This window comes from Nocardioides sp. LS1 (assembly GCF_003865225.1).
Classification (GTDB): Bacteria; Actinomycetota; Actinomycetes; order Propionibacteriales; family Nocardioidaceae; genus Nocardioides; species Nocardioides ginsengisegetis.
Genome location: NZ_BIFF01000001.1, coordinates 170,466 through 618,039, shown reverse-complemented (window position 1 = coordinate 618,039; position 447,574 = coordinate 170,466). Strand labels below are relative to the sequence as shown.

General features: G+C 71.5%; 432 protein-coding genes, 5 tRNA genes, 1 other RNA gene, 3 pseudogenes and 1 riboswitch (2 of these 442 only partly in view). Of the genes and pseudogenes, 190 read left to right on the top strand and 251 right to left on the bottom strand.

The features are described 5' to 3' along the window. The 5 genes from EJF31_RS02965 to EJF31_RS02945 all read right to left on the bottom strand — a co-directional run. On the bottom strand, window positions 1-338 hold the 5' portion of the coding sequence (locus EJF31_RS02965; RefSeq protein ID WP_125035592.1) for a hypothetical protein. The gene continues 136 nt to the left of window position 1, outside the view; 338 of the gene's 474 nt are visible here — the first part of the coding sequence; the start codon lies at window positions 336-338; its stop codon lies off the left edge, out of view. A 25-nt stretch (window positions 339-363) separates the two neighbouring features. Further along, window positions 364-2,304 carry a primary-amine oxidase gene (locus EJF31_RS02960; protein ID WP_221767431.1) on the bottom strand — a complete coding sequence of 647 codons (1,941 nt, stop codon included), beginning with the start codon at window positions 2,302-2,304 and terminating at the stop codon, window positions 364-366. Between the two features lie 158 nt (window positions 2,305-2,462). Continuing rightward, window positions 2,463-3,473 carry an IS481 family transposase gene (locus tag EJF31_RS02955; protein ID WP_125035590.1) on the bottom strand — a complete coding sequence of 337 codons (1,011 nt, stop codon included), beginning with the start codon at window positions 3,471-3,473 and terminating at the stop codon, window positions 2,463-2,465. A 122-nt stretch (window positions 3,474-3,595) separates the two neighbouring features. Next, complete coding sequence (locus EJF31_RS02950; RefSeq protein WP_125035589.1) at window positions 3,596-4,420, bottom strand: alpha/beta fold hydrolase; 825 nt, start codon at window positions 4,418-4,420, stop codon at window positions 3,596-3,598. 1 nt (window position 4,421) lies between these two features. Next, on the bottom strand, window positions 4,422-5,870 hold the full coding sequence (locus tag EJF31_RS02945) for an APC family permease (RefSeq protein ID WP_125035588.1): 1,449 nt from the start codon (window positions 5,868-5,870) through the stop codon (window positions 4,422-4,424). 251 nt (window positions 5,871-6,121) lie between these two features. Between EJF31_RS02945 and EJF31_RS21740 the strand changes: the two genes are divergently transcribed. Then, window positions 6,122-6,265 (top strand): hypothetical protein, encoded by a 144-nt coding sequence (locus tag EJF31_RS21740; protein WP_185736113.1) that lies wholly within the window; start codon window positions 6,122-6,124, stop codon window positions 6,263-6,265. After that, window positions 6,259-6,348: pseudogene (locus EJF31_RS22520) on the top strand (hypothetical protein); the annotation flags it as partial. The gene EJF31_RS21740 and the pseudogene EJF31_RS22520, both read left to right, overlap by 7 nt. 56 nt (window positions 6,349-6,404) lie before the next feature. Here the strand turns inward: EJF31_RS22520 and EJF31_RS02935 are convergent. The 3 genes from EJF31_RS02935 to EJF31_RS02925 all read right to left on the bottom strand — a co-directional run bounded on the left by EJF31_RS02935 (window position 6,405) and on the right by EJF31_RS02925 (window position 10,221). Then, window positions 6,405-7,385 carry a zinc-binding dehydrogenase gene (locus EJF31_RS02935; RefSeq protein ID WP_125035587.1) on the bottom strand — a complete coding sequence of 327 codons (981 nt, stop codon included), beginning with the start codon at window positions 7,383-7,385 and terminating at the stop codon, window positions 6,405-6,407. A 34-nt stretch (window positions 7,386-7,419) separates the two neighbouring features. Then, window positions 7,420-8,208 carry a 2-keto-4-pentenoate hydratase gene (locus tag EJF31_RS02930; RefSeq protein ID WP_125035586.1) on the bottom strand — a complete coding sequence of 263 codons (789 nt, stop codon included), beginning with the start codon at window positions 8,206-8,208 and terminating at the stop codon, window positions 7,420-7,422. Window positions 8,209-8,313: 105 nt separating this feature from the next. Beyond that, on the bottom strand, window positions 8,314-10,221 hold the full coding sequence (locus tag EJF31_RS02925; protein ID WP_125035585.1) for a primary-amine oxidase: 1,908 nt from the start codon (window positions 10,219-10,221) through the stop codon (window positions 8,314-8,316). Window positions 10,222-10,609: 388 nt separating this feature from the next. Here EJF31_RS02925 and uvrA point away from each other — a divergent pair, with 388 nt between their 5' ends. Next, window positions 10,610-13,060 (top strand): excinuclease ABC subunit UvrA, encoded by a 2,451-nt coding sequence (gene uvrA / locus EJF31_RS02920; protein ID WP_221767430.1) that lies wholly within the window; start codon window positions 10,610-10,612, stop codon window positions 13,058-13,060. A gap of 86 nt (window positions 13,061-13,146) precedes the next feature. Beyond that, window positions 13,147-13,371 carry a DUF2630 family protein gene (locus tag EJF31_RS02915; protein ID WP_125035583.1) on the top strand — a complete coding sequence of 75 codons (225 nt, stop codon included), beginning with the start codon at window positions 13,147-13,149 and terminating at the stop codon, window positions 13,369-13,371. A gap of 48 nt (window positions 13,372-13,419) precedes the next feature. Here EJF31_RS02915 and EJF31_RS02910 read toward each other — a convergent pair whose 3' ends face one another. Next, complete coding sequence (locus EJF31_RS02910; protein WP_125035582.1) at window positions 13,420-13,719, bottom strand: putative quinol monooxygenase; 300 nt, start codon at window positions 13,717-13,719, stop codon at window positions 13,420-13,422. Between the two features lie 207 nt (window positions 13,720-13,926). Here EJF31_RS02910 and EJF31_RS02905 point away from each other — a divergent pair, with 207 nt between their 5' ends. Continuing rightward, window positions 13,927-14,991 carry a hypothetical protein gene (locus tag EJF31_RS02905; protein WP_125035581.1) on the top strand — a complete coding sequence of 355 codons (1,065 nt, stop codon included), beginning with the start codon at window positions 13,927-13,929 and terminating at the stop codon, window positions 14,989-14,991. Between the two features lie 33 nt (window positions 14,992-15,024). On the opposite strand, the gene EJF31_RS02900 is transcribed toward EJF31_RS02905, so the two are convergent. The 5 genes and pseudogenes from EJF31_RS02900 to EJF31_RS02880 all read right to left on the bottom strand — a co-directional run bounded on the left by EJF31_RS02900 (window position 15,025) and on the right by EJF31_RS02880 (window position 18,331). Next, window positions 15,025-15,600 (bottom strand): NADPH-dependent FMN reductase, encoded by a 576-nt coding sequence (locus tag EJF31_RS02900; RefSeq protein ID WP_125035580.1) that lies wholly within the window; start codon window positions 15,598-15,600, stop codon window positions 15,025-15,027. A 40-nt stretch (window positions 15,601-15,640) separates the two neighbouring features. Next, a complete protein-coding gene (locus EJF31_RS02895) occupies window positions 15,641-16,291 on the bottom strand; it encodes an NAD(P)/FAD-dependent oxidoreductase (protein WP_260430587.1) in 651 nt (216 codons plus the stop codon). 59 nt (window positions 16,292-16,350) lie between these two features. Further along, a pseudogene (locus EJF31_RS22515) lies at window positions 16,351-16,602 on the bottom strand (MEDS domain-containing protein); the annotation flags it as partial. A 181-nt stretch (window positions 16,603-16,783) separates the two neighbouring features. Next, the gene (locus tag EJF31_RS02885) at window positions 16,784-17,446 is read right to left on the bottom strand and encodes a hypothetical protein (RefSeq protein ID WP_125035578.1); all 663 of its coding nucleotides are present in this window, start codon (window positions 17,444-17,446) and stop codon (window positions 16,784-16,786) included. A 30-nt stretch (window positions 17,447-17,476) separates the two neighbouring features. Next, window positions 17,477-18,331 (bottom strand): class I SAM-dependent methyltransferase, encoded by an 855-nt coding sequence (locus EJF31_RS02880; RefSeq protein ID WP_260430586.1) that lies wholly within the window; start codon window positions 18,329-18,331, stop codon window positions 17,477-17,479. Window positions 18,332-18,397: 66 nt separating this feature from the next. Here EJF31_RS02880 and EJF31_RS02875 point away from each other — a divergent pair, with 66 nt between their 5' ends. From EJF31_RS02875 to EJF31_RS02855, 5 genes are all read left to right on the top strand, one after another. Further along, the gene (locus EJF31_RS02875) at window positions 18,398-19,045 is read left to right on the top strand and encodes a PadR family transcriptional regulator (protein ID WP_125035576.1); all 648 of its coding nucleotides are present in this window, start codon (window positions 18,398-18,400) and stop codon (window positions 19,043-19,045) included. A gap of 87 nt (window positions 19,046-19,132) precedes the next feature. Next, window positions 19,133-19,987, top strand: a complete 855-nt coding sequence (locus tag EJF31_RS02870) for a universal stress protein (protein ID WP_125035575.1) — start codon at window positions 19,133-19,135, stop codon at window positions 19,985-19,987. 44 nt (window positions 19,988-20,031) lie between these two features. Beyond that, window positions 20,032-20,784 (top strand): DUF1684 domain-containing protein, encoded by a 753-nt coding sequence (locus EJF31_RS02865; protein ID WP_125035574.1) that lies wholly within the window; start codon window positions 20,032-20,034, stop codon window positions 20,782-20,784. A gap of 9 nt (window positions 20,785-20,793) precedes the next feature. Continuing rightward, window positions 20,794-21,135, top strand: coding sequence for a DUF2200 domain-containing protein (locus EJF31_RS02860; RefSeq protein ID WP_125035573.1), 342 nt, complete (start codon window positions 20,794-20,796; stop codon window positions 21,133-21,135). 94 nt (window positions 21,136-21,229) lie between these two features. Beyond that, the gene (locus EJF31_RS02855) at window positions 21,230-21,715 is read left to right on the top strand and encodes a hypothetical protein (RefSeq protein ID WP_125035572.1); all 486 of its coding nucleotides are present in this window, start codon (window positions 21,230-21,232) and stop codon (window positions 21,713-21,715) included. Between the two features lie 3 nt (window positions 21,716-21,718). Here EJF31_RS02855 and EJF31_RS02850 read toward each other — a convergent pair whose 3' ends face one another. Next, window positions 21,719-21,955, bottom strand: coding sequence for a hypothetical protein (locus tag EJF31_RS02850; RefSeq protein ID WP_125035571.1), 237 nt, complete (start codon window positions 21,953-21,955; stop codon window positions 21,719-21,721). 109 nt (window positions 21,956-22,064) lie between these two features. On the opposite strand from EJF31_RS02850, the gene EJF31_RS02845 reads away from it, so the two are divergent. The 7 genes from EJF31_RS02845 (at window position 22,065) to EJF31_RS02815 (ending at window position 30,387) form a co-directional block, all read left to right on the top strand. After that, complete coding sequence (locus EJF31_RS02845) at window positions 22,065-23,492, top strand: family 43 glycosylhydrolase (protein ID WP_125035570.1); 1,428 nt, start codon at window positions 22,065-22,067, stop codon at window positions 23,490-23,492. Between the two features lie 34 nt (window positions 23,493-23,526). Further along, window positions 23,527-24,858, top strand: a complete 1,332-nt coding sequence (locus tag EJF31_RS02840) for an ABC transporter substrate-binding protein (RefSeq protein ID WP_125035569.1) — start codon at window positions 23,527-23,529, stop codon at window positions 24,856-24,858. Window positions 24,859-24,914: 56 nt separating this feature from the next. Next, window positions 24,915-25,796: a carbohydrate ABC transporter permease gene (locus tag EJF31_RS02835; RefSeq protein ID WP_125035568.1), complete on the top strand. Its 882-nt coding sequence runs from the start codon at window positions 24,915-24,917 to the stop codon at window positions 25,794-25,796. Further along, on the top strand, window positions 25,793-26,707 hold the full coding sequence (locus EJF31_RS02830) for a carbohydrate ABC transporter permease (RefSeq protein WP_125035567.1): 915 nt from the start codon (window positions 25,793-25,795) through the stop codon (window positions 26,705-26,707). The genes EJF31_RS02835 and EJF31_RS02830 overlap by 4 nt, the downstream gene beginning before the upstream one ends. Next, window positions 26,704-27,768, top strand: a complete 1,065-nt coding sequence (locus EJF31_RS02825) for a LacI family DNA-binding transcriptional regulator (RefSeq protein WP_125035566.1) — start codon at window positions 26,704-26,706, stop codon at window positions 27,766-27,768. Before EJF31_RS02830 ends, EJF31_RS02825 begins: the two co-directional genes overlap by 4 nt. After that, entirely contained in the window at window positions 27,765-29,228 is a 1,464-nt protein-coding gene (locus EJF31_RS02820; RefSeq protein WP_125035565.1) for a glycoside hydrolase family 32 protein, read from the top strand. The genes EJF31_RS02825 and EJF31_RS02820 overlap by 4 nt, the downstream gene beginning before the upstream one ends. A gap of 103 nt (window positions 29,229-29,331) precedes the next feature. Continuing rightward, window positions 29,332-30,387 (top strand): hypothetical protein, encoded by a 1,056-nt coding sequence (locus tag EJF31_RS02815; protein WP_125035564.1) that lies wholly within the window; start codon window positions 29,332-29,334, stop codon window positions 30,385-30,387. Between the two features lie 31 nt (window positions 30,388-30,418). On the opposite strand, the gene EJF31_RS02810 is transcribed toward EJF31_RS02815, so the two are convergent. Further along, the gene (locus EJF31_RS02810) at window positions 30,419-31,123 is read right to left on the bottom strand and encodes an ANTAR domain-containing response regulator (protein ID WP_125035563.1); all 705 of its coding nucleotides are present in this window, start codon (window positions 31,121-31,123) and stop codon (window positions 30,419-30,421) included. Window positions 31,124-31,356: 233 nt separating this feature from the next. Between EJF31_RS02810 and EJF31_RS02805 the strand changes: the two genes are divergently transcribed. The 4 genes from EJF31_RS02805 (at window position 31,357) to EJF31_RS02790 (ending at window position 34,938) form a co-directional block, all read left to right on the top strand. After that, on the top strand, window positions 31,357-32,031 hold the full coding sequence (locus EJF31_RS02805; protein ID WP_125035562.1) for a PAS domain S-box protein: 675 nt from the start codon (window positions 31,357-31,359) through the stop codon (window positions 32,029-32,031). A gap of 19 nt (window positions 32,032-32,050) precedes the next feature. Beyond that, window positions 32,051-32,722 (top strand): DUF6629 family protein, encoded by a 672-nt coding sequence (locus tag EJF31_RS02800; protein ID WP_221767429.1) that lies wholly within the window; start codon window positions 32,051-32,053, stop codon window positions 32,720-32,722. Between the two features lie 211 nt (window positions 32,723-32,933). Continuing rightward, window positions 32,934-33,464 (top strand): SigE family RNA polymerase sigma factor, encoded by a 531-nt coding sequence (locus tag EJF31_RS02795; RefSeq protein WP_125035561.1) that lies wholly within the window; start codon window positions 32,934-32,936, stop codon window positions 33,462-33,464. Window position 33,465: 1 nt separating this feature from the next. After that, complete coding sequence (locus EJF31_RS02790) at window positions 33,466-34,938, top strand: hypothetical protein (protein WP_125035560.1); 1,473 nt, start codon at window positions 33,466-33,468, stop codon at window positions 34,936-34,938. A 9-nt stretch (window positions 34,939-34,947) separates the two neighbouring features. Here the strand turns inward: EJF31_RS02790 and ctlX are convergent, their stop codons facing one another. Further along, the gene (gene ctlX, locus EJF31_RS02785) at window positions 34,948-35,973 is read right to left on the bottom strand and encodes a citrulline utilization hydrolase CtlX (protein ID WP_125035559.1); all 1,026 of its coding nucleotides are present in this window, start codon (window positions 35,971-35,973) and stop codon (window positions 34,948-34,950) included. Between the two features lie 28 nt (window positions 35,974-36,001). Between ctlX and EJF31_RS02780 the strand changes: the two genes are divergently transcribed. Further along, on the top strand, window positions 36,002-37,021 hold the full coding sequence (locus EJF31_RS02780) for a 5'-3' exonuclease H3TH domain-containing protein (RefSeq protein WP_125035558.1): 1,020 nt from the start codon (window positions 36,002-36,004) through the stop codon (window positions 37,019-37,021). Here EJF31_RS02780 and EJF31_RS02775 read toward each other — a convergent pair. From EJF31_RS02775 to EJF31_RS02765, 3 genes are all read right to left on the bottom strand, one after another. Then, window positions 37,018-37,998 (bottom strand): patatin-like phospholipase family protein, encoded by a 981-nt coding sequence (locus EJF31_RS02775; protein ID WP_125035557.1) that lies wholly within the window; start codon window positions 37,996-37,998, stop codon window positions 37,018-37,020. The two genes, EJF31_RS02780 and EJF31_RS02775, sit on opposite strands and share 4 nt — an antisense overlap. Before the next feature lie 59 nt (window positions 37,999-38,057). Next, window positions 38,058-38,822, bottom strand: coding sequence for a hypothetical protein (locus EJF31_RS02770; protein WP_125035556.1), 765 nt, complete (start codon window positions 38,820-38,822; stop codon window positions 38,058-38,060). 230 nt (window positions 38,823-39,052) lie between these two features. Beyond that, window positions 39,053-39,514, bottom strand: coding sequence for a hypothetical protein (locus tag EJF31_RS02765; RefSeq protein WP_125035555.1), 462 nt, complete (start codon window positions 39,512-39,514; stop codon window positions 39,053-39,055). Window positions 39,515-39,593: 79 nt separating this feature from the next. Between EJF31_RS02765 and EJF31_RS02760 the strand changes: the two genes are divergently transcribed. Continuing rightward, complete coding sequence (locus EJF31_RS02760; protein ID WP_125035554.1) at window positions 39,594-40,340, top strand: response regulator transcription factor; 747 nt, start codon at window positions 39,594-39,596, stop codon at window positions 40,338-40,340. A gap of 19 nt (window positions 40,341-40,359) precedes the next feature. Here EJF31_RS02760 and EJF31_RS02755 read toward each other — a convergent pair whose 3' ends face one another. The 5 genes from EJF31_RS02755 to EJF31_RS02735 form a co-directional block, all read right to left on the bottom strand. Continuing rightward, the gene (locus EJF31_RS02755) at window positions 40,360-40,752 is read right to left on the bottom strand and encodes a hypothetical protein (RefSeq protein WP_125035553.1); all 393 of its coding nucleotides are present in this window, start codon (window positions 40,750-40,752) and stop codon (window positions 40,360-40,362) included. Beyond that, window positions 40,749-41,477 (bottom strand): signal peptidase I, encoded by a 729-nt coding sequence (locus EJF31_RS02750; protein ID WP_185736112.1) that lies wholly within the window; start codon window positions 41,475-41,477, stop codon window positions 40,749-40,751. The genes EJF31_RS02755 and EJF31_RS02750 overlap by 4 nt, the downstream gene beginning before the upstream one ends. A gap of 106 nt (window positions 41,478-41,583) precedes the next feature. After that, entirely contained in the window at window positions 41,584-42,213 is a 630-nt protein-coding gene (locus tag EJF31_RS02745) for a TasA family protein (RefSeq protein WP_125035552.1), read from the bottom strand. Between the two features lie 118 nt (window positions 42,214-42,331). Further along, window positions 42,332-43,234: a GNAT family N-acetyltransferase gene (locus tag EJF31_RS02740; RefSeq protein WP_125035551.1), complete on the bottom strand. Its 903-nt coding sequence runs from the start codon at window positions 43,232-43,234 to the stop codon at window positions 42,332-42,334. Beyond that, window positions 43,231-44,322, bottom strand: coding sequence for a low specificity L-threonine aldolase (locus EJF31_RS02735; RefSeq protein ID WP_185736111.1), 1,092 nt, complete (start codon window positions 44,320-44,322; stop codon window positions 43,231-43,233). Before EJF31_RS02735 ends, EJF31_RS02740 begins: the two co-directional genes overlap by 4 nt. 170 nt (window positions 44,323-44,492) lie before the next feature. Between EJF31_RS02735 and EJF31_RS02730 the strand changes: the two genes are divergently transcribed. The 3 genes from EJF31_RS02730 to EJF31_RS02720 are packed head-to-tail and all read left to right on the top strand — an operon-like array spanning window position 44,493 to window position 46,949. Then, complete coding sequence (locus EJF31_RS02730) at window positions 44,493-44,960, top strand: DUF2231 domain-containing protein (protein WP_125035549.1); 468 nt, start codon at window positions 44,493-44,495, stop codon at window positions 44,958-44,960. Between the two features lie 4 nt (window positions 44,961-44,964). Next, window positions 44,965-45,627, top strand: a complete 663-nt coding sequence (locus EJF31_RS02725) for a response regulator transcription factor (protein WP_125035548.1) — start codon at window positions 44,965-44,967, stop codon at window positions 45,625-45,627. Further along, window positions 45,624-46,949: a HAMP domain-containing sensor histidine kinase gene (locus tag EJF31_RS02720; RefSeq protein WP_125035547.1), complete on the top strand. Its 1,326-nt coding sequence runs from the start codon at window positions 45,624-45,626 to the stop codon at window positions 46,947-46,949. Before EJF31_RS02725 ends, EJF31_RS02720 begins: the two co-directional genes overlap by 4 nt. Window positions 46,950-46,967: 18 nt before the next feature. On the opposite strand, the gene EJF31_RS02715 is transcribed toward EJF31_RS02720, so the two are convergent. Both EJF31_RS02715 and EJF31_RS02710 read right to left on the bottom strand, forming a co-directional pair. Then, window positions 46,968-47,897 carry an alkaline phosphatase family protein gene (locus EJF31_RS02715; RefSeq protein ID WP_125035546.1) on the bottom strand — a complete coding sequence of 310 codons (930 nt, stop codon included), beginning with the start codon at window positions 47,895-47,897 and terminating at the stop codon, window positions 46,968-46,970. Window positions 47,898-47,907: 10 nt separating this feature from the next. After that, window positions 47,908-48,690 carry an isocitrate lyase/phosphoenolpyruvate mutase family protein gene (locus EJF31_RS02710; RefSeq protein ID WP_125035545.1) on the bottom strand — a complete coding sequence of 261 codons (783 nt, stop codon included), beginning with the start codon at window positions 48,688-48,690 and terminating at the stop codon, window positions 47,908-47,910. A 40-nt stretch (window positions 48,691-48,730) separates the two neighbouring features. Between EJF31_RS02710 and EJF31_RS02705 the strand changes: the two genes are divergently transcribed. Next, window positions 48,731-49,684, top strand: coding sequence for a proline iminopeptidase-family hydrolase (locus tag EJF31_RS02705; RefSeq protein WP_221767427.1), 954 nt, complete (start codon window positions 48,731-48,733; stop codon window positions 49,682-49,684). A 3-nt stretch (window positions 49,685-49,687) separates the two neighbouring features. Here EJF31_RS02705 and EJF31_RS02700 read toward each other — a convergent pair whose 3' ends face one another. From EJF31_RS02700 to EJF31_RS02675, 6 genes are all read right to left on the bottom strand, one after another. Further along, entirely contained in the window at window positions 49,688-52,663 is a 2,976-nt protein-coding gene (locus tag EJF31_RS02700; RefSeq protein WP_125035543.1) for a bifunctional [glutamine synthetase] adenylyltransferase/[glutamine synthetase]-adenylyl-L-tyrosine phosphorylase, read from the bottom strand. Then, entirely contained in the window at window positions 52,660-53,391 is a 732-nt protein-coding gene (locus EJF31_RS02695; protein ID WP_185736110.1) for a type 1 glutamine amidotransferase, read from the bottom strand. The genes EJF31_RS02700 and EJF31_RS02695 overlap by 4 nt, the downstream gene beginning before the upstream one ends. A gap of 10 nt (window positions 53,392-53,401) precedes the next feature. After that, window positions 53,402-53,812, bottom strand: a complete 411-nt coding sequence (locus EJF31_RS02690; RefSeq protein WP_125035541.1) for a hypothetical protein — start codon at window positions 53,810-53,812, stop codon at window positions 53,402-53,404. Beyond that, a complete protein-coding gene (locus EJF31_RS02685) occupies window positions 53,809-55,146 on the bottom strand; it encodes a glutamine synthetase family protein (protein WP_125035540.1) in 1,338 nt (445 codons plus the stop codon). The genes EJF31_RS02690 and EJF31_RS02685 overlap by 4 nt, the downstream gene beginning before the upstream one ends. Before the next feature lie 79 nt (window positions 55,147-55,225). Then, window positions 55,226-55,888, bottom strand: a complete 663-nt coding sequence (locus EJF31_RS02680) for a hypothetical protein (RefSeq protein ID WP_125035539.1) — start codon at window positions 55,886-55,888, stop codon at window positions 55,226-55,228. 119 nt (window positions 55,889-56,007) lie between these two features. Further along, window positions 56,008-56,700 (bottom strand): metalloregulator ArsR/SmtB family transcription factor, encoded by a 693-nt coding sequence (locus EJF31_RS02675; RefSeq protein ID WP_125035538.1) that lies wholly within the window; start codon window positions 56,698-56,700, stop codon window positions 56,008-56,010. Between the two features lie 86 nt (window positions 56,701-56,786). Between EJF31_RS02675 and EJF31_RS02670 the strand changes: the two genes are divergently transcribed. Then, complete coding sequence (locus tag EJF31_RS02670; RefSeq protein ID WP_220481273.1) at window positions 56,787-57,254, top strand: hypothetical protein; 468 nt, start codon at window positions 56,787-56,789, stop codon at window positions 57,252-57,254. Window positions 57,255-57,261: 7 nt separating this feature from the next. Here the strand turns inward: EJF31_RS02670 and EJF31_RS02665 are convergent, their stop codons facing one another. Then, entirely contained in the window at window positions 57,262-59,271 is a 2,010-nt protein-coding gene (locus tag EJF31_RS02665; RefSeq protein WP_125035537.1) for an NAD(+) synthase, read from the bottom strand. A 102-nt stretch (window positions 59,272-59,373) separates the two neighbouring features. On the opposite strand from EJF31_RS02665, the gene EJF31_RS02660 reads away from it, so the two are divergent. The 3 genes from EJF31_RS02660 to EJF31_RS02650 are packed head-to-tail and all read left to right on the top strand — an operon-like array spanning window position 59,374 to window position 61,100. After that, the gene (locus tag EJF31_RS02660; RefSeq protein WP_125035536.1) at window positions 59,374-59,859 is read left to right on the top strand and encodes a VOC family protein; all 486 of its coding nucleotides are present in this window, start codon (window positions 59,374-59,376) and stop codon (window positions 59,857-59,859) included. Between the two features lie 10 nt (window positions 59,860-59,869). Then, window positions 59,870-60,190 (top strand): antibiotic biosynthesis monooxygenase, encoded by a 321-nt coding sequence (locus EJF31_RS02655; protein WP_125035535.1) that lies wholly within the window; start codon window positions 59,870-59,872, stop codon window positions 60,188-60,190. Next, window positions 60,183-61,100 (top strand): phosphotransferase family protein, encoded by a 918-nt coding sequence (locus EJF31_RS02650; RefSeq protein WP_125035534.1) that lies wholly within the window; start codon window positions 60,183-60,185, stop codon window positions 61,098-61,100. Before EJF31_RS02655 ends, EJF31_RS02650 begins: the two co-directional genes overlap by 8 nt. A gap of 321 nt (window positions 61,101-61,421) precedes the next feature. On the opposite strand, the gene EJF31_RS02645 is transcribed toward EJF31_RS02650, so the two are convergent. Then, entirely contained in the window at window positions 61,422-61,730 is a 309-nt protein-coding gene (locus EJF31_RS02645) for a hypothetical protein (protein ID WP_125035533.1), read from the bottom strand. A gap of 579 nt (window positions 61,731-62,309) precedes the next feature. Here EJF31_RS02645 and panB point away from each other — a divergent pair. The 3 genes from panB (at window position 62,310) to EJF31_RS02630 (ending at window position 65,359) form a co-directional block, all read left to right on the top strand. Next, window positions 62,310-63,170, top strand: a complete 861-nt coding sequence (gene panB / locus EJF31_RS02640) for a 3-methyl-2-oxobutanoate hydroxymethyltransferase (protein WP_185736109.1) — start codon at window positions 62,310-62,312, stop codon at window positions 63,168-63,170. 378 nt (window positions 63,171-63,548) lie between these two features. Beyond that, window positions 63,549-64,760, top strand: a complete 1,212-nt coding sequence (locus EJF31_RS02635) for a PQQ-dependent sugar dehydrogenase (protein WP_125035532.1) — start codon at window positions 63,549-63,551, stop codon at window positions 64,758-64,760. A gap of 68 nt (window positions 64,761-64,828) precedes the next feature. Then, entirely contained in the window at window positions 64,829-65,359 is a 531-nt protein-coding gene (locus EJF31_RS02630) for a hypothetical protein (protein WP_125035531.1), read from the top strand. 1 nt (window position 65,360) lies between these two features. Here EJF31_RS02630 and EJF31_RS02625 read toward each other — a convergent pair whose 3' ends face one another. Continuing rightward, a complete protein-coding gene (locus EJF31_RS02625; protein ID WP_221767426.1) occupies window positions 65,361-65,642 on the bottom strand; it encodes a hypothetical protein in 282 nt (93 codons plus the stop codon). A gap of 26 nt (window positions 65,643-65,668) precedes the next feature. Here EJF31_RS02625 and map point away from each other — a divergent pair, with 26 nt between their 5' ends. The 5 genes from map to rnpB all read left to right on the top strand — a co-directional run bounded on the left by map (window position 65,669) and on the right by rnpB (window position 70,431). After that, window positions 65,669-66,517 (top strand): type I methionyl aminopeptidase, encoded by an 849-nt coding sequence (gene map / locus EJF31_RS02620; protein ID WP_125035530.1) that lies wholly within the window; start codon window positions 65,669-65,671, stop codon window positions 66,515-66,517. Window positions 66,518-66,594: 77 nt separating this feature from the next. Continuing rightward, window positions 66,595-68,193, top strand: a complete 1,599-nt coding sequence (locus EJF31_RS02615) for a circularly permuted type 2 ATP-grasp protein (RefSeq protein WP_125035529.1) — start codon at window positions 66,595-66,597, stop codon at window positions 68,191-68,193. After that, a complete protein-coding gene (locus EJF31_RS02610) occupies window positions 68,187-69,119 on the top strand; it encodes an alpha-E domain-containing protein (protein ID WP_125035528.1) in 933 nt (310 codons plus the stop codon). Before EJF31_RS02615 ends, EJF31_RS02610 begins: the two co-directional genes overlap by 7 nt. 31 nt (window positions 69,120-69,150) lie before the next feature. Next, the gene (locus EJF31_RS02605) at window positions 69,151-69,990 is read left to right on the top strand and encodes a transglutaminase family protein (protein ID WP_125035527.1); all 840 of its coding nucleotides are present in this window, start codon (window positions 69,151-69,153) and stop codon (window positions 69,988-69,990) included. 26 nt (window positions 69,991-70,016) lie between these two features. After that, window positions 70,017-70,431: RNase P RNA component class A (gene rnpB, locus EJF31_RS02600), an RNA gene on the top strand. A 49-nt stretch (window positions 70,432-70,480) separates the two neighbouring features. Here rnpB and EJF31_RS02595 read toward each other — a convergent pair. Next, entirely contained in the window at window positions 70,481-71,230 is a 750-nt protein-coding gene (locus EJF31_RS02595; protein ID WP_125035526.1) for a hypothetical protein, read from the bottom strand. Between the two features lie 207 nt (window positions 71,231-71,437). Between EJF31_RS02595 and EJF31_RS02590 the strand changes: the two genes are divergently transcribed. From EJF31_RS02590 to EJF31_RS02580, 3 genes are all read left to right on the top strand, one after another. Then, window positions 71,438-71,839 carry a hypothetical protein gene (locus tag EJF31_RS02590; protein ID WP_125035525.1) on the top strand — a complete coding sequence of 134 codons (402 nt, stop codon included), beginning with the start codon at window positions 71,438-71,440 and terminating at the stop codon, window positions 71,837-71,839. 70 nt (window positions 71,840-71,909) lie between these two features. Beyond that, complete coding sequence (locus EJF31_RS02585; RefSeq protein ID WP_260430585.1) at window positions 71,910-72,710, top strand: nuclease-related domain-containing protein; 801 nt, start codon at window positions 71,910-71,912, stop codon at window positions 72,708-72,710. A gap of 90 nt (window positions 72,711-72,800) precedes the next feature. Next, window positions 72,801-73,043 (top strand): hypothetical protein, encoded by a 243-nt coding sequence (locus EJF31_RS02580; protein ID WP_125035524.1) that lies wholly within the window; start codon window positions 72,801-72,803, stop codon window positions 73,041-73,043. A gap of 15 nt (window positions 73,044-73,058) precedes the next feature. Here EJF31_RS02580 and arr read toward each other — a convergent pair whose 3' ends face one another. After that, entirely contained in the window at window positions 73,059-73,466 is a 408-nt protein-coding gene (gene arr, locus EJF31_RS02575; RefSeq protein ID WP_125035523.1) for an NAD(+)--rifampin ADP-ribosyltransferase, read from the bottom strand. Between the two features lie 43 nt (window positions 73,467-73,509). Beyond that, window positions 73,510-74,199, bottom strand: a complete 690-nt coding sequence (locus tag EJF31_RS02570) for a hypothetical protein (RefSeq protein ID WP_125035522.1) — start codon at window positions 74,197-74,199, stop codon at window positions 73,510-73,512. A gap of 108 nt (window positions 74,200-74,307) precedes the next feature. Between EJF31_RS02570 and EJF31_RS02565 the strand changes: the two genes are divergently transcribed. Next, complete coding sequence (locus tag EJF31_RS02565) at window positions 74,308-74,973, top strand: Type 1 glutamine amidotransferase-like domain-containing protein (RefSeq protein WP_125035521.1); 666 nt, start codon at window positions 74,308-74,310, stop codon at window positions 74,971-74,973. Between the two features lie 191 nt (window positions 74,974-75,164). Here EJF31_RS02565 and EJF31_RS02560 read toward each other — a convergent pair whose 3' ends face one another. Further along, complete coding sequence (locus tag EJF31_RS02560; protein WP_125035520.1) at window positions 75,165-76,625, bottom strand: RNB domain-containing ribonuclease; 1,461 nt, start codon at window positions 76,623-76,625, stop codon at window positions 75,165-75,167. A 75-nt stretch (window positions 76,626-76,700) separates the two neighbouring features. Here EJF31_RS02560 and EJF31_RS02555 point away from each other — a divergent pair, with 75 nt between their 5' ends. Next, entirely contained in the window at window positions 76,701-77,522 is an 822-nt protein-coding gene (locus tag EJF31_RS02555) for a YaaA family protein (protein ID WP_260430584.1), read from the top strand. Window positions 77,523-77,525: 3 nt separating this feature from the next. On the opposite strand, the gene EJF31_RS02550 is transcribed toward EJF31_RS02555, so the two are convergent. The 4 genes from EJF31_RS02550 to EJF31_RS02535 all read right to left on the bottom strand — a co-directional run bounded on the left by EJF31_RS02550 (window position 77,526) and on the right by EJF31_RS02535 (window position 82,214). Continuing rightward, entirely contained in the window at window positions 77,526-78,728 is a 1,203-nt protein-coding gene (locus tag EJF31_RS02550) for a bifunctional RNase H/acid phosphatase (RefSeq protein ID WP_125035518.1), read from the bottom strand. Then, window positions 78,725-79,378 carry a zinc ribbon domain-containing protein gene (locus EJF31_RS02545; RefSeq protein ID WP_260430616.1) on the bottom strand — a complete coding sequence of 218 codons (654 nt, stop codon included), beginning with the start codon at window positions 79,376-79,378 and terminating at the stop codon, window positions 78,725-78,727. Before EJF31_RS02545 ends, EJF31_RS02550 begins: the two co-directional genes overlap by 4 nt. Window positions 79,379-79,464: 86 nt before the next feature. Further along, complete coding sequence (locus tag EJF31_RS02540) at window positions 79,465-80,610, bottom strand: Nif3-like dinuclear metal center hexameric protein (protein ID WP_125035517.1); 1,146 nt, start codon at window positions 80,608-80,610, stop codon at window positions 79,465-79,467. 53 nt (window positions 80,611-80,663) lie between these two features. Further along, window positions 80,664-82,214, bottom strand: a complete 1,551-nt coding sequence (locus tag EJF31_RS02535; protein ID WP_125035516.1) for an AMP-binding protein — start codon at window positions 82,212-82,214, stop codon at window positions 80,664-80,666. Between the two features lie 70 nt (window positions 82,215-82,284). On the opposite strand from EJF31_RS02535, the gene EJF31_RS02530 reads away from it, so the two are divergent. Then, entirely contained in the window at window positions 82,285-83,649 is a 1,365-nt protein-coding gene (locus EJF31_RS02530; protein ID WP_260430583.1) for an MFS transporter, read from the top strand. Here EJF31_RS02530 and EJF31_RS02525 read toward each other — a convergent pair. The 7 genes from EJF31_RS02525 to EJF31_RS02495 form a co-directional block, all read right to left on the bottom strand. Then, window positions 83,556-83,948, bottom strand: coding sequence for a hypothetical protein (locus EJF31_RS02525; protein WP_125035514.1), 393 nt, complete (start codon window positions 83,946-83,948; stop codon window positions 83,556-83,558). The genes EJF31_RS02530 and EJF31_RS02525 overlap by 94 nt on opposite strands. Continuing rightward, a complete protein-coding gene (locus EJF31_RS02520; protein ID WP_125035513.1) occupies window positions 83,948-85,327 on the bottom strand; it encodes a DUF4331 domain-containing protein in 1,380 nt (459 codons plus the stop codon). Before EJF31_RS02520 ends, EJF31_RS02525 begins: the two co-directional genes overlap by 1 nt. Beyond that, complete coding sequence (locus EJF31_RS02515; protein ID WP_125035512.1) at window positions 85,327-85,581, bottom strand: twin-arginine translocation signal domain-containing protein; 255 nt, start codon at window positions 85,579-85,581, stop codon at window positions 85,327-85,329. Before EJF31_RS02515 ends, EJF31_RS02520 begins: the two co-directional genes overlap by 1 nt. A 105-nt stretch (window positions 85,582-85,686) precedes the next feature. Further along, window positions 85,687-85,758: transfer RNA gene (locus EJF31_RS02510), tRNA-Val, on the bottom strand. 236 nt (window positions 85,759-85,994) lie between these two features. After that, on the bottom strand, window positions 85,995-86,459 hold the full coding sequence (locus EJF31_RS02505; protein ID WP_125035511.1) for a peroxiredoxin: 465 nt from the start codon (window positions 86,457-86,459) through the stop codon (window positions 85,995-85,997). 60 nt (window positions 86,460-86,519) lie between these two features. Next, window positions 86,520-88,142 carry an AMP-binding protein gene (locus EJF31_RS02500; RefSeq protein WP_125035510.1) on the bottom strand — a complete coding sequence of 541 codons (1,623 nt, stop codon included), beginning with the start codon at window positions 88,140-88,142 and terminating at the stop codon, window positions 86,520-86,522. A 24-nt stretch (window positions 88,143-88,166) separates the two neighbouring features. Further along, window positions 88,167-88,610: a DUF3052 domain-containing protein gene (locus tag EJF31_RS02495; RefSeq protein WP_125035509.1), complete on the bottom strand. Its 444-nt coding sequence runs from the start codon at window positions 88,608-88,610 to the stop codon at window positions 88,167-88,169. A 293-nt stretch (window positions 88,611-88,903) separates the two neighbouring features. Between EJF31_RS02495 and aceE the strand changes: the two genes are divergently transcribed. Next, window positions 88,904-91,636 carry a pyruvate dehydrogenase (acetyl-transferring), homodimeric type gene (gene aceE, locus EJF31_RS02490; RefSeq protein ID WP_260430615.1) on the top strand — a complete coding sequence of 911 codons (2,733 nt, stop codon included), beginning with the start codon at window positions 88,904-88,906 and terminating at the stop codon, window positions 91,634-91,636. A gap of 602 nt (window positions 91,637-92,238) precedes the next feature. On the opposite strand, the gene EJF31_RS02485 is transcribed toward aceE, so the two are convergent. Then, window positions 92,239-93,189, bottom strand: a complete 951-nt coding sequence (locus tag EJF31_RS02485; RefSeq protein WP_260430582.1) for an alpha/beta fold hydrolase — start codon at window positions 93,187-93,189, stop codon at window positions 92,239-92,241. A gap of 136 nt (window positions 93,190-93,325) precedes the next feature. Between EJF31_RS02485 and EJF31_RS02480 the strand changes: the two genes are divergently transcribed. The 7 genes from EJF31_RS02480 (at window position 93,326) to EJF31_RS02450 (ending at window position 100,412) form a co-directional block, all read left to right on the top strand. Beyond that, window positions 93,326-94,522: a CdaR family transcriptional regulator gene (locus tag EJF31_RS02480; protein ID WP_260430581.1), complete on the top strand. Its 1,197-nt coding sequence runs from the start codon at window positions 93,326-93,328 to the stop codon at window positions 94,520-94,522. A 79-nt stretch (window positions 94,523-94,601) separates the two neighbouring features. Next, window positions 94,602-95,786 carry an acyltransferase domain-containing protein gene (locus EJF31_RS02475; RefSeq protein WP_125035507.1) on the top strand — a complete coding sequence of 395 codons (1,185 nt, stop codon included), beginning with the start codon at window positions 94,602-94,604 and terminating at the stop codon, window positions 95,784-95,786. Further along, window positions 95,786-96,805, top strand: a complete 1,020-nt coding sequence (locus EJF31_RS02470) for a beta-ketoacyl-ACP synthase III (RefSeq protein ID WP_125035506.1) — start codon at window positions 95,786-95,788, stop codon at window positions 96,803-96,805. The genes EJF31_RS02475 and EJF31_RS02470 overlap by 1 nt, the downstream gene beginning before the upstream one ends. Before the next feature lie 73 nt (window positions 96,806-96,878). Beyond that, on the top strand, window positions 96,879-97,127 hold the full coding sequence (locus EJF31_RS02465; RefSeq protein WP_220481562.1) for an acyl carrier protein: 249 nt from the start codon (window positions 96,879-96,881) through the stop codon (window positions 97,125-97,127). A gap of 78 nt (window positions 97,128-97,205) precedes the next feature. Further along, window positions 97,206-98,471, top strand: coding sequence for a beta-ketoacyl synthase (locus EJF31_RS02460; RefSeq protein ID WP_125035504.1), 1,266 nt, complete (start codon window positions 97,206-97,208; stop codon window positions 98,469-98,471). Next, entirely contained in the window at window positions 98,471-99,907 is a 1,437-nt protein-coding gene (locus EJF31_RS02455; protein WP_125035503.1) for an acyl-CoA carboxylase subunit beta, read from the top strand. Before EJF31_RS02460 ends, EJF31_RS02455 begins: the two co-directional genes overlap by 1 nt. A gap of 97 nt (window positions 99,908-100,004) precedes the next feature. Then, a complete protein-coding gene (locus tag EJF31_RS02450; RefSeq protein WP_125035502.1) occupies window positions 100,005-100,412 on the top strand; it encodes a hypothetical protein in 408 nt (135 codons plus the stop codon). Window positions 100,413-100,424: 12 nt separating this feature from the next. Here EJF31_RS02450 and EJF31_RS02445 read toward each other — a convergent pair whose 3' ends face one another. From EJF31_RS02445 to EJF31_RS02435, 3 genes are all read right to left on the bottom strand, one after another. Then, complete coding sequence (locus EJF31_RS02445; RefSeq protein ID WP_125035939.1) at window positions 100,425-100,958, bottom strand: DUF3145 domain-containing protein; 534 nt, start codon at window positions 100,956-100,958, stop codon at window positions 100,425-100,427. A gap of 158 nt (window positions 100,959-101,116) precedes the next feature. Then, window positions 101,117-102,478, bottom strand: a complete 1,362-nt coding sequence (locus EJF31_RS02440; protein ID WP_125035501.1) for a nitric oxide synthase oxygenase — start codon at window positions 102,476-102,478, stop codon at window positions 101,117-101,119. A gap of 281 nt (window positions 102,479-102,759) precedes the next feature. After that, a tRNA-Ile gene (locus EJF31_RS02435) sits at window positions 102,760-102,833 on the bottom strand. Between the two features lie 56 nt (window positions 102,834-102,889). On the opposite strand from EJF31_RS02435, the gene EJF31_RS02430 reads away from it, so the two are divergent. Both EJF31_RS02430 and EJF31_RS02425 read left to right on the top strand, forming a co-directional pair. Further along, a complete protein-coding gene (locus tag EJF31_RS02430) occupies window positions 102,890-103,861 on the top strand; it encodes an aldo/keto reductase (protein WP_125035500.1) in 972 nt (323 codons plus the stop codon). Then, window positions 103,858-104,715, top strand: a complete 858-nt coding sequence (locus EJF31_RS02425; protein WP_125035499.1) for an alpha/beta fold hydrolase — start codon at window positions 103,858-103,860, stop codon at window positions 104,713-104,715. Before EJF31_RS02430 ends, EJF31_RS02425 begins: the two co-directional genes overlap by 4 nt. On the opposite strand, the gene EJF31_RS02420 is transcribed toward EJF31_RS02425, so the two are convergent. Beyond that, the gene (locus EJF31_RS02420; protein WP_125035498.1) at window positions 104,674-105,693 is read right to left on the bottom strand and encodes a phosphotransferase; all 1,020 of its coding nucleotides are present in this window, start codon (window positions 105,691-105,693) and stop codon (window positions 104,674-104,676) included. The two genes, EJF31_RS02425 and EJF31_RS02420, sit on opposite strands and share 42 nt — an antisense overlap. Further along, window positions 105,690-106,688, bottom strand: coding sequence for a GNAT family N-acetyltransferase (locus EJF31_RS02415; protein WP_185736108.1), 999 nt, complete (start codon window positions 106,686-106,688; stop codon window positions 105,690-105,692). The genes EJF31_RS02420 and EJF31_RS02415 overlap by 4 nt, the downstream gene beginning before the upstream one ends. A 62-nt stretch (window positions 106,689-106,750) precedes the next feature. Between EJF31_RS02415 and EJF31_RS02410 the strand changes: the two genes are divergently transcribed. Further along, window positions 106,751-107,491 (top strand): PIG-L deacetylase family protein, encoded by a 741-nt coding sequence (locus EJF31_RS02410; RefSeq protein ID WP_125035496.1) that lies wholly within the window; start codon window positions 106,751-106,753, stop codon window positions 107,489-107,491. A gap of 51 nt (window positions 107,492-107,542) precedes the next feature. On the opposite strand, the gene EJF31_RS02405 is transcribed toward EJF31_RS02410, so the two are convergent. From EJF31_RS02405 to EJF31_RS02360, 11 genes and pseudogenes are all read right to left on the bottom strand, one after another. Next, window positions 107,543-107,618: transfer RNA gene (locus EJF31_RS02405), tRNA-Asn, on the bottom strand. Between the two features lie 90 nt (window positions 107,619-107,708). After that, window positions 107,709-108,224, bottom strand: coding sequence for a hypothetical protein (locus tag EJF31_RS02400; RefSeq protein ID WP_221767425.1), 516 nt, complete (start codon window positions 108,222-108,224; stop codon window positions 107,709-107,711). A gap of 2 nt (window positions 108,225-108,226) precedes the next feature. Then, window positions 108,227-110,461 carry a DNA primase gene (gene dnaG / locus EJF31_RS02395; protein ID WP_373994685.1) on the bottom strand — a complete coding sequence of 745 codons (2,235 nt, stop codon included), beginning with the start codon at window positions 110,459-110,461 and terminating at the stop codon, window positions 108,227-108,229. 417 nt (window positions 110,462-110,878) lie between these two features. Then, window positions 110,879-111,064, bottom strand: a pseudogene (locus EJF31_RS22510) (CHC2 zinc finger domain-containing protein); the annotation flags it as partial. Window positions 111,065-111,091: 27 nt separating this feature from the next. After that, window positions 111,092-112,006, bottom strand: a complete 915-nt coding sequence (locus tag EJF31_RS02390; protein ID WP_125035494.1) for a 2-hydroxyacid dehydrogenase — start codon at window positions 112,004-112,006, stop codon at window positions 111,092-111,094. Between the two features lie 21 nt (window positions 112,007-112,027). Then, window positions 112,028-113,302: a deoxyguanosinetriphosphate triphosphohydrolase gene (locus tag EJF31_RS02385; protein ID WP_125035493.1), complete on the bottom strand. Its 1,275-nt coding sequence runs from the start codon at window positions 113,300-113,302 to the stop codon at window positions 112,028-112,030. 49 nt (window positions 113,303-113,351) lie between these two features. After that, window positions 113,352-114,254: an SH3 domain-containing protein gene (locus EJF31_RS02380; RefSeq protein ID WP_125035492.1), complete on the bottom strand. Its 903-nt coding sequence runs from the start codon at window positions 114,252-114,254 to the stop codon at window positions 113,352-113,354. A gap of 148 nt (window positions 114,255-114,402) precedes the next feature. Next, window positions 114,403-115,542: a tRNA dihydrouridine synthase DusB gene (gene dusB / locus EJF31_RS02375; protein WP_125035491.1), complete on the bottom strand. Its 1,140-nt coding sequence runs from the start codon at window positions 115,540-115,542 to the stop codon at window positions 114,403-114,405. A 41-nt stretch (window positions 115,543-115,583) separates the two neighbouring features. After that, window positions 115,584-116,249, bottom strand: coding sequence for a hypothetical protein (locus EJF31_RS02370; RefSeq protein WP_125035490.1), 666 nt, complete (start codon window positions 116,247-116,249; stop codon window positions 115,584-115,586). 26 nt (window positions 116,250-116,275) lie between these two features. Next, window positions 116,276-117,673, bottom strand: coding sequence for a glycine--tRNA ligase (locus tag EJF31_RS02365; protein WP_125035489.1), 1,398 nt, complete (start codon window positions 117,671-117,673; stop codon window positions 116,276-116,278). A 54-nt stretch (window positions 117,674-117,727) separates the two neighbouring features. Beyond that, window positions 117,728-118,048, bottom strand: coding sequence for an antibiotic biosynthesis monooxygenase (locus EJF31_RS02360; RefSeq protein ID WP_125035488.1), 321 nt, complete (start codon window positions 118,046-118,048; stop codon window positions 117,728-117,730). A gap of 63 nt (window positions 118,049-118,111) precedes the next feature. On the opposite strand from EJF31_RS02360, the gene EJF31_RS02355 reads away from it, so the two are divergent. From EJF31_RS02355 to EJF31_RS02340, 4 genes are read left to right on the top strand one after another with little or no spacing between them, the layout of a single operon-like run. Further along, window positions 118,112-118,990, top strand: a complete 879-nt coding sequence (locus EJF31_RS02355; RefSeq protein ID WP_221767424.1) for a metal ABC transporter substrate-binding protein — start codon at window positions 118,112-118,114, stop codon at window positions 118,988-118,990. Next, on the top strand, window positions 118,987-119,793 hold the full coding sequence (locus tag EJF31_RS02350) for a metal ABC transporter ATP-binding protein (RefSeq protein WP_221767423.1): 807 nt from the start codon (window positions 118,987-118,989) through the stop codon (window positions 119,791-119,793). Before EJF31_RS02355 ends, EJF31_RS02350 begins: the two co-directional genes overlap by 4 nt. After that, window positions 119,793-120,791, top strand: coding sequence for a metal ABC transporter permease (locus tag EJF31_RS02345; RefSeq protein ID WP_125035485.1), 999 nt, complete (start codon window positions 119,793-119,795; stop codon window positions 120,789-120,791). Before EJF31_RS02350 ends, EJF31_RS02345 begins: the two co-directional genes overlap by 1 nt. After that, window positions 120,778-121,188 carry a Fur family transcriptional regulator gene (locus tag EJF31_RS02340; protein ID WP_125035484.1) on the top strand — a complete coding sequence of 137 codons (411 nt, stop codon included), beginning with the start codon at window positions 120,778-120,780 and terminating at the stop codon, window positions 121,186-121,188. Before EJF31_RS02345 ends, EJF31_RS02340 begins: the two co-directional genes overlap by 14 nt. 15 nt (window positions 121,189-121,203) lie before the next feature. On the opposite strand, the gene EJF31_RS02335 is transcribed toward EJF31_RS02340, so the two are convergent. The 4 genes from EJF31_RS02335 to EJF31_RS02320 all read right to left on the bottom strand — a co-directional run bounded on the left by EJF31_RS02335 (window position 121,204) and on the right by EJF31_RS02320 (window position 125,907). Further along, entirely contained in the window at window positions 121,204-122,832 is a 1,629-nt protein-coding gene (locus tag EJF31_RS02335; protein ID WP_125035483.1) for a cell wall metabolism sensor histidine kinase WalK, read from the bottom strand. A 78-nt stretch (window positions 122,833-122,910) separates the two neighbouring features. After that, window positions 122,911-123,711, bottom strand: a complete 801-nt coding sequence (locus tag EJF31_RS02330; RefSeq protein ID WP_125035482.1) for an isoprenyl transferase — start codon at window positions 123,709-123,711, stop codon at window positions 122,911-122,913. A gap of 580 nt (window positions 123,712-124,291) precedes the next feature. Then, window positions 124,292-125,020, bottom strand: a complete 729-nt coding sequence (gene recO / locus EJF31_RS02325) for a DNA repair protein RecO (protein WP_125035481.1) — start codon at window positions 125,018-125,020, stop codon at window positions 124,292-124,294. 29 nt (window positions 125,021-125,049) lie between these two features. Continuing rightward, window positions 125,050-125,907, bottom strand: coding sequence for an alpha/beta fold hydrolase (locus EJF31_RS02320; RefSeq protein ID WP_125035480.1), 858 nt, complete (start codon window positions 125,905-125,907; stop codon window positions 125,050-125,052). A 50-nt stretch (window positions 125,908-125,957) separates the two neighbouring features. Between EJF31_RS02320 and EJF31_RS02315 the strand changes: the two genes are divergently transcribed. Together EJF31_RS02315 and EJF31_RS02310 are read left to right on the top strand one after the other, a co-directional pair. Then, on the top strand, window positions 125,958-126,734 hold the full coding sequence (locus EJF31_RS02315; protein WP_125035479.1) for a GNAT family N-acetyltransferase: 777 nt from the start codon (window positions 125,958-125,960) through the stop codon (window positions 126,732-126,734). Between the two features lie 73 nt (window positions 126,735-126,807). After that, entirely contained in the window at window positions 126,808-129,606 is a 2,799-nt protein-coding gene (locus EJF31_RS02310; protein ID WP_125035478.1) for an ATP-binding protein, read from the top strand. On the opposite strand, the gene EJF31_RS02305 is transcribed toward EJF31_RS02310, so the two are convergent. From EJF31_RS02305 to leuA, 3 genes are all read right to left on the bottom strand, one after another. Beyond that, window positions 129,584-132,298 (bottom strand): penicillin acylase family protein, encoded by a 2,715-nt coding sequence (locus tag EJF31_RS02305; protein ID WP_125035477.1) that lies wholly within the window; start codon window positions 132,296-132,298, stop codon window positions 129,584-129,586. The two genes, EJF31_RS02310 and EJF31_RS02305, sit on opposite strands and share 23 nt — an antisense overlap. Before the next feature lie 83 nt (window positions 132,299-132,381). Next, entirely contained in the window at window positions 132,382-132,978 is a 597-nt protein-coding gene (locus tag EJF31_RS22465; protein WP_307718963.1) for a sugar O-acetyltransferase, read from the bottom strand. Continuing rightward, a complete protein-coding gene (gene leuA / locus EJF31_RS02295) occupies window positions 132,971-134,677 on the bottom strand; it encodes a 2-isopropylmalate synthase (RefSeq protein ID WP_125035476.1) in 1,707 nt (568 codons plus the stop codon). The genes EJF31_RS22465 and leuA overlap by 8 nt, the downstream gene beginning before the upstream one ends. A gap of 180 nt (window positions 134,678-134,857) precedes the next feature. On the opposite strand from leuA, the gene EJF31_RS02290 reads away from it, so the two are divergent. After that, complete coding sequence (locus EJF31_RS02290; protein ID WP_125035475.1) at window positions 134,858-135,853, top strand: GNAT family N-acetyltransferase; 996 nt, start codon at window positions 134,858-134,860, stop codon at window positions 135,851-135,853. Here the strand turns inward: EJF31_RS02290 and EJF31_RS02285 are convergent, their stop codons facing one another. From EJF31_RS02285 to EJF31_RS02275, 3 genes are read right to left on the bottom strand one after another with little or no spacing between them, the layout of a single operon-like run. Next, window positions 135,854-136,252 carry a hypothetical protein gene (locus EJF31_RS02285; protein WP_125035474.1) on the bottom strand — a complete coding sequence of 133 codons (399 nt, stop codon included), beginning with the start codon at window positions 136,250-136,252 and terminating at the stop codon, window positions 135,854-135,856. It abuts the gene before it with no gap. Between the two features lie 35 nt (window positions 136,253-136,287). Then, window positions 136,288-137,892, bottom strand: coding sequence for an NAD(P)/FAD-dependent oxidoreductase (locus EJF31_RS02280; protein WP_260430580.1), 1,605 nt, complete (start codon window positions 137,890-137,892; stop codon window positions 136,288-136,290). Window positions 137,893-137,896: 4 nt separating this feature from the next. Continuing rightward, window positions 137,897-138,337 (bottom strand): SRPBCC family protein, encoded by a 441-nt coding sequence (locus EJF31_RS02275; RefSeq protein WP_125035473.1) that lies wholly within the window; start codon window positions 138,335-138,337, stop codon window positions 137,897-137,899. A 101-nt stretch (window positions 138,338-138,438) separates the two neighbouring features. Here EJF31_RS02275 and EJF31_RS21735 point away from each other — a divergent pair, with 101 nt between their 5' ends. From EJF31_RS21735 to EJF31_RS02255, 4 genes are read left to right on the top strand one after another with little or no spacing between them, the layout of a single operon-like run. Then, a complete protein-coding gene (locus EJF31_RS21735; protein ID WP_185736107.1) occupies window positions 138,439-138,972 on the top strand; it encodes an SAM-dependent methyltransferase in 534 nt (177 codons plus the stop codon). 9 nt (window positions 138,973-138,981) lie between these two features. Further along, complete coding sequence (locus EJF31_RS02265; protein WP_125035472.1) at window positions 138,982-139,470, top strand: flavodoxin family protein; 489 nt, start codon at window positions 138,982-138,984, stop codon at window positions 139,468-139,470. 35 nt (window positions 139,471-139,505) lie between these two features. Beyond that, on the top strand, window positions 139,506-140,312 hold the full coding sequence (locus EJF31_RS02260; RefSeq protein WP_260430579.1) for a septum formation family protein: 807 nt from the start codon (window positions 139,506-139,508) through the stop codon (window positions 140,310-140,312). 7 nt (window positions 140,313-140,319) lie between these two features. Further along, window positions 140,320-141,168: a septum formation family protein gene (locus EJF31_RS02255; RefSeq protein ID WP_125035471.1), complete on the top strand. Its 849-nt coding sequence runs from the start codon at window positions 140,320-140,322 to the stop codon at window positions 141,166-141,168. On the opposite strand, the gene era is transcribed toward EJF31_RS02255, so the two are convergent. The 9 genes from era to EJF31_RS02210 are packed head-to-tail and all read right to left on the bottom strand — an operon-like array spanning window position 141,169 to window position 149,595. Continuing rightward, window positions 141,169-142,086, bottom strand: a complete 918-nt coding sequence (gene era / locus EJF31_RS02250) for a GTPase Era (RefSeq protein ID WP_125035470.1) — start codon at window positions 142,084-142,086, stop codon at window positions 141,169-141,171. Then, the gene (locus tag EJF31_RS02245; RefSeq protein WP_125035469.1) at window positions 142,083-142,871 is read right to left on the bottom strand and encodes a siderophore-interacting protein; all 789 of its coding nucleotides are present in this window, start codon (window positions 142,869-142,871) and stop codon (window positions 142,083-142,085) included. The genes era and EJF31_RS02245 overlap by 4 nt, the downstream gene beginning before the upstream one ends. Before the next feature lie 13 nt (window positions 142,872-142,884). Then, window positions 142,885-144,174: a class I SAM-dependent methyltransferase gene (locus EJF31_RS02240; RefSeq protein WP_307718962.1), complete on the bottom strand. Its 1,290-nt coding sequence runs from the start codon at window positions 144,172-144,174 to the stop codon at window positions 142,885-142,887. Beyond that, entirely contained in the window at window positions 144,171-145,529 is a 1,359-nt protein-coding gene (locus tag EJF31_RS02235) for an FAD-binding oxidoreductase (protein ID WP_125035468.1), read from the bottom strand. Before EJF31_RS02235 ends, EJF31_RS02240 begins: the two co-directional genes overlap by 4 nt. Window positions 145,530-145,564: 35 nt before the next feature. Then, on the bottom strand, window positions 145,565-146,407 hold the full coding sequence (locus EJF31_RS02230) for a hypothetical protein (RefSeq protein ID WP_125035467.1): 843 nt from the start codon (window positions 146,405-146,407) through the stop codon (window positions 145,565-145,567). Window positions 146,408-146,417: 10 nt separating this feature from the next. Continuing rightward, entirely contained in the window at window positions 146,418-146,759 is a 342-nt protein-coding gene (locus EJF31_RS02225) for a cytidine deaminase (protein WP_125035466.1), read from the bottom strand. Beyond that, complete coding sequence (locus EJF31_RS02220; RefSeq protein WP_125035465.1) at window positions 146,752-148,056, bottom strand: hemolysin family protein; 1,305 nt, start codon at window positions 148,054-148,056, stop codon at window positions 146,752-146,754. The genes EJF31_RS02225 and EJF31_RS02220 overlap by 8 nt, the downstream gene beginning before the upstream one ends. Window positions 148,057-148,069: 13 nt before the next feature. Further along, the gene (ybeY, locus tag EJF31_RS02215) at window positions 148,070-148,537 is read right to left on the bottom strand and encodes an rRNA maturation RNase YbeY (RefSeq protein WP_125035464.1); all 468 of its coding nucleotides are present in this window, start codon (window positions 148,535-148,537) and stop codon (window positions 148,070-148,072) included. Next, window positions 148,534-149,595: a PhoH family protein gene (locus EJF31_RS02210; RefSeq protein WP_125035463.1), complete on the bottom strand. Its 1,062-nt coding sequence runs from the start codon at window positions 149,593-149,595 to the stop codon at window positions 148,534-148,536. The genes ybeY and EJF31_RS02210 overlap by 4 nt, the downstream gene beginning before the upstream one ends. Window positions 149,596-149,713: 118 nt before the next feature. Here EJF31_RS02210 and EJF31_RS02205 point away from each other — a divergent pair, with 118 nt between their 5' ends. Further along, window positions 149,714-149,956 (top strand): hypothetical protein, encoded by a 243-nt coding sequence (locus EJF31_RS02205; protein WP_125035462.1) that lies wholly within the window; start codon window positions 149,714-149,716, stop codon window positions 149,954-149,956. Here EJF31_RS02205 and EJF31_RS02200 read toward each other — a convergent pair. The 3 genes from EJF31_RS02200 to EJF31_RS02190 are packed head-to-tail and all read right to left on the bottom strand — an operon-like array spanning window position 149,953 to window position 152,907. Next, on the bottom strand, window positions 149,953-151,356 hold the full coding sequence (locus EJF31_RS02200) for an amidase family protein (protein ID WP_125035461.1): 1,404 nt from the start codon (window positions 151,354-151,356) through the stop codon (window positions 149,953-149,955). The genes EJF31_RS02205 and EJF31_RS02200 overlap by 4 nt on opposite strands. Before the next feature lie 7 nt (window positions 151,357-151,363). Further along, complete coding sequence (locus EJF31_RS02195; protein ID WP_125035460.1) at window positions 151,364-152,563, bottom strand: hypothetical protein; 1,200 nt, start codon at window positions 152,561-152,563, stop codon at window positions 151,364-151,366. After that, window positions 152,560-152,907, bottom strand: coding sequence for an HIT domain-containing protein (locus EJF31_RS02190; protein ID WP_125035459.1), 348 nt, complete (start codon window positions 152,905-152,907; stop codon window positions 152,560-152,562). Before EJF31_RS02190 ends, EJF31_RS02195 begins: the two co-directional genes overlap by 4 nt. A gap of 148 nt (window positions 152,908-153,055) precedes the next feature. Between EJF31_RS02190 and EJF31_RS02185 the strand changes: the two genes are divergently transcribed. From EJF31_RS02185 to EJF31_RS02175, 3 genes are read left to right on the top strand one after another with little or no spacing between them, the layout of a single operon-like run. Then, on the top strand, window positions 153,056-153,583 hold the full coding sequence (locus EJF31_RS02185; protein WP_125035458.1) for a SigE family RNA polymerase sigma factor: 528 nt from the start codon (window positions 153,056-153,058) through the stop codon (window positions 153,581-153,583). Continuing rightward, window positions 153,580-154,653 (top strand): Gmad2 immunoglobulin-like domain-containing protein, encoded by a 1,074-nt coding sequence (locus EJF31_RS02180; protein ID WP_125035457.1) that lies wholly within the window; start codon window positions 153,580-153,582, stop codon window positions 154,651-154,653. Before EJF31_RS02185 ends, EJF31_RS02180 begins: the two co-directional genes overlap by 4 nt. Before the next feature lie 3 nt (window positions 154,654-154,656). Further along, window positions 154,657-155,700, top strand: coding sequence for a winged helix DNA-binding domain-containing protein (locus EJF31_RS02175; RefSeq protein WP_125035456.1), 1,044 nt, complete (start codon window positions 154,657-154,659; stop codon window positions 155,698-155,700). Between the two features lie 6 nt (window positions 155,701-155,706). On the opposite strand, the gene EJF31_RS02170 is transcribed toward EJF31_RS02175, so the two are convergent. Together EJF31_RS02170 and EJF31_RS02165 are read right to left on the bottom strand one after the other, a co-directional pair. Next, entirely contained in the window at window positions 155,707-157,215 is a 1,509-nt protein-coding gene (locus EJF31_RS02170; RefSeq protein ID WP_221767422.1) for a hypothetical protein, read from the bottom strand. Window positions 157,216-157,358: 143 nt separating this feature from the next. Next, window positions 157,359-158,666, bottom strand: a complete 1,308-nt coding sequence (locus EJF31_RS02165) for an HNH endonuclease signature motif containing protein (RefSeq protein ID WP_125035455.1) — start codon at window positions 158,664-158,666, stop codon at window positions 157,359-157,361. A 335-nt stretch (window positions 158,667-159,001) separates the two neighbouring features. Here EJF31_RS02165 and EJF31_RS02160 point away from each other — a divergent pair, with 335 nt between their 5' ends. After that, window positions 159,002-159,751, top strand: a complete 750-nt coding sequence (locus tag EJF31_RS02160) for a class I SAM-dependent methyltransferase (RefSeq protein WP_125035454.1) — start codon at window positions 159,002-159,004, stop codon at window positions 159,749-159,751. Window positions 159,752-159,758: 7 nt separating this feature from the next. On the opposite strand, the gene EJF31_RS02155 is transcribed toward EJF31_RS02160, so the two are convergent. From EJF31_RS02155 to hrcA, 3 genes are read right to left on the bottom strand one after another with little or no spacing between them, the layout of a single operon-like run. Then, window positions 159,759-160,499, bottom strand: coding sequence for a 16S rRNA (uracil(1498)-N(3))-methyltransferase (locus EJF31_RS02155; protein WP_125035453.1), 741 nt, complete (start codon window positions 160,497-160,499; stop codon window positions 159,759-159,761). Beyond that, window positions 160,499-161,671, bottom strand: a complete 1,173-nt coding sequence (dnaJ, locus tag EJF31_RS02150) for a molecular chaperone DnaJ (protein WP_125035452.1) — start codon at window positions 161,669-161,671, stop codon at window positions 160,499-160,501. The genes EJF31_RS02155 and dnaJ overlap by 1 nt, the downstream gene beginning before the upstream one ends. Before the next feature lie 48 nt (window positions 161,672-161,719). Next, complete coding sequence (gene hrcA, locus EJF31_RS02145) at window positions 161,720-162,733, bottom strand: heat-inducible transcriptional repressor HrcA (RefSeq protein ID WP_125035451.1); 1,014 nt, start codon at window positions 162,731-162,733, stop codon at window positions 161,720-161,722. Window positions 162,734-162,808: 75 nt separating this feature from the next. Here hrcA and EJF31_RS02140 point away from each other — a divergent pair, with 75 nt between their 5' ends. Continuing rightward, entirely contained in the window at window positions 162,809-163,660 is an 852-nt protein-coding gene (locus tag EJF31_RS02140) for an MBL fold metallo-hydrolase (RefSeq protein ID WP_125035450.1), read from the top strand. Between the two features lie 96 nt (window positions 163,661-163,756). On the opposite strand, the gene EJF31_RS02135 is transcribed toward EJF31_RS02140, so the two are convergent. The 3 genes from EJF31_RS02135 to EJF31_RS02125 form a co-directional block, all read right to left on the bottom strand. Beyond that, entirely contained in the window at window positions 163,757-164,197 is a 441-nt protein-coding gene (locus tag EJF31_RS02135) for a hypothetical protein (protein ID WP_125035449.1), read from the bottom strand. A 112-nt stretch (window positions 164,198-164,309) separates the two neighbouring features. Beyond that, window positions 164,310-165,122, bottom strand: a complete 813-nt coding sequence (locus tag EJF31_RS02130) for a S8 family serine peptidase (RefSeq protein WP_125035448.1) — start codon at window positions 165,120-165,122, stop codon at window positions 164,310-164,312. Further along, window positions 165,119-165,643: a GAF domain-containing protein gene (locus EJF31_RS02125; protein ID WP_125035447.1), complete on the bottom strand. Its 525-nt coding sequence runs from the start codon at window positions 165,641-165,643 to the stop codon at window positions 165,119-165,121. Before EJF31_RS02125 ends, EJF31_RS02130 begins: the two co-directional genes overlap by 4 nt. A gap of 38 nt (window positions 165,644-165,681) precedes the next feature. On the opposite strand from EJF31_RS02125, the gene EJF31_RS02120 reads away from it, so the two are divergent. After that, a complete protein-coding gene (locus EJF31_RS02120) occupies window positions 165,682-166,347 on the top strand; it encodes a Crp/Fnr family transcriptional regulator (RefSeq protein ID WP_125035446.1) in 666 nt (221 codons plus the stop codon). A 2-nt stretch (window positions 166,348-166,349) separates the two neighbouring features. On the opposite strand, the gene EJF31_RS02115 is transcribed toward EJF31_RS02120, so the two are convergent. Both EJF31_RS02115 and EJF31_RS02110 read right to left on the bottom strand, forming a co-directional pair. Then, the gene (locus EJF31_RS02115) at window positions 166,350-169,865 is read right to left on the bottom strand and encodes an adenylate/guanylate cyclase domain-containing protein (RefSeq protein ID WP_125035445.1); all 3,516 of its coding nucleotides are present in this window, start codon (window positions 169,863-169,865) and stop codon (window positions 166,350-166,352) included. Between the two features lie 75 nt (window positions 169,866-169,940). Continuing rightward, window positions 169,941-171,563, bottom strand: a complete 1,623-nt coding sequence (locus EJF31_RS02110) for an MFS transporter (RefSeq protein WP_125035444.1) — start codon at window positions 171,561-171,563, stop codon at window positions 169,941-169,943. Window positions 171,564-171,650: 87 nt separating this feature from the next. Here EJF31_RS02110 and EJF31_RS02105 point away from each other — a divergent pair, with 87 nt between their 5' ends. From EJF31_RS02105 to EJF31_RS02095, 3 genes are all read left to right on the top strand, one after another. Beyond that, entirely contained in the window at window positions 171,651-171,836 is a 186-nt protein-coding gene (locus tag EJF31_RS02105) for a hypothetical protein (protein WP_125035443.1), read from the top strand. A 66-nt stretch (window positions 171,837-171,902) separates the two neighbouring features. After that, the gene (locus EJF31_RS02100; protein ID WP_125035442.1) at window positions 171,903-172,769 is read left to right on the top strand and encodes a DUF3097 domain-containing protein; all 867 of its coding nucleotides are present in this window, start codon (window positions 171,903-171,905) and stop codon (window positions 172,767-172,769) included. A 41-nt stretch (window positions 172,770-172,810) separates the two neighbouring features. Further along, a complete protein-coding gene (locus EJF31_RS02095) occupies window positions 172,811-173,212 on the top strand; it encodes a DUF4870 domain-containing protein (RefSeq protein ID WP_221767421.1) in 402 nt (133 codons plus the stop codon). On the opposite strand, the gene hemW is transcribed toward EJF31_RS02095, so the two are convergent. Further along, window positions 173,209-174,435, bottom strand: a complete 1,227-nt coding sequence (gene hemW, locus EJF31_RS02090; protein ID WP_125035441.1) for a radical SAM family heme chaperone HemW — start codon at window positions 174,433-174,435, stop codon at window positions 173,209-173,211. The two genes, EJF31_RS02095 and hemW, sit on opposite strands and share 4 nt — an antisense overlap. Window positions 174,436-174,491: 56 nt before the next feature. Here hemW and EJF31_RS02085 point away from each other — a divergent pair, with 56 nt between their 5' ends. Next, the gene (locus EJF31_RS02085; RefSeq protein WP_125035440.1) at window positions 174,492-175,487 is read left to right on the top strand and encodes a hypothetical protein; all 996 of its coding nucleotides are present in this window, start codon (window positions 174,492-174,494) and stop codon (window positions 175,485-175,487) included. A 210-nt stretch (window positions 175,488-175,697) separates the two neighbouring features. Here EJF31_RS02085 and EJF31_RS02080 read toward each other — a convergent pair whose 3' ends face one another. The 6 genes from EJF31_RS02080 to EJF31_RS02055 form a co-directional block, all read right to left on the bottom strand. After that, entirely contained in the window at window positions 175,698-177,518 is a 1,821-nt protein-coding gene (locus tag EJF31_RS02080; RefSeq protein WP_125035439.1) for a long-chain fatty acid--CoA ligase, read from the bottom strand. 170 nt (window positions 177,519-177,688) lie between these two features. Next, window positions 177,689-178,339 (bottom strand): MOSC domain-containing protein, encoded by a 651-nt coding sequence (locus EJF31_RS02075; RefSeq protein WP_125035438.1) that lies wholly within the window; start codon window positions 178,337-178,339, stop codon window positions 177,689-177,691. A 12-nt stretch (window positions 178,340-178,351) separates the two neighbouring features. Continuing rightward, a complete protein-coding gene (locus tag EJF31_RS02070) occupies window positions 178,352-179,272 on the bottom strand; it encodes an aminoglycoside phosphotransferase family protein (protein WP_125035437.1) in 921 nt (306 codons plus the stop codon). Window positions 179,273-179,283: 11 nt separating this feature from the next. After that, window positions 179,284-181,167 (bottom strand): translation elongation factor 4, encoded by a 1,884-nt coding sequence (lepA, locus tag EJF31_RS02065; RefSeq protein WP_125035436.1) that lies wholly within the window; start codon window positions 181,165-181,167, stop codon window positions 179,284-179,286. Window positions 181,168-181,212: 45 nt separating this feature from the next. After that, window positions 181,213-182,937, bottom strand: coding sequence for a thiamine pyrophosphate-dependent enzyme (locus EJF31_RS02060; RefSeq protein WP_125035435.1), 1,725 nt, complete (start codon window positions 182,935-182,937; stop codon window positions 181,213-181,215). 25 nt (window positions 182,938-182,962) lie between these two features. After that, complete coding sequence (locus EJF31_RS02055) at window positions 182,963-184,543, bottom strand: FMN-binding glutamate synthase family protein (RefSeq protein ID WP_125035434.1); 1,581 nt, start codon at window positions 184,541-184,543, stop codon at window positions 182,963-182,965. 66 nt (window positions 184,544-184,609) lie between these two features. On the opposite strand from EJF31_RS02055, the gene EJF31_RS02050 reads away from it, so the two are divergent. Together EJF31_RS02050 and rpsT are read left to right on the top strand one after the other, a co-directional pair. Beyond that, a complete protein-coding gene (locus EJF31_RS02050) occupies window positions 184,610-185,557 on the top strand; it encodes a phosphotransferase (protein WP_125035433.1) in 948 nt (315 codons plus the stop codon). A 124-nt stretch (window positions 185,558-185,681) separates the two neighbouring features. Beyond that, a complete protein-coding gene (gene rpsT, locus EJF31_RS02045; RefSeq protein WP_125035432.1) occupies window positions 185,682-185,942 on the top strand; it encodes a 30S ribosomal protein S20 in 261 nt (86 codons plus the stop codon). Window positions 185,943-186,014: 72 nt separating this feature from the next. On the opposite strand, the gene holA is transcribed toward rpsT, so the two are convergent. The 5 genes from holA to leuS form a co-directional block, all read right to left on the bottom strand. Continuing rightward, window positions 186,015-186,998: a DNA polymerase III subunit delta gene (holA, locus tag EJF31_RS02040; RefSeq protein ID WP_125035431.1), complete on the bottom strand. Its 984-nt coding sequence runs from the start codon at window positions 186,996-186,998 to the stop codon at window positions 186,015-186,017. 42 nt (window positions 186,999-187,040) lie between these two features. Next, window positions 187,041-189,335 (bottom strand): ComEC/Rec2 family competence protein, encoded by a 2,295-nt coding sequence (locus EJF31_RS02035; RefSeq protein ID WP_260430578.1) that lies wholly within the window; start codon window positions 189,333-189,335, stop codon window positions 187,041-187,043. Window positions 189,336-189,339: 4 nt separating this feature from the next. Further along, window positions 189,340-190,263 carry a ComEA family DNA-binding protein gene (locus EJF31_RS02030; protein ID WP_125035430.1) on the bottom strand — a complete coding sequence of 308 codons (924 nt, stop codon included), beginning with the start codon at window positions 190,261-190,263 and terminating at the stop codon, window positions 189,340-189,342. Between the two features lie 154 nt (window positions 190,264-190,417). After that, window positions 190,418-191,281 (bottom strand): DegV family protein, encoded by an 864-nt coding sequence (locus EJF31_RS02025; RefSeq protein ID WP_125035429.1) that lies wholly within the window; start codon window positions 191,279-191,281, stop codon window positions 190,418-190,420. Between the two features lie 20 nt (window positions 191,282-191,301). Then, on the bottom strand, window positions 191,302-193,797 hold the full coding sequence (gene leuS / locus EJF31_RS02020; RefSeq protein WP_125035428.1) for a leucine--tRNA ligase: 2,496 nt from the start codon (window positions 193,795-193,797) through the stop codon (window positions 191,302-191,304). A 194-nt stretch (window positions 193,798-193,991) separates the two neighbouring features. On the opposite strand from leuS, the gene EJF31_RS02015 reads away from it, so the two are divergent. Further along, the gene (locus EJF31_RS02015) at window positions 193,992-194,753 is read left to right on the top strand and encodes an SDR family NAD(P)-dependent oxidoreductase (protein WP_125035427.1); all 762 of its coding nucleotides are present in this window, start codon (window positions 193,992-193,994) and stop codon (window positions 194,751-194,753) included. On the opposite strand, the gene EJF31_RS02010 is transcribed toward EJF31_RS02015, so the two are convergent. Beyond that, a complete protein-coding gene (locus EJF31_RS02010; protein WP_125035426.1) occupies window positions 194,746-196,611 on the bottom strand; it encodes a CocE/NonD family hydrolase in 1,866 nt (621 codons plus the stop codon). The genes EJF31_RS02015 and EJF31_RS02010 overlap by 8 nt on opposite strands. Before the next feature lie 41 nt (window positions 196,612-196,652). Here EJF31_RS02010 and EJF31_RS02005 point away from each other — a divergent pair, with 41 nt between their 5' ends. Both EJF31_RS02005 and EJF31_RS02000 read left to right on the top strand, forming a co-directional pair. Beyond that, entirely contained in the window at window positions 196,653-198,113 is a 1,461-nt protein-coding gene (locus EJF31_RS02005) for an NAD(P)/FAD-dependent oxidoreductase (protein ID WP_125035425.1), read from the top strand. A 93-nt stretch (window positions 198,114-198,206) separates the two neighbouring features. Then, window positions 198,207-198,773, top strand: coding sequence for a dienelactone hydrolase family protein (locus tag EJF31_RS02000; RefSeq protein WP_125035424.1), 567 nt, complete (start codon window positions 198,207-198,209; stop codon window positions 198,771-198,773). Between the two features lie 42 nt (window positions 198,774-198,815). Here EJF31_RS02000 and EJF31_RS01995 read toward each other — a convergent pair whose 3' ends face one another. Continuing rightward, window positions 198,816-199,841, bottom strand: coding sequence for a zinc-binding dehydrogenase (locus tag EJF31_RS01995; protein ID WP_125035423.1), 1,026 nt, complete (start codon window positions 199,839-199,841; stop codon window positions 198,816-198,818). Window positions 199,842-200,090: 249 nt separating this feature from the next. Here EJF31_RS01995 and EJF31_RS01990 point away from each other — a divergent pair, with 249 nt between their 5' ends. Then, window positions 200,091-200,510, top strand: a complete 420-nt coding sequence (locus EJF31_RS01990; RefSeq protein ID WP_125035422.1) for a hypothetical protein — start codon at window positions 200,091-200,093, stop codon at window positions 200,508-200,510. Between the two features lie 182 nt (window positions 200,511-200,692). Here EJF31_RS01990 and EJF31_RS01985 read toward each other — a convergent pair. From EJF31_RS01985 to EJF31_RS01965, 5 genes are all read right to left on the bottom strand, one after another. After that, window positions 200,693-200,765, bottom strand: a tRNA-Ala gene (locus EJF31_RS01985). A gap of 43 nt (window positions 200,766-200,808) precedes the next feature. Then, on the bottom strand, window positions 200,809-201,480 hold the full coding sequence (locus tag EJF31_RS01980; RefSeq protein WP_125035421.1) for a histidine phosphatase family protein: 672 nt from the start codon (window positions 201,478-201,480) through the stop codon (window positions 200,809-200,811). A gap of 4 nt (window positions 201,481-201,484) precedes the next feature. Next, window positions 201,485-201,862, bottom strand: a complete 378-nt coding sequence (gene rsfS / locus EJF31_RS01975) for a ribosome silencing factor (RefSeq protein ID WP_125035420.1) — start codon at window positions 201,860-201,862, stop codon at window positions 201,485-201,487. Further along, window positions 201,859-202,491, bottom strand: a complete 633-nt coding sequence (gene nadD, locus EJF31_RS01970) for a nicotinate-nucleotide adenylyltransferase (RefSeq protein ID WP_125035419.1) — start codon at window positions 202,489-202,491, stop codon at window positions 201,859-201,861. Before nadD ends, rsfS begins: the two co-directional genes overlap by 4 nt. Window positions 202,492-202,612: 121 nt before the next feature. Next, window positions 202,613-203,863, bottom strand: a complete 1,251-nt coding sequence (locus EJF31_RS01965; protein ID WP_125035418.1) for a glutamate-5-semialdehyde dehydrogenase — start codon at window positions 203,861-203,863, stop codon at window positions 202,613-202,615. Window positions 203,864-203,998: 135 nt separating this feature from the next. Here EJF31_RS01965 and EJF31_RS01960 point away from each other — a divergent pair, with 135 nt between their 5' ends. Both EJF31_RS01960 and EJF31_RS01955 read left to right on the top strand, forming a co-directional pair. Beyond that, complete coding sequence (locus EJF31_RS01960) at window positions 203,999-205,456, top strand: lysyl oxidase family protein (RefSeq protein ID WP_125035417.1); 1,458 nt, start codon at window positions 203,999-204,001, stop codon at window positions 205,454-205,456. Between the two features lie 215 nt (window positions 205,457-205,671). Beyond that, window positions 205,672-206,880 carry a peptidase S8 gene (locus tag EJF31_RS01955; protein ID WP_125035416.1) on the top strand — a complete coding sequence of 403 codons (1,209 nt, stop codon included), beginning with the start codon at window positions 205,672-205,674 and terminating at the stop codon, window positions 206,878-206,880. A 171-nt stretch (window positions 206,881-207,051) separates the two neighbouring features. Here the strand turns inward: EJF31_RS01955 and EJF31_RS01950 are convergent, their stop codons facing one another. From EJF31_RS01950 to EJF31_RS01935, 4 genes are all read right to left on the bottom strand, one after another. Next, entirely contained in the window at window positions 207,052-208,017 is a 966-nt protein-coding gene (locus EJF31_RS01950; protein ID WP_125035415.1) for an electron transfer flavoprotein subunit alpha/FixB family protein, read from the bottom strand. Window positions 208,018-208,037: 20 nt separating this feature from the next. Then, window positions 208,038-208,826, bottom strand: coding sequence for an electron transfer flavoprotein subunit beta/FixA family protein (locus EJF31_RS01945; RefSeq protein WP_125035414.1), 789 nt, complete (start codon window positions 208,824-208,826; stop codon window positions 208,038-208,040). Window positions 208,827-208,982: 156 nt separating this feature from the next. Then, window positions 208,983-209,315, bottom strand: coding sequence for a hypothetical protein (locus tag EJF31_RS01940; protein WP_125035413.1), 333 nt, complete (start codon window positions 209,313-209,315; stop codon window positions 208,983-208,985). Beyond that, window positions 209,315-210,094 (bottom strand): enoyl-CoA hydratase/isomerase family protein, encoded by a 780-nt coding sequence (locus tag EJF31_RS01935; RefSeq protein ID WP_125035412.1) that lies wholly within the window; start codon window positions 210,092-210,094, stop codon window positions 209,315-209,317. Before EJF31_RS01935 ends, EJF31_RS01940 begins: the two co-directional genes overlap by 1 nt. A gap of 127 nt (window positions 210,095-210,221) precedes the next feature. Here EJF31_RS01935 and glgX point away from each other — a divergent pair, with 127 nt between their 5' ends. Then, window positions 210,222-212,390: a glycogen debranching protein GlgX gene (gene glgX, locus EJF31_RS01930; RefSeq protein ID WP_125035411.1), complete on the top strand. Its 2,169-nt coding sequence runs from the start codon at window positions 210,222-210,224 to the stop codon at window positions 212,388-212,390. Between the two features lie 3 nt (window positions 212,391-212,393). Here the strand turns inward: glgX and EJF31_RS01925 are convergent, their stop codons facing one another. Next, the gene (locus tag EJF31_RS01925) at window positions 212,394-213,074 is read right to left on the bottom strand and encodes a response regulator (protein WP_125035410.1); all 681 of its coding nucleotides are present in this window, start codon (window positions 213,072-213,074) and stop codon (window positions 212,394-212,396) included. Continuing rightward, a complete protein-coding gene (locus tag EJF31_RS01920) occupies window positions 213,074-214,708 on the bottom strand; it encodes a sensor histidine kinase (RefSeq protein WP_221767420.1) in 1,635 nt (544 codons plus the stop codon). The genes EJF31_RS01925 and EJF31_RS01920 overlap by 1 nt, the downstream gene beginning before the upstream one ends. A 134-nt stretch (window positions 214,709-214,842) precedes the next feature. Between EJF31_RS01920 and EJF31_RS01915 the strand changes: the two genes are divergently transcribed. The 3 genes from EJF31_RS01915 (at window position 214,843) to EJF31_RS01905 (ending at window position 217,667) form a co-directional block, all read left to right on the top strand. Then, a complete protein-coding gene (locus tag EJF31_RS01915) occupies window positions 214,843-215,682 on the top strand; it encodes an ABC transporter ATP-binding protein (protein ID WP_125035409.1) in 840 nt (279 codons plus the stop codon). Next, window positions 215,672-216,547, top strand: a complete 876-nt coding sequence (locus EJF31_RS01910) for an ABC transporter permease (protein WP_221767419.1) — start codon at window positions 215,672-215,674, stop codon at window positions 216,545-216,547. The genes EJF31_RS01915 and EJF31_RS01910 overlap by 11 nt, the downstream gene beginning before the upstream one ends. A 64-nt stretch (window positions 216,548-216,611) precedes the next feature. Continuing rightward, on the top strand, window positions 216,612-217,667 hold the full coding sequence (locus EJF31_RS01905) for an ABC transporter substrate-binding protein (protein WP_125035408.1): 1,056 nt from the start codon (window positions 216,612-216,614) through the stop codon (window positions 217,665-217,667). Window positions 217,668-217,743: 76 nt separating this feature from the next. On the opposite strand, the gene glgP is transcribed toward EJF31_RS01905, so the two are convergent. Continuing rightward, window positions 217,744-220,323 carry an alpha-glucan family phosphorylase gene (gene glgP, locus EJF31_RS01900; protein WP_125035407.1) on the bottom strand — a complete coding sequence of 860 codons (2,580 nt, stop codon included), beginning with the start codon at window positions 220,321-220,323 and terminating at the stop codon, window positions 217,744-217,746. Between the two features lie 114 nt (window positions 220,324-220,437). Between glgP and EJF31_RS01895 the strand changes: the two genes are divergently transcribed. From EJF31_RS01895 to EJF31_RS01860, 8 genes are all read left to right on the top strand, one after another. Next, window positions 220,438-223,869, top strand: a complete 3,432-nt coding sequence (locus tag EJF31_RS01895) for a M36 family metallopeptidase (protein ID WP_125035406.1) — start codon at window positions 220,438-220,440, stop codon at window positions 223,867-223,869. 248 nt (window positions 223,870-224,117) lie between these two features. Beyond that, window positions 224,118-226,091: an alpha-1,4-glucan--maltose-1-phosphate maltosyltransferase gene (locus EJF31_RS01890; protein ID WP_125035405.1), complete on the top strand. Its 1,974-nt coding sequence runs from the start codon at window positions 224,118-224,120 to the stop codon at window positions 226,089-226,091. Continuing rightward, the gene (gene treS, locus EJF31_RS01885; protein WP_125035404.1) at window positions 226,088-227,806 is read left to right on the top strand and encodes a maltose alpha-D-glucosyltransferase; all 1,719 of its coding nucleotides are present in this window, start codon (window positions 226,088-226,090) and stop codon (window positions 227,804-227,806) included. The genes EJF31_RS01890 and treS overlap by 4 nt, the downstream gene beginning before the upstream one ends. After that, a complete protein-coding gene (locus EJF31_RS22460) occupies window positions 227,803-229,215 on the top strand; it encodes a phosphotransferase (protein ID WP_125035403.1) in 1,413 nt (470 codons plus the stop codon). The genes treS and EJF31_RS22460 overlap by 4 nt, the downstream gene beginning before the upstream one ends. Next, window positions 229,212-231,392 (top strand): 1,4-alpha-glucan branching protein GlgB, encoded by a 2,181-nt coding sequence (glgB, locus tag EJF31_RS01875; protein WP_125035402.1) that lies wholly within the window; start codon window positions 229,212-229,214, stop codon window positions 231,390-231,392. The genes EJF31_RS22460 and glgB overlap by 4 nt, the downstream gene beginning before the upstream one ends. A 20-nt stretch (window positions 231,393-231,412) precedes the next feature. Then, window positions 231,413-232,168: an NUDIX hydrolase gene (locus tag EJF31_RS01870; RefSeq protein ID WP_125035401.1), complete on the top strand. Its 756-nt coding sequence runs from the start codon at window positions 231,413-231,415 to the stop codon at window positions 232,166-232,168. Between the two features lie 41 nt (window positions 232,169-232,209). After that, window positions 232,210-234,870, top strand: a complete 2,661-nt coding sequence (gene ppdK / locus EJF31_RS01865) for a pyruvate, phosphate dikinase (protein WP_125035400.1) — start codon at window positions 232,210-232,212, stop codon at window positions 234,868-234,870. Between the two features lie 8 nt (window positions 234,871-234,878). Next, window positions 234,879-235,877, top strand: coding sequence for a cyclopropane-fatty-acyl-phospholipid synthase family protein (locus EJF31_RS01860; RefSeq protein WP_125035399.1), 999 nt, complete (start codon window positions 234,879-234,881; stop codon window positions 235,875-235,877). Between the two features lie 9 nt (window positions 235,878-235,886). Here EJF31_RS01860 and EJF31_RS01855 read toward each other — a convergent pair whose 3' ends face one another. The 6 genes from EJF31_RS01855 to EJF31_RS01835 all read right to left on the bottom strand — a co-directional run bounded on the left by EJF31_RS01855 (window position 235,887) and on the right by EJF31_RS01835 (window position 240,082). Continuing rightward, a complete protein-coding gene (locus EJF31_RS01855) occupies window positions 235,887-236,834 on the bottom strand; it encodes a co-chaperone YbbN (protein WP_125035398.1) in 948 nt (315 codons plus the stop codon). A 25-nt stretch (window positions 236,835-236,859) separates the two neighbouring features. After that, window positions 236,860-237,408 carry an MmcQ/YjbR family DNA-binding protein gene (locus EJF31_RS22250; RefSeq protein WP_260430576.1) on the bottom strand — a complete coding sequence of 183 codons (549 nt, stop codon included), beginning with the start codon at window positions 237,406-237,408 and terminating at the stop codon, window positions 236,860-236,862. Window positions 237,409-237,418: 10 nt separating this feature from the next. Further along, window positions 237,419-237,907: a MarR family winged helix-turn-helix transcriptional regulator gene (locus EJF31_RS01845; RefSeq protein WP_125035397.1), complete on the bottom strand. Its 489-nt coding sequence runs from the start codon at window positions 237,905-237,907 to the stop codon at window positions 237,419-237,421. Between the two features lie 11 nt (window positions 237,908-237,918). Then, window positions 237,919-238,440 (bottom strand): PH domain-containing protein, encoded by a 522-nt coding sequence (locus EJF31_RS01840; RefSeq protein ID WP_125035396.1) that lies wholly within the window; start codon window positions 238,438-238,440, stop codon window positions 237,919-237,921. Window positions 238,441-238,467: 27 nt separating this feature from the next. After that, window positions 238,468-238,635: a hypothetical protein gene (locus tag EJF31_RS21725; RefSeq protein WP_182537255.1), complete on the bottom strand. Its 168-nt coding sequence runs from the start codon at window positions 238,633-238,635 to the stop codon at window positions 238,468-238,470. Window positions 238,636-238,753: 118 nt separating this feature from the next. Next, window positions 238,754-240,082, bottom strand: a complete 1,329-nt coding sequence (locus tag EJF31_RS01835; protein ID WP_125035395.1) for a UDP-glucose/GDP-mannose dehydrogenase family protein — start codon at window positions 240,080-240,082, stop codon at window positions 238,754-238,756. Window positions 240,083-240,239: 157 nt separating this feature from the next. Between EJF31_RS01835 and mptB the strand changes: the two genes are divergently transcribed. Then, window positions 240,240-241,664 carry a polyprenol phosphomannose-dependent alpha 1,6 mannosyltransferase MptB gene (gene mptB, locus EJF31_RS01830; RefSeq protein ID WP_125035394.1) on the top strand — a complete coding sequence of 475 codons (1,425 nt, stop codon included), beginning with the start codon at window positions 240,240-240,242 and terminating at the stop codon, window positions 241,662-241,664. Here the strand turns inward: mptB and EJF31_RS01825 are convergent. Genes EJF31_RS01825 through EJF31_RS01810 form a run of 4 tightly spaced genes read right to left on the bottom strand, consistent with a single transcriptional unit; the run spans window position 241,606 to window position 246,079 of the window. Beyond that, window positions 241,606-242,754 (bottom strand): glycosyltransferase, encoded by a 1,149-nt coding sequence (locus EJF31_RS01825; protein ID WP_125035393.1) that lies wholly within the window; start codon window positions 242,752-242,754, stop codon window positions 241,606-241,608. The two genes, mptB and EJF31_RS01825, sit on opposite strands and share 59 nt — an antisense overlap. Window positions 242,755-242,757: 3 nt before the next feature. After that, window positions 242,758-243,879, bottom strand: a complete 1,122-nt coding sequence (locus EJF31_RS01820; RefSeq protein ID WP_125035392.1) for a glycosyltransferase family 1 protein — start codon at window positions 243,877-243,879, stop codon at window positions 242,758-242,760. A gap of 60 nt (window positions 243,880-243,939) precedes the next feature. Next, window positions 243,940-244,905 carry a methylmalonyl Co-A mutase-associated GTPase MeaB gene (meaB, locus tag EJF31_RS01815; protein ID WP_125035391.1) on the bottom strand — a complete coding sequence of 322 codons (966 nt, stop codon included), beginning with the start codon at window positions 244,903-244,905 and terminating at the stop codon, window positions 243,940-243,942. Beyond that, the gene (locus tag EJF31_RS01810; protein ID WP_125035390.1) at window positions 244,889-246,079 is read right to left on the bottom strand and encodes an acetyl-CoA C-acetyltransferase; all 1,191 of its coding nucleotides are present in this window, start codon (window positions 246,077-246,079) and stop codon (window positions 244,889-244,891) included. Before EJF31_RS01810 ends, meaB begins: the two co-directional genes overlap by 17 nt. A gap of 169 nt (window positions 246,080-246,248) precedes the next feature. Here EJF31_RS01810 and mce point away from each other — a divergent pair, with 169 nt between their 5' ends. From mce to EJF31_RS01790, 4 genes are all read left to right on the top strand, one after another. Continuing rightward, window positions 246,249-246,701: a methylmalonyl-CoA epimerase gene (gene mce, locus EJF31_RS01805; protein WP_125035389.1), complete on the top strand. Its 453-nt coding sequence runs from the start codon at window positions 246,249-246,251 to the stop codon at window positions 246,699-246,701. Window positions 246,702-246,773: 72 nt separating this feature from the next. Next, the gene (ccrA, locus tag EJF31_RS01800; protein WP_125035388.1) at window positions 246,774-248,114 is read left to right on the top strand and encodes a crotonyl-CoA carboxylase/reductase; all 1,341 of its coding nucleotides are present in this window, start codon (window positions 246,774-246,776) and stop codon (window positions 248,112-248,114) included. A 126-nt stretch (window positions 248,115-248,240) separates the two neighbouring features. Then, window positions 248,241-249,521, top strand: a complete 1,281-nt coding sequence (locus EJF31_RS01795; protein ID WP_125035387.1) for a DivIVA domain-containing protein — start codon at window positions 248,241-248,243, stop codon at window positions 249,519-249,521. Next, window positions 249,518-250,750 (top strand): AI-2E family transporter, encoded by a 1,233-nt coding sequence (locus tag EJF31_RS01790; protein WP_260430575.1) that lies wholly within the window; start codon window positions 249,518-249,520, stop codon window positions 250,748-250,750. Before EJF31_RS01795 ends, EJF31_RS01790 begins: the two co-directional genes overlap by 4 nt. Before the next feature lie 7 nt (window positions 250,751-250,757). On the opposite strand, the gene EJF31_RS01785 is transcribed toward EJF31_RS01790, so the two are convergent. Both EJF31_RS01785 and EJF31_RS01780 read right to left on the bottom strand, forming a co-directional pair. Continuing rightward, window positions 250,758-251,738 (bottom strand): hypothetical protein, encoded by a 981-nt coding sequence (locus EJF31_RS01785; protein ID WP_221767418.1) that lies wholly within the window; start codon window positions 251,736-251,738, stop codon window positions 250,758-250,760. An 8-nt stretch (window positions 251,739-251,746) separates the two neighbouring features. Then, window positions 251,747-252,712 (bottom strand): EamA family transporter, encoded by a 966-nt coding sequence (locus EJF31_RS01780; protein ID WP_125035385.1) that lies wholly within the window; start codon window positions 252,710-252,712, stop codon window positions 251,747-251,749. Between the two features lie 275 nt (window positions 252,713-252,987). On the opposite strand from EJF31_RS01780, the gene EJF31_RS01775 reads away from it, so the two are divergent. Then, the gene (locus EJF31_RS01775; protein ID WP_125035384.1) at window positions 252,988-254,289 is read left to right on the top strand and encodes an HNH endonuclease signature motif containing protein; all 1,302 of its coding nucleotides are present in this window, start codon (window positions 252,988-252,990) and stop codon (window positions 254,287-254,289) included. Here the strand turns inward: EJF31_RS01775 and EJF31_RS01770 are convergent. The 7 genes from EJF31_RS01770 to EJF31_RS01740 all read right to left on the bottom strand — a co-directional run bounded on the left by EJF31_RS01770 (window position 254,282) and on the right by EJF31_RS01740 (window position 261,561). After that, window positions 254,282-255,124, bottom strand: coding sequence for an alpha/beta fold hydrolase (locus tag EJF31_RS01770; RefSeq protein ID WP_125035383.1), 843 nt, complete (start codon window positions 255,122-255,124; stop codon window positions 254,282-254,284). The genes EJF31_RS01775 and EJF31_RS01770 overlap by 8 nt on opposite strands. Next, window positions 255,121-255,912 carry an alpha/beta fold hydrolase gene (locus tag EJF31_RS01765; protein WP_125035382.1) on the bottom strand — a complete coding sequence of 264 codons (792 nt, stop codon included), beginning with the start codon at window positions 255,910-255,912 and terminating at the stop codon, window positions 255,121-255,123. The genes EJF31_RS01770 and EJF31_RS01765 overlap by 4 nt, the downstream gene beginning before the upstream one ends. Before the next feature lie 29 nt (window positions 255,913-255,941). Further along, window positions 255,942-256,706, bottom strand: coding sequence for an endo alpha-1,4 polygalactosaminidase (locus EJF31_RS01760; protein WP_125035381.1), 765 nt, complete (start codon window positions 256,704-256,706; stop codon window positions 255,942-255,944). A gap of 25 nt (window positions 256,707-256,731) precedes the next feature. Next, window positions 256,732-257,505, bottom strand: coding sequence for a hypothetical protein (locus EJF31_RS01755; protein WP_125035380.1), 774 nt, complete (start codon window positions 257,503-257,505; stop codon window positions 256,732-256,734). 54 nt (window positions 257,506-257,559) lie between these two features. Then, a complete protein-coding gene (locus tag EJF31_RS01750) occupies window positions 257,560-259,038 on the bottom strand; it encodes an MFS transporter (protein WP_125035379.1) in 1,479 nt (492 codons plus the stop codon). A gap of 93 nt (window positions 259,039-259,131) precedes the next feature. Beyond that, complete coding sequence (locus tag EJF31_RS01745) at window positions 259,132-260,949, bottom strand: 3-hydroxyacyl-CoA dehydrogenase family protein (protein ID WP_260430574.1); 1,818 nt, start codon at window positions 260,947-260,949, stop codon at window positions 259,132-259,134. Window positions 260,950-261,009: 60 nt separating this feature from the next. Beyond that, the gene (locus EJF31_RS01740) at window positions 261,010-261,561 is read right to left on the bottom strand and encodes a GNAT family N-acetyltransferase (RefSeq protein WP_125035378.1); all 552 of its coding nucleotides are present in this window, start codon (window positions 261,559-261,561) and stop codon (window positions 261,010-261,012) included. 25 nt (window positions 261,562-261,586) lie between these two features. On the opposite strand from EJF31_RS01740, the gene nucS reads away from it, so the two are divergent. From nucS to EJF31_RS21720, 3 genes are all read left to right on the top strand, one after another. Beyond that, window positions 261,587-262,270, top strand: coding sequence for an endonuclease NucS (gene nucS / locus EJF31_RS01735; RefSeq protein ID WP_185736105.1), 684 nt, complete (start codon window positions 261,587-261,589; stop codon window positions 262,268-262,270). Then, the gene (locus tag EJF31_RS01730; RefSeq protein WP_125035376.1) at window positions 262,270-262,584 is read left to right on the top strand and encodes a DUF952 domain-containing protein; all 315 of its coding nucleotides are present in this window, start codon (window positions 262,270-262,272) and stop codon (window positions 262,582-262,584) included. Before nucS ends, EJF31_RS01730 begins: the two co-directional genes overlap by 1 nt. 65 nt (window positions 262,585-262,649) lie before the next feature. Next, complete coding sequence (locus EJF31_RS21720) at window positions 262,650-262,805, top strand: hypothetical protein (RefSeq protein ID WP_182537200.1); 156 nt, start codon at window positions 262,650-262,652, stop codon at window positions 262,803-262,805. Window positions 262,806-262,818: 13 nt separating this feature from the next. On the opposite strand, the gene EJF31_RS01725 is transcribed toward EJF31_RS21720, so the two are convergent. Beyond that, window positions 262,819-263,073 (bottom strand): hypothetical protein, encoded by a 255-nt coding sequence (locus EJF31_RS01725; protein ID WP_260430573.1) that lies wholly within the window; start codon window positions 263,071-263,073, stop codon window positions 262,819-262,821. A gap of 229 nt (window positions 263,074-263,302) precedes the next feature. On the opposite strand from EJF31_RS01725, the gene EJF31_RS01720 reads away from it, so the two are divergent. Then, the gene (locus EJF31_RS01720) at window positions 263,303-264,196 is read left to right on the top strand and encodes a hypothetical protein (protein ID WP_125035374.1); all 894 of its coding nucleotides are present in this window, start codon (window positions 263,303-263,305) and stop codon (window positions 264,194-264,196) included. A 21-nt stretch (window positions 264,197-264,217) separates the two neighbouring features. Here EJF31_RS01720 and EJF31_RS01715 read toward each other — a convergent pair whose 3' ends face one another. Further along, window positions 264,218-265,135 (bottom strand): FAD-dependent oxidoreductase, encoded by a 918-nt coding sequence (locus EJF31_RS01715; protein WP_125035373.1) that lies wholly within the window; start codon window positions 265,133-265,135, stop codon window positions 264,218-264,220. Window positions 265,136-265,209: 74 nt separating this feature from the next. Between EJF31_RS01715 and EJF31_RS01710 the strand changes: the two genes are divergently transcribed. The 3 genes from EJF31_RS01710 (at window position 265,210) to EJF31_RS01700 (ending at window position 268,752) form a co-directional block, all read left to right on the top strand. Then, a complete protein-coding gene (locus tag EJF31_RS01710; protein WP_185736104.1) occupies window positions 265,210-267,051 on the top strand; it encodes a right-handed parallel beta-helix repeat-containing protein in 1,842 nt (613 codons plus the stop codon). Next, window positions 267,041-267,595: a hypothetical protein gene (locus tag EJF31_RS01705; protein WP_125035371.1), complete on the top strand. Its 555-nt coding sequence runs from the start codon at window positions 267,041-267,043 to the stop codon at window positions 267,593-267,595. Before EJF31_RS01710 ends, EJF31_RS01705 begins: the two co-directional genes overlap by 11 nt. Before the next feature lie 107 nt (window positions 267,596-267,702). Beyond that, a complete protein-coding gene (locus tag EJF31_RS01700; RefSeq protein WP_125035370.1) occupies window positions 267,703-268,752 on the top strand; it encodes a hypothetical protein in 1,050 nt (349 codons plus the stop codon). Here EJF31_RS01700 and EJF31_RS01695 read toward each other — a convergent pair. The 3 genes from EJF31_RS01695 to EJF31_RS01685 are packed head-to-tail and all read right to left on the bottom strand — an operon-like array spanning window position 268,721 to window position 271,740. Continuing rightward, window positions 268,721-269,335, bottom strand: coding sequence for a histidine phosphatase family protein (locus tag EJF31_RS01695; RefSeq protein ID WP_125035369.1), 615 nt, complete (start codon window positions 269,333-269,335; stop codon window positions 268,721-268,723). The two genes, EJF31_RS01700 and EJF31_RS01695, sit on opposite strands and share 32 nt — an antisense overlap. 10 nt (window positions 269,336-269,345) lie before the next feature. Beyond that, window positions 269,346-271,412, bottom strand: a complete 2,067-nt coding sequence (locus EJF31_RS01690; protein ID WP_307718961.1) for a protein meaA — start codon at window positions 271,410-271,412, stop codon at window positions 269,346-269,348. A 19-nt stretch (window positions 271,413-271,431) separates the two neighbouring features. Then, window positions 271,432-271,740, bottom strand: a complete 309-nt coding sequence (locus tag EJF31_RS01685; protein ID WP_125035367.1) for an STAS domain-containing protein — start codon at window positions 271,738-271,740, stop codon at window positions 271,432-271,434. Between the two features lie 178 nt (window positions 271,741-271,918). On the opposite strand from EJF31_RS01685, the gene EJF31_RS01680 reads away from it, so the two are divergent. After that, on the top strand, window positions 271,919-272,503 hold the full coding sequence (locus tag EJF31_RS01680; protein WP_125035366.1) for a cob(I)yrinic acid a,c-diamide adenosyltransferase: 585 nt from the start codon (window positions 271,919-271,921) through the stop codon (window positions 272,501-272,503). Here EJF31_RS01680 and EJF31_RS01675 read toward each other — a convergent pair. The 27 genes from EJF31_RS01675 to argS form a co-directional block, all read right to left on the bottom strand. Further along, window positions 272,424-273,620, bottom strand: coding sequence for an MFS transporter (locus EJF31_RS01675; protein ID WP_125035365.1), 1,197 nt, complete (start codon window positions 273,618-273,620; stop codon window positions 272,424-272,426). The genes EJF31_RS01680 and EJF31_RS01675 overlap by 80 nt on opposite strands. Next, window positions 273,617-274,072: a DUF2550 domain-containing protein gene (locus EJF31_RS01670; RefSeq protein ID WP_125035364.1), complete on the bottom strand. Its 456-nt coding sequence runs from the start codon at window positions 274,070-274,072 to the stop codon at window positions 273,617-273,619. The genes EJF31_RS01675 and EJF31_RS01670 overlap by 4 nt, the downstream gene beginning before the upstream one ends. A 97-nt stretch (window positions 274,073-274,169) precedes the next feature. Next, a complete protein-coding gene (locus EJF31_RS01665; RefSeq protein ID WP_125035363.1) occupies window positions 274,170-274,568 on the bottom strand; it encodes a F0F1 ATP synthase subunit epsilon in 399 nt (132 codons plus the stop codon). Then, the gene (gene atpD, locus EJF31_RS01660) at window positions 274,568-276,022 is read right to left on the bottom strand and encodes a F0F1 ATP synthase subunit beta (protein WP_125035362.1); all 1,455 of its coding nucleotides are present in this window, start codon (window positions 276,020-276,022) and stop codon (window positions 274,568-274,570) included. The genes EJF31_RS01665 and atpD overlap by 1 nt, the downstream gene beginning before the upstream one ends. Window positions 276,023-276,027: 5 nt before the next feature. Further along, the gene (locus EJF31_RS01655; RefSeq protein ID WP_125035361.1) at window positions 276,028-276,942 is read right to left on the bottom strand and encodes a F0F1 ATP synthase subunit gamma; all 915 of its coding nucleotides are present in this window, start codon (window positions 276,940-276,942) and stop codon (window positions 276,028-276,030) included. A gap of 3 nt (window positions 276,943-276,945) precedes the next feature. Then, window positions 276,946-278,583, bottom strand: a complete 1,638-nt coding sequence (gene atpA / locus EJF31_RS01650) for a F0F1 ATP synthase subunit alpha (protein WP_125035360.1) — start codon at window positions 278,581-278,583, stop codon at window positions 276,946-276,948. Window positions 278,584-278,656: 73 nt separating this feature from the next. After that, window positions 278,657-279,466 (bottom strand): F0F1 ATP synthase subunit delta, encoded by an 810-nt coding sequence (locus tag EJF31_RS01645; RefSeq protein ID WP_125035359.1) that lies wholly within the window; start codon window positions 279,464-279,466, stop codon window positions 278,657-278,659. Beyond that, entirely contained in the window at window positions 279,466-279,996 is a 531-nt protein-coding gene (locus EJF31_RS01640) for a F0F1 ATP synthase subunit B (RefSeq protein ID WP_125035358.1), read from the bottom strand. The genes EJF31_RS01645 and EJF31_RS01640 overlap by 1 nt, the downstream gene beginning before the upstream one ends. A 67-nt stretch (window positions 279,997-280,063) precedes the next feature. Next, on the bottom strand, window positions 280,064-280,324 hold the full coding sequence (locus EJF31_RS01635) for a F0F1 ATP synthase subunit C (protein ID WP_373994680.1): 261 nt from the start codon (window positions 280,322-280,324) through the stop codon (window positions 280,064-280,066). Between the two features lie 72 nt (window positions 280,325-280,396). After that, complete coding sequence (gene atpB / locus EJF31_RS01630; protein WP_125035357.1) at window positions 280,397-281,179, bottom strand: F0F1 ATP synthase subunit A; 783 nt, start codon at window positions 281,177-281,179, stop codon at window positions 280,397-280,399. Next, window positions 281,176-281,598 carry an ATP synthase subunit I gene (locus EJF31_RS01625; RefSeq protein WP_125035356.1) on the bottom strand — a complete coding sequence of 141 codons (423 nt, stop codon included), beginning with the start codon at window positions 281,596-281,598 and terminating at the stop codon, window positions 281,176-281,178. Before EJF31_RS01625 ends, atpB begins: the two co-directional genes overlap by 4 nt. 48 nt (window positions 281,599-281,646) lie before the next feature. Continuing rightward, window positions 281,647-281,865, bottom strand: coding sequence for an AtpZ/AtpI family protein (locus tag EJF31_RS01620; RefSeq protein ID WP_125035355.1), 219 nt, complete (start codon window positions 281,863-281,865; stop codon window positions 281,647-281,649). 285 nt (window positions 281,866-282,150) lie between these two features. Continuing rightward, a complete protein-coding gene (locus tag EJF31_RS01615; RefSeq protein ID WP_125035354.1) occupies window positions 282,151-283,311 on the bottom strand; it encodes a glycosyltransferase family 4 protein in 1,161 nt (386 codons plus the stop codon). Window positions 283,312-283,315: 4 nt separating this feature from the next. Next, window positions 283,316-283,975 (bottom strand): L-threonylcarbamoyladenylate synthase, encoded by a 660-nt coding sequence (locus tag EJF31_RS01610; protein ID WP_125035353.1) that lies wholly within the window; start codon window positions 283,973-283,975, stop codon window positions 283,316-283,318. A gap of 36 nt (window positions 283,976-284,011) precedes the next feature. Next, complete coding sequence (gene prmC / locus EJF31_RS01605; RefSeq protein WP_125035352.1) at window positions 284,012-284,869, bottom strand: peptide chain release factor N(5)-glutamine methyltransferase; 858 nt, start codon at window positions 284,867-284,869, stop codon at window positions 284,012-284,014. Further along, window positions 284,866-285,939 carry a peptide chain release factor 1 gene (prfA, locus tag EJF31_RS01600; RefSeq protein WP_125035351.1) on the bottom strand — a complete coding sequence of 358 codons (1,074 nt, stop codon included), beginning with the start codon at window positions 285,937-285,939 and terminating at the stop codon, window positions 284,866-284,868. Before prfA ends, prmC begins: the two co-directional genes overlap by 4 nt. A gap of 90 nt (window positions 285,940-286,029) precedes the next feature. Then, window positions 286,030-286,245, bottom strand: coding sequence for a 50S ribosomal protein L31 (gene rpmE, locus EJF31_RS01595; protein WP_125035350.1), 216 nt, complete (start codon window positions 286,243-286,245; stop codon window positions 286,030-286,032). Between the two features lie 103 nt (window positions 286,246-286,348). Then, window positions 286,349-287,917, bottom strand: coding sequence for an ATP-binding protein (locus tag EJF31_RS01590; protein ID WP_125035349.1), 1,569 nt, complete (start codon window positions 287,915-287,917; stop codon window positions 286,349-286,351). Continuing rightward, a complete protein-coding gene (locus EJF31_RS01585; RefSeq protein ID WP_125035348.1) occupies window positions 287,914-289,392 on the bottom strand; it encodes a glycosyltransferase in 1,479 nt (492 codons plus the stop codon). The genes EJF31_RS01590 and EJF31_RS01585 overlap by 4 nt, the downstream gene beginning before the upstream one ends. Further along, the gene (locus EJF31_RS01580) at window positions 289,389-290,456 is read right to left on the bottom strand and encodes a HEAT repeat domain-containing protein (RefSeq protein ID WP_125035347.1); all 1,068 of its coding nucleotides are present in this window, start codon (window positions 290,454-290,456) and stop codon (window positions 289,389-289,391) included. The genes EJF31_RS01585 and EJF31_RS01580 overlap by 4 nt, the downstream gene beginning before the upstream one ends. Before the next feature lie 14 nt (window positions 290,457-290,470). Next, window positions 290,471-290,842 carry a response regulator transcription factor gene (locus EJF31_RS01575; protein ID WP_125035346.1) on the bottom strand — a complete coding sequence of 124 codons (372 nt, stop codon included), beginning with the start codon at window positions 290,840-290,842 and terminating at the stop codon, window positions 290,471-290,473. Window positions 290,843-290,975: 133 nt separating this feature from the next. Beyond that, window positions 290,976-292,874 carry a transcription termination factor Rho gene (rho, locus tag EJF31_RS01570; protein ID WP_260430572.1) on the bottom strand — a complete coding sequence of 633 codons (1,899 nt, stop codon included), beginning with the start codon at window positions 292,872-292,874 and terminating at the stop codon, window positions 290,976-290,978. Between the two features lie 289 nt (window positions 292,875-293,163). After that, complete coding sequence (gene thrB, locus EJF31_RS01565) at window positions 293,164-294,075, bottom strand: homoserine kinase (protein WP_125035345.1); 912 nt, start codon at window positions 294,073-294,075, stop codon at window positions 293,164-293,166. A 4-nt stretch (window positions 294,076-294,079) separates the two neighbouring features. Further along, on the bottom strand, window positions 294,080-295,216 hold the full coding sequence (thrC, locus tag EJF31_RS01560; RefSeq protein ID WP_125035344.1) for a threonine synthase: 1,137 nt from the start codon (window positions 295,214-295,216) through the stop codon (window positions 294,080-294,082). Next, a complete protein-coding gene (locus tag EJF31_RS01555) occupies window positions 295,213-296,508 on the bottom strand; it encodes a homoserine dehydrogenase (protein ID WP_125035343.1) in 1,296 nt (431 codons plus the stop codon). Before EJF31_RS01555 ends, thrC begins: the two co-directional genes overlap by 4 nt. Then, a complete protein-coding gene (gene lysA / locus EJF31_RS01550; RefSeq protein WP_125035342.1) occupies window positions 296,505-297,905 on the bottom strand; it encodes a diaminopimelate decarboxylase in 1,401 nt (466 codons plus the stop codon). Before lysA ends, EJF31_RS01555 begins: the two co-directional genes overlap by 4 nt. Further along, window positions 297,902-299,569, bottom strand: coding sequence for an arginine--tRNA ligase (argS, locus tag EJF31_RS01545; protein WP_125035341.1), 1,668 nt, complete (start codon window positions 299,567-299,569; stop codon window positions 297,902-297,904). The genes lysA and argS overlap by 4 nt, the downstream gene beginning before the upstream one ends. A gap of 149 nt (window positions 299,570-299,718) precedes the next feature. On the opposite strand from argS, the gene EJF31_RS01540 reads away from it, so the two are divergent. The 3 genes from EJF31_RS01540 to EJF31_RS01530 all read left to right on the top strand — a co-directional run bounded on the left by EJF31_RS01540 (window position 299,719) and on the right by EJF31_RS01530 (window position 302,965). Then, window positions 299,719-299,791: transfer RNA gene (locus EJF31_RS01540), tRNA-Arg, on the top strand. A gap of 175 nt (window positions 299,792-299,966) precedes the next feature. Then, complete coding sequence (locus EJF31_RS01535) at window positions 299,967-301,322, top strand: hypothetical protein (RefSeq protein WP_125035340.1); 1,356 nt, start codon at window positions 299,967-299,969, stop codon at window positions 301,320-301,322. Window positions 301,323-301,570: 248 nt separating this feature from the next. Continuing rightward, complete coding sequence (locus EJF31_RS01530; protein WP_125035339.1) at window positions 301,571-302,965, top strand: hypothetical protein; 1,395 nt, start codon at window positions 301,571-301,573, stop codon at window positions 302,963-302,965. A 60-nt stretch (window positions 302,966-303,025) separates the two neighbouring features. Here the strand turns inward: EJF31_RS01530 and EJF31_RS01525 are convergent, their stop codons facing one another. Together EJF31_RS01525 and EJF31_RS01520 are read right to left on the bottom strand one after the other, a co-directional pair. Further along, complete coding sequence (locus tag EJF31_RS01525) at window positions 303,026-303,955, bottom strand: LCP family protein (protein WP_260430571.1); 930 nt, start codon at window positions 303,953-303,955, stop codon at window positions 303,026-303,028. Beyond that, complete coding sequence (locus EJF31_RS01520; protein ID WP_125035338.1) at window positions 303,952-304,548, bottom strand: hypothetical protein; 597 nt, start codon at window positions 304,546-304,548, stop codon at window positions 303,952-303,954. Before EJF31_RS01520 ends, EJF31_RS01525 begins: the two co-directional genes overlap by 4 nt. A gap of 146 nt (window positions 304,549-304,694) precedes the next feature. Between EJF31_RS01520 and EJF31_RS01515 the strand changes: the two genes are divergently transcribed. From EJF31_RS01515 to EJF31_RS01510, 3 genes are read left to right on the top strand one after another with little or no spacing between them, the layout of a single operon-like run. Further along, window positions 304,695-308,447 carry a multifunctional oxoglutarate decarboxylase/oxoglutarate dehydrogenase thiamine pyrophosphate-binding subunit/dihydrolipoyllysine-residue succinyltransferase subunit gene (locus tag EJF31_RS01515; protein WP_125035337.1) on the top strand — a complete coding sequence of 1,251 codons (3,753 nt, stop codon included), beginning with the start codon at window positions 304,695-304,697 and terminating at the stop codon, window positions 308,445-308,447. A 4-nt stretch (window positions 308,448-308,451) separates the two neighbouring features. After that, window positions 308,452-308,628, top strand: coding sequence for a DUF6104 family protein (locus EJF31_RS21715; protein WP_181407740.1), 177 nt, complete (start codon window positions 308,452-308,454; stop codon window positions 308,626-308,628). Window positions 308,629-308,630: 2 nt separating this feature from the next. Continuing rightward, window positions 308,631-309,239, top strand: coding sequence for an acetoacetate decarboxylase family protein (locus tag EJF31_RS01510; protein WP_125035336.1), 609 nt, complete (start codon window positions 308,631-308,633; stop codon window positions 309,237-309,239). 9 nt (window positions 309,240-309,248) lie between these two features. Here EJF31_RS01510 and EJF31_RS01505 read toward each other — a convergent pair whose 3' ends face one another. The 4 genes from EJF31_RS01505 to EJF31_RS01490 all read right to left on the bottom strand — a co-directional run bounded on the left by EJF31_RS01505 (window position 309,249) and on the right by EJF31_RS01490 (window position 312,075). Continuing rightward, window positions 309,249-309,506: a hypothetical protein gene (locus EJF31_RS01505; RefSeq protein ID WP_125035335.1), complete on the bottom strand. Its 258-nt coding sequence runs from the start codon at window positions 309,504-309,506 to the stop codon at window positions 309,249-309,251. 100 nt (window positions 309,507-309,606) lie between these two features. Beyond that, complete coding sequence (locus tag EJF31_RS01500; protein ID WP_125035334.1) at window positions 309,607-309,822, bottom strand: hypothetical protein; 216 nt, start codon at window positions 309,820-309,822, stop codon at window positions 309,607-309,609. Window positions 309,823-309,832: 10 nt separating this feature from the next. Next, window positions 309,833-310,981, bottom strand: coding sequence for an acyl-CoA desaturase (locus EJF31_RS01495; protein WP_125035333.1), 1,149 nt, complete (start codon window positions 310,979-310,981; stop codon window positions 309,833-309,835). Window positions 310,982-310,992: 11 nt separating this feature from the next. Then, window positions 310,993-312,075 (bottom strand): ferredoxin reductase, encoded by a 1,083-nt coding sequence (locus EJF31_RS01490; protein WP_125035332.1) that lies wholly within the window; start codon window positions 312,073-312,075, stop codon window positions 310,993-310,995. Window positions 312,076-312,222: 147 nt separating this feature from the next. On the opposite strand from EJF31_RS01490, the gene EJF31_RS01485 reads away from it, so the two are divergent. Both EJF31_RS01485 and EJF31_RS01480 read left to right on the top strand, forming a co-directional pair. After that, window positions 312,223-312,843 carry a TetR family transcriptional regulator gene (locus EJF31_RS01485; protein WP_125035331.1) on the top strand — a complete coding sequence of 207 codons (621 nt, stop codon included), beginning with the start codon at window positions 312,223-312,225 and terminating at the stop codon, window positions 312,841-312,843. A 27-nt stretch (window positions 312,844-312,870) separates the two neighbouring features. Then, window positions 312,871-313,398 (top strand): nitroreductase family deazaflavin-dependent oxidoreductase, encoded by a 528-nt coding sequence (locus tag EJF31_RS01480; protein WP_125035330.1) that lies wholly within the window; start codon window positions 312,871-312,873, stop codon window positions 313,396-313,398. Here EJF31_RS01480 and EJF31_RS01475 read toward each other — a convergent pair. From EJF31_RS01475 to EJF31_RS01460, 4 genes are all read right to left on the bottom strand, one after another. Further along, window positions 313,385-314,062: an SDR family oxidoreductase gene (locus tag EJF31_RS01475; RefSeq protein ID WP_125035329.1), complete on the bottom strand. Its 678-nt coding sequence runs from the start codon at window positions 314,060-314,062 to the stop codon at window positions 313,385-313,387. The two genes, EJF31_RS01480 and EJF31_RS01475, sit on opposite strands and share 14 nt — an antisense overlap. Then, complete coding sequence (locus EJF31_RS01470; protein WP_125035328.1) at window positions 314,059-315,027, bottom strand: zinc-binding dehydrogenase; 969 nt, start codon at window positions 315,025-315,027, stop codon at window positions 314,059-314,061. Before EJF31_RS01470 ends, EJF31_RS01475 begins: the two co-directional genes overlap by 4 nt. A gap of 31 nt (window positions 315,028-315,058) precedes the next feature. Continuing rightward, window positions 315,059-316,174 carry an NADP-dependent malic enzyme gene (locus tag EJF31_RS01465; RefSeq protein ID WP_373994684.1) on the bottom strand — a complete coding sequence of 372 codons (1,116 nt, stop codon included), beginning with the start codon at window positions 316,172-316,174 and terminating at the stop codon, window positions 315,059-315,061. Between the two features lie 212 nt (window positions 316,175-316,386). Further along, complete coding sequence (locus EJF31_RS01460) at window positions 316,387-316,782, bottom strand: S24 family peptidase (protein WP_260430570.1); 396 nt, start codon at window positions 316,780-316,782, stop codon at window positions 316,387-316,389. Window positions 316,783-316,834: 52 nt separating this feature from the next. Between EJF31_RS01460 and sodN the strand changes: the two genes are divergently transcribed. The 3 genes from sodN to EJF31_RS01445 all read left to right on the top strand — a co-directional run bounded on the left by sodN (window position 316,835) and on the right by EJF31_RS01445 (window position 318,612). Next, the gene (gene sodN, locus EJF31_RS01455) at window positions 316,835-317,236 is read left to right on the top strand and encodes a superoxide dismutase, Ni (protein ID WP_125035326.1); all 402 of its coding nucleotides are present in this window, start codon (window positions 316,835-316,837) and stop codon (window positions 317,234-317,236) included. 137 nt (window positions 317,237-317,373) lie between these two features. Beyond that, the gene (locus tag EJF31_RS01450; RefSeq protein WP_125035325.1) at window positions 317,374-317,775 is read left to right on the top strand and encodes an anti-sigma factor; all 402 of its coding nucleotides are present in this window, start codon (window positions 317,374-317,376) and stop codon (window positions 317,773-317,775) included. 12 nt (window positions 317,776-317,787) lie between these two features. Then, window positions 317,788-318,612 (top strand): RNA polymerase sigma factor SigF, encoded by an 825-nt coding sequence (locus EJF31_RS01445; protein ID WP_125035324.1) that lies wholly within the window; start codon window positions 317,788-317,790, stop codon window positions 318,610-318,612. On the opposite strand, the gene EJF31_RS01440 is transcribed toward EJF31_RS01445, so the two are convergent. Continuing rightward, the gene (locus EJF31_RS01440) at window positions 318,609-318,986 is read right to left on the bottom strand and encodes a hypothetical protein (RefSeq protein ID WP_125035323.1); all 378 of its coding nucleotides are present in this window, start codon (window positions 318,984-318,986) and stop codon (window positions 318,609-318,611) included. The two genes, EJF31_RS01445 and EJF31_RS01440, sit on opposite strands and share 4 nt — an antisense overlap. A gap of 235 nt (window positions 318,987-319,221) precedes the next feature. Between EJF31_RS01440 and EJF31_RS01435 the strand changes: the two genes are divergently transcribed. After that, the gene (locus tag EJF31_RS01435) at window positions 319,222-319,473 is read left to right on the top strand and encodes a WhiB family transcriptional regulator (RefSeq protein ID WP_011755173.1); all 252 of its coding nucleotides are present in this window, start codon (window positions 319,222-319,224) and stop codon (window positions 319,471-319,473) included. 19 nt (window positions 319,474-319,492) lie between these two features. Here EJF31_RS01435 and EJF31_RS01430 read toward each other — a convergent pair whose 3' ends face one another. Further along, window positions 319,493-320,971: a PAS domain-containing sensor histidine kinase gene (locus tag EJF31_RS01430; RefSeq protein ID WP_125035322.1), complete on the bottom strand. Its 1,479-nt coding sequence runs from the start codon at window positions 320,969-320,971 to the stop codon at window positions 319,493-319,495. Between the two features lie 66 nt (window positions 320,972-321,037). Here EJF31_RS01430 and EJF31_RS01425 point away from each other — a divergent pair, with 66 nt between their 5' ends. From EJF31_RS01425 to EJF31_RS22505, 5 genes are all read left to right on the top strand, one after another. Continuing rightward, on the top strand, window positions 321,038-321,889 hold the full coding sequence (locus tag EJF31_RS01425; RefSeq protein ID WP_125035321.1) for a DUF2785 domain-containing protein: 852 nt from the start codon (window positions 321,038-321,040) through the stop codon (window positions 321,887-321,889). A 42-nt stretch (window positions 321,890-321,931) separates the two neighbouring features. Next, a complete protein-coding gene (locus tag EJF31_RS01420) occupies window positions 321,932-323,587 on the top strand; it encodes an acetolactate synthase (protein WP_125035320.1) in 1,656 nt (551 codons plus the stop codon). 7 nt (window positions 323,588-323,594) lie between these two features. Continuing rightward, window positions 323,595-324,107: a GNAT family N-acetyltransferase gene (locus EJF31_RS01415; RefSeq protein WP_125035319.1), complete on the top strand. Its 513-nt coding sequence runs from the start codon at window positions 323,595-323,597 to the stop codon at window positions 324,105-324,107. Continuing rightward, the gene (locus EJF31_RS01410; protein WP_125035318.1) at window positions 324,107-324,475 is read left to right on the top strand and encodes a thioesterase family protein; all 369 of its coding nucleotides are present in this window, start codon (window positions 324,107-324,109) and stop codon (window positions 324,473-324,475) included. Before EJF31_RS01415 ends, EJF31_RS01410 begins: the two co-directional genes overlap by 1 nt. A gap of 83 nt (window positions 324,476-324,558) precedes the next feature. Then, window positions 324,559-324,633, top strand: coding sequence for a 50S ribosomal protein bL37 (locus EJF31_RS22505; RefSeq protein WP_369759046.1), 75 nt, complete (start codon window positions 324,559-324,561; stop codon window positions 324,631-324,633). A gap of 95 nt (window positions 324,634-324,728) precedes the next feature. Here the strand turns inward: EJF31_RS22505 and rsrA are convergent, their stop codons facing one another. The 5 genes from rsrA to EJF31_RS01385 all read right to left on the bottom strand — a co-directional run bounded on the left by rsrA (window position 324,729) and on the right by EJF31_RS01385 (window position 327,866). Beyond that, entirely contained in the window at window positions 324,729-325,010 is a 282-nt protein-coding gene (gene rsrA / locus EJF31_RS01405; RefSeq protein WP_125035317.1) for a mycothiol system anti-sigma-R factor, read from the bottom strand. Next, entirely contained in the window at window positions 325,007-325,651 is a 645-nt protein-coding gene (locus EJF31_RS01400; protein ID WP_125035316.1) for a sigma-70 family RNA polymerase sigma factor, read from the bottom strand. The genes rsrA and EJF31_RS01400 overlap by 4 nt, the downstream gene beginning before the upstream one ends. Window positions 325,652-325,741: 90 nt before the next feature. After that, the gene (locus EJF31_RS01395) at window positions 325,742-326,404 is read right to left on the bottom strand and encodes an alpha/beta family hydrolase (RefSeq protein WP_125035315.1); all 663 of its coding nucleotides are present in this window, start codon (window positions 326,402-326,404) and stop codon (window positions 325,742-325,744) included. After that, window positions 326,401-327,165 carry an SOS response-associated peptidase gene (locus tag EJF31_RS01390; RefSeq protein WP_125035314.1) on the bottom strand — a complete coding sequence of 255 codons (765 nt, stop codon included), beginning with the start codon at window positions 327,163-327,165 and terminating at the stop codon, window positions 326,401-326,403. The genes EJF31_RS01395 and EJF31_RS01390 overlap by 4 nt, the downstream gene beginning before the upstream one ends. Before the next feature lie 38 nt (window positions 327,166-327,203). Next, complete coding sequence (locus tag EJF31_RS01385; RefSeq protein WP_125035313.1) at window positions 327,204-327,866, bottom strand: hypothetical protein; 663 nt, start codon at window positions 327,864-327,866, stop codon at window positions 327,204-327,206. Between the two features lie 218 nt (window positions 327,867-328,084). Here EJF31_RS01385 and EJF31_RS22455 point away from each other — a divergent pair, with 218 nt between their 5' ends. The 4 genes from EJF31_RS22455 to rsgA are packed head-to-tail and all read left to right on the top strand — an operon-like array spanning window position 328,085 to window position 332,681. After that, entirely contained in the window at window positions 328,085-329,782 is a 1,698-nt protein-coding gene (locus EJF31_RS22455; RefSeq protein ID WP_125035312.1) for a sigma-70 family RNA polymerase sigma factor, read from the top strand. Window positions 329,783-329,821: 39 nt separating this feature from the next. Further along, window positions 329,822-330,352 carry a DoxX family membrane protein gene (locus tag EJF31_RS01375; protein ID WP_125035311.1) on the top strand — a complete coding sequence of 177 codons (531 nt, stop codon included), beginning with the start codon at window positions 329,822-329,824 and terminating at the stop codon, window positions 330,350-330,352. Window positions 330,353-330,388: 36 nt separating this feature from the next. Then, complete coding sequence (gene aroA / locus EJF31_RS01370) at window positions 330,389-331,663, top strand: 3-phosphoshikimate 1-carboxyvinyltransferase (RefSeq protein WP_125035310.1); 1,275 nt, start codon at window positions 330,389-330,391, stop codon at window positions 331,661-331,663. Window positions 331,664-331,679: 16 nt separating this feature from the next. Next, the gene (rsgA, locus tag EJF31_RS01365; protein ID WP_125035309.1) at window positions 331,680-332,681 is read left to right on the top strand and encodes a ribosome small subunit-dependent GTPase A; all 1,002 of its coding nucleotides are present in this window, start codon (window positions 331,680-331,682) and stop codon (window positions 332,679-332,681) included. Window positions 332,682-332,684: 3 nt separating this feature from the next. On the opposite strand, the gene EJF31_RS01360 is transcribed toward rsgA, so the two are convergent. Then, window positions 332,685-333,122: a DUF2231 domain-containing protein gene (locus EJF31_RS01360; RefSeq protein ID WP_125035308.1), complete on the bottom strand. Its 438-nt coding sequence runs from the start codon at window positions 333,120-333,122 to the stop codon at window positions 332,685-332,687. A 41-nt stretch (window positions 333,123-333,163) separates the two neighbouring features. Here EJF31_RS01360 and hisN point away from each other — a divergent pair, with 41 nt between their 5' ends. Then, window positions 333,164-334,054: a histidinol-phosphatase gene (hisN, locus tag EJF31_RS01355; protein ID WP_125035307.1), complete on the top strand. Its 891-nt coding sequence runs from the start codon at window positions 333,164-333,166 to the stop codon at window positions 334,052-334,054. Between the two features lie 99 nt (window positions 334,055-334,153). Then, window positions 334,154-334,585, top strand: a complete 432-nt coding sequence (locus EJF31_RS01350; protein WP_125035306.1) for a CBS domain-containing protein — start codon at window positions 334,154-334,156, stop codon at window positions 334,583-334,585. 6 nt (window positions 334,586-334,591) lie between these two features. Here the strand turns inward: EJF31_RS01350 and EJF31_RS01345 are convergent, their stop codons facing one another. Beyond that, window positions 334,592-335,644, bottom strand: a complete 1,053-nt coding sequence (locus tag EJF31_RS01345) for a PP2C family protein-serine/threonine phosphatase (RefSeq protein ID WP_185736103.1) — start codon at window positions 335,642-335,644, stop codon at window positions 334,592-334,594. Between the two features lie 73 nt (window positions 335,645-335,717). On the opposite strand from EJF31_RS01345, the gene EJF31_RS01340 reads away from it, so the two are divergent. Continuing rightward, window positions 335,718-336,086 carry an FKBP-type peptidyl-prolyl cis-trans isomerase gene (locus EJF31_RS01340; protein ID WP_125035304.1) on the top strand — a complete coding sequence of 123 codons (369 nt, stop codon included), beginning with the start codon at window positions 335,718-335,720 and terminating at the stop codon, window positions 336,084-336,086. Between the two features lie 9 nt (window positions 336,087-336,095). Here the strand turns inward: EJF31_RS01340 and EJF31_RS01335 are convergent, their stop codons facing one another. Beyond that, window positions 336,096-336,356, bottom strand: a complete 261-nt coding sequence (locus EJF31_RS01335) for an RNA-binding S4 domain-containing protein (protein WP_125035303.1) — start codon at window positions 336,354-336,356, stop codon at window positions 336,096-336,098. Next, window positions 336,356-337,639 (bottom strand): DUF445 domain-containing protein, encoded by a 1,284-nt coding sequence (locus EJF31_RS01330; protein WP_125035302.1) that lies wholly within the window; start codon window positions 337,637-337,639, stop codon window positions 336,356-336,358. Before EJF31_RS01330 ends, EJF31_RS01335 begins: the two co-directional genes overlap by 1 nt. 84 nt (window positions 337,640-337,723) lie before the next feature. Here EJF31_RS01330 and EJF31_RS01325 point away from each other — a divergent pair, with 84 nt between their 5' ends. From EJF31_RS01325 to EJF31_RS01315, 3 genes are all read left to right on the top strand, one after another. After that, window positions 337,724-338,122 carry an adenylyltransferase/cytidyltransferase family protein gene (locus EJF31_RS01325; RefSeq protein ID WP_125035301.1) on the top strand — a complete coding sequence of 133 codons (399 nt, stop codon included), beginning with the start codon at window positions 337,724-337,726 and terminating at the stop codon, window positions 338,120-338,122. Window positions 338,123-338,248: 126 nt separating this feature from the next. Further along, window positions 338,249-339,799 (top strand): MXAN_6640 family putative metalloprotease, encoded by a 1,551-nt coding sequence (locus EJF31_RS01320; protein WP_125035300.1) that lies wholly within the window; start codon window positions 338,249-338,251, stop codon window positions 339,797-339,799. Window positions 339,800-339,879: 80 nt separating this feature from the next. Further along, a complete protein-coding gene (locus EJF31_RS01315) occupies window positions 339,880-341,163 on the top strand; it encodes an APC family permease (RefSeq protein WP_125035299.1) in 1,284 nt (427 codons plus the stop codon). Here the strand turns inward: EJF31_RS01315 and EJF31_RS01310 are convergent. Beyond that, window positions 341,111-341,959, bottom strand: coding sequence for a sterol desaturase family protein (locus EJF31_RS01310; RefSeq protein ID WP_125035298.1), 849 nt, complete (start codon window positions 341,957-341,959; stop codon window positions 341,111-341,113). The genes EJF31_RS01315 and EJF31_RS01310 overlap by 53 nt on opposite strands. 35 nt (window positions 341,960-341,994) lie before the next feature. Next, entirely contained in the window at window positions 341,995-343,413 is a 1,419-nt protein-coding gene (locus EJF31_RS01305; RefSeq protein WP_125035297.1) for a PLP-dependent aminotransferase family protein, read from the bottom strand. Window positions 343,414-343,594: 181 nt separating this feature from the next. On the opposite strand from EJF31_RS01305, the gene EJF31_RS21710 reads away from it, so the two are divergent. Beyond that, window positions 343,595-343,744 (top strand): hypothetical protein, encoded by a 150-nt coding sequence (locus tag EJF31_RS21710; protein ID WP_185736102.1) that lies wholly within the window; start codon window positions 343,595-343,597, stop codon window positions 343,742-343,744. Between the two features lie 48 nt (window positions 343,745-343,792). Then, window positions 343,793-344,677, top strand: coding sequence for a ZIP family metal transporter (locus EJF31_RS01300; RefSeq protein WP_125035296.1), 885 nt, complete (start codon window positions 343,793-343,795; stop codon window positions 344,675-344,677). Window positions 344,678-344,693: 16 nt separating this feature from the next. Here EJF31_RS01300 and EJF31_RS01295 read toward each other — a convergent pair whose 3' ends face one another. Next, a complete protein-coding gene (locus EJF31_RS01295) occupies window positions 344,694-345,728 on the bottom strand; it encodes a phosphatase PAP2 family protein (protein WP_185736101.1) in 1,035 nt (344 codons plus the stop codon). A gap of 121 nt (window positions 345,729-345,849) precedes the next feature. Here EJF31_RS01295 and EJF31_RS01290 point away from each other — a divergent pair, with 121 nt between their 5' ends. The 4 genes from EJF31_RS01290 (at window position 345,850) to EJF31_RS01275 (ending at window position 353,224) form a co-directional block, all read left to right on the top strand. After that, window positions 345,850-347,694 carry an MFS transporter gene (locus EJF31_RS01290; RefSeq protein ID WP_221767417.1) on the top strand — a complete coding sequence of 615 codons (1,845 nt, stop codon included), beginning with the start codon at window positions 345,850-345,852 and terminating at the stop codon, window positions 347,692-347,694. Between the two features lie 64 nt (window positions 347,695-347,758). Then, on the top strand, window positions 347,759-349,375 hold the full coding sequence (locus tag EJF31_RS01285; protein WP_125035294.1) for a DUF1254 domain-containing protein: 1,617 nt from the start codon (window positions 347,759-347,761) through the stop codon (window positions 349,373-349,375). Window positions 349,376-349,434: 59 nt separating this feature from the next. Further along, window positions 349,435-349,665: riboswitch (cobalamin riboswitch) on the top strand. Window positions 349,666-349,790: 125 nt separating this feature from the next. Continuing rightward, window positions 349,791-352,175, top strand: coding sequence for a ribonucleoside-diphosphate reductase subunit alpha (locus EJF31_RS01280; protein WP_125035293.1), 2,385 nt, complete (start codon window positions 349,791-349,793; stop codon window positions 352,173-352,175). Beyond that, window positions 352,172-353,224, top strand: a complete 1,053-nt coding sequence (locus EJF31_RS01275) for a ribonucleotide-diphosphate reductase subunit beta (RefSeq protein ID WP_221767416.1) — start codon at window positions 352,172-352,174, stop codon at window positions 353,222-353,224. Before EJF31_RS01280 ends, EJF31_RS01275 begins: the two co-directional genes overlap by 4 nt. A 25-nt stretch (window positions 353,225-353,249) precedes the next feature. Here EJF31_RS01275 and EJF31_RS01270 read toward each other — a convergent pair whose 3' ends face one another. From EJF31_RS01270 to EJF31_RS01255, 4 genes are read right to left on the bottom strand one after another with little or no spacing between them, the layout of a single operon-like run. Further along, complete coding sequence (locus EJF31_RS01270; RefSeq protein ID WP_125035292.1) at window positions 353,250-353,699, bottom strand: Rieske (2Fe-2S) protein; 450 nt, start codon at window positions 353,697-353,699, stop codon at window positions 353,250-353,252. Between the two features lie 49 nt (window positions 353,700-353,748). Beyond that, window positions 353,749-354,435 (bottom strand): anti-sigma factor, encoded by a 687-nt coding sequence (locus EJF31_RS01265; protein WP_125035291.1) that lies wholly within the window; start codon window positions 354,433-354,435, stop codon window positions 353,749-353,751. Beyond that, window positions 354,432-354,959: a sigma-70 family RNA polymerase sigma factor gene (locus EJF31_RS01260; protein ID WP_185736100.1), complete on the bottom strand. Its 528-nt coding sequence runs from the start codon at window positions 354,957-354,959 to the stop codon at window positions 354,432-354,434. Before EJF31_RS01260 ends, EJF31_RS01265 begins: the two co-directional genes overlap by 4 nt. A gap of 15 nt (window positions 354,960-354,974) precedes the next feature. Further along, entirely contained in the window at window positions 354,975-355,427 is a 453-nt protein-coding gene (locus EJF31_RS01255; protein WP_125035289.1) for a CHRD domain-containing protein, read from the bottom strand. A 112-nt stretch (window positions 355,428-355,539) separates the two neighbouring features. On the opposite strand from EJF31_RS01255, the gene EJF31_RS01250 reads away from it, so the two are divergent. Next, on the top strand, window positions 355,540-355,773 hold the full coding sequence (locus EJF31_RS01250; protein WP_125035288.1) for a three-helix bundle dimerization domain-containing protein: 234 nt from the start codon (window positions 355,540-355,542) through the stop codon (window positions 355,771-355,773). A 38-nt stretch (window positions 355,774-355,811) separates the two neighbouring features. On the opposite strand, the gene EJF31_RS01245 is transcribed toward EJF31_RS01250, so the two are convergent. The 7 genes from EJF31_RS01245 to EJF31_RS01215 form a co-directional block, all read right to left on the bottom strand. Then, window positions 355,812-356,315, bottom strand: coding sequence for a VOC family protein (locus EJF31_RS01245; protein WP_125035287.1), 504 nt, complete (start codon window positions 356,313-356,315; stop codon window positions 355,812-355,814). A gap of 75 nt (window positions 356,316-356,390) precedes the next feature. Then, window positions 356,391-357,218 carry a slipin family protein gene (locus tag EJF31_RS01240; RefSeq protein WP_260430568.1) on the bottom strand — a complete coding sequence of 276 codons (828 nt, stop codon included), beginning with the start codon at window positions 357,216-357,218 and terminating at the stop codon, window positions 356,391-356,393. A gap of 33 nt (window positions 357,219-357,251) precedes the next feature. After that, window positions 357,252-357,899: a histone deacetylase gene (locus tag EJF31_RS01235; RefSeq protein WP_125035286.1), complete on the bottom strand. Its 648-nt coding sequence runs from the start codon at window positions 357,897-357,899 to the stop codon at window positions 357,252-357,254. Then, entirely contained in the window at window positions 357,896-359,485 is a 1,590-nt protein-coding gene (locus EJF31_RS01230; protein ID WP_221767415.1) for a peptide ligase PGM1-related protein, read from the bottom strand. Before EJF31_RS01230 ends, EJF31_RS01235 begins: the two co-directional genes overlap by 4 nt. Next, entirely contained in the window at window positions 359,482-360,615 is a 1,134-nt protein-coding gene (locus EJF31_RS01225; RefSeq protein WP_125035285.1) for an adenylate/guanylate cyclase domain-containing response regulator, read from the bottom strand. Before EJF31_RS01225 ends, EJF31_RS01230 begins: the two co-directional genes overlap by 4 nt. Then, window positions 360,612-360,995 carry a response regulator gene (locus tag EJF31_RS01220; RefSeq protein ID WP_125035284.1) on the bottom strand — a complete coding sequence of 128 codons (384 nt, stop codon included), beginning with the start codon at window positions 360,993-360,995 and terminating at the stop codon, window positions 360,612-360,614. The genes EJF31_RS01225 and EJF31_RS01220 overlap by 4 nt, the downstream gene beginning before the upstream one ends. Beyond that, window positions 360,992-363,238: a GAF domain-containing protein gene (locus EJF31_RS01215; RefSeq protein WP_125035283.1), complete on the bottom strand. Its 2,247-nt coding sequence runs from the start codon at window positions 363,236-363,238 to the stop codon at window positions 360,992-360,994. Before EJF31_RS01215 ends, EJF31_RS01220 begins: the two co-directional genes overlap by 4 nt. A 181-nt stretch (window positions 363,239-363,419) precedes the next feature. On the opposite strand from EJF31_RS01215, the gene EJF31_RS01210 reads away from it, so the two are divergent. Beyond that, window positions 363,420-365,165, top strand: a complete 1,746-nt coding sequence (locus EJF31_RS01210) for a S8 family serine peptidase (RefSeq protein WP_125035282.1) — start codon at window positions 363,420-363,422, stop codon at window positions 365,163-365,165. Window positions 365,166-365,169: 4 nt separating this feature from the next. After that, window positions 365,170-365,778: a hypothetical protein gene (locus EJF31_RS01205; protein ID WP_125035281.1), complete on the top strand. Its 609-nt coding sequence runs from the start codon at window positions 365,170-365,172 to the stop codon at window positions 365,776-365,778. Between the two features lie 31 nt (window positions 365,779-365,809). On the opposite strand, the gene EJF31_RS01200 is transcribed toward EJF31_RS01205, so the two are convergent. After that, window positions 365,810-367,957: an MMPL family transporter gene (locus tag EJF31_RS01200; protein WP_125035280.1), complete on the bottom strand. Its 2,148-nt coding sequence runs from the start codon at window positions 367,955-367,957 to the stop codon at window positions 365,810-365,812. 379 nt (window positions 367,958-368,336) lie between these two features. Here EJF31_RS01200 and EJF31_RS01195 point away from each other — a divergent pair, with 379 nt between their 5' ends. The 3 genes from EJF31_RS01195 to EJF31_RS01185 are packed head-to-tail and all read left to right on the top strand — an operon-like array spanning window position 368,337 to window position 371,541. Then, window positions 368,337-369,506, top strand: a complete 1,170-nt coding sequence (locus tag EJF31_RS01195) for a globin domain-containing protein (protein WP_125035279.1) — start codon at window positions 368,337-368,339, stop codon at window positions 369,504-369,506. A gap of 2 nt (window positions 369,507-369,508) precedes the next feature. After that, window positions 369,509-370,150 carry a DivIVA domain-containing protein gene (locus EJF31_RS21705; protein WP_185736099.1) on the top strand — a complete coding sequence of 214 codons (642 nt, stop codon included), beginning with the start codon at window positions 369,509-369,511 and terminating at the stop codon, window positions 370,148-370,150. Beyond that, window positions 370,147-371,541 (top strand): multicopper oxidase domain-containing protein, encoded by a 1,395-nt coding sequence (locus tag EJF31_RS01185; protein ID WP_260430567.1) that lies wholly within the window; start codon window positions 370,147-370,149, stop codon window positions 371,539-371,541. Before EJF31_RS21705 ends, EJF31_RS01185 begins: the two co-directional genes overlap by 4 nt. Here EJF31_RS01185 and EJF31_RS22080 read toward each other — a convergent pair. Next, a complete protein-coding gene (locus tag EJF31_RS22080; RefSeq protein ID WP_260430566.1) occupies window positions 371,538-372,365 on the bottom strand; it encodes a response regulator transcription factor in 828 nt (275 codons plus the stop codon). The genes EJF31_RS01185 and EJF31_RS22080 overlap by 4 nt on opposite strands. Window positions 372,366-372,489: 124 nt before the next feature. Between EJF31_RS22080 and EJF31_RS01175 the strand changes: the two genes are divergently transcribed. The 4 genes from EJF31_RS01175 (at window position 372,490) to EJF31_RS22240 (ending at window position 378,597) form a co-directional block, all read left to right on the top strand. After that, window positions 372,490-372,831 (top strand): hypothetical protein, encoded by a 342-nt coding sequence (locus tag EJF31_RS01175; protein ID WP_125035277.1) that lies wholly within the window; start codon window positions 372,490-372,492, stop codon window positions 372,829-372,831. A gap of 57 nt (window positions 372,832-372,888) precedes the next feature. Beyond that, the gene (locus tag EJF31_RS01170) at window positions 372,889-375,210 is read left to right on the top strand and encodes a LuxR C-terminal-related transcriptional regulator (protein WP_125035276.1); all 2,322 of its coding nucleotides are present in this window, start codon (window positions 372,889-372,891) and stop codon (window positions 375,208-375,210) included. A gap of 115 nt (window positions 375,211-375,325) precedes the next feature. Then, entirely contained in the window at window positions 375,326-376,339 is a 1,014-nt protein-coding gene (locus tag EJF31_RS01165) for a DUF5995 family protein (RefSeq protein WP_221767414.1), read from the top strand. Window positions 376,340-376,356: 17 nt separating this feature from the next. Further along, window positions 376,357-378,597, top strand: coding sequence for a LuxR C-terminal-related transcriptional regulator (locus tag EJF31_RS22240; RefSeq protein WP_185736098.1), 2,241 nt, complete (start codon window positions 376,357-376,359; stop codon window positions 378,595-378,597). Window positions 378,598-378,603: 6 nt separating this feature from the next. Here EJF31_RS22240 and EJF31_RS01150 read toward each other — a convergent pair whose 3' ends face one another. After that, a complete protein-coding gene (locus tag EJF31_RS01150) occupies window positions 378,604-378,834 on the bottom strand; it encodes a hypothetical protein (protein WP_125035273.1) in 231 nt (76 codons plus the stop codon). 22 nt (window positions 378,835-378,856) lie between these two features. Further along, a complete protein-coding gene (locus tag EJF31_RS01145; protein WP_125035272.1) occupies window positions 378,857-379,207 on the bottom strand; it encodes an STAS domain-containing protein in 351 nt (116 codons plus the stop codon). A gap of 173 nt (window positions 379,208-379,380) precedes the next feature. Between EJF31_RS01145 and EJF31_RS01140 the strand changes: the two genes are divergently transcribed. The 7 genes from EJF31_RS01140 to EJF31_RS01110 all read left to right on the top strand — a co-directional run bounded on the left by EJF31_RS01140 (window position 379,381) and on the right by EJF31_RS01110 (window position 384,378). Beyond that, on the top strand, window positions 379,381-380,127 hold the full coding sequence (locus tag EJF31_RS01140) for an SDR family oxidoreductase (RefSeq protein ID WP_125035271.1): 747 nt from the start codon (window positions 379,381-379,383) through the stop codon (window positions 380,125-380,127). A 32-nt stretch (window positions 380,128-380,159) separates the two neighbouring features. Then, window positions 380,160-380,600 (top strand): MOSC domain-containing protein, encoded by a 441-nt coding sequence (locus EJF31_RS01135; RefSeq protein WP_221767413.1) that lies wholly within the window; start codon window positions 380,160-380,162, stop codon window positions 380,598-380,600. 82 nt (window positions 380,601-380,682) lie between these two features. Further along, a complete protein-coding gene (locus EJF31_RS01130) occupies window positions 380,683-380,979 on the top strand; it encodes a hypothetical protein (RefSeq protein ID WP_125035270.1) in 297 nt (98 codons plus the stop codon). Between the two features lie 131 nt (window positions 380,980-381,110). Beyond that, on the top strand, window positions 381,111-381,707 hold the full coding sequence (locus EJF31_RS01125; RefSeq protein WP_125035269.1) for a hypothetical protein: 597 nt from the start codon (window positions 381,111-381,113) through the stop codon (window positions 381,705-381,707). A gap of 113 nt (window positions 381,708-381,820) precedes the next feature. After that, window positions 381,821-383,386 (top strand): peptide chain release factor 3, encoded by a 1,566-nt coding sequence (locus EJF31_RS01120; protein ID WP_125035268.1) that lies wholly within the window; start codon window positions 381,821-381,823, stop codon window positions 383,384-383,386. Window positions 383,387-383,482: 96 nt separating this feature from the next. Beyond that, on the top strand, window positions 383,483-383,773 hold the full coding sequence (locus tag EJF31_RS01115; protein ID WP_125035267.1) for a DUF1876 domain-containing protein: 291 nt from the start codon (window positions 383,483-383,485) through the stop codon (window positions 383,771-383,773). A 104-nt stretch (window positions 383,774-383,877) separates the two neighbouring features. Beyond that, window positions 383,878-384,378: a hemerythrin domain-containing protein gene (locus EJF31_RS01110; RefSeq protein WP_125035266.1), complete on the top strand. Its 501-nt coding sequence runs from the start codon at window positions 383,878-383,880 to the stop codon at window positions 384,376-384,378. A 60-nt stretch (window positions 384,379-384,438) separates the two neighbouring features. Here the strand turns inward: EJF31_RS01110 and EJF31_RS01105 are convergent, their stop codons facing one another. From EJF31_RS01105 to EJF31_RS01095, 3 genes are all read right to left on the bottom strand, one after another. Continuing rightward, entirely contained in the window at window positions 384,439-384,639 is a 201-nt protein-coding gene (locus EJF31_RS01105; RefSeq protein ID WP_221767412.1) for a hypothetical protein, read from the bottom strand. A gap of 35 nt (window positions 384,640-384,674) precedes the next feature. After that, window positions 384,675-385,634 carry an NAD(P)/FAD-dependent oxidoreductase gene (locus EJF31_RS01100; RefSeq protein ID WP_125035265.1) on the bottom strand — a complete coding sequence of 320 codons (960 nt, stop codon included), beginning with the start codon at window positions 385,632-385,634 and terminating at the stop codon, window positions 384,675-384,677. A 183-nt stretch (window positions 385,635-385,817) separates the two neighbouring features. Beyond that, window positions 385,818-386,315: a MarR family winged helix-turn-helix transcriptional regulator gene (locus tag EJF31_RS01095; RefSeq protein ID WP_125035264.1), complete on the bottom strand. Its 498-nt coding sequence runs from the start codon at window positions 386,313-386,315 to the stop codon at window positions 385,818-385,820. Window positions 386,316-386,410: 95 nt separating this feature from the next. On the opposite strand from EJF31_RS01095, the gene EJF31_RS01090 reads away from it, so the two are divergent. From EJF31_RS01090 to EJF31_RS21695, 8 genes are all read left to right on the top strand, one after another. Then, window positions 386,411-386,986, top strand: coding sequence for an NADPH-dependent F420 reductase (locus tag EJF31_RS01090; protein WP_125035263.1), 576 nt, complete (start codon window positions 386,411-386,413; stop codon window positions 386,984-386,986). Window positions 386,987-387,020: 34 nt separating this feature from the next. Further along, window positions 387,021-387,530, top strand: coding sequence for a VOC family protein (locus tag EJF31_RS01085; RefSeq protein WP_125035262.1), 510 nt, complete (start codon window positions 387,021-387,023; stop codon window positions 387,528-387,530). Further along, window positions 387,527-388,687: a luciferase family protein gene (locus EJF31_RS01080; RefSeq protein WP_125035261.1), complete on the top strand. Its 1,161-nt coding sequence runs from the start codon at window positions 387,527-387,529 to the stop codon at window positions 388,685-388,687. The genes EJF31_RS01085 and EJF31_RS01080 overlap by 4 nt, the downstream gene beginning before the upstream one ends. 50 nt (window positions 388,688-388,737) lie before the next feature. Beyond that, window positions 388,738-389,886: a CDP-glycerol glycerophosphotransferase family protein gene (locus tag EJF31_RS01075; RefSeq protein WP_125035260.1), complete on the top strand. Its 1,149-nt coding sequence runs from the start codon at window positions 388,738-388,740 to the stop codon at window positions 389,884-389,886. Window positions 389,887-390,086: 200 nt separating this feature from the next. Further along, a complete protein-coding gene (locus EJF31_RS01070; protein ID WP_125035259.1) occupies window positions 390,087-390,722 on the top strand; it encodes a response regulator transcription factor in 636 nt (211 codons plus the stop codon). Window positions 390,723-390,803: 81 nt separating this feature from the next. Then, complete coding sequence (locus tag EJF31_RS01065; RefSeq protein ID WP_125035258.1) at window positions 390,804-391,184, top strand: cupin domain-containing protein; 381 nt, start codon at window positions 390,804-390,806, stop codon at window positions 391,182-391,184. Then, entirely contained in the window at window positions 391,181-391,612 is a 432-nt protein-coding gene (locus EJF31_RS01060) for a hypothetical protein (protein WP_373994679.1), read from the top strand. The genes EJF31_RS01065 and EJF31_RS01060 overlap by 4 nt, the downstream gene beginning before the upstream one ends. Before the next feature lie 16 nt (window positions 391,613-391,628). Beyond that, on the top strand, window positions 391,629-393,311 hold the full coding sequence (locus EJF31_RS21695; protein ID WP_185736097.1) for a hypothetical protein: 1,683 nt from the start codon (window positions 391,629-391,631) through the stop codon (window positions 393,309-393,311). Window positions 393,312-393,419: 108 nt separating this feature from the next. On the opposite strand, the gene EJF31_RS01050 is transcribed toward EJF31_RS21695, so the two are convergent. Then, window positions 393,420-395,369 (bottom strand): amino acid transporter, encoded by a 1,950-nt coding sequence (locus EJF31_RS01050; RefSeq protein WP_307718960.1) that lies wholly within the window; start codon window positions 395,367-395,369, stop codon window positions 393,420-393,422. A gap of 122 nt (window positions 395,370-395,491) precedes the next feature. Between EJF31_RS01050 and EJF31_RS01045 the strand changes: the two genes are divergently transcribed. The 4 genes from EJF31_RS01045 (at window position 395,492) to EJF31_RS01030 (ending at window position 399,808) form a co-directional block, all read left to right on the top strand. Continuing rightward, window positions 395,492-395,860 (top strand): hypothetical protein, encoded by a 369-nt coding sequence (locus tag EJF31_RS01045; RefSeq protein ID WP_125035257.1) that lies wholly within the window; start codon window positions 395,492-395,494, stop codon window positions 395,858-395,860. Continuing rightward, window positions 395,857-398,430, top strand: a complete 2,574-nt coding sequence (locus EJF31_RS01040) for a sensor histidine kinase KdpD (RefSeq protein WP_125035256.1) — start codon at window positions 395,857-395,859, stop codon at window positions 398,428-398,430. The genes EJF31_RS01045 and EJF31_RS01040 overlap by 4 nt, the downstream gene beginning before the upstream one ends. After that, window positions 398,427-399,101: a response regulator gene (locus EJF31_RS01035; RefSeq protein WP_125035255.1), complete on the top strand. Its 675-nt coding sequence runs from the start codon at window positions 398,427-398,429 to the stop codon at window positions 399,099-399,101. The genes EJF31_RS01040 and EJF31_RS01035 overlap by 4 nt, the downstream gene beginning before the upstream one ends. A gap of 92 nt (window positions 399,102-399,193) precedes the next feature. Continuing rightward, window positions 399,194-399,808, top strand: coding sequence for a hypothetical protein (locus EJF31_RS01030; RefSeq protein WP_125035254.1), 615 nt, complete (start codon window positions 399,194-399,196; stop codon window positions 399,806-399,808). Window positions 399,809-399,823: 15 nt separating this feature from the next. On the opposite strand, the gene EJF31_RS01025 is transcribed toward EJF31_RS01030, so the two are convergent. The 3 genes from EJF31_RS01025 to EJF31_RS01015 form a co-directional block, all read right to left on the bottom strand. Beyond that, window positions 399,824-403,048, bottom strand: a complete 3,225-nt coding sequence (locus tag EJF31_RS01025; protein ID WP_125035253.1) for a PxKF domain-containing protein — start codon at window positions 403,046-403,048, stop codon at window positions 399,824-399,826. Window positions 403,049-403,244: 196 nt separating this feature from the next. After that, entirely contained in the window at window positions 403,245-404,057 is an 813-nt protein-coding gene (locus EJF31_RS01020) for an ABC transporter permease subunit (protein WP_125035252.1), read from the bottom strand. Continuing rightward, window positions 404,054-404,953, bottom strand: coding sequence for an ABC transporter ATP-binding protein (locus tag EJF31_RS01015; RefSeq protein WP_125035251.1), 900 nt, complete (start codon window positions 404,951-404,953; stop codon window positions 404,054-404,056). The genes EJF31_RS01020 and EJF31_RS01015 overlap by 4 nt, the downstream gene beginning before the upstream one ends. A 131-nt stretch (window positions 404,954-405,084) precedes the next feature. Between EJF31_RS01015 and EJF31_RS01010 the strand changes: the two genes are divergently transcribed. Together EJF31_RS01010 and EJF31_RS01005 are read left to right on the top strand one after the other, a co-directional pair. Further along, window positions 405,085-406,227, top strand: a complete 1,143-nt coding sequence (locus EJF31_RS01010) for a sensor histidine kinase (RefSeq protein WP_125035250.1) — start codon at window positions 405,085-405,087, stop codon at window positions 406,225-406,227. Further along, on the top strand, window positions 406,224-406,880 hold the full coding sequence (locus tag EJF31_RS01005; protein ID WP_125035249.1) for a response regulator transcription factor: 657 nt from the start codon (window positions 406,224-406,226) through the stop codon (window positions 406,878-406,880). The genes EJF31_RS01010 and EJF31_RS01005 overlap by 4 nt, the downstream gene beginning before the upstream one ends. 260 nt (window positions 406,881-407,140) lie before the next feature. Here EJF31_RS01005 and EJF31_RS21690 read toward each other — a convergent pair whose 3' ends face one another. Then, on the bottom strand, window positions 407,141-407,278 hold the full coding sequence (locus EJF31_RS21690; protein ID WP_185736096.1) for a hypothetical protein: 138 nt from the start codon (window positions 407,276-407,278) through the stop codon (window positions 407,141-407,143). A 199-nt stretch (window positions 407,279-407,477) separates the two neighbouring features. Here EJF31_RS21690 and EJF31_RS01000 point away from each other — a divergent pair, with 199 nt between their 5' ends. Beyond that, window positions 407,478-408,431, top strand: a complete 954-nt coding sequence (locus EJF31_RS01000; protein WP_125035248.1) for a hypothetical protein — start codon at window positions 407,478-407,480, stop codon at window positions 408,429-408,431. A gap of 337 nt (window positions 408,432-408,768) precedes the next feature. Here the strand turns inward: EJF31_RS01000 and EJF31_RS00995 are convergent, their stop codons facing one another. The 12 genes from EJF31_RS00995 to EJF31_RS00940 are packed head-to-tail and all read right to left on the bottom strand — an operon-like array spanning window position 408,769 to window position 420,180. Next, the gene (locus EJF31_RS00995) at window positions 408,769-409,632 is read right to left on the bottom strand and encodes an MBL fold metallo-hydrolase (protein ID WP_125035247.1); all 864 of its coding nucleotides are present in this window, start codon (window positions 409,630-409,632) and stop codon (window positions 408,769-408,771) included. 33 nt (window positions 409,633-409,665) lie between these two features. After that, window positions 409,666-411,051, bottom strand: a complete 1,386-nt coding sequence (locus EJF31_RS00990; protein WP_125035246.1) for an NAD-dependent succinate-semialdehyde dehydrogenase — start codon at window positions 411,049-411,051, stop codon at window positions 409,666-409,668. Next, the gene (locus EJF31_RS00985) at window positions 411,041-411,736 is read right to left on the bottom strand and encodes an SRPBCC family protein (protein ID WP_125035245.1); all 696 of its coding nucleotides are present in this window, start codon (window positions 411,734-411,736) and stop codon (window positions 411,041-411,043) included. The genes EJF31_RS00990 and EJF31_RS00985 overlap by 11 nt, the downstream gene beginning before the upstream one ends. A 19-nt stretch (window positions 411,737-411,755) precedes the next feature. Then, the gene (locus tag EJF31_RS00980) at window positions 411,756-412,424 is read right to left on the bottom strand and encodes a histidine phosphatase family protein (protein WP_125035244.1); all 669 of its coding nucleotides are present in this window, start codon (window positions 412,422-412,424) and stop codon (window positions 411,756-411,758) included. Then, entirely contained in the window at window positions 412,417-412,710 is a 294-nt protein-coding gene (locus tag EJF31_RS00975; RefSeq protein WP_125035243.1) for a putative quinol monooxygenase, read from the bottom strand. Before EJF31_RS00975 ends, EJF31_RS00980 begins: the two co-directional genes overlap by 8 nt. Before the next feature lie 44 nt (window positions 412,711-412,754). Beyond that, a complete protein-coding gene (locus EJF31_RS00970; RefSeq protein ID WP_125035242.1) occupies window positions 412,755-413,591 on the bottom strand; it encodes a fumarylacetoacetate hydrolase family protein in 837 nt (278 codons plus the stop codon). Further along, entirely contained in the window at window positions 413,588-414,031 is a 444-nt protein-coding gene (locus EJF31_RS00965) for a (2Fe-2S)-binding protein (protein WP_125035241.1), read from the bottom strand. Before EJF31_RS00965 ends, EJF31_RS00970 begins: the two co-directional genes overlap by 4 nt. Next, complete coding sequence (locus EJF31_RS00960; protein WP_125035240.1) at window positions 414,028-416,145, bottom strand: xanthine dehydrogenase family protein molybdopterin-binding subunit; 2,118 nt, start codon at window positions 416,143-416,145, stop codon at window positions 414,028-414,030. The genes EJF31_RS00965 and EJF31_RS00960 overlap by 4 nt, the downstream gene beginning before the upstream one ends. Then, window positions 416,142-416,939, bottom strand: a complete 798-nt coding sequence (locus EJF31_RS00955; RefSeq protein ID WP_125035239.1) for a xanthine dehydrogenase family protein subunit M — start codon at window positions 416,937-416,939, stop codon at window positions 416,142-416,144. Before EJF31_RS00955 ends, EJF31_RS00960 begins: the two co-directional genes overlap by 4 nt. 55 nt (window positions 416,940-416,994) lie before the next feature. Next, entirely contained in the window at window positions 416,995-417,819 is an 825-nt protein-coding gene (locus EJF31_RS00950) for a PEP/pyruvate-binding domain-containing protein (protein ID WP_125035238.1), read from the bottom strand. Continuing rightward, window positions 417,812-418,459: a GntR family transcriptional regulator gene (locus EJF31_RS00945; protein WP_221767411.1), complete on the bottom strand. Its 648-nt coding sequence runs from the start codon at window positions 418,457-418,459 to the stop codon at window positions 417,812-417,814. The genes EJF31_RS00950 and EJF31_RS00945 overlap by 8 nt, the downstream gene beginning before the upstream one ends. Then, window positions 418,456-420,180 (bottom strand): PEP-utilizing enzyme, encoded by a 1,725-nt coding sequence (locus EJF31_RS00940; RefSeq protein ID WP_125035237.1) that lies wholly within the window; start codon window positions 420,178-420,180, stop codon window positions 418,456-418,458. The genes EJF31_RS00945 and EJF31_RS00940 overlap by 4 nt, the downstream gene beginning before the upstream one ends. Window positions 420,181-420,313: 133 nt before the next feature. Between EJF31_RS00940 and acs the strand changes: the two genes are divergently transcribed. The 7 genes from acs (at window position 420,314) to EJF31_RS00905 (ending at window position 427,800) form a co-directional block, all read left to right on the top strand. After that, entirely contained in the window at window positions 420,314-422,227 is a 1,914-nt protein-coding gene (gene acs, locus EJF31_RS00935) for an acetate--CoA ligase (RefSeq protein WP_260430564.1), read from the top strand. Window positions 422,228-422,255: 28 nt separating this feature from the next. After that, window positions 422,256-422,852: an adenylate kinase gene (locus tag EJF31_RS00930; RefSeq protein WP_125035235.1), complete on the top strand. Its 597-nt coding sequence runs from the start codon at window positions 422,256-422,258 to the stop codon at window positions 422,850-422,852. A gap of 155 nt (window positions 422,853-423,007) precedes the next feature. Beyond that, window positions 423,008-423,976, top strand: a complete 969-nt coding sequence (locus EJF31_RS00925; RefSeq protein WP_125035234.1) for a branched-chain amino acid ABC transporter permease — start codon at window positions 423,008-423,010, stop codon at window positions 423,974-423,976. Continuing rightward, window positions 423,973-424,980 (top strand): branched-chain amino acid ABC transporter permease, encoded by a 1,008-nt coding sequence (locus EJF31_RS00920; protein ID WP_125035233.1) that lies wholly within the window; start codon window positions 423,973-423,975, stop codon window positions 424,978-424,980. The genes EJF31_RS00925 and EJF31_RS00920 overlap by 4 nt, the downstream gene beginning before the upstream one ends. A gap of 3 nt (window positions 424,981-424,983) precedes the next feature. Further along, window positions 424,984-426,327, top strand: a complete 1,344-nt coding sequence (locus EJF31_RS00915) for an ABC transporter substrate-binding protein (RefSeq protein ID WP_125035232.1) — start codon at window positions 424,984-424,986, stop codon at window positions 426,325-426,327. A 29-nt stretch (window positions 426,328-426,356) separates the two neighbouring features. After that, window positions 426,357-427,079: an ABC transporter ATP-binding protein gene (locus EJF31_RS00910; protein ID WP_125035231.1), complete on the top strand. Its 723-nt coding sequence runs from the start codon at window positions 426,357-426,359 to the stop codon at window positions 427,077-427,079. Further along, on the top strand, window positions 427,072-427,800 hold the full coding sequence (locus EJF31_RS00905) for an ABC transporter ATP-binding protein (protein WP_125035230.1): 729 nt from the start codon (window positions 427,072-427,074) through the stop codon (window positions 427,798-427,800). Before EJF31_RS00910 ends, EJF31_RS00905 begins: the two co-directional genes overlap by 8 nt. Window positions 427,801-427,808: 8 nt before the next feature. On the opposite strand, the gene EJF31_RS00900 is transcribed toward EJF31_RS00905, so the two are convergent. The 5 genes from EJF31_RS00900 to EJF31_RS00880 all read right to left on the bottom strand — a co-directional run bounded on the left by EJF31_RS00900 (window position 427,809) and on the right by EJF31_RS00880 (window position 432,574). Then, the gene (locus EJF31_RS00900; protein ID WP_221767410.1) at window positions 427,809-428,444 is read right to left on the bottom strand and encodes a GntR family transcriptional regulator; all 636 of its coding nucleotides are present in this window, start codon (window positions 428,442-428,444) and stop codon (window positions 427,809-427,811) included. Between the two features lie 458 nt (window positions 428,445-428,902). After that, the gene (locus tag EJF31_RS00895) at window positions 428,903-429,232 is read right to left on the bottom strand and encodes a helix-turn-helix domain-containing protein (protein WP_125035229.1); all 330 of its coding nucleotides are present in this window, start codon (window positions 429,230-429,232) and stop codon (window positions 428,903-428,905) included. 2 nt (window positions 429,233-429,234) lie between these two features. Next, entirely contained in the window at window positions 429,235-430,698 is a 1,464-nt protein-coding gene (locus tag EJF31_RS00890) for a class I adenylate-forming enzyme family protein (RefSeq protein ID WP_125035228.1), read from the bottom strand. Then, complete coding sequence (locus EJF31_RS00885) at window positions 430,695-431,600, bottom strand: alpha/beta hydrolase (RefSeq protein WP_125035227.1); 906 nt, start codon at window positions 431,598-431,600, stop codon at window positions 430,695-430,697. Before EJF31_RS00885 ends, EJF31_RS00890 begins: the two co-directional genes overlap by 4 nt. Next, window positions 431,597-432,574 (bottom strand): enoyl-CoA hydratase/isomerase family protein, encoded by a 978-nt coding sequence (locus EJF31_RS00880; protein ID WP_125035226.1) that lies wholly within the window; start codon window positions 432,572-432,574, stop codon window positions 431,597-431,599. The genes EJF31_RS00885 and EJF31_RS00880 overlap by 4 nt, the downstream gene beginning before the upstream one ends. 89 nt (window positions 432,575-432,663) lie before the next feature. Between EJF31_RS00880 and EJF31_RS00875 the strand changes: the two genes are divergently transcribed. Both EJF31_RS00875 and EJF31_RS00870 read left to right on the top strand, forming a co-directional pair. After that, window positions 432,664-434,265 (top strand): GMC family oxidoreductase, encoded by a 1,602-nt coding sequence (locus tag EJF31_RS00875; protein ID WP_125035225.1) that lies wholly within the window; start codon window positions 432,664-432,666, stop codon window positions 434,263-434,265. Window positions 434,266-434,269: 4 nt separating this feature from the next. Further along, complete coding sequence (locus tag EJF31_RS00870; protein ID WP_125035224.1) at window positions 434,270-434,962, top strand: TetR/AcrR family transcriptional regulator; 693 nt, start codon at window positions 434,270-434,272, stop codon at window positions 434,960-434,962. 4 nt (window positions 434,963-434,966) lie between these two features. Here EJF31_RS00870 and EJF31_RS00865 read toward each other — a convergent pair whose 3' ends face one another. The 5 genes from EJF31_RS00865 to EJF31_RS00845 are packed head-to-tail and all read right to left on the bottom strand — an operon-like array spanning window position 434,967 to window position 439,410. Further along, entirely contained in the window at window positions 434,967-435,671 is a 705-nt protein-coding gene (locus EJF31_RS00865) for an SDR family oxidoreductase (RefSeq protein ID WP_125035223.1), read from the bottom strand. Between the two features lies 1 nt (window position 435,672). Next, entirely contained in the window at window positions 435,673-436,440 is a 768-nt protein-coding gene (locus EJF31_RS00860; protein ID WP_125035222.1) for a hypothetical protein, read from the bottom strand. Next, window positions 436,440-437,276: an alpha/beta fold hydrolase gene (locus EJF31_RS00855; RefSeq protein ID WP_125035221.1), complete on the bottom strand. Its 837-nt coding sequence runs from the start codon at window positions 437,274-437,276 to the stop codon at window positions 436,440-436,442. Before EJF31_RS00855 ends, EJF31_RS00860 begins: the two co-directional genes overlap by 1 nt. After that, the gene (locus EJF31_RS00850) at window positions 437,273-438,166 is read right to left on the bottom strand and encodes an SDR family NAD(P)-dependent oxidoreductase (protein ID WP_125035220.1); all 894 of its coding nucleotides are present in this window, start codon (window positions 438,164-438,166) and stop codon (window positions 437,273-437,275) included. Before EJF31_RS00850 ends, EJF31_RS00855 begins: the two co-directional genes overlap by 4 nt. Further along, window positions 438,163-439,410, bottom strand: a complete 1,248-nt coding sequence (locus EJF31_RS00845) for an NADH:flavin oxidoreductase/NADH oxidase family protein (protein WP_125035219.1) — start codon at window positions 439,408-439,410, stop codon at window positions 438,163-438,165. The genes EJF31_RS00850 and EJF31_RS00845 overlap by 4 nt, the downstream gene beginning before the upstream one ends. A 90-nt stretch (window positions 439,411-439,500) precedes the next feature. Between EJF31_RS00845 and EJF31_RS00840 the strand changes: the two genes are divergently transcribed. Genes EJF31_RS00840 through EJF31_RS00825 form a run of 4 tightly spaced genes read left to right on the top strand, consistent with a single transcriptional unit; the run spans window position 439,501 to window position 442,872 of the window. Continuing rightward, a complete protein-coding gene (locus EJF31_RS00840; RefSeq protein WP_125035218.1) occupies window positions 439,501-440,112 on the top strand; it encodes a TetR/AcrR family transcriptional regulator in 612 nt (203 codons plus the stop codon). Beyond that, complete coding sequence (locus tag EJF31_RS00835; RefSeq protein ID WP_125035217.1) at window positions 440,109-441,101, top strand: NADP-dependent oxidoreductase; 993 nt, start codon at window positions 440,109-440,111, stop codon at window positions 441,099-441,101. The genes EJF31_RS00840 and EJF31_RS00835 overlap by 4 nt, the downstream gene beginning before the upstream one ends. Continuing rightward, window positions 441,098-441,952, top strand: a complete 855-nt coding sequence (locus EJF31_RS00830) for an alpha/beta fold hydrolase (protein WP_125035216.1) — start codon at window positions 441,098-441,100, stop codon at window positions 441,950-441,952. The genes EJF31_RS00835 and EJF31_RS00830 overlap by 4 nt, the downstream gene beginning before the upstream one ends. 59 nt (window positions 441,953-442,011) lie before the next feature. Then, window positions 442,012-442,872 carry an alpha/beta fold hydrolase gene (locus EJF31_RS00825; protein WP_125035215.1) on the top strand — a complete coding sequence of 287 codons (861 nt, stop codon included), beginning with the start codon at window positions 442,012-442,014 and terminating at the stop codon, window positions 442,870-442,872. Window positions 442,873-443,000: 128 nt separating this feature from the next. On the opposite strand, the gene EJF31_RS00820 is transcribed toward EJF31_RS00825, so the two are convergent. From EJF31_RS00820 to mftD, 5 genes are all read right to left on the bottom strand, one after another. Continuing rightward, a complete protein-coding gene (locus EJF31_RS00820; protein WP_125035214.1) occupies window positions 443,001-444,089 on the bottom strand; it encodes a tyrosine-type recombinase/integrase in 1,089 nt (362 codons plus the stop codon). A gap of 382 nt (window positions 444,090-444,471) precedes the next feature. Beyond that, on the bottom strand, window positions 444,472-445,902 hold the full coding sequence (gene mftF, locus EJF31_RS00815; protein WP_125035213.1) for a mycofactocin biosynthesis glycosyltransferase MftF: 1,431 nt from the start codon (window positions 445,900-445,902) through the stop codon (window positions 444,472-444,474). Then, window positions 445,899-446,684 (bottom strand): mycofactocin-coupled SDR family oxidoreductase, encoded by a 786-nt coding sequence (locus EJF31_RS00810; protein WP_125035212.1) that lies wholly within the window; start codon window positions 446,682-446,684, stop codon window positions 445,899-445,901. The genes mftF and EJF31_RS00810 overlap by 4 nt, the downstream gene beginning before the upstream one ends. Beyond that, the gene (gene mftE, locus EJF31_RS00805; protein WP_125035211.1) at window positions 446,681-447,352 is read right to left on the bottom strand and encodes a mycofactocin biosynthesis peptidyl-dipeptidase MftE; all 672 of its coding nucleotides are present in this window, start codon (window positions 447,350-447,352) and stop codon (window positions 446,681-446,683) included. The genes EJF31_RS00810 and mftE overlap by 4 nt, the downstream gene beginning before the upstream one ends. After that, window positions 447,349-447,574 carry the 3' portion of a pre-mycofactocin synthase MftD gene (mftD, locus tag EJF31_RS00800; RefSeq protein WP_125035210.1) on the bottom strand. It continues 1,031 nt past the right edge of the window, so the window shows 226 of its 1,257 coding nt (coding positions 1,032-1,257); its start codon lies off the right edge, out of view; the stop codon is at window positions 447,349-447,351. The genes mftE and mftD overlap by 4 nt, the downstream gene beginning before the upstream one ends.

Sequence of the window (447,574 nt, the reverse complement as noted above, 5' to 3'; positions counted from 1 at the left end):
TTCATTTGCATGGCCGCATGCCCCATGGCGGCGTGGTCCAGGCCGTGGCCGCCCTCGGCACCCGACGGCATCAGCAGCAGGTGTACCACGATCATCGTCAGGGCCACAGTCGCGGCGACCGTGTAGTCGCGACGACCGTGCGTCGATCCCGCCCGCCAGGTGCAGGCGACGCAAACGCCCGACAGCACGAGCATCGTGACCGCCAGCGTCAGCATCGACGTCCCGGTCGCCACGAGAAGCACGACGTGCACGCCGAAGCAGGCGACTGCGACGACGGGGACCGCGGTCGTCACGAGACCGAGGGTGGGCAGCGTGGTCTTGGAGGTCGCGAGGGTCATGAGGGTCCTTCCGGCGGTCGACACGTCAGTGGCAGTGCTGGTCGGTGGGACGGTCGCCGTGAGCACTGCCGCCACTGTGGGCCGACTGCGAGGCGGGGACGTCGAGGGCGGGGTTCTTGTCGAAGAAGTTGGCCGGCAGCAGGTGGAAGCCTGCGACCTCCGTCGGCATGACCGGCCAGTCCTCTGCGCGCGGCACGTGCGTCACGCCGAGCGTGTGCCACAGCACGACATCGGTGTCCTCGGTTGGCCGGTTCTCAGCCGTCCAGCGCGGCAGGCCGTCGCCCGAGCGACTCTGGTTCGGGAAGTCGCCGCTCGGACGCATCTCGGCCGGCGAGTACGGCGTCACCCACATGTTGCGCGTCGCGAAGCCCGCCCGCTTGGCGACCAGCGACGGAGCCTGCGCCAGCATCGTGGCCGATGACCAGCCCGGCAGGAACTTGTAGCCAACGGGGTTGCCCCAGGCGTTGGTCTTCGACCGGTTGAGGATCGACCAGTTGCGCGACGACTGCGTGTTGGTGTGGTCGTCGCCGGACAGCTCACGGTCGATCACGGTGCGGTGGACGCCGATCGCGTTGCCGTACGGGTTGTCGGGCCCGACCGGCACGCCGTACGCGTCGTTCTGTACGACGGTGTTCTCCCAGCCGTCGATCTCGGGGTCGAGCCGGAACGAGAACAGGTGCTGGTGGTAGGTCGCCACGAGGTTCTCGGCGATGCGGGTGCCGTGCGCCGAGGTCTCGCCCTTCTCGACCGATCGCGTCTGGACGATGCCCAGCAACTTGACCTCGACCTGGATCGACGCATCCTGGTAGAAGTTCCAGTAGAAGCCGTAGTGGTAGTTGCCGACCGTCGCGATGAAGCTGACCACCAGACGGCGGGAGCGGCGTACGTCGACCTCGCCCGTCACCCAGTCGGTGTGCTTCCAGAGGATGCCGGCGTCCTCCTCGTGGATGCAGATCGCGTTCTCGATCGTCGTCGGCTCACCGTCCTCGCCGGCGTTGACGGCGTCGAGGTAGACGATCTCGCCGAGGCAGTCGCAGCCCAGGCGCAGCGAGTTGGCCAGCTTGCCGAGGCCGAACTCCCCGGCATCAAAGGCGCTGCGCCAGAAGTGTTCCTTCGACGGGTCGCCATAGGGCACGACCATCTCGCCGAGCGAGGCGCGGTGCAGGACGGAGCGGTACTCGCCCTCATCCTGGTACTCCACGGCGTGCAGCACGAGGCCCTCGAGCGGGTGCCAGTTGATCCGGAAGCGCCACTTCTGCCACGTCAGCTCACGACCGTCGATCGTGAAGCCGACGCCCTGGGGCTGCGTGATCTCGAGCGGGGCGATGTCGGTGCGCATCGGCTGATTGGCGTCGGCCGTGTAGTTGGACGGCGCCGCGTTCATCGGACGCACGCCGAAGTCGTGCACCTCGATGACCTCGAGCGTCACCAGGTCGACGACCGCGATGACTCCCTCGACCGGGTGGGCGTAGCCGTTGTCGTTCGGGAAGTCGCGGTAATAGGTGACGGAACCGGCCAGCCGACGTCCGTCCACGTCGTAGTCGAGGACGCCGGGCACCGCCATGTTGGCGACGCCCCACGGGTCGATCTGCACCTTGTCCAGGTCGGTGATGCCGCGCTTGGCGAGGGCCTCGACGTAGCGCGGGTCCTTCTTGATGAGGTCTGGCACGAAGTCGAACTCGTCGAGCAGCACGGGCGCCGCGCCGTCGGTGATGGGCGCCGACGAGACGAGGGCGTCGGTGTCGAGGTCGACGACGAGGTCGTGGGTGGCACCCGTCGCGCGATCCACGAGCAGCACGCGGGCGCGCCGAGGGACGGCGACCCCTTCACGCAGGAGCCGCTTGTCGGGCTCGTCGGTGTAGACCGCGGAGAAGCCGAGACGCTCGGCGACATTCTCTCGTCGGACGATTGCTGCGACGCGGCGCATCTCGTCGGCAGTCAGTGAGTCGAAGAGGGGGTTGCGCACGTGGTTTCCTTTCGTCGTGCAGGGTGTCGCCACACAACCACTGGGTCGCCCTCCGTGGGGGCGAGCGTTTCGCTCAGCGGGCCGTGCGCCGCTCGGACGCACGACAGCGGCGACGCCCCGAGGGGTGCCGCCGCCGTGGATCGTGACCGTGCCGGCGTCTAGCTGTGATGACCAGCCAGGTTGTCCAAGCGGCTGATGGGTGATCGCTTCCCGATGGCGGAGTGGGGCCGGTGGTGGTTGTACTGGTGGACCCATGCTGGCAGAGCAGCGAGCCGCGCTGACTCGGAGTTGTAGAACTTCTTGAATGCCCAGCCCTCGACCAAGGTGCGGTGGAACCGCTCGATCTTCCCGTTGGTCTGTGGCCGGTAGGGCCGGGTCCGCTTGTGGACGATCCCGAGGTCGGCGCAGGTGTCACGCCACAGGAACGACTTGTAGCAGCCGCCATTGTCGGTGAGCACCCGCTGGACGCTCACGCCGCGTTCGGCGAACCAGGCCACCGCGTTGCGCAGCACCTGGGCGGCGGTCTCCTTCGTCTCGTCGTCGCGGGCCTCGACGAAGGCGACCCGTGAGTGGTCGTCGATCACGGTGTGCAGGAAACAGGTGCCGATCAGGGGCTTGGAGTACTTGCTCTTCGCAGCACCGGTGCGGGCCGCGGTGGCTGAACGGTTCTTCCATCCCTGTTCGCGGCCGGTGTAGCGCCAGCCACCGCCGTCAGGGACGCGGCCGAGCTTCTTGACGTCCATGTGCAACAGGTCGCCGGGGTGCTCGTGCTCGTAGCGGCGGATCGGCTCCCCGGTGACACGGTCGATGTGGCTGAGCCGGTTGAGCCGACACCGGACCAGGACCGCGTGCACGGTCGAGGACGGCATCTTGAGACGGTCGCCGATCTCGACCGGACCGAGGCGCTGCTTCCACCGCAGGTGCACGATCTTGCGGACCACCGGCTGCGGAGTGCGGTTCGGCTGCCGATGCGGACGCGATGAGCGGTCCGCCATCCCCGCCGCCCCCTCGGTGCGGTAGCGGTCAGCCCACTTCTTCGCGGTCTTCCACGACACGTCGTAGCGCTCAGCCGCGCGCGGGATGGGCCACCCCTGCTCGACGACCAGCCGCGCGAGGCGAAGCCGGGCACGAGGAGTCAGGGCAGCGTTGGCATGGGTAGCGTGAGACACGAAGACCTCCTGGTGGGAGCGGTTCCTTAGACAGCTCCACTCCACATCGGGAGGTCTTCACCTATCTACGACATCAGACCGTGTCGTCACACGTTCTCGACCAACGTGCCTGGTCATCACATCTAGCTGACTGCGAACCTGTCCAGGAACGGGACCACAGCAGCGGCCACGGCCTCCGGCAGCTGCTCCGTCATCGGGATCATGCCGCCCTCGATGACGGCGATCTCGATGCTGCGCGCCCCGACGAGCTGGGTGCGCATGACCTCGACGTGCGGGAACGCGAACGGATCGGCGTCCGCGCCCAGGATCAGCACGGGAGCCGACACCAGGCCGATGCGGTCCTCCATGACGTAACGCGCGCACGCGAGGTGCCCCTCGAGCGGGTCGACACCCGGTGCGAGCGCGTCACGGACGAAGCGGTTGAGCAGATCGGATCGACCGGTCGGGTAGTGGGGACGACGCTGGTCCCACCACGTCACGAGATGGCCGCCCTCCTCGTCCACCTCGGCGTCGTCGACGCCGCCGGGACCGTCCGCCTGGGCGGCGCGGAACTCCGGGCCGGTGTAGGCCGGCGACGACAAGATCACCGCCGCCACCCTCTCGCGTCCGGCGGCCGCGACCTCGACGGCGACCACGGCCCCCGTGTGATGGCCCATCACGGCGAATCGCTCGAGTCCCAGTGCATCGGCCAGGTGCAGCGCGCCTGCGGCGTACTGTTCGATGGTCTGCGGCCCCTCCGGCTTGGCCGACTGGCCGAAGCCGTACATGTCCATCGCGATCATGCGGTGGTGCGGGCCGACCAGCGGCATCAGCTCGGAGAACTCGTCGTGCGACCGTGGGGTCTGGTGTAGGCAGATGACCGGCGTGCCGCCCGATCCCGCCTCGGCGTAGTGCAGCTGGCCGAGCGGGGTGTCGGCGTACCCGAAACGGACGAGCGCGTCAGCCACCTCAATCGACAAGGGTCCGGCCCATGTTCGAGTAGGTCTCTGGGCGGGCCCGGCGTGCTCGCATCGCCACGGCGACCGCGACGACGATCGTGAGCAGGTGCAGGTACGGCAGGCCGTTGATGATCCTCGAGTCGGTGCCTGTGATGGCGGTGAAGTTCGACAGGGCGAAGTAGGTGATCGCGCCGAAGCCGATCAGCGACAGGCCCGGTGCGACGGTCTGCGCCCAGCCGAAGACGCCCTGGCGGGCGAAGAACACCAGGACGGCCAGCGACGTTGTGGTGATCAGCAGCATCAGACCGACCGCGCCGAAGCCCGTCAGGGCCGCCGACAGGTTGGTGAGCGGGTCGAGCCCGGCCAGCGCGAACCCGATGACGATGAGGGTCTCGACGGCGTAGCCCGTCGACCCGGCGACGACCGGCGACTGGTACCTGGGGTGCAGCGTGCGCAGTGACCTCGGCAGGAAGCCGTCGCGGCCCAGGGCGAACATGTAGCGCGAGGCGGCGTTGTGGAAGGCCAGCATGCCGGCGAAGCAGCTCGTGACGATCAGCACCTCGAGGATCGTCGTCCAGGCCGACCCGACGAACTCGTCGCTGAGGTCGAAGGCGAACGTGCCGGGGCTCGTCCCGGCGGCGGCCGTCGCGCCGTCCGAGCTCGCGAGGAACGCCCACGACGTCATCACGAAGAACAGCCCGATGCAGGCCATCGCGACGTACGTGGCGCGCGGGACCGTGCGCTCTGGGTCCTTGGCCTCCTCGGCGTAGATCGCGGTGCCCTCGAAGCCTTGGTAGCAGGAGAACGCGAAGATCATGGCGACGCCGACGACGCCGGGCACGAAGACCTGGTCGGGGCTGAACGAGCTGGCGGGCAGGCTGCCGAACCCGTTCTGGGCGATGATCGCGATGTCGAGCACCAGCACGACCACGAGCTCGAGCACCAGCGCGACCCCGAGCACACCGGCGGCGAGGGTGATCTTGAGGTAGCCGAGCGTGAAGGCGATGACGAGGCCGACGAGGGTGTAGACCCACCACGGCAGGTCGATGCCGAGGAGCGTGTCGGCGCTGCCGGCGGCGAAGAAACCCATCGCGCCTCCGGTCGCGGCAGCCAGTGCGAGGTAGGCGGACGTGGCGATGTAGGCCCCCGCGAGGCCGACGGGACGTCCGAGCCCCTTGACGATGTAGGCGAAGAAGGCCCCGGCGTTGTGCACGTGAGGGACCATCTTGGTGAAGCCGACGGCGAACAGCAGCATGATCGCCATGACGAACACGAACATGCCGGGCGTGCCGACGCCGACGCCCAGACCGATGGCGAGCGGCAGGATCGCCACGGCGCCTCCGGCGGGTGCGACGGTCGCCATGACCATGAAAACGATGTGCGAAACGTTGAGGCTTCCTTGCGCCAGCTCGGTCGCTCCGCTCGAGGGCGACCGATCGGTCACCGTACGTTCTGCCATGGGACAACTCCTCCTGCTGGGACGACCCGAGGGTGTGGGGCGGCCGTCGACTAGCGGACAGTGTGGGGAGGCACCGTCACCCTGACTATGCGCCCGGTTCGCTCAGCGACACGCGCCGCACCCGCTGTACGACTGATCTGTCTGCGTTCGTGCTGCTCGCACGTCACGAACGTCGAGAGATCCGTCCCTAGGTGGACCGATTCTTTCGGCGTTCCGGTGGTCCCAGCAACCGAAACGCCGACAGATCGGTCGTGCTGGCGTCGCCGGCCCTGCTTGAGGGGTCGGGCCTCGGCGGTCCGTCGGTGGGGCCCAACCTGCACGTGATCCCGTCGTACTTCATCAGCGGCGTCTACGTCCCGACCTGCTGGGAGCCCTGGAGAAGGACGACGTGCTGACGCTGTCGGCCCACCAAAGCGGCACCTGCGCGACGGGTACCGACCCGGCCACGTCGGTCGTCGACGGACGCAGCCAGCGGCACGACTGCGTGGGCGTCTATGTCGTCGACGAATCGGCGCACCCGCCGCTGACCTGCGGTCAGGCACTGGGGTGCAACACGGCCTTTCCTCGCACTTGGCCTGCGACCAGACGGCGGAGGGCCCCTTCGACCTCGCTCATCGCGAAGGTCTCGAAGGTCACGGCAAGCTCGCCGGCGACGAGCAGGGCGGTCAGCTCGTCCACCACTGCGTTGCCCTCGCCAGCACGGCGGAGCAGGTTGACCGGCAGCACCGCCACGTCGCCCAGCAGCCAGTTGGGCAGGTCGAGGGTCGCGGACGTGCCGGCCGTGTAGCCGACGACCGCGAAACGTCCGCCGGGCCGCACCCAGGCCAGCCGCTCGGCGAGGCGCGCGCCGCCGACGGTGTCGACGACCAGTGTCGCCACGGGCGAGGCGGCCAGCTCGGAGGCGCGTGCTGGATCCTGCATCGACACGACCTCGGCGCCCTTTGGCACCAGCGCCGTGCGCTCGTCCGACGACACCAGCGCGATGACGCGCGCTCCCGCCCTCAGCGCGAGCTGCACGACCATCGACCCGACTCCGCCTGCAGCGCCTGTCACCAGCACGACCTCGTCGCCGACGGCGTCGACACCGGTGTCGGGCCAGGTGCCAAGGCGTCCCACCCCGTGCAGGCTGACGTGCGCCGTCGTGAGCGGGTCGTAGGCCACGGCCGCGAGATCGAGGTCCAGGCCGTCAGGTATCTCGGTCAGCACATCGTGCGAAACCACGACGAGCTCGGCCCACGTGCCGGGGGTCGCGATGCCGACCCCTCGCCCGCGGATCGAGACCCGTGTGCCGGGTGCGAGCACGTCGGACTCCACGACCGTCCCGGCACCCTCGACGCCCGGGACGTACGGCAGCTCGGGGCTGATGCCGAACTCGCCGCTCGCGACCGTAAGGTCGAAGTGCGACAGGCTGGCCGCCGCCACCTCGACCAAGGCCTCGCCCGGCCCGGGCTGCGGCGCCTCGACCTCGTCGAGGCGCGGCGCCTCGCCCCAGGCGTGGATCCTCAGGGCCTTCATGCCGAGTGTCCAGCGTGACCGAGCGACGTCGGTCTCACGCGAAGCAGACCGATACCGTGCCGAGGCCCGACAGCGTCGCGGTGACGCGCTGGCCGGCGACGACCGGCCGCATCGGTCCGAGGGCACCCGACAGGATGACCTGCCCGGCCCGAAGGGGCTCGCCGACCTCGCGGGCGGTGCGGGCCAGCCACACGACGGCCTCGACCGGGTCGCCCAGGCATGCCGCTCCGTTGCCCGTCGACACCTCCTCGCCGTCGATCGACATCGTCATCTCGATGTCGGCGGGTACCACTTCGTCCAGGCTGCACTGGTCGGTGCCGAGCACGAACGCCGCGCCCGACGCGTTATCGGCCACGGTGTCGCCGAAGCTGATGTCCCAGTCGCGGACACGGCTGCCGCACACCTCGAGCGCGGCGACGACGTGATCGGTCGCGGCCCGCACCTGCTCGGCGTCGAGCGGGCCGTCGACCAGGTCCGCACCGAGAACGAAGGCGATCTCGGCCTCGACCCGCGGCTGCATGACGTCGGCGGCGACGATCGTGGCCCCGTCGGCGTGACCCATCGAGCCGAAGAGCACTCCGAAGTCGGGACGGTCGACGCCCATCTGCTGCTGGACCGCGAACGACGTCAGCCCGATCTTGCGTCCCACGACCTCTTCGCCGTCAGCGACGCGGCGGGCGGTCAGGACGCTCTGGACGGCATAGGCGCTGTCGAGATCGTCGCGACCGATCAGGTCGCGGACCGGTTCGCACGGCCTACCGGTGTCGGCGGCCTTTGCGAGCCGCTGGGCGGCGGCGTTGACGTTCTCCTGGTTTACGGTCATGTGAACACGATGGTGTCGGCGGGGTCGGGAGTAAACGGAGCTGTCTCGCTCAGCAGTCCCTCGGACAGGCCCTGCAGACGACACTGGCGCCCCCCGCCTGGTCGCTCAGTGAGAGCACGCGCACTGCCCGGGCGGGCAGTGGCTGCACCCCGCCGCCGGCACGTCGAGGGCGGGGCTGCGGTCGAAGAAGTTGGCTGGCAGCAGCATGAAGCTCGCGACCTCGTTCGGCATAACGGGCCAGTCCTCCGACCGCGGGATGTGGGTCACGCCTAGTGTGTGCCAGAGCACGATGTCGGTGTTCTCGACCGGCCGGTTCGCGGCCGACCACGAGGCCAGACCGTTGCCTGACTTGTCCATATTGGGGTGGTCACCCGCCGCATGGAACTCGTCGGGCGAGTACGGCGTGACCCACACGTTCTTGGTGGCGAAGCCGGCGCGCCGCACCATCAGCGAGGGCTCCTGGGCGATGAGCGTGTCCGATGCCCACCCCGGCAGCAGCTTGTACCCGACGGGAACGCCCCAGCGGTTGGTCTTGTGCGGGTTCACGACGGTCCACGTGCGGGCCGTCTGTGGGTTGGTCAGACCGTCGCCGTCCAGCTCGTTCTTGATGGGCTTCTTGGTAACCCGGATGGCGTTGCCGTACGGGTTGCTCGGTCCGATCGGTTCGCCGTCGACATCGGTCTGGTAGACCGTGTTCTGCCAACCGTCGACCTCCATGTCGAGTCGGAAGTTGAACAGATGCTGGTGCCAGGTGGCGGCGAGGTTCTCGGCCACGGGACTGGCCTGTCCGGGCAGGTCTCCCTCGTAGGCGATCGTCTGCACGATGCCCATCAGCTTGGTGTCGACCTCGATGTGGCCGTCCTGGAAGAAGTTCCAGTAGAAGCCGTAGTGGTAGTTGCCGACGGTCGCAATGAAGCTGACAACCAGCTTGCGCGAGCGGCGCACATCAACCTTGCCGGTCACCCAGTCGGTGTGCTTCCAGAGGATGCCGGCGTCCTCCTCATGGATGCAGATCGCGTTCTCGATCGTGACCGGCTCACCGTCGTCGTTGGCCATGACGGCGTCCATGTACGTGATGTCGCCGAGGCAGTCGCATCCCAGCACCAGCGAGTTGGCCATCTTGCCGAGCCCGTACTCGCCGGCGTCGAAGGCGCTGCGAAAGTAGTGGGTGTCGGCGGGGATGCCGTAGGGCACGATCATCTCGCCGACCGATGCTCGGTGGATGATCGAGCGGTACTCGCCGCCGTCCTGGTACTCGACGCCCGTCAGCACGAGTCCGTCGATGGGGTGCATGCCGATGCGAAAGCGCCACTTCTGCCACGTCATCTGCGGTCCGTCGAGCACGAAGCCGGGACCGTTCGGCTGGGTGATCTCCAACGGTGCGACGTCGGTGCGCATCGGCTGGTTGTGGTCGGCGGTGTAGTTGCCACACGTCATCGGCATCGGACGCACGCCGGTGTCCTCGACCCCGACGACCTCACGCGTGACCGTGTCGACCAGCACGATGACGCCCTCGACGATGTGGGCGTAGGCGTTGTCGTCCTCGGCGTGACGGAAGTACGTCACGCCGGCCCACAGCCGCTTGCCCGTGAGGTCGAGGTCGGCCCGGTTGCCGACGCCGAACGGGTCGATCTGCACGAGGCTCATGTCGGTGATGCCGCGCTTGGCCAGCGCCTCGCTGAACCGCGGGTCGGACTTGGCGGCCTCGTCGATGATCTGCACCTCCTCGAACAGCATTTGCGCACTACCGTCCGTGAGCTGGTGCGACGACACGATCGACTCGTCGTCGAGGTCGACCACGACGTTCCACGTGGCCGCGGACGTGCGGTCGAGCACCAGCGCTCGGGCCCGTCGGCTGACGGCCTCGCCGGCGCGCAGCCTAGCCTTGTCGGGCTCGTCGACGAACAGCGAGCCGAAACCCGGACGGTCACCGCCGATGCCGTGCTTCTTGATCAGCCTAGAGGCGCGGGAGATTTCGTCGGCCGTGAGGGAGTCGAACAGGACGGAGTGCATGGGACTGAATGTCCCATGCCGACGTCCTGTCCTCCAGGACGCATTCCGTTGACCGAACCCCGCCCCGTTCGCCTCGGCGACGTCCGGCGATCGTGAGCTCACGAGCTCATCTGACGGCCTGACCGCCGCATAGGGCTGCGTGGCGGCCCGGTACTCGACCTGTCCGCATGGCGTCCTACCCCGTTACAAGCGTGGTACAAATGGGCGAACATCTTCGACGTTTGCGCAGGTCAGCATGGGTCAGTCAGTCACTACTACGACATCTGACAGACGTCGTAACCCCGAAAGGGCCCCTGACCTGCACTGGTGCAGGATCAGGGGCCCTTTCGTCTCGGCGCCCTCATGTCCCGGGATTCTCCTCCCCGCGCGCAGCGGGTCAAGATGGATCGTGACCTACGACCCGAACGACACCTTCGTGCACGTGCGGGGCGCCAGCGAGCACAACCTTCGCGACGTCGACGTCGACATCCCGCGCGACGCCATGGTCGCCTTCACCGGGGTCTCCGGATCCGGCAAGTCGTCGCTCGCGTTCGGCACGCTGTACGCCGAGGCGCAGCGCCGCTACTTCGAGTCGGTCGCGCCGTACGCCCGTCGGCTGCTGCAGCAGGTCGGCGCGCCGCACGTGCAGGAGATCACCGGGCTCCCGCCTGCCGTGGCCCTCCAGCAACGGCGTGGTGCACCCAGCTCCCGGTCGACGGTCGGCACGATCACGACGCTGTCGAACCTGCTACGGATGCTCTACTCCCGAGCCGGGACCTACCCGACCGGTGCCGCGCACCTGGCAGCAGAAGCGTTCTCGCCGAACACTGCCGCCGGTGCCTGCCCGCGATGCCACGGGCTCGGTGTCGTGCATGACGTGGCCGAGGACCTCCTCGTCCCGGACCCGTCGCTCAGCATCCGCGACGGCGCGATCGCGGCCTGGCCCGGTGCATGGCAGGGCGCCAACCTCCGCAGCATCGTGAGTGGCCTCGGCATCGACATCGAGAAGCCGTGGAGCAGGCTGAGGAAGAAGGACCGGGACTGGCTGCTCTACACCGACGAGCAGCCATCGGTGCTGATCAAGCCACAGCGTGACCGCGTCGACCACGGCTACTACGGAAAGTTCTGGAGCGCCCGCAAGCACGTCATGCACGTGCTCTCCGACTCCCCGAGCGAGCGGATGCGCGAACGGGCGCTGCGGTTCGTGCGGAGCGTGCGCTGTCCCGAGTGCCACGGCAGCGGGCTGCGGCCTGAGGCGCTCGCGGTCACCGTTGCCGGTCTCTCGATCTCCGAGGTCAACGCGATGTCGCTCGTCGACGTGGTCGCTGTCCTGCGGCCCGTGGCCGAGCTGCCCGAGGAGGCCAACGAGGTGGCGGTGCGGATCTGCGCCGACCTGGTCGCACGCGTCGAGGTCCTGCTCGACCTCGGCCTGGGCTACCTCAGCCTCGGGCGCTCCTCGACGACCCTGTCGCCCGGCGAGGCCCAGCGCCTGCGCATCGCGACCCAGCTGCGGTCCGGCCTGTTCGGCGTCGTCTACGTGCTGGACGAGCCCTCGGCCGGCCTGCACCCAGCCGATGCCGAGCCGCTGCTCGACGTGCTGGCCCGGCTCAAGGCGTCGGGAAACTCGCTCTTCGTGGTCGAGCACGACATGGACGTCGTACGACGCGCCGACTGGGTCGTCGACATCGGGCCGGGCGCCGGGGAAGGCGGAGGGCGGGTGCTCTACAGCGGCCCGGTGGCCGGCCTGGAGGACGTCGAGGAGTCCGCCACGAGCCAGCACCTCTTCGGGCGCGCCGAGCCGCTGGACCACACCCCGCGGACCCCGCACGGCCACCTGCACCTGCGCGGCGTCTCCCGCCACAACCTCACCGACGTCTCGGTCGACATCCCGCTCTGCGTGCTGACGGCGGTCACCGGCGTCTCCGGGTCGGGAAAGTCGACACTGGTCACGCAGGTGCTCGCCGAGCTCGTTCGCTGCCACCTGGGGCTGGCGCCCGAGGACCCCGACCAGGCCGACCTCGAGGTCGACGTGGAGGACGCGTCGGGACTCGAGTCGTTCGACCGTCTCGTCCTGGTCGACCAGCGCCCCATCGGGCGTACGCCGCGGTCCAACCTGGCGACGTACACCGGGATGTTCGATGCGGTGCGCAAGCTGTATGCGGCGACGGACGAGGCGAAGGCCCGCGGCTACGGCGCCGGCCGGTTCTCCTTCAACGTCGCCGAGGGCCGGTGCGAGACCTGTCAGGGCGAGGGATTCGTGGCTGTCGAGCTGATGTTCCTGCCGGGGACCTACGCGGCCTGCCCGACCTGTCATGGCTCCCGCTACAACGCCGAGACGCTGGAGGTGACCTACGAGGGCAGGACCGTCGCCGACGTGCTGGCGATGACGGTCGACGACGCGGCGAGATTCCTCGCGGACGTCCCCGCAGCCTCCCGGAGCCTTGAGACGCTGCGCGAGGTGGGGCTGGGGTACTTGCGGCTGGGCCAGCCCGCGACCGAGCTCAGCGGCGGCGAGGCCCAACGCATCAAGCTGGCCACCGAGCTGCAGCGCGCTCGCCGCGGCCACGCGCTGTACCTGCTCGACGAACCGACGGCCGGCCTCCACCCTGCCGACATCGCCCTGCTGCTGCGACAGCTGCACCTGCTCGTCGAGGCCGGCAACACCGTCGTCCTCGTCGAGCACGACCTCGACACGATCGCTGCCGCCGACTGGGTCATCGACCTCGGTCCGGGCGGTGGCGATGCGGGTGGCACGGTGGTCGCCACCGGCACCCCCACCGACATCGCCTCGGCCAAGGGCAGTGCCACCGCGCCATACCTCGCACGCCGGTTGGCCCGTCGACCACAAGCAGGCTCATGAGCCAGATCCCGAGCATCATCGACAACTACTGACCCAGCGCCCCTCACGCTGGTGACGAACCTTGTCGGAGGTGCCATGGTGGACCCATGGCCGACGAGGACATCATCACCAGGATCAGCGCGCTCGTGGATGAGGAGCACCAGCTCCGGTCCGGGTCGGAGACCGACACCCAGCGGCTCGGCGAGCTCGAGACCCAGCTCGACCAGTGCTGGGACCTCCTCCGCCAGAGGCGCGCCAAACGCGAGTTCGGCGCGTCCGAGTCCGAGGCACAGGTGCGTCCTCCGGAGACGGTGGAGAAGTACCTCTCCTGACGAAGGCCCCCGGAGCGATCCGGGGGCTTCGTCGTTCTCCGACCTGGACTAGGCCGGCACCTTGTCGGCGAGGATGTCGATCTTCTCGATGTGCGGCTCTGAGAAGAGGACCCCGACGTTGGGCCCCAGCGCCTGACCAACGCCGCCGGCGAGGTGGGCGTCCCGGGCGGCGTCGTCGGGGAAGGCGTCGTACACCCCGAAGCTCGAGGGGCCGAACTGGATGGCGAACCAGGCGACGGTGCCTGGCTCCTCCATGACGATCGCCCGCGCCTCGGTGAGGAAGTTCGCGAGCTCGGCCTCCTTGCCCGGCAGGGCCTCGAGACGCACCAGAAGGGCTTTGGTCAGCATGGATCGAACTCCTTCGTTCGAGGGGTGCACCGCTGCGCCACGGTTGTCGCGAGTGACGCCGGACTGCTTGTCCCGGCAATCATCGGGAGGAGCGCAGGTGCGTGCATCCCGTGAACGGGTGCTCTTGACCTTCCGGATCGCCTCCGCGCAGCGTCGTGGAGGGAGGCGTCCCTTGCTTCACGCAGCGCGGTGATCCACGCTCAGCCCATGAGCATGGACGAGGTGGCGGTCGGACTCGTCTCGGCTCCGGGTGCGGCCACCGAGATCGCCTCGGTGCTCGCCGACGACCTGCACTCCGAGCTGAGCCTGCACCTCCCCACCGTGCGCTGGCGGGTGTGCACGGTGGTCGACGCGCTCGTCCAGCCACCCGCCGACGACGCCGCCCTCGTCGCTGCGGCCAGGGAACGGCTCCTGGTGGAGGACTGGGACCTGGTCGTCTGCCTCACCGACCTGCCGCTCAAGGCTCACCGGCGACCGGTCGTGGCGCACGCGAGCCCGCTGCACGGCGTTGCCGTCCTGAGCCTGCCCGCGCTCGGCGCCATCGGGCTGCGTCGACGCACCCGCGACATGGTCGTCGGCCTCGTCCGCAGCTTGCTCGGGGACCCGGAGGGCCAGGCGTTCTCGGGTCCTGTTGCTGGTCTCGGTGGCCGCGCGCGCGAGCTCGGAAGGAGCCAGCAGCCGGAGGGTGACGGCAGCGTGAGGTTCACCGCGAGGGTCCTCAGCGGCAACCTGCGACTCCTGGTCGGGATGATCCGCGCCAACCAGCCGTGGCGGCTCGCCATCGGACTCTCCAGGGCGTTGACCGCAGCGTTGGCCGGCGGGGTCTTCGCCCTCGTCACCCCCGACATCTGGCGGCTGGGCGACGCGCTCGGCTGGGTCAGGCTCTCGATGATCGGGGTCGGGTCTGTCGCTGCGATCAGCATCGCGCTGATCGCCGGAGCCGGCCTGTGGGAGCACGCGTCGCAGCCGGTCGCTCGCAAGCAGGTGACCCTCTTCAACCTGGCGACCACGGCAACGGTGGTGCTGGGCGTGTGCTTCCTCTACGCGGCGCTCCTCCTGCTCGCCCTGATGACCGCACCCGTGCTGGTCCCTGCGCAGCTGCTCCGGCAGAGCATGGGTCATGTCGTGGGGGCTGGTGACTACCTGAGGCTGGTGTGGCTCGCCTCCTCCCTCGCGACGGTGGGCGGAGCCCTCGGCGCCGGCCTGGAGAGCGACGAATCCGTCCGGGCCGCCGCGTACACCTGCCGCCAGGAACGCATGCGGAAGGAGTGAACCGCCCGGGTCGGCGCCGACCGCATCCTCGCCCTAGTCGCGCCGGCGTGGCAGGACGCTCAGGACCATGCCGATGTAGGTACGGAACTCGACCATGTAGGCGCGGAGGAACTCCTTCGTGGAGTCGCTGGTGATCTCACCGTCGTCCTGGAAGACGTCGTGCGAGAACTGGATGTAGGCCTCGGGCGAGGTCATCTGACGGGCGTTGCAGAAGCTGAGCACACCGCGCAGGCTCTGTTGACCCATGGCGGTGCCGATCTGGCCGATGGAGGCTCCGATCACCGCGGACGCGAGGTGGTCGAAGGAGTTCTGTCCCCATGGTCGGGACGCCCAGTCGATCGCGTTCTTCAACGCTCCGGGGATGGACCGGTTGTACTCGGGGGTGACGAAGAGTACGGCGTCGACCGCAGCGATCGAGTCCTTGAGCGCGCGGGCCTCGGGCGGGTAGTCGCTGTCGAAGTCCGGGCTGTACAGCGGCAGGTTGCCGATGGGGATCTCGGTGAACTCCAGGTCGTCCGGGGCCACCCGGATGAGAGCCCTGGACAGGATGCGGTTGATCGACGTCGACGACAGGCTTCCGACGAAGTAGCCGACCTTGTAGGTGGTCATGTGTTCCTCCTTGTGTGGTGCCTTGTTGTCAGATGTCGGCTCACCGACGCCCCTCGGCCGCCAGGAACTCGTGGACGTGGCGGATCGCCACCGAGCCCTCGCCGACAGCGGAGGCGACGCGCTTGACCGAGCCGCTTCGTACGTCGCCCACGGCGAAGACGCCCCGGCGGCGGGTCTCGAACATGCCGTCGGGGCCGTCGGGGCCGTCGGCCGCGCGCCCGGTGAGGATGAAGCCCTTCGCGTCCAGCGGGATCTCCCCCTCGAGCCACCGTGTGTGGGGAGCGGCTCCGATCAGCACGAACAGTGATGTCGTCGCGACGCGCTGCCTCGCATCGGTGGGCAGGTCGTGCAGCACCACCTCGTCGAGCGCTCCGTCGCCGATGAGCTCGCACACCTCGGTGTTGCGCCACACCGTGATGCGCGGGGACTGCTCGACGCGGTCGGCCAGGTAGCGGGACACGTCCCTCCGCAGGTCGTCGTGCCGGATGACCAGGTTGACCACCGGCGACTGACGGGACAGGAAGCAGGCCGCCTGGCCCGCGGAGTTGCCGCCCCCGACGACCGTGACAGGGTCCTGCCGGCACAGCCGGGCTTCGAACTCCGTGGCGGCGTAGTAGACGCTGCTGCCCTCGAGACGGTCCATGCCCGGGACGTCGAGCCGTCGGTAGCGCACCCCCGTGGCGACGAGCACGGCAGGAAGCTCACCATGTCCTCGACGCTGAACTCCCCCGAGCGCAGGTAGGCGTCCGAGGATCGTTCGACGTCGAGCTGCGCCGATCGTCGCGAGTAGTCCGGGCCGGGCTGCCCGACGGCCCGGTCGCGGACCAGTGCCGGCTCGACGTAGTCAATCAGGCACAGGCACTTGTCGCCCTGACGCAACCCCTCCTCGAGGAAGGGATACAGCAACCGGTCACGTTCGGCCGGGCCCGCGTAGAGCGCGCAGAAGTGGGTTCCTGGACTGACGACTCCGACCCCCGGGATCCCGAGGCTGAGACCGTTCATGGAGGCCGCCGTTCACCGGATCCGAGGGTTTCGACACTACGCGCATTTGGTGCGGGGCGCATCCACGCGCCGGGTTGGCTGCGCGCATGCCCAGGACGAGACGACGCCATCTCCCCTGACCACCGAGCGGCGGAGCAACCTTCGAGCGGCCCCCGGAGCGATCCGGGGCCTTCGGCGTTCCTCACATGGACCTGGCCGCGACGTACTCGGCGATGTGCCGGTGCCAGAGCCTGATCGACGTGGCGTCAGGCCGTGCGTCGCCCCCGTCGAGCATGAGCGGGACGTCCTTCGGGTAGTGCTTCGTCACCCAGGCCACGAACGGCTCCCACATCTGGCCGGCGAAGCCGTTGCTGTCGTAGGCGAAGTCCATCTCGGACTCGACGACCTTGCCGTCCCGCACGAGGACGAGGAACTGGTTGTTCGTGTACGGCCCGCGCCCGAGCTGCTCCGATCCGAGTGCGTGGACGTCGAAGGCGCAGCTCACCAGGGTCCCGTCAACCTCCTCGCCCGTCACCGAGCAGGCGCCGGGCAGGATCCGGAACTCGATCGCCTCGTCCGCCCGGTTGTAGTCGCGCAGCGCGAGCCAGAAGCCCGAGGCGTCGTCGGCCAGGAGTGACCTCAGCCGCGTGCGGTCGAAGCTCGCGTAGGCGTCGACATAGTCGGCGGCAGCCCGCTCCGCCGTCAGCGGTCCTGCCGACGGCGACTGTGCGGTCCCGGAGGAGTCGGAGCCCGGCCCCAGGGCCCAGACGACGGCGACCACGGCAGCCGTCGCGACCACGCCCGCGGCCCAGGCGAGGCGGCGGGTTCGCTGCGTCTTCGGACGCTCCGTGCGCAGATCAGTCATGTGCCCCAGTCGAGGCGATCCCGGTATCAGTCAGGTACCGGTCGCGCGTCGGGCGGTCACCAGCCACGCTCCCGACGCGAGCCGCACGCCATCGGCGTCCTCGTGCACGGCCATGACGTCGTGGAGGTTCGCCTGCGCGCAACGCCTGCCGTTCGCGTCGAGCCTGGCGAACAGCCAGGCCATCTGCCCGACGATGAACGTCGTGGCCCGGTCCGCATCGGGTCCGAACCACAGGGGCTCGTCGTGCGCGGTGAAGGCGACGTCCTCCCAGCCGGCGCCCTCGAGCACCCCGCGCACCCGGTCGGGATCGCTCTGCGCGAACGGCCCGGGTGCGTCCGCCGGCGGCGGGGCCAGCGGGAGCACCCGTCCGATGGCCCCCATGAACTCGCGCAGCCACTCGTTGTCCTCGATCCCGCGCCACACGAGCATCGCCAGCCGGCCGCCCGGTCGGGTCGCCCTCGCCAGGTTCTCGAACGCCCTCGCCGGGTCGGAGAAGAACATGGTGCCCGTCCTGCTCGCGACCACGTCGTACGCCGCCTCGCCGAAGTCGTGCACCTGCGCGTCGGCCTGCAGGAACTCGACCGGGAGGTCGCCCGCCCTGGCGCGCGCCACCTCCAGCTGGGCTCTGGAGAGGTCGACCCCCACCGCGGTCGCGCCCGGCGTACCGCCCACCACGTCGAGTGCCAGGCGCCCCGACCCACAGCCCACGTCGAGCACCCGCTCCCCCGGCCGCGCGTCGACGGCGGACAGCAGCGCCGGCTGGTAGCGCGCCACCGAGGCCTCGTAGGTCTCGGCGTGCTCGGCCCAATAGGCCCCGTGCTCGCCGTCCCAGTCGCGCAGCTGGCCGGCGTTGCGCGGGTCGACCTCCACCGCTGTCTTGTTCATCGCCGCCAACCTCCTCGCCGTGGTCCCGAGAGAGTTGCTGCTAGATTTAGTCCCAAAGGGAGGATCATGTCAAGACGTTCCCGACTCACCACCACGACGTACGGCGTCCTCGGCCTGCTCGCGGTGCGCCCCCACTCGACCTACGAGCTCGCCAAGGCCATGGACCGCAGCGTCGGCAGGGTCTGGCCACGCGCGCAGAGCAAGCTCTTCGAGGAGCCGAAGAAGCTCGTCGAGCACGGGTACGCGACGGCCCGGGACGACGCGGTCGGCCGACGCCCGCGCACGGTCTACACGATCACCCGGGCCGGACGCCGCGGCCTCGCGGACTGGCTCGCCGAGCCCGGCCAGGGTCCGTCGCTGGAGTTCGAGGGGCTGGTCAAGCTGATCTTCGCCGACCACGGCAGCCGTGACGGCGCCCTCGCCTCGCTGGCCCGGGCCCGCCGATGGGCGGTCGAACAGAACGCCGGGAGCATCGAGGCCGGCGAGAAGTTCGCGGCCGCGGAGGGGGGTCGCTACGCCGAGCGTCGAGCAACCACGCTGCTGCTCGGAGCGTTCCTCACCGACTTCTACAAGCTCGTCGCCGACTGGGCCGACTGGGCGACAGGGGAGGTCGAGGGATGGCCCGAGGACATCTCCTCGCACCGGATCTCGGCCGACCGCACCCGCAAGGTGCTCGAGCGGGCTCGCTGGTCGGAGGAGGAGCATTCGGGCTGATTGCCCGGTGGCACCCAGGGCCCAACGGCCCTCGACCGTGCCCATGTGGCCCCTGTGCCACCGGGGTCCCGGAGCGATGGTGGGCACATGAGCACCGACAAGAACACCGTCGTCATCGCCTACGACGGGTCGGCGGACGCCGACCTCGCCCTCGAGTGGGGCCTCCACACCGCGGAGCTGACCCACCGGGACGTGCGCGTCGTGGTCGTCGCACAGACTGCCGACACCCAGCCGGTCCAGCTGCGCGACTACGAGGAGCACCGCGTCCACAGCGCGGCCGCCGCCGCCCGGGACGTCGTCAAGACGGCCACGGGCATCGACGCCGAGGTGGTCGTCGAGCGCGGCTGGGCCGTGCCGACGTTGCTGCAGGCCGCCGAAGACGCAGGCCTCCTGGTCGCGGGCAGCCGCGGTCACAACGCGTTCGAGACGCGCTGGCTCGGCTCGGTCAGCCAGCACCTCGCCGGGCATGCCGGCTGCCCCGTCGCCGTCGTACGCCGTGCCCACAACCCGAGGTCGCACCGGATCGTGGTCGGCGTCGACGGCTCGCCCGCCAGCGAGAACGCGCTGCGCTACGCGGCCGACCGGGCCGCCCTGACGGGCGAGTCGGTGCTCGCCGTCCACGCCTACCAGCTGCCGATGTTCTCCGGCACCGCGACGGGACTGGCGATCCTGCCCATCGACGTGGACACCGAGATCGTCGACGACGCCGAGCGGCTCGCCGCCGAGCTGGTCGCGGGCATCGCCGAGGACCACCCCGGCGTGGAGCTGCGCAGCACCGCCGTCATCGGCCGGGCCGGCCGGGTGCTGGCGCGGCTCTCCGACGACGCCTCGCTGGTCGTGGTCGGCTCGCGCGGCCGGACGCCGTGGCAGGAGATGCTGCTCGGCTCGGTCTCCCAGGAGGTGCTCTACCGCGCCGAATGCCCCATCATCGTGGTGCGCTGACAGGGTCGACCGGATCACCGCGTTCGCCGGGTGTCGGTGGCACCATGCTCCCCGTGACTGACTTCGAGGACGCCTGGCAGGCCTGGCGCGACACCCGTGAGACCCGGCTGCGCGGGCCGCGTGGCTGGCTCGCGATCATTGCGATCCACTGGCTCACCGACACGCCGGAGCGGTACGCCGACGTGCCGGGCGCCTGGTCCGGCACCGCCACCGCGGCGACCGTGACCCTCGACGCCGGCGAGGCGCTCACCGTCGCCGGACGGCTGCTGGAGACCGGCACCCACGACCTCGGGCCGGTCGACGAGGAGGGCGTGCGGGTCGAGTTCGGCGACGCGGTCGCCGACGTCGCCGACCGCGACGGGCGGACGATCGTGCGCCCGCGCCACCCCGACTCCCCCACGCTGCGGGCCTACCGCGGCACGCCCTGCTACGCACCCGACCCGGCGTGGGCGCTGCCCGGCCACTTCACGGCGTACGACGGCCCACGCGGCGAGGCCATCGGCGAGGTGACGTTCACCCACGACGGGGCCGAGCACCGCCTGGTCGCGTGGGACGACGACGAGGGCGGGCTCTGGATCCTGTTCCGCGACGCCACCAGCGGCGTGACGACGTACCCCGCCAACCGCCAGCTGGTCGTCGACCCGCCCGCGCCCGACGGCACCGTCACCCTCGACCTCAACCGGGCCTACAACATGCCCTGCGCCTACACCGACTTCGCGACCTGCCCGCTGCCGCCACCGGAGAACACGCTGCCCTTCCCGGTCGAGGCGGGCGAGCGGATCCCGGCGTTCTCCTAGGCTGACGTCGTGCACCGGATCTTCACCACCAGCGTCGCCTCGGTCTACCCGCACTACCTCGCCAAGGTGGAGCGCAAGGGCCGCACGCGCGAGGAGCTCGACGCGACGATCTGCTGGCTGACCGGGTACGACGCCGCGCAGCTCGCCGACCACCTCGACACCGGGACGACCTTCGCGGACTTCTTCGCCGGCGCCACCCTCAACCCCGGCACCGCCCTCATCACCGGCAGCGTCTGCGGCGTGAAGGTGCAGGAGGTGGAGGACCCGCTCATGCGGCAGATCCGCTACCTCGACAAGCTCGTCGACGAGCTCGCGAAGGGCCAGGCGCTGGAGAAGGTCCTCCGCGGCTGACTCCGGGCGCCGACTTTCCCCGTTCTTCTTCCCGGCGCCGGTCGATCACCTAGCCTCCGAGCGCCTCGACTGTCGACGGAAGGTGAGACCAGCGATGACCGAGTCCGACAACCCGAACTCCCGCAGTGGGGACGATGCACACCCCACGCAGCCGATCCCGAGGATGCCGCCGCCGCTCCCGCCCGCCCCCGCGGCCAGCCCACGGCCGGCACGGCCCGCGCCCGACAAGGGACTGATCCTCGCGGGGGCCTGGCTGGCATGCTCGATCGTCGTCGGGCTCTGGCTGATGATCAGCAGTCACAGCATCGCGAGTGACGAAGTGCGACTGGCCCCGATTCCCGGGACGAGCACCACGTCCTACGGCGGCGACGCCTACACCGGCATCCAGAACGCCGCTGCCAACACGGTCAACGGCGTCCGGGCGCTGGCCAGGTTCGACAGCGTCCAGGCCCGGGTCGAGCGTCGCGAGTCCTCGAGGACGAACGTCGGCATCGGGTTCATCGTCATCGGGATCGGCGTCGCCAACTTCAACGTGGCACTGATGCGACGGTCGACCCCGAGGACGAGCACCCCGGCCTGACGCTCAGCGCTCCAGCCGCGCGACCCGACCACCGGCGCCGGCGGCCCAGCACGAGCCGTCGGCCGTGCAGTCGAGCGTGTGGTAGCCGAGGTCGCTCACGCGGGTCCACGTGAGGCCGCCGTCGCGGCTGAGGCTGGTGCCCATCACGTCGCCGGACTGCCCGGTGACGAGCAGCGCGTGGTCACTGCCGGGGAGGTACGCCGCACCTTCGGCCAGGTGGGTCAGGTCGCCGCGATGCACCCGGATCGAAGACCTGTCCTGCGCCCGAGGAACATTTTCTGATCAAACGCTTGACCAGCGTGACGCCCGTCACTATGGTTCTGATCAAACGTTCTAGCAAGGAGCTCCCGTGACGGACCAGGTCTTCTTCCGCCCCGACCACGCCTGGGTCGGCGACGTGATCCCGGTCGAGCACGAGGGAGACCTGTGGCTCTACTACCTCCTCGAGCTGCGTGAGTCGCCGAAGCCCGGCACCCCCTGGGCCCTGGTCCGCACCGACGACCTCGTGACCTTCACCGACGCGGGCGTCGCACTCCCCCACGGCGGGCACGACGACGCCGACTTCAACGCCTACACGGGCAGCGTCGTCACCGACGACGGGGGGCTGCACCACCTCTTCTACACCGGGCAGAACCCGCGCCGCGTGGCCGACAACGGGCTGCCGCTGCAGCTGGTCATGCACGCCACCAGTGACGACGGCATGCAGAGCTGGGTCAAGCATCCCGAGCACACGTTCGGGGCGCCGGCCGGCTACGAGCCGACCGACTGGCGCGACCCGTTCGTGGTGCGCGACGAGGAGGCCGGGACCTGGCGGATGCTGCTGGCGGCACGCCACGACAGCGGGCCCGAGCGGCGCCGCGGGGTGATCGCCCAGCTGGTCTCGCAGGACCTGGTCACCTGGACACCGACGGTGCCCTTCTGGGACCCGCGCCGCTACATCACCCACGAGTGCCCGGAGGTGTTCCGGATCGGCGACTGGTGGTACCTCGTCTACTCCGAGTTCTCCGACGCGTTCGTGACCCGCTACCGGATGGCCCGCTCCCTGGACGGCCCGTGGCTGGCGCCCGACCTCGACTCCATCGACGGTCGCGCCTTCTACGCGGCGAAGTCCGCCCCCTTCGGGGACCGTCGCATCTTCGCCGGCTGGATCGCGACCCGCGAGGGCGAGACCGACGACGGGGCCTGGCAGTGGGCGGGCACGCTCTCGCTCCTCGAGGCGCAGCAGAATCCCGACGGCACGCTCGCCTTCCACGTCCCGCGCGAGGTCATCGCCTCCTTCACCGAGGAGGTCGACGTCGACCTCGCACCCACGGGCCTCGCGGCCGAGGACGGCTACGCCTGCCTCGTCAGCGGAGCCCCGCTTCCCCCCGAGTGCTACGTGCGGGCCGAGCTCGAGATCGACCCGGGCACCACCGAGTGCGGCCTGCTCCTCCGGTCCAGCGCCGACGGGGACCACTCCTACGTGATCCGGCTCGAGCCCAAGCGGGGCCGGCTGGTGCTGGACCGCTGGCCGCGGCCGACCACCGGCGAGGCCCAGTGGCAGGTCTCGGGCGACGTACCCCACGTCGTCGAGCTCGAGAGGCCGACCAACCTCACCGGCACCTCACACACCCTCGAGCTGATCCTCGAGGGCGACCTGGCCGTGGTGGTCCTCGACAGCCAGGTCTGTCTGAGCACTCGCCTCTACGACCACACCCATGACCGTCTCGGGATCTTCGCCGGTGACGGCACCGCGAAGCTTCGGGAACTCACCGTGCGCCGACGTCCCGCCGGATGACCGGCCAGGCGCGAATCCATCCAAGGAGAAGCAGATGAAGAAGCTCTACCGCTCGCTGGCCGCGCTGTCGGCGCTCGCCCTGCTGACAGCCGGGTGCGGCGGCTCGGGTGGCGCGGATCCCGGCAACGTCGACCCCCAGGGCAAGATCGAGCCCCGCGCCATCTCGTGGCTGCTGTCGCGACCGGCGGACGGCGCGGTGATCACGACCATGGAGAAGCTGGCCGACGAGTACGCCGCAGACCACCCCGGCTTCAAGCTCAACCTCATCACGACCCCCGACCGGCCCTCCTACATCCAGAAGTACGAGACGCTGGCGGCCGCGAACAAGCTGCCTGAGCTGTTCGACACCGACGCCACGCCGTTCGCGCAGAAGCTCGCCGAGCAGGGCCGGATGATGGACGCCGAGAAGCTGCTCAAGGACCTGGGCCTGTACGACGACTACCGGCCGTCGGCACTCGCCTACCAGCGCTTCGACGACGGGTCGCTCTACATGATCCCGTTCGAGTACGGCGCCGAGCTGTTCTGGTACAACAAGGCGCTCTTCGCCAAGGCCGGCATCGACGTGCCCACCTCGCTCGACGACTTCCCGGCCATGTGCAAGGCCCTGCGCTCCGCGGGCGTCACCCCGATCGCCATCGACGGCGCCGACCAGTGGCCGCTCGAGCGGTGGATCGCCTACCAGCCCTTCCGCACCGACGGCCCGGACTACGTGAAGTCCCTCAAGTCGGCGGACGCGAAGTTCAGCGACCCGGCCGGCCAGAAGGCCGCCCAGTGGCTCAGTGACCTCGGCTCCTCGCAGTGCTTCGAGGAGGGCTTCTCCTCCGTGGGCTACACCGACGCGGAGAACCTCTTCACCACCGGCAAGGCCGCCGTCTACAACATGGGCACCTGGGAGCTCGGAGCGCTGGCCACCGACGCGCTCGACCCCAGCATCCGCGACGACGTCGACTTCTTCACCCTGCCGACCGTCGACGGCTCGGCGACACAGCCCAACGAGTACGTCGCCCCGTCGGGCATCGGCATGGCGGTCAACGCCAAGACCTACGACCCCCTCGTGCGTGACTTCCTGAAGTTCGCGCTGACCCGCTACCCGGACGAGTACGCCGCCAGCGGAGCGCTCGGGCCGACCTCGACCGAGCCGAAGATCCCGGCCAACGCGACCCCGCTCTACGAGAAGGCCGTGAGCACCGCCAACGACGCCGGTGAGGCGACGATCATGCCGTGGGACACCCAGCTCGACCCCACGACGAACACCATGCTCCAGCAGGAGCTCACGCTGCTGGTCCAGGGCAACATCTCGGCAGACGAGTTCGTCTCCAAGATGGACGCCACCCTGGAACAGAACGCCCCCAAGTACTTCAAGTGACCGTAGGTGGGGGCCGGCGCACCGGCGTCGGCCCCCACCACACGGAAAGGCCGGTCATGCTCCCGTATCGCTCGAAACTGTCCGTGGTGCTCTTCCTGGCACCGCCACTCCTGCTCTACGGGGCCGCAGTCCTGCTGCCGATCGGGCAGTCCCTCGTCCTGAGCCTGTTCTCGTGGGACGGCATCACCGACATGCAGTTCGTGGGACTCGACAACTACCGGTTCATGTTGACCGGTGACCCGGTCTTCTGGCGGACCTTCCTCAACCAGCTCGGCTATGTCGCGATCTGTCTCGTCCTCCAGCTCGGCGGCGGGCTCGTCGTGGCCAGCCTGCTGGCCTCCCTCACCCGGGGGCGCGAGGTCATCAAGGTCCTCTACCTCCTGCCGGCCGTGATCTCGACCGTGGCGATCGCGTTCCTCTTCAACCGGGTCTACGCCGTTCACCCACAGGGCCTCGTCAACGGCCTGCTCGGCGCGGTCGGGCTCGACGGCTGGGAGCGACCGTGGCTCTCCGACGTCAACACGGTGCTCGCGGCGGTGTCGACACCCGAGGGGTGGCGCTTCATCGGCATCTACATGGTGATCATCTACGCCGCGCTGATCGCGGTCCCCCAGGAGCTCGCCGAGGCCGCGAGCCTGGACGGGGCCAACGCCTGGCACATCTTCCGCCACATCCGGTTCCCCCACATCCGACCCGTGTGGCTGACCACGACGATCATGGCCACGACGTACGCGCTCCGGGGGTTCGACATCCCCTACCTGCTCACCAACGGTGGCCCCGGTCAGTCCTCGGAGCTGGTCACGACCTACATGTACAAGACCGCGTTCACCAGCACGAACTACGGCTACGCCAGCACCCTGGCCGTCTTCATCGTCGTCGAGTGCCTGGTCGCGGTCGGCCTCCTGGTCGCCATGCTCCGGAGGAGGGCAGACGCATGACCCTCAACGTGCTCGCCCCCTCCCGGACCGCGCCGTCGCATGACGACAGTCCCTGGGGACCACCTCCATCGCGGCAGCGGCCGCGGCGTGACATCTACCGGTTCCTCAACCGGGTGCTGGTCGGGCTCCTCGTGCTGGTCCAGGTCTATCCGCTGCTCTGGCTGCTGATGACGAGCGTCCGCGACGAGCGGGACTTCGCCACCGGGAACCCCTTCGGACTCCCCCGCTCCTTCACGCTCGACAACTTCTCGCGTGCGTTCGGCGTCGGCAACCTGTGGCGCTACATCCTCAACAGCTTCATCGTGACGGCCGGGGCCGACCTGCTGATCGTGGTCTGCGGGATGATGGGCGCCTACGCGCTGACCGTCCTCGGCTTCCGCCTCAGCGGCGTGGTGCGGGGCATGTTCCTCCTCGGGGTCATCGTCCCGGTGCAGGTCGCACTGGTCCCCCTCTTCATCGACTACTCCAAGATCGGCCTGCTCGACACCTACCAGTCGATGGTGATCCCGCTGGCCGGCTTCTCGCTCCCCATGTCGATCTACCTGTTCTCCTCGTTCTTCGGCTACATTCCGCGCGAGACCTACGAGGCAGCATCGCTCGACGGGGCCGGGCCCTACCGCGTCTTCGCCCGGATCACGCTGCCGCTGTCGGTCAACACGGTCGTCACGGTGGTCATGGTCAACAGCATCTTCATCTGGAACGACTTCATCTTCGCCAACACGTTCGTACTCTCGGAGAACCTGAAGACAATCCCGCTGGGCCTCCAGAACTACATCGGCGCGATGGGCAAGACGGACTGGACCGCCACGTTCGCCGCGGTGTGCGTGACGGTCACGCCCCTGCTGCTCGTCTTCCTGGTGCTGAACAAGGCGATGATCTACGGCCTCGAGAGCGGAGCGAACAAGGGATGAAGCCACCACGGCCCGACGGCACGCGAGCGGTCACGATGCGTCAGGTGGCCGAGGCCGCGAAGGTGTCGATCTCCACGGTGTCGCTCGTCATCAACAACAAGGTCGGCGCCCGGATCGGCGACGACGCCAGGCGCCGGGTGCAGCAGGCCATCGAGGAGCTGGGCTACCGCCCCAACGCGTTGGCCAAGGACCTGGTGAGTGGTCGGTCCCGGTTCATCGGGCTCGTCGCCGATGCGATCGCCACGACCCCGTTCGCCGGCCAGATCATCCACGGCGCCCAGGACGAGGCCTGGCGGCACGGCTTCGTGCTCCTCGTGGCCAACACCGAGGGCAACGAGGACGCCGAGCGCGAGGCGCTCGCCATGATGCTGGAGCACAAGGTGCGCGGCATCCTCTACTCGACCTGGTACCACCGCCAGGTCGACCTGCCCACGGGGCTCACCGAGGCCGACTGCGTGCTGGTCAACTGCTTCAGCACCTCCGACGTGCCTGCGGTGGTCCCGGACGAGGAGACCGGCGGCCACGACGCCACCACGATGCTCATCGAGCAGGGACACCGCCGCATCGGGTTCCTCAACACGACGACACCGTCACCGGCGCACGACGGTCGACTCGCGGGCTACCGGCGTGCCCTCGCCGAGGCCGCCATCGCCTTCGACCCGGACCTCGTCATCGACGTACAACCCGACCAAGAAGGCGGCTACGCAGCCGTTCCCGCGTTGTTGCGCCAGGGAGTCAGTGGAGTGTTCTGCCACAACGACCGGGTCGCGATGGGCCTCTACGACGGGGTTCGTGAAGCGGGCGTCGCGGTCCCGGCCGACCTCGCCGTCGTCGGGTTCGACAACCAGGAGGTCATCGCGGCCCACCTCCGGCCTCCCTTGTCCACGGTCGCGCTCCCGCACTACGAGCTGGGACAGGCCGGAGTGCGCGTGCTCCTGGGGCTCGACGAGGTCGGCGACGACGGGCGTCTCACCGTGGCCTGCCCGCCGGTCCCCCGGGGATCGGTGGCCGGGCTTCGTCCTGGCGTGATCGCCGAGCCTTCTCCCGGCGCAGCGCGTTGAGCTCGCCGGACCCGCACTTCCCGGCCATCCACCTCCGTCCGCCTCGGCACTGGGTCAACGACCCCAACGGCCTGACGCACCACGACGGCCACTTCCACGTCTTCTTCCAGTTCAACCCCGACAGCGCGCGCCACGAGAACATGCACTGGGGGCACTGGCGCAGCCGAGACCTGCGCGCCTGGGAGCTGCTCCCGGTCGCCCTGTCGCCCGAACCCGGCGGCGACGACGCCGACGGGGTGTGGTCCGGCAACGCGGTGAGCGTCGACGGCCGCCTGGTCGCGTTCTACTCGGCCAGGCGTGACGACCGGTGGTGGCAACCGGTCACCTCGGCCAGCTCGAACGACGGAGTGCACTTCGAGAAGTCCCCGCGCCTCCTGGTGTCCGAGCCACCACCGGGCACCGTGATGTTCCGGGACCCCTACGTGTGGCGGGACGCCCACGGTTGGCGCATGCTCGTCGGCGCCGCACTCGATGACGGACGTGCCGCAGCTCTCCAGTACACCTCCCCCGACCTGGTCTCCTGGGACTACGTCGGCCCCTTCCTGGCTCGGCACCCCGAGCCCCTCACCACCGGGGACGACACCGCGCAGGGCTGGGAGTGCGTGCAGTACGCCCAGCTGACCCCGGGACGCGGCGTCCTGGTCGTGAGCGGTTGGAACCCCGCCACCGGTGCGGCCCGCGCCGCGGCGTACGTCGGGCAGGACCGGGGCGCCGAGTTCCTCCCGACGCAGCTGCTCGCGTTCGACCACGGTCCCGACGCCTACGCGCCGGCACTGCTGCATGCCCCCGACGGTCGCTGGCTGGCGTGGGCCTGGGTGTGGGAGGCCCGGGACGAGGCTCGCGTGGGTGCGCCCGGCACGTGGATCGACGAGGTCGGCTGGGCCGGGATGCTCTCAATCCCCCGTGAGCTCTCACTCACCGACCACGGACTGCACCAGGCGCCGGCCCGCGAGGTCGACGAGCTGCGCGGCCGTCTCCTCGTCCGGGCCACGACCCTGGCCAGCAGCGACGAGCCGTCCGACCTCGGCACGGTCGGGACCGTGTTCGACGCCGTCGCCGTGCTCAGCCGCAGCGTTGACGGCAAGGCCGCGTCCGGGATGCGCCTCGTCACCTCGAACGACGGCCGGGAATGCCTCGACATCGGTCTGGACCCCACCACGGGTGACGTCGTCGTCGACCGTTCGCGGGCGTCTCTCGACCCCCGTGCGAAGCGGGGGTCGTGGAGGCTGCCCACGGCCGTGGCCCCAGGAGGCAGCGTCGAGGTCCGCGCCGTGGTCGACGGCTCCGTGGTCGAGGTGTTCACGGAGACCGGGATGGCCCTGACCGCGCGCTTCTACCCGTGCGGCCGGGACGGATGGAGGCTGCGGACCAACACGGCAGGTGAGGGAGCCGCACGCCTCGTCCTCGATGCCTGGGAGCTGGCACCGCTCGACCTCGACACCGGCGCAGACCGCTCGTGACTGCGGCAGAGGCTTTCGTCGCCCACCGCACGGACGATCGCCTCTGCTGGCACGCGCCCGCACGCCGCAGGCTCGAGGGGTCGGACCATCCCAGGCGTGAGACATGGACGTGCCTGCCGCTCGCCGCACGGGGACCCTGCTGCTCGGCCTGGCGGCGGCGACCGCGGCCGCTGTGCTCCCCTGGCTCCCGGCCGCGGCCGACGTGCCGCACATCGACCCGGCGGCGCTGCCGCGCGGGGACTCCCCGGCGGTCGTCCGCCTGGTCCGCGACACCGTGCGGGACGGCGACCTGAGGGTCCCGGCCACCACGCGCGGCGACCACGACGCCCTCTGGGTGGTCGCCGGCGGCTACCTCCTCCGCGACGTCAACGTCGGGCCGCGGCACCTGACCCGGGTGGTCCACGTCAGCCGGACCGGGGAACGGCGCCTGGTCGCCCGGTCCCCCGGCCTGCTCACCGTGGCCGTCTCGGGCAGCGGCAGGCGCGTGGCCGTCCAGCGCCCGCTCGGCTCGAGCGGCCTCCGCTCGGTCATCACCGTGTCCGCGGCGCGGACCGGGCGGGTCGTCGGGCACCGGGAGCTGCGGCTGGCCAACCTGGTGGCCGTCACCGACCACCGGGTCCTCATCGGTCTCCGCGCACGCTGGCACCACCCGGCCACGGTGTGGTGGAACTACGAGCGGGGCACCCTGCACCGCGTCTACCACCAGGCCGCCGTGGGCGCCGACGTCCGGCACGACAGGGTCGTCTTCGACCGGACCCCGGTCGGGGAGTTCTGCAACCGGGTCGCGCCCCTGTCCCGACCCGGGCGGACGCTGTGGCACAGCTGCCGCGTCTACCCCCGCCAGTGGTCACCCGACGGTCGGCACGCGCTCGCGACGCACACCTACTTCGACGCCGCGGGCACGGACCGCTGGTGGGTGATCGACGGGCGCACCGCCGTACGGCAGGCGAGGATCACCGGCAGGCTCGACTGGCACGCCGTGTGGGAGGACGACGGACACTTCCTCACCCTGACCCAGAGCGACGCGGGCCGGGCCGCCGTCATCCGCTGCGACCTCACCGGCACGTGCGAGCGAGCGAGCAGGTTGTGGGACGTCCCGGTGCCTGAGGACCCGTCGGTGTTCTACGCCGCGCCGCCGGTGGTCCTGGCGAGCCCTTGACGCCCGACAGCCCGCCGCTGTCGACGCCTCCTCAGACCCTGAGGCCGGCGTTCACGATCGCCTCGGCGACGACCTGGATGCTGGCGTTGTGATCGCGGGCGTGCCGCCGGATCAGTGCGAACGCCTCGTCGATGCTCGTGCTGTGGGCGTGGGCGGTGATGCCCTTGGCCTGCTCGATGACCACGCGCTGGTCCAGGGCTCGCTGCAGCTGCCCGTTCAGCTGGCGTTGCTGGTCGAGCTCGGAGGCGTGGACGAGGTACGCCGTCGCCATGTCCGCGAAGACGCGCGCGGTCACCAGGTCATCGTCCGACCACGCCCGGAGCTCCCGTGAGTAGAGGTTGAGCGATCCGACCGTCTCGCCGCCCTGCGCGAGGGGGATGGCGGCGACGCTGGAGACCGAGTGACGGCGGGCCGCGGCGACATACTCGGGCCACCACCGCTCCTCGTGGTGGCCGATGTCGGTGATCGCCACGACCTCACCGGTGCGGATCGCGTCGAGGCCCGGCCCGCGGGCGTGGTCGTGCTGAGCCTGCTCGAGGTCGACGACCGCGTGGTCTGCCGGGTCGCCGACGTGCAGCGGTCCGCCCCGGACCAGGCTGACGCCGCTGCCTGCCAGCCCGAGCACTGCGGTGACGTGCTCGGTCAGCTCACCCAGAACGACCTCGACGTCGCGGGGCGCGACGAGGGACTGGGCGAACCGGGACAGGCTCTCCAGGAAGGGCCGGTGATCTGGCATGGCGTCTCCGCACCCAGGACGCGGGCAACCCGGGCGGCGACGCGACGACGTGGACTCACCTCGAGGGTACAAGCGACCGGTCGCGAGCGGCCCGCTCTCGCGGCGATCCGCCACCGGGCGCGCGTGCTAGCGTTGAAATCGTCCAGCCTCTCCAACCGCCCCGGACCCCGGCGGTGAAGCCACTCCAGACCTTCGGTGGCGCGTTCATCGAGACGCGCAATCCGGAGGTCTTCATGCTTTCCCCGCTCCGCAGGTCCCCCGCCGCGGTCGACGCGGGTGCCGGTGTCGCGGCTGACCTGTCGCTCGGGCTCCTCATCAGGGCCGTGGAGGAGTATGCGATCTACTCCCTCGACCCGACCGGCGCCGTCCAGACCTGGAACATCGGCGCGCAGCGGATCAAGGGCTACACCGAGCGGGAGATCCTCGGCCAGCACTTCTCGGTCTTCTACCTGCCCGAGGACCGGCAAGCCGACCTCCCCGCCACCGAGCTCGCGCACGCCATCGGCCACGGCCAGTGGTCCGGTGAGGGATGGCGGGTCCGCAGGGACGGCAGCCGGTTCTGGGCGAACGTCGTCATCACCGCGATCTTCGGCCCCGACGGGCAGGTCACCGGGTTCGTCAAGGTGACCCGGGACGAGACCGGACGCAAGACCGCCGAGGAGTCCAGCCGCCAGCTCGACCTGCTCCGTGAGCGCGAGCGCATCGCGATGGAGCTGAACGACACGACCATGCGCGGCATCTTCTCCGCGACCCTCACGCTCGCTGACGCACTCGCCACGACGACCGACCCGCGGGCCTCCGAGCTCATCGCGGACGCCATCGCCGCACTCGACCGCACCGTCACACAGGTTCGCTCGACGGTGACCGGCCTGGGACTCGACCGGGACACGGGACCCATCGCTCGCTGACCTCACCGAACGGACCACCGTGTGCTTCTCCCCGGAGGTGGACGCCCTGGCCGGCCTGCTGATCGGGGCGGTCGGGATCGACGCGGTGCGCCACGTCCGGACTCCGGCTGAACGTCCACTCGCCGTCCTGCCCCTGCTCTTCGCGGGTCACCAGCTGGTCGAGGCATTCGTGTGGTGGGGCCTGGAAGGCAAGGTCGCGACGGAGGTCGGGCACGCGGCGGAGTGGCTGTACCTCGCGATCGCGTTCGGGGTCCTGCCGATCCTGGTGCCGATCGCCGTGGGCGCGCTGGAGCCTGTCGCGCATCGACGCAGGACCAGCGCGTTCGTCGCCCTGGGCACGTTCGTCGCCGTCATACTCATGTACGGCGTCGTGCGCGGCCCCCTCGAGGCGAGGATCCGGGGCCACTACGTCGCCTACGACGTGGACCTCTGGCACGGGGGCGCGCTCACGGTCCTCTACGTGGTGGCGACCTGCGGCGCCCTGCTGATCTCGGACCGGCGCCACGTCCGGGCCTGGGGGGTGGCCAACCTCGCTGCGGTGCTCGTCCTGGCGTGGGTCAACCAGGCCGGTCTCATCTCCCTGTGGTGCGTCTGGGCGGCCGTCACGAGCGTCGCCATCGCCACCCACCTGCGGCATGCCCCGACCCTGTCCCGAGACGTCGCATCACCCGTACCACCACGGGCGTGGTGAGCACGCTCGACAGGAGCCGGTGCTCCACCGACCGGCAAACGACCATGGCCCGCACGTCGACGGCGCTCGGAGCGAGGACATGATCATCGACATCGCCCTCGACCTGGCTCGCACGGTCCCCGCCCCTGGGTGAGCTCCCGCCGGAAAGGTCGGCACCGACGCAACCTTTCTCCCCCGGGTCTCGTCAAGAGGGGCAAGAAGGGGGTGCCAGATGGCGTTCACGACCACGAAGCAGACGCAGGACGCGTCGGCGTTCGAGGAGCTCGCCGCGTCCGCGTGGCCGCGGCTCTACCGCTCGGCGTACCTGCTCGCCGGGAACCACGCGGACGCCGAGGACCTCGCCCAGCAGGCGCTGCTGCAGGCCTACCGGTCCTGGACCAAGGTGAGCGGGGCCGACCAGCCGATCGCCTACCTGCGGCGCACGCTCACCAACATCTACATCTCCCAGCAACGCCCGCTGGCCCGCAAGCTGGAGCTCCTCACCGACGCTCCCCCGGAGCCACGCACGGCGCCGGGAGCCGGAGGTCCCGAGGACCACCTGGAGCTCTGGCCGCACGTCGCCTCGCTGCCGCCCCGGCAGCGGGCCGTGATCGTGCTGCGCTACTACGAACAGCTCAGTGAACGAGAGATCGCCGACGCACTCGGGTGCTCGACCGGCAACGTCAAGTCCACGGCCCACCGCGCGCTCAAGTCACTGCGAGCCTCCGTCGGCCACGACCTGTACGACGGAGAGGAGGCCTGAGATGACCACGGAACTCGAGAAGGTGCTGGTCCGCGAGCTGCGCGAGGTCGCCGACGGCCTGCACGTGCCGCCGATGCCGTCCCTGCCCAGGGAGGAGGCCCGACCGGGCCGCGTGCGGCACTGGCAGCCCCTGCTGGTGGCCGCGGTGGTCGTGCTGATCGTCGGCGCGGTGGCAGTGTTCCTCGGCGAGAGCGGTGACGGCTCGCCCGATCCGGCCCCGGCGCCGACCCCCACGCCCAGCGTCACCCCGACACCGGACGCCACGATCCCCGCCGCTCCCCCGTCCGTGCCCTACGTCCTCGACCGCAGGCTCTACGTCGACGGCACGCAGGTGCCCGGCGAGTTCTGGGCGGTCGAGTCGCGCGGCGGGGCCTGGCTGGCCTGGCAGCCCGACGGCACGTGGTGGTTCGGCGCCCCGGGCGTGGACGCCGGGCCGATCAGTGCCGTGATCGACGAGGCACCGGTGCTCTCGCCCCACGGGAAGTACGTCGCGTTCGTCGACCTGAGCAGCGGCAAGCCCGTCCTGACCGGGTTCGACACCTCTCCGTCGGGCGAGGGCCTCGGCGCCGCGCCGATCGACCTGCCCCGCCGGGAGAACGGCGTGGCGGTCCGGGTCCGCGCCGTCACCGACGACGGCGACGTGATCGTCCAGGGCACCCGCACCAGCCTGATGTGGCGCGCGGGGACCGGCGACCAGCAGACGGTCGTCGACCTCACGCAGACCGCACCCGACCAGGTGGTGCTCCAGGGGACCGCGGCCGGGCTGGTCGTCGTCGACGGGGCGGACGGCGCCACCGACGCCACCAGCACCGAGCCCTACCTCGCGACCATCTCGCCCGACGGCGTGCTGGCCCGGACGGGCACGCTGCCGACGTACGACGACCTCGAGGTCAGTCCTGGCGGCACCTGGCTGGTCCGGGCACCGGCCGGCACGATCGGCGGTGACGTGCCCGCCGTCGACAGCCTCTCCGCGCAGGAGGTGGGCAGCTCCGACGAGATGGTGCTGGCCGCGCCCGACCGCTGGGGCTTCGCCACCAACACCTGGGCCTGGGAGGACGACGAGACCCTCGTGGCGGTCCTGCTGCCCCTCCGGGGACAGGCCGACCCGCGGCTGGTCCGGTGCAGCGTCACGCTCGGGGGCTGCCGCGCCTTCGCCGGACCGACCACCGACGGGGCCACCGGCACCGCCACGGCCGAGCAGGCCCTGGACGCCGTCATCGAGGCCGTCGTCGCCGGCGACCGGGCACTCCTCACCGACCAGGACGTGGTCCGCGACGGCGAGTGGCAGCAGCTGGTCGACTTCGCGGCCGGCCAGGGCGGCTCGGGCGGCAGCTGCCGCGACAACGGCAGCGGGACCCAGGACTGCGAGATCTCGTTCGCGGCCAACCCGAACGCCACCTACTACGCCATCCTCGAGCCCGCGCAGAACGCCTACGGGTGGCGGGTCGGCTACGTGAGCATCGCCGGGGCCTGACGCCAGGCCTCAGACCCCGGCGTCGACGTACCGGCCGTCAGCGGTGACCGGGTGGTCCTCGTTGATGGCCCGGACGGCGGTGGTCGGCGGCACCTCGGTGGGGCGCAGGTCGAGGTGGACGCCGGCGATCATGCAGCGCACCGACCCGCCGGCCAGCTCGATCGTCGGGATGTCGATCGCGACGATCTCGCAGGACTCCTCGATCACCGCGACCTGCTCCGGGGTGAGGCTGCGGCGGGCCCGCGCGGACATCGCCATGATGTAGCGGCGCCGGCCGTCCGCGGTCCGGCCGCAGAGCTCGACCGCGTTGCCGGCGAACTCGCGGATCTGCGCCTCGGTGAGCTCGACGACCTTGCGGCCGTTGACGGTGAGGCGCTCGCGGACCTGCTCGCGGCGTACGACGTCGGGGATCATCTCCAGCGCGATCATCGCGACGTCCGTGCCGATGCAGGCGATCACGTTGGTGTGGTAGACCGGCACGCCGCTGGAGTCGACGGCGTCGAAGGCCATCGGCTCGTAGCCGAAGTCGGTGCAGAAGCGCTCCAGGACGTGGGAGTCGGCGCGGTGGCTGACGGCCATGTAGGCCACCCGGGACACGTGGTCGAGGACCATGGCGCCGGTGCCCTCGAGGAAGATGCCGTCGGGCTCGAGGCCGGAGTAGTCCACGATCGTCTGGACGCGGTAGGACGACTTGAGCATCTCCAGCACGTCGGCCCGGCGCTCGTGCCGCCGGTTGGAGGCGTACATCGGGTAGACCGCGACCGTGCCGCCGGCGTGCGTCGAGAGCCAGTTGTTGGGGAAGACGCTGTCGGGGCGGGTGTGGTCGTGGTCCTCGAAGACGTGCACGCGCACCCCGGCGTCGCGGAGCGCGTCGGCGACGGCGTCCATCTCGGCCAGCGCCTGGGCCGAGGTGATGTCGGCGGACTGCCCGGCCGGGATGTCGGCCTGGAAGGCGTTGTCGGCCGCGGTCGCCGGGTTGGGCACGAACTTCTCGGCGCGGATGAGGATCACAGCGGAGGGGGCTTGGGCACTCACGCTGGGAGGGTAGAGCATGGGGCCTCCCATGCAGACCTCCGGAACCCCCTTCACCGAGCGCCGCCTGCTGCTCGCCGTCGACGCCCCCTCACTCCTCCACCGCAGCCACCACGCGCGCTCCGACACGGGCCTGCTGGACCGTGGCGGCCGGCCCGCGTGGGCGCTGCACGGGATGCTCCGCCAGATCCTCGAGGCGATCGACATGTTCGCCCCGGACGCCGTGATCTTCGGCCTGGACGACCGCAGCCACTCCATCCGTGCGGCGGCCTATCCGGACTACAAGGCCGGCCGCGCGGAGAAGGACGCGACCCTGGTCGACCAGCTCGACCGGGCCGGCGCGATGCTCGACGCGCTGGGCTTCAACACCGTGACACCGCCGGGCCTGGAGGCCGACGACGTCAACGCCTCGGCGGCGACCTGGGCCGAGCGCGAGGGCTGGAGCTGCGTGCTGATCACCTCCGACCGGGACGCCTTCGCCCACATCAGCGACCACACCCGGGTGCTGCGCCTGATCAACGGCGGGATCGCGGCGTCGCCGCTGCTCAGCCCCGCGCGCCTGGAGTCGATGTACGGCATCGCGCCCGAGCACTACCTCGAGTACGCCGCCCTCCGCGGCGACGCGAGCGACAACCTGCCCGGCGTCGCGGGCATCGGCGAGAAGACCGCGCCGGTGCTGCTCACCCAGATGGGGTCGATGCAGTCGGTGTGGGCCGACATCGACCACGCCGACGGTGTCAACCTCGTCGCGACCCTCGACTCCTACTGCGAGGAGGAGGGGCTCCGCAAGATCGGGGCCGGGCTGCTCAAGCGCCTCACGGCACCCGGCGCCCGGGAGCGGTTCGAGTTCAACCTGGCGATCATGTCGGGCAGGACCGACCTCGACCTGGGGCTGACCCCGCACGTGCCGGGCTCCCCCGGCCTGCTCCCGCTCGACGTGGAGCGCGTGCTGCGCGTCGTCGGTCACCTCAACGTCACCGCGACCACCGACCTGGCGCTCCGCGTGCTCACCGAGCCGCCGGCGTCCGCCCAGGGGGCCGACCGCGGCTAGTGACCCCGCCGGAGCCCGACGGAGATCAGCAGCTCCCGGATCTCGGGCCGGGCGGCGTACGAGCCGGCACCCAGGAACGCCTGCTGGACGATCTCGTCGACCCGCTCCCGCGCCATGAAGTCGTTGCCCATCGCGGCGAGCTCGGCCGCGCCGGGCCGGAACGTGATCACGGGCGTGCCGCTCTCCCGGAGCGCCCGGGTCTCGCGCCGGGCCAGTCGTGCGGCGTGGCCCCGGGACAGGGCGTAGAGGTCGGTCGGGATCTGCACGGGCCCCGACATGGGCGACACCACGATCACCAGGTCGAGGTCCTGTCCCCGCAGGAGTGCGGCGTTCGTGGGTGAGTGCGCGCCGCCGTCGACGTACACGTGGTCGTCGATCGTGACGGGCATGAAGTAGCCGGGCACCGCGCACGACGCGGCGATGGCCAGGTGCAGGGGGGCCTCCGGGCCGCCCGGCCGCCCGAAGACCACCCGCCGGCCGTCTCGGCGGCGCACGGCGCAGATCCAGAGGTCGCGTTCCGGCCAGGACCGGCCCTCCACCTCGCGCAGCATGCTCAGCTGCTCGGCGATGTCGACGCGACCCGGGGCGAGGAGGGCGAGCGCGGCGGCCATCGGCCGGAAGGTCCACGGCCGGATCACCGCCCGCTGCACCATCTCCCACCCGGGCGGGTCCGGCAGCCGGCGCAGCAGCGGCAGCAGCCGGAACGGCTCGAACACGGGGATCTCGTTGCCCAGCAGGCTGCGCAGCATCATGCCCTCGGCCTCGAGCGGCGCCTGCACGATCCAGGCCGCGAGCTCCGGGGCCGGGACGCCGACACGCAGCAGGGTCCCGGTGATCGCGCCGGCCGACGTGCCCACCACCACCTCGGCGTCCCGCGGGTCCCAGCCCAGGTCGTGCTCGAGGGCGGCGAGCACGCCGGCGTGGTAGGCCTGCCCCACCACCCCGCCGGCTCCCAGGACGAGCCCCACCCTGCTCATGGCCCGACACTGGCCCTGTCGCCGCCCCCGCCGCAAGGCCCACGCGCGCTAGGCGGCTCCTACGGGTGGGTGACCGAGACGGCCTCGAACTTCTCGCTGCCGCCGGCGAGGTCCTGCTCGGTGACGATGCCGACGCCCTGGGCGTAGTACTTCACCGACACGACCCCCTTCTCCAGCCGCGACCACTCGAAGCTGCGCACGACCGACGTGTAGCGGTGGCCGGCGACCCGCACCGTCGCGTCGTTCTGGACGACCCAGGCCTGGTCCTCGGCGTGCCCGCGGAGGAACTCCTGGCGGTAGGCGTCGGTCGGGCGGGGGTGCGCCGGCATGATGATCCCGGCCCGCGCGCCGTCGCGCCCGGCCCGCCACGACCCCTCGCGGGAGTCGACGTTGCCGTGCTCGTCGTACGTCGCGGTGTTCTCGCCGAAGTACCAGACGTTGCCGTCCTGGTCCGCGGCGTACCAGTCCCACGTCCTCTCCGCGACCGAGCCGTCCGCGCGGCGGAGGACGTCGTGGACGACCCGGGTCTTCACGCCCTGGATCATCTTGGTGTCGTGGGTGATCGTGAGCCGCTCGGTCAGCCGGTGCCCCTCGTCGACGCCGCGGTAGCGGACGACGGTGCCGGGCTTCAGCGGGAAGTACGGGTTGGGCTTCGACGTCGCGAACGCGCCGGGATCGACGGCGGCGGGAGCCGCGTGGTGCGTGACGTGGTGCGGTGCGGCCGCGGTCACGGGCGCCGCGCCGGATGCGGCAACGCCGGTCGCGACGGCGGCTGCGGAGGCCGCGCTCGCCAGGCACAGGGAGGCGATGGTCAGGGTCTTCACGGGAGGTCCTTCCTCGAGGGGTCACCCGAGGATGCCGCGTCCCCGCTGAAGGCAGCCTGAACCGCCGCTGAAGAGCGGGTTGAATCGGGACTTCCCGACAGTCGAGTCGGTACTTCTCGTCACGTGAATCGGGACTTCAGGTCAGCCGGGCGCGAGGGCATTGGGGGAAAGCCCCGATTCGAGTGGTCACAACTCCCGATTCGAGTGACTGGAAGTCCCGATTCGACCTGTCAGAGGGAGCCGGAGTTGGTGGAGCCCTTGGTGCACGACACGACCTTCGACCACAGGGGTCCGGTCCAGTTGCTGTAGACCGAGCGGATCGAGACGGTGTACTTCGTCGACGCCTTGTCGTTCGTCTGCGAGACCGCGACGGTGCGGGTGTGCGCCGTCGAGGTCGAGGAGTTGCTTGGGCCGTCCTCGCTGGTCACCGTCACGGCGTACGACGATCCCGCGGGGCCGGTGTCGGTGAAGCCGCTGACCGTCACCGAGACCCCCTCGGTGTTGCCGCTGCTGGTGCACTGGTAGGTGCCGGTGACGCTCGTCGGGGCCACCAGGACGGCGGTGCCGACGGACTGTGCGGGGGCCGAGCTGGACGCGCTGAAGCGGGCGAGGGCGAGGCCCGGCGTCAGGACCACGAGCGCAGCGACCAGCAGCACCGTGGCCGCGCGGCGGCTGAGGTCGAGGCTGGTCATGCCCCCAGTCTTTCGAAACGGTTTCAAGCGGGACCCGAAGCAACCTCAAGAAAGCGGCAAGTTCTGGCACCATGTGCACATGTCAACGAGCTCGGGAGAAGACCGGAAGGCCCTCGTCGTCGAGGACGACGAGGACATCCGCTCCCTCATCGAGTTCACGCTCTCGACGCAGGGCTTCTCCGTCATGACCGTCGACTCCGGTCTGGCCGGCGTCGACGCGGTGCGCGACCACGACCCGGACCTGGTCACCCTGGACCTCGGCCTGCCCGGCATCGACGGCATCGAGGCCTGCCGTCGCATCCGCGAGATCTCCGACGCCTACGTCGTGATGATCACCGCGCGCGACGACGAGGTGGAGAAGCTGATCGGGCTGGAGACCGGCGCCGACGACTTCCTGTCCAAGCCGTTCAGCCCCCGCGAGCTCAAGGCCCGCGTCAACGCGATGTTCCGCCGGCCGCGCCGCGGCCCGCAGACGGTCGCCGTCCCGGTCAACAACCACGTCGCGGCCGAGCCCGAGCACGAGGTGCTGCGCCACGGCACCCTCACCGTCGACGTCGACGGCCGCCGGGCCTTCCAGGACGACAGCGAGCTGACGCTGACCCGCACCGAGTTCGACCTGCTGACCGAGCTGATGCGCACCCCCGCCCGGGTCTGGACCCGCGAGGCGCTGCTGCGCTCGGTCTGGGACACCGAGTGGGCCACCGACACCCACCTCGTCGAGGTCCACATCGGCAACCTGCGTCGCAAGCTGGGCGAGGGCCCCGGCGCGGCCAAGCTCATCCGCACCGTGCGGGGCGTGGGCTACCGCATGGAGGCACCCAGCTGACGCTGGGCGCGAGACGGCGTCAGACTGCGGCGGCGAGGTAGCCGCCGAGCGCGAGGTGCGCCCGGGAGGCGACGACCGCGAGCCGGCGCGCCGACATCCGGGCCGAGGCCAGGTCCTCGCGGCGGACGCTCGCCTCGATGTCGCCGGCGATCTCGGCGAGCTCGCAGGTGCCGACCGTGGTCGAGGAGACCCGGAGGCTGAGCACCGCGTCGAGGGCGACCTCGAGGTCGGCGTGGCCCAGGGCCTCGGCGATCCGGCCGACGCGCTGGGGCAGCATGGACTGGTAGCGGGTGGCGAAGACCGTCGGGTACGTCGTGTCGTCCACCTCGCTGGCGAGGCGGGCCAGCGCGCTGGCGTCGAAGGCCGGGGGCGCCGGGTGCGCTGGGTGCGCGGGGTGCAGGGTCTCGCTCATGCGGCGACGACCTCCTCGTGCTCGTGGCTGGGCTGAGCGTGGTCGTCGTCCGAGTCGGTGCCGTCGGCGTCCCCGCCGGTGTCCCCGCCGGTGTCCCCGCCGGTGTCCCCGTCAGCGTCGGTGGGGTCGTCGCCCCCTTCCGCGTCCTCCTCCTCCTTGCCCCAGATCAGCGTGAGGCCGAGGAGGATCAGTCCGCCGAAGGCGAACCAGAACACGCCGTGCCGGACAGCCGGCGTGCGGAGGACGCGGATCGCGGTGCCGAGCTTGGGGACGACTGCCCGTGCCTCCCACACGGTGTCGTCGCTCAGCGTCGCGGTCCAGGGGTCGACGTTCGGGTTGTTGTCACCCTTGGTCACGATCGTGGTCGAGCCGTCCTTGCCCCGGACGATCTTGGTCACCCGGTGGGTCTCCACCCGGTGGTCCTCGATCGGGATCTGGTAGCTGATCACGTCGCCGACCTTCAGCTCGCTGGTCGGCTTGGGCACCGTCACGACCACGTCACCCGGCATGATCCCGGGCTCCATGGAGCCGGTGAGCATCGTCGCGGTGCGGTAGCCGAAGAGGTGCGGGCCGAGCGCGATGCCGAAGAACGCCAGCACGCAGACGAGCAGGACGCCGTTGGCCGCCCAGTGCCCGATCCGGCGACCCCAGGAGGGACGCGCGGCCGACGGAGCGGGAGCCTCGACGCGGTGGCGTCCGGCGCTGGTGGCAACGGTGTGGCTCATGGTCTGATCCTGTTCTGGGTCGGACGGGGAGTCGGGTGGGTGCGGCGGGGAGACAACGAGCCCGTGGGGTCGCCTGCTCGGTCAGGCGACCCCACGGGGGTCTGGGTCACCGGTAGGTGGCGGTGGCCTTCTGGGTGGCGTCGAAGGTGAACGTCACGGCGTTGGTGAGGCCCTGGAAGGTGTTGTCGGCGGCGGTCGGCAGCACCATCGACAGGCGCAGGTTGACCGCGCCGGCGCTGCCGGCGTTGGCGTTGAGCGCCGTGGTGGCCGCGGCCAGGTCGAGGTTGGTGCCGATGACGGCGCGGGAGGCCAGGACCGAGGTGGTCGTGCCGGAGCAGGAGAGCGAGTTGTCCGACGCGCCCTTGGTCCAGGCGACCGAGCAGCTGTCGATCGCGAGCTGCAGGCCGTTGGTGGCGTCGCTCGTGAGCAGGTTCGGGGTGCTGGTGCTGGTGGTCATCTTGACCAAGCCGAAGGACTCGGTGCCAGCCGAGCGGGTCAGCGTGACGGCCCGCTGGATCGTGTCACCCGGGAGGACCTGGGTGGCGGCCACGGTGGTGGCCACGGCGCCCTGGTTCAGACCCAGCTGGACGACACCGGAGGTGACGTTGGCGCTGGCCGAGGTGCTCGAGGTGAACGAGCCGAAGGTGCCCAGGCCGGCGACGGAGGCGGCTCCACCGACGAGGACGACGGACGCCAGGACCTTGGCGGTGGTGGTGCTCAGGAGGGAGGTGGCCATTGCTGTTCCTTTGATCAGGACCAGCTGTCCGGCTGGTCATTTCCTTGATGACCAGAACTCTGCACGGCCCCCTGCAAGGGACCAGCCGGGATTGCCTCGGGGTTTCCGCAAGAACCTGTCAAGTCTCCTGAGGTTCGGATCCGTTCCTCAAGATGAGGGTGCGAGGGCCCGGCTCGAAGCCCAGCGCGCGGTAGACCCGCCCGGGCAGCGGGTAGTCGTCGTCGCCCCGGGGACAGACGAGGCCGAGGCCCGCTCCGGCGTCCCGCGCGGCGTGCAGGCCCGCGAGGCTGACGGCTCCGGCCAGGCCACGTCCGCGGTGGTCGGGTGCGCAACCGACGGGCTCGACGAGCGCCACGCCCGTGCGCGGGTCCAGCCAGACCAGGCAGGACGCCACCATCTCGCCCCCGGCTGTCACCGCCACCCAGTCCAGCTCGTGGCGGTAGGGCGGCGTCGCCATCAACCCGGCGTACGCCGCTGCCGACACCCGGCTCGTGCCGCCCGGAGGCGCCCAGGCGGCCCGGTGGCAGGCGGCCCGCTCCTCGTGCTCCGAGGGCTCCACGTGGCGCAGCGAGTAGCCGGGCACGCACGGCACGTCGCGCAACGCCGCGAGGTCCAGGTGGTGGTGGGTGAACCAGGGCTGGTCCTCCACCTCGAAGCCCGCCCGCGCCAGGCCCGTGAGCACCACGGTCTCCGTCTCCAGCGTCATCGTGCGCAGCGGACCCGCGGGAGCCCGGTCCAGGAACCAGCCGGCCGCGTCGTCGACGACACCCGGGTGCGCGGGGTCGACGCACAGCTCCAGCCAGTCGTCGGCCTCGGCCCAGGCCCAGCCCACGAGCTCGCCCGCCACCCGGAACAGCGCCACCGGGCCGTGACCGAGGTCGAGGCCGTAGCGGGCGGACCAGGCCAGCTGCCCCGGGTGGTGGCGCGATGACCGGGTCCACAGGCGGGAGGCGAGCTCCTGCATCTGCGGCAGCGCCTCGTCCACCGAGGCAACGGCAACCGCCACCCCGGCCGTGCTCACGCCCCGGCGATCTCGGCGAACCAGGCGGCCACCTTGGCCGGGTCGTGGCCGAGCGCGGAGTCGTAGCAGGAGATCTCCGTCATGCTCACGCCCGGCACGTCGGTCTCCCACCACGAGCCGCTCGGCTGGACCTTCTCGCGCTCCATCAGGGCGGCGAACCGCTCCTTGAGCTCGAGCAGGGGCGCCTCGGCGTAGATGAAGAACGTGTTGGTGTGCGGCGGCGACGGGTTGACCCGCAGCCCGGCCGCAACCAGCTCCTCGGCGAACGCCCGCGCCCACGCGACGTACTCCCCCATCCGCGGGAGCCGGTCGCGCAGCCCGACCAGCGCGCCCACGGCGTACGGCGAGAGCCGGTAGAGCTGGCCGCCCATCCGCTGCCGCCACACGCGCAGCTCGTCCATGGTGTCCTGCTCGCCGACGACCGCGGCGCCGGACGCGGCGCCCATGCCCTTGTAGAACGAGACGTACATCGAGTCGAACAGCGCCGCGATCTCCGCGTGCGACCGGTCGTAGAAGGGCTGCGACTCCCAGATCCGGGCCCCGTCGACGTGCAGCGGGACCCCGAGCTCGCGGGCGGCCGCGCACAGCTCGGTGAGCTGCTCCCACGTGGGCAGCAGGCAGCCGGCGTCGCGCAGCGGCAGCTCGACGAGGGCGGCGCCGAGGCCCGGCGTCATCGCCCGGAGCGCCTCGGCGGTCGCGACCTCGTGGCCGGTGGTGAGCGGCTCGAAGCGGAGGTCGTGCAGGAGCCGCGGCCCGTCGGCCTCGTGCTTGAGCAGGTGCGAGATGTCCTGGATGCCGACACGACGGGTGCCGCGACGCTCGCACCACACCCGCAGCATCGACTGCTGGGCCATCGTCCCGCTGGCGAAGAAGACGGCGGCGGGCTTGCCCATGAGCTCGGCGAGCTCGGTCTCGAGCCGGGTGACGGCGCCGCCGTCGGCGTACATGTCCCACTCGTCGATCCCGAGCTCCTCGCACGCCCGGGCAAGGCCGGCGAACACCTCGGCCGGGGCGGTCTTCGGGTGCCACGGCACCATGGCGGTGCAGGCGCGGACGGCGGCCTTGAGGCGGTCATCGAGTTCGGTCACGCGGCAGAGCGTGCCCTGCCGTGTCGCCGCGCGCAACGACATATCCCCCGGCCGTGCCTGAACGCGCCAGGACTCCCCGACGTGAGGATCACGGGGCCACCGATGTCCCCAGTCAGGTTTAGTGCAGGTTCTGTGCACGATCCTCCTCAACGACCCTCCGAAGGAGCCCCATGTTCGATCTCATCAACGGCCTGCCGCTCCACCCGCTGGTGGTGCACGCCGTCGTCGTGCTGGTGCCGCTGGCCGCGCTCGGCACCATCGCACTGGCCCTGCGCCCGGCCTGGCGCCACCACTACGGCTGGCTGGTCGTCGGTGCCGCCGCACTGGGCACGGTCCTGGACCCGATCGCCACGTCGAGCGGCGAGGCCCTCGAGAAGCACGTCGGCGACCCGGGCCAGCACGCCGCCCTCGGCGACCAGCTCATCTGGTTCCTGGTCCCGCTGCTGGTGCTGGCCCTCGCCCTGGTCCTCCTGGACCGCCGCCGGCCCCACGCCACGACCGCGCTGCGGGCCGTCGCGGTCCTCGGCGTGGTCGCCGCACTGGCGACCACCGTGCAGGTCTACCGGATCGGCGACTCCGGCGCCCGCGCCGCCTGGGGCGACCAGGTGTCCGCATCCACCACATCAGGGGGAGACTGACCACATGGCGACCATCGGACTCTGCGAGGACGACCCGGCGATCCGCCGGGTCGTCGGCCAGGCGCTGGGCCTCGCCGGGCACAGCGTCATCGCGGCCCACACCGGCGGCGAGGCACTGCGCCAGTTCGGCCCCGAGGTGGACCTCGACGTGGTCATCCTCGACATCGGCCTGCCCGACGCCGACGGCCGCGACGTCTGCCAGGCGTTGCGCTCGGCGGGCCAGGCCGCGCCCGTCCTGTTCCTCACCGCCCTCGGCACGGTCCACGACCGGCTCGCCGGCTTCTCGGCCGGCGCGGACGACTACCTGCCCAAGCCCTTCGACGTGAAGGAGCTGATTGCGCGCGTGGAGGCCCTGGCCCGCCGTGGGCGCACCCCGGTCGCCGCCTCCGGGGACCTGCTGCTCGACCCGACCCGTCACTCGTTGCGCTGCCGTGACTCCGAGGTGGCCCTGACCCCCACGGAGTTCCGGATGCTGGCCGCGATCACGTCGCGTCCCGGCGAGGTCGTACGCCGCCGGGCGGTCGTGGCCGCCGCCTGGCCCGACGGCGCCATCGTCAGCGAGAACACCGTCGACTCCTACATCCGCAGGGTCCGCCGCAAGCTCGAGGAGCTCGACTCCCCGGTCAGCCTGCAGACCGTGCGCGGGGTCGGGTTCGTCCTGAGGTGATCACCAGCCGCTGGCGCCACGCGTCGTTCCGCACCCAGATCGTGTTCTCCACGATGGCGCTGATCGCCCTCGGCATGGTCGCGGTGACGTTCGGGATCCAGCTGCTGCTCCACCAGACCACCGACAACACCATCAACACCCTCCTCGAGGAGCGCAACGACGCCGTCGTCGCCGCGGTCGACTCGGCCTCCGGGACCACCCTCACGGTGCCCGCCGAGGTCCTCGAGCCCGGCGTCGCCGTGTACGACGCCCGGGGCCGTCGGGTCGCCGGCGACCTCGCCACGGTCCCGACCGAGCACCTGCTGCCGCTGACCACCGTCACGACGACCACCTACACCCGGATCGGCGAGCGCGCGCGCCTGCGCGCCCAGCCGTTCACGACCGGCTCCGGCGTCTCCGGTGTCGTGATCGTGAGCGAGCCGCTGGCGCCCTACGAACGGGCCGGCCGGTTCGTCCTGTTCGCCTGTATCGCGATCGGCCTGATCGTGCTCATCGCCAGCGGCCTGATCGCGCGCTGGGTCACCAACCGGGCGCTGGCGCCGGTGGTCCAGATGGCCGACCGGGCCACCGACTGGAGCGAGCACGACCTCGGCCGGCGCTTCGAGCTCGGACCGTCGACCAACGAGATCGCGGCCCTGGGCAACACCCTGGACGGCCTCCTCGAGCGCGTCGCGATGACGATCCGGGCCGAGCAGCGGCTCACGTCCGAGCTCGCCCACGAGCTGCGCACCCCGCTCGCGGCGATCCAGGGCTCGGCCGACCTCGCCCTGATGCGCGGTGAGGTCAGCGACGACGTCCGGGAGGACCTCGAGCAGATCGCGCTCGCCTCACGGGCCATGGCCGTCACCATCACGACCCTCCTCGACCTGGCCCGCGAGCCCGAGGCGGCCCAGAGCACCGCGACCTGCCTGCTCGGGGACGTGGTCGACGCGGTCGTCCCGCTCGTGCCCGACAAGCTCGCGCTGGCCCGCACCGCCGGCCCCGACGGGGTCCGGGTGGCGGCGCCCCGGGACCTGGTGGTCCGGGCCCTCTCCCCGGTCGTCGAGAACGCCGTCCGGCACGCCCGCTCGGCCGTGTCCCTCGACGTCGCGGTGCACCCGGCCGGCGTCGAGGTCCGGGTCGGCGACGACGGCCCCGGCGTCGACCCGACGGTGCGCGAGGCCGTCTTCGACGCCGGCGCCACGGGCCCGGGCGGAGGCACCGGCCTGGGGCTGGGCATCGCCCGCAGAGTGGCGCGCTCGGTCGGGGGCGACGTACTCCTCGCCGAGGGGGCCTCCCCGGCCGGCGGGGCGCTGTTCGTGCTGCGGCTCCCCCGGCTCTGACCCAGAATCCGACCCGGGTCAGCGGACCGGCAGCCCGAACGCCTCCGTCATCGACGCCGCACCCTTGGCGCGGTGCAGGTAGGGCAGCTGCGCGACGTCGTCGTAGAGCCGGGTCAGCGAGTAGTGGTCGAGGCGGGCCTTGACCACGTGGTGGCTCTGGCTGGGGTGGATCACGACGGTCAGCACCCGGTTGCCGTGGTTGCGGTCGTCCTCGTCGGCCGTCAGCACGACCGCGAGGTGGCCCGACGTCCAGTCGGGACCCTGGAAGACCTGGGTCATCAGCGCCTTGAACCAGCCGTCGGCCTTCTTCAGCGTGCCGTCGTGGGCGTCGTGCGCGAGGTCGGGGATCACCATGCCCACCCGCGGCAGGTCACCGTCGGTGACGTCGCCGGCGAACCGGCTCATCCGCAGGTCGTGCTTGCGGCACTGGGCGCGCTCCTCGACGAAGTAGGTCCACGGGTTGTGCCGCACGGCGTAGTCACCGCTGCTGGTCAGCGCGCACCGGCTCGGCATGCCCTGGGCGTACGTCGCCGCCGTGCGGTCGTTCGCGATGGCCTGCCCGAACACCGAGCGACCACCCAGCTGGTGCGCCGCAGGGTCGGCGTCGTCGTCGATGCCGTAGGTCTTGCCGCCGGCGATCGCGATGTAGTTGGGCAGCGAGGGGTGCGTGATCGCGTCGTAGCCGGTGGCGTAGCCGTAGCGCTTGGCCAGCCGGAACGTGTAGGGCATGCCGGCCTTCATCTGCGCCAGCGAGTGGTTCTCCTCCACGACCACGAGCAGCTTGGTCACCTTGGGGGTCGTCGCGGCGGCGACGGCCGCAGCTGCGTGGCTCGCCCGTCCGGTCGGCGATGGGCTCGCGTCGGGGCCCGGGGAGGCGCTCGAGCACGCTCCCGTCAGGACGAGGGCGAGGGTGGTGACGGTCAGGGCGGCGCGGCTGAGAACCTTCACGCCGAAGAGGCTAGTTGAGCATCCGCATGGTCCGGGGGACGCCCCCGCCGCGCTGGACCTCCTCGACCAGCTCCTGCAGGGCGGTCAGCGCCACGTTCTGGGACATCGGGCCGAACGACACGCGGCTCACGCCGAGCTCCTCCAGGCGGGCCAGTGAGGGGTTGCCGGGGATGGCGATCATGCTCAGCCGCTGCGGGCCGAAGGCGTCGACCAGGGTCTCGACCTGCTCCTCGTTCAACCGGGCGGGCACGAAGACGAGGGGCGCGCCGGCGTCGAGGTAGGCCTTGCCCCGCTCGATCGCGTCCTTGAGGCTCTCGGCGGGATCACGGTCGCGGGCCTTGGCGAAGGCGTCGGTGCGGGCGTTGAGCACGAAGTCGACGCCCTCCTCGGCGGCCACCTTCATCATCTTCTCCACGTTGGAGGCGGCCTCGGCCAGCGGGCGCAGCTGGTCCTCGATGTTGGCGCCGACGACGCCGACGCCGATCGCGCGGCGGATCGTCTCCGCCGGGTCGCCGTAGCCGCCCTCGAGGTCGGCGGAGACCGGCAGGGACGTGGAGGCCACGATCCGCCCGACCATGTCGAGCATCGTGTCCAGCGGGATGTTCTCGCCGTCGGGGTAGCCGTAGGTCGCGGCGATCGAGTGGCTCGCGGTCGCGAGGGCGGTGGTGCCCTCGACGGCGGCGACGACGGTGGCGCTGATGACGTCCCAGACGTTGACGACGCTCAGCAGCTTGGGGTCACGGTGGAGGCGCAGCAGCTCCGCGCCGCGCTCGATGGTTCCTTGGTCGGCCATACCGCCGAATCTAGCGGGCCGCCGTGGCAGGCTGCCGGGCGTGACGACCGATCTTGCGAGCTACCTCGACAACACGGGCCGTGCGGACCGCATCGCAGGCGGCGTCCGGATGATCCCGGTGACGACCCCGTCCGGCGACCACCGCGTCTGGACCAAGCGCTTCGGCACCAACCCGACGCTCCGGGTGCTGCTGCTCCACGGTGGCCCCGGGGCCACCCACGAGTACCTCGAGTCGTTCGAGGGCTACCTGCCCCAGGAGGGCATCGAGTTCTACCACTACGACCAGCTCGGGTCCGGACACAGCGACCGCCCCGGGGATCCCTCGCTGTGGGAGATCGACCGGTTCGTCGACGAGGTCGAGCAGGTGCGCCTCGCCCTCGGCCTCGACGCCTCGAGCTTCGTCCTCTACGGCCAGAGCTGGGGCGGGATCCTCGCGCTGGAGTACGCCCTGGCCCACCCCGACGCCCTGCGCGGGCTGGTGGTCTCCAACATGATGAGCAGCATCCCGGCCTACAACGCCTACGCCACAGACGTCCTCATGCCGACGATGGACCCCGACGTCCTCGCCGAGATCAAGCGGCTCGAGGCGACCGGCCAGACCGGCGACCCGTCGTACGACGCGCTGCTCATGGAGCACCACTACGTCCACCACGTCTGCCGGATGCCCGTCGAGGAGTGGCCCGAGCCGGTCGTGCGTGGCCTCGGGAACATCAACAAGGACATCTACGTGCCGCTGCAGGGTCCGTCCGAGCTGGGCGCCAGTGGGAAGCTCATCGACTGGGACCGGAGCGGCGACCTCGCCTCGATCGACGTGCCGACCCTGGTCATCGGCGCCGAGCACGACACGATGGACCCGCGCCACCTCGCGTGGATGGCCGAGCAGCTGCCCCGGGGCAGCTACCACCACTGTCCCGACGGATCGCACCTCGCGATGGTCGACGACGCCGACGTCTACTTCGCGGGGCTGGTGACCTGGCTCAGGTCACTCGATTGACCGTCAGCCCCAGAAGATGCGGTCCACGACGGCATGGGCGCGACGGGTGATCCGCAGGTAGTCGTTGACCATCTCGTCCGAGGCGCCGGGCGCGTAGCCGAGCATGGCCGCCACCGCCGCCTTCTCGCGCGGGTCGCGGGGCAGGTGGTCCCCGGGCTTGCCGCGGACCAGGGTCACGGCGTTGCGGATCCGCGAGACCGTGCGCCAGCCGTACTCGAGCTCCTCGGCGTCCTCGACCGAGATCAGCTCGGCCTCGACGGCCGCGGCCAGCGCCTCGAGGGTGCGGGAGGTGCGCAGGGCGGGCACCCGGCCGGCGTACCGCATCTGCAGCAGCTGGACGGTCCACTCGATGTCGGCGAGCCCGCCGCGGCCGAGCTTGAGGTGGGTGGTGGGGTCGGCGCCCCGCGGCAACCGTTCCTGGTCGACCCGGGCCTTGATCCGGCGTACCTCGACCACCTCGTCCTCGGTGATCCCCTCGGCCGGGAAGCGCAGCGGGTCGATCATCGCCTCGAAGCGCTGGCGAAGGTCGGGGTCGCCGACCACCGCGTCGGCGCGCAGCAGCGCCTGGGCCTCCCAGACCTTCGACCATTTGGCGTAGTACGCCGCGTAGGACTCGAGCGTGCGCACCAGCGCGCCCTGCTTGCCCTCGGGGCGGAGGTCGGCGTCGACGAGCAGCGCCGGGTCGTCACCGGGCAGCGAGAGCAGGCGGCGCAGCTCGTTGGCCACCGCCTGGGCGTACGACGCCGCCACCTGCGGGTCGGCGCCCGGCTCGGGGTCGTGCACGAACAGCACGTCGGCGTCCGAGCCGTAGGACAGCTCGAAGCCGCCGTAGCGGCCCATCGCGACCACCGCGATCCGGGTGGGCGGCGCGTCCAGCGACCGCGCCTCGCACACCGCTCGCATCGTGACGACGAGCGTGGCCTCGAGCGTGGCGTCGGTGAGGCGGGACAGGCCGGCGCCCACGTCGGCCACGTCGATGAGGCCGAGCAGGTCGCCGGCCGCGATCCGGAACAGCTCGCGGCGCCGGATCGCGCGGATCGCGCGGACCGCCTTCTCGGGCTCCTGCTGCCGGCTGCTGGAGGCGACCATCTCCTCGGTGAGCGCCTCGGCGGGCAGCGGGTCGAGGTCCTCCCCCAGCATCCGCACGCCCTGCGGCTCGCGCTCGAGCAGCCGGGTGGCGTAGCGCGAGGTGGCCAGCAGCTTCGCGAGCCGCTCGGCCACCTGGCCCTCGTCGCGCAGCGTCTTGAGGTACCACGGCGTGTCCCCCAGCGACTCGCTGATCCGCCGGAAGCCGAAGAGCCCGGCGTCCGGGTCGGGCGCGTCGGCCATCCACCCCAGCATCGCGGGCAGCAGCGCCCGCTGGATCCGCGCCGCCCGGGTCACGCCGCTGGTCAACGCCTCGAGGTGGCGCAGCGCGGCCTTCGGGTCGGCGTAGCCGAGCGCGGCCAGGCGGGAGGCCGCGGCCTCGGGCGAGAGCCGCGCCTCGGGGCCGGGGATCTTCGCCACCGCGGCCAGCAGCGGGCGGTAGAAGAGCTTCTCGTGCAGCCGACGCACCTCGCGGCGGTGGTGCTGCCAGGTCTTGTCGAGGTTGGCGGCCGGCTCCTTGAGGAAGCCCATGCTCCGGCCGAGCCGGCGCAGCGCCCCCTCGTCGGTCGGCACCACGTGCGTACGACGCAGCTGGGCCAGCTGGATCCGGTGCTCGAGCATCCGCAGGAACGAGTAGGCCTCGTGCAGCGCCTCGCCGTCCTCGCGGCCGACGTAGCCGCCCCGGGTCAGCTCGGCCAGCGCGCTCAAGGTCGCCTGGGCCCGGAGCTTCTCGTCGGCGCGGCCGTGCACGAGCTGCAACAGCTGGACGGCGAACTCCACGTCGCGCAGCCCGCCGGAGCCCAGCTTGAGCTGGCGGTCCGCCTCACGCGGCGGGATGTGGTCGACGACCCGGCGGCGCATCGCCTGCGTGTCCTCGACGAAGCCCTGGCGCTCGGCCGCGCTCCACACCAGCGGCGAGACCATGGCGACGTACTCGCGACCCAGCGCGAGGTCCCCCGCGACCGGCCGGGCCTTGAGCAGCGCCTGGAACTCCCACGTCTTGGCCCAGCGCTCGTAGTAGCCGCGGTGGCTGGCGATCGTGCGCACCAGCGGGCCGGACCGGCCCTCGGGCCGCAGCGCCGCGTCGACCGGCCAGATGGTGCCTTCGCCGGTGTGGTCGCCGCAGACCTGGATCAGGTTGCTGGCGAGCTGCGTGGCCGCCCGGGCGGCCATGCTCTCGTCGGCGCCGTCGACGGGCTCGAAGGCGAAGATCACGTCGACGTCGGAGACGTAGTTGAGCTCGTGGCCGCCGCACTTGCCCATCGCGACGACTGCCAGCCTCGTGGACGCCGCGTCGGGCCCGACCCGCTGCCGCGCGATCGACAGGGCCGCCTCGAGGGTGCCGGCGGCCAGGTCGGACAGCTCGGCGGCTGCGTCGTCGAGACCGAGGTGGTGGGCCAGGTCGCGGGAGGCCAGCCGCAGCAGGATCCGGCGGTACTCGACGCGCAGCGCGTCCAGCGCCGCGGCGTCGGGGACCGTCGCGGTCGGCCGGGGGTCGTGCGGGTCGGCGCCGACCACGCGCAGCAGCCCCTCCCTCACGGCGTACGCCGCCGGGCGGGTCGACCCGAGCAGCGGATCGGTCAGCTCGTGCCAGTGACCCGGGTGCCGGACGAGGTGGTCGCCGAGCGCCTCGCTGGCGCCGAGCACGCAGAGCAGCCGCATGGCCGTGCCCTCGTCGTCGACCAGCGCAGCCAGCAGCTCGTCCCGGTCCTCGGCCGCCTCGGCGACCCGGACCAGCGCGGCCAGGGCCTGGTCGGGGTCGGCGGTCCGGGACAGCAGTGCGAGCAGCGGGTCACCGGCCGGCCCCAGCGCGGCGAGGTTGTCGAGCGCCCCGTCGGCGTCGAGGAAGCCCAGGCGCAGGAGCGTGCCCTTGCCGGTGGTGGCCCGGCTCATCGAGGGGCCGCGGCCAACCGCGCGAAGCCGTCGGCCAGCGGGCGCCAGGCGTCGTCGAGCTCGGCCCGGGCCGCGTCGATGTCGCGCAGCAGCGCCTCCTGGTCGATGCCGCGCGCCTCGTGGGAGCCCTTGTCGGAGTCGGCCCACGGCTTCAGCACCGAGACGTCGACCTCGGGGTGCACCTGCACGCCCCACACCGTGGCGGCGTAGCGGACGGCCTGCACCTCGCCCCGGCCGGTCGCGGCCAGCAGCGTGGCGCCGTCGGGCAGCGCCGTGACCACGTCGTCGTTCCACTGGACCCCGCGACGGGGTGTCGCGACGGGGCCGAGCAGCGGGTCGGACGCCGCCGCGTCGGTCCAGGCGACCCCGAGCAGGCCGACCTGCTGGCCGAGCGGGTTGGGCCCGACGGTGCCGCCGAGGGCGACGGCGATGAGCTGGTGGCCCAGGCAGATCCCGAGGGTGGGCAGGTCGGAGGCGACCGCCGTCCGCACCCGCTCCTTCACGACCGGCAGCCAGGCGTGCCGCTCGTCGTCGTTGGCCCCCATCGGTCCGCCCAGGACGAGGAACGCGTCGTAGCCCTCCAGCGCCGGGACCTCGTCGCCGGCGTAGGGGCGGACCACGTCGAGCTCGCAGCCGGCGGCCGCGAGCCAGTCGCCGACGAGGGCGGGCGGGCACTGGTCCTCATGCTCGATCACCAGGATCCGCGGGGAGATCTTCGGGGAGCTCACGACCGCCAACCTAGCCGGAGGTGCGGCCCGTGTCGGGGTCGCGTCCGGGCAGGGCGCCGACCAGGACCAGCAGCACTCCGACCACGATCAGGACCCAGCCGACCCCGACCCGGGTGAGCAGCAGCCCGTCGAGGGTCGCGGCCGTGCCGCTCGCCGTCACCCACATCTTCACGCGGCGGTCCGCGAGGGCGAGCAGGGCCAGCGTGCGGACCGACAGCCCGAGCAGGACCAGGGCGGGGACGAGCACCACGAGCAGCACCACACCGGTCGAGGCGTCGTCGCCGGTGTGGATCAGCAGCGCCATGGCGAGGATCACCATCACGGTGGCCGAGGCGAGCACGGCGTACAGCATCATCCGGAGCTGGCGGGCCCGCGCCCGGTCGTAGGGCGGCGGGAGGTCGCGGTCCGACCGGGTCGTCACAGGACGGGCAGCATCCGGTCCCGCTCGAAGGCGGAGACCTGCCCGCGGTACTCCTCCCACTCCGCACGCTTGTTGCGGAGGAAGAAGTCGAAGACGTGCTCGCCCAGGGTCTCGGCCAGCAGCTCGGACTCCTCGGCGATCCCGATGGCGTCGTGCAGGGACCGCGGCAGCGGCGAGATGCCGAGGCTCTTGCGCTCCTTCTCCGAGAGCGACCAGACGTCGTCCTCGGCCTCGCGCGGCAGGTCGTAGCCCTCCTCGATGCCCTTCATCCCGGCGGCCAGCACCACGGCGTACGCGAGGTAGGGGTTGCAGGCCGCATCGATGGTGCGCAGCTCGACGCGGGTCGACTGGCCCTTGTTGGGCTTGTACATCGGCACCCGGATCATCGCCGAGCGGTTGTTGTGTCCCCAGCAGATGTAGGACGGCGCCTCGCCGCCGAACATCATCCGCTTGTAGGAGTTGACCCACTGGTTGGTCACGACGCTGATCTCGGGCGCGTGCCGCAGGATGCCGGCGATGAACTGACGGCCGGTCTTGGAGAGCTGGTACTCGGCGCCGGCCTCGAAGAAGGCGTTCTGGTCGCCCTCGAAGAGCGAGACGTGCGTGTGCATGCCCGAGCCGGGGTGGGTCGTGTAGGGCTTGGGCATGAACGTCGCCCAGATCCCCTGGCTCAGCGCCACTTCACGGATGACGGTGCGGAAGGTCATGATGTTGTCGGCCGTCGACAGCGCGTCGGCGTAGCGCAGGTCGATCTCCTGCTGGCCCGGGCCGCCCTCGTGGTGGCTGAACTCCACCGAGATGCCCATCGACTCCAGCATCGTGATCGCCTCGCGCCGGAAGTCGGCGCCCATCGACTGCGCGGTGTGGTCGAAGTAGCCCGACCGGTCCACCGGCACCGGCTCGTCGCCGGCGGTCGGGGTGTTCTTGAAGAGGTAGAACTCGATCTCGGGGTGGGTGTAGAAGGTGAAGCCCTTCTCGGCCGCCTTGCTGAGCGTGCGCTTGAGCACGTAGCGGGGATCGGCGTACGACGGCGAGCCGTCGGGCATCACGATGTCGCAGAACATCCGCGCCGTCGACGGGCCCTCGCCGCGCCACGGCAGGATCTGGAAGGTCGACGGGTCGGGCTTGGCCAGCATGTCGGCCTCGTAGACGCGCGCGAAGCCCTCGATGGCCGAGCCGTCGAAGCCGATGCCCTCGGCGAAGGCCCCCTCGAGCTCGGCCGGCGCCACCGCCACGGACTTGAGGAAGCCCAGGACGTCGGTGAACCACAACCTGACGAACCGGACGTCCCGCTCCTCGAGAGCGCGGAGTACGAAGTCTTCCTGCTTGCCCATGGCCGCAGCCTAGCGGCGGCCGGCCCGCACTCGCGGGCACGGCCGCCGGGGCGGGACCAGGTCCGGGATCAGGTCTGGATCAGGGCTTCTTGCAGGGCATGTAGTCCTGCGAGCCGAGGACCCCCTTGTAGGTCTTCAGGATCGGCCGCCACCACTCCTGGGTGACCTTGGTCCACGCGAGCGTGCCGGGGGTCTTGCCCTGGTAGCCGTCGACCATGACCTTGCGGACCTCGAGCGGGATCGTCACCTCGGTGGCGTCGGTGCCGGCCCAGCAACCGGACGCCTTGGTCTTGGAGCGCACGTCGTCGCGGGTCACGGTCGAGCCCGCCTTCTCGTGGTCGTAGCGGGTCACGATGTTGGCGACGAAGCCCGTGCTGTCGCCGTCCGAGCCCTCCCAGGGAGCCCGGATCCAGAAGCTCATGCCGTGGGTGTGCTTGGTCGCGAAGGTCCACGAGACGGTGCCGTCCTTGACCGTCTTCTTCTTGCCCGACCAGGCCTTCTGCTGTCCGGCCAGGTACTGCAGCGGCTGGATCTGGCAGCCGTCGCAGTCGTGGACCGAGAAGGTCAGCGTGGTCGTCTGGGCGGCCGCGGCGGCGCTCGTCACGGACGTCAGCGGCGTCACGGGCGCGGCCTCGGCGCGGGCCGCGTCGGCGGCGTAGCCGCTCAGGCTGGCGGCGACGCCCGCCACCGTGGTGGCGAGGACGGCGGCGGTACGACGGGTGCGGGGCCGGGTGCTGGTCATGGTGTTCTCCTCGGGCGGCCGGCCCGGCGCTCCCGATGAGCGCCGTTGCCGGTGTCGCTGGGAATGACGCACGCCCGGCCGGCTTTGTTGCGGCCCGTCCGGACTTTTCTTTCCTGGCCTCACGCCTCCGCGCGCGGCCGGACCTTCACGCAGCACCACGGGTCGCCGGGATCGAGGGCGGCCTCCAGCCCGTGACAGCCCAGGCGCTCGACGACGCCCTCGACGAAGGCCTGGTTCATCCCGCACACGACCTCGGTGTGCTCGGCGGCGATCCGGTCGAAGGGGCAGTTGGCCAGGACGAGCTCGTCGCTCACCCGCGGCTCGTAGCCGTGCCGCGCGAGCACCTCCCCCACGCGCGCCAGCTCCGAGGCGCGGCGGTCGTGGTGCGGCGCCTCGGCCGCGACCCGGCTGCCCGCCTCCAGCGCGGCGGCACGGACGGCATCGGCGATCGGCTCCCCGGCCAGGGAGCGTCCGACGGCGTCGGCGAGCACCGCCCCGGCGAGGTCGTAGCGCCGGTGCGGGAGGCTGACCTCCACCTCGTCCTCGGCGCGACGGTAGAGCTTCGAGGGCCGGCCGGCGCCGGGCCCGCTGCGTCCGGTGAGCCGCCGGAACTCCGTGACGAGCAACCCCTCATCGACCAGGCGGTCGAGGTGGTGCTTGGCCGTGTGCCGGGGCACGTCCACGCCGTCGGCGGCCTGGTCGCGGCTGACCGCGTCGGGCTGCTCGGTGACGAAGCGGTAGAGCGCCCGGCGCACCGGGTCGGCGAGCGACCCGAGCTTGGTCACGCGGCGGGAAAAGCTCTCCTCGGGCATGGGGCACTTTCTAACAGACATGTCTATGGACGAAACAGTGGGACGACTCTACCGTAGGAATATCTATCTCTTAGAAAGGAGTCACCATGACGATCATGCACACGGCCCGGGACCGGACCCACGACGTCGCCCAGGAGATCTCGCGCGAGTTCCACGACCTCGCCACGATCGGCCGGATCGAACCCGCACGTCAGGCCTTCGTCATGCTGTGGGCGCTGTTCACGGTGGCGCCGATCGTCGTCGGGATCGACAAGTACTTCGATGGCCTGGCCAACTGGAAGGACTACCTCGCCCCCTGGATCAACGACATCGTCCCGGGCTCGGCCCACCAGATGATGCTCGGCGTGGGGGTCGTCGAGATCCTCGCCGGCCTGCTCGTCCTCACGATGCCGCGGATCGGCGCCTACGTGCTTGCCGCGTGGTTCGCCGGACTGGTCGTCAACCTGGTCAGCCAGGGTGAGTACTACGACATCGCGCTGCGCGACTTCGGCCTGATGGTGGCCGCGCTCGCGCTCGCCCGTCTCGCCACGACCTTCCACAAGCCGACCGACTGAGCCGCCGTCAGGACTCGCCGGGCCCGCCAGCTGGGACGTTGGCCTCGATCTCGGCGAGCCACGCGGCGGGCGCGGCGTCCGACGGCATCCGCCAGTCACCGCGCGGCGACATCGTGCCGCCCGCGGTGACCTTGGGGCCGTTGGGCAGCGCCGACCGCTTGAACTGGCTGGCGAAGAAGCGCTTCGTGAACACCACGAGCCACCGCCGGATCGTGGCGAGGTCGTAGACCTCGTGCCAGGCGTGCCAGGCCAGGAAGGCGATCTTGCTCGGCCGGTAGCCCCGGCGCAGCACGTGGAAGAGCGTGAAGTCCTGCAGGGCGTAGGGCCCCACGGTGTCCTCGGTGGCCTGCGGCTTCTTGCCGGCCTCGGTCGGGATCAGCTCCGGGGTGATCTCCTGCTGGAGGATCTCCTCGAGCAGCCCGGCGGTGTCGTCGTCGAACTGGCCGCTCTCCCCCACCCAGCGGATGAGGTGCTGGATCAGGGTCTTCGGCACGCCCGCGTTGACGTTGTAGTGGGACATCTGGTCGCCGACGCCGTAGGTGCACCAGCCCAGCGCGAGCTCCGAGAGGTCGCCGGTGCCGACGACGATGCCGCCGCGGTGGTTGGCGAGCCGGAAGAGGTAGTCGTAGCGCAGCCCCGCCTGGACGTTCTCGAACGTCACGTCGTACGCCGGCTCGCCGTCGGCGAACGGGTGGCCGAGGTCCTCCAGCATCTGGCGCGCCGCCGGCCGGATGTCGAGCTCCTCGAAGCTGACGCCCAGCGACTTCGCGAGCCGCGTCGCGTAGGACTTCGTCGTCTCGCCGGTCGCGAAGCCGGGCATGGTGTAGGCGAGGATGTCCGACCGCGGCCGGCCGAGCCGGTCCATCGCCTTGGCCGCGACGATCAGCGCGTGGGTCGAGTCGAGGCCGCCGCTGACGCCGATCACGGCGTTGGGCTGGCCGATGGCCGCGAGCCGCTGCTCGAGGCCGGAGACCTGGATGTTGTAGGCCTCGTAGCAGTCCAGGGCCAGCCGGTCGAGGTCGTCGGGGACGAAGGGGAAGCGGTCGACCTTGCGCCTCAGCCCGATGTCGCCGGTGGGCGCGGCCAGCTCGAAGTCGACGGTGCGGAACTCGCGGATGCGTGCGTCGTGGGTGCGCCGGTTGTCGTCGAACGTGCCCTGGCGGATCCGGTCCTGCCGGATCCGGTCGAGGTCGACGTCGGCGACCGACCGCCGCGGGCCCTCGGGGAACCGCTCGGACTCCTCGAGCAGGTCGCCGCACTCGTAGACCATCGTCTGGCCGTCCCACGACAGGTCGGTCGTCGACTCGCCCTGGCCCGCGGCCGCGAAGAGGTACGCCGCGGAGCACCGTGCACTCGCGCTGCGGACCAGCAGCCGCCGGTCCTCGGCGCGGGCCACCGTGATCGGGCTGCCGGACAGGTTGGCCAGCACCGTCGCGCCGGCCAGGGCGGCCTCGCTGCTCGGCGGGATCGGCACCCACATGTCCTCGCACACCTCGACGTGCAGCCGCAGGCCGGGCAGGTCGGTGGCGGCGAAGATCAGGTCGGGGCCGTAGGGGGCGTCCACGCCGGCGACGCGGATGGTGCTGCCGCGGCGGTCGTCGCCGGGCGCGAAGTGCCGGCGCTCGTAGAACTCTCGGTAGGTCGGCAGGTAGGACTTCGGGCTGACGCCGAGCACCCGGCCGCGGTGGATCACCACCGCACAGTTGGTCACGCGGGTGCCGTGCAGCAGCGGGGCGCCGACCACGATCACCGACATCAGGTCCTCGGACTCGGCGACGATCTCCGCGATCGCCTCCTGCACCGCCTCGAGCAGGGTGTCCTGCAGCAACAGGTCGTCCACGGCGTACCCGCACAGCGAGAGCTCGGGGAAGACCGCCACCGCGACCCCGTCGTCGTGGCAGGCCCGCGCCTGCTCCAGCACCGTGCGGGCATTGACCGCCGGGTCGGCGATCGCGACCGGCACCGTGCAGGCGGCGACGCGCGCGAACCCGTGGGCGTAGGCGGAGTAGAAGTCCACGCTGCGAGTCTCCCACGGCCCGATGAGTCGCGGCGGGACGACGGGTCTGTACCCGTGAGAGCCGAGGGACCAGACTCGGACCCACCGGAGAAGGAGCCCGTCATGCCGATCACGACCTCGATCACCCCCTGCCTGTGGTTCGACGACAACCTGGAGGAGGCGATGGACTTCTACACCAAGATCTTCCCCAACTCCTCGATCGGCAACGTCCAGCGCTACGGCGAGGCCGGCCCGGGCGAGGCCGGCACCGTGATGGCGGCCGACTGGGTGCTGGACGGGCTGGCGTTCCGCGGCATCAACGGTGGTCCGATGTTCACCTTCACCGAGGCGATCTCCCTCAGCGTCGCCTGCGACGACCAGGACGAGGTCGACTACTACTGGGAGAACCTCGTCGCCGGCGGCGAGGAGTCGATGTGCGGCTGGCTCAAGGACAAGTTCGGGCTTTCCTGGCAGATCGTCCCGACCCGGCTGTTCGAGCTGATCTCCGACCCCGACCCGGTCAAGGGGCAGGCCGCGATGCAGGCGATGCTCGGCCAGCGCAAGATCGTGATCGCCGAGCTCGAGGCGGCGCACGCCAGCGCGTCCTAGGGTTCGGTGCATGCCGATCGCGTCCACCCCGGACCCGCCGTACACCGCCGTGGTGTTCACGTCGCTGCGCACCGAGGGCGACCACGGCTACGGACACATGGCCGACCGGATGGACGCGCTCGCGGCCAGGCAGCCGGGCTACCTCGGCATCGAGTCCGCGCGTGAGCCCGACGGCTTCGGGATCACCGTGTCCTACTGGGCCTCCGAGGGCGACGCCCGCGCGTGGAAGCAGGTGGCCGAGCACCTCGTCGCGCAGGAGCGCGGGCAGCACGTCTGGTACGCCGCCTACCGCGTCCGGATCGCCACCGTCACCCGGGACTACGGTGCGTGAGCCGCCGGCCGGCGTCGCCGAGGCAGACGTGCTCGCGGCCGTCCGGGCGACCTGGTCGTCGGAGGTCGACGCCGTGGCGCACCTGGCCGTCGGCTTCGGCGCGCACCACTGGGTGGCGTCCACCTCGGGCGGGCCGTTGCTCTTCGTGACCCTCGACGCGCTCGGCGCGCGGCACTCCTTCGCCTCGCTCTCGGCCGCGTACGCCGGAGCGGCGACCCTGGCCTCCGCCGGGCTGTCGTTCGTCGTGCCGACGCTGTCGGTGGTGCCGTTCGGCGACGGCGCCCTGAGCGCGACCCCGTGGGTCGAGGGCGAGGTGGCCGGTTCCGGACCGCTGGCCTGCGCCGAGGACGCCCGCGAGTCGGCGGCCCAGCTCGCGGCCCTGCACGCCGCCGATCCCCCGGCCGGCATCCCCGCCTGGGCGCCGCTCGTCCTCGCCGACTTCGCGGAGACGCTCCTCGCCCGGCTCGATCACCCGTGGGACACCGGACCCTTCGGCGAACGGGCCCGCTCGGCCCTGTGCTCGCACGCGGACGACGTCGTGCGCTGGGTGGCGACGTACCATCGCCTCGCCGACGAGGCCCGCACCCTCCCCTGGGTCCCCACCCACGGCGAACCGCACACCCGCAACATGATCCGCACCGCCGACGGGCTGGTGCTCGTCGACTGGGAGTCGCTCAAGCTCGCCCCCCGCGAGCGCGACCTGCGGACCCTCGTCGACAGCGGCCACGCCGACCTCGCGCGCGCCCACCCCCCGATGCTCGAGATGTTCGACCTGGAGTGGCGGCTCGACGAGGTCGCGCAGTACGCCGCGTGGTTCGAGGCGCCGCACACCGGCAGCGCCAGCGACGAGGTGGCGATCGGCGGGCTGCTCGAGGAGCTCGACCGTCCGGAGTGGCGGGACCCCACGTGAACGCAGCTTCATCATGAGAAGTGGTCGAAGCGTCACTTCACACGGTGAATTCACCATGCGAAGTGCAGACTCACCCACTTCTCATGGTGAAGCTGTGAGGCGACCCAGCCCGGGCGCGCCGATCACCGGGCCCTGGCCCGAGAGCGGTAAGCAGTCAACCGCTTCTGGCGCGGTTCCCCGGCCAGCGGTGTCCTGTCAACCGTCCACCGCTGAGCTTCAGTTGATGACCCACCGCCACCGCCACCGCCCGCCAGAATTCGGTTCACAGCTCACCGTTCCGAGCGCCCGCGCATGCGGGCGGCGCGGGCGCCAGAGAGCGACCTACTGAATCGCGTTGCCGGCGAGGCGGCTCCACATCAACACCAGGAAGACCATGATCGCGAGCTCCGCGAGACACCCGGTCACCAGCCCGACGCCGAACCACCGCGCGCGACGCGACATCCACGCCGCGGCACCCACCATCACGGCGACGACGAGCAGCACCCAGTAGACCCAGAGCCCAGCCCCGGCGAGGAACGCCGCGACGCCGGCGAAGTTCACGAGCGACCCGAGGACGAACCCCACGAACCAGGCCGCGGCACCACGGACAACGGGGAGCCCGGGGCTGCTTCCCGTGGGGGTGGTGGACACGAACGCGATCCTGTCACCCTGAGGACCGACGGAGGGAGACTCGCGATGACTGGCGGACCTGACGGCGTCGTACCGATGCTTGCCTACCGCGACGGGCCGGAGGCGATGGACTGGCTGGCGGCTGCCTTCGGCTTTCGCGAGGAGGCCCGATGGCTGAACGAGGACGGCGTCCTCACGCACGGAGAGATGGTGGCCGGCCGGGGCCGCATCATGATCGCGACTCCCACCCCCGACTACGAAGGACCCCGGCTGCACCGCTCCCATTGCGACCGGGCCGCCGCCTGGTCCCGGGCGCCCTGGGTGATCGACGGAGTCCTGGTGTACGTCGACGACGTCGCAGCCCACTTCGACCGGGCCAAGGACGCAGGGGCGACCCCTGCTCTCCGAGATCGAGCACGGCCCCGAGGGCAGCCGCCTCTATCGCGTGGAGGACCCGGAAGGTCATCGCTGGATGTTCATGCAGCAGTGACACCCGTGACCATCACCACAACCACGCGCCACCCCGCATCGGACTAGCCTGAAGTCGGTCCGTGGACTCCGTCAGGGAGCCGCGAGATGACGATGAGAGGGAGCTCGTTGATGAGCACTGAAGAGACCGCGCCCTACGGCACGGGACCGACCGCCGCCCCCACCGGCCCAGCGCCGGTGAAGCGGGTGCGCACCCACCACCTCCGCGAGATGAAGGCGCGGGGCGAGAAGTTCACGATGCTGACGGCCTACGAGCAGTACGCCGCGCAGACCTTCGACGAGGCCGGGATCGACGTACTCCTCGTCGGCGACAGCGCCTCCAACAACGTCTACGGCAACGAGACCTCACTGCCGGTGACCGTCGACGAGCTGATCCCGCTGGTGCGGGCCGTCACCCGCTCGGCGCGCCGGGCGCTCGTGGTCGCCGACCTGCCGTTCGGCTCCTACCAGGCCTCGCCCGAGCAGGCCTACCTGACCGCGGTGCGGTTCATGAAGGAGGCCAACGCCCACGCCGTGAAGCTCGAGGGCGGGCTGGCGATGGTGCCGCAGGTCCGCAAGATGACCGAGGGCGGGATCCCGGTGATGGCGCACATCGGCTTCACGCCGCAGTCCGAGCACAACCTCGGCGGCTACCGGGTCCAGGGCCGCGGCGACGCCGCCGCCCGCGTCATCGAGGAGGCCCAGGCCCTCGAGGCCGCGGGCGCCTTCGCAGTGGTCATGGAGATGGTGCCCGGCGAGGTGGCCGGCGAGGTCACCAAGTCGGTCGGGATCCCCACCATCGGCATCGGCGCCGGCGTCGACTGCGACGGCCAGGTGCTGGTCTGGCAGGACGCGTTCGGCCTGCGCACCGGGCGGATGGCGAAGTTCGTCAAGCAGTACGCCGATCTCCACAGCGTGCTCCGCCAGGCCGCCGAGGACTACGCGGCCGACGTGAAGGCCGGCACCTTCCCCGGACCCGAGCACACTTTCTGAACGCCCCCGGACATGGGAGAGCCCGCTCGGCCTGTCCCCCCAGTCGCCGAGCGGGCGATGTTCCCAGTCGTGGTGCGGAGCGCGCGGCAGGGGCCGCCTTCTCCCAGAGTGAGGGGCTCGAAGCCCCCCATCTCCCGACCAGTTCACCGGTTCGTGTGTCCCCTGCGACCCGGTGATGAGGAAGACGCTAGGACGCCGATTCCCACGCCGGGGACACAACCGGGAAACGCCTAGTCCACCGCTCGGTAACAGATCGGCAAAACGGTCGACACGAGTCACACGTGTCCCACAGATCACCGTTCCCCTTCCGGCTCGGGGGGAACAGTGAGCGAGATCGACCCTCCCGCGAGGCCGCGACAGCGTCGTACGGTGAACGGCATGCGGATCCTTCTCGGTGCCCTCGCCCTCGCCCTGCTGGTCCCCGCGGCCCCGGCCGCGGCCAACCGTGGCCCGGGCGGGCTCCAGCCACCGGTGCCCCCGTCGGTGCTCGACCAGATCGCGCTCACCCAGTTCAAGCACGACCGGGCTGCCGCCCGCAGCGTCCCGACCCTGCATGTCCGCAAGCAGGTCACCGGGCTCGACCACCCGTGGGACGTGCAGTCCATCGGGCAGGGCCGGCTGCTGTTCACGCAGCGCGACCGGGCCACCCTGTCGGTCTGGCAGGACGGCAAGACCCGGACCGTGAAGTTCCCCAGCGACCAGGTCTGGGTCTCCGGCGAGACCGGCCTGATGAGCCTGGCCATCGACCCCGACTTCGCAAGCAACGGCCGCTTCTACCTGTGCCAGGGCGGCTTCCGCAGCGGAGGCGGCCACGACGTACGCGTCATCGCCTGGCGCCTCAACGACGCCGCCACCAGGGCCACCAAGATCAAGAAGCTCATCGGCGGCTTCCCGACGAGCTCGGGCCGCCACGGCGGCTGCCGCGTGATGATCACCCGCAACGGGTCGCTGCTCGTCGGCACCGGCGACGCGGCGGTCGGCACCAACCCAGAGGACAAGCACTCCCTGGGCGGCAAGACGCTGCGCCTGGACCGCAAGACCGGCGACCCGTGGCCGACCAACCCGTTCGTCCACGCCGCCAACAAGCGCCAGCGCTACATCCAGACCTACGGCCACCGCAACGTCCAGGGGCTGGCCGAGCGCCGCGACGGCTCGCTGTGGAACGTCGAGCAGGGCACCTACCGCGACGACGAGGTCAACAAGCTCGTCAACGGCGGCGACTACGGCTACAACCCCGTCCCCGGCTACAACGAGGACGTCCCGATGACCGACCAGTCGCTGCCCGGCAAGCAGATCGAGGCCAGGTGGAGCTCGGGCGACCCGACCCTGGCCACCAGCGGCGGCTCGTTCGTCTACGGCAAGAAGTGGGGCGTCCTCAACGGCACCCTCGCCGTGGCGGTGCTCAAGTCGACCCGCATCGTCTTCATGACCTTCGACGCCAGCGGCAAGCTCGTGCGCACCCGCACCCCCGACGCGCTCACCCACAACGGCCGGCTCCGCTCGGTCACCGAGGCGCCCAACGGCGACCTGCTGATCACCACCGACAACGGCGACGGGAACGACGCGATCCTGCGGGTCACTCCCAGCTGAGGCCCCACGTCAACCGGCCGGGTCCCTGGCGCGTCCCACTACCAGGAACGCAACCCCTGGAGGCCCCCATGTCGACCGCACGGAACGTACGACGCATCCTCGCCACCCTGCTCCCCGCGCTGGCCCTGGTCGCCGGCAGCATGCCGGCCCCCGCGTCGGCGCTGCCCGACTGGGTCGACCACTCCACGACCTGGACCAACCCCGACGCGAAGTCGCCCCGGGTCGTCGACCTCCGCTACGCCCACCACGACACCTTCGACCGGGTCGTCATCGAGATCGCCGGCGCCATCCCCGGCGGGCACGCCCGCTACGGCAAGACCTTCCACTACGACGGCTCCGGCGCCCCGGTCCCGATCAAGGGCCGCTCGGGGATCCACCTGGTCCTGACGCCCGCGCAGGCCCACGACAACGACGGCAACGACGTCTACGACGGCCCCGCCATCGCCCGGCCGCACTTCGAGACCCTCAAGGCCCTGGCGTTCACCGGCGACTTCGAGGGCTACGTCAGCTTCGGCTTCGCCCTGACCCACCGGGCGCCCTACCGCGTCTTCAAGCTGCACGACCCCCAGCGGCTGGTGATCGACTTCCAGCACCCGTGAGTCAGGCGGTCCACCCGAGCCAGGCGCCGCCGGCGGTCAGCACCCCGAACCACAGCACCACCGCGACCACCGGCACCCACGGCACCCACCTCGGGTGGGCCGTCCACCAGACGGCGCAGACGAGCAGCAGCACGAGCCAGGCCGCGAGCAGGAGCACGACGGCCCACCACGGCGCGACCAGCCCGCTGGCGGCGTACAGGAAGAACGCGCAGGCCATCCCGGCCATGCCGACGAACGGCCAGGGCGAGGTGGCGTTGCGGTTGCGCCGGCTGGGCTTGCTCATACCGGTGGAAACTACACTCGTCCGACGTGACTCCCGTGGCCCCCGCAACGATCTCCCCGCGCCGCCCCGTGCCGGCGCACATCCCCCGACCCGAGTACGTCGACCGGCCGAAGCCCGCGCCGTTCACCGGCACCGAGGTCAAGGACGCCGAGACCATCGAGAAGATGCGGGTCGCCGGCAAGCTCGCCGCCCAGGCCCGTGAGCTCGTGGGTGCGGCCGTCGTGCCGGGCGTGACGACCGACGAGCTGGACCGGGTCGGCCACGAGTTCCTCTGCGACCACGGCGCCTACCCCTCGACGCTGGGCTACCGCGGCTTCCCCAAGTCGCTGTGCTCGAGCGTCAACGAGGTCATCTGCCACGGCATCCCCGACAGTCGGCGGGTCGAGGACGGCGACATCGTCAACATCGACATCACCGCCTACCTCGACGGCGTGCACGGCGACACCAACGCCACGTTCCTCGCCGGCGACGTCGACGAGGAGTCGCGGCTGCTGGTCGAGCGGACCCGCGAGGCCCTGGAGCGCGGCATCAAGGCCGTGAAGCCCGGCCGCCGGATCAACGTGATCGGCCGCGTCATCGAGTCCTACGCCGCCCGCTTCGGCTACGGCGTGGTCCGCGACTTCACCGGCCACGGCATCGGCACCCACTTCCACAGCGGCCTGATCGTGCCCCACTACGACGAGGCGGCCTACGACACGCTGATCGAGGTCGGCATGACCTTCACGATCGAGCCGATGCTCAACCTCGGCACCCACGAGTGGGTCATGTGGGACGACGACTGGACGGTCGTGACCCGCGACCAGCGCCGCTCGGCGCAGTTCGAGCACACGCTGGTCGTCACCGCCGACGGCGCGGAGGTCCTCACCAACCCCTGAGGCCACCCGAGGTCCCACGAGGGCTCCCAGCCCTCGCGCGACACACGCCTGCAACGCGTTCTTTGTAGGGTCGGGCCATGAACGCGATGTTCGAGGGTTACGGGGCCCCGGGCCCGGCGTACGACGAGATGTTCGACGGCGACGCGCTCAGGTCGCCGTACCTCCGGCTGCGCCACTCCCTGCAGTCGATGACCACCCCCGACCTGGTCGGGCGGGTCGAGGCGCTGCAGGCCAGCTACCTCGACCAGGGCGTCACCTTCGACATCGGCGGCGAGGAGCGGGCCTTCCCGCTCGACATCCTGCCGCGCGTGATCGAGATGGACACGTGGTCGACCATCGAGCGGGGCGTGCAGCAGCGGGTCCGGACGCTCGAGGCGTTCCTCGCCGACGTGTACGACGCCGGGCAGGTCTTCAGCGACGGCGTCATCCCCCGCGAGGTGATCGCGACGTCGTCGCACTACCACCGCGAGGCCGCCAACGTCCGGCCGCCCAACGGGGTGCGGGTGCACGTCTCGGGCATCGACCTGATCCGCGACAACCAGGGCGAGTTCCGGGTGCTCGAGGACAACGTGCGGGTGCCGTCCGGGGTGTCCTACGTGATGACCAACCGGCGCGCGATCTCCGCGGCGCTGCCCGAGACGATCGCCGAGCACCGGATCCGGCCGGTCGCGGGCTACCCGCAACGGTTGCTGGCCGCGCTGCGCGCCGCGGCCCCGGCCGGCGTCACTGACCCGACCGTCGTCGTGCTGACGCCGGGCGTCTACAACGGCGCCTACTTCGAGCACGCCCTGCTCGCGCGCACGATGGGCGTCGAGCTCGTCGAGGGCCGCGACCTCGAGTGCCGCCGCGGCCGCGTGATGATGCGGACCACCGGCGGCCTCGAGCCCGTGCACGTGATCTACCGCCGCATCGACGACGAGTTCCTCGACCCGGTGCACTTCCGGGCCGACTCGGTGCTCGGCTGCCCCGGCATGCTCGACGCCGCCCGGGCCGGCAACGTGACGCTGGCCAACGCCGTCGGCAACGGCGTCGCCGACGACAAGCTCGTCTACACCTACCTGCCCGACCTGATCCGCTACTACCTCAACGAGGAGCCGGTCCTCAAGAACGTCGACACCTGGCGGCTCGGCGACGACGAGGCCCGCGAGGAGGTCCTCGACCGGCTCGACGAGCTGGTCCTCAAGCCGGTCGACGGCTCCGGCGGCAAGGGCATCGTGATCGGCCCGCGCGCCACGAAGCCGGAGCTCGACGAGCTGCGGGTCAAGGTGCTCGACGACCCGCGGTCCTGGATCGCCCAGCCGGTGGTGCAGCTGTCCACCGTGCCGACGTTCGTCGACGGCCGGCTCGGGCCGCGGCACGTCGACCTGCGGCCGTTCGCGGTCAACGACGGCAACCGCGTGTGGGTGCTGCCCGGCGGCCTGACCCGGGTCGCGCTCGCCGAGGGCGAGCTGATCGTCAACTCCTCCCGCGGCGGCGGCTCCAAGGACACCTGGGTGCTGGCGGGGCCGACCCAGGAGATGCTCACCGTCAACGGCGACCGCCCGGCCGCCGAGGCCGAGCCACCGCCGCCACCCGTCCAGCCCGAGCTGGTCCCGGCACCCGCCGGACCGGCGCTGAGCGACCGCACCGGCCAGCTCGAGCAGCAGCAACAGCAGCAGCAGGGGGCGTCGTGCTGAGCCGGATCGCGGAGTCGATGTTCTGGATCGGCCGCTACGTCGAGCGCGCGGAGGACACCGCGCGCATCCTCGACGTCCAGACGCAGCTGGTCCTCGAGGACGCCACGATCGAGGAGGAGGGCACCTGCCGGGCGCTGCTGTCGATCATGGGCGTCGAGGGCGAGCCGGAGCAGACGCCCGACCTCGGGCTGGTGCTCGACATGCTGGCCTACGACCCGTCGTCGCCGGTCTCGATGGCCGCGGCGCTCGGGGCCGCCCGCGAGAGCGCCCGCCGGGCCCGCGAGACGCTGTCGGTGCCGATGTGGGAGGCCATCAACACGACGTACCGCGCCATCCCGTCGGGGCACTTCCACACGATGCGGGCGCCGGCGATCTTCCAGTGGGTCCGTGAGCGGGCCGCGCTGATCAACGGCACCGCCGACGCCACGATGACCCGGGACGAGGGCTGGCACTTCCTGGTGCTCGGCCGCTGCGTGGAGCGCACCGACATGACCTCGCGGCTGGTCGCCACCGCCGCGATGTCGGCCAACACCGGCGCGCCGTGGACCAGCACGCTGCGGGCGTGCGGCGCCTACGAGGCCTTCCTGCGGACCTACCGCGGGCTGGAGACCGAGCGTGGCGCGGCGGAGTTCCTGCTCCTCGACCGGCTCTTCCCGCGCTCGGTGGTCTTCGCGCTGAGCCGGGCCGAGCAGTGCCTGGACAACCTGGAGTCCGCAGGCCAGCGGGCCGGCTTCCAGAACGAGGCGCAGCGGCTGCTCGGCCGGATGCGCGCCGAGCTGGAGTACCGCTCGCTGTCCGACGTGATGGCCGACCTGCCCAACGAGATGGAACGCCTGCAGCGCACCTGCGCGCTGGCGACCGAGGCCGTCACGCGCCGCTACTTCGCCGGCGCCGAGGCGCTGAGCTGGCAGGGGGTGCTCGCATGAGTGAGCGCAGCGAACGGGAAGGCGGCAAGCCATGCAGCTGAGGGTGGTGCACCTAACCCGCTACGAGTACGACGGCAAGGCGGTCGCGTCCTACAACCAGGCCCGGATGACGCCGCAGACCACGCCGGAGCAGATCGCCGTGCACACGCGCCTGGAGGTGACGCCGAAGCCGTGGACCTACGAGTACCGCGACTACTTCGGCACCACCGTCACGGCCTTCGAGGTGCTCGACCCGCACGAGGCGATGACCGTGACCGCGACCTGCACCGTGCAGACCAACCGGCCCCCGACGCCCAAGCCGTCGATCAGCTGGGAGGGCCTCACCGGGCCGGAGGTGTCGGACCGCTGGACGGAGTACCTCACCCTCCCCGAGACCGTCGCTCCCCCGGCCGACCTGGCCGAGCGGGTCGACGCCATCCGGGCCGCGTCCGAGCTGCCCGGCCTCGCCGCGCGCCGGCTGTGTGCGCTGGTCAACGACGAGGTCGAGTACATCCCCGGCGCCACCGACGTGCACACCCGTGCCGCGGAGGCGTGGGAGCAGCGCGCCGGCGTCTGCCAGGACATGGTCCACCTCGTCATCGGCGGGCTCCGCCAGATGCGGATCCCGGCCCGCTACGTCTCGGGCTACTTCCACCCGCACCCCCAGCCGACCATCGGCGAGACCGTCCACGGCGAGTCCCACGCCTGGGTGGAGTGGTGGGACAACGGCTGGCACCCCTTCGACCCCACCAACGACCACGAGCCCTGCGACCGGTACGTCGTCCTCGCCACCGGCCGCGACTACCACGACGTCAAGCCGCTCAGCGGCATCTACTCCGGCTCCAGCACCTCCACCATGTCGGTGGAGGTCGAGGTGACCCGGCTCGGCTGATCCACCGGTACGCTGCTCCCTGCGGATGGGCTGGCCGGGCGACCGCGGCCCCGACCCTCGGGTCGGGGGCGAGGAAGGTCCGGGCTCCACAGGGCAAGGTGGTGGGTAACACCCACCCGAGGTGACTCGCGGGAAAGTGCCACAGAGAACAGACCGCCGCCCGGCTCTCGTTTCGGCGAGGCCGGGAGGTAAGGGTGAAACGGTGGCGTAAGAGACCACCAGCGCCCCGGGTGACCGGGGCGGCTAGGCAAACCCCACCTGGAGCAAGATCAAGAAGTCCGGTGCTCGCACCGGACGCGCGCACGACCGAGGGCGGCCCGCCCGAGTGTGCGGGTAGATCGCTGGAGGCGGCCGGCAACGGTCGTCGTAGATGGATGGTCGCCCCCCGGTGACCCGTGAGGGTCCCGGGGACAGAACCCGGCCTACAGGCCAGCCCGTCCGCACCGGGGCGCTTCCCCTTGAAGCACCCAACACCTTTTGCCCGGTGGACTCAGCGGTGGGTCGCGGCGTCACCAACGCTGAGACCCCTGCGCGTCAGCAGGGTCCCGTATCGGAGAGTCGGAGCGAACTCGCGACCACGAGTGGATGAGCTGGACGCGGTGGGGCATCCGATGACGAGGGTCTCCACACGAGGCGCGACCTGCAACGGGGCGATGACCTCGTCCCTGAACCGACGCATCGGGCGGTTGCTTCTCGAGTCCACCGCGAAGGCACTGGCCAGTCGCGCCTTGACTGTGTCGAGATCCGGTCCCGTGAAGGCGGCGACCTCATCCTCCCAACGGTCGGAGATATGAGTGGCTGCCACGACCCTGCGGAACCCGTCAGCCCTGACGGCGATGGAGGATCTACGCCCGAAGAAGGCCGCGTGAGCTTCTTCGAGCGACGCGCCGGAGTGAACCCCAACGCTTGTGAGATGCCGTCGGTAAGCATCATTCAACCGGTCTCCGTTGAGGGTTTCCGCGAGCCGGTTGGCCATGTGGGTGACTTGGCAGAGCGCCAGCACGCACTCGCGACGACTGCGTATGCGCAACTTGAGCTCCAGGGCTACGAGGTGTCCGCGCTCATCGAGCAGGAGGAAGTCGACCGACGGTAAGTTCCACCTCGTTGCTGCATCATTGACGCCCCAGTCAGTCATGACCTCGCGAGCCACGAGAAGCAGACGTTCGGAGCTGAGGATCAGGCCGGTGGAAGCCCATTGCTTCTCCAACAACTTCTGAAGCGACCACTCAGTCATGTGCATCGACAAGCCCCTCACCACATTGCCGCCACGCCTGGCGGCTCCTTGCTCAGCAGGCTCATCTCCGAGCCCTGACCGCATGGGACGACCTCGCAGTGACGGACCGCGGCAACTTCTGCCAGCTCTCATCGAGGTTGGTGACCTGCCATGGCCCGCGCGCGGATCCACTATTCGCCCGCAAGCAGCATGGAACCGGCATAGGGTCCGCGCATGGATCTGACGCGGTTGACCATCCCACAGCGCATCTCTCTCGGTTCAATGGTCGTCGTCGCCATCGCCGCCTTCCTGCCTTGGGTTTCGATCTTCGGCCTGAGTGCGCGCGGGACCGAGGGTGACGGGATCATCACGCTGGTTCTGAGCGTCGTGGGCCTCGTTGTCCTGATGCTCACCTCGGGAGCACTCAAGGCGGACAAGAGCGGTGGGAAGATTTCTCAGATCGCCCTCGTCGTCATGGCCGCGATCGTCGCGCTCATTGGCTTGTTCGACATGAATGGGGCGGCAGCCATCGGCTTGTACCTGACCCTCTTCGCCGGGCTCGCATGGGTTGTGGGCGCGATCTGGCAGCTCTCAGTCAGCAAGTCCATCGCCGCCACCCCGGAAGTAACCGACTGACCCGCCGGCTCACCAACGCAGCCCATTCGCATGGCGTTCGGTCCAGGCCCAGAACGGCGGAGGTCCAACCGTGACATCCAGCGCCGATGACAGGCAGATGAAGCTCCGGTACGCCGGCAGTTGTCGGCTGTGCGGTGTCGACCTGCCCGCTCGTGCTGAGGCGATCTACGAGCCGTCGACGAAGACCGTGCGGTGCGTCGATTGCTCCACCGCCACCGACGAGCCCGTCGACTCCGGCATCCCGGGCGCCTCGGCCCGGAGGGAGTTCGAGCGACGCCACGTGAGTCGCGAGGCGCGCGTGCGCTCCAGGCATCCGCGGATCGGCGGCTTCCTGCTTGCCGCCACCGACGATCCGCAGTCGACCCGAGCCTGGAATACGGGCGCGCTGGGCGAGGAGCGTCTCGGCCAGCGGCTCAACGAACTGTCCTGCGAGACCGTGCGCGTCCTCCACGACCGCCGCATCCCCGGCAGCCGCGCCAACATCGACCACCTCGCCGTCACTCCCACCGGGATCTACGTTATCGATGCGAAGCGCTACCGAGAGCGTCCTTCCCTCCGCGTGGAGGGAGGGATCCTGCGGCCCCGCACCGAGAAGCTGATGGTCGGTTCCCGCGACCGCACCAAGCTCGTCGACGCTGCGCTGCGCCAGGTCGACGTCGTGCGCGACCTCGTCGGTGGCGACGTCCCGATCACCGGTGTGCTCTGCTTCATCGAGGCCGACTGGCCGCTGATCGGCGGCGCATTCACCATCCGCGGCGTGGACGTCCTATGGCCCAAGAGGCTCTACCCGCGCCTGAAAGCCGCCGGTGCGCACGCGGCCGAGATCCCCGACCTTCACCGACTCTTGGCGAGTGGTCTGCCCCAAGCGTGACGACCCCGCCGGGCCGGTCTGAAAGCCAGAAGACGGCGCTGCGTTCGTCTAGGTTGACCGCTGACAACGAGATCTCGGGGGTAGCACGTCATGGAAACACGCGTAGGGACGTCGACGGGCACGCAGCAGGCAGTCCGTCCGGACACCACGGGGACACCCGTGCGTACGCCGTGGTGGCTGGAGCGGCTCCGGAAGCCGCTGCACGAGGAAGACGGCGTGTTCCGACCAGTGCGGCTGCCGTTGTGGGCCGACCTGGCGGTCTCCGCCGTGATCCTCGGCCTCGTGCTGGCCGGCTTCGTCGGGTTCTTCGTCTGGCTGGCCAAGACGCAGTGACGCCGCGGCGTCGCGTCAGTTGATGATCTCGGCGCGCTCGGCCTCGAGGACCGCCAGCCGGTCGCGCCAGGCCTGCAGCGCCTCGGGGGTCAACCGCGTCCAGTCGTGCACCTCGCCGACGACCCGGAGCGGCTCCGTGCTGCGGTAGGACCGGGTGGGGTTGCCGGGGAACTTCTTGTCGGTCACGTTCGGGTCGTTCTCGAACGCACCGGTCGGCTCGACGGCGTACACGCGCGGCTCGCCCTCGCCCGCGGCCAGCTCGGCAGCCAGCCCGGCGCCGTCGCGCAGCGCGGTGAAGTAGATGTGGTTCATCACGATCTCGGGCCGATAGTTCGACCGGAAGCCCGCCGTGAGGAGATCGCCCACCCGCAGATCGGCCTTCGTGCCGTGGAAGAACGGCCCCTCGTCCAACACGTCGCTCACCGCCGCAAGCCTACCTGGCCCGAATTGCCCGGGGAGTGCCTGGCTAGTCGCGAATTCCGTCTCCGCGTGGCAGGTCCCAGTAGACGGTGTGGCCGGTCGGGTACGGCCGCCTGGTCGACCGCGGGTTGAACTCGTGCGCCCACTTCTCCTGAATGTCCGGGGCGGCAGCCTTCCTCAACTGGCTCATCTGGCTTTCGTCCAGCTCGGCCAACGTCTCCATCAACCGACGCCGGACGGGCTCGAGGGCCTGGCCGAGGCGATCCTCCATCGCGTCGATCAGCGCCCGAAACTCGTGGATCACACGGTCTGGAAGGGGCACCAGACACGTGAGGGCGGTGACATCTCGGACTTTCAGGCTGCCCGAATCGAGCACCCCGAGCGCGTACGTGACCGCGAGCCCTGATTGTGAGTGGGCGACTGTGGCGTTCCTGTACGTCTTGACGTGAGCGTGCACTGCAGCGAATTCACTGGGAACGTCGACGTGGTCCGTCAGGCGCCCACGAACGTTCGACGGCATGACCGTGCGGCAGTAGGCGACGACGGCAAATCCGACCAGATGCGCTGTGGCCTCCGCGAGTGCCGACCCCTTCTCGAGGCCCCGGACAGCCAAGTCCAGGGCTCTTTCGGCCTCGGCGAGGTCCGCTCCGTAACTCGACAGCTCAATGAAGAGTCGGCTGTCTGGAGAGTCTCCAACAGGCACCACCACTGGGGGCTGCCCGTCACTGTGCTCCACCCGGAGAGTATTGCTTCCCTCGCCCTCGAGCGCTGCGCCTTCTCCATCCGCGCCGCCTCCTGCCTGACAGGGCAGTCCAGTCGCGCGGCGTGGGTAACCTCCACAGTCATGAAGCTGCTGCTGACGTCCGGGGGCGTCTCCAACCCCAGCATCCGCCAGGCCCTGGTTGGCCTGCTCGACAAGCCGATCGAGGAGTGCACGGCGCTGGCGATCCCGACGGCGATGTACGGGCACAGGAACGCCGGGCCCGGCCTGAACGTCTGGAACTTCGTGGCCGGGAGGTCCGCGCAGCCGCAGGTCGAGCTGGGGTGGAAGTCCGTCGGGCTGCTGGAGCTGACCGCGCTGCCGAGCATCCCCCGCGGGGCCTGGGAGCCACTGGTGCGCGAGACCGACGTGCTGCTGTTCTCGGGCGGCGAGGCGGTCTACCTGGCGCACTGGATGCGGGAGTCCGGGTTCGTGGACCTGCTGCCCGAGCTGACCGACACCGTCTGGGTCGGCATGAGCGCCGGCAGCATGGTGGCGGCCCCGCGGATCGGGGAGGACTTCCGGGCCTGGGACGGCGGCGAGAGCGACGAGACGCTCGGCCTCGTGGACTTCTCGATCTTCCCCCACTTCGAGCACCCGATGATGCCCGGCAACGACGCCGCCGAGTTCGAGCGCTGGGCGGCCACGATCGACAACCCGGCGTACGCCCTCTGCGACGACAGCGCCGTGTCGGTCGTCGACGGCACGGTCGAGGTGGTCTCCGAGGGGCAGTGGCGGTACGTCGACTGACGTGTGGGCAAGGGCTGTGCCCTTTGGTCCTAGTACCCCCGATTTCGGCACGATTCGTCGACGACGCGCCCTACTGTTGCGCTTGCGCAGGGCGCTCCACTCGTGCCCGGTGTTCGAAGCTGACGGGGGTCATACCCGCAGCGGCCGTCAGCCTCGAACATCGGGCACGAGCGCATTTCGGGGCCGGTGCCTCAGGCCAGCTCGAAGGCGACCTTCCGCGTCGCGACGTCCGCGGCCACCAGCCGGGCCTGGACGTCCGTGCCGAGCGGGAGGGCCGTGGCCGAGGAGACCGGGCCCTCGACGGCCGGCTCCTGGAGGGTGAGGACGCCTCGCGTCGGCGTCTTCTCGTCCACGTCGACGACCACCGCGTCGAAGGTCTCGCCCACGCGCCCCTGGAGCACCCCGGCCTCGACGAGGTCCAGGACGGCCCCTTCGTACTGGTGGGCACGGTGGCCCGACTCCGAGAGCACCTTCGGCAGGTCGTGCAGCTCCGAGAGCACCCACATCGGGACCTCGGTGCCGGCGCAGAGCGCCACGCAGATCTCGCCGGCGAAGCGGTCGCCCAAGCGGCGCAGCGGCGCGGTCACGTGGGCGTACTCCGACGCCAGCGCGGCGTGCTGGGGCTCGGCCGGCACCTCGCCGTCGAAGCCGACGTACCCGCTCCCCCGCAGCAGCCGCGTGCACGCGTTGACCATCGCGGCGTGCTGGGGCTTGCGCGGGTCCAGCGAGCGGATGAAGTCGGGGTAGAGCTGCTCGGCCGGCCACTCGATGCCGAGCGCGCGGGCGGTGCGGTGCAGGCGCTGGACGTCGTGCGGGTCCGGCGGCGGGAGCGTGCGCAGCAGGCCGACCCGGGCGTAGACCATGAGCGAGGCGGCACCGAAGCCGGTCAGCAGCGAGATCTGGGCGTTCCAGTTCTCCACCGGCAGCAGGGTGCGGAACTCCAGCGACCAGGAGTCACCGGCCACGGTGACCTCCTGCTCGGGCAGCGGCAGCGAGACGCCGCCCCGGGCCGCCTCGCGCTCGAGGCGCTTGGCGCCCAGCTCGGCCAGCAGCTGGAGCGACTCCGACGCCGACCCGTCGTCGATCGAGCGCTGCACGGACGCGTAGTCCAGCTTGGCCGTGGACCGGACGAGCGCGCGCTCGACCTTCACGTCGGTGCCCTCACCGGTGTCGTCGCAGCGGATCGTCCAGAGCAGTGCCGGCCGGACCTGCTCGGGCAGCAGCGAGGCGGCGCCCTCGGAGAGCACCTTCGGGTGCAGCGGCACCTTGGAGTCCGCCCCGTAGAGCGTCTCTCCGCGCCGGTGCGCCTCGAGGTCGACCGGGTCCCCGGGCGCCACGAACGCGGCGACGTCGGCGATCGCGTAGTGGACGCGGTAGCCGTCGCGGTCCCGCTCGATGTGCAGCGCCTGGTCGAGGTCCATCGAGCTCGGCGGGTCGATGGTCACGAACGGGATGTCGGTGCGGTCGAGGTCCGGCAGCCGTGGCGCGGCCGCGGCCGCAGCCGCGGCCTCCTCCACCTCGGGCGGGAACTCCGGCGAGACCTTGAGGTCGGCCTGGATCGCCGCGATTCCCTGCCGGAGCCCCTCGGCGGCCACGCGGTCGCTCTCGGAGTCGCCGGCCGGACGGACGTGCACCACTCGGTTGCTGGGCATGTCCAGCACCCTAGGACACTTCGGCCGCCCACCGGAGACCTCGGCACGGCGTCCGCACCCCGGACCGCCTAACCTATGCGCGTGCTGATCCTGCTTCCCCCGAGCGAGGGCAAGAGCGCCCCGCGGCTGGGCAAGCCCCTCGAGCTCGCCGACCTGAGCTTCCCGGTCCTGACGCGGCCGCGCGGCATGGTCATCGACGCGCTCGTGGACCTCTGCTCGGTCGACATCGACCCCACCCTGCCGATGCACTCGCGCGTCCTCGTGGACCTCGCGGCACGCACGCTGGGCATCAGCGACGGCCAGCGCGACCTGGTGCACCTCAACGGGCGCCTGCACACCTCGCCGTCCGCCCGGGCCGACAAGGTCTACACTGGCGTCCTGTACGACGCCCTCGACCCCGCGACGCTCTCCACGTCGGCCAAGCGCCGCGCGGCCACCCGCCTCGCGGTCACCTCCAGCCTCTTCGGGCTGGTCCGGCCGAGCGACCGCATCCCGGCGTACCGCCTCTCCGGCGACGCCAACCTCCCCGGCCTCGGCTCGGTGGCCGCGGTGTGGCGCGAGTACCTCGGCGACGCCATCCACCTCGGCATGGGCGACGGGCTGCTGGTCGACCTCCGGTCGACGATGTACGCCGCGTTCTGGCGACCGCCCGCCAGCCTGGCCGACCGGGTGGCGACCGTGCGGGTGCTGCACGAGGTCGACGGCAAGCGCCAGGTCGTCAGCCACTTCAACAAGTCGACGAAGGGCCGGATCGTCCGCGACCTGCTCGAGGACGGCGGCAACCCGCGCACCCCCGGCAAGCTCGCCGACCTGCTGACCGACCTCGGCTGGAAGGTCGAGCTGGGCGAGCCCACCAAGAAGGGCACCCAGCTCGACGTCATCGTCACCGACGTCTGAGGATCACCAGCGCTGCTGGGCGAACGCGTCGTGCCCGGGAGGCAGCGCGTTGAACATCCGCATCGACGCGCGCGGCTCGGTGCCGCCCGGGCCACCGCGGAAGAACGACAGCACCGACACCGAGGCCGGTGACAGCTCCATCCGGAAGACCGCCTCGAGCGGCGCGTCGACGGCGTGCGCGACGAGCGTCTTGATCGGCGTCACGTGGCTGACCACGACGACGGTCTTGCCGGCGTGGGCGTCCAGGAGCCGCTGCAGGCCGCCGAGGACCCGCTCCTCGACGACGCGGAACGACTCGCCCCCGGCCGGAGCCTCGTCGAGCGATCCCAGCCAGCGGTCGAGCTCCTCGGGGTGCCGCTCGGCCACCTCGCCGAACGTCAGCCCGTCCCAGTGCCCGAACTCCATCTCCGCGAAGCCCGGCTCCTCCTCGACCTGCTTGCCCAGGACGGCGGCGACGATGTCGGCCGACTCGCGGGTGCGGCGCACCGGCGAGGCGATGACGACGTCGACCTTCTCGGCCAGCGGCGACAGCCACTCGGCGGCCGCACGGACCTGGTCGCGGCCCTCCTCGCTGAGCCCGGGGTTGGCGCTCGCGAGACCGCCGGAGAAGCGCTTCTCGACGGTGTGCGGCGTGACGCCGTGGCGCACCAGCACCACCGTGGTCGGCTCCCCCGCCGGGGCGGTCCACCCGCGCGCCGGCTTCTCGATCTCCTCGATCAGGCTCTCGGCGTCGGGGTCCTCGCCGGCCGCCGTCACACCGTGCCGCAACCCGTCCAGGGCCTCGTTGGCCAGCCGGTCGGCGTGCGCGTTCTGCTCCCGCGGCACCCAGGTGTACGTCGTGCCCGCCGGCGCGAGCCGGCCCGCCTCGGCGGCCAGCGGCTTCATGTCGGGGTGCTTGATCTTCCAGCGCCCCGACATCTGCTCGACGACCAGCTTGGAGTCCATCCGGACCTCGACCTCGGCCCCGGGCGCGAACTCCGCGGCCATCCGCAGACCGGCCACGAGGCCGGAGTACTCCGCGACGTTGTTGGTCGCGAAGCCGATCCGGGTGCCGTCCTCCGCGATCACCTCGCCCGTGTCGGCGTCCTTCAGCACGGCGCCGTACGCCGAGGGGCCGGGGTTGCCGCGCGAGCCGCCGTCGGCCTCGATGACCACCCTGCGGTGATCGAGCTTGCCGGTTCGGTGATCGAGCTTGTCGAGATTCACAGACCCGACTCGGCCGTGCGGACCAGGATCCGTGAGCACTCCTCGCACCGGATCACGAGGTCGCTCGGCGACGCCTTGATGACCGCCAGCTCGGCGTTGTCGATGGAGAGCTGGCAGCCGCTGCAGCGGCGCTGGCGCAGCTCGGCGGCGCCCACGCCGCCCTTCTGGGTGCGCAGTCGGTCGTAGAGCGCCACCAGGTCGTCCGGCAGGCCCTCGGCGGCCAGGCCGCGGTCGGCCTCGACCTTGGCGAGCTGGAGGTCGATCTCCGCGGTCTTCTGGTCGCGCGCCAGCATGAGCTCGGCGAGCTTCTCGTCGGCCTCGCGGACCTTGCCGGAGAACTCGTCGAGGGTGCGCTGCGCCTCCTCGAGGCGGGCCATCACCTCGAGCTCGTCGTCCTCGAGCGAGGTGATCCGGCGCTCGAGCGACTCGAGCTCGTGGGTCATCCGCTCGAGGTCCTTGGGGTTGGTGACCAGGCCCTGGTCCATCCGGCTGCGGTCCCGCTCGCGGCGGGCCTTGACCGTCTCGACGTCGGAGTCGACCTTCTGCTGCTCGACGGCCAGGTCGTCGACGGCGATCTGCGCGTCGCGGGCCTGGTCGTCGCTGGACTTGCGCGTCGTCTGGAGGGCGACGATCTCGGCGAGCTCGGGCAGGTTGGCCCGCTGGTGGCGCAGCTGGTCCGCCTTGGCGTCGAGCTCCTGGACTTCCAGGAGCTTCTGCTGGGCGGTGGGGTCGGCTTTCAGGGTGTGCTCCTCGAGACTCGGAACTGCCAGGGGTCGGTGCGGATCGTGCTCACACGGGTGTCCACCGTATCGTCCGCGTCCCCGGCGAGCGCCGCCGCCAGCCGTCTCTCGACCACGGGCAGCCAGGTCCACTCCGCCGCCCAGTGCGCGACGTCGATGACGGCCGGCCCGCCCTTCTCCACGAACTCCGCGGTGGGGTGGTGCCGCATGTCGCTGGTGACGTAGACGTCGGCGTCGGTCCGGAGCACGGCGTCGAGCAGGAAGTCGCCCGCGCCGCCGCACAGCGCTACCCGTCGTACGACGCGTGCGGGATCGCCCGCGACCCGCACGCCCTGCTCGCTGGCCGGCAGCGCGTCGGCCACCGTGGCCGCGAACTCGGCGAGCGTCGTCGCCTCGACCGAGCCGATCCGGCCGGCGCCGGTGTCGCTGGTGCCGGGGTCGGCGAGCTCGACCACGTCGTAGGCCGGCTCCTCGTAGGGGTGGGCGGCGAGCATGGCCGCCACGACGGCGCTCCGCCGGCCGCGGGCCAGCACGGCCGAGACCTGCACCTCGCCCACGACCTCGGGCCGGCCCACCTCGCCGATCGCGGGCGTCGCGCCGGGGAGCGGCCGGAAGCGGCCCTCGCCGGGCGTGCTGAAGGAGCAGGAGTCGTAGTCGCCGATCGCCCCGGCCCCGGCCCCGGCCAGGGCGGCCCGGACGGCCTCGGCGCTCTCCGCCGGGACGTGCACGGTCAGCTTGTCCAGCGCGGTGTCGGCCGAGGGCTGCACGGGTGTCACGTCGGTCAGCCCGAGCGCGGCGGCCAGCGCCTCGGACACCCCGCCCTCGGCCCGGTCGGCGTTGGTGTGCGCGGTCAGCAGCGCACACCCGGCCGCGGCCAGGGTCGCGAGCGTGCGGCCCTTGGGCGTGGTGGCCGCGAAGCCGTGCACGGGCTTGAGGAAGAGCGGGTGGTGCACCACCAGCAGGTCGGCGCCCCAGGCGGCCGCCTCCTGCGCGACCTCGAGGGTCGGGTCGACGGCGAAGAGCACCTTGCGCACCGGTGCCGCCGGGTCGCCGTACACCAGCCCGACGGCGTCCCAGCCGTCGGCGGTGGCGGGTGGGTACCACCCGTGCAGCAGGTCGACGACGTCGCGCAGCGCAGGCATGGCGCCCATTGTCGTTGATCGAGATCTTTTGTCGGTGATCGAGCCTGCCGAGATCAGTTGACCTGCCGGCCGTAGCCCTCCCAGTAGGGCGCCCGCAGCTTGAACTTCTGCAGCTTGCCGGTGGCGGTGCGGGCGAGCTCGTCGCGGAACTCCACCGACGTGGGCGCCTTGTAGCCCGCGGCCTTGTCCTTGCACCACGCGATGAGGTCGGCCTCGGACGCCTCCTGCCCCTCGGCCAGCACGACGAGGGCCTTGATCGTCTCGCCCCACTTCTCGCTCGGCACCCCGATCACGGCGACCTCGGCGACGGCGGGGTGGCTGAACAGCACGTCCTCGACCTCGATCGAGGAGACGTTCTCGCCGCCGGTGATGATCACGTCCTTCTTGCGGTCGCTGATCGTCAGGTAGCCGTCGTCGCCCAGCACTCCCCCGTCGCCGGTGTGGAACCACCCGCCGGCCAGCGCCCGCTCGGACTCCTCCGGCTGCTCCCAGTAGCCCTCGAGCACGACGTTGGACCGGGCCAGCACCTCCCCGGCGTTCTCCTCGTCCTCCGAGATCTTCAGGCGTACGCCGAGCGCCGGTGCCCCGGCCCGCGTGAGCAGCGAGGCGCGCTCGAGCGGCTCGAGGTCGTCCCACTCCGCCCGGGAGCGGTTGAAGGTCAGCAGCGGCGAGGTCTCGGTGAGGCCGTAGATCTGGATGAACTCCCAGCCGAGCTCCTGCTCGACCCGCGCGACGGTCTTGGTCGGCGGCGGGGCACCGGCCATGATGATCCGGACCTTGTCGCGGCCGGGGATCTCGCCCTCCCAGTCCTGGGCGGCGTCGAGCACGGCGGCGGCCACGGCCGGGGCAGCACACATGACGGTGACGCCGTGGTCGCGGACCCGCCGCAGGATCTCGGCGCCGTCGATCTTGCGGATCACGACCTGCTTGACGCCCAGCCCGGTCATCGCGAACGGCATCCCCCAGCCGTTGGCGTGGAACATCGGCAGCGTGTGCAGGTAGACGTCGCGGTCGGTCACGGCGGCGTGCATCGCGAACGTCACCGCGTTGACCCAGATGTTGCGGTGGGTGATCTGCACGCCCTTGGGCCGCGCGGTCGTGCCGGAGGTGTAGTTGATGCAGGCGGTGGCGTTCTCGTCGGGCTCCCAGGGCTTCGGCTCGGCCCCCTCCGCCGCGTAGAGGTCGTCGTCCTGCCCGATCACGAAGCGGTGCTCCGCGGTGACGTCCTTCAGCTCCTCGTCCAGCTCCGGGTCGACGACCAGGACCCGGGCGCCGGAGTGCTGGACGATGTACTGCACCTCGTCGGGGCGCAGCCGGAAGTTGACCGGCACCAGGACCCGGCCGAACCCCGCCACGCCGAAGAACGACGTGAGCAGCCGCGCGCTGTTGTGGCTGACCACCGCCACCCGGTCGCCGAACCCGATGCCCAGCTCGTCGAGCCGCGCCGCCTGCCGCCGGGCCAGCGCACCGATCTCCGCGTAGGTCAGCTCGCCACCGCCCAGCGGCGCGGCCGGCTGGTTCGGCTCGTCCACGCAGCCGGTCCGGGCGCCGTAGACCTGCACGGCTCGGTCGATGAAGTCGGACACGCTGAAGGGCACGATCATCAGGGGCTCCTCGGGGCGACTCGCTGTGACGCCTGCCACCTTAGCCACCGCGAAGGGCTACGGTTCGAGGGTGATCTCGGGAGACACGCCGGTCCGACGCGACGTCGGTCGGCTCTGGGCGGCGTACGCCGTGAGCGAGGCCGGCACCGCCGTCGGCGCCGGGGCACTGCCCCTGGTGGCGCTGCTGGTGCTGCACCTCGGCCCGCTCGAGGTCTCCGTGGTCGCCGCCCTCAGCGGCATCGTCGCCGCCGTCCTGGCCCTGCCCCTGGGATCGCTCATCGAGTTCCGCCCCAAGCGGTCCGCGATGGTCGCCGCCGACCTGGCCCGGTTCGCCGCATTCGGCAGCGTGCCCGTCGCCGCCGCGTTCGGCGCCCTCACCTACGCCCACCTCTGCGCCGTCGCCGTGGTCCAGGCGCTCGGCGTGATCGCGTTCGGCGCAGCCAGCGGCGCCCACCTCAAGGCCCTGGTCCCGGCCGACGAGCGGCTGCAGGTGGTCAGCCGCTTCGAGACGACCTTCTGGACCGCGACCACGGTCGGCCCGCCGATCGGCGGCGCTCTGGTGTCGCTGGTCGGGGCGACCGCCTCGATGGCGGTCGACGCAGTCTCGTTCCTGCTCTCGGCGATCGGCGTACGTCGTCTGCGGACGCCCGAGCCCGCGCCCCCGGTCCGCAGGCCGGGCACCAACCGGCGCTCGGACCTCGCCGCGGGCTGGCGCGAGATCCACGCCCACCGGGGCATGCGCGCCCTCTTCTGGAACTCCCTGCTCTGCGGCGGCTCGCTGATGATGGCGGCCCCGCTCGTGCCGGTGCTGATGCTCCGCGACCTCGGCTTCGCCCCCTGGCAGTACGGCCTGGCCCTCGGCGTCCCCGGGCTCGGCGGCATCGTCGGCGCGCTCCTGACCCCCCGCCTCACCCAGCGGTACGGCGCCCGCCGGGTGCTGATGACCTCCGGCGTCGCCCGGACGATGTGGATGTCGCTGATCGCGCTGGCGACGCCGGGCGCGACCGGCCTGGTCCTGATCATCACCGCCAACACCCTGCTGCTGCTCAGTGCCGGCGCCTTCAACCCCTCGTTCACGGCCTACCGCCTGACGGCGGCGCCCGACGACCACGTCGTCCGCGTGATCGCCTCGTGGTCGATCAGCCAGCGCACGGCGCAGCCCATGTTCATGCTGGCCGGCGGCGTGCTCGCCGAGGCCACCAGCGCCCGCACCGCGATCCTCGTGGCCGCGGTCCTGCTCGTCTCCAGCGCCGCGCTGCTGCCCTGGCGGGCCCCGGACGCCGGACCGCCCGGCTCAGCACCCCCATGCGGTGCTGAGACGGGCGGCCTGTCGGACGTGGATCAGGCGGCGGGCCAGGTGGCCGTGGCCACCGCTCCCCCGGTGACCTCGACGGTCAGCTGCACGTCGTCGGTGCCCTTCGGGACGAGGACGTAGCGGCCCTCGACCAGCTCGGGGAACACCAGCGACGGCACCTCGTCGCCCTGGACCGGACGGTTCACGACGGCCACGTGCGGGCGGTGCCCGTGGGTGTGGTCGTGCGTGTGCCCGTGGTCATGGCCGTGCGCGTGGTCGTGGCTGTGGGTGTGCTGGTGCCCCAGCTCGCCCTCGGACACGATCTCGATCTCCTCCCCCTCCATCGAGGCCGGCATGGTCACGACGAGCGCGCCCACGTCGCCCCCGATGTCGAGCAGGACGGAGCCCTGCCCGGCGAAGGGGTTCTCCTGGGTGCCCATCACGAGGCCTGCGTCGTGCCGGGCTCGGTCTGGTAGCCACCACCCGGCAGCCCGAGGTAGGGGAACTCGTTGGTCGCACCGGCGTTGCTGTTGCTCGTGCCGTCCTCGACGGCGCTGGCGGCGCCGTCGGGGGTGTACGACGGGTCGACGACCGGGATCGTCAGCCCCGCGATCGCCCGCAGCTCGATGGTCACCACGTCATCGTCGATGCGGCGACCGTTCGGGAAGCCGGCCGGGTCGCCGCCGACGAGCCCGAGCTTGTTCGGGCTCGAGGCCGGCGGGATGGCCAGGTTGAGGCGCAGCATGTCGGCCTGCACCGGACCCGTGTAGTTCTGGAACCCCGGGATGACGCCTCCCGGGATGCCGGTCATCAGGACGGCGTTGAGGTCCGCTCGCGGCTTGTCGTAGGCCGCGAGGTTGGGGAAGACGCCCGGGTAGAGGACCGGGAGAAGTCCCTGGAGCTCCGGCTTGTTGACGTACTTCGTGTAGCGCGAGTCGCCCTTCGGCTGGCGGACGTTCCACTGGTCCTTCTCGGCCATCGGCACGATGACCTCGTTGAACAGCGGGTTGCCCAGGCGGGAGACCTGCTTCCACGGACCGTGGCCGACGTAGGAGCCCGAGTCGTAGTCGAAGATCCGCGAGGCCCGGCGGCTGGCGGTGGCCCAGACGCCGACGACGGCCTTGGGGTCCATCGGGTCGCTCGGGGCCACCCCGTTGCGGGTGAGCTCCTTGATCGGCACCTGCAACGCGATGGTGTGCACGTTGTAGGACTGCACGGAGTTGACGCCGTTCATGTTCGGCATCGAGATGAGGTGCGCCTCGTTGAAGGGGCGCAGCGCCCCGAGGTCGAACACGCTGCCGAGGTCGACGTGGAAGGCGTCGGCCCGCTGGCCGGCGAAGACCATGCGGCCGCCCGGCAGGGCGTGCTTGGCCTCGTTGGACAGCGTGGCGTAGTCCGGGGTGCTGCGCTTGCCGACGTTGACCGGCGGGCACGGCAGGTTCTTGCCGAGCACCTTGGCCGTGCCGTTCTTGATCCGGGTCACGGAGTAGTACTGCGGCCGGTTCCAGGTCGTGTCGTCGATGTGCATGATCTGGCCGGTGTTGTAGAGGAACGTCTTGGCGTTCCTCACCCGCGTGTGGAAGCGGAACTGGTAGGTGATGTCGGCCTCCGCCTTGCCCTTGTTCGAGACGTGGATCTCGTAGAGGACGTCGTCACCGAACTCGTAGAAGTTCGGGCCGCCGTCCGGCTTCTGCAAGGGGATGAAGTTGGCGATCAGGACCGCCTGGGTCGGCGACGACGGGCTGACGAAGGCGTAGACGTCGGTGCCGTCGGCGACCGGGTCCTTGGCGATCTCGGGTGCTTCGCGGTGGGACGACATCACTCGCCTCCCGCTGCGTTGAGGATGCGGGTCACGAGGTCGCGGTCGTGCACGACCACCTCACGCTCCCCGACCATCAGCCGGAGCTCGTCCGACCGGTGGTTCTTGACGTAGGCGACCACGGCCGCCTTGGCCGCGTCCGGACGCATCCGGGCGCTGGCGTCGGCTGCTTCGGACGTGACGGCGACGGCGCCCACGGCGACCGTCCCCGCTCCCGCAGCGGCCAGGAAGTTCCTTCTGCTGGTCTCACTCATTGCTGTGCCCTCCACAAGGGTCCGGGCGCCTCGATGTGAGGCGCGCCACAAGGGCTTCGGAGCCGAGGCGGATCCGGATGGGAGGCGAGGTGGGAGGCGGGTGAGTGGGCGCAGAGGGGATCGAACCCCCGACCACCTCGTTGTAAGCGAGGGGCTCTACCGCTGAGCTATACGCCCGTGGCTCGTCGGAGCGGCGTCAGACTACGCGAGCGCCGGGGCCGCGCGGGAATCCGGGTGCCGGTGGGAAAAAGGTCCGGAAATAGGTCGAACCGCTGGCGTCTCGGGTCACCAGCGGTTCAACAAGTTCAAGATTAGGGGGGTCGTTCAAGGGCCGTCACGGGTTTGTCGGAAAGTTGTCCGAAAACTCCGGCAATGGTCCAGACCACCCCCCGGGGGTGCCGGTTTCCGGACGGTCAGGTCGCGGCGACGAGCTGCTTCAGGTGCTCGTCGAGGTCGCGTCCCTCGGGCAGCGCGTTGTGGACCGCCCAGCGGACCATCCCCTGCCGGTCGATGACGTACGACGACCGCCGGGCCACACCCTTGGTCTCGTCGAAGACGTCGTAGGCCCGGGCCACCTCGCCGTGCGGCCAGAAGTCGGAGAGCAGCGGGAAGTTCAGCCCGTCCTGGTCGGCGAAGGCGCGCAGGGAGTAGACCGGGTCGGTCGAGATCGCGAGCACCTCGGTGTCGAAGGTCATGAACTCCGCCAGCCGGTCGCGGATGCCGGCCATCTCCCCGGTGCACACCCCGGAGAACGCCCACGGGTAGAAGATGATCGCCACGGCCTTGGTGCCGCGGTAGGACGACAGGGTGACGTCCTGCCCGAACTGGTCGCGCAGGGTGAAGTCGGGGGCCGGTCCGCCCAGGGAGAGTCCACTCATGGTGGCTCCATCCTCGCACCCGGCGCGGACAGCCCCGCATCCGGCTGGTCGGGGGGCAGGTCAGCTCTTGTCCAGCTCCCGCTTGAGCACCTTGCCGGTCGCGTTGCGCGGCAGCTCGTCGAGGAAGACGAAGTCACGGGGCACCTTGTAGCGGGCGAGGTTCTCCTTCACCCAGTCCTTGAGCGTCTCCTCCGAGACCTCGCCCCGGGTGACCACGAAGGCCTTGAGCCGCTTGCCGAAGTCGGGGTCGTCGACGCCGATCGCAGCGACCTCCACCACCGACTCGTGGCGGGCCAGGCAGTCCTCGACCTCCTTGGGGAAGACGTTCTCCCCGCCGGAGACGATCATCTCGTCGTCGCGGCCCTCGACGTACAGGCGCCCGTCGGGGCCGAAGCGGCCGACGTCGCCGCTGGACATGAGTCCGTCGACGACCTCCTTGTGGCCGCCGCCGGTGTAGCCCTCGAAGAGCAGGCTGTTGCCGACGAAGATCCGGCCGGACTCCCCCGCCGGGAGCTCCTTGCCCTCGGGGTCGAGGATCTTCACGATCGTCGCCCACGGCGGCCGGCCGGCCGAGGACGGCGCCTCGCGCAGGTCGACCGGGTTGGCGATCGAGGCGTAGGCGACCTCGGTCGAGCCGTAGATGTTGTAGAGGTTGTCGCCGAACTGGTCCATCCAGCTCACGGCGAGGTCGCCCGGCAGCGCCGAGCCCGACGCCGCCACGACCTTGACCTGCGAGAGGTCGTAGGACGCACGCGTCTCCTCCGGGAGGTTCATGATCCGCTGCAGCATCACCGGGATCACCACCAGGGACTGGCAGCCCTCGGCCTCGGTGACGCGCAGCGCCTCCTCGGGGTCGAACTTGCGGCGCAGCACCACCGTGGAGCCGAGCAGCATCGACATGGCCAGGTGGGCGAAGCCCCAGGTGTGGAACAGCGGGGCCGCGATGTGGGTGCGCCAGCCGTAGCGCAGCGGCATCCGGGACAGGAGCGAGACCGCCGCGTCGATGCCGGCCTCGTTGCGCGGCGCGCCCTTGGGAGTGCCGGTGGTGCCGGACGTCAGGATCACGATCCGGGTGTGCCGCTCGGGCGGCTCGAGATCGCCGGCGGCGTGGGAGGAGATCAGCCCCTCGATCGTCGCGACGTCGGCGCCGAGGTCGTCGGAGTCGACCCACGCCACGACGCGGTTCTCGATCGTCGCCCCGGACAGGAGCTTGGTGAACTCCTCGTCGTGGACCACGACGGTCGGCTTCTCGCGCTCGAGCACGTCGGCCAGCTGCGGCCCGGCGAACGCGGTGTTGAGGTAGAGGATGTCGGCGCCCAGCTTGGAGACCGCGATGCTGGCGTCGACGAAGCCGCGGTGGTTGCGGCACATGATCGCGACGCCGTCGCCCTCGCGTACACCGATCTCCCGCAGCGCGCGCGCCAGCGCGTTGGAGCGCTGGTGCATCTCACCGAACGTCAGCGACCCGAGCTCGTCGATGAGGCCGATCTGGTCGGGGGCGCGGACGGCCAGCGAGGTGAACCCGCCCGCCGGCCCGGTGCCCCAGCGGCGCAGGGTGCGAGCCAGTCCGGCCAGCACCAGCGGGGAGTAGGGCCGGATGATCCCGGCCTCGGTGAGCACCTTCAGGCTCGTCCCGCCGGCCGCTGCGCGACCGAGGGCGGAGCCGAGGAGGGAACGGAGCACGCGGGGTCCTTGGGGCTGGTCGGGTCAGGCCGGGGTCTTGGGCGCGACGAGGCGTGTGGCCTGCCAGTCCTTGCTCACCGCGGCGGTGGTGGTCTGGGCGAGGCCGGCGATCGGCGCGGCCTCGGCGATGTCGGCGGCTTCCACGGCCTGCGCACGGCCGACCTTGGGGGTGAGCAGCCAGATCGCGCCGCCCCCGACGAGGTCGGTCAGCGCATCGACCAGGCCGTCGACGAGGTCACCGTCATCGGCGCGCCACCACAGCAGCACGGCATCGACCACGTTGCCGTAGTCGCCGTCCACCATGTCGGCGTCGATGGTGTCCTCGATCGCGACCCGGAGCTCGTCGTCGGTGTCGTTGTCCCAGCCGAGCTCCTGGATGACCATCCCGGGCTTGAAGCCCAGCCGGCCAGCAGGACCGGCGTCGGGTCCGTCTGTCTGGGTGGACCCGCCACCCGCGGTCGAGCTCACTGAATCCTCCAGTCGCGTCACATCCACCGTCCGGCTCCCGGGCGGCGACCCGGGCCCACGATGAGGCCAAGGTGGGGAGTAGTCCAGCGGAGTTGGGGCGGCTCCGCAACCCGTGTCCACAGGGAGGGGCTCCAAAACGCCTGCTCAGGGCCCCTCAGGAGGGGGCCGCTGAGACTACCGATGGGTAAATTCCCTGAGGTTCGGGAGCGTGCAACGATGAGCGGGTGACCGAAGAGACATCCACCACTTCAGGCACGACCTCCTCGACGACGACCAGCCCCCGATCGGGCTCGATCGCGTCCGTCATCCACGAGGGTCTGCCCACCCAGCTGCCGGACATCGACCCGGACGAGACCAACGACTGGATCGCGTCGTTCGACTCGATGGTCGACGAGCGCGGCCGCGACCGTGCCCGCTACGTCATGCTGCGCCTCCTCGAGCGCGCGCGTGAGATGCAGGTCGGCGTGCCGGCGCTGCGCAGCACCGACTACATCAACACGATCCCGCCCGAGCGCGAGCCCTGGTTCCCCGGCGACGAGGAGGCCGAGCGCCGCATCCGCGCCTTCATCCGCTGGAACGCCGCGGTCATGGTCTCCTCGGCCAACCGCAAGGGGCTCGAGGTCGGCGGCCACATCGCCACCTACCAGTCCTCGGCCAGCCTCTACGAGGTCGGCTTCAACCACTTCTTCCGCGGCAAGGACCACCCCGGCGGCGGCGACCAGATCTACATCCAGGGCCATGGCTCCCCCGGCATCTACGCCCGCGCCTTCCTCGAGGGCCGGCTGGAGGAGGAGCAGCTCTACCGCTTCCGCCAGGAGGTCCAGCACGGCGCCCACGCCGGCCTGCCGTCGTACCCCCACCCGCGCCTGATGCCGGACTTCTGGGAGTTCCCGACGGTCTCCATGGGGCTCACGGGCATCAACTCGATCTACCAGGCGCGGTTCAACCGCTACCTGCAGAACCGCAACATCAAGGACACCAGCGAGCAGCGCGTGTGGGCGTTCCTCGGCGACGGCGAGATGGCCGAGCCCGAGTCGCTGGGCGCCATCCGGGTCGCCGCCCGCGAGGAGCTCGACAACCTCGTCTGGGTCATCAACTGCAACCTCCAGCAGCTCGACGGCCCGGTCAACGGCAACGGCAAGATCATCCAGGAGCTCGAGGCCAACTTCCGCGGTGCCGGCTGGAACGTCATCAAGGTGGTCTGGGGCCGCGAGTGGGACCCGTTGCTGGCCCGCGACGTCGACGGCGTCCTGGTCAACAGGATGAACACCACCCCGGACGGTGCGTTCCAGACCTACTCCACGGAGAAGGGGGACTACATCCGCGAGCACTTCTTCGGCACCGACCCGCGGCTGCGCAAGATGGTCGAGCACATGACCGACGACCAGATCGTGAAGCTGCCCCGCGGTGGCCACGACTACCGCAAGGTCTACGCCGCGTTCGACGCCGCGACCAAGCACGCCGGCCAGCCGACCGTGATCCTGGCCAAGACCATCAAGGGCTGGACGATCGACGCGCTGGAGGGCAAGAACGCCACCCACCAGATGAAGAAGCTGACCCAGGACGACCTCAAGAAGTTCCGGGACCGCCTCTACCTGCCGATCTCCGACCGCGACCTCGAGCGCTCCTACGAGGAGACCGGCGCCGCGCCGTTCTTCCACCCCGGCAAGGACGCCCCCGAGATCCAGTACATGAAGGAGCGTCGGGCGGCCCTGGGCGGACCGGTCCCCAAGCGGGTCCTGCGCGCCAAGGACCTCCAGCTGCCCGCCGACTCGGTCTACGCCGAGCTGAAGAAGGGCTCGGGCAAGAACTCCATCGCCACCACCATGGCCGTGGTGCGCCTGCTCAAGGACTGGATGAAGGACCCCGAGATCGGCAAGCGCCTCGTGCCGATCGCCCCGGACGAGTACCGCACGTTCGGCATGGACGCGATGTTCCCGAGCGCCAAGGTCTACAACCCGGCCGGCCAGCAGTACGAGTCGGTCGACCGCAAGTTGTTGCTCTCCTACAAGGAGTCCCCGCAGGGCCAGATGCTGCACGAGGGCATCTCCGAGGCCGGCGCCATGGCCTCGGCGACGGCTGCCGGCTCGGCGTACTCCACCCACGGCGAGCACATGATCCCGTTCTACATCTTCTACTCGATGTTCGGCTTCCAGCGGACCGCCGACTCGATCTGGGCGATGGCCGACCAGCTCGCGCGCGGCTTCCTGATCGGCGCCACCGCGGGTCGCACCACCCTGACCGGTGAGGGCCTGCAGCACGCCGACGGCCACTCGCCGCTCATCGCGGCGACCAACCCGGCAGTCGTGCACTACGACCCGGCGCAGGCCTACGAGGTCGCGCACATCATGCAGTCGGGCCTCGAGCGGATGTACGGCGAGAACTCCGAGGACGTGATCTTCTACATTACGGTCTACAACGAGCCCGTCCAGCACCCGGCCGAGCCCGAGGACGTCGACGTCGAGGGCATCCTCAAGGGCATCCACCGCGTGGGCACCGCCGACGGTGAGGGGCCGCGCGTGCAGCTGCTCGCCTCCGGCGTGGGCCTCCCGTGGGTCCGCGAGGCCGCCCGGATCCTCGCCGAGGACTACGGCGTGCAGTCCGACACCTGGTCGGTCACCTCGTGGAACGAGCTGGCCCGCGACGCCGTCGCGGCCGAGCAGTGGAACCTCCTCCACCCGGGCGAGTCGCCGCGCACGCCGTACGTCAGCGACAAGCTGGCCGGGGCCCGTGGCCCCGTCGTGGCCGTCTCGGACTACATGCGGGCCGTCCCGCTGCAGATCGCACGCTGGGTGCCCGGTGACTACCGGGTGCTCGGTGCCGACGGGTTCGGCTTCGCCGACACCCGCCCGGCCGCCCGTCGCTTCTTCCACATCGACGCCCAGTCCGTCGTCGTCCAGGCGCTCCAGGCGCTCGCGGACGCCGGCGAGATCGGCCGCGAGAAGGTCGAGGAGGCGTTCGCGAAGTTCCGCATCGACGACCCGACCGCCGTCGCCGGCGTGAAGCAGGAGGGCGGGGACGCGTAGCGACTCCGACCACAGCGGGGCGGTGACCAGTGATGGTTGCCGCCCCGTTGGTCATTTCGGGGGGAACTCGGGTGCGCCGCGTAGCCGACCGCGTCTCGCCGTCAAGGAGCTTCGCCCGCTTCGCGGCGCCTTCGGCGTCCTTGACCCCGAGCCTCGCGCGATCGGCTCCAGGCGGCGGTCGGGGCGGCCGGCGCTCGCTCCGCTCCGTCCGCCGCCCCGCCCCAGGCGCACCCCCGACCACACTGGCCACACCCGGTCCGGATCTCCCGGTAGAACCTGTTCCGATTGGGCGAAAACGGCACGATTTCCGGCCGAAATTCTGCTGGTTTTGACCAATCAACGCTCCGATGGGGCGGACGGGACCCGCGGGACCCCACCAGCCCCAGCACCCGACCAGGGCGCCCGCGCATGCGGGCGGCGCGGGCGTAGCCCGTGCCGACAGCGCGCTGCCCGGCCGACCGTCCGGGTCCCGGTGTCAAGGACGGCGAAGCCGCCGCGCAGCGGACCGAGCGGAGCGAGGGTCCTTGACGCCGGGAGACGGTCGGCCACGCGCGCGGGCGCCACAACCACCCCAAGCAGATGCGCCGACTCGACGAGTCGGATCAGCCAGCCTCGATCTCCGTGACCGGCGCGAGGACGGGCACGGGGACCGGCCCGTGCTTGAGCAGGTTGCGGAAGCGGGCGCGCGAGTACGTCGCCGGCTGGGTGGTGCGGATGAACTCGTTGACGATCTTGGCGAAGCGGTGCGGGTGGTCCTTGTGCGGGAAGTGTCCGGCGTTGGGGATCACCTCGACCCGGGCGTTGGGGGCCAGGGCGGCGGCGTTGCTGGCGTGCCGGACCGGGATGACCTTGTCGTCGCGTCCCCACACGACGCACATCGGCATCTCCTCGGTGAGGTAGGCGCGGTCGGCCATGGTGACGATCTGGCCCCGCCAGTCCACGACGGCGCGCACCACGTGGCGGATCGCGTGCCGGGCGTGCGGGTCCTTGAAGGAGTTGTAGATCTCGGCGACCTCGTCGAGGTCGCGGGTGTGCTTCCACGAGGTGGTCGACAGGGCACGCAGCCCGGCCATGCCGAGGTGGCGGACACCGGGCAGCGTCAGCACGCCCATCACCTGGTGGAAGCCCGGGGTCGTGATCGCCCGGATCCCGTGGCTCACCTCGGGCCCGAGGCCGCCGGAGGCGACGAGGATCAGCCGCTCGGTGCGCTCGGGGAACTGGTAGGCGAACTGCATCGCCACGCCGCCGCCGAAGCTGTGGCCGACGACCGTCACCTTGTCGATGCCGAGCACCGTCAGCAGGTCCCGCATGCCGTTGGCGTAGCCACCCACGCTGTAGTCGGCCCGCGGCTTGTCCGACAGGCCGTGCCCCAGCATGTCCGGGGCGATGACGGTGTAGCGCTTGGCCAGCGAGTCGATCACCGGCTCCCACGTCGTGTGGTCGCATCCGAGACCGTGCAGCAGCAGGACCACGGGGCCCTGACCGGCCTTCACGAAGGCCCTGCGGTGGCCGTGCAACGTGAGGTACTGGACCTCATGGGGGGTGTCGGACACCGAGAGCCTCCTGGCTACCCCAACCCGTGGGGCGTAGATGTCGGATTCAACCAGAACACGTTCCCGTTGGGCAGAGCGAAAGCCCTTGTTTTACAAGGGTTTTACGGGAAATGTCCGTTCGGACTAGTGTCCGAGCGTGACTCCCGCACGCGGCCGCGCCCAGCGCGCCCGGGCCGCCGACGCCCTGCAGCGCTCCACGGGCGCGCTCAGCACCACCGCCACGGCCCGGATGGACGCCGAGATGCCATGGTTCCGGGAGCTCTCGGCCGAGGACCGCAGCTGGGTCGGGCTGATCGTCCAGGCCGGTATCCGCGGGTTCGTCGACTGGTACCGCACCGCCGACGCGGCGGACCGGGGCACGGCGCTGGCCGCCTCCGTCTTCGGTGCGGCACCCCGGGCCCTGGCCGGCGTGATCACCCTCCAGCAGACCGTCGACCTCGTCCGGCTCTCCATCGAGGTGGTCGAGAGCAACATCGACTCGCTCCTCGACCCGGCCGACGCCCCCGAGGTGCACGCGGCGGTGCTGCAGTACGCCCGCGAGGTCGCCTTCGCGACCGCCGAGGTCTACGCCCGGGCCGCCGAGGTGCGCGGCGCGTGGGACGCCCGGCTCGAGGCGCTGGTCGTCGACGCGGTGCTGCGCTCGGAGGCCGACGAGGCGCTGCTCTCCCGGGCCAGCGCCCTCGGCTGGTCCTCCCACGGCGAGGTCGCCGTGGTCCTGGGTGCGGTCCCCGGCCAACGCACCGAGACCGACCTCTTCGACGAGGTACGCCGGGCGGCGAAGGCGGCCGGCATGGACGCGCTCTGCGCGGTCCAGGGCGAGCGCCTCGTCGTCCTGCTCGGCGGGGTCAAGGACAACCGGGACGCCGCCGAGGTGGTGGTGCACCTCTTCGGCGACGGCCCGGTCGTGGTCGGCCCGGTGGCCGAGGACCTGAGCCGGGCCTACGTGTCGGCCCGCGCCGCCCTGTCGGCCCACCGCTCGGCGACCGGCTGGCCCGAGGCGCCGCGACCGGTCCGCAGCGCGGACCTGCTGCCCGAGCGGGCGCTCGCCGGTGACGGCCACGCGCGCCGGCACGTGGTCGACGAGATCTACCTGCCGCTGGTCCGGGCGCGGGGCACGCTGATCGAGACGCTGTCGGCGTACTTCCGCCACAACTCCTCGATCGAGGGGACCGCCCGGGCGCTGTTCGTGCACCCCAACACGGTCCGCTACCGCCTCAAGCAGGTCACGGAGACGACCGGGCACTCGCCGTCGGACGAGCGCGACGCGTTCACACTCCGGATCGCGCTGGTGCTGGGTCGGCAGTCCGGTCGCGGCGACGAGCGGTCTTTGTAGGAACCCTACAAAGAATCGCCCACCAGATTCGTGAGTGCCGGAGGCGCCCCACAGCCCTCCGGCCCGCCACTCTTGTCATGTGCTCGTCATCGTCGCTCCCGGTCAAGGCGCTCAGACGCCCGGTTTCCTCACGCCCTGGCTGGAGGACCCGACCTTCGCGTCGCGCTTCTCCTGGCTCTCGACGGTCGCGGGGCTCGACCTCGCCCACTACGGCACCGAGGCCGACGCGGAGACCATCCGGGAGACCCAGATCGCCCAGCCGCTGCTGGTCGCGACCGGCCTGATCGCCGCCCTCGAGCTCTTCCCGCACCCGGGCGACGCGTTCGACCAGGTCGGCGCCGTGGCCGGCCACAGCGTCGGCGAGCTGGCCGCTGCCGCCGGCGCCCGGGCGATCAGCGCCGAGCAGGCGATGGTGCTGGTCCGCGAGCGCGGCAAGGCCATGGCCGAGGCCGCCGCGGCCACCCCCACCGGCATGACCGCGGTCCTGGGCGGCGACCGCGAGGAGGTGCTGGCCAGCCTGGCCAAGCACGGGCTGACGGCCGCCAACGACAACGGCCCGGGGCAGATCGTGGCCGCCGGCACCATGGAGCAGCTGGCCGCCCTCGCCGCCGACCCGCCCACCAAGGCCCGCCTCACGCCGCTCAGCGTCGCCGGCGCCTTCCACACCGAGCACATGGCACCCGCCGTCGGCCACCTGGCCAAGCTGGCCGTCTCGGTCTCGGTCCACGACCCGCGCATCCCCCTGATCTCCAACAAGGACGGCCGGGTCATCCACTCCGGCCCCGACGTGCTCCGCCGGATCGTCGGCCAGATCGCCAGCCCGGTCCGCTGGGACCTCTGCATGGAGGCGATGACCGACCTCGGCGTCACCGGCATCATCGAGATGCCGCCGGCCGGCGTCCTGACCGGCATCGCCAAGCGCAACCTCAAGGGCGTCGAGACCTTCGCGCTCAAGACCCCCGACCAGCTCGACGACGCCCGCGCGTTCTGCCAGAAGCACGGCGAGGGTTCGATCATCGACACCACGCCGACCTGGCGCCTGGTGGTCTCGCCCTCCAAGGGCACCTTCCACATCGACGGCGCGGCCGCCGACGCGCCGCGGCTCGACGTCGGAGCGGCCATCGGCGACGTCGCCAGCTCGCGCGACCGGGTCAGCGTGACCGCCGACCACGGCGGCGAGGTCGTCGAGTGGCTCGTCGAGGACGGCGACCTGGTCTCCCCCGGCCAGCCGCTGCTCCGCCTGCACCCGGAAGGCGTCTCCTGATGACCACTCCCTCGCTCCAGTCCTCCACCGGCGCGCCGCACGCCGCGATCCTCGGCATCGGCGCCTACCGCCCCGAGCGGATCGTCCCAAACTCCGAGGTCGTCGAGGCGATCGACTCCAGCGACGAGTGGATCCAGCAGCGCTCCGGCATCAAGGCCCGCCGGTGGGCCGGCCCCGAGGAGTCGGTGCAGATGATGTCGGTGGCGGCCGCGCGCCAGGCGCTCGAGCGCGCCGGCATCGACGCCCGCCAGATCGACTGCGTCGTCGTGGCCACCGTGAGCCACATGCTCCAGACCCCGGCCGTGGCGACGGCGATCGCGCACGAGCTCGGCACCGACCAGGCCGCGGCCTTCGACATCTCCGCGGCCTGCGCGGGCTTCTGCCACGGCATCGCGATGGCCTCCGACTTCATCCGCGCCGGCAGCGCCCGCCACGTGCTGGTGATCGGCGTCGAGCGGCTCACCGACATCCTCGACCTCAACGACCGCGGGACGGCCTTCATCTTCGCCGACGGCGCGGGCGCGGCCGTGGTCGGACCCAGCGAGACCGCGGGCATCGGCCCGGTCGTGTGGGGCTCCGACGGCGAGCAGTTCGACCTGATCCGGCAGAAGGAGGACTGGCGCGACGTGGTCGGCTCGGCCGACAACCCCGGCAGCGGGACGATGCCCCACCTCGTGATGCAGGGCAACCCCGTCTTCCGGTGGGCGTCGTACGCCATGGCGACGGTCAGCCAGCAGGCCCTCGACCGCGCCGGGGTCACCCTCGACCAGCTCGACTGCTTCGTCCCCCACCAGGCCAACATGCGGATCATCGACGCGATGGCGCGCTCGATGAAGCTGCCCCCGACCGTCCGGATCGCCCGCGACATCGCCGAGCAGGGCAACACCTCGGCCGCGTCGATCCCGCTCGCCCTCGACCGGATGATCGCCGAGGGCGACGCCAAGTCCGGCGACCTGGCCCTGCTCGTGGCGTTCGGCGCCGGCCTGGCGTACGCCGCGCAGGTCGTCACCATCCCGTGAGCACCCTGACCACCCAGAACTGCACCACAGCTCGACCGAGCAGCACACCACCCACCCAAGGAGAAGGAACAACCTGATGGCCACCACCGAAGAGATCCGCGTCGACCTCGCCGACATCGTCAACGAGGTTGCCGGCATCGACGCCGACGACGTCCAGCTCGACAAGTCCTTCGTCGACGACCTCGACGTCGACTCGCTGTCCATGGTCGAGGTCGTCGTGGCCTGCGAGGAGAAGTTCGGCGTCTCCATCCCCGACGACGAGGTCAAGAACCTCAAGACCGTCGGCGACGCCGTCGCGTTCATCGAGCGCGCCCAGAGCTGACCGGGCCGGCGCCGGCGGGTCCCCCGCCGGCGCCCCCTGCTCGAGCAACCACCGCGAAGAACCGGAGTTGAGGACACAATGAGTCGCACAAGAGTCGTGGTGACCGGACTGGGCACCACCAGCCCCGTCGGCGGCGACGTCGCCAGCACCTGGGACGCACTCGTCGCCGGACGCTCCGGCGTCCGCTTCCTGACCGACGACTGGGCCGAGCAGATGCCGGTCAAGATCGCCGGCCGCATCGCGGTCGAGCCCACCGAGGTCCTGGAGCGGGTCAAGGCCCGCCGCCTGGACCGGTCCTCGCAGTTCGCGATGGTCGCAGCCATGGAGGCCTGGAAGGACTCCGGCCTCGACGCCGCCCAGGAGTCCGGCGACCTCGACGGCGACCGGGTCGGCGTCGCGATGGCCTCGGGCATCGGCGGCGTGACGACCCTCCTCGACAACTACGACGCGCTCAAGGAGAAGGGCCCCCGCCGGGTCTCTCCCCTGGCCGTCCCGATGCTCATGCCCAACGCCCCCGCGGCCCAGATCAGCCTGTACGTCGGCGCCCGCGCCGCCGTGAACACGCCGGTCTCCGCCTGCGCGTCGGGCAACGAGGGCATCGCCCTCGCGGTCGACCAGATCCGCCTCGGCCGGGCCGACGTGGTCCTGGCCGGCGGCACCGAGGCCGCGATCCACCCGCTCCCGATGGCCGCCTTCGCCAACATGATGGCGCTGTCCAAGACGGCGAGCGGCCCCGAGGGCGGCGACCCGACGGCGGTCTCCCGCCCGTGGGACACCGGCCGCGACGGCTTCGTCCTCGGCGAGGGCGCCGGCGTCCTGGTCCTGGAGTCCTACGAGCACGCGGTCGCGCGCGGCGCCCGGATCTACGCCGAGGTGCTCGGCGCCGGCATCACCGCCGACTCCCACGACATCGCCCAGCCCGACCCGGCCGGCCGCGGCGGCACCCGCGCCATCCTGCGCTGCCTGGCCGAGTCCGAGATCTCGGCCTCCGACATCGCCCACATCAACGCCCACGCCACCTCGACCCCGCAGGGCGACATCGCCGAGGGCCTGATGATCCACGCGACGCTCGGCAGCCACGCCTCCGACGTCGTGGTCACCAGCACCAAGTCGATGACCGGCCACCTCCTCGGCGGCGCCGGCGCCCTCGAGGCGATCGCCACCGTCATGGCCCTGCACCACCGGGTCGTGCCCCCGACGATCAACCTCGACAACCTCGACCCCCAGGTCGAGCTCGACATCGCCACCAAGCCGCGCGACCTCCCGGTCGGCGACATCGCGGCGCTGAACAACTCCTTCGGCTTCGGTGGCGCCAACGTCGCCGTCGCGTTCGGGACGATCTGATGACGACCGCACCCGCCGCGGCGAAGCCCGCCAAGCTGCCCCGCGAGGAGGACCCGCGCAACCCGGTCCACCGGCTCACCGCGCTCCTCGACGACGGCACCCTCGAGCTGATCACGCCCGACGACGACTCCGGCATGCTCGCCGCGGTCGGCGCGGTCAACGGCACCCGGGTCGTGGCGTTCTGCTCCGACGCGACCGTCATGGGCGGCGCGATGGGCGACGTGGGCTGCCGCGTCGTCGTCGACGCCTACCACCGCGCGATGACCGACGGCGTGCCGATCATCGGCCTGTGGCACTCCGGCGGCGCCCGCCTGGCCGAGGGCGTGCTGTCCCTGCACGCGGTCGGCCGGATCTTCCACGTGATGACCCAGGCCTCGGGCAAGATCCCGCAGATCTCGGTGGTGCTCGGCCCCGCGGCCGGCGGCGCGGCGTACGGCCCCGCCCTCACCGACGTGGTGATCCTCGGCCCCGAGGGCCGGATCTTCGTGACCGGCCCGGACGTGGTCCGCTCGGTCACCGGCGAGGACGTCGACATGCTGCGCCTCGGCGGCCCCGAGCCGCACGGCCGCCGCTCCGGCGTCGTCCACATCCTCACCGAGTCCGAGGAGGAGGCCCTCGGCCGGGCGCGCACCGTCGCCAACCTGCTCGGCTCGCAGGGCAGCCTCGTCGTGGCCGATGTCGAGGACCGGGACCTCGAGGCGATCCTGCCCGAGTCCAAGAAGCGCGCCTACGACGTGCACCCGCTCGTGGAGTCCGTGCTCGACGAGGGCACCGCCCAGGAGCTGCACGCGCGCTGGGCGCCCAACATCGTCACCGCCCTGGGCCGCTTCGGCGGTCGCACGGTCGGCGTGGTCGCCAACAACCCGCTCCGCCTCGGCGGCTGCCTCGACTCGCTCTCGGCCGAGAAGGCCTCGCGGTTCGTGCGGATGTGCGACGCCTTCGGCGTCCCGCTGATCGTCATCGTCGACGTGCCCGGCTACCTCCCCGGCGTCGGCCAGGAGTGGGACGGCGTGGTCCGCCGCGGCGCCAAGCTCCTGCACGCCTTCGGCGAGTGCGTCGTCCCCCGCGTCACGCTGGTGACCCGCAAGACCTACGGCGGCGCCTACATCGCCATGAACGCCCGCTCCCTCGGCGCGACCAAGGTCTTCGCCTGGCCGGGCGCCGAGGTGGCCGTGATGGGCGCCGTGGCGGCCATCCGGGTGCTGCACCGCCGCAAGCTGGCCGAGGTCTCCCCCGACATCCGCCCGCAGGTCGAGGCCGAGCTGGCCGCCGAGCACGAGCGGATCGCCGGCGGTGTCGACAAGGCCGTCGAGATCGGCGTCGTCGACGAGGTCGTCGCGCCCTCGGCGACCCGGTCGACCATCGCCAGGGCGATCGACGACGCGGTCCAGGAGGGCGGCGTACGCCGGGGGTACCACGGCAACATCCCGCTGTAGCCCACGTCCTGCGCAGCGTCGGGTCCGGGCCGTAACGGTCCGGGCCCGACTACGTTGAACCTCCATGACGCCCGTCACACCCCGTGGAGGAAAGACCATGCTGTCCAGGAAGGCATTCCCTGCCGTCCTCGCCGCCGTGCTCCCCGTCGCACTGCTGGCGGCCACGCCGGCGTCGGCCAACACCACGAAGTACGGCAGCACCGGGTCCCCCGACCGCGTCCTGCGGCACGGGTGCCACGACTACCGCTACCACTACAAGGTGACGGTGCCGACGAACGACTGGACGCTGGAGACCTTCCTGGTCGACCCGACCGGGGAGAAGCTCGCCTCCGGTGCGTTCGCCTCGGAGTCCGACCCCGACGCGGGGCACGGCAACTGGCACATCTGCAAGCCCTCGACCCGGCCGGGGACCTTCAAGATCAAGGCGAAGATCACCTTCTACAACGGCCAGGACTCCACGAAGACGTGGTTCAAGCCGTCGTACTTCAAGCTGACGCCTCCCTGACCTCGACCGGGGTCAGACCACCTGGTGCAGCCAGCGGACGGGGGCCCCGTCGCCGGCGTGCCGGAACGTCTCGAGCTCGTCGTCCCAGGGCTTGCCGAGCAGCTTGTCGATCTCGTTGAGCAGGGTCGTGTCGCCGAGCGCCGCCTTCACGACGGCGGCCTTGAGCCGGTCCTCCGGGATCATGATGTCGCCGTGCAGGCCAGTGACGGCGTGGAAGACGCCGAGCTCGGGGGTGAAGGAGTAGCGGGCGCCCTCCGAGGCGCTCGTGGGCTCCTCGGTGATCTCGAAGCGGAGGTGGTTCCAGCCGCGGAGAGCGGAGGCGACAGCGGCCGCGGACCCGGCCTCGCCGGACCACGACAGCTCGGCCCGGTAGCTGCCGCTCTGCGCCGGCTGGGGGGTCCAGTCCAGGCTCACGGCAACGCCAAGGACACCGCCGACGGCCCACTCGATGTGCGGGCACAGCGCGGAAGGCGCTGAGTGGACGTACAGGACGCCCCTCGTCGCGGTGCGGGTAGCAGTGCGTGCGGTCACCGTGACCTCCTTCATCTCCGGCGCGAGATACGCCTTCCCCAGCGGTCTCTGTTCGGAGGTGTCGGACATCGAAATGACACGGATGTAGTTGTAGCGTCCATTGTGGCCCATGGGACGCATGAAAACCAGTGGTACCGCGAACACCGCACCCGGCGTGTCCGCTCCCCGGTCGGTCAGCCGAAGGCGCGCGGAGCTCCCCGGACGCCGCGCTGCGCGGCGTCCGCGTCGGTCACGAAGCCCGGACGCTGCTCGGCGGTGTCGTAGTAGCGATGGAAGACCGGGGTCTGGGAGCCCGACATCGGCGGGACGATCCAGCTCCAGTCGGCCGGGCAGCTGCGACCGGCCCGCTCCTCGCGCTCGACGTGCGTGAGGAACCGGACCGACTCGGTGTGGTGGTCGGTGATCGCCACGCCGGCGGCCTGGTAGGAGTGGAGCACCGCGCGGTTGAGCTCGACGAGCGCCCGGTCCCGCCACAGGGTGGCCTCGCGCGACGTGTCCAGCCCCATCCGCCGCGCCACGGCCGGGACGAGGTCGTAGCGGTCCTTGTCGCCCAGGTTGCGGGCGCCGATCTCGGTGCCCATGTACCAGCCGTTGAACGGGGCGGTCGGGTAGGAGACTCCCCCGATGACCAGCCGGCTGTTGCTGATGACCGGCACCGCGTGCCAGCGCAGGCGCAGGTCGCGGAACCACGGCAGCTCGGGGTGCTCGAGCTCGACCTCGTGGACGGCCTCGGCGGGGAGCGGGAACATCCGCGGCCCCTCCTCGGCGGTCTCCACGACGAGCGGGAGGACGTCGAAGGCGCCGCGCGCCAGGGGGGGTCGCCACCCGCGCCGAATCAGCTCGCGGGTGAGCTCGACGTAGCGGGGGTCGCCGAGCACGCGCCCGTCGGGCAGCTCGTAGCCGGCGTACCGGATGAGCTGCTCGTTCCAGATCCGCGGCGCCGGCCGCCCGGGCGCCTCCGGGGCGAAGACGCTGATCATCGGGCGGATCTTGCCGCCGTTGCCCGCGGCGCGCAGGTGCCCGAAGCAGTGCGTGGCGACACCGGCGGCGTCGCCGACGGTCCGCAGGTCGCGCACCTGCAGGCTGCGCCAGTAGAGGCGGCCGATGCAGCGGGCGTTGTTGCGCCACGCGACGCGCGCGCCGAAGGCCAGCTCCTCGGCGGTGTGCCAGTAGGTCCCGGTGGCGTCGATCTCGCGCAGGACGGCCTCGAGGCGGGGCTCGACCGGACCGGCCTCCGGGTTCTCGGCGTGGAACAGCCGCAGGAACTCCTCGGCCTCGCCCCGGTCGACCTCCGTGGACGCGACCTGCCTCCTGGCCCGGGGGCGGGGCTCGGGGCCGCCGTGCGGGACGGGACAACCGGACCCGGCAGCCGGCTCGGGCCGCCGGCGGATGCTGCGCCGCCGTTGCTGACCCCGGACCCGTGGCCCGGCCGCCTGGAAGGCCACGAGGTGCTGCACGCCGGCCACGAGGCACAGGCCGAGCGCGGTGACGGTCAGCCAGGTCGCGACGTCGGTCAGCGTCTCGATGCGCGGCATCCACCCAGGGTCGCGCAGGCCCACGGGCGTCCAGGGCGACAGCCCCAGGACGGCCGGTCCGGCAAACCCGGACAGGCGTGTCGTGACGTGTCGTGCTCGTTCGATCTGGTGCTCATGCATGTTCTATCCACTCCCTCGCGGGGCGTGATCCCCGGGACCTCGAGGGTCGAACCGGTGGTCTAGACGAGATGCGGATGACAGGCACGACACCCGGACGGGGCCGCCCGGATCCGGCCGAAAATCGGCGTTCCGACGACCCCGGGGTGCCGACACGACGTGAGTAGGGCGGGTGGGGCTCGAACCCACGACCCAAGGATTATGAGTCCTCTGCTCTGACCGACTGAGCTACCGCCCCTCGCGGCGCAGAGCCTAGCCTCGGGCGGGACCAGACCCACGACGAGGGAGTACGACGTGCGCTACACCAGGCTCGGCAGGACCGGACTCGAGGTCTCGGCGGTGACGCTGGGCTGCATGAGCTGGGGCGACCCCGACCGGGGCGGGCACCCGTGGGTGCTCGGCGAGGAGGCCGGCCGCCAGATCATCAAGGACGCGCTCGAGGCGGGCATCAACGTCTTCGACACCGCCAACGTCTACTCCGGCGGCAGCAGCGAGGAGATCACCGGCCGGGCGCTGCGGGACTTCGCCCGGCGCGAGGACGTCGTGATCGCGACGAAGGTGCACGGCCGGATGCGGCCGGGCCCGCACGGGGCCGGGTTGTCGCGGAAGGCGATCCTGCACGAGATCGACGCGTCGTTGACCCGGCTCGGGACCGACCACGTCGACCTCTACCAGATCCACCGCTGGGACGACGCGACGCCGATCGAGGAGACCATGGAGGCGCTGCACGACGTGGTGAAGGCCGGCAAGGCGCGCTACCTGGGGGCGTCGTCGATGTTCGCCTGGCAGTTCGCCAAGGCCCAGCACGCCGCCGACCTCGGCGGCTGGACGCGCTTCGTGTCCATGCAGAACCACTACAACCTGATCTACCGCGAGGAGGAGCGCGAGATGCTCCCGCTCTGCGCGGACCTCGGCGTCGGCGTGATCCCGTGGAGCCCGCTGGCGCGGGGCCGGCTCACCCGCGATTGGGACACCACGACGGCGCGCGCCGAGACCGACGCCTTCGGGAGCTCGCTCTATCGCGACGAGGACGCCGCGATCGTCGAGACCGTGTCCCGGGTCGCCGAGCGGCGCGGGGTCCCGCGGGCGCAGGTCGCCCTGGCGTGGCTGATGGCCCAGCCGGTCGTCACCTCCCCCATCGTCGGGGTGACGAAGCCGCAGCACCTCGCCGACGCCGTCGCGGCCGTCGATCTCGAGCTCACCGAGGACGAGATCACCGAGCTCGGCGCGGGCTACCTGCCGCACGCGGTCGCCGGCCACCGGTGACGCTGCTGCGGCTCGCGGACGGCCGGGACGTCCAGCTGTGGGAGGGTGGCGACCCCGCGGGCACGCCGGTCGCCTTCCTGCACGGCTGCCCCGACACCCGGCACGCGGCCCGTCCCGGTCACGACGCCGCCCGGCGAGCCGGCGTACGGCTCGTGGCGGTGAACCGGCCCGGCTACGGGCGCTCGACGGCCACCGCCACGTCGCACGCGGCGGTGGCCGACGACGTGGCCGAGGTGGCGGACCTGCTGGGCATCGGGCGCTTCGCGGTCCTCGGGATGTCCGTCGGCGGGCCGCACGCCCTGGCCTGCGCCGCCCGGCACCCCGACCGCGTGACGCGGGTGGCCGTCGTCTCCTCCCCCGCCCTCGACCCGACCCCGCCCGAGGACGCCGGGGTGGGCACCGTCGCGGACTTCGTCGAGCGGCTGCGCCCCGAGTTCGCGGCGTACGTCGCCCGCCTGGCCCCCGACGACCCGGACGACCGGGCGTTGGCGGGTCGCTTCCTCGCGCAACTGCCCGAAGAGGACCGCGTGCTCCTCGGCGACGACGTGGCGGCCGTGGCGGCCGTGGCGGCCTCGGTCCGGGAGGCGCTGGCCCAGCACGAGGGCTACCTCTGGGACGCCGCCACCCTGCTGCGCCCGTGGGACTTCGACCTGGCGGACGTGGCGTGCCCGGTCACGCTCCACTACGGCGGCCTCGACACCAACCACCCGCCGCGCAACGGCGCCTGGCTGGCGGAGCGCCTGGCCGACGCGACGCTGACGGTCGACGAGGGCGACGGCCACCTCGGTGCGCTCCTGGCGCACTGGGACGACCTACTCGGCGAGCTCGCCCAGGATCGGGTCGAGCACGACTGAGCCCAGCCACCAGGCGGCCGCATCGCCCCAGTCGGCGAGCTCGGCCGCGTTCATCGGCGGCAGGCAGCGGGACCAGGACTCCGCGCGAGCCAGCCGCGCCAGCTGCAGGGCGGCCGGCAGGGCGGCGCGGAGCTCAGGGGCCGGCGCCAGGTCGCTCCACACCTCGAGCGCCGCGTCGGCGACCCGGTGGAGGCGCGGGTCGCCCGGACCGGCCTCGAGCCCGTGGGCCAGCATGTTGAGCGGGATGAAGAGGGCCGCCAGCGGCTCCATCAGCAGCGCGTCGGCGAAGTCGAAGAACCGCAGCTCCCCGTCGCGGTCGAAGACGTTGTTGCCGTGCAGGTCGTTGTGCACCAGCGTGAGCGGCAGCCCGAGGGCGCCGACCTGCTCGGCCCACCCGGCCAGCACGGGCAGGTGTGCGCGCACGGCGTCGCGGTCCTCCGGAGCCATCCCCCGAGGGTCGCCGTCGGGGATGGCCGCGAACCGGTCCAGGGCGTGCTCGACGTACGCCGTGGTGTCGGCCGGCGCGAGGGCCGTCAACCCGGCCGCGGCGAGACGGTCGGCGTGCGGGGCGACCTCGCGCTGCAGGGCCGCGCCGGCCGAGACCACCCGGCACCAGGTGTCGATGTCCTCGCCGGCGGTCTCGGACAGCACCGGCCCCTGGTCGGGCGTCATCAGCAGCCCTCGGGCACGGTCGACCGCGGTGACCGGCACGACGTGGTGCGGCGCCAGCGCGGCCAGCTCCTCGAGCACGGCCGCCTCGAAGGCCTGGGTGGGGCAGTTCTGCTTGGCGAAGTGAACGCCCTTGGGCGTCTCGACGCGCCACACCGACGCCCAGGGCCGGATCTTCGTCGGCTCCACCGAGGTCGGCGGCCCGACCACGTCGGTCACCCAGGCGGTGAGCTCGGCGCGGAATGCCGCGCCCTGCCAGCGCTCGCTCTCGGAGGGGTGACGGAGCCCGGGATCGGCATAGGTGGTCACGAGGCCTCCTGGCGTTGCATCTCGTGCATCAGCTCGGCGGTGGTGTAGCCGAAGACGGCGTTGGTGCGGTACATCGCTGTGTTGGACGGGTCGGTCCACGTGTGCAGCGCCGCGCGGTCGGGGTGCTCGCGCTGCATCACCTCGAAGGTGGCCAGCTTGAGCTGGAGGCCCAGGCCGTGTCCCCGGTCGCCGGGCATCACGAGCGTGTCGTCCTGGAGTACGTCGCGGCTGTCGCGGGGCAGGAACAGCACGGAGTAGCCCGCCACCTCCCCGTCACTGGAGCGCCGGGCCGCCGCGACGACCTGGTGGTAGAGCGGTGCCAGCCGCTCCTCCTGGATGCGGATCCGCTCCTCGTCGATGACCGGCGCCTCGAAGGCCACCTCGCCGGACGGCACGTCCTGACCCATCTGCGTCCGCATCCGGCAGTACTGGTCGACCAGCTCGTCAGGGCACCGGCTGCCCCACGTGACGATCTCGTAGCCGGGGGTCAGGTGGCGAAGCCCGGCCAGGCGGGCGTCGTCCGTGGGAAGCCGCAGCGCGAGGTGCTCCTCCTGGTGCACGCTCGAGAAGCCCAGCGCCTCGCAGAACCCCAGGCCGGCACCGGTCCGGTCGTCGGTGGCGACCACGAGCTCGGCCAGAAGCGTCGTACGCCCCTCCCCGCGGGCGCGCGCCTCGAGGTGGTCGAAGATCCGGCGCCCGATCCCCTCGCGTCGCCGGTCCGGGACGACGTGCACCATGAGCTCCGCGAGGTGGGTGTTGTCGCGGAGACGGAGCTCGAGCTCACCGGTCCCGACCACCTCGTCGTCGACGGTCGCGACCACGAGCTCGACGCGGAAGTAGGGGCTGGGCGAGGTCAGCGCTCCCGAGGTCGCCAGCCACGTGCGGCTGATCGCCAGCGGCCGGTCGTGGGCGATCGAGGCCTGCTCGGCGTCGAACCACCGCCGCAACGCCTGCTCGTCGTAGGGGTCGACCGCCTCGATCCGGAGCTCGCTCACCGACCCCACCCTTCCCGAGCGACTCTCCCCCCGGCAATCGGTTTTGGTGCGATCCTCGACAGATGGAACCCGAACCGCTCGAACCGCTCCCCGAGGACTGGGCCCGCGCCCTGTGCGTCGTCGCGCACCCCGACGACATGGAGTTCGGCGCGGCCGCCGCCGTCGCGCGCTGGACCGGGCAGGGCAAGGACGTCACCTACTGCATGGTGACCAGCGGCGAGGCCGGCATCGACGGCATGGAGCCCGACGAGTGCCGGCGGGTCCGCGAGGCCGAGCAGGTCGCGTCGGCCGCCGAGGTCGGCGTCCCCGTGGTGGAGTTCCTGGGGCTGGCCGACGGCGTCCTGGAGTACGGCGTGCCGCTGCGGGCCGCGATCGCCCACGTCGTACGCCGCCACCGACCCGACGTCGTCATCACCGGCAACTTCCGCGACACCTGGGGCGGCAACAACCTCAACCAGGCCGACCACGTCGCCACCGGCCGTGCCGTCGTCGACGCGGTGCGCGACGCTGGCAACCGCTGGGTCTTCCACGACCAGCTCACCGACGGGCTCGAGCCGTGGGGCGGTGTGAAGGCGGTCTGGGCCTTCGGGTCTCCGCTGGCCGGGCACGCCGTGGACACGACCGAGACGTTCGAGGCAGGGGTCCGCTCGCTCGAGGCCCACCGCGCCTACATCGACGGCCTCGGGTGGGAGGACTTCGACGCCCGCGAGTTCCTCGAGGGGTTCGGTCGGCAGACCGGTCAGCGGCTCGGCGTCGCCATGGCCGCGGCGTTCGAGGTGTTCCCGATGGGCTGGGGCGAGTAGCCCCGGAAATGCAGCACGGGCCCGTCTCGATTGAGACGGGCCCGTCTTCGCTGGCTCCCCCGGTTGGACTCGAACCAACAACCCTCCGGTTAACAGCCGAATGCTCTGCCAGTTGAGCTACAGGGGATTGCGCTGCGGCCCGCAAACCTTAGCAAGGGAGGGCGGGAGTGAAAAATCGGGCTCCCTCTCCGCGTGGCGCGCCCGGTGGACGGCCCGATCAGGCCGGTCCGACCTCCTCGCGGGCGGCCGCGAGAGCCTCCTCGGCGGCCATCACGACGAGCGGGTCGTCGGGGTCGATGCCCTCGTCGTACTCGTAGACCCATTGCACCGGCTGGTCGCCGCGGGGTGCACGGCGGGCGATGACGCGGACGCCGCGGCGGCCCTCGATCGGCACGTGCCGCTGCAGGACGACGCTCGCGGTGACCCGTTCGCGGACCAGCTCGAGCAGCCGCCCGGGCTCCTCGATGGCGAACGTGTGCTCGGGGCGTGGGGCGCCCCACGAGCCGACCTCGCTGACCCGCAGCACCGACGTGTCCTTGTCCCAGTCGGCGGCCTCGACCTGCTCCCAGGGGATCCGGGTCTCGGCAGGCTCGACCACCGACGTCACGTCGACCACAGACGACACGTAGAGCGCGTCGCGCGTGCCGGCGACGACCTCCCCGGACGTCGACTCCGCCCAGGCAAGGACCTTCTCCCCCGGCCCGACGGCGACGTCGGGGCGGGGACGGCGCATCCTCACTGCGCGCTGACCGTGCGCTCGCGGAGCGTGCGCCGGTGCTGCTCGAGGGCCGCGAGCTCGCCGAACATCCGGTTGTACTCCGTGGCGTGCTCGACGGGGTTGGTGCGCTGGAGCTTGGACTTCAGGTCGGCGATCCGGCGCATGGCGGTCAGCTCGAGGAGCTTGAACACGTGCAGGGCGACGTACGACGCATCCGGCTGCTTGGCGGTCCGCAGCGGTTCCACGCCCAGCGCGCTGACCGTCGAGGCGACCGTGGGGTCGGTGGCGCTCTCACGGAGCCGGCTCCCCCAGGTCGGGTCGCTCGCGCCCTTGACCGGCCCGCCCGCCGCGGCGACGAGCTCCCAGACGGCCCGGTAGGTCGGGTGCGTGAAGTCGTTGCCGCCGATCTCCGTGGTGGTGCGCCCGATCGCCATCGGGTGCTGCAGGACCAGCTTGAGGGTCTCGCGCTCGAGGGCGAACCGCGGGTCGCGCGGGTCGGGCACCGGCAGGGCCGGCGCGGCCGGCTTGGCCTCCTCGGCCGCAGGAGCGGCCGCGGAGGACCGCTGCGGCTCGGGCTTGGCGGCCGGACGGTTCGCCGCACGGCGTACCTCCCGGCGGGCCTCCTCGATGTCGATGCCGATCATCCCGGCGAGCTCGCGGGAGAACGCGTCGACCTTGGACTTGTCGCGGATGCTCGACACCAGCCGGGCGGCCTCGCGGAGCGCGTCGACGCGGCCGTCGGCGCGGTCGAGGTCGTACTTGGAGACGACGTTGGCGAGCACGAAGCGGTAGAGCGGGACCCGGCGGGCGACCAGCTCGCGGACCGCGGCGTCGCCCTCCTTGATCCGCAGGTCGCACGGGTCCATGCCCGAGGGCTCGACGGCGACGTAGGTCTGGGAGACGAAGTTCTGGTCACCGCCGAACGCCTTGAGGGCGGCCTTCTGGCCGGCCGAGTCACCGTCGAAGGTGAAGATCACCTCACCGCGGAACTCCTCGTGGTCGTTGAGGAAGCGGCGCAGCACGCGTGAGTGGTCGTCGCCGAAGGCGGTGCCGCAGGTGGCCACCGCGGTGGTCACGCCGGCCAGGTGGCAGGCCATCACGTCGGTGTAGCCCTCGACGATCACGGCCTGCGAGGACCGTGCGATCTCGCGGCGGGCCAGGTCGAGGCCGTAGAGCACGTGGCTCTTCTTGTAGATCGCGGTCTCGGAGGTGTTGAGGTACTTCGCCTCGATCCGGTCGTCCTCGAAGATCCGGCGCGCCCCGAAGCCGATCGTGTCGCCCGTCGCGTCCCGGATGGGCCACAGCAGGCGCCCACGGAAGCGGTCGTAGGCCGAGCGCCCGACGGCCACGAGCCCGGCTGCCACGAGCTCCTCCTGGCTGAACGCCTTGGCCCGCAGGTGCTTGAACAGCGCCTCGCCCTCGCGCGGGGCGAAGCCGATGCCGAAGTGCTCAGCCACCGACTGGTCGAAACCGCGCTCGGACAGGAACTGCCGCGCGGTCAGCGCATCGGCCGTCGCGAGCTGCTCGGCGTAGTAGAGCTGCGCCTCCTTGTGCGCCTCGATCAGCCGCGACTTCGAGGGGCCCTTGGGCCGCTCGTCGCGGGCGTCGCCCTCCTCGCGCCGCAGCTGCACGCCGAACTTGTCGGCCAGCCGCTCGACGGCCTCGCCGAAGCTGAGGGCGTCGACCTTCATCACGAAGCTGATGACGTCGCCGCCCTCGCCGCAGCCGAAGCAGTTGCCCGTCAGGATGTTGTCCTCGAGCGTGAAGGCGTGGCCGTCCTCGACCTCGGCGCAGAAGACCTCTTCGACACGGTCCGTCGCCTCGACCGACTGCACCACCCACCCACGCCGAGCGAACTTCTTCTCGTTGGAGATGAAGCGCTCGCGGTGCTGATCGATCAGGAAGAAGTCGTCGGTGAGGTCGTCGTTGACGAAGTGGACCCGATGCAGCTCCGACGGCTCCCGGCCTGGGAACCCCTCGCGCAACTGCGTCGTGATCCCGAACGTGCCGATGCCGAGGCGGGTGCACACCTGACGGACGAACTCGAGGTCGTCGCGATCCGCCGAGTTGAGCATGACTGTCCCGTCCGTGGCCACACAGCCGTCGGCGGCGAAGTAGCCCGCGAGCCAGCCGTAGAGGTAGGAGACAGACTCGTCCAGCGGCGGCAGTTCCTTGAAGTAGCGCGGCAGGTCGAGCACGAGCAGGTTGTCCCCCGATGCCCCTGTCGCGCTGTTGGGGAACCACTTGAGCATCGCCATGTCCTTGGGCGGGCACAGCAACGCCACGCTGCCCGTGCCGCTCCGCGTGCCATCGCCGTAGGTGAAGCCGTGCGCGATGCCGAAGGGAGAGGGCCGACTCTTCCTGATCCTGGAACGGGGGTACTTCGGGAGCAGCCGGTCACCGGCCTTCAGGTCGACGGTCACGACCTCCTTGTGGTTCTTCAGGCCGGCGCCCGAGCGCACGAACCAGCGGTGACCGTCGGTCGCGAAGATCTCCTTGGACTGTCGGTTGCGCGTCAGCACGATCTTGTGGAGACGCTGCACGCCGTACGACTTGAACGGCGCCTCAATCCAGTCGCCGTGCTTTCCCAGGATCTTGTGGGTTTCTCCGGCCAGCTCGCTGATGGGTCGAACGCCATCCCACGTCAGCACCCGGGTCTCGCCGGCCAGGCAGTGGTAGAAGCCCCGTGAAGGAGTCACCTGGAAGGACGGCGACTTCTCGTCGTGGAAGGGACAGAGCCCCTTCATCGAGCCGCCGCCGGCGTTGCGGAGGGTGACGTGCTCGGAGACGACCTCGTCGATCCGCGCCTTCTCGCGCACCTCGGCGATGCTGTCGTCGCGAATCCGGCCCATCACGTGGCGGAGTCTACGGGCGGGGACCGACTAGTAGTCGCCGACCATGATGTTGACCAGCGGCTCCCCCGCGGCGTAGCGGTGCAGCTGGTCGCGGACGAGCCGGTGGGCACGCGGCCACATCGCGCTCGAGGCGCCGCCGACATGGGGCGCGACGAGCAGGTTGGGGGCGTCCCACAGCGGGTGGTCGGCCGGCATCGGCTCGACGTCGGCCACGTCGATCGCGGCGTGGATCCGGCCGGTGCCGAGCGCGGCGACCAGGGCGTCGGTGTCGACGACGGCGCCGCGAGCCATGTTGACGAGCAGCGCGTCGTCCTTCATCGAGGCCAGGAAGTCGGCGTCGACGAGGCCCCGGGTCAGGTCGGTGAGCGGCACGATCAGGATCACCACGTCCGCGTCGGGCACGAGCGCGGGCAGGTCCTCCATCGCGTGCACGCCGTCGCGGGCCGTCCGCGCGACCTTGACGACCTCGACCTCGAAGGGCAGCAGCCGCGCCTCGATCGCCTCGCCGATCGCGCCGTAGCCGATGAGCAGCACCTTCTTGTCCGCGAGCGCGGGCCGCCAGCCGGTCTCCCACGAGTGACGGCCCTGGGCGCGCACGAAATCGGGGACGCCGCGCAATGAGGCCAGCACCAGGGCGAGGGTCAGCTCGGCGGTGGACGTGTCGTGGATGCCGCGGCCGTTGCACAGGGTCACACCGGCGGGGACTCGTGAGCGGACGTTGTCGACGCCGGCGGACAGGGTCTGCACCACCTCGAGCGACGTCATCCGGGGCAGCACGTCGCCCACGGCGCCGCTCATCATGTAGGGCGGTACGTAGAACGCGACGTCGCCGACCGAGTCCGGGACGTGCTGGGTGGGGTCGACCACCTCGTAGCGCAGCGAGGCCGGCGCGTCGCCGAGCAGGGCGGGGTCGAACGGGAGCCAGACGAGGGGGGAAGTCACAAAGTCGACCCTAACGCTGGACTATGACGGCTTGCGGAGCCGGGTGTGCCACGCGATCGCACTGGCGTCGGTGAGCGAGGCGACCTGGTCGATCACGACCCGCAGCCGCGCGCAGTCGTCGCCGGCGGCGTGCCAGTCGTCGGCGAAGGGCCGCTCCAGCGCCTCGGGCCCACGGTGGGCCAGCAGCGCGACCAGCTCGACCATGAGCTCGCGCTGGCGCGACATGGCACTGACCCGGTCGTCGGCCTGCATGACGTAGTGGGCGGCGATGCCCTTGAGCACCGCCATCTCCAGCCGCGCCTGCTCGGGCACGACCACATCGGCGCGGTAGCGGGCGAACGGACCCTCGGCCGCCGCGAACGTCGCGGCCTGGGCGGATCCGCAGAAGCGCCCGATCAGGTCGCTGGTGAGGTTCTTCAAGGCGGCCTGGCTGCGCCGGCTGCCGTCGTACGGCGACCTCGGCCACGACCCCATCTGCCACATCCCGTCGAGCGCGTCGTCGAGGGCGTCGTCACCCGCGCCGGGGAGGTACCAGTCGCGGACGGTCTGCCACACGGCCGGGCGGTCGAGGGTGGTCAGGTCGATCCGCTCGGCGACCACGCCGTCCTCGATGTCGTGGACGGAGTAGGCGACGTCGTCGGCGAGGTCCATCACCTGGGCCTCGAAGCAGCGACGGGAGCCCTCGACGCCGGTGCGCAGCCAGTCGAAGACCGGCTTGTCGTCGTCGTAGACGCCGAACTTGCGGACCACCCGCGGCGACCCGTCGGCATGGACGCCCTGGGGCTCGTCGGCGTGGGCGCGGGGCCACGGGTATTTGGTGCAGGCGTCGAGGGTCGCCCGGGTGAGGTTGAGCCCGACCGTGCGGCCGTCGCCGTCGAAGGTCTTGGCCTCGAGCCGGGTGAGCAGCCGCAGGGTCTGGGCGTTGCCCTCGAACCCGCCGCACGCCTCGCTCAGCTCGGCCAGCACCCGCTCGCCGTTGTGGCCGAACGGCGGGTGGCCCAGGTCGTGCGCGAGCGCGGCCGTCTCGGCGATGTCGGGGTGGCAGCCCAGCGCCCGCGACAGGTCGCGGGCGACCTGGGCGACCTCGAGGCTGTGGGTGAGCCGGTTGCGCACGAAGTCGTCACTCTGCGGCCCGACCACCTGGGTCTTGGCGGCCAGGCGCCGCGACGCCGCGGCGTGCACCACCCGGGCGCGGTCCCGCTCGAAGGGGGTGCGCTCGGGGGCGTCGACGCGCTTGGGCGGCTCGTCGACGAGGCGTTCACGCGCGGAGCGGTCGTAGAGGTCCAGGGAATCCATCGCTGGCGACCCTACTGCGACCCACCGACGCCACCGCAGGGGTGAGTCGTCAGAGGACCGAGACGTGCACGTGGTCCATGTGGTTGGCGGTCGACGACCCGTGGTCGCCGTAGTAGCGCCAGCCCTCGCTCGCACGCTCCGGCGTCCAGATCTGGTCCCACCAGATGACGTCGTACAGCCCGAGCTCGGAGGCGTGGGCCTGGAGGAACGCGGCGATCTGGTCGCCCAGGGCCTTGTCGCTGGTCATGATGTCGATGGCCTTGCCCGACGAGTGCTCGCCGTGGGCGTCCCAGCCGAGGTACGTCGTGATCTGCGGGAAGGCGTGGCAGACCGAGCGGTAGACCTGCACGGCACCCGAGGTCAGGCCGTCCTCGACGCTGGAGTCGGGGCACGGCGCCGACGACAGGCCGGCGGCCGCAGCGGGCGCAGCGGGCGCGGGCTTCTCGTGGGCGAGGTAGCCGGCGGTGACCCAGCGGGCCTTCCCGTCGAGCACGATCTCCTGGCGACCCTGGGCCTGCCGACCGGTGACGAGCACCTTCTTGGCCGCGTCGAGCTCGCCGAGCTGCTTCGCGTCCGCCTCCGGACCGCTCCAGATGTTGAGGAGCGTCGTGGTCCACAGGTGCGTGTGGGCGTTCCGGATCGCCTCGCGCGTCTTGCGTGCGTCGTAGGCGTCCTGGAGGTTCATGAGGTACTCCGCCGAGGTGCGCGCGGCGCGACGCGAGTCCGACCGCGAGACCAGGGGCTCACGCGTCATCGACAGGTTGGTCGTGGCGTCGCGCGAGGCGATGACGTCGCGGGTCCCGGGGTCGCTGGCGAGGACGCCGAGGGTGACGGCAGAGGCCGTCGCCAGGAAGGCGAGCGGGCCGGCCACGAGGACGGCCTTGGGGGTCCGGCGGGGGGTCCGGCTGGGGGTACGGCGGGCATCGGTGTCCCGCTTGTGGCTGTTGGCCACAGCGCTGATCCTTTGCTGGGGGGCAGGGGGGCATCCGAGAGTGTGGGCTGCCGGAATTCGAGGTAACGAACAGGCAACGAACGTCGAGTGAAGCACACGCCGTCGCCCGATCGGCAAATCCCCGATCACATTTCCGGCGTGTCCCCGCTCACCCCCCGGTGGTCTCCGAGGCCTCTTCCTGCAGGTGGGAGCCGCTCCCGTCGGTGTCGTCGAGCCAGCCCTCGGGCAGCACGACACGGGCCCGCGGCGAGCCCTGGCGGCCCCGCGGGGTGCCGAGCTCGGCGACCGGGAACCGCTCGGTCGGGTCGAGGTCGGCGAGCATCCGGTCGAGGTCCGCGAGGCTGTCGACCAGGCCCAGCGAACGGCGCATCTCGCCGCCGGCGGCGAAGCCCTTGAGGTACCACGAGACGTGCTTGCGGAACTCCTTGCAGCCGCGCTCCTCCCCCATGTGCTGGCACAGCAGCTCGGCGTGCCGGCGCATCATCGCGGTGACCTCGCCGAGGGTGGGCAGGGTCGCCACCTGCTCGCCGGAGAACGCCGCCGCGAGATCGCGGAAGATCCAGGGCCGGCCCAGGCAGCCGCGCCCCACGACGACGCCCGCAGCTCCGGTGTGCTCGACCATGCGGATGGCGTCGGCGGCTTCCCAGATGTCGCCGTTGCCGAGGACGGGGATGTCGACGTGCTCGACCAGGGCGCCGATCGCGTCCCAGTCGGCCTGCCCGGAGTAGGCCTGCGAGACCGTGCGGCCGTGCAGCGCGATCGCCGCGACGCCCGACTCCTGCGCGATCCGCCCGGCGTCGAGGTAGGTCAGGTGGTCGTCGTCGATGCCCTTGCGGGTCTTCATGGTCACGGGCACGTCGTACGGCGTGGCGGCGGCGACCGCGGCCTCCAGGATCTCGGCGAGCAGCCCGCGCTTCCACGGCAGGGCTCCCCCGCCGCCCTTGCGGGTCACCTTGGGGACCGGGCAGCCGAAGTTGAGGTCGATGTGCGCGACGCCGTACTCGGCGCAGAGGATCTCGGCGGCCTTGCCGACGTAGACCGGGTCGGTGCCGTAGAGCTGCACCGACCGGGTCGTCTCGAGCTCGTCGAAGACGAGCATGTCCTGGGTGTGCTGGTCGCGCTCGACCAGGCCGCGGGAGGTGATCATCTCGCAGACGTAGAGGCCGGCACCCTGCTCGGCGCACAGGCGTCGGTACGCCGCGTTGGTGATGCCCGCCATCGGCGCGAGCACCACGGGGGTCTCGACGCGCAGCGACCCGAGGGTCAGGGAGGTGGGCAGGGCGGTCACCCGCCCATTGTCCGAGATGCCCGGCGGGCACCCCAAATCGGTCAGCGCTTGCCCGACTTCTTCTTCGCCTTCTTCGTGGCGGTCTTCGGCTCCTTGAGGTCGCCGGTCCACGTGATCGGGTTGAACTGCTCGGTCGGCCGGAACTCCACCGCGGTCAGGTCGCCGTGGTCGGGCGCGAGGTAGACCAGGCAAGCGTCGATCTTGGCGCTGCTCTTGAACTTCTTCGGGAACGGCGTGCTCGGGCAGGGCGCGAACGTGCTCTTGAACGTCGTGGCCGGGATCAGGGTGTTGGTGCCGTCGACGATGTAGAGCGGGACGGGCTGCCCGCTGAGGTCGGTGTCGCCGACGTTCTTGACGGTGACCCTCACGAAGTAGGGGTTGGTCTTCTTCGTCGCAGCGTCCAGCCGCCAGCCCTGGAAGGACTGCTTGAACGTCGTCTTCTCCAGGCGGGTCACCGTGATGTCGAGCGCGCCGACCTGGTTCTTGGGCAGGTCGTAGGCCACGACGGCCGAGTCGCCGACCCCGAGCTTGCTGCCCTGGGCGGTCAGCTCGACCCCGTCCGGGACGGGGAGGTAGGGCGACGCCGAGGTGCTCGAGGAGGACGTCCCCGAACCGCCCGGACCGTCGGACGAGGTGTCCTTCGAGTCGTTGCTGCACCCCGAGAGTGCGAGGGCAGCCACGGCCGTGGTGACGAGCAGACGCTTCATGGAGTGAGTGTGCACGAGGCCCTCGCTCAGCAGCCGACGAAACGCTCGGCGAACCAGCGGGTGATGCCCTCGAGGCCCACCCGCTCCTGCTGCATCGAGTCCCGCTCGCGGATGGTCACCGCGTCGTCCTCGAGGGTGTCGAAGTCGACCGTCACGCAGTAGGGCGTGCCGATCTCGTCCTGGCGGCGGTAGCGGCGGCCGATCGCACCGGAGTCGTCGAAGTCGACGTTCCAGTTGGCGCGCAGCTCCGACGCGAGGGCCTTGGCCTTCGGCGACAGGTCGGCGTTGCGGCTCAGCGGCAGCACGGCGACCTTGACCGGCGCGAGGCGCGGGTCGAGCTTGAGCACGGTGCGCTTGTCGACGCCGCCCTTGGTGTTGGGCGCCTCGTCCTCGGTGTAGGCGTCGACCAGGAACGTCATCAGGCTGCGCGAGAGGCCCGCTGCCGGCTCGATGACGTACGGCGTGTAGCGCTCGTTGTTGGCCTGGTCGAAGTAGGACAGGTCCTGGCCGGAGTGCTTGGCGTGGGTCGTGAGGTCGAAGTCGGTGCGGTTGGCGATGCCCTCGAGCTCGCCCCACTCCGAGCCGGCGAACTTGAAGCGGTACTCGATGTCGACGGTCCGCTTGGAGTAGTGGCTGAGCTTCTCCTGCGGGTGCTCGAAGTGGCGCAGGTTGTCGGGGTCGATGCCGAGGTCGACGTACCAACGGGTGCGCTCGTCGATCCAGTACTGGTGCCACTCCTCGTCCTCACCCGGCTTGACGAAGAACTCCATCTCCATCTGCTCGAACTCGCGGGTGCGGAAGATGAAGTTGCCGGGTGTGATCTCGTTGCGGAAGCTCTTGCCGATCTGGGCGATGCCGAAGGGCGGCTTCATCCGGCTCGAGGTCACCACGTTGGCGAAGTTGAGGAAGATGCCCTGCGCGGTCTCGGGGCGCAGGTAGTGCAGGCCCGACTCGTCCTCGGTGACGCCGAGGTAGGTCTTGAGCATGCCGGAGAACTGGCGCGGCTCGGTCCAGGCGCCGCGGGTGCCGCAGTTGGTGCAGGCGATGTCGCTGAGCGGGACGTCGTCGGGGTTGTCGATGCCCTTCTTCTCCGCGTAGGCCTCCTGCAGGTGGTCGGCGCGGAAGCGCTTGTGGCAGGACTGGCACTCGGTCAGCGGGTCGGAGAACGTGTCGACGTGGCCGCTCGCCTCCCACGTCTTGGTGGGCAGGATGATGCTGGAGTCCAGGCCGGCCATGTCGTCGCGCATCTGCACCATGGACTTCCACCACTGGCGCTTGATGTTGTCCTTCAGCGCCACGCCCAGCGGGCCGTAGTCCCACGCCGACCGGGTGCCGCCGTAGATCTCACCGCACGGGTAGACGAAACCCCGGCGCTTGCAGAGGGAGACGACGTTGTCGACGGTGGTTGCGGGGGCCTTGGCCACGGGGTGCTCCTGTTCGCTGGCCGGCTGGCTGCCGGTCCGGAAGTGGTGGAGCGATCAGCCTAACGACCGTGTCTCGTGGGTATTGAGGTCGGCTCCGGGAACGACCGGCTCGTAGGCGCTGGGCTCGTCGATCGCCCGGCTCAGCAGGGGCACGGCCTGCAGCTTCACGTCGTAGGTCGACAGCGCGCGGCGGTAGGCGCCGACGTGCTCCCAGGTCGTGACCAGGGTCCACAGCGACGGGTCGTCGAGGTTGCGGCCGACCGTGCCGTCGACGTAGCCCCGGCAGCCGGCCAGGGTGGCGCGGGCGGTCTCGAGCGCCTCACGGAAGGCGTCGGCGTCGGCGTCCTGCACCCGGAACCTGTTCACGACCAGCATGGCGGGAGGGTACGCCGCCCGATGAGTTGACAACCATTCTCAACCACACTGAGAATGATTCTCATGCGCATCGTGCCGGCCCTCCTCGCCCTCTCCCTGGTGGCGGCGACGAGCGGCTGCACCGCCCTGGCGCAGGACGACGGCCGGGTCCGGGTCGCGGCCGGGTTCTACCCCCTCGCCTACGTCGCCGAGCGGATCGGCGGCGACCTTGTCGACGTCACCAACCTGACCCAGCCCGGCGCCGAGCCGCACGACCTGGAGCTGACGATCAAGGAGACCGTGGCGATCGCCGAGGCGGACGTCGTGATCTACGAGAAGGGCTTCCAGCCCGCGGTCGACAGCAGCGTGGAGCAGAACGCCGAGCACCGGGTGCTCGACGTGTCCGACGCCGCCCGGCTCGAGCCCTTCGCCGACGACCCGCAGACCCTCGACCCGCATTTCTGGCAGGACCCGGCACGCTTCGCCGACGTGACCGACGCGGTCGCCGACCAGCTCGTCGCGGCCGACCCGGCCCACACGAAGACCTACCGCGCCAACGCCGCCGCCTTCCGCAGCGACCTGGACCGGCTGGCCGCCGACTACACGACCGGCTTGGCCCACTGCGACCGGCACACGGTGGTGGTCACCCACGACGCGTTCGGCTACCTGGGGCGCTACGGGATCGACGTACAGCCGATCCTGGGGCTCTCCCCCGAGGCCGAGCCGACCCCGGCCGACCTGGGCCGGCTGCAGGACCTGATCCGCGCGGACGGGATCACGACCGTCTTCTCCGAGCGCCTGGTCTCGGCCAAGACCGCCGACACGCTGGCCCACGACCTCGGCATCGTCTCGGAGGTCCTCGACCCGATCGAGGGGCTCAGCGACGCGTCGACCCACCAGGACTACCTCTCGCTGATGCGCGAGAACCTCACAGCCCTCGAGCAGGCGAACGGATGCCGATGACCGACCACGACCACCTGCCCGCACCGGTACGCCTCACCGACGGTGCCGTCGCCATCGGCGGCCGACCGGTGCTGCGCGGCATCGACCTGACCGTGCACGAGGGCGAGTTCGTCGCCCTGATGGGCGCCAACGGGTCCGGCAAGTCCACCCTCGTGCGCGCCCTGACCGGCCTGCGGCCGCTGACCACCGGTGCGCTCTCGCTCTTCGGCACCCCCCTCGACGACTTCCACGACTGGCAGCGGGTCGGCTTCGTCCCGCAGCGCACCGGTGCCACGTCGGGCGTGCCCGCCTCGGTCTGGGAGGTCGTCGCGAGCGGTCGCTTGACCCACCGCCGGCTGCTCCGTCCGCTCTCCCGGGCCGACCGCGCGGCCATCGACGAGGCGATCGCCGTCGTCGGCCTGTCCGACCGGGCCCGCGACGGGGTCGCGCACCTCTCCGGCGGCCAGCAGCAGCGCGCCCTGATCGCGCGGGCCCTGGCCGGGGCTCCCGACCTCTTCTTCCTCGACGAGCCGACGGCGGGCGTCGACCTGCCCAACCAGAACGCGCTCGCCGACGCCCTGAACGTGCTCAAGCAGCGCGGCGCGACCATCGTGCTCGTCGCCCACGAGCTCGGCCCGATGGCGCCCCTGGTCGACCGGGCCGTGGTGATGCGCGACGGCCGGATCGCCTACGACGGCGCACCGCTCGCCGACCACGAGGTGCACGGCGACTTCGGGGAGGGCCACACCCACCACCACGGCACCCCCGCCCGCCACGACCACGCGCCGCACGTCGGCTCCCCCCTGGACGGAGGCCACGCCTGATGGAGCTCTTCACCCTCGCGTTCATGCAACGGGCCCTGCTCGCCGCGCTGTTCACCGGCCTGGCCGCCCCCGCGGTCGGCACCTACCTCGTGCAGCGCCGGCTCGCGCTGATGGGCGACGGCATCGGCCACGTGGCCGTCACCGGGGTGGCGCTGGGCCTCCTGACCGGGACCTCGCCCACCTGGACGGCCGTGGTGGTCGCCGCGCTCGGCGCCGTGGTCATCGAGGTGATCCGCGAGCGCGGCCACACCAACGGCGACGTCGCCCTCGCCCTGCTCTTCTACGGCGGCCTCGCCGGCGGCGTGCTGCTGACCGGGCTGGCCGGGCAGAGCGCGACCCGGCTGCAGGAGTACCTCTTCGGCTCGATCACCACCATCTCCTCGACCGACGTGTGGGTCACGATCGCGCTGGCCGCGGTCGTCGTACTCATCTGCGTGGGGCTGGCCCCGCAGTTGTTCGCGGTCTCCCAGGACCAGGAGTTCGCGAAGGTCGCGGGGCTGCGGGTCCGGACGTACAACGTGCTGGTCGCCGTGCTCGCCGCGGTCAGCGTGACCGTGGCGATGCGCACCGTCGGCCTGCTGCTGGTCTCCGCGCTGATGGTGGTCCCGGTGGCGACCGCCCAGCAGGTGACCCGGTCCTTCCGCTCGACGCTCGGCACCGCCATGGGGCTCGGGGTGGTCGCCTCGCTCGGCGGCCTGGTGATCTCGGCCTTCGCCTCGTTCCACGCCCGCGTGGCGCCCGGCCCGACGATCGTCCTGCTGGCGCTGGCCGGCTTCTCCCTCGCCTGGCCGCTGGGTGTCTTCCTCAGGTCGCGGCAGCGGCTCCGGGCGCCCTTCCCCGCGATCGGGACCGACGAGCACGAGATCGCCTGCGACACCCACCCGCACGAGCACGGCCCCGACTGCGGCCACGTGGCCGTCCGGCACGGCGACCACGTCGACTACGTCCACGACGGGCACCGGCACGCACCCCACGGGAAGCACTATGACGAGCACTGACAAGGGTCCGGGGAAGGGCGGCCTGCGCCCCACCCGGCAGCGGATCGCGGTGGCCGAGGCGATGGCCTCCTTCGACGACTTCCGCTCCGCCCAGGAGATCCACGACCTGCTCGGCCGGCGCGGCGACAACGTCGGCCTGGCCACGGTCTACCGGACCCTGCAGCGGCTCGCCGAGGCGGGTGAGGTGGACATGCTGCGCAGCGAGGACGGCGAGGCGATCTACCGGCGCTGCTCGGACACGCATCACCACCACCTGGTCTGCCGCTCGTGCGGGTCGACCGTGGAGGTCGAGGGTCCTGCCGTCGAGCGGTGGACCAGCACGATCGCCTCCGAGCACGGGTACGCCGCGGTCAGCCACACCCTGGAGATCTTCGGGACCTGCCCCGACTGCACGTAGTGCGGCCGCGGCCGGTCAGGCGACCGGGATCCGAACCCGGAACTCCGAGCCGCGGCCGACCTCGCTGTCGACCTCGATCCGGCCGCCGTGGCTCTCGACGATGTCCTTGGTGATCGACAGGCCCAGCCCGACGCCCTGGATCGAGCGCTCCGCCGCCTCCCGGGACCGGAAGAAGCGGGTGAAGAGCCGGTCGCGGTCCCCCGCGTCGATGCCGATGCCGGTGTCGGTCACGCAGAGCTCGACCCGGTCGGAGTCGACCTCGAGCCGGACCCGCACCTCGCCTCCCCGGCTCGTGTACTTGATCGCGTTGGAGACGAGGTTGTCGACCACCTGGGCCATCCGCTGGGCGTCGACGACGAGCTCGAGGCGCTCCGGCGCCTCGAGCTTGATGATGATGTCCGACGCGGCGGCCACCGGGGTCGCCGCCTGGACCGCGTCGCGGACGATCCGGGCCAGGTCGGTCGTCGTACGCACCACGTGAAGGGGACCGTCGTCGACCTGCGCGGTGTGCAGCAGGTCGGCGACCAGGCGCCGCAGCCGGTCGCCGTTGCGGTCCACGACCTCCAGCTGACGCATCGCCTCGGCGGGCAGGTCCTCGCGCTCGAGCAGGAGGTCGACGTAGCCGCTGATCGAGGTGAGCGGCGTGCGGAGCTCGTGGGAGACCGAGGCGACGAACTCGTCCTTGACGCTCAGCGCGCGCATGAAGTCGGTGACGTCCTTGTAGGCCAGCGCCGCCCCGGCGAAGTTGCCCGCCTGGTCGCGGACCGAACGGGCGGAGACGGACAGGGCCCGGCGGGTCAGCGGGTCGTCGCCGCACCAGATGCGGCAGTCGTCGAACTCCTCGCCGTGGCTGGCGCGGTAGGAGGGCATCTCCTCGGTGGCCACGGGCGTGCCGTCCGGGTGGTAGACCGAGCCGAGCTGTCCGGCCCGACCGGAGTGCCCGGCCGGGAAGGCGAGCTGCATGAAGTCGGCGTGCTGCTTGTTCATCGACTGGTAGCCGCCGTCACGGTCGAGCAGCACCAGGCCGACGTCGACGGTGTCGAGGATCGCCTCGGCCACCCGGCGCTGGTGCTCGATGGTGCCCAGGGCCCGGTCGACCTCGGCGCGGCCGGTCCGGATCCGCTCGCGCCCCGAGGCCACGGCCAGCGACGCCCAGGTGGCGACCAGCGGGATGGCCAGGCTCCGCGTCAGCCCGATCCCGTCGATCCCGGCGTACAGGACGGCGGGCAGGGACACCAGGAGGGTCGAGCCGATGAAGGTGACCAGCGCGCCGCGCCGACCGTAGGAGCGCCCCAGCCACAGGGCCGGGACCACCGCGAGGATGCCGGCCCCGCTGGCCTCGGGGTTCATCCGGGCCATGCCGAGCGCGGCGAGGTCGAGCACGGGCACCAGCGCCGTCACGACCGGCACGGCCGGCTCCCACGCGACGGCGACGGCGAGCACGCACGCGACCCCGCCGGCGACGATGGCGGCGGTCGGCCACCCGGCGAGGTCCGGCAGCGACCCGTTGAGCAGCCGCAGCCCCAGGTCGAGCGAGAACAGGACGGCGAAGACGGCCTGGAGGATCCGCGGGTCGGGCTGGTCGCCGAAGCCGAGCAGGCGCGCCGTATCGGCACCGCGTCCCCGCATGTCGAATCCCCGCATGTGGCTCCTCCCCCGAGCGCCAACCCACGAACGCACGAAGCCTCGCAGATCCGGGGGCTCCGGGCGTGGATTTCGGGGTCAGACAGGCGTGACGGGATCGGGTACGGCGTTGGGCTGGGCGCCGCCGTACCGCCGGTCGCGTCGTGCGTAGGTCTCGATCGCGGCCCACAGGTGCCGCCGGTCGACGTCGGGCCACAGCACGTCGGAGTAGACGAACTCGCTGTAGGCCGCCTGCCAGAGCATGAAGTTGGAGAGCCGCTGCTCCCCCGAGGTGCGCCAGACCATGTCGGCGTCGGACTGCTCGGGGACGTAGAGGTGCCTGGCGAACACCTTCTCGTCGACCTTCTCCGGGTTGAGCCGACCCGCGGCCACCTCCCGCGCGATCGCGCGCGCCGTGTCGGCCAGCTCGGCGCGGCCGCCGTAGTTGACGCACATCGTCAGCGTGAGCACGTCGTTGTCCCGGGTGAGCTCCTCGGCGACCTGGAGCTCCTTGATCACCGACTTCCACAGGCGCGGGGCCCGCCCGGCCCAGCGCACCCGGACGCCCAGCTCGTGCATCTCGTCGCGCCGACGACGGATGACGTCGCGGTTGAAGCCCATCAGGAACTTCACCTCGTCCGGCGACCGCGACCAGTTCTCCGTCGAGAACGCGTAGGCCGACACCGCCTTCACGCCGATCTCGATCGCACCCTCGACCACGTCGAACAGCGAGCTCTCGCCCTGCTCGTGCCCCTTCGTCCGCGGCAGCCCCCGCTCCTTGGCCCAGCGCCCGTTGCCGTCCATCACGACCGCGACGTGCCGCGGCACGAGGTCCTTCGGGACGTCGGGAGGGGTCGCCCCCGACGGGTGCGGGGTGGGCTGCCGGACCGGTCGCTTCACGAGTCCGAGCGTAGTGGGGGGGCCGCTGCGCGGGGCTGCCTCCCCGGGGGTTCCTCCACCCGGCTGGGCCGGTGGGACGCTCCCGTGGACCCCACGCACGTCGCAGGGTCGGACGCGTCGCCGCCCCCGGCGCCCGCGGTGGGTTGCGGTCCGCTGGGGCGGCGCCACGCACGACTTTTACGCGCCGTGCGTGGGGTCCCCGTCCGCGCCCCACCGTCCCGGCTGCTTCCCGGCCACCGGGCGGGCGGGGATGAAGGAGTCGGTCGACCACCCGGTCTGCGCTGCCGCAAGAGAGGGGACATGCCGCGTCAGCCCAGGACGGGTCGGCTGGCGACCTTGTTCCCCCGCCCGCCCGGGAGCCGGGCGGCGAGCCGTGGGGACGGGCGGGCGCGCACGCGGCGACGATGCGAGGTCCCGTCAAAGGGAGGCGCGGCGCCGCCCAGCGGCGGCCCGGCAGGAAACCACGCTGTGGCGGCGACGCGGCGAGCATAGGGACTCGCATCGTCGACGTGGGAGCGAGCGTCCGGCCCCACCACCCCGCGCCGAGACTGTCCCGGGAAGGCAGCCCCGCGCAGCGGACTCAGCGCTCGACGTACTGGATCGAGCGGAGCGCTCGCTCGAGGTGCCAGTGGAGGTACGCCGAGACGAGCGTGCTGGCCTCCTTCAGCGTCCGCGCGTCGGCGGCCTCGACGACCGGCCAGTCACCGGCGAGCAGCGCCCCGAGGACCGTGATCGTGTCGGGGGCGGGGCTGGCCGAGCCGGGGATCCGGCAGGTCGCGCAGAGCACGCCGCCCATCGACGGGTTGAACCAGCGGTGCGGGCCCTCGAGGCCGCAGCGGGCGCAGGCCTCGAAGGACGGCGCGTAGCCGGCGACGGCGAGCGACCGGAGCAGGTAGGAGTCGAGGACCTGGCCGGGGCGGCGATCGCCGGAGGCCATCGCCCGCAGCCCGCCCACGAGCAGCAGGAACTGCTGCAGGTTGGGCTCCTTCTCCTCCGGGACGAGCCGGTCGGCGGTCTCGAGCATGACGGTGCCCGACGTGTAGCGGTCGTAGTCGGCACCGAGCCCGGCGGAGAACGGCGTGAGCGTCTCGGCCTGGGTGATGATGTCGAGGGTGCGGCCCTCGGCGAGCTGGAGGTCGACGTGGGTGAAGGGCTCGAGGCGCGAGCCGAACTTCGAGGTCGTACGCCGCACGCCCTTCGCGACGGCACGGATCCGCCCGTGGTGGCGGGTCAGCATCGTGACGATCCGGTCCGCCTCACCCAGCTTGTGGGTGCGCAGGACGATCGCCTCGTCGCGGTAGAGGGGCACCTGCCCATTCTCCCCCTCGACGGGTTGGTTCAGCCGCCGACCCGGCGGGCCCGGCGCGGGGACTTCCAGCAGCCGAGGGCGAACTCGGCCGCGGCCCGGTTGAGCCGCTCAGGTGCCACGCGCCACTCCAGGATGCTGCGGGCGCGGACGAACGTCGCGCGCGGCATCTCCCCGGCCAGCATCGCGGCGTCAGCGGCGGGGTGGATCGGGTCGGCGGGGTGGCCGACGACGAGGGCGGGAGCCTGGATGGCGCGCCGCTGCCGCGAGGACGGCGCGACCCGGCCGAAGAAGATGCCGTGCACGACCGCGGCCACCGACCCGGGGCGCTGGTCGAGGGTGTCGAGCGCGATGCCCGCCCAGAACGGCACGAACCCGCGCGGGACGGGCCGGGTGAGCAGCCGCAGCGCGGTCACCGTGAACGGCAGGAAGCGCGCCGCGAACATCAGCGGCGCGAACGCCAGGATCCCCGCCTCGACGGCGTTGTTGAGGACCGGCATCTCCACGATCAGGCCACGCACGCGGTCGGGGGCGAGCACGGCCACCTCGAGGGAGACGTTGGCGCCGAGCGAGGTGCCGCCGACGACGGCCTGGGGTGCACCGAGATGGTCGAGCAGCGCGACGACCTGCTCGGCCCAGTCGGTCATGGAGTAGACGAGCGGGTCGGCGGGCCGGTCGGAGCGGCCGTGGCCGAGCAGGTCGAGGGTGACGACGTGCAGTCCCTCGGCGGCCAGGGCGCGGGCCAGCGGCTGGTGCATGCGGCGCGGCATCAGCTGGCCGTGGAGGAGCACGACCCAGGCGTCGCCGGAGCCGTACTCGGTGTACTCGAGCCGGTCGCGCCCGTAGTCGCTCTCGACGAAGAACTGCCCAATGCGCTCGGAGACCAGCATGGCCAGCAATCTAGTGGCTCACCGGACTCTGGACTGGGAGCCTGTCCGGCATGAGCACCCCACCCGCGGACCTGCTGGCCATCGAGGCCTACTACGACGCCGTCCCTCGGCCGGTCGGGACCACCGAGGAGGTCGGCCCGTTCACGCTCTTCCTGGCGGGGCCGGGCACCGGCTGGCAGTTCTACGCACGGCCGCGGCTCGGGCTGGAGGAGGACGTGACCGCCGACGACGTACGACGGGTGCTGGCCCGGCAGGCCGAGCTTGGCCTCCCCCGCGCCGTCGAGTGGGTCGACGAGGTGACCCCCTCGCTGCTGCCGGCGGTCCGCGAGGCCGTCACCGGCGAGCACGAGCTCGAGCTGTGCCCGCTGCTGGTGCTCCCCGACGGGACGTCGCTGGCCGACGAGTCCGGCCGGACCCGCGTGCTCGGTCCCGACGACCCCGACCTGCCGCTGGTGGTCGGGGCGGTCAGCGCGGGCTTCGGCGAGCGGGAGGACGTCGCCGCCCAGGACGTCGGGAAGCGGCCCGAGCTGATCCGCGACGGCCTGCTCGTCATGGTCGGCGCGTACGACGCCTCCGGGGTCGTGGCGGGCGGCGGGTCCGCCTCGCCCCGCGGCGACATCGCCGAGCTGATGGGGATCGCGGTGCTCGGCCGGGCCCGCCGGCAGGGCCTCGGCGCGGCCACCACGGCCGCCCTGGTCGCGGCCTGCCGGGCCGCGGGCGTGACCACGACGTTCATGTCGGCCGGATCGGACGAGGCGACCAGCGTCTACGAGCGGCTGGGCTTCGCCCGACGCGGCACCGCCTGCATCCTGGGCGTCCCCGACTGATCGGGCCTGATCCGGAGGCCCCGCGGGCGGGTTGAGTCGCCCCGAGCACGCGTCGTACGGAAAACTGTGACGCATGATGCCCACGAGCCGATCGAACCCCGGCTGGGTGGTCGCCCTCTCGATGCTCGTCGGCATCTACTTCGCGGGGGTCAGCGCCGTCGCGTTCGCCCCGCACCGCGACCCGGTCGCGGCCTGGTGGCCGGCAGCCGGCATCGCGGTCGCCCTGATCGTGCTCTACCCCCGCAGCTGGTGGCCCGCGCTGGCCGCGGGCGTGGTGGTCTTCAGCGGCCTGGCCAACGTCACCGGCGGTCGGGACCTCGACGTCTCCGCCCTCTTCGGCCTGTCCAACGCCGCCGAGGCGCTGGCTGCCGGCTGCTTCCTGTGTCGCGGCCGGACCGGCCCGCCACGCCTGGAGACCCAGGACGACTTCATCACGCTGATCGAGGCCGCGCTGATCGGCGGTGCGACGATCGCGACCGGCGCGACGCTCACCGTGCTGGCCCTCGACCACGGCGACCTCGTCACGACCTGGCGCTCGGTCTTCGCCTCACACGCCGCCTCGACCCTGGTCCTGGTCCCGATCGCGATGTCGGTCGGCCAGGCCGTGGCCCGGCGCCGGCCGCTGGAGAAGGCGATCCAGGCCTTCGCCCTCGCCGTCGTCACGGTGCTGGTCTTCGCGCCCAGCCAGGCACTGTCGCTGACCTTCATCCCGCTGCCGTTCCTGGTGTGGGCGGCGCTGCGGTTCGACGTACGCCACGTCGCCTGGGAGCTGGCCGGCTTCAGCGCACTCACGACCTTCCTCACCGCCCGCGGCTTCGGGCCCTTCGGCGGCAGCTACGCCGACGGCCGGATCACAGTCCTCGCCGCCGGCGCCCTGACCCAGGGCTACCTGCTCTGCGCCGCCCTGATGTCCCTGCCGCTGGCCATCGCCGTGGCCCAGCGTCGCAACCTGCTCGACCAGGTGAGTGCCAGCGAGCTGGTCTTCCGCCGCAACTTCACCGAGTCGCTCGTGGGCATGCTGCTGATGCGCGGCCACGGCACCCGGCTGGAGATCATCGACCACAACGACACCGCCGCGACCCTGCTCGGCGCCTCCGGTGAGGGCTCCCTCAACGGCACCTCGCTGGACGCCCTACTCGACACCGCCGAGCCGCTCGACCTCGTCACCGCCCGGATGACGGACGGTCACCTCGACGGCTGGAAGGCCCAGACCGGCCTGACCGGCCGCGCTGACGCGCGCGTCAACGTCGTGCTCTCGCTGCTCGTGCGCGAGCCCGAGCCGCTCTTCGCCGCGCAGCTCCAGGACGTCACCCGCGAGTACGACGCCCGCCGGCAGCTGGAGGCGGCCGAGAAGCTGACGAGCGCCACCCTCGACACCACCAACTGCATCATCCTGGTCACCGACCTCGGCGGGACGATCGTGCGCGTCAACGCGGCCACGACCGAGCTGACCGGCTTCTCCGAGGAGCAGCTGCTCGGGCGGCCGGTGTGGGAGACCTCGATCGCGCCGTCGCAGGCCGCCGACGTGGAGGCACTCTTCATGTGGCCCAACCGCTCCGGCGTCCCGGTCTCCCGCGAGGCGGACGCCCGCAACAGCAGGGGCGAGAAGCTGCGGATCGTGTGGAACAACAACATCGTGCGGGACGACCAGGACCTGCCGATGTACGCCGTGATGACCGGCATCGACGTGACCGCCGAGCGCGCGACGGCCGGCCTCAACGCCCACCTGCTGCAGGCGGCCATCACCACCGCGATGATCGGCATCGACACCCGTGGCCGGATCACGGTCTTCAACTCCGGTGCGGAGAACCTCCTCGGCTACGAGGCCGCCGAGATGGTCGGCGAGCCGTTCACCCGGCTGCTCGAGCCCGGCGAGCTCCTCAGCCGCACCGGCGCCCGCTCCCCGGAGACGGCGTTCGAGGCGCTGGCCGGTGCGCTCGGCTCGGATGGCGAGACCGAGCCGCGCGACTGGACCTGGGTCTCCCGCGGCGGGCGGCAGCACACCGTCTCCATGACCCTGAGCGTCGCCGCCGACGCCTTCGCCGCCCAGGTCGGCTTCCTGTGCGTGGGCCGCGACGTGACCGAGCAGCGGCACAACCAGGAGATGATGCAGGCCGCCCTCGAGAAGGAGCGCACGGCCGTGGAGCGGCTGCGCCAGCTCGACGAGGCCAAGAACGACTTCGTCTCCACCGTCAGCCACGAGCTGCGCACGCCGGTGACCTCGATCGTCGGCTACACCGAGATGCTCAGTGACGGCTCGATCGTCGACCCGCAGCCCGAGCAGCTGCCGCTGCTGGAGACGATCGCGCGCAACGGCCAGCGGCTGATCGTGATCTGCAACGACCTGCTGCTGCTCAGCGGCCTGGACTCCCCCACGCAGCTGTGGGAGAGCGAGACGCTCGACCTCGCCTCGATCCTGGACCCCACCGAGAAGGCGATCCTGCCGCTGCTCAAGGACCGCGACCTGGCGGTCAGCTTCCGGCAGCCGCCGGCACCGATCGTGGTGCTGGGCGACCGCGCCCAGCTGGAGCGGGTGCTGCTCAACCTGCTGAGCAACGCCGTGAAGTTCACCGAGGACGGCGGGTCGGTCACCTGCTCCCTCGAGGTGCGCGGCGAGGACGCGTGCGTGGTGGTAGCCGACACCGGCATCGGCATCCCGGCCGACGAGCAGGCCGGCCTGTTCCAGAAGTTCTTCCGGTCCTCGACCGCCCAGGCCCGTGCCATCCAGGGCACGGGCCTCGGCCTGTCGATCGTCGCCGCCATCGTCTCCGCCCACGGCGGCCGGATCGCGGTCGAGTCCGCCCACCTGGAGGGCACGACGTTCACCGTCCTCCTCCCGCTGAAGCGGCTCAGCGCGGCCGGTGCCCCGTGAACGTGACGACCTGCTGGAAGGTCGGCCGGTTCTGCCAGTCGATCGGCCGCACGCCCACGACGCCCGCGGTGTTGCTGCGGATGTCGTCCTGTGTCTTGTCGTAGGTCAGCTCGGACACCTTCTTCACGCCCTGGACCTCGAGCATCCGGGCCACCTCGGCCCGCAGTGAGGCCCGCAGGATCCGCTGGCACTTCGCCAGCTTGCCGCCGCCGCAGTAGCCGAACCGGTAGGGCCGCTCGACGTGCTTGCCGAGGACGGCCCGCAGGTCCTTGTTGACGTAGCCGTACCAGGCCACGCCGTTGAACGAGGAGCCGATTCCCTGACGCGGGTGGTCGTCGAGGCCCTGCGGCAGGGCGTGCACGAGCTCGTTGCCGAGCCGGCCGCGGAGCACGTCGTACGCCACCGACTGGCTGTTGTGCTGCCACCAGTCGTCGAAGAGCGCGATGGCCGCCTGCTGGGCGTAGGCGCCGTCGCGGTCCCGGTCCACGCGCTGGGCGCCGGAGCGCACCCACTGCTTGAGCAGCGCGACGGCGTCGCGGGTCTTCGGGTCGTCCCCGATGACCTTGAGGATCAGGGGCAGCGTGTACGCCGCGCGCGAGTCGGCCGTGGCCGCGCCCGACATGACACCGACCATCTGCTCGATCGTGACCGGGCCGCCGGCGATCTGGTGCTGCAGCCGCTTCTCGAGGGCCAGCGAGCGGTAGACCGGGCCGTAGCTCCACGTGTCGTCGGCGCCGCCGAACCCGGGCGCCGGCTTGTTGTTCCAGCTGACGAGGTAGCCGCGGTCGGGGTCGGTCTGGTGGGCGTGGCCGTCGAAGGAGAGCCAGCCCTGCCAGTCGTAGTCCGGCCCCGCCCAGTGCGGCAGGTCGGAGTCGACCTGGTGCGAGCGGACCGGCAGCAGGCCGGAGCTGTAGTAGGAGATGTCCTGGTCGTCGGCGTAGAACCAGTTGAACGTGTAGTCGATGTGGCTGGCCGCCTGCTGGAAGCTGGCCGCGTCGTGCACGAAGCCCGGGTCGTTGAACTGGGCGAAGCCGAGCACCGAGTCGACCTCGTGGCCGTAGGTCGAGCGCTGCAGCACGATCGCGACCGGCTGGCCCTGGACCTCGGTGCGGAGCTGGACGATGCCGTGCACCGTGCGCAGGACCTGGAAGTCGTAGGTCTGCGGCGGGGCCGGCGCGCTGGCGTTGGGCGTCGTGGTCTCGGAGTGGGTGTCCTGCTGCATCGGGGTGCAGGTGTCGCCGACGAGGTAGGCCGTCGAGTCGACCGTCGCAGCGGTGCCGTCGGTGTTGCAGAGCTTCTCCACGACCGTGTCGACGTTGTCGCCGCTGGCGCTCGTGGCCGACCAGGCGTAGTCGACGCCGCGACCGAGCTGGACGAAGAGGTTGGTGCCGGCGAAGGCGACGCCGCGGGCCTGGATGCCCGGGCCGTTGAGCACCTCCTCGGTGAGCAGTTGCGGGGCGAAGTAGCCGGTCTGCGGGCCCATCACCGCCAGCGGCTTGCCGGTCGCGGAGTGCTCACCGGTCACGAGGATCGCGTTGCTCATGCCGTGGTGCTCGAGCTTGATGGTCATGCCGGGCAGGTCCATCTGGGGTTCCGGGGCCTTGGCGGCAGCTGCGGCGCCGTCGGGGAGGCCGGTGCCGGGGGCGGTCTTCGCGCCCGGGTCGGGCATCGCCACGCCGGGCAGGGTCGGGTCGATCCCGCCGCGCTCGTAGGGGGTGTAGACGTCGGAGGTGGTCGGCGCCTCGGGGTCGTTCTTCTCCCGCAGGTCGTTGTAGACCTTGCGCCCCGCCTTGTCGCCGAACTTCGCGGTCAGCTGCTGCAGCCACGCGGCGTTCTGCACCTCGTGGCCGCCGCCCTTGCCGAAGATGCCGCCGACCAGGCTGGCGACGTACACGACGTCGGCACGGGTCCAGTCCTCCGGCTGCTTCTGCAGCGCGGCGTACTCGACCGGACAGGTGGGCGCCGTGATGACCGGGCACATGTCGGACTGGGCCTGGTTGATGCCGGCGATGAACGCGTCGACGCCGCCGGCGAGCTGGGCACCGTCGGCGCCGAGCTCGTCCGCCCGGGCGGCGGCCTTGTCGATCTGGGCCGCGGCCTCCTCGGGCGTGTAGTAGGCGGACCGGACCTGTGCCTCGTCCATCGCGACGTTGCCGGGGGTGTTGCCGGCGAACTCCGCGAGCCGGGCCTGCCCGGTGTGCCGCAGCGCGTCCATGAGGAACATCCGGTCCTGGGTCGCGGCGTAGCCGGCGCCGAACTCGACGTCGTCGTACGTCGTGCCGTCGACGAACGGCACCCCGAACGCGTCGCGCCGGATCGTCACGCCGGCCTTCGGCGTCTCGGTGCTGACGACCGACTCGGGGGTGAAGCCCTCGGTCTTGTAGAGCCGGTTGATGTCGTCGCTGGTGATCTTGCTGGGCTCGACCTTGGTCAGGCCGTCGTACATCTCGAGCTGGTCGGCGAAGTTCTTCGGCGTCGTCGGCGTCGCGGTCGTCGAGCCGCCCAGCGCGAGGAGGTCGGGCGCCGTGGCCGTGCCGTTGGAGCCCGGCGGGAGGATGTTCCAGAGCTGGCCGTAGGGGTCGCTCGCCCCGTCGGCGGCGCTGGCAGTGGTCAACGCCCCCGGCCCGAAGGCGGCCAGGGCGGTCGCGGCGAGGGCGAACCCTGCGACGGTGGTGCGGGGCGTACGGCGCATGCGGGGCTCCTGGCGTGCGGGGCGGGTGTGTGACCGCACCCACAACGAGCCCGCGACCCGGTTGGTTACGAGTCGGTAACCACTCAGATCGTGCGGATCACCGACGCCGGGTTGCCGACGGCGACGACGTTGGCCGGCAGGTCCCGGACGACGACCGAGCCGGCACCGACGACGGTGTTCTCGCCGATGGTGACGCCGGGCAGCACGATCACGCCCCCGCCGAGCCAGACGTTGTCGCCGATCGTGATCGGCCGGGCGGCCTCCCACTTCTGGCGGCGCGGCTCCGGCTCGACGGGATGGGTCGGGGTGAGCAGCTGGACGTTCGGGCCGATCTGGACGTCCGCGCCGATGGTGATCGCGGCGACGTCGGCCGCGACGAGACCCCAGTTGGCGAACGTCCGCGCCCCGATGTGGATGTTGAAGCCGTAGTCGACCCGCAACGGCGGCCGGATCTCCGCCCCCTCACCCACCGAGCCGAGCAGCTCCGTGAGGATCCGGCGACGCGAGGCCCCGTCCCGCGTGCGCGTCGCGTTGTAGTCGTCGGCGAGGTCCTGGGCCCGCAGGCCCAGCTCGCCGAGCTCGTCGTCCGAGGCCAGGTAGGGCTCGCCGGCGAGCATCCGCTCCTTCATCGAGCGCGCGGGACGAGGCATCACGGGGTCGGGCAGGAACTGCTCAGGCACGGTTGACCGCGCTGATGACCGCCTTGAGCGAGGCCGTGACGATGTTGGCGTCCAGCCCCACGCCCCAGAACACCTGGTCGCCGACGAGGCACTCGACGTACGCCGCCGCGATGGCGTCGCCACCCGCCGACAGCGCGTGCTCGGCGTAGTCGAGGACCCGGACGTCGAAGTTGTTCGGGAGCTCGTTGATCGCGTTGACGAACGCCGCGATCGGGCCGTTGCCGGTGCCCTCGAGGGTCGTGAGCTCGCCGTCGACGTACACGTTGGTGGTGAGCGCGTCCTTCTCCCCCGCCGCCGAGCTCGTGTGCACCGAGTCGAGCTTGAGCGGGGTCTCGCGGTCGAGGTACTCGCTGGAGAAGACCGACCAGATCTCCTCGGGCGACATCTCGCCGCCGTCGAGGTCGGTGCGCTCCTGGACGACCCGGCTGAACTCGATCTGCGCGCGGCGCGGCAGGTCCAGCTTGTGCTCGGCCTTGAGGATGTAGGCCACGCCGCCCTTGCCGGACTGGCTGTTGACGCGGATGACCGCCTCGTAGGTGCGGCCGACGTCCTTCGGGTCGATGGGGAGGTACGGCGCCTCCCACGGCAGCTCGCCGACGGGCACGCCCTGGTCGGCGGCCTGCCGGTCGAGGTCCTCCAGGCCCTTCTTGATCGCGTCCTGGTGGGACCCGGAGAACGCCGTGTAGACGAGGTCGCCGGCGTAGGGGTGCCGCGGGTGGACCGGGAGCTGCGTGCAGTACTCCACCGTCCGGCGGATCTCGTCGATGTCGGAGAAGTCGATCATCGGGTCGACGCCCTGGCTGAAGAGGTTCATGCCCAGGGTGACCAGGCAGACGTTGCCGGTGCGCTCGCCGTGGCCGAACAGGCAGCCCTCGACGCGGTCGGCGCCGGCCATCATGGCCAGCTCGGTCGCGGCGACGGCGGTGCCGCGGTCGTTGTGCGGGTGCAGCGAGATCACGGTGTTCTCGCGCCGGGTCAGCTGGCGGGAGAACCACTCGATCTGGTCGGCGTAGACGTTGGGCGTCGCGGACTCGACGGTCGCGGGCAGGTTGAGGATGATCTCGCGGCCGTCCTCGGGCTGCCACACGTCGGAGACGGCCTCGCACACCTCCAGGCTGAACGGCAGCTCGGTGGAGGTGAAGATCTCCGGGCTGTACTCGTAGCCGATCACCGTCATGTCGAGGTGGTTCTCGCCGTGCTTCATCACCAGCTCGGTGCCGCGGGTGGCGATGTCCTTGATCTCGTCCTTGCCGGCGTGGAAGACCACGCGGCGGAACAGCGGCGCCAGCGCGTTGTAGAGGTGGATGTTGGCGCGCGGCACCCCGATGAGCGACTGCACCGACCGCTCGATGAGGTCCTCGCGGGCCTGGGTCAGCACCGAGATCGTGACGTCGTCGGGGATCTTGTCCTGCTCGATGAGCTGGCGCACGAAGGAGAAGTCGGTCTCGGAGGCCGACGGGAAGCCGACCTCGATCTCCTTGTAGCCCATCCGGACCAGGAGCTCGAACATCTTCATCTTGCGGGCCGGGCTCATCGGGTCGATGAGTGCCTGGTTGCCGTCACGCAGGTCGGTCGAGAGCCAGCGCGGCGCCTCGGTGATCGTGCGGGTCGGCCAGGTGCGGTCCGGCAGGTCGATCGGCGGGAACGCGCGATAGCGGGAGACGGGCATCCCGCTGGGCTTCTGGGAGAGCAGGGTCATGGTGTCCTCGGCTGGTTGCTGGTGGGCGCCGGTCGCGCAGCAACACTCCGCAGCGAGGGGGTCCGGCTGATCAGACCTCGCTGCGGCAGCGAAGGAGGAGCTGGCGCGTCATGACCCGTTCACTCTAGCCCCCACCGAAACGAGTTGGTGCGGGGCTGTTCGAGACGCGAGACTCCGGCCGTGGACATCACCCGGATCGACCCGCTGGACGTCGACCTCGACCTCGCCGACCGGCTGGTTGCCGTGGACCGTGCCTCGCACGGGCACGCGGGTCTGGAGCTCCCCGTGCAGTCGGGTCCGTCCCGGATGTTCGCGCTGCAGCACGGCAACGACGGCCGGCCCGTCGACGCCGTCTGGGTCGCCGGCTCGCCGGACGCGCCGGCCGGCTGGGGCCTGGTCGAGCTGCCGTTCCTCGACAACCTCGACCTGGCCAGGCTGCGGGCGATCGTGTCGCCGGAGCACCGGCGATCCGGGGTCGGCAGCGCGCTGCTCGAGCAGATGGTCGCCTTCGCGGGCGCGCACGACCGCACGACGCTCACGACCGGGGCGTGGCAGGGCACCGACGGCATCGGGTTCCTCGACGCCCGCGGCTTCGGCACCCAGGGCCAGCACCAGTACGCCGTACGTCGGCTCGACCTGCACGAGGACCCGACCCGCTGGGACCGGTTGTACGGCGAGGCCGCAATCGTGGCGGCCGGCTACGAGCTGGTGCGCGTGGCGGGGCCGGCCGACGAGGCGATGGTGCCCGACCTGGTGGCGCTGCACGAGGCGATCAACGACGCGCCGGCCGACGACGGCAGGGAGCCGGACGCCTGGGACGCCGACCGGGTCCGCGCCTACGACGCCTCGATGGCACGCCGCCACCAGACGACGTACCGCGTCCTGGCCCGGCACGGCGAGAGCGGCGAGTGGGCCGGGATGTCGCTGCTGTGCGTGGACGAGTTCGCCCCGACCGTGGCCTTCCAGGAGGACACGACCGTGGTGCGCGCGCACCGCGGTCACCGGCTCGGCCTGCTGATGAAGTGCGAGATGCTGCGCTGGCTGGCCGCGGAGCGGCCGGAGGTCGCCGCCGCCGACACCTGGAACGCCACCGACAACCATCACATGATCGCGGTGAACGAGCGGCTCGGCTGCCGGGTGATCGCGACGAACGTCGGCTACCGGCGCCTGCTCTGATCAGCCGGCGAGCACGATCCCGACGAAGAGGGTCGCGAGCGCGCTCAGGCCGGTGAGCGCCCCGAAGATCGCCATGGCCCGCTTCGACGCGGCCCTGGCGTGGAGGTAGGCCGTGACGCCGGAGACCAGCACGAGGGCGTACTTCAGCGACAGCGTGTGCTGGTAGGCATCGCCCCGGTCGCCCTCGGCGATCACGTTCCAGACGCCGGTCACGACCAGCACCGCGAACGCGGGCCACGCGATCCGGTTGAAGGCGTTGGCCGCGGCCTTGGGGACGTCGGTGCCGGCGGCGCGCAGCGCCGGCACGAGCGCGGCCAGGGTGATCTGGCCCCCGACCCAGATGGTGGCGGCCAGGACGTGCAGGAAGAGACGCAGGGTCTCGAGGTCGACGGTCATCACGGGGTGAAGTGTTCCAGCGACGGCGAGGACCCTCGTCAGCGGTGCCCGGCTCGCGGGTCGAAGCGGGCGTGCGCCAGGGCCGCACGGGCCGCGTTCATGCCGGCCGCGCCGTGCACCCCGCCGCCCGGGTGCGCGGACGACGAACCGAGGTAGAGCCCGGCGATGCCCGTCTCGGCGCGCCCCAGCCCGGGCACCGGCCGGAGCACGAGCTCCTGCCGCAGGCGGGCGGTGCCCCCGTTGATCGACCCGCCGACCAGGTTGGCGTTGCGGGCCTCGAGCTCGCGCGGCCCCAGCACCCGACGAGCCAGGACCGTCGAGCCGAAGCCGGGCGCCAGCCGCTCGATCCGGGCCTGCATCCGGTCCGCGAAGCGCTCGCAGTCGTCGTGGTCCCACACCCCCCGGATGCCGCCTCCTCCCGCGTCGCGGGTGACCTGCTGCGGCACGTGCGTGTAGGCCCACATCGACTCGGTGCCCGCCGGCGAGCGGGTCGCGTCGGCGGTGGTCATCTGGCCGGCGAGCAGGAAGGGCTCGGCCGGGACCGCGCCGTCCGCCACCTCCCGGAACGCCCGGGACATCTGCTCGACGGAGTCGGCGATGTGCACCGTGCCGGGTGCGTGGGCCGGGGCCGACGCCCACGGCACGGGTCCGGACAGCGCCCAGTCGACCTTGACGGTCGAGGGGTCCAGCTCGAAGCGGCGCATCCCGCGGCGCACCCGCAGCGGCAGGTGCTCGGCGGCGACGAGCCCGCCGAAGAGGTGCGGCGCCACGACGTCGGCGACAACGGCCCGCCGCACCGTCGTACGCCGTCCGTCGGCGGACCGGACCGCCCGCGCCCGGCCGCGCGCGACGTCGATGCCCACGACCGGGGTGGCGCAGCGGATCTCGCCGCCCCGGGAGACGAAGCGCCGGGCCAGGGCCCGGGTGAGCTCACCCGCACCGCCGACCGGGACCGGGAAGCCGACGGTCTGGCCCATCAGGGTGAGCAGCAGCGCCATCAGCCCGGAGCCGGTGTCCTCGAGCGGGATGTCGGCGTGGCCGGCGTTGCCGGCCAGCAGCAGGCGCGGGGCGCGCCCGCCGAAGCGGCGGCTCCCCACCTCCGCCGCCGGCGCGAGCAGGGTGCGGACGAAGGACAGCCCGCCGGCGCGTGGCAGGGCCGCCAGCCCGGCCAGCGCCGAGCGCACCGGCGGGAAGGGCGACAGGAGGCCGCCGAGGACGTGCGGGCCGATGACGTCCCACTGGTCGCACAGGACCAGCCAGGCCTCGCCGTCGCCGGGGTGCTGCTCGTCGAGGAGGCGGGCGGTGACCTCGCGGTCCCGGTGGAGCAGCGCCCACGCCCCGTCGGGGGTGGGGTGCCCGAGGACCGCGGGCGCGTGGGTCCAGGCCAGGCCGTGGTCCTCCAGGTCCATCGCGCCCAGGAACGGGGAGGCGGCGGCCAGCGGGTAGAACGCGCTGAACGTGTCGTGCACGAAGTCGGCGTGCACCTCCCGGTCACTCCGGACCGCTCCACCCACCTCGGGCTGGGCCTCCAGGACGAGCACCGACCAGCCGGCGTCGACCAGGTGGTTGGCCGCGACGAGCCCGTTGGGGCCGGCGCCGACGACGACGGCGTCGTACGTCTCGTCGGCGCCGGGCACGGTCACGCGGTCATCCTTGCGCACGCCGCTCCGCGACGAAGGCCAGGCGGCGCAGCGCCTCCACGTTGCGCCAGTGCAGCGGCAGGTGCCGCAGCGGTGCGGGCACCAGCCGCCCCGGTCCCGCGACGGCGTCCTCCTCCATCACGACCTCGGTGTCGGCGCCGCGCGCCCGCAGGTGCAGGACCACCTCCGCCTCCCCGGTGGGCCAGGCCTTGGCCCGCAGCCGCAGGCGGGAGCCCGGCGTCGCCTCGAGGACCTCGGTGTGGTCGTCGATCAGCAGCGGCCAGACACCGACGGAGTGGTGCAGGCGGGCACCCGGCTCGGGCCAGTGCCCGTCGACCTCGCGCATCCGCGAGGCACCCACCACCCACAGGGGGTAGAGCCAGCCGTCGGCCAGCACGTCCCACACCTGCGTCGGCGTGGCCCGGACGATGCGCGTCGTGGTGCTCATGCCCCCGACGTACCCCCGGCACCACGGTGCACGCACTCCGGGCTCGTTGGCATCCTCCTGGGTGAGTCCGCCCGTCAACCCCTTCATCGGGTCTACCGTGAGTGCATGGGACCGCACCCGCCCCGGTGCGGGTGGTCAGCGCGTGCGCCGGCGACGGACGCGACCTCCTCGGTGTCCTGGCGCAGCGCGCCGACGCCGACCGGGTCACCGCCCTGCTGGTCGAGTACGACGCCGGGCTGGCCGCCCGCGCCCGCGAGGCCGCCGCGGCACTCGGCGCGACCGTCGAGGTCCGGCAGGCCGACGCCGCGCAGAGCGACGTCTACAGCGGGGCCGTCCCCGCCGACGTGGTCCTGCTGTGCGGCATCTTCGGCAACGTCAGCGACGCTGACGTGCGGGCGACGGTGATGGCCGCGCCCCAGCTCTGCAGCGAGGGCGCCGAGGTCGTCTGGACCCGCCACCGGGCCGAGCCGGACCTCACCCCAACCATCCGGGGCTGGTTCGCCGAGGCCGGCTTCGAGGAGGTCGCCTTCGACGCCTCCGACGACCACGTGTGGTCCGTGGGGGTCCACCGGCTCGTCACGGAGCCGCAGCCGCTCGAGCCCGGCCGGCACTGGTTCACGTTCGACCGCGGCTAGCCTCACCCCATGCCGCGCCTGCTGATCGTCCACCACTCCCCCACCCCGACGGTCCTGCGACTGACGGACGCCGTGGTGGCGGGCGCCCACGACGACGCCATCGAAGGCGTCGAGGTGGTCGTCCGGCACGCCCTCGAGGCCACCGCCGACGACGTGCTGACGGCCGACGGCTACCTGCTCGGCACGACCGCCAACTTCGGCTACATGAGCGGCGCCCTCAAGCACTTCTTCGACACGATCTTCCTCGAGGCCGGCGGCGCGCTCACCGAGGACGGGTCGGCCGGGGCGGGGCCGGGCGGGAAGAAGCCCTACGGCCTCTGGGTGCACGGTCGGTACGACGCCACCGGCGCGGTCCGCTCGGTGCAGTCCATCGTCCAGGCCCTCCCGTGGCGCCAGGCCGCAGAGGTGCTGACCGTCCTCGGCGACGTCGACGAGGACCACACCGACGCGGCGTACGAGCTCGGCGGCACCCTCGCCGCACTGCTGTCCGCCGGCTGACGCACCACCGGGGCCGGGCGTTAGGATTCCGTCGCGTGACCGTCGCCCGCCGTCTCGCCCTCGGGCTGGCTGCCCTCCCGCTCCTCCTGCTCGCGGCCTGCACCTCCGACGACCAGGGCGGCAACACCGACCCGGCGCAGGTCGACGCGATGGACGCCCCCGAGCTGGGTGCCTGCCGGCTCCTGACCCCCGACGACGTCGCGATGGCCAGCAACGCCACGCGCACGGTCGACTGCACCGAGAAGCACACCGCAGAGACGTTCGCGGTCGGCGACCTCCCGACGTCCTTCGACGACGCGGACGTCGACGACAAGGAGCTCGGCGCCTGGGCCTACCGCACCTGCTCGGAGAAGTTCCAGCGGTTCCTCGGCGCCGACGAGAGCCTCGTGATGCGCACCGTCGTCAGCTGGGCGTGGTTCCGCCCGTCGGAGAAGGCATGGTCCGCCGGCGCCCGCTGGTACCGCTGCGACGCGGTCGGCGGCGGCGAGCAGTCGACGTCGTACGTCGCCCTCCCCCAGACCGCCAAGGGCCTCCTGCTCGGCGTCCCGGACGACAAGTGGATGGTGTGCGCGTCCGGCCCGACGGTCAGCGGCTCGGTCAAGATCCCCTGCTCCCACCACCACGACTGGCGGGCGGTCACGACGATCAAGCTCGGCGAGTCCGGTGACGACTACCCCGGCGACCGGCTGGTCGAGGTCAAGACCCGCGACTACTGCTCCGGCTCGGTGGCGGCGTGGTTGAGCTACCCGGTCGACTACGACTTCGGGTACACCTACTTCCACGAGGCCGAGTGGTCCGCCGGCAACCGCCGGTCGGTCTGCTGGGCGAAGACCAACGCGTGAGGCAGCCATGACCCCGTCCCGCCGGCTCGCCGCCCTGCTCGTTGCCAGCATGGCCGGGGTGGCCGCCCTGAGCGCGTGCAGCGGCGGCGACCAGCCGTCGGCCGACAGCAGCACGCCCGCCTCGTCGGCCTCCGAGCCCAGTGCGACGCCCACCACCGCGACCGCAGCCCCGCGGCCCGGCAACCGCGCCTGCTACGCCTTGTCGTACGACGCCGCGGTCGCGCCCACCAGCGACGCCGACCCCGTCGACTGCGCCGCCGCGCACACCTCGATCACCTACGCCGTCGGCACCCTCGACACCGTCGTCGCGGGCCACCTCCTCGCCGTGGACAGCAAGCGCGTCCAGGCCCAGGTCGCCACCGACTGCCCGGCCGCGCTGCCGAAGTTCCTCGGCGCGACCCCCGACCAGCTGCACCTCAGCATGCTGCGCGCGGTCTGGTTCACCCCCACCGTCGAGCAGTCCGACGCCGGCGCCGACTGGTACCGCTGCGACGTCATCGCCGTCGCCGCCGACGGCAAGCTCGCCGCGCTCACCGGCAAGATCGGCGGCGTCCTGGCCAGGCCGGAGGCCCGCCAGCGCTTCGGGATGTGCGGCGCCGCCGAGCCCGGCACCGCCGACTTCCACCGCGTGATCTGCTCCACCGACCACTCCTGGAAGGCGATCGCCACCGTCCCGATCGCCGGCGAGAAGTACCCCGGCGAGGGCGCCGCCCAGGCCGCCGGCCAGACCCCGTGCGAGAACGCCGGCCGCGACGCCGCCTCGGACAAGCTCAACTTCAAGTGGAGCTATGAGTGGCCGACCGCCGAGCAGTGGGACGCCGGCCAGCACTACGGCCTGTGCTGGGTGCCGGACTGACTAGAAGCCGAGCTTGCGCAGCTGCTTGGGGTCGCGCTGCCAGTCCTTGGCGATCTTGACGTGCAGGTCGAGGTAGACCGGCGTGCCGAGCAGCGCCTCGATCTGCTTGCGGGCCCGGGTGCCGATCGCCTTCAGACGGGCGCCCTTGGGGCCGATCATGATGCCCTTCTGGGAGTCCCGCTCGACGTAGAGGTTGGCGTGGATGTCCAGCAGCGGCTTGTCGGCCGGCCGGTCCTCGCGCAGCCGCATCTCCTCCACCACGACCGCCACCGAGTGCGGCAGCTCGTCGCGCAGGCCCTCGAGGGCCGCCTCGCGGATCAGCTCGGCGGCGAGGATCTCCTCGGGGGCGTCGCTGAGGTCGCCGTCGGGGTAGAGCTGCGGGCCCTCGGGCAGCAGCCCGACCAGCAGGTCCTGCAGCAGCTGGACCTGGTCGCCCGCCTTGGCGGAGACCGGGACGATCTCGGCCCACTCGGTGCCGGTCTCGGCGCCGAGCTTCTGGATGTCCAGCAGGTGCAGGCCGATCTGCTCGGGCGTCGCGAGGTCGGTCTTGGTGGCGATGGCGACCTTGATGGTGCGCTTCACCTTGGCCATCTCGTTGACGATGAAGCGGTCGCCGGGGCCGATCTTCTCGTTGGCCGGGAGGCAGACGGCCACGACGTCGACCTCGGCCAGCGTGGTCTTCACGAGGTCGTTGAGCCGCTCGCCGAGCAGCGTGCGCGGCCGGTGCAGGCCGGGTGTGTCGACGAGGATCAGCTGCGCGTCCTCGCGGTGCACGATGCCGCGCACGACGGTCCGCGTGGTCTGCGGCTTGTCGGAGGTGATGACCACCTTCGTGCCGACCAGCGCGTTGGTCAGCGTCGACTTGCCGGCGTTGGGACGTCCCACGAAGGACACGAATCCACTGCGGTGCTTGCTCATGACTCGTTCGCCCTGTCGTAGTCGGCCCAGATCTGGTCATCGGTCTTGCCGGCAGCCTTGCCGGCGCGGTAGATCGGGCCCGGGTCGACCGCACGCGGCTGACGCGTGGCTCCCCCGCGCCAGTAGCCCATGACGTCGTACGCCGTGGACGGCAGCTTGCGGTCGCGCATCAGGTGCTTGCGGATCGCCCGCATCTGCGCGGACTCGCCCGCCATCCAGAAGTAGCCCTCGCCCGCGGGCCAGTCGATGGCCTCGACGGCGGCCGCGAGGTCGCTCGCGCCCTCGGCCGGCGGGGCCAGCCAGGTCACGTCGGGGCCGTCGGGCAGGTAGCCCGTCAGGTCGTCGGGCACCTCAGCCCAGATCCGGATGCTTCGTTGGTCGAGCCTGTCGAGACCCACCTCGGACGCGATCCGCGCCATCGCCGGCATCGCGGTCAGGTCGCCGACGAGCAGCAGCCACTGTGCGCCGGACGGCATCGCGAAGGAGCCGCGCGGCTCGGTGATGGCGACCTGCTCCCCCACCACGTCGCGGGCCGCCCACTCGGTGACCAGACCGACCTCGTGCACGACCACGTCGAGCACGAGCTCGCCGCCCGACCACGACCGCACGGTGTAGTAGCGGCTCTGGAACTGTCCGGGGACGACCAGCCCGACCCACTCGTCGGGGATGCCGGTGGAGGTGAAGTCCGCGAGGCCCGCGCCGCCCAGGGTCAGCCGGACGAGGTGGTCCGAGACCTGCTCACGGCGCAGCACCGTCGCGTCGTACTGCCTGGCTCGGGTGCTCACCCGGCAAGGCTAGTCACCACGTGGGTCGCAGGGAGAATCCGTCCTTCCCGTCCTCGGTGGTCCGCACGGCCAGCACCTGGTGCAGCTGGATCTCGTTGCGCTCGAACGCCAGCCGCGAGCCGGCCATGTAGAGGCCCCACACCCGCGCGGTGCCCTCGCCGACCTCGGCGACGCACTCGTCCCAGTTGTCGACGAGGTTCTGGCACCAGCCGGCCAGGGTCAGGGCGTAGTGGAGGCGGAGGTTCTCCTCGTGCATGACCTCGAGACCGGCGTCCTGGGCCTCGGTGATGATCGTGCCGGAGCCGATCAGCTCGCCGTCGGGGAAGACGTAGCGGTCGATGAACGCCCCGGTCTCCTCGCGGCGGTTGTGGGCGCGGGTGATGCAGTGGTTGAGCAGGCGGCCCTCGGGCTTGAGGCGGTCGCGCAGGAAGCCGAAGTACGCCGGGTAGTTGCGGACGCCGATGTGCTCGGTCAGGCCGATCGAGCTGATCGCGTCGAAGTCGCCCTCGAGCACGTCGCGGTAGTCGGAGTGCCGCACCTCGGCCAGGTCGCCGAGGCCCTCGCGGTCGATGGCCTCCTTGCCCCACTGGGCCTGCTCGCGCGACAGCGTGACACCGAGCGCCTGCACGCCGTAGTGCTTCGCGGCGTGCCGGACCATGCCCGCCCAGCCGCAGCCGACGTCGAGCAGCCGCATGCCGGGCTGGAGGCCGAGCTTGCGGCAGACCAGGTCGTACTTCTCGGCCTGAGCCTCCTCGAGCGTCGCGTCGGCGGTCGGGTAGACCGCGCAGGTGTAGGTCATCGACGGGCCGAGCACCAGCTCGTAGAAGCGGTTGGACACGTCGTAGTGGTGCGCGATCACCTCGGCGTCGCGGGACATGGAGTGCCGCAGCCCCTCCATCGCCCGGCGCCAGCGCGGCAGGTGCTCCTGCGGGGGCGGCGGCGGGGGCTTGAGGTTGGACAGGCCCAGGCCGCGCAGCAGGGTCAGCGCCTCGGCCGGCGTGGGCCGGCGGAAGCGCAGGTGGCTCTGGAGCAGCCGCAGCGCCTCGTAGGGGTTGCCGGGGTGCACGCCGTTGACGGCGAGGTCGCCGGACACGTAGGCCCGTGCCATGCCGAGGTCACCCGGCGCGGTGAGGAGGTAGGACAGGCCGCGCTGGTTCTTCAGCTCCAGCTCGATCTCGGCGTCCGGTGGCCCGGCCGAGCTGCCGTCGTACGCACTGAACCGGACGGGCATCCCGTCGCGCAGCAGGGAGGCAACGGCGTCGCCGATGGACAACGTGGGGGTCTGCTTCAGGGTGGACTTCAACGTCTCTTCACCGCCTTGTCGTAGAGGCTGGTCAGCCGGTCGTGGGGGTCGTAGCGGCTCTTGACGGCGGCCAGGTTGGCGCCGTCGTAGAGCCGGTCGAAGGTGTCGCGGTCGTAGAACGCCTCGGAGTAGAGGGACTTGTGCCCGCCCAGCGCGTGCACCTTCTCCTCGATGGCGCGGTTGAGCGGGCCCTCGGGCGCGTCCGGCCCGACGTGGACGGTGCCCCAGAAGCCGACGTTGACGTACGTCGTCCCGGGGACGAGCGGGTAGGTCGCCCACGACCGGGTCGAGACCACGGGGCACAGCCACACCGGCCGCATCCCGACCTCGGCGTCGAACCACGTGAGGAACTCCTCGAGCCGCTCGACCGGCACCTCGACGTCCTGGATGACGCGCTCGCGCAGCGGCCGGCCGGCGCGGCGGTCGAGGAAGTCGGCGACACCGAGCCGGCGATCAAGGGCGATCAGCTTGCTGTAGACGTCCGAGCGCCGCCAGCGCCGCGGCCAGAGCCGGCGGACGACGGGGTGCTGCACCCCGAACGCGCCGGAGCACCAGAACCAGTCGGTGTCCCAGCGCCAGAGGTAGTCGTGCATGGTGAGCACGTCGGTCTCGCGCTCCTGGATCGAGCGGTAGTAGATCGCCTGCCCGGTGTAGTCGCTGGGCTGCCCCTCGGGGGCCGAGACCCAGGTCGCCAGCGTCAGGTAGTACTCCCCCGGCGCGAACGCGACCCCGTCGAGCCCGTCGACGCGGGTGCCGTCGTGCTCGCCGGTCTCGACGAGCCCGGCGATCGTCTTGGCCAGCAGGGAGGCGTCGTCGAAGTGCAGGTGCCGCAGCGCGACGTGCGAGGGCACCTCCTCGAGCCGGATCCGCAGCCGGGTGGCGTAGCCCAGCGAGCCGTAGGAGTTGGGGAACGTGTCGAACAGGTCGTCGCCCGGCCGCGTCGTGACGACCTCGCCGGCGCCGGTGAAGACGTCCATCTCGAGGACCGACTCGTGCGGCAGGCCGCTGCGGAAGCTGGTCGACTCGATGCCCAGCCCGGTGACCGCGCCGCCGAGCGTGATGGTGCGCAGCTGCGGCACGACGAGCGGGATGAGGCCGTGCGGGAGGGTCGCGTCGACGAGGTCCTCGTAGGTGCACATGCCCTGCACCTCGGCCGTGCGCGCGACCGGGTCGACCTCGATCACGCCGGCCAGGCCGGACACGTCGAGGCCGGGCGCGTCGGTCCCCGCACGCGGCCGGAACAGGTTGGAGGTCTTCTTCGCCAGCCGCACCGGGTCACCCGGCGCGATGGCGGCGTACGACGTCCGGAGCCGCTCGACGGCGGCCCGGTGCTCATCCCAGCGTCCCCCGGTCACGCTCCCGACTTTACTCCGGGCACGTGTCCGAATCGTTACAGTTCCGCGAGGGCGCGCCAGCCCTCGTAGTCGTGCACGGCGATCCCGCGGTACGTCGACCCCGCGGGCACCCCCGCGTCGACCTGCCCGAGCACCGCGGTGAGCTCGGGCTCCGGCCGCGACCAGAACGTCTGCTTGAGCGCGATCGGGCCGTCGCCGAGGTGGTTGGTCTCCACCGCCAGCCGCACCGGCTTGCCCGCAGCGGTCGCCGCCTCGATCGCCTTCGCGCCCAGCGCGAGGATCCCGTCGGAGCCCGTGGCGACGTGCCGGTAGGTCATCACGGTGACGGCGTCCACGCGCGCGATCACCTGCTTGTCGAGCCGATGGCCGTGGACCTTGATCGTGTCCAGCCAGAAGGCGATGTCCGCCTCGACCGGCAGGGTGGTGTCGCCGGCCAGGGTCGAGAGCAGGGCGAGGTAGCGGTCGAGCAGGGCCGCCCTCGCCGTCTTCCAGTCGGGATGCGCCCACGGCTCGATGTCGAGGTGCACGCCGTCGAAGAGGCCGGTCGACAGCGCGGACCGCTGCCAGGCCAGGGCCACCTTCGGCTGGTCGACGTACGTCGTCTCGCTGCCCAGCGCCGACATCGTGATGCCGGCCGCGCGGGTGCGTGCCCGCAGGTCCTGGTAGTAGCCGAGCGACGGGTCGTGCGCGAGGTCGGGCGGGAGCGACACGAACACCTCGGACACGCCGTGCTCGACCGCGAAGGCGACCACGGTCGCCGCGTCCGGGCGGTCCCACAGCCACAGGGCCCTGCCGGGTGCGGGTGTCGCCGCCTGCGCGGGCGGGGTCATCGCGAGCAATGCGGCCACCAGGGCCAGGACCATCACTCGCATGCGCACGGGCGCAAGCCTAGGTGCTGACAGTGGTGTGGATGGTGCCCTTCGCGTCACCGAGGTGGACGACGACGCCGGCGCCGCCGAGGTCGGTGAGCGCGGCCAGGTCGGGCGCGGTCGGCTCGGTCGCCTCGGTGAGCAGCACGGCTGCCTCGAGGCCCTTGACGCCGGACGCGACCGCCATCGCGACGCACGCCTGGACCGCGGTGACCTGGAGCGAGGGCAGGTCGACGGTCGCGGCGGCGTAGGTGCGACCGTCGGCGTCCCGGATCGCTGCCCCCTCGGCCGCACCGACCCGCGCGCGGGTGGCGCGGGCCAGGGTGACGAGCTTCTTGTCCTCGGGTTGCAGGTCACTCACTGGGGTCTCCTGGGTCGTGGTCGGGCTCCCGCTCGAGGCGGGTGATGAGGACGGTGCCGATCTTGTTGCGGCGACCGGCGGTGCCCTCGGCCTCGAAGCGCAGGCCGTGCGCCTCGACGTGCGAGCCGGGGATCGGGACGCGCCCGAGGTGCTTGGCCATCAGGCCGCCGACGGAGTCGACGTCCTCCTCCTCGACCCGCCGGCCGAAGAGCTCGTCGAGGTCGTCGATCGGGTAGCGCGAGGAGACGCGGGTGGTCCCCGAGGGCAGCACCTCGACCTCGATCTCCTCCTCGTCGTACTCGTCGGTGATCTCGCCGACGATCTCCTCGAGGATGTCCTCGATGGTGATCAGGCCGGCGGTGCCGCCGTACTCGTCCACGACGACGGCGATGTGCTGCCGCTTCGCCTGCATCTCCGAGAGCAGGGCGTCGACGGGCTTGGACTCCGGGACATAGGCGGCCGGCCGCATGACCTCGTCGATGCGCTGGGTGAACTCCACGTCGGGCGCCTCGAAGTCCCGCCGGACGATGTCCTTGAGGTAGGCGAAGCCGACGATGTCGTCGAGGTTCTCGCCGATGACCGGCACCCGCGAGTAGCCGCTGCGCAGGAAGAGCGACATGGTCTGGCGGAGGTTCTTGTGGCGCTCGACGTAGACGACGTCGTTGCGCGGCACCATCACCTCGCGCGCCGTGGTGTCGCCGAGCTCGAAGACGCCGTGGATCATCTTGCGCTCGCCCGACTCGATCACCGCCGAGGCCTCGGCGAGGTCGACGAGCTCGCGCAGCTCGGTCTCCGTGGAGAACGGACCCTCGCGGAAGCCCTTGCCGGGGGTGATGGCGTTGCCGACCAGGATCAGCAGCCGCGGCAGCGGGCCGAGCACGGTGGTCACCCAGGCGAGCGGCGCCGCCGAGACCAGCGCGATCCGCTCGGAGTGCTGCCGGCCGACGGTGCGCGGGGCGACCCCGATCACGACGAACGAGACGACCAGCATCACGCCGATCGCGGTGAGGACCGTCGGCCACCACGAGCCGCCGTAGGCGTCGGACGCCTCGAGGGTGACGAGCACGATCGCGGAGATCTCGCAGGCCAGCCGCAGCAGCAGCGCGGTGTTGAGGTAGCGCGGGGCGTCCTCGAGCAGCGTCAGCAGCCGCCGCGCGCCGGGCCGGTCGTCGCCGATCAGCTCCTCCGCGCGGGCGCGCGAGAAGGAGCCGAGGGCGGCGTCGGCGGCCGAGAAGGCACCGGCGAGCAGGACGAGGGCGGCTGCCGCGAGGAGCAGCCAGAGATCGCCGGTGGTCATCTGTCGGTGGTCATCAATCGGTGGTCGAGCTTGCCGAGACCCGCCACGCGGCGAGCAGCTCGTCCTGGAGACCGAACATCTCCTTGTGCTCCTCCGGCTCGGCGTGGTCGTAGCCGAGCAGGTGCAGGATGCCGTGGGTGGTCAGCAGCTCGATCTCGGCCCACGTGCCGTGGCCGGCGGTCTCGCCCTGCCTGGCCGCGATGTCCGGGCACAGCACGAGGTCGCCGAGGACGCCCTCCTCGGGCTCCTCGTTGACCAGGCCGGGACGCAGCTCGTCCATGGGGAAGGCGAGCACGTCGGTCGGCCCCTCCTTCTCCATCCACTGCTCGTTGAGCTCGGCGATGGTGGACTCGTCGACGGCCTTGATGCACAGCTCGGCCTGCGGGTGCACGCGCATCCGGTCCATCACGAACCGGCTGAGCGCGGCCAGCTGCTTGACGTCGAGCTCGTGGCCGGACTCGTTGAGGACCTCGATGCTCACGGACGGCTCCCGGGGGTGTGGTTCTGGTTGTGCGAGGCAGCGGCGTGCGGCGTGAAGCCGCCGCGTGCGTCGAACTCGTCGTACGCCGCGACGATCTTGCCGACCAGCCGGTGCCGGACGACGTCGTGGCTGGTGAGCCGGTTGAAGACGATGTCCTCGACGCCGTCGAGGATCCCCTCGATGACCTTCAGGCCGGACTTCGTGCCGTTGGGCAGGTCGACCTGGGTGACGTCGCCGGTGACGACGATCTTGGAGTTGAAGCCGAGCCGCGTCAGGAACATCTTCATCTGCTCCGGCGAGGTGTTCTGCGCCTCGTCGAGGATGATGAACGCGTCGTTGAGCGTGCGGCCGCGCATGTAGGCCAGCGGGGCGACCTCGATGGTCCCGGCCGCGAGCAGCTTGGGGATCGTCTCGGGGTCGATCATGTCGTGCAGCGCGTCGTAGAGCGGGCGCAGGTAGGGGTCGATCTTCTCCGACAGCGTGCCGGGCAGGTAGCCCAGCCGCTCCCCCGCCTCGACGGCCGGCCGGGTCAGGATGATCCGGTTGACGTTCTTGGACTGCAGCGCCTGCACGGCCTTGGCCATCGCGAGGTAGGTCTTGCCGGTGCCGGCGGGGCCGATGCCGAAGGTGATCGTGTGCTTGTCGATCGAGTCGACGTAGCGCTTCTGGTTGAGCGTCTTGGGGCGGATCGAGCGGCCGCGGTTGCTGAGGATGTTGAGCGACAGCACGTCGGCGGGCCGCTCGGTGGTCTCGGCCCGCAGCATCGTGATCACGCGCTCGACGGTCTCGGACGTGACGCCCTGGCCGGTGCGGATGATCGTGACCAGCTCGTCGAGCAGCCGGTCGGCGAGGGCGACCTCGCCGGGCTCGCCCTTGAGGCTGATCCGGTTGCCGCGGACGTGGATCTCGGCGGCGAGCGCGCCCTCGATGATCCCGAGGTACTCATCCCCCGGGCCGAGGAGACTGACCATGTTGATGCTGTTGGGGACCACCACGACGTGGCGGGTCTCGTGCTTCGGCGGTGCCGCGTGCACGCCGCGCGGGTTGCTGTCAGTCATGGATGCCCCGAGGGCGCCTCTCCGGTAGGTGATCGAGCGCCCTCCATGCTACGCACTCGCCCCACTCACGCCCACCGAGTTGCCGTCGTACGTCGCTCGGGGGACGTACCGTGGAGCCATGACCGCCTGGGAGGACGACGAGGACGCGGACTGGACCCCGCCCACGCACCTCCCTCTGGACGCGCAGCGCATGGGCCTCAACCGGTCGGTGCCCGACGGGGCGCTGCTCGACTTCGCCGGCTCGCTCGACCCGGCCAAGCCACTGCACCGTGTCACCGCGTGGGTGATGCTGGTCGTCTTCGCGTTCCCCGCCGCCCTCTACGTCGTGCGGATCCTGTGGGGCCTGCTCCTCGGGTTCTAGACGAACGTCGGGAAGGTCGGCTCGGGCAGCGGCCCGGTGCTGCGGTCGCGGGCCAGCTCGTAGCCGTGGGCGATCTCCACGAGCGTCCGCTCGCTGCCTGACCCTCCCCAGAAGGACACCGCCACGGGCAGGCCGGCCGCGAGCTCGGTCGGCACGGTGAGCAGCGGGTAGCCGGCCATCGCGGTCGCACTCGTGCACGACCCCGGATGCGCCTCGGGGTTGACCAGGTCGATCGGCGCAGCCGGCGCGTAGGACGGCGTGACCAGGGCGTCGAGCGCGTGCTCACGCAGGACCTTGTCGATGCCGTCGGTGCGGGTCAGGGCGACGCAGCGGTCGCGGGCCTCGCGGTAGGCGTCGTCGTCGACGGTCGGCCCCTCCAGCGCCTGCTCGAACAGCGACTGTCCGAAGTGGGCGAGCTCGAGGTCGGCGTGGTCGCGGTTGTACTGGACGACCTCCTCCAGCGTGCGCGGCACGTCGCCGGGCCGGCCGGCGAGGTAGCCCGCCAGCCCGTGGCGCAGCTCGACGAGCAGGACGGTGAGCTCGTCGGCCCACGCCTGCTCCCCGATCTCGGGCAAGTCGGTGTGGTCGACGATCGTGGCGCCCTCGGCGGCCAGCAGCGCGACGGCCCGCTCGGCGGCCGCGTCGGCGTGCGGCGAGTAGCCCCAGTACGTCGCCCGCGGCACGCCGATCCGCTTGCCGGCCAGGCGTCCCGGCACGGCGTGGGCGGCGTAGTCGACGCCGTCGTCGGCCAGCACCGACAGCAGCGCGGCGGCGTCGCGGACCGTCATCGCCATCGGGCCGGGTGAGTCCTGCGAGGAGGAGATCGGCACGACGCCGGTGGTGGGGACCAGCCCGACCGTGGGCTTGATCCCGACGCAGCCGTTGAACGCGGCCGGGCAGGAGATCGAGCCGTCGGTCTCGGTGCCGATCGCGAAGGGCGCGAGCCCGGCCGCGAGGGCCGCGCCGCTGCCCGAGCTGGACCCTCCCGCCGACCGGTTGAGCCCGTAGGGGTTGCGGGTCAGGCCGCCGTAGGCGCTCCAGCCCGACGCCGAGTTGCCGTCGCGGATGTTGGCCCACTCCGACAGGTTGGTCTTGCCGAGCACGACCATCCCGGCGGCGCGCAGCCGCTGGACGAGGGCCGCGTCGCGGACCGGCGGCGGGGCGTCGGCCAGCGCCAGCGAGCCGGCCGTGGTGGGCAGGTCGTGGGTGTCGACGTTGTCCTTGACCAGGATCGCGCGGCCGTGCAGGGGGCTGCGCGTGCGGCCGGCCGCGGCCTCGGCGTCCAGCGCCTCGGCCTGGCCCAGCGCGTCGGGGTGCAGCGTGCAGACGGCGTTGGTGTGGAGGTCGGCGGTCTCGATCCGGTCGAGGAGCTCCTCGACGGCCGCCCGGCTGGTGATCATGCGCTGGTCAGGACCGCTCGCTGTCGAACGCCACCTGGAGCATGCCCAGGCACATCTCGTCGGTGGTGCCCTCGCCCCACACGACGTACCGCTCGTCCTGGCCCTGGAAGGACGGCAGCTTGTCGCGCAGCCACTGCACGTGCTTGCAGGTCACCTTGACGGTGTCCCAGGTGTCGAGGTGGACCGGCGTGATCGGCTTGGCGCCCTGGTTGTCGAAGTCCCAGATCGGGATGTCGAGGATCGTCCTGGCCTCGGGCGTGCCGGGGTTGGTCTCGATCTTGATCCAGCGGCCGAGCAGGTGCATGTGGCCGGCCACGCCTAGGATCGTCATCGGCTGCTGCACGCGGCGCGTGCAGGAGGTGACCTCGGAGGGGTGGGGCTTGCCGCCGCAGAGGAAGTAGAGGAGGTCGGCGGTGGAGCCGGGGCCCTGGCCGAAGCGCGCCTTGACGTCGGCGACGGCGGCGTCGCGGTCGCACAGCGGGCTCTGGTCGTGGCCGGCGCGGCACGGGAGCTCGACGGGGGCCGGCATCAGGAACGTGTGGATCGGGTCGAGGTGGGCGGTGCCCGGGCGCCAGCGGACCTGTGCGGCCGACCGGTCGGGGCTGTCGCCGACGAGCAGGTTGTAGTGGACCTGCATGATGATCCGGCTGCCCTGGGCGAGGTGTACGCCGTAGCCGGGCCGGGTCTCCGACTCCTTGCCGCCGGGCGCCCAGGCGCCCAGCCAGTTGGCGTCGTCGACGTTGGAGAAGTCGCCGCGCAGGCCGGTGCCGCCGAAGCAGGTCCAGCCCTCGCCGTCCTCACTGGCGTCCTTGGCCCTCGCCTCGGCCACCTGGGCCGGGTCGACGCGGAAGAGGATGACGTGGTGCACGACGTCGGGGTTGCCGGGCAGCACGTTGGTGCCGGTGAGGTAGACGTCCTGCTTCAGGTGCGGGTCGAGCAGGAAGCAGCGGTAGTCGTCGGTGCCGACGCCGGTGGGAGCGGACGGGGTGTAGTCCGTCGGCATCGCCAGCGTCATCCGCTTCTCCCCCGCGCGCAGCGGCAGCTGGGTCTTGGGGTCGGCGACGGGCACGGGCAGCTGGGTGGGGGCGGCGTCCGAGGCGCTCGTCGGCGTCTTCGTGGGCGCCGCGTCGTTCTTGTCCGACGGAGCGCAGCCCGCGCACAGGACCAGGGCGGCGGCTGCGGCGAGGGTCTTCAGGCGGTTGTTCATCCGGGGGGCCACGTCATCGGGCGACCCGCGAGCAGGTGGAGGTGGGTGTGGAACACCGTCTGCCCGACGCCCGGCCCGGTGTTGAACACCAGGCGGTAGTCGTCGTGGCCCTCCGCGGTCGCGACGGCGGCGGCGACGCGCACCAGCTCGGCCGTCACGGCGGGGTCGCCCTCGGCCAGCTCGACCGCGTTGGCGTAGTGGTCCCGGGGCACGACGAGGACGTGCGTGGGCGCCTGGGCGTTGATGTCCCGGAACGCCACCGCCGACTCGGTCACGTGGACCACCTCGGCCGGGATCTCCCCCGCCACGATCTTGCAGAACAGGCAGTCGTCTGCTGCAGTCATGTCTCCCGTACCTCCGTCATTCCCGACAGTCATCGTCGCATGAAAACTCGCGCAGCGCCGAGGTAAACCCCCGGGGTCGCCGGGACGTGCCACTAGCGTGATGACCCATGCGACGGCGGCCAGAGTCCCTGGCGGGAGGGCTGCCCTGATGCCCGTCCCGTGGGATGCCGACGCCGCGGTGGAGCAGCTGTACGCCGCCCACTGGCGACAGCTCGTCCGCCTGTCTGTGCTGCTGGTGCGCGACGTCGGCACGGCCGAGGAGGTCGTCCAGGATGCGTTCGTCGCGATGCACGGCCGGTGGTCCCGGCTGCGCGACCCCGACCTCGCGCTGGCCTACCTGCGGCAGGCGGTGGTCAACCGGTCGCGGTCGGTGCTGCGGCACCGGGCCGTCGTGGCACGCCACGCGGCCGCCGCCCCCGCGCCTCCCGCCGAGCCCGGGACCGACCGGGCCTCGGTGGACTCGGCCCGGCGGACCGCCGTACTGGACGCGATGCGGGAGCTGCCCGAGCGGCAGCGGGAGGTGCTCGCGCTGCGCTACTACCTCGACCTGTCCGAGGCGGAGATCGCCGACGCGCTCGGCATCAGCCGCGGCGCGGTGAAGAGCCACGCCTCGCGCGGCGCCGCCTCCCTGCGCACGTTGCTCGATCCCTACTGGCTGCAGGAGGACCGGCCATGACCACACCCATGGACCCTCGCGACCCCGACGAGGCCCGCCTCGCAGAGCTGTTCCACGACGCCGTGTCCGAGGTCGAGCCCTCCGACGCCCTCGACTCCATCCGCTCCCGAACGAAGGTGACTCCCATGTCCGCACGCCGCTCCAACCCCTGGCGCTACGCCCTGCTCGGCGCCGTCGCCACGGCTGCCGTCATCGGCGCGATCGCCTTCGCCGGCGACAACCTCGGCCTGACCAGCAGCGACGACACGACCCCCGGTCCGGCGCAGCAGTCCCACCACGGCAAGCCCACGCAGGGCTCCGACTCCTCGCAGTCGCCGGACTCGCCGACGCCGACCGAGCCCGCTGCCTCGGACTTCACCGTGGCGGCGTACTACCTCGGGGACACGCCGCAGGGGGTGCGGCTCTACCGCGAGTTCGACGCCGTGACCGGCGCCGACAAGCTCGACGCCGCCGTGCACGCGCTCTCCGCGACGCCGACCGACCCGGACTACTCCACGCCGTGGCCGGAGGGCACGTTCACGGGTGCGTCGTACAACGGCGACGTGATCTCGATCGACCTCGCCGACTCCTCACTGCACGACCGGCCGTCGGGCATGAGCGAGCAGGTCGCCACGGAGGCCGTCCAGCAGGTCGTCTACACGCTGCAAGCCGCCGTGCAGGCGCGGGCGGGCGTCCAGTTCACGATGGGCGGCAACCCGATCGACCAGGTCCTCGGCGTCCCGACGTCCGAGCCGATCGCCAACGACAAGCAGATCGACGTGCTGTCGCTGGTCAGCATCACCTCGCCCGAGGAGGGTGACAGCACCTCCGGGACGCTCTCGATCTCGGGCGTGGCCAACTCCTTCGAGGCCAACGTGCCGTGGCAGATCCTGCAGGACGGCAAGGTCGTGCAGGACGGGTTCGTCACCGCCGAGGGTGCCTACGGCAACGACCTCTACCCGTGGCACGACGAGGTCGACGTGTCCCCCCTGCCCGCCGGCACCTACGTCTTCAAGGCCTCGACCGACGACCCGTCCGGCGGCGAGGGTGGCGGTCCGTTCGTCGACACCCGCACCTTCACCCTCCAGTAGCCCGTGCGGATCTCCGCGCGACAGCTCAACCGGACCCTGCTCCAGCGCCAGCACCTGCTGGAGCGGGTCGACCTCGAGGTGCCGGACCTGGTCCGGCACCTCCTCGGGCTGCAGGCGCAGGACCCGCTGCCGCCATACCTCGGCCTGCACGCGCGGCTCACCACCTTCGATCCGTACGCCGTCAGCCGGGCCCTCACCGACCGCTCGCTCGTCCGGCTGCTCACCATGCGCGGCACCATCCACCTGCTCACGCCCGCCGACGCCCTCTCGCTCCGTCCGTGGGTGCAGCCGGCGCTGGAGCGCGAGGTGCGGGCGAACGCCGCCATCGCCCCGGCCCGTGATCTCGCGCGCGAGGCCTTCACCTCGGCTGTCTCCTCGGTCCTGGCTCCCCGCTCGTTGCCCGTCAAGGCGCTGGGCGAGGCGCTCACCGGCCACTTCCCGTCCGTGCCCGCCACCGCCCTCGCCGCCCTCGCGCGGGTCGCCGCTCCCCTCGTCCAGCTGCCGCCGCGTGGCGCCTGGAAGGAGTCGGGCGGCGTCACCTACCAGCTCGTCGACCGCTGGCTCGCCGCTCCCCTCGCTCCCATCGATCCCTCCGACGTCGTACGTCGCTTCCTCGCCGCCTTCGGTCCCGCCACCGCCGCGGACGTCACCGCGTGGTCTGGCGTCACGGGTCTCGCGGCGCTCGTCAAGGGCATGTCCGACCTCGTCGTCCACTCGGACGAGAACGGCCGCCCCCTCTACGACCTCCCCGACCTCCCGCTCGCCCACCCCGACGCTCCCGCGCCCGTGCGACTCCTCGGGACCTACGACAACCTCTGGCTCTCCCACGCCGCCCGCGACCGGGTGACCGCGCCCGACCCCCGCAAGCGCTGGATGGGCCCCAACGGCGGCATGGCCCACGTCGTCCTCGTCGACGGCAAGCTCGAGGGCCTCTGGCGCCTCGTCGACGGCCGCGTCGTGCCCGAGCTGTTCCGTCCCCTCACCGTCCGTGAGCGCTCCGAGCTGGACGACGAGGTCGCCCGCGTCGAGGTCCTGATGGCGAGTTGACCCACCTCAGTCGCCATAGTGGTGCTGATCCACCGCGACCAGCACCGGAGCCTGAATGGACTCGTCGTCATCATGGAGAGCAGCTACTCCATAGGAGCTTGAGGTCGTGGCTACCGCGGCAGCCGACCCACCCGGCTCCTGGACGCGTTCTCCATCGCTCTCATCGGAAGAGTCCAGACCGTCCTGCGATGAGTAGTCCGTGGAGTGCAGTCGCTCGGCTACGGAGTCATCAACCTCTGGCGGCCCCGGGTGCGCCGCGCGCAGCTTGGGGGGTGCAGCCGACCAAGGTCGCAGCGCCCCGAGCACCTCCGCGTAGAAGGTGTCCACAAGCGTGAGGACCGAATCGATGAACGCCCCGCGGCCGCGGCCACGCTTGGCTCCGAGCGGTGCCGAGGCGGCGACCCGAAACGTCCGCAGTTCCTTGCTCGGGTCCGCCACGAGGATCGCGGGATCTTCGCGCACCTTGCTCAGGAGTTCCGCCGTGGACGTGCCACGAGCGTGGCTCACGAACGCCTCGATCCGCGTTGCGTCGGGCGCGTTCTTCAATTGACGCACCAGCCAGTTCACGCGAGTTGTCGGGCGCCCTTCCCTGGGCGCCTCGACATCGACATGACAGCTGACCCGTGAGGCCCTCAGGTCTGCAGTGACGACCAACAGGCCCGCCGTGTCGGGGATCCGGATGGTTCCGGTCAGGACTCCTGTGCGGGCCAGTGACTCTGCGAGCGCCTGCGCCCGCAGAGTCGGCTCGGCCGCCTCCTTTCGAGACAGCACAGGAACGACCTCGGTGCCGAGCTGTCGACCCAGCTGAAGGCTGGTGAACCGCAGCAGCGCGTCGAACCGGGCAACGACCTCGGCGATGCCCTTGTCCGAGGGTCGCAGCGTGCCCGCCGCGACAGCGTCACGGATGGAGACCCAGGACTCACCCATGTCGTCGAACTCCAAGGCGCCGGACTTGCGGTGCTCCAGGTAACGGATGAGTTCGCCGAGAACCCACGCCTGGTCGGGGTCGGCGACGCCGCGGAACTCCTTCTGGAGCACGGCGTCAGCCAGCACCTGACTCCAGGAGACGTGGTGGAGGGCCACCTTCCGAAGCTTCCGCCGGTCCACCTGAGTGGGGTGCTGCCCGGCGATGGCGGGTATCTCGTTCGAGATCGTGATGACCGCGTCGAAACCCTCGTTGCGAGCAATGTCGAGGTAGTTCTCCAGCTGCTCCGTGGCGAGCCTGTTGGATCCGGTCTTGACCTCCACCAGGGCGGTCCACGACTTGGCTCCGCGCGACACCCGGATCAGGCCATCGGGATAGAGGCGCTTCTCGCCCAGCGCGAAAGGCACCTCGATGAAGCAGGACATGGCACCGGCGGGAGCACCCAACGGCTTGACGAAGGCACGGCCGAACTCCTTGACCGCACCCAGGACCGCCAGGAGCGCCGACGTCGCGCGCCGCTCTTGCTCCTCCGCTCCGCTGATACCCGAAGTCGGGATCAGTCGCGCCTCATGCCAAGACTCCTCCGCCATCGTCTGATGTCCCTCCGAGTTGGTGACACTGGGCAGCCCCCAGCACCGCAGCGGGCACGACCGTACCCAAGCGCGCGTGTCAGTGGGGGCAGGTCGCCCGAACTCTGGGGGTCGTCGACGTGAGGCTCGGACAGCGTTGTCAGTCAGTTGAGCGCGGTCGTGCCGAAGGGCGTGACGAGGTAGGTCCGGCCGTGGGGTCCGGTCCAGGTGTAGGTGCCGTCGGGATTCCTGGCGTAGTGCCATCGTCGGCTGGTCTTGCAGCGGTGATGCCGCCTGCAGAGCGGGCCGAGATTCTCTGGTCGGGTCTGGCCGGGTGGCCCGCCCTCGTCGAGGGGGATGTAGGGCTCGATGTGGTCGAGGTCGCAGCCCCTCGAGTCCTTCTGGCACCAGGGGAAGACGCAGTGGGGGTCGCGGAGCCTGACCTGTTCGGCCATCCAGGCGGGTGGGTCGTGCCGGTCGACCGCGTCGAGGCGGCGCATGTCCAGGACGGGGAGGATGGTGGCGCGGGTGCCGGCGAGCCAGTCGCGGATCTTGGTCACGGTCGCGGGTCCGAGGCGTTCGGCCCAGCCGGTCGCGGACGGGTCGGCGAGGTCGTCGGCGTCGATGTGGAGGTACATCCGGGTCACCGGCTTCACGCCGTGCCCGCCGGATTCTGCGGCGATGACGCCGACCGCCCGGGCCTTGCGGACCTCCAACGACTCCTGGTTGAACGGGCTGCCGTCGGTGAGGAGCTGGTGGGCGGTGGCGCAGATCAGGTCGTGCAGGGCGGTGAGGTCGGCGGTGTCGCCGGTGATCTCCAGCGTCGAGGTCCCCGCCCAGACCCCGAGCCGTCGGGGTGAGCCGTGGGTGAGCCGCACACCCCAGGCGGCCTTCGCCTCGTCCTCGGCGTCCGCGACGTTCTCGGGGTCGAGGTCGGCGAGCGCGGCGGCGATGGCGTTCTCGATGGTCGTGACACCCCAGGCACCCATCCGGTCGGCGAGCGCGGTGTCGACGTGGTCGGCGACCGCGGCGGACTGGGAGGCGCACATCTGCGCGACCCGGCGGGCCCGCCAGGCGGGGACCTCGAGGGCTTCGACCTTGGCCCAGATCCGGGGGTGCCGGTGCTGCAGGTTGAGGCCGTCGGCGATAAGCGTGATCCCGGCGGCGGTGGAGATCCCCATCGCGGCCGCGAACGGCTCCGCGGCGAAGGCCGCGACCAGCGGTGCGCCGTCGCCGGCGATGGCCTCGTCGCAGTCCAACCCACCGCCGCTGCGGCCGGCCTCGGCCCAGGTCGCGGGACCGGTGTCGTTGGTGGCGGGGTGGCGGTGGGCCCACTGGATCGCGTACCGCAGCTTGCGGCGCTGGGCCTGGCGGTCCTGGACCTCCGCATCGGAGACCAGGTAGAGCAGGAAGTCGTCGTCCAGGTCGTCGACCTGGATCCCGATCCCGCCGTTCATGGTCTCCACCAGCATGAGTCCATTCCAGCAGCGACCACCGACAGTCCCGGCCCCGAAAGCTGCCCTCAACAGGGATCGAAAGTAAAGTTTTGAAAACCCCAATCACAGCGGTCGAGCCAGGAAACCGAGAGCCGGGAAGCAGGGTCCGGAGGCACCTCGTGCGAACCCTGCGGTGACCACGAAATCTGGAAATACGCGCCGAAGGCGCGAGGTCCCTCACCCAACGGCGGCGAACAAGGCCGCACCTTGGCCCACCGGGTTTCGAGACGCTCGCTGGCGCTCGCTCCTCAACCAGCGAAGCGCGCCACGAGACCGACTCCCGCAGTGGGGATGGGCCATGATTGCTCGCCGTGCGCTCCTTCACCGACCTGATCGACGAGGCCGAGGCGGCCGACGTGTCCGGCTGGGACTTCGGCTGGCTCGAGGGCCGGGCGACCGAGGAGCGGCCGCCGTGGGGCTACGCGCGGCTCCTCGCCGAGCGTCTGGCCACCGTCGGATCCGCCCTGGACATCGACACCGGCGGCGGCGAGATCGTGGCCGAGGCGCCCCGCCTCCCGGCGCGGATGGTGGTGACCGAGGGCTGGGCGCCCAACGTCGAGCGGGCCCGGGCGACCCTCGGCCCCCGGGGCGTCGAGGTCGTCCACGTCACGCCACAAGACCGGTTGCCCTTCCCCGACGCCACCTTCGAGCTCGTCACGAGCCGCCACCCGGTGCGGCCGGCCTGGGCCGAGATCGCCCGGGTCCTGCAGGACGGCGGGACCTACCTCGCGCAGCACGTCGGCCCGGCGTCGGCGTTCGAGCTGATCGAGTGGTTCACCGGCCCGCTGCCGCGCACCAACCTGGGACGCGTCCCGGAGGACGAGGCCGACGCGGCACGGCAGGCGGGGCTCGACGTCGTCGACCTGCGTACGGCGCGCTGCCGGATGGAGATCCACGACGTCGGCGCGGTCGTCTACCTCCTCCGCAAGTGCGTCTGGTGGGTCCCCGACTTCACGGTGGACCGCTGTCGCACACGGCTGGAGGAGCTCGACCGCGAGCTGCGCGAGCACGGTCCGTTCGTCGCGCACTCGACCAGGACCCTCATCGAGGCCCGGCACTAGCGAGACGTCAGGACCAGCGAGGGCTGCGCGACAGCAGGGCCGACACGGCCGCGACGCCCGCGGTCGAGGTGCGCAGCACCTCGGAGCCCAGCCGCACCGACGAGGCACCGGCGGCAACGAACGCCGAGATCTCCTCGGGGCTGACGCCGCCCTCCGGCCCGACGACGACGACGATCCGCCCGGAGGCGGGCACGGCGACCGACGAGAGCGGCACCGACGCCTCCTCGTGGAGCGCGACAGCGAGGTCGGCCGACCCGATCAACGACGCGACCGAGGCGGTCGACGCCATCTCGGTCACCTCGGGGAACCACGACCGGCGCGACTGCTTGGCCGCCTCGCGCGCCGTGGACCGCCAGCGGGCCAGTGACTTCACCGCCCGCTCGCCCTTCCAGACGGCGACGCTGCGCGACGCCGCCCACGGGACGATCTCGGCGACGCCGATCTCGGTGAGCATCTCGACGGCGAGCTCGCCGCGGTCGCCCTTGGGGATCGCCTGGACGACCACCAGCGAGGGCGACGGCGGCGCGGACGCAGACACCGACGACACCTCCACCGAGAAGACCCGCTTCCCGGTCGACGAGACGGAGCCCGTGACCGAGACCCCCAGCCCGTCGGTCAGCACGACCTGCTCCCCCACCCGCAGCCGGCGTACGGCGACGGCGTGGTGCGCCTCGTCGCCGGTGACCTCGACCGACGACCCGGCGGCGACGCCCGCGAGCGAGGGCACCAGGTGGACCGGCAGCGACATCAGTGCTGGTTGAACGAGTCGCGGAGGCGGCCGAAGAACGACTTGTTGCCGGGACGGACCTGGCCGGTCGGCGACTCCTCGCCGCGGAGGGCGGCGAGCTCGCGGAGCAGCTCCTCCTGGCGCGCGTCCAGCTTGGTCGGCGTCTCGACGATCACGCTGACGACCAGGTCGCCGCGACCGCCGCGCAGCCCGGGCACGCCCCGGCCGCGCAGGATCTGCTCGGTGCCGGACTGGGTGCCGGGCTTGAGCTCGAGCTCGAAGGACGTCTCGACGCCCGAGTCGGCGCCGCTCTCGACGTCGGCCTCCAGCGTCGGCAGGGTCAGCGTGGTGCCCAGGGCGGCCGCCGACATCGGCACCGAGACGGTGCAGTGCAGGTCGTTGCCGTGGCGGGTGAAGGTCTCGTGCGGCGCGATGTGGATCTCGACGTAGAGGTCGCCGGCGGGGCCGCCGCCGGGGCCGACCTCGCCCTGCTCGGTGAGCTGGACGCGGGTGCCGTTGTCGACGCCGGCGGGGATCTTGACCGTCAGCGTGCGGCGCGAGCGGACCCGGCCGTCACCGGAGCACTCCCGGCACGGCTCGGGGATGATCGAGCCGAAGCCGCGGCACGCCGCGCACGGGCGCAGCGTGCGGATCTCGCCGAGGAACGACCGCTGCACGTGGGCGACCTCGCCCGCACCGCGGCAGGTCTCGCACGGGATCGGGTGGCTGCCGGGGGCGGCGCCGTCACCGTTGCAGGTGGTGCACAGGACGGCGGTGTCGACCTTGAGCTCGCGGGCCGTGCCGAAGGCGGCCTCGGCGAGGTCCACCTCGAGGCGGATCAGGGCGTCCTGGCCGCGGCGTACGCGCGGGCGCGGGCCGCGGCCCTGGGCCGCGCCGGGCGCCCCGCCGCCGAAGAACGCGTCCATGATGTCGGTGAAGGAGAAGCCGGCGCCCTGCCCGAAGCCGCCGCCCTGCCCGCCGAACGGGTCGCCGCCGCGGTCGTAGGCCGCGCGCTTCTGGGGGTCGGAGAGCACCTCGTAGGCCATCGAGACCTCCTTGAACTTCTCCTGCGTCTCGGGGTCCGGGTTGACGTCCGGGTGCAGCTGCCGGGCCAGACGCCGGTAGGCCTTCTTGATGGCGTCGGCGTCCGCGTCGCGGGCGACACCGAGGAGGTCGTACAGGTCCTGACTCAAAACACGTTCCTTCTCGTTGCTGTGGGGGGGCGTTCGGGGAAGCGGGCCTCAGCCCTCGTCGAGGATGCGCGAGACGTAGCGGGCGACCGCGCGGACCGCCGCCATCGTGCCGGGGTAGTCCATGCGGGTCGGGCCGACGATCCCCAAGGTCGCCACGGCCTCGTCGCGCGGGCCGTAGCCGGTCGCGACGACGCTGGTGGCCGACAGCTCCTGGTAGGGGCCCTCGTGACCGATCCGGACGGTGACCGCGCCGCCGGTGGAGGCCTCGCCGAGCAGCTTGAGCAGCACCACGTGCTCCTCCAGCGCCTCGAGCAGCGGCCGGACCGCGGAGTCGAAGCTGTCGCCGTAGCGCGCGAGGTTGGCCGCGCCGCCGACCGCGATCCGCTCGTCGGAGCGGTGGTCGACGAGCACCTCGACGAGCACGTCGACGACCGCACGGGTCGCCTCACCGTCGACCAGAGGTACGGCGGAACGCAGCGCGGTGACCGCGTCGGCGATCACGGCACCCGTCGCGGCGCGGTTGACGGTGAGCCGGAGGTCGGCGAGGTCCTCGTCGCTGACCGGTGTCTCGACCTCGACCATGCGCTGCTCGACCCGGCCGGTCGACAGGATCAGCACCGCGAGCAGCCGGGTGGGCGCGAGCGCGACCAGCTCGACGTGCCGGACGGTGGAGCGCGAGAGCGTGGGGTACTGCACGACGGCGACCTGGCGGGTCAGCTGCGAGAGCGTCCGCACCGAGCGCTGCACGACGTCGTCGAGGTCGACGGCCCCGTCGAGGAAGGTCGAGATCGCCTTGCGCTCGGCGGCGCTCATCGGCTTGACCGTCGAGAGCCGGTCCACGAACAGGCGGTAGCCCTTGTCGGTGGGCACCCGGCCGGCGCTGGTGTGGGGCTGGGTGATGAACCCCTCCTCCTCCAGCGCGGCCATGTCGTTGCGCACCGTGGCCGGCGAGACGCCGAGCCCGTGGCGCTCCACCAGGGCCTTGGACCCGACCGGCTCCTCGGTGGAGACGTAGTCCTCGACGATGGCGCGGAGCACGGCGAGCCTGCGCTCTTCCTGCATCGTGACCTCCTCGCCGCTGTCGTCAGTCTTGGCACTCGCGTGTTCGGAGTGCCAAGAGTACTAGGGTCTCGGGCCATGACGGAGTTCACGGAGGTGGCCGAGCGCGTGTGGGTCGCGCGCTACGAGTGGTTCGACGTGAACATCACACTGGTCGGCGGTGACCGCGGGCTGCTCGCGGTCGACACGCACGCCTCGGCGCTGGCCGCGCGCGCGGTCCTCGACGACGTACGCCGGCTGGGCGCGGGCGAGGTGGTCGGCGTGGTCAACACCCACGAGCACTTCGACCACACCTTCGGCAACGGGATGTTCCGCAGCGCCTACGGGCAGATCCCGATCCACGCCCACGAGACGGCGGCGGCGCGGACCCTGGAGGCGGCCGAGCGGATCAAGGGCCTCTACCGCGACGACCCGTCCGACCCGCACCGCGACGAGGTCCTGGAGACCGAGGTCGTCGTGGCCGACACGACGTTCTCCTCCGCGGTCTCCCTCGACCTGGGCGACCGGGCGGTCGAGCTGGTGCACCCCGGGCGCGGCCACACCGGCGGCGATCTCGTGGTGCGCGTGCCCGACGTCGACGTGCTGCTGGCGGGCGACCTGGTGGAGGAGTCGGCGGCGCCGGGCTTCGGCGGCGACTGCTACCCGCTGGAGTGGCCGCTCTCGCTCGACATCGTGCTGGGGCTGACCACGTCGTCGACGGTGGTGGTGCCCGGTCACGGCGCCCCGGTCACCCGCGACTTCGTCGAGGAGCAGCGCAACGCGATCGGCATCGTCGCGGAGACGATCCGCGACCTCGCGACCCGGGGCGTGCCGGTCGACCAGGCCCTCGAGGTGGGCGACTGGCCCTACCTGCGCGAGGTGCTCGGACACGCCGTACGCCGTGGCTACGAGCAGCTGCCCCGCAGTCAGAAGCGGCTGCCGCTGATCTGATGCTGGTCCGGGCGCACGCACGACCGGCCCGGAACCCCTGGAGGTCCGGGCCGATCTGACGAGCGGGCCACGCGGCCCGAGGGCTCGACCGGGCGCTCAGCGCTCGATGTCGATGTCGCGGCGGGGCTGGACGTGACCCTCGACGTCGTCGTCCGCGCCCTCGGCGATGAAGTGGCGGTGACCCTCCACGTCCTCGTCCTCGGCCAGGGTGTGGCCGCCGGCCCTGCGGTGGCCCTCGACGTCGTCCTCGTCCGTCAGCGTGGGTCCACCCATCCTGCGGTGGCCCTCGACGTCGTCCTCGTCGTCGGTGAGCGTGTGGCCGCCGGCCCTGCGGTGGCCCTCGACGTCCTCGTCCTCGGAGAGCGTGTGGCCGCCGGCCCTGCGGTGACCCTCGACGTCCTCGTCGTCGGTGAGCGTGTGGCCGCCCGCCCTGCGGTGGCCCTCGACGTCCTCGTCCTCGGCGAACGTGTGGCCGCCCGCCCTGCGGTGACCTTCCACGTCCTCGTCGGTCGGCTCGTTGATCGGGTTGTCGTTCATGGTTGTTCTCCTCTGTTGGTGGGCCGCTCGCCCTGGTTGTTCCGAACTGTGCTCCTGCCGCTCGTCCTGTTCCGTCTGCTCGCTGACACAACGAGCGTCTTCTCGCGGACCCCTACGGGACGGCGTTCTCGCTCACCGCCTGGAGCACCGCCTTCACCTGGAAGGGGGTGAGCCCGGGGTGCTTGCCGAGCAGCAGCGTGACCATGCCGGCCACGTGCGGAGCGGCGAAGCTGTTGCCGGTCGCGACGATCGAGGACCGGTCGGCCCACGCCACGTCGACGTCGATCCCGCGCGCGCCGAACTCCACCGGCGGCTTCGGGTTGTAGGCCAGCCCCATCGGGTCCGTGCCCTCCCGGGCGGCCACCGAGACGACCGAGGCGTACTGCGAGGGGTACGTCGGGCCGGGGCTGTTGTTGGCCGCGCTGACCAGCACCGTGTTGCCGAAGTAGGCCTCGTCGGCGACCTCGTGCAGCGGCCCGAACATCGCCTCGCTCTTGCTGGACAGCGACAGGTTGGCGACGTGCATGCCGTGGTCGATCGCCCAGCCGATGCCGCCGTAGAACAGGGCGCCGCGGCCCTTGAGGTTGGGGCCCAGCACCCGCACCGACCAGATCTCGGCGTCGGGCGCCATCGCCTTGATGATCGCGGCGCAGGCGGTGCCGTGGCCGACCAGGTCCTCGTGCGGGCCCTCGTCGGCGCGGAAACCGTCCTCGGCGTCCGGGTCGACCACCATCGCCACTCCCCCGGCGATCCCGCCGACCCGCGGGTGGTCGCCGTCGATGCCGCTGTCGATCACCGCCACCTTCACCCCCGCCCCGGTCGAGCCGCCGAAGGCCCAGTCGCGCGCATCCGCGATGGGGAGCGCCCGCACCTCGGCGAGGACCCCCGACTCGAACGCGGCCGACCAGGCCGGCAGCAGGCTCATCGGCGCCCCGGGGCGCCGTACGTCTCCACGGCGGCGAGGACCGAGCGGCCGAGCTCGAGCAGCCGGGCCTCACCGGCGTCGCCCCGGTCACCACCGGCGACGAGGGCCGCGATCGGCACAGCCAGGGTGCCCAGGACCGCCAGCACCCAGTCGGAGGCCTGGTCCACGGTCGGATCGAGCACCTCGACCACCCCGATCACCTCGCCGTCGGCGTCGTACAGAGGCGCGGCCAGCACCGACGTCGGCACGTAGGCGGTGGCCTCGGCGACATCCCGGGCGAAGCGGGAGTCCGTCCGCACGTCGCGCACCGCGATCGGCTGGCCCGACATGGCCGCCCAGCCCGCGATGCCGCGGCCGATCGGCAGCGAGACGCCGACGATCTCCGCCGCGCCCTGCCCGTCGGCGGCCACGAACGTCAGCGACCCACCGGAGTCGTCGACGACCGCGCAGGAGCAGGCCTCGGCACCGAACAGGGCGCGCATCGCGGCCAGCGAGCGCTCCACCTCGGGGTTGGGTGTCACGGGCCCTCCTGAGGGGTTCCGGGTGGTTCACTGACGCCATGGAGTGGCCCCTGCTCGCCTCGCTCGACGACGAGGAGCGCCGGCAGGTGCTGGCGACGACCCGGCGCCGCACCTTCGCCCGCGGCGAGGTGCTGGTCCACGAGGGCGACCCGTCCGACAGCCTCCACCTGGTGGCCGCGGGCCGGCTGGCCGTGCGGGTCTCCACCGCCGACGGCGACACGGTGACCCTCAACGTGCTGGGCCGCGGCGACTACTTCGGCGAGCTCTCGCTCCTCGACGGGCACCAGCCGGTGCGCTCGGCCACGGTGGTGGCCCTCGAGCCGGCCGAGACGCTGTCGCTGTCGGCGGCCGCGTTCGACGAGCTCCGTCGTCGCCACCGGGGCGCCGACCAGCTGCTGCTGACCCTGATGGCGCGTCGGGTCGAGGACCTCTCCGCCCGACTCCTCGAGGCGTTGTACGACGGCCTCGACCGGCGCGTCTTCCGGCGCCTGGCCGAGCTGGCCGCGATCTACGGGGGCGACGCGGGCGACAGCGGCACCGCGACGATCCCGCTCACCCAGGAGCACCTCGCCGACCTTGTCGGGGGCACCCGGCCGAGCGTCAACCAGGTGCTGCAGCGACTCGCGGGCGAGGGCGTGGTGGAGCTGGGCCGCGGGCGGATCACCGTCCTGGACCGCGGCTGGCTCACCCGCAAGTCGCACTGACGTCACGTCGTCGCGCCCGCCAGCTGCTGGTCCAGCTCCGTGGCCCACGTGACCGCCCCGAGCTCGTCGAAGAGTCCGCGCGCGCGGGTCAGCAGGACCGCTGCCTCTTCGGGGCGGCCCTGCCGGCTCAGCCAGAGCCCCAGGTCGGCACAGCACCGCGCCAGCGCGGGTCGCGCGTGCCAGGCCTCGCAGCCGGCGATGGCAGCGCGCAGGTGACCCTCCACGACCTCGGGCGGCTCCCCGTCCTCGGCGGCGAGCAGTCCGCGGACCCGCTGGACCGAGGCCTCGAGGCCCAGGGGCGGCTTGTTGCGGCGGTCGGAGTCGACGATCTCGAGCAGGGTCTCGAGCGCGGCCCGGTCACCCCACGTCGCGGCCGTCTCGGAGACCAGGTGGAAGAGGGTGCTGAAGTCGTCGAACAGCCCGATCGCCTCGAACACCGAGCGCATCTCGGCGAGCACCCGGCCCAGGTCGCGGACGCCGGTCCGCTGGGCCTCGTCGAAGGCGAGCGAGAGCTGGTAGGAGGCCCGGAGCGTCGGGTCGTCCATGATCCCCTCCGCGTCGAGGCCGTCGGTCGGACGCCACACCTCGCCGCGCGCGAGCAGGATCCGCCCGCGCAGCATGTCGGTCATCGCGATGTCCAGCGGCGTCATCGAGTCCTCGTCGGCGCGCAGGAGGACCTCGTCCCAGTCTCCGGACACCGTCTGCGCCAGCACGAGGTTCAGGGCGCTCGAGCTGATCCAGTAGGCATCGCCGAAGACACGAGCGGCCTCGACGGCCTGCCGGCCGTAGCCTGCCGCGCGCTCGGCGTCGTCCTGGGTCCAGTCGGCGTTCAGGTTGCCGAGGGCTCGGCACAGGATCAGCATGTCGTGGCTGTCCCGGGCGATCTCGGCGGCCGACTCCAGCAGCATCCGCCCGAGGCCGTGCGGCCCCTTCGTCATGTAGTGGAGGGCCAGGCTGACGTAGCCGTTGGCGATCTCGCTCGGCGTGCCGAGCTTCTCGGCCAGCCGGGCCAGGTCCTCGGAGAGGTTACGGATGTCGGCGCCGGTGCGGAGCGCGGCGGAGATCATCGCGCGCAGCAGCTGGATCTCCTCGGCCGGCTCGCACTGGAGCTCCACGTCCCGGTGCCGCTCGGCCGCGACGGCGTACCCCCGGTCGTACTCGCCCGAGTTGGACAGGGCGGTGGCGAGGGTCGCCACGGCCCGGGCCGCGGGACCGACCTCGCCGAGCTCGTCCAGGGCGTCTCGGGCGCGTTCGGCGTGACCGATCGCGGCGGCGTACGCCCCTGACCTGAGCAGCTGCTCGGCCAGCTCGGCCTCGATCCGGGCCCGCAGCGGCGGGTCGTCGCAGCGGTCCAGCGCGGTGCCGAGGTGACCCGCCGCCTCGGCGGGTGACCCGAGCGCCGCGGCGCGGGCGGCGGCCCGCCGCAGGTGCGTCACGGCGGCCGCGGCGAGAGCCGGCCGGTCGGGGTCGTCGGGGACCGCGTCGAGGGCCTCGAGGTAGTGCTGGGCCACGATCGAGGCCACCTCACCCGAGTCGTCGCCCTCGGCCTCCATGAGCGCCACGACGGCGAGGTGGCTGGCCTTGCGGTCGCGCCGCGACAGGGTGCCGTAGGCGATCTGGCGGACCGCGCTCTGGACGAACTGGAACTGCCCCAGCTCGTTGCTGAAGCGATTGGTCTCGCGGCGCAGGAGCTGCACCCGGACCAGCGCCTCGAGGACGGCCTCGAGGTCGACGACCTCCGGGCAGAGCGAGGCGATGGCCTCGTGGGTGAAGGCACTGCCGACCACGCTGGCCTGGTCGAGCACGCGCCGCTGCTCCGGGGGCAGTGTGTCGAGACGGGCGGAGATCAGCGCCTGCAGCGACGCCGGCGCCCCGATGGCACCGAGGTCGAGGGCGTCGGGCTCGGCCAGGACGTACTGGCCACCGCGCGGCACCACCAGGTCGCGGTCGATGAGCGAGCGGACCGTCTCCACGGCGAAGAGCGGGATCCCCTCCGCCCGCTCGACGAGCGAGGTGCGGACCCCGTCGGGCAGGCCGACCACCAGGCCGTCGAGGAGCGCCGCCATGTCCCGCTCGGACAGCGTCTCGAGGTGCAGCACCGTGACGCGGCGGTTGGTGGCCAGCGACGGGTTGGCCTCGAGCAGTCCGGGCCGGGTGAACAGCACGACGAAGCAGGGGAAGGTGCCGACGCGCAGGAGGTACTCCAGGAACATCAGCAGGCCGTCGTCGGCGTGCTGCGCGTCATCGATGACCAGCGCGACCGGGATCTCGTCCTCGCTGACCCGGTGCAGGAAGGTCGTCCACGCGGCGAAGAGGTCCTCGCGCGGGAAGGCCCCCACGGCGCCGACGCCCAGGAGCGCACCCAGACGCGGTCCGAGCCACTCGCGCTCCTTCAGGTCGGGCACGTAGCGCTCCAGCCCGGCGGCCAGCAGCTCGGCCGGGTCGTCGTCGGGCTCCACCTCGTCGTCGGTCGCGGTCAGCCGCTGGAGCCGGACCCGGACCGCCTCGGCCAGCGCGAAGAACGCGACGCCCTCGCCGTAGGACAGGCAGCGGCCGCTGTGCCAGCGGACGGGGTCGTTGAGGCCGTCGACGTACTTCTCGAACTCCCAGCCGAGCCGGGACTTGCCGACCCCGGGCTCGCCGTCGACCACGAGCAGGCTGGGCCGGTGGGACTCCTCGACGCCGTGGAAGAGCTCCTTGACGAGCCGCAACTCGCGGTCGCGACCCACGATCGGCGCCTCGAGGCCGTCGGCGCGCTGGGCGCCACCGACCGCTGCGACGACGGCGCGCACCGACCAGAGCGGGACGGGGTCGGCCTTGCCCTTCATGACGTGGCTGCCGACGTCGACGTACGAGATCGCCGACGAGGTCAGCAGCCGGGTCGTCTCGTCCACCCACACCTGGCCGGGCTCGGCGGCGGACTGCACGCGCGCGGCGGTGTTGACGGCGTCGCCGGCGACCATCCCCTGCTGGGCGGCGCCGACCGTGACCGCGACCTCGCCGGTCACGATGCCCACGCGCATGGCGAGGTCCGGGACCCCGACGTCGGCGCCGAGGGCGTCGATCCGGTTGACCAGCTCGAGGCCGGCCCGCACGGAGCGCTCGGCGTCGTCCTCGTGCGCGGTCGGCACGCCCCACACCGCCATCACGGCGTCGCCGATGAACTTCTCGACCGTGCCGCCGTAGCGGGCGATGATCTGGCGGCACTCGTCGAAGTACGTCGAGAGCAGCTCGCGGACGTCCTCCTGGTCACGGCTCTCCGAGAGGCTTGTGAAGCCGACCAGGTCGCCGAAGAGCACGCTGGTGACCCGGCGTGACGCCACCGCCTGCACCGGGGACGCGACCGCCGGGGCAGCGGCCGCCTGGGCCGCGCCGCAGGTGCCGCAGAAACGGGCGCCGGGCACGATCTCGGCCTGGCACGTGACGCAGGTGTGCGCCACCAGGCTGCCTCCACACGCGTGGCAGAAGCGGGCCGTGTCGGGTTGCCCCGCGACCCCACAGGTGGCACAGGTGGTCACAACGGATCCCCCGATCGCTCACGTGACGCGTGGCCATCCTGCACCGCGGGCCACCCCCGCGTCGCCCTTTTGGGCTCAGATACCCAACCGCCGCGAGACCACGTCCTCGGCGGCCGCACGGGCCTCGTGGACGCCGGTGACCGCCTCGAGGAAGTCAGCCCGGTCCAGCGCCAGCAGCGAGGTGTCGGTCCGCGCCGTCACCGTCGCCGTGCGCGGGACGTCGCGGACCAGCCCGATCTCGCCGAAGAAGTCGCCCGGACCCTCGGTCCGGAGCACGCGCCCCTCCTGGGTCACCTCGACCTCGCCGGCGACGATGACGTAGAAGCGGTCCGAGTGCTCCCCCTCCCGCACCACCGCCTGCCCGGCCGCCACGGCCACCGGCTCGGCCCGGTGCGCCAGCGACTCCACGACCGGTCGCGGCAGGGGCGCCAGGATCGAGGTCGCGGCCAGCAGGTCGAGGTGGGCGGGCACCGCCAGCCGGCCGTCGAGGCGTCGGGCGCGGGGCAGCATCGAGAGCGCGTACGCCGTGACGGCCACGCCCAGCACGGCCAGCGAGGCCCGCAGCCCCACCCACCCGATCAGCGGCGGCGCCAGGAATGCCCCGACCGCCACCGCGGCGATCAGCGCGCTGTCGACCGCCGCGAACACCCGCGACAGCACCCGGTCGTCCACGATCCGCTGCGGGATGGTGTCGAGCCCGACGTTGACCCAGGGGTCCATCAACCCGATCAGGGCCAGGGCGACCAGAGCGGTCACCGGCGAAGGGGCCACGGCCATCAGCAGCAGCGGCAGCGACCAGCCGAGGACGCCCACGACCATGTCGCCGGCGAGCCGGCCCTTCGTCGTACGGGTCAGGATGACGAGGCCGCCGAGCACCGTGCCGACGCCGAGCAGCGCGTTGAGGTAGCCCACGCCGGCCGCACCCGTGTCGAGCATGTCGACGGACACGATCACCATGAGCACGGTCAGCGCGCCCCACACGACTCCCTGCGCCGAGGCCAGCCCGGTGACCAGCAGCAGGTCCCGGTCGCGCCGGATGGTGGTGAAGCCGGCCATGACCTCCCGGAGGAAGCCCTCGGGCGTCTCGTGCTCCTCGGGCTCCCCCTCCCCCGGCGGTACGTCGATCGCCGCGACGAGGAGCAGCGACCAGCCGAACGTGGCCACGTTGAACCACAGCGCGGCCTCGACGTCGACGAGCCCGACCAGCAGCGCGCCGAGCGCCGGTCCCGCGAAGCCGACGACGTTCTCGATGTTGGCCGCGACCGCGTTGGAGGAGGTGAGCTCGTCGGGGTGCTCGACCAGGCGCGGGATCAGGCCGGCCTGGGCCGAGCGGAACGGCGCCCCGACCATGCCGGCGACGATGGCCAGCGCGTAGACCACCAGCGGCGGGCCGCCCAGGCCCATGCTCACCGCCGCCGCGGCGACGAGCACCGCCCGGGTCGCGTCGGAGGTCATCATGAACGTCTTGCGGGCCACCCGGTCGGCCACGACCGCCCCCAGCGGGGCGGCCACCGCGATCGTCACGAACCGCACCGCCGAGAAGACACCCACGGCGGTCGCGCCTCCGACCGAGTAGGCCCAGACGGTGATGGCGGTCGCGTAGGCCCAGTCGCCCATCCCGGAGCCGAGGAACGCGAGCTGGACGCGGCGCAGGTCGCGGTTGGCCAGGACCCGTCGCAGGGACTGGGTCGCCGTCATCCGGCCAGCGTAGGACGGGGCGGACGCCGGGTCGGGCGCTTTGGCAACACTGTCGCTCGGCGCGATCGGCGGCTAACGTCGCGTGCCATGACGGACTCCCCCAGCAGCCAGGCCGACGGCGGCATCTCGGACGACCAGCTCCCCGAGGACCTCCGCCCCACCGACGACAACCCGCTCGCCCAGGACCTCGACGAGGACGTGGAGGTCGACGACCTCGACATGGACGGCGGCAAGGGCGCCGACGAGTGGGACGACGAACAGCTCGAGGACTGACCTCACACCGGGTCTCGCGGCGCGCCCTGCCCGGCCCGGCGGCGTACTCCTTCTAGCGTTGAGCGGGTGACCTCCCGCGACCGCTACGGCTCCGACGTCCTCCAGACCGACTGGCGCGCGCCCAAGCGCGGCCGCGCCGTCGAGGCGCCCGCCGAGCTCGGCACCGTGGTCGAGGAGGTCACGACCGACTGGTGCGGCGAGATCGTCGCCGTCGACCGCGACCTCGACACGGTGACGCTGGAGGACCGCCGCGCCCGCCGGCGTACCTTCCCGCTCGGGCCGGGCTTCCTGCTCGACGGCAAGCCGGTCATCCTCGTCGCGCCCGTCCACGTCTCGGCGCCTGCCAAGCCCACCCGCACCGCCTCCGGATCGGTGGCCGTGCACGGCGCCAAGGCCCGGGTCGCCCGCGCGAGCCGGATCTTCGTCGAGGGCCGCCACGACGCGGAGTTGGTCGAGAAGGTCTGGGGCGACGACCTCCGGATCGAGGGCGTGGTGGTGGAGTTCCTCGGCGGCGTCGACGACCTCGCCGACCACCTCCGCGACTTCAAGCCCGGACCGCAGCGCCGGGTCGGAGTCCTGGTCGACCACCTCGTCCGCGGGTCCAAGGAGAGCCGGATCGCGGCCAACATCGCGAAGTCGCCGATCGGCAAGGACGTCCTGATCGTGGGCCACCCCTTCATCGACATCTGGCAGGCGGTCAAGCCGCAGCGGCTCGGGTTCGAGCGCTGGCCGGACGTCCCGCGCAGCATCGACTGGAAGACCGGCACCTGCCAGCAGCTCGGCTGGCCGCACCGCAACCAGGCCGACATCGCCCGGGCCTGGCAGCACATCCTCGGCGGCGTCCGGTCCTTCGCCGATCTCGACCCCGCCCTGCTCGGCCGGGTCGAGGAGCTCATCGACTTCGTCACCGCCGAGGGCCCGGCCCGTGGGTAGGCCCGTGGGTAGGCTGGCGGGCATCGAGAGGGGAGCACGCCATGAGTGACCCGAACCAGCCAATGAACCAGCCGATGAACCAGCCGCCGCCCGGCACGCCCGTCCAGCTCACCAACGACGAGGTCACCTGGGGGTGCGCCGCCCACTGGACCGCACTCGTCGCCTCCGTCGTGGCGCTGGCGTTCCTCGGTCCCCTCATCGTGATGCTGACCAAGGGCAACGAGTCGGCCTACGTCCGCGCCCAGGCCGTCGAGTCGCTGAACTTCCAGCTCTCGATCCTGATCTACGGCGTCGTGTCGTTCGTGCTGGTCTTCGTCCTGGTCGGCTTCCTGCTGCTGCCGGCCGTCGGCCTGCTGTGGCTGATCTGCACGATCATGGGCGCGGTGCGGTCCAGCCGCGGCGAGCTCTACCGCTACCCGCTGACGATCCGGCTGGTGAGCTAGGGCAGGAGGTCCCGCACGACCGCGTCGGCGAGCAGCCGGCCGGTCGTGGTGAGGACGAGCCGGTCACCGGTGCGCTCGAGCAGGCCACGCTCGACGAGTCCGGGGACGGCCGCCGCACCCACCTCGTCGAGGACGTCGGTCGGCAGGCCCTCCCGCAGCCGCAGCTCGAGCAGCACCCGCTCCACGCGCCGGTCCTCCGCGGACAGCACCTCCCGCGCGTGCCCGGGGCTGACGCCCGCGGCCAGGCGGTCGGCGTACGCCGCGGGGTGCTTGACGTTCCACCAGCGCGTGCCACCCACGTGGGAGTGCGCGCCCGGACCTGCCCCCCACCAGTCGTCGCCGCGCCAGTAGAGCCGGTTGTGCTCGCAGCGACTCGCGTCGTCGCGCGACCAGTTGGACACCTCGTACCACCCGAGCCCGGCCTGTTCCATCGCGTCGTCGGCGAGGAGGTACTTGTCGGCGAGGTCGTCGTCGTCGGGCATCGGCACCTCGCCGCGCCGGACCATCCGGGCGAAGGCGGTGCCGTCCTCGACGATCAGGGCGTACGCCGACACGTGGTCCGGCTCGCAGGCCAGGGCCGCGTCGAGGCTGGTGCGCCAGTCGTCGAGGGACTCCCCCGGCGTGCCGTAGATGAGGTCCAGGCTCACCTGGTCGAAGCCGGCCGCCCGCGCCCACTCCACGACCGCCGGGACCCGCTGGGGGTCGTGGGTGCGGTCGAGGGTGGCCAGGACGTGCTCGACGGCCGACTGCATCCCGAAGCTGACCCGGTTGATGCCGCCCGCCCGCAGGTCGTCGAGCGCCCTGAGGTCCACGCTGTCCGGGTTGGACTCGGTCGTCACCTCGGCCCCCTCGACCAGCCCGAACTCGTCGCGGATCGCCCCCACGACCGCCGTCAGGTCGGCCGGCGCCAGCAGCGTCGGCGTGCCGCCGCCGAAGAAGACGGTCGACACGGGCAGGTCGACGTCGCCGAGCGTCCGCCGGGCCCGGCGTACCTCCGCGATCGCGGCCTCGGCATAGGTCGACCGCGACGCCCCCGGCGCCGCCCCGGGACCGCCCAGCTCCTCGGCGGTGTAGGTGTTGAAGTCGCAGTAGCCGCACCGCACCGTGCAGAACGGCACGTGCACGTAGAACCCGAACGGCCGGCTGCCCAGCTGCGCCAGCGCCTCCTCGGGGAGCGACCCGTCGGCCGGGACGGGATCACCAGCGGGCAGGGCGGAGGGCATGGGTCCATCGTCCCATCCCGCCCCGAGAGCGGGTCGTCCGGCTGAGCGCGGCGGTGGTGACGCGCTCGGCCGGACGACTCTCAGAACTGGCCTGTGGACAACCGATCCGACGTCGCCTGAGCGGGCATCAACCCACCATGAGCCTTCCCGAGGAGCTGGTGAGCCTCTCCCGACGACAGCTGGGCGTCGTGGCGCGACGACAGCTGTTGCGCCACGGCATCAACCGGCACCACGTCCGGGCCCAGGTGCGCGCCGGGCGCTGGCAGACGATCGGCCCCGAGGTCGTCGTGCTCACCACCGGCGAGCTCACCCGCGGCCAACGGATGTGGGCGGGGGTCCTCCACGCCGGTGAGCGCGCCGCCGTCGGCGGGATCACGGCGCTGCAGGCGCGCGGGTTGGACCGCTGGCACCGCGAGGCGATCACCGTGCTCGTCCCGAAATCGCTCGGCATCGACTCCTTTCCCGGCGTCACGTACGTGGAGACCCGTCGCCCGACCGTCCCCTGGTGCGGACCGGGCACCCTCCCGATGTGGCGGGTCGAGCCCGCCGCCCTGCTGGTCGCGGGCTACTCGCCGTCGATCCGGACGGCGCATGGCCTCCTCGCTGCGTGCGTCCAACAACGCCTCACCACGCCCGACGAGCTCGACCGGTGGGCGCGAGCGATGCGTCCGTTACGGCGTTCGAAGCCGATGCGCGCCTTCATCGCCGGACTGGCCGGTGGCATCGAGTCACTGGCCGAGGCTGACCTGAGTGCCCTGTGCCGAGCGCACCGGATTCCGCCCCCGACGCGGCAGGTGCAACGCGTCGGATCCGATGGGCGAACCCGCTACACCGACGCGGAATGGCACCTGAGTGACGGCCGAGTCGTGGTGCTCGAGATCGACGGAGGACTCCACCACGACGTCGGCCAATGGCAGCGCGACGTCGCCCGTGAGCGTGCCCTGGTGGCCACCGGCGTCATCATGCTGCGGTGCACCGCCTGGGAACTCCGGCACGATTCCGCGGCCATCGCGCGCGACCTGCGCCTGCTTGGAGTCGGGTCGTCCTGCTGAGCGCGGCCGTGGTGACGCGCTCGGCCGGACGACCCGACCGGCCCAGCCGCTGGCGCTCGACGATCCGGGGCAGGTCGTGGGAGAGGCCGAGGTCGTGGTCCTCGAGGTCGTGGTCGTCGTGGGTGCTCATGCGGACATGACACCGGCGCCCCCTGTGCGGCCGCTGTGGACCGCGCAAGTGGCGCCGGTGAATGAGTCGGTGACGGACGGTCAGCTGTAGAACGCCGCGATCTTGTCGCCGTAGTTGCCCTCGACGACGTTGCGCTTGACCTTCATCGAGGGGGTCAGCTCACCCGACTCGATGGTGAGGTCGTGGTCGAGGATCTCCCACTTCTTGATCGTCTCCCAGCGGTTGAGCCGGGCGTTGAGGTCGTCGACGTACCCGCTCACGAGGGCGTGGACCTTCTCGGACCGCACGATGTCGGTGTACGACGCCCCCGACATGCCGTTCTCCTCGGCCCAGCCGGCCATGGCGTCGGGGTCGAGGGTGATCAGCGCGACACAGAAGTTGCGCTCGTTGCCGAACACCATGAACTGGCTGGCGTAGGGGCAGACCGCCTTGAACTTCGACTCGATCGCCGACGGGGCGATGTACTTGCCGCCGGAGGTCTTGAAGAGGTCCTTGATCCGTCCGGTGATCGTCAGGAAGCCGTCGGCGTCGAGGCTGCCCTTGTCGCCCGTGTGCAGCCAGCCGTCCTCGGTGAGCGTCTTGGCCGTCTCCTCGGGGAGGTTGTGGTAGCCGTCCATGACGTGCGGGCCGCGGATCAGCACCTCGTCGCCCTCGCCGAGCTTGACCTCGCTGCCCGGCAGCGCGGGGCCGACGGTGCCGAACTTGTAGTCGTCGGGGTGGTTCACGAAGCCACCGGCCGAGCACTCGGTGAGGCCGTAGCCCTCGAGGATCACGATACCCGCGGCATGGAACCACTCGGCGATGTCGCGGTTGAGCGCCGCGGCACCGGAGATGAAGAAGCGGACCCGGCCACCGAAGCGGTCGCGGACCTTGCTGAAGACCAGCTTGTCGAAGAGCGCGTGCTGCACCTTCAGCGGCAGCGGGACCGACTTGCCCTGGCGCTTGAGCTCGTCGACCGCGAGGCCGACCTTGAAGGCCTGGGTGAAGATCTTCTCCTTGGCCCCGCCCTCGGACTGCGTCATCGTGACGATCCGGCCGTGGGCCTTCTCGAAGATGCGCGGCGCGGCGCCCATGAAGGTCGGCTTCACGATGCCGAGGTTCTCCACGATCTTGTCGACGCGGCCGTCGATGGCGGTGGCGAAGCCGCAGGCCAACTGCGCGGAGAGCAGCACCTTGCCGAACGAGTGGGCCATCGGCAGCCAGAGGAACTGCAGGTCGTCCTCGTGCAGGATGTCCTGCACCTCGATCGCGGCGCCCTCGTAGACCCAGGACTTGTGGCGCAGCCGCACGCCCTTGGGGCGGCCGGTGGTGCCGGAGGTGTAGATCAGGGTGGCGAGCTGGTCGGGGGCGATCTTCTCCGCGATCGCGGCGATGATCCCCTCGTGCTCGGCGAGGTAGGCGTCGCCCAGCTCGGCCAGCTGGTCGAGGTCGATGATCCAGCTGTCGTCGGTGGTGCCGTCGAAGGTCACCACGCGCAGCAGGTGCGGCAGCTCGGCCTTGCGCTCCTTGAGCTTGGCGATCTGCTCGTCGTCCTCGGCGAAGACGACACGGCACTCGGAGTCACTGAGGATGTACGCCGTGTCCTCGGCGTTGGTGGAGGGGTAGACCGTCGTGGTGGCGGCCCCCGCGCACATCACCGCGAGGTCGGCCAGGATCCACTCGTAGCGGGTGCCGGAGGCGATGCCGACGCGCTGCTCGGACTCGATGCCGAGCGCGAGCAGCCCGGCGGCGAGACGCTCGACGCGGTCGCCCGCCTCCTGCCACGTCACCGACTCCCAGGACTCACCCCGGGGGAAGCGGAAGGCCTCGGAGTTGGGCGACTTGGCGACCCGGTCGAGGAACTGCACCGCGACGTTGGGGGCGAGGTGATCGACGAAGCTGGTGTCGGTGTTGACGGGCATGACACTCCTGCACAGGCATCGAGGGGCTGCGAGCGTGGGCTAGCACGCGAGGAGGTCGTCCGTGGTGACTTCCTCGATCAGTAACCTAGATCACCGGGTTACGGACCGGTAGCAAAACCCCCTGGGCGCTCAGGATCCGGATCGTGTACAGGGCTGCCGACGATTCGTGCCTACGCCAGCGAGGCGACGTACTTCTCGGCCCGCTCGCGCGCCTTCACGGGGAGACCGTCGACCCGGAGCAGCTCCGGCAGCAGCGCGTGGTCGGTGGTCAGCGCCCGGAACATCGTCGAGACCGTGACCCCGTGGCCGGGGCGGTGGCTGACGGTGATCTCGTCCCCCGCACGGATCAGGCCCTCTTGCACCACGCGCAGGTAGGGCCCGGGCCGGCCGGTCTCGGTGAAGCGACGGACCCAGGCGCGGTTGTCGTAGCCGCAGCGGCCCATCCAGTTCTTGAAGTCGTTGCACGGGATCCGCACCGAGGCGACCTCGAGGACCGCGTCGCCGACGAGCCAGCGCTCCCCCACCTCTGCCTCGTTGACGTCGATGCCGGAGGTGGTGAGGTTCTCGCCGAACTGCCCGTCGCGGACCTCCTCGCCGAGGTCGGCCGCCCAGAGGTCGAGGTCCTCACGGGCGAACGCGTAGACCGCCTGGTCCACGCCGCCGTGGTGTCGCCGGTCGGAGATCTGGTCACCGTCGAGCCCGAGCCGACGGGCGAGCACCGGGCCGGCCACGGGCTGCTTGTCGATGGAGGTGCGCCCGATCTCGGCCCAGGCCGCCTCGCGCGGAGTGCCGAGGTTGACGGAGAGGAGGAGGGCGCCCATGCGCCGATCCTCTCAGTCCTGCACGGCCTTCGCGATCGCAATACAGCGGGTGATCCACTCCCGCTCCCCCTCGTCGAGGGCGCGCGCGGCCCGCTGGGCGTCCTGGATCGACCAGTGCGCATTGAGCACCATCCGCACCACCACCCAGTCACGGGCCCGCTGCTCGTCGAGGCCGCCGTCGTCGACGAGGGTGAAGAACCGCCGCCGCACCGCGCCCCGGACGTTGCCCGACTCCGTGACCCGGTCCCAGAGGTTCCAGAGCATCGGGGCGGGCTCGTAGTGCGGGTCGCCCGACATCGGCTTGGGGTCGATGACCAGCCACGGCTCCCGGTCGGCGGCCAGCACGTTGTGCTGGTGCAGGTCGCCGTGCACCGTCGTGCCGACGCTCGCCGGGTCGGCCACCAGGTCCCGCGCGAGCGAGACCGCCTGCTCGACGAGCCGCCGCGGGACCGGCGCGTCCCGAGGGAGCGTGCCGAGGGCTGCGGCCCAGCGAGCGACGTACGACGTGACGGTGCGCAGCTGCGGCGGCGCCGGCCGGTGGATCACGGGGTAGAGGCCGGCCACGATCTCGCAGGCCTCCGTGTCTCCGACACTGGACAGGTCGCGGGCGTGGACGCGCTCGAGCAGCAGCGCGTGGCGACCCGGGTCGGCCCGCAGCAGCCGGACCATGCCGCGGCCGCCGGCCCGCTGCAGCATCAGCCCCTCGAACTCGCCCTCGTCGTCCCCGTCGAAGCCGACCTTGAGCACCGCCGGCTCGCCGGCGGCGGTGCGCACCGGCACCACGACCGAGCAGAAGCCGCACATCGGCTCGCCGTCGACGGCGAGATCCCACTCGTCGAGGAGCTCGTCGACCAGCCGCGGCAGGCGGTCCAGCCACGCACCCCAGTCGGGACCCAGGGCGCGCTGGCGCTCCAGGTCCGCGGGGATCCGCACCCGGGGCGTGGCTACTTCTTGCCCTTGTCGACCGAGCTGCCGGCACCGTCGTTGGAGAGCGCGGCGACGAACGCCTCGGGCGGGACCTCGACCGAGCCGATGTTCTTCATCCGCTTCTTGCCCGCCTTCTGCTTCTCCAGCAGCTTGCGCTTGCGGCTGATGTCACCGCCGTAGCACTTGGCCAGCACGTCCTTGCGGATCGCGCGGATGTTCTCGCGGGCGATCACGCGAGCGCCGATGGCGGCCTGGATCGGCACCTCGAACTGCTGGCGCGGGATCAGCTCCTTGAGCTTGCCGGCCATCATCACGCCGTAGGAGTACGCCGCGTCGCGGTGCAGGATCGCGCTGAAGGCGTCGACCGGCTCGCCCTGGAGCAGGATGTCGACCTTGACCAGGTCGGCCACCTGGTCGCCGGAGCGTTCGTAGTCGAGCGAGGCGTAGCCCTTGGTGCGCGACTTCAGCTGGTCGAAGAAGTCGAAGACGATCTCGCCCATCGGCAGGGTGTAGCGCATCTCGACCCGGTCCTCGGACAGGTAGTCCATGCCCTGCAGCTGGCCACGCTTGAGCTGGCACAGCTCCATGATCGTGCCGATGTAGTCGGAGGGCGCCAGGATCGTCGCCTTCACGACCGGCTCGCGGACCTCGGCGATCTTGCCCTCGGGGTACTCGCTGGGGTTGGTCACGGTGTGGACGGACCCGTCCTCCATCTGGACCTCGTAGACCACGTTGGGCGCGGTCGAGATGAGCTCGAGGTTGAACTCGCGCTCGAGGCGGTCACGGGTGATCTCCATGTGCAGCAGGCCCAGGAAGCCGCAGCGGAAGCCGAAGCCGAGCGCGCCGGAGGTCTCCGGCTCGAAGGTCAGGGCCGCGTCGTTGAGCTGGAGCCGCTCCAGGGCGTCGCGCAGCGTCGGGTAGTCGTCGCCGTCGATCGGGTAGAGGCCGGAGTAGACCATCGGGTTGGGGTGCTTGTAGCCGCCGAGCGCCTCGGTCGCGCCGTTGTGCTGGGAGGTGACGGTGTCACCGACCCGCGACTGGCGGACGTCCTTCACGCCGGTGATCAGGTAGCCGACCTCGCCGACACCGATCTCGGAGCCCTTGACCGGCTCGGGGCTGATCACACCGACCTCGAGCATCTCGTGCACCGCGCCGGTCGACATCATCTTGATCCGGTCGCGGTGGCTGAGCTTGCCGTCGATGACCCGGACGTAGGTGACCACGCCGCGGTAGGTGTCGTAGACGGAGTCGAAGATCAGCGCCCGCGGCGGGGCGTCCGCGTCGCCGACCGGTGCCGGCGTCTGCTTCACGATCTCGTTGAGCAGCGCCTCGACGCCCAGACCGGTCTTGGCGCTCGTCTGCAGCACCTCGGACGGGTCGCACCCGATCAGGCCGGCGAGCTCCGCGGCGTACTTCTCGGGGTTGGCGCTCGGCAGGTCGATCTTGTTGAGCACCGGGATGATGTGCAGGTCGGCGTTCATCGCGAGGTAGAGGTTGGCCAGCGTCTGGGCCTCGATCCCCTGGGCGGCGTCGACGAGCAGCACGGCGGCCTCGCACGCCTCGAGGGAGCGGGACACCTCGTAGGTGAAGTCGACGTGGCCGGGCGTGTCGATCATGTTGAGCACGTAGGCGCCGGGCTCGGCGCCCTGCTCGTTGTCCGCCGGCACCGTCCAGGGCATCCGGACGGCCTGGCTCTTGATCGTGATGCCGCGCTCGCGCTCGATGTCCATCCGGTCGAGGTACTGCGCCCGGGCGGCGCGCGCGTCGACGACTCCGGTCAGCTGGAGCATGCGGTCGGCGAGCGTCGACTTGCCGTGGTCGATGTGCGCGATGATGCAGAAGTTGCGGATGATCGCGGGATCGGTGTGGCCCGGGCGGGGCGCGGTCGATGAGGTGGCCACGAACTGCTCTCGTCAAGGATCGGGTGGACGGGGGCATTCTTCCATTCACTCGGGCGAGTCCACGAACTCCCGGGTCTTGGCGATGGCGAAGCCCCACCCCTGCTTCAGCGTGGGCTTCGGAGGAATGACGATCTCGTCGGGGTTGGTCAGCACGTCCAGGAGCACCGGGCCGGGGTGGTCGAGCATCGCGAGGACGCCGGCCTCGACGTCGTGCGGGTCCTCGACGCGGATCCCGCGCATGCCGACCGCCTCAGCAACCTTCGCGAAGTCGGGGTTGTGCAGGACCGTCCCGAACTCCGGCAGCCCGACCTGCTCCATCTCGAGCTTGACCATGCCGAGCCGGCCGTTGTCGAAGACGACCAGCTTGACCGGCAGCTCGTGGCTGACCGCCGTGATCAGGTCGCCCATCAGCATCGACAGGCCGCCGTCGCCGCAGAACGCGATCACCTGCCGGTCGCGGTCGAGGCCGGCGGCGCCGAGCGCCTGCGGCATGGCGTTGGCCATGGAGCCCAGGTTGTAGGAGCCGACCAAGCGGCGGGTGCCGCTCATCCGGACGAACCTGCTCAGCCACACCGTGGACATGCCGGTGTCGCTGGTGAACACCGCGTCGTGCGCCGCGTGCCGGTCCACGATCCCCGCCAGGAGCTCGGGCCGGACCCGGTCGGAGGCGTTGTCGACCTTGCGCCGCAGCAGCCCGACGGGCTTCTGGTCGTAGTCGGGGTCGACGAAGTGCTGCTGCCGCTCGCGCCAGTCGTCGTACGACGACCGCGCCTTGTCCAGCAGGGTCCGGTCGGTCCGGGCGTCGAGCAGCGGGAGCAGCGCAGCGAGGCCGAGCCGGGCGTCTCCGACCAGGGGGTGGTCGACCGGGGTGCGGCGGCCGATGTGGGTCCCGCGGACGTCGAGCTGGACGACGACCTTGCCGGTGGGCAGGAAGTCCTTGTAGGGGAAGTCGGTGCCGACGAGCACGAGCACGTCGCACCCGTCGAAGGCGATCTTGCTGGCGTGGTTGCCGATCAGGCCGGACTGCCCGACCTCGAAGGGGTTGTCGTGCTCGAGCCCCTCCTTGGCCTTGAGGGTGAGCACCATCGGCGCCGCGAGGCGGTCGGCGAGCTGCAGCACCTCGGCCCGGGCGTGGCGCGCGCCCTGCCCGACGAGCAGGGTGACCCGCTCCCCCGCGTTGATCGCGTCGGCCGCCGCCCGCAGCGCCTCGGGGCCGGGCTGCTGGTCGGGCCGCTCGGCGACGAAGCGCGGGACGGCCGTGTCCTTGGGCAGGTCCAGCCCTCCCACGTCGCCCGGGAGGGTCAGCACGGCCACCCCGCGCGCCTGGAGCGCCGCGTTGCCGGCCTGCTCGATCAGGCCGGGCAGCTGGTCGATGCTGGTCACGGTCTTGCAGAAGACCGACACGTCGGCGAAGAGCGCGTCGTTGTCGACCTCCTGGAAGAAGTCGCTGCCCATCTCCTCGCGCGGCACCTGGCCGCAGATCGCCAGCACCGGGGCGTGCGACTTCTTGGCGTCGTAGAGCCCGTTGAGGAGGTGGATCGCGCCCGGCCCGACGGTGCCCATGCACACCGCCAGCCGGTCGGTCAACTGCGCCTGGGCGCTCGCGGCGAAGGCCGCGACCTCCTCGTGGCGCACGCCCACCCACTCGATGCGGTCCTCGCGCCGGATCGCGTCCGTGACGGGGTTCAGCGCGTCGCCCACGACGCCCCACACCTGGGTCACGCCGTGCTCGGCCAGGGCCTCGATCAGCAGCTCGGCAACGGTGGTCAACGGAACCTCCAGGTCGGGGAACGGGTCACGGGACGAAGCGGTCGGGATCGGCGCGCGCCCAGTCCCGCTCCCACGAGGCGGGCGCGTCGCGGAGCAGCTGGCCGGCGGCCAGGTGCGGGAAGAGGTCGCCGTACGACGCGATCGTGCCCGGCGCCGTGCGCCGCCGCAGCATGTGCGGGCGCAGCTCGTCGAAGGAGTGCAGCCCCATCGAGGCGATCACCTGCATCGCCTGGTCGACGGTGGCCTGCTGGTAGCGGAAGACCCGCTCGGTCTTGTCCGGCACGTCGAGGGCCCGCATCCGCTTGGGGTCCTGGGTCGCGACGCCGACCGGGCAGGTGTTGGTGTGGCAGGTCTGGGCCTGGATGCAGCCGACCGCCATCATCATGGCGCGCGCGGCGTTGGTGTAGTCGGCGCCCTGGATGAGCCGCTTGACCAGGTCGATGCCGGTCGCGACCTTGCCGCTGGCCCCGATCTTCACCCGGTCGCGGACCCCGGCGCCGAGCAGCGCGTTGTGGACGGTCATCAGGCCCTCGGTCAGGGGCATCCCGACGTGGTCCTCGTACTCCAGCGGCGCCGCGCCGGTGCCGCCCTCGGCGCCGTCGACGATGATGAAGTCGGGCGTGATCTGCTCCTCGACCATCGCCTTGCAGATGGCCAGGAAGTCGGTGCGGGAGCCCAGGCAGAGCTTGAAGCCGGCCGGCTTGCCGCCCGCGAGCTCGCGGAAGTGGCCGATGAACTGGACCAGCTCGCGCGGCGTCGAGAAGACCTGGTGGTACGACGGCGAGATGACGGTCTGGCCCTGCGGGACGTCGCGCGTCTTGGCGATCTCCGCGGTGACCTTGGCGCCGGGCAGCACCCCGCCGATGCCGGGCTTGGCGCCCTGGCTGAGCTTGAGGCTGACCATCTTCACCTGGTCGTCGGCGGCCTTCTCGGCGAACTCGCGCTCGTCGAAGCCGCCGTCGTGGGTGCGGCAGCCGAAGTAGCCCGAGCCGATCTCCCACACCAGGTCGCCGCCGTTGCGGTGGTAGGGGCTGATCGCGCCCTCGCCGGTGTCGTGGGCGAAGCCGCCCTTGGCGGCGCCGCGGTTGAGCGCCTCGATCGCGTTGGCCGACAGCGAGCCGAAGCTCATCGCGCTGACGTTGAGCAGCGCCATGTCGTAGGGCTTCGTGCAGTCGGGGCCACCGATCCGGACGCGCGGCGGCTCCTCGAGCTTGTCGACGGGGACGGTGGAGTGGAGGAGGTACTCGTAGCCCACGGCGTACAGGTCCCGCTCGGTGCCGAAGGGCTGCTCCTCCTTGATCCCCTTGGCGCGCTGGTAGATCGAGGAGCGGGTGTCGCGGTCGAAGGGCCGGCCGTCGTAGTTGCGCTCGATGAAGTACTGCTGGAGCTCGGGCCGGATGCCCTCCAGCAGGAAGCGCAGGTGGCCCAGCACCGGGTAGTTCCGGAGGATCGCGTGCTTCTTCTGCACCAGGTCGTGGATGCCGACCAGCAGGAGGAGGGCCAGGAAGGCCAGCAGCCCCCACCACCCGGGCCCGCCGATGGAGGCGGCCAGCGCGGTGAACGCGCCCAGCACGATAAGGACACCCAGCACGAAGAAGCGCAGCACGTGCTGTGTCTACCACCGTCCGCAACCCGGTCGCCTGCAACCAACATGGTCGGCAAGGATGGATTCGTGACGACCCGGATCCCCAGCACCGTCCCGCACGGCCGCACCGCCCGCCGCGTCGAGTGGTCGTTCCTCCCACCCCCGGTGCGCCGGCTGGTGGAGCAGCGCCTCGGCTCCCCGGTCGTGACGGCGACCTCGCAGCCGACCGGCTTCACCCCCGGGCTGGCCTCGGTGCTGGAGTGCGAGGACGGGAGCCGGCACTTCGTGAAGGCGGCCTCGGTCAAGGCCCAGCGCGCGTTCGCGGAGTCCTACCGCACCGAGATCCGCAAGCTCGGGGCCCTGCCGCCCGGCGTGCCCGCACCGCGGCTCCTGTGGAGCTTCGAGGAGATGGACTGGCTGGTGCTGGCCACCGAGCACGTCGAGGCGAGGCACCCCGCCCGCCCCTGGCGGCAGGACGACCTGGACCTGGCCCTCGACCTGCTCGAGGACGTCGCCGACCGGCTGACCCCGGCCCCCGCCGCCCTCGGCCTCGACGGCTTCGCCACGGAGTACGCCGACTGGCCGGCGCTGTGGGACCACGTCCTGGCGACCTACGTGCTCCCCCACGGCGACGAGGCCGCCGCGCTGGCGGCCCGCTTCGCCGAGGTGACCGCCGGGTCGAGCGTCGTGCACACCGACGTCCGCGACGACAACCTGCTGATCACCGCCGACGGCCGAGCGCTGCTGTGCGACTGGAACTGGCCGGCGGCCGGAGCGCCCTGGCTCGACACGCTGCTCCTGCTCATCGGTCCCCGCGGGGACGGCCTCGACGCCGAGGCGGTGCTGGCCTCCCGACGGCTGACCCGCGACGTGCCGGCCGAGCACGTCGACATCGTCCTGGCGCTCCTCACGGGCTACTTCCTCCACCAGGCCGACCAGCCGGTGCCGCCGACCTCCCCGCACCTCCGCGACGCCCAGATGTGGCAGGGTGACGTGGTCTGGGACTGGCTGTGCGAGCGGCGGGGCTGGGCCTGATCCGGTCGGATTTGGGCGGCCGTGCGGCCCGCTGCTAACCTTTTACGTCGCGTGTCCGGCTGTAGCCTGCGCCGACCGCACCCCAGAACAGCACCACCCCCACACCTACGACGAAGGCGCAGTAGTGGCGAACATCAAGTCCCAGATCAAGCGGAACAAGCAGAACATCAAGGCGCACGAGCGCAACAAGTCGGTCAAGACCGGCCTGAAGTCTGCCGTCCGCAAGTTCCGCGAGCTCGCGGAGGCCGGTGACAAGGACGCTGCCGTTCTCGCCGGCCAGGCGGCCGCCAAGAAGCTCGACAAGGCCGCCTCCAAGGGCGTCATCCACAAGAACCAGGCCGCGAACCGCAAGTCCGCGATCGCCAAGAAGGCCGCCTCTCTCTGAGGCCCCTCGCTCTCAGGCGTCGTCCCCTCGGGGTCGACGCCTTTTTGCGTTGCCCGGACCCAGCCCCCAGGCTCAGCGCTGGTCGCGGAGCCCGGTGACGGTGAGGACCAGCCGCTCGAGGGTGTAGGACGCGTCGCTGGCCGCGCCCTTGATGTCGGCGTCGGCGCGGGCCACCGCACGGATCGCCCGGGCGATGCCGGCGTCGGACCAGCCGCGTGACTGGTCGCGGATGGTGCGCAGCTTCCACGGCGGGACACCGACCTCGCGGGCCAGGTCGAAGTCCTTCATGCCGCGCGGCGCGGACATGTAGCGGGCCAGGCCGCGGGCGCCGCCGGCGAACGCGGACGTCACCAGGACCGCCGGGGTGCCGGCGTCCAGGGCCCAGCGGAGCTCCTCGAGCGCCACGTGGCGGCGGCCCCAGAAGGCGGCGTCGGCCACGGCGAACGACTTGGCCTCGGCCCGGCCGCCGAAGTACTGCTTGACCTTCTCGACGGTGAGCGCCTCGCCCGGGAAGTCGCTGGCCAGCTGGCTGGCCGCGGCGGCGAGCGAGCGGAGGTCCTGGCCGACGGCCTGGATCAGGTGGTTGGCCGCCTCGTTGTCGATGGTCGAGCCGTGCGTGCGGACCTCCGAGACCACGAAGGACGGGAACTCCGAGGCCTTCAGCTCCCCCGACTTCGCCTCGGTGACGGTGGCCATCTTGCGCAGCTTGGTGAGCACGCCGCTGCCCTTCTGGCCGCCGCCGTGGACGAGCACGAGGGCGACGTCCTCGACCGGCGCCCCGGCGTAGGCCAGCAGCCCGTCGACGGACTCGTCGGGGAGGTTCTCCAGGTTGCGGACCACCACGCAGCGGATGCTGGAGAACAGCGACGGGGCCGCCATCTCCCCCAGCGTCGCGAGCGAGAGCTCGGCGGCCTGGGACTCGGCGAGCTCGGCGTCGGGGTCGTGGGCACGCACCGCCTGCCGCACCGCCCGGACCGTGCGCTCGTTGAGGTACTCCTCCTTGCCGGTGACCAGGGTGACCCGACCGAGGACGTCTGCTGCCTGTGGACCTGCCATCGTGCGAGAAGCCTGCCACAGCCCACCGACGGCCCTGCACGCTCACCCGGACGTGACCGCCAGGAGGTCACCGTCGCGGGCGACGACCGCCACGTCGCCGTCCTGGTCGGTGCGCAGCACCCGCGCCCCGGTCGACGCGAGACCGGCGATCGTCGAGCTGGCGGGGTGCCCATAGTCGTTGTCCGCGCCGACCGAGACGACGGCCAGCCGGGCGCCGAGCGAGGCCAGGAAGTCGAGGTCCTGGTAGCGGCTGCCGTGGTGCGGCACCTTCAGCACGTCGACCCGCAGCCCGGGCAGCTCGCGGGCGAGCTCGGCCTGCCCCTCGGGCTCCACGTCGCCGGAGAGCAGCATCCGCACGCCGTGCACCTCGGCCACCATCACCACGCTCGCCTCGTTGGCGGTGCTGCCGTCCCCCGGACCGGTCGTGGGCGAGTCCGGCAGCGGCCAGACGACCTGGAGGTGGACGTCACCCACGTCGGCAGAGGCGGCGTACGGCGCCGGGGTGGGCACCAGCCCGACCGTCTCGGCGGCCGCGCCGACCTCCTCCACGCCGTAGGGCGGGTCCTGGAGCCGGGTCGTCCAGATCGCCCCGACCCGACGGCCGTCGAGGACGCCCGTGATCCCGTCGACGTGGTCGGCGTGGAAGTGGGTGAGCACCAGCAGCGGGACTTCGGTGATGCCCAGGCGGTCCAGGCAACGGTCGACGAGCACCGGGTCGGGTCCGGCGTCGATGACCACAGCGGCGTGCGGCCCGGCCCGCACCGCGAGGGCGTCCCCCTGGCCGACGTCGCAGACGACCAGCACCCAGCCGGCCGGAGGCCAGCCCGGCGTCGGCGGCCGGACCAGGACCACGACGACCAAAAGCAGGCAGCTCGCGGCGCCGGTCACGCGGTGCCGCAGGACGGCGGGGGCGAGCAGCGCGACGAGCAGGGTCAGCACCGTCAGCAGGGCCAGCGACAGCACGCCGCTCCCCCACAGGACCGCTGCCGTCGGCAGCGCCGCCCCGTGCCGCGCGACGGCCACGATCCATCCCACGCACCACGCGGCGGGCGTGCCGGCCATCGTGCCGAGCGGCCCCCACAGCAGGCCGAGGAGGCCGCCGGTCAGGCCGAGCACGGTCGCCGGGCCGACGGCCGGGGCGGCCAGCAGGTTGGCGCCGACCGCCACGAGGCTCACCTGCCCCGAGATCGCGGCGACGAGCGGGGTGCAGGCGAGCTGGGCGGCCGCGGGCACGGCCACCGCCTCCGCGAGCCAGCGCGGCAGCCACCGGGCCAGGGCGTCGCGCCAGCCCGGGGCGAGGAACAGGATCCCGGCGGTGGCCAGCACCGACAGGGCGAAGCCCGCCTCCGCGGCCAGCGCCGGGTCGACGAGCAACAGCCCGACCACCGCGGCGCCGAGCGCCCGCCCGCCGCGCTGCCGGGCGTCCCGGCCGAGGCCGACGAGCGCCACCGAGCCCATCACCGCGGCGCGGAGCACGCTCGGCTCGGTGCGCGCCAGCAGCACGAACCCGACGATGCCCAGCGCACCCACGAGCAGCAGCCAGCGGCCCCGGACCCGGCACCACCGCGCCACGACGAGCAGGAAGCCGACCACGAGGGTCAGGTTGGTCCCGGACACCGCGAGCAGGTGGGTCAGCCCGGTGGTCCGGAAGTCGTCGGCGACGGCCGGGTCGAGCCCGGCGTCGTCGCCGTCGACCAGCGCCGGGACCAGCGCCCGCTGGTCGGCGGGCCGGCCCGCGACCGAGGCGCGCAGCGACGCCCGGACCGCCTCGGCACCGCGCCACCAGGCATCGGGCCCGGCCAGCACCCGCGGCGGGCCGCGGGCGGAGAGCACCGCCGCCGCGTCGCCGCCGTCGGAGGGCGCCAGCAGGCCGCTGGCGGCGACGGTCGAGCCCAACCGGACATCGCCCCACGAGGTGTCACCCAGCACCAAGACAGGCACGGCCAGCGTCCAGGCGCTCCCGCGGGCGTCGACGTGCCGGACCTCTCCCCGCACCAGCACCCGGTCGCCGTAGCGCCCCGACAGCACGTGCGGGTCCGAGAGCACCGTCAGCTCCAGCCGCGCGGCCGCACCGTCCCGGGCCAGCAGGGCGACCGGGCTCTCGTCGACCTGGGTGTGCCGGACCAGGCCCGAGCAGCAGACGGCGCCGGCGACCAGCACGGCCACGGCGACCCCGGGGCGGCGCCGTACGGCCGCCCAGCAGCCCAGGGCGACGAGCGCCGCCACCCCGGCTGCCAGGACCTGGCCGGGCGCCAGGGCGGTGAGCGCACCCAGCCAGGCGGCGACGCCGAGCACGGGCATCCGCAGGTCGGCGACCGCGGGCGATGTCGAGGGCACCCCCTCACACCGTCACGTAGGGCGCGAGCTTGCCGAGGGTGGCGTCCCCGATGCCGTCCACCTCGAGCAGCTCGTCCACCGAGGTGAAGCCGCCGTGCTCGGTGCGCCACTGGACGATCGACCCGGCGGTCACCGGCCCGACCTCGGGCAGCGTCTCGAGCTGCTCCTGGGTGGCGGTGTTGAGGTTGACCAGCGGGCCGGACGGCGCACCCCCGACCGGCACCGCGGACGCAGCCACTCCGACGGGCGCGGGCACACCCACGAGGATCTGCTCGCCGTCCACGAGCACCCGGGCCAGGTTGAGCGAGGACAGGTCGACCCCGCGACGGGCACCTCCGGCCTGCTTCAGGGCGTCGACCACCCGGGAGCCGGCGTCGAGGACCACGATGCCCGGCCGGCGTACCTTGCCGGCGACGTCGACCGTCACGGTGCCACTGGCAGCCGCCGAGGCGCCGGCGGCCGCGACGGGGCTGACGAGGGCGCCCGCCAGCGGGGTGCCCGACGACAGGACCGGCGCCGGCACGGTGGGCGCCTCCACGGTCGAGGGCTGCCCGCGGACCACCCACCAGCACGTCACGGCCAGTCCGAGCGCCACCAGCACGGCCACGACGGCGACCTGGCCGGGGCCGAGCCGGACCCGCCCGCGCAGCGTCTCGGGGATCGCGGCGGCCAGGGTGGGTCCGGCCCGGCGGGAGGCGTGCCGTCCGGGGACCGGCAGGGCCGGTGGCGGCGACGCCTCGTCTGGGAGGCCGGCGTGGTCGGCGGAGTGGTCGTGGTGTGGGACCCGGGTGTGCCCGAACAGCCAGTCCGGCTCGGGCTCGGGCTCCCCTACGGGCTCGGGCCGGACCTGCGCCAGCTCGGCGCTCAGCAGCTCCAGCCGCCGGGAGACGGCCTGCTCGAGCTCGGGGCTGGGGCGTCGGGTTCGCATGTCCCGAAACTAGGGACCGGCAGCCCCGGTCCGGGCCTGCCGTTGTCACGCCTGGGGACGGGCTTGCAGGGCGGCGGGCCTGTGCACGACAGGTGGCCGGCCAGCAGGCACGTGTCAGGAGGGCACCTGTCGGTAGGGCGCCGGTGCCGCCGCCTCAGCAGGAACGCGGCGCCACGCAGACGGCCAGCATCCCCGGCCCCACGTGCGCGCCCAGGACCGCGCCGAGCTCCCCGCACCACACGTCGCGGCCCTCGAGGTTGTCGGCCAGCCGGGAGCTGAGCTTCGACGCCAGCTCACCGGCCCGGTCCGGGCTCGCGAGGTGGGCGACGCACACGTCCACCGGCCGGTCCCCTGCCTTGGCCACCGCCAGCTCCTCCAACCGGGCCAGGGCCCGGGCGGCCGTGCGGACCTTCTCCAGCGTCGCCACCTTGCCGTCGCGGATCTCCAGCAGCGGCTTGACCGCCAGGGCGCCGCCGAACAGCGCGGCGGCGGCGCCGATGCGCCCGCCGCGGCGGAGGTACTCCAGCGTGTCGACGTAGAACAGCGACGACGACGCGGTGGCCCGGGCCGTCGCGGCTGCGAGCGCCTCCTCGGCGGTGCCCCCGGCGTCCAGGACGTCCGCCGCGGCCAGCACGGCGTACCCGGTCGCCACGCCCACCTGGCGGCTGTCGAGCGGGTGCACCGGGATCGAGGCGTCGCGGGCGGCGAGCTGGGCGGACTCGAACGTCCCGCTCATCTCGCCGGACAGGTGGATCGAGACGACCTCCTGCGCGCCCGCGGCCGCGGCCGCCTCGTAGGCCTCCAGCAGGGCGGCGGGCGTCGGGCGGGACGTGCTGACCGGCGTCCACTCCTTCAGAGCGGCGGCGACCAGCTCCGGCGTCGCGCCGTCCGACCCCTCGTCGTGCACCTGCGCGCCGATGACGACCTGCAGGGGCACCACGACGATCCCGCGCTCGGCCGCCACCTCCGGAGGGAGGGTGGCGGTCGAGTCGGTGACGATCGCGACCGGGCCCGACATGCGAGGAAGGCTAGAGCACGTCAGGTGACGATGTTGACCAGCTTCGGAGCTCGGACGATCACCTTCCGGACGGTCGCCCCGTCCAGCGCCCGCTGGACGGACGCGTCGGCCAGCGCCAGCTGCTCCAGGTCGGCCTCGGAGATGTCGGGCGCGACCTCCAGGCGGGCCCGGACCTTGCCCTTGATCTGCACGACGGCGGTGACGGACTCCTCCACCAGCAGCGCCGGGTCGACCTCGGGCCAGCCCGTGCGCGCGACGGTCGGCTCGTGGCCCAGGCGCGCCCACATCTCCTCGGCGGTGTACGGCGCCACCAGGGACAGCAGGATCGCGACCGCCTCCGCGGCCTCCCGGACCGCCGGGTCGGCGGGACCGCAGCCGGAGTCGATCGCCTTGCGGGTGGCGTTCACCAGCTCCATGACGCGCGCGACCATGACGTTGAACCGGTAGGACTCGACCAGCTCGCCCGCGTCGTGCACGGTCCGCGCCGTGACCCGACGCAGCGCGACGTCGCCGCCCTCGGGCGAGGTGCCGACCTCGGACGCGACGTCACCGGACAGCCGCCAGGCGCGCTGCAGGAACTTCAGCGATCCGGCCGGCGACATGTCGGCCCAGTCGATGTCGTCCTCCGGCGGGCCGGCGAAGACCAGGGTCAGGCGCACGGCGTCCACACCGAAGGCACCGAGTTGGTCCCCCAGGTTGACGCCGTTGCCCAAGGACTTGCTCATCTTCTTGCCCTGGTTGATCACGAAGCCCTGGTTCAGCTGGGCCAGCCAGGGCTCGCGGAAGTCGACCAGGCCCATGTCGTTCAGGACCTTGGTGAAGAAGCGGCCGTACAGCAGGTGCAGCACCGCGTGCTCCACGCCGCCGACGTACAGGTTGCAGGGCATCCATGCGTTGACCTTGGCGCTGTCGAAGGCCTGCGTGTGGTCCTGCGGGGAGCAGTAGCGGAACATGTACCAGGACGAGTCCACGAACGTGTCCATGGTGTCGGTGTCCCGGGTCGCCGGGCCGCCGCAGGTCGGGCAGGTCGTGTTGACCCACTCGGTCGCCCCGCCCAGCGGCGAGGTGCCCTTCGGCTTCAGGTCGGCGCCGCGCAGGTCGGGCAGGGTGACCGGCAGTTGGTCCTCGGGGACCCGGACCTCGCCGTCGACGGGGCAGTGCACGATCGGGATGGGCGCACCCCAGTAGCGCTGGCGGCTCAGCAGCCAGTCGCGCAGGCGGAAGTTGACGGTGCCGCGACCCAGCCCCCGGCCCTCCAGGAAGGCGATCGTCGTGGACTTGGCCTCGGCGACGCCCAGGCCGGACAGGTCGATCTCGTCGTTGGCGGAGTTGATGGCCGGGCCGTCGCCGGTGAAGGCCTCGCCCTCCCAGCCCTCCGGCGGCTGGACGGTGCGGATGACGGGCAGGTCGAAGGCCTGGGCGAACTCCCAGTCGCGCTGGTCCTGGCCGGGCACGGCCATGATCGCGCCGGTGCCGTAGTCGGCCAGCACGTAGTCGGCGGCGTACACCGGGATCTGCGTGCCGGTCAGCGGGTTGGTGGCGTGCACGCCCAGGAAGACGCCGGTCTTGGGCCGGTCGGTCGACAGCCGGTTGATCTCGGTCTCCTTGCGGACCTCGACCAGGTAGTCCTCCAGCGCGGGCCGCTGCTCCTCGGTGACCAGCTCGCCGGCCAGCGCGGCGTCGGCCGCCACCACCATGAAGGTCGCCCCGAACAGGGTGTCGGGCCGCGTGGTGTAGACGGTGACGGGCTCGTCACGGCCCTCGATGGCGAAGTCGACGTGGGCGCCCTCGGAGCGGCCGATCCAGTTGCGCTGGGCGGTGACCACGCGGTCCGGCCAGGTCTGCTCCAGCTCGTCCAGGCCGTCCAGCAGCTCCTGGGCGTAGTCGGTGATCTTGAAGTACCACTGGGTCAGCTCCTTCTTGGTCACCTCCGCCCCGCAGCGCTCGCACGTGCCGCCGACGACCTGCTCGTTGGCCAGCACGGTCTGGTCCTGGGGGCACCAGTTGACCGGGGAGTTCTTCCGGTAGGCCAGGCCGCGCTCGTGGAACTTCAGGAACAGCCACTGGGTCCAGCGGTAGTACTCCGGGTCGGAGGTGTTGAAGGTCCGGGTCCAGTCGAAGGACGCGGCGTACTTCTTGCACGACTCGATCGAGCGGGCGATGTTGGCGCGCGTGTAGGTGTCGGGGTGCTCGTCGTTCTTGATCGCGGCGTTCTCCGCGGGCAGGCCGAAGGAGTCGAAGCCCATCGGGTTCAGGACCTCGTAGCCCTTCTGCCACCAGTAGCGCGCCATCACGTCGTGCAGCGCGAACACCTCGGCGTGGCCCATGTGCAGGTCGCCGGAGGGGTACGGGAACATCGTCAGCGCGTACTTCTTCTCGCGCGGCGCGTCGTCGTCGGCCCGGAAGGGCTGCAGCCGGTCCCAGACGGGCAGCCACTTGTCCTGTACGGCGACCACGTCGTAGGTCTCGGCCTCCGCAGGGGCCTCGGTGTCGTGGCTCTGGGTCTGCTCGCTCATCATCGTCTCTCTCGCAGCTCGTGGGTGTTCCTGCTCCTGGCGCCCGCACCCCGGGCATGAAAAAGCCCCTCGCGCACGAGGGGCAGCCGCGTCGAAGAGTGCGTGTCGACGCGGCTAGATAAGGAGGAGGTTCCTCTGCATGCGGTCATGGTACCCGCTCGGGCCGACGGGCCGCACGCCCTAGGGTGGCGGCCATGACCGTCACCGACATGTTCCGACTCGACGGCAAGGTCGCCGTCATCACCGGCGCCTCGAGCGGCCTCGGCGTCGCCTTCGCTCAGGGCCTGGCCGAGGCCGGCGCCGACGTCGCCCTCGGCGCCCGTCGCGTCGACCGGCTCGCCGAGACGGCCGCGCTGGTGGAGAAGACGGGGCGTCGCGCGCTCACGGTCGCCACCGACGTGGCCGACCCCGACTCCTGCACCAATCTGGTCGCGCTCGCGATGGAGGAGTTCGGCCGGGTCGACATCCTGGTCAACAACGCCGGCATCGGCACCGCCGTCCCCGCCACCAAGGAGACGCCCGAGGAGTTCCGCGCGGTCATCGACGTGAACCTCAACGGCTGCTACTGGATGGCGCAGGCCTGCGGCCGCGTCATGCAGCCCGGCTCGAGCATCATCAACATCTCCTCGGTCCTCGGGCTCACCACCGCAGGCCTCCCCCAGGCGGCGTACGCCGCGTCGAAGGCCGGCCTGATCGGCCTGACCCGCGACCTGGCGCAGCAGTGGACGGGCCGCAAGGGCATCCGCGTCAACGCCATCGCCCCCGGCTTCTTCGCCTCGGAGATGACCGAGCAGTACCCGCCCGGCTACCTCGAGCAGCAGGGCGCCCGGATCCCCGTCGGACGCAAGGGTGACCCGGCCGAGCTCGCCGCTGCGGTGGTCTTCCTGGCCTCCGCCGCAGGCGGCTACGTCACCGGCCAGACGATCGCCGTCGACGGCGGCATGACGATCACCTGAGGACGCCCGGCAGGGTGAACGTCGAGGCCGTCCCCGTCGACAGGGTCAGCACGTCGGCCACCTTGGCGTTGTACGACGTCTGGTCGGTCGTGCAGAGCACCAGCCGGACCGCGTGACCTCGCGCGAACCGGTGCGCGAAGCCCGCCAGCCGGATGTCCACCGGCTCGCCGACCGCCGCGGCCGGCACCCGGACCGGCGCGATCAGCCGGTGCACGAGCACCGTACTGCCGTCGGGCGCCACGTCGTAGACCTTGGCGAAGAACACCATGTCCTGGCCGTTGCTGTTGGTCAGCAGCAGGTGCGCCTCAGGGATCCCGACGGCCGCCACGGACCGGGCGAACGGCGCCGAGGTGAAGGCCGCGAACTGCCCGTCGATCTCGGTCGGCGGGGTGTCGCCGGAGCTCGGCGAGGCGTCCGGGCCGGTGAAGTTCGACGTCTCGGTGTAGGCCGCGGGCTCGCCGCCCTGCGGGTTGAGCATCGTGACCGAACCGCTCGTCACCGGCTTGCCCGGCGCCACCAGCGCGTCGGTGCCGGAGATCCGGAACGTCGTCGACGCGTGCAGCGGGAACCGCGGGGACGTGCCGTACTGCTCGTCGTCGGCGCCGTGCCCGGCGTACTTCTTCCAGTCGCGGTAGTAGGCGAAGGCCGGGCCTCGGCCGCCCGACCTGCCCCGCAGCCAGTGGTCCATCCAGCCCAGCGAGCGCAGCGACAGGTAGCAGTGGTCCATCCGGCGCACCGACCTCAAGGTGCCGTCGTAGGCCTCGCACTCGCCCGGCTGGGAGTCGTAGCCGCCGTGACCGCCGGAGTTCCAGATCATCCCGACCGGCACGCCGCGGCGGTGCAGCGCGCGGTAGGTCGCGCTGGCGTCGTTGAGGTTGAACAGGGTGTCGCTCTGCCCCTGCACCAGGAGCACCGGGACGTGGATCCGGTGCAGGAACGTCGACGCGGACGCGCGCCGGATCAGGTGGCGCGCCTCGGCGTCGGAGTCGCCGGTCGAGGTCAGCAGCTCGTAGGTGCGGCAGAGCGGCAGGTAGTAACCGGGGCAGCTCGCGGCGCCGCCGATCTCGACGGGGTCGCCGGAGGCCTGCTTGGCGCCCGGGCAGTCGCCGCCGCCCATCGCGGGCTGGCTGTTGCCGAGGGCGTAGAACAGCGAGGTCCACTCCTGCTTGAAGACACCCTGGGCGTTGAGGCCGTGGTCGAGCCCGGTCGGGTCGCCGGGCACCACGCGGTTGTTGGGGTCGAGGGAGTAGATCAGGTTGTTCCACGTCCGGCCGACGACGCTGGTGCGGATCCGCTGGTCGTGCGCGGCCAGCGGCAGCTGGATGCCGCCGCCGTAGGAGCCGCCGATCGTGCCGACGACCACGCCGCGCGCGTCGCGGCGTACGTCGCGGCGGGGCTCGAGGACCTTGTCGATCAGCTGGCGGGCGCTCTTGACGTCGTAGTCGGCCGACTGAAGCGTGACGCAGCCGCCGCTCGCCCCGAAGCCGGAGGAGGTGTAGGTCAGCACGACGTAGCCGTGCGCCGCGAAGAACCGGGCGGTGCTGACGACCTCCGGGGACGTCTTGTTCAGCCCGAAGCCGTGGGTCATCAGGATCGCGGGCTGGGGGTGCCGCCGGCTGGCGTTGTCCGGGACGTAGAGGCGGGTGTCGAGGTCGATCGCGATGTCGTCGTCGGGGCCGGTCACCACGGGCACCAGCCGGTCGATCGTCTTCCAGTGGTGCGTGCCGTGCGCCGCCGGCACGTGGTCGGAGCGGACGTGCGCGCGCTGCGGCCCCGCGTCCGCGGGTGCGCCGGTCGCGCCGGTCACGAGAAGGAGGAGGCCCACGACTGCTGCGGCGCTGCGCACACGGCTCGACATGGGCCGACCGTACGCCGCCGCGGACCGCTACGGTCTCGTTTGTGACTCACCCCCGAGCAGTCGTCATCGGTGCCGGCTTCGGCGGGCTGGGCGCCGCGCGCGCCCTCCGCGAGCAGGGCATCACCGACATCACCGTCCTCGAGCGGGCCGACACCGTGGGCGGGGTGTGGCGCGACAACACCTACCCGGGCGCCGCCTGCGACGTCCCGTCGCCGCTCTACTCCTGGTCGTGGGCGCCCAACCCCGCCTGGCACCGGCGTTACGCCGAGCAGCCGGACATCCTCGACTACCTGCGCCGGACGGCCGCCGACGAGGGCCTGCTCGACCACGTCCGCACCGGCGTCGACGTGGTCTCCGCGGTCCTCGACGAGGCGGCCGGCTCGTGGCGGCTCACCGGCCGCGACGGATCGACGTACGACGCCGAGATCGTGGTGTCCGCGGTCGGCCAGCTCTCCAACCCGGTGGTGCCCGACGTCGCGGGGGCCGAGACGTTCGCGGGCCCCGCGTTCCACTCGGCCGACTGGCGCCACGACGTCGACCTGACCGGCAAGCGGGTCGCGGTGGTCGGCACCGGCGCCAGCGCGATCCAGTTCGTCCCCGGCATCGTGGACCGGGTCGCCTCGATCACGGTCTTCCAGCGCAGCGCGCCGTACGTCGTCCCGAAGCCCGACCAGGAGTACCGCGAGCGGCACCACGCGCTCTTCCGCCGCTTCCCGCGGACCCAGCAGGCCGAGCGGTCGTTCGTCTACTGGATCGGCGACCGCCTCAACCGGGCGCTCGGCGAGGACTCCCGCTACAGCCGGGCCTTCGTCGGCGCGATCCGGGCATCGTGGAGGCTCCAGCTGCGCCGCCAGGTGCCCGACCCGGCGCTGCGAGCCAAGCTCGTGCCGGACTACCCGATCGGCTGCAAGCGGCTGCTCTTCTCCAACGACTGGTACCCCGCGCTCGCCCGCGACCACGTCGACGTCGTCACCGAGAAGGTGACCGGCATCGAGCCGGGTGGTGTGCGCACCGCCGACGGCACCCTGCACGAGGCCGACGTGCTGATCTGGGGCACCGGCTTCGCCGCGACCCGCTTCCTCGCCGGGATCGACGTACGCGGCGTCGGTGGCCGCGACCTGCACCAGGACTGGGTCGACGGCGCCCGCGCGCACCTGGGCATCACGATGCCCGGCTTCCCCAACCTGTTCTGCATCTACGGCCCCAACACCAACCTCGGCGGCAGCTCGATCATCGCGATGATGGAGGCGCAGGCCGGCTACGTCGCCCAGGTCGCCCGCCGGATCGCCGACGGCGAGGCCCGCCTGGTCGCCGCGCACCCGGCCGCGCTGGAGCGCTTCGACGCCGAGATGCAGCACCGGCTCGCGACCAGCGCGTGGTCCTCCTGCCAGAGCTGGTACGTCGACGGGGGCCGGATCACCACCAACTGGCCGGGCCTCGTCGCGGAGTACGAGCGGCGCACCGCCGAGGTGGACTGGGACGAGCTCCAGGTCATTTCTTAACTTTGGTTCCTGTTCCGGAAGGGATCCGACCGGAACCCTGCCTAGGGTGGTGCCACCGGCGTCCACGGGGGACGCCACCCAGAGAGGACTGTCATGGCCGAGGTCGTGTTCTTCCACCACGTGCAGGGGCTCACGCCCGGGATCGTCGCGTTCGCCGACGAGCTGAGGGCCGCGGGACACACCGTGCACACGCCCGACCTCTTCGAGGGGCAGACGTTCGCCAGCATCGAGGACGGGCTCGCCTACGTGCGCTCCCAGCCCGAGGGGGCGCTCGACGAGCGCGCCGACAAGGCCGTCGCCTCGCTGCCGGCCGAGGTCGTCCTGGGCGGCACCTCCTTCGGCGCCGGGCAGGCCCAGCGGCTGGCGAGCACCTCCACCGGCGCCGGGATCCTGCTGGAGTCCTTCGTCGGGCCCGAGTGGATCCAGCCCTGGCCCGAGGGCGTCGCCGCGCAGGTGCACGGCATGGACGCCGACCCGTTCTTCGCCGAGGAGGGCGACCTGGACGCCGCCCGTGCGGTCGCGTCGACGCGCTCGGACATCGAGGTCTTCACCTACCCCGGCAACGTCCACCTGTTCAGCGACAGCTCGCTGGCGGCGTACGACGCGGACGCGATGGGTGTCGTGACGTCGCGGGTGCTGGAGCTCCTCGCGGGGCTCTGACTGGGTGAACGCGCGGGGCGCGGCATGGTCGGACGGCGCCGATCAGGGCTCCAGCACGACCTTGCCGGTGCTGCGGCGAGACTCGATGTGCTCATGGGCCCGGCCCGCGTCGGCCAAGGGGTACGACGAGTCGACGTGCGGTCGCACCCACCCGGACCCGACGCCCTCGAGCACCTGCCCCATCCAGCCGCGAAGCCTGTCGACCTCGCCCCACATGTGCCCGAGGTTGACCCCGAACGCGCCCTGGTTGGCGTTCATGAGCGGCACCGGGTGGAACAGCGGCATCAGCGCCGCGGTCCTGGCCAACTGCAGCTTGCCGCGCAGGCCCTGGTTGCTGGAAGCGGCGGAGACGCCGTACATCCCGAGCCGGCCGGTGGCGCGCAGCACACTGCGGGACCGGCGGAAGCTCTCTCCGCCGAGTGGGTCGATCACCAGCTCGACGCCCCGGTCATCGGTGAGGGCGCGGACCTCGCGGGTCCAGTCACCGGTGCGGTAGTCGACGGCGTGGTCCAGGCCCCGAGCTGTGAGGAAGGCGTGCTTGCCTGCGCTGGCCGTGCCGATGCTGCGCGCCCCCACGTGGCGGGCGATGTCGAGAGCAGCGAGGCCGACCCCGGAGCCGGCGTTCTGGATGAGCACGGTGTCGCCCTCGCGGAGGCCGCCCTGCACCACGAGGAGCTGCCAGGCGGTGAGATAGGCGACCGGGATCGACGCCGCCTCCGCGTGGCTCAGCCCTCCGGGCTTGGCGAAGACCTGGGCCGCCGGGACGTTGAGCGCGCTGCTGTAGCCGCCGAAACGGGTCAGCGCGAGGACGTCCCTCCCGACCAGTGACTCCTCGACCCCTGCTCCCACGGCACGCACCGTGCCCGAGACCTCGTAGCCGACCACCAGCGGCAGCGGCGGTGCGTCGGGATAGAGGCCCTGCCGGGCGAGGATGTCGGCGAAGTTGATCCCGGCTGCGACCACCTCGATCTGCGCCTCACCAGGGGCAGGTGGGCCCAGCCGAGACGTCTGAAGCCTCAGCCGATCAGGGGCGCCTGCGCGGGTGATGACGACCTGGCGGATGTCCATCCGTGCATTGTCGCCCGCCGCGAGCGGCGTGGTCGACGCTCAGCCGTACCGCCGCCGATGCCGTTACGTCCGTCGGTCCACGTGACGTGCCCTCGTCTCGGTCGTGGTCCTGTCGGGACCCGCCCCACCGGGTTACCCACTTCAGATGTATCGCCGGGCCTCTGCCCGTCACATGCTGAGGGTCGTTGCGCCGCACCCGAGTCCCCTCGCGTAGCGGCATCTCGTGGAGCTGATACGGAGGACATGGACATGCTCAAGACACGACTCGCGGCCGTGGGCTTTGCGGCCGCCACGCTGGTCGCCACCTCGGCAGGTGTCGCCAGTGCGGACCCGGTGAACGCGAAGAACTCACTTCCGCTGCAGATCGTCTGCAACAACGGCCACACCTACACGGGTGTCTCCAACGGCAACGGCAACTTCACGCCCGCGCACGACCTGGGCAGCAACGCCGTGCTCATCCCGGTCTCGTTCGGCGCGATCACGTTCACCGTGAAGGACGCGCAGGGCCACATCCTCGACCAGGAGACCTCCCCGCCCGCCAGCAAGGGGAGCTCGGCGAAGAACCCGGCTGCCACGACCAGCTGCAGCTTCTCCGGCGGCGCCACGGCGCCGGACGGCACGAGCTTCAGTATCGTCGGCACGGTGGTCGGGATGGTGACGCCGGGCTGATCTGCTCGCCGGCCGCGCCTGACGTTCGCTGGGGTTGCGGTGCGCACGCGGGGATCGCCGAGCCGTCGCTTCGGCCCTCCCCCGCTGCGCTCCTCCGAGCAGAACGGACGGCTCGACTCGGGCACAAATGCGAACGGCCCGGTCCGAGCGCTCTGCGCTCTGACCGGGCCGATTCCCATTTGTGGAGCTGAGGGGACTCGAACCCCTGACCCTCTGCATGCCATGCAGATGCGCTACCAGCTGCGCCACAGCCCCAACTGTTTCCTTCGCGTCTCCGCGTCGGCAACGAGCAGGAATACTAGCCAGAAGGGGCATCCGATGTGAAATCGGGGGTCCCCTCCGGGGGCAGCAGACCGGTGTGGACCGTCTCGTTGTACGACGACAACCGCAACCGGCCGCTGCGGTGCTCGGTCAGCGTGGCCCAGCCGCAGTTCTCCATGGGCATCAGGTCGCCGTCGGCGTCCGCGGGCACGCCGAGGATCCTCAGGACGGCGACGTTGATGGCGGCGCCGTGCGAGACCACGATGCCGGTCTCCCCCGTGCCGAGCTCCTCGAGCTTCTCCATCAGGGCGGGCACCATCCGCGCCTGCACGTCCGCGACGGACTCCGCCCCCGGCACGTGGCCGGTGACGTGGCCGGCGGACCACAGGGCGTGCGCCTCGGGGAAGCGCGAGGCGAACTCCGCCACGGTCAGCCCGGACCGCTCCCCCACGTCGAACTCACGCAGCCGCGGGTCGGTGCGGGCCACCAGACCGGTGGCCAGCTCGACGTACGACGCCGTCTGGCGCGCCCGCCGCAGGTCGCTGGACCACAGCGCGACCGCGCCGTAGCCGCCGAGGTACGGCGCCGCCGCGGCGGCCTGCGCGTGGCCGGTCTCGTCGAGGGAGACATCGGTGTGGCCCTGGGCGCGGCCCTCGAGGTTCCACGCGGTCTGCCCGTGACGGAGCAGGACGAGGCGGCGTCCGTTCATCGGATCAGCGCTGGTGGGACACCACGTCGGCGGGCAGCTCGATGGCCGGGCAGTCGCGCCACAGCCGCTCGAGGGCGTAGAACTGGCGCTCCTCCTCGTGCTGGACGTGCACGACGATCTCGCCGTAGTCGATGAGCACCCAGCGCCCGTCGCGCTCGCCCTCACGACGGATCGGCTTGGCGCCGATCTCGCGGAGCTTGTCCTCCACCTCGTCGACGATCGCCTTGACCTGACGGTCGTTGGTGGCCGAGGCCAGCACGAACGCGTCGGTGATCGCGAGCTGCTCGCTCACGTCGAAGGCGATGATCTGCTGGGCGAGCTTCTCCGACGCCGCGCGGGCGGCGGCGTGCACGAGCTCGAGGGCGTGGTCGGTGGCGGTCATGCGTGTGGGTCTCCGGACTGGTCGGACTTCTGGGGGTACAGGTCGTGCTTGGCGAGGTACTGGACCACGCCGTCGGGCACGAGGTACCAGACGGGTTCGCCGCGGCGCTTGCGCTCGCGACAGTCGGTCGACGAGATCGCCAGCGCGGGGATCTCGACCATGGTCACACGCTCGGCCGGGATCGACCCAAGCGTCGCGGGATCCATCGTGTAGCCGGGTCTGGTGCAGCCGACGAACTGCGCGAGCGCGAAGAGCTCCTCGGCGTTGCGCCAGGTGAAGATGTCGGCGAGCGCGTCCGCGCCGGTGATGAAGTACAGCTCGGCGTCCGGCATCGCGGCCTTGAGGTCGCGCAGCGTGTCGATGGTGTACGTCGGTCCCTCGCGGTCGATGTCGACCCGGGACACGTTGAACCGCGGGTTGGACGCGGTCGCGATGACCGTCATCAGGTAGCGGTCCTCGGCGGGCGAGACCTCGCGGTCGGACTTCTGCCACGGGTCACCCGTGGGGACGAAGACGACCTCGTCGAGGTCGAACCACGCCTGCACCTCCGAGGCCGCCACGAGGTGGCCGTGGTGGATGGGGTCGAAGGTGCCGCCCATGACCCCGACGCGGCGCGCTGGCGTGCTCAGCTGTGCTCGCGCCCCGCGCCGAACATGAGGAGCCCGGCCATGAGGAAGGTGAGGATGCCCAGGGCGATCGCGCCCACAACCCAGTGATTCATGCGGGACAGCCTACCGGGCCCCGTCACGCTCAGCGCACGTGGCCGTCGCCGGTCACGACGTACTTGGTCGAGGTCATCTCGGGCAGCCCCATGGGGCCGCGCGCGTGCAGCTTCTGGGTGCTGATCCCGATCTCGGCGCCGAAGCCGAACTCCCCACCGTCGGTGAAGCGCGTCGAGGCGTTGACGAGCACGGCGGCCGAGTCGACCTCGGCCACGAACCGGCGGGCGGCCGCCTGGTCCTCGGTGAGGATCGCGTCGGAGTGCTGGCTGGAGAAGCGCCGGATGTGCGCGATCGCCGCGTCGAGGTCGGGCACGACGCGGGCCGAGATGTCGAGGGAGAGGTACTCCTGGGCGTAGTCCTCGTCCGTGGCGGCCAGAACGCCGTCGTACGCCGCAAAGGAGTCGTCGCCGTGGACGGTGACGCCGGCCTCCTGCAGGGCCGCCACCACCCGCGGCAGGAACGCGTCGGCCACCTCCGCGTGCACGAGCAGCGACTCGGCCGCGTTGCAGACGCTCGTGCGGTGGGTCTTGGCGTTGAGGACGACCGCGAGGGCCTTGTCGAGGTCGGCGGCGCGGTCGACGTAGACGTGGCAGTTGCCGACGCCGGTCTCGATCACGGGCACCGTCGACTCCTCCACGACGCTGCGGATCAGGGAGGCGCCGCCGCGCGGGATCAGCACGTCGACGAGGCCGCGGGCGCGCATCAGCGCCTTGACCGAGTCGTGGGAGTCCCCGGGGACGAGCTGGACCACGTCGGCGTCGAGGCCCTGGCCGGCGGCGGCGTCGCGCAGGACGGCCACGATCGCGGCGTTGCTGGACCGGGCGCTGGAGCTGCCGCGGAGGAGCACCGCGTTGCCGGACTTCAGGCAGATGCCGGCGGCGTCGGCGGTCACGTTGGGGCGGGCCTCGTAGATCATCCCGACCACGCCGAACGGCACCCGGACCTGGCGGAGCTCGAGGCCGTTGGCCAGCGTGGAGCCGCGGACGACCTCGCCGACGGGGTCGGGAAGGCCGGCCACGTCGCGCAGGCCCTGGGCCATGCCTGCCAGCCGGTCTGGGGTGAGGCGCAGCCGGTCGACGATGTTGGGCGGGGTGCCACCGGCCTCGGCGCGGGCCACGTCCTCCGCGTTGGCCGCGAGCAGGTCGGCCTCGGCGGCGAGCAGCGCGTCGGCCATCGCCAGCAGGGCGGCGTCCTTCCGTGCCCGCGTCGCGAGCGCCAGCCCGTGGCTCGCAGCACGGGCCCGGGCGGCCGCGTCCAGGACGTCCTGCTGGGTGCTCATGCCGCGAGCGTAATCACCCGGCCGGGCCAGTCCCCCGCGTGTCTCGGCCGGCAGGCAACCGACCGGGCCGTTCGCGCGTCCTACGCTCAGCCGAACCCACTCGGGGCTCGCCACTCCTCCGTGAAGGACACGCCCGTGCACCCCCGTCGCCGCACTCCCCTCGTCACCGTTGTCGTCGCCGCGCTCGGGCTGGCCGCCGCAAGCCTCGGGTCGGGCTCGGCCGCCGCCGCTCCCGCGGCCGAGCCCGCCCCGGCGGTCACCCTGTGGGCGCCTGCCACCCTCACGGTCACGGCCTACGACAAGCACGCCTACACCGACCTCGGACTGAAGCTGATCGCGGGCGACGCTCCCTTCGAGCTGTGGTCGACCCGACCCGCCTACGACCAGCTGATCCACACCGTGTGGCGCGGCCCCTCCGGCGACGTGGCGCTGCCCGACGGGGCGATGAAGGACTTCAACAGCATCCGGCGGTTCGTCACGCTCACCATCACCCCGGCCAACGGCGACCCGGCCCGCTCGGTCAACCGCAAGGCCTGCCTCAACGGGTGGTCCGAGCGGGTGCGGCCGGACGCGCCGCCGCGGTCGCCGTACCCCCGTGGCTGCTGGTACAACCCCTACTCCCTCGGCTCGGTGCAGGGCATCCAGGCCGGCTGGGCGGCGCCGTTCCTCCAGCAGGAGCGGCCGCTGAAGCTCGCCCCGGGGAGCTACACCGTCACCGCGACGATCAACCCGGCGTACGCCGGCCCGCTCGGGCTCACCGGCGACACCGCCACCCGCACGATCGCCCTGACCGTGGAGAACGGCGACGCGCCCGCCGTCGCTCGCCGGGTCTCCCCCACCGCGCGGCCCGCGGCGCACCGCCCGACCGGCGCGACCGGCGGCCAGCTGGCCGGCCCGACGCCCGACCTGCGCGCGCTGCCCGCGTGGGGCATCCAGATGGCGCGCAACGGCAACTACCTGAACTTCTCCGCGACCGTGTGGAACGGCGGTGACAGCCCGCTCGTCGTGGACGGGTTCCGCCGCGAGGGCGAGGACCTGATGGACGCCTACCAGTACTTCTTCGACGCCAACGGCAACCAGACCGGCTACCAGCAGGTCGGGCAGATGCACTGGGACCCGCGCCCGACCCACCAGCACTGGCACTTCGAGGACTTCGCCCGCTACGTGCTGCTGCGCGCCGACCACACCGAGGCGGTCCGGTCCCGCAAGGAGGCCTTCTGCCTGGCCAACACCGACGCCGTCGACCAGACCGTGCCCGGCGCCAGCTGGAACCCCGAGAACACCGACCTCTCCACCGCCTGCGGCGACCTGGGCTCGCTGTCGATCCGCGAGGTGCTCGCGTCGGGCTGGGGCGACACCTACGGCCAGTTCCGCGCCGGCCAGTCCTTCGACCTCAAGGGCCTGCCCAACGGCACGTACTACGTCGCGGTGATCGCCAACCCCGACGGTCGGCTCGTCGAGTCGGACACCACCAACAACACCTCGTTCCGCGAGGTCGTGATCGGCGGCAAGCCCGGCGCCCGCACCGTCACCGTCCCGCAGGTCGGGCTGGTCGTCGAGCCGACGTACGACCAGGGGCCTCCGGTCGACTAGGGGCGGTCTGGACGACCAGTCCAGGCGCGGGCACGGACACGTCGTACGGCGCCCCGGCCGGCAGGCGTGCCGACGCCAGCGCACGTCCGGGACGTTCCCGCATCGCCCGGTCGCGGTATTCACTTCCGCCCGCGGGCGGCTCACAGTTGCAGGTTCCAGACCCGTGTCGGCGGGCACTCCTGCCTGACCCGGGACGACGACCGGAGGAGCACCACGTGAGCAAGCCCTGGACGACCCGAGCCGCCGGAGCCGCGGCCCTCCTCCTCGTGGCGTCGGGGCTCGGCGCCCTGTCCGCCGCCTCCGCCACGGCGACGCCCGGCCACGGCCCGCGCCTGCACGCCGTGCGCGTGTGCACCGCGACCCTCGCCAAGGGTGAGGCGAACTGCCACGCCAAGGTCCTCGTGGACAGCAAGGGCGCCTACCCGGCGTCGACCTCGCCGCCGGCCAGCGGCCTGGACCCGGCCGAGCTCAAGGAGGCCTACAAGCTCACCGGCCTCACCTCCGGTGGTCGCACCGTCGCGATCGTCGACGCCTTCGGCTACCCCAACCTCGAGCGGGACCTGGCGACCTACCGCAGCCAGTTCGGCCTCCCGCCCTGCACGCGTGCCAACGGCTGCCTGCGCATCATCGACCAGACCGGCGGCACGGCCCTCCCGCGCCTCGACGTCGGCTGGGCGCAGGAGCAGGCGCTCGACGTCGACGCGGTCTCGGCGGCCTGCCCCGACTGCAAGATCCTCGTGGTGCAGGCCAGGACGAACTCCTTCGCCAACCTCGGCGCCGCCGTCGTCACGGCGTCCAACCAGCCGGGCGTGGTGGCGATCTCGAACAGCTACGGCGGCGGCGACGCTGCGGACGCGACGTACGGCGCCTACTACAACCACCCGGGCATCGCGGTGACCGCCTCGACCGGCGACAACGGCTACCAGGGCGGCAGCTACCCCGCGTCCTCGTCCTACGTCACCGCCGTCGGCGGCACCTCGCTGGTCAAGGACTCCAGCGCCCGCGGCTGGTCCGAGAGCGTCTGGAGCGGCGCGGGCTCGGGCTGCTCGTCGTACAACGCGGCGATCGCGGCTGCCTCGACGTTCGACACCGGCTGCACGCGGCGGGCGATGGCCGACGTGGCCGCCGCCGCGGACCCGGGCAAGGGTGGCCTGGCGGTCTACTACCCCACCAGCAGGAACGGCTCGACCTGGGGCCAGTTCGGCGGCACCAGCGAGTCCGCCCCGATCATCGCGGCGGTCTACGCGCTCTCCGGCAATACCGCGGGTTACGCGAACGCGATCCCCTACGGCCACGCGGGCAGCCTGTTCGACGTCACCGCGGGCACCAACGGCAGCTGCCCCACGACCCAGTGGTGCACCGCACGGTCCGGCTGGGACGGGCCGACCGGGCTCGGGACCCCCAACGGCGCGGGAGCCTTCTGACCCCCTCGGAGGTCGAATCGGGATTTGTGACCACTCCAATCGGGAGTTCTGACCATCGCCGCGGGCCTGGGTGGCCACAAGTACCGACTCATGTGTCCAGATGTACCGATTCGACATGCCGACGGCCCGCCCGGATGATCCGGACGGGCCGTCGTACGACGTGGGCTGGACTCAGCCCTTGCGCTTGTTGATCTCCTCGGTGGCGGCGGGGAGGACCGTGTGGAGGTCACCCACGACACCGAAGTCGACGAGCTCGAAGATCGGGGCCTCGTCGTCCTTGTTGACCGCGACGATCGTCTTCGAGGTCTGCATGCCGGCGCGGTGCTGGATCGCACCGGAGATGCCGTTGGCGACGTAGAGCTGCGGCGAGACCGTCTTGCCGGTCTGGCCGACCTGGAAGCTGTGCGGCATCCAGCCCGAGTCGACGGCCGCACGCGAGGCACCCACGGCCGCGCCGAGCGCGTCCGCGAGACCCTCGATGGGCTCGAAGTTGCCGCCGGTGCCACGACCACCGGAGACCACGATGGCGGCCTCGGTGAGCTCGGGACGACCAGTCGCCTTGCGCGGCTGGGAGGCCACGATCTGCGCGGTCTTGGCGGCGTCGGAGATCTCGGCCGTGAACTCCTCGACCGTGCCGGCGCCCGCGGACTCCTCGGGCGTGGCGGCGTTGGGCTTCACGGTGATGATCGGCGTGCCCTTGGTGACCTTCGCGGTCACCGTGAAGTTGCCGGCAAACACGCTCTGCGTGGTCACCGGGCCCTTGTCATCTCCGGCCTGGACGTCGACGGCGTCGGTGATCAGGCCCGACTCGAGCTTGATCGCGAGACGACCGGCGATCTCCTTGCCCTCGTAGGAGGACACGATCAGCACGGCAGCGGGCGAGGTCTTGGCGACCAGCTGCTGCAGCGCCTCGGCCTTCGGCGCGACGAGGTAGCCCTTGATCTGGCTGTCCTCGACGGCGTAGATCTTCTCGGCACCGTAGGCCTTGAGCTTCTCGGCGACCTCGGCGGTCTTGCCGGCGTCGCCGATGAAGACCGCGGACGGCTCACCGAGGCGCTTGGCGATGGCGAGCAGCTCGAGGGTGGGCTTGCGGACGGCTCCGTCGACGTGGTCGACGAGAACGAGAACTTCAGACATCTCTATCTCTCTCCCGGTCCTCAGATGAACTTCTTGGCGGCGAGGAACTCGGTCAGCGCCGTGGCACCCGAGCCGTCCTCGTCGGTGACGATCTCGCCGGCGGTGCGCGGCGGCCGGGCCGTGGTCTCCTCGACCTCGGTCCAGGCGACCGACAGGCCGACGTCACCGGCGTCGACACCCAGGTCGGCCAGCGACCAGGTCTCCAGCGGCTTCTTCTTGGCCGCCATGATCCCCTTGAAGGAGGGATAGCGGGCCTCGCCGGTCTGGTCGGTGACCGAGAGGACCAGCGGCATGGTGCCGCCGATGACCTCGGTCGCGGTGTCGCCGTCACGCTTGATGCGGACCTGGTCGCCCTGGGTCTCGATGACCGAGGCGAAGGTGACCTGCGGCAGGCCGAGACGCTCGGCCAGCATCGCCGGCACCACGCTCATCCCGCCGTCGGTCGAGGCCATGCCGCAGACGATCAGGTCGGCGGGGCCGGCCTTCTCGACGGCCTTGGCCAGCACCAGCGAGGTCGCGATGGCGTCGGAGCCGGCGATCGCCTCGTCGGAGACGTGGATGCCCTTGTCCGCACCCATCTGGAGTGCCTTGCGGACCGCGTCCAGGGCCTTCTCGGGCCCGATGCAGACAGCGGTCACCTCGGTGTCGTCGCCGGCCTTCTCCTTGATCTGGAGGGCCTGCTCGACGGCGTACTCGTCCAGCTCGGAGAGCAGGCCGTCGACGCCGACTCGGTCAACGGTGTTGTCCGACTCGAACTGCCGGTCGGCAGTCGCGTCGGGAACGTACTTCACGCAGACAACAATGTTCATGGTGGTGTGGCCTTGACGGCCCCTCCTGTGCGCTCGTGGTGGCACTCGATCGTGGTCGCGAGGTTACCGGGGCGTAGATGTCGCGTCACGGCGTCTCGCGGTGGGAACCGTCACAGCGTCGAGAAGGTCACACGGCCCCCCTCGCACGCCCCCGGCCTACGGCCGGATGACCCGCTCGACGATCCGGCCGACGACCAGCCAGGCGACGGCGCCCAGGCCCCAGTTGAAGAGGGCGTTCTTGGTCGTGGCGTCCTGGCCGGTGAAGTGCTTGATGCCGTCCTGGCGGGAGAAGACGCCCAGGTCGACCCGATCGGCCGTGTCGATCACGAACTTCACCAGCGAGTTGCCCGCGTTGGCGTCCAGGGCGACCAGCAACGCGCCGACGGCCAGGAACAGCGCCGCCAGCGCGAACAGCAGCCACACGACCCGGGCCACCTGCGTCCGGACCTTCGTCACCGAGCTCACCGCCACCTCGGACCTCCTCTTCATCATCGTCCCCTGAACTCGGCCTTGCCGGGGCCGTTCTCGACGAAGGAGCCCATGCCGATGGCCCGGTCCTCCGTCGCGAACAGCGCCGCGAACTGCTGGCGCTCGATCTCGAGACCGGTCTCGAGGTCGGTCTCGATGCCGCGGTCGATGCTCTCCTTGGCCGCGCGGACGGCGTACGTCGCTGCCGTCGAGAACTGCCCGGCCCAGGCGAGCGCCTCGGCGTAGACGTCGGCGGCCGGGAACACCTTGTCGACCAGGCCGATGGCCAGCGCCTCGTCGGCCTTGACGAAGCGGCCGGTGAAGATGAGGTCCTTGGCGGTGCTCGGGCCGACCAGGCGGGTCAGCCGCTGGGTGCCGCCGGCGCCCGGGATGATGCCGAGCAGGATCTCCGGCTGGCCGAGCGTTGCGTCGTCGGCGGCGAAGCGGACGTCGGCGCACAGCGCCAGCTCGCACCCGCCGCCCAGCGCGTAGCCGGTGATCGCGGCGACGACCGGCTTGGGGATGCGCGCGACCGCGGTGAAGGCCGACTGCAGGCCGCCGGAGCGCTTGACCATGTCCGTGTAGGACATGTCGTTCATCTCCTTGACGTCGGCGCCGGCCGCGAAGACCCGCTCCCCGCCGTAGACGACCACGGCCTTGACGTCGTCGCGGTCGGTGGCCTCGGCGGCCGCCGCCCGGATCTCCTCCTGCACCTGCACGTTGAGTGCGTTCATCTTCGGCCGGTCCAGGCGGATGGTGCCCACGCCGTCGGCTACTTCCAGTCTGACGAACTCACCCATGGTGTCGATTCACTTCCTGTTCGGGTCCTGCTCTGGTCCTGCTCTGGTCTTGGTCGGGCGCCCTCGGTTGCCGGCGCCCCGGTGGGCATTCTGCCGTCACCCCCGGAAGTCGTGGACAATGCGTCTGGTGACCCCCGGAATCTGGAGCCACCCGGGCCAGACGGCCAAGGTGTGGCCAGGCCGCAACTACCCGCTCGGCTCGACCTGGAGCGAGGAGTCGACGAACTTCGCGGTCTACGCGCCCGCGGGCACCCAGGCCTGGGTCTGCCTCTTCGACGAGGACGACGTCGAGACCCGCCACCAGCTCACCGAGCGGTCGCTGGGCATCTGGCACGGCGCGATCCCCGGGGTGCGTCCCGGCACGCGCTACGGCTACCGGGTCGCGGGGCCGTGGCAGCCGTCCGAGGGGCTGCGCTTCAACCCCCACAAGCTGCTGCTCGACCCCTACGCCCGTGCGATCTCCGGGGCGCTCACCCCCGAGCCGGCCGTCTTCGGCTACGTCCAGGGCAGCCCCGAGGAGCGCAACCTCGAGGACTCCGCACCCTACGTCCCCCGCAGCGTCGTGGTCGAGGACGACACCTTCGACTGGGGCGGCGACACCCCGATGCACCGGCGGTGGCGCGACACCGTCATCTACGAGATGCACGTCAAGGGGATGACCGCCCTGCACGACCGGGTGCCCCACGAGCTCCGGGGCACGTACGCCGGCCTCGCGACGCCCGCGGTCATCGACTACCTCCGCGACCTCGGCGTGACGGCGGTCGAGCTCCTGCCGGTCCACCAGTTCGTGTCCGAGCCGCCGCTGACGCACCGCTGGACCTCGAACTACTGGGGCTACAACTCCATCGGCTACTTCGCCCCGCACCACGAGTACGCCGCGTCCGGCGACCGGGGCGGGCAGGTGACGGAGTTCAAGCAGATGGTCAAGGCCTTCCACGACGCCGGGCTCGAGGTCATCCTCGACGTGGTCTACAACCACACCGCCGAGGCCGGTCCGCTGGGCCCGACGCTGTCGTTCCGCGGGCTGGACGACCGCGGGTTCTACCGCCGGGTGCAGCCCGAGCGCGACAAGAAGACGACGCTGCTGGCCTTCAACGACACCTACTGGGACGTCACCGGCTGCGGCAACACGGTCGACTCCTCCAACCCGCTGGCGCTGCGGATGATCCTCGACTCGCTGCGCTACTGGGTGACCGAGATGCACGTCGACGGCTTCCGCTTCGACCTGATGTCGGCGCTGACCCGCACCGGCTACGACATCGACATGCAGTGCGCGCTGCTCGTCGCGATCGGCCAGGACCCGATCCTGCGCCACGTGAAGCTCGTCGCCGAGGCGTGGGACGCGTCCATGGACGGCTACCTCGTGGGCCGGATGCCGCCGCCGTGGGTGGAGTGGAACGACCAGTACCGCGACACGATCCGCGACTTCTGGCGTGGCCACTCCTCGGGCATCCGCACGGTCGCGACCCGGCTCGCCGGGTCGTCGGACCTGTACGCCGACGACGGGCGGTCGGCGTACAACTCGGTGAACTTCGTGACCGCCCACGACGGCTTCACCCTGCGCGACCTGGTCTCCTACGACCACAAGCACAACGAGGCCAACGGCGAGGACAACCGTGACGGCACCGACAACAACCGGTCGTGGAACCACGGTGTCGAGGGTGAGACCGACGACGACGGCATCGTGGCGCTGCGCCGGCGGCAGGCCGCCAACCTGATGGCGTCGCTGTGCCTGTCCAACGGGGTCCCGATGATCACCGCCGGCGACGAGCGCGGCCGGACCCAGGGCGGCAACAACAACGCCTACTGCCAGGACAACGAGACGTCCTGGATCGACTGGTCAACCGACGACGCGTGGCTCGACGTCTACGACATCACCAAGCAGGCGCTGCGGCTGCGGCGCGAGCACCCGGCCCTGCGGCAGCGGCACTGGTTCGAGGGACGCCCGGCGATCCGGGGCGGCCCGAAGGACCTCGCGTGGCTGCACCCGTCCGGGCGCGAGATGACCGGCGACGACTGGCACGACGAGTCGATGACCGTGGTCGCGATGTTCGTCTCCGGCGCGCCCCTGCGCTCCCCCGGTCCGCGCGGGGAGCAGCAGGTCGACAAGTCCTTCATGATCTACCTCAACGCCGGCGCCCGGCCCGTGCGGATCGAGCTGCCGGAGAACGACTGGGTGCAGGCCGGCGAGGTCGTGCTGTCGACAGACTTCAAGCTGCCGATCGGCACGCCGGTCAAGGCCGGCGACCGGTTGATGCTGGGCAGCCGCTCGCTGCTGGTGCTGCGGCAGACCTAGGCGTCAGGTCGGGGGAGCGCCCAGCCACTCGAAGCAGTGCTCGGGACGCCCGGTCGAGCCGTAGCGCAGGGTCAGCCGGACGTGCCCGTCGCGGGCCAGGTCGGACAGGTAGCGCTGCGCGGTGGCCCGCGATACGCCTGTGGCCTCGGCGACCTCGACGGCCGTGAGCGCGTCACCGGCCGACCGCAGCGCGTCGGTGATGGCCACGGACGTGACGGGCGAGCGGCCCTTGCGGGCCGTGGCGACCGGGGAGTCGGCCATCCGGAGCGTCTGCAGCGCCCGGTCGACGGCGGTCTGGTCGAGGTGGGCTCCCCCACCGAGCTGCCTCCAGAAGCGCCCGAACGCCACCAGCCGCTCGACCAGGACCGAGGGAGGGAACGGCTTGAGCACGTAGTTGACCGCGCCGCCCGCGAGCGCGCGACGCACCACCGCGGAGTCCTCGGCGGCGCTGACCATGAGCACCGCCGCGGGCAGGTCGCGGATGATCGAGGAGCCGTTGGCGTCGGGGAGGTACTCGTCGAGCAGCACCAGGTGCGGCGCGAGCTCCCCTGCCAGCCTGACCGCGTCGGCGGCGGTGTGCGCGAGGCCGACGACCTCGAAGCCCTCCGCCGCGGCGACGTACGACGCGTGGAGCTGCGCGACGCGGAAGTCGTCGTCGACCACCAGCACCCGGATCGGGTTCATCACCCCTGCCTCTCCCGGGCGCCGGTCAGCACCCGCACCAGCCGGGCCTCGAAGACCGCGCCGTGGTCCTCACCGCCGGCCTCGACGATACGCACGTCCCCGCCGTGGGCGCGGGCCGTGTGCCGGGCCAGCGCCAGCCCGATGCCGTGGCCCGGGGCGCCTCCAGGCTCCGCGTCGCGGGTGGTGAAGCCGTGGTCGAAGACCTGCTCGACGTGCTCGGCCGGCACGCCCTCGCCGCTGTCGACGACGTGGACGAGGAGGTCGACGCCGTCGCCGAGCAGCGTCACCTCGACCCAGCGCGGCTCCCGGGCGCCCTCGGCAGCGGCCCGGATCCCGTTGTCGAGCAGGTTGGCCACGACGGTGACGGTGTCGAGCGGGTGGGACAGCCGGTCCTCGAGCCAGGTGGACTCCGAGACCCGCAACGTCACCCCCGCCTCCGACGCGGCGGCGGACTTCGCGGCGAGGAGACCGGCGAGGTAGGGGTCGTCGACGCCGGAGACCCAGGTGCCCTGCTGGCTCAGCGAGGAGAGGTACTCCCCCGCCTCCTCGACGTCCCCGTGGTGCAGCAGCCCGGTCAGGGTGTGCAACCGGTTGGAGTGCTCGTGGGCCTGCGCACGGAGCGCGTCGGTCAGCGCCCGGGTCGCCTCCAGCTCGCGGGCCAGCTCGTCGAGGTCGGTGCGGTCCCGCAGGATCAGCACCGTGCCGAGGTCGCGGCCCTCGCGCTGCACGACCAGGCGGGTGGCCAGCACGACACGGCCGCCAATCACGCGCAGGGCGCCGGCCGGGGCGGGCTGCTCGGCGAAGAGCCCGAGCACCTCAGGACCGAGCCCGGTGTCGGCGATCGACGTACCTCGTGAGAGGTCGCGGCCCAGCAGCCGGGTCGCCTCGGGGTTGCTCACGGTCACCCGCCCGCGGGGATCGACGGCGAGGACGGCGTCCCGGACGCCACCCAGGACGGCCGCGTGCTCCCGGACCAGGTCGGCCATCTCCTCGGGCTCCAGGCCGAGCGTCGTACGACGGAGTCGGCGCGCCAGCAGGACGGCACCGGCGATGCCCAGGGCCAGCGGCGGGAGCGCGACCAGGCCGAGGAGGATCACCAGCTTGCGGGTCTCCGCGTCGAGCTCGGAGATCGCGATGCCGACGCTGACCTCGCCCACGACGTCGCCGGCCTCGTTGCGCAGGGGCACCTTGCCGCGCGCGGAGTAGCCGAGCGTGCCCTGCTCGATGGCCACGACCTCCCGGCCACCGAGCGCCTCCTCGGGACTGGTGCTGACCGGCTTGCCGATGTTGGCGAGCGTCGGGTGGCTGTAGCGGATCCCGCGGGCGTCGGTGACGACGACGTACAGCGCGCCCGTGCCGAGCCGCATCCGCTCGGCCACGTCCTGCACGGGTCCGTCGGGGTCGGGGGTGCCCGAGGTGACCATCCCGGCGAGGCCAGGCTCGGAGGCCATCGCCCGCGCGATCGCGAGCGCCCGCTGCTCGTACTGCTTCTCCAGGTCGTTGCGCAGCACCGCCGCCGAGGTGGCCAGCGAGACCAGCACGACGAAGGTCAGCAGCAGCGCGAGCGCCACCACCGCCTGGGTGCTGAGCGCCAGGCGGTGCCCTCGGAAGGGACGTCGAAGGGGCCAGCGCACCCGGTCACTGTAGGGCCCGGGAACGGTCGCCGAGGCGGCGTGAGCACAACGCGCAGAACGCGACTTGTGCGGTGATCGCCCACAACCGGCGCAAGGCTGGTGACGGTCGTCACTCGCTCCTACGGTCCTCTGCCATGACCCAGACCACACCCCATCGATCGCCCGGCGCGGGCCCGGCGGCGATCTCGCTGCGGGACGCCACCAAGCGCTTCGCGACCAAGAGCGGAGACCCGTTCACCGCCCTGCGCGACGTCACCCTCGACGTCGCCGCCGGCGAGTTCGTCTCCATCGTCGGGCCGACCGGCTGCGGCAAGTCCACGACCCTCTCCCTCGTCTCCGGCCTCGAGCCGGCCTCGGCGGGGACGGTCCGCGTGCACGGCGCCCCGGTCGCCGGCATCCCCGACGGCGTGGGCTACATGTTCCAGGCCGACGCGGTCCTGCCCTGGAAGAACGTGCTCGACAACGTCGCGCTCGGGCTTCGCTACCGCGGCGCCTCGAAGGCCGCCGCCAACGAGCGGGCCCGCGACTGGATCGAGCGGGTCGGCCTGGCGGGCTTCGAGGACCGCTACCCCCACCAGCTCTCCGGGGGCATGCGCAAGCGGGTCGCGATGGCCCAGACGCTGATCACCGAGCCGTCCCTCCTCCTGCTCGACGAGCCCTTCGGCGCCCTGGACGTCCAGACCCGCGAGCTCATGCAGGACGAGCTCCTGCGGCTGTGGTCCGGCACCGGCGCCGCTTGCGTCTTCGTCACCCACGACCTCACCGAGGCCATCAGCCTGGCCGACCGCGTGGTCGTGATGACCGCCGGTCCGGCCACCGTGAAGGACGTCGTCACCATCGACCTCCTGAGGCCGCGGAAGGTCGAGGAGATCCGGCTGACCCCCGAGTTCATCGAGCTCTACAAGCAGGTCTGGGACAGCCTCCGCGAGGAAGTCGAGATCACCCGTGCGAGAGGAGCCTCCCGTGTCGCTTGACACCCCGGTCCAACACCGGACCACCACCGCCCCGGCCGCGCCCGCGGCCACCCGTCGCCCGCGGCGGCGTCGTACGTCGCAGTCGTGGGCGACCCACGCCGTCCGCGCCGCCCTGATCGTCGTGTGGCTCGGCTCGTGGGAGATCACCGCCCGCACGGTGATCGACCCCTTCTACTACTCGATGCCCAGCCAGATCTGGGACAAGCTCGTCATCTGGTTCACCGACGGCACCTCGCAGGGCTCGATCTGGGCCAACATCGCGGTGACCCTCGAGGAAGCCGTGCTCGGCTTCGCCCTGGGCACCCTCGCCGGCGTCGTCCTGGGCGTCGTGCTCGGCCGCAGCCGGTTCGTCGCGGACGTGCTCGCGCCGTTCATCAAGGGCGCCAACGCCATCCCGCGCATCGTCCTGGCCTCGCTGTTCGTGATCTGGTTCGGGCTCGGGATGTCCTCGAAGGTCGCCACGGCGTTCGTGCTGGTCTTCTTCGCGGTCTTCTTCAACGCCTTCCAGGGCGCCCGCGAGGTCGACAAGGTGCTCGTGGACAACGCCCGGATCCTGGGCGCGAGCCGCTGGGACCTGATGCGGTCGGTGATCCTGCCCAGCGCGACCTCGTGGATCCTCGCCAGCATGCACGTGGCCTTCGGCTTCGCGCTGATCGGCGCGATCGTCGGCGAGTACACCGGGGCCGACCAGGGCCTCGGCCTGCTCATCAACCACTCCCAGGGCAACTTCGACGCCGCCGGCATCTACGCCGGGATGCTCATCACGACCGTGCTCGCCCTCGTCGCCGAGTGGCTGATCACCCAGCTCGAGGTCCGGCTGACCTCGTGGCGGCCGCCGGCCAGCGGCCAGGCCTCCGGGCTCTGACGCCTCCCTGACCCACCCTCACCCACCCATCCACCGGGCACCGCCCGGGAAGGAGCGCTCCACCATGCGCAAGAACACCGCCCGCCGGGTCTCCGTGGCCCTCGTCTCCCTGGTCGCGGCCAGCTCACTGGCCGCCTGCCGCAGCAACAGCTCCAGCGCCGAGCACGGCGACGCCGCCAGCGGCCGCCCGACCGTCACGATCATGGTCGGCGGCATCGACAAGGTGATCTACCTGCCGGCGATGCTGACCGAGAAGCTCGGCTACTTCGACGACGAGGGCGTCGACGTGAAGCTGCTCACCGAGCCGTCGGGAGCGACCGCCGAGAACGTCCTCGTGGCCGGCAAGGTCCAGGGCGTGGTCGGCTTCTACGACCACACGATCACCCTGCAGGCGCAGGGCAAGTGCATCGAGAGCGTGGTGCAGCTCGCGAAGGTCCCCGGCGAGGCCGAGGTGGTCTCGACGTCGGCCGCCTCCTCGCTGGGCGGAGCGGCGGACTTCTCGGGCAAGAAGCTCGGCGTCACGTCCCCGGGATCGTCGACCGACTACCTGACGCAGTACCTCTCCACCAAGAACGGCATCGAAACCTCCGACTACACCACCGTCACGGCCGGTGCAGGCTCGACGTTCCTCGCCGCCCTGTCGAACGGTGGCATCGACGCCGGCATGACCACCGACCCGACGATCGCGACCGTGGTGTCCAAGGGCCTGGGCAAGGTGCTGATCGACATGCGCACCGAGGAGGGCACCAAGGCGGCGCTCGGCGGCCTCTACCCGGCGGCGTCGATGTACATGGACTGCGCGTACGTGGACGAGAACCCCAAGACCGTGCAGAAGCTGGTCAACGCGTTCGCGCACACGATGAGGTGGATCGGCTCGCACACCGCAGCTGACATCGCGGCCGAGATGCCCACCGACTACAACGGCGGCGACCCGGCGCTCTACGAGAAGGCGATCGGCGACTCCTCGCCGATGTTCACCACCGACGGCCGGATGCCCGAGGGCGGCCCCGAGACCGTGCTCGACGTGCTCGGCACCTTCTCCGACGTGGTGAAGGCCAAGAAGGACGACATCGACCTGTCGAAGACCTACACCACGGAGTTCGTCGACAACGTCAGCTGACCCGTCGTACGGCGAAGGCCGGTCCGCACCAGGAGTGGTGCGGACCGGCCTTCGTGTCGTGCGAGCGGGCGTCGGGTCAGGGCAGCGCGACGATCCCGAGCTCGGCCGACGAGGTCAGCAGGTCGTTGTGGGGCACGACCCGGACGGTGTAGCCGAACGCACCGGAGTGGTCCAGGACGACGCTGCCGTCGAACCGGTGCCGGCCGCCCTCGTAGGACTCGGCCACGGTGAGCGTCTCGATCCGGGTGTCGACCAGGTCGTCCTCGGAGTTGATCACGCCGTGGACCAGCTGGACGTCGACGTCGGCAGGGGTCAGGTCGCCCAGGCCGACGAAGGCGCGCGCGGACAGCACGTCACCCACCTCGGGGGCGTCGGTGACGCCGCTGCTCTCGACGTGCTCGACCCGGACGGCGGGCCATCCTGCGCGCACGCGCTTCTTCCACGCGGCGAGCTCGGCGGCGCCGGCGTAGTCGGAGTTGAGCAGGCGGGCGTTGCCGGCGGCCGGGCTGTAGAGCTGGCGCACGTAGTCGCGGACCATCCGGGTGGCCAGCACCTTCGGGCCGAGCGACTTCAGCGTGTGCCGCAGCATCTCGACCCAGCGGGTCGGGACACCGTCGGCGTCGAGGTCGTAGAAGCGCGGCGCGACCTCGTTCTCGATGAGGTCGTAGAGCGCGGTGGCCTCGAGGTCGTCGCGGTGGTCGATGTCGTCGACGCCGTCGGCGGTCGGGATGGCCCAGCCGTTGCTGCCGTCGTACCACTCGTCCCACCAGCCGTCGAGGACGGAGAGGTTGAGGCCGCCGTTGAGCGCGGCCTTCATCCCGGACGTGCCGCAGGCCTCGTAGGGACGCAGCGGGTTGTTGAGCCACACGTCGCAGCCGGGGTAGAGCGGCTGCGCCATCGCGATGTCGTAGTTGGGCAGGAAGACGATGCGGTGCCGGATCTCGGGGTCGTCGGAGAGCCGGACGATGTCCTGGATCAGCTTCTTGCCGCCGTCGTCGGCCGGGTGCGCCTTGCCGGCGATGACCAGCTGGACAGGACGGTCGGGGTGCAGCAGCAGGCGCTTGAGGCGCTCGGGGTCGCGCATCATCAGCGTCAGGCGCTTGTACGACGCCGCACGGCGCGCGAAGCCGATGGTCAGCACGCCGGGGTCCAGCGCGGTGTCGATCCAGCCCAGCTCGGCCCGGGCCGCGCCGCGCTTCTCCCACGACTTGGCCAGCCGCTTGCGCGCGTCGACGACGAGCCGCTGGCGCAGCTCGCGCTTGGTCGACCAGATCGCCGCCCCGGAGACCTTGTCGGCCGCGGCCCAGAAGGCCTCGGCGTCGTCGGAGTCACGGTCGGCACCCTCGGCGGCCGCGAGGTCGAACATCTCGCGCGCCACCCACGTGGGCGCGTGCACGCCGTTGGTGATGGAGCTGATCGGGACCTCGGCCTCGTCGAAGGCCGGCCAGAGGCCGTTGAACATCCCGCGGCTGACGTGGCCGTGCAGCTGGGAGACGCCGTTGGCGCGCTGGGCGAGGCGGAAGCCCATCACGGCCATGTTGAAGACGGTGGCGTCGCCACCCTCGTAGTCCTCGGTGCCGAGGGAAAGGATCCGCTCGATCGGCACGCCCGGGAGCGGGCCGGCGTCGGAGAAGTACTGCTCGACGAGGGTCTTGGGGAAGCGGTCGATGCCGGCGGGCACCGGGGTGTGGGTGGTGAAGACGGTGGAGGCGCGGCTGACCTCGAGCGCGGTGTCGAAGTCCAGGCGCGGGCCGGTCTCGGCGACGGTGAGCTCACGGATCCGCTCGAGGCCGAGGAAGCCGGCGTGGCCCTCGTTGGTGTGGAAGACCTCGGGCGCCGGATGGCCGGTGATCCGGGAGTAGGCGCGCAGCGCCCGCACGCCGCCGATGCCGAGCAGCATCTCCTGGCGCAGCCGGTGCTCGGAGTTGCCGCCGTAGAGGCGGTCGGTCACGTCGCGGTAGTGGTCGGGGTTGCCCTCGACGTCGGTGTCGAGCAGCAGCAGCGGCACCCGGCCGACGTTGGCCACGAAGATCCGGGCCAACAGGTCTGGTCCACCGGGCAGCGCGATGGTGATGAGCGCGCGCTCGCCGTTCTCCTCGCGGAGCAGCGAGATCGGCAGCCCGTCGGGGTCCAGGACGGGGTAGGTCTCCTGCTGCCAGCCCTCGCGGGAGAGCGCCTGCTTGAAGTAGCCGTGGCGGTAGAGCAGCCCGACGCCGACGATCGGCACGCCGAGGTCGCTGGCGGCCTTGAGGTGGTCTCCGGCGAGGATGCCGAGTCCGCCGGAGTACTGCGGCAGCACCGCGGTGATGCCGAACTCCGGGGAGAAGTAGCCGATGGCGCGGGGACCAGATCCGGCCTCCTTGCGCTGGAACCAGCGGTCACCCGTGAGGTAGGCCTCCAGGTCGGCGCGGGCGACGCGCAGCATCTCCAGGAAGGTGGCGTCGGCCGCCAGCTCGTCGAGCCGGGCCCGTCCGACGGCGCCGAGGAGCTTCACCGGGTCGCGCCCGGTGGACTCCCACAGGTCGGGGTCCACGGCCTCGAAGACGTCCTGCGTCTCCGGGTGCCAGGACCACCTCAGGTTGCCGGCCAGGTCGCCGAGGGCGGACAGCGCCTCGGGCAGGACGGGACGGACGGTGAATCGTCGAATCGCTCGCACCCGCCGACGGTAGCGCCTTTCTTGGAACGATCCAAGACGTTCCGGCTTTCGTGAACATCACGTTTCGCCCCGTCGTACGCATAACGATCACCGGGGGTCGGCGTTGTGATCGGCATGACCCGACACCCCCTGCGTCCCACCGTGCGACGCAGCCGTCGTACGACGGCCGCCCTGGCCCTGCTGACCGCCACCCTGGTCCCCGGGCTCACGCAGCTGCCCGCCCTCGCCGCCGGGGGCACCCCCTCGAGCGCCGACCGATCCCACGTCGATCCCGACTCCGTCGTGACGCTCGGCGACTCCGTCCCGACCCTGGCCGACGTCGACACCCGCGGGACGGCCCTCCCCTCCCTCGCCCAGAAGCAGGCGGCCGCTGGCCTCGGCGCGGTCGACCTGCGGTGGAACCAGTTCGGCACGCCGAGCTCGATCCTGCCGGCCGACGGCTCGCTCGGCGCGGCCCCCGGAAGCCCCGTCCAGGGCGCCCGCTCGTGGCTGCGCGCGCACGCCGCGGTGTTCGGCATGACCGCCGGCCAGGTCGACGACCTCGACCTGGTCAACGACCAGAAGCTCGCCCTCGACGGCGGCGACGCGGTCCTCTTCCGCCAGCGCTTCGGCAGCCTCACCCCGGCGCTGGACAGCATGGTGACCGTCGGCATCGCCCGCCACGACGTCGCCTACGTCTCCTCCTCGATCACCAAGACCACCGCCACTCCCCTGCCGGCCACGCTGACGCCGCTGCAGGGCTGGGTGAAGGCAGCCGCGGGTGTCGGCCGCACCCTCTCCGCCGCCGACCTCGCCGGCGTCACCCGGACCGTCTCGGCGGGCTGGACCCGGCTGAGCGTCCCCGGCTTCGCCCAGCAGCAGCAGGTCCGCCTGCGTGCCCTGGCCCTCGCCGACGGCACGGTCCGTCCGGTCTTCGAGGCCAACGTCGTCGACGTCAAGGGCGGCTCCGCGTTCGCCTACACCTCGATGGTCGACGCCCGCACCGGCCGGGTGCTGCACCAGCAGAGCCAGGTCGACAACAGCAGCGACGCCTTCCAGTTCAACGGCGAGTACACCGCCACCGACTGCGGCCCCAAGCACCCCTTCGAGATCACCGACAACGCGACCAAGCAGATCGCGGTCGTGGCCTCGGCGGTCGTGGAGTCCGACGACATCGTCGTCAAGATCTTCGACCCGGCCGGCAACGTGCTCGCCAGCGGTGACACGGGCACCAGCCCGGAGGCCGCGACGTACTCCGCCGACGTCATCCCCGCGGGCATCTACTCCGCGCAGGTCTGCCCCTTCACCGACTCCACCGTCCCGGTCACCGTCGGTGGCCCGTACGCCGGCTTCGTCACCACCAGCGACCAGGGGGCCCCGGCCCCCGGCGACGCGTCGTTCAAGCCGCGCTGGCGCTTCTTCCCGGCCAACCCCAAGCTCAACTGGTCGGCCAGCGACAACGGCCAGAGCAACTCGGTCATCGGCTGCTGGTTCGTCGGCACCGGCTGCACCCTGTCCACCGGCCCGATGCGCAACGTCCAGGCCCCCGGCCCGTGGGACACGATCGGCACCGAGGGCATCAGCTCCAACACGACGTACGGCAACAACGCCAACACCCACGAGGCGTGGCTGAACCCGCTCGCCCCGGGCGGCACCGAGCAGGCGCCGGTCAGCCCGATGCGGGACTACACGACGCCGTTCACCGACGCGTGGAACAACTCCAAGTGCGACCCGACCAACCTGCACCCCGGCGGCAACGACATCGACGCCGTGGTCACCAACCTCTTCGCCGTGCACAACCGGATGCACGACTTCGCCTACTACCTCGGCTTCAACGAGCGCAACTACAACCTGCAGCTCGACAACCGCGGCAAGGGCGGCACCGGCGGCGACCAGGAGACCGGCAACGCGCAGGCGGGCGCCCTCAGCGGCGGCCAGCCGTCGGCGCTCGGCCGCGACAACGCCAACCAGATCGCCCTCCAGGACGGCGTCCCGGGCATCACCAACCAGTACCTCTTCCAGCCCATCGCCGGTGCGTTCTACTCCCCCTGCACCGACGGCGACCTCGACATGAGCGTCGTGGGCCACGAGTACACCCACGCGATCTCCAACCGCATGGTCGGCGGCCCCGACCAGGGCCTCACGTCCGACCAGGGCGGCGCCATGGGTGAGTCGTGGAGCGACCTGGACGCCATGGAGTACATGTACGAGCACCACTACTCCACCGGCACCAGCCCCTACGTCATCGGCGCCTACGCGACCGGCAACAAGAAGGCCGGCATCCGCGACTACGCGCTGGACAAGAACCCGCTCAACTACAGCGACATCGCCTTCGACGGTCCGGGCGAGGAGGTGCACGCCGACGGCGAGGTCTGGAACGGCACGCAGTTCGAGGTGCGCCAGGCGTTGGTGAAGAAGTACAACGCCCTCGGCTACTCCTCGACCAACCGCGAGCTCAACCTCAAGTGCGCCCAGGGCGGCGTCAACAAGGGCGTCGTGCGCCCCAACAAGTGCCCGGGCAACCGCCGCTGGCTGCAGCTGATCTTCGACTCGTTCCTGCTGCAGCAGGGCTCGACGTCGATGCTGGACGCGCGTGACGCGATGCTCGCCGCCGACAAGATGCGCTTCTACGGCAAGGACCTCAAGGTCATGTGGGACGCCTTCGCCAAGCGCGGCATGGGCAAGGGCGCGGTGTCGACCCCCGACTCCGACCAGCCCAAGCCCAGCTTCGCCTCGCCGAAGTCCGCCAACGGCACGGTGACCTTCAAGACCCCGTCCGCGGGCAAGCTCTTCGTCGGTGACTACGAGGCCCGGGTCACCCCCGTCGCCGACTCGTTCGGCAAGAGCAAGCTCGACAACACGGTCTCGTTCGTCCCCGGTACCTACCGGATGGTGTTCGCCTCGAAGACCTCGGGCTTCAAGCGCTTCACGCTGACGGTCCGGCCCGGCACTTCGACGTACGTCGTCAAGGCGCCGCGCAACCTGGCCGGCAGCGGCGCGAAGGTGATCGGCTCCACCGACGGATCGCTCAACCCGGGTGCGCTGATCGACGGCACCGAGGGCACCAACTGGGCCGGCATCACGACCAACAACGTCGACGTCTCGCACCCCTTCGTGGCCGTCGACCTCGCCGGTGGCGTCCACCGCGTCCGCCGCGTCCAGGTCAGCGCCCTGCTGAACCCGGCCCCGGCCGCCGCGACCGACATCCCGCTCGCGGCCGACCCCGACTCGGGCTCGCGCTTCACCGCGGTGCGGCAGTTCGCGCTCGAGGCGTGCGTGGCCGACTGCTCGTCGGCGAACGCCACCTGGAAGCGGTTCTTCACCTCCTCCAAGGACGCGTTCCCGGCCCTCGTGCCGCGGCCCGTCGCGCCCGACCTGACGCTGCGGTCCTTCGACGTGCCGCCGACCAAGGCGGCCGCGATCCGGTTCGTGGTCCTGGAGAACCAGTGCACGGGCTACGCCGGCTACGCCGGGGAGCAGGACAACGACCCGGCCAATGCGACCGACTGCGCCACCGGGTCGGACCGCGGGACCATCGCCCACGCCGCGGAGCTGCAGGTGTACTGACCAGCGGCGCGCGAGGGACGAGCGCGTCGCGTCGGTCAGTCAGGTTGAGCAAGCGACGCGACTGAGGGACGAAGTCGCGCGAGCGCGTCGAAACCCAGTGAGACGAGCAGGGCGGTGACCACGACGGTCACCGCCCTGCTTCGGTTCCGAGGTTTCGAGGCTCGTCGCTGGCGCTCCTCGCACCTCAACCAGCGGTCTGCCGCGGACTCCGGCTTGCGTGGGGTCCGCTTTCTCGGAAGTGTGGCGGCATGGTCGGACGCATCCCAGTCATGAACGTCATGCCCGTGGTGGACCTCGGGCGGCAGTCCGCCAAGGCCACCGTGGGCGAGCCCTTCCCCGTGACCGCCACGGTCTTCCGCGAGGGACACGACAAGCTGGGCGCCGAGGTGGTCCTGACCGGGCCCGACGGGCAGCGGCGCGCCCCGGTGCGGATGGAGAAGGACCCCGAGGTCCCCGACCTGTACAGCGCCTGGGTGACCCCGGACTCCCCCGGCACGTGGACCTTCGAGGTGCAGGCGTGGTCCGACCCGATCGCGACGTGGGAGCACGCCGCCGGGCTGAAGATCCCGGCCGGAGTCGACGTCGACCTGATGTTCACCGAGGGTCGGCTGCTGCTGGAGCGGGTGAAGGCGGGGCTCGACCCCGCGGAGACGCACGCGGCCTCGGTCGTCGAGGGCGGCCTGGCCGCCGCCGGCGACACCTCGCGCCCGGTCGAGGCGCGGCTCGCCGCCCTCCAGGACCCCGAGCTGGTGGCCGTCCTGCACGACCACCCGGTGCGCGACCTGGTCACCGTCGAGGGCCCCTACCCGGCGTACGCCGACCGCAACAAGGCGCTGTTCTCCTCCTGGTACGAGTTCTTCCCGCGCTCCGAGGGCGCCACCAAGGACCCGGTCACCGGCAAGGTCACCAGCGGCAACTTCCGGACCGCGGCGAAGCGGCTCGACGCCGTGGCCGCGATGGGCTTCGACGTGATCTACCTGCCCCCGATCCACCCGATCGGCGAGGTCAACCGCAAGGGACCCAACAACACCCTCACCCCCGGCCCCGACGACACGGGCTCCCCGTGGGCGATCGGCTCGAAGGACGGCGGCCACGACGCCATCCACCCGGCGCTCGGCACGCTCGAGGACTTCGACGCGTTCGTCGCGCGGGCGGCCGACCTGGGTCTCGAGGTCGCGCTCGACCTGGCCCTCCAGGCCGCGCCGGACCACCCCTGGGTGACCACCAACCCCGAGTGGTTCACCACCCGCGCCGACGGCACCATCGCCTACGCGGAGAACCCGCCCAAGAAGTACCAGGACATCTACCCGGTCAACTTCGACAACGACCCGACCGGCATCTGCCGCGAGGTGCTCCGCATCGTGCGCCACTGGATGTCCCACGGCGTCCGGATCTTCCGCGTCGACAACCCGCACACCAAGCCGGTGGCGTTCTGGGAGTGGCTGCTCAAGGAGATCCGCCGCACCGACCCCGACGTGCTGTTCCTCGCCGAGGCGTTCACCCGCCCGGCCATGATGCGCGGCCTCGGCGCCGTCGGCTTCCAGCAGAGCTACACGTACTTCACCTGGCGCACCGCCAAGTGGGAGATCGAGGAGTACCTCCGCGAGCTCTCCGCCGAGACCGCCCACCTGATGCGGCCCAACTTCTTCGTCAACACCCCCGACATCCTCCACGCGTTCCTGCAGTACGGCGGGCCGCCGGCGTTCAAGATCCGCGCCGCGCTCGCGGCGACCGGGTCGCCGAGCTGGGGGGTGTACGCCGGCTACGAGCTCTACGAGCACGTCGCGGTCAAGCCGGGCAGCGAGGAGTACCTCGACTCCGAGAAGTACCAGATCCGGATCCGCGACTGGGACAAGGCGGAGGCCGAGGGCCGCACGCTGTCGCCGTACCTCACCCGCCTCAACGAGATCCGGCGCGCACACCCGGCCCTGCACCTGCTGCGCAACGTGACGATCCACTCCAGCGATGACGAGAACGTCCTGGTGTTCTCCAAGAAGGACGGCGACGACACCGTCATCGTCGTCATCAACCTCGACCCGCACGGCGCCCGGGAGACGATGGTCCACCTCGACCTGCCCGCGCTGGGCATGGCGTGGGGCGACTCCTTCGTCGTCCACGACGAGATCACCGGCGCCGACTGGGGCTGGAGCCAGCACAACTACGTCCGGCTCGACCCCGCCCACGAGCCCGCCCACATCCTGAGCGTGAGGAGCCCCCGTTGACCGAGGCCGCCGCCCCCTTCCCCGACTCCGTCGGGGACACCCCCGACTGGTTCAAGACGGCCGTCTTCTACGAGGTGCTGGTCCGCTCGTTCCGTGACTCCAACGGCGACGGCACCGGCGACTTCAAGGGCCTGACCGAGAAGCTGGACTACCTCCAGTGGCTCGGCGTCGACTGCCTGTGGGTGCCGCCGTTCTTCACCTCGCCGCTGCGCGACGGCGGGTACGACGTCGCCGACTACACCAACATCCTCCCCGAGTGCGGGTCGGTGGAGGACTTCCACCACTTCCTCGACGAGGCGCACAAGCGCGGCATCCGCGTGATCATCGACTTCGTCATGAACCACACGAGCGACCAGCACCCGTGGTTCCAGGCCAGCCGTGAGGACCCCGAAGGCCCCTACGGCGACTTCTACGTGTGGTCCGACACCGACGAGCTCTACCAGGACGCGCGGATCATCTTCGTCGACACCGAGCCGTCCAACTGGACCTGGGACCCGGTCCGCCAGCAGTACTTCTGGCACCGCTTCTTCTCCCACCAGCCCGACCTCAACTTCGACAACCCGAAGGTCCACGAGGCGATGCTGGAGGCGATGTCGTTCTGGCTGGACATGGGCCTGGACGGCTTCCGCCTCGACGCCGTGCCCTACCTCTACGAGCGGCCCGGCACCAACGGCGAGAACCTCCCCGAGACCCACGAGTTCCTGCGGATGTGCCGCAAGTTCGTCGACGACAACTACCCGGGCCGGGTGCTGCTCTGCGAGGCCAACCAGTGGCCCGCCGACGTGGTCGAGTACTTCGGCGACCCCTCGGTCGGGGGCGACGAGTGCCAGATGGCCTTCCACTTCCCGGTGATGCCGCGCATCTTCATGGCGGTGCGCCGCGAGTCGCGCTTCCCGATCTCGGAGATCCTCGAGCAGACGCCGCCGATCCCCGACGGCTGCCAGTGGGGCATCTTCCTGCGCAACCACGACGAGCTGACCCTCGAGATGGTCACCGACGAGGACCGCGACTACATGTGGGGCGAGTACGCCAAGGACCCCCGCATGAAGGCCAACATCGGCATCCGCCGGCGGCTGGCCCCGCTGCTCGACAACGACATCAACCAGATCGAGCTGTTCACCGCCCTCCTCCTGTCGCTGCCCGGCTCCCCCGTCCTCTACTACGGCGACGAGATCGGGATGGGCGACAACATCTGGCTCGGTGACCGCGACGGGGTCCGCACCCCGATGCAGTGGACCCCCGACCGCAACGCGGGCTTCTCCTCGGCCACGCCGGGCAAGCTGCACCTGCCGGCGATCCAGGACCCGGTCTACGGCTATCAGAGCGTCAACGTCGAGGCCCAGCTGGAGAACTCCTCCTCGCTGCTGCACTGGACCCGCCGGATGATCCAGGCCCGCCGCCAGCACGAGGCGTTCGGGCTCGGCTCGTTCACCGACCTCGGCGGCTCCAACTCGACGGTGCTGTCCTACGTCCGCGAGCACGAGGCGTCCAACGGCTCGCGCGACATCATCGTGTGCGTCAACAACCTCTCCCGCTTCCCGCAGCCGGTCGAGCTCGACCTGCGCCGCTGGGAGGGGATGGTCCCGGTGGAGCTGCTCGGCGGGGTGCCGTTCCCGGCGATCGGCGAGCTGCCGTATCTCCTGACGCTCGGTGGGTACGGCTTCTACTGGTTCCGCCTGACCGCACCCGACAACGACGAGGGGATGTCCCAGTGACGACCACCGACCAGCCGCAGGACCTGCTCACGACCTTCGTGGCGCAGGCCCGGTGGTTCGGCGGCAAGGGTCGCGACTTCTCCATCACCGGCGGCCGGCGCCTGGGCGAGGTGCCCGGGCACGTCGCCGACGGGCCGCACGTCGCGATCGACCTGGTCACGCTGTCCTTCGAGGACGGCGGGGCGGACGAGTACTACCAGCTCCCGCTCGCCTTCTACGCCGAGCCGCAGGAGCGGCTCGCCCACGCCCACCTCGGGCAGTGGCACGACGAGGACTTCGGCACCTGTCACGTCTACGACGCCGTGCACGACCGCGAGGCGATGGCCTGCTGGCTGCGCTCCTTCGCCGATCCGCCCGGGTCCGGGCCGCTCGCGTTCCACCGGCTGCCCGGCCACGAGCTGGACCTCGAGACCCACTCGACGCTCTTCGCCGGCGAGCAGTCCAACTCCTCGGTCGCCTTCGGCGACGACTCGCTGATGAAGGTCTTCCGCAAGATCACCCCCGGCGCCAACCCCGACATCTCCATCCACGAGGTGCTCACGACCGCGGGCTCCGACCACGTGGCCGCCCTCTACGGCTGGCTCGACACGCCCTCGCTCACGACCGAGGGCGAGCCCACGGACCAGGTCCTGCAGCTTGCGATGCTCCAGCAGTTCCTCAAGACCGCCACCGACGGCTGGGACCTGGCGCTGGCCAGCGTCCGCAACCTCTTCGCCGAGGCCGACCTGCACGCCGACGAGGTCGGCGGCGACTTCGCCGGCGAGTCGGCGCGGCTCGGCGAGGCCCTGGCCGAGGTGCACGCCAGCCTCGCCCACCACTTCCCCACCGAGGAGCGCTCGGCCGCCCAGGTCGGCGCCCTCGCCGCCGCCATGCAGGACCGGCTCGAGGCCGCCCTGCTGGTCGTCCCCGACCTGGAGCCGCACGCCGACCGGCTGCGCGCGGCGTACGACGACCTCGCCGGCCTCGAGAGCGTGCGCGTCCAGCGCATCCACGGCGACCTGCACCTGGGCCAGACCCTGCGCACCGTGCGCGGCTGGAAGATCGTCGACTTCGAGGGCGAGCCGGCCAAGCCGCTGTCCGAGCGGGTGCTGCCCGACTCGCCCTGGCGCGACGTGGCCGGCATGCTGCGCTCCTTCGACTACGCCCCGCGCGTCGTCGAGCGCACCTGGGGCAACACCGACGACGACAACGCCCCGCAGCGCGCCTACCGCGCCGCCGAGTGGGCCGAGCGCAACCGCTCGACCTTCCTCGAGGCCTATGCCGGCCGCGAGCTGACCGCCGACGAGCGCGTCCTGCTCGCGGCGTACGTCGCCGACAAGGCGGTCTACGAGACCGTCTACGAAGTCCGCAACCGTCCCTCCTGGGTGGCGATCCCACTCGAGGCCGTCGCAAGGATCGGAGTGTCATGACCACCTCTGTGAAGCCCGTCGACACCGGCGAACTCGACCTCCTGGTCCAGGGCGGACACGGGCACCCGCACACCGTGCTGGGGGCCCACCCGCACGAGGGCGGCGTGACCGTCCGCGTCTACAAGCCGCTGGCGACCTCGGTCGTGGTCCGGCACGGGGGCACCGAGACCGAGCTGACCCACGAGCACGACGGCATCTGGGTCGGCACGCTCGACGTGGCCGACGTCCCGGACTACCGGGTGGCGGTGTCCTACGGGGACAGCCCGATCGAGGTCGACGACCCCTACCGGTTCCTGCCGACGCTCGGCGAGGTCGACCTGCACCTGATCAACGAGGGTCGCCACGAGCAGCTCTGGACGGTCCTCGGCGCCCGCGTGCACCACTACGACGTGCCCGGCGGCGGCCGGATCAGCGGCACGGCGTTCGCCGTGTGGGCGCCGTCGGCACGCGGCGTACGCCTCAAGGGGTCGTTCAACAACTGGGACGGCCGCGAGCACCCGATGCGCCAGCTCGGGACGTCGGGCGTGTGGGAGCTGTTCGTGCCCGGCGTCGGCGCCGGCGCCGGCTACAAGTTCCTGATCCTCGGCACCGACGGGCAGTGGCGCGAGAAGGCCGACCCGATGGCGTCCTGGGCCGAGGTGCCGCCGGCGACGTCGTCGGTCGTCTACGAGTCGCACTACACGTGGGGCGACGACGCGTGGATGCGCGAGCGGGCCGGCAAGCAGCCGGTGACCGAGGCGATGAGCGTCTACGAGATGCACCTCGCGTCGTGGCGCCGCGGCAAGTCCTGGGCCGAGCTGGCCGAGGAGCTCCCGGCGTACCTCGCCGACCTGGGCTTCACCCACGTCGAGCTGATGCCGGTCATGCAGCACCCGTTCGGCGGTTCGTGGGGCTATCACGTGACGTCGTACTTCGCCCCCGACTCCCGCTTCGGCGACCCCGACGGCTTCCGCCTGCTCGTCGACCGGCTCCACCAGGCCGGCATCGGCGTGATCCTGGACTGGGTGCCGGGCCACTTCGCCACCGACGAGTGGGCGCTGGCCCGCTTCGACGGGACGCCCCTCTACGAGGACCCCAACCCGCAGCGCGGATGGCACAAGGAGTGGGGCTCCCACATCTTCAACTTCGGGCGTCCCGAGGTCCGCAACTTCCTCTACGCCAACGCGCTCTACTGGCTGGAGGAGTTCCACGCCGACGGGCTGCGCGTCGACGGCGTCGCCTCGATGCTCTACCTCGACTACTCCCGCGAGGAGGGTGAGTGGTCGCCCAACATCCACGGCGGCCGCGAGAACCTCGAGGCGGTGCAGTTCCTCCAGGAGATGAACGCCACGGTCTACAAGCGGGTGCCGGGCGCGACCACGATCGCCGAGGAGTCGACCTCCTGGCCCGGCGTCACCCGGCCGACCGACGCCGACGGCCTGGGCTTCGGCTTCAAGTGGAACATGGGCTGGATGCACGACTCCCTGGGCTACATGGAGCACCAGCCCGTGCACCGCTCCTACCACCACGGCGAGATGACGTTCTCCCTCGTCTACGCCTGGTCGGAGAACTTCGTGCTCCCGATCAGCCACGACGAGGTCGTCCACGGCAAGGGCTCGCTGCTGCGCAAGATGCCCGGCGACCGCTGGCAGCAGCTGGCCAACCTGCGCGCCTACCTGGCCTTCATGTGGGCGCACCCCGGCAAGCAGCTGCTGTTCATGGGCGCCGAGATGGGCCAAGAGTCGGAGTGGGCCGAGGCCCGCGAGCTCGACTGGTGGCTGCTCGACCACCCCGAGCACCGGGGCGTGCAGTCCCTCGTCCGCGACCTCAACGCCGCCTACCGCTCCTCCCCCGCGCTCTGGGCGCGCGACCACGAGCCGTCGGCGTTCCAGTGGATCGACGCCAACGACGCCGGCCGCAACACCTTCTCCTTCGTACGTCGAGGACGCGACGGTGACGCCGACCTGGTCTGCATCGCCAACTTCGCGGCCGTGCCGCACGAGGGCTACCGGCTCGGCCTGCCCGCCGCCGGCCGCTGGGACGAGGTGGTCAACACCGACGCAGAGACCTACACCGGCTCCGGGGTCGGCAACATGGGCGCGGTCACGGCCGTCGCCGGCGACTGGTCGGGCCAGCCGGCGTACGCCGACGTCGTCGTGCCTCCCCTCGCGACGGTGTGGTTGCGGCGGGCCGATTGAGCGTCGCTAGGGTTGGGCCCGTGACCGAGCAGCCCACCGTGAGCACCGTCGCGGACGGCATCGCCCGGATCAGCTGGGAGCCCGGGCTGCCCGTCGACGTCGTCCGGCACGAGGTGGCGACTGCGCTGGTGACCCACCACCGGGTCGAGGCGCTGGTCGACCCCGCAGACGAGGAGGCCCAGCGGGTCGCGACCTGGTCGGGGATGCGACGCGAGGGCGTCATGCGCGGCGTGGTCGTCGGGGGCGCTCCCGTCGACCGGATCGTCTACGCCCGGATCGTCAGCGACGTACCCGTCCACGAGCCGGAGGGCTTCCGGGCGCTGCTCAACTCGTTCCTGCCCCGCAAGCGGGCGATCAGCCAGATGCTCATCCGCGACCACGACGCCCGGGTCCTGCTGTGCCAGCTGACCTACAAGCAGGACTGGGACCTGCCCGGGGGCGTCGTCGAGGTCGGTGAGTCCCCGCAGCTGGCCGTGGTCCGCGAGGTCGAGGAGGAGCTCGGCCTCCAGCTGCCCGCCGGCCCGCTCCTGGTCACCGACTGGCTGCCGCCCTGGGGTGGCTGGGACGACGCGCTCTGCCTGGTCTTCGACGGCGGCGTCCACGACGCGGAGATCGAGGAGTCCATCGTCAAGCAGGCCCGCGAGATCCGCTCGGCCCGCTTCTGCACCCTCGACGAGGTGCGCGAGCGCGCCGCCGACTTCACCGCCCGCCGGGTCGAGGCGGCGCTGGCCGGCCTCTCCGGCCCCCCGGGCTACACGGAGTCCGGCCGCTCCTGAAACCCTCGCGCGTCGGCTCGCCGCAGAGCATGATGCGAGGCGTGACCACCTATGTGCACGACTTCTCGGACGGCGACAAGGACCAGAAGGACCTCCTGGGAGGCAAGGGTGCCAACCTCGCCGAGATGACCAACCTCGGCCTGCCGGTGCCACCGGGGTTCACGATCACGACCGAGGCGTGCCGGGCCTACCTCGCCGCGGGCCACGAGCCCGACGGCCTGGCCGACGAGGTCAGCGCCCACCTCGCGACCCTCGAGGCCGCCATGGGACGCCGGCTCGGCGACCCCGCCGACCCGCTGCTGGTCAGCGTCAGGTCCGGCGCGAAGTTCTCCATGCCCGGGATGATGGAGACCGTCCTCAACATCGGCCTCAACGACGAGTCCGTCGTCGGGCTGGCCGCCCAGAGCGACGACGAGCGGTTCGCCACCGACTCCTACCGCCGGCTGCTGCAGATGTTCGGGTCGACGGTGCTCGGCATCGAGTCGGAGGTCTTCGCCGAGGCCCACGACGCGCTCAAGAAGGAGCGGGGCACGGTCGAGGACCTCGACCTCGGCGTGGACGACCTGCGCGAGCTCGTCGCGACGTACAAGAAGGCGATCCTCGAGCACGCCGGCCGCGAGTTCCCCCAGGACCCCCGCGAGCAGATGGACCTCGCCGTCCGGGCCGTCTTCGACTCCTGGAACACCGACCGGGCCGTGCTCTACCGCCGCCAGGAGCAGATCCCCGAGGACCTCGGCACGGCCGTGAACATCCAGGCGATGGTCTTCGGCAACCGCGGCATGTCGTCCGGCTCGGGCGTCTGCTTCACCCGCGACCCGGCGTCCGGCGCCCAGGGCGTGTACGGCGACTACCTGCAGAACGCCCAGGGCGAGGACGTCGTCGCGGGCATCCGCAACACCGTCTCGCTGGCCGACCTCGCCGACCTCGACCGGACCTCCCACGACGAGCTGCTCGCGATCATGGCGACGCTGGAGCAGCACTACCGCGACATGTGCGACATCGAGTTCACCATCGAGCGCGGCAAGCTCTGGATGCTCCAGACCCGCGTCGGCAAGCGCACCCCCGAGGCGGCCTTCCGGATCGCGGTGCACATGGTCGACGAGGGCCTGATCGACCTCGACGAGGCCCTCCGCCGGGTCTCCGGCGCGCAGCTCGCCCAGCTGATGTTCCCGCGCTTCGACCCCGGCGCGGATCGCACCCTGCTGGCCACCGGCATGAACGCCTCCCCGGGTGCCGCCGTCGGGAGGGCGGTCTTCGACTGGGGTACGGCGGTCGAGTGGGCCGAGCGCGGCGAGGACGTCATCCTCGTGCGCAAGGAGACCAGCCCCGACGACCTGCACGGCATGGTGGTCGCGAAGGGCATCCTGACCAGCCGCGGCGGCAAGACCTCGCACGCCGCCGTGGTCGCGCGCGGCATGGGCCGCACCTGCGTGTGCGGTGCCGAGGCGCTGGACGTGGACACCAAGGAGGGCCGCTTCACCGTCCGCGGGGGCAAGACCGTCCACGAGGGCGACCTGATCTCGATCGACGGCTCGACCGGTGAGATCTTCGACGGCGCCGTCCCGGTCGTCGACTCCCACGTGGTGCGTTACTTCGAGGGCGACGACGTCGACGACCCGGTCGTCTCGGCCGTCACCCGCCTCGTCGAGCACGCCGACTCGACCCGGCGCCTTCGCGTGCGCACCAATGCCGACACCGCCCCCGACGCCGCCCGGGCCCGGCGCTTCGGCGCCCAGGGCATCGGCCTGTGCCGCACCGAGCACATGTTCCTCGGCGACCGGCGCCAGCTCGTCGAGGACCTCATCGTGGCCGACGACGACGCCGGCCAGGAGGCGGCCCTCCAGGCGCTGCTCCCCCTCCAGCGCGACGACTTCACCGAGATCCTCGAGGCCATGGACGGGCTGCCCGTCACGATCCGCCTGATCGACCCTCCGCTCCACGAGTTCCTGCCCGACCTGACCGAGCTGTCGGTGGCCATGGCGGTGGCCGACGTCCGCGGGCACCGCAAGAAGCGGCAGCGCAAGCTGCTCGAGGCGGTCACCCGCCTCCACGAGCAGAACCCCATGCTCGGGCTGCGCGGGGTCCGCCTCGGGATCGTCATCCCCGGCCTGTTCACGATGCAGGCCCGGGCGATCCTCGAGGCCACCGCCGCCCGGGTCCGGGCCGGCGGGGACCCCCAGCCGGAGATCATGATCCCGCTGGTCGCCAGCGTCCGCGAGCTCGACCTGGTCCGGCACCGGATCGCCGACGTGGCCCGCGACGTCGCCGAGGAGACCGGCATCGACCTCGCGTTCAAGGTCGGCACCATGATCGAGCTGCCGCGCGCCGCGCTGACCGCCGACCACATCGCGGGGTCCGCGGAGTTCTTCTCCTTCGGCACCAACGACCTCACCCAGATGACGTGGGGCTTCTCGCGCGACGACGTCGAGGCGTCGTTCTTCGGCACCTACCTCGAGCAGGGGGTCTTCCCCGTGTCCCCCTTCGAGTCCCTCGACACCGAGGGCGTCGGGTCCCTGGTGCGCACCGCCGTCCAGCTCGGCCGCGAGGCGCGCCCCGACCTGCACCTCGGCGTCTGCGGCGAGCACGGCGGGGACCCGGCCTCGATCCACTTCTTCGACGAGGTGGGGCTCGACTATGTCTCCTGCTCGCCCTTCCGCGTCCCGGTCGCCCGCCTGGAGGCGGGCCGCTCGGCCGTTCGGTGACCTCCGGCATGGACTGGTTCGAGGCGTACGACGCCGCCCTGGCGCCGGTGCTCTCGGCCAACGGCTTCCTGGCCGTGGTCGCGGGCGCGGAGGAGTCCGGGCTGCTGGCCCGGCTCGTGGACCCGCACGACGTCCCGACGCTGGCCGCCGCGAGCGGGCTGCCCGAGCCCACCGTGGCCGCGCTCTGCCGGTCGTTGCTCCTCCACGACGTGGTGCAGGACGGCGACGGCACGTTCACGCTGACGGCCGTGTGGCGCGAGCTCCTCGCCAGCACGGCGTTCGCCACGCTGGGCGACACGATCCTCAGCGCGCAGGTCGAGGCCCGGGCCCTCCGCGCGGTCGGCGCCAGCGAGGACTACTGGACGATGCCGCTGGAGGACCGCCTCATGCTGGCCCGGGCGGTCTCCCCCAACCCCTACAACGACGGGCTGGTCGAGGGCTTCCGGTCGATGTCGTTCGCCGACCCCGACCAGGAGGTGCTACGCGCGGGCGGGACCGCGCTCGAGCTGGGTTGCGGCGTGGCCGGCCGGATCCTGACGATGCTCCGGGCCGTCCCGGGGATGACGGCCGTCGGCGTCGAGCTCGACCCCGACCTGGCCGCCGTGGCACGGCGTCGCGCCGAGGAGCTCGGCGTCGCGGACCGCTTCGAGGTGGTGGTCGGCGATGCGGCCGACTTCGACCGCCCGGAGTCCTTCGACCGCGCCCAGTGGAGCCAGTTCTTCTTCCCCGCGCCCGCTCGCGCAGGGGCGCTCGCCGCTCTGCACCGGGCCCTGCGCCCCGGCGGTGTGGCCGTCGCCCCGGTCTTCGGGGACGCCGACGCGATCGCGGCCGAACCCCGCGGGGTGGAGGCGCGGTACGCCGCCACGTTCGGCATCCTGCTCGCGTCCTGGGGCGTGCCGGTGCGGACCGGTCAGGAGCTCGTCGCGGAGTTCGAGGCGGCCGGGTTCACCGACGTGGCCGTCGTGCCTGCTCCCGGCATCCAGCGGGTGCGGGCCGTCCGCCCCTGAGGCCTCGCGTCAGAAGAGCGCGGACGCGAGGTTCTGACGGCCGCGGAGCACGCGCGGGTCGTCGTTGCCGACCGCACCGAACAGCCCGATCAGGTGCTCCCGCGCCGCGTTGCGCTCGTCGCCGGCCGACCGGCGCACGAGGTCGACGAGCCGGTTGAACGCGTCCTCGACGTGGCCGCCGAGCATGTCGAGGTCGGCGACCATGGTCTGCGCGTCGACGTCGTCGGGGTTGGCGGCCGCGGCCGCGCGGGCGGCGTCCAGGTCGACGCCCTGCGTGCGCTGCAGGACCTTGGCCATGGCCAGGCCCGCGACCGCCTCGCTGTCCGCGGGGTTGGCGTCGACGAGCTTCTGGTACTCCGCGACGGCCAGGTCGATGTTGCCCTCGCCGAGCGCGTCCTGGGCGGCGGCGTAGCGGGGGTCGACCTGCTCCTCCTCGCCCTCCGCACCCTCGACGGGCGCGGTGGCGGTGCGCGGCTGGTGGCGGCCGGTGATGCCCTGGGTGGTCAGCTGCTGCAGCACCTGCGTGAGCGCGGTGCGCAGCTCGTCGATCGGGACGACGTCCTGGAGCAGCGGCATCGGGCGGCCGTCGATGACGACGACGACCAGCGGGATCGAGGGGATCTGCATGGCCTGGGCGATCTGCGGCACGGCGTCGATGTCGACGAGACCGGCCAGGAAGCGGCCCTCGAACTCGCCGGCCAGCGTCTCGACGTCGTCGGCGAGGTCGCCGCTCTCGGGCATCCGGGTCCGCGAGTAGAACACCAGCAGCACCGGCGCCTGCATCGAGGCCTCGATGGTCGACTGGAAGTTCTCCTCCGTCATCGTGATGGAGTACGCCGATCCCGCGGCGCCACCCGCGGCCGCGCCGGGAGCGGCCGGCGACGGCGTCGGCTGCGCGGGGCGCTTGAGGGCGGAGAGGTCGATCGCACCGGGACGGGAGAACGGCTGCTGCGTCATGGGGCAATCCTAGGGAGCGGCCGGGTCACCGCACCCAGCGGTACACCTGCCCGTCGCGCACCTCGACCTCGCGGGGCGGCCGGGGCGTCGGGTGGCCCTGCAGGTGGGCCAGGACGGCCGACCGGCCCCGCAGCGACACGGTCCGGTCGGTCCAGTGCAGGGAGGGGTGCAGCAGAGGGCGCACCTCGCCCCACTCCTGCCGCTCGATCGCGGCCCACACCGCCGCCGCCGGCGCGGGCTGCTCGGGCAGCTCGTGCAGCATCTTCGGCACGCACATCCGCCAGGCGTCGGTGACCAGCTCGCGCATCTCGTCCTGCTCGAGCCGCGCCAGGTGGGCGCACACCCACTGGTAGCGCAGGTCGGCGGTCGGCGGCAGGAAGAACGTCTCCGGGTCGGAGTCGACCAGCCCGTCGCGCTCGGCCCGGGGATAGCCGAATCCCATCGACAGCTCGTCGCGCGAGAACGCGACGTAGACGATCTGCCCGACCCGCAGCTTCCACCGCCCCCGCACCATCCGCTCGTGGGTGCGGGGCAGGGCCAGCCCCACGCGGCGTACGTCGTCGGAGCTGACCACGGCGAGCGGCCTAGAAGTCTCCGGCGGCGTGGCGCACGGGGGTGAGCAGCTCCGAGAGCGTGGCCAGCTGGTCGTCGGAGAGCGCCCCGAGGGCGAAGTCGGCGCCGATGAGGTCCTTGGTGGCGGCCTCGACGACGGCGCGCCCGGACTCGGTGATCTCGGCGAGCACAGCCCGGCCGTCCTCGGGGTGCGGTCGCCGGGTCACCAGGCCGGCCGACTCGAGCCGACGCACGATCGAGGTGACCGAGGTGGGGTGCACCTGCAGGCGCTCGCCCATCTTGCCCAGCGGCAGCGAGCCTCGCGAGGAGAAGACGAGCAGCACCAGCGCCTCGTAGCGGGCGAAGGTGAGGCCGTGCGGCCGGAGCAGCGCGTCGAGCCGGCCGATGACGAGCTGCTGGACCCGCATCAGGGAGGTGACGGCATGCATCGCGGGCACGCCGTCCCAGTGGTTGCCCCACTGGCGCGCGGCCTCGTCGATGGGATCGAAGGGAAGCGACATCGAGGGGGAATCTAGTTCACGCGCGGGCCGCGGAGACCCGAACGCTGCACGACCCGCTGGATGGCGAGGTCGCGCTGGTCGGGCTTGCCCACGTAACGGATGTCGCGCAGCCCCTGCTCCTGCGCCGCGGACTCGAAGCAGAAGTGACCGAAGCCGAGGATCCGGCCGTGCAGCGGCTTGACGACGGTGATGTCGAGGATCCGGCTCAGCGGCATGGTCGCGAGGTTCTGCGACAGCACCCCGTGGACCCGGAAGACGCGCATGTTGGTGACCACGAACCGGTCGCGGTGCTCGCCCAGCCCGGCCCAGGCCGCGTGCAGCAGCACGAGCCCGGCCAGCACGATCGGCACCCACGCGATGCCCATCGCGATGAACGGCGTGATCGCCAGCAGCGCGAGCGCGACGACTGCCTCCAGTACCGGCCGCACGTAGGCCACCCAGTGGTGCTTGACCTCGTCGACGATGACCTCGCCCTCGTCGCGCAGCAGGTGCTTGGCGATGTTGGGGTCGCTCATCGAGGCGATCAGGCCCATCCCCCGCCCCCGATCCCGCTCATGCGGCTAGAGCTGGTCGAAGAAGCGGATCAGGCCCGTGAAGAGCTGCGTCAGGGCATCCCAGGAACCGGAGCCCAGCGACTTCGCCGCGACGGCGAAGCCGTGCGGGTCGTGGAACATCCAGAAGCCCAGGAACACCACCAGCAGGGTCAGCAGGACCTTCTTGGTGTTCATGTCCGAGATCTCCGTCCGAGATGGGGAAGGCGCAGGTCTAGACCTGTCTAGCAGGGTCGCTCCCCCGCACGCCGGAGGCGCGCGCGACCCCGGGTGTGACGTGCGGCTCAGCCCTGCGTCACGCCACCCCGAGCGCGCGGTAGGTCCAGCCCGCCGCTCGCCAGGTCGCGCCGTCGAGGGCGTTGCGGGCGTCGACGACCGACCGGCCGGCCACGACCTCGCCCAGCCGGACCGGGTCCAGCCCGCGGAACTGGTCCCACTCGGTCAGCAGGGCCACGACCGCGGCACCCGCGGCGGCCTCGAGCGCGCCGTCGGCGAACTCCAGCTCCGGGTGCGTGCGCCGGGCGTTGTCCATCGCCTGCGGGTCGTGCACCACCACGCTCGCGCCCTCCTCGTGCAACCGGCGGGCCACGTCGAGGGCAGGCGCGTCGCGGACGTCGTCGGAGTGCGGCTTGAAGGCGGCGCCCAGCACGCACACGCGTACGCCGGCCAGGTCACCGCCGGCCTGCTCGCGGACCAGGTCGACCGTGCGCGAACGGCGGCGCTGGTTGATGGCGTCGACCTCCCGCAGGAACGACACGCTCTCCCCCGTGCCGAGCTCCTCGGCACGGTGGATGAAGGCGCGGATGTCCTTGGGCAGGCAGCCGCCCCCGAAGCCCAGCCCGGGCTTGAGGAAGCGCCCACCGATGCGGTCGTCGTAGGCGAGGGCGGTCGAGAGCTCGTGCACGTCGGCGCCGGTGGACTCGCAGATCTCGGCCATCGCGTTGATGAAGGAGATCTTGGTGGCGAGGAAGGAGTTGGCCGCGACCTTGACCAGCTCGGCGGTCGCGAGGTCGGTGACCACGCACGGCACGCCGGCGGTCAGCAGCGGCCGGAAGGCCGCCTCGAGCCACTCGCGGGCGGTCGCGGAGGCGACGCCGAAGACGAGGCGGGACGGCTGCAGGGTGTCCTCGATGGCGTGGCCCTCGCGGAGGAACTCCGGGTTCCACGCCAGCTCGGCGGCCGCGCCGACCGGGGCCAGTCCGGCGAGCAGCTCGGTCAGCTGCGCGGCCGTGCCCACCGGGACCGTGGACTTGCCGACCACCAGGCAGGGCCGGGTGAGGTGCGGGGCGAGGCCGCGGACGACGCCCTCGACCTGGGAGAGGTCGGCGGCCATGGAGCCGGCGACCTGCGGGGTGCCGGTGCAGACGAAGTGGACGTCGCCGAAGGCGCCGGCCTCGGCGAGGTCGGTGGTGAAGCGGAGGCGTCCGGAGTCCAGCGCCTTGCGCAGCATCTCGGGGAGGCCCGGCTCGTGGAAGGGCACAGTGCCCGCGGCGAGCGCGTCCACCTTGGCCCGGTCGCAGTCCACGGCGAGCACGTCGTAGCCCAGCACGGCCATGCAGATCGCGTGGGTGGCACCGAGGTAGCCGGTGCCGATCACGGTGAGTCTCGGCTTCAGTCGTCGCATGGTGACACCGTCCGAGCCGCAGCCGACGCGCTCGCCCCCTCGCCCTGAAGGTCGGGTGAACGCGCGCCGAACGTCGCAGTTCCCAGGACGACGGCCGTTGCCGCAGCGTTCATCCGGTGGTGACCGACCGGTCCCCGAGCACCCCTAGGTTCAGCCCGTGACAGCCGAGGGGACCCTGCTCGTGACCGCCAGACGCGCGCCCGCGCGCGTCGTGAACCCCGGCCTCCTGGGCGCCACCCTGGTGCTCCTCGGGGGCCTCGTCATCTCGGCCGTGCCCGAGAGCTCGTGGGTCTCCCACATCCCGCTGCGGCACACGATGCCGGGCCGGATGACCGGGCTGACCGTGGTCGTGACGGGCCTCGCCCTGATGTCGGTGGCCTGGGTCCGGCTGTGGCGCGCCGCCGGCCGGCACCAGGTCGACCTCGGCGCCGTACGCCGGGCGACGCTGATCTGGTGCGCCCCGCTGCTGCTGGCGCCGCCGCTGTTCAGCCGGGACGGGTGGAGCTACGCGGCGCAGGGCGAGCTGACCCACATCGGCCTGTCGCCCTACGTCTGGGGGCCGGGCATCCTGCGCGGCCCGATCGTCGAGGCCGTCGACCCGCGCTGGATGCTCACGCCCACGCCCTACGGCCCACTCCCCTTGCTGTGGGGCTCCTCCGCGCTCCACTTCGTGCAGTCGCCGTGGGCGCTGGTCGTCGCGCACCGCCTGCTGGCGCTGATCGGCCTGGCCCTGCTGGCCTGGGCGCTCCCGCGCCTCGCCGCCTGGACGCGGTACGACGCGGCGTTCGTCTCCGCGCTCGTCCTCCCGTGCCCGCTGCTGCTCGCCCACGGCGTCGGCGGGCTGCACAACGACCTCCTCATGGTGGGCCTCGCCGCCGTCGCGCTGGTGCTGGCCGCCGAGCGCGGCTGGCTCCTGGGGGCGGTCGCGGGCGGTCTCGCGGCCAGCGTGAAGGTGCCCGGCGGACTGGTCTGCGTGGGCGTCGCCCTGCTCTCCCTGCCGGTCGCCGCCACGACGTGGCAACGGCTCGTGCGGCTCGGCCAGGTGGGCGCAGCCAGCGTCGCGACGCTGGTGGGCGTGGGCGAGTGGGCGGGCGTCGGGATCGGCTGGGTGCACGCGCTCGGCGTGCCCGGGACCGTGCGCACGCCCCTGTCCATCACCACGACGATCGGCTACCTCGTGCCCGGAGCCCACGTGGCCGGCGAGCTGGTGGCCCTGGGCGTCGTCGCCTGGGTGGCGTTGCGCTGGCCGACCGGCTCGGCCGAGGCCGGGCTGCGGGCGACCGCGCTGATCATGACCGTCACGGTGGTGCTCAGCCCCGTCGTGCACCCGTGGTACCCGCTGTGGTGCCTGCCGCTGGTCGCCGCCTGTCACCTGCGCGGCCGCTGGCTGGCCGTGCTGGTGTGGTTCTCGTTCGCGCTCGGCATCACCGCACCGCTCGACTCCGAGCTGCGGGGTCTCTACGTCGCGATCGCCCTGACGATCACGCTGGTGGTCGGCGTGGCGATCGGGCTCACCTGGGCGGTCAGGCCGTCCGCTCTTCCCGTCCCGCGAGCACCAGCCCCGCGGTCGGTCCGGGCGTGAGCCCGGCGTGCAGGGCGAGCATGTCCCGCACGGTGTGACTCCAGCAGAACCGCTCGGCGCGCTCGCGGGCCGCCTCGCGGGTGGCCTCGGCCGGCCGTGAGGCGAGGCCGAGGACCGCGTCGGCCAGGCTCTCCGGATCGGGCTCGCCCCAGGCGCCGGAGCGGTCGTCGACGAGCTCGCGCGCGCCGCCGTACGCCGCGGTGACGACCGGCGTGCCGCAGGCCAGGGCCTCCAGCACGGCCAGCCCGAACGTCTCGCCGGGGCACACCGACAGCGCGATGTCGGCCTCGCCGAGGCGGCGGGCCAGCGCCCGGCGGCCGGCGACGTGCCCGTGGAACGTCACCGGCGCGGTGCCGGCGATCTCCTCGAGCTCGTCGCGGTGGGGTCCGGTGCCGTAGACGTCGAGGTGCACGGGGACGCCCCGCTCGTGCAGCGCGACGGCCGTGGCCACCGCCAGGTGCGGGCTCTTCTCCCGCGAGAGCCGTCCCGCGTGCACCAGCCGGAGCACGTCGCCCCGCGGCTCGCGGGTCGGCGTCGGGGTGAAGGTCGTGAGGTCCACGCCGAGCGAGATCCGGTGCAGCGCGGTGCCGGCGGAGGCCGCCAGGTGCTGGAACTCCCGCATCGCGAACTGCGAGGTCACCACGACCTCGTCGAAGCTGCGCACCAGCATCCGGTTGAGCACCGAGACGGGGGCTGCGATGCCGGTCTCCCACCCGGTGCGCAGCGACAGCATCGCGTCGAGGCGCTCGTGGGAGAAGAGCAGCGAGCGCACCCCGCGGCGCCGGGCCCAGTGGGCGACCGGCATCAGCGTGGCCTTGTCCGAGATCTCGATCGACGTCGGGCCGAACTGCTCGAGCACCTCGGTCACGCGCCACGGCTCGACGATCAGGCGGTAGCCGCCGCCGACGCGCGGCGCGCGCAGCTGCACGACGTCACCGTGCTCGGTCCGGGTGCGGGCGTCCCGGGGTCCGGGCACCACGAGGAGGCGCGGGACGCCGGCCTCGGTGTAGCCCGCCCCGAGGGTCTGGACGGCGGTCTTCATGCCGCCGGACGCGGGGCCGATGAAGTTGGCCAGCTGGGCGATGCGCACCCGTCAGGCCGCCGCGGAGGAGGCGCGCGGGCGGCGCAGGACCGCCGGGTAGTGCACGTCGACGAGCTGGTCGACCACGGTGGTCCAGGTCCGCTGGGCGACCTCGGTGAGGGCCCGGGCGGCCATCGTCTGCCGCAGGTCGAGGTCGTCGACCAGGGTGGCGACGACCTGGGTCAGCGCGCCGGCGGCGCGCGGGTCGTAGAGCATGCCGGTGCGGCCGTGGTCGACCAGGTCCAGCGGTCCGCCCGCGGCGACGGCCACGACCGGGACGCCGCTGGCCTGGGCCTCCTGCACGGTCTGGCAGAAGGTCTCGGACTCCCCCGGGTGCACGAACAGGTCGAGCGTCGCGAACGCCGTCGCGAGCTCCTCCCCGCCCAGCATTCCGGTGAACACGGCGTCGGGGATCATCCGCTGGAGTGCGGCGCGGTCCGGCCCGTCGCCGACGACCACCACCTTCACGCCGGGCAGCCGGGCGACCTCCGCGAGCCGGCGTACCTGCTTCTCCGGCGCGAGCCGGCCGACGTAGCCGACGACGGTCTCCCCCTCGGGCGCCCACGCGTGGTGCAGCTCCTCGCTGCGGCGGCCGGGCCCGAAGAGGTCGAGGGACACGCCGCGCCGCCACAGGTGGAGGTTCTCCACGCCCATCGCCTCGAGCTGGGCGTACGACGTGCCCGAGGGCACGAGGGTCCGGTCGACGCGGCGGTGGAGGCGGCCCACCCACGCGGAGGTCAGCAGGTCGGCGCGGATCTTGTAGTGCCGGGCGAAGCCGGCGATGTCGGTCTGGTAGATCGCGACGGTCGGCAGGCCGAGGCGGCGCGCGGCCCGCAGGCCGACCGCACCGAGCGCGATCGGCGAGGCGAGGTGCACCACGTCGGGGTCGAAGTCGGCCAGCGCGCGCTCGACGGAGGCGTCGGGGAGGCCGATCGGGAAGGAACGGTAGCCGGGCATCCCCACCGACCGGACGCGTACGACGGGGACGCCCTCGTAGTCGGCGGGGCCCGGGCCGGGCGCGATGATCAGCGCCTGGTGGCCGGTGCGGCGGAGGTGGTCCACCACCTTGCGGACGGTGTTCGTGACCCCGTTCACCTGGGGCAGGAAGGACTCGGTGACGACGGCGACGCGCATGGGTCCACCGTGTCGAGGGGGGTTGAACGGGCAGGAACAGGCGCGTGGACGCGCGGGTGATCAGTCGGTGAACGCGGCAAGCAGTTCGTCGGCCGCCCCGTAGGGATCGGCGTCGCCCGCGACCACGGCCGCGGCGAGCGTGTCCAGCTCCGACCGTCCGTGCACGTCCCCCCACTTCTCCCGGAGCGCGGTCACGGCGATCGCCTCGATCTCGCCGCGCGCGCGGCGGGTGCGGCGTCGCTCGAGCTCGCCGCTGGAGGCGAGCCAGGCGTGGTGCTCGGCGAGCTTGTCGACGACCTCGTCGACACCCTCGCCGGTCTGGGCCACGGTCTTGATGATCGGCGGCTTCCAGGCGCCGTCACGACCGGTGGCGAGCGCGAGCATCGAGCGCAGGTCCCGGCGGACCTGGTCGGCGCCGTCGCGGTCGGCCTTGTTGACGACGTAGAGGTCGCCGATCTCGAGGATGCCGGCCTTGGCGGCCTGGATGCCGTCGCCCATGCCGGGCGCCAGCAGCACCATCGTGGTGTCGGCCAGGCCCGCGATCTCGACCTCGCTCTGCCCGACGCCGACGGTTTCCACGAGGATCACGTCGCAGCCGGCGGCGTCGAGGACGCGCAGCGCCTGAGGGGTGCTCCACGCCAGGCCCCCGAGGTGTCCGCGGGAGGCCATGGAGCGGATGTAGACGCCGGAGTCCAGGGCGTGGTCCTGCATCCGGACCCGGTCGCCGAGCAGGGCCCCGCCGGAGAACGGCGAGGACGGGTCGACGGCGAGCACGCCGACGCGCTTGCCGGCCTTGCGCAGCTGGGTGACCAGCGCGTTGGTCGACGTGGACTTGCCGACGCCCGGGGAGCCGGTGATGCCGACGACCTGGGCGTTGCCGGTGTGCGGGGCCAGCGCGGCCATCACCTCGCGCAGCAGCGGCGAGGCGTCCTCGACCAGGGAGATCAGGCGGGCGACCGCCCGGGCCTCGCCGGCGCGGGCGCGCTCGACGAGGTCCCGGACGTCATGCTCAGCTCTTCGGGACACGCACGATCAGGGCGTCGCCCTGGCCGCCGCCGCCGCACAGGGCCGCGGCACCGATGCCGCCGCCGCGGCGCTGCAGCTCGAGCGCGAGGTGCAGCACGACGCGGGTGCCGGACATGCCGACGGGGTGGCCCAGCGCGATCGCGCCGCCGTTGACGTTGACCTTGTCCTCGGTGACGCCCAGCTCGCGGGCCGACTCGATGCCGACGGCGGCGAAGGCCTCGTTGAGCTCGAAGAGGTCGAGGTCGGAGACGGCGACACCCTCCTTCTCCGCGGCCTTCTTGATCGCGTTGGCCGGCTGCATCTGCAGCGAGGAGTCGGGGCCGGCGACCTGGCCGTGCGCACCGATCTCGGCCAGCCAGGTCAGGCCCAGCTCCTCGGCCTTGGCCTTGCTCATCACGACCACCGCGGCGGCGCCGTCGGAGATCTGCGAGGCGGAGCCGGCGGTGATGGTGCCGTCCTTGGAGAAGGCCGGGCGGAGCTTGCCGAGCGACTCGGCGGTGGTGTCGCCGCGGACGCCCTCGTCGGTGCTGATGACGATCGGGTCGCCCTTGCGCTGCGGGATCTCGACCGGGACGACCTCGTCGTCGAAGACGCCGTTCTTCCACGCCTCGGCCGCACGCTGGTGCGAGCGGGCGGAGAACTCGTCCTGCTCCTCGCGGGTGAGCTTGGTGCCGGCCGCGTTGTACTCCTCGGTCAGCCCGCCCATGGCCTGCTGCGTGAGCTGGTCGTAAAGGGCGTCGTAGGCCATCGAGTCGACGAGGGTGGTGTCGCCGTACTTGAAGCCCTCGCGGGACTTCGGCAGCAGGTGGGGGGCGTTGGTCATCGACTCCATGCCACCGGCCACGACGATCTCGGCCTCGCCGGCGCGGATCATCTGGTCGGCCATCGCGATGGCGTTCAGGCCCGAGAGGCAGACCTTGTTGATGGTGATGGACGGGACGCTCATCGGCAGGCCCGCGGCCACACCGGCGGTGCGGGCGGGGTTCTGGCCCGCGCCGGCCAGGATGACCTGGCCCATGATCAGGTAGTCGACCTGGTCGGCGGCCACGCCGGCCTTCTCGAGCGCACCCTTGATGGCCACGCCACCGAGGTCGGCCGCGGACAGGGTCTTCAGGCCGCCGAGCAGCCGTCCGATGGGGGTGCGTGCCCCGGCGACGATCACGTTTCCGGACATGTTGGTGCCTCCACAAAGCTGGTTCGAAGCTCGAACTGGGTCGATTTGATCCGCTCTCGTGACGATACCCACCGGTCCATTCCACCGGCAGGGGTGTCCGTCGCGACCCGATGAGGAACATCTCACAAGGCGATGCGGGTGCAACGTGGGTCGTACGACGATGTGCCGCATGAGCGAGTCCCTGAGCATTCCCGAACACCTGTTCACCGCGATCGACCACGTCGGGATCGCGGTCCGCGACCTCGACGAGGCCATCGAGTTCTACGAGAAGACCTTCGGCATGCGCCTGGCCCACCAGGAGACCAACGAGGAGCAGGGCGTCCGCGAGGCGATGATCGCCGTGGGCGACTCCGGCTCGTGCATCCAGCTGCTCGCGCCCCTCAACGAGGAGTCCACGATCGCCAAGTTCCTGGACCGCTCCGGCCCGGGTGTGCAGCAGATGGCCTACCGCGTCACCGACGTCGAGGCGGTCAGCGCGATCCTGCGCGAGCGCGGTGTCCGCCTCCTGTACGACGCTCCCCGACGCGGCACGTCGGACTCGAGGATCAACTTCGTGCACCCCAAGGACGCCGGCGGGGTGCTGGTCGAGCTCGTCGAGCCGGCCGCGTCGCCTGCGCATTAGGTCACACGCGGTTCCCCCACGGGTTACCGATCAGTAATCTTCGGCCCAACGCCCCCGACCCCAGGAGCAGAAGTGCAGAACATCCTCGACGCGATCGCCTCCGACGACGCCACGTCGGCCGACTTCGCGAACCTCGAGATCCCCGACCACTACCGCGCCGCCTTCGTCTCCAAGGACGAGGTGGACATGTTCGAGGGCCAGACCACCAAGGAGAAGGACCCGCGCAAGTCGCTGCACGTCGACGACGTCGCGCTGCCCGAGCTCGGCCCCGGTGAGGCCTTCGTCGCGGTGATGGCCTCGGCGATCAACTACAACACCGTGTGGACCTCGATCTTCGAGCCGGTCTCGACCTTCGGCTTCCTCGAGCGCTACGGCCGCGAGTCCGACCTGGGTGCCCGGCACAACCTGCCCTACCACGTGGTCGGCTCCGACCTGTCCGGCGTCGTGCTCAAGACCGGCCCCGGCGTCACCAAGTGGAAGCCCGGCGACCGGGTCGTCGCGCACTGCCTCTCGGTCGAGCTCGAGGCCCCCGACGGCCACAACGACACGATGCTCGACCCCTCGCAGCGGATCTGGGGCTTCGAGACCAACTTCGGCGGCCTCGCCGACGTCGCGATGGTCAAGGCCAACCAGCTGATGCCCAAGCCGGAGCACCTCACCTGGGAGGAGGCCGCCTCGCCGGGCCTGGTCAACTGCACCGCCTACCGCCAGCTGGTCTCCACCAACGCCGGCAACATGAAGCAGGGCGACAACGTCCTGATCTGGGGCGCCTCGGGCGGCCTGGGCGGCTTCGCGACGCAGTACGCCCTCAACGGTGGCGCCAACCCGGTCTGCGTGGTCTCCAACGAGGAGAAGGCAGCGATCGCCCGCTCCATGGGAGCCGAGATGATCATCAACCGCTCCGAGGAGGACTACAAGTTCTGGAACGAGGACGGCACCCAGCAGGACCCCCGCGAGTGGAAGCGCTTCGGCGCCCGGATCCGCGAGCTCACCGGCGGTGAGGACATCGACATCGTCTTCGAGCACCCCGGCCGCGAGACCTTCGGCGCCTCGGTGTTCGTCACCCGCAAGGGCGGCACCATCACCACCTGCGCCTCGACCTCGGGCTACATGCACGAGTACGACAACCGCTACCTGTGGATGAACCTCAAGCGGATCATCTCCAGCCACTTCGCCAACTACCGCGAGTCGTGGGAGGCCAACCGCCTCATCGCCAAGGGCAAGATCCACCCCACCTTGTCGAAGACCTACACGCTCGAGGAGGTCGGCCAGGCCACCCTCGACGTCCACAAGAACGCCCACCAGGGCAAGGTCGGCGTGCTCTGCCTGGCTCCCGAGGAGGGACTCGGCGTCCGGGATGCGGAGATGCGCGCCCGGCACGAGACCGCGATCAACCGCTTCCGCGGGGTCTGAGACAACCCTCACCCCGCCCACCACCCCGGTTCACGGATTCGTCCGCGAGCCGGGGTGGGTTGTTTGCGGGCGATCGGGGAGACTGGCCCCGACGTCCACCAACATCCGGGAAGAGGTAGCGCTGCCATGAGCGACCAGGGTCTGTCCATCTTCGACAACGAGCCGGAGGCTCCCGCGTCCGACGATGGCGGGACGGCCGACAGCGACGCCACGCAGGTCATCCCCACCGTGTCCAGGAACTCCGACGCCGACAACGAGCGCACCCAGCAGGTGCCGGTGGTCCAGTCCGCCCCCGCCCAGCGGATGGCGTCGCCCAAGCCGGTCATCCCGCCCGCGCGTCCGGCCGCCTCGGCCACCGCGGCCGCCTCGGCACCGCGACCCACCACGACCAGCGCCCCCACCGCCCCGGCGACCAGCCAGGCCGGCTTCCCCGTCGTACGCCGCGGTGGCTACGACCGTGACGCCGTCGACGCGCACCTGCGCAGCATCGCCACCGAGAGGTCCGGCCTGGGCGACCGCCTGGGCGAGGCCGAGAAGCGCGTCGCCGCGCTCGAGGCCGAGCTCGAGCAGGCGCGCACCGAGCTCGCCGAGAACGCCAGCCCCTCCTACGCCGGTCTCGGCGGCCGCGCCAGCGCGATGCTGCGCCTGGCCGAGGAGGAGGCCGACGAGGTCCGCACCAACGCCCAGCGTGACGCCGCGGAGATCCGCGAGCAGGCCTCCCGCGACGCCAAGGCCATCAGGGCCGACGCGCTCCGCGAGGCCGACGACATGAAGGTCGTCCAGCTCAAGGAGCTCGACGAGAGCCGCTCGCGCCTCGTGGCCGACGCCGAGCAGGAGCTCGCCCTGGCCAAGGCCGAGGCCGCCGACACGCTCGCCTCCGCCAAGCGCCAGGCCGACCAGATCCGGCTGGCCGCCCAGCAGGAGACCAACGAGCTGCGCACGTCGGCCAAGCGCGAGTCCGAGCAGGCCCGGGCCGCCGCCGACCGCGAGGTCCAGGAGGCCCGCCGCGCGCTGGCCGTGGAGAAGGAGCGCCTCGCCCGCGAGGCCACCGACCACCACACCAGCGCCACCGCCGAAACCAAGCGCCTCGTCGAGGAGGCCGAGCAGCGCGCCGACGCCGCCGAGGAGCGCGCCCGCGAGGCCACGGCCAGCGCCGCCAAGGTCCGCCAGCAGTCGCAGACCGAGTCCGAGTCGCTGCTGACCCGGGCCCGCCGCGAGGCCGAGCAGATCGTCGCCTCCGCCCGCACCCAGGCCGACTCGATCACGTCGTCGGGCGACGCCGAGGCCGAGCGCCACCTGGCCGCCATCAGGGCCGAGGTCGACCGGATGACCAAGCGCCGCGACGCGATCGCCGCCCAGCTCGCCTCCCTCCGTGACGTCGTGGCGGGCTTCGGGGACGACGAGTGACAGACCGCCCCGACCCGGCCGCCGCCGACAAGGCGGTCGGGGAGGCCGAGGAAGCGGCCCAGCACGCCGAGCAGTCGGCCGATCGGGCCGAGGATGCCGCCGACCGTGCGGAGTCCGCCGCCGAGGAGGTCATCGAGGTCCTCGACGTCGAGGACTTCCTCCTGGAGGAGGAGATCGAGGACGTCGAGCCCGGCGACCCGCTCCCCCGGCACTCGCCGTTCTACATCGGCTTCTTCGGTGCCCTCGGGGCGATCCTGGCCATCTGGCTCGGCCACCAGATCCTCGCGGTCGGCAACACCCTCATCCTCGTGGTGGTCGCCTTCTTCCTGGCGGTGGGGCTGAACCCCGTCGTGGAGTTCTTCATGCGCCGGGGGCTCAAGCGAGCCTGGTCGGTGGCCGCCGTGACGGCGCTGGTGATCGTGGCGCTGGCGCTGTTCCTCGTCGCCATCGTGCCGGTCATCAGCGACCAGGTGAGCCAGCTGGTGGCGAACGCCCCGGACTGGCTCGACCGGCTCGAGCACAACCACCAGGTCCAGAAGCTCGACAACCAGTACGACGTGATCAGCAAGTTCAAGGACTACCTGGCTCACGGCAAGTTCGCCTCGACGGCGTTCGGTGGCGTGCTCGGCATCGGCATCGCCGTCCTGTCGGCCCTGGCCAACATCTTCATCATCACCGTCCTCACGCTCTACTTCCTGGCCTCCCTCCCGGCGACCAAGAGCGCGCTCTACCACCTCGCCCCGGCCTCGCGCCGGCCGCGGGTGAGCAGCCTCGGGGACCAGATCCTGAGCAACGTCGGCTCCTACGTGTCGGGGGCGTTCGTCGTCGCCGTCGCGGCCGGCGTGTCCACGCTGGTGTTCCTGTTCGCCATCGGACTCGGCCAGTACGCCGTGGCGCTGGCCTTCGTGGTCGCCCTGCTCGACGTGATCCCGATGATCGGCGCCACCATCGGCGCCGTGATCGTGACCGCGATCGCCTTCGCGACCGACCCCACGATGGGCCTGGCCTGCCTGGTCTTCTACGTGGTCTACCAGCAGCTCGAGAACTACGTGATCTACCCGCGGGTGATGTCGCGCTCGGTCGACATCCCGGGGGCCGTCATCGTGATCGCCGCGCTCATCGGCGCCGGACTGCTCGGCGTCGTGGGGGCGCTCCTCGCCATCCCCACGGCCGCCGCGATCCTGCTGCTCGTGCGTGAGGTCCTGATGCCCCGGCAGGACGCGCGCTAGTCGCAGCTCACCCCTGCACGCCGACGAACCACGGCGCGAGCCGTGGGTCGCCCAGGAACGGACCGGTCAGCACGACCGGGAGCCCGCCGGTGGCCCACGGCTCCGTCGTGGCCGGCGTGAGCGCGCGGTGGTCGCCCGGCGCCACCTCGATGCGCGGGCAGCCCGTGTCGACGACCCGGACCGATCCGTCGGCCCCGGTCAGCACGACGAACTCCTGCCCGGGCCGCTCGCACGGCGCCGCCTCCCCTGCTCTCCCCGCAGCGGCGTCGAAGGCCCGCTCGCCGGTGAACTCCGCGGCGTACACGAGGTCGAAGCGGTCGAGGCGCTCGGTCGTGCGGTAGGCGCAGACCGTGCCGGGCTGCTGGTGGTCCTCGCCGTCGACGGCCGGCATCGCGTCGAGCTCGCTGAAGCAGTTCTCGCTCCCCCGCGCCGAGTCCAGGATCCGCTCGCGCAGGGCGGCGTCCCGGGTCGCCACCGTCACCGTGCTGCCGTTGACCTCGCGGGTCTCGCGCACCCAGCCGCCACCCAGATCGACGCGTCCCGGCTCGAGCGGCACCCCGATCCAGACGTACGGCGCCCGCGGCGTCGCGTCCGCGATCCCGCCCTGGCACATGTCGGACTGACCCAGAGGCCGCCCGACGTAGGGCATGGTCGGGTCCGCCTCCTGCAGTCGCGTGCCGGTGCTGGTCACCAGGGCGCCGGGCTCGCCGCACCAGAAGAGGCCGTCGTCGGCGCCGCCGCCCGGGCCGGACTCCGGGGCGCTGCCCCAGCCCCAGTCGGCGGGGACCTCGACCTGCGCGTCGCGCCAGTACTCCGTGCGCACGCCTCCCGGCGAGGCACCTCCGTCGATCCCTCGGTCGTCGGGGCCTGTCAGCCAGCCGACGGTGACGCCGACCGCCGTGACGGCCAGGACGGCAAGGGCCGCGAGCAGCGGGGCGAGGTGGCGCCGGAGATCGACCATGGAGGACAGACGCGCGCGGCGGGCCATGCGTTCCCTCAGACCAGCGGCTCGACGGGCGGGGCGGGAGCCACCTCCCGCTCGCCGAGCTTCACCACGACCACGCCGGCCAGGACCAAGGCGCCGCCGACGAACTGGATCCCTCGCGGCAGCTCGTCCAGCAACAGCCAGGCGAAGACGAGCGCAAAGAGCACCTCCAGCAGCGCCGCGAACGACGCCAGCCGCGAGCCCAGGCGCCGCGATGCAGCGATGCCGGTGACGTAGGCCAGCGCCGCCGTCACCACGCCGAGGCCCAGCACCGGGACCCACCAGGCGACCTCGGTGCCGGCGTACGTCACCCGGGCCGCGGAGACGTGCATGGGCACGACACCGACCGCACCCGCCACGAGCAGCGCGGCCGCGCCGAGCACCAGTCCGGCGGCGGCCAGCACGATCGGCGGCAGCCCGTTGCCCTCGTGCGCGGAGAGCACGAAGTACGTCGCGGCGCCGACCATCGCCCCGAGCGCCCACAGGACGCCGAGGGCGCTGAGGTCCGCCCCGGAGACCAGGTCGAGCACCAGCACCAGGCCGACGGCGGCGACGGCGCCGCCCACGACGGTCAGCCGGCCAGGTCGCTGGCCGTGCCTGAGCCATAGCCAGCCGACCACCGCGACCGGCGCGGTGTACTCGATGAGCAGCGCCACGCCGACCTGCATGTGCTCGACTGCGTTGAAGTAGGCCAGCTGGCACCCCGCCACCGCGACCAGGCCGTAGGCCAGCACCAGGCCGGCGTTGGGACGCAGCAGCCCCCACCGGCCGCGCAGCGCCAGCGTCGCGGGCACCACGAGCACGGCGGCCGCCACGAGGATGCGCACGGCGACGGCTGCCCCCGGCGTCCATCCGGCGTCGAGCAGGCCCTTGGCCAGGGCGCCTGACAGCCCGAAGGACATCGCCGACAGCGCCGCGAACCCGAGGCCGGACGCGGACCTGCTCCCCGTCGCCGTCGCCTGCTGCGTCGTTGCCATGGCGGGAGCGTATGCCCGGGGTCGGATGCGCCCGCGCGCGTGGCCGACCGTCTCCCGGCGTCAAGGGTTCCCTTCGGCGGCTTCGCCGCCCTTGACCCCGGGACCCGGACGGTCGGCCGGCAGCGCGCTGTCGGCACGGCTTCGCCGCGCCGCCCGCCTGCGCGGGCGCACCACGCTGGCCTGGAACGAAAACTATTTCGAAAAGTGTCTCGCATGGTGGGATCACTGCAGGTCAGCGGCCCGGAACTGTCGGTGGTCGCTGCTGGAATGGACCCATGCTGGTGGAGACCATGAACGGTGGGATCGGGATCCAGGTCGACGACCTGGACGACGACTTCCTGCTCTACCTGGTCTCCGATGCGGAGGTCCAGGACCGCCAGGCCCAGCGCCGCAAGCTCCGGTACGCCGTGCAGTGGGCCCACCGCCATCCCGCCACCGGCGACACCGGTCCCGCGACCTGGACCGAGGCCGGCCGCGACGGCGGCGGGCTGGACTGCGACGAGGCCATCGCCGGCGACGGCGCACCCCTGGTCGCGGCCTTCGCCGCGGAGCCGTTCGCGGCCGCCCTGGGGATCTCCACCGCCGCCGGGATCGCGCTGATCGCCGACGGACTCAACCTCCACCACCGCCACCCCCGGATCTGGGCCAAGGTCGAAGCCTTGGACGTGCCTGCGTGGCGGGCCCGCCGGGTCGCACAGATGTGCGCCTCCCAGTCCGCCGCGGTCGCCGCGCACGTCGACGCCGCCCTCGCGGACAGGATGGGTGCCTGGGGTGTGAGGACCATCGAGAACGCCATCGCCACGGCCCTGGCCGACCTCGACCCCGAGACGGTCGCCGAGGCCGAGGACGAGGCGAAGGCCGCCTGGGGTGTCCGGCTCACCCACGGCTCACCCCGACGGCTCGGGGTCTGGGCCGGCACCTCGACGCTGGAGATCACCGGCGACACCGCCGACGTGACCGCGTTGCACGACCTGATCTGCGCCACCGCCCACCAACTCCTCACCGACGACGGCTCGCAGGACACCCTCGAGATCCGGAAAGCCCGGGCGGTCGGTGTCATCGCCGGACAGTCCGGCTCTGGTGGCGCGAAGCCGGTGACCCGGATGTCCCTCCACATCGACGCCGACGACCTCACCGACCCGACCGCGACCGGCTGGGCCGAACGCCTCGGCCCGGCCACCCTGACCAAGATCCGCGACTGGCTCGCCGGCACCCGCGCCACCATCCTCCCCGTCCTGGACATGCGCCGCACCGACGCGGTCGACCGGCACGACCCACCCGCCTGGATGGCCGAACAGGTCAGGCTCCGCGACACCCACTGCGTGTTCCCCTGGTGCCAACGCGACTCCCGGGGCTGCGACCTCGACCACATCGAGCCCTACGTGCCGTTGGACGACGGCGGGCCACCGGGTCAGACCAATCCAGAGAACCTGGGTCCGTTGTGTCGGCGGCATCATCGCTGCAAGACCAGCCGACGATGGCACTACGCCAGGAATCCCGACGGCACCTACACCTGGCACGGCCCCCACGGCCGGACATACCTCGTCACACCCACCGGCACGACCTCGCTCAGCTGAGCCCGGAGACGAACGTGCGCAGGTGTGCCCGGAACTCCTCCGGCCGCTCACGCCAGGGGTCGTGGCCGGCGCCGGGGATCACCACGAGCTCGGCGTCCGGGACGAGGTCGGCCACCTCGGCGGCGCTCCAGGTCGGGCGGGGATCGCCGTCGCCGTGGATGACCAGCGTGGGGCACCGGACCGCGCGGCAGCGGTCGCGCTGGAGGGACTCGGGCTCGCCGTCCACCTCGGCGTTGAGGGCACGGTTGGCCTCCCAGTTGATGGTCAGGTGCACCCGGGCGTCCTCGTGCGCCCAGGCGCTGGCGCGGTCGGGATCGGCGAAGTCCGGGAGCCAGGACAGCGCCCGCCACTCGACCTCCTCGGCCCAGGTGCGGTGCTCGAGCTGCCCGAGCAGGTCGCGGCGCATCCGCTGCCAGGCAGTGAGCCGTGCCGCGGAGGCGGCACGGTAGTCGGTCTTCCAGGAGCTGCCCGGACCGACCCCGCTGCAGTGCACGAGACCCGAGACGGAGTCGGGGAAGCGCGCGGCGTAGGCGAGGGCGACGGTGGCGCCGAAGGAGTGGCCGAGGACGATCCATCGCTCGTGGCCCCAGTGCGCACGCAGCGCCTCGAGGTCGTCCAGCAGGTCGGCCATCGAGGGCACCGGTCCCGAGGAGTGTCCGCAGCCACGCTGGTCGAAGCGGTGGGTGCCGACCAGGTCGTCGACGAGGCCGGCGACGGGCGCGAGGTAGTCCCACAGCCCCGGACCGCCGTGCACGAGCACCATCGCGGCGCCGGACGCGGCCGGCGGACCCGAGGAGGTCCACAGGTCGACACCCTCCGCGACGGTGACCGTCATCGGAGGAAGCGCTTCACTACCTCACCGAAGACCTCCGGCTGCTCGGAGTGGACCCAGTGCCCGGCGCCCTTGATCGTCACGCGACGGTTCCTCGGGAACCACCGGTCCATCGCGGCGGCGTAGTCGTCGGTCACGTAGTCCGACTTCTGCCCGGCGATCCACAGCACCGGCCCGTCGTACGTCGCTCCGGGCTCGAGCCGGTCCTCGGGCCAGCCGCCGAGCCGCTCGAGGTCCCGGCCGAGGAGGTCCAGGTTGGGCTGCCAGGACCAGCCGTCGTGGTGCCGGAGGTTCTGGAGCAGGAAGCTGCGCACGACCGGGTTCGGTACGGCGTCGGCCAGGGCCGCGTCCGCCTCGCTCCGGCGCTCGAGCGCGTCCAGGTCGAGGGCCTGCATCGCCGCGATGTAGCCGGCGAACTCGGAGGTGTGGTGGTAGGCCACGGGCGAGACGTCGACGACGCACAACCGCTCCACGAGCTCGGGGTGGCGCAGGGCGACGAGCATCGCGATCTTGCCGCCCATCGAGTGCCCGACGAGGGCCACCGGGTCGTCGGCGGAGAAGAGCTCGGCGACCCGGTCCGCGGCGGCGAGGTAGTCGAACTCCTCGCTCCACGCCGATTTCCCGTGGTCGGGCATGTCGACGAGCAGCACCCGGTGGTCGGCGGCGAGCTCCTTGCCGATCCGGGTCCAGTTCTTGCCCTGCCCGAACAACCCGTGGCAGAAGACGACCCGCCGGCCGGACTCGCCCAGCGAGGTCGTGTGCAGGCCGGACGCGCGGGCGGGGGCGGACATGCCCCGAGGCTATCGGGGACGCACGGGCCTCAGCACCACCGGCGCACGCCGGTCGGCGACAGGTCCAGGTCGCGCAGGACCACCGGGAGCCGACCGCCGTAGTGCCGACAGGTCCAGCGGAAGTCCTTGCGCCGGTACTCGATCGCCAGCACGCGCCGGCCGTAGTGCGCGACGTACGACGAGCACTCCCGCCAGCGGCCGCACTCCTCGGCGACGGCGAAGTCGTAGCCGACGCGGGTCCCGTCGAACCCGGCCAGGTTCTTCTGCCCCGCAGCCAGGCCGGCGGCGTGCGCCCTCTTCACCAGCAGCCGGGCGTAGGCGATCGCCTGGCGGCGCGTCAGCAACCCGTCGCTGCGCGTGAAGGAGTCGAGGTTGTCGAACTCCACGGCATCGAAGCCGTGGTGGGCACAGCCCGTGACCCACCGACCCATGATCGTCGCCAGCCGCTCGCGCCGCGAGGCGGTGCGCAGGTCGAGCAGCCACTCGCCCCAGGCCTCGTCGGCCACCGGCTTGCCGTCGCGCTTGAGCACCAGGGACCAGTGGTCGCGCCAGAAGGCCTTCTCCTCGGCCTGGGTCTGGAACCCGTTGACGTAGCAGACGTTGTAGCGGCCCCTCGCCGGCTTCGCCGAGCGGTCGCGTACGACGATCCCGACGTGCCGCGGCACCGCCCGGTTGCCGCCGAGCTGGTAGTCGACGTCGGTCCCGACCGGGAGGGGTGACACCGCCGCCGCAGCCGGGGACAGCACGCCCAGCGCCAGCCAGAGCACCGCGGACAACACCATGACTCGCCGCACGACTCCCCCTTCGACCGGTGACGGATCAGAAGTCGAACATGTCCCCGATGTCGCCGAACATGTCGCCGACGCCGTCCCCGATCGCCCCGATGCCGTCGCCGATCCCCTCGCCGATGGCCCCGAGACCGTCGCCGAGCCCGTCGAAGCCGCCGCCGAACAGCATGCCCATGAACATCATGTCCATGACGCCGAAGTGCCCGAAGTAGCCGCTCGCGTAGGGCTGGTAGGCCCGGCCGCCCTGCCAGTAGGGCACCCGCCGGGACCCGACCATGACCATGCGTGAGTCGGGCTCGGCACCGGCCCGGACGCGCTCGGCGTCGAGCGCGCAGGCGGGCACGTCGCGCACGGCACCGCCCGGCGGGGCGTAGGGGACGTCCTCGGTCGAGAGGCCGTGACGGGGATCGAAGAAGCACGGAGGCCGACGGATCGGCAGCGGGCGCCCGTCCACGCGGGCCCGCACGCACGCCATCGCGTAGCGGCCGTCCTCGAGGATCTCGGTCACGTGCTTGACGTCGTCGGGCCGCTGGATCGCGTCACCGGCCGACTTGGCCGCCTCGTAGGCGTCCAGCGCTCGCTGGTAGTCGGCATTCTCCCCCGGCCCGAGCTCGCGGCCCGCCAGGTCGAGGTCCAGCGACTGGAGCTCCACGCCGAGGGCCGTGATGTCCTCGAAGGCCAGCTTGCGGACCGGCTCGAGCTCGGCCTCCCGCTGCGCGGCCAGGCGCTTCTCGTTGTTCCGCCGGGCGGCCACGACCGCGAACCCGAGGCCCACCAGCAGGAGGAGTACGACGACGCCCATCATGCGTTCAGGATACGGATGCCCGGGTGAGCCGACCCGGGCAGACCTCCGCCGGGCTCAGGCCGGGGCGGCCGCCGGCTTGAGGTCGGACCCGTCAGCGTCCTCCGCGGTGAGCGGCTGGGCGATGCTCTCGAGCGACTGGCCCTCGGCCTTGACCCCGAGGAACGCCGCCACGACTCCGCCGGCCACCATCAGGACCGCGCCGAGGTAGTAGCCGGGCGCGATGCCGGTGATGTCGCCGCTGGCGGAGGCGTCGTCGATGAGCTTGCCGAAGAGCAGCGGACCGGTGATGCCGCCGACCGCGGTGCCGATCGCGTAGAAGAACGCGATGCACAGCGCCCGGGTCTCCATCGGGAACACCTCGCTCGCCGTGAGGTAGGCGGCGCTCGCGCCGGCCGAGGCGAAGAAGAAGATCAGCGAGCCGATCAACGTGAGGGTCACGGCGGTTACGCTGCCGAGGTAGAAGCCGGTGATGCCGAGGACGACCCCGGAGAAGATGTAGGTGAACGTGATCATCCGGACCCGGCCGATGGTGTCGAAGAGCCGGCTCAGCAGCAGCGCCCCGGCGAAGTTGCTGACCGCGAACACCGCGATGTACCAACCGGTCTGCTTGACGCCGAGGAAGGTGGTCAGGCTGTCGCCGTAGGTGAAGAAGAACGCGTTGTAGAGGAACGCCTGACCCACGAAGAGCGAGAAGCACAGGACGGTGCGCTTGGGGTAGAGCGTGAAGACGGTGCGCGCGATCAGGGCGATGCTGATCGTCTTGCGCTGCCGGATGGTGATCGAGTCCGAGACGGGCTCCAGCCGGCTGCCGGTCTCGTCGGTGACGGTCTTCTCGATGCTCGTGACGATCCGCTCGGCCTCGTCCTCGCGGCCGTGGATGAACAGCCAGCGGGGGCTCTCCGGCACGTTGCGGCGGACGACGAGGATGCCGACGGCCAGGATCGCGCCGAGGCCGAACGCCGCGCGCCATCCCCAGCTCTGGTCGACGAGCGTCGGGTCGAGCAGCGGGATCGTCAGCAGGGCGCCGCCCGCCGCACCGACCCAGAAGGAGCCGTTGATCGCGACGTCGATGCGGCCGCGGTACTTCGCGGGGATCAGCTCGTCAATCGCGGAGTTGATGGCGGCGTACTCACCGCCGATGCCGGCGCCGGTCAGGAAGCGGGCGCCGAGGTACCAGGTGGGGTTCATGGAGAACGCCGTGAGCACGGTGGCGAGCGTGTAGACCGCCAGCGTGACGAGGAACAGCTTCTTGCGGCCGAGCCGGTCGGTGAGCTGTCCGAAGAACAGCGCGCCCAGGCAGGCACCGGCGACGTACACCGCACCGGCGAGGCCCACCTGGTAGCTGCTCATGCCGAGGCCGGTCTTGGGGTCGGCCAGCGCGGTCGACATCGAGCCGACGATGGTGACCTCGAGACCGTCGAGGATCCACACCGTGCCGAGCCCGATCACCACCAGCCAGTGCCACTTCGCCCACGGCAGCCGGTCGAGCCGGGCGGGGATGTCGGTCGTGATGCGTCCTGTCTCTGCTCCCATGCAGGGATGCGTACCCACTGGATCGCAGACGTAACCCTCGTCACCGCATCCGCTGGTCGAGGCGCAGATCGCACCTCGACCAGCGGGGGTCGCTCAGCGGGAGCTGTAGTCGCGGAAGCCGCGCTTGGTCTTGCGGCCGAGGTAGCCCGCCGTGACCAGGTGCTCCAGCAGCGGCGCCGGGGCGAAGCCGGGCTCGCGGAACTCCAGGTAGAGCTCGCGCTGGATGGCCAGCGACACGTCGTTGCCGACCACGTCGAGGAGCTCGAAGGGGCCCATCGGCAGCGCACAGCCCTGCTTCATCGCGACGTCGATGTCGTCGGCCGTGGCGTAGTGCGCCTCGAGCATCTTGACCGCGTCGTTGAGGTAGGGGAACAGCAGCGCGTTGACGATGAAGCCGGCCCGGTCACCGCACGAGACCGCGACCTTGCCGACCTGGTCGCACAGGGCGCGCGTGGTCTCGGTGACGTCCTCGTCGGTGGTGACGGTCGAGACGACCTCGACCAGCTTCATGATCGTGGCGGGGTTGAAGAAGTGCATGCCGATGACGTCCTGGGGACGCTTGGTCACCTTGGCCATCGAGATGATCGGCAGGCTCGAGGTCGTGGTCGCCAGGATCGCGCCGGGCTTGCAGATCTCGTCGAGGTTCTCGAAGAGGGTCGTCTTGATCTTGAGGTCCTCGGCGATCGCCTCCACGACGATGTCGACGGACTTGAGGTCGTCGAGCGAGGTCGACCCGGTCAGGCGGGCCAGCACCTCGGCCTTGCCCTCCTCGGTCGCTCGGCCGCGCTGGATCTGCTTGTCGAAGTTCTTCGTGACCGTGGCCAGGACGCCGTCGACCTTGTCCTGCGAGCGTCCGACGAAGAGCACGTCGAAGCCGGCCTTGGCGAACACCTCGGCGATGCCCGCGGCCATCGTGCCGGTGCCGACGACGCCGACCTGCTTGATGTCGTGCTTGAGCTGGGGCTTGTCGTCGGCGCTGGGGGTGTGCGCGTCGTCGACGACGATCGGGCTGTCGGGCGCCTCGTAGGTGTAGAAGCCGCGGCCGGACTTGCGGCCGAGCAGCCCGGCGGTGACGTACTGCTTGAGCAGCGGCGCCGGCGCGTGCAGCCGGTCGCGGCCCTGCTTGTACATCGTGTCCAGGATCTCGTACGCCGTGTCGAGGCCGATCAGGTCGAGCAGCGCCAGCGGGCCCATCGGGTAACCGCAGCCGAAGCGCATGGCGGCGTCGATGTCCTCGCGCGAGGCGTACTTGCCCTCGTACATCGCGACGGCGTGGTTGAGGTAGCCGAACAGCAGCGTGTTGGCGATGAAGCCGGCCTTGTCGCCGCAGACGACGGGGTTCTTGCCGAGCTTCTCGACGAGCGCCTTCACGTCGTCGAGCACGGTCTGCTCGGTGACGACGGTGCGGATGATCTCGACGAGGTTCTGGACCGGGGCCGGGTTGAAGAAGTGGACGCCGATGACCCGGCCGGGGCGCGAGTTGGCCGTCGAGATCTCGGTGACCGAGAGCGAGGAGGTGTTGGTGGCGAGCACGGTGTCGGGACCGACGATGTCGTCGAGCTCCCGGAAGATGCCCTTCTTGATCTCCAGCGACTCCACGACCGCCTCGACGACGAAGTCGGCGTCGGTGAGGTCCTTCATCGAGGTGGTGAGCTGGATCCGCCCCAGGATCTCGGCATGCTCGGCCTCGGTGATCTTGCCGCGCTTCACGGCGCGGGCGGTCGAGTGCTCGAGGTGCTGGCGACCGCGGGCCACCGCGTCGTCGTTGAGCTCGACACCCACGACGGAGAAGCCGTTGCGGGCGAAGACCTCGGCGATACCGGCACCCATGGTGCCGAGTCCGATCACGCCGATGGTGCCGAAGTCGCGGCCGGCTGCGGGCGCGGTCGATTCAGGGGAAGTGCTCGTCATGGGGCGCATCATGGCACGGCGCACGGAGGCTCACCGTGGCGCACTTCACTCGCCGGTAACTTAACGATCCAAACGCCCACGGACCGGACGGGTCATGACGATCCGGGCCCCGTTGTGCTCCAGACCGAGCGCGATCTCGTGCTCGTGGAGGCGCCACTGCCAGGGCTCGATCTCGGCGACCTCGACGAACCCGAGGCCCGCGTAGAACGGCCCGTTCCAGGGCAGGTCCCGGTAGGTGCACAGCGACATCTCGTCGTACCCCTGCCAGCGCGCCTCCTCCAGCACCGCCGCCACCAGCGAGGAGCCGATCCCGCGCCGGCCGTGCTCGGGGACCACCGAGATCTGCTCGAGGTGGGCGTGCCCCTCCACGTCCAGCACGTGGGCGAAGCCCACCACCTCGCCGTCGACGTCGGCCACCACGATGAAGCCCGCCAGCAGCGCCCGGTCGAAGCCCGACCCGGCCGGTGACAGCAGCACCGGTGCGATGTCGTCGCCGAACGCCTCGGCGAACATCGGCCCCCCGGAGTCCTCCACCGCGGCCAGGTGACGCAGGTCCGAGGGCCGCGCGAGGCGGAGCCTGACACCGGGGGTGACGCGGGCCGTGGGATCCATGTCGGCCACTGTAGATTCGTCGCCCGTGAGACTCGTCGTTGCGCGCTGCCAGGTCGACTACGCGGGACGCCTGACGGCGCACCTCCCGATGGCCACCAGGGTCCTGATGATCAAGGCGGACGGCTCGGTCCTCGTGCACTCCGACGGCGGCTCCTACAAGCCGCTCAACTGGATGTCGCCCCCCTGCACCCTCCGGGAGGGCACCACCGACGACGGCCAGGTCGAGTGGACCGTCACCAGCAAGACGGACGACACGCTCCGGATCCTGATCGAGGAGGTCGTCCACGAGTCGTCCCACGACCTCGGCATCGACCCCGGCCTGCAGAAGGACGGCGTCGAGAAGCACCTCCAGGAGCTGCTGGCCGAGCACCCGGCGTCCCTCTCCCCCGGCCTCACGCTCGTACGCCGGGAGTTCCCCACGGCGATCGGCCCGGTCGACCTGATGTGCCGCGACGGCGAGGGGCTCAGCGTCGCCGTCGAGATCAAGCGCCGCGGCGAGATCGACGGCGTCGAGCAGCTCACCCGCTACCTCGAGCTGCTCAACCGCGAGCCGCTCCTGACCAGCAAGGGCCCGGTCCGCGGCATCTTCGCCGCGCAGGAGATCAAGCCGCAGGCACGCGTGCTCGCGACCGACCGCGGCATCGCCTGCGCGGTCGTGGACTACGACGCCCTGCGCGGCATCGACGACTCCGAGCACCGGCTGTTCTGATGCGGATCTACCACGTCGCCACCCTCGCCGACTGGGAGGCCGCGCAGGCCTCGGGCGCCTACACCACGTCCACGCGCGGGGTGACGCTGGAGCAGGAGGGGTACATCCACGCCAGCCGCGAGGACCAGTGGCGGGGCGTGCACGAGCGGTACTACGCCGACGTCACCGAGCCGCTCGTGCTCCTCGTGATCGACACCGACCTGCTCTCGTCCCCCGTCGTCGAGGAGGTGCCGGCGCCGGGCATGACCGAGACCTACCCGCACGTCTACGGCCCGATCGACCCGGCCGCGGTCGTGGAGGTCCGCCCGGCCTGATGGGGCCATGGACGGTCGTTGCCCGTCGTGCCACCGTGGGGTGACGTCCTGCTGGAGGTGAGCACATGGAAGCGTCCGCACAGCCGATGGCCTGCCCCGACTGCCACGCCCTGACCGACGACCTGGCCACGCACGAGCGGTGGCACTCGCGCCTGGTCCACGACATCGCCGTCGCCGTCGACAAGGAGAACAAGCGCCGCGAGGCGGCCGGAGCGCGCTGAGCGCCCGGCTCGCTCAGTCCTCGGCACCGCCCTGCGCCTGCCGCCGCTCGTGCAGGCGCTGCTGCGCCGCGGGCAGGAACGCCAGGCACGGAGCCTCCGCGTCCGGGTGCTTCTCGGTGAGGTGGAAGGTCCACCGGTCCATCGCGGCCATGAAGCCGTTGTCGCCGCCGGGGCGGTAGGCCGACCACTTCCGGTGGCCCTTCGCGCGGCACGTCGTGCAGCTGATCTTGTAGACGAACTGCTGGTCGCCGTCCAGGTCGATCGACACCGACGCCAGCGGACCAGCCTCGGCGGCCGCCTTCCGCTCACGAGCAGATCTGCTCGCCACCATGTCGCACCCCACGTCCGTTCGAGTCCGACGAGCCTAGCCCCCACGTCACCGGGCCCGGGACGTACCCGGTTCGGGCGATGCCGCCCGGGGCGGACACCCCTAGCGTCGCACGGAGGGGACCAGCTCGGCGGCCCCCTGCGGGTCGCCTCTCCAGAAGGGTGTCCCGATGATCCGCAAGATCCTCAGCGTCATCAGCGTGTGCGCGCTGGCGGTCGGCCTGTCGCTGGCTGCCGCAGTCGCCGCGCCACCGCTCGTCCAGCTCTCCGGCGCCATCTTCACCAGTGACGCCTCCGGCGTCCCGGTCAACCTCAACCACTACGCCGACAAGCGCGACGTCTACCTCAACGGCGGCCCGGGCATCAACGCCCCCGCCGACGCCGCCGGACTGCCTCCGGGCGTCTACGCCTTCCAGGTCACCAGCCCGTCCGGCAAGGCCCTGCTGTCCACCGACCCGGTCGAGTGCCGCCGGGTCACCATCGGCGCCAACGGCCTCTTCCAGGACGTCGCCCCCAGCACGCCCTGCGGCCACGTGACCGGGATCGACGGCGAGCACGGCGGCATCACCGTGCAGCTCTACCCCTACGACGACACCCCCAACCCGGGCGGCGTCTACAAGGTCTGGCTCACGCCGTACGACGCCCTCGACTGCAAGGCAGCGGGCAACAAGCACTGCTTCGTCCCCGGCAACAGCAAGACCGACAACTACAAGGTGAAGGCCACCGCCACCGTCGAGATCGACACCCGGTTCCACCGCAACGGTGACCTGGTCGACGGCCTGGCCGCCACCTGGACCGACACGCTCGGCGCCTCCAACGTGAAGTACTCGGAGTACGCCCCGAGCCGCCTCGCGTTCCACGAGGCCCACGTCGAGGCGGTCGAGGAAGGCACGCACACGATCAGCGTGGCCGACCAGACCGGCTGCACGATCGGGAAGGTGCTCACCCCGAACGGCAACACCGTCAAGCCCAACAAGGGCCGTGTCTCGGTGTCGGTCTCGGTCGCGCCGTACAGCAGTGGCGCCGACACGACGTACTTCGTCGACGTCTACTGCATCAACTGACGCTGAGGAGGCGGGGCGCCGTCAGACGAGGCCGACGACCTCGTCGGCGGCGCCCCAGCTCAGCGTCACCCCGGCCCCGCCGTGCCCGTAGCAGTGGATGACCCGTCCGGCGCGCTCCAGCCTCACGGCCGGGCGCACCGGCCGCAGGCCCACCTTGTGCCGCAGCACCTTCGCGTCGCGCAGGGCCGGCACCAGGCGGGAAGCGCGCCGGAGGATGTCGGCGGCGGCCTCGGGCGAGGGCGTCCGGCTCCAGTCGCCCTGCTCGTCGGTGCCGCCGACCACGACGTCGTGCTCACGCGGGACCACGTAGGTCGGGCCTTCGCCGTCGAGCCACCAGCGATCGAGTCCGACCTGCTCGACGTAGACGACCTGGCCCCGGACCGGCACGACCGTCCGGTCCGCACCCAGCAGCCGGGCGCCGAGCCCCGAGCAGTTGACGACGAGGTCGCCGCCCTCGGGGAGCGCCCGCAGGTTGAGTCGGGTGATGGTGCCGCCGAGCGACTCCACCTGACCCGAGAGCCAGTCGAGGTAGACCGGCATCTCGACCACCGGGGTCGTGAACGTCCACCCGTCGACGTAGCCCGCGGGCACGTCGCTGACCCGGTCGAGCCGCGGCACGGCGGTGCGCCACCAGGGGTCGGGCTGGCGGGCGGTGAAGACCTCGGTCCCGTGCACCATCCGGACGCCGGCCTCCGGCGAGCCGGCGTACTCGACGGGCGCGGCGAGCGCGTCGAAGACGGCGTACGACGTCGCCGCCCAGCGCGTCACCCGGTCCTGCGGCAGCGCGCGGTAGGGGTACCAGAGGGCCGCCGCGACCGCCGAGGTCGTCTCCCGCGGCAGGTCGCGGGCGACCACGTCGACGCGGTGCCCGGCCTCGAGCAGGCGGACGGCGCAGGACAGCCCGACGACGCCCGCACCCACCACGATGATCCGTGCCACGGGGGAAGTCTGTCCTACCGATGCGTAACCCGGGTCACAACGGCTTCGTTGGGCCGAGGACGAAAGGACCTCCGATGCCCCGACCGGCCCGTCTGGCCCGCCTCGCCCCTGCCCTGCTCGTCCTGCTGCTCGCGCTGCTGTCCGGGGGCCTCGGCGCCCCCGCCTCGGCCCACGAGGAGCGGCCCGCCGAGTTCCCCGACGGCACCGGGCACCGCCCGACGTTCCTCGGCTACGACAACCCGCGGTCCCGCGTCGTGTGCAAGCCGGGGAGCGCCGACGCGATCGCCGCGATGCCCGACGGCGCGGTCAAGCAGCGCAACGAGCGACTGCTGGGGCAGTGCCGGTTCTCCTCGATCCAGACCGCGATCGACTCGATCCGCCAGCGGCGCACGTCGGTCTACGTGCTGCCGGGCACCTACCACGAGCAGCAGTACGCCGGGGACGAGCGCAGCTACTACTGCTCCCACCTGGAGACTTCGTCCACCGCGCCACTGCTGTCCTCGGAGTACATCGGCAGCCTCTCCTCCCCCGACACGGGGGCCAAGGAGGGCACCAACGGCGAGTCCAACCCGATCGCGCTGTCCTACGCCGACCAGCGGGCCTGCCCGCACAACCTCAACCTGATCGCGATCTTCGGCGACAAGACGCCCAAGAACGACTCGATCGCCTGCGACAGCCGCTTCTGCGGCACCCAGGTCATCGGCACCGGCCGAAAGGTCACCGACGTCACCGTCGACAACCGGTTCTCCAAGCTCAACGGCATCCGGGCCGACCGGGCCGGGGGCCTCTACCTCAAGGACATCACCTTCGAGCAGGCGGAGTTCAACTCGATCTACGTCCTGGAGACCGACGGGTTCGTGCTCGACCACGTGCTCGCCCGCGGCAACGACGAGTACGGCATCCTCGCCTTCGCCAGCGACCACGGGCTGATCGAGAACTCCGAGGCCTACTACAACGGCGACTCCGGCTTCTACCCCGGCTCCGGCTCGGACCTCAACGCCGACAACCCGGACTTCAAGGCCACCCGCTACGCGATCGAGATCCGCGGCAACTCCAGCCACGACAACACGCTGGGCTACTCCGGCACGGCGGGCAACTCGATCTGGGCCCACGACAACGAGTTCTTCCACAACGCCACCGGCATCGCGACGGACTCGCTGTTCCCCGGCCACCCCGGCCTGCCGCAGGACCACGCCCGGTGGAACCACAACGACATCCACTCCAACAACATGAACTGGTACACCCGGTTCGTCGACACCGGCATCTGCGACAAGCCGATGCCGCAGCGCGGCTACATCGACGGCACGGTCTGCCCGGTGGTGCCGGTGCCCGTCGGCACCGGCGTGCTCATCGCGGGCGGCAACTTCGACTCCACCGACCACAACTGGATCTACGACAACTGGCGCAACGGCACCATGCAGTTCTGGGTGCCGGCGGCGCTGCGCGACGACTACGACCCCTCCCACCAGTACGACACCTCGAACCACAACCACACGTTCGCCAACCACATGGGCATCGCGCCCGACGGCAGCGAGCAGCCCAACGGCCTCGACCACTGGTGGGACGACCAGGGCACCGGCAACTGCTGGGAGGACAACCAGTACGCCGGCGGCACCGGCACCAACAACTTCACCGTCCCGCCGCCCTCGTGCGCGGACGGCGGCTCGGTCTTCGTGCCGGGCGCGTTCGTGAAGGACGCGGGCTTCCTGTCGTGCAGCCAGTACGACCGCAGTGACCCGACCTGGCAGCACCCGCCGCAGTGCGAGTGGTTCGACAGCCCGTCGAAGCCGGGCTCCTCGAGCGGCGCGGTCGACCAGGACCACTCCGAGCTGGTGGCCGCTCCCCTCCTCACCGCGACGGGCGGGCTGCTGCTCGCCCTCGGCCTGCGGAAGCGTCGTACCTCCCGTGTGGCGTAGGTCCGCACTCCTGCTCGCCGTCCTCGCCCTCCTGCTGGTGGGCGGGGGCGTCGCGGTCGCGCGGTCGGCGCCGTCGCTGAAGACCGGCGGTCCCACGGCGGTCTCGGGGACCGAGGCCACCTCGGTCTTCACGATCGCAGGCCGCACCATCCGGCAGATCCGGTACGCCGACGGCGGCACCCTGCGCTACACGTTCGGGCTGACCAACACCGGTCACCTGCCGCTGACCGTGCGCGGGCTGGCCGACGACCAGCCCTCGACCCGGCTGTTCACCTACACCGGCCTGACCGGGCCGGACGGGGCCGGGGACGTGCACCTGGGGCCGGGAGAGACGGCCCGGCTCACCCTCGCGCTGCGGATGGGCGGCTGCGAGACGCTCTCGGCCCGGGCCGGGGCGTTCGTGACCGAGGTGGTCCTGCGCACCGAGCAGGCCGGGGTCTTCGACGACGAGGTGCGGGTGACGCTGCCCGAGGAGGTCCACACCGGATCGCCGCGCGAGGCGTTCTGCCCCCGCTCGACCGCGACGTCGCGTCCCCCGGGCTGAGGCTGAGACCCTCCCCACACCGGCGCCAACTTCCATACCGACGGTATGGAGTGCCATGCTGGCACGGCACGCCTTATTGACATCTTTTCAACAAGGAGCCGTTCCCGATGCGCCGTCCCCTGCTCGCCACCCTCGCCGCCGTCCTGGCCCTCCCCCTGCTCGCGGGGCTCACGGTCGCGCCGGCCCACGCCGGGGCGGGCGTCGACGTGATCTCGCGCGCGGTCACCTTCTCGGTCGACAACACCAACGGCACCCGCGTCGCCTGCACCGCCGACGGCCAGGTCCACACGGTGCACGCCACGCTCGTCGGCCCGCGCAGCGAGGTCCTCGGGGCCAGCGTCGACCGCATCAACGTGCTCGTGCACGACACCACCACGGGCGGCTGGTTCTGGCAGCTGCCGGGCCACCCGGCGTACGACTGGGCGAGCCGCCTGGCGGACGCCGGCGAGACCTCGCTGGTCCTGGACCGCCTCGGCTACGACACCAGCCCGCTCACGGACGGCAACGCCACCTGCGTCGGGGCCCAGGCCGACATGCTCCACCAGGTCGTCGAGCACCTCCGCTCGGGCCACTACGTGTACGCCGACCAGCCGCGGGCCGTGCCGTCGGCCCAGCACGTCGTGCTCCAGGGGCACTCGGTCGGCGCGGCGATCGCGCAGCTCGAGGCGGCGACCTTCGACGACGTCGACGGGCTCGTGCTGATGTCCTGGTCCGACTCCGGTGCCACCCAGGCGGCGATCGACGGCGTGCAGCGCCAGTCGCAGGCCTGCCTCCAGGGCGCCGACTACGCGGCCTTCGCCCCCTCCGGCAAGCAGTTCCGCCACCTCGCCTTCGCCAGCGCCCCCGCGGGCGTGCAGCGGGTCGCCGCCCGGCTGCGCAACCAGGACCCGTGCGGCGACGTGCTGAGCCTCGGCTCGGCCTACGCCACCTCCAACGCGCTGACCCACCAGATCGAGGCGCCGACCCTGCTGCTCTACGGCAGCAAGGACCGGCTCAACGACCCGTCCTCCAAGGACCGCCAGCGCGACGCCTACAAGTCGGGCACGCCCGTGACCACGACGGTCTTCGCCGGTGCGGGCAACGCCCTGCCGCTGGAGCGCACCGCGCCGCAGACGCAGGCGCGCGTCATCCGCTGGCTGGCGGCCACCCTGGGCTGACGAGCCGCCAGCCGTCCGCGTCGACCTCCAGCTCGATCACCCCGCAGTTCGCGAGCGAGACGCCCAGGCCGGCGGTCCGGGGCATCCCGACCAGCTGCGGCACTGTCGCGAGGATCGCGCCGCCGTGGCTGACCACCAGCACGGTCTCACCCCGGTGCTCGTCGGCGATCGCCTCGAGCACCCCCTGGACGCGGGCGACCGTGTCGCCGATCCGGTCGCCGCCCGCGATCGCGGCGCTGTCGTCGCCCTCGGCCCACTGCCGGAAGACCTCGGCGAAGTACGCCGACTCGTGCTCCCCCGAGCCGGCGAGCGACCCCACGGCGTACTCCCTCAGGCCCTCGCGCACCACCACGTCGGTGCCGAGCACGGACGCGGCGATCTCGGCGGTCTGCACCGCACGCGACAGCGAGCTCGTCCAGACCCGGGAGACCCGCTCGTCCACCAGCCGCTCCCCCAGCGCCCGCGCCTGCGTGCGGCCGAGCGCGGTGAGGCTGCCGCCGTCATCGCTGATCAGGGCGGTCTCGTACTCGGCCTCGCCGTGGCGGGCGACGAGGATCCGGGCGGGACACTGGAGTGAGCTCACCCGCGGGAGGCTAGTCCAGGTCGTTGGCCTTGCGGATCACCTCGACGATGCCGGCCATGATCTCGGTGAGCCCGAAGTCCTTGGGGGTGTAGACCGCGGCCACGCCCAGCTCCTGGAGCCGGCGCCCGTCGGAGTCGGGGATGATCCCGCCCACGATCACCGGTAGGTCGCCCAGGCCGGCCTCGCGCAGCCCGTCGAGGACCGCGGGGACCAGCTCCATGTGGGAGCCGGACAGGATCGAGAGGCCGACGCAGTGCACGTCCTCGGCGACGGCGGCCGCGACGATCTGCTCGGGCGTCAGCCGGATGCCCTGGTAGATCACCTCGAAGCCCGCGTCGCGGGCCCGCACGGCAACCTGCTCGGCGCCGTTGGAGTGGCCGTCGAGCCCGGGCTTCCCGACCAGCAGCCGCAGGCGGCCGCCCAGCTCCTCGCCGGTCTGCCGGACCCGGTCGCGGACGGCCGTGAGCTCGGCCCCGGCCTCGGCGACGACGGCACCGCTCACGCCCGTGGGGCCGCGGTACTCGCCGAACACCTCGCGCAGCGTGCCGGCCCACTCGCCCGTCGTGGCGCCCGCCCGGGCGGCCGCCAGGGTGGCCTCCATGAGGTTGGCGTCGGTCTTCGCCGCGGCGGCCAGCGCGGCCAGCGCCTCGGCGACGGCGTCGCCGTCGCGCTGGGCCTTCCACTCCTCGACGCTGGCCAGGGCGGTCCGCTCGGCCTCGGGGTCGGCGGCCATGATGGCGCCGTCCAGATCGGCGGTCAGCGGCGACGGCTCGGTCGTCTCGAACTTGTTGACGCCGACGATGATCTCGTCGCCGGACTCGATCCGCGCCCGCCGGGCGGCGTGCGAGGAGACGAGCTCGGACTTCATGTACTCCACGGCGGCGATCGCGCCGCCCATGGCCTGGACGCGGTCGATCTCCTGCTTGGCGCCCTCGACCAGCTCGGCGACCTTGGCCTCGATGACGTGCGAGCCGTCGAAGATGTCGCCGTACTCCAGGAGGTCGGACTCGAAGGCCAGCACCTGCTGGAGGCGCAGCGACCACTGCTGGTCCCAGGGCCGGGGCAGGCCGAGGGCCTCGTTCCACGCGGGCAGCTGGAGCGCCCGGGCACGGGCGTTCTTGGACAGCGTGACACCCAGCATCTCGAGCACGATGCGCTGCACGTTGTTCTCGGGCTGGGCCTCGGTCAGGCCGAGGGAGTTGACCTGCACGCCGTAGCGGAAGCGGCGCATCTTCGGGTCGGTGACGCCGTAGCGCTCGCGGGTGATCTCGTCCCACAGCTGGACGAAGGCCCGCATCTTGCAGGTCTCCTCGACGAACCGGACGCCGGCGTTGACGAAGAAGGAGATCCGGCCGACGACCTTCTCGAAGTCGTCCTCGGAGACCTGGCCGGCGTTCTTGACCTGGTCGAGGACGGCGATGGCGGTGCACAGCGCGTAGGCGAGCTCCTGCGTGGGCGTCGCACCGGCCTCCTGCAGGTGGTAGCTGCAGATGTTGATCGGGTTCCACTTGGGGATCTGGTGGACGGTGTAGGCGATCATGTCGGCGATCAGCCGCATCGAGGCCTCGGGCGGGAACGCGTAGGTCCCGCGGGAGAGGTACTCCTTGATGATGTCGTTCTGGGTGGTGCCGGCCAGCTGGGCGGCAACCTCCTCCGGCGACAGGTCCGGGCACTGCTCCTCCGCGACGACCTGGTACATCGCGAGCATCCACATCGCGACGGCGTTGATCGTCATCGAGGTGTTCATCTCGGTGAGCGGGATGTCCTCGAACAGCCGGCGCATCTCGCCGAGGTGCGGCACCGGCACGCCCACCTTGCCGACCTCGCCGCGCGAGAGCGGGGAGTCGGGGTCGTAGCCGGTCTGCGTGGGCAGGTCGAACGCCACGGAGAGGCCGGTCTGGCCCTTGGCCAGGTTGGTGCGGTAGAGCGCGTTCGACGCGGCGGCCGTGGAGTGGCCGGCGTACGTGCGCATCACCCAGGGGCGGTCCTTCTGGGGACGGTCCATCTCGGTCATGGGTCCGAGCGTAGAACGTGACCTACCGCTTGGTAACTCGTCTCGGTGTGGGTAATCCGACACCTGACCAGCGCGGATCCGCTCAGGCGCTGGCGGCCGCCCGCTCGACCTCCACGACGCGGATCAGCCGCGAGAGGTGGAGCATCCGGCGCACCGCGGGTCCACAACCGCGCAGGGTGAGGTGGTGCCCGGACCGGGAGGCCTGCCGGGTCGCCACGGCGAGCACCTTGAGGGCGGTCAGGTCGACCACGTCCACGCCCGTCAGGTCCACGACCACGTCCTCGTCGTGTCCCTCGAGGTGGTCGTAGATCGCGGCCCGGACCTGCATGGTGCTCCGCACGTCGAAGTCGCCCACGAGCACGAGTGTCGGGCCGTCGGTGATGATGTCCATCGCTGCTCCATCCCCCCGGAGCCCAGAGAAACCCCGGTGTTCGCCGCTGTCGATGTCGCCTCTGTACCCACTATGACGCCGCCCACACCGATCGGGTTGCGTCGGAAACCGCGTGTCTCGCGTCCCGAGACCACGGGCCCCGGCCGCGCGGCGGCTCACGGGAACTACGCTCGCGTGCATGGTCAACCTCACGCGGATCTACACGCGCACCGGCGATGCCGGCCAGACGCGGCTCGGCGACATGAGCACCACGTCCAAGAACGACCCGCGGCTGCACGCCTACGCCGACGTCGACGAGGCCAACGCCCAGCTCGGGGTCGCGATCGCGCTGGGCGACCTCGACGAGGACGTCGTCGCCGTCCTCACCCACGTCCAGAACGACCTCTTCGACGTCGGCGCCGACTTCTGCACGCCGGTGGTCGAGAACCCCGAGTTCCCGCCGCTGCGCATCGAGCAGGCCTACGTGGACCGGCTCGAGGCGTGGTGCGACCACTACAACGAGCACCTGGCCAACCTGCGCTCGTTCATCCTCAGCGGCGGCACCCCGGGCGGCGCCCTGCTGCACGTGGCGCGCACCGTCGTACGCCGGGCAGAGCGGTCGGCCTGGGCGGCGCACGCCGAGCACGCGGAGACGATGAACGTCCTCGCGATCACCTACCTGAACCGGCTCTCCGACCTGCTCTTCATCCTCGCCCGTCACGCCAACCGGGAGCAGGGGGACGTCCTGTGGGTGCCGGGTGGCGAGCGGGGCGAGCAGCACTGACGCTGATCGCGGCCGGCACCATCAACAGGGCGATCGCGAGCAGCGAGTCCAGGGTGCCGACCCGGTCGCCGAGCTGGCCGAGCAGGGGCGGACCGGCGAGGAACGCCGCGTAGCCGATCGTCGAGACGACGCTGACCCGCGCCGCGGCCCGCGCCGGCTCGTCGGCCGCCGCACTCATGCCGACCGGGAAGCCGAGCGACGCACCGAGGCCCCAGACCAGGATCCCGAGGCCGACGAGCAGGACGTGGCCGCCCCACACCACCAGCAGGATGCCGGTCGCGGCGGTCGCGGCCGTGGCCCACAAAACCGGCGCCCGGCCCCAGCGGTCCAGGGCGAACGGGCCGAGGAGCCTCCCCGCCGTCATCGCGGTGACGAACGCCGAGAACCCGGCGACGCCGACCCAGTGGGCCACGCCGTAGCCGTCGATGAGCGCGAGCGAGAGCCAGTCGTTGGCCGAGCCCTCCACGGTCGCGAAGGCGAGCACCATCACGCCGATGGCGAGGGTGCGCGGCTCGAGCCACGCCGAGCCCGAGGAACCCTGCTCGTCGTGGTGGACCGTCGGCTCGGGGAAGGCCCGGGCGACCACGCCGACCAGGACCGCGGCGACCACACCGCCCACCCCCACGTGCCACGGCAGGGGGACCCCGGCGGCGGCCATCGGGATCCCGACGGCGGCCCCGGCGATGCTGCCCAGGCTCCAGCCCGCGTGGAAGCGCGGCATGATGGTGCGACCGATCCGGCGCTCCACCTCGGCGCCCTCGACGTTCATGGCGACGTCCCACGTCCCGGTGCCGATGCCGTAGGCGAAGAAGCCCACGGCCGTCACCGGCACCGAGGACAGCTCGCCCGCCCCGGTGCCCGCGAGCACCATGCCCACCGCGGTGAGAGCGCCTCCCGCCCGGACCACCCGGGCCGCGCCGAGGCGCTCGATCAGTCGTCCGCTGGAGGGCAGCGCCAGCACCGACCCGGCGGCGATCGCGAGCAGCAGCAGGCCCAGCGGGCCGTTGGCCAGGTCGAGGTCGGCACGCAGGTCGGGCAGCCTCGAGACGAGCGTGGCGAAGCAGAAGCCGTTCAGGGCGAACGTCAGGGCGACAGCGTTGCGGGCGCGCACGATCATCGGCGCGCGGGACGCTCCCACGACGCGCCGGGCGGGCCGGACTCGAGCCAGGCCTGGAAGCCCATCAGCGAGGAGGGGCCCATCGCGAGCTCGACGTCCGCACCGTCGTCGGTGCGGCAGCAGATCACGACGTGGTCGGGGTAGAGCGACATCTGCTCCACGCCCTCGGGTGCCCGTCGGCCGGAGTAGCGCAGGTGCGAGCGCTCCCACGAGCGCTTGGGCCGCGGCGAGAGCGAGAAGATCCGGAACCACTCGAGCGACTCGCCGGAGTAGCGGCCGAGCCCGAGAAGCCAACCGCGCCCGGCCCTCTCGGGACGGACGCGGAAGGAGAGCTCGAAGGTGCCGCCGTTGCGGGACAGCACGCGGCGACGCACGATCAGGGCGACGCCGTAACAGAGGACGAGCAGGAGCAGGCCACCAGCTGCGTCGAGCAGCCACTGCCAGACCGGCATCGGTCCCTCCCGTCCCCCTCGCGGCCGCACGGATGAGCACGCGAGGTGCTCACCCTAGCGGGCGACCGGAGGGGACGGACGGGTGGGTCGGCTGGTGTCAGCGCGCCCGTTCGAAGGTGCGGATGCGGGCCTCGGCGGCACGGATCCGGGCCTGCTGCTTCTGGTCCTCGGGGTCGGCCTCGGCAGCCTCGAGCTGGGCCCGAGCCTCGTCGAGGTCGATCTCGTGGGACATCTCGGCGTGCTCGGCCAGGATCGAGACCCGGTTGTGGGCGACCGAGATGAACCCGTCGTCGACGGCCACGAAGTGCTGGTGGCTGTCCGGCTCGGTGATCTCGACGACCCCGCTGACGAGCAGCGAGAGGATCGGCGTGTGGTTGCGCAGGATCCCCACGTCACCCTCGGCCGTCCGGGCGATGACCATGGTGGCGGGACCGGACCACACGGTCCGGTCCGCCGCCACGAGCTCCACCTGGAGGTGGCTGTCGGTGTCGGCCATCAGAGGCTCTTCTGGATCTCTGCCCACTTCTTCTCGACGTCGTCCAGACCGCCGCACATGAAGAAGGCCTGCTCGGCCACGTGGTCGTACTCACCGTCGGCGATCTTGTTGAACGCCTCGATCGTGTCGGCCACCGGAACCGTCGAACCCTCGATGCCGGTGAACTGCTTGGCGACGTAGGTGTTCTGGGACAGGAAGCGCTGGATGCGGCGAGCGCGGGACACGATGATCTTGTCCTCTTCGGAGAGCTCGTCGACACCGAGGATCGCGATGATGTCCTGGAGCTCCTTGTTGCGCTGCAGGATCTGCTTGATCCGGATGGCGCAGTCGTAGTGCGCCTGCCCGATGTACTGGGCGTCCAGGATCCGCGAGGTCGACGTCAGCGGGTCCACCGCGGGGTAGATACCGAGCGAGGCGATCTCTCGCGAGAGCTCGGTGGTCGCGTCGAGGTGGGCGAAGGTCGTCGCCGGAGCCGGGTCGGTGTAGTCGTCCGCCGGCACGTAGATCGCCTGCATCGAGGTGATCGAGTGACCGCGGGTCGAGGTGATCCGCTCCTGCAGCGTGCCCATCTCGTCGGCGAGGTTCGGCTGGTAACCCACGGCGGACGGCATGCGGCCGAGCAGCGTGGACACCTCGGAACCGGCCTGGGTGAACCGGAAGATGTTGTCGATGAACAGCAGCACGTCCTGGCCCTGCACGTCGCGGAAGTACTCCGCCATCGTCAGCGCCGAGAGGGCCACGCGCAGGCGGGTGCCCGGCGGCTCGTCCATCTGGCCGAAGACGAGGGCGGTCTGGCCGATGACGCCGGCCTCCTCCATCTCGACGATCAGGTCGTTGCCCTCACGGGTGCGCTCGCCGACACCGGCGAACACCGACACACCACCGTGGTCCTTGGCAACACGCGCGATCATCTCCTGGATGAGCACGGTCTTGCCGACGCCGGCGCCGCCGAACAGGCCGATCTTTCCGCCCTGCACGTAGGGGGTCAGCAGGTCGATGACCTTGATGCCGGTCTCGAACATCTGGGTCTTGGACTCGAGCTGGTCGAAGGCCGGGGCCTTGCGGTGGATGCCCCAGCGCTCCTTGACCTCGAGCTGCTCGTCGCCCTCGAGGTTCAGGCACTCGCCCAGGGTGTTGAACACCCGGCCGAGCGTCGCGTCGCCCACGGGGACGGTGATCGGGCCGCCGGTGTCCTGCACCTGCGCGCCGCGGACCAGGCCGTCGGTCGGCTGCAGCGAGATCGCGCGGACCATGCCGTCACCGATGTGCTGGGCGACCTCGAGCGAGAGCACCTTGGCCTCGCCGCCGAGCTCCAGCTTGGTCTCGAGCTTGTTGTACATCTCGGGCATCGAGTCGATGGGGAACTCGATGTCGACGACGGGACCGATGACGCGGGCGATCCTGCCGACGCCGCCAGCAGCCTTGGCCGTGGTCTCTTCAACAGTGGCAGTCATGTCTCTCACTCATTCCCGGCGTTGGCGTCGGCCAGCGCGTTGACGCCACCGACGATCTCGCTGATTTCCTGGGTAATGCCGGCCTGGCGGGCCTGGTTGGCGATCCGGCGGTACTTCTTGATGAGCTCGTCGGCGTTGTCCGTCGCGGACTTCATGGCCTTCTGACGGGCGGCCAGCTCGGAAGCGGCCGCCTGCAGCATGGCGAAGAAGATCCGGCTCTGGACGTACTGCGGGAGCAGCCCGTCCAGGACGTGCTCGGCCGAGGGCTCGAACTCGTAGAGCGGCAGGACCTCGTCGGGCGCGGGCTTCTCCTCGCCCTCGACGACCTCCAGCGGGAGCAGGCGGATGGCCGTCGGCTCCTGGACCAGCATCGAGCGGAAGCGCGTGTAGACCACGTGCACCTCGTCGACGTTCCCCTCAGCGCCCTCGTCCTTCAGGAAGGCCTCGATGAGGGTCTTCCCGACGTCGTGGGCGATGTCGTTGGACGGCTGGTCGGAGAACCCGGTCCACGACCGCACGATCGGACGGGCGCGGAACTTGAAGTACGCCTCGCCCTTGCGGCCGCAGATGTAGGTGTCGATCTCCTTGCCCTCCCCGCGGAGCTTCTCCGCGAGGCGCTCGGCCTCCTTGAGCACGCTCGAGGAGTAGGCGCCGGCCAGGCCACGGTCGCTGGTCACGATGAGCACGGCGGCCCGCTTGGGGTCCTCCGGCTCACGCGTGAGCGGGTGGTCGACGTTGGCGTAGGTCGCCACCGCCGACACCGCGCGGGTCAGCTCACGGGCGTAGGGCGCGGCCGACTGGGCCCGCTGCTGCGCCTTGATGATGCGGGACGCAGCAATGAGCTCCATGGCGCGCGTGATCTTCTTCATCGACTCCGTCGACTTGATCCGCGCTCGGTACTCACGCAGCGATACGGCCATGCGTCAGCCCCGCTTCTGCTTGACGATCTGCTCCTGGTCCTCGTCCTCCAGCGCCTCGGCCTGGGGCTCGTGGCCGACCTTGATCGAGCCACCGTCGGAGGTCTCGAACTGGTCCAGGAAGGAGGTGTAGGCCTTGTCCAGCGACTGCTCCGTGCCGTCCTCGAACTTCTGGGTCTCACGGATGGTCGAGAGCACGCCGTCGTTGCTGCGGCGCAGGTAGTCGAGGAACTCCTGCTCGAAGCGCAGCACGTCGGGGGTGGGGACCTTGTCCAGGCGGCCGGTGGTGCCGAGCCACAGCGAGACGGTCATCTCCTCGAGCGGGTACGGCGAGTAGGCCGGCTGCTTGAGGAGCGCCATCAGGCGCTGGCCGCGGTCGAGCTGCTGGCGCGAGGCCGCGTCGAGGTCGGAGGCGAACATCGCGAACGCCTCCATGGCGCGGAACTGGGCCAGGTCGACCTTCAGCGAGCCGGTGACGGCCTTCATCGCCTTGGTCATGGCCGAGCCACCCACGCGCGAGACCGAGACACCGACGTCGATGGCCGGGCGCTGGTTGGACGCGAACAGGTCCGACTGCAGGAAGATCTGGCCGTCGGTGATCGAGATGACGTTGGTCGGGATGAACGCCGAGACGTCGTTGGCCTTGGTCTCGATGATCGGCAGGCCGGTCATCGAGCCCTTGCCCTTGGCGTCGGAGAGCTTCGCGCAACGCTCGAGCAGGCGGCTGTGCAGGTAGAAGACGTCACCCGGGTAGGCCTCACGGCCCGGCGGGCGGCGCAGCAGCAGCGACACGGCGCGGTAGGCCTCGGCCTGCTTGGTCAGGTCGTCGAACACGATGAGGACGTGCTTGCCGTCGTACATCCAGTGCTGGCCGATGGCCGAGCCGGTGTAGGGGGCGAGGTACTTGAAGCCCGCGCTGTCCGACGCCGGGGACGCCACGATCGTGGTGTACTCCAGCGCGCCGGCCTCCTCGAGGGCGCCACGCACGGAGGCGATGGTCGAGCCCTTCTGGCCGATGGCGACGTAGATGCAGCGCACCTGCTTGTCCGGGTCGCCGGACTCCCAGTTCTGCTTCTGGTTGATGATCGTGTCGATCGCGATGGTGGTCTTGCCGGTCGCGCGGTCACCGATGATCAGCTGGCGCTGGCCACGGCCGATCGGGGTCATGGCGTCGATCGCCTTGATGCCGGTCGCGAGCGGCTCGTGCACCGACTTGCGGTCCATCACGGTCGGGGCCTGGAGCTCGAGCGCGCGACGCTCGTCGCTCTGGATCTCGCCGAGGCCGTCGATCGGGGTGCCGAGCGGGTCGACGACGCGGCCCATGAAGCCGTCTCCGACGGGGACCGAGAGGATCTCGCCGGTCCGGCGGACCGTCTGGCCTTCCTCGATCTTGTCGAAGTCACCCAGGACGACGACACCGATCTCGCGGGTGTCGAGGTTCAGGGCGATGCCCAGCGTGCCGTCCTCGAACTCGAGCAGCTCGTTGGCCATGGCCGACGGAAGACCGGTGACCCGGGCGATGCCGTCGGCGGCCTGGGCGACCGTGCCGACCTCTTCCTTGCTCGCTGCGTCGGGCTGGTAGTCCGCGACGTACTTCTGGAGCGCGTCGCGGATCTCCTCCGGACGGATCGTGAGCTCCGTCATCTTCGTCCCTACTCTCTTGTCTCTACTGAAGTCTCTGCGTGGCGGTGGTGCTGGGGTGGTGGGGCGGTCGGACTCAGCCGACCAGGCGCCGGCGCGCGTCGTCGAGGCGGCTCGCGATGGTGCCGTCGATGACCTGGTCACCGATCTGGAGGCGGAGGCCGCCGACCACGCTCTGGTCGACCACCACGTTGAGGTGCACCGGGCGGGAGTACTGGCGCGCCAGCACGTCCGCGAGGCGCTGCTGCTCCCCCGCCTCGAGGGGGCGAGCGGTGCGGACCAGCGCGACGAGGCGGTTGCGCGTCTCGGCGGCCACCTTGCCGTACTCGTCGAGGGCCCGGGCCACCGTGAGGTGGACGCCGGAGACGGAGCGCTCGGCCAGGCGGATCGCGCCGCCCGCGGCCTTGCCCTCCAGGAGGGAGCGCACCAGGGCCCGCTTGTCGCCCGCGGACCGCGCCGGGTCCGAGAGGGCGTCGCGCAGCTCGGGGTTGTCGACGACCGCGCGGCCGAAGCGGAACAGGTCGTCCTCGAGGCGGTCTGCCTCGCCCGCGGCGTCGGCGGCCTTGACCAGCGCCACCACACCGAGCTGCTCGAGGGCCCGGGCGAGGTCTCCGCTGGATGCCCAGCGGAGCCCGGCGGCCGTGCCCACGATCTCGGTGGCGGTGCTGTCCAGGTGGCTGCCGAAGATGCCGCTCACCAGGGCGCGCTTGGCCTCGGCCGGGCTGGACGGGTCGGTCGCCGCACGGCGGAGCGCCGGCTGGTCGCGCAGCACGTCGGCTGCGGCGAACAGGCCGTCACCCACGGCGGCGCCGTCGGCGCCCCCGTCGATGGCGGTGCCCAGCGCGTCGGACAGACGCGCGAGGGACTCTCCGGACGAACCCTGCATCAGTTGCTCCGCGCCTGGTCGAGGTCGGTGAGGAAGCGCTCGACGACCCGGCTCTGGCGAGCCTCGTCGTCCAGCGACTCACCGACGATGCGACCCGCCAGCGTGGTGGCCAGCGTGCCCACCTCGTTGCGCAGCGACGCGACGGCCGCCTTGCGGTCGGCCTCGATCTGGGTGTGGGCGTGCTCGACGATGCGCTGAGCCTCGGCCTGGGCCTGCTCCCGCATCTCCGCGATGATCCCCGCACCCTGCTCGCGCGCCTCCTCGCGGATGCGAGCGGCCTCGTGACGGGCGTCCGCGATCTGCGCGCGGAACTCCTCCTCCGCCTGGTGGGCCTCGGACTTGGCCTGGTCGAGGTCCGCGAACTGCTGGCGAATGGCCTCCTGGCGCGCCGTCATCGCCTTGTTGATCGGCGGGACGACGTACTTGCCCAGGATGAACACCATGATCGCGAAGGCGAACAGCTCGACGAAGAACGTGCCGTTGGGAACGAGGAAGTTGCTCTCCATCGGGACGATCGCAACGCTTGCCATCAATTGATCCTTTGGTCGTGGCGGTGTGGCACGGGCGCCGGAGCGCCCAGGTTTCAGATCCTCGGGGTCACTTACCGAGGACGAAGACGAACAGCGCCATGAACGCGAGGTTGATGAAGAACATCGCCTCGACCAGACCGACCGTCAGGAAGAAGATCGTCTGGAGGCGGCCCTGCGCCTCGGGCTGGCGGGCAACGCCCTGGATGTACGACGAACCGGCGAGGCCGTCACCGACACCAGCGCCGATCGCGCCGCCGGCGAGGGCCAGTCCGCCGCCGACGAAGGCGCCAGCGGTCTTGATGGCCGATTCCATAGTGTCTGCTGCCACTGTTTCTCCTTGGTTGGGCACCGGGTGACGGTGCTCGTTTCTTACAACTGGGGGGTGCGGCCGACCGGAGGGTCAGGCCGCGGGGGCGGACTCGAGGTCCTCGTGGTGCTCGTCGTGCTCGCCGTGACCGGCCCCGGCCATGCCGAAGTAGAGGATCACCAGCAGCGCGAAGATGAAGGCCTGGATGCCGCCGATCGCCATGTCGAAGAGCTTCCAGAGCAGGTTGGGCGCCCAGGACGCGTAGAACGGGATGAGCCCGATCAGCGCGAGCATGATGCCGCCGGCGAAGATGTTGCCGAAGAGTCGCAGCGCGAGGGTGATCGGCTTGGTGAGCTCCTCGAGGATGTTCAGCGGGAGCAGCACGGGGAACGGCTCGAGGAAGTGCTTGAGGTAGCCACCCAGGCCCTTCTCACGGATGCCGTAGGTCCACACGCCGACCATCGCCATGATCGCCATCGCGTAGGTCAGGTTGGTGTCGGCCGTGGGGGCCGGCAGGAGGTGAAGGTGGTCGTTGATCTCCGTGGGGAGCAGCTCGAGCCAGTTGGCGAAGAGGATGAAGAAGAACAGCGCCACGGCCAGCGGGACGACGAACGCCGGGACCTTGCCCAGGTTGTCCTCCACCTGCGTGGTGACCTCCTTGACGATGGTCTCCCAGAGCAGCTGGACCTTGGTCGGCACGTGGTCCGTGGTGTTCTTCGTCAGCGCCGAGCGGGCCCAGAAGCCGAGGATCAGCACGATCGCGCCGGCGACCAGGGTGGTCCAGATCGTGTCCATGTTGAACGTGAGGCCCAGGAAGTGGCGCTCGACGTGATGGCCGATCTCGATGTTCGTGTCGAGGGGCAGCAGGCCGGTCATGCCTTGTTCAACTCCTTCAGCAGGGGGATCCCGGTCATCACGAGCGCGATGAGGCGGAAGATGGCCAGACCGAGCAGGAGCCCGATGCCGTCCGGCCAGAACATCACGGCGATCGCCACCGCGACAACGGACAGGGCAGCCAGGCGGATGAAGGTCGAGACCGCGATCTTGCTGCGGGTCGGCTCCTCCCCCGAGCTGATGAGCTTGAGCAGCCAGAACTCCGTGACCAGGTGGTTGAGGAGTCCCAGGCCGATGCCGGCGGCGATGCAGGCGGCCAGGCGCCACTCGCCGAGCTGGCCGGCGATCCAGTAGGTCGCGACGACGAGGACGAGCGCCACGACGACGGTCTTCTTCTGGTCGCGCACGACGCGCACCACGGAGGGGCGCGGGGGCGTCTGGGGAGTCTCGGGGGAAGTCATGGTGGTATCCGTCTCGCGGTCGGTCGTCTGGTTGCTCATCGGGTCAGCTCACCCCCGGAGGGCGGCACGGACACGAAGCCAGAAGCCGACACCCCCGCAGACGATGCCGAGTGCGATGCCGACCAGCGTGAACGCGGGAGACGTGCCCGCGCTGCGGTCGAGGAGGAGCCCGAGGACCATGCCCACGATGACCGAACCGGCGAGGAGTCCCCCGAGCCCGGCGAGGTCACGGCCTCGCAGGCTGTTGTCGGAGAGCTCATCGACCATCCCAAGTCGCTTTCATCGGCAGGCTTGAAGACGTCGGCTCCGGGACCGCGCAGGAGGGGGTCCGGGTGTGCGTCCGACGACGGCGTGAAACTACCACAGCGGGACGGGGCTCTGAACCCGGGGACCGGGGTGGTCCCGGAGAGCGTCCGGGGGGTCCCGGAGAGGCTCGAGCCAAGGGCGGTCGTCATGGGTGGCGGCCGTTCTTTTCGTCGGTGCTGGGTGCTTGTGAAAACTAGCACAAAGTCCTCGGGGCCCTCCAACCGGGTCCCCCCACAGCCCTCCGGCTCAGCCCTCCGGCAGGGGCTCCTCGGGCACCGTGGGGTGGGGCGGGAGCGGCCGCCGGATGGCCGGGAGCAGGAAGGTCATGCCGACGGTCACCGTCGCCATGATGCCGAGCGAGACCCACATCCAGGTGCCGGTGTAGAGACTGATCAGGACCGTCCCGAACGCCACCAGGCCGGCCCAGAGCCACATGATGAAGACCGCACGCCGCTGGCTGTGCCCGATCTCCAGCAGCCGGTGGTGCAGGTGCTGCTTGTCGGGTGCGAAGGGCGAGCGCCCGGCGCGCGTGCGGCGTACGACGGCGAGGGTCAGGTCCACCATGGGCACGATCAGGATCGAGACCGGCAGCAGCAGCGGCAGCAGGGTCGGGACCAGGCTCGCCCGGGACCCGTCGGCGCCCTGGCTGAGCTCGGGCCCGGAGAACTGGCCGGTCAGGGTCAACGCGCTGGCGGACAGGACCAGGCCGATCAGCATCGAGCCGCTGTCGCCCATGAAGAGCCGGGCCGGGTGGAAGTTGTGCGGCAGGAACCCGGCGCAGGCGCCGGCCAGCGAGGCGCTCAGCAGGGCGCCGGTGATCGCCAGGCTCACGCCGTTGAGGTTGGCCAGCTGGTAGCAGAAGACGAAGAACGCGACCGCGCCGATGCCCACGACCCCGGCGGCGAGTCCGTCGAGGCCGTCGACGAAGTTCACGGCGTTGACGGTCGCGACCACCACGAGCACGGTGAGGATCGCGCCCTGCGCGCTGTCGAGGGAGAACTGGCTGCCGTCCGGCACGGGGAAGAAGACGTACTGGATGCCGAAGACGATGAGGAAGCCCGCGGCCAGCACCTGGCCACCGAGCTTGGTCAGCGCGTCGAGCTCGAAGAGGTCGTCGAGGACGCCCACGGCGCAGATCAGGGCGCCGGCGATGAGCACGATGCCCGCGTCGCGGAAGACGAAGTCGCTGCTGGTGGAGAGGAACGGCAGCTCACGGGCCACGACGTACGCCGCCACGAGCCCGCCGAGCATCGCGAGCCCGCCGAGGTAGGGGATCGGCTCGGCGTGGACGTCACGGTCGCGGACCTCGGCCACGGCCCCGGTGCGCAGGGCGATCTCGCGGGCCACCACCGTCAGCAGGTAGGTGACCGAGGCGGCGACGAGGAAGACGAGGGCATACTCGCGCAAGCGCTCAGCCTTCGTCCGTGAGGGTGGCGCCCAGCGGCTCGAGGACGGCGTTGAGCTCCTCCAGCGACAGCGCACCACGACGCAGCACCCGGCCCTGGGACCCGGTGACGTCGATGATCGTCGAGGCCTCTCCCCCGGTCGACTCGCCGCCGTCGACGATCACCGCGACGTCCTCGCCCAGCATCTGCTCGGCCTGGTCGGCGTCGGTGGCGGCCGGCATGCCGGTCTTGTTGGCCGAGCTCACGGCCAGCGGGCCGGTGCGCTCGAGGATCTCGCGGGCGATGGGGTCGGCGGGCATGCGGACGGCCACGGTCCCGCGGGTGTCACCGAGGTCCCACTGCAGCGAGGACTGCTGGTGGCAGACCAGGGTCAGCGGGCCCGGCCAGAAGGCGTCGATCAGTGCCCGGGCGTAGCCGGGGATGCTCACCGCGAGGGCGTCGATGGTCGTGGCGGCGCTGATCAGGACCGGCGGCGGCATCTCGCGGCCGCGGCCCTTGGCGGCCAGCAGTCCGCGGACGGCGGCCGGGTCGAAGGCGTCGGCGCCGATGCCGTAGACGGTGTCGGTGGGCAGGACCACGAGGTGGCCGCGCTGGATGGCCATGCTGGCCGCCTCGATCGCGGCCTCGCGCTCGTCCTCCGTGCCGGTGGGGTAGCGCTCGCTCATGCCGTCATCACCTTGGTCGCTGCGTCGTCCACCCGGTCATCGTGCCAGTCGCGCGGTCAGGAAGCGCGGACGCCCTGCCAGGTCGCGGTGGTCGCGCACCTCGGTCCAGCGACCGGTGGCGGCGAAGACCCCCGGAGCCGAGGCGCCCTGCTGGTCGGCGTGCTCGGCCCCGACCACTCCCCCGGGCCTCAGCAGCAGCGCGGCCCGGGCCTCCAGGACGCGGATCGCGTCGAGCCCGTCGTCGCCGGAGAAGAGCGCCAGGTGCGGGTCGTGGTCGCGGGCCTCCGGGGCCACGGACTCCCACGCGTCGAGGGGGATGTACGGCGGGTTGCAGCTGATCACGTCGACGGTGCCGGCGAGGTCGTCGAAGGCCGACGCCATGTCGCCGTGGCGCAGGTCGACGCCCGTGCCGGCCAGGTTGCGGGCGGCCCAGCCGTGGGCGGAGTCGTCCAGCTCGACCGCGTGGACCGTGGCGTGCGGGACCTCGTCGGCGATCGCCTTGGCGACCGCGCCCGAGCCGGTGCACAGGTCGACCACGACCGGGGCTCGCCCGGCGGCCGAGCCTGCCGAGACCGCCTGCTCGATCGCCCAGCCGGCCAGCAGCTCGGTCTCGGGCCGCGGCACGAACACCCCCGGCCCGACGAGGAGCTCGACGTGCCGGAAGTACGCGACGCCGGTCAGGTGCTGCAGCGGCTCGCGGGCGGCACGGCGGTCCAGGAGGGCGACGTACTGCTCGAGGGCCGGGGCGGGGACGTCGTCGACGAGGACCAGGCGGGACCGGTCGGTGCCGAGCACGTGGGCCAGGAGCTCGGCGGCGTCGTGCTCCGGGCTCGCGACGCCGGCCTCGGCGAGCCGGCGGACCGCGTCGGCGAGCACCTGCCTGCGGGGGGTCACTGCTCGAGGGCCTCGAGGCGGGCGGCGAGGTCGGCCTCGGTGCAGGAGTCGAGGACGGGCTGGAGGTCGCCGTCGAGCACCTGGTCGAGGTTGTAGGACTTGTAGCCGGTGCGGTGGTCGGAGATCCGGTTCTCCGGGTAGTTGTAGGTGCGGATCCGCTCGGACCGGTCGACGGTGCGGACCTGGCTGCGCCGGGCCGCGCCGGCCTCCGCGTCGGCCTTCTCCTGCGCGGCCGCGAGGAGCCGGGCACGCAGGATGCGCATCGCCTGCTCGCGGTTCTGGAGCTGGCTCTTCTCGTTCTGGCAGCTCGCGACGATGCCGGTCGGCACGTGCGTGATCCGCACGGCGGAGTCGGTGGTGTTGACGCTCTGGCCACCGGGACCACTGCTGCGGTAGACGTCGATGCGCAGGTCGTTCTCGTCGATGGTGACGTCGACCTGCTCGGCCTCCGGGAAGACCAGGACGCCGGCGGCGCTGGTGTGCACCCGCCCCTGCGACTCGGTGACGGGCACCCGCTGGACGCGGTGCACGCCGCCCTCGAACTTCAGCAGGGCGTACGGCGCCTCGCCGGGCTCGGGTGTGCCCTTGGCCTTCACGGCGACGGTCACCGACTTGTAGCCACCCAGGTCCGACTCGTTGGCGTCGATCAGCTCGACCTTCCAGCCCCGCCCCTCGGCGTACCGGGTGTACATGCGGAGCAGGTCGGCCGCGAACAGCGCGGACTCCTCGCCCCCCTCGCCGGACTTCACCTCGAGGATGACGTCCTTGTCGTCGGCCTCCTCGCGCGGCACGAGCAGCCGGCGCAGCCGCTCCTCGGCGACGGCGCGTCGCTCGACCAGCGTCTCCGCCTCCTCGGCGAAAGCGGGGTCCTCGCCGGCGAGCTCGCGGGCGGCTCCGAGGTCGTCGTCGATCTGCTGGAGGTCGCGCCAGGCGCCGATCGTCGCCGAGAGCGCGGCGTAGCGCTGGTTGAGGCGCTTGGCGAGCCGGGCGTCGGCGTGCGTCTCGGGCTCGGCGAGCCGGGCCTCGAGCTGCTCGTGCTCGGCGACGAGTCCTTCGACGGCCTCGAACATGGGTGCCCCTCGTGGTGCGTTCGGAGATCGGTGGGACAAATCACGAGCGCCGGCCCCCGCACGATGGCGGGGACCGGCGCTCGGACGAAGCTACTTCTTGGCAGCCTTGGCGTAGCGGGCCTCGAAGCGGGCGACGCGGCCGCCGGTGTCGAGGATCTTCTGCTTGCCGGTGTAGAACGGGTGGCACTGCGAGCAGACGTCGGCGTGGATCGAGCCGGAGGTCGCGGTGCTGCGGGTGGTGAACTGCGCGCCACAGGTGCAGGTGACCTGGGTGTCCACGTAGTCCGGGTGGATGTCCTTCTTCATGTCCGGTTTCCTTTCGGGGCCGCCGGGTCGTCTCCGCCGAGTGCGGACGACGTGAACCGGGACCGACCCCCAAGTGTGCCACCCGGCACAACCCAACCGGAAATCAGTGCGAGGTCATCTCGGGGTCGGCCCCGACGCGCGGCTCGGGCGCGACCGTCGGGGGCGTGACCGCGGTCTCGGACTGCAGGGGCAGGTGCACCACGACGGTGGTCCCCCGACCCTCCTGCGACTCGATCAGGACGTCGCCGGCGTGCTTGTCCACGATGGTCTGCACGATGCGCAGGCCCAGGCCGGTGCCGGCGATCTCGTTGGTCACCGCGTTGGAGGCGCGGAAGAAGCGCGTGCCGAGCCGCTCGACCTCGGAGGCCGGGATGCCGATGCCGTGGTCGCGGATCTGCACGGCCAGCCGGTCGTCGTCGCGCCAGAGCTCCACCTCGACCTGGCCACCGTCCCGGCTGAACTTCACCGCGTTGCTCAGCACGTTGAGGAACGCCCGGTGCAGCATCGCCCGGTCGGCCAGCACCAGCAACGCCTCCTCGGGGGCGGTCACGACGATCTTGATCCCGCGGTTGGCGGCGGTGATGCGCACGTCGGTGACGGCGTCGCGGGTCAGGCCGGTGATGTCCACGGCCTCGAGGTCGGTCGCCCGCGCCTCGGCTCGCGAGAGCGTGAGCAGGTCGTCGATGAGCAGCTTGAGACGGGAGACGTTGCGCCGGGTGGCGGCCAGCATCCGCTCGTGGCGCGGCGCGAGGCTCCCCTCGAACTCCTCGGCCACCATCTCGAGGTAGCCGCTGATCGTGGTCAGGGGCGTGCGCAGCTCGTGGGAGACGTTGGAGACGAAGTCGTCGCGCGCCGTGTCGAGGATGCGCAGCTCGTCCTGGATGCGGTGCTCCACCGCCCGCGCACGAGCCTGCGCGTCGGCGAGGTCGTTGAGGGCGGCCGCGACCGCGCGGACCTCCCGGGGGCCGGCGTTCTCGGCACGGGCTCCGGGCTCGTTGCGGGCCAGCGCGTGCACGACCCCCTCGAGGTCGAGCAGTGGCGTGGAGAGCTCCTCGAGCAGGCGCTTGCGGGCCAGGGACGTGACCCACCAGGCGACGACGGCCACGACGACGACGGAGATGACGGTGCCCTTGAGCAGGCGCGAGGCGTCGGTGTCCGCCCGCTCGACACGTCGGTCGAAAGCCTCCGACGTCAGCTGCTGGGCGGCCCGGAAGTCGGCGAACGTGCGGGCGCCGATGCGGAAGCGCTTGGGCTGGTAGGTGTCCGGCCCGCCCGGGTCGGAGATGCGGGGCTCGGCATAGCGGTCCAGCCACACCTGTGCCGCCCTCTCCTGCTCCGCGACCAGCGCGGCGAGCTCGGGGTCGTCCGCGGCGAACCGGGCGACGGCCCGCATGTCCCCGGGGAGCCGCGACAGGGCCTGCTGGTAGGCGTCCTTGTACGTCGGCTGGCCACTGCGCGCCCAGTCACCCACCGCGCCCTTGACGTCGGTGAGGTCCTGGAGGACGTCCTGGTTGGCGGCGACGGCCGGCTGGAGGTCGTCGCTGAGGTGGCCGACGGCCGCGGTGGAGAGCACGACGCCGGTGACCGCGATGACGGCCATGAGTCCCACGCTGACGACGAAACGCACCACGATGGGCGCCACGAGGCGCGCAACCGGACGTCCGTTGCTCATGTCGATCCGAACCCCTTGCGCTGCATGTCGCCCCAGTCGTGGCGCGACTTGCGGATGACCTCGATGATTCCCCCGAGACGCCACCAGGCGTTGACCTGGCGGTAGACGAAGTTCTCCTCGACCGCCGCGCGCACCGCCCGGAAGAGATCCGGGAGGCCACGGTAGCGCCGGAAGGACATCTCTTCGGCCAGAAGCGCGACCAGGGTCACGAAGATCGCGAAGAGGATCGAGGCCGTCAGGAGCACCACCACGATGGGCAGGTCAACGACGTTCCACGAGGAGAAGAACGTGTGCTCGAGGCCCAGCCCGACCATGAGGACGGTGAAGTAGAGCAGCCCGAACACCTCCACGACCGGGGCCAGCAGCTCGAAGAGCAGGAACCACGGCATGGTCAGCATGCCGATCACGCCGTACTTCGGGCGGAGGATCATCGCCTTGTGGCGGACCATGATCTCGGTCAGGCCCCGGTGCCACCGGCGCCGCTGCTTGCGCAGCACCCGCCGGTCCTCGGGCACCTCGGTCCAGGCGACCGGCTCGGGCACGAAGACGACGGTGGCGTCGCGCTGCGCGTCGCCGAGCAGGCGGTGGATGCGCACGACGAGCTCGGCGTCCTCGCCGATGCAGTCGGTGGACAGCCCGTCGACCTCGAGCAGCACGTCCTTGCGGAAGAGGCCGAACGCCCCGGAGATGATCAGCAGCCCGCCCGCGCGCGACCAGCCGGCCCGGCCGATCAGGAACGCGCGGAGGTACTCCACGACCTGGATCCGCGCCCACCAGCCGCGCGGCATCCGGAGGTCGGTCACGCGGCCGCGCTCGACGCGGGAACCGTTGGCGACCCGCACCACTCCCCCGGCGGCGACGACGCGTCCGGGGTCGTCGGCGAAGGGGCGCGAGACGTCGAGCAGCGCCTGCGGGTCGAGCAGCGAGTCCGCGTCGACCATGCAGACCAGCTCCTTGCGGGAGTAGTTGATCCCCGCGTTGAGCGCATCGGCCTTGCCGCCGTTGGTCTTCGCGACGAGCGCGAGGTTGTGCGATCCGCGCCGGCTCACCCACGTGCCGAGCACGTCGCCCTTCGTGGCGATGCGGCCGCCCGGCACCAGCGGCACCTCGACCATGTCGAACTCGCGGATCATCTTCTCGACCGTGTCGTCCTTGGACCCGTCGTCGATGACCACCACCTCGAAGTCGGGGTAGCGCAGCGCGGTCATGGCCTGGACCGACGAAATGATCGTGGCCGACTCGTTGTACGCCGGCATCAGCACCGAGACGCCCCGGGTCAGCGGGTCGAGGAACCACTCGTCGTAGCCGGCGAACTCGAGGCGGCGGCGGTAGGCGAGCAGGTCGGCCATGGCGAAGCCCGTCAGCACCAGGAAGCTGCCGTTGATCAGCACGGAGTAGACGGCACACCCGATGCCGACGACGAGGATGGCGTGGTGCAGCCCCGCGACGAAGCCGCTGAGCACGAGCGGGGTCATGCTTCGGTCCCCAGCCCCGCGAGTGCGACGACCTCGAGCGCGACCGGCGCGCGGGAGTCGTCGAGGACCTCACGTCCGCGGGGCCCACAGCGGCGCAGGGCGTTGGCCGCGGCGCGTGCGACCTCGACGTTGTCGTCGTAGAGGGTGGTGGCGAGGGCCGGCACCGCCCAGTCGCCGCCGACGAGCCCGAGGGCGCGCGCTGCGGCCATCCGGACGTCCGGGCTGCGGTGCCCCAGTGGGCCGCTCAGCGCGATGACCGACGAGCCCGCCCCGAGCTCACCGAGGGCGTAGATGCAGGCCACCTTGAGGGTGTCGGAGCCGTGGTCGAGGGCCGCCTCGAGGTCCGGCACGGCCTGGATGGCCCCGACCAGCCCGAGCGCGGCCGCCGCGAGGTAGCCGCGGCGGTCGAGCTCGACGTTGTCGTCGGGATCGTCGGTGACCTCGGACAGCGCTCCCCGCAGCACCGGGATGGCGGCCGACCCGATCCGGTCGATGCTGCCGAGGAACTCGCGGCGCAGCCGGGGCTCGGAGGCTCCTGTGGCCAGCAGGTGCTCGACGACGACGTCGTCGGGGAAGGCGGCAGCGGCCAGGACCGCCGTGCGGCGTACGGCGAAGTCCCGGTCGGCGAGCGCGTCGAGGACGGCCTGGCGCCCGGAGGGTTCGCGCAGCACCCCCAGCCGGTAGACGCCACGGCAGCGGCGGACCTGGGAGCGGCTCGCCGCGTTGGCGAGGGCCGCGTCCAGCGATCCCCACACGCGGAGCACGTCACGCAGTCGCTCCCGGGCGTCACCGCGCAGCTTGGGCACCAGCGCGAAGGCGTCGGCCAGCACGGCATCGCGCTCGGCCTGCGTCGCGGCGGCCAGGCGGGCCTGCGCCTCCTCGACCTCGTCGGCCTCGCCGGTGCTGAGCGTCAGCACGTGCCGCCACACGGGCGCACGCAGGGTCAGCCGTCGCCGTTCGGCACGGTCCTTGAGCAGGCGGATGCCGACCAGTGCCGCGATGACGAGCAGGCAGGCGAGGGTGAGGACGAGCGCCGCGACGTACCCGAGATGTGTGACGGTCATCGAGACCGGGACACCTAGCGCACCCTGGAGAGCAGGGCCTGGACGCGGGAGGCGAGCTCCCGGGGACTGAAGGGCTTGGTGATGTAGTCGTCGGCCCCGGAGTCGAAGCCGGTCTCGACGTCGCTCTCCTGGGCCCGCGCGGTCAACAGGATGACCGGCAGGTCGGCCAGGGCCGGATCGGCACGGATGGCGCGGATGGCGTCGAGGCCGGAGACGCCCGGCATCATCACGTCGAGGACGGCGAGGTCGGGTCGTTGGGCCTGGCAGGCGTCGATCGCGGCGGCACCGTCGGAGACCGCGACGACGTCGTGACCCAGGGTGGACAGCTTGAACTCGACGAGCTCTCGGATGTCGACGTCGTCGTCAGCTACCAGGATCCGAGCCACGTGTGTCCCCTTCGCTCACCGAGTGCTGTCCCCGCATCTCGTGTGCGTGAAGCCTAGGGCATCCGCACGCACAACGGGCCGAGCCGCACCCGAAGGAACGGCCCGGCCCGGTGGCCAAACTGGAGGGGACGACTCAGTCGTCGCCGCCGCCCGTGGTGGGCGTCGTCTTCTGCACCTGCATCAGGAACTCGATGTTGGTGTGCGACTTCTTCAGGCGCTCCAGCAGCAGCTCGAGCGCCTGCTGGCCGTCGAGCCCGGAGAGCACCCGGCGGAGCTTCCAGACGATGGCGAGCTCCTCCTTGCTCATCAGGAGCTCCTCGCGACGCGTGCCCGACTGGACGGCGTCGATGGCCGGGAAGAGACGCTTGTCCGCGAAGTCGCGACGCAGGCGGATCTCCATGTTGCCGGTGCCCTTGAACTCCTCGAAGATCACCTCGTCCATCTTCGAGCCGCTCTCGATGAGCGCCGTGGCCAGGATCGTCAGCGAGCCGCCGTTCTCGATGTTGCGGGCGGCACCGAAGAACCGCTTCGGCGGGTAGAGCGCCGCCGAGTCGACGCCACCGGACAGGATCCGGCCGCTGGCCGGGGCGGCCAGGTTGTAGGCGCGGCCCAGGCGGGTGATGCCGTCGAGGAGCACGACCACGTCGTGACCCAGCTCGACCAGCCGCTTGGCACGCTCGATCGCGAGCTCGGCGACCATCGTGTGGTCGGCGGCCGGCCGGTCGAACGTCGAGGAGATGACCTCGCCCTTGACCGAGCGCTCGAAGTCGGTGACCTCCTCGGGGCGCTCGTCGACGAGCACGACCATGAGGTGGCACTCGGGGTTGTTGGTCGTGATGGAGTTGGCGATCGACTGCATGATCATCGTCTTGCCGGCCTTGGCCGGGGACACGATCAGGCCGCGCTGCCCCTTGCCGATGGGGGCGGCGATGTCGATGACCCGGCCGATCAGGTTGGTCGGCTCGGTCTCGAGGCGCAGCCGCTCCGAGGGGTAGAGCGGTGTCAGCTTCGCGAACTCCACGCGGCCCTTGCTGGCCTCGGGGTCGGCGCCGTTGACGCTGTCGATCTGCACCATCGGGTTGAACTTGGCCCGGCTCTCGCCCTCGCGGGGCTGGCGCACCTGGCCGACGATGGCGTCACCGCGGCGGAGGCCGAGCTTGCGCACCATCGAGAGCGACACGTAGACGTCGTCGGCACCGGGGAGGTAGCCGCTGGTGCGCACGAACGCGTAGTTGTCCAGCACGTCGAGGATGCCGGCGGCCGGCACGAGGACGTCGTCCTCGAGGATCGTGGTGTCGGGCTCGTTGCGCTGGCCGGGGGCACCGCCGGGGCGGTTGCCGCCGCCGGTGCGGTCCCGGTCGCGGCCGCGGCGTCGGCGGTTGCGACGGCCCTCGCCCTCCTCGCCCTGCGGCTGGCCGCCCTGCTGCTGGCCACCCGGCTGGTTGCCCTGCTGGCGGTCCTGCTGCTGGCGGTCCTGCTGCTGACGGTCCTGCTGCTGGCGGTCCTGCTGCTGGCGGTCCTGCTGCTGACGGTCCTGCTGCTGGCGGTCCTGCTGCTGGCGGTCCTGCTGCTGACGGTCCTGCTGCTGGCGGTCCTGCTGGCGGTCCTGCTGCCGGTCCTGGTTGCGGCCCTGGCGGTCCTGCTGCCGGTCACCGCGAGCGCGGCCACCCTGCTGGTCGTCCTGGTTCTGCTGGCGGCGCTCCTGGCGCTGCTCGGCCGGCTTCTCGGCGGGCTTCTCCGCCGGCTGCTCGGCCGCCTTCTCGGGCGCCTTCTCGGGTGCCTTCTCGGGTGCCGGCGCCTTGTCGCGGGGCTTCTCGGCCGCCTTCTCGCGGGCCGGGCGCGCCGCGCCGCCACCCTGGGCGGCCTTGATCGCCTCGACGAGCTGCGCCTTCTTCATGGCGCCCGCACCGGGGATCCCCATGCTGCCGGCCATCGACTTCAGGTCGGCGATGAGCATGGAGTTGAGTCCCCCACCGCGCTTCTTCGGGGCGTCCCCGGAGGCTGCGGTGGTGGATTCGATGGTTTCCGTCACGTGAGGTCCTTCCCACGTATCACTGCCGAGCCGGTCCCGGTGGGGACCGCCGGCGTCTGGTCATTGCTTCCTCGACCGCCGTGGCTCACCACAGGGGAGGGCGATGGCGGAGGTGTGGGGCGAGGCCCACATGAATGAGGAAGGAGTTGCACCCGGGTGCTGCCACCGGTTGAGGGAGGGGTCACCGAGAGTGCTACGTCGAGATGTCTGACGCATTTCCACCGTAGCATCCGGCTCGCCAAATGTGTGCCGGGGCACGTTATTCGGCGCTGTCGGCTCAACGGGTCGGTCAGGGGCCGACGCGGACCCCGTCCCGGTCGACAGTGAGGTGGTGCACCGCCCAGCCCTCGGGGCACCGGGCGACCAGGTCCGCCGCGGCGCCGGACTCCTGCCCCTCGGTGAAGACCAGCACGGTCGGGCCGGCGCCGGAGACGATGGCGGCGTGCCCCTCCCCGCGGAGCAGGTCCACGAGGGCGAGCGACTCGGGCATGGCCGGCCGCCGGTAGTCCTGGTGGAGGTAGTCCCGCGTGGCCCGGTGGAGGTGCTCGGGCTGACCGGCGAGCGCCGCGACCAGCAGGGCGGTCCGGCCCGCGTCGGCGGCTGCGTCGGCGTGCGGCACCTCCGCAGGGAGCAGTCCACGCGCCACCTCGGTCGAGACCGGGGTGGGCGGCACGAACACGACGGCCGCCACGCGCGGGTCGACCGACGACGCCACGGCGTAGAACTCGCCGTCCTCCTGCCCCGAGATCACGAAGCCGCCGTGGAAGGCGGGTGCCACGTTGTCCGGGTGCCCCTCGATCCGCGCGGCGAGCCGGAAGACTGCGTCGTCGTCCATGAGGAGCGTGCCGCCGGCGACCAGGGCCCGGGCCAGGCACACCCCGGCCACGATGGCCGCCGAGGACGACCCCAGCCCGCGGGCGTGCGGGATCACGTTGGCGCAGGCCAGCCGCAGGCCGGCGGGCTCGGCGCCCATCTTGGCGAACGCGGCACGCATCGAGCGGACGACCAGGTGCGACTCGTCCCGGGGCACGTCGTCCGCCCCGACCCCGGAGACCTCGACGGCCAGGCCGCCGGTCGTGACCTCGGCCTCGAGCTCGTCGCGCAGGTCGAGCGCGAGCCCGAGCGAGTCGAAGCCGGGGCCGAGGTTGGCCGAGGTCGCGGGGACCGAGACGCGGACCGGGCCGCTGACGAAGGTCACCATGCCGTCAGGCGAGCCCGGCCGCGCGCGCGGCGGAGGCCACGTCGGCGTCGCACACCGTGTCGACGATGCGCTGGCCGCTGCCGGCGAGGCCCTCGAGCGCGGTGGCGGTGTCCTTCAGCCCGTGCCCGGTGACCGTGATGACCACCGAGGTGCCGGCGTAGGACTCCCCGTGGGCGAGCTCCTGCAGCAGCCCCGCGACACCGGCCGCGGAGGCCGGCTCGACGAAGACGCCGTCGTGGGAGGCCAGGTCACGCTGGGCCGACAGGATCTGGTCGTCGGTCACGGCCGCGAAGCGACCGCCCGACTCGTCGCGCGCCGCCTCGGCGAGCTTCCACGACGCCGGGTTGCCGATCCGGATCGCGGTGGCCTTGGTCTCGGGGTCAGGGAACGGCTCGCCGGTGACGAGCGGCGAGGCGCCCTCGGCCTGGAAGCCGCGCATCACCGGCCGCCTGGTCGCGAGCCCGAGGTCGGCGTACTGCTGGTAGCCGAGCCAGTAGGCCGAGATGTTGCCGGCGTTGCCCACGGGCAGCAGGTGGAAGTCGGGGGCGTCGCCGAGGAAGTCGACGATCTCGAAGGCGGCCGTCTTCTGGCCCTGGAGCCGGACCGGGTTGACGGAGTTGACCAGGGCGACCGGGTAGTCCCAGGCCAGCCCCTTGGCGATACCGAGGCAGTCGTCGAAGTTGCCGCGCACCATGATGACCTGGGCGCCGTGCAGGATCGCCTGGGCCATCTTGCCGGCCGCGATCTTGCCCTCGGGCACGAGCACGAGCGGCTTGAGGCCGGCCTTGGCGGCGTAGGCCGCCATCGACGCCGACGTGTTGCCGGTCGAGGCGCACACCACGGCCTCGGCACCGTCGTGCTTGGCCACCGAGATGGCCGCGGTCATGCCGCGGTCCTTGAACGACCCGGTCGGGTTGTCGCCCTCGACCTTGAGCCACACCTCGGCCCCGGTCAGGCCGGAGAGCCACTCGGAGTGGACGAGCGGGGTGCCGCCCTCACGGAGGGTGACGGCGGGCGTGCCCTCGGGGATCTCGAGGAGGTGGCGGTACTCCTCGATGACGCCCCGCCACTGGTGGGTCCGGGTCACCTGCCGGTGATCGAGCTTGGCCTGTCCTGAGCTTGTCGAAGGGTCGAGATTCATTCCTGGTCTCCCTCGACGCGCATCACCGAGGTGACCTCGCGCACCATGTCCATGCCGCGCAAGTGCTCGACCGTGGAGCTGAGCTGGGCGTCGGTGGCCTCGTGGGAGACCACCACCAGCTGGGCCTCGTCGCCCCGGCCCTCCTGGCGCACCGTCTGGATCGACACGCCGTGCTCGGCGAACGCGAGCGCGACGGCGGCCAGCACACCGGCCTTGTCGGCCACGTCGATCGCGACGTGGTAGCGGGTGAGGGTCTCCCCCATCGGCAGCACCGCCCGGTCGGCGTACGCCGACTCACCGGCGCCCCGGGTGTTCGCGAGGCGGTTGCGGGCGACGGTGACCAGGTCGCCGAGCACGGCCGAGGCCGTGGGCGAGCCGCCCGCGCCGGGGCCGTAGAACATCAGCTGTCCGGCGGCCTGCGACTCCACGAAGACCGCGTTGTAGGCCTCGCGCACCGACGCGAGCGGGTGCGACCGCGGGATCATCGCGGGGTGCACACGCACGGCGACGGCGTCGTCCTTGAGCTCGCAGATGGCGAGCAGCTTCACGACCGAGCCCATCTCGCGCGCCGACTGCACGTCGGCGGCGGTGACCTCGGAGATGCCCTCGCGGTAGACGTCGTTGGCCGTCACGCGCGAGTGGAACGCCAGCGACGCCAGGATGGCGGCCTTGGCGGCGGCGTCGAAGCCCTCGACGTCGGCGGTCGGGTCGGCCTCCGCGTAGCCGAGCTCCTGGGCCTCCTCGAGCGCCTCGGTGAAGCCGGCCCCCGAGCTGTCCATCTTGTCGAGGATGAAGTTGGTGGTGCCGTTGACGATGCCGAGCACCCGGGTGACCTTGTCCCCGGCCAGCGACTCGCGCAGCGGCCGCAGGATCGGGATCGCACCGGCGACGGCAGCCTCGTAGTAGAGGTCGCGCCCCGCCTTCTCGGCGGCCTCGAACAGCGTGGGCCCGTCCTCGGCGAGCAGCGCCTTGTTGGCCGTGACCACGCTCGCGCCGTTCTCGAGCGCGGAGAGGATCAGCGAGCGCGCCGGCTCGATGCCGCCGATCACCTCGACGACCAGGTCGACGTCCGCCCGGGCGACCAGCCCGGCCGCGTCGGTCGTCAGCAGGCCCTCTGGCACCTCGACCTCGCGCGCCGCGTCGAGCCGGCGTACGGCGACGCCGACCAGCTCGACCGGAGCGCCGACCCGGGCCGCCAGGTCGCCGGACTGCTCACCGAGCAGCCGCACCACCTGCGAACCCACCGAGCCGCACCCGAGCACCGCCACCTTGAGCGGTTTGCCGTCCCTCACTGCTCATCACCCACGTCTGTAGCCAACAGGTCGTCCTCAGTCTCGCGGCGTACGACGACCCGCGTCGCGCCGTCCCGCACCGCGATCACCGGGGGCCGGAGCGCGTGGTTGTAGTTGGAGGCCATCGAGCGACAGTAGGCACCCGTGCCCGGCACCGCCAGCAGGTCCCCAGGGGCGACGTCGGCGGGCAGGAACTCGTCCTTGACCACGATGTCGCCGGCCTCGCAGTGCTTGCCGACCACGCGCGCCAGCACCGGCGGCGCCTCCGAGGACCGCGAGGCGAGCGTGCAGGAGTAGTCGGCGTCGTAGAGGGCGGTGCGGATGTTGTCGCTCATGCCGCCGTCGACCGACACGTAGGTCCGGACCGCGCCGCCGTCGAGGGCGACCGGCTTGACGGTCCCGACCTCGTAGACGGTGCACATGGCGGGTCCGACGATCGCGCGGCCGGGCTCGATGGACAGGTGCGGCTCGGGGATGCCCAGCGCCCGGCACTCGTGCTCGACGATCTTGGTCATCTCCGTCGCGAGCTGCGCGGGGTCCGACGGGTCGTCCTGGGTCGTGTAGGCGATGCCGAAGCCGCCACCGAGGTCCATCTCCGGCAGCGTGACGCCGAGCTCCTCCGAGACGCGCGCCTGCAGCGCGAGCACCCGGCGGGCGGCGACCTCGAAGCCGGAGGAGTCGAAGATCTGCGAGCCGATGTGCGAGTGCAGGCCGAGCAGCTCGAGGCCCGGCGCGTCCTGGACCTGCCGGACGGCCGCGAACGCGTCGCCCGAGGTGATCGAGAAGCCGAACTTCTGGTCCTCGTGCGCGGTCGCGATGTACTCGTGGGTGTGCGCCTCGACGCCCGCGGTCACGCGGATCATCACGCGGGCGGTGGCCCCGAGCTCGGTGGCCACGGCCGCGAGCCGCTCGATCTCGCTGAAGGAGTCGACGATGACGCGCCCGACCCCGAGCCGCACGGCGCGCCGCAGCTCGGCCACGGTCTTGTTGTTGCCGTGGAAGCCCACGCGGGACATGTCGAAGCCGGCGCGCTCGGCGACGGTCAGCTCCCCGCCCGAGCACACGTCGAGGCAGAGCCCCTCCTCCGCGACCCAGCGGGCCGTGGTGGTGGAGAGGAACGCCTTGCCCGCGTAGAAGACGTCGTACGCCGCGAACGCGTCGCGGAACGCGCCGGCCCGGGCGCGGAAGTCCGCCTCGTCCAGGACGTAGGCGGGCGAGCCGTGCTCGGCGACCAGGTCCGGCAGGGCGACTCCCCCGACCTCGAGGACGCCGTCGACCTTGGTGGCCGTGGTCGACCACAGGTGGCTGACGAGCTCGTTGGTGTCGGCGGGGAGCCGGAGCCAGGACGGGCCCTTGGGGCCCTCGGCGTGCGCCCAGCCGGCCTCGTGCGCCCTCACATCCGCTCCGGGGCGGAGACGCCGAGCAGGCCGAGGCCGTTGGCGAGCACGGTGCGGGTGGCCTCGATGAGCAGGAGCCTGGCGCGGTGCAGGTCGCTGGGCTCCTCGTCGCCCATCGGCAGCACGCGGCAGTTGTCGTAGAAGCGGTGGTAGATGCCGGCCGTGTCCTCGAGGTAGCGGGCGACGCGGTGCGGCTCGCGCAGCTCGGCGGCGCTGGCGACGACCCGCGGGAACTCCGCGAGGGCGCGCAGGAGGTCGCCCTCCTTCTCGTGGGCCAGGAGGCCGGGGTCGAAGTCGTCGCCATGGGCGGGCGCCAGGCCCAGGTCGGCGGCGTTGCGCAGGATCGAGGAGACCCGGGCGTGGGCGTACTGGACGTAGTAGACGGGGTTGTCGTTGCTCGCCTTCGCCCAGAGGTCGAGGTCGATGTCGATGTTGGTGTCACTGGTGTAGCGCGCCAGCACGTAGCGCGAGGCGTCCTTGCCGATGGCGTCGACGAGGTCGTTCATCGAGATGACCGTCCCCGCCCGCTTGGACATCCGCATCGGCTGGCCGTCCTTGAGCAGGTTGACCATCTGCCCGATCAGGATCTCCAGGTTGCGGCCCGGCTCGTCACCGAAGGCCGCGCACATGGCGTTCATCCGGCCGACGTAGCCGTGGTGGTCGGCCCCCAGCATGATGAAGCAGCGCTCGAAGCCGCGCTCGCGCTTGTCGAGGTAGTAGGCCAGGTCACCGGACAGGTAGGCCGGCTGTCCGTTGGAGCGGACGATGACGCGGTCCTTGTCGTCGCCGTACTTCTCGGTGACCAGCCACAGGGCGCCGTCCTGCTCGTAGGTGTTGCCGAGCTCGGTCAGCCGCTGGATCGCCCTGTCGACCGCGCCGCTCCGGTGCAGGTCGTCCTCGTGGAAGTAGACGTCGAAGTCCACACCGAAGTCGTGGAGGTCCTGCTTGATCTCGGCGAACATCATGGTCACGCCGACCTGGCGGAAGACCTCGTTGGCCTCCTCGTCGGGCAGGTCCACGGCGTCGGGGCGCTGGTCCACGACCGCCTTGGCGATCTCGTGGATGTAGTCGCCGCCGTAGCCGTCCTCGGGGACTCCCTCGCCGCGGGCGCTGGCCAGCAGCGACCGGGAGAACCGGTCGATCTGGGCGCCGTGGTCGTTGAAGTAGTACTCGCGGGTGACGTCGGCGCCGGTGAACTCGAAGATCCGGCCGAGCGCGTCGCCGACCGCGGCCCAGCGGGTGCCGCCGAGGTGGAGCGGGCCGGTCGGGTTGGCCGAGACGAACTCGAGGTTGATCCTCTCCCCCGCGAACACCCCGCTCGAGCCGTACGTCGCCCCCGCAGCCGCGACCTCGGCCGCGACCCGGCCCTGCGACCCGGCCGACACCGAGATGTTGAGGAAGCCGGGCCCGGCGATCTCGACGCCGTCGATGCCGTCGGTCTGCACGAGCCGGTCGTGGACGATCGTGGCGAAGTCGCGCGGCGGCATCCCGGCCTTCTTGGCCAGCTGCAGCGCCACGTTGGTGGCGTAGTCGCCGTGACCCTTCTGCCGGGGTCGCTCCACCGTCACCGTCACCGGCACTCCGTCCGGCAGGCTGATCGCCCCCTCGTCGGAGAGGGTCGTCAGGGCGTCGACGATGGTCGCGGAGAGCTGCTCGGGAGTCACCCAGCCAGCCTATCGGCGCGCCCCGTGCAGCCCCGAACCGCGATCGGTCGTGGGATGCGCGGGCCGATTGCGGCCCGATTGCTGGCCGACCGCGGGTCGGTTGTAGGGTCATCGCAGCCACCGCGGCGCAGCGTCGACGCGGCAGCATTGCCTCCGTAGCTCAGGGGATAGAGCACTGGTTTCCGGTACCAGGAGTCGAAGGTTCGAATCCTTCCGGGGGCGCTTCACCTCATCAACGGCCGCCGCCCGCCCCCTCGGGGCGGCACTGGTCTGGTCCACACCCGGTCACGGGTGAGTTCTCTCCCCCACGTGGGTATCCCCCACCCAACGGGGTTACCTGCGCGTAGCCGACCTGCGGGTGAGGGAGACACACGTGACGACATCGATGAGGCGCGCGGTGGCTGCATCGGCCGCCCTGGCCGCCGCCCTGGCGGGCGCCCTGGCCGGCGGCACCCCCGCGGAGGCCCAGCACGGGAGCGACGGCACGACGGGCAAGCCGATGCCGACCGACTTCGGGTTCAAGGGCGACGTGTTCGGCGTGAAGCTCCTGCTGGAGAACGTCGAGCAGCGCTCGGTCAAGGACGCCTACGCCCAGCAGCGCTGCACGCGCTACGCCGGCCGCGAGGTCGTGAAGAGCTCCACCGCCGCCGTCCCGGACAACCCGCTCATCAACGTCTCGGCCACGACCAGCCGCACCCGGACCTACCGCGACGCCGACACCGGCACGTACGGCGTCCGCGGCTCCAGCGCCATCTCCGACGTGGAGATCGGGGGCGACGTGGGCGGCCAGCAGACCCCCACCATCTCCATCAAGGGCTTCACCACCAGCTCCGACGCCTTCCACTCCGCGCAGGGGTTCGGCCACCGGGAGGCGCTGGACTTCGCCAGCTTCCAGATCGCCCACCTCTCCGACTCCGTCCCCGTCCCGCCCGAGCTGCAGGACCTGCTCGACGCGATCGACAGCACCACGGGCGACGTGGTCGGCCAGGTGGTCGACGTGCTCCAGAGCGCCAACACCCCCATCGAGATCCCCGGGCTCGGCAGCATCTCGCTGGGCACCAACAAGGGCAGCACCGGATCGCACTTCGCCATCTCGGAGAGCTACGCCCTCAAGATCAACGTGGACGCCAACGGCCAGAACCAGACCCTCGAGCTCGGTCGCGCCCGCACCCGCATCGGCAGCCCGACCCCGGGCGGCGTGTTCCGCTCGATCGCGATGGGCATGGACGCCTACGCGCTCAACAACACCCTGCACCTCGGCAACATCCAGCAGCGCTCCATCCCCTGCGAGGGCACCGGCGGCAAGGTCAAGCACCAGCACGTCGACTCGGCCTCACTGGCCCTGGGCGTGATCGTCAACCTGACCGGCATCGACTACCGGTTCAAGGGCGACCAGAACGCCGACGGCACGGCCAGCGGCTTCACCTCCAGCCACATCGACAAGGTCGAGATCCCGGCGGTCAACCTCGAGCTCGACGACGTCAACGGCAAGGTCGCGGTCGACCACCGGCACCCCACCGGCGCGGTCGGGCGGACGATCACCTTCAGCGTCGGCAAGATCCTGGTCAACGGCGAGGAGCAGCCGGTCCCGCCCCCCGGCAAGTCCCTGAGCTTCCAGGGCGGCGTGATCGAGACCCGGATCGTGAAGAGCAACTTCTACGGCTCCGAGGTGCACGCCGTGCGCGTGACCCTGACCGACTTCGACTCGGTCCTCGACTTCGGGTGGGCGGCGGCGCACGTCTTCCCCCGGTGAGTCGGCGTCCGCGAGGACCCGGCGGCGGCGTACCCCCGCACGGAAATGGCCCGAAAGGACTACTTACCTGGCAGTAACCCATCGCATCGGCAGGCAGTTGCCTGACCTGAGGGAATCTGCCCGGAGATTTCCTCGCCGGGAAGGGGTGCGCCTCGCTTCCCGGTGACCTGGATCTCGGCTGGGTCATCCGCCAGTGCCGCAACGACCGTGGAGGGAACGCGGCTCACCCCAGGATGAAGGCAGGAACCATGAAGAAGTCCCTCAGCAGGGCGATCGCGGTCACCGCGGTCTGCGCAGCCGGTGTCTCCGGCGCCCTCGTCACCAACCCCGCGGCCGACGCGGCCCGGGGCCACTCCGCCACCCACGCCAAGCCGGTCCCGACCAACTTCGGCTACAAGGGCGACGTCTACGGCGCGAAGGTGCTCGTCGACGGCGTCGAGCTCCGCACGCTGAAGGACGCCTACGCCCAGCAGCGCTGCACCAGCTACGCCGGCCGCGAGGTCGTCAAGAACTCCACCGTCTCGGTCCCCGGCAACGACTACGTCCACGTCTCGGCCCTGTCCAGCTCGACCGAGACCTACCGCGACGCCGCGGCCGGCCTCAACGGCGTCAAGGGCATCTCGACGGTGGGCGACGTCGTCCTCGGCGCCACCGACGGGTCCACCCCGAAGCTGTCCCTCCAGGGCCTCCGGTCGATCTCGAACGCCTTCTACGACGCCAAGACCGGCACGTTCGGTCACCAGGAGACGTTCACGGCCCCCGAGCTGACGATCACCAACCTCCCCGACGGGATCCCGCCGGAGCTCCAGGACCTGCTCGACACGCTGACCCAGACCGGCGGACAGGTGACCGGCGCGGTCATCGACGTCCTCCAGCAGGCCACCGGCGGCGTCATCGAGATCCCGGGCCTGGGCAGCATCGGCCTCGCCGGCGTCAAGAGCGGCAGCGCCACCTCCGACCACGCGATCTCCGAGACCTACGCGCTGCGCCTGATGACCGACCTGACCGGCCACCCGACGGTGCTCGAGCTCGGCCGGGCCCGCACCCGCATCGCCAGGCCCGTCCCCGGCGGCGTCTTCCGCTCCACCGCCATGGGCCTGGACATGTTCTCCGGGAACGCCCTGCACATGGGCAACCTCGGCCAGCGCTCCATCCCCTGCGAGGGCACGGGCGGCAAGGTCAAGAAGCAGCACCTCGCCGATGCCTCCGTCCTGGGGGGCCTCGCCACCCTGACCGGCATCGACTACGCCTTCATGGGCAAGCAGCTCTCCGACGGCTCGGCCCGCGGCATGGTCTCCAGCAAGCTCGGCAAGATCACCCTGGACAGCATCGGCCTGGAGATCGACGGCATCGCCTCGACCGTCCACATGTACAAGCCGGCCGGCACCAACCGGGTCCGCAAGTCGATCGACACGAGCATCGCCAAGATCCTGGTCAACGGCGAGGAGGTGGCCGTGCCCAAGCCCGGCGAGACCATCGAGCTCGGCGACGGCACCGGCAACTTCCTGCAGTACCGGGTCGTGAAGAACAACTTCTACGGCTCCGAGGTGCACGCGGTCGTGCTGACCCTGAGCGACTCGTTCACGCCCGGCGGCTCGATCATGGACCTGGGCTGGGCGGCCGGGAAGATCTTCCCGCGCTGACCCACACCTGATGCCCCACGAGACCGGGCGGTCCCTCACGGGCCGCCCGGTTCTCGCGTCTCAGCAGTGCTCGAGGGTGGCGTCAGCGCGGGCCTCGTCGCCGAGCATCCGCGCCTGGCTGGTGAAGGGCAGCACCACGCTGGCGCCGCCGATGTCGCCGATGCCGCCCTGCACGACACAGGTCGTGATCTTGTGCGGGTCGACCTGCGCCACCGCCTGGCCGAGCCGGAAGAGCTCGGCGGGCGGCAGACCCGTGTGCAGGTGCGCCATCACCGACAGCACCCCGCGCTCCATGAAGCCCCGCTCGTGGGAGCGGGCGCGGACCTTGGCCTGGATGCCGCGCAGCACCCGCTGCTGGTTGGCCGAGCGGTCGAAGTCGCCGCGGATCAGGTTGTGCCGGATCCGCGAGAACGCCATGGCGTCGTACCCGCCGAGGTGGATCCGCCCGGCCCGGAAGCCGCGCGGCTTGAGGTAGGTGTCGTCGAAGGCGATGGGGTTGTCCACCTCGATGCCGCCGATGTCGCGCACCATCGCGATGAAGTACTTGAACCGGGTCACGAACACGTAGTCGGGCTGGATGCCCACCAGGTTGCCGACCGTCTGCCCGAGGAGCTCGGGGCCGCCGTAGTAGAGCGAGGCGTTGATCTTGTCGTAGCCGTGGCCCGGGATGTCGACCCAGGAGTCACGGGGTACGCCGATCGCCGCGGCCGCACCGGTCCTGGTGTTCATGCCGATCAGCTGGAGCGCGTCGCCGCGCGTGTGGGTCATGTCCTCGCCGGGCCGGGCATCGGATCCCACCGCGAGGATCCAGACCACGTCGGGGCTCAGGTCCACGCCCGAGGCCTGGTGGACCTTCACCAGCTCGATCTCGGTGGACTTCACCGCCGAGTCCGGCACCACCAGCGCGGCGACGGCGAGCACGAGGCCCACGGTGAGGGTGCGCAGCGCGCGGGGGTAGCGCTTGCGGAGTGCATTCATCGGGGGGGTCATCGGGCACCTCCCTTGGTCATGTCGTAGCCGAAGACCCGCCAGCCGTCGTCGTTGCGGGTCAGGAACAGTCGGCCCTTCACCTCCAGGTGCCTCTCGACCTTGCCGGTGGTCGCGAAGTCGAGGACGACCCGGGCGGTGACGCCGACCGGCTTGCGGCGCACGGCCAGCACGTCGATGCGGACGCGACGCTTGCTGGCCTCCACGGAGTCGATGCGCTTGCCGATGTCGGCGTTGCTCATCAGCTTCCGGTCGTGGACGGCCTCCTGCCGGGCGCCGGTGGTGAACCCGGGGAAGGCGTCGTGGAAGTCGCCGCGCGGGTAGTCGCCCGCGGTGAAGGCGGCGTCGAACCAGGCGTCGACGACCGACCCGATCGCCTCCTTGAGGTGCGCGCCCTCCTTCTTGGGCAGCTTGCCGGTGACCTTCCCGAGGGTCGCCTTGGTGACGACCTCGGGGGCGGCGCTCTCGCTGGCGGTCGCGGAGGCCGAGGTGGAGCTGTCCGGGGGGTTGTCGTCGGTGCTGTCGCCGCTGCAGGCAGTGGCCGTGAGGGCCACCGCCAGGGCCGCGGCGGCGACCGGTCGGACGGGGTTTCGCATGGTGGGGGATCTCCCTGTCGTGTGGCTTCCGTGACACCCTGCCCGAAAGGCGACCCTTCCACGAGCATTTGCTGGCGTGTGGGTCTAGCCTTGACGACTGAATCATCGATCCCCGCGCGCGATCTCTGGAAGAGGCGAACCCACCCGTGCCGCAGTCCTCAGGCAATCAGTCTGACAGCCAGTCTCCCGAACAGCCCTCCGCCGACTTCGGCGCCAACGAGTGGCTCGTGGAGGAGATGTACGACCAGTACGTCAAGGATCCCTCGAGCGTCGATGCGACGTGGGTGAAGTACTTCCAGGCCAACGGCGGTGGCGCCAACGGCCAGGCCGCCAACGGCGCGGTCGCGGTGAAGCAGGCCGAGAAGCCGGCCGCCCCGGCTGCTGCCCCGGCCGCCAAGGCACCCGAGAAGACTGCGGACAAGGCTGCGGACAAGACCGAGAGCCCGGCTCCCGTGGCGAAGCCGCGTCCGGCCAACAAGGCCGCCGAGGTCGCCCAGGGCACGAGCAACCCCGTGCCCAAGGAGTCTAAGCCGGCGGCCCCCGCCGCGGCGAGCGACGAGCCGACCTACACCGTGCTCCGCGGCGCCCCGGCCCGCACCGCCCAGAACATGGACGCGTCGCTGACCGTCCCCACCGCGACCTCGGTGCGCAGCGTGCCGGTCAAGCTTCTGTGGGACAACCGCACCGTCATCAACAACCACCTCGCCCGTGCCCGCGGCGGCAAGGTCTCCTTCACGCACCTGATCGGCTACGCGCTGGTCAAGGCCCTGAAGTCGATGCCCGAGATGAACGTCGGCTTCGACGTCGTCGACGGCAAGCCCAACCTGATCACGCCGGCGCACATCAACCTCGGCCTCGCGATCGACGTCCCGAAGCCCGACGGCTCGCGCCAGCTGCTCGTGCCGAGCATCAAGGCCGCCGAGACGATGGACTTCGCGGGCTTCTGGACCGCCTACGAGGAGATCGTCCGCAAGGCCCGCGACAACAAGCTCGGCGTCGTGGACTTCCAGGGCACGTCGATCTCGCTGACCAACCCGGGCGGCATCGGCACCAGCCACTCCGTCCCGCGCCTGATGAAGGGCCAGGGCGCCATCATCGGCGTCGGCGCCATGGAGTACCCGCCCGAGTGGCAGGGCGCCTCGGACGAGGCGATCGCCCGCAATGCGATCAGCAAGGTCATGACGCTGACCTCGACCTACGACCACCGCGTCATCCAGGGCGCGCAGTCGGGCGAGTTCCTCAAGCGCATGCACCAACTGCTGCTCGGCCAGGACGACTTCTACGACGAGATCTTCCGCTCGCTGCGCATCCCCTATGAGCCGATCCGCTGGTCCAGCGACATCGCGACCACCCACGACGACGACATCAGCAAGCAGGCGCGCATCCTCGAGCTGATCCACGCCTACCGCGTGCGCGGCCACATGATGGCCGACACCGACCCGCTCGAGTACCGCCAGCGCAGCCACCCCGACCTCGAGGTGGAGTCACACGGCCTGACCCTGTGGGACCTCGACCGCGAGTTCGCCACCGGCTCGTTCGGCGGCGAGGGCCGGCGCTTCATGAAGCTGCGCCAGATCCTCGGCATCCTGCGTGACTCCTACTGCCGCACCACCGGCATCGAGTACATGCACATCATGGATCCCGAGCAGCGCCGCTGGATCCAGGAGCGCGTCGAGCAGCCGCACACCAAGCCGCCCCGCGAGGAGCAGCTGCGGATCCTGCTGAAGCTCAACCAGGCCGAGGCCTTCGAGACCTTCCTGCAGACCAAGTTCGTCGGCCAGAAGCGCTTCAGCCTCGAGGGCGGCGAGACCACGGTCCCCGTGATCGACGAGATCTGCGAGGCCGCGGCCGAGTCGGGCCTCGACGAGGTCGCGATCGGCATGGCCCACCGCGGGCGCCTCAACGTGCTGGCCAACATCGTCGGCAAGAAGTACTCCCAGATCTTCCGCGAGTTCGAGGGCAACATCGACCCGCGCACGGTCCAGGGCTCCGGCGACGTGAAGTACCACCTCGGCGCCGAGGGCGAGTTCGAGGCCGGATCCTCGGACAAGATCAAGGTCTCGGTCGCCGCCAACCCCTCGCACCTCGAGGCGGTCGACCCGGTCCTGGAGGGCATCGCCCGCGCCAAGCAGGACGTGCTCAACCGTGGCTCCGACTACCCCGTCCTCCCGCTCCTCGTCCATGGTGACGCGGCGTTCGCGGGCCAGGGCGTGGTCGCCGAGACGCTGAACCTCAGCCAGCTCCGCGGCTACCGCACCGGCGGCACCATCCACCTGGTCGTCAACAACCAGGTCGGCTTCACCACCTCGCCGGGCTCCTCGCGCTCCTCGCTCTACTGCACCGACGTGGCGCGGATGGTGCAGGCGCCGATCTTCCACGTCAACGGCGACGACCCGGAGGCGTGCATCCGCGTCGCCCGGCTCGCGTTCGAGTACCGCCAGGCGTTCAAGAAGGACGTCGTCATCGACCTCGTCTGCTACCGCCGCCGCGGTCACAACGAGGGCGACGACCCGTCGTACACCCAGCCGCTGATGTACGACCTGATCGAGCAGAAGCGCTCGGTGCGCAAGCTCTACACCGAGTCGCTCATCGGCCGTGGCGACATCACGATCGAGGAGGCCGAGCAGGTCCTCCGCGACTACCAGCAGCAGCTGGAGCGGGTCTTCACCGAGGTGCGCGAGGCGAGCAGCCAGCCCTCGGAGTGGACCACCGTCCCGGACTACCCCGAGAAGTCGGCCGGCGACACCGCCACGGCCGTCTCCCGCGACGTCCTCAAGCGGATCTCCGACGCCTACGTCACCCCGCCGGAGGGCTTCACGGTCCACCCGAAGGTGATGCCGCAGCTGCAGCGCCGCGCCGCCGCGATCACCGACGGCCCGATCGACTGGGGCACGGGCGAGATCCTCGCGTTCGGCTCGCTGCTCATGGAGGGCCGTCCGGTCCGCTTGGCCGGGCAGGACTCGCGCCGCGGCACGTTCGTGCAGCGCTTCGCGACGATCATCGACCGTGTCAACGCCGACGAGTGGACCCCGCTGACCTCGCTCACCGAGGACCAGGCGAAGTTCCACGTCTACGACTCGCTGCTCTCCGAGTACGCCGCGCTCGGCTTCGAGTACGGCTACTCCGTGGCGCGTCCCGACGCCCTGGTGCTGTGGGAGGCCCAGTTCGGCGACTTCGTCAACGGCGCGCAGACCGTCATCGACGAGTTCATCTCCTCGGGCGAGACCAAGTGGCGCCAGCAGTCCGGTGTCGTGCTCCTCCTGCCGCACGGCTACGAGGGCCAGGGCCCCGACCACTCCTCGGCCCGCATCGAGCGGTTCCTGACGATGGCGGCCGACGAGGCGTTCGTGGTGGCCCAGCCGTCCACGCCCGCGTCGTACTTCCACCTGCTGCGCCAGCACTCCCTGGGCGAGGAGCACCGCCCGCTGGTGGTCTTCACGCCGAAGTCGATGCTCAAGCGCAAGGAGGCGGCCTCGGCGCCCGACGACTTCACGTCCGGCACGTTCCGTCCGCTCATCGGCGACGACCAGGCCGACCCCGAGAAGGTCGACACGCTGCTGCTGTGCTCGGGCCGCGTGACCTGGGACCTGATGGTCGACCGGGCCAAGCGCGAGAACGGCGAGCGGTTCGCCATCGCCCGCGTGGAGCAGCTCTACCCGCGTCCGCTGGACGACATCAAGGCCGAGATCGCGAAGTTCCCCAAGCTCAAGGTCGTGCGCTGGGTGCAGGACGAGCCCGCCAACATGGGCCCGTGGCCGCACTACGCGCTCAACGTGTGGCCGGAGGTCGACGCCCGCGTCGAGCCGGTCACCCGCGAGCAGTCGTCCTCGCCCTCGGTCGGCACGGTCAAGCGGCACATGGCCGAGCAGAAGGACCTGCTCGACCGGGCCTTCAGCTAACGGCATGTACTTCACCGATCGCGGGATCGAGGAGCTCCAGAAGCGCCGGGGTGACGAAGAGGTCACCCTGGCGTGGCTGGGCGAACGGCTCCAGGAGTTCACCGACACCCACCCGGAGTTCGAGACGGCCGTGGAGCGCTTCGCCACCTGGCTGGCGCGCCTCGACGACCCCGAGGACTGAGGGTGGGGGTCGACTACCCCGACGCGCCCTGGGCGATGGTCGGGCAGCTTTGGTGCTCGCTGTTCCGGGTGAACGAGGACGTCGACGAGCTGCGTCCGGCCGGCCTCTACGGCGCCGCGTTCGTCAGCTACGACGACGGCAGTCCGCTCACCTACTCCGAGCTGCTGGTCGCCCGTCCGGTCCGGACGGGACCCGGTCGACGGGTGTCCATCACCGACATCTGGGTGGACTCCCCCGCGTCGATGGCCGGCGGTCGCGAGCTCTGGGCGATCCCGAAGGACCTGTGTGACTTCACCCTGGACAGCAGCCGCACCGGTCCGCTGTCCCGCACCGACTGGTCGGCGTCGGTCGCCCGGCGGCCGATCGCCTCGGCCTGGTTCACCGACGTCTCGCGGGCCGGCGTACGCCTGCCGTTCCGTGGTGGCACCTGGCAGCCGGGCATCGAGGACACCGACGGCGAGGACCGACTGGCCGGCATCAGCGGCTCGGCCCGGACCCTCCCCTGCCGCGGCCACTGGGACTTCGCCGCGGACGGGCCGCTCGCCTGGCTCCGCGGCCGGCGGACCCTGGCCTCCTTCCGGATGGCCGACTTCCGCCTGTCGTTCGGCTGAGCGCGTGGGTCAGGCGGCGGTCCGCATCGCCGTCGCCCGGACGATCGTGCCCGGGTAGCAGCAGTTGCAGAGGTGGACGAGATGGCCGAGGGAGCGGGCCGGGATGCCGGCCGCCCGGGTCAGGTCGATGGTGAGCCGGCAGGCCGTGCGCCGGAAGGCCCGGTCGATCTCTTCGTGGATCGATGCCCAGGCGTCGCTGTCGAAGGTGCCGGAGAGCTCGAGCGTGCTGGTGTTCGCGTCGTAGTGCGAGGCGAAGGTCGTGTCCATGAATCCCTCGGTTCGTAGGTTTCGACTTTCTTGAATCCCCGTTTCCCCGAGGCCAGTCATGTACCCCCGGCAACGTGAACCGAACCACTGGTCTAGACCATCACTGCTCGCCCTGCTCCTCGTGGTCCTCCGCGGCCTTGCGCGCGGCGTCCCTGATCTCGAAGATCTCGGTCGCGAAGCCGCCGAGGACGCCGGCCACGTCCCTCACGGCACCGGTGATGATCGAGGTCACCTGCCCCACCGTCCCGGCGGCAGCCTGGACGGCGTCCTGGATCGCGTCCTTGCGGATCTCGGCCTTGCTCAGGTGGTCGTCCATGACCCCATCCTCACGCGGCCAGCGACGAGCCGACAACGTCTTCCGACGGGCGGGACCGCGCCGCCAGGCGCCCGAGCCGGTCCGGGACCGCGAGCCGGCAGATCTTGCGCGCCACCGACCCGAGCTGCCTGCCGAGCGGGCCGGAGTTGTAGGCGATCCCGTAGCGCTCGCAGATCTCCCGGACCTCGACGGCGATCTCGGGGTAGCGACGGGCGGGGATGTCGGGGAACAGGTGGTGCTCGATCTGGTGGCTGAGGTTGCCGGTCATCACGTGGAAGAGCTTGCTGCCGGTGATGTTGGCCGAGCCGAGCAGCTGCCGGTAGTACCAGTGGCCGCGCGACTCGTCCTCGCACTCCTCCTGGGAGAACGTCGAGACGCCGGCCGGGAAGTGGCCGCAGAAGATGATGTTGAAGGTCCAGATGTTGCGGATCAGGTTGGCCAGGGCGTTGCCCGCGAGCGTGGCCGGGAACAGCGGGCCGGTCAGCGCCGGGAAGAGCAGGTAGTCCTTCAGCGTCTGGTTGCGGATCTTGCGCAGCAGGCCTCGGTGCAGGTGCTTGGTCTCGGCCCAGGTCTTCTCGCCGGCCATGATCCGGTCGAACTCCAGGTCGTGCAGCGCGACACCCCACTCGAAGCCGAGCATGAGCAGCGTCGCGTAGAGCGGGTTGCCCAGGTAGTAGGGCCGCCACTCCTGGTCCTCGTCCATCCGCAGGATGCCGTATCCGATGTCGCGGTCCTTGCCGAGGATGTTGGTGTAGGTGTGGTGGATGTAGTTGTGCGAGAACTTCCACTGCTCGCTGGGGCACATCGTGTCCCACTCGTACATCCGGGAGTTCAGGCCCGGGTCACCCATCCAGTCGTACTGCCCGTGCATGACGTTGTGGCCGATCTCCATGTTGTCCAGGATCTTGGAGACGCTCAGGGCGGCCACGGCCAGCGGCCAGGCGGGCGGCAGGTAGAACAGCGCGCGGCCGGCGACCTCGAACCCGCGCTGGGTCTTCACGACCGTGCGGATGTAGGCGGCGTCCTCCTCGCCGAGGTCGGCGATGACGCGCTGGCGGATGGCGTCCAGCTCGGCGCCGAACGCGTCGAGGTCGATCTCGCCGGTCGAGCCTGCCGAGACCTGGTGGGTCGTGTCGGTACTGGTCGTGTGGGTCGTCATGGTGGTTCCTCTCAGAGTGCGACGGCGCAGTCGCCGACGGGAGCGGAGACGCAGATACGGATGTCCTCGTCCGGCAGCGAGCTCTCCTCGCCGGTCAGGACGTTGCGGACGGTGCCCTCGGTCTTGCGTGAGGTGCAGGAGAAGCAGATGCCCATCCGGCAGCCGAACTCGGGCCGCAGCCCCAGGGCCTCGGCCTGTTCGAGCAGCGCGGCGCCGGTGTTGGGTGCCGCCTTGCCGGAGCGGGTGAACGTGACCTCGCCGGTCGAGTGGTCCCCGCTCACTCGGACCCGGGGTGGCTTGAAGTACTCCACCCGGAGGGCCTCGGAGCCGTCGTACGCCGCCTGGACCGCCTCGATGAGCGGTGCGGGCCCGCAGGCCCAGGTGGGCACGTCCCGGTAGCCGGGCACGAGCCGCTCGAGCCACGCGGGCGAGAGGGCCGGGTCGCCGAGCTCCGGGTGCAGCAGGTGCACGTCGATGCCGTGGCCGCTGCGACGGATCTCGTCGAGCTCGGCGGCGAAGATCTGGTGGTCGGGGCTCTGGGCGTAGTGGACGAACGTGACCCGGCCGCGGTGGGTGCGACGCTGCAGGGAGCGCAGCATCGACATCAGCGGCGTGATGCCACTCCCGCCCGAGATGAACAGCACGTGGTCCGGCACGTGGTCGGGCAGCACGAACTCGCCCTGGGCCTGCGAGAGGTGGACCATCGTGCCGGGCGTTGCCCGCTCGACGAGGTACCGCGACACCACCCCCTCGGGATTCGCCCGCAGGGTGATCGTGAAGCGGTCGCCGTGGCGCGAGTCCGGGCTCGAGACGGTGAAGACGCGCGTCGTGCGCCGGGCACCGTCGATCTCGACGCCCAGCTGCACGTGCTGGCCGGCGCGGTGCCCGCGCCACGTCGAGGTGGGCTGGAGCGTGATCGTCGCGACCGGCGGGTGGCCCGGGACGTCCACCTCGCGGTGCACGTCGACGATGCGGGCACGCACCTCGTGCGCGGCCCACATCGGGTTCACCTGCTCGAGGTAGCGGTCCACGCCGTGGGGCGAGGTCAGGGCCGCGAGGACCCTCGACCGGAGCAGCGTTCCCGTGATGCTCATGCCTGCCTCCTTCCAAGTTTGAGTGAACATACGTTCACTCAAACTATCTCCGCGTACCGGCGGTACGGTCAAGGAAAGGGCGCGTGACCCTGCGCACTCGTCCGTGAGACGCGGTACACACGTTCACCCGGGTCTAACATCGGACACATGACCGAGACCCGGGGTGAACGCAAGGAGCGCACGCGCCGCGCGATCCTCGACGCTGCGATCGGCCTCTGTGAGGACAGCAGCCTGGTCGCCCTCTCGCTGCGCCAGGTCGCCAAGGAGGTCGGCATCGTGCCGACCGCGTTCTACCGGCACTTCGACTCCATCGAGGCGCTCGGGCTCGCCCTGGTCGACGAGTCCTTCGTGTCGCTGCGCGCGATGCTGCGCGACATCCGCCGGGGCGATCCGTCGTACGCCGACATCGTCGACCTGTCGATCGACATCCTCGTCCAGCACGTGCACCAGCAGCGCGCGCACTTCCTGTTCATCGCCCGCGAGCGCGGCGCCGGTCCCCCGGCCGTGCGCGAGGCGATCCGTCACGAGATCGAGCTCTGCGAGCGCGAGCTCGCCACCGACCTGGCCCGGCTGCCCGGCACGGCGGCCTGGTCGGCGGAGGACCTGCGCATCCTGTCCAACCTGATCGTGATGGCCATGGTCGCCACGGCCGAGGCGATCCTCAGCGCACCCCAGCGGGCCGACACCCAGCGGCAGATCGTGGAGACGGCGCGCACCCAGCTGCGGATGGTGCTCGTCGGCGCCCTGCACTGGAAGTCGCGGACGTAGCCGCTCCGCCGCGGCTAGCCTCCGCACATGGGACTCGCCGCGGACCTCGACTACCACCACACCTCCGGGAACCCCGTCCACCGCGCGATGCGCTGGGTCGGCGGCACGCGCGCCGGGGGCTGGTTCTTCTCGCGCACCCTGCGCCACATGGACAACGCGATCGAGCGCGTCACCCACGGCCGGCAGAGCGCGCCGTGGCTGCTCTCGGGGTTGGCCGTCCTCGACCTCACGACCACCGGCCGCAAGTCGGGCCAGCGCCGGACCAGCCACCTCATCGCGACGCCCTACGACGGCACCCTGGCCCTACTGGGCACCAACTTCGGCCAGGAGTCGACGCCGGCCTGGGCGCTCAACCTCGAGGCCGAACCCAGGGCCACGGTCAGCTACCGCGGCGCCAGCCGGGACGTCATCGCGCGGCCGGCGACGGCAGCGGAGGCCGACGAGATCTTCGCCCTGGCCGGGGAGTTCTACATGGGATACCGCAACTACCGGGAGCGGATCGGCGACCTGCGCCGGATCCGGGTCTTCGTCCTCGAGCCCCTCACCGCGGCCTGATCGTCAGGTCCGGCACCGTCGCGTCCGGCCCCAGGTCCAGCACGCCGAGGATCGCCTCGGCCACCGTCTCCGGGCGGATCCACGCCGCGGGGTCGTAGTCCTTGCCCTCCTGGGCGTGCACCTGCTCCTGCATGGGCGTCGCCGTGCGACCGGGGTAGACCGAGGTGACCCGCACGCCGCTCTCGGCCTCCTCGCCGCGCAGGGCGTCGGCCAGGGCGCGCAGGCCGTGCTTGGAGGCGGCGTACGCCGCCCACTGCGGGTGGGCGGCCAGCCCGGCGCCGGAGTTGACGAAGACCACCGTGCCGCGGGCGGCCCGGAGTGCGGGCAGGGCAGCCCGCGTCAGTGCCGCGGGCGCGACGAGGTTGACCCGCAGCTGGGTCGACCAGGCCTCCACGTCGAGCTCGGCGACAGAGCCGAGGTCGACCACTCCTGCGGCGTGCACGACCGAGTCGAGGGCCTCGGGCAGCACGAGCGACCCGACCGACTCCGGGAAGGCCAGGTCGGCGACCACGGTCGTGACACCGGGGAGGTCCGCCGCGAGCTCCTGCGCGCGCTCCTCGGACCGGGCCAGGGCGACCACCTCGTCGCCGCGACCGAGGAGCCGCTGGGCCAGGACGGCGCCGATGCCGGAGCCGGCCCCAGTGAGCAGGTGAGTGCGGCTCACCTCGTGAACACGATCTTGCCGAAGACGTCGCCCTCGGCCATCGCGGCGAAGCCGTCGCGAGCCTGGTCCATCGGCAGCGTGCGGTCGACCAGCGGCCGCGCGCCCGACGCGTCGAGCAGGCTGACGAGCGAGGCCAGCTCGCCGCGGGTGCCCATCGTGGAGCCGATGACGCTGAGCTGGAGGAAGAAGATGCGGGTCAGCTCGGCGTCGTCGAGCTGGGGTCCCGAGGTGGTGCCGGAGATGACGATCTTGCCGCCGGGGCGCAGGGCGCGGATCGAGTGCGACCAGGTGGCGCGGCCGACGGTCTCCATGACGGCGTCGACCTTCACGGGCAGCCGGGCGCCGGACTCGAAGACCTCGTGGGCGCCGATCTCGAGCGCCCGGGCCCGCTTGCCCTCGTCGCGGCTGGTGGCCAGCACCTTCAGGCCGCCGGCGCGGGCCAGGATGATCAGCGCGGTCGCGACGCCGCCGCCCGCACCCTGGACCAGCACGGTGTCGCCGGCCTTGAGGTCACCCTGGGTGAAGAGCATCCGGTAGGCCGTCAGCCAGGCGGTCGGCAGGCACGCGGCCTCGGCGAACGACATCGAGGCGGGCTTGGGGACCACGTTGCCGCGCGGCACGACGACCTTGTCGGCGAAGGTGCCCTGGTGCCGCTCCGAGAGCAGCGAGCGCTTCGGGTCGAGGGTCTCGTCACCGGACCACGACGGGTCGCTCACGACGGCGTGGACGACGACCTCGTTCCCGTCCTCGTCGTACCCGGCCGCGTCGCAGCCCAGGATCATCGGCAGCGCCTCCTCGCGCAGGCCGACGCCCCGCAGGGACCAGAGGTCGTGGTGGTTCAGCGAGGCGGCCTTGACCGTGACGGTCGTCCACCCGTCAGGGGCGACCGGGTCGGGGCGCTCCCCCACCACGAGGGCGGACAGCGGGTCGTCGGAGGAGAACTTGTCGGCGTAGACGGCGAACATTCCCCGAACCTATCGAGTCAGCGGGCGCTGCTCAGCGCCGGGCGACACCGTCTCGCCGTGCGGCCGCCGCGACGGCGGCGGACACCGCCGGGCCGACCCGGGGGTCGAACGGCGAGGGGATGATGTGGTCCTCGGCCAGGTCGTCACCGACGAGCTGGGCGAGCGCGTCCGCAGCCGCGAGCTTCATGTTCTCGGTGATGGCGGTGGCGTGCACGTCGAAGGCACCGCGGAAGATGCCCGGGAACGCCAGCACGTTGTTGATCTGGTTGGGGAAGTCCGAGCGGCCGGTGGCGACCACCCGTGCGTGCCGGTGGGCGACGTCGGGGTGCACCTCGGGGGTGGGATTGGCCAGGCCGAAGATGATCGAGTCGGCGGCCATCGTGGCGACGTACTCCTCGGGCACCGTGCCGCCGGAGACGCCGATGTAGACGTCGGCACCGACGAGCACGTCCGCGAGCGAGCCGGAGCGGCCGAAGTGGTCGGCGGTGTCGACCGCGAGGGCCTTCTTGACCGGCGTGAGGTCACCGCGCGAGGAGTGGAGCACGCCCTTGCGGTCGGTGACCGCGAGGTCCTTGATGCCGGCCTCGAGCAGGATCCGGGCCACCGCGACGCCCGCGGCACCGGCGCCGGAGATGACCACGCGGGTCGACTCGGGGTTGCGGCCGGTCAGGCGCAGGGCGTTCTGCAGCGCCGCGAGCGCGACCACGGCGGTGCCGTGCTGGTCGTCGTGGAAGACGGGGATGTCGAGGCGCTCCTTGAGGCGCTCCTCGATCTCGAAGCAGCGCGGCGCCGAGATGTCCTCGAGGTTGATGCCGCCGAAGCTGGGGGCCAGCCGGGCGACGGTCTCGATGATCTCGTCGGTGTCGGTGGTGGCCAGGCAGATCGGGATGGCGTCGACGCCGCCGAACTGCTTGAACAGCACGGCCTTGCCCTCCATGACCGGCATCGCGGCGGCGGGGCCGATGTCGCCGAGGCCGAGCACGGCCGTCCCGTCGGTGACGACGGCGACCGTGTTGGGCACCCACGTGTAGTGCTGGGTCAGGCTCGGGTCGGCGGCGATCGCCTCGCAGACCTGGGCGACGCCGGGCGTGTAGGCCAGCGACAGCTCGTCGGGCCCGTTCAGGGCCACCGTCGAGACGATCTCCATCTTGCCGCCCACGTGCAGGTCGAACACCGGCTCGCCGGCGTGCGGGTGCGGCGCCCTGCCGCCTCCCGCGCCACCCTGCTGGGCATCGGACTCTGCTGCAACCATGACCACTTCTGACTTTCGGCTCAGGCGTACGGGGGATGGTGGTGGCCCAGCTCGACGCGGAACGGGTGGTTCGCGGAACTGCGTGGACCGGGGGGTCTCCCTGCCGATCAGTCTGGCACAGGCCTCGACACCCGCCGGAGGTCCGTCCACGGCCGCGGCCACACCCGCGCGAGCACGACGGCGTGCACGTCGACGTCCGGGACCGGGCCGCGGTGCCGCGAGTCGACGCCCTGCTCGGGGTTGTCCGACTCCAGCCACCACCCCGGCGCTCCGCTCCGGGTCTCCCGCCGGGAGGCCGCCCGCTTCACCGCGAGGGTGCCGTCGGCGAACGTGGCCAGCACCAGCGCACCGGGCCGCACGCGGGCGGCGTACCGGACGAGCAGCAGGTCCCCGGGCCGCAGCGTCGGCAGCATCGACTCCCCCCGGACCCGGGCGAGGCCGATCGGCCGCACGGGAGCGGTCGGTCGGGAGCCCGGGGACACCGGGTGTGGACGGTGTGGCACGCGGAGTAGTGTCGCAGCCGAGCCAGCCAAGACGAGTACGAGAGGACACTGGATGTTCGAGCGACTGTTCGCCCCCACTGTCGAGGTCTCCGCCCACTGCGACCTGCCCTGCGGCGTCTACGACCCCGCCCAGGCCCGCATCGAGGCCGAGTCGATCAAGGCCATCATCGCCAAGGTCGCCGACAACAACGACCCCGACTTCCGCACCCGCGCGGTCCTGATCAAGGAGCAGCGCTCCGAGCTGGTCAAGCACCACCTGTGGGTGCTGTGGACCGACTACTTCAAGCCGCCGCACTTCGAGAAGTACCCCCAGCTGCACACCCTCGTGAACGAGGCCACCAAGCTGGCGGGTGCCTCGGGCACCAAGGGCGAGCTCGACGCGGCCAAGGCCGACGAGCTGCTTGCGAAGATCGATGAGATCGCCGAGATCTTCTGGGAGACCAAGAAGGCTTGAGCGAATCGAAAGCCTTCGCCGTCGTGACGAAGGCCTGATCGCACCGCGACACATGGCGGGGCCGGTTGCTGGGTACACCACCCAGTGACCGGCCCCGACTAGTGTTCGGGTGTACCCCCCGACGAAGGACGGCGACCATGTCAGACCCCGGGCAGCGCGCGGACGTGGAGCTCAGGCTCCCCGCCGACGGCGCCTACGTCTCCGTGCTGCGGACGACGACTGCCGGACTCGCGGCACGACTCGACTTCACGATGGACGACATCGAGGACCTCCGCATCGCCGTCGGCGAGGCCAGCGCCATGGTCCTGCCGGAGGCCGACGAGGCCTCCGACCTGCTGTGCCAGTTCTACATGCGGCCCGGCGAGCTCACCGTGACCGTCGGCGTCAGCTCCTCGCAGGCCGCCGTGGAACCGGACTACGACAGCTTCGCGTGGCAGGTGCTGACCACGCTGGCGACCAGCGCCGAGGCCGAGGCCGGCTCCGGACGCTTCACCGTGAGCCTGACCATGGAGTCGGGTCACCTCGGGGCCGAACTCTGACGTGACCCTGCGATGACCACCAACGGGGAGACGACCCGGGACGACGGCATCCTCACGGAGCCGCCGACGGGCGTCGAGCTCACGCGCCGACGCAGCGCGGAGCTCTTCGTGCTGTTCCGCGACGAGGGTGCCCCGCAGGGCACGCGCGACGGCGCCCGCGAGGAGCTGGTGCACCTGCACCTGCCGCTCGTCGAGCACTGCGCGCGCCGTTTCCGCAACCGCGGCGAGCCCTTCGAGGACCTCGTCCAGGTCGGCACGATCGGCCTGATCAAGTCCATCGACCGGTTCGACAGCGACCGCGGCGTGGAGTTCTCGACGTACGCGACCCCGACGATCATCGGCGAGATCAAGCGCTACTTCCGCGACAAGGGCTGGGCGATCCGGGTGCCCCGCCGGCTCCAGGAGCTGCGCATGCAGATCGGCGCGGCCGGTGCGGAGCTGACCCAGTCGCTGGGCCGCTCCCCCACGCCGCGCGAGCTCGCCGAGGCGATCGGCTGCACGGTCGAGGAGATCATCGAGGGCATCGAGTCGAGCAACGCCTACTCGACCCTGTCGCTGGACGCCAGCGACGACAACGAGGACGGGGCGGCCACCATGCTCGACGCGATCGGCATCGACGACGCCGGGCTGGCCCACGTCGAGATCCGCGAGTCGATCAAGCCGCTGCTCGACCGGCTGGACCAGCGCGAGAAGAAGATCCTGCTGCTCCGGTTCTTCAAGAACATGACGCAGTCGCAGATCGCCGAGGAGATCGGCGTCTCGCAGATGCACGTCTCCCGCCTGCTCAACCGGACCCTCGAGCAGCTGCGGGCCTCGCTCGAGGAGGAGTCCGGCTAGCTCTCGTCGGAGAGCGCCTCGATGCTGTCGGGGTGCAGCATCCCGACCACGACGACCAGCGCCACGATCGCCAGACCGGCGGCCAGCACGGGCACGTCGCGGTAGTTCCAGGCGAGTCCGAGCATGATCAGCTGGGTCAGCACGATCGGGCTGCGCGCCCAGGAACGGCGCCGGTTGACCGACCACCCGCAGACGACCAGGAACGCGCCGTACGCGATGAAGAAGAGCGTGGTGGTGACGCCCATGACGACGCGGTCCGACGAGAGGCTGAACAGCTCCAGGATCCCGAGCAGGGCGAGGACGATGCCCTCGACGGCCACCAGCGAGGCGGCCACCACGAGGGGGGCGGGGGTGTCGGTGGCCAAGGCATTCACCCCGCTAGCCTAGAGAGCCTGATCCGGGCGTGAACCACGCGGGGAGACCCCGGTGTGACGCTCGTGACCAAAGGAACCGGGCCCCAGGGGTTGTTTAACGGTCCAAAGGTTGCCACGCTAGACGACGCGCTCGTGAACGCTTTCACATCGTTGTGCCCGTCGTACACGCGCGCCCGCAGGGCAGTGAGTGCTCCTGACCTGTACGGACGTAGAAGGAAAGAGGGATCCCCCAGCCATGGATTGGCGCCACCGTTCCGCCTGTCTCGACGAGGACCCGGAGCTGTTCTTCCCGATCGGCAACACCGGTCCGGCCATCCTCCAGATCGAGGAGGCCAAGCAGGTGTGCCGACGCTGCGAGGTGCGCGAACAGTGCCTCGCGTGGGCGCTCGAGGCTGGCCAGGACCACGGTGTCTGGGGCGGCCTGAGCGAGGACGAGCGTCGCGCTCTCAAGCGTCGCAACGCCCGCGCCCGCGTCCGCACCGCCTGACCCTCCCCCTCACCCCCGCTCACTCGAGGGGTACGTCGACCTCCGCGCGCGTGCCGGAGGCCGTCGACCCCAGCGACAGCTGACCCCCGAGCTCGGACTCGACCAGGGTCCGCACGATCGAGAGCCCCAGGTTCGTCGACCCGTCCAGGTCGAACCCGTCCGGCAGCCCCCGCCCGTCGTCGTCGACGATGAGGTGCAGCCGGCCCACGATCCGGCGCACGGTCACGACGATCTCCCCGACCACCGTGTCGTCGGCGGCGTCGTAGCCGTGCTCGACGGCGTTCTGGAGCACCTCGGTGAGCACCATCGCGAGTGCGGTGGCGACCTCGGAGCGCAGCACGCCGAAGGTGCCGTCGCGGCGCACCCGCACCCGGTCGCCGACCGCACTGACCTCGGTGACCATCCGACCCAGCCGGTCGGCGATCTCGTCGAACTCGACCTGCTCCTCGACGGCGGTGCTGAGCGTCTCGTGGACGATCGCGATCGACCCGACCCGCCGCACGGCCTCCTCGAGGGCGGCGCGGCCGGCCTCGGAGTCCATCCGCCGCGCCTGCAGCCGCAGCAGCGCGGCCACGGTCTGCAGGTTGTTCTTCACGCGGTGGTGGATCTCGCGGATCGTGGCGTCCTTGGTGACCAGCTCGCGGTCCCGGCGACGCAGGTCGGTCACGTCGCGCACCAGCACCAGGGCGCCGATGTGGTCGCCCGAGGGGCGCAGCGGGATCGAGCGGACGATGAGGGACACCCCGCCGTCCCCATCGGTCCCGAGCTCGGTGTCGCGGTGGGCGCGCCCACCCAGGACGGCGCTCAGCGTCTCCTCGTCGGGGCGGCGACGCGGCGGCACCAGCTCACGCGTCGTGTCGGCCAGCGAGAGGCCCGCCAGGTCACCGCCGAGGCCGAGACGCCGGTAGACCGACAGGGCGTTGGGCGAGGCGTAGACGACCCGGCCCGCGGCGTCGACACGCAGGAAGCCGTCCCCCACCCGCGGCGAGTCCGCGTGGTCGCTGCGCTGCCCCGGGGCCGGGAAGTAGCCGTTGGCGATCATCTGGGTCAGGTCGGCCGCGGTCTGGAGGTAGCTCAGCTCGAGCCGGCTGGGCGTCCGGACGCCGAGCAGGTTGGTGTTGCGCGCGACCACCGCGATCACCCGGCCGGCCCGGCGCACCGGGATCGTCTCGACCCGCACCGGCACGTCGTCGCGCCACTCGGGATCCCCCTCCCGGACGAGTCGGCCCTGGGAGTACGCCGCGTCGAGCAGCGGCCGGCGGCCGATCGGGACGAACGTCCCGACCACGTCGTCGACGTACGCCGTGGGGCCGGTCGTGGGGCGCATCTGGGCGCCCGCCCAGTAGCCCTTGCCCTCGCGGTCGGGCAGCCACAGCACCAGGTCGGCGAACGACAGGTCCGCGATGATCTGCCAGTCGGCCTGGAGCAGCTGCACCCAGGAGACGTCCTCGTCGTCGAGGTCCGTGTGGCTGCGGACGAGGTCGGTGAGCGATGGCACGTTGCCGAGTTTGTCACCCCGGGTCCGGTTGGGCGTGTCGGGAGCGCTCTTGGCAGGATGTGCGCCATGTCGGGGTCGTACTGGAAGCAGGTCCACGCCGACGGGCTCGCCGTCCCGTCGGACCGGCCCCTCGACGACCTCACAGCCGAGCTGACCCGGATGCTGGGGTCCACGGACCCCGCCCTGCGCGACGGCACGGCCTACCCCACGCTCGTCACCTGGATCGAGCGCGGCGTCTACGACGACCTGCTCAACGGGCTCGGCGACGGGATGGCCGCGGGCCTGCGGGTCGGGATCGGCGAGAAGGACACCGACACCGTCTTCCGTCGCAGCTTCTCGGCGCTGGTGCTGGCCGAGTGCATCGAGCGCGACAACGGACGACCGCTGCTGGCCGGCGGCAAGATCCTCGAGTGGGGCGACCGGATCGCCACCTGGCTGCTGCGCGAGAAGGACACACGCGGCTTCGTCCCCGGCAAGGGCTGGGCGCACGCCGTGGCCCACGGCGCCGACGCGCTGGGCGTGCTGGCCCGCTCCCCCCACGTCGCGACCCCCGAGCTGACCGTCATCCTCGACGTCATCGCCGACCGGCTCCTGCTGCCCGTCGACGCGCTGTTCACCAACGGCGAGGGCGACCGGCTGGCGATGGCCACGATGGCGGTCCTGCGCCGCAACGCGGTGCCCCTGCGCGTCCTCGAGCCGTGGATCGCCCGGATCGCCGCCGCCGCGGGCACCCTCGGCTCCTACGACGACCGCGACCCGCACCTGCTCGGCGGCAACGCCCAGATCTTCCTGCGCGCGCTCTACCTCCAGCTCGCGCTCGCACCCAACCCCCCGGTCGTCCGCTCCGACCTGCTGCTCGTGCTGGTCGACGCGCTCAAGGCGAGCAACCCGCACTACCTCGGCCCGACCGCCGGCTGACCCGCTCCCGCGCGGTGGGTACCAGTCGGTAACCTGCGTCACATGAGTGAGGACCTCAGCGGCCACGCCGGCGAGCTCGCGGTGGCGGTGGCCCGCGCACACGGTGTCGAGACCATGTTCACCCTCTCGGGCGCGCACGTCTTCCCGATGTACGACGGCGCCGTGAAGGCCGACCCGCCCCTGCGGTTGCTCGACGTGCGCCACGAGCAGACCGCCGCCTTCGCCGCCGAGGCCACGGGCAAGCTGACCCGGGTGCCGGGGCTGGCCGTCCTCACCGCCGGGCCGGGCGTCACCAACGGGGTCAGCGCTATCGCGCAGGCCCAGTTCGCGGGCTCGCCGATGGTCGTGGTGGGCGGTCGCGCCCCGCAGAACCGCTGGGGCTCCGGCAGCCTCCAGGAGCTCGACCAGCCCCCGATCGTCGCGTCGGTGTGCAAGCTGGCGCGCACGCTGCCGACGGCGGGCGACGTACTCACCGGGCTGGACGAGGCGTTCTGCGTCGCCGGCTCCTCGCACCGCGGCCCGGTCTTCGTCGACGTGCCGATGGACGAGCTCTTCAACTCCGCGTCGGGTCCGGCACCGTCGGGCCGTCGGATGCCCGGCGCCGAGCCGGACACCGACGCGCTCGACCGGATCGCCGCGCTGCTGGCGGCGGCCGAACGGCCCGCCCTGGTGCTCGGCACCGACGTCTGGGCCGACGGCGCCGAGGTCGCCGCCCTGCGCTTCGTCGAGGCCGTGGGGATCCCCGCGATCACCAACGGGATGGGGCGGGGCGTCGTGCCCGGTGGCCACCCCCTGCTCGTCACCAAGGCACGCGGCCAGGCACTCGGCACCGCCGACCTGGTCGTCGTGGTCGGCACCCCCCTCGACTTCCGGCTCGGCTACGGCGCCTTTGGCGGCAAGGACGGCGCCCCGCCGGCCGCGGTCGTGCACGTCGCCGACTCCCCCGGCCAGGTCGCCGGGCACGCCGAGCTCGCGGCGTCGGTCGCCGGCGACCTGACCTCGGTGTTCGACGGGCTGCTGACGGCCCTCGAGCGCCAGCCGCGCCGGCCCGACTGGTCCCCGTGGGTCACGGGGCTCCAGGACACCGTGCGCGCCGCGACCGAGCGCGACCTCGCCCTGCTCCGGGCCGAGGCCGACCCGATCCACCCCGCCCGGATCTACGGCGAGCTGGTGCCCCGGCTGGCCGAGGACGCCGTGGTCATCGGCGACGGCGGCGACTTCGTCTCCTTCGCCGGCAAGTTCGTCGAGCCGACGAGGCCCGGCGGCTGGCTCGACCCCGGGCCCTACGGCTGCCTCGGCGCCGGGCTCGGCTCGGCCATCGCCGCCCGGATCGCCCGCCCCGACGCCCAGGTCGTGCTGCTCCTCGGCGACGGGGCCGCCGGCTTCTCGCTGATGGACGTCGACACCCTGGTCCGCCACGGCCTGCCGGTCGTGATGGTGATGGGCAACAACTCGGCGTGGGGCCTGGAGAAGGGCCCGATGCAGATGCTCTACGGCTACGACGTGGCCGCCGACCTGGCGCCGCGGACCCGCTACGACGAGGTCGTGAAGGCCCTGGGCGGCGCCGGGGAGACCGTCACCGACCCGCGCCACGTCGGCCCGGCGCTCGACCGCGCGTTCGCGTCCGGCGTGCCCTACCTCGTCAACGTGATCACCGACGTCGAGGCGGCCTACCCCCGCGCGACCTTCGGGATCTGAGGCCGGGATGCGGATCAGGAGGGCCACCCCGGCCGACCACGAGCGCGCCGGCGAGGTCACCGTCGCGGCGTACGCCCCGTTCACGCTCGGACCCGCCGACCCCTACATCGCCCGCCTGCGCGACGCCGGCACCCGCGACCGCGAGGCCGAGCTCTGGGTCGCCACCGCCGACGGCGACGACGCCGACCTGCTCGGCTGCGTGACGCTGTGCCCGCCGGGCTCGCCGTGGCGCGAGATCTCGACCGAGGACGAGGGCGAGTTCCGGATGCTCGCCGTGGCGCCGCACGCCCAGGGGCAGGGCGTCGGCGAGGCGCTGGTCCGGCTCTGCCTGGACCGGTTTGCCGGCGAGGGCTGCCGCGGCGTCGCGATCTCCAGCCTCCCCCAGATGACCGCTGCCCACCGCCTCTACGACCGGCTCGGCTTCACCCGGCTCCCGGAGCGCGACTTCGACCCGATCCCGGGCGTGCACCTGATCGCCTTCCGGGTCCCCCTCGTCCCCGCCGTGCAGGGGCGGCCCTGATGGACCTCGCCGCGACCCTGACGTTCACGGTCACCGACGACGACACGGCCGTCGCGGTCGGCTCGGGCAGCCTGCCCGTGCTCGGCACGCCGCGACTCCTCGCCTGGTGCGAGGCGGCCACCTGCGCCGCGATCGACCCCACGCTGGCCGACGGATCCACCAGCGTCGGCACCCGCATCCAGTTCGAGCACCTCGCCGCGAGCCCGGTCGGGGCCGAGGTCGAGGTCACCGCGACGGCGTCGTACGCCGACGGCCGGCTGGTGCGCTTCGTGGTGGCCGCGCGGCACGGGCACGGCGGCAAGGTCGTCGCCTCCGGCGAGGTCACCCGCGTGGTCGTCGACGCCGAGCGGTTCCTGGGTCGACTCTGACCCGATTTCGCCTGATCGCCGAACCTTTGAGAGACTGACCCGTGGCCCTCTCGCGGGTCGACACCGATTCGGAGGAGAACACCATGGGCAAGACCGGCCGCAAGCGCCGCGCTCGCAAGAAGAAGGGCGCGAACCACGGCAAGCGCCCCAACGCCTGAGCGCCAGCTGCACCACGCAGCAATGCACTGAGCCCCCACACCGTCACGGTGAGGGGGCTCGTTGCATGTCAGGCCCGGCAGCTGCGCCGAGTCGATCAGCCTTCGCGGGTGATCTGCACCTGCACCTCGCGCAGCCGGAACATCACGCGCTGGCGCAGGTCGTCGGGCGCGGCCTCCGAGCAGGAGCGCGCGACGACGGCCTTGACGGTGCGCTGGAGGTCGTACTTCTCCAGGCAGGGGTTGCAGGTGTCGAGGTGGGCCCGCACGACCGAGCAGTCGGCCTCGTCGAGCTCGTTGTCGAGGAAGTAGACGATGCGCTCGAGGTACTCGGCGCACTCGGTGCTGGTGGGCTCGTCGGAGCCGTGGGTGTGGGTCACTTGTCCGCTCCGTCCCGGCCGATGGGGAGGAGGTCGTTGGCGCGGACGTAGTCCGACAGCATGTCGCGCAGCTGGCGTCGCCCACGGTGCAGGCGGCTCATCACGGTGCCGATGGGGGTGTCCATGATCTCGGCGATCTCCTTGTAGGCGAAGCCCTCGACGTCGGCGAGGTAGACGGCCAGGCGGAACTCCTCGGGGAGCCGCTGCAGGGCGTCCTTGACCTGCGAGTCGGGCAGGTGCTCGAGGGCCTCCATCTCGGCGGACTTCAGGCCCGTCGAGGAGTGCGACTCGGCACGAGCCAGCTGCCAGTCCTCGACGTCCTCGGACATCGACTGCTGCGGCTGGCGCTGCTTCTTGCGGTAGGTGTTGATGAAGGTGTTGGTGAGGATCCGGTACAGCCACGCCTTGAGGTTGGTGCCGGGCCGGAACTGGTGGAACGACGAGTAGGCCTTCGCGAAGGTCTCCTGGACCAGGTCCTCGGCGTCGGCGGGGTTGCGGGTCATCCGCATCGCCGCCGAGTAGAGCGGGTCGAGGAAGGGCAGCGCGTCGCGCTCGAAGCGCAGCGAGCGCTCCTCGTCGGTCTCGGTCGCGGGGTCGACGACGGCCTCGTCGTCCGGCGTCGCGTTCAGGGAGTCAGTCATCGCGTCCCAGTCTAGGGCGGGGTCCAGACGCGACGCCGGGACGTTGGCGATCGGGTGTTCGATGACGGCTAGCACGTCACGTTGAACACCTCAGGTGGAGCGGCCATTCCCGGCGACCTCGCGCACGATCCACTCCAGCGTCGCCTCGACGACGATCTCCAGCGCCTCGTCCTGGCTGACCGGGCCGCGGGCCGGCACCTTCAGCCCGTGGTCGCCGCCGGGGACGACGGCGAGGTCCAGACCGTGGCGAAGCGAGGAGGGGAACTCCTCGGGGCGGCCCATCGTGTCGCGCTCCCCCTGGATGACCAGGATCGGCACGCCGGCACCCTCGAGCTCGGCCAGCCGCGACTTCTCGGGCCTGCCCGGCGGGTGCAGGGGGAAGGCGAGCGCGAGGCAGCCGACGGCACCGAGGCCCTTGGCACAGCGGGCCGCGGAGCGTGCGCCGGCGGAGCGCCCTCCCACCACGAGGGGGGTGCGGACGCGGAGCTGGTCGGACGCGGCGACCAGCGCCGCGTCGAGGGTGGCCGGCGGGGTGGCGACCTTGCGGCCGGCGACCTTCCACGGCTGCTCGAGCCGCACGACGGTGACGCCGTTGCGCGGCAGGTGGTGAGCCAGCGCCTCGAGGTCACGGGTGTCGATGCCGTTGCCGGCACCGTGGCTGAGCAGCAGCGTCGCCACGGGGCTCCGGGCCCGGTCGGTGACGAGCCGGGCGTCGCCGTGCGGGGTGGCCACGACCCGCTCGACGCGGGTCACCGGAGCTCCTCCGGGACGTCGTCGAGCGGCAGCGGCTCGACGAGCTCCGGCCCGTTGTTGCGCACGTTGCTGACCAGGGTCGAGACGGGGTAGGCCTCGAGCTGGCCCGGGGCGGCCGGCACCAGCAGGTCGAGCAGGTTGCCCTGCCCCTCGACGGTCGGGTCCAGCCACTCGTGCCAGCGGTCGCGCTCGACCATCAGCGGCATCCGGTCGTGGATGTGGCCCACGGAGTCCTCGGCGTCGGTCGTGATGACCGTGCAGGTCCAGCGGAACCGGTCGGGGTCGTCGTCGGCCTTGGACGGGTCCCGCCAGATCTCGTAGAGCCCGGCCATCGCCAGGACGCCGTGGTCCTTCGGGCGGATGAAGAACGGCTGCTTGCGGGGCTTGCCCGCCTGGGTCAGCTGCGCGGTGGGGTACCACTCGAAGTAGCCGTCGGCGGGGAGCAGGCAGCGCCGACGGGCGAACGCCCGCTTGTACGCCGGCTTCTCGGCGACGGTCTCCATGCGGGCGTTGATCATCCGGTTGCCGATCGAGGGGTCCTTGGCCCACGACGGGACCAGGCCCCACGTCAGCACCCGGAGCTGGCGCTCGGGAGGCTCCTCGCTCTCCTTCGACGGCGGCCGCTCGACGACGGCGTACACCTCCTTGGTGGGGGCGACGTTGTAGTCGGGCTCGAGCGGGGCCGGGACCCGCGACTCGACGACCTCGAACTCCTCGATGAGGTCCTCGGGGCGCCTGCTGGAGGCGTAGCGGCCGCACATGGGGCCAGCCTACGGACCCCCGCCCCCGTGCGAGGGGCTCAGTGCCGGGTGAGCTCGTCGAGCAGCAGCGCGGCCGCGTCGTCGTCGCCCGGGAGCCCCTCGATCCAGACCCGGACGCCGTCGCCGACGCCGGCGGAGCCGACGAGCAGGCGCTTGAGCAGCCCGACCCGCTGGCCGAGGTGCCCGTCGCGGGAGGCGAGCGTGACGACCCGGCTAGACCCGAGACGGGCCACGGTCTCGCCGCCGGCGAAGACGGTGCGGGCGGCCACGCCGAGACGGTGGGCCCGGAAGGCGTGCGTGAGCACGTCACCGGGACCACCGTCCGGCCCCCATGGCGCGTCGAGCATGACCAGAGCGTGCGTGTCGCGGACCTCGGGATGGCCGTGGCCGCGGGCGCGGTAGACCTCCGTCAACCGGCTGCGCAGGTGCGCGTGGCTGGCGAGCCCGGTCATCGGGTCCTCGCAGGAGAGCGTGTGCAGGTAGCCGAGCGTCGCCTCGCTCCAGGCCACGGCGACGGCCTGCGTGGCGACGTAGTCCGGGTCCCCTCTCCTGAACCGGCGGTACGTCGCACGCAGGCCGTCCAGGGCCTCCGCGAGCGAGATCCCGTCCTGGGCCAGTCCCTGGCCCACGACCGTGCACGCGTCGACAGGGGACGAGCCCGAAGCAAGGGCATCCCCGACCGCTTCGAAACGAAGCGACATCTCCCTTGCTTCGGTGCCGCCCGGGTCACCCGGACGCGTACGCGTCGCGAAGATCCCCATCGGCTGCTCCTCCACTGGTCCCGTCGACACATGAGGGACGGACCTCCCCGTCGTCCATGACGCGGTTTTTCTTGTCTTGGTGAAGGTCTGGACCAGTGGTAGGACAGAGAGGTGATCCCGCAGGCGTGATCTTTCGCCGACTCGACCGTTGGACCTGCATGAGCCACCTGCTCCCGTTGCTCGACGAGCCCGGGGACGCCGAGCTGATCTCGGCCGTCCGCGGGGGCGACGTCGACGCCTACGGGCTGCTGTGGTCCCGCCACGTCGAGGCGGCGCGCCGACTGGCCCGGCAGATCGTCAGCGCCGGCGAGGTCGACGACCTCGTCTCCGACGCCTTCGCCAAGGTGCTCGGCGTCCTGCAGCGCGGCGGCGGGCCCGACCTCGCGTTCCGCGCCTACCTGCTCACCGCCGTACGCCGCCTGCACGTCGACCGGATCAGGGCCACCTCCCGGCTGCACAGCACCGACGACCTGACGCCCTTCGACCCGGGCGTGCCCTTCCGCGACACGGCGGTGGAGGGCTTCGAGAACGCCACCGCGGCCAAGGCCTTCGCGTCGCTGCCCGAGCGGTGGCAGACCGTGCTGTGGCACACCGAGGTCGAGGGCTCGAAGCCGGCGGAGATCGCCCTCCTGCTCGGCATGAGCCCCAACTCCGTCTCCGCGCTCGCCTACCGGGCCCGCGAGGGCCTGCGGCAGGCCTTCTTGTCGATGCACGTCCAGGAGACCGAGGACGGCACCTGCACCTGGACCCACGAGCACCTCGGCGCCTACATCCGCGGCGGCGTCTCGCGCCGCGACGCCACCAAGGTCGAGGGCCACCTCGAGGACTGCCGTCGGTGCATGGCGATCTACCTCGAGCTCACCGAGGTCAACTCCAACCTCGCCGGCATCCTCGGCCCGCTGGTCCTCGGCGGTGCCGCAGCGGCGTACGTCGGCTCGGCCGGCACCGTGGCCGCGAAGGGCGCGGTGGCGGTGCTGCTCGGCCGGGTCCGCGACACCGTGGCCGGCAACAGCGCCGTGACCGCGGTGGCCGGCGTGGCCGCGACCGTCGTCATCGGGGGTGCCGCCTTCATGACGCTGCAGCACAGCACCGGACCGGCGAGCCTGCAGGCCGGCGGCGGGACCGCGGCCAGCCCCGGCGCGTCCACGAGCACCGGGGGCCCGGCCGGGAGGCCGGGTGGGCAGTCGGGCGGGCCGTCCGGCTCGGCGAGCAGGTCGCCCGTCGGGGTCGTGGGCGGCGTGCCCGTCCTGCCCCCGGTCACCCTCCCCACGCCCGGCGTGCCACCGGGCACCGTGCCGGGCGTCCCGCCCATGACCCCGCCGTCGACCCCACCGTCGGGCGGGCCGTCGGGCGGTCCTTCGGGAGGTCCGTCGGGAGGTCCGTCGGGAGGTCCGTCGGGCCAGCCGTCCAACCCGCCGTCGCACCCGCCCTCCTCTCCCCCGTCGCACCCGCCCTCGTCGCCGCCCTCGTCGCCACCCACCAGCCCGCCGACGAGCCCGCCGCCCAGCGATCCGGGTCCGCCGTCGATGGACCTGTCGGTGCAGGCATCGGTGAAGTCGGGCGGCGCCGCCTTCCACGTGGACGTCGACGTGGCGGGCCTGCCGTCCGACCACACCGCCACCCTGCGGCTCACCTCGGACGGCGCGGCCGTCACGCTGGTGCTGGACCACGGGTGCTCGCCGCTCGAGCTCGGCGAGGCCACGTGCGCGGTGACGCCCGGGTCGACGTCGTACAAGTTCCACGTCGTGCCGATGCGGCTGTCGTCGGTGACGCTCACGTTCACGGTCGTGCCCGACGGGGACGCCGTCGAGAGCGACCCGTCGGACAACACCGCGACGGTCGTCCTCACCCGCTGAGGCGAGCAGGCCTTCCGGCGCATCGTGTAGGAAGGGGGCATGACCGTCACGCGACTGATCGCACGCCCGCTCCTCGCCTCCGCCTTCTTCGTCGGCGCGGTGAGCGCCCTCAAGAACGCCCAGGCTCTCGGCCCCAAGGCCGCCCCGGTCACCGAGAAGATCGTGCCGCTCGCCCACAAGGCCGTGCCCCAGCTGCCGATCCCGGAAGACCCGGTGACGCTGGTCCGGATCAACGCCGCGATCCAGCTCGGCGCCGCCGCCGCGCTCGCCACCGGCAAGGCCCCGCGGACCGCCTCGACCGTCCTGCTGGCGTCGCTGGCCCCGACCACGTTCGCGGGCCACCCCTTCTGGAAGGAGAAGGACAAGGCCGCCCGCAAGGCCCAGGAGCTGCACTTCTTCAAGAACCTCTCCATGGTCGGCGGCCTGATCCTCGCCGGCGTCGACACCGAGGGGAAGCCGGGCGTCGCGTGGCGCACCCGTCGGGCCGCCAAGGACGCACGCCGCGAGGCGAAGCACCTCGCCGCCACCGCACGCCGTGAGGCGAAGCTGGTGGCCGCACAGGTGCACTGAACCTCACGGTTCATCCCGCGTCGATAGGGTGCGGGGGTGACGACCGCCCCTGCCGACCCCTGGCCCGCGCCGCGTGCCTCCGCACCCGTCGACGCCGTCGTCTCCCTGCCCGGCAGCAAGTCGCTCACCAACCGCGCACTCGTGCTGGCCGCCCTCGCCGAGGGTCCCTCGGTCGTCCGCCGGGCCCTGCGCTCGCGTGACACCACCCTGATGGCCGCGGCACTGACCGCGCTGGGGTCACACGTCGACACGTCCGGGCCGGACTGGGCCGTCACGCCCGGTCCGTTCGGCGGCGACGTCAAGGTCGACTGCGGGCTGGCCGGCACGGTGATGCGCTTCGTGCCGCCGGTCGCCGGGCTCAGCACCGGTTCGGTGGCCTTCGACGGCGACCCCCACATGCGCACCCGCCCCATCGGCGAGGTCCTCGGGGCCTTGCGCCACCTCGGCGTGGCCGTCGAGGACGAGGACCGCGGTGCCCTGCCCTTCACCGTGCACGGCACGGGCGCGATGCCCGGCGGCACGGTCGTGGTCGACGCGTCGGCGTCCTCGCAGTTCATCTCGGCACTGCTGCTGGCGGGGGCGCGCTACGACCGCGGGGTCGACGTACGCCACGACGGCAAGCCGGTCCCGTCCCTCCCCCACATCGACATGACCGTCGCGATGCTGCGCGAGCACGGCGTCGAGGTCGACGACTCCGACGCCAACCGCTGGACGGTGGCGCCCGGCCCGATCCGCGCCGTGGACCACCTCATCGAGCCCGACCTGTCCAACGCCGCGCCGTTCCTGGCCCTGGCCGCCGTCTCCGGTGGCTCGGTGACGGTGCGCGACTGGCCGCAGGAGACCACCCAGGCCGGCGACGCGCTCCGCGAGATCCTGGCGCGGATGGGCTGCGACGTGGCCCGCGTCGCCGAGGGCCTGCGGGTCACCGGCACCGGCACGCTCGAGGGCATCGACGTGGACCTGCACGACGTCGGCGAGCTCGCCCCCGCGGTGGCCGCCCTCTGCGCGCTGGCCGGCTCCCCCTCGCACCTGCGCGGGATCGCGCACATCCGCGGGCACGAGACCGACCGGCTCGCGGCCCTGGCCACCGAGCTCGGTGCCCTGGGCTCCGACGTCACCGAGCACCCCGACGGCCTGGAGATCCGGCCGGCGGCCCTGCACGGCGGCGTCTTCCACACCTACGCCGACCACCGGATGGCCCACGCCGGAGTCATCGTCGGTGCCGCGATCGACGGTGTCCTGGTCGAGAACGTCGCCACCACGGCCAAGACGTTCCCCGACTTCGCGGCCTTCTGGTCGGGCCTGCTGTGAGAGCGGGGCACGCGGCGTGAGCGGTCGCTACTCGGAGCACGACCACGAGCACTACGAGCGTCCGCGGCGCCACACCCGGCCGCGCACCAAGGACCGGCCGACCTACGACGACGCCGTCGACGGCGTGGTCGTCACCGTCGACCGCGGCCGCTTCACCCTGCTGATCGAGGGCACCACCGTGATGGCCATGAAGGCCCGGCCTCTGGGCCGCAAGGGCGTGGTCGTCGGGGACCGGGTCCGGGTCGTGGGCGACACGTCGGGCGCCGAGGGCTCCCTGGCGCGGATCGTCGAGGTCACTCCCCGCACGACCACCCTGCGGCGTACGGCGGACGACGACGACCCGGTCGAGCGGGTGATCGTCTCCAACGCCGAGCAGCTGGTCGTCGTGACCGCCCTGGCCGACCCGGATCCCCAGCCGCGGCTGATCGACCGGGCGCTGGTGGCGGCGTACGTCGCGGGCATGCAGCCGCTGCTGTGCCTGACCAAGTCCGACCTGGCCGATCCAGAGACCCTGCTCTCGACCTACCGCTCCCTGGGCGTGCCGTGGGTCGTCACCCGACGCGGCGGCGACCTGTCCGAGGTGCGCGAGCAGCTCCGGGGCCGCACCAGCGTGCTCGTGGGGTCCAGCGGCGTCGGCAAGTCGACGCTGGTGAACGCACTCGTGCCCACCGCGCACCGCGACGTCGGCATCGTCAACGCCGTGACCGGTCGTGGCCGGCACACGTCGACGTCGGCGTTCATGCTCGCCCTGCCGGGCCCGACCTCGAGCCCGGACGGCTGGATCATCGACACCCCCGGCATCCGGTCCTTCGGCCTGGCGCACGTGCAGCCCGAGGACCTGATCGGGGCCTTCCCCGACCTCGACGAGATGACCGAGGAGTGCCCCCGCGGCTGCACGCACGGCACCGACGAGCCCGAGTGCGGGCTCGACGACGCGGTCGAGGCCGGGCACGCCGACCCCGAGCGGGTCGCGTCGTTCCGGCGGCTGCTCGCCGCGCGGAGCGAGCCGGCGTACTGAGGCCTACTTGCCCCAGACCGAGCGCGCTCCCGCGTCACCGGTGAGCACGACGAGGACCAGCACGGTGCCGGCGGCGACGAGGAGCAGGCCGTGGAGCAACAGGCGCAGGGCGCCCGTGCGCGCGTGCAGCCAGCCCGTCACGATGGCGAGGACGCCGAACGGCAGGGTGACGTAGAACAGCACGGTGGCGCGGGTCTTGTGCGTCTGGAGGCTGGGCAGCTGATGCAGGTCGGGCCTGCTGTTGTAGAAGCTCAGGCCCGTGACGTAGGCGGCCACGACCGCGCCCGTCGCCACCACGGCAAGCACCAGCATCGGCCAGCGCAGCTGGTCGCGCCGACCCGGCAGCACGACGTAGGCGAGCGCGGCGAGGGCGCCCAGCGGACCGAACACCACAGCCGCGTGCACCACGAGGGGGTGCAGCGGAAGACCGGCGATCTCCATGGTTGAACGTTAACGCAGAACCCGGGGCATAGCCTGTGCCCATGCCGACCCCGGGTGCCACCGACTTCACCGACGACCTGCGCCTCGCGCACGTCCTGGCCGACGACGCCGACTCCATCACCACCGACCGCTTCAAGGCGCTCGACCTGCACGTGATGAGCAAGCCCGACCTGACGCCGGTCACCGACGCCGACCAGGCCGTCGAGGAGAGCATCCGGCGCACGCTGTCGCGGGTCCGCTCCCGCGACGCCGTGACCGGCGAGGAGCAGGGCACGACCGGCAACAGCCAGCGCCGCTGGGTGGTCGACCCGATCGACGGCACCAAGAACTTCGTCCGCGGCGTCCCGGTGTGGGCGACGCTCATCTCGCTGGTCGTCGACGACGAGGTCGTCCTCGGCGTGGTCTCCGCGCCGCAGCTGCAGCGCCGCTGGTGGGCGTCCCGGGGCAACGGAGCCTGGACCGGCCGGTCCCTGCTCAAGGCGACCCGCTGCCAGGTGAGCGACGTACGCCGCCTCGAAGACGCGTCGCTGTCCTACGCCTCCCTGCACGGCTGGGACGAGCGTGGCCGCCTCGACGACTTCCTGTCCCTGACCCGGCGCTGCTGGCGCACCCGCGCCTACGGCGACTTCTGGTCCTACATGCTGCTCGCCGAGGGCGCGGTGGACATCGCCGCCGAGCCCGAGCTCGAGGTCTACGACATGGCCGCGCTCGACGTGATCGTGCGCGAGGCCGGCGGCCGGTTCACCTCGCTGCAGGGCACCGACGGGCCCTTCGGCGGCAACGCGCTGGCCACCAACGGGCACCTGCACGAGGCGGCGCTGTCCTTCCTCGGCTCGATGCCCGACGACACCGACGACCCCGACTGGCGGCGCAGCGGACCGGGCTCGGTCAGCGAGCTGCGGGCCCGCCGGCCGCGGACCGACGAGGACTGATCACAGCGGATCCCATCGGACCCGCGTGTATCTGTACGGAGCCGCCGGGACGCGGGTAACTTCGAAGGTGGAACGATCGGACCCTCGAAAGGTGCAGCCATGCGCATCGCGGACGTACTCAAGGCCAAGTCCTCCCAGGACGTCGTCACGATCACTCCGGAGGCGGGGGTGCGCGAGCTCATCGCCCTGCTGGCCGAGCACAACGTGGGCGCCCTGATCGTCAGCACCGACGGCACCACCGTCCAGGGGATCGTCAGCGAGCGCGACGTGGTCCGCCAGCTCCACCAGAACGGCACCGTCCTCAACGACACGGTCGCGACGATCATGACCGCGGACGTCGAGACCTGCGACGAGACCACCCACGTCGACGACCTGATGAAGATCATGACCGAGCGCCGGATCCGCCACGTGCCCGTCGTCAGCGGCGACCGCCTGGTCGGGATCATCTCGATCGGCGACGTCGTCAAGCACCGCATCGACCAGCTCGAGTTCGAGCGCGACCAGCTCGACCACTACGTGCACCAGAGCTGAGCAGGGCTAGTCGCGCGGCTCGCTCTCGGCGAGGACGAGGGCCAGGTCGTCACCCATGACCCGGCCACCGAAGTCGAGCAGGTGCTCCACCAGGCGGTCCAGCGCCTCCTCGACGGTGCCCTCGGCCAGCTCGGCCGAGAAGTCGTCGAGCGGGAAGAACGTCCCGCGCTTGTCGCGCGCCTCGACGAGGCCGTCGGTGTAGAAGAGGATCCGGGCCCCCACCGGCCAGGCGTGGTGCGACAGCTCCGGCTCGGAGCCGAGCCCCAGCGGCAGCGTCGGCTCCCCGGTGTCGACGGTGCTGACGGTGGTGGTGGGCTCGGGCAGCACCAGCAGCGGCGGGTGGTGGCCGCAGTTGGCCAGGCTCACCATGTCCCCGTGGAACTCCCCCACGATGGCGGTCACGAACTCCTCGTCGCCCACCATCCGCGCCAGGGTCACGTCGATGGAACGGGCCAGCGCGGCCGGATCGGGCTCGGTGAACGCCGCGGCCCGGAAGGCACCGAGGACCGCCGCCGCCGTCTGCACGGCCTCCAGGCCCTTGCCGCGCACGTCGCCCACGATCACGCGGACCCCGAACGGGGTGGCCGCGACCTCGTAGAGGTCACCCCCGACCAGGGCCTCGGCGGAGGCCGAGACGTAGCGCGCGGCCAGGCCCACCGAGCCGATCGCGGTCGGCATCGCCCGGAGCACCGCCCGCTGGGCGGTCTCGGCGATGATCGTCATCCGCTGGAGCCGGGACTCGCGACGGTCGCGAACCACGGCGGCCTGGACGGCCACGCCTCCGGTGAGCAGGGTGACCCCGCACCGCAGGCTCCAGTCCAGCGTCCCGAACGTGTCGAAGCGGAACCCGCTCACGAAGGCCGCGACGAGGGCCAGGACCGCGACGAGCCCGGTCCGCCGGACCGTGGTCAGGAGACTGGCGACGATCGCCGTCCCGCCGAACCCGGCCGCGAGCTGGATCCCGGAGAGGAAGGACACCGCGACCGTCACTGCAAGGGCGCCGAGCCCGACCACGAGCCCCATGTCCAGGGGCGCCCGGCCGGCGCGGTGAGTGGTCACCGGCCCATGGTGGCACCCGCGGGCGGCGTACCGCGGTCGAATCGCGCCGCACCGGCTCGTTAGGGTGAGGGTCATGGACAAGCCTGAGATCGACTTCTTCGACCCCGAGCCGCCGACCGACCTGGTGGTCACCGACATCACCGAGGGCGACGGCGCCGAGGCCAGCGCCGGACAGACCGTCTCGGTGCACTACGTGGGCGTGGCCCACTCCACCGGCGAGGAGTTCGACGCGTCGTACAACCGCGGCACCCCGCTGCAGTTCCGCCTCGGCATCGGCCAGGTCATCTCGGGCTGGGACCAGGGCGTGCAGGGCATGAAGGTCGGCGGCCGCCGCCAGCTCGTGATCCCGCCGCACCTGGGCTACGGCGACCGCGGCGCCGGTGGCGTCATCAAGCCCGGCGAGACCCTGATCTTCGTCGTGGACCTCCTCGGCGTCAGCTGACCCGGGGCCTCACCAGGGCAGGTCGTCCCCCGCGTCCTCGTCGGAGACGCGGGCCGACTGCCCGCCCAGGGTGACCACGTCACCCACCACCAGCTGGCGGCCGCGGCGGGTCTCGACCTCGCCGTTGACCTGGACCGCGCCGTCCTGGATGACCGGCTTGGCCTCGGCCCCGCTCTCCACGAGGTTGGCCAGCTTGAGGAACTGCCCCAGCCGGATCGACTCGTCGCGGATCGGCACGTCCATGGCATCCAGGGGTTCGCTCACGGGCATCAGTGAATCACCACGCTGACGGCGTGGATCACCACGCCCACCAGGCCGCCGACGATGGTGCCGTTGATCCGGATGAACTGCAGGTCGCGACCCACGTGCAGCTCGATGCGCTGCGCGGCCTCCTTGCCGTCCCACCGCTCGATCGTGTGCGTGATGACCGCGGTCAGCTCCTTGCCGTAGCGCTCGACGGCGAACACCGCGGCGTCGGCGGCCAGGCCGTCGAGGCGGGCGCGCAGCTCCGGCTCGGCGCCGAGCCGCTCGGCGAAGCGGCAGACCTCGGTGAGCAGCCGGCGGCGTACGGCGCCCTCCGGGTCGGTGAGCGAGCCCTGGAGGGCCCGGCGCAGCGCGTTCCAGAGCGAGATCGCGGACGCGATCACGCTCGGGTGCTCGAGCAGTCGGTCCTTGAGCGCCTCGGCGCGGCCCTGAGTCTCGGGGTCGTGGAGCAGGTCGTGGGCCAGCTGGTGGACGTAGGTGTCCAGCGCGTGCCGGGCGCGGTGGTGCGGGTCGTCGCGGATGTCGGAGACCCACCGGAGCAGCTCGACGTGGATGCGCGAGGTGACGACCTCGTTGAGGCGGGGCGGCGTCCACCACGGGGCCCGCTCCCCCAGCACGTCGGCGACGGTGTCGGGGTTCTCGATCAGCCAGTCGTGCAGCTCGGCCAGCGCGAGGTCGACGACCCCGTGGTGCAGGTCGTCGCGGACGATCTCGGTCAGCAGGCCGCCCAGCAGCGGCGCGATGGGCTCCTCGCGGAAGCGCGGCACCAGCGCCTCGGTGACCAGGTCGGCGATGTGCTCGTCGCGCACCTTGCCGAGCGCGATCGAGGCCACGTCGGAGACCTCGTCGACCACGCGGCGGGCGTTGGCGGGGTCCTCCAGCCAGGTCCCGAGCCGGCGGGCGATCGTGGCGGCGGCGATCCGGTCGCGGATGATCGCCTCCTGGAGGAAGTTCTCCCCCACGAAGTCCTGCAGGCCGCGGCCGAGCTCGTCCTTGCGCCGAGGGATCAGCGCGGTGTGCGGGATCGGCAGCCCGAGCGGGTGCTTGAACAGGGCCGTGACCGCGAACCAGTCGGCGATCGCACCGACCATCGATGCCTCGGCCCCGGAGTTCACGTAGCCCAGGAAGCCGTCCTGCCCGAGGGTGGCGACGTACACGACCGCGGCGAAGCCGAGCAGCGAGACCGCGAGCGTGCGCATCCGGCGCAGGCCTCGTCGACGCGCCTCGTCGGCCTCCGGTGCGGGCGTGATCAGGGGGGTGGTGCTCGTGGGTGCCGTCTGGGTGCTCATCGCGGCCATCCTCGCGCATGCGTGGTCGGCGGGTGGTGGGCGCGGGCTCGGGTGAACAGCGGGTGACGTGCCAGAATCTGCCGCATGTCGCGCACCGTCATCACCTTCGGCACGTTCGACGTCTTCCACGTCGGCCACCTCCGGGTGATCGAGCGTGCCGCCGCCCTGGGCGACCGGCTCGTCGTCGGCGTCTCGGCCGACGAGCTCAACCTGCGCAAGAAGGGCCGCGAGCCGGTCTTCAGCCAGGGCGAGCGGCTCGCCATCGTGGCCGCCCTCAAGGCCGTCGACGAGGTCTTCGTCGAGGAGAGCCTGGAGCTCAAGCGCGACTACATCCAGAAGTACGCCGCCGACGTGCTCGTCATGGGCGACGACTGGAAGGGCCGCTTCGACGAGTTCGGCGACATCTGCGAGGTCGTCTACCTGACCCGCACACCCGCGATCTCGACGACCGCGCTGATCGAGAAGATCTCCGCCACCAGCTGACTGGGGCGGGAGGCGCGGAAACCCCTGTCCCTGCAGCGGTTTAGGGTGAACGACGATCCGGGAAGTCTGGATCCCAGCGGCGCCGTCGGGTGTCGCCCCGACGACTCGGAACTCAGGGGGAAACACATGCGCCGTTCGATCGCCGCCGCCGTGGTGGCCATGGCCACGGCTCTGACCGTGCTGCCGGCAACCACGTCGTCCGCCACCGACGGGAAGCCGACGCCCGGTGCGCCGGCCGCGCCGTCGGCCCGTGTGCTGGCGGAGCAACAGGCGACCCGGGCGCTGACGACGGCCCACGCCGTCCTCGCCGGCACCGCCGGCGCGAGCGCCGGCAAGCGTCCCGAGGGGACGCTGGCGATGCGCGACCTGTTCGCCGCACTGCCCGACCTCGATGCCTCGCAGCAGAAGCAGGCGCACGCGGTGCTGGCACGCCCCACCGACGGGGCCGGTGACCCCTACGGCGACGGCTACACCGTGCCGGCCAAGCGCAAGTGTCAGGGCAACTTCTGCATCCACTGGGTGGCGACCACCAGTGACGCGCCGCCGAGCCAGGCCTGGGTCACCAAGACCCTCGCCATCATGAACAAGGTCTGGCACCACCACGTCACGAAGATGGGCTACCGCGCCCCCGTCCAGGACGGCACCCGTGGCGGCAACAGCAAGTTCGACGTCTACCTCAAGGACGTCGGCGCCAAGTCGCTCTACGGCTACTGCGCGCCCGAGAAGCGCAAGCCCGGCACCAAGTGGCTGGCCTCCGGCTTCTGCGTCCTCGACAACGACTTCTCGCAGAGCCAGTTCGGCGCCCCGCCGATCAACAGCCTCAAGGTGACCGCCGCCCACGAGTTCTTCCACGCGGTCCAGTTCGCCTACGACTACGGCGAGGACTCCTGGTTCATGGAGGCGACCGCCACCTGGATGGAGGAGCGCTTCGCCGACGACGTCAACGACAACCGCCAGTACCTCCCCTACGGCCAGGTCAAGCTCGCCGGCTCGCAGCTGGACTTCTTCAACCAGGACGGCTTCAACCAGTACGGCAACTGGCCGTTCTTCGAGTACCTCTCGACCCACTACGGCAACGGCGTGGTCCGCACGATCTGGAACCGCGCCGGCGCCTTCAAGGGTGCTCCCGACCTCTACTCCACCAAGGCGATCCGCTCGGTCCTGGGCAGCCACGGCGGCTTCCCGAAGGTGTTCCGCAGCTATGCGGCCGGCAACACCGTGCCGGCGCGCACCTACCCCGAGGGCAAGGCCTGGCCGCACGCGGTCATCGCCCAGCGCTGGAAGCTGTCGAAGGACAGCCGCACCCGCCACCACGCCTTCACGGTCGACCACATGGCCTCGGCCAACGCGCTCCTCAAGCCCGACGCGAGCCTGTCCGGCCCGCGCTGGATGGCCCGGATCACGATCGACGCGCCCGGTCACAAGAGCTCGCCGGGGATCGTCGTGATCATCAAGAAGAAGAGCGGGACCATCAAGAAGTCGGTCCACCTGACCCGCGGCGGCTACGGCAAGGTCAAGGTCCCGTTCAGCAGCAGCGGGGTGCGGAGCGTGACGGTCACGATGGCCAACGCCTCGACCCGCTTCCAGTGCTGGCACCGCACGGCCTACTCCTGCCAGGGCAAGCCGGTCGACAACAACAAGCAGTTCACGCTGAAGGTCGCCGCCTTCAAGCGCTGACCCGCCGGAGGCATTGGCTCAACGAACCGGCGCCCGATTGGCACTTCAAGAGTGCCGATCGGGCGCCGTACGTTTGCCCGGTGACGATCACCCAGGCTCCCCCTGCCGGGCTCAACGTGCCGCAGGGCGCGGCCCTCACCGTCGGCGCGGTGCTCGGCACCGGCGTCATCTCCCTGCCGGCCCTGGCCGCGCGTGCGGCCGGCCCGGCCTCGCTCCTGGCGTGGCTCGCCCTCGTGGTCCTCTCCGTCCCGCTGGCCGCCACGTTCGCCGCGCTCGGCGCCCGGCACCCCGACGGCGGCGGGGTCTCGACCTACGCCCGGCGCGCCTTCGGCACCCGGGCCGCGACGGTGGTCGGCTGGTGCTTCTACTTCGCGATCCCGATCGGGGCCCCGCCCGCGGCCGGCTTCGCCGGCGCCTACGTGGCGGACACCGTCGGGGGCGGCCGCCACACCCAGCTGCTCACGGCCGGCCTGCTCATCGTGGTCGTCGCCGCCATGAACTGGTACGGCGTGCGCGTGTCGGGACGTGCCCAGCTCGCGATCGCCGCCGTGCTGGGCGCACTCCTGCTCGTGGCCACCGCCGTCTCGCTCCCCCACGCCAGGCTCGCCCACCTGACGCCGTTCGCCCCGCACGGCTGGCTGGCCGTCGGGTCGGCGGCGGCCCTGCTCGTGTGGGCGTTCGCCGGCTGGGAGGCCGTGACGTCGCTGTCCGCGGACTACCGCGACCCCGCGCGGGACATCACGCGAGCCACCGGCGTCGCCGTCACGGTCGTCGCGGTGATGTACCTCGGGATCGCCTTCGCGACCGTGGCCGTCCTCGGCGACGGTGCCAGCAAGGCCCCGCTGTCGGACCTGCTCGTCCTCGGCTTCGGGGAGGTCGCCCGCCCGGTCACGACCCTCGTCGCCGTCCTGCTGTCGGTGGGCGCGATGAACGCCTACTTCGCCGGCGGTGCGCGTCTCGGCGCGGCCCTGGGCCGCGACGGCGCCCTGCCGGTGTGGTTCGCCCGAGGCTCGCTCGCCGGCGAGGTCCCGCGCCGCTCCCTGATGGTGGTGACCGGCTACTCCCTGGGCTGCCTGCTCGTGGTGGCCGCCACCGGCATCCCGCTGGAGTCCTCGCTGCTCCTCGTCACCGGCGCGTTCACGCTGGTCTACGTCGTCGGCACCGCCGCCGCGATCCGGCTGCTCCCGCGGGGCACCTGGGTGTGGCGCGGCGCGGTGGTGTCGTTCGTCTCCACGCTCGGGCTGCTCGCCCTCACCGGGACCCACCTCCTCGCGGCCGCCCTGATCTCGCTGGGCGCGCTGGCGTGGACGCTCAGGACACGAGGTCGCGTGATGACTCCGCCGGCGACCATCCCGGGTGCCTGACGACGTAGCCCCACCGGTCCCGCCACCGCGTCGCGCGACGGACGTCGCGAGCGATGGCGGCGAACTCGTGGAAGGCCACCCGGGCCGGGTTGAACGTGCGGATGTTGGTGGTGAGGCCGTAGACGACGCGCTCGTCCTCGGGCTCGAAGGTGCCGAAGACCCGGTCCCAGACGATCAGGATGCCGCCGTAGTTGCGATCCAGGTAGGCCGCCTGCGAGCCGTGGTGGACCCGGTGGTGCGACGGGGTGTTGAGCACCAGCTCGAGCGGTGCCCACAACCGGTGCACACGCTCGGTGTGCAGGAAGAACTGGTAGAGCAGGCTGACCGACTGCTGGAGCAGGATCATCCAGGGCGCGAAGCCGGCCAGCGCCAGCGGCAGCCAGAAGACCACCGAGGAGAAGGGCGTCCACGGCTGACGCAGGGCCGTGGAGAGGTTGTAGAACTCGCTCGAGTGGTGCACCACGTGGCTGGCCCAGAAGACGCGGATCGTGTGGTGGGTGCGGTGGTACCAGTAGTAGGCGAGGTCGTCGGCCAGGAACAGCGCCACCCAGGTGAGCGGGTTGTCGGCGGGCAGGTGGACGGGTGCGAGGAGGTACGTCGCGGCGTACGCCGCCAGCACGACGAGCTTCCACCCCGCGTTGACCACCACGTTGCCCAGCCCCATCGACAGGCTGGTCAGGGAGTCGCGACGTTCGTAGCCGATGCCGTCGTCGTCGGGCAGGAAGTGGAACGACAACGCCTCGAGGACCAGGCAGACCACGAAGACCGGGATGGCGTGCAGGATCAGGTCGAACACGGCGGCGTCCTCACGAGTGGCGTCGACGGATGGGCTCAGCGGGCGCGCAGCAGCCTAGCCAGCGCCAGCAGCCCCGGGGTGACCGTCCGCGTCTCGGCCGCGCCGTAGCCCAGCACCAGCCCGGAGGGGCCACACCCGTCGTGCCCGTAGGCCGAGAGCGCCTCGACCGCGACGCCCTGTGCCGCCGCGTCGGCGACGAGCGCGACGTCGTCGACGGTCGGGTCGCGGAACAGCGCGGCGACGTGCAGGCCCGCTGCGGAGGGGACCACCTCGAGGTGGTCGGCGAGGTGCGTGGCCAGCCCCTCGAGGACGAGGTCGCGGCGCTCGGCGTACACCGCCCGGGCCCGGCGGAGGTGTCGGGCCAGCATGCCGTCGGAGATGAATCGTGCGAGGGCGGCCTGCTCGGGCAGCGAGCCGTAGCCGTCCGCGAGCTGACGGGCACCGCGCAGCGCCTCCCGCAGGGTCGGTGGGGCGACGAGGTAGCCCGCCCTCAGGGCCGGGACCAGCGACTTGGAGAACGTGCCCACGTAGATGACGTGCCCCGACTGGTCCAGGGCGTGCAGCGTCTCCATCGGCCGCTCGGTGAAGCGGAACTCGCTGTCGTAGTCGTCCTCGACGACCGCGGTGCGGTGCCGGGCCGCGAACTCCAGCAGCGCCTGCCTCCGCTCCTGGGCGAGCGGTGAGCCCAGGGGGAACTGGTGGGACGGCGTGGTGAACACCAGGCGCGCCCGCCCGGGGAGCTCGTCGACGACCAGGCCGTGCGCGTCGACGGGCACGGGCACGACGCGCGCACCGTGGGAGGCGAACAGGTCCCGGGCGAACGGGTAGCCGGGGTCCTCGACCGCGACCACGTCGCCGGGCTCGACGAGCACCCGGGCGACGAGGTCCAGCGCCTGCTGGGTGCCGTGGGTGACCAGGACGTCCTCCGGGTCGGCCGCGACGCCGCGCGAGATCGCGAGGTAGCGGCCGATGGCGGCCCGGAGCGCGGGGTGCCCCGCGGGCTCGGCGTAGGTGCCGGGGTGGTGGGCGCCGGCCCGCAGCTCGGCGGCGACCAGCTTGCGCCAGGTGTCGAAGGGGAAGAGCGAGGCGTCGGGGATGCCGACCCGGAAGTCGTGCGGGGGCCGGGGGGCCTGCCCGCTGACGGCGTACGGCGTGAAGGTCCACCCGCGTCGCGGGGCGAGCGCCGCACCCTTGGGGCTGCTCGGGACCGCCGCCGCCAGGGCGGTCACGTAGGTGCCGTCGCCGACGTGGGAGGAGAGGAAGCCCTCGGCCACGAGCGACTCGTAGGCCGCCGCGACGGTGTTGCGGGAGACGCCGAGGTCGCGCGCGAGCGTACGGGTCGGCGGCAGCCGGTCGCCGGCGCCCAGGCGGCCGCTCCGGATCGCGTCGAGCAGGGCCCGGTAGATGGCCGTCGCCCGGTCACCTCGCGCGCTCAGGTCGACCGCGAGATCCATGTCCCCAATGTCCCACGCCGGCAACTCCGGTGGGGTGCCCGATGTCGGTGGAGCCTGACACCCTCACCGCATGCGAGGTGGGTACGGCAGCAGCGGTCACGGGTCCCTCCACGACCGCATCCACGGGCCCTCCCCCGCGACACCACCGACGACACCACCGTCGCCCGCGCGGCACTGCCTCGTGGACGGAGCACCCTCCCTGCTCGTCGAGTGGCGACAGGGCGAGCGGGCTTGGGAGGGCCGGGTGGTCTCGGTGCTGTGGCTCGACGGCCAGGGCTGGGCGACCGTCGAGCGCTGGCTGCCGGCGTCGGCGATCACCCGCCCGGAGTGACCGGCCCCACCTTGGCATGTGAGGTTAGGCGAGCCTAAACTAACTGCCGTGAGCCTTTCCTCGACGCTGCTGCTCGGCTTCCTCGCCGGCGTGACCATCCTCCTCGGCCTGCCCGTGGGTCGTCTCCGCAAGCCCGCACCCTCGCTGCGACTGCTGCTCAACGCGGCCGCCGTGGGCGTCCTGCTCTTCCTCGTCTGGGACGTGCTCTCCGCCGCCTGGGAGCCGATCGACGTCGCCCTGGGCTCGTTCCACGAGGGCGACGGCGGCCTGGCCTCCGCCATCGGCTACGGCGCCCTGTTCGTCGGTGGCCTCGCCGTCGGCCTCGTGTCGCTGGTGTTCTACGAGTCGTGGATGGCCCGCCAGGTCCGGGCCACGCCGGCCGGCGCGCCCCGCCACGAAGGTCCCGGCGCCATGTCGCTGGGCGAGGTGAGCCCGCCGCGCGGCATCGCCTCGTGGTCGGCCGCGCGCCGCCTGTCCCTGCTGATCGCGGTCGGCATCGGCCTGCACAACTTCGCCGAGGGCCTGGCCATCGGCCAGTCCGCGGCGTCCGGCGAGATCGGCCTCGCCGTGATGCTGGTGATCGGCTTCGGCCTCCACAACGCCACGGAGGGCTTCGGCATCGTCGCGCCGCTCGCCGCCGACGTCGACCACGACGGCACCACGCGCCGCCCCAGCTGGGGCTTCCTGCTCGCGCTCGGCGCGATCGGCGGCGGCCCGACCTTCATCGGCACCTTGATCGGGCACGGCTTCACCAACGAGCCGGTCAGCGTCGCGTTCCTGACCCTGGCCGCCGGATCGCTGATCTACGTGATCACCCAGCTGATCGGCGTCGCCGCCCGGTCCAAGCGCAGCGACCTGCTGGCCTACGGCCTGCTCCTGGGCCTGGTCGCCGGCTTCCTCACCGACGCGATCGTCACCGCCGCGGGCGTCTGACCCTTCGGTCGGGCCCTCAGTCGGGACGGCCGGTGGGGTAGACCATCAGCCGGCCCAGCCCGACCGCCGTCGCGGCGATCACCAGCCCGGCAACGTCGTCGACGAAGTAGTGCCACCCGAGGTAGACCGTGGCGACCATGACCAGCACGAGGTAGACGCCCATCACCCGCGTGAGCCGCGCGAAGCCGTAGTGCCGCACCATGAGGAAGACCAGGCACGTGAAGGCGACGTGCAGGCTGGCGAACGCGCCGAGACTGACGAACGCGTCCGACGCCTGAGGGTTGGCCAGCATGTGGGCGCGCTCGGTGAGGTACTCCGCCTGCGTGGAGGTGATCGCCGTGTGCGGGAGGCCGGCGAAGTCGGGCGCGTCGGAGACGTAGGGGCCCAGCGACGGCGCGACGTAGTAGGACGCGACGCCGAGGATCCACACCCACATGGCCGCGACGAGGAAGACGTAGCCGTCGCGGAGCCGGTCGAGGAAGACCAGCGACGCGACCACGCTGAGCGGCACAAGGTAGGTGAAGGCCTTGTAGAAGAACATCAGGGCGTACGCCGCCCAGTGCTGGCCCAGCACGCTGTGCAGCAGCGCGCCCGGGTCGTGCCCGCCGAAGAGGGCCCGGTCCAGCCGCAGGAGCTCGGTGTCCTTGAGGTCGCGGAAGGCGTTCCAGCTCTTCATGTTGCGGTAGCAGAGGTAGACCACGTGGTAGGCGACGAGGCCACCGAGCGCGACCACCAGCCGCTCGCGCGGCCACCGCGCACGCAGGGTGGCCAGGGTGTCGCGGAAGCGCTGGCCGGCGGGCGCGCGCAGGGCTGCGTCGGCGACGGCGAGCAGCCCGAAGAGCACGACCGCGCTCGGGAGCCGGCGCAGGAACATCGTGCCGCCGGGGTCGCGGACCGGGACGCCGACGTGGTGCGACCAGTAGGCCGTGACCAGCGCGAAGACCACGACGACGGCACCGACCCCGATCAGCCAGCGACCGCGCCCCGCGTCGGCGGGCACGCCCGTCGGGGTCCGTCTGCGCGTGACCGGCGGCGGCGCCGTGAGCTCCATGTTCGCGTCCTCGTGTTCCCTCCGCACGGCCGTTGTGGCCCGGCGGATGGATGCTATCAACGCGTGCAGTGGGTGTTGGGCCCCTCCGGGTGACAGCATGGAGTGGACAAAGGGGTGCACCGTGAGCGTGACCGACCGCGTGAGGGTCGAGCAGCCGGCCGTGCCGCGTCGCCCGGCGCGGCTCACGGCGGGCGACCTGTCGCGCCACCCGGTCGCCGTCGCCACCGCCTTCGCCGCCCTCCTGCACGTGCTCTGGTGGTGGCTGCTCGCCTCCAGCGGCGGCGACATCGCCGCCCAGGACGCCTGGGCGGAGTTCGCCCGGGCGCACCCCGGAAGTGCCTACAACCTCGCGTGGTACGGCGGCATGCACCCGGTCAACTACAGCATCCTGGCGCCCTACGTCATGGGCGCCCTGGGCGTGCGCACGACGATGATGCTCGCCGGCACGGTCTCGGCCGGGCTGCTCGCCCTCGTGCTGACCCGCAGCAAGGCGCTCGACAAGCCGCTCTGGCCCGCGCTCTACGGCGCCCTCGCGCTCGCCGGCAACGCGGTGTCGGGACGCGTGACCTTCGGCCTCGGCACGATGTTCGCGCTGGCGGCGATCTCGGTGATCTACGCCTGGCCCACCCACTGGCGCTCCACCGAGCGGCGGCACCGGTGGCCGCGAGCCGTCCTGGCCGCGGTGTTCTCCGCCGCCGCCACCGCCTCGAGCCCCGTGGCCGGCCTCTTCCTCGGCGTGATCGCGGCGGCGCTCTGGCTGCAGCGGCGGCGCACCGCCGCCTACGCCGTGGGCCTGCCTCCGGTCGTCGTCGTGGCACTCTCGGCCTGGCTCTTCCCCTTCTCGGGCCACCAGCCGATGCCCCTCGCGTCGGTGATCCTGCCCGTCGTGACGGCGGTCGCCGTCGTCGTGCTCGCGCCGCGCACGTGGCGGTCCATCCGGGTCGGGGCCGTCCTCTACGTCGCCGGCGTGCTCGCCGCCTGGGTGATCCCCTCCCAGGTCGGCACCAACGTCACCCGGCTCGGGCTGCTGTTCGGCGGCGTCGTGCTGGTGGCCATCGCCGCCCGCGCCGCCTCGGCCGGGCCGCTCGGCCACGGCTGGGGGCCGGTGGGCAACCGACGCGCGGCCGTCGCCCTGGTCCTCGCGATCCTGACGGCCTCGATCTGGCAGGTCGCCACGGCCGCACGCGACGTCGTCGGCGGCCGCCCCGATGCCGCCTGGACCGTCGACCTGCGGCCGTTGGTCCACCAGCTCCAGGCCCGTGGAGCCAACCAGGCGCGGGTCGAGGTCGTCCCCGCCAAGAGCCACCGTGAGGCGTCGGCGCTGGCGCCCTACGTCAACCTGGCGCGCGGCTGGAACCGCCAGGCCGATGCCGAGCGCAACCCGATCTTCTACGACGACGGCCTGCTCACGCCGGCGTCGTACCGCGCCTGGCTCGACCGCTGGGCGGTCAGCTACGTCGTGCTGTCCAAGAGCACGCCGGACGGGGCGGCCCGGGCCGAGAACGACCTCGTGGCCGGGGGGCTCGGCTACCTCCACGCCGTCTGGTCCGACGCCAACTGGACCCTCTTCGAGGTCGAGGCGCCGCGACCGCTGGCCGACGCGCCGGCCGTGGTGACCAGCTTCGACGCCACCGAGCTGGTGCTCAACATGCCGACGCCGGGTCGGGTGCTCGTCCGCATCCCCGCGTCGCCGTGGCTGAGCCTGCTCGACGCCGCGGGCGACCCGATCGCGCCCCCGACGCCCGACCCCGACTCCCCCGACGCGGCGCCGGTCAACGTCGAGGGGTGCCTCAGCCACGAGGTGCAGCCGGTCGCCGTCGAGGGCCAGACGCCCGACGACTGGACCGTGCTCTACGCCCCGCACGCCGGGACCTACCGGATCGCCGCGCCCTACCAGCTGCACCGCGGCACGGCCTGCCCCGACGAGATCACCGGCGAGGGTGGCACGGACCCCGACCAGGGGTAACGGGGTGACCCACCTCTCGCCCAATCCCTAGTAACTTGGTAGGGAATTGCCCGTTGGGCCGGACATGACCTCCGCAGACCGACGCCCCCGCCACGTCCGCACCCGCCTGGGCGCCGCCCTCGTGGTGCTCACCGCATCACTGGCCTCGACGCTGGCCTCGGCCGTGGTGGCCGGCCAGCCCGGCGCCCTCGCCGCCGGGGCGACACGTCCCGACCTGCTGCCCGACTGCGTGTACGGCGCCTCGGCTCCCGGCCTCACCGGTCTCGAGCCACGGGTCCAGCGCGACGCCTGGGCGTACGCCGACCACCTGGCCGGCACCTCGGCGACGCAACGGCTCGCGGCTGCCCGCACCTTCGCCGCGGCCGAGGCCGGCTACGTCTACGGTCTGCCGCTGGTCGACCTGCACGACACGGTCCGCCAGTTCCGCTTCCGCAACACGCTGGTCAGCGTCGCGTCACTGAGCACGCCGGAGACCCGCAGCGTGGTCTCCCCCAACGTCGACACGGCCTACACGGTGGGCTGGCTGAGCCTGACCCAGGGGCCGCTCGTCATCGACGTGCCCGACACGGACGGTCGCTTCTACACGTTCCAGTTCATGGACGCCTGGACGAACTCGTTCACCTACGTGGGGTCGGGTGCCACCGGCACGGAGGCCGGCTCCTACCTCTTCGTGCCGCCCGGCTGGACCGGTGACGTGCCGGAGGGGGTGCACCTGGTGCACAGCCCGACCAACACGATGTGGCTGCTGGGCCGGACGCTGGTCGACGACGCCGCCGACATGCAGCGGGTCAAGCCGCTGCTCGAGAAGTACACCGCCACCCCGCTGGAGGCCTGGCGGCAGGGCGCACGCGGCAAGTCCGTCGTCTTCGACAACCCTCCTCCCCGGCCCCCGAAGCCCGCGACCCCGCAGGGCACCGACTTCGTCGCCGCGCTCAACCAGGAGACGACGATCGACCCGCCCCCGTCCTCGCAGCGCTGCGTCCTCGACGCGCTGGCCCCGGCCGGGGTCCAGCAGCCCGACACCACGCCGGGGGCCGTGCTGGCCGCCGACTCGGCCAACGCGGTGGGCGACCCGCCGGGCTCCGGGGAGGACACCCCGCAGAACCGCGCGGTCCGTGCGGGCACCCGGGCCGCCGTACGACTCATCGCGGGCGCTGCGGACCGCTACCGCGCCACCACCTCGGCGGGCAACCGCGGGTGGAGCGTGATGACCGACCCGTGGATCGGCGACTTCGGCCGGCAGTACCTCGGGCGCGCGGTCATCGCCACCGACCTGCTCGGCGCCAACGTGCCGCGGATCGCGACCTACCCCACGAGCTACACCGACGGCCACGGGCGCGCGCTGAACGGCGGTCATCGCTACACGATCACGTTCCCGCAGGGGCAGCTGCCGCCGGTCCGCGCGTTCTGGTCGCTGACGATGTACCGCCAGGACAACTTCCTCTACGACAACCAGATCGACCGCTACTCCGTCGGCGACCGCGACCGGGGACTGCGCCGCAACGCGGACGGCTCGCTGACGATCTTCGTGCAGCACGCGAAGCCGCGCAGCGCGAAGGCCCGGGCCAACTGGCTGCCCGCGCCGGCCGGTGACTTCCACCTGATCCTGCGGCTCTACCTGCCCGAGAAGGCGGCGCTGGACGGCGCCTACCGGATCCCGCCGTTCGTCCGGGTCGACTGAGGGCGACCGCAACACGCCGACACAACATCTAGTCCCGGAGATTTCCTCCGGCCCCACATATGGTGGCGCACGCAGCTGGTTCGGCGCTCCCTCCAGGAACGTCGAGGCAACAGGGAACCCGGTGAGAGACCGGGACTGCCCCGCAGCGGTGAGTGGGAACGAACGACGTCACCAAGCACTGGGTCGCCCTCACGGGACCTGGGAAGCGACGTCCAGTAGGGGTCGAGTCCGAGTGATCGGGCGCGGCGAGCCCATGAGTCCGAAGACCTGCCAGCGCACTGCACCCGCCGGGTGCAGTGGTCCGATGCCGCGTGGGACGGCTGACGGCTCCACGGCGTGCTCTCGAACGACGCGCCGGCGTCGTCACCCCCTCGCACATCTGGCCGGTCCCGGACCGAGCTCGCGAGGAGAGAGAATGACGGTCACCGAAACAGCACCACCAGCCCCCGCCCACGAAGCACGCCGCACGACGATGCAGGTGCGCAAGCGCAACGGGGACAGCGAGTCCGTCGACGTCAACAAGATCGTCCGCGCCGTCGAGCGCGTGGCCGACGACCTGGCCGACGTGGACCCGATGCGGGTCGCCACCAAGACCATCTCGGGCCTCTACGACGGCGCCACGACCGCCGAGCTGGACCGCCTGTCGATCCAGACGGCCGCCGAGATGATCAGCGAGGAGCCGCAGTACTCCCGGCTGGCCGGGCGGCTGCTGGCCGGCTACATCGAGAAGGAGGTCCGCAACCAGGGCATCGCCTCCTTCAGCCAGTCGGTCGGCCTCGGCCACGCCGAGGGACTGATCGGCGACGAGACCGCACGGTTCGTCAAGGACAACGCCCGCAAGCTCGACTTCGCGATCGATGAGGGCGCCGACCGCCGCTTCGAGTACTTCGGGCTGCGCACGGTCTACGACCGCTACCTGCTGCGGCACCCCAGGACGCGCCAGGTGGTCGAGACCCCGCAGTACTTCCTGCTGCGCGTGGCCTGCGGCCTGTCGGAGTCGCCGGCCGAGGCGATCGGCTTCTACCGGCTGATGTCGAGCCTGGCCTACCTGCCGAGCAGCCCGACGTTGTTCAACTCCGGCACCCGGCACACCCAGATGTCGTCGTGCTACCTCGTGGACTCCCCCCGCGACGACCTCGACTCGATCTACTCGCGCTACGGCCAGGTCGCCAAGCTGTCGAAGTTCGCCGGCGGGATCGGCATCGGCTTCTCGCGCGTCCGCGGCCGAGGGGCGCTGATCCGCGGCACCAACGGTCAGTCCAACGGGATCGTGCCATTCCTGCGCACGCTCGACGCGTCGGTGGCCGCGGTCAACCAGGGAGGTCGCCGCAAGGGCGCCGCGTGCGTCTACCTCGAGCCGTGGCACCCCGACGTCGAGGAGTTCCTGGAGCTGCGCGACAACACGGGCGAGGACGCGCGACGTACGCACAACCTCAACCTGGCGAACTGGATCCCCGACGAGTTCATGCGCCGCGTCGAGGCCGACGAGGACTGGTCGCTCATCGATCCCGACCAGGTGCCCGAGCTCGTGGACCTGTGGGGCGACGCCTTCGACGCGGCCTACCGGCGCGCCGAGGCGGAGGGCAACGTCGTGCGCACCCTGAAGGCGCGCGACCTCTACGCCAAGATGATGCGCACGCTGGCGCAGACCGGCAACGGCTGGATGACGTTCAAGGACGCCGCCAACCGCACCTGCAACCAGACCTCGGACGACCAGGCCCCCGGCCAGCCCGTGGTGCACCTGTCCAACCTGTGCACCGAGATCATCGAGGTCTCCTCGGACTCCGAGACGGCCGTCTGCAACCTGGGCTCGATCAACCTGGCCCAGCACCTGGTCCCGACAGGCGTCGACTGGGACAAGCTCCGCGCCACGGTGCGTACGGCGGTGCCGCTGCTCGACCGTGTCATCGACGTGAACTACTACCCCAGCGCCGAGGCGGCGGCCTCCAACCCGCAGTGGCGGCCGATCGGGCTCGGCCTGATGGGCCTGCAGGACGTCTTCTTCGCGCTGCGGCTGCCCTTCGACTCGCCCGAGGCTCTGGAGCTGTCGACCCGGATCCAGGAGGAGGTCTACCTGACCGCGCTGGAGGTCTCCTCGGAGCTGGCCGAGCGCCACGGTCCGCACCCGACCTTCGACCGGACCCGCGCCGCGCAGGGCAGGCTGCAGCCGGACTTCTGGGACGCGACGCCGGCCCAGACGGAGCGGTGGGACGCCGTGCGGGCGCGGATCGCCGCGCACGGCCTGCGGAACTCCCTGCTGATCGCGATCGCACCGACCGCCACGATCGCCTCGATCGCCGGGTGCTACGAGTGCATCGAGCCCCAGGTGTCCAACCTGTTCAAGCGCGAGACGCTCTCGGGAGAGTTCCTCCAGGTCAACTCCGCCCTCGTGCACGAGCTCAAGGCGCACGGGTTGTGGACGCCCGAGAACCGCGAGGCGATCAAGCGCGCCGAGGGCTCGGTGCAGGGCATCGCGTCCCTGCCCGAGGACGTGCGGGTGCTGTTCCGCACGGCGTGGGAGCTCCCCCAGCGCGCGCTGATCGACATGGCGGCCGCACGGTCGGCGTACATCGACCAGAGCCAGTCACTCAACCTCTTCCTGGCGTCGCCGACCATCGGGAAGCTCTCCTCGATGTACAGCCACGCCTGGAAGTCCGGGCTGAAGACGACGTACTACCTGCGGTCGCGACCGGCCACCCGGATCCAGCAGGCGACCGTGTCCGTGACCGAACCCGTCCGGGACGAGGCGGCGCTCGCCTGCTCCCTGGAGAACCCCGAGAGCTGCGAGGCGTGCCAGTGACCACCGACCAGAACACCCAGGCCAGCACCGCGACCGACTCGCGTCCGACCCGGATGCTGCTCGACCCGGGGATGAACCTCACCCTCCGGCCGATGCGCTACCCGCACTTCTACGAGCGCTACCGCGACGGCATCAAGAACAACTGGACCGTCGAGGAGGTCGACCTGCACACCGACCTCAAGGACCTCGCGAAGCTGTCCGCGGCCGAGCGGCACCTGGTCTCGCGCCTCGTGGCGTTCTTCGCGACCGGCGACACGATCGTGGCGAACAACCTGGTGCTCAACCTCTACCAGCACATCAACTCACCGGAGGCCCGGCTCTACCTGAGCCGGCAGCTCTTCGAGGAGGCGGTGCACGTGCAGTTCTACCTCACGCTGCTCGACACCTACGTGCCCGACGAGGCCGAGCGGCACGAGGCCTTCGCCGCCGTCGACAACATCCCCTCGATCCGGAACAAGGCCGACTTCTGCTTCACGTGGATCGACAAGGTCTTCGAGCTCGACGCCCTGACCACCAGGGAGCACCGTCGTGCCTTCCTGCTGAACGTGATCTGCTTCGCGGCCTGCATCGAGGGGCTGTTCTTCTACGGCGCCTTCGCCTACGTCTACTTCCTGCGTTCGCGGGGCCTGCTCAACGGGCTCGCCTCCGGCACCAACTGGGTCTTCCGCGACGAGTCGATGCACATGGCGTTCGCCTTCGACGTGGTCGACACCGTGCGGCAGGAGGAGCCGGACCTGTTCGACGAGCAGCTGGCCGCGGACGTCCGGCAGATGCTGGTCGAGGCCGTCGACGCCGAGGCCCAGTTCGCCGAGGACCTCCTGGGGCAGGGCGTGGCCGGGCTGTCGGTGGCGGACATGCGGGAGTACCTCCAGTTCGTCGCCGACCGGCGGATGGAGCGGCTCGGGCTCCCGCAGATCTACGGCTCCCGCAACCCGCTGGCCTTCATGGAGCTGCAGGACGTCCAGGAGCTCTCGAACTTCTTCGAGCGCAGGGTCTCGGCCTACCAGATGGGCGTGACCGGGTCGGTCGTCTTCGACGACGACTTCTAGGCGGGCGCAGGTCGGGGTGGGGAGGTCAGGCCTGGACGACCTCCCCGCCCTTGACCAGGACGTCGATCTTCGCCAGCGGCGACGGCGCCGGGCCGCCCGTGTTGTCGCCGGTGGCCAGGTCGTAGGTCGACCCGTGGCAGGGGCACTTGAGGATGCTGCCCTGCGGGGCGACCGTGCAGCCCATGTGGGTGCAGATCGCGGAGAAGGCCACGATGTCGCCGGCCTTCGGCTGGGCGACGATGACCGGCTTGCCGTCGGCGGTCTGGGCCGAGACCGCACCGCCGACCGGCACGTCGCTGACCTTGGCGAGGCCGGCGCTCCCGCCCCCGGACGGCGTGGGGGTGTCCGTGGCGGTGCCGGACCCACCGCCGCAGCCGGCCACCACCGTGACGCCCAGGGCCGTGCCGGCGCCGGCAACCAGGAGGGTGCGGCGCGAGGGACCGCTGGTGGGTTCGGTGCTGTCCTGGGGGCTCATCGCCCACCTCCTGGGGTCGTGTCGGGTCGGGGTGACGTGTCGGGGCGGGTCACAGGACCAGCCTCAGGACCGGGGCACCGGACCTGGTGCGCATCTCGACCGACACGATCTGGTCCGGCGTCGCGGCCGTGGCCCCGGTCAGGTGCATGGTCCGGCCGGGCAGGGCCTGCCACGTGGCGACCTGCTCGACGTGGCCGTCGCGCGTGCGGACCACGAGCACGTAGCTCCCCGGCCGGGTGTCCGGGTCCGGGAGCGACTCGTAGGTGCACTCCAGGTCCAGCCGGGTGCCCCACGCGACCGGAGTCAGTCCGACCGAGGCGTGCAGGGGCTCGTAGCCGACCGGGGTCATCGTGCGGGTCACCGCCGCCGACGGCTCGCCGGTCGGCACCGCCTCGGGGGTGCCCCGGTCCCCCACCGCGCCGGCCATGACGAGCACGACCGCGACCACGGCCGCGGCGGCCGCGCCGAGCAGCGCGACGATCGCCGTACGCCGGCGCTGGGAGCTGCGGGCGGCCGCCACCAGCGCGGGCAGCAGGGTCTCGGGCAGCGGTGGCGGCGGGCGCTCGAGCACGTCGGCATCGACGAGGGCGAGCAGGGCGGGCATGCCGGCGAGCTCGCGGACGGCGGCAGTGCACGCGGCGCAGCCGGGGAGGTGCGCCTCGAACTCCCGGGCCTCGGCGGGGTCGAGGGCGCCGAGGACGTAGGAGCCGTCCAGGCCGGTGAATCCACAGCTCATGTCTCCACCCCCATCTCCTCCAGTGCGAGCCTCAGTGCCTTGAGCGCGTAGTGCGTGCGTGACTTGACCGTGCCGGGTGGCACGCCGAGCCGACGTGCGGCCTCGGCCACCGGCAGGCCGCGGAAGTAGCACTCGAGGATCACCGCCCGGTGCTCCGTCGAGAGCCGGTCGAGCGCGTCGGCGACCATCCACGAGAGCAGCAGCTGGTCGGTGTCGTCGACGGGGTCCCCCGGCTCGGGGGGCTCGGCGACGACGGTCTCGGTCCGGGTCCTGCGGGTGCGCCACTCGTCGATGACGATGTTGCGCGCCACCGTGAACAGCCAGGCCCGGACCGAGCCCTGCTTGGCGTCGAGCGCCCCGAAGCTGCGCCACGCCCGGAGCAGGGTCTCCTGGGCGACGTCCTCGGCGCGGGTCCGGTCACCGGTCAGGCGCACGCAGTAGCCCCACAGCGCGGCTGCGTGCTCGTCGTGCAGCTGCTGCATCAGCTCGACCTGGTTCGCGGCCAACCGACCTCCTGCCGTCATGACCATTGTCGTCGGTCAGTGGTGGAGCGGCCCCTGGATCGCCCCGGCGGGGTACGTCGCGTTGTGGACGTTGAAGTAGTAACGCCGCGGGTGGTCCAGCAGTCGGGTGATCAGCGCCTTCGACGCGTGGGCGCAGTGCTTGCCGCCCGTGACCGAGCCGGTCAGGTCCACGACGATGCTGCCGTCCTTGACCTTGTGGATGTGCGCGGCGTCGGGGGTGCCGATGTTGCTCCACTCGACGTTGGCGCAGACCCTCGAGGTGGACATGATCAGCCGGAAGTGCGCCTCCCCCGAGCCGTCGGGGTCGCCGCCCGGGCCGAGCTGCGCCTGCAGCGTCTTCACGGTCACGAGCCGGGCCGGGGCGGGGTCAGCGGCCGAGCTCGTGACCGCAGCACCGGACCCGGCGAGCAGGAGCGCCGTCGTGAAGGCGACGGCCACAGACGGGGTGGTCAGTGATTTCGTGGTCATGGTGGAACCTCCTCACCTGTCCTACGGGGCGGGGCGAGGATCGGTTCAACCACCCGCTGATGGCCGAGACGGGGTCTGGTGGAGTCGGGGCCGGCGGTGTTCACTTCTGGGCATGGACAGCATGGCCACCCCCGAGGCCACGACCCTCGAGGAGACTGCCGTCGCGCAGGTCTCCGCGCGCCTGCGGACGCGCTTCCCCGACACGACACCCGAGACGATCGACTGGGTCGTCCGCGGTGCCCTGCACGAGTTCGACGGCCACCGGATCCGCGACTTCGTCCCGATCCTGGTCGAGCGCGACGCCATCGACCTGCTGCGCGGGTCGCCGACGAGCCTGACCGGCTGAGCCCCACGCCGGCTGCTGTCGACCGCCGTCTCCTCGGACTACAGGACGTGGTGGCCGTACATCTCGCCGAGCGGGTCGGCGATCAGCTCGATCCGCGCGCCGTCGGGGTCGCGGAAGTAGACCGAGACCCCGCTGTGCACCTCGTGCTCGACCCCGGCCGCGTCGAGCCGCGCCACGAGCTGCTCCCAGCGCTGGGGGTCCACCGAGATGGCCAGGTGGTGCAGGCCGCCCAGCACCTCGGCGTACGGACCGACGTCGAGGCCCGGGAAGTCGAAGAAGGCCAGCAGGTTCTGGTTGCCGATGTCGAAGAAGAAGTGCGAGGAGCCGGGGTAGTCGCGGTTCTCGATCAGCTCGGTCAGCGGGAAGCCGAGCACGTCCTGGTAGAAGCGGATGGTCGTCTCGACGTCGCTGCTGACGAGGGCGGTGTGGTGCAGGCCGCGGGCCGTCGAGGCGGGGCGGTCGTCCACGGGGACGAGGTGGGCGGCACGCAGCTCGGCGCGGCGCTGGGCCAGGGCGTCCTGGTCGGGTGTGGCCTCGCTCATGGGTCGCTCCTCCGTGTCGGCTCCCTGTCAGCTGCGTGGTGGGGAGAGCGTGCCACGCCGGTGGCCACCCGTGCATCACCCGTGTTCGTGCGCGACGCCGTCGACCCGCTGGGCAGCGGGCACGCCGGTCGCGACGGCCTCGAAGTAGCGCAGCATCTCGACGGGGAAGGGCAGCACCAGCGTGGAGTTCTTCTCGGCCGCCACCTCCACCATGGTCTGGAGCAGCCGCAGCTGCAGCGCGGCGGGCGTGGACTCCATGGCCGCGGCGGCCTCCGAGAGCCGTTGTGAGGCCTGGAACTCTCCGTCGGCGGTGATGATCCGGGCCCGGCGCTCCCGCTCGGCCTCGGCCTGGCGCGACATGGACCGCTTCATCGTCTCGGGCAGGGCGACGTCCTTGATCTCCACGCGGTCGATCTCGATCCCCCAGGAGGCCGCGGGGTTGTCGAGCATCACCTCGAGGCCCTGGTTGAGCCGCTCACGGTTGGACAGCAGGTCGTCGAGCTCGCTCTTGCCGATGATGGAGCGCAACGAGGTCTGCGCGACCTGCGAGATGGCGAAGACGTAGTCCTGGACCTGGATCACCGCCCGCATCGGGTCGACCACCCGGAAGTAGACGACGGCGTCGACGCGCACCGTCACGTTGTCGCGGGTGATGCCGTCCTGGGCGGGGACCGGCATGGTCACGACCTGCATGTTGACCCGCTTCATCCGGTCCACGACCGGCACCAGGAACGTGAGGCCGGGGCGGCGTACGTCGTCCTGGGCGCGGCCCAGCCGGAACACCACACCGCGCTCGATCTGCTGGACGACGCGCACGCTGGTCGCCCAGCCCACACCCGCCAGCACCCCCAGGGAACCGAGCGTCAACAGCAGCGCATCCATGGCGACCTCCGCGGGCTCCATGGGCCCGGAGCCTCATCTCCGAGCGTACGCCGGTCACCGTGGCGCGCCCTCGCCCGCGAGCGCCGTCAGCTCCTCCCTGCTCCAGCCGGCAGCGATCCCGGGAGCGGGCTCCAGGTAGGCCGCGATCCGGGCCGCGTCCCAGCCGTGGGCCTCGCGCAGACCCGCCGCGATGCTGCGCAGGTAGGCCACGCTCGGCGCCGCGGGATCCAGTCCCCCGGCGTCGTGGTGGGTCACGGTGAACATCGGCGCCCCGGCCCGGTCCCCCAGCCGGGTGATCGTCTCGTAGCGCCCCGGCCCCATCGCGTGCACGGACTCGACGTCCGCGAGGATCCCCGACAGGTCGCGCGCGAAGTCGCCGCCCGGAGGTCGCCGCATCTCCTGCGCCGCGACGTCCGCGAGCTGCTCCGCGGTGACCAGGTAGGCCCGGCAGGCGACCCGGCCCGGTGCGTGCGGGTCGTAGAAGGCCATCGCGCCGCCCCACACGCCGGACTCGCCCGCGAACACCAGCCCACCGGGCACCTCCAGGGCTGCCACCTCGGCGGGATCGGCAGGGTCCCGGCAGCCGGCGTGGATGCGGGAGCCACCGGGCGGCCGACCGCCCGCGAGGTAGCAGCGGAACCGGGCGAGCCCGAGGTTGGACCCGTAGGCGACGTACCAGACCCGGAGCACCTCGGCCCTCATCCGGGGAGCGCCGGCTCCCGGAGGGACAGGCGTGCCTCCTCCAGCAGGATCCGTTGCGCGTCGCGATAGCGGCGGTCCGCCTCGGCCGGGGTGTCACCGACGGCGGTGAGGCCGATCCGGCCGTGCTCGGTCAGGCAGCTGATCATGTGGAAGACGATCCCGACCTGCCGCGACGGGTCGAAGTGCAGCCCGTGGCGCGCCACGATGTCGAAGAGGTCGGCCGGCACCAGGCCGCACAGCTCCTCGGACTCGAGGTGGTCGGTGGCGACGAGGTGCTTCTCGTGGCCGCGCGGGGTGAGGAACAGCGCGGTGCCCGGGTCGTAGCGCCCGTCGGTGAGGAACTGCAGCGTCAGGAACGGGTGGGTGGTGCCGCCCTTGCGCAGGTTCAGCTCGATCGCGTACGCCGTCCACTCGCCGGTCACGCTGCGCACGACCACGAAGTCGACGGCGAACCGGCCGAGCGCACCGCCTTGCGCGAGCCGGTGCCCGATCGACTCCGCGTGCCGCGTGATCGTGCGGGCGTACTCCGGCGCCGCCGGGAAGACGCAGCCCAGATAGCTCTGGCCGCTGGCGCCGCCGAGCAGCTGGTCGTGGGTCGAGAGCAGCTCGACCTCACCGCCGGGCAGCACCCGCAGCTGGACGCTGGGACTGCGCAGCTCGGCCCCGACGATCCGCTCCTCCACGATCCCGGCACCCTCGGCCAGCTTGGCCAGGTAGACGTCGAGCGGTGTGTCCGGGGACTCCAGCTCCATCGCGTGCAGCCGCTGCACGACCTCCGCGCGCTCGTCCGCGGCCCCGGGCGCGGGCAACCCACCCAGCCGGACGACCGCGTTGCCCGCGCCCGAGACCCCCTCGTTGAGCTTGACGATCACGCTGTCCATCGCGGGCCGCTCGGCACGCAGGGTGACGACGGCGTCCGCCAGGTCGTCGAACGTGCGCAGGTCCTCCACGCCCAGCGGATGGGGTACGCCGATCTCCGCGAACATCCGGCGACAGCCGCTCTTGCTGCCCAGCGGGGCCAGGCGGGGGTCGGCGCCGTACATCGGGATGCCGAGCGACAGCGCGACGTCCCGCTCGAGCTCGGTGGTGTTGTAGGGCAGCAGGTGCGACCGGGCCGGGTTGGGCACCATCGCCGCGATCCGGGCGAGCAGCCGGGGCCGCTGGAGCAGCTTCTCGCTCAGCGACCGCGGGGACGCGTCGTTAACGCTCACCAGCGAGAGCCGGGCCCGCGCGTGGCTCGGGATCACCCCGGGCAGCAGGGCGAGGTAGTACTCGATGATCTCGGGGGCGATCGGCATCGAGGTCACGTAGACCATCCGGAGCCGCGGCTGGCGGAGCAGCACGAGCAGGAAGAGGAAGCGCTCCTCGTAGGCCTGCGTCAGGCTCCCGCTCGCGGCGACGGCCCGGTCCAGCGTGATCGAGGGGACCACGACCACCGACTCGTCGTCGTGGTTGAGCCGCATCGCGTCCCAGACGCCGGCCATCCGGGCCTGCAGCTCGTCGAAGCGGCGGTAGCGCTCCTCCTCGGACAGGTCGGAGAGCACCGCAGGAGCGCTGACCGGGGCGGTCCACAGGTCGCCGGTCACGACACGGTCCGCGAGTTGTCGACGCCCCGGACGCTGAAGGTGGTGACCCGCCGGCTGAAGCCGCGCAGCTCGCGGGCGCCGGCGTCCTCCCCGACCACGAGCGGCCCGGCCGCGGAGAAGACCCGCTCGGAGACCAGGACCTGCCAGGGCTCGGCGGCGTCGCACAACCGCGAGGCCAGGTTGGTGACGCTGCCGATCGCGGCGTAGTCGAGCCGGCCGTCGAAGCCGATCTTGCCGAGCGTCGCGTAGCCCTGCGCGATGCCGATCCCCAGGGCGAGGTCGTGCCCCTGCCGCGCCCACGTCTCGGCCAGGCCCCTCACCCGGGTCCGCATCGCCAGCGCCATCCGGATCGCGCGCAGCGGGCCGTCGTCGCAGCGCACCGGGTCGTTGAAGAAGACCATCAACCCGTCGCCGGCGAACCGCTCGAGGGTGCCCTCGAACCGGAAGATCAGGTCGCCGAGGGCCTCGTGGTAGTCCTTCAGGACGCCCATCACCTCCTCCGGCTCGCTCGCCTCGGCGAAGGTCGTGAAGCCGCGCAGGTCGCAGAAGACCACGACGATCTCGCGCCGGTGGCTCTCGAGGAACGACTCGTCGCCGGAGTCCACGATCAGCTCGGCCAGCTGCGGGGAGAGGAAGCGGCGCAGCCGGCCCATCCGCTCGAGCTCCGCGACCTGGGTCTCCACCCGGGACTCCAGCTCGCGGTTCCACCCGGCGAGCTCGGTGGCCTGCCGCCTGATCGTGTCCTGGTAGCGCTTGATCCGCGCCAGCGACGCGACCCGCGCCAGCAGCTCGCTCTGGTTGACCGGCTTGCCCAGGAAGTCGTCGGCGCCCGCCTCGAGGGCCCGCACCTTCTGCTCGTCGCCGCTGGCCGTGACCATCACGACCGGCAGGTAGGCCGTGTCGGCCTGCTCGCGGATCCGGCGGCACACCTCGTAGCCGTCCAGGCCCGGCATCACGATGTCGAGCAGGACCAGGTCGACGTCGGAGGTGGCGATGACCTCGAGCGCCTCCTCCCCGGACGCGGCGGTCAGCACGGTGTACCCGCGGGGCGCGAGGATCGCCTCGAGCAGCCGGATGTTGGCCGGCTGGTCGTCGACCACCAGCACCCGGGCGCCGCCCGCGCCGGTCACGGAGCCCGCCCCAGCCGGAGGAAGTCGCTGACCTGCTGGGGCAGGGCGCGCACGCTGATCGGCTTCTCGACGTACCCGTTGAAGCCCGACTCGAAGGCCCGGTCGCGGTCGTCGTTCATCGCGAACGCCGTCACCGCCACGACCGGCACGTCCTGGTTGTCCGCGCCGGCGCGGATCCTCCGCAGCGCCTCGGTCCCGTCGATGCCCGGGAGCTGGAGGTCCATCAGCACGAGGTCGGGCGTGGCCTCCACCGCCAGGCGCACGCCGTCCTCGCCGGTCGTCGCCTCGACGACCTCGTAGCCGAAGTGCTCCAGGACGTCGCGGACCAGCTTGAGGTTCTTCGGGTTGTCCTCGACCACCAGGATCCGGGCCGCGCTCACGACGCCTCCCCCACCGGCGCGCCCACCGAGGCCAGTGCGGACAGCAGGTCGTCGCGGCGCACCGGCTTGACGAGGTACGCCGCGGCGCCCATCGCGACGCCGCGCGACCGCTCGTCGACGATCGAGACGACGATGACGGGGATGTCCCGGGTCTCCGGCTCGGCCTTGAGGGCCTCGAGCACCGACCAGCCGTCGATGCCGGGCAGCCGGATGTCGAGCAGCACGGCCGCGGGGTGCACCCGCCGGACCGCGTCGAGGCCGGACTGCCCGTCGCGGGCCGCGGTGACCTGGAGGTCCGCGCCGGAGAGGTAGGCCGTGAGCAGGTCCAGGGAGGGCCGGTCGTCCTCGATGACCACGACGTCCCCGGCGAGCCCGCCCCGGTCCCCGGCCCCCACGGCCCCGACGGCCCCGCCGGTGCGATCGGGCAGCGAGAAGCCGAAGGTGCTCCCGACGCCGACCTCGGTGACCAGCCACATCCGGCCGCCCAGCAGCTCCACGAGGCGTCGCGAGAGCGTCAGGCCCAGCCCGGTGCCCTCCTCCCGCGAGCTGCCGCGCCCACCCTGTTGGAAGGACTCGAAGATCCGCTCCCGGTCCTCCTCGGGGACCCCGATGCCGGTGTCGGTGACGGAGATGTCGACCTCGCCCGGGCCGCGCACCGCCCGCACGGTCACCGAGCCGCCGTCGCCGGTGAACTTCACGGCGTTGGTCATCAGGTTGAGCACGACCTGCTTGAGCCGCAGCCCGTCGGTGAAGAGCGGGCCGACGTCGTCGGCGATGTCGACGGTGAGCGTGATCGCGTGGCCGGCGGCCCGCTCGCGGAGCATGGCCGCGGCGTCCTCGAGCAGCGGCCGCAGCTCGAGGGTGGAGTACTCCAGCTCCATCCGCCCGGCCTCGACCTTGGACAGGTCGAGGATCTCGTTGAGCAGCTCGAGGAGGTGCCGGCCCGAGCCGTGGATGTCGCGGAGGTACTCCTCCTGACGGTCGTTGATCTCGCCGAACATCCGCTCGAGGAGCACCTCGGAGAAGCCGAGGACGGCGTTGAGCGGCGTCCGCAGCTCGTGGGACATGCTCGCGAGGAACTCCGACTTGTGCCGGCTCGCCAGCTCCAGCTCGGCGCTCTGCTGCTTCAGCTCGCGGTAGAGCTGGGCGTTGACGAGCGCCAGGCTGGACTGGTCGGCGAAGGTCTCCAGCAGGTCGAGGACCTCCTCGGTGAAGTCGCCGGGGCGCTTGCGCCGCACGATCAGCGAGCCCACGACCTGCCCCTCACGCAGCATCGGGACCGCGACGAGCGACCGCCAGCCGTCGTCGAAGAGGATCTGGAGGTGCGGGTCGAGGTCGACCCGGGCCAGGTCGGTCACCGCCAGCGGTCGCCGCTCGCGGGCGGCGCGACCGACGAGCGTCTCGTCGAGGCCGATGCGGATCGAGCGGAGCCGCTCGACCACGGCCGGCTCGGTCCGGTAGACGCTGCGCACCACGAAGCAGCGGTCCCGGTCGGCGTACTCCATGATCGAGCCGCCGTCGGTGCCGGAGAGCTCGACCGCGTGCATGGCGATCGTGGCGAGCACGTTCTCGACGTCGAGGCTGGAGTTGACGGCCTCGCCCACCTCGCGCAGCGCCTCGAGCTCCTCCACCTTGCGCGCGAGCTCGGCGCTCCGGGCCTCGAGCTGCTGGACCAGCTGCACGCCGTTGACCGCCAGCGCGGCCTGCGCCGCGAACGCGGAGACGATGGCCATCTCCCGCTCGTCGAAGGGGTTCACGACGTCGCGCCACACGGTGAGCGCCCCCACCACCCGCTCGTCGAGCAGCATCGGCGCACCCATGGTGGTGCGGAAACCCGCCACGCGCTGGAGGTCGTGGGCGCCGTAGTCGGGGTCGGCGAGCACGTCGGCGATCTGCTGGGTGGTGCGGTCCAGCCCGACCCGCCCGATCAAGGTCTCCCGGTCCACCGCCATCGGGTGCTCTGCGATGTAGGCGATCGACTCCTCGCTGAGCCCGACGGCCTTGATCAGCCGGTAGACCCCGTCCTCCAGCACGTAGAGGTGCGCCGCCTGTGCCGAGCACAACCGGCGGGCGCTCTCGACGAGGGTGGTCAGGACGGCGTCGGGATCGCCGGCCCAGCGCCCCATGGCCGAGAGGACCTCGTTGGCGGCCTCGAACTGGTCCAGGAGGGCGGCGTGGTCTTGCAGGAGGCGCTCGTGGTCCGCGGCGCTGACGGCACCCGGGGCCGTGGCTGGCTCGACCATCGCTTCCTCCCCACCGCCGACCTCGGTCACCGGTGACGCCCTGTCGACGACCCTTCGAGTTTCCCCATGTTCGCCGGAGGGGGCAATCGCCCAGGTGGCTCAAATGCACGCCGGGCGGGCCGGTCCGAGGCACCCCAAATGAGGCGATGGAGGGACCCCGCTCCGGTGCTCTGATGTGCGCATGCGCAGATTCCTCCTGGCCTCGGCCATCGCCGTCGCCGCGATCGGGATGCCGGCCGCCGCCACCACCGTGGCCCAGGCCCAGCCCACGTCGTCGACGAACCCCTGGAACGTCACCGTGGTCCGGTTCGCCCCGGGCACCACGCGTGACCAGATGTACGCCGCCGTGAAGGCGAGCGGCGGCGTCGTCACCACCGACCTCAGCAAGATCGGCGCGCTCGCGGTGGTCTCCACCAACGGGGCGTTCCGCTCGGACGTGAAGGGCAACTCGAAGGTCAAGAGCGTCTGGCTCGACAAGTGGATCAGCGTCGGCGAGCCCGACTCGTCGGGTGCGGCGGCCACCACGGGGAGCCCCCAGCTGGGCAGCCCCGGCACCGACCCGGTCCCCGACCCGTGGCACAACCTGTCGTCGTTCGCGGGCGAGACCAACCCCGAGGGCATCCTCCAGTGGGACGACAACCGGATGAACGTGCCGGCCGCCTGGGCCACCACCCTGGGCGACCGCACGGTGCGGGTGGCGGTGGTCGACAGCGGCCTGGACGGCTCGCACAAGGAGCTCGCCGCCAACTACGACGGCCAGGACTCGGCCAACACGATCCCGTGCAACGTGCTGACCCGGCAGTTCGGCCCGGGCCTCGGTGAGAAGGACTGCTCGAGCGGAGACACCGAGGGCCACGGCACGTGGGTCGGCAGCCGGATCGCCGGCGCCGTCAACGGCTTCGCCTCCAACGGCGTCGCGCCCAACGTGACGGTCATGGGCTTCAAGACGCTGTCGACGACGCTGGGCGGCGGCCTGACCACCTGGATCGTCGACGGCATGATCCGCGCCTGCGACGCCGACGCCGACCTGATCAACATGTCGATCGGCGGCTACGACGACCCGGTCCTCAACGCCGACGACTACATGCTGTGGGTGGACGCCGCGAACTACTGCCGCGCGCGGGGTACGGCGATCTTCGCCTCCGCCGGCAACGAGCACGTGCGGGTCAACCGGACCACCTGGAACGGCCTGGCCGGGGTGGGCCAGGTCGACAGCGGACCCGAGGGGATCGCCGACATCATCCCCGGGACCTCGGTCGCCGAGAACGACTACCGCGGCCTCCTCGAGGTGCCGGCGGGCGTGCCCGGGGTCGTCATGGTCTCGGCCACGAACAACGCGATCGCCCCGCAACCGGCCTCGGTCGACCCGGCGATCAAGTGGCCGGCCTCGGCGGTCGGGGCCCGTGACCAGCTCACCTACTACTCCAGCTACGGCTCGCGCGTGGACCTCGCGGCCCCCGGTGGCGCCCGGAAGTTCAACATCCCTCGCTACGACGGCGGCGCCGGCGACATCCTCTACGGCGGGTGGGGCACGCTCGGCGCGCTGACGGCCAACGGGGAGATCTGCCAGGACCCGTCCCTCGCGAGCTTCCTGACCTTCGCCTGCTTCAAGGTCAACGGCGCGGCGTTCGGGTGGCTGCAGGGCACCTCGATGTCCTCGCCCAACGCGACGGGCGTCGCCGCGCTGACGCTGGCGGCCCACCCCGAGCTCCAGGGCGACCCGAACGGGTTGCTCGCGAAGCTCCGGGCCACCGCCCGGACGAACATGGTGAACCTGACGGGCCCGAACGACCCGGCGAACAAGGCCGACTCGACGACCTCCGGGCCGTGCCCGACGGGCTGGTGCCACCTCGACTTCCGGCACCCGATCCGCTTCGCCGACGCCTACGGCGCGGGCATGGTCAACGCCGGAGCCGCCGTACGGTGACATCGTGCAGACCACCCGGTTGTCGCTCCACGCCGTCGCCGAGCTGCTGCTCGCCGGACCGCAGCACGTCGTGAGCGGGACGATCAGGCTGCGCGTCACACCCGGAGGGTTCGGCACCGTCGCCGAGCCCTCCGCGAGGGTGGAGGGCACGTCCCTGGTCGTCGGTGGCTGGGCGGTCCCCCTCGACGGGCGCACCGTCGCCGAGGTCGGGGCCGACGCCGGGGTGGTCCCGCACTCCCTGGACGACGTCTACTCCGGCGGCTGCGGCCTGACCGCCGACCACCCGCTCCGCCTCGACACGTCGGCGGCCGCCGAGATCGCGGAGGGGTTCCGCGCCGGTGCCGAGGCCATGGCCGCGTTCGCCCCGGACCTCGAGCAGGTGCTCTGGCCCGAGCACTTCGACCTGGGCATCACGCGCGACGAGGTGAACTACGGCGTCTCCCCCGGCGACGACTTCCTCGGCGTCCCCTACGCCTACGTCGGTCCGTGGCAGCCGGACCGGCACACCGGGCCGTTCTGGAACGCGCCGTTCGGTGCGGCCCACCCGCTGTCGGAGATCCCGGACCTGCAGGCGTTCTTCGCCGAGGGCGAGGCGTTGGCCGCGTCCCGCTGAGCGTGGCGGAAGCCGGGACGGGGCCGAACCGCTACTTCCCCACCTGCGAGAACGTGGAAGGGTCCGGCCGCTCGGCGTGGGCGTGCGACGGCTCGACCCGCAGGAGGCGGGCGACACCGTCGGGGAGGTACCAGTTCCACCGGCCGAAGAGGGACACCAGCGACGGCACCAGGAGGGACCGGACGACGGTCGCGTCGAGCAGGATGCCGAAGCCGAGGCCGGTCGCCATCACCTTCAGGTCGGTGCCCGGGCCCGACGCGAGGGCCGCGAACGCCAGGAACAGGATCAGCGCGGCGCTCGTGACGAGCCGGCCGGTGCGCCCGATGCCCTCGATGACGGCGGAGTCGGTGGGGTGCCCCGCGTCGTACTCCTCCCGGATCCGGGCCAGGATGAAGACCTCGTAGTCCATCGACAGCCCGAAGAGGAACGCGAAGACCATCAGCGGCACCCAGAACGTCACCGCGCCGGTCTCGGAGATGCCGAAGAGCGCGTCGGAGCCGTGGCCGTCCTGCCAGAACAGCACCATCGCGCCGTAGACGGCGCTGAGCGACACCAGGTTGAGGATCACCGCCTTGAGCGGCAGCAGCAGGGAGCGGAACGCGCGCACCAGCAGCACGTAGGTCAGCAGCGCGATCAACGAGAGCATCAGCGGGAAGTTGCCGTAGACCGCGTGCAGGAAGTCGACCTGGGCGGTGCCGAGCCCGGCCACCCCGAGCACGCCCGGCATGCCGTCGGCGGCGTCCTTGACGCGCCGCACCACCTCGACGCTGCGGGAGTTGACCGTCTCGCCGTCGGGGATCAGCACCACCACGGTCCGGCCGTCGGCGGTGCTCGTCGCGCCGGTCGACACCAGCGCGGCGTCGATGCCCTGGATCTTGCCGAGCTCCGCCGCGACCGACGACGCCTTGTCGCTCTCGGTCAGCACCTCGATGGGCGTGAGCGCCCCGGTCGTGATGCCGCCGTCCTCGAGGGTGTGGAGCGCGGTCACCGCCGGGCCGCTCTGGGCCAGGGAGTCGGAGGAGGCGGCGCCGATCTTGATGCCGAGGAACGCCACGAACAGCAGGCCGAGCGCCAGCAGGGCCACGAGGAGGGCGGCCACGCGACGGCGTACGACGAGGCGGGCCCACTTCGTCCAGCCCTTGCTCGCCTTGTTCTCGTGGCGGATCTTTGGCCAGTCCACGCGCGGCCCGATGCCACCGAGGATCGCGGGGGTCAGCGAGAGCGTCACCATCACGCTGGCGAAGGGGATCAGCGCGCCGCCCATGCCGATGCTGCGCATGAAGGGCACCGGCAGCACGATCAGCGCGAGGAGACCGATCGCCACGGTCAGGCCGCTGAAGAGCACGGCCTGCCCGGCGGTCTCCATCGCCGCGACGACCGCCTCGTGGTTGTCCTTGCCGTGGTCGCGTTCCTCGCGCCACCGGGTGACCAGGATCAGCGAGTAGTCGATCGCGACGCCCAGTCCGACCAGCGCGACCAGGAACTGCACGATGAACGACACGTCGGTCAGGTAGGTCAGGGGCAGCAGCATCAGGAACGTCGCCAGGATCGACACCGCCGCGACCGCCAGGGGCAGCAGCGCCAGCATCGAGGCGAAGACGAAGGCCAGCACGAGGAGCGCACCCAGTCCGCCGAGGAGGGTCTCGGTCAGCACCCCGGGACCGCCGGAGTCGTCGCCGATCGCGAGCGCGTCGATGCCGGTCACCCCCACCACGGCCCCGGACGGCACGGCCCCCTCGACCGCCGTACGGATCGGTTCCGTGGGCGGCTTCGCGTCGAACGTCTGCGGGAAGGGGTAGAAGACCATGGCGTACGCCGTGCGGTCGTCGTCGGTCCGGAACGCCGTGTCCCCGGTGTTGGCCTCGTCGACGACCCGGGTGTCCGGCACGCCCTGCTCGATGGCCGCGAACGCCTGCGCGACCGCGTCCTCGTGGCCGGTGATCGTCTGGCCCTCGGGCATCGTGACCGTCGCCAGCATCGGCGTGGTGTTGCCGCCGTTGTGCACGGCCTGCACGATCAGGCTGGTCGCCTCGGTGCCCGGCTGCCCCGGCAGCGAGAAGTCGACGGTCAGGCGGTCACTCGTCCGGCTCGCCGACGCGCCGCCGGCCACCAGGACGAGCAGCCAGAACACCCCGACCCACCTGCGGTGCCGCAGCACGAACTCGGCCCAGCGACGCATCGAACGGCTCCTGTCGTGCGGGGACGCATCAGCACGACGTTAGTGACCCCGGCCGCCTCCCGCGTCCTCGATCGCAATGATCTTGGGTGCGGTCCAGACCTGGGTCGCGTCGGCCCGACTGCCCGCTGAGCGACGCAGATCGGGCGCGCGCGTCCGCTCCGGAGGACACCTCGGCACGTTTGCAGAAGACCAGGTTTGAGCCCCGGACTCGCGGGTATCAAGGCCGCGGGAGACGGGGGTCGAACAAGTGGGAGGGAAACCCTTGTCCATGTATTTCGCGACGGCCGATGCCGTCCATCGCAGGGAGCACGCACGGTCCACCTGGGGGCCACCCGTCGGCATCGAGGGGCCGACCGGACACGACCGATAGGCCCCGGTCATGGACACAGTTGCCCTGCAGCGCAGCTGGGACGAGGTGACGAAGCACGGGCACGCCGTGCCGCTGTACTTCTACTCGCACCTGTTCCTGGCGCACCCCGAGGTGCGGTCGATGTTCCCGCTCTCGATGGCCAACCAGCGCGACAAGCTCGTCAGCGCGCTCGGCCGGGTCGTCAGCCACGTCGACCAGATCGAGACCGACGAGGCCTTCCTCCAGCACCTGGCGCGCGACCACCGCAAGTACGGCGTGATCACCGAGCACTACAACGCCGTCGGCGTCTCGCTGTGCGCGACCCTGCAGCACTTCCTGGGGGACGCGTGGGACGAGGACCTCGCGGCCGACTGGGCGATGGCCTACCAGGTGATCGCCCGGATCATGGTCGAGGCGGCCGACATGTCGCAGGAGACCACCCCGGACTTCTGGGACGCCGACGTGGTCAAGGTCGAGCGACGGATGATGGACCTGACCCTGGTCCGGCTCCAGCCGAAGCGCGAGCTGAAGTTCCTGCCCGGCCAGTCGCTGTCGATGGAGATCCCGCAACGGCCCCGGATGTGGCGCTACTTCAGCCCGGCCAACGCGCCGCGCCAGGACTGGTCCATCGACCTGCACGTGCAGCAGATCGACGGCGGCCAGGTGAGCACCGCGTTGACCCGGTCCCTGAAGGCCGGGGACACGGTGAAGCTCGGCGCACCCGTCGGTGAGCGGCTCACCCGTCCGGAGAACGACCCGACCGACCTCCTGATGGTCGCGGGCGGCACCGGCCTGGCGCCCCTGCGCGGCGTCCTGGAGCAGATCGACCGCGAGTGGCAGCGCTTCGGTGCGGCCCCGCGGGTGCACCTGCTCCACGGCGTACGCATGCCCTGGCACCTCTACGACCGCAAGGTCCTGCGCGAGCTCGCCAAGGACCGACCGTGGTTCGAGTACACCGAGGTCGTCTCCGACGACCCGTCCTTCCCGGGCACCCGGGGCAAGGTCGGCTCGATCGCGTCGCGCCAGCACCTCAACGGACGCACGGCGATGGTGTGCGGCGGACCGCAGATGGTCGCCCACACCCTCGAGCAGCTGACCGCTGCGGGGATGCCGACCGAGCAGATCAAGTACGAGCACTTCTACTACGCGGCCGCGAGCGAGCAGAACGCCGACGCCGCCCTCAACGAGCAGGTGAGTTAGCAGTGAAGACCAACACCGAGCAGGCCTGGCAGCGCCACCAGACGCCCACCGCCATCCGCAACGAGGGGTTCTCGCGCCGGCTGCGCGGCCTCGACGAGGACGAGGTGCGTGACTACCTCGACCTGCTGGCCGACCAGGTGCAGGGCACCGAGCGGCACATGCAGGAGCTCCAGGCCGACAACGACCGGCTCCGCGCGGAGCTCGACCGGCTCCAGGCCGAGATCGGGCCCCTGCGCGAGCTCGCCGACCGGACCCCGGCCGAGGAGCGCGTCAACGACCAGGTCGTGGAGCTCTTCAGCCAGGCCCAGCTGGTCGCCGAGGAGATGGTCGAGGACGTCAGCCGGGAGGCCCGGCAGCGGCTGGGCCAGGCCCGCGAGCAGGAGCGCAAGATCATCGAGGAGGCCATGCAGACCGCGCAGCGGACCCTGCGCGACGCCCAGGCGATGGTGATGCGGACCGGCCCGGGCCCGTCGTCGGGCTACGCCCAGCTGGAGGCGCCGCTGGGCGGCGACGTCGACCAGGTGCGGACCTTCGCCCAGGCGGCGACGGCACAGATGCAGTCGATCATGGAGGCCTTCGCCGCGCAGGTGGCGCGGCTCGAACCGCGTCCGAGCGCCGGGTTGGACCCCTGGGGCTCCGTGTGATCGGTCGGCTCCTCCGCGTTCGCTGCGCGGTCGCGAAGCGGCTGGGCACGAAGGGGGCGGCGGTCCTCCTCGCCCTCTTCCTGGTGGTCGTCGTCGTGGCCGCCGGCACCGCCATGGGCCTCACCGGCAAGGCCGGCACCGGCAAGACGACGTACGTTGACGTGTCGATGCAGCACATGCGCTACTCCCTGCCGACCATCGAGGTCCCCGCCGGCAACCGGCTGGTCATCAACCTCCGCAACGACGACGACGACATGGTCCACGACCTGGTCCTGGACAACGGCGCCCACAGCGAGCGGCTGGCCCCGGGTCAGTCGGCGCAGGTGGACGTCGGGGTCGTCGACCACACCCTGCACGGCTGGTGCTCCATCAGCGGGCACCGCCAGATGGGCATGGAGCTGGAGGTCGTGCCGCGGGGGGCCTCCTCCGACGACGGCGCGATGTCGGGCCACGACATGGCCGCGATGTCCGGCCACGACGGGTCGGCCGCGGACGACATGGACCTGATGGCCGATCCCGGCCCGGACTTCACGCCGTACGACGCGGTGCTGCCGCCCCTGCAGCCGCTGGCCCACGGCGAGGTGCGCAAGTCGACCATCACCATCAACGAGGAGACGAAGGAGGTGGCGCCCGGGGTCGAGCAGAAGGTGTGGACCTTCGGCGACACCATGCCCGGACCGGTGCTGCACGGCCAGGTCGGCGACACCTTCGAGGTCACCCTGGTCAACCACGGCACCGAGGCGCACGGCATCGACTTCCACGCCGGGTCACTGGCTCCCGACACCGTCATGAAGCCGATCCCGCCCGGCGGGTCCGTGGTCTACCGCTTCACCGCCGAGCGGGCCGGGATCTGGATGTACCACTGCTCCTCGATGCCCATGTCGGTGCACATCGCCAATGGCATGTTCGGCGCCGTGGTCATCGAGCCGCCGGACCTGCCCAAGGTCGACCGGAGCTACGTCGTGCTGCAGTCCGAGCAGTACTTCGGCCCGCAGGGTGGCAGCGCCGATCCCGACAAGGTGATGGCCGGGGTCCCCGACACCGTGGACTTCAACGGCTACCCCCGCCAGTACGACCACTTCCCGCTGCCCGCCAAGGTCGGCGAGCGGGTCCGGGTGTGGGTGCTGGACGCCGGCCCGAGCCGTGCGACCGCCTTCCATGTCGTGGGCACGCAGTTCGACACGGTCTACTCCGAGGGGGCCTACCTGCTCGGCGGTGGCGGTGACAGTGGGGCCACCGGCAGCGGGGGCAGCCAGGCGCTCGGTCTGATGCCGGCCCAGGGCGGCTTCGTGGAGATGACGTTCCCGGAGCCGGGTCACTACCCCTTCGTCTCGCACGTGATGACCGACGCCGAGCGCGGGGCGCACGGCCTCTTCGAGGTGACGAACTAGGAGCCGGACCCCTCGACTGCCTGGTCGTCCCGGGCCCCCCACCCTCCCGGGACGACCAGGCCGGACTCGTACGCCGCCACCACCACCTGGGCACGGTCGCGCAGGCCGAGCTTGCGCAGGATGCTCGCCACGTGCGTCTTGACCGTCCACTCGCTGATGACCAGGCGAGCGGCGATCTCGGCGTTCGACAGGCCGCAGGCCATCGCACGCGCGACCTCGATCTCGCGGGCGGTCAACGACGCGAGCCCGGGCCCCGCGGGCACACCGACCTCGTCGTGGTGCGTGGCCTCCTCGAGCCTGGCCGCGGCCTCGGCCAGCCGGGCGGCGAGCTCGCGGTTGTCCTCGGAGAGCTCGGCCACCTGCTGGGACCGCTGGCCCACCACGAATCCCATGAGCCAGGCCGCGCCGAGCACCAGGGCGATGAACACGTGGTCGCCGGTGTTGCTGCCGAGGAACGCCGATCCGGCCACCGTCAGCACTCCCCCGGCGGCAGCCCGGGCCGTTCCGGCGTACGCGCTGGAGGCGTGGACCGCGACCAGGAGCGCGGCCAGCGGCGCGAGGCCCTCCGTGGGGGTGGTCACGACCCGCTGGACCGCCGCGGCCGCGAGGGCGGTCGCCAGCACGGCGAGCGGCGCGCTCCTGCGGAGGGCCAGCGGCACCGTCATCAGGATCGTCGTCGCGGCCAGCAGCGGCCTGCTCCCGGTCACCTCACCGACGCCCGGCATCCACCGCGGCGCCCAGATCTCGACCTGGCTGGCGAACGTGACGGCCAGGGCGAGGACGAGGTCGGCCGTGGCCGGGGTGTGAGGCGTCCGCAGACCCATGCCCGGACAGTACGCCGCGTCTCGCTCTCCGGGGTGAGGTCGCGGAAACCGCTCCGTGGAGCGATGCCCGGGCGCCGCCCCGGGACGCAGTCTGGGCCCTCGTCCCGACCCCAGGAGGTCCGCAATGTCCCGATTCTCGTCCCTGGCCATGGCCGCGCTGCTCGGTCAGCTGGTCGGTGAGCTCGGCTGGATCGACCCGCTCTTCATCCCGCTCGTCCTCGCCGCCCCGCCGGTGACCGGAGCGATCGCGGCGAGCCGTCGCCTGCCCTATGCGTGGATCGCCGTGTTGTGGGCGAGCGCGGGACTCGCGATGCTGTGGTCCGACTGGGTCGTCAACCACGAGGACGCCGGCTTCCACCTCGCCCTGGCGGTCCTGATGCCCCTCCTCGCCGGCATCGGCTGGGGCGCCGTCGCGCTGGCCACCCGACAGCGGCGCCGCGCGGATGCCGCCTCCGGAGCGCGCTGAACCCTGACCCGGCCGACGAGGCTCACGGCATCCGCGCGCGACTACGCTGGACGCGGGATGGGCGCCACCGCCGCGGAACGTCGGAGCAACCTGCCCGCGGAGCTGTCGAGCTTCGTGGGACGGCGGCACGAGCTCGCCTCGGTGCGCAGCGGGCTGGCCTCGCACCGCCTGGTGACCCTGCTCGGGCCCGGCGGGATGGGCAAGACGCGACTGGCCTACCGTGCCGCGGCCGACCAGGAACGCCGCCTGGCCGACGGGGCCTGGGTGGCCGAGCTGGCCCCCGTGCCCCTCCCCGAGCTGGTGCCGGACACGGTGGTGGCGGCGCTCGGGCTCCGGTCCGCGGCCGGCAGCCCGACCGAGCGGCTCGTCGCGCACCTGCGCGAGCGGCACCTGCTGCTGGTCCTCGACAACTGCGAGCACGTCCAGGACGCGGCCCGGGCGCTGGCGGCCGAGCTGCTCGACGCCTGCCCCGCCCTCCGGATCCTCGCGACCAGCCGGGAGGCGCTCGCGCTGCCCGGCGAGCTGGTGCTGCCGGTGCCGCCGCTGCCGATGCCCGGGCAAGGCGTGGCGTCGCCGGAGGCCCTGATGCACTTCGACGCGGTCCGGCTCTTCGTCGACCGGGCAGCCGCCAGCTGGTCGTCGTTCCAGGTCACCGCGGACAACCAGGAGGCGCTCGCCGAGCTCGTACGCCGCCTCGACGGGATGCCCCTCGCCATCGAGCTGGCGGCGGTGCGGGTCCGGTCGCTGACCGTCGAGCAGATCCTCGAGCGGCTCAGCGACCGCTTCGCCCTGCTCACCCGGGGCAGCCGGGCGGCGTCGCCCCGGCAGCAGACACTGCAGGCGCTGCTCGACTGGAGCCACGACCAGCTCGAGCCGCGCGAGCGGATGGCGTGGGCGCGCACGTCGGTCTTCAGCGGCGGCTTCGACCTCGCCGCGCTGGAGGCCGTGGCGTGCGACGACGACCTGCCGGGCGAGGCGCTGCCCGACGTCGTCGACCGGCTGGTCGCCAAGTCGGTGCTCGTGCGCGAGCCGTCCGACGTGGGCGGCGCGGCCCGCTTCCACATGCTCGACTCGCTCCGCGAGTACGGCGCCGCACGGCTGGCCGAAGCCGGCGGCACGGCCCGGCACGCCGAGCGACACCGCCACTGGTACGCCGAGCGGGCGGCGCTGGCCGCGCGGGAGCTCTTCGGGCCGTCGCAGGTCGACTGGTTCGACCGGATGCGCGCCGACCACGACAACCTGCGCTCGGCCCTGGAGCGCCTCGCCCACGACCCGGCCGACGCGGCCGAGGGCCTGCGGATGGCCTGCGCGATGCAGCACCACTGGGTCATGGTCGGCCGCTTCGGCGAGGGGCGGGCCTGGGTGGAGCGGCTGCTGGCGCAGCTCGGCGACCAGGACGCGGCCAGCGCGACCCGGGCGGCCGGGCTCGAGGTGGCCGGCCGGCTGGCGGTCCTGCAGGGACAGATCGAGGTGGGCCGGCCGTTGCTGAAGGAGGCGCTGGCCACCGCGACGGCGGCCGGCGACGCGACCTGGCGCGCGCACTCCCTGCACGGCCTCGCCCTGGCCTCGGCCTTCTGGGGCGAGCCCGCCGCCGCCCTGCCGCTGCTCGAGCAGGCCCTCGAGCTGCACCGCGAGGGCACCGACCCCTTCGGCGTCCCGCTGGCGCTGGTCCAGGTCGCCACGGTGCACGCGGCCCTCGACGACCCGGACCGGGCCATGGCCCGCGCGGAGGAGTGCATCGCGCTGAGCGAGGCGGCCTCCGAGCGCTGGTGCGCCGCGATGGCCCGCTGGGTCCAGGCGCTCGTGCAGTGGCGGCTGGGTCGGGGCACCCGCGCGCGGACCTACGCGCGCGACGTGCTGCGTCTCAAGGAGCCCTTCGGCGACCGGATGGGGATGGCGATGTCGCTCGCCGTCGTCGCGTGGGCGGAGTCCGAGGCCGGGCACGCCGCCGAGGCCGCGCGGCTGCTGGGAGCGGTCGAGTCGGCCCTCGACTCGATCGGCGCGACCCTCTTCGGCCACCTCCACGAGGACCACGACCGATGCCTGGCCCGGACCCGCGAGGCGCTCGGCGAGCTCGCCTTCGCCCGGGCCTTCGAGGAGGGAGCGGCGCTGCGCTTCGACGAGGCGGTCGCGCTCGCCGTCGGTCGCCGTACGCCGGCTCCCGCCGACCCGGACGCCGACGGGGTCCGGCTCACCCGGCGGGAGACCGAGATCGCGACGCTGGTCGCCGAGGGCCTGACCAACCGCGAGATCGCCGAGCGGCTGGTGATGGCGCGCCGCACCGCCGAGGGCCACGTCGCGCACATCCTCGGCAAGCTCAGCCTCACCTCGCGCTCCCAGGTGGCCGCCTGGGTGGCCGCCCAGCACCCCGCTGAATGAGGGTGGACTAGACCATTGCAGGTTGGCGTGTAGCGCACGTCACGTGCTGCGGCGCCGGACCCCTCCCCCTGCGCATGATCGAAGGCGCACAACGCTGCCTGGGGAGGGAGCCACGTTGTTCAGGAAGTGCGCACATCGCCGTGCCCGACGGACGGCCCGATGGACGGCCCGATGGACCGGGAGCGTCCTTGCGGGAGCCCTGCTCGCCGCGCTCGCGGCCACCGGCCCGCCGGCGTCTGCGGGCACCACCCAGCCCAACGTCCCGTGGTCGGCGTACCTGGCCGGGTGGACCGACCAGTACGTCCCGACCAGCGACAACGACTGCGTCGCGGGCCGCGACAAGTGCCTGAAGGCGACGCTCAAGGAGCTGGCCCGGGTCGCGGACGACACGGCGACCAGCTGCTCCCACAACGCGATCTTCGCCCGCGCCTACCTGCGGATGACGCAGACCTACGGGTGGAGCCGCGCGATCTCCGGCTACTACGCGGACGTGCCGTTCGCCAACCACCAGGACGCGGTCTTCGCGAAGTACTTCACCGACGCCTACTACAACTACCAGTCCGGCAACCGCGCCGCCGTGCCGCAGGCCTGGCAGATCGCCCTGGACGCCTCGCGGGACGAGCGCGTCACCGGCACGGGCAGCCTGCTGCTCGGCATGAACGCCCACATCAACCGCGACCTCCCGTTCGTGCTCGCGGCGGTCGGGCTGGTGGCCCCGGACGGGTCCTCGCGCAAGCCCGACTACGACGCGGTCGAGCGGTGGCTCTACACCGCCACCGAGCCGCTGATCGCCGAGTTCGCGGCGCGCTTCGACCCCACCGTCGACGACGGCGACGACCCCTACGGCATCAGCAACCTCGCGCTCTTCCAGCTGGTCTCGCAGTGGCGCGAGACCGCCTGGCGCAACGCCGAGGCCCTGGTGTCGGCGCCGACGCCGGACGCACGCGCCCAGGTCGCGGCCTCGATCGAGGCGGCGGCCACGCAGGCGGCGAAGGGCATCCTGGCCACCCAGTCCTACGTCCCGGGCCTCAGCTCACCCGTCGCGCGCGACCGGTTCTGCCGCGCGCACTACGCCGACGCTCCCCCGGAGGCCTACGACTTCGGCATGGCCAAGCCCTTCGGCTACTAGGAGGTGGCCGGACGTTGGTGACCTCGCGTCACGGTGACCTGGTCGGGCGCCGTCAGGAGCTGGCCGACCTGCGGAGCACCCTCGGCTCCGCACGGTTGGTCACCCTGACGGGTCCGGGCGGGATCGGGAAGACCACGCTCGCCCGCGCCGCCGCCGCCGACCACGGCCGGGCGCGCCGGGAGGAGACCTGGGTGCTCGACCTGGCCGACCTGGTCGACGCCGACCTGCTGGGGCACTCGGTCGCGGGCGCGATCGGGGTCCAGGCCCGGGGTGCGTCGGCCGACGAGGTCGCGGCCGCGGTGGCCGACCGCGCCGGCCTGCTCGTCCTCGACGGCTGCGAGGCGATGCTCGACGCCGCCGTGTCGCTGGTCGCGGCCCTGCTCGCCGCGGCGCCCCGGCTGCGGGTCCTGGCCACCTCGCACCAGCAGCTCGGCGTGACCGGCGAGGTCGTGGTGCCCGTCGGGCCGCTCCCGGCCGAGGACGCCCAGGCGCTGTTCGCCACCCGCGCGGCCACCGCCCTGCCGTCCTTCCGGCTCACCGACGACAACGCCGTCGCGATCGCGCGACTCTGCGAGGCGCTCGACGGGGTGCCGCTCGCCGTCGAGCTGGCCGCCGCGCGGATCCTGGTGCTCTCGCCGCAGGGCATCCTCGAGCGCCTCGACGACCGGCAGCGGCTGCTGGTGAAGGGCGCCCGCGACGCCCCCGCCCGGCAGCGCACGCTCCGGGCCTCGCTCGAGGCCAGCCACGAGCTGTGCACCCCGGACGAGCAGCTGCTGTGGGCCCGGCTGTCGGTGTTCACCGGCGGCTTCCCCCTCGAGGCGGCCGAGGAGGTCTGCGCCGGCGACGGCCTCGACGCCGGCGACGTGCTCGACCTCGTCGACGGGTTGCTGGACAAGTCGGTGCTGACCCGCGAGGACGACGGTGCCTCCTACGTCCGGTTCCGGATGCTCGACTCCCTCCGGGAGTACGCCCGCGAGGCACTGACCGAGGACCAGCTGCGGGCAACGCGCGACCGGCACCTGGCGTGGTACGCCGACCTCGTCGGCACCGCGGTCGCCGGCTTCTTCGGTCCGGGCCAGGCCACGTCGTACCGCACCCTGCGGCGCGAGCACGCCAACCTCCGCGAGGCGCTGAGGTACGCCGTCGCCGACCCGCGGCATGCGGCGCAGGCCCTGGCGATGGTGGCCTCGCTCGAGCCCTGGTGGGCGGTGACCGGGCGCGTGAGCGAGGCGCGGCACTGGCTGGCCCGGGCCTGCGAGGCCGCCGACGCCGAGCCGGACAACCGGGTCCGCGCCCTGGCCCTCGCCGGCTGGACCGCGACCCTCCAGGGCGACCCGGATGCGGGTCGGTCACTGCTCGAGAAGGCCGACGCGGTGATCGCGGAGCACCCCGTCGGCGACGCGACGCGGGGCCGGCTGCTGGTCGCCCGCGCGCTCGAGGCGAGCTGGCGGGGCGCCCCGGACGAGGCGCTGGTGTCGCTGGAGCAGGCGGTGGCCTCGGCCCACGCGTCCGGTGACCGGATGCTCGAGGTGACGGCCGTGCTCGTGCTCGGCCTGTCCCACGCCTTCGTGGGCGACCTGGACCGGGCCGGGGTGACCCTCCAGGCATGCGTGGACCTCACCGAGCCGGTCGGCGAGGTGCACGTCCGCTCCTACGCCCTGTCCGCGCTGGGGATGCTCGCGCTGCTCCGCGGGGACGCGGAGACGGCCGCGGACCTGGAGCGGCGGGCGCTCGTGATGAGCGCCGAGCTCGGCGACCGCTCGGCCACGGCGTTCGTGCTGGAGGTGCTCGCGTGGGTGGCGGCCGCGGAGCGCCGCACCGAGCGTGCCGCGACGCTGCTGGGCGCGGCGGACGCCCACTGGCGCCACCTCGGGGTGGACCCGGACGCCGTGCCCTACCTGTCGGTCAACCGCCGGCTGAGCGAGGAGCGCGCCGGGATCGACCGCGGCACTCCCGCCTTCCGGACCGCGTTCACCCGCGGCGCCGCCCTGCCCGAGGACGAGGTGCTGGCGCTGGCCCTGGACCGGACGGTCGAGCCGACCACCTCGGTGGAGGAGCAGGTCCCGCTGACCCGTCGCGAGCTCGAGGTGGCCCAGCTCGTCGGGCGCGGACTGTCCAACCGGGAGATCGCCGAGGAGCTCGTCATCTCCCAGCGCACCGTGGAGACCCACGTCGACAACACCCTGCGCAAGCTCGGCTTCGGGTCGCGCACCCAGGTCGCCGCTTGGGTGGTCGAGCTAGCGGCCCGGCGCTCCTGACGGGCCTCAGGCCCGCGTGTGGTGGGTGCGGTCGACGGCGCGCGCCAGCTCGATGAGCACCGCGTGCCAGTGCGTGTGCGCGTCACGGTGGGCGCGCTTCACCTGGGCGAAGCAGCGGTCGCACGTGTAGGTGCCGCGGGCCGCGGCGCCGAGGCGCTGGCTCGCCGTCAGGTCACCGTGCCACTGCCGGTGCTGCACTTCGTCGGTCGGGGTCAGGCCGCACAGGTCGCAGGTCATGACGATTCTCCGCGCCACGTGCTCAGACTGCCGTGTCCAGCTGGGGCGTGAACTCCAGCCGCTCGGTGAGCCCGCAGATCCGCATCAGCCGCCACACGACCGGGCTGGCCCGGACCACGGAGACGGTCCGGCCGAGCTCCTCCTGCGCGTGCTGGAAGGACAGCAGCGTCCGGAGTCCGGTCGCGTCGCAGAACGTGAGCTCGCCCAGGTCGACCAAGACCGTCGTGATGTCCCGGCGATCGGCGTACGCGTGCATCGGCACCTCTCCCACTCCGCTCAGGTCGAGCTCTCCCCCCAGGTCGAGAAACAGGTACGGCGCGTCGGGGACCAGCGAGATCTTCAACAGCGTGGGCAGTGGTGACGGTTCGTGCATCGGGGCATCCCTCCCAAGAGCTCCAGTACGACTGCGATGTCGTACCTCGATCGTGACGTCTGCGGCCCGTCCGGACCTCCGAGGGACTACGGAGGCGACTACGTATCTCCCGTGCAGGTGGTCCGTGGGGCGTGCGAGGGTTCGGGGACCACCCACCTCGACAGGGGGCTGACATGGAGCACGACGTCGTCGTGATCACGGGCGGCACGCGCGGGATCGGCGCGGCCACCGCGCGTCGGCTCGCGGCCTCGGGCCAGGCGCTCTGCCTGGGCTACCGGTCGCAGGACGACACCGCCCACGCGCTCGCGGCCGAGCTGGCCGGTGCGGGGGCGGAGGTGCGCGTCGTGCGCTGCGACGTCGCGAGCCCCGCCGACGTCCGGGCCCTGTTCGCCGCGGCCGACGAGCTGGGCCGCGTCGTCGGCCTCGTCAACGCCGCGGCGGTCCTCGAGCAGCAGTGCCGGATGGACGCCGTCGACCGGGACCGCTGGGAGCGCGTCTTCGCCGTCAACGTGTTCGGGGCCGCGGCCTGCTGCAGCGAGGCGGTCGCCCGGATGTCGACCGCCCGCGGCGGCGCCGGCGGCGCCATCGTCAACGTCTCCTCCCGCGCCTCCGAGCTCGGCTCGCCCCACGAGTACGTCGACTACGCGGCCAGCAAGGCCGCCCTGGACACCCTGTCCCGCGGGTTGGCCCTCGAGGTCGCCGCGGACGGCATCCGGGTCAACGTCGTGCGGCCCGGCATCATCGACACCGACATGCACGCCAGCGGCGGCGACCCCGGGCGGGCCGCCCGGCTCGGGCCGACCCAGCCGATGGGTCGGGCGGGCCGGCCGGACGAGGTCGCCGAGGCGATCGCCTGGCTCCTCGGCCCCGCCGCATCCTTCACCACTGGCGCCTTCCTCGACGTCTCGGGCGGCCGCTGACCCTCCCCCTGGGAGCCTCCTAGGCTGACCGGGTGCCCACCGTCCACGCGCTCCACACCGCCAAGGGCAGCCGTCTGCCGATGCGCGCGCAGGAGCGGATCGAGGTCGAGACCGGCCGGGGCATCGTGGACGACCGCTACCACGGCGCCCGGCACCGGCAGGTCACCGTGCAGAGCCACGAGTCCCTGCTCGAGGCCTCGCTGGCGTTCGGGGCGCCTGTGCCACCGGAGCTGACCCGACGCAACATCACGATCTCCGACGGGGTCGTCCCGGCCGCACCCGGCAGCCGCCTCCGCATCGGCGGCGTCCTCCTCGAGGTCGTGCGCGTCGCCGCGCCCTGCAAGCTCCTCGACGACACGATCGGCGACGGCGCCCAGGCGGCCCTGCGACGCCGCGGCGGCTCGGTGTGCCGGGTGCTCGCCGGCGGCAGCATCGCCCTGGGCGATCCCGTCGACCTCGACCCCGACGACTGATCGACCCGGGCCCAACGCCGGCGCAACCGGGACCTTCGACGGCACCGCACCGGGCACCGGGGCTCCTAGGTTGAGGTTGAGGGTGAGCCCCGAGGCGAGCAGGCCCGCCGATGTCGGCCCAGCAGCACGCGTCTCGACGCCGGTCACCGGCCGATACGGCCGCCCGGCCGACCCCGCGCTCTGGCAGGTACTGGTCGCCGGCGTACCCGCGCTCGTCGTCTTCGCCGTCCCCGGGGTCCTCGCGGTCACCCAGGGACGCCGGGCGATGCGGCTCGGCCGTCCGGACGGACGCGTCCCGGCCGTGATCGGCGCCGTGATCGCGCTGAGCTTCATCGGGGTGAACCTGCTCTCGTACGTCGCCACCGTCGTCCTCGGCTGACGGACGTCCCGCCGCGACGGGACCTACGGCCCCGCGAGTGCGGTCGCTGTGCCCTGTGGCGCACCCTGCCCGCGTCCCTAGCGTCGTCCTCGGGTGGACAGCCCACCCGGACTGACGTGAGGAAAACGAACATGCGCTCGGTACTCGACAAGCTCGTCTCGTGGATCGGTCTGGCCCTGGCCTGCTTCCTGCTGATCGCGGGAGGGCTGCTGACCTGGGCCAACGGCTTCATCGGTGACCAGGTACACACCCAGCTGATCATGCAGGACATCACCATGCCCGGCGGCGACGCCCTGACCGGCCTCCCGTCCGCCGACGCCTCGGCGCTGAAGAAGTACTCCGGCAGCAAGCTGGACACCGGCCCGGAGGCCAAGGCCTTCGCCGACCACTACATCCTCGTGCACATGAACGAGGCGAGCGGCAACCGGACCTACGAGGACGTCAGCGGTGAGTACATCGGGCTGTCCGACGCCGACAAGGCCTCCGCCGACGGCCAGGCCCTCGGCCAGCTGCGCCAGACGCTCTTCATGGGCAACACCCTGCGCGGGCTGCTGCTCTACGGCTACGCGTTCGCGACGGTCGGGACGATCGCCGGCATCGCCGCCATCGCGTCCTTCGCCGGAGGGGCCATCCTGCTGGTGCTCGTCGCGCTCGGCCTGTGGCACGCCCGCCGCACTGCGGTCGCCGCGGACCAGAGCACCACTCGTCCGGTGGCGCAGCCGGTCTGACCCGGCAGCACTCACCCCAGCGCGAACGCCGCCCGAGGCCACCCGGCCCCGGGCGGCGTTCGTGTGCTCCGGCGGATGCCCGGGTGCGGGCCTCCGGCGGGTAGATTCGCTCGGTGCCCGACACCCGCCCCCGCCGTACCTTCGCCGTCATCAGCCACCCCGACGCCGGCAAGTCGACCCTGACCGAGGCGCTCGCGCTGCACGCCCGCGTGATCACCGAGGCGGGCGCCGTCCACGGCAAGGGCGATCGCCGGGCCACGGTGTCGGACTGGATGGCGATGGAGAAGGCGCGCGGCATCTCGATCACGTCCGCGGCGCTGCAGTTCGTCTACCGCGACCACGTCATCAACCTGGTCGACACCCCGGGCCACAGCGACTTCTCCGAGGACACCTACCGGGTGCTGTCCGCGGTCGACTCGGCCGTGATGCTGGTCGACGCCGGCAAGGGGCTCGAGCCGCAGACCCTCAAGCTGTTCAAGGTCTGCGCGCTGCGCGGCATCCCGGTGATCACCGTGATCAACAAGTGGGACCGGCCCGGTCTGTCGGCCCTCGAGCTGATGGACCTGATCCAGGAGAAGATCAAGCTCCGCCCCACTCCCCTGACCTGGCCGGTCGGCGAGGCCGGCGACTTCCGCGGGGTCCTGGACCGTCGTACGGGCGAGTTCGTGAAGTACACCCGCACCGCCGGTGGAGCCACGCGGGCCCCCGAGCGGCGGATGACGGCCGACGAGGTCGAGGAGAACGACGCGCAGGTGTGGGCCGCCGCGGTCGAGGAGCACGACCTGCTCGGCCTCGACGAGGCCGACCACGACCAGGAGCGCTTCCTGGCCGGCGAGACGACGCCGGTCATGTTCGCCTCGGCGCTCCAGAACTTCGGCGTCGCGCAGCTGCTGGACCTGCTGCTCGACCTCGCGCCGGAGCCCGGCGCGACGGCGGGCGTCGACGGCTCGGTCCGCCAGGTCGACGACGAGTTCAGTGCCTTCGTGTTCAAGGTCCAGTCCGGCATGAACAACGCCCACCGCGACCGGCTCGCCTACGCGCGCGTCGTCTCCGGCACGTTCGAGCGCGGCATGGTCGTCACCCACGCCTCCACCGGTCGCCCGTTCGCGACGAAGTTCGCCCAGGCGGTCTTCGGCCGCGAGACGACCTCGGTCGAGAACGCCGAGCCCGGCGACATCATCGGCTTCGTCAACGCGCAGGCGCTGCGCGTCGGCGACACGGTGTACGTCGGCGACGCCATCGAGTACCCGCCCGTCCCGACCTTCGCCCCCGAGCACTTCGTGACCGCCAGCGCCGGCGACATCGGCCGCTACAAGCAGTTCCGCAAGGGCATCGAGCAGCTCGACCAGGAGGGCGTGGTGCAGGTGCTGCGCTCCGACCTGCGCGGCGACCAGACCCCGGTGCTCGCGGCGGTCGGTCCGATGCAGTTCGAGGTCGTCGAGGACCGGATGACCAACGAGTTCAACGCCCCGATCCGCTTCTCCCGGCTCGACTACCAGGTCGCCCGGATCACCGACGCCGCCGGCGCCGCGAAGCTGTCCGGGATGCGCGGCGTCGAGGTCCTCCAGCGCAGCGACGGCACGCGGCTGGCGCTGTTCGTCGACCAGTGGCGCGCCATGGTCACCGCCCGGGACAACCCCGACATCCTGCTCGAGGCCCTGCCCGCCGGCGGGAGCTGACCGGCCCGAGTGCCCTGAGCCGGCGGACCTTGGCCCCTGTCGGCCGCGCCCCCGCAACGACGAGAGTCGGAGCACGGAGCGACGGAAGGACCAGCCATGCACACGGCGAAGTGGACCATCGACCTCTTCCTGTTCGAGGACGGGCCGCACACCAGGGCGGAGGCCGTCCTGCGGACCGGTCTCGGCACCGAGCTGCGCAGCGTCGGAGCCGCCCGACGGAACCCGAGCGACCCCGAGGTCCCCGAGATCGGCGACGAGCTCGCGGTCTGCCGCGCCCTCAACGGCCTGGTCCACGACCTGATGGAGTCGACGATCGCCGACATCGAGGCCAACAGCCCCGGCCGGCGTCCGACCATCGACGTGGACGAGCCGGTGCGTCCGGGCTGACGCCGCGCGTCGGCTTCACCCGGAGGGGCGAGGTCACCTTCGCCGCGGCGGGGTACGGGACTCCCGGAGCACCCGCTCCCCCGCAGCCGATCCAGGGAGACCCCATGTCCACCGATGCCATCGTCCTGCTCAAGGACGAGCACCAGCTGATCCGCAAGGCCTTCACCGACTTCGAGGAGGCCGGCGACAAGGCGTACGCCGCGAAGGGCGCCGCCGTCGACCGGATCATCGAGCTGCTGACGGTCCACACCTACCTCGAGAACGAGGTGATGTACCCCCGCGTCCGCGAGCTGCTCCCCGAGGTCGAGGACGACGTCCTGGAGTCCTACGAGGAGCACCACGTCGCCGACGTCCTCGTGGTCGAGCTGGCCGCCATGAAGCCCGACAGCGAGCGCTTCGTCGCCAAGACCACCGTGCTCATCGAGAACGTCCGGCACCACATGGACGAGGAGGAGCAGGAGTGGTTCCCGAAGGTCCGGGAGGGCCTGGGGCGGACGGTGCTGCAGGAGATCGGGGCCGAGATGATCGAGGCCCGCAAGACGGCCCCGAAGCGTCCCTCCCAGCCCAGCGCGCTCAAGAAGACGATCGACGCGATCATCTCCTGACCCCCGGCGTCACCAGAGGCCCCCACCGTCCACCCGGTGGGGGCCTCTGCCACGCGGTCGTCAGCGGCCGACCAGCTCCTCCTCGGTGGTGCCGGCGAGCTCGTCGTACGCCGCCTCGACGCCGGGTCCCTCGACGGTGACGTGCGGCAGGATCCGGTCGAGCCAGGCGGGGCGCCACCAGTTCCGGTCGCCGAGGAGCGCCATCGCGGCGGGCACCAGCACCAGCCCGATCATCTTCAGCGACGGGATCGGGCCGACCACGAAGCTGGTGAGCGCGATGGTGATCCGTGGGCCAGTCAGATCGGGAGACCGAGGCGGTAGTTCACGACGGCGATCGGCAAGTCCTCCTCCACGAGGTCGTTGTTGATGGCGATCGCCGCCGCGGAGCCCTCACCGGCGGCGGTGATGACCTGGGCGCGCGGGTCGACGGCGTTCCCGGCCGCCCAGACGCCGGGCACGCTGGTGAGGCCCGTCGGGTCGGTGGTCACCCAGCCGTCGTCGCGGGACCCGCAGCCCAGACCGACGAGGAGGTCGTCGTACGGCACGAGATGCGGGCGGACGAACACGGCGGCGCGGGGGACGACGTGGCCGGACCGGAGCTCGACCCCGGTCAGCCGGTCGTCCTCGACCACCAGTCGGGTGACGGGCTCGTCGACGACGCCGACAGCGCGGGCGACGAGCTGCTCGCGCTGGTCGGCGGTGAGCCGGCTGCCGTGCGTGAAGAGCACGACGTCGGCGGTCCACTCGCGCACCAAGTGGGCGTGGGCGACGGCCTCGGGGGTGCCGCCGAGCACCCCGAGTGGTTGGTCGCGCACCTCCCACCCGTGGCAGTAGGGGCAGTGCAGGAGGTCGCGTCCCCAGCGCTCCCGCACACCCGGGACGTCCGGGATCTCGTCGCGCAGCCCGGTGGTGACCAGGACGCGGCGGGTGCGCAGCGTGCTCCCGTCCTCGAGCCGGACGTCGAACCAGCGCCGGTGCCCCCGCGCGGGGGGCGCCGATCCGACCAGGGCGAGGGCGGTGGCGCGGCCCGCGATCAGCTCACCCCCGTAGCCGGCGACCTCCTCGCGGCCGGTCCGCAGCAGGTCGGCGGGCGGGAGCCCGTCAGAGCCGAGGTAACCGTGCATGTGTGCCGCGGGCGCGTTGCGCGGCTCGCCGGCATCGACCACGGCGACGCGGCGGCGGGCTCGGGTGAGGACCAGGGCCGCCGAGAGGCCGGCGGCGCCTCCGCCGACCACCACCACGTCGTATTCGTCCATGGGACGAGAGTGACCGCGTCCGGTCCTCACGACAACGGGTGGCGCCGGATCTGCCCCAGGCTCGGGTACGTCGAGTCCGACGCCGTGGCCGTCCCCGGCTCGGCCGCCGCGGCGCTCACCCTCCTGCGGTCCGGGCAGGCGCCAGTGGAGGCGCGTCGACGACGGCCCGCCGGATGAAGGCAGTCAGACACCGCTCCGGTCGGGGTCGTAGAGCCCGCTCAGGCGCCCGTCCGGGTCCAGCCGCGTCAGGAGGGCCGCGCCGATCTCCCGCAGCTGGTCCACCTGGGCGGGCGTGAGCGGGTCGAGCACGTGGCGGCGTACGGTGTCGACGTGCCCGGGGGCGGCCGCCACCACGGCGTTCCACCCGGTGGAGGTGAGCCGTGCGTTCGTGGCCCGCCCGTCCTCGGGGCAGGGGAAGCGCTCCACCAGGCCCCGCTCCTCCAGGCGTCGTACGACGTGCGAGAGCCGCGGCAGCGTGGCGTTGGTGCGTTGCGCGAGGGAGGTCATCCGCAGGGTCCGCTCCGGCTCCTCGGAGAGCATCGCGAGCACGAAGTACTCGAAGTGCGTCAGCCCCGAGCTCTCCCGCAGCTGGGAGTCCAGCACGCCGGGGAGCAGCTCGACGACCGCCACCAGCCGCAGCCACGCGGCCCTCTCGTCCTCGGCCAACCATCGGGTCTCCATGGGCACAGCCTAGCCCTTTAGTTGACGGAACAACCAAACCGTGTAGAGTGTTAGTTGAAGCAACAACCAATTACTCTTTCCCCCAGGAGCACCTCATGGCACACCTCTCCATCATCGGCACCGGCAACATGGGCCAGGCCATCGCCGCGGTCGCCGGCAAGGGCGGCCACACCGTCCAACTGCTCGGCCAGTCCGACACCGGCACCGCGATCAGCGGCGACATCGTCGTCCTCGCGGTCCCCTACCCCGCCGTGGCCGACGTCATCGCCCAGCGCGGCGAGAGCCTCGCCGGCAAGGTCGTCGTCGACATCACCAACCCGCTGAACTTCGAGACCTTCGACGCGCTCGTCGTCCCCGCCGACAGCTCCGCCGCCGCCCAGATCGCCGCCGCGCTCCCCCAGTCGCGCGTGCTGAAGGCCTTCAACACGACCTTCGCTGGCACCCTCGCCGCAGGCACCGTCGGCCCGATCCCGACCACCGTCCTGATCGCCGGCGACGACGCCGACGCCAAGTCCGAGCTCGCCGGGGTCATCACCTCCGGTGGCCTGAAGGCCGTCGACGCCGGCGCCCTGTCGCGGGCCCGCGAGCTCGAGGCGCTCGGCTTCCTGCAGCTCACCCTCGCCGTCGGCGAGAAGGTGTCCTGGACCGGCGGCCTCGGCGTCGTCGCCTGACCACCCACCCACTCCCCAGAAAGGCCACGTCCCCATGACCGTCAACGCCGTACGCCTCAACCACGCCGTGCTGTTCGTCTCCGACCTGGAGCGCAGCATCGCCTTCTACCAGCAGGCCTTCGACATGGTGATCATGGCGCGGGAGGCCCGGGCCAACGCGGCCTTCCTGCGCCTGCCCCGGTCCGGCAACCACCACGACCTCGGCCTGTTCGGCGTCGGGGCCCAGCCGCCCCGCCCGCACGGGTCCCTCGGCCTCTACCACCTGGCGTGGCAGGTCGACACGATCGAGGAGCTCGAGGAGGCCCGGCTGACGCTGGCCAACCTCGGCGCCTTCACCGGCGAGTCGAGCCACGGCGCGACCAAGAGCGTCTACGCCCACGACCCGGACGGCAACGAGTTCGAGGTGATGTGGATGCTGCCCCGCGCCAGCTGGGGCGACTTCGAGAACGCCGCTCCCGTCGACCGGCTCGACCTCCCCGGCGAGGTACGCCGGTGGGCCGGCGTCCGCACGGCCGCCGAGCTCGTCCCGGTGGACCCCTCATGAGTGCCACGACGTTCGCGCCGCCGGTCGTCGAGACCCACGGCAGCACCGACCCGACGGCTCCCCTGGTCGTCCTGCTCCACGGCCGGGGGTCCAACGAGCACGACATCGTCGGACTGGCCGCGCACCTGCCGGTCGGACCGGCCTACGCAGCGGTCCGGGCCCCGATCGCCGAGGCCGGTGGCTTCGCATGGTTCGCCAACCGCGGCATCGGCCGTCCGGTGGCTGACTCCCTGCGCTCCACGATGGACTGGTTCCGCTCCTGGCTCGACGGCGTCGCCCCGGACGGCCGCCCGGTCGTCCTGGTCGGCTTCAGCGGCGGCGCCGCCTTCGCCGGCGGCCTCGTCCTCGACGACCCCGCGCGGTACGCCGGTGCCGCGATCCTCTACGGCACGCTGCCGTTCGACGCGGGCCTGGCCACCGAGCCCGGCCGACTGGCCAACCTGCCGGTGTTCGTCGCGCAGGGCGACGGCGACCACGTCATCCCGCGCGAGCTCCTCGACCGGACCTGGTCCTACCTGCTGTCGGAGTCGGGCGCTCCCACGGTTGCGCTGCGGCAGCCCGGCGGTCACCAGCTGACCGCCGAGGCGGTCCACCAGCTCGGCGACTGGCTCCTCCACCGGATCGCGTTCGTCGACCACCGCACCGCGACCCCGGCCGGCCCGCGCACCGACGTGGCCTGGCCGACCCTGCCCGGCGGCGTGCTCCCCGAGCGGCGCGGCGAGCGGCCCCGGGTGTCCTGGACGATCCCCCAGCAGCAGGAGACCCAGAACGCTCCGGCGGAGCTCCAGGAGCGCCTCTTCGACCAGGTCCGGCAGCTGTCCGGCGTGGAGGTCGGCCCGTCGCGCATCTCGGTGCCCGGCGCGCGGGGCTTCACCCTGCGCGAGGGCTCCCCGGACGAGCAGGCCTTCCTCGTGCCCCAGGTGGGCGAGTTCGCCCACCTGCACCCGGCGTACGACGGATCGCTGCACGTCGTGCTGCCGACCGACCTGGCCGCCGACGTCTCGACCCGGGGCTGGGGACGGCCCCACATGTGGGCCGGCACCCGCCTCTCCCCCGGGTTCATGCTGATCCACGGCCCCCGGGACGACGACGAGCTGGCCGTCGTCCTCGGCATCGTCGCGGCCAGCCACGCCTACGCCACCGGCACCCTCGCCTGAACCAGGGGACCGTCGGTCCCACGCATGGACAGGCCGACTAGGCTCGTGGAGTGAATGAGGTCTCCGTCATTGCCTACTTCGCGGACGACCCCACTCGGACCTACCAGCTGACGCAGTGGCTCCCCGTCCTCGAGCTCCTGCACGTCCAGCACCCGGTCGGCATCGTCGTCCGGGATCCGGAGTCCGCGACCGTGCTGCGGGCCAGGACCGCCCTGCCGGTCTTCTGCGCCCCGTCGTTCCCCGAGCTGGCGGACCTCTACGCCGAGCTCGACGCCCAGGTCGTCCTCTACTGCAACAACTCCATGCTCAACTTCCAGTCGCTCATCAACGGCCGGTCGCTGCACGCCCACATCAACCACGGCGAGAGCGACAAGCAGAGCATGGCGAGCAACAACGCCAAGGCCTACGACCGGGTCTTCGTCGCGGGCGAGGCCGCCGTACGCCGTCACGCGGCCGGGCTGATGGAGTTCGACGAGCGCCGGCTGGTGCGCACCGGACGGCCCCAGCTCGACCTGCGTCCCGAGCCGCTGCTGACCCCCAGCGACCGTCGTACGGTCCTCTACGCGCCGACGTGGGAGGGCGACGCGGAGTACAACGACTACACCTCGCTCGACACCGTCGGCACCGAGGTCGTCCGCGCGATCCTGGCGGTGCCGGACGTGCGGCTGGTCTACAAGCCGCACCCCAAGGTGGCCAGCAGCGTGACGCCGGCCGTGCGTGCGGCCCACCGGGCGATCCTCGACCTGGTCGCCGACGCCGCCCGCCGCGAGCCCGGCGCCGGGCACGAGGCGATCGTCGTCGGCGACATCCTCGCGGTGATGCCCGACTGCGACGCGATCGTCACCGACGTCTCCTCGGTCGGCCTCGACTGGCTCTACCTCCGCACCGAGAAGCCGATCTTCCTCACCGACCGGCACCACGACCCGGAGCGCCTCCGCACCGAGGTGCCGGTGAGCCGCTGCGCCGACGTCGTCGACACGGTCGACGTGGCCGAGCTGACCGCCCTCATCGCGGGCCGCCTCGAGCACGACGTCCACCACCTGGCCCGCGTCGCCATGCGCCACCACTACTTCGACGACCTCCAGGTCGGCGACAGCACGACCCGGTTCCTCGAGGCGGTCTCCGGGCTGGTGGCGCTGCGCGACCGGCTGCTGGACGCCGAGCCGTCCGAGGCCGAGGACGCGGCCGACACCGCCTGACCAGCGGCGAACGCACCGGGGGGCAAACGCAGCCGACATCGCGGTTCTCCGGCGGAATCCGCGCTGTTTGCCCCCTGGTGCGTTGCACCCCGGGGCGTCTCGTGGGGACTACGTCACTCACCGGTTTGGAGTGGAACCGCGGTGGGGAAAAAGGACGGCGAGAGGTCTCGGGCAACCCCACACCGAGGAGGACGAGCTCCATGTCCGTCAGTCCCGCCAGACTGGCCGTCATCGGAACCAACGACATCACCCGTCACGGCATCGCCGCCCTGGTCGCTGAGCACCCGGGGCGTGCCGTCCTGGTTCCCTTCCCCACCGGGCCCGGCGACCCCGAGCCCGAGGTCATCGTGTACGACGCCATCGGCCTGCTCGAGGGCGACACCGGCGAGCTCGACCGGCTCGTCAAGGAGACCCTCGCGGCGGTCGTCGTCCTGGCCCGAGACCTGCGACCCGACCTCGCCGCCCGGGCGCTCGCCCGCGGGGCTGACGGGTGCGTCTCGCTGGAGGCGGACGCCGCCCACTTCCTGGCTGTCGTCGAGGCGGCTGCGGCGGGTCAGCTGGAGGGTGACTTCATCCCCAGCGGGGAGCTGGGCGGCACCTACGCACGCCTGGGCGACCACAGCACCCTCACCGGGCGGGAGGTCGAGATGCTGGGTCTCATCACCCTCGGGCTCAGCAACGCCGAGATCGCGGAGCGCTGCTACCTCAGCATCAACTCGGTGAAGACCTACATCCGGGGCGCCTACCGCAAGATCGGGGCGGCAGACCGGTCGCAGGCGGTCCAGTGGGCACTCCGGCACGGCTTCGCACCGCGGGGCGGGACGAGTCCCAACTGAGCGGTGTTCCGTCGTCCGGTCACGATGTGACCCGGGAAGTCACGCCTCCAGGGTGACAGCACCACCACCCAGGAGGACACCATGCCCAGTGCCAGCAAGCTGACGACCCCGGTGGCCGTCGACCTTCCCCAGATCGAGGGCCGGTACGCCGACCTCGGCGGCTACACCGTCGGTTTCGAGACCTTCCCGCAGGACGTCGACCCGGCGCCGCTCTTCGCCGGGTTGCCGGACGACCGCTGCCCGTGCCCGCACTGGGGCGTCGTGCAGTCCGGCCAGGTCACGTTCCGGTGGGCCGACCACGAGGAGACCTACGGGGCCGGGGACGCCTACTACGCCGGGCCCGGGCACGTGCCGCTCCTCTCGGCGGGCACCAGCATCGTCGAGTTCAGCCCGAGCGACCTCCTCGGCGAGACGATGGCGGCCGTCGAGCGCAACCTCGCTGCTGCAGGGGCCGGTGCGTGATGACGACCTCGACGATGCCCTCACCCGCGGCCATCCGGACCAGCGTCGACAAGTTCGTCGCATTCCTCGAGAGCGGGGGCGAGGCCCCCGAGGGCCTCTTCGCGCCCACCGTCTTCGGCGACCTGACCTTCCCGCACTGGCGCGTCCAGACCGACGGGGCCGACGAGCTGATCGCCGGCCGGCGGCGGCTGCACCCCCAGCCCGGGCGCGTCCGGCTGGAGCGGGTCACCCCGACCGAGACCGGCTACCTGGTCAAGCTCGAGGAGCGCTGGGAGGACGGCGGCCAGGAGTGGTACTGCCGGGAGGGGTTCGTGATGGACCTCGACGAGAGCGGCGCGGTCTGCGACTTCACGCTCTACTGCACCGGCGACTGGGACGAGGCCCGTCAGCGCGAGCACGCGAACACGGTGACCCTGCTGCGCCCCTGATGCCACGATGGACCTTGTGGGACCCACCGCGGGGGATCTCCCGGAGCCGGTGCGCCAGGCACTCCGCCTGGCCGACAGCTATGTCTTCGGCACCGAGCCCGGCCGGATCCCCGCGGTCCTCCACGAGGCCTACGAGGCCTCCACCGACGACCACGTCCGCGCCCGGCTCGGCGCCACCCTCGCCCGGTGCTGGGCCTACGCCGGGGCCCACACCCGCGCCGTCCCCTTCGCCGACGCCGCCCTCGGCCACGCGACGGCGACCGGCGACGGCGTGCTCCTGGCGGATGCCCTGGACGCCGCGCTCGCCACGCACTGGGGACCCGACGAGCTGCCCGCCCGCAGTGAGCTGGCGCGACGGCTGGACGACGTGACGGCCCACCTCAGCGATCCGGAGGCACGGACCCGGGCCCACCTGTGGCTGCTCACGGTCGCCCTCGAGCTGCTCGACCTGCCGGCGATGAACCGGCAGATGCGCGCCCTGGAGCTGCTGGGCGAGGAGTCGTCCCGGGCCCTGTTCTTCGCCGCGTCACGGCGGCTCACCCTCGACCTGATGCGGGGCAGGACGGACACCGCCGCCGAGCTCGTGGCGGTCGCCGACCGGGCGTCGGAGCAGGCCGGGCTGGCCGACGGGTGGCTGGTCGTCGCCAGCATGCGCGCCTACGCCGCGGTCCACAGCGGGGACCCGACCACGGCCGCCGAGCTGGCGCGCATGGCGGAGGACTTCGCGGTCGCCGAGGGCGTGCGGGAGCTCTACGCCGAGGCGGCCTGGATGTGGCTCGGTGCCGGTGATGTCGGGCGCGCCGGCGCACTGGCGGCCACCTTCGATGCAGGCGTGCTGGCCGCACTGCCGCGCGACTTCAGCTACCTGCCGACCCTCCAGCTCGTGCTGGACGTCGCACTGCACGCGGGCGACACCGAGCTGGTCGGCCGGGTCGAGCCCCTGCTCACGCCGTACGCCGGCAGGCCGGTCGTCGCCTCGGGCGGGGTGATGTTCCACGGGGTCACCGACGACACGCTGTCGCGGGCCGCGGACGTGCGCGGCGATCATGCCGGGGCCGCACGGCTGCGGGCGGACGCGCTGGCGACGTACGCGCGCATCGGTGCGACGTGGTGGCGCCAGCGGCTCGAGGCGTCGGCGCCCGGACTGCCGGTCGACGGTGACACGCGCATGACGCTGCGCCCCGGCCCACCCGGCACCTGGCTAGTCGGCCACGCCGGGACCACGACGCCGGTGCCGACCCGCAAGGGGATGGAGCACCTGCATGCCCTGCTCTCCCGGCCGGGTGACGGCATCGACGCGCTGTCGCTCGCAGGCGGCGCGGTGGTCGAGGGCGACCTCGGCCCCCGTGCCGACGGGACCGCACTGGCCGCCTACCGCCGCCGCCTCCTCGAGCTCGACGACGCGCTCGACGCGGCCGACGTCAGCGGCGACGCGACCGGCGCGGAGGCGCTGGTCGCGGAGCGGGACGCCCTGGTCGCCGAGGTCTCGGCGGCCACCGGGCTCGGCGGGCGGGCCCGTCACACCGGCGGGACCAACGAGCGCGCCCGGGTGACCGTGCGCAAGGCGATCGCCAACGCCATCGACACGATCACGACGGCCGACCCGGTCGTGGGCCGCCACCTGGCCACCCACGTCCGGACCGGCTTCACCTGCCGCTACGAGCCCGATCACGACCACCCGTCGACCTGGGAGCTGTGAGCCTCCGGGCGGGCCACGTAACGCGGGGCAAACGCGGCCGGAAGCCGTCGATCGCGACCGAATCCCCCGCGTTTGCCCCCCCCAAGCCGGTCCTGCGAGCCGGCCGGCTCAGCCCGCGTGCACATGGGGACGGTGGTGCGGGTCGGACTCGGCCCGTCGCAGCACCTCGCGCGTCACGGGTCCGACCTCACCGACGCCGAACAGCAGGAAGCGCAGGAAGTTCAGGGCCGGGTTGCCCTCGGTCCACTCGAGGTAGATGTGCGGGCGCACACCGGTCGAGTCCCGGATGTCGAGGAGGAGGGCGGCCAGGGCGTTCGGCACGCTCGGGGAGGCCATCGAGAGCACGCGGTACTCCCCGTGCAGCACCTCCCCGTGCACGTCGAGCACCGAGGCGAAGTCGGACGGGTCGGTGACCGTGACCTCGACGAAGATGACGTCGGTGGCGTCGGGGAGGTCGTTGTCGTCCACGATCTGCCGCATCTTCTGGCGGTACTCCTCGTGGTCCCGGGCGTCGGGCTCGTTGGCGACCAGCCGGATGCTGCGGCGCGCGCAGTCGCGCAGGAACATCCGCGCGGTCGCGTCCAGGCGCACCTCGGTGGTCCGCAGCTCGAACGCCCGCACCAGCCGCGAGACGACCGAGACCGCAACGATGGCGGCGATGAAGAGGCCGCCGATCTTCACGCCGTCGGGGCGCTCGGTGACGTTGTCGAGCGTCGTGTAGACGAAGATCAGCGCGATCACCGCGAAGGCGACCGTACGTCGCCGCTGGCCGGCGCGGCGGGCCGAGAGCGTCACCGCGACCGCTGCCGAGGTGATCAGCACCAGGACCCCCGTCGCGTAGGCCCCGCCCTGGGCGTTGACGTCGGCGTGGAAGATCCACGTGACGACGACGGCGATGCCGGTCAGGACGAGGACGAGGGGCCGCACGGCCGCCGACCACTCGGGGGCCATGCCGTAGCGCGGCAGGTAGCGCGGGATCAGGTTGAGCAGGCCGGCCATCGCCGACGCCCCGGCGAACCACAGGATCGCGATCGTCGAGACGTCGTACGCCGTGCCGAAGACATTGCCCAGGTACTCGTGGGCCAGGAAGGCCAGGGCCCGGCCGGACGCCGCTCCCCCGTCCTGAAACTCGCGGGCCGGGATCAACCAGGTGGTCACGAGGCTACTCGCGATCAGGTAGACGCTCATGATCACGGCGGCCGCGGCCAGCAGCTTCTTGGTGTTGCGGATCCGGCCGACCGGGCGCGCGTCGCTCTCGCCCGGGTCGCCCTCGACGTGGGTGGTGACCGCGACGCCGGTCTCGAAGCCGGAGAGTCCCAGCGCCAGCTTGGGGAAGACGATCAGGGCCATCGCCACCATCGCGAGCGGGCTGCCGTGCTCCTGGGTCAGGGTCGACGTCCAGTCACCGATGACGTGCGGGTGCTCGGCCACGTGCCACAGCGCCGCCGCGATGACGACGAGGTTGAGCGCGAGGTACACGATCACCAGGACGACTGCCATCCCGATCGCCTCGGTGAAGCCGCGCAGGAACACCGCTCCGAGCAGCGCCACCAGCGCGATCGTGATCGCCAGCTCCTGGCCGTGCAGGACGCCGGGGACGTTCGGATTCTCGACCAGGTGTGCCGAGGCGTCCGCAGCTGACAGCGTGATGGTGATCATGAAGTCGGTGGCCGCGAAGCCCAGCAGCACCAGCACGAAGAGCTTGCCCCGCCAGAAGGGCAGGAGCCGCTCCAGCATGGCGATCGAGCCCTGGCCGTGCGGGCTCTCCGCCGCGACCCGGCGGTAGACCGGCAGCGCGCCGAAGAGCGTCAGCAGCACCAGCACGATCGTGGCGATCGGGGCCAGGGCTCCCGCGGCGAGTGCCGCAATGCCGGGCTGGTAGCCGAGGGTCGAGAAGTAGTCGACGCCGGTGAGGCACATGACCTTCCACCACGGGTGCCTCTTCTCGAGACGGCGCTCGTCGGCGTACGGGCCCAGGTGGTCTGCCTCGGCAGGCGCGGCACCGGGGGCGAAGAGCCAGGTCCGCACGCTCGTCGGCTTCGCGGGAGCAATGGTCACGTCGTCATGCAAGCACCGGCCCGGGCCCATCCAGGCGTCCCTAACGACTCCCTAACGGGCCTCGGCGTTAGGGATCCGTTAGCAGTCCGCCGACGGGGGCCGTGAAGGCGTTGCATGGAGCCATGACCACTGTGACCACCTCTTCGCGGACCACCTCGGTTCGGTCGGTGTCGCGGATGACGGCCGAGCCCGGCGTGCGGTTCGGCATCGCCAACGGGCTCCTGGTCGCGGCCCTCCTGACGGCGTCGGTCGCGCGCCTCGACGCGCCGGCGATGGAGGTCGTCGCCGTCGCTGCCGCCGGGGTGGTCGCGGTGGGCCTCTCGACCACCATGACGGCGGGCCTGGGAGTCATCGCCTGGGCGTGGTTCACCGGCTTCGTCGAGAACGACTTCGGCCAGCTGACCCTGGCCCACGACGACCTCCGGCGCCTCGCCGTCTTCGTGCTCGTTACCCCCGCGGTCGCCGCCGTCGCCCGGCGCTGCCCGCGATGAGGCGTCCGGCACGGCAGACTGGATGCGTGGGTACTCGCGGCAGGCTCAGGGTCTACCTCGGCGCGGCGCCGGGCGTGGGCAAGACCTACGCGATGCTCGGCGAAGGGCACCGTCGGGCCCAGCGCGGCACCGACGTGGTCGTCGGGTACGTCGAGACCCACGGGCGACGGCACACCGCGGAGCTGGTCGACGGACTCGAGGTGGTCGCGCGCAGGTCCCTCGACCATCGCGGGACCGCCCTCACCGAGATGGACGTCGACGCCGTGCTCGCGCGGCGGCCGCGGGTGGCGCTCGTCGACGAGCTCGCCCACACCAACGCGCCGGGGTCCCGCCACGGCAAGCGATGGCAGGACATCGAGGAGCTGCTGGCGGCCGGCATCGACGTCATCACGACCGTCAACATCCAGCACCTGGAGTCGGTCAACGACGTGGTCGAGAAGATCACCGGCGTGCCCGAGCGGGACACCGTCCCCGACGCGGTCGTGCGCGCGGCCGACCAGATCGAGCTCGAGGACATGACCGCGGAGGCCCTGCAGCGACGCCTGGCGCACGGCAACGTCTACGCCCCCGAGCAGGTCGACGCCGCTCTGTCCCACTACTTCCGGGCGGGCAACCTCAACGCCCTGCGCGAGCTGGCCCTGCTGTGGACGGCCGACCGGGTCGACGACGCCCTCCAGCAGTACCGCGAGCAGCACGACATCACCGGCACCTGGGAGGCCCGGGAGCGGGTCGTGGTCGCCCTGACCGGCGGGCCCGAGGGCGAGACGCTCGTACGCCGCGCGGCCCGCGTCGCCGCCCGCTCCAGCGGCGGCGACCTCCTCGCCGTCCACGTGGCCCGCTCCGACGGGCTCTCCGGGGCCAGCCAGGGTGCGCTCGCCGCGCAACGGCTGCTGGTGGAGTCCCTCGGCGGCACCTACCACCAGGTGCTCGGCGATGACGTGCCCGAGGCGCTGCTCGCCTTCGCCCGCGCCGAGAACGCAACCCAGCTGGTGCTGGGTGACAGCAGGCGGCCCGCGGTGGCGCGGCTGGTCAGCCCCGGCACCGCCTCGCGCACCGTGCGCGCCTCCGGCGACATCGACGTGCACATCGTCACCCACGCCCACACCGGCAAGGGCCTGTCGCTGCCCCATGGCCGCGGCAGCCTCAGCACCCGCCGGCGGGTCCGCGGGTTCGTCCTCGCGGTGCTGCTGCCACCGCTGCTGGCGGTGTCGCTGACGCCGTTCCGCGGGCAGGTCAACCTCGTCAGCGATGTGCTGCTCTTCCTGCTGGCGACCGTCGTCGTGTCGCTCGTCGGCGGGCTGGCGCCGGCGCTGATCGCCGCCGTCGCGGGCTCGGCGCTGCTCAACTACTTCTTCACCCCGCCCCTGCACACGCTGTCGATCGGCGAGACCAACAACGCCCTCGCCCTCCTCGTGTTCGTGCTCGTCGCGGCCCTTGTCAGCTCGACCGTCGACGTCGCGGCGCGGCGCACCCGCCAGGCCGCCCGCGCGGCCGCCGAGTCGCGCACCCTCGCCAACCTCGCCGGCAGCGTGCTCGGCGGCCCGGACGCCCTGACCGAGATGCTGCAGCGCGTCCGGGAGACCTTCGCCCTCACCTCGGTCACGCTGCTGGAGCGCGGCGACGACGGCTGGACGCCGGTTGCCAGCGCGGGATCCGCGGTCTCCCGCCCGTCCGAGGCGGACACCGAGGTGCCCGCCGGCGACCGCCTCGTCCTGGCCCTCCGCGGGCGGCTGCTGGAGGCCGAGGACCAGCGCCTGGTCGGCGCCTTCGCGGCGCAGGCCGCGGTCGTGCTCGACCACCTCCGGCTCACCCGGGCCGCCGCCGAGGCGGCTCCCCTCGCAGAGGCCAACAAGGTCCGGACGGCGTTGCTGGCTGCCGTCGGCCACGACTTCCGTACGCCGCTCGCCGCGGCCAAGGCGGCCGTCACGACGCTGCTCAGCCGGGACATCGACCTCAGCGGGACCGACCGCCACGAGCTCCTCCAGGCCGCCGACACCTCGCTGGACCGGCTCGCGGCGCTCGTCGACAACCTGCTCGACATGAGCCGCCTGCAGGTCGGGGCTATGTCGGTCGACCTGCAGCCGACAGCCGTCGACGAGGTCGTCGCACGGGCCCTCGACGACCTCGGCCCGGACGGGCGGCGGATCGTGATCGACACGGGCGACGACGTGCCGCTCGTCCAGGCCGACCCCGGCCTGCTGGAGCGGGTGCTGGCCAACCTCGGCGCCAACGCCCTGCGCTACTCCCCCGCCGCGACGCCGCCCCACCTGACCTGCAGCCGTCTCGGCGATCGCGTCGAGGTGCGGGTCATCGACCGGGGGCCCGGGATCCCGCCCGGCGACTGGGACCGCGTCTTCCTGCCCTTCCAGCGGCTCGGCGACACCGACAACACCACCGGCGTCGGGCTCGGCCTGGCCCTCTCCCGCGGGCTGACCGAGGCCATGGGCGGGTCGCTCGAGCCGGAGGAGACGCCCGGCGGTGGCCTCACCATGGTCGTCTCCCTGCCGGCCACCACCGAGGTCGCGCCCGCAGCCCCGGGGCGTCGCGAGCGGGACGAGGCGACGCGATGACCCGCGTCCTGGTCGTCGACGACGAGCCCCAGCTGCTCCGCGCCCTGAGCATCAACCTGCGCGCCCGCCACTACGAGGTGTGCCAGGCAGCCACCGGCGCGGAGGCGCTCCGGACCGCCGCCGCCCACCCGCCGGACGTGGTCATCCTCGACCTCGGCCTGCCCGACATGGACGGCACCGACGTGATCGCCGGCCTCCGCGGCTGGACCGAGGTGCCGATCCTCGTGCTGTCCGGCCGCACCGACAGCATCGACAAGGTCGAGGCCCTCGACGCCGGCGCGGACGACTACGTGACCAAGCCCTTCGGGATGGACGAGCTGCTCGCCCGTCTCCGGGCCATGACGCGCCGCGCGGGCGACAAGGACGAGCAGCCGGTCGTCCAGGTCGGCGAGGCCACGGTCGACCTCGCGGCGCGACGCGTGACGCTGGACGGGAGCGACGTACGCCTGACGCCCACGGAGTGGCACCTGCTGGAGGTGCTGCTCCGCCACCCGGGCAAGCTGCTCAGCCAGCGCCAGCTGCTCACCGAGGTCTGGGGCCCGGGCTACGAGACCGCGCAGGGCAACCTGCGCCTCTACATGGCCCAGCTCCGCCGCAAGCTCGAGCCCGATCCTGCCCGCCCTCGCCACCTGCTCAACGAGCCCGGCATGGGCTACCGCTTCGAGCCCTGACGCCGTCCCGAGCGACAGCGGGGGCCTTCCGGCCCTGACTCGACGACCGAAGTCCCTGTCTCAGTGCCGGAGGTCGAGCGGACTCTGGCCCCATGCAGACGTCCCCGACCGCGAGCGGCCCAGCTCTGACGGCCTACCGTCGCGTGTGGAGGTGGACCGCTGCCACCACAGCGGTCCTCTCCGGGATCCTCACGCTGCTGACTCTCGGACTCGTCCGATCCGTGGTGGTCGTGACGATCACGGCGTGCTTCGGGGCGATGTACGGCCTGGCGCTCGGCCAGCTCCTCCGCGGGCTGCGACGGCCGGTGGTGACCACCGCGGGCGTCTTCGCCGGGGCCACCGTCGTCTTGGTCGGATGCGCCGCCGCCGGACGTGGATCGGGGGTCGCGGTGCTCGCGGCACTCGCCGTCACCTCACCCCCGCTCGTCGCGCGGCTCGGCGCCCGGATCGCCCCCGACGCTAGGCCGCTGCCTGCACCCGTGCCCTCGGCCACCAGCCTGGCGGGAGTCGACCTGCTGCTCAGCGCCTGGGACGTGAGCGAGCTGAAGCAGGCGTGGTTCGAGTCCGAGACCGTCCTGCGCAGCGCGGGCACGGTGGAGGCCCGCGCCCGGATCGTGTCCATGCGTCAGGCCTATCTCGACGAGCTGGAGCGACGCGCACCCGAGACCTTCAGCGGCTGGCTGTCGACGCAGTCCCTGGACTCGTAGGCGGCTTCCCGGACCTCACTTCTTGAAGGAGAACGTGGCCGGGTGGCTGGTGCCGTCCTTGAGCCCGAGCACGAACGTCCGGCACGAGCCGCCCCAGGTCTTCACCGTCGACCACTTGTAGGTGTAGCGGCCCGACGACACGTCGTAGGACAGCGTTCCCGTCGTCGCCACGTCGGCGCCGGTGCGGGCCCCGGTCGAGCAGTTCACGGGGTAGGACACCGGGGACGAGGACGCCAGGACCGACAGGCCGCGGTTGCCGCCGAGCGAGAAGGGCATCGGCGCGGTCGAGCCGGCGTTGGCCGCGGTCGTCCCGGTCGAGGCGACCGGCGAGAAGAACCCCGCGAAGGGATAGACCACCGTGTACGCCGTCGTCGTGCGCCGCTGGTTGCCCGCCACGTCGGTGGCGGTGACGGTGAGGGTCTGGGCACCGACGAGGGTCGTGTTGACCGTGCCACCGCTCGGGGGCACCGAGCGGGTCGTGCCACCGGCGGCGATGACGCCCGTGCAGGAGGCCAGGCCGCTGCCCCCGGTCTCGTCGGCACAGCTGAAGGTCACCGGGACCGACCGGCCGTAGACGTAGGCCGTGCCGGCCACCGGCGAGGACACCGTCACCGTCGGGGCCGTCGTGTCCCCGTGGGCCGCGACGTTCCACCGCGAGGCGTGCGAGGTGTACGCCGTGAGGAGCAGGTCTCCCGAGCCGTCGGTGGCGAAGCTGCGCACCACGCAGGGGTCCGGCGCGGCGATGCCCGCGCCTGGGCTGGTGCAGTCGGCGATGACCGCGGACGGGGTGGTCCCCTCCGCGCGGCTGAGGGTGAAGTCCGCGAACGTGTGCCCGGTCATCAGGCTCGGGTCGATGCGGAACGCGATCACCAGCGGGCGGGCGGCCGTCGCCACGGGCGCGGTGATGTTCACCTGCTGGCCGAGGAAGGAGTAGGCCGCCGGGGCCGTCTCGGTCGTGGTGGTCTGGGCGATGGTCACCGTGTCGCCGGTGCTGCCCGAGGGCACCGTCACGCTGGCCGTCAGCGGCGAGGTCGGGGTCGGCCCGGTGCCACCGGGGTCGGTGGTCACCCGCCCGCCGGTCGCGGGATCGACGTACGCGCTGACGCTGAGCGGTGCCGCGGAGCCGGCCTGCGGCGTCACGGCGTTGGAGGCCGGCGACTGGGCTCCCGTGCCGGTGCCGTTGGTCGCCGCCACCCGGAAGGTGTAGGGCGTGCCGTTAGCCAGGCCGCTCATCGTGGTGCTGGTGGTGGCGCTGGGGACGGTCCGGGTCGCCCCGCCCGGCGAGGCGGTGACCGTGTAGGACGTGATCGCCGAGCCACCGGTGTCGGTCGGCACGGTCCAGGAGACGGTGGCCGTCGCATCGCCCGCCGCGGCGCTGACGCCCTCGGGCGCGCTCGGCGCGTTGCCGGTCACCGTGTACGTCGTGGTCGTCGTGCGCTCGTTCCCCGCGGCGTCCGTGCCGGTCACGCTGAACGTGTGCTGCCCCACGGTGCTGGTGTCGACGGAACCACCGTTGGCCCCGGTCCCCGTGCACGTGCTGAGCCCGGACAGGGCGTCGTCGCAGGAGTAGTCGGCGGTGACCGCGGCACCGATGGCGAAGGTGGCCCCGTCCGCCGGCCGGTTCACGGCGACCGTCGGCTTGGTCAGGTCGAGCGAGAGCTCGAGGTCACCGGTCGCGCAGTTCCCCGCGAGGTCGCAGCTCTGTCCACTCGTGTAGGTGTGCACGCCCTCCGTGGAGGCGGTGGTGGGTGCGGGCGTGGCCGCCGGTCCCCAGGAGGGGTACGGGTCGTAGGCGCTCCAGTCGATGGTGACCGGCGCGGAGTACCAGCCGGCGCCGTCGGGTCCGCGACGCGGCGAGCCGTAGACGGTCGGCGCCAGCGTGTCGGCGGTCCGGGAGGCGACGTAGAGCTCCTGCGAGCCGGTGAGGTCGGGGCTGGAGTTGCCTGCGGCGTTGACCACGATCTCCAGGCCGGACCCGCCGAGCGCTCCCCCCGCGGCGGCGTTGACGCCGTACCCGTCGACGCCGACGTGCCACAACGAGCCGTAGCGCACGTCCTTCACGTAGACGTCGGTGCCGGCGTCCCAGCCGGGGGTGCCGATGTTGTGCCAGGACGTGTAGCCGACGAAGCGGCCGTCGGCGCTGAGGGTGATGTCGGCGACCGGGCTGGGGTCCTGCGCCCCTGCGGTGTTCAGGCTGACGAGCCGGGTGGTGCCGGCCGCGCGGTCGCGGACGTAGGCGTCGTCGTAGTTGGACCCGTTGACGTCGTTGGCGACCAGTGAGTCGTCGGCGGAGAACGCGACCACGTTGCCGTTGGCGCTCAGGTCGTAGGAGCTGAGGTGGTACGCCGCCGCGGGACTGCCATCGGTCGTGACGTCGATGCGCTCCAGCTGGGAGGTCGTGCGGTCGTAGGCATAGAGGGCGTTGCGGCCCTGCGGGGTGCTGGCGATGAAGGCGACCACCGAGCCGTCGTCGCTGATCCGGGCGCCGCCGACGCTGCCGATCGTCGGGTTGCCCGCCTTGATGAGGGTCGTGGTGCCCGCCTGCCGGTCCCGCAGCCAGATCGCGCCGTAGCTCGCGTCGACGCCCCAGTTGCCGGCGTCACCGCCGAACACGACCAGCTGCCCGTCGGCGGAGGTGTCGACACCACCGCCCGCCGAGCCGTTCCCCTGTTGCCCCGCCGGACCCACGCTGACCTGCTCGGTCACCCCCGTGTCGAGGTCGCGGATGTAGGCGTCCACGTTCCGGTTGGGGTCGACCGAGCCGAAGATGTTGGTGTTGGTGTTGGTGTCCGCGGCGACCATCGCGGAGTAGGACAGGAAGGCGACGTGCCGGCCGTCCGCGCTCAATCGCGGCATGTAGCTGCCGCCGTTGTCCACGGCGCCGGTGTCGGTGATGTTGGCGCGGACGGTGGTGCCGGCGACCCGGTCCCGGACGAAGAGGTCGGCCTGGCCGTTGGTGTCATCCGCAACGAGCGTCGTCGAGTCCGAGCGGAACGACACGTAGCGCAGGTCGGTGCTCACGGTGACGGGGTTGAGGTTGAACTGGCCCAGCGCCGGCCCGCTCCCGTCCGCCGTCACCGTGACCAGCGAGAAGGACTCCGCCTGGACGGCGGAGGCGGGTGGCATCACCAGCGGCGTCACGATCGTCGCCCCGGCCAGCGCGGCCGCGGCGGCGAGATGGAGCGAGAGCCGCTTGGCGGACTCGACCGGGCGACGACGCATCACGGGCTCAGACCTCATCGTCGCAGCGTCCCAGCAAGCCCGTCGGTCCCCCATCGCTGGATTGGGGGAACTTCGCCGACCGAGGACTTCCCCACTCTTGGTGGTTCCTCGCGCGAGCGAGCCGTCGCCGGCGCGTGTGCCTGACGACGCGCTCTGGCGCGTCGTGGGGCACACGCGGCGGGTGAACGGCTCCGGATACCGCGCGTGTGTGTGACTACTTGACCTCGGAGCGGCGCAGGGACAGTAGCCCGACGACGAGGGGAAGGACGATCCAGATCATCGTGGTCGAGCCGAGCATCGCCCACTCCTTGAGAGTGTTCGTGGCGCCATCGAGGAGCGCCACCTGCGTGTAGTGCCAGTCGATCCACGGCTGCAGGTCCTCGAACCACGAACGCACCTGAGCCAGGAGCGCGAGAATGCCGGGCATGACTAGTGAAGCGACGAAGTAGCCCACGATCGCGGCCGCGGAGTTGCGCAGCACGACACCGAGTGTGAAGCCGAAGGCCATGCCCGCCAGGTTGTAGAGCACCATCTGGAGTGCCATGGACAACGAGATGTCCCACACCGTGTCGACGCCTGCCAGTGCTGACCCGGCCACGTTGCCGAGGGCGCCAACCGCAAAGGCGACGGAGACGGCACCGAGGCCCACCAGGAGGGTCGCGATCGCCTTGGCGCCGATCACGTGTCCGCGGCTCGGCACCAGCGTGAACGTCGTGAGCCCACTTCGCTGGCTCCACTCACCCGTGACGGCCAGGATCGCGATCATCGGCAAGATCACCGACATCGGGAACCCGCTCGCCCTCACGAAGTTCTGGTAGGTGACGTCGCTGTTGAGGCCGAAGACGAGGAGCGACCCGGCCGAGATGGGCGACAGGACGCCGATGCTGACGAGCATCCAGAATCCCGAGCGGGTGTTGAACATCTTGCGGAGCTCGATCTTGACGAGCCGGGTGGTCGGGATGGGACGGGCGGTCCGTCGGGCCGGCGCGGCCTCGATGGTGTCGGGAGAGGTGATCGTGGCGGTCATTCCGCAACTCCTTCGCGTTGGGTGTCGGCAGTGAGCGACAAGAACATGTCTTCGAGGCCGGCGCCCTCGGCGGACCGGAGCTCGGTGAGGGCGATGCCGGCGGTCAGGGCCACGGCCCCGACCCGAGCGGGGTCGGCATCGGTCCGGACCGAGCCGTCGCTGGCGAGCGTGCTGGGGATCCCGGCCTGCTCGAGTGCGTGAGCGAGGTCGTGCGGTGACGTCGAGCGGGCGAGCGTCCCGGCCGCGGCGAGGAGCTCTTCCTTGCTGCCGGACGCGACGATCTTGCCGTTCCCGATCACGACCAGGTCGTCGGCGATGACCTCGATCTCGTGGAGCAGGTGTGAGGACAACAGGACGGTGCCGCCCTGGCTGGCGAAGCCCGTCAGCAGGTCGCGCATCCACCGGATCCCCGCGGGGTCGAGCCCGTTGGCGGGCTCGTCGAGGATCAGCACCTTGGGGTCTCCGAGGAGTGCGGTGGCGATGCCGAGGCGTTGACGCATCCCGAGGAAGTAGTTGCGCACCCGGCGCTTGGCCTCGGTGGGGGTCAGGCTGACGAGCTCGAGCATCGCGTCGACCCGGGTGCGGGGCAGGCCCATGGTGTCGGCGGCGATCGTGAGGATCTCGCGTCCCGTGCGACCGGCGTGCTGCGCGGAGGCGTCGAGCAGGACGCCCACCTCGAGACCGGGGTTGGGGAGGTCGGCGAACCGTTCTCCGTTGATGGTCGCGGTGCCGGACGTCGGGACGGTCAGGCCGACCATGACGCGCATCGTGGTGGACTTGCCGGCGCCGTTCGGGCCGAGGAAGCCGGTGACGCGACCGGGCAGGGCGGTGAAGGAGACGTTGTCGACGGCGGTGAAGCCGGCGTACCTCCGGGTCAGTGAATCAACGGTGATCATGCGACAACCCTCGCCGCGTCGCGGCGTGCGCACATCGGCGTCGAGGCCCGACCCTCCTCGGCCGTTGGGAGGAGCGGGGTCTCGTTCTTTCGGTCGGTCCCCGAGGCCTCGGCGGTCCCTAGGCTGGGTGTGTGATCACCAACGCCCTGCGCTCGCTGTGGGCCGAGCCGCGCGCAGCCGACGCTCCCGCACGGGTGTCGCGCGACTGGGTGCTGGTCGGCGCGTTGATGGTGACGGCGCTGCTCGAGGGAGTCCTGCGGGACGACGTCGCCTGGCGGCCGTTCGCGACGATCGTGGCGGTCGGGCTCGCGCCCGTGCTGCTGTGGCGGCGTACCCGGCCGTTGGCCTGCGTCGTGGTGGCCTGGGGTACCGCGATGGTGTTGGGGCTGGCGACCCTGGCGGGCGGGCCCACCCATATCGGCCTCACCACGATGATCTACGTCCTGGTGCTCGTCTACGCGCTGGTCCGCTGGGGCTCAGGGCGCGAGATCGTGATCGGGCTGGCGGTGGTGCTGGTCGCTGCGGTCATCGGCACGGTCGCCGACTACACCGGCCCGTCCGACGTCATCGGCGGGTTCGGCATCACCGCGGCGGCGGCCGCGGGCGGAGCGGCGTTCCGTTACCGCGCCGAGAGCTGGCGCCGGGCGTTGGACCAGATCCGCAGCCAGGAGCGGGTCGGCCTCGCGCGCGAGCTGCACGACATGGTGGCCCACCACGTCTCGGCGATCGCGGTGCAGGCACAGGCGGGCCGGGCGATGGCCGGGCAGCGACCCGAAGCGGGGCTCGAGGCGCTGGCGGTCATCGAAGGGGAGGCGTCGCGGACGCTCGCGGAGATGCGGGCGATGGTCCGGGTGCTGCGCGACGGAGCGCCGGCGGAGTACACCCCCCAGCCCGGCATTGCCGACCTGGTGTCCCTCGCCCGCCGCGAACCGGTGCCGGTCGTCGACGTGGAGGTGCCGGGTGACCTGGACGCACTGCCGCTCCAGGTCGACGCGGCGGTCTACCGGGTGGCGCAAGAGGCGCTGACCAACGCCCTGCGGCACGCCCGCAACGCCTCGCGTGTGGAGATCCGGGTCGTCGAGGGTGGAGGAAGGCTGCGGCTGCGTGTGACCGACGACGGCCAGATCGACCCGGCGCGGCCGGCGAGCCACGGCTTCGGGCTGCTGGGGATGACCGAGCGGGTGCAGCTGCTGGGAGGCACGCTGCTCGCGGGGCCGGCGCCCGAGGGCGGGTGGGCGGTCGACGCCGAGCTGCCGACCGAGGTACGCCGATGACGGTGCGGGTGCTGGTGGCCGACGACCAAGACCTGGTGCGTACCGGCCTGTCCATGATCCTTGACGCGCAGCCTGGCATCGAGGTCGTCGGTCAGGCCGCCGACGGCCACGCCGCGGTCGAGCTGGCGCGTCGGCTCCACCCCGACGTGTGCCTGGTCGACATCCGGATGCCCGGGCTCGACGGCATCGAGGTGACCGAGCTCCTCGCCGGGCGGGGCGTCCCGGACCCGATGGCGGTGGTGGTGATCACGACCTTCGACCTCGACGAGTACGTCCACGGCGCGCTTCGTGCCGGCGCCCGAGGCTTTCTGCTCAAGGACGCCGGGCCGGAGCTGCTCGTCCAGGCCGTGCATGCGGCCGCCGTCGGAGATGCCCTGATCGCGCCGAACATCACCCGGCGGCTGCTGTCCACCTTGGCCGCCAGGGAACCGTCGAAACGACGCACCCAACCGATCGATCCGCTCACCGACCGCGAGGAGGAGGTGCTGGCGCTGGTCGCCCGTGGCCGCACGAACGCCGAGATCGCCGCCGATCTCTTCATCGGCCAGACGACCGCCAAGACCCACGTCGCGAGCCTCCTGGCCAAGATCGGCGCCCGCAACAGGGTCGAGATCGCGATGTGGGCCTACGACACCGGCCGGGTGGGGGACTGAAGCCGCCGTCCAAGGACTCGGAGAAGCCGTTCCGGCAAGCAAGCAGGATTCGACCCTGCTGGCCACCGGCCTGCGTCAGCGCATCGGCTGGGACGAGGGCGAACGGTTGCACAAACAAGAGTGGCCCTCACAGTCACTGTGAGGGCCACTCCATCTTGTAGCGGGGGCACTATTTGGACCCGCGCACCTTGGCTTGTTGGTCATGGTGAACCACGCTCACTCCCCCGGTCACGCACCACGTACCGCCCCCTTTCGCTGGCTCACCTTCGAGCCTCACGCACAATCATTTCGACAATCAGGGTGCCTGCCGTCCACATCCCGACAGTGCCTGGCAAACGGTACGCCGCGCCGTCGACGTCGAGTCCGCCAATCCCCTGGGCGAGCTCGACCTTGGCCATGACCGGCCGCTTGGAGGTCCGTCAGCCCCGTGCTTGCCGCGCGTTCCGGCCTGAGCACCGACGGCTCGTCGTTGGAAGACGTCGCCGCCGAGATCGCGGACACGGTGCGCTGAAGGACATCGTCTTAAAGGAAGCCAGACGCCCCAGCCCCCCCGTGTCGGGGCGTCGTGCTCTCCGAGTCTCGTGATCAGATTGGCCTGTGAACAGGCAGGAAGAGGCGCTTCGCATTGCTGAGGAGTTGCTAACCGACATCGAGTTGGAGCGATTGAAGGCGTCCGAAATCGTACTGAAGGCGAGCCGCCTCGCCCGCTTGGTCGGGCACGAAGACCTGACCACTTTTCTCGGCTACGAGCGGAACGGCTACCCGACAGACGGAACGGCGACGGCGTGGATCGGTCGCGCCGGACGGTGGACGGACGACGAGGACAAGTTCTACCCAAAGTCGATCTCCAAGATCGAGGCGAACCTGGACGCCGCCAACCAGTCGGTGAACGCCATGCAGGGCGGCGGAAACTACTCGGGTGACTACGCCTTGGTCGCGTCACGAGACCACGACACCCGCATCGCGTCGCACGCAAACCTGGCGGGAACGCTGTCGGGCATTTGCGGCCAGGTTGTCGCCACGGTCTACGACATGGTGGCGGAGATTTATCACGAACTCCTCTTCAGCGAACTGCAGGCGACGCTCTTCGCCCACACCCAGACGAAGATCGATGGGTCGTTGGCGGCGGCGAGCGGTTCGGCGCTCGACAAGATCGAGCGAGTGTCCGACCGGCTGAGAGACGGCGACCCGGAGTCGGTGAGCCAGGCCCTGACGACGTGCCGCAGGCTGATCGACTCGTGCGCCGACTTCGTATTCGCGGCTCGGAACGACCCGTACCAGATCGGGGACGAGGCGACACTGAACGTCGGGCAGCAGAACGTGCTCAACCGGCTCCAGGCGTTCACCCATGCCCACGGGGCGCCGAAGAGCCGCCGAGACCGGCTTCGACGAACGCTGTCGGATCTGTACGGCCGCTGCTCGGCGGGGACTCACGCCGAGGTCACGGTCGAGGAGGCGCGGTTCGTGTTCCTGCAGACCTACGTGACGCTCGGCGAGATCCTGACGCTGGGTGACCCGGTGCCTACCCCATGCGACCAGCCCGGGGCATAGTCGGGTGCTGCCAGTCCACCTCGTCTTGAGCCTCGAGGAGGCACGTCATCGGCCGTGGCTGGATGCATTGACTGCGTTCTCTGATGTGGTCAGTCCGTCGCCTGAGTACCGCTACTCGACGGCACGGATCTGCCGCGGGTAGCCCGCGTTTGCGGCCATCCGGTCATGCCGCGATCAGCACCACTGACTACATCGAGATCAAGGAACACGACCAGCATCAACCACCTTGGACGCGTCTGCACAGGCACAGACGGACGTGTTCGGCGCTTGCCCCGGCGAGCGACGCGGTGGAGCCCGTCCGGCGTCCTGATCAACAGGACGCCGGACGGGTCTCTGCTCAGGCTGGCCGGGCCTGGGTGAGCTTGTCCCAGAGGGATCCCGCGTTGAGGGTCTGGATGTGGTTCATCATGTAGCCCTGTCCGATGTCCACGGGGTAGCGCTCGGCGAAGTTCACCCGGGCGACCGTCTCCTCGCGCGACCAGCCCTTCGCGACCGCGTCCGACACGGCCTGGACCCACTCGAGCAGGTTGGCGCGCTGGCGCGAGATGTACTCCAGACGCACGACCTCGCCATGGCCGGGGATCACCCAGTCGACGTCGAGCGCGGCGATGCGGTCCAGCGCGGAGAGCCACTGGGTGACGTTGGAGCCCATCAGCCAGGTCTGGCACTCGGAGAAGATGGTGTCGCCGGTGAAGACGACCCGCTCCTCGGGCACGTGCACGGCGATCTGGCCCGGGGTGTGGCCCGGGGTGTGCAGGAGCTCGAAAGTGTGGTTGCCGACTCGCAGCGTGAGGTCGCCGGTGAAGACGATGTGGCCCTTGTTGGGGTCGGCGAAGTACGTCGCCCGGTCGGGGAAGATCGCCTCCCCCTCCGGGTCGTCGGTGGGGATCGCCTCGTGGGCGTAGTCAAACGAGTCCAGGGTCGGGGTGACCTCCATGAAGTTGTCGTAGACACCCTGGTGGTGAACGACTTGACCGGCACCGCGGAAGTAGTAGTTGCCGAAGATGTGGTCGACGTGGTGCTCGGTGTTGATCACGTAGCGGATGTCCCCGTGCGACTCGGCTTCCTGGCGCATGGCCACGGCCTTGGTCGGCAGCTGCGGGGTGTCGATGATGACGACGCCTGCGTCGGTGATGACCATGCTCGGGTTGCAGCCCCGCTGGGTCGTGTCGGTCCACACCTGTGAGGTGACCTTCTGCATTGCTCTCTCTCCTCTTCTTCGTCCCGGCGCGGATCAGCCGACAAGGACCGTGCGGATGTTGGTGAACTCGCGGGCGCCCGCTTCTCCGAGCTCGCGGCCGTACCCGCTCTGCTTGACGCCGCCGAAGGGCAGCCGCGGGTCGGAGGCGGTCACGGCATTGATGAACAGCGCACCGGAGTCGATGCGCGAGCCCAGCGCGAGCGCGCGGTCGGCGTCTGCCGACCAGACGCTCGCGCCCAGCCCGTACGGCGTGGCGTTGGCGAGTGCAACGGCCTCGTCGTCGGTGCCGAACGCGATGACCGCCGCCGCTGGGCCGAAGGTCTCCTCGGCCATGACCGGCATGTCGGGCTTCACGTTGACGAGCACCGTGGGGGCGTACCAGGCCGGGCCGCGGTCGAGTCGCTTCCCGCCGGTGAGCACGACGGCACCCGCAGCGACCGAGGCAGCCACCTGGTGCTCGAGGTTCTCGGCGAGGTCAACCCGCGCCAGCGGCCCGATCTTGGTGGCCGGGTCGCTGGGGGCTCCGATGACCAGGTCGTCAACGGCCGCGGCGAAGCGACGCCCGAACTCGTCGGCGATGGACTCGTGGACGATGAACCGCTTGGCACACAGGCAGGACTGCCCGGTGTTGAGGAAGCGGCCGGCGACTGCCTTCGGGACCACGACGTCGAGGTCAGCGTCGGCGAGCACCACGAACGGGTCGGAACCTCCCAGCTCGAGCAGGCTCTTCTTGGCGGCGCGGCCGGCGCTGGCGGCCACGTGCGACCCGGCGAGGTTGCTGCCAGTCAGGGTCACGGCGGCGATCCGGTCGTCCTGGATCAGGCGGTTCACGGTGGTCGGCACGTCCGCCTCGCCGACGACCAGCGACCGGAAGACGCCCTCGGGCAGGCCGGCGTCGAGGAGCACCTGCTCGATGGCCAGGGCCGTTCCGGTGACGTTCGGCGAGTGCTTGAGGATGCCGGCGTTGCCGGCCATCAGGGTCGGAGCGACGAATCGGAACACCTGCCAGAAGGGGTAGTTCCACGGCATGATCGCGAGGATGGTTCCGAGCGGCTCGTACCGGACCCAGCTGCGGGAGCCGGCGGCCTGGACGTCCTCGTCGGCCAGGACCTTGGGTGACATGTCCGCGTAGTACTCACACACCCAGGCGCACTTCGCGACCTCGGCCACAGCCTCGGTGATGGGCTTGCCCATCTCGGCGGTGGCGATGGCACCGAGCTCAGCGGAGCGGTCGCGCAGGATCTGGGCCGCCTTCAAGATGACCGCGGCGCGGTCGGTGATCGGCGTTGCAGCCCAGCTCTTCTGAGCGGCCGCAGACTGGCCCAGGACTGCGTCGATGTCGTCGGCGGACATGCAGTCGTAGCGCGCGATCTCGCTACCGGTGGCGGGGTCGATCGTGATGATCTGGTCAGAAGACACGTCGCACGATCCTTTCCAGGGTTCGGTTCTTGCCGTAGAGGTAGCCGACGAGGAGGCCGGCGACGCCGAAGGCGACGGGCTTGACGACGTTCTTCACGACGTCGGATCCGAGGAGCAGACCGAGGGCGTCGACGCCGTCGTCGTTGCTCGGCGTGAAGCTCGCGGGCGTCGGGGCAGTCAAGTGCGCAGACCCGGTCCCGTTGGCCGACACCGCGGCCGCGGTCGGGATGGACGTCGCACCGCCGCCGCCGATCATCTGGCCGAGGTTGTCGGCGAACTGGGCCAGCATGCGGTTGCTGATGTCCTTCATGACACCGCCGCCGAACTGCGCGGCCTTGCCGGTCACGTTGAGGTTGGTGACGACGTGGACGTCGGTGACGCCGTCGTGCTCATCGAGGGTGGCCGTGACGGTGGCCTGAGCCCCGCCGTTGCCCTTGGCATCGCGGCCCTTGGCCTCGATAACGGCACGGCGGGCGCTGTCGTCCTTCTCCACGAAGGCGCCGCCACCCTTGAAGGTCATCCCGATCGGCCCGACCTTGACCTTCATCCCGCCCTCGAACGAGTCGCCGTCGACGGAGGTGATCGCGGCACCCGGAAGGCAGGGGGCGATCTTCTGGACGTCGGTGAGGAGGTCCCAGGCCTGGGCGGCAGGGACCGGGACGGAGAAGTCGTGGACGAGTTCCATGAGCACACTTTCTGTTCGGTCAGGGGTTGAGCGGGTCGTGCGCCGAGATGACGACGTCGCCGGTGGCGCTGACGCGGATCTCGGCTCCGGTGACGTAGGCAGGTTCGCCCGGGTCGGAGCCGGTCGCGTGGTGGAGCACCGAGCGGAGCAGCGGCGAGTGGGTGACGCCGACGACGAACCTGCCCCGCAGCGGACCGGGGTCGGCGATGCTGCGGGCGAAACGGATGATCCGTGCGGACAGGTCCTGGGCGGACTCCCCCGGCGGGTCGGTCTGGCCCAGCCACCAGCCGATGCGGTCGGGCGCGCTGAAGAAGCTGGTCCACCAGTCGATCTGTCCTGCTTGGTCGGCCGCCATGCCGGGGACCTGTTCGGCGAGGGCCTCGGCGGAGCTGACCATGTTGACCCGGGTGCCGGCGACGTACATGTCGGGGTTGCGGAGCGCGAAGCAGTCGCTGGGGCCCGCGACGCGGCCCGGTTCACCGATGCCTCGCGTGATCGCCTCGGCGGTCTCCCGGGTGCGCCGGGTGCCGCCGTAGAGCACGGTGATGGGCAGGTCGCTCTGAGCGGCGACCGCCTTGCCGGTGTGCTCGGCGTGGACGAGGCCCTGCTCCGTCACGGGGACGTCACCTCGGTGCGAGGCAACCTCCCCGTGACGCAGCAGAAGGACGCGGGTGTCGGTCTCAGACATCGATCGTCGTGTAGGTCTTCACCGAGCGCTCCTCGAGGTACTCGATGATGTAGTCGAAGACGTTCTCCTGGAAGTACGACGTCGCCTTGTGGGCCTCGTAGCCCGCCTCGTCGACGTACTGCTCGTAGAGGAAGAAGGTGCGCGGGTCCTCGGGCGAGACCTGGGCCTGGTAGAAGAGGTTGCCCTCCTCGGCCCGGGACAGCGGCGTCATGATGCGGATGGTCTCCTCGACGCGCTTCTCCTCGCCTTCCTTGGCCTTCCAGGTGGCTGCGACAACAAATGCCATGGTGCTCTCCTTGTGTCTTTCCTTGGGTGTGGTGGTCGTGCAGGTCAGGCTGGCTTGGGCCCGACCGTGTTCGTGAGGACGCCGATTCCGGCGGCTTCCATCTCGATGACGTCTCCCGGCCGGAGCCAGCGGTCGAGCTCGAGGCCCGAGCCGCCGGTGGCCGTCCCGGAGCCGAATACCTCGCCGGCGCGCAGGGTCAGGCCCTGGGAGGCGTAGGCGATCATGTCCGCGAAGGTGTGGTGCATGGCCTTGGTGTTCTCGCCGCCCCAGCGTTCGCCGTTGACGCGGACCTCGAGGTCGACGTTGTAGGGGTCGATCTCGTCGGCGGTGACGATGCAGGGGCCGAGGATGTTGGATCCGTCCCAGTCCTTGGCCTTGCAGGGCCCCATGCCGATGGGGAGCTCGCGGGTCTGGACGTCGCGGGCGGACATGTCATTCCAGATCGTGTAGCCGAAGACGTGGTCGAGTGCGTCGGCCGCACGGATGTCCTTGCCGGGGCGGCCGATCACCGCCGCGAGCTCCAGCTCGTGGTCGAGCTTGGCGGTGTACGCCGGCCACGGGATCTCCTCCCCCGGTCCGATGACGGTGTCCGGGAGGCCCTTGTAGTAGGCGGGGCGCTCGTACCACTCCTCGGGGATCTCCTTGCCCAGGCCGGGGAACACGTTCAGCAGGTGTCCCTCGAAGGCGAGGAAGTCGCGGATCGTTCGGGGCCGGAGCGGCGCACGCAGGACGGCGGCGTCGACCTTGCGTGTGGTGCCGATCGGTGCGCCGGCCTCGATGAAGGCGACCATGTCGCCGTCGAACCCGGCGTCGACGACGACGTCGCCGTCGAGGTAGCCAACTCTGAGCCTGGACTCGGCCTCGTAGGTCACGAACTTCATGTGGCGGCCTCCTCGATGGCCTCGATGATCTTGACGTAACAGCCGCAGCGGCACAGGTTGCCGCCGAGGCCTTCTCGGATCTCCTCGCGGCTGGTGGCCCGGCCCTGGTCGACCATGTCGCGGGCGGTCAAGACCATGCCGGGGATGCAGAACCCGCACTGGAAGGCGTGGTGCTTGTCGAAGCACGCGACGACGGGGTCGTCCTCGGGCAGGCCCTCGACGGTCGTGATCTCGCGTCCCAGCGCGAGCGGGGCCATGAGGATGCAGGACGAGACGGGCTCACCGTCGAGCAGGACCGTGCAGGTGCCGCACAGGCCCACGCCACAAGTGGTTCTCGGTCCGGTGAGGCCGACCTCGTCGCGCAGGACGTCGACGAGCATGGTGTCGGGCTCGACGTCGACGTCGACCAGGCGGCCGTTGACTCGGAGGTTCAGGTTCATCGCTCTTCCTTCCGCGAGGCGAGCACGCGTTCGCCGGCCATGGGCAGCCTCGTGACGTGGTAGCCGAAGGTCGCCACGGCGTTCCCGATCGCCGGCGGCACCGGAGGCACGGCGGTCTCCCCCAGCCCGTGCACCTCGGCACCCGGCAGCTCCATGACGGTGTGGCTGATCGCGCCGCAGTCCAGGGCGGAGGCGATGTTGTAGTCCGACAGGTTGGGGTTGGTCATCTGGCCCTCGGAGTACTGGATCTCCTCGAACAGCGCGGTGCCGAGCCCGAGGATCATCGAGCCCTCGTTCTGCAGCTCGGCTGCCTCCTTGTTGACCACCTTGCCGGCGTAGGACGAGGCGTAGAGCTTGGTGAGCTCGATGACGCCGGTCTCCGGGTCGACGGTGACCTGGGCGGACGCGGAGCCCTGGTGCCAGTGCGACGACGCGGTCCCCTGCCCTGTGTCGGGGTCCAGGCCACCCTCGTTGGAGACGAAGCCGTGCCCGATGGTGCCGTGCTCGAGCAGGTCGCGGGCGGCGTCCGCGAGCGCGCGGCTCATCATGTGGGTGGAGCGGCTCGAGGTGGTGCGCGTGTCGTAGGGGACCCGGTCGGTGTCGGGGTCGCAGACCACGACCTGGTCCATCTCGACCTTGAGGTACTCGGCGGCCATCCGGGTCAGCGCCTCGGTGGCGCCCTGGCCCATCTCGACCGTGCCGGCCTGCACCTCGTAGCGGCCGTCGGGCAGCAGGACGATGCGGGCCTCGGCCTTGCTGGGCGTCTGCATCCCCTTGAGCATGATCGCGACGCCCTTGCCCTCGCGTCCCTCGGACCAGTTCACTGCCTGCGCGGCGTCGTCCAGGAGCTCCTCGAAGTGCGTGTCGTGCATGACCTCGCCGGTGCAGAAGGTGTCGCCCTCCTGGAGCAGGTTCTTGCGGCGGAGCTCGACGGCGTCCATGCCGATTCGCTCGGCCAGGATGTCGACCACGCGCTCGGAGGCCCAGACCGACTGCATGGCGCCGTAGCCGCGGAACGCGCCGCCGGGGGGCAGGTTCGTGTAGATGCAGTACGAGTCGACCGCGACGTGGTCGAACCGGTAGGGCCCGACGCCGGCGTACCCCATCTTCTGGGCGACGCCGGGGCCGCAGTCTGCGTAGGCGCCGGTGTTGACGTAGGCCCAGATGCGCTTGGCCACGAACGTGCCGTCGCTCTTGGCGCCGAGCCGGACCCGGACGGTCGCGGGGTGCCGGGTGACTTCGTTGAAGACCTCGTCGCGGTCCAGGGTGCAGCGCACCGGGCGCCCGACGATCCTGGCGGCGGCGGCGGTGATGGCCTCGGTGCGGATGAAGGTCTTGGCGCCGAACGCGCCGCCCATCGGCGGCACGACGATGCGCACGTCGTCGGCGGCCATGCCGAAGATGTTGGCGAGATCCTGACGCATGTTGAACGGCGTCTGAGTTCCGGTGAGGAGCTCGAGTCGACCGTCGACCCACTGGGCGATCGTCGCGTGCGGCTCCATCGGGACGTGCGCGGCGGCCGGGGTGTGGAAGACCTCGTCGATGACGATGTCGGCGTCGTCGAAGGCGTCGGCCAGCGGCTCGTCGGCCACGTCGCGCGGCTCCACCTGGACGGCGGGCTCGTCGCGGCCCTGGAGACCGGGGGTGCGGATGCGGAAGCGGTGGCACACGTTCGTGCCGTCCTGCGGTCGCATGTCGAAGTACGCCGAGTCGCTCTCGGACGTGGAGTGGGTGGCGTGCACCAACGGTGCGTCCGCCGCGAGGGCCGCCAGCTCGTCGAAGACGGCCGGCTTCTCGTCGTATTCCACCTCGATGAGGGAGGCGGCGATCCGGGCGTCCGCGGCGGTGGCGGCGACGACGGCGGCGATCGGGTCTCCGACGAACTTGGGTTCGCGGGTAAGCACCACCTGGTCCTCGATCTGGCATCCGAACCTGTTGAGGTCCGCGATGTCGTCGGGGGTGATGACCACGACGTCGTCGTCGACGAACGTCGTGTCGATCGAGGTCACGGTCCCGGCGGGGATGCCCGAGCGGATGATCCGGAGGTGCCACTGGCCGGGCACGGCGTGGTCGACGGGGTAGCGGATGGAGGCGTTGATGCGTGGGTTCGTCATGCGGTCACCGCCATCAGCGCGCGCTTGATCTCGACACCGACGATCCGGCGTCGGTAGTCCGCAGATCCTCGGGCGTCGTCGATGTACTCGATGCGTTCGGCGTAGGCCAGCCCGATCTCCCGGGCGTTGCCCTCGTCGCCGGGCCTCCAGGTCGCGCACAGGTCGGCGAAGTGGTGCGGCCGGTCGCTGACCGCACCGACGACCACGCGCACCCGGTCACCGTCGACGACGGCGGCGACCGACGAGGCTGGCCGGTCTTCCTGCGAGCGGGTCTTCAACTTGCGGTAGACGGACGGGCCGTTGGGTCGGGGCATGACGACCCGGGTGATGAGCTCGTCCTCTTCGAGGGTGGTCGTGTAGTGGCCGATGATGAGCTCCTCGATCGGGACGCGTCGGGTGCCGCGCACGCTGGCGACCTCGGCGACAGCCCGCGAGGCGACGAGCATGGAGGGTGGGTCCGAGGCGTAGTCGGCGTCAGCCAGGACCCCGCCCATGGTGGCCACGTTGCGAACCCTGGGGCTGGCGACCGCGCGGAACGCGGCCGCCACACCGGGCCAGATGCCTTGGACCGTGGCGTCGGTCTCGAGCTTGCGGTGGGTCACCATCGCGCCGACCGAGAGATCGCCCGCCGTGTGCAGGGCACGCAGGTCGCGGACGTTCTGCAGCGAGATCCAGTCGTCGCTCTGGATCAGGCCCTGACGTGTCAGGACCCCGAGGAAGGTCCCGCCGGCCACGACGGTGGCCTCGGGGTTCTCCGCTTTGACGCGAAGGACCTCGGAGACGGTCGTCGGCATGTGCCACACCACGGGGTTGGCCCCTCTCGGATCGTTGGTTGTCGGTCGGGCAGGCTCAGAAGGCGGTGACCGGGCGGGACTGGAGCATGTACAGCCCCGCGTCGTCGTAGGCCCACTCGATGTCCTGGGGGCAGCCGTTGAGGTCGGCGAGATGGAGCCCCAGCTTCGCGAGCTCGGCGAGCTCGGACTCGGACAGGATCTGCTCGGCCACCACGCGGGCCTTCTTCACGGCGCCCTTGCGATCCACCGTGTAGTAGTCGGGGGTCACCTCGCCGGAGACCACGTGCTCGCCGACGCCGAGGGCAGCCTCGATGACGAGGCGGTCCTTGCGCCCGTTGACGGGATCGACGGTGAACATCACGCCGGCCTTGGTCGCGTCCACCATCACCTGGACGACCACCGCCATGTTGATGTCGTCCAGGGAGCCCTTGTGCAGGCGGTAGAACAGCGCCCGGTCGCTGAAGAAGGACAGCCAGCACTCGACGACCTTCTCCATCACGTCGTCGAAGCTCTCGACGAAGAGGTAGGTCTCTTGCTGCCCGGCGTACGACGCGTCGTCGCCGTCCTCGGCGCAGGCCGACGAACGGACTGCGACCGACGAGGCGTTGAGCCGGTCGTAGTGCTCCTTGATCAGCTCGCGCGGCGGCGGGGTGGCGGCGACGACCGCGCGGGCGGCCTCGAGGTCCTCGGCCTGGATGTGCTTGATCAGCGCCGCCCCGTCCACGGCCTCGACGAAGGCGGTGGAGGTGATGACGAACCCCGGCGGGACGGGGAGTCCGTTCTGGGTCATCGAAGCGAGGCTGGCGCCCTTGCCGCCGGCCAGGTCGACCTCACGACACCTTTCGTCGGCGAAGTCGAGCACGAGGGGTGCGTCAGTCATGGGGGATTCCTCCAAACAGGGTGCTGCCGAAGTGTTCGATGTGCTCGCGCATGACCTTGCCGGTCAGGTCGGCGTCGCGCTGGCGGAACGTGTCCAGGATCGGAAGATGCGCGTTTGCGATGGCGACCAGGTCGAGCTTGGACTTGATGAGGGAGACCAGGGTGTAGGCCTCGATCCGAAGGCCTCCCCAGGATTCGAGGAGAACCGAGTTGCCGGCGGCCTCGACGATGATTTCGTGGAATCGGGCGTCATGGACGAGCACGCCGTGCTGGTCGTTGTCTCGCGCAGCTGTCAGCATGTTGTGCATCTCAGCCTCGAGCATCGAGTACATCTCATCGTCCGCTCGAGGAGTGGCCAGCTGGCCGGCTAGCTCCTCGAGCGCAGCGCGGACGGGGTAGGACTCGGTGAGCTCCTCGTGCGACACCTCGCGGACGCGGGCGCCGCGGTAGGGCTCGGTCTCGATGAACCTCATGGCCTCGAGGTCTCGGAGTGCCTCGCGCACGGGCGCTTGGCTCACTCCGAGTTCCTGCACCAGCTGCAGCTCGACGACCCTGTCGCCGGGCTTGTAGGTGCCCTCGAGGATGCGCTGGATGATGAGCTCCTTGATCTGCTCACGCATCACGGTGCGCACAAGGGTCACGCGAGCACCTCCACGATGCCGGTCGTGCCGTTCACGCGGATGCGGTCGCCAGTCTTGATCTGGCGGGTCGCGTCCGACGTGCCGACGACCGCGGGGATGCCGAACTCGCGCGAGACGACGGCCGGGTGCGAGGCCATGCCGCCGGCGTCGGTGACGAGGCCGGAGATCTTGGTGAACAGCACCACCCACGAGGGGCTGGTCATGCGGCAGATGATGATCTCGTCGCGCTCGACCTGGCTGAACTGCTCGGGCGAGAGGACGACACGTGCCGTGCCCTCGACGATGCCCTTGGAGGCGCCGAGGCCGTGGATCTCGCCCTCGACCTCCGACGGCTTGCGGTACACCTTGTCCGGGAAGGCCCACAGCGCCAGGTACGGGAAGGCGAGGTTCTCCTCGGTCGCGGTGCCGACCCAGTCCCGGGGGCGCAGTTCGTAGGCCTCTTCGCGGTCGTCACGGCGGTCACCGACGAGGTCCTCGGCGTCGAACCCGTTGCTGCCGGCCATCAGGGTGCGCAGCTCGTTGTAGCGCAGGTACATGACGTCCTCGGGGTCCTCCAGCTTGCCGGCGGCGACGAGTGCCTTGCCGATCGCGATGAGGACGAGGCGGACCCGGGCGTTGGTGCCCTGGTCGATGTAGAAGTGGTGGTCCGGCGTGAGCGGGTTCATCCGGAGGCTGAGGTCGAGCGCGCCCTGGAGCCGCTCGAGGTCCTCACCGGTGACGCCCTCGACGGCCTCGGCCTTGGCGGCCTCCAGGTCGCGGGCCACGGCGGCGATCTCCGCCGGGTAGTCGTAGTCGACCTCCAGGTAGCCGCGAACCGCCTCGAGGATCGGGGCCGGGTCCTCGCGCCAGGTCTTGAAGGAGAACTCGTGCGCGTACATGGACTTGTAGCCGAACTCGGCCGAGTACGCCTCGATCTCCTTGTCGAGGAACTGCTGCCCCTCGGGGGTCGACTGCAGCGCCTTGACGATCTCGGGCGCAGTGGCCTTGGTGAACGCCTCGGCAACTGCTCCGCCGTCGTTCTTGACGCTCTCCTTGATCTTCCACAACTCCTCGATGGAGTCCCAGTTGCGGTTCACGACCGAGCTCTGCAGGCGACCGGTCAGGTCGCTGTGGTCGCCCTCGCCCTTGACCTCGGCGATGACGGTGTTGAGGTTCATGGTGGAGGAGAACTGGGCGAAGTTGAGCACCCAGTGGATCTGCCAGTGGCGGTCGTGCATGTCGATGGCGTCCTCGAGGAGGATCGCGAGCTCGACCAGGCTGGCGGCGTCGGTGTCGTAGGTGTCGAAGCGCTCGAAGTTGCGGGTCATCTCGGGCACGAGGCGGTCACGCCACCAGCCGAGGAAGTTCTCGGCGTAGTAGGGAAGGGTCCAGCCCAGGTAGCCGCCGATCTCGGCGGCGTACTCCTCGGACTGGGGGGTGCGCGGCGTGTAGCGGGCGCCGTACTCGGAGGCCTCGGCCGTCAGACCGACCTCGGCCGGGATGGCCGCGGTGTAGACGTAGCCGTTGATGATCTTGGAGATCCAGTCCGACGCGAACGGGGTGCCGAAGCGGCGGAACATGTAGTCGCACTTGAGCCACCAGCCGCCGATGTCGGCGTACATGGGCGAGACCGGGTTGGGGATGTGCAGGTCGTCGTGGACCCACAGCAGCTCCTTCTGGCCGTGGTCCCACGCGACCGGGAACTCGTCATCCCCGAAGAAGGTCGCAACTGTCTCGGTCATCTTGTCCTCCTGGTGTGTGACCGCGGCCACATGTTCTACTAGATTATCGATAATCTAGAGTGAGGGTCGTCACCCGTCAACCCCTCACAAGAACTTGCTGAAACTTTTCCGAAACAGGTCCCAGGAGGACGCCGTGCCCACTGCTCACCCACCGACCAGCAACGCCCCGAACGCAACGAGCTCGGACTACGCCCTAGCCAATGAGGACCGTCTTGGCTTCTGGGCCGATCAGGCCGGCCGGCTCGACTGGTCCGAGCCCTTCACCGAGGTTCTCGACTGGAGCACTCCCCCGTTCGCGCGATGGTTCGTGGGCGGCCGCCTCAACGCGGCGTACAACTGCGTCGACCGTCATGTCGAGGCCGGCCAAGGCGACCGGGTCGCCCTGCACTTCGTCGGCGAGCCAGCCGGGGACACCCGCGACATCACGTACGCCCAACTGCAGGCGGAGGTGAGCCGGGCCGCCAACGCCCTGACCGCGCTCGGCATCGAGGCCGGCGATCGGGTGGCGATCTACATGCCGATGATCCCGGAGGCCGTCGTCGCGATGCTGGCCTGCGCCCGGCTGGGGGCGCCGCACACCGTCGTGTTCGGCGGCTTCTCCGCGGACGCGCTCGCGGGCCGGATCAAGGACTGCCAGGCCAAGCTCGTGATCACCGCAGACGGCGGATACCGCCGCGGGGACCCGTCCCCCCTCAAGCCCGCGGTCGACACCGCGGTGACCAGCTGCCCAACCGTGTCGCACGTGCTCGTCGTGCGGCGAACCGGAGAACCAGTCGAGTGGACACCCGGCCGTGATGTCTGGTGGCACGACGTCGTCGCCGCCGCCTCGCCTCACCACTCCCCCGAGATGTTCGACAGCGAGCACCCGCTCTTCGTCATGTACACCTCGGGCACCACCGGCTCTCCGAAGGGAGTACTGCACACCACGGGCGGCTACCTCGTGCAGAGCGCCTACAGCTTCTGGGCCGTCTTCGACCATCGCCCCGACGACGTGTACTGGTGCACGGCCGACATCGGCTGGATCACCGGCCACACCTACCTCGTCTACGGACCCCTCGCCAACGGCGCGACCCAGGTGCTCTACGAGGGCACGCCGGACACCCCTCACAAGGGACGGTGGTGGGAGATCGCCGCCGAGCTCGGTGTGACCACCTTCTACACGGCGCCCACCGCGATCCGGACGTGCATGAAGTGGGGCGACGAGTTCCCGGCCGCCCACGACCTCTCCCGGGTCCGCATCCTGGGGTCCGTCGGAGAGTCCATCAACCCACAGGCCTACGAGTGGTACCGCGAACACATCGGCGGCGGTCGCGCTCCCGTGGTCGACACCTGGTGGCAGACCGAGACCGGCGCACACATGATCACCCCACTGCCGGGTGTCCGGTCCGGCAAGCCCGGCTCCGCCATGACTCCACTCCCGGGCATCTCGATCGACATCGTCGACGACGACGGCAACTCCGTGCCGCCCGGGCAGGGCGGCTACCTGGTCGCCACCGAGCCCTGGCCGGCGATGATCCGGACGATCTGGGGCGACGACGAACGGTTCGTCGAGACCTACTGGTCGCGTTGGCCCGGCTACTACTTCGCCGGGGACGGTGCGCGCCGCGACAACGACGGAGACATCTGGCTGCTCGGCCGCGTCGATGACGTGATGAACGTGTCCGGACACCGCCTGTCGACCACCGAGATCGAGTCCGCGCTGGTGTCCCACCCCTCGGTGGCCGAGGCCGCAGTGGTCGGCGCCTCGGACGAGGTGACCGGAACGGCGGTCGTCGCGTTCGTCATCCTGCGCGACTCGGCCTCCCCTAGCGACGACATCGTTGAGGCACTCAGGACGCACGTCGGCCAGCAGATCGGGCCGATCGCCAAGCCGAGACGGATCTCGATCGTCAGCGAGCTGCCCAAGACCCGGTCGGGCAAGATCATGCGCCGCCTTCTCCGGGACCTCGCCGAGCACCGTACGACCGGGGACGCAAGCACCCTGGCCGACTCGGACGTGATGGCCCAGATCGCCGCCGACCTCACGCCGTCCGACTCCCCCACCTGACCCTCCGCACCACGAAAGGACCACCCCCATGCGATTGCTGATCATGGGCCCCCCGGGGGCCGGCAAGGGAACGCAAGCACTTCGACTCCAACAACTCCTCGGAGCTCCCCACATCTCGACCGGAGACATCTTTCGCGCCAATGTCGCCAGCGAGACCGATCTCGGCAGGGCCGCACAGGGCTTCATGGACAAGGGCGAGTACGTGCCCGACGAGCTGACCAACGCGATGGTCTCCGAGCGGCTGAGCCAACCCGACGTCGAGGCGGGGTTCATCCTCGACGGGTACCCGCGGACGGCTGAGCAGGTTCTACGGCTCGAGGACTTCCTCGGCCGGCGCGGCCTCGCACTGGACGCCGTGCCGTGCCTCGTGGTCCCCCGCGACGACCTGCTGGATCGACTGACCGCCCGCGCAGCCGAGAGCGGCCGCGCGGACGACACCGCCGACGTGGTGATGCATCGCCTGGACGTCTACGACCGCCAGACGGCCCCACTCCTGGACCTCTACCGGGAACGACGCCTCCTCCGGGAGGTCCCCGGGACCGGCTCGCCCGACGACGTCACCCGACGGCTCTTCGAGGCCCTGCACCGCACGGTCGACCCCGCCGACGAGGCCACATCGGCCTGACCTGGTCCCTGAGTTCGGGGCCCCTGCCCACCCGGGCAGGGGCCCCGCGCATTTCGCCCGTTGGCAAAAGAACCTCGAAGTGCTTGACACCTTGTGATGCCCATCACTACCTTTCCGGATTATCGATAACTGATAATCGAGGAAAGCAGGGACCCATGGCACACGCCATCCCCACTCTTGTTGCACCGGTGCACCGCACGCGCGTCCTCCGGGCGCTGCTGGTGGCTGTCGCCATCGGCTTTGTCGCTCGCGAGGTCGCGTCGGACCGCGACACCTTCGTGACGATCCTGCTCAACGGCCTGACGGCCGCCGGCCTCTACTTCCTCGTCGCGTCCGGGTTCACCCTGATCTTCGGGCTGTTGCGGGTGACGAACCTGGCCCACGGCAGCTACTACCTGGTTGGGGGCTACGTCGGCTACTCCCTGCGAGAGCAGACCGGGAGCTGGCTGGTCGCCCTCGTCGGGGCCAGCATCTTCGTCGCGTTGCTGGGGATGGCGTTCCAGCTCCTGATCCTGCGTCGCGTGGCCGCCGATCCCATCCGGGAGGCGCTCGTGACCATCGGCCTGACGGTGGTGGCCGCCGACCTCACGCTCCGGGTGTGGGGAGGCGCCCCCCGAGACATCGGCGTGCCGAGGCTCCTCGAGGGCACCCTGACGATGGGCGACCTGACCTACTCCAAGTACCGCCTGGCGCTCCTCGCGTTAGCGGCGGTGGTGGGGATCGCGCTGTGGGTGCTGCTGCTGCGGACCCGACTCGGCATGACGATCCGCGCCGGCGTGGATGACCCCGCGATGCTGGCCGCGACCGGCGTCAACGTTCCGGTCGTCTTCACACTCGTCTTCGGCCTGGGGGCCATGCTCGCCGGCTTCGCGGGCGTGGCGGGCGGTTCCTACCTCTCGATCTCCCAGGGCGAGGACGCCCGCTACCTGCTCGTCTCGCTGCTGGTCGTCATCGTCGGCGGCCTCGGAAGTGTCTCCGGTGCGGCCGTGGGCGCGCTGGCAGTCGGACTGGTCGAGGCCTTCGCTCAGGTGCACCTGCCGACGTACTCGGTCCTGGTCACCTTCGGGGTGATGGTCGTGATCCTCGCCGTCCGCCCCCGAGGCCTGTTCGGCGGTGCCGCATGAGCACCCAGCGCAGGACCCTGCTGGTGGGCGCGATCGCACTCGCTGTCCTGGTCGCCCTCCCCCACGTCACCACGCCGTTCTTCTTCGTCCAGATCCTCATCCGGAGCTTCTGGCTCGGGACGGTGGCCGCCAGCCTGACGTTCCTGATCAGGTACGCCGGGATGATCTCTCTGGCCCAGACAGCGATCTACGGCACGGCGGCGTACGTCGTCGCCAACTTCAGCGTGATCCGTGGCATGAACCCCTGGGCCGCAGCCCTCTGCGCCATGGGCATCGCCACGCTGGTCGCGCTCGCGATCGGCCTGCTGTCCGCCCGCGCCCGCGGCGTCTACTTCCTGATGATCACCCTCACCGCCGGGGTCTTCGTCTACTACTTCGCCCTGCAGTACCGACCCTTCACCTTCGGGTTCGGCGGCATCAACGGCGTGCAGGTGCCGGCCATCGGCTCGATCCAGTTCCGCGACCCCCTGAACTTCTACTACCTCGCCCTGGTCGTCTCCATCCTGGCCGCGGCCGCTCTCTACGCCTACGCCCGGGCGCCGATCGGTCTCGCCCTCCAGGGCGACCGCGACTGCCCCGAACGGATGACCGCGCTCGGCCTCAACACCACCGCAGTCCGCGTCGCCGGCTTCACCGTCGCGGGACTCGTGGCCAGCGCCGGAGGCGTTCTGTCGGTCTGGTTCAACGGCCAGGTCTCACCTGGGTCCCTGGACATCGTTCGCACCATCGACATCCTCGTCATCGCCGTGCTCGGCGGCCTCGTGCGCATCGAGGGTGCCTGGGTGGGCGCGTTCCTCATGTCCGTGCTCGCCGTCTACGCCAGCGACGTCACGGACTACTACAACACCGTGATCGGCCTGGTCTTCATCTTCGTCGTCGTCTTCTCGCCCGGGGGTTGTCTCGGGTTGGCGACCTCTCTCGGGAATCGCATCAGCAAGTCCCTGAGGGCCCTTCCGGTCCTCAGGCGCTCCACCCCGGTAATGACCGTCTCAAAGGAGAACTGACCGATGTCTCGACCCCGACCCGCCATCCGCGCACTTGCGCTGGGCGTCTCTGCCGTCCTCTCGCTCTCGCTGGCCGCCTGCTCGTCGAGCGGCGCCGACACTGCCAGCGGCGCCGGCGGTATCGCCGGCAGCGCCCAGAAGGACAACGGAGCAGCCACCGACGGCACCATCAAGATCGGCCTGCTGTCCACCCTGGACGGTCCCTTCGCCGTGCTGGGCGAGGTCGCCAACCAGGGCGCCAAGCTCGCCCTGGTCGAGGCCGGAGCGACCCTGAAGGGCGACGGCCCGCGCGACGGCGTCTCCGGTCTCACCATCGGAGACCAGCCCGTGGAGCTCTCCATCGGCTCCTCGGACGCCACCCCGGACAGTGCGCTGGCTGCGGCCAAGCAGCTGGTTGAGAAGGACGGCGTCGACATCCTGGTGGGTCCTCTGTCCGGCGACGAGGGCCTGGCGATCAAGGAGTACGCCAAGCAGCACCCCGAGGTGACGTTCGTCAACGGGACTTCTGGCGCCCAGAACACGACATTGCGCGACCCGGCGTCCAACTTCTTCCGGTTCACCACCGACGGTGCGCAGTGGATGGCCGGTCTGGGTGACTACGCAGCAAGCACGCTGGGCTACAAGTCGGTGGTCACGATCGGCGAGGACTACTCCTTCCCCTACGACCAGGTCGGCGGATTCATGACGCCCTTCTGTGCTGCGGGCGGCACTGTCCCGGACAAGATCTGGGTGCCGATCGGGACCAAGGACTTCTCGTCGTTCATCTCCCAGATCCCCGACGGGGTCGATGCCCTCTACGTCGCACTGGGCGGAGCCGACGCGCTCAACTTCACCAAGCAGCTTGATGAGTCCTCTCTGGCCGGCACCCCGATCATCGGGGGCACCATCACCGCGGACGGCTCACTGATCGCCGGACTCGGCGACCGGGCGGAGGGGATCGTCTCGGCCGGTCCCGTCGCGGCATTGGACACGCCTGAGTACGCCGCATACGCGAAGCTGTTGAAGGCGACGTACCCGAAGAGCGGACCTCCGGGACTCTTCGACACTGGCTACTACACCGAGATGAAGAGCACCCTGATGGCGCTCGACCAGGTGGACGGCAAGCTCGATGACAAGCACGTGGCGCTCAACGACGCGCTCGCCAACCTGACGTGGACGACGCCAACCGGCCCGGTCAAGCTCGACGAGAACCGTCAGGCGATCGCCAACAACTACCTGTTCAAGGTCGAGAACGGCTCCTCGGTCATGGTCGACACCATCCCCAACGTCGACGAGACCCTCGGCTTTGACCGTGCAGACTACATCGCCAAGCCGGCCAACGACCGCGACCACCCCAGCTGCTCGTGAGCCAGACATCCGCTCTCACCCTCACGGGGGTGACCCGCAGGTTCGGCGGGGTGGTCGCGGTCCAGCGTGTGGACCTCGACCTCCCGCCGGGCTCGCGGCGTGCCCTGCTCGGTCCCAACGGTGCCGGGAAGACCACCCTGGTCAACCTCATCGCCGGGGACTTCCGACCCGACGAAGGATCGATCAACCTCTTCGGGGTCGATGTCACCCACGAGAGCGGACGCCGTCGCGTGTCCCGCGGCCTGGGACGCACCTACCAGCGCTCCAGGACCTTTCCCGGCCTCACTGCGCAGGACAACGTCGAGGTCGCACTCATCGGGGCATTCGGCGGCACCTGGAGCCTGCGGCCCGGCGGGCGTCGTCGCGACGCCCGTCGGGCCGCAGCCGCCGAGCTCCTGGACAGGGTCGGCATGGCCGCGAAGCTGGGCCATGTCTCCGGCTCGTTGTCCCACGGAGAGCACCGCCAGCTCGAGCTCGCCATGGGCCTGGCGGGCGATCCGCGGCTGCTGATCCTCGACGAGCCGGCCGCCGGGCTGTCCCCGTCCGAGCGCGAGACCCTCACCGGCCTCCTGCTCGGGCTCGAGCCGGGACTGAGCGTGCTGCTCATCGAGCACGACATGAACGTCGCCCTGACGGTTGCCGACTCGGTGACGGTCATGGCGGACGGGCACGTCGTCTTCGACGGCACACCCGACGAGATCCGGGCCAGCGACAAGGTCCACGACATCTACCTGGGGAACGCCCATGTCTGATTCCGCTCTCACCCTCACCGGTCTCGACGGCTGGCGGGGCAAGGCCCACGTCGTCCAGGAGCTCGACCTGGACCTGCCCTCAGGGCGCCTCGCCGTGGTCGGCCGCAACGGCATGGGCAAGACGACGCTGTGCGAAGCCGTCACGGGCATGCTCGCCCTGACCACCGGGGGCCGAATCGGCGGCAGCGCGAAGCTGTTCGGGACGGAGCTGGTCGGGTTGAAACCACACCAGATCTCTCGCCTCGGCGTCGGTTACGTGCCCCAAGGACGCCGGGTGTTCGGGTCCCTGACCGTCGAGGAGAACCTCAAGGTCGCCTCACGTCGCGGAGACTGGGACATCCAGCGGGTCTACGGCCTGTTCCCGCGTCTTCAGGAACGACGGTCCGTGAAGGCCGCCAACCTGTCCGGCGGTGAGCAACAGATGCTCGCCGTAGGTCGGGCCCTGGTCACGCAACCTCGGCTGCTGATCATGGACGAGCCGTCCGAGGGCCTGGCGCCCGTGGTCGTGGACCAGCTCGTCGAGGCCTGCCACCGTCTGAGCGACGAGGGGATGGACCTCCTCGTCGTTGAGCAGAACCTCGGTGCGGCGCTGTCGCTGGCGGACGACGTCGTGGTCATCTCCAACGGCCGGGTCGTGGCACGGCTGAAGTCCCAGGAGCTTCGCGACAACGCGGAGCTCCAACGCCAGTTGCTGGGGATCGGGATGCCGGTCTCGGCCTGAGTAAGCGCTCAGTGGTCGTGGAGGTTCCTGCCGAAGAGCTCGATGTGTTTGCGCATCTCCTTGCCGACACGCATCGGGTCACCAGAGCGCAGGGCCTCCACGATCACCGTGTGGGTCTCGGCGATCTCGAGCAGGTCCGAGTCGGACTTGATGACCGAGATGAGGGTCCGCGCCTCGATCCGGAGCGCCCTCCACGCCTCCAGCAGGACCCGGTTTCCGGCTGCCTCGACGATCAGCTCATGGAAGCGCGCGTCGTGTGACAACTGCTGGTGGACCTCGCCGGCCCGGGCGCACTTGCGCATGTCCTCGAGCTCAGCCTCCAGCGACTCCAGGAGCACGTCATCGACCCTGCTCGCCGCCAGGGTCCCCGCGAGCTCCTCCAGGGAGGCGCGCACCGGGTAGGTCTCGGACAGCTCCTCGGTGGTGACGTGCCGGACCCGCGCACCCTTGTACGGCAGCGACTCGATGAACCTCATGGCCTCGAGGTCGCGGAGCGCCTCACGAACGGGCGCCTGGCTCACGCCGAGCTCGGTGGCCACCGTCATCTCCACGATCCGGTCCCCCGGGGCGTACGTGCCGTCGAGGATGCGCTCGATGATCAGATCCTTGATCTGGTCACGCAGCATCGTGCGGTCAAGCGCCACAGCTGGTCCTCGGTCTTCCTCGTTGTGCGGTCGCAGACAGTCTAGGGCGGCGATTCGCGCGTCCGCCCTTGCGACGGGAGCGACTACTCATTGGTCGGCGCGGCTCCCCCAGCGCACGCATCCCAACGTGACGCGCCGTGGAGGAGCTCACAGCTCTCTGGCTCGTATGGCAGTTTGCCCATCTCAGCCGTTCTTGGACAGGCGATGAAGTGGCAAATGCTTTCAGGCCCGGAATCCGTGGATTCCGGGCCTGAACTTTGTAGCGGGGGCAGGATTTGAACCTGCGACCTCTGGACAAACTTAGAGGCTTGCCCGTTGCTACCGAACGTTGCGGGAACCAGCCGAATCGCTTGTATCTACGCGGTCTTCATTGTCTCGAACACTCCCGACTGTAACCGATCGACTCCTGTCCGAGCCGACTGAATCCGGAGGGTTCGTGGAGGGTGTCGAAATCCCGCCTACTCGTGAGGTTCGATCAACCACGAGTCTTCGAGGCCCGGGCGCCACTCACGTACCCACGCAGCCATCGCCGCGATGGCTACCCGCAGCGCCTTGCCCTTGGGTGTGAGCCGGTACTCGTACCGCGGCGGGCGGGCCTGATACAGCCGACGTTCGAAGAAGTCCTCTGCAACCAGTTGGCGAAGCCGCTCGGACAGCACCTTCCGCGAGATCCCGAGCCGACGTTGGAAGTCGCCGAAACGGCACTCACCCATCAGGCCGAGCGCGATGATCTCGATGTCCCAGCGACTGTGAAAGACACCTCGACCAGGGTCCGAGGGCAGCAACATGGTCACACCTTGGTCGCGGCCACGGACCTCAAGGAGTTCTTGTCGAGCTTGCCGACAGCGTTGGTCGGGAGCGCTTCCATCACGCGAATTGCCGTGGGGCGCTTGTAGCCGCTGAGGTGTTCGCGACACAGCGCCTTGAGCGACTCGACTTCGACGCTGGCACCTGGCCGGAGTTGGACGAAGGCGACGACCACCTCACCCCACTTCTCGTCGGGCTCGCCGATCACGGCGGCGCCTACGACGTCTGGATGCTGGGCAAGGACGTCCTCGATCTCCTTGGGGTAGATGTTCTCGCCACCGCGGATGATCATGTCTTTCGAGCGCCCTGCGATGGTGAGGTAGCCGTCCTCGTCGAGGAATCCGATGTCTCCAGTGCGTAGCCAGCCGTCGGTCAGGACTGCAGCTGTTTCCTCGGGTCGTCCCAGGTAGCCGCGCATCACGTTCGGTCCGCTGACGACGACCTCGCCGACTTCGCCCTGAGGCAGCGTGGTTCCGTCGAGGCTGACGATGCGCAGTTCCTGGCCTGGGAACGGAAGCCCCACGGTGCCCGCCTTGCGAATGCCGTCGACCGGGTTGATGGCCGATCCGCAAGTCGCTTCCGAGAGGCCGTACGCCTCCACGAGTGGGAACCCGTATCGCATTTCGAACTTGGTGAGGAGCTCGGCCGGGGCCGGGGCCGCCCCGCAGACCGCGAACCGGACCGAGGAGGTGTCCGGCTGGATCTCGCCCGGCAAGGCCGCGAGCATGCTGTAGATCGTCGGCACGGCGGAGAAGAAGGTCGGTCGGACCTTCTCGACCGTCTCGAAGAAGGTGGCTGGATTGAACCGCTCTGCGATGACGACACTGGCGCCGACAAGCAGTGGCGAGAGGATGCTGACGACGATCCCGTTGACGTGGAACAGGGGCAGGATCAGCAGGCACCTGTCGGTGGGTCCGAGCTTGAGGCCTTCGCGTCCCATCTCGGTCATGGCATCCAGGTTGGCGTGGTCGAGCATCACGCCCTTGGGCACTCCGGTGGTCCCCGACGTGTAGATGAGCAGAGCCAGCCGCTCCGGGTCGTCGACAACCGCTGCGTCGTCCGTGGTCGCCAGGTCGTAGCGGAGTTCGGAGACCGGGAGGCAGGCAATGCTCTCGACCGGGTCACTGTCGTCCTCGATGACGAGGAGCCTCGCGCCCGAGTCAGCGAGCTGGCGGGCCACCTCACCGGACGTCAGGGCCGGGTTGACCGGGGTGAGCGTCGCCCCGATGCGCCATGCCGCGAACAGCAGGACGACGAACTCGACGCGGTTCGTGAGCCGCAGCGCCACGACGTCGTCCGTGCCGATGCCGAGCTGGCCCAACTGAGCGGCGACCGACCGCACCCGGGCGAGGAGGTCGACGTTGGTGAGCGCCTGGTTGGAGTCGGCGACAGCCGCAGCACCGGGTTCGGCGGCCGCTCGGCGGTCCGGGAGGGTGGCGAAAGTCATCGCGCCTCCTTGAGATGGCGCAGGAGAAAGTCGGTCTGGTCGGCGACCACGGCCTCGAAGGGAGCGCCGAGGTAGATGTCGAAGTGGCCGGCCTCGTACCTGCGGATCTCGGCCTTGGGTGCGGTCTTCGCGTAGGCGACAGTCTCTTCGGGCGGTGTCACGGAGTCGTGCTCAGGGACGCAGAAAAGGATCGGCATCCTGACGTTCTTCGCTGCCTTTCCGGGCCGGTGCCGGGTGATGGTCGGCGCGACCCGGGCGGCGACCTCGTTGATGAAGGTGACACCTTCGGGCACAAGCGCCAAGTAGCCCGGCAGCGCGTCGGGCGCGGTCATGAGCGCCCGCTCCCCAGGCGAACCGGCGAGCTTGACCAGCACGGGGTCTTTCCGCAGCGCGCCAGCAAGGATGTCCTGGGCGACGACAGGAAGCAGGCGCATCGTTCCTGCCGGGCCGAGTGCGCGGGCTGAGGCGATGCCGTCGGTGAACGGGCACTGTGAGACGGCTGCGCGCAGCTCGGGATGGCGCGAGGCCACGATGATCGCGTGGCCACCACCGAAGGAGCTGCCCCATACCGCGATACGGGTGCCGTCGATGTCAGTTCGCGTCTTGGCGTGGGCGATGGCTGCGTCCCAGTCGGCGAGCTGACGATTGATGGAGAGCAGTTGGCGCGGTTGACCGGTCGAGTCGCCGAAGTGCCGGTAGGTGAAGGCCATGGCGGCGACACCGGCCTGGGCGAATCGCCGAGCGAAGGCGTCCAGACCCATCTCCTTGGTGGCGCCCAGGCCGTGGCCGAGGATGACCAGCGGCGGGTTGTCGACGCCGTCGGGCAGAAAGAGCCAGGCCGAACAGGTGTCGCCGTTCGACGCAAACGTGATGTCGTGACGGGTGACGGTGTGGCTGCTCATGCCTTCACCCCTGCCGTCGGGGCGCCCGCGCCCCGGGTGTTGCCTGTTGCGAGAGCTTGCTCGAAGACGCCGGGCTGGTAGAGCGGCAGTTCGCCGCTGGCCTCGGTGTTGGCCATGTAGTCGAGCATGAGTTCCTGGCCGATCTTGGACAGCGCAGTCGCGAGGAACTCCGAGCGCTCGATGTGCAGGCCTTCCTCGAGGTCGGCGGAGCCGCCGAAGTAGACAGCCCGCTTGATCGCTGCACGCGACGTCTTCGGCCGGGACCCGAGGGTCGCTGCGAGCTCCAGTGCGCGGTCGAGGACCTTCTCGGGGGCGACGACGTCGTCGACCGCGCCGATCTCCAGGGCCTGAGCAGGAGTGAAGGGCTGGCCGGACAGGATCGCGACCAGCGCCTTGTGGTTGCCGACGAGTCGCGGCAGGCGCTGTGTACCTCCCCCGCCGGGCATGATCCCCAGCAGGACTTCGGGCTGCCCGATGAAGTAGTCACCCTCGGGCATGACCCGCAGGTCGTTGGCCCAGCTGAACTCAGCGCCGAGGCCGAGTGCTGAGCCGTTGAGTGCAGCGATGAAGATGACGCCACTGCGGTTCATCTTCAGGAACGTCTGGTGAACCCTCTCCAACTGGACCGCAGGCCACAGCGGGGTCTTGCCGAGTGCGCCCTTCATGCCGCCGGCGCGGTTGACGCCACGGGCAACATGCGCCAGCGCCGAGGCTCCCTTCACCCCGACTGATGGCACCGTGGCGCCGCCTTCCTGCAGCCAGCGCACTTCGGCATGGGAGACGAAGCGGCCCGGGTGCGTCCCAGTGAAGACGACCGCGTGGATGTCGGGGTCGGCGTCGGCACGGTCGACAAGTGCGTCGAGCTGCTCGGCGATGTCGTTGCCGAACAGGCCGAGGGGTCCTCCGTCGATTCGGGCGATCAGGACCGGCCCGCGGTCTTCGATGTCGAGGTTTCCTCTTACTTCTTGTGCCATGACGAGTCCTTGGGACGGGCGCCTTCGCGCTGCTTGATTTCAAGAGAATAACGAAGTTATCGTGATCGGGCAACCAACCGAGGAGAACCATGAGCAGAGTCACGCCGCCCGACTACGACTGGGTCATCGTCGGTTCAGGCTTCGGGGGCAGCGTCGCCGCGATGCGCCTGGCCGAGAAGGGCTACCGCGTCGCGGTGATCGAGCGTGGGCGCGACTATGCCGACGAGGATTTGCCGCGGTCGGCCTCCGACCGGCGGCGCTTCGTCTGGGCTCCCGCGTTGGGATTGCGCGGGATCATGCGCAACGTCTTGTTCGGCCATGTCTTCAGCTCGACGCAGACCGGTGTCGGCGGCGGGAGCCTGGTGTACGGCGGCGTGCTGTTCCGCGCACAGGATCCGTTCTTCGATGACGCGCAGTGGCATGACCTGGCTGAGTGGAAGCACGTGCTGGAGGGGCATTACCCGGAGGCTGAGCGGATGCTCGGGGTCGCTACGACTCCATGGGAGTCGGTGACCATGGGGTTGACTCGTGAGGTCGCTCAGCAGTTCGGAGCTGGCGACGGATTCGCGTCTGCTCCCGTGGGCGTGTTCTTCGGTGAACCGGGAAAGACGGTGCCCGACCCCTACTTCGGAGGCGCCGGACCCGACCGGACCGGCTGCACCCGCTGCGGCGAGTGCATGACCGGATGCCGTACCGGTGCCGCGAACCGGCTGAGCAAGAACTACCTATGGTTCGCGGCGAAGGCCGGCGCGCAGATCCATCCGGAACGCGAGGTCGTCGACGTTGCTCCACTGGGGGCGGCCGACGGTGCTGACGGATACCTGATCACGACCCGCCGTCCGGGCAGGCTGGTCGGCCGCGACACCCGCACGTTCACAGCTGGCGGCGTAGTGTTCGCCGGGGGCGCAGTGGGGACCAACGAGCTTCTCGCGGACTGCAAGCACCGCGGGTCGCTTCCCCGGATCAGCGACCGGCTCGGTGCCCTGGTGCGCACCAACAGCGAGGCAGTGCTGTCGGTTCTGCTTCCCTCCGACATCGGGACATGGCGGGACGTGACCGCGAGTAGCCGGGTGATCATCGACGGCGACACCCAGGTCGAGTTCCTCACTTACGGCCCCAACGGGGACTTCATGCGGCTGCTCTTCACGGTGTTGGTCGGCGAAGGGCGAACCTTGCGAAGGCTGTTGAAGTGGGCCGGTTCGGTGGCCCGTCACCCCGGGCGATGGCTCGCGACCCTCCGCTCCGGCTGGAGCAGCCGGACGCTGATGATGCTCGTCATGCAGCCCCGCGACAACGCGATCCGCTTCGAGGCCAAACGTCGCCGGTTGCGGCGTGGCTACCGGATCGTGTCCAAGGTCGACGGGGACCGGCCCGCGCCGACCTACATCGACGCCGGGCACAAGGTGGCCACGTGGCTGGCGGAACGGACCGGCGGCATCGCTCAGAGCAGCGTGTTCGAGGCGTTGGGCAACAGGCCGATGACCGCCCATGTCCTGGGAGGCGCCGCGATCGGCGCGACGGCCTCGACCGGCGTCGTCGACGCGAACCTCAACGTGTTCGGCTACCGCAACATGGTTGTCTGCGATGCTGCTGCGCTCCCGGCAAACCCGGGCGTGAACCCCGCATTGACGATCACCGCGCTCGCGGAGCATGCGATGGCACAGATCCCCGCTGCGGGTTTGGAACGATAGCCACATGGCCGAGGACACGACTGCTGCGCAATCCCCCTCCAACGGCATCGCCGAACGTTTGATCGCTGCGACGATCTCTCTGCTCGCCACGCAGGGCCCCGGTGCGATCAAGGCACGCACCGTGGCGGCGGAGGCCGGGATGTCGACCATGGTCGTCTACAACTACTTCGGCGGCGTGCCCGAGCTCGTCAACGCCGTCGTGGACCACGGCTTCAACGAGATCGGCAGCGCCTTCGCACGCCTGGAGGACACCGACGACCCGGTGGCCGACCTGTTCACGATGGCGCTCACAACGCTGGCGTACGCCCGCAGCAATCCCCACCTCTACGACGCGATGTTCGGCCTCTCGCGCCGCGCCACCTACCGCCCAGCGGAAGGGACGAGCGCGCACCTCGCCGGGCACTCCCCGGCGTTCCGCGCCGCCTATGTCCACGTCACCGAAGCGGCAGCCCGCCTCGGGGTCTCGGCCGGACTCTCGATCGACGACCCGACCGCGGCAGCGGGCGCGTTGTGGAGCTTCGTCCACGGCTACATCACCTTGGAACTGGCGAGCCACTTCGTCGAGTTCGACGATCCAGTTCGGCAGGTCCTGGTGCCCATGGGCGTCACCTTCTGCGTCGGGTTGGGCGCGGACCGCGAGGCCGCAGTGATCTCGCACGAAGCAGCTCTGGCTCGGGTACCGCTTCCCCGCCTCTAAGCCTTCAGGCGAGGACCTCTGGATAGAGATCCTCGATGGCACCAGCGAGGCCGGCTTTGACCCGGGCCGTGACCTCATCGGCCACCACCTCGAAACCGTCGCGCTCGACGACGTCCAGGACTGCAGTCACCAGTTCGTCAGGGGTCATCTTCGGACCGCTGGCTCCGGCTGCCATGGCGGTGTCGACGTAGCCCATGTGCACCCCGACCACGTGTACGCCGCGCGGCGCGAGCTCCACGCGCAGGCTGTTGGTCGCGGCCCAGAGTGCTGCCTTCGCGGCGCTGTAGACGCCGCCGAAGTGGTACCAGCTCGCAACCGAATGCACGTCGACCAGCACCGCTGCGTCGTGGCGCTCCAACAGGGGCGCGAAGGCTCGGGCCACGGCGACCGGGCCGAAGAAGTTGGTCTCCATCCCCTCGCGCAGCTGGTCGTCGGTCAGGTCGAGAATGCTCGCGCTGGCCGGGAGGTTGCCGGCGTTGTTCACCAGCATCGTGACGTCGTTCGCGGCGGCCGCCGCAGCGTCAATCGACGCCGCGTCGGTGACGTCGAGGGCGAGTGGAACCACGCGGTCGTCGTCCCAATCTCGGGGGGTGCGTGCTGTCGCGTAGACCTTGGCGGCGCCACGTTCGAGGGCCTGGTGCACGAATGCCGTGCCGATGCCTCCGTTGGCTCCGGTGACGAGCAGGACCTGTCCGGCAAGCGTGGGCATGTCAGTTCCCCTGTCCTTGGTGGATCACGGTGGTGCCGCGGTTGGTCGACGGCAGGTCTGGGAATGCGTCCTGGTCGATCCCGAGGCTGCCTGAGCAGGCCAGCGGTCTCACTTGGAGGAACACGCCGACGCGGTGGGTCTTCTGAGTGAGTGCGTGCTTCATCCCGCTGGCGTGTCCCCCGGGCTTGTAGGCGAAGTCCTGGGCGAGCCCGTAGGTCTTCCAGAGGCTGATCGAGGTGTGCTCGAACGGCAGCTGGGAGGAGATATCGATGCTGCCTCGGTGTCCCGGGTGGTGGGCTGCTCGGCTGGCGGCGTGCAGGTTGTTGCGCACGAAGGTGAGGAGCTCTCCGCGCCGGAGGATGCCGTGGACGATCGCCACCATCGGCTCGTCCTTGGCCAGGGGTGCGGCCGTTCCCGCTCGGGGAGTCCAGCCGTGCCAGTGGTCGAGCTCGGACTCGGAGTCGATCCGGACGCGGACGAGTTCACCGTCGAGACTGAAGCAGCCCGGGTGGTCGACAGCCTCCTTCAACGGCCCGGCGAAGGCCGCTTCAGCGGCCTCGGGTGATTCCCAGGCGGCCACGAGCGCACAACCTCCCGGCAGGATCGAGGGCGGTACGGCGTAGGTCCCGTTGTTGGAGTAGTTGACGCTCGCGCCCCGAAGTCCGTCGATTCCCTGATCGATCAGACGCCGCGCGGATCTGCGCCAGCGGATCCGTCCACCGGTCGGCCGCGCGAAGGCGTCGATGGTGACGAAGTCTGGCCTGGTCATCAGCTCTCACCCAGGAACTCAAGGACCTCCGGCACGAACTCGTGGTGGTACTGGAAGATACCGCCGTGGCCGGAGTCGGGGTAGATCCGCAGGCGCGAGTCTGGGAGCCGCGCTGCCATGTCCTTGGAGTGCTCGCTGGCGACCATCAGGTCCTTGTCGCCGTTCGCCACGAACACGGGGATCTTGATCTGTGACAGGTCGTCGGCGGCGTGCAGGCCAGCGCTCGTGATGGCTCGGAGTTGGGCCAGGCGCGCTTGGGACGAGATCGGCTCGTCCCGCCCGGTTGTCCGCTCAGCCAGGCGCGCGAAGTAGTCGTTGGCCGCCTTCTTGCCCGAGGTGGTGCGGGGGAAGAACAGGAAGTGGCGCGGATCCTTCCGAGTCAGGAAGGCCTTAGTGTAGGCACCGCCGACGATGAAGGGCATCTTCCAGATGCCACCGCCTCCGCGCGGGCCGCTGCCAGCGACCACCATCCGGCGAACCAGGTCGGGCGCCTGAAGTGCGACCATCTGGGCGACGGCGCCGCCGAGGGAGAAGCCGATGAGGTCGACGTGGTCGTACCCCAGCGCACGGATGAAGGCGATCGCGTCTGCGCCCATCTGCTCGATGTCGGTCGGCACGCGGCCGCCGGTCGACCCGACGCCGCGGTTGTCGAACGCGATGACGTGGTGCTGGGCAGCGACTCCGTCGAGGACCCGCGGGTCCCAGTCGTCGAGGACCGCGGTGAAGTGGTGCAGGAACACGACAGGCACGCCGCCTGGTTCGCCCAGCTCGCGGTAGGCGAACGAGGTGCCGTCGACGTCGATCGTCTTGGTGGGTGTGGTCTTCCAGCTGGTCATGACTTCTTCCTTCGTGAGGGTGCGGCGGCAGTGGCAGACAGAGACCTCGAGGCGCGGGCGTCGAGGCGGGCGAGGACGTCGAGGATGCGGCGGTCGTGGGAGAAGCGGGTGTCGAGGGTCGGGCCGAGGATGCCGCGTAGGGAGGACACCGGGCCCCACAGGTTCGGGCGGATCACCCGTACGGCGCGGCTCTCCAGGCCGTCGGCGATGCCTGCTGCCGCCTGGGCCGGCGTGATCCGCTTGAGCATCGCCTTGGGCAGCGCGCCCAGCAGCTCCATCACGACCGGGTCCTCGTCGACGCCGCGAGCGATCATGTCGGTCTGCACCAGTGAGAAGTACGCGGTGAGAACCGAGACGCCGTGGTCGGCGAGCTCGATGCGCAGGCCGCGGCCAAGCTGCTCGACAGCAGCCTTGCTCATCGCGTACGGGATCGTGCCCATGCCGTTGAGGAAGGCGAAGACCGAGCTGATCAGGACCACCTGACCCTGGTTCTCGATGACCTGGGGCAGGGCCGCCGCGACGGTGTTCGCCACGCCGGTCACGTTCACCGCCAGCGTCGCCTCGATGTCAGCGGTCGGCGTGTTCCGCAGGGTGGCCGCCTTCGCCAGCAACCCGGCGTTGGCGATGACGACGTCGAGCCGGCCGAAACGGTCGACCGTGTGCTCGACGGCCTGCTCGAGGGAGCCGCGGTCACGGACGTCGGCGACGCAGCCGGAGGCGTTGCTCGGATGCAGCTCGCGGGCCCGATCAGGCGTGTTCGGGGCGATGTCGGCGATCGTCACCCTGGCTCCCCTGTCGAGGAGAGCGCGGGCCGTCGCGGCACCGATCCCCCCGTTGCCACCGGTGATGAGGACGACCTTGCCGGTGAGGTCGTACGTCGCGCGGCTCATTTGAGACCTCGCCGCGGCGAGAAGGAGATGCGGCCGTTGCGGCGCACCATCGCCAGCGCGGTGACCAGCGGGCCACGGTCCAGGTCGGGCTCGAGCCCGCGCGCGAGCCGGTGTAGCTGGTCGGTGTTCCAGCTGATGTTAAGGAAGCCGTCGAGCGCCTTGAGGTCGGTCAGGCGCCCGAGGATCGGGCGCAGCCCCGCCTGGATCTCCTGGGTCGTCAGGGTGGCGGCCCTTCCCTCGAGGATGCTCGCCGCGGCGTCGGTCGCCGTTACGGTCGGACGGGCGATGCCCACGAGGTCGCAGTCCCCGGCCGCGAGCGCGTCCTCCATCGCGGACCGGCTGCGGAACCCGCCGGTCACCGCGATCGGGATGCCGCCCGCCTCCTGCCGGACCGATCGCGCGTAGTCGAGGAAGTACGCCTCCCGCTCGCGGGTCGAAGAGGCTTCGGAGCCCCCCATGGCCGGGGACTCGTAGTTACCGCCGCTGACCTCGATCAGGTCCACAGCCTCGACGGCCAGCGCTGCCACTACCGCACGGGAGTCGTCCTCGGAGAAACCGCCGCGCTGGAAGTCGGCGGAGTTCAGCTTGACCGCGACGGCGAAGCCGGGGCTGACCCGCCCGCGCACGCGGCGTACGACCTCGATCAGGAACCTCATCCGCCGCTCCGCTGTGCCGCCCCACTCGTCGGTGCGCAGGTTCGTCAGGGGCGAGAGGAACTGGGTGATGAGGTAGCCGTGCGCGGCATGCAGCTCGACGCCGTCGAAGGCGGCCTCCTCGCAGACCGCGGCAGCGGTCGCGAACCGCTCGATGATCTCCTCGATCTCGGGGCCGGTCAGCGCGCGCGGCGTCGTGGCGCCCGGCATGGCCAGCGCGACGGGGCTCGGCGCGACCGGAGTGTGGCCCAGGGCGAGCAGGTTGGACTGGCGGCCGGGGTGGTTGAGCTGGGCGAAGATCGCGGCACCGCCGTCGTGGGCGGCCTTGGTCCACGCGGTCAGCTGAGGCAGAGCGCGGTCGTCTTCGATCGCGATGTTGCCCGGCTCGCCCAGGTGTGCGCGGTCGACCATGATGTTGCCGGTGACCAGGAGGCCGTAGCCGCCCTGCGCCCACCGCCGGTAGAGCGTGACGATCCGGTCGTCGGGCGAGTTGTCGGCATCGCCCAAGGCCTCGCTCAGTGCCGCCTTCGCGATGCGGTTGGGCAGGCGTACGCCGGACGGCAGGTCGAGCGGATCGGAAAGCGAGGCCATGGTGTGCTCCAGTTCATGATTGCAGTACGTTCGTAATAGTATGATCGTAATGCTATCGTGTTGACAAGCCCCGGAAGGAGATTGCACGCCATGGCCAGGTACAGCCCCGAACACAAGGAAGCCACCCGCCGCCGGATGATCGAGACCGCCGGTCGCCGCTTCAAGAGCGACGGCATCGACGGCTCCGGCATCGCCACGCTCGTCGCCGACGCCGGCCTGACCAACGGCGCCTTCTACGGCCACTTCGCCTCGAAGGACGACCTGGTCGCCTCCGTCGTCACCCAACAGCTCGCCGACCAGGTCGCCGTCGTCAACGACCTGCCCGCCGGCCTCGCATCGGTCGAGTCCTATTTGCGCGAATACCTCTCCCCCGCCCACCGCGACGACCTGGCGGGCGGCTGCCCTTCGGCCGCCCTGCTGGACGAGATCGGCCGGTGCGACCTCACGGTCCGCGAGGCCTACACCGAGGGCGCCCACTCGATGATCGAGGCCATCGCACGCCACCTCGACGACGGCGACGCGCAGCGGACCCGCGAGCGCGCGATCGGCCTGTTCACCCTGCTTGTCGGCTCGATCCAGGCCGCCCGCGCGGTCACCGATCCCGAGCTGTCCGAGCAGATCCTCGCTGCGGCGTACGTCAACGCCGTGACCCTGGCCACCGCCGGGCAACCGCCCCACCCGACCCGACAGGAAACTCCATGAAGGCCTTCGTCGTCACCCACTACGGCCCCGACGGGCTCAAGGCGGCCGATGTCCCGGCGCCGAGCGTCGGACCTCGCGACGTCCTGGTGGACATCCGCGCGGCCAGCATCAACCCGCTGGACAAGATGGTCCGCAACGGCGAGTTCAAGCAGCTCATCAAGTACAAGCGCCCCTTCACACTCGGCCACGACCTGGCCGGCGTCGTGCTCAAGGTTGGCGCCGATGTCCGCGGCTTCCAGGCCGGTGACGAGGTCTACGCCCGGCCGCGCGACCGGCGTATCGGCGCCTTCGCCGAGCAGATCGCGATCGATGCCGCCGATGTTGCACTCAAGCCCTCCTCGCTCTCGTTCGACGAAGCAGCGGCCGTGCCCCTCGTCGCTCTCGCGGCGTGGCAGGCCCTGGTCGAGGTGGCGGAGGTGCGGCCCGGACAGAAGGTCCTGATCCACGCAGGCGCCGGCGGACTCGGTTCGACTGTCATCCAGCTGGCCAAGCACCTCGGCGCGCACGTCGCGACGACGGCCCACACCAACGACGTCGAGCGGGTCCGCGCCCTCGGCGCGGACGAGGTCATCGACTTCACGCAGCAGGACTTCACCCAGGTCGTGTCCGGCTACGACGTCGTGCTGGACTCGCTCGGGCCGGCCAGCCTGGAGAAGTCCCTCACGGTCCTCAAGCCCGGCGGCCTGGCCATCAGCGTCGTGGGCCCGCCCGACCCGGCGTTCGCCGACCAGCTCGGCCAGCCGCTCCTGAAGCCGGTGATGGGTCTACTGAGCCGCAAGATTCGTCGCCGGGCCCGGAAACTGGGCGTGCGCTACTCGTTCTTCTTCATGCGCGCCAGCGGCAGCCAGCTCGCGACGCTGGCGACGCTTTACGACGCCGGCACGATGCGACCCGTGCTCGACCGCGCCTTCCCGTTCGACCGAACCCTCGACGCCATGGCGTACGTCGAGCAGGGCAAGGCCGCGGGCAAGATCGTGGTGACCCGATGACGACGTCAACAACGGCGGCGGCGCAGACCTCGGCGACCACCCCTACTCAGTACCTCGAGGCGGCCGGCACCACGTTCGCCTACCGCGAACTCGGTCCCCGCTCCGGCGTGCCGCTCGTGATGCTTCACCACTTCACCGCGACCATCGACGACTGGGACCCGCGTGTCCTGGACGGCATCGCGGCTGAGCGGCACGTCATCTACGTAGACCTCCGCGGCGTCGGCGGCACCAAGGGGCGCGTGCCGATGAAGGTCGACGTGATGGCCCAAGACGCGATCGCGTTCATCGGCGCGCTCGGGCTGACCGAGGTGGACCTCCTGGGGTTCTCTCTCGGCGGGTTCATCGCCCAGGTCGTGGCGAGCTCAGAGCCGAACCTTGTGCGACGACTGATGCTGACCGGCACCGGACCAGCGGGCTTCAAGGGTGTCGGCCAGTTCAACCGTCGACTGCTGACCGACTCGGCCCAAGGCGCCGCCAAGATGACCGATCCGAAGCCGTTCCTCTTCTTCACACGAAGCAAGAACGGGCGCGCAGCTGCCGCCGACTACATGGTGCGCATCAGCGAGCGAAGCGAGGACCGAGTGAAACGAACGTCCATCCGCGGGGCCGCTAACCAGCTGATCGCCATCAGCAGATGGGGCGCTCAGCCACCGATGGACCTCGCCGCGATCACCCAACCCACCCTGGTGGCCAATGGCGAGGACGACCGGATGCTCGCCACCCGCGGCTCCTTCGAGCTGGCCCACCGGATCCCGAACGCCCAGCTCGTCATCTACCCCGACGCCGGGCACGGAGGCGTCTTCCAGCACCACGACCGGTTCGTACCGGAAGTCCTGGACTTCCTGCGCTAGCAGGGAGCCCGTCACCGACGCGCTGTTCTCCGGCGCCACAACGTCCTGAGGAAGCCGCCATGAGCCACAACAGCACCGAACCCGTCATCACTTCGTACGCCCAGGCACCGACGCGCAGCATCGCCGTCGGCGACACCAGGTACGCCTACCGGGAGCTCGGACCGAAGGGCGGGATCCCGGTCGTCTTCTTCGTCCACCTGGCAGCAACCCTAGACAACTGGGATCCGCGGATCGTCGACCCGATCGCGGGCACTCGTCACGTCATCGCCTTCGACCAGCGCGGAGTCGGCGCCTCCACCGGACAGGTGCCCGGCACCCTCGAGGAAGCGGCCGACCACGCGTACGAGTTCATCGCAGCGCTCGGCTACGACAAGATCGATGTCTTCTCCTTCTCGATGGGCGGCATGATCGCGCAGGACCTGATCGTCAAGCATCCCGACCTGGTCCGCAGGCTCATCCTGACCGGCACCGGGCCGCGTGGCGGCAAGGACATGGACAAGGTCGTCGGCGTGACGTACGGGGACATCCTCCGCGCCACCCTGACCCGGTCGGACCCGAAGGAGTTCCTCTTCTTCAACCGCGATGCCGAGGGCAAGGCCGCGGGCAAGGCGTTCGTCAAGCGACTCCAGGAGCGCACCGTCGACCGCGACAAGAACATCACGATCAAGGCGCTCCGCACGCAACTGAAGGCGATCCAGGACTTCGGTCGCTCAGCCCCGTCGGACCTGTCGACTTTCACCCAGCCGACGCTGATCGCCAACGGCGACCACGACCGGATGGTTCCCACCGTCTTGTCCGAGGACCTACATCGCCGGATCCCCGACAGCCAGCTGATCATCTACCCCAACTCGGGGCACGGTGGCATCTTCCAGTTCCACGAGATGTTCGCGCCCGTCGCGGCCGAGTTCCTCGCCGACTGAGCCAACCGTCCGCGCCGGACAGCGAAACGTGAAGTGGGGCCTGTCGCGCATGTGCTGGGCTGAGCCGTGAACCTGCCGCGACCTCGGTTAGCTCGTCGTTGCTCGGGCGACAATAGCCCGTCATTTCCTCACAGACCGAGGTCCCGGCTGGTCGTGGTCATCATTGCCTCAGCTGGCCGGATGTAGTGGTTCACCAAGGTCCCCAGATCACGGTGACGCGTCTGGGCGGCGATCCGGTCGATCGAGGCGCCGTTGACGGCCGCAGTCGTGGCATGCCCGGCGCGCAGCGAGTGGCCGGATACAGGGATGCCGTCGAAACCGGCGGCATGAGCACGCTCCTGGACGGTCCTACTGATCGCGCGCGGTCCGATCCGCTCGCTCGTCGGGTGGTTCCGATAGTGGACGCGCGTGAACAGCGCGCCCGGTCCCGACGGCCGGACGTCGAGCCAAGTGTCGACTGCCCGGATCGGGTCGGTCAGCGGGTTGTCGCCGCGCGCGACCCCGACGAGTTGGCCGCGGGCGTCTTGGTCGGTCTTCGACCGACGGATGTGGATCAGGATGCCGCTCGGCTTGCGGAGGATGTCCTCGACGTTCAGCGCGGCGACCTCGCCTGGTCTCATCGCGGAGGCGTAACCGACGAGGAGGATCGCCCGGTCGCGTTTGCCGATCGCGGTGTCGGCGTCGACCGAGGAGACGATCCGGCCGAGCTCGGCCACCGTTAGCGGGTGGGCCTGTTGGCGGGGTGCGACGCCCATGATGCGGCGCAGCCCGCGACGTACGCGTCGTACGACAGCCTCGGCGGTCGGGTCGGCGAAGCCCTCCTGATGGTGGCGGTGCGCGATGCCGGAGCAGTAGCCGTCGAGGGTCCCGAAGGTGAGTCCGGCTTCGGCGCGCTCGGCGAGGAACGCGGCGAGCGCCTCCGGCGGCGCCGGGAGCGGATTGATACCCCGGCCCTGACACCAACGGTCCCACTGGCGCCAGGCGCAGTCGTAGGTTGCGCGGGTCGACGCCGCGAGTTCGGCTTCGATGGCGGTGGCGATCCGTTCGGCATCGCTGGCCGTCAGGGCCACTCGGCTGTCGGCGAGCGGGAGTTCTTCGAGGCGGATGAGTGAGTTCGTCATCACCCACTCTCGGCGGCGCCGCCATGCCCGTGCGAAGGGCGGATCGGGCTGCGCGAACTTACCTCCCGAAAGGAGGGTTTGTGGTGGACGGATCAATTCTCAAAAGCTTTCAGGCCCGGGATTCGCGCTGAATCCCGGGCCTGATTTGGTAGCGGGGGCACTGTTTGGACCCGCGCACCTTGGCTTGTCAGTCATGGTGTTTCACGCTCACTCCCCTGGTCACACACCGGTTCGCGCCCCCATTCGCTGGCTCACCGTCGAGCCTTACGCACAATCGTTTCGACAATCAGGGTGCCTGCCGGCCATCTCCCGACAATGCCTGGCAAACGGTACGCCTTACCGACGACCGAACCTCCGGCCCGACACCCTGGGTGAGCTTGTCCCACAGTGAGCTGGAGTTGCAGGACCGGACGTCATTCGCCGCAAGCACCCGCGACGTCAGGCAGCGCTGTCCGACGTTCACCGGAGGAAGTCTGGGTCAACGTCCCTCGTGGGAGATGCCAGCTTTGGTGTGACCGTGCCGGCTTGTGATCCTGGGAACGAGAGCCCGCAGCGAGTGGGCTCTGGCTGCGCCTGTCCAGAGTCCGGCTCCGTAGGCGAGGTCGTCGAGGCGTCGTCCGGCGAAGAGCTCTCCTCGTCCCAGACCCATGGGTCGTGGGGTCAGTACGGCGTCCACGGTGGCGGCGAGGGCGATGGCTCGTCGGGCACGTTTCGAGAACGGTGCGGCCAAGGCGACTGCTGGCCACCAGTGTCGAAGGGTGAGGCTGGCGCTCTGTGAGACGGCGGAGGCGAGTCCCAGCACAGCCAGCCGTCCGGCTTCGCGTGTCCGTCCCTGCTCGAGGGGGAGGGCTCGTCGGACCCGGTGCGTGGTGAGGGCTGCGCAAGCGATCGCGACGGGGATCGACCAGCGTCGTTGGGCTGCGAGGGAGACGGCGGCGAGGGCGTAGGTCGGTGACATGACGGCCGGGGCCACCAGGTTGCCGTGCCGGGCGGCGAGCAGGGCGCCGCCGGTGCCGTAGTAGGCCTTGCGGCCGAGCCAGGAGCGCAGGGTGTCGCGGCTGTCGTGTCTGGCCTCGAGGTCCCCGTCGTAGCGGACCCGGTGGCCCTCGGCGACCAGGCGCCAGACCAGGTCGACGTCCTCGGCGACGCGGAGCGCCTCGTCGAACCCCTCCCCCAGGTGATCAGTGCGCACGACCAGGCAGGCGCTGGGCAGCCACGAGACGGTCGATCCAGGTCGGACCAGCGAGTTCCTGGCCCCGAGGTCGAGCGACTGGGAGACCTCGTCGTAGCGCTGGAACCAGCGAGCACGCGCGGTGGCGGCGTTGCCCCGGATGCGGGGCGCGACCGCGGCAACCCGGGGATCGGCGAAGTGGCCGCACAGGTCGAGAAGTGTCCGGGGGTCGACGCTGACGTCGGAGTCGACGAACGCGACGAAGGGGGTTGAGGCTGCTCGGAGTCCGGTGTTGCGGGCGGCGGCTGGGCCGAGGTTGTGGGCGTGGGAGTCCAGTCGGGCGCCGTGTCGTCGGGCGCAGGCGGCGACCGCGTCCCGGTCGTGGGAGGCGTCGTCGACCACGATGCACTCCAAGGCGGGACGCAGGAGCGCGAGGAGCCGGTCGAGCTGCTCGACCCGGTCGCGGATCGGGATCACCACGGTCAGCTCGGCCGCGGCGTCGGCACCCCGCGGTGGCAGCACGGGGGCGGCGAGGTTGCCGTCGAGGAGACGGTCCGCCAGCAGGCGCGAGGGCTCGTCGGTGACGGTGATCGTGTCGTTCTCGACGAGCGCTCTGCCCCGGTCGGAGAGACGGGCGAACCGGACCGGGGAGCCACCGATCAGCACGCGGCCCCCGTCGACGGCGCGGACGTCCGACCCGATGCGGACCTGAAAGCCCACCGGCAGGCCGGCTCTCACCCGGGGAACCCCCCGTCGGCATGCACCACGCTGCCGTTGAGGACCGCGCCCTGGGGTGAGCAGCAGAAGGCGATCGTGGCGGCGATCTCGTCGGGCTCGATGAGCCGCCGGATCAGCTGGGTGTGGGCGAACTCCTCGACCGACTCCAGGCCGTAGAGGTCTGCGGTGGCCGCCAGCATGTCGGTGCGGGTCGAGCCGGGCGAGACCGCGACCGCGGTCACGCCGGTGCCGACGAGGTCGGCGGCCAGGCCCTTGACCAGCCCGATCACGGCGTGCTTGGTCGCACTGTAGGCGGCAAGCCCGAACAGGCCGCGGGTGCCGGCCGCGGAGGCGACCGCGACGAAGCGGCAACCACCTGGGTCAGAGGAGGCGAGCATCGGCGGGATGCAGGCGGCGGCGGTGTTCCAGACCCCGCGGGCGTCGATGTCCCAGAGCAGGTCGAGGTCGGCCGCCGGGGTCTCCCACAGGGGAGTGCCGCCGATCATCACGGCCGCGGCCGCCACCGCCACGTCCAGGCGCCCCCAGCGTCCGGTCGCGGCGGCCACCGCGGCATCGATCGCCTCCCGATCACGGACGTCGGCGACGATGGGGAGGACGGCGTCGGGGTGCTCGACGGCCAGGGCCTCCAGCTCGTGCCGGCCCGGCAGCTGGTAGGGGACGTCGAGGTGGTTCTCGGCGCACCAGTCCACGGCGACGACCCGGTACCCCTGGCCGGCCAGGCGGCGGACGGTCGCGGCGCCGATGCCCCGGGCGGCGCCGGTCACGAGGGCCACACGCGTCACGGGACGGTCGCTCCTACGGCGCGTACGACGTCGGCGGTCATCGCCTCCAGAACCTGCCGGCCTTCCTCAGCACTGGCGCCTGCAGGGTCGCCGAGCACGCCGTTGACCGACACAGCGACGACGCCGCCGGTCAGCATGGCCGGCAGGATCTCGCTCAGCGGGTGCGTGTTCCCGGCCTCCGCGCGGTTCAGCCGAACGGACTCCGGGCGCAGGTGCAGCATCAGGGAGGTCTCGGTGCGACCTGCGTGCAGGTCGACGCCCTCGGTCGCACAGGCCACCCATCCGACCCGATGTCCCTCGCTCACCATCTGGGCCACAGCACCGTTGAGAGCCGGCACGTTGCCGCCATGGGCGTTGACGAAAAGGACCTGGTTGGCCCAGGTGCGCAGCGAGCGGGTCAGCTCGACGACGAGGTGGACGAGGGCTTCGGTCCCGATGGAGCTGGTGCCGGGGAAGGACTGATGTTCACCGCTGGAGCCGTAGGACAGGGCAGGTGCCACCCAGGATCCGGGAAGCTCGGCGGCTGCCGCGCCGGCCACCGCCGTCGCGATGACCGTGTCGGTGTCCAATGGCAGGTGCGGGCCGTGCTGCTCGATCGACCCGACCGGGACCAGGACCAACCTCGCCGCACCCGTCTCGGGTGAGGTGGCGGACGCGAGGTCGCTCATCGGGCCACGGCCGCCCGGTCACGCGCCGAGTCGCCGAGGATGCGGTGGAAGCCCTCGGGGACCAGCAGCAGCTCCGGGTCGAGCTCGTCGATGGAGGAGACACCTATGCCGAGCAGGGCGGAGTCGATGCCACCACGCAGCACGTCGAGGACGTTCTCGACGCCGGCTTGGCCGTTCGCGGCGAGACCCCACAGGTAGGCGCGGCCGATCATCACGGCGCGT

Excerpts from the sequence above, each read along its gene's own strand:
- EJF31_RS02945 (WP_125035588.1), bottom strand. The coding sequence starts at position 5,870 with ATGGCAGAACGTACGGTGACCGATCGGTCGCCCTCGAGCGGAGCGACC.
- EJF31_RS02935 (WP_125035587.1), bottom strand. The coding sequence starts at position 7,385 with ATGAAGGCCCTGAGGATCCACGCCTGGGGCGAGGCGCCGCGCCTCGAC.
- EJF31_RS02930 (WP_125035586.1), bottom strand. The coding sequence starts at position 8,208 with ATGACCGTAAACCAGGAGAACGTCAACGCCGCCGCCCAGCGGCTCGCA.
- EJF31_RS02925 (WP_125035585.1), bottom strand. The coding sequence starts at position 10,221 with ATGCACTCCGTCCTGTTCGACTCCCTCACGGCCGACGAAATCTCCCGC.
- EJF31_RS02915 (WP_125035583.1), top strand. The coding sequence starts at position 13,147 with ATGGCCGACGAGGACATCATCACCAGGATCAGCGCGCTCGTGGATGAG.
- EJF31_RS02910 (WP_125035582.1), bottom strand. The coding sequence starts at position 13,719 with ATGCTGACCAAAGCCCTTCTGGTGCGTCTCGAGGCCCTGCCGGGCAAG.
- EJF31_RS02905 (WP_125035581.1), top strand. The coding sequence starts at position 13,927 with ATGAGCATGGACGAGGTGGCGGTCGGACTCGTCTCGGCTCCGGGTGCG.
- EJF31_RS02900 (WP_125035580.1), bottom strand. The coding sequence starts at position 15,600 with ATGACCACCTACAAGGTCGGCTACTTCGTCGGAAGCCTGTCGTCGACG.
- EJF31_RS02885 (WP_125035578.1), bottom strand. The coding sequence starts at position 17,446 with ATGACTGATCTGCGCACGGAGCGTCCGAAGACGCAGCGAACCCGCCGC.
- EJF31_RS02880 (WP_260430586.1), bottom strand. The coding sequence starts at position 18,331 with ATGAACAAGACAGCGGTGGAGGTCGACCCGCGCAACGCCGGCCAGCTG.
- EJF31_RS02875 (WP_125035576.1), top strand. The coding sequence starts at position 18,398 with ATGTCAAGACGTTCCCGACTCACCACCACGACGTACGGCGTCCTCGGC.
- EJF31_RS02870 (WP_125035575.1), top strand. The coding sequence starts at position 19,133 with ATGAGCACCGACAAGAACACCGTCGTCATCGCCTACGACGGGTCGGCG.
- EJF31_RS02865 (WP_125035574.1), top strand. The coding sequence starts at position 20,032 with ATGCTCCCCGTGACTGACTTCGAGGACGCCTGGCAGGCCTGGCGCGAC.
- EJF31_RS02855 (WP_125035572.1), top strand. The coding sequence starts at position 21,230 with ATGACCGAGTCCGACAACCCGAACTCCCGCAGTGGGGACGATGCACAC.
- EJF31_RS02840 (WP_125035569.1), top strand. The coding sequence starts at position 23,527 with ATGAAGAAGCTCTACCGCTCGCTGGCCGCGCTGTCGGCGCTCGCCCTG.
- EJF31_RS02835 (WP_125035568.1), top strand. The coding sequence starts at position 24,915 with ATGCTCCCGTATCGCTCGAAACTGTCCGTGGTGCTCTTCCTGGCACCG.
- EJF31_RS02830 (WP_125035567.1), top strand. The coding sequence starts at position 25,793 with ATGACCCTCAACGTGCTCGCCCCCTCCCGGACCGCGCCGTCGCATGAC.
- EJF31_RS02825 (WP_125035566.1), top strand. The coding sequence starts at position 26,704 with ATGAAGCCACCACGGCCCGACGGCACGCGAGCGGTCACGATGCGTCAG.
- EJF31_RS02815 (WP_125035564.1), top strand. The coding sequence starts at position 29,332 with ATGGACGTGCCTGCCGCTCGCCGCACGGGGACCCTGCTGCTCGGCCTG.
- EJF31_RS02810 (WP_125035563.1), bottom strand. The coding sequence starts at position 31,123 with ATGCCAGATCACCGGCCCTTCCTGGAGAGCCTGTCCCGGTTCGCCCAG.
- EJF31_RS02805 (WP_125035562.1), top strand. The coding sequence starts at position 31,357 with ATGCTTTCCCCGCTCCGCAGGTCCCCCGCCGCGGTCGACGCGGGTGCC.
- EJF31_RS02795 (WP_125035561.1), top strand. The coding sequence starts at position 32,934 with ATGGCGTTCACGACCACGAAGCAGACGCAGGACGCGTCGGCGTTCGAG.
- EJF31_RS02790 (WP_125035560.1), top strand. The coding sequence starts at position 33,466 with ATGACCACGGAACTCGAGAAGGTGCTGGTCCGCGAGCTGCGCGAGGTC.
- EJF31_RS02780 (WP_125035558.1), top strand. The coding sequence starts at position 36,002 with ATGCAGACCTCCGGAACCCCCTTCACCGAGCGCCGCCTGCTGCTCGCC.
- EJF31_RS02775 (WP_125035557.1), bottom strand. The coding sequence starts at position 37,998 with ATGAGCAGGGTGGGGCTCGTCCTGGGAGCCGGCGGGGTGGTGGGGCAG.
- EJF31_RS02765 (WP_125035555.1), bottom strand. The coding sequence starts at position 39,514 with ATGACCAGCCTCGACCTCAGCCGCCGCGCGGCCACGGTGCTGCTGGTC.
- EJF31_RS02760 (WP_125035554.1), top strand. The coding sequence starts at position 39,594 with ATGTCAACGAGCTCGGGAGAAGACCGGAAGGCCCTCGTCGTCGAGGAC.
- EJF31_RS02755 (WP_125035553.1), bottom strand. The coding sequence starts at position 40,752 with ATGAGCGAGACCCTGCACCCCGCGCACCCAGCGCACCCGGCGCCCCCG.
- EJF31_RS02750 (WP_185736112.1), bottom strand. The coding sequence starts at position 41,477 with ATGAGCCACACCGTTGCCACCAGCGCCGGACGCCACCGCGTCGAGGCT.
- EJF31_RS02745 (WP_125035552.1), bottom strand. The coding sequence starts at position 42,213 with ATGGCCACCTCCCTCCTGAGCACCACCACCGCCAAGGTCCTGGCGTCC.
- EJF31_RS02730 (WP_125035549.1), top strand. The coding sequence starts at position 44,493 with ATGTTCGATCTCATCAACGGCCTGCCGCTCCACCCGCTGGTGGTGCAC.
- EJF31_RS02725 (WP_125035548.1), top strand. The coding sequence starts at position 44,965 with ATGGCGACCATCGGACTCTGCGAGGACGACCCGGCGATCCGCCGGGTC.
- EJF31_RS02710 (WP_125035545.1), bottom strand. The coding sequence starts at position 48,690 with ATGGCCGACCAAGGAACCATCGAGCGCGGCGCGGAGCTGCTGCGCCTC.
- EJF31_RS02700 (WP_125035543.1), bottom strand. The coding sequence starts at position 52,663 with ATGAGCCGGGCCACCACCGGCAAGGGCACGCTCCTGCGCCTGGGCTTC.
- EJF31_RS02685 (WP_125035540.1), bottom strand. The coding sequence starts at position 55,146 with ATGGGCAAGCAGGAAGACTTCGTACTCCGCGCTCTCGAGGAGCGGGAC.
- EJF31_RS02680 (WP_125035539.1), bottom strand. The coding sequence starts at position 55,888 with ATGACCAGCACCCGGCCCCGCACCCGTCGTACCGCCGCCGTCCTCGCC.
- EJF31_RS02675 (WP_125035538.1), bottom strand. The coding sequence starts at position 56,700 with ATGCCCGAGGAGAGCTTTTCCCGCCGCGTGACCAAGCTCGGGTCGCTC.
- EJF31_RS02670 (WP_220481273.1), top strand. The coding sequence starts at position 56,787 with ATGACGATCATGCACACGGCCCGGGACCGGACCCACGACGTCGCCCAG.
- EJF31_RS02660 (WP_125035536.1), top strand. The coding sequence starts at position 59,374 with ATGCCGATCACGACCTCGATCACCCCCTGCCTGTGGTTCGACGACAAC.
- EJF31_RS02655 (WP_125035535.1), top strand. The coding sequence starts at position 59,870 with ATGCCGATCGCGTCCACCCCGGACCCGCCGTACACCGCCGTGGTGTTC.
- panB (WP_185736109.1), top strand. The coding sequence starts at position 62,310 with ATGAGCACTGAAGAGACCGCGCCCTACGGCACGGGACCGACCGCCGCC.
- EJF31_RS02635 (WP_125035532.1), top strand. The coding sequence starts at position 63,549 with ATGCGGATCCTTCTCGGTGCCCTCGCCCTCGCCCTGCTGGTCCCCGCG.
- EJF31_RS02630 (WP_125035531.1), top strand. The coding sequence starts at position 64,829 with ATGTCGACCGCACGGAACGTACGACGCATCCTCGCCACCCTGCTCCCC.
- EJF31_RS02625 (WP_221767426.1), bottom strand. The coding sequence starts at position 65,642 with ATGAGCAAGCCCAGCCGGCGCAACCGCAACGCCACCTCGCCCTGGCCG.
- EJF31_RS02615 (WP_125035529.1), top strand. The coding sequence starts at position 66,595 with ATGAACGCGATGTTCGAGGGTTACGGGGCCCCGGGCCCGGCGTACGAC.
- EJF31_RS02605 (WP_125035527.1), top strand. The coding sequence starts at position 69,151 with ATGCAGCTGAGGGTGGTGCACCTAACCCGCTACGAGTACGACGGCAAG.
- EJF31_RS02595 (WP_125035526.1), bottom strand. The coding sequence starts at position 71,230 with ATGCACATGACTGAGTGGTCGCTTCAGAAGTTGTTGGAGAAGCAATGG.
- EJF31_RS02590 (WP_125035525.1), top strand. The coding sequence starts at position 71,438 with ATGGATCTGACGCGGTTGACCATCCCACAGCGCATCTCTCTCGGTTCA.
- EJF31_RS02580 (WP_125035524.1), top strand. The coding sequence starts at position 72,801 with ATGGAAACACGCGTAGGGACGTCGACGGGCACGCAGCAGGCAGTCCGT.
- EJF31_RS02565 (WP_125035521.1), top strand. The coding sequence starts at position 74,308 with ATGAAGCTGCTGCTGACGTCCGGGGGCGTCTCCAACCCCAGCATCCGC.
- EJF31_RS02560 (WP_125035520.1), bottom strand. The coding sequence starts at position 76,625 with ATGCCCAGCAACCGAGTGGTGCACGTCCGTCCGGCCGGCGACTCCGAG.
- EJF31_RS02555 (WP_260430584.1), top strand. The coding sequence starts at position 76,701 with ATGCGCGTGCTGATCCTGCTTCCCCCGAGCGAGGGCAAGAGCGCCCCG.
- EJF31_RS02540 (WP_125035517.1), bottom strand. The coding sequence starts at position 80,610 with ATGCCTGCGCTGCGCGACGTCGTCGACCTGCTGCACGGGTGGTACCCA.
- EJF31_RS02535 (WP_125035516.1), bottom strand. The coding sequence starts at position 82,214 with ATGATCGTGCCCTTCAGCGTGTCCGACTTCATCGACCGAGCCGTGCAG.
- EJF31_RS02525 (WP_125035514.1), bottom strand. The coding sequence starts at position 83,948 with ATGGGCACCCAGGAGAACCCCTTCGCCGGGCAGGGCTCCGTCCTGCTC.
- EJF31_RS02520 (WP_125035513.1), bottom strand. The coding sequence starts at position 85,327 with ATGTCGTCCCACCGCGAAGCACCCGAGATCGCCAAGGACCCGGTCGCC.
- EJF31_RS02515 (WP_125035512.1), bottom strand. The coding sequence starts at position 85,581 with ATGAGTGAGACCAGCAGAAGGAACTTCCTGGCCGCTGCGGGAGCGGGG.
- EJF31_RS02505 (WP_125035511.1), bottom strand. The coding sequence starts at position 86,459 with ATGAGTGGACTCTCCCTGGGCGGACCGGCCCCCGACTTCACCCTGCGC.
- EJF31_RS02470 (WP_125035506.1), top strand. The coding sequence starts at position 95,786 with ATGACCACTCCCTCGCTCCAGTCCTCCACCGGCGCGCCGCACGCCGCG.
- EJF31_RS02460 (WP_125035504.1), top strand. The coding sequence starts at position 97,206 with ATGAGTCGCACAAGAGTCGTGGTGACCGGACTGGGCACCACCAGCCCC.
- EJF31_RS02455 (WP_125035503.1), top strand. The coding sequence starts at position 98,471 with ATGACGACCGCACCCGCCGCGGCGAAGCCCGCCAAGCTGCCCCGCGAG.
- EJF31_RS02450 (WP_125035502.1), top strand. The coding sequence starts at position 100,005 with ATGCTGTCCAGGAAGGCATTCCCTGCCGTCCTCGCCGCCGTGCTCCCC.
- EJF31_RS02445 (WP_125035939.1), bottom strand. The coding sequence starts at position 100,958 with ATGAAGGAGGTCACGGTGACCGCACGCACTGCTACCCGCACCGCGACG.
- EJF31_RS02440 (WP_125035501.1), bottom strand. The coding sequence starts at position 102,478 with ATGCCGCGCATCGAGACGCTGACCGACGTCGCGACCTGGCTGACCGTC.
- EJF31_RS02410 (WP_125035496.1), top strand. The coding sequence starts at position 106,751 with ATGGAACCCGAACCGCTCGAACCGCTCCCCGAGGACTGGGCCCGCGCC.
- EJF31_RS02400 (WP_221767425.1), bottom strand. The coding sequence starts at position 108,224 with ATGCGCCGTCCCCGCCCCGACGTCGCCGTCGGGCCGGGGGAGAAGGTC.
- dnaG (WP_373994685.1), bottom strand. The coding sequence starts at position 110,461 with ATGCTCAAGTGGTTCCCCAACAGCGCGACAGGGGCATCGGGGGACAAC.
- EJF31_RS02385 (WP_125035493.1), bottom strand. The coding sequence starts at position 113,302 with ATGGATTCCCTGGACCTCTACGACCGCTCCGCGCGTGAACGCCTCGTC.
- EJF31_RS02370 (WP_125035490.1), bottom strand. The coding sequence starts at position 116,249 with ATGAAGCGTCTGCTCGTCACCACGGCCGTGGCTGCCCTCGCACTCTCG.
- EJF31_RS02360 (WP_125035488.1), bottom strand. The coding sequence starts at position 118,048 with ATGCTGGTCGTGAACAGGTTCCGGGTGCAGGACGCCGACGCCGACGCC.
- EJF31_RS02355 (WP_221767424.1), top strand. The coding sequence starts at position 118,112 with ATGCGCATCGTGCCGGCCCTCCTCGCCCTCTCCCTGGTGGCGGCGACG.
- EJF31_RS02350 (WP_221767423.1), top strand. The coding sequence starts at position 118,987 with ATGACCGACCACGACCACCTGCCCGCACCGGTACGCCTCACCGACGGT.
- EJF31_RS02345 (WP_125035485.1), top strand. The coding sequence starts at position 119,793 with ATGGAGCTCTTCACCCTCGCGTTCATGCAACGGGCCCTGCTCGCCGCG.
- EJF31_RS02340 (WP_125035484.1), top strand. The coding sequence starts at position 120,778 with ATGACGAGCACTGACAAGGGTCCGGGGAAGGGCGGCCTGCGCCCCACC.
- EJF31_RS02335 (WP_125035483.1), bottom strand. The coding sequence starts at position 122,832 with ATGCGGGGATTCGACATGCGGGGACGCGGTGCCGATACGGCGCGCCTG.
- EJF31_RS02320 (WP_125035480.1), bottom strand. The coding sequence starts at position 125,907 with ATGCTGGTCTCCGAGCGCATTGGGCAGTTCTTCGTCGAGAGCGACTAC.
- EJF31_RS02315 (WP_125035479.1), top strand. The coding sequence starts at position 125,958 with ATGAGCACCCCACCCGCGGACCTGCTGGCCATCGAGGCCTACTACGAC.
- EJF31_RS02310 (WP_125035478.1), top strand. The coding sequence starts at position 126,808 with ATGATGCCCACGAGCCGATCGAACCCCGGCTGGGTGGTCGCCCTCTCG.
- EJF31_RS02305 (WP_125035477.1), bottom strand. The coding sequence starts at position 132,298 with ATGCGCCGTACGCCCCGCACCACCGTCGCAGGGTTCGCCCTCGCCGCG.
- leuA (WP_125035476.1), bottom strand. The coding sequence starts at position 134,677 with ATGACCCTGCTCTCCCAGAAGCCCAGCGGGATGCCCGTCTCCCGCTAT.
- EJF31_RS02275 (WP_125035473.1), bottom strand. The coding sequence starts at position 138,337 with ATGAGCACCACGACGCGCATCGTCCGGGCCACGCCGACGCAGGTGTGG.
- EJF31_RS02265 (WP_125035472.1), top strand. The coding sequence starts at position 138,982 with ATGCCGCGCCTGCTGATCGTCCACCACTCCCCCACCCCGACGGTCCTG.
- EJF31_RS02255 (WP_125035471.1), top strand. The coding sequence starts at position 140,320 with ATGACCCCGTCCCGCCGGCTCGCCGCCCTGCTCGTTGCCAGCATGGCC.
- era (WP_125035470.1), bottom strand. The coding sequence starts at position 142,086 with ATGAGCAAGCACCGCAGTGGATTCGTGTCCTTCGTGGGACGTCCCAAC.
- EJF31_RS02220 (WP_125035465.1), bottom strand. The coding sequence starts at position 148,056 with ATGACCACCGGCGATCTCTGGCTGCTCCTCGCGGCAGCCGCCCTCGTC.
- EJF31_RS02210 (WP_125035463.1), bottom strand. The coding sequence starts at position 149,595 with ATGACTGACAGCAACCCGCGCGGCGTGCACGCGGCACCGCCGAAGCAC.
- EJF31_RS02205 (WP_125035462.1), top strand. The coding sequence starts at position 149,714 with ATGACCGCCTGGGAGGACGACGAGGACGCGGACTGGACCCCGCCCACG.
- EJF31_RS02200 (WP_125035461.1), bottom strand. The coding sequence starts at position 151,356 with ATGATCACCAGCCGGGCGGCCGTCGAGGAGCTCCTCGACCGGATCGAG.
- EJF31_RS02195 (WP_125035460.1), bottom strand. The coding sequence starts at position 152,563 with ATGAACAACCGCCTGAAGACCCTCGCCGCAGCCGCCGCCCTGGTCCTG.
- EJF31_RS02190 (WP_125035459.1), bottom strand. The coding sequence starts at position 152,907 with ATGACTGCAGCAGACGACTGCCTGTTCTGCAAGATCGTGGCGGGGGAG.
- EJF31_RS02185 (WP_125035458.1), top strand. The coding sequence starts at position 153,056 with ATGCCCGTCCCGTGGGATGCCGACGCCGCGGTGGAGCAGCTGTACGCC.
- EJF31_RS02180 (WP_125035457.1), top strand. The coding sequence starts at position 153,580 with ATGACCACACCCATGGACCCTCGCGACCCCGACGAGGCCCGCCTCGCA.
- EJF31_RS02170 (WP_221767422.1), bottom strand. The coding sequence starts at position 157,215 with ATGGCGGAGGAGTCTTGGCATGAGGCGCGACTGATCCCGACTTCGGGT.
- EJF31_RS02165 (WP_125035455.1), bottom strand. The coding sequence starts at position 158,666 with ATGCTGGTGGAGACCATGAACGGCGGGATCGGGATCCAGGTCGACGAC.
- EJF31_RS02155 (WP_125035453.1), bottom strand. The coding sequence starts at position 160,499 with ATGTCGCTGCCGGTCCACCTGGTGCCCTCGCTCGCGGGCGTCGCCGCC.
- hrcA (WP_125035451.1), bottom strand. The coding sequence starts at position 162,733 with ATGCAGGAAGAGCGCAGGCTCGCCGTGCTCCGCGCCATCGTCGAGGAC.
- EJF31_RS02140 (WP_125035450.1), top strand. The coding sequence starts at position 162,809 with ATGACGGAGTTCACGGAGGTGGCCGAGCGCGTGTGGGTCGCGCGCTAC.
- EJF31_RS02135 (WP_125035449.1), bottom strand. The coding sequence starts at position 164,197 with ATGAACGACAACCCGATCAACGAGCCGACCGACGAGGACGTGGAAGGT.
- EJF31_RS02130 (WP_125035448.1), bottom strand. The coding sequence starts at position 165,122 with ATGAGCCTGCTGCCGGCCTGGTCGGCCGCGTTCGAGTCGGGGGTCCTC.
- EJF31_RS02120 (WP_125035446.1), top strand. The coding sequence starts at position 165,682 with ATGGAGTGGCCCCTGCTCGCCTCGCTCGACGACGAGGAGCGCCGGCAG.
- EJF31_RS02110 (WP_125035444.1), bottom strand. The coding sequence starts at position 171,563 with ATGACGGCGACCCAGTCCCTGCGACGGGTCCTGGCCAACCGCGACCTG.
- EJF31_RS02105 (WP_125035443.1), top strand. The coding sequence starts at position 171,651 with ATGACGGACTCCCCCAGCAGCCAGGCCGACGGCGGCATCTCGGACGAC.
- EJF31_RS02095 (WP_221767421.1), top strand. The coding sequence starts at position 172,811 with ATGAGTGACCCGAACCAGCCAATGAACCAGCCGATGAACCAGCCGCCG.
- hemW (WP_125035441.1), bottom strand. The coding sequence starts at position 174,435 with ATGCCCTCCGCCCTGCCCGCTGGTGATCCCGTCCCGGCCGACGGGTCG.
- EJF31_RS02080 (WP_125035439.1), bottom strand. The coding sequence starts at position 177,518 with ATGCCCGTCAACACCGACACCAGCTTCGTCGATCACCTCGCCCCCAAC.
- EJF31_RS02075 (WP_125035438.1), bottom strand. The coding sequence starts at position 178,339 with ATGGGCGCCCTCCTCCTCTCCGTCAACCTCGGCACTCCGCGCGAGGCG.
- holA (WP_125035431.1), bottom strand. The coding sequence starts at position 186,998 with ATGGCAGGTCCACAGGCAGCAGACGTCCTCGGTCGGGTCACCCTGGTC.
- EJF31_RS02030 (WP_125035430.1), bottom strand. The coding sequence starts at position 190,263 with ATGCGAACCCGACGCCCCAGCCCCGAGCTCGAGCAGGCCGTCTCCCGG.
- EJF31_RS02025 (WP_125035429.1), bottom strand. The coding sequence starts at position 191,281 with ATGTCGGGCCCGGTCGCGATCGTCACCGACTCGACCGCCACCCTCCCT.
- leuS (WP_125035428.1), bottom strand. The coding sequence starts at position 193,797 with ATGAGCGAGCAGACCCAGAGCCACGACACCGAGGCCCCTGCGGAGGCC.
- EJF31_RS02015 (WP_125035427.1), top strand. The coding sequence starts at position 193,992 with ATGACCGTCACCGACATGTTCCGACTCGACGGCAAGGTCGCCGTCATC.
- EJF31_RS02010 (WP_125035426.1), bottom strand. The coding sequence starts at position 196,611 with ATGTCGAGCCGTGTGCGCAGCGCCGCAGCAGTCGTGGGCCTCCTCCTT.
- EJF31_RS02000 (WP_125035424.1), top strand. The coding sequence starts at position 198,207 with ATGGCCGAGGTCGTGTTCTTCCACCACGTGCAGGGGCTCACGCCCGGG.
- EJF31_RS01995 (WP_125035423.1), bottom strand. The coding sequence starts at position 199,841 with ATGGACATCCGCCAGGTCGTCATCACCCGCGCAGGCGCCCCTGATCGG.
- EJF31_RS01990 (WP_125035422.1), top strand. The coding sequence starts at position 200,091 with ATGCTCAAGACACGACTCGCGGCCGTGGGCTTTGCGGCCGCCACGCTG.
- EJF31_RS01980 (WP_125035421.1), bottom strand. The coding sequence starts at position 201,480 with ATGAACGGACGCCGCCTCGTCCTGCTCCGTCACGGGCAGACCGCGTGG.
- rsfS (WP_125035420.1), bottom strand. The coding sequence starts at position 201,862 with ATGACCGCCACCGACCACGCCCTCGAGCTCGTGCACGCCGCCGCCCGC.
- EJF31_RS01965 (WP_125035418.1), bottom strand. The coding sequence starts at position 203,863 with ATGAGCACCCAGCAGGACGTCCTGGACGCGGCCGCCCGGGCCCGTGCT.
- EJF31_RS01950 (WP_125035415.1), bottom strand. The coding sequence starts at position 208,017 with ATGTCTGAAGTTCTCGTTCTCGTCGACCACGTCGACGGAGCCGTCCGC.
- EJF31_RS01945 (WP_125035414.1), bottom strand. The coding sequence starts at position 208,826 with ATGAACATTGTTGTCTGCGTGAAGTACGTTCCCGACGCGACTGCCGAC.
- EJF31_RS01940 (WP_125035413.1), bottom strand. The coding sequence starts at position 209,315 with ATGAAGAGGAGGTCCGAGGTGGCGGTGAGCTCGGTGACGAAGGTCCGG.
- EJF31_RS01935 (WP_125035412.1), bottom strand. The coding sequence starts at position 210,094 with ATGGGTGAGTTCGTCAGACTGGAAGTAGCCGACGGCGTGGGCACCATC.
- EJF31_RS01925 (WP_125035410.1), bottom strand. The coding sequence starts at position 213,074 with ATGAACCCGATCCGGGTGCTGGTGGTCGACGACGACTTCCGCGTCGCG.
- EJF31_RS01915 (WP_125035409.1), top strand. The coding sequence starts at position 214,843 with ATGACCCAGACCACACCCCATCGATCGCCCGGCGCGGGCCCGGCGGCG.
- EJF31_RS01905 (WP_125035408.1), top strand. The coding sequence starts at position 216,612 with ATGCGCAAGAACACCGCCCGCCGGGTCTCCGTGGCCCTCGTCTCCCTG.
- EJF31_RS01895 (WP_125035406.1), top strand. The coding sequence starts at position 220,438 with ATGACCCGACACCCCCTGCGTCCCACCGTGCGACGCAGCCGTCGTACG.
- EJF31_RS01890 (WP_125035405.1), top strand. The coding sequence starts at position 224,118 with ATGGTCGGACGCATCCCAGTCATGAACGTCATGCCCGTGGTGGACCTC.
- glgB (WP_125035402.1), top strand. The coding sequence starts at position 229,212 with ATGACCACCTCTGTGAAGCCCGTCGACACCGGCGAACTCGACCTCCTG.
- EJF31_RS01860 (WP_125035399.1), top strand. The coding sequence starts at position 234,879 with ATGGACTGGTTCGAGGCGTACGACGCCGCCCTGGCGCCGGTGCTCTCG.
- EJF31_RS01855 (WP_125035398.1), bottom strand. The coding sequence starts at position 236,834 with ATGACGCAGCAGCCGTTCTCCCGTCCCGGTGCGATCGACCTCTCCGCC.
- EJF31_RS01845 (WP_125035397.1), bottom strand. The coding sequence starts at position 237,907 with ATGTCGCTTCCCTTCGATCCCATCGACGAGGCCGCGCGCCAGTGGGGC.
- EJF31_RS01840 (WP_125035396.1), bottom strand. The coding sequence starts at position 238,440 with ATGGGCCTGATCGCCTCGATGAGCGACCCCAACATCGCCAAGCACCTG.
- EJF31_RS21725 (WP_182537255.1), bottom strand. The coding sequence starts at position 238,635 with ATGAACACCAAGAAGGTCCTGCTGACCCTGCTGGTGGTGTTCCTGGGC.
- EJF31_RS01835 (WP_125035395.1), bottom strand. The coding sequence starts at position 240,082 with ATGCGACGACTGAAGCCGAGACTCACCGTGATCGGCACCGGCTACCTC.
- EJF31_RS01820 (WP_125035392.1), bottom strand. The coding sequence starts at position 243,879 with ATGCGCGTCGCCGTCGTCACCGAGTCCTTCCTGCCCCAGGTGAACGGG.
- EJF31_RS01810 (WP_125035390.1), bottom strand. The coding sequence starts at position 246,079 with ATGTCCGGAAACGTGATCGTCGCCGGGGCACGCACCCCCATCGGACGG.
- mce (WP_125035389.1), top strand. The coding sequence starts at position 246,249 with ATGAGCGAGTCCCTGAGCATTCCCGAACACCTGTTCACCGCGATCGAC.
- EJF31_RS01795 (WP_125035387.1), top strand. The coding sequence starts at position 248,241 with ATGAGCGACCAGGGTCTGTCCATCTTCGACAACGAGCCGGAGGCTCCC.
- EJF31_RS01785 (WP_221767418.1), bottom strand. The coding sequence starts at position 251,738 with ATGGCCCGCCGCGCGCGTCTGTCCTCCATGGTCGATCTCCGGCGCCAC.
- EJF31_RS01780 (WP_125035385.1), bottom strand. The coding sequence starts at position 252,712 with ATGGCAACGACGCAGCAGGCGACGGCGACGGGGAGCAGGTCCGCGTCC.
- EJF31_RS01775 (WP_125035384.1), top strand. The coding sequence starts at position 252,988 with ATGCTGGTGGAGACCATGAACGGTGGGATCGGGATCCAGGTCGACGAC.
- EJF31_RS01770 (WP_125035383.1), bottom strand. The coding sequence starts at position 255,124 with ATGACGGTCACCGTCGCGGAGGGTGTCGACCTGTGGACCTCCTCGGGT.
- EJF31_RS01765 (WP_125035382.1), bottom strand. The coding sequence starts at position 255,912 with ATGTCCGCCCCCGCCCGCGCGTCCGGCCTGCACACGACCTCGCTGGGC.
- EJF31_RS01755 (WP_125035380.1), bottom strand. The coding sequence starts at position 257,505 with ATGATGGGCGTCGTCGTACTCCTCCTGCTGGTGGGCCTCGGGTTCGCG.
- EJF31_RS01750 (WP_125035379.1), bottom strand. The coding sequence starts at position 259,038 with ATGGGAGCAGAGACAGGACGCATCACGACCGACATCCCCGCCCGGCTC.
- EJF31_RS01745 (WP_260430574.1), bottom strand. The coding sequence starts at position 260,949 with ATGACGAGCACTTCCCCTGAATCGACCGCGCCCGCAGCCGGCCGCGAC.
- EJF31_RS01740 (WP_125035378.1), bottom strand. The coding sequence starts at position 261,561 with ATGGATCCCACGGCCCGCGTCACCCCCGGTGTCAGGCTCCGCCTCGCG.
- EJF31_RS01730 (WP_125035376.1), top strand. The coding sequence starts at position 262,270 with ATGCGGATCTACCACGTCGCCACCCTCGCCGACTGGGAGGCCGCGCAG.
- EJF31_RS21720 (WP_182537200.1), top strand. The coding sequence starts at position 262,650 with ATGGAAGCGTCCGCACAGCCGATGGCCTGCCCCGACTGCCACGCCCTG.
- EJF31_RS01720 (WP_125035374.1), top strand. The coding sequence starts at position 263,303 with ATGATCCGCAAGATCCTCAGCGTCATCAGCGTGTGCGCGCTGGCGGTC.
- EJF31_RS01710 (WP_185736104.1), top strand. The coding sequence starts at position 265,210 with ATGCCCCGACCGGCCCGTCTGGCCCGCCTCGCCCCTGCCCTGCTCGTC.
- EJF31_RS01700 (WP_125035370.1), top strand. The coding sequence starts at position 267,703 with ATGCGCCGTCCCCTGCTCGCCACCCTCGCCGCCGTCCTGGCCCTCCCC.
- EJF31_RS01685 (WP_125035367.1), bottom strand. The coding sequence starts at position 271,740 with ATGGACATCATCACCGACGGCCCGACACTCGTGCTCGTGGGCGACTTC.
- EJF31_RS01680 (WP_125035366.1), top strand. The coding sequence starts at position 271,919 with ATGGTCAACCTCACGCGGATCTACACGCGCACCGGCGATGCCGGCCAG.
- EJF31_RS01675 (WP_125035365.1), bottom strand. The coding sequence starts at position 273,620 with ATGATCGTGCGCGCCCGCAACGCTGTCGCCCTGACGTTCGCCCTGAAC.
- EJF31_RS01670 (WP_125035364.1), bottom strand. The coding sequence starts at position 274,072 with ATGCCGGTCTGGCAGTGGCTGCTCGACGCAGCTGGTGGCCTGCTCCTG.
- EJF31_RS01665 (WP_125035363.1), bottom strand. The coding sequence starts at position 274,568 with ATGGCCGACACCGACAGCCACCTCCAGGTGGAGCTCGTGGCGGCGGAC.
- atpD (WP_125035362.1), bottom strand. The coding sequence starts at position 276,022 with ATGACTGCCACTGTTGAAGAGACCACGGCCAAGGCTGCTGGCGGCGTC.
- EJF31_RS01655 (WP_125035361.1), bottom strand. The coding sequence starts at position 276,942 with ATGGCCGTATCGCTGCGTGAGTACCGAGCGCGGATCAAGTCGACGGAG.
- atpA (WP_125035360.1), bottom strand. The coding sequence starts at position 278,583 with ATGACGGAGCTCACGATCCGTCCGGAGGAGATCCGCGACGCGCTCCAG.
- EJF31_RS01645 (WP_125035359.1), bottom strand. The coding sequence starts at position 279,466 with ATGCAGGGTTCGTCCGGAGAGTCCCTCGCGCGTCTGTCCGACGCGCTG.
- EJF31_RS01640 (WP_125035358.1), bottom strand. The coding sequence starts at position 279,996 with ATGGCAAGCGTTGCGATCGTCCCGATGGAGAGCAACTTCCTCGTTCCC.
- atpB (WP_125035357.1), bottom strand. The coding sequence starts at position 281,179 with ATGACCGGCCTGCTGCCCCTCGACACGAACATCGAGATCGGCCATCAC.
- EJF31_RS01625 (WP_125035356.1), bottom strand. The coding sequence starts at position 281,598 with ATGACTTCCCCCGAGACTCCCCAGACGCCCCCGCGCCCCTCCGTGGTG.
- EJF31_RS01620 (WP_125035355.1), bottom strand. The coding sequence starts at position 281,865 with ATGGTCGATGAGCTCTCCGACAACAGCCTGCGAGGCCGTGACCTCGCC.
- EJF31_RS01610 (WP_125035353.1), bottom strand. The coding sequence starts at position 283,975 with ATGAGCGAGCGCTACCCCACCGGCACGGAGGACGAGCGCGAGGCCGCG.
- prfA (WP_125035351.1), bottom strand. The coding sequence starts at position 285,939 with ATGTTCGAGGCCGTCGAAGGACTCGTCGCCGAGCACGAGCAGCTCGAG.
- rpmE (WP_125035350.1), bottom strand. The coding sequence starts at position 286,245 with ATGAAGAAGGACATCCACCCGGACTACGTGGACACCCAGGTCACCTGC.
- EJF31_RS01590 (WP_125035349.1), bottom strand. The coding sequence starts at position 287,917 with ATGAGCAACGGACGTCCGGTTGCGCGCCTCGTGGCGCCCATCGTGGTG.
- EJF31_RS01585 (WP_125035348.1), bottom strand. The coding sequence starts at position 289,392 with ATGACCCCGCTCGTGCTCAGCGGCTTCGTCGCGGGGCTGCACCACGCC.
- EJF31_RS01580 (WP_125035347.1), bottom strand. The coding sequence starts at position 290,456 with ATGACCGTCACACATCTCGGGTACGTCGCGGCGCTCGTCCTCACCCTC.
- thrB (WP_125035345.1), bottom strand. The coding sequence starts at position 294,075 with ATGGTGACCTTCGTCAGCGGCCCGGTCCGCGTCTCGGTCCCCGCGACC.
- thrC (WP_125035344.1), bottom strand. The coding sequence starts at position 295,216 with ATGAATCTCGACCCTTCGACAAGCTCAGGACAGGCCAAGCTCGATCAC.
- EJF31_RS01530 (WP_125035339.1), top strand. The coding sequence starts at position 301,571 with ATGAAGAAGTCCCTCAGCAGGGCGATCGCGGTCACCGCGGTCTGCGCA.
- EJF31_RS01525 (WP_260430571.1), bottom strand. The coding sequence starts at position 303,955 with ATGACCCCCCCGATGAATGCACTCCGCAAGCGCTACCCCCGCGCGCTG.
- EJF31_RS01520 (WP_125035338.1), bottom strand. The coding sequence starts at position 304,548 with ATGCGAAACCCCGTCCGACCGGTCGCCGCCGCGGCCCTGGCGGTGGCC.
- EJF31_RS21715 (WP_181407740.1), top strand. The coding sequence starts at position 308,452 with ATGTACTTCACCGATCGCGGGATCGAGGAGCTCCAGAAGCGCCGGGGT.
- EJF31_RS01505 (WP_125035335.1), bottom strand. The coding sequence starts at position 309,506 with ATGGACACGACCTTCGCCTCGCACTACGACGCGAACACCAGCACGCTC.
- EJF31_RS01500 (WP_125035334.1), bottom strand. The coding sequence starts at position 309,822 with ATGGACGACCACCTGAGCAAGGCCGAGATCCGCAAGGACGCGATCCAG.
- EJF31_RS01495 (WP_125035333.1), bottom strand. The coding sequence starts at position 310,981 with ATGACGACCCACACGACCAGTACCGACACGACCCACCAGGTCTCGGCA.
- EJF31_RS01490 (WP_125035332.1), bottom strand. The coding sequence starts at position 312,075 with ATGAGCATCACGGGAACGCTGCTCCGGTCGAGGGTCCTCGCGGCCCTG.
- EJF31_RS01485 (WP_125035331.1), top strand. The coding sequence starts at position 312,223 with ATGACCGAGACCCGGGGTGAACGCAAGGAGCGCACGCGCCGCGCGATC.
- EJF31_RS01480 (WP_125035330.1), top strand. The coding sequence starts at position 312,871 with ATGGGACTCGCCGCGGACCTCGACTACCACCACACCTCCGGGAACCCC.
- EJF31_RS01470 (WP_125035328.1), bottom strand. The coding sequence starts at position 315,027 with ATGTTCGCCGTCTACGCCGACAAGTTCTCCTCCGACGACCCGCTGTCC.
- EJF31_RS01465 (WP_373994684.1), bottom strand. The coding sequence starts at position 316,174 with ATGGAGATCGTCTCGACGGTGGCCCTGAACGGGCCCGACGAGCTGTCG.
- sodN (WP_125035326.1), top strand. The coding sequence starts at position 316,835 with ATGTTCGAGCGACTGTTCGCCCCCACTGTCGAGGTCTCCGCCCACTGC.
- EJF31_RS01450 (WP_125035325.1), top strand. The coding sequence starts at position 317,374 with ATGTCAGACCCCGGGCAGCGCGCGGACGTGGAGCTCAGGCTCCCCGCC.
- EJF31_RS01445 (WP_125035324.1), top strand. The coding sequence starts at position 317,788 with ATGACCACCAACGGGGAGACGACCCGGGACGACGGCATCCTCACGGAG.
- EJF31_RS01435 (WP_011755173.1), top strand. The coding sequence starts at position 319,222 with ATGGATTGGCGCCACCGTTCCGCCTGTCTCGACGAGGACCCGGAGCTG.
- EJF31_RS01425 (WP_125035321.1), top strand. The coding sequence starts at position 321,038 with ATGTCGGGGTCGTACTGGAAGCAGGTCCACGCCGACGGGCTCGCCGTC.
- EJF31_RS01420 (WP_125035320.1), top strand. The coding sequence starts at position 321,932 with ATGAGTGAGGACCTCAGCGGCCACGCCGGCGAGCTCGCGGTGGCGGTG.
- EJF31_RS01415 (WP_125035319.1), top strand. The coding sequence starts at position 323,595 with ATGCGGATCAGGAGGGCCACCCCGGCCGACCACGAGCGCGCCGGCGAG.
- EJF31_RS01410 (WP_125035318.1), top strand. The coding sequence starts at position 324,107 with ATGGACCTCGCCGCGACCCTGACGTTCACGGTCACCGACGACGACACG.
- EJF31_RS01400 (WP_125035316.1), bottom strand. The coding sequence starts at position 325,651 with ATGACTGACTCCCTGAACGCGACGCCGGACGACGAGGCCGTCGTCGAC.
- EJF31_RS01390 (WP_125035314.1), bottom strand. The coding sequence starts at position 327,165 with ATGTGCGGCCGCTACGCCTCCAGCAGGCGCCCCGAGGACCTCATCGAG.
- EJF31_RS01385 (WP_125035313.1), bottom strand. The coding sequence starts at position 327,866 with ATGTCGCTTCGTTTCGAAGCGGTCGGGGATGCCCTTGCTTCGGGCTCG.
- EJF31_RS22455 (WP_125035312.1), top strand. The coding sequence starts at position 328,085 with ATGAGCCACCTGCTCCCGTTGCTCGACGAGCCCGGGGACGCCGAGCTG.
- EJF31_RS01375 (WP_125035311.1), top strand. The coding sequence starts at position 329,822 with ATGACCGTCACGCGACTGATCGCACGCCCGCTCCTCGCCTCCGCCTTC.
- EJF31_RS01360 (WP_125035308.1), bottom strand. The coding sequence starts at position 333,122 with ATGGAGATCGCCGGTCTTCCGCTGCACCCCCTCGTGGTGCACGCGGCT.
- hisN (WP_125035307.1), top strand. The coding sequence starts at position 333,164 with ATGCCGACCCCGGGTGCCACCGACTTCACCGACGACCTGCGCCTCGCG.
- EJF31_RS01350 (WP_125035306.1), top strand. The coding sequence starts at position 334,154 with ATGCGCATCGCGGACGTACTCAAGGCCAAGTCCTCCCAGGACGTCGTC.
- EJF31_RS01340 (WP_125035304.1), top strand. The coding sequence starts at position 335,718 with ATGGACAAGCCTGAGATCGACTTCTTCGACCCCGAGCCGCCGACCGAC.
- EJF31_RS01335 (WP_125035303.1), bottom strand. The coding sequence starts at position 336,356 with ATGCCCGTGAGCGAACCCCTGGATGCCATGGACGTGCCGATCCGCGAC.
- EJF31_RS01330 (WP_125035302.1), bottom strand. The coding sequence starts at position 337,639 with ATGAGCACCCAGACGGCACCCACGAGCACCACCCCCCTGATCACGCCC.
- EJF31_RS01325 (WP_125035301.1), top strand. The coding sequence starts at position 337,724 with ATGTCGCGCACCGTCATCACCTTCGGCACGTTCGACGTCTTCCACGTC.
- EJF31_RS01320 (WP_125035300.1), top strand. The coding sequence starts at position 338,249 with ATGCGCCGTTCGATCGCCGCCGCCGTGGTGGCCATGGCCACGGCTCTG.
- EJF31_RS01305 (WP_125035297.1), bottom strand. The coding sequence starts at position 343,413 with ATGGATCTCGCGGTCGACCTGAGCGCGCGAGGTGACCGGGCGACGGCC.
- EJF31_RS01295 (WP_185736101.1), bottom strand. The coding sequence starts at position 345,728 with ATGGAGCTCACGGCGCCGCCGCCGGTCACGCGCAGACGGACCCCGACG.
- EJF31_RS01285 (WP_125035294.1), top strand. The coding sequence starts at position 347,759 with ATGACCTCCGCAGACCGACGCCCCCGCCACGTCCGCACCCGCCTGGGC.
- EJF31_RS01280 (WP_125035293.1), top strand. The coding sequence starts at position 349,791 with ATGACGGTCACCGAAACAGCACCACCAGCCCCCGCCCACGAAGCACGC.
- EJF31_RS01270 (WP_125035292.1), bottom strand. The coding sequence starts at position 353,699 with ATGAGCCCCCAGGACAGCACCGAACCCACCAGCGGTCCCTCGCGCCGC.
- EJF31_RS01265 (WP_125035291.1), bottom strand. The coding sequence starts at position 354,435 with ATGAGCTGTGGATTCACCGGCCTGGACGGCTCCTACGTCCTCGGCGCC.
- EJF31_RS01260 (WP_185736100.1), bottom strand. The coding sequence starts at position 354,959 with ATGACGGCAGGAGGTCGGTTGGCCGCGAACCAGGTCGAGCTGATGCAG.
- EJF31_RS01255 (WP_125035289.1), bottom strand. The coding sequence starts at position 355,427 with ATGACCACGAAATCACTGACCACCCCGTCTGTGGCCGTCGCCTTCACG.
- EJF31_RS01250 (WP_125035288.1), top strand. The coding sequence starts at position 355,540 with ATGGACAGCATGGCCACCCCCGAGGCCACGACCCTCGAGGAGACTGCC.
- EJF31_RS01245 (WP_125035287.1), bottom strand. The coding sequence starts at position 356,315 with ATGAGCGAGGCCACACCCGACCAGGACGCCCTGGCCCAGCGCCGCGCC.
- EJF31_RS01240 (WP_260430568.1), bottom strand. The coding sequence starts at position 357,218 with ATGGAGCCCGCGGAGGTCGCCATGGATGCGCTGCTGTTGACGCTCGGT.
- EJF31_RS01235 (WP_125035286.1), bottom strand. The coding sequence starts at position 357,899 with ATGAGGGCCGAGGTGCTCCGGGTCTGGTACGTCGCCTACGGGTCCAAC.
- EJF31_RS01215 (WP_125035283.1), bottom strand. The coding sequence starts at position 363,238 with ATGGTCGAGCCAGCCACGGCCCCGGGTGCCGTCAGCGCCGCGGACCAC.
- EJF31_RS01210 (WP_125035282.1), top strand. The coding sequence starts at position 363,420 with ATGCGCAGATTCCTCCTGGCCTCGGCCATCGCCGTCGCCGCGATCGGG.
- EJF31_RS01200 (WP_125035280.1), bottom strand. The coding sequence starts at position 367,957 with ATGCGTCGCTGGGCCGAGTTCGTGCTGCGGCACCGCAGGTGGGTCGGG.
- EJF31_RS01195 (WP_125035279.1), top strand. The coding sequence starts at position 368,337 with ATGGACACAGTTGCCCTGCAGCGCAGCTGGGACGAGGTGACGAAGCAC.
- EJF31_RS22080 (WP_260430566.1), bottom strand. The coding sequence starts at position 372,365 with ATGGGTCTGCGGACGCCTCACACCCCGGCCACGGCCGACCTCGTCCTC.
- EJF31_RS01175 (WP_125035277.1), top strand. The coding sequence starts at position 372,490 with ATGTCCCGATTCTCGTCCCTGGCCATGGCCGCGCTGCTCGGTCAGCTG.
- EJF31_RS01170 (WP_125035276.1), top strand. The coding sequence starts at position 372,889 with ATGGGCGCCACCGCCGCGGAACGTCGGAGCAACCTGCCCGCGGAGCTG.
- EJF31_RS01150 (WP_125035273.1), bottom strand. The coding sequence starts at position 378,834 with ATGACCTGCGACCTGTGCGGCCTGACCCCGACCGACGAAGTGCAGCAC.
- EJF31_RS01145 (WP_125035272.1), bottom strand. The coding sequence starts at position 379,207 with ATGCACGAACCGTCACCACTGCCCACGCTGTTGAAGATCTCGCTGGTC.
- EJF31_RS01140 (WP_125035271.1), top strand. The coding sequence starts at position 379,381 with ATGGAGCACGACGTCGTCGTGATCACGGGCGGCACGCGCGGGATCGGC.
- EJF31_RS01125 (WP_125035269.1), top strand. The coding sequence starts at position 381,111 with ATGCGCTCGGTACTCGACAAGCTCGTCTCGTGGATCGGTCTGGCCCTG.
- EJF31_RS01115 (WP_125035267.1), top strand. The coding sequence starts at position 383,483 with ATGCACACGGCGAAGTGGACCATCGACCTCTTCCTGTTCGAGGACGGG.
- EJF31_RS01110 (WP_125035266.1), top strand. The coding sequence starts at position 383,878 with ATGTCCACCGATGCCATCGTCCTGCTCAAGGACGAGCACCAGCTGATC.
- EJF31_RS01100 (WP_125035265.1), bottom strand. The coding sequence starts at position 385,634 with ATGGACGAATACGACGTGGTGGTGGTCGGCGGAGGCGCCGCCGGCCTC.
- EJF31_RS01095 (WP_125035264.1), bottom strand. The coding sequence starts at position 386,315 with ATGGAGACCCGATGGTTGGCCGAGGACGAGAGGGCCGCGTGGCTGCGG.
- EJF31_RS01090 (WP_125035263.1), top strand. The coding sequence starts at position 386,411 with ATGGCACACCTCTCCATCATCGGCACCGGCAACATGGGCCAGGCCATC.
- EJF31_RS01085 (WP_125035262.1), top strand. The coding sequence starts at position 387,021 with ATGACCGTCAACGCCGTACGCCTCAACCACGCCGTGCTGTTCGTCTCC.
- EJF31_RS01080 (WP_125035261.1), top strand. The coding sequence starts at position 387,527 with ATGAGTGCCACGACGTTCGCGCCGCCGGTCGTCGAGACCCACGGCAGC.
- EJF31_RS01070 (WP_125035259.1), top strand. The coding sequence starts at position 390,087 with ATGTCCGTCAGTCCCGCCAGACTGGCCGTCATCGGAACCAACGACATC.
- EJF31_RS01065 (WP_125035258.1), top strand. The coding sequence starts at position 390,804 with ATGCCCAGTGCCAGCAAGCTGACGACCCCGGTGGCCGTCGACCTTCCC.
- EJF31_RS01045 (WP_125035257.1), top strand. The coding sequence starts at position 395,492 with ATGACCACTGTGACCACCTCTTCGCGGACCACCTCGGTTCGGTCGGTG.
- EJF31_RS01040 (WP_125035256.1), top strand. The coding sequence starts at position 395,857 with ATGAGGCGTCCGGCACGGCAGACTGGATGCGTGGGTACTCGCGGCAGG.
- EJF31_RS01035 (WP_125035255.1), top strand. The coding sequence starts at position 398,427 with ATGACCCGCGTCCTGGTCGTCGACGACGAGCCCCAGCTGCTCCGCGCC.
- EJF31_RS01030 (WP_125035254.1), top strand. The coding sequence starts at position 399,194 with ATGCAGACGTCCCCGACCGCGAGCGGCCCAGCTCTGACGGCCTACCGT.
- EJF31_RS01025 (WP_125035253.1), bottom strand. The coding sequence starts at position 403,048 with ATGAGGTCTGAGCCCGTGATGCGTCGTCGCCCGGTCGAGTCCGCCAAG.
- EJF31_RS01020 (WP_125035252.1), bottom strand. The coding sequence starts at position 404,057 with ATGACCGCCACGATCACCTCTCCCGACACCATCGAGGCCGCGCCGGCC.
- EJF31_RS01015 (WP_125035251.1), bottom strand. The coding sequence starts at position 404,953 with ATGATCACCGTTGATTCACTGACCCGGAGGTACGCCGGCTTCACCGCC.
- EJF31_RS01005 (WP_125035249.1), top strand. The coding sequence starts at position 406,224 with ATGACGGTGCGGGTGCTGGTGGCCGACGACCAAGACCTGGTGCGTACC.
- EJF31_RS21690 (WP_185736096.1), bottom strand. The coding sequence starts at position 407,278 with ATGGCCAAGGTCGAGCTCGCCCAGGGGATTGGCGGACTCGACGTCGAC.
- EJF31_RS00995 (WP_125035247.1), bottom strand. The coding sequence starts at position 409,632 with ATGCAGAAGGTCACCTCACAGGTGTGGACCGACACGACCCAGCGGGGC.
- EJF31_RS00985 (WP_125035245.1), bottom strand. The coding sequence starts at position 411,736 with ATGGAACTCGTCCACGACTTCTCCGTCCCGGTCCCTGCCGCCCAGGCC.
- EJF31_RS00980 (WP_125035244.1), bottom strand. The coding sequence starts at position 412,424 with ATGTCTGAGACCGACACCCGCGTCCTTCTGCTGCGTCACGGGGAGGTT.
- EJF31_RS00975 (WP_125035243.1), bottom strand. The coding sequence starts at position 412,710 with ATGGCATTTGTTGTCGCAGCCACCTGGAAGGCCAAGGAAGGCGAGGAG.
- EJF31_RS00970 (WP_125035242.1), bottom strand. The coding sequence starts at position 413,591 with ATGAAGTTCGTGACCTACGAGGCCGAGTCCAGGCTCAGAGTTGGCTAC.
- EJF31_RS00965 (WP_125035241.1), bottom strand. The coding sequence starts at position 414,031 with ATGAACCTGAACCTCCGAGTCAACGGCCGCCTGGTCGACGTCGACGTC.
- EJF31_RS00960 (WP_125035240.1), bottom strand. The coding sequence starts at position 416,145 with ATGACGAACCCACGCATCAACGCCTCCATCCGCTACCCCGTCGACCAC.
- EJF31_RS00955 (WP_125035239.1), bottom strand. The coding sequence starts at position 416,939 with ATGCCGACGACCGTCTCCGAGGTCCTTCGCGTCAAAGCGGAGAACCCC.
- EJF31_RS00950 (WP_125035238.1), bottom strand. The coding sequence starts at position 417,819 with ATGACTGACGCACCCCTCGTGCTCGACTTCGCCGACGAAAGGTGTCGT.
- EJF31_RS00940 (WP_125035237.1), bottom strand. The coding sequence starts at position 420,180 with ATGACCGAGACAGTTGCGACCTTCTTCGGGGATGACGAGTTCCCGGTC.
- EJF31_RS00930 (WP_125035235.1), top strand. The coding sequence starts at position 422,256 with ATGCGATTGCTGATCATGGGCCCCCCGGGGGCCGGCAAGGGAACGCAA.
- EJF31_RS00925 (WP_125035234.1), top strand. The coding sequence starts at position 423,008 with ATGGCACACGCCATCCCCACTCTTGTTGCACCGGTGCACCGCACGCGC.
- EJF31_RS00920 (WP_125035233.1), top strand. The coding sequence starts at position 423,973 with ATGAGCACCCAGCGCAGGACCCTGCTGGTGGGCGCGATCGCACTCGCT.
- EJF31_RS00915 (WP_125035232.1), top strand. The coding sequence starts at position 424,984 with ATGTCTCGACCCCGACCCGCCATCCGCGCACTTGCGCTGGGCGTCTCT.
- EJF31_RS00905 (WP_125035230.1), top strand. The coding sequence starts at position 427,072 with ATGTCTGATTCCGCTCTCACCCTCACCGGTCTCGACGGCTGGCGGGGC.
- EJF31_RS00895 (WP_125035229.1), bottom strand. The coding sequence starts at position 429,232 with ATGTTGCTGCCCTCGGACCCTGGTCGAGGTGTCTTTCACAGTCGCTGG.
- EJF31_RS00890 (WP_125035228.1), bottom strand. The coding sequence starts at position 430,698 with ATGACTTTCGCCACCCTCCCGGACCGCCGAGCGGCCGCCGAACCCGGT.
- EJF31_RS00885 (WP_125035227.1), bottom strand. The coding sequence starts at position 431,600 with ATGAGCAGCCACACCGTCACCCGTCACGACATCACGTTTGCGTCGAAC.
- EJF31_RS00880 (WP_125035226.1), bottom strand. The coding sequence starts at position 432,574 with ATGGCACAAGAAGTAAGAGGAAACCTCGACATCGAAGACCGCGGGCCG.
- EJF31_RS00875 (WP_125035225.1), top strand. The coding sequence starts at position 432,664 with ATGAGCAGAGTCACGCCGCCCGACTACGACTGGGTCATCGTCGGTTCA.
- EJF31_RS00870 (WP_125035224.1), top strand. The coding sequence starts at position 434,270 with ATGGCCGAGGACACGACTGCTGCGCAATCCCCCTCCAACGGCATCGCC.
- EJF31_RS00865 (WP_125035223.1), bottom strand. The coding sequence starts at position 435,671 with ATGCCCACGCTTGCCGGACAGGTCCTGCTCGTCACCGGAGCCAACGGA.
- EJF31_RS00860 (WP_125035222.1), bottom strand. The coding sequence starts at position 436,440 with ATGACCAGGCCAGACTTCGTCACCATCGACGCCTTCGCGCGGCCGACC.
- EJF31_RS00855 (WP_125035221.1), bottom strand. The coding sequence starts at position 437,276 with ATGACCAGCTGGAAGACCACACCCACCAAGACGATCGACGTCGACGGC.
- EJF31_RS00850 (WP_125035220.1), bottom strand. The coding sequence starts at position 438,166 with ATGAGCCGCGCGACGTACGACCTCACCGGCAAGGTCGTCCTCATCACC.
- EJF31_RS00845 (WP_125035219.1), bottom strand. The coding sequence starts at position 439,410 with ATGGCCTCGCTTTCCGATCCGCTCGACCTGCCGTCCGGCGTACGCCTG.
- EJF31_RS00840 (WP_125035218.1), top strand. The coding sequence starts at position 439,501 with ATGGCCAGGTACAGCCCCGAACACAAGGAAGCCACCCGCCGCCGGATG.
- EJF31_RS00835 (WP_125035217.1), top strand. The coding sequence starts at position 440,109 with ATGAAGGCCTTCGTCGTCACCCACTACGGCCCCGACGGGCTCAAGGCG.
- EJF31_RS00830 (WP_125035216.1), top strand. The coding sequence starts at position 441,098 with ATGACGACGTCAACAACGGCGGCGGCGCAGACCTCGGCGACCACCCCT.
- EJF31_RS00825 (WP_125035215.1), top strand. The coding sequence starts at position 442,012 with ATGAGCCACAACAGCACCGAACCCGTCATCACTTCGTACGCCCAGGCA.
- mftE (WP_125035211.1), bottom strand. The coding sequence starts at position 447,352 with ATGAGCGACCTCGCGTCCGCCACCTCACCCGAGACGGGTGCGGCGAGG.